Consider the following 461,373-nt stretch of genomic DNA (forward strand, 5'->3'; position numbering starts at 1 on the left):
TACTACCATGACGCCAACCGGCTCCGAGCGGGCGATGTCCGCCTTCGGTAAAGACGTTCATCACGTCTACCTGCCTTACGATCTGCCCGGCGCCATGAATCGCTTCTTCAACACCGTCCAGCCCAAGCTGGTTATTGTGATGGAGACCGAGCTGTGGCCGAATATGGTCGCGACCCTGCATAAGCGTAAAATTCCGTTAGTCATTGCCAACGCCCGCCTGTCCGAGCGCTCGGCGAAGGGCTACGCCAAGCTGGGCAAATTTATGCGTCGGCTGCTGAGCCGTATCACGCTTATCGCCGCGCAAAATGAAGAAGACGCGAACCGTTTTATCGCCCTGGGCCTGAAGCGCAATCAGTTGGCGGTTACCGGTAGCCTGAAGTTTGATATCTCAGTGACACCTGAACTGGCTGCACGCGCCATCACCCTGCGCCGCCAGTGGGCACCGCATCGTCAGGTCTGGATTGCCACCAGCACCCACGACGGCGAAGAACAAATTGTTCTCCAGGCACATAAAAAGCTGCTGGAGACATTCCCCAATCTGCTGCTGATCCTCGTCCCTCGCCATCCGGAACGTTTTAGCGACGCCCGCGAAATGGTGCAGAAAGCAGGAATGAGCTACACCATGCGCAGCACTGGCGAAATCCCATCGAACAGTACCCAGGTGGTGATTGGCGATACGATGGGCGAGTTAATGCTGCTGTACGGAATCGCCGACCTTGCGTTCGTTGGCGGCAGCCTGGTGGAGCGCGGCGGTCATAATCCGCTGGAGCCCGCCGCCCATGCGATTCCCGTGTTGATGGGCCCGCACACCTTCAACTTCAAAGATATCTGCGCCAAGCTGCAGCAGGACGATGGTCTGATTACCGTGACCGATGCCAGCTCGCTGGTGACCCAGGTGTCTAACCTGCTGACCGACGAAGATTATCGTCTGTGGTACGGTCGCCACGCGGTGGAAGTGCTCCATCAAAATCAGGGCGCACTCTCCCGTCTGCTACAGTTACTGCAACCTTATCTGCCGCAGCGGAGCCACTAATGTCGCCTCGACTCTCGGTCGTAATGATCGCCAAAAATGCGGCGGATCTGCTGCCTGATTGTCTGGCATCAGTAAGCTGGGCCGATGAGGTAATCTTGCTGGATTCTGGCAGCAGTGATAACACCGTCGAATTAGCCCGCAGCCTCGGTGCTCAGGTTCATATCAATCGCGACTGGCAGGGTTATGGCATTCAGCGCCAGCGCGCCCAGAGCTACGCCACCGGCGACTACGTGCTGATGATCGATACCGACGAGCGCGTCACCCCAGAGCTTGAGCAATCCATCCGCAGCGTGCTGGCAGCGCCAAAAAGCGGTGCTATCTACAGCATCGCCCGGCGAAACTATTTTCTCGGTCGCTTTATGCGCCATAGCGGCTGGTATCCGGACCGCGTAATGCGCCTGTACCAACGCGACCATTACCGCTATAACGATAATCTGGTGCATGAGTCTGTCGACAGCAAAGGCGCACAGGTTATCGAACTCTCGGGCGACCTGTTGCATCTGACCTGCCGTGACTTTTCCGGCTTTCAGCAAAAACAGCTAGCCTATGCCGCCGCCTGGGCCCAGGAGCGCCACCAGAAGGGTAAGAAGACCTCGCTGACCGGTATCTTCGGCCATACGCTGGGTGCCTTCATGAAAACGCTGCTGCTACGCGGCGGCATTCTGGATGGAAAACAAGGTTGGCTGCTGGCTGTGGTCAACGCGCAATATACGTTTAATAAATACACCGAGCTGTGGGCGCTAAGCCGCGGCTACTCGGAGAAAGTGTAATTATGAGCACAAAAGCGATCTATCCGGGCACCTTCGACCCTATCACTAACGGCCATATCGATATCGTCACCCGTGCGGCCAGCATGTTTGATAAAGTCTTGCTGGCTATCGCCGCCAGCCCGAGCAAAAAGCCGATGTTTACCCTCGATGAGCGCATCGCGCTGGCAGAGCAGGCAACCGCACATCTGGTCAACGTTGAAGTAATTGGCTTTAGCGATTTAATGGCCAATTTCGCTCGCGCGCAGCAGGCCAATATTTTAATTCGCGGACTGCGGGCGGTGGCGGATTTTGAATATGAGATGCAGCTGGCGCACATGAACCGCCACCTGATGCCGACGCTGGAGAGCGTGTTTCTGATGCCGTGCAAAGAGTGGTCGTTTATCTCCTCTTCGCTGGTGAAAGAGGTAGCGCGCCACCAGGGCGATGTCTCACACTTCCTGCCGGCTAACGTGCATCAGGCGCTGCTGAAGAAGCTGTAGGGCGTTCTTCCCGGAGGCGGCGCTTGACGCGCCTGTCCGGGCTACCAGTCCGCAGACGGCTGGAAACCTGTAGCCCGGCTAAGCGCAGCGCGAGCCGGGATCAACGCAACCACCTCACTTTACTTCTGGCACTGGCGGCAATAAAACGTCGCCCGCTGCGCATGTTTGCTGCCGATAATTGGCGTTCCGCAAATACGACAGGGTTCACCCTTGCGACCATAAACCTGTAATTCCTGGGCAAAATAGCCCGGCTTACCGTCGCTTTGCAGGAAATCTTTTAGCGTCGTCCCGCCCTGCTCGATGGAGCGCAACAGCACCAGCTTAATCACCTTTACCAATTGCTCGCACTCTTCGCGTGAAAGCGATGAAGCGAGCCTGTCGGGGTGGATCCCCGCCGAGAACAGCGATTCGCTGGCGTAGATATTACCGACCCCGACCACCAGCTTGTTATCCATCAGCCAGGGTTTAATCGCAGTTTTCTTCTTCGCGCACCTCTGCTGGAGATAGTCAGCATTGAAATCATCGCTTAGCGGCTCCGGCCCAAGATGCGCTAACACCGGATGGCCTTCCAGCTCTTTGGCCCACAGCCAGGCGCCAAAGCGTCGCGGATCGGTATAGCGCAGAACCTTACCGTTGCTCATGATCAGATCAACGTGATCGTGTTTCTCTGCGGGCAGCTCTTCGCTCAGAATGCGCAGGCTCCCCGACATGCCAAGGTGGATGATAATCCAGCCGTCGGGCAGCTCCAGCAACAGGTATTTGGCGCGACGACGCACGCTGAGAACCGGAACGTCGCTCAGGCGATAGATCTCTTCGGAAACCGGCCAGCGCAGGCGTCCGTTACGCACCACGGCGTGCAGGATGGTCGCCCCAACCAGATGCGGCTCAATACCGCGGCGGCTGGTTTCTACTTCAGGTAATTCAGGCATATTTTTCTCATATGAAAACAGCAGGCGCTCCCATTTTACCTCGTTCAGAAGGCAACGACGCGGTTAGTGCTGAAAATTCACACCAACGGTTATCTGTCTGCCGTCGGACTGTGGTTTAAACTTCCAGCGCCAGAGCATATCCACCGCCTGCGCATCATACTCTTCCACTTCGCTGCTTTTGCTTACCAGCACCAGCGTCGGAGCGCCGCTTTTATCAATATCAACGGTAAGCTCGGCCCGTTTATCACCCTGCGCCTGCGGCGTCTTCCATTTAACGTTGAAGAAAGGCGCGTTTAACACCTCATTCTGGTCGATATCAACCGTCATACTCACCGGTGGGTCAAAGGGAACGACCTTTTCATGACGGTCCAGTATTTTGCTCGCAGGCAAAATTTTTCCGGCTTTTGCGGTATCTTCACCTTTCGCTCTTTCCCCGAGGATATCGGCATAATCTGCGTATACTTTTGCCGAAAGAATCGCATTACGCTCGCCCATGCCAACCCGCATCAGCAGCTTGGTTTTGATATTCGCTATTTTCTGCTCAGTATCCTCAGCAAGCGGTTGTAGCAACATGGAGTAGATCATCGCGCCGATATACAGTTCAGGATCGCGCTCAGCCCACAGGCTGCCCCAGGCCATCCACACCTGCGGATCCTCCGGGGCGAGCGCCAACAGCTGCGCCCACGTTGCCCGGTTCTCTTCAAAGGAAGCAAAGCTCTTTCTCAGCGCCAGATCCTTCAATAACGGCGCATAGTACGGATGCGTATCGACCAGCTTTTCCATCGCTTCCGTCATTTCAGTAAAGCCTTCCATTCTGCCTTTGGGACTTTTATCCCGCTTTTTGAAGTAGACGAGCTGTAGATTTCGCGCCTCTTCCGCGCTGAGTTTCTTCTGCGGAAACAGCGCTTTCATCCGGGTGAATTGAGCGGTCATCTCTTGCGCGGCAGTTTCCATCCCGGCTTTATTATGCCGGGCCGCCAGCCGGGCGATACGCGTCGCTCGTGATTCCATCTCCCGATAGTGCTCCTCAGGAGGCAGACGATCGCTGATAAAGTTCACCGGTATCAGCAAGCGCTCTCCATGCCGGTTAGAAGCAAAACGCCACTGCTGCACGTAGTAGAGCGCCGCTTTGTCAAACTCGGGAACGCCGCTACTGCACTCGACCACCGCGTTTAATAGATCGCCGCCTACCCCAGTATCCACCGAAAGCACCGTTGTCGCCGACTTGATAAATTTATTTACCGTCGGATAGAACATCGGAGACACCGACTCTTTCGCAATCCCGTATCTTTCGGCCTCAATGCTTACGTGCCCAGGAAAGCGCTCGTTAATCGGGCTGGCGCTACGCACGGAGCCTTGTTTAAACACGATTGAACGCGCCAGGGGTAGGACCTTTTCGGCTTCCCCATTTTCATTCACTGCCAGCGATGAATCACAGGAGCGCGTCTGCATTCTGGCCCGCAGAATTTGCAGGATTTGCCGATCTTCAGGCGGCATTTGAGCAATATATGCCTCTAACCGCTGCTGTAGGGCTGGCTGGCGTGGGCTATCCTTCAGGCCCTCCGCCATCAATAATCCGCTAGTAATGCTTTGCGTGAGCGGCTGAAACTGCGAATTTCGCACCTGCTCATCATCACGAGACTGGAGCAGCGCTAATGCCCAGCCCAGCCAGGCGTCAGGGTTTTCTGGCGCAATGGCAATGGCCCGACGAAACGCCTTTTCCGCCTGCGCTTTATTCTCATCCGTTGTCAGCGTCAGGATGGCCGTTGCCAGCGTCAGATCGCTCCGGTCTGGCATCCAGCTCAGGTAATCATCCATCTTCGTGAGGGCTTTGACTTCCTGCTCGCGATAGCCTAATGCCTGCTGCCAGAGCGCATCAGCGGCGGCGGCGTCTTGTTCATTCCAGCCCAGCGGCAGCTCCGCCAGCGGTTTTTTCTGCGCGAGAAATTGCTCGATAATATTGTGCTGATTAAACGGCTCCCCGCGCAGGGTTATCTGAATAAAACGGGCATGACGGTCATAGAGAAAATCCTGCCAGGCGGGTAATTCCAGCTGATTCATACTCTGCCAGCGCCGCTGGTTTTGCTCGCCGATAGGTACATTGAATAACGTGATACCGATAATAAAAACAATCTGCGCCACGGCGGCTGCCAGATAGCCTTTATTGCGCCGGGTGACTGCGACCCACATCAGGGCGGAAAAGTAGAGAGTTCCCCCCAGCCACAGGCCGTAGAGCAATAAACGCTGGGGAGCATTCAGCACCGCCGGTAAAAGCGAAAGCTTATCCACCAACATAAAGGGGGCAGACCAGAGAAAGAGCACCATATTCGGCGCGACAAAAAGCGCAATCAAAGACAAGATGACCAGCAGGTGCTTTAACTTCGGCGTAATCATTTATGGCTTACTCCGAAGAATCGCCAGCAGCCCCATCACGGCTATCCAGACAAAAATCAGGATTAACGCCGCGTTATCGTACCAGGCATGCCAGGGACCGCTCAGTTGGGTAAAATTACGCGCTAATATGGCCATCACCAGCGTGCTAATCACAGCCAGCGCGCCATGCCAAACAAATGCAGGAACTTTGCTGCGCATATTGTGCCACAGCAGCGTTAACGGCCCCGGTCCGGTTGGCTGACGAGGTACCGCAGCGGCCGGCGCAACGCGAGGCTGGCGCTTGATGGGTGCAGGACGCTGGCGAACAGTTTGCGTTTGCTTATGCTGCTTCGCCTGCTTTACGCCTTCTACAACCTGTTTTTCACGTGCGCAGATCAGGCACGGCATCCCAGAGAAATGCTGATGTTTCTTACTACAGAGAACAATTTTTTGCGTACTGCGTAGCGCATAAGGGCGCAATACCTGTGCCCATTCATCGGCGCAAGGGCGTCGGGCAGGTGAGCCGCTAAAAGCGCGGTCGAACAGCTTACGCAGCTCGGTCGGCAGCAGATGGTGGGTACTGGCCGGTACCGGGGTAATATTTTTTGCCGCATTGACGCCGTAAGCATAGCAACCGGCGCCGATGCGACCGGGTAAATCATCGGGCACCTTCGCGGTTTGCGAGCGGCCGCTATAGGGATGAATACCATGGTTGAGCAGTTGAAAAATAATCACCGCCAGCGAGAAACGATCCTGCGCCTCTTCCCGCTCATTAGGTACCTGCCCGATGCGCTGGAACTCCGGCGCCAGGTAATCCGGCGTGAACTGCCCGGCAGGGAAACGCTCGCCCTCGCCCTGAATGCTAAAACCATCGCAGTCCAGCAGCGCGATATACAAGCTGTCGCGATAGAAGCGCAGGTTAACCGGCTTCATGTCGATAACCCGGTGCTGTCGCGCATGCAGCGCCGAGACCAGGGTTGCGAGGTTGCAGGCCAGACTTACTTTTGCGCCGATCCCCTCCGGCAGATTCTGCGCCTTCGCTTGCCGCGACTGCAAAATATACTCCAGCTCAATAGTGCGCTGGGTATCAAGGACCGGCATAACAAAGCCAATAACGCGCTTGCGCTCGTCGAAGAGCAAATAGTCAGGCCACGCCAGCTGGACAATCGCCTCACCGTCGGCAGGTGCGGGGATCTCCGGGCGCTGCGCAAGCATGGCGCGGAGCTTGCGCTGGTAATAGCTGGCATCAGTATTGGAATGGTAAATTTTCGCAACCCGGGAAGGGTCGTCGGCCAGGAAGTAGACGCTGCCGGCACCACCGCTCTTGATGAGTTTCCCCAAACGTACCGCGTGGCGCTGCTCGTTATAACAACCAGGGATTTTTTTATGCTTCATTACGCAGAGCTACCAGAAGCGTCTTGTCATCACCGGTTATCGCCCAGGTGCGCGGGTCATCAAGCGTGGCGCGTATCGCTTCGCTCCCCTTCTCCTCTGAAACCTGCTGCAAATAGCTTACGACAGGGTCCATAAAGGGGGAAAACAGCGCATCACAGTTGCGGTTTAGCGCAAACGGCTGCACACCATCGGACATCATCACCAGCTGCATGGCTCTGCCAGCAAACTGATTGATGCGTAAATGTTCACGCCAGTCAGGGCTGGTGAGGAACCAGGTTTGGTTGGTGTATTCACCGTTTTCAGGTAAAGAGAAGTGCTGCTCATCGTTGATAGTGAGCGCCGCAACGCCATCACCGATATGCAGGACCAGCGACTGCGTTTCGCCCAACCATGCTGCCAGAACGGTACAGGCAAAATCACCCGCGACAAGCTGTCGCTCTTTGGCTTGTAGCAAAACAGCTTCTCGGATATCCGCTATCAGCGCCACGACTTGCTCTTCATCAGGCACAACTGTCAATAGCGCCAGGCGCTCACACAGCGTCCGGCTAACCAAAGCCGCCCCCTGTTCGCTATAAGCGGCTGAGCCTGCGCCATCACAAACGACAGCAACAAGTCGATCGCCCAAATTGCGATAACAAAAGGCATCCTGACAAGGAAGGTTATTTTGTCGGTGGCTGCTGCCGATAACCGACGAAGCATAAACGCGCCAGTTCATCGCGTCAGACCGAAATTTCTGACCAGCTGTCCGTCGGCGGCAGCTGTGCTTTTCCGCCCGGCGTTGACTGTGAGACCACCTGCATACTGGCGCTTAGCCAAAGGAACAGCTCGCGGAACTGCAAACCCTTCAGCTGCTTCACGCCATTAATCCCGCTGCGGCTGAAGTGGCCCATCGATTCAGAGGCCTCACTACCCACGCTAATCGGGAATACGGCAACTTTGTTTGCCGCCTGCGCCTCGCAGCACTCCTGAGCCGCCACCTGCCAGTTATCCGTTGGCGCACCATCCGACATCAAAAACAGCCATGGCCGGGTATAGGGTACGCCAGCCGCTTTCAGACGCTGCTTTTCAGCTTCGATTTCGCCCAGAGCCAGGCTGACGGCCTGCCCGGTTGGCGTCAGACCACTCGCTTCAAGAACAGGGGCGGTAAAGTCCATCGCATCACACCAGTCGCCATGCAGTTGGCACTCATCGTAACCGCCGTATTTAATCACCAGCAGGCGAACACGTTTCGCGGCGATAACATCATTTTTAAGTTCGCTTTCCAGCAGCTTGAGCCCCTGATTTAGCTGGGCTATGGGCTGACCGTCCATACTGCCGGAACAATCGAGAACGAGAATTAAGGGGGTTCGCTGTTCACTGTTATCAATAAATGAAACATCTGGAATGAATGACGTCATAACAATCCCTGTCGGTGGTTTTCTGTACCGGCAGAATAAACATCCCGTCCCGGCAAGACAAGAAAAACCATTTCATTCATGTGGTTAATGATTAACGACGAGAAGAAGAATTGAGTGATAAATTTCGAAGAAGGGAAAGACCGTAAAACGGAAACAAAAAACCCCGCCAGGGCGGGGTTCTTCTTTACAAGGAGGCTAAAATTATTTGATTTTAGCTTCTTTGTATAAAACGTGCTGACGGACAACTGGATCGAATTTTTTCAGTTCCAGTTTTTCCGGTTTAGTACGTTTGTTCTTCGTAGTGGTATAGAAGTGACCAGTACCAGCAGAAGAAACCAGCTTGATTTTCTCACGAATACCTTTAGCCATGATTTAATTCCTCTAAGTACTTAGTACTTTTCGCCACGGGCACGCAGTTCGGACAGAACTGTATCGATGCCTTTCTTATCAATAACACGCATACCTTTAGCAGATACACGCAGGGTGACAAAACGCTTCTCGCTCTCAACCCAGAAACGGTGAGAGTGCAGGTTAGGCAGGAAACGGCGTTTAGTCGCGTTCAGTGCGTGGGAACGGTTGTTACCGGTCACCGGACGCTTGCCAGTAACTTGGCAGACTCGGGACATGTCTATTCTCCAAAAATCAAATTAGCTCGAGCTTCGTATGGGGTATTGGCGCCTCGTCAGGCTTCACAGCCCGGTCATCGCATAGTTCTATACACTTTATCCTTCAAGCTGTCTCTTTGTTGGCTGCGCTCGCTCACCCCAGTCACTTACCTATGTAAGCTCAGGGGATTCACTCCCTTGCCGCCTCAATACAACTTGAATGATTTCGTGTACACGCGAACTCTCGATTGCCAGGCCCAAATGCCAAACCCGAGATTCTCAAAGGTGGCGTAGTATACGCTGACTCGGCGATGTGCTCAAGTCCCGAACAGACAAAGATCCCGATGGATCGCATGATCGGGGCTAAATCCAGCCGCGCTCAGCAAAAGATACGTACGCTCCGCGGCCGATAACAAGGTGATCAAGCACGCGTATATCCATGAATCGGCAACATTTTATCACTCTTTCGGTAATCAACCTGTCGGCCTTACTCGGCTCAGGGCTACCGGATGGATGATTATGAGCCAGGATCACCGCGGCGGCGTTCACTTTGATGGCTTCGCGTACGATTTCTCGCGGATGCACCTCAACGTGGCTAAGAGTACCAGAAAAAAGTCGGCTATGTTTCAATACCCGGTTCTGATTATCTAAAAAGATCACCATAAAGATCTCACGTTCTTCGTCAGCCAGTTGGCTTTGCAGAAATTCCCGCGTCATCGACGGCGTAACCAGAGAGGGTTCTTCAGTTATCCGCATACAAAAATAACGCCGCGCCAGCTCAGCAATCCCCTTCAACTGCGCATATGTCGCCGGGCCAATCCCCTCAACCTCATCAAACTGCTCTTTTTCCGCCGATAGCAGACCGTATAGCGAGCCAAAGCGCTGCAGCAAATCCTGGGAAAACGTTATGACATCCTGCGTGCGCGTGCCGGTACGTAAAAACAGCGCCAGCAGCTCAATATCCGACAACGATTCGATACCGTAGCACTGCATTTTTTCCCTCGGCATCAGAGGTTCCTGTGTATCCATGGCGGCTTCTCCTTTCCTGTGCGCGCTATCCTGGCACAGCCCTCCAGCGCTGCCGATCGGCAAATTTTATCCGTGCGTAGCGGCTCGCAAAGTGGATCTCTGCCAGGCACACGATGCCGATCGGATTGTGATAAGATGCGCGAATTCTGGTGTACCGCAACAGGAAAAAATCATGATGAGTCTGGCTGGTAAAAAGATCGTTCTTGGCGTGAGCGGCGGCATTGCTGCCTATAAAACGCCGGAACTGGTGCGCCGCCTGCGTGACCGTGGAGCGGATGTCCGCGTCGCCATGACGGAAGCCGCAAAAGCCTTCATTACGCCACTGAGTCTACAGGCGGTATCCGGTTATCCGGTCTCCGACAGCCTGCTCGACCCGGCCGCAGAAGCGGCAATGGGCCACATTGAGCTGGGAAAATGGGCAGACCTGGTGATTCTCGCCCCCGCTACCGCCGATTTAATTGCACGTATTGCGGCAGGAATGGCTAACGACCTCGTTTCCACAATTTGCCTCGCCACGTCGTCGCCAGTCGCCGTCGTGCCCGCAATGAATCAGCAGATGTATCGCGCCGCCGCCACCCAGCATAATCTTGACGTTATCTCCTCACGCGGTCTGCTGGTTTGGGGCCCGGATAGCGGCAGCCAGGCCTGTGGCGATATCGGCCCAGGGAGAATGCTGGACCCGCTGACTATTGTTGATATGGCCGCGCAGCATTTCTCTCCTGTCAAAGATTTGCAACATCTCAACATCATGATTACCGCGGGCCCAACCCGCGAGCCGCTGGATCCAGTGCGTTATATCACCAACCACAGTTCTGGTAAGATGGGTTTCGCGATTGCCGCCGCCGCCGCGCATCGCGGGGCGAACGTGACGCTGGTTAGTGGTCCGGTTTCTCTGCCAACGCCGCCGTTTGTGCAGAGAATTGATGTCACCACAGCGCTGGAAATGGAAGCCGCCGTGCAAAATAGCGCTTCTCAGCAGCACATTTTTATTGGCTGTGCGGCAGTTGCTGACTACCGTGCGGTCGCCATCGCCGAAGAAAAAATCAAAAAACAAGGTGATGAATTAACCCTGAAAATGGTTAAAAATCCGGATATCGTCGCTGGGGTCGCGGCGCTTAAGGCCAACCGCCCCTACGTCGTTGGATTTGCCGCCGAAACAAATAATGTGGAAGAATACGCACGGCAAAAACGTGCCCGCAAAAATCTCGATCTGATTTGCGCTAATGATGTTTCACAGCCAAATCAGGGATTTAACAGCGATAGCAACGCATTACACCTTTTCTGGCAAGAGGGAGATAAGCGCTTACCACTTGAGCGCAAGGAACTCCTGGGCCAATTATTACTCGACGAGATCGTGACCCGTTATGATGAAAAAAATCGACGTTAAGATTCTGGACCCGCGTGTTGGTCAGCAGTTTCCGCTGCCAACTTATGCCACCTCCGGCTCCGCCGGACTTGACCTGCGAGCCTGTCTCGATGACGCCGTAGAGCTGGCGCCTGGCGCTACCACGCTTGTGCCGACTGGCCTGGCGATTCACATTGCCGACTCGTCTCTGGCAGCGGTGATTCTGCCGCGCTCCGGGCTGGGTCATAAGCATGGCGTTGTTCTGGGCAACCTGGTGGGCCTGATTGATTCTGACTATCAGGGCCAGCTGATGGTTTCCGTCTGGAACCGCGGCCAGCAGAGCTTCACTATTGAACCCGGCGAGCGTATCGCTCAAATGGTGTTTGTGCCTGTCGTACAGGCGGAATTTAACCTGGTGGAAGATTTTGACGCCACCGATCGTGGCGAAGGTGGCTTCGGTCACTCCGGGCGTAAATAAGCCCAGCGATACACCCAATCACTCGGGATGCCGCCAACAGCAGGGCAGCCCGAAGGATAAAGTGTAACCTGCATTCCAAAGCGTAATAATGCAATAACATCGCCGCAGGCAGCAGCTTGCGGTCGCTTTGCGGATGCCTGCCTGGCAAGTGCTTTTTTCAGGGGTATTTTAAAACATGGCAGAAAAACAAACTGCGAAAAGGAATCGTCGCGAAGAAATACTTCAGTCTCTGGCGTTGATGCTTGAATCCAGCGATGGGAGTCAGCGCATTACCACAGCGAAACTGGCGGCGTCCGTTGGCGTATCCGAAGCGGCTCTGTACCGACATTTCCCCAGCAAAACCCGCATGTTTGACAGCCTGATCGAGTTTATCGAAGACAGCCTGATTACGCGCATCAATTTGATTTTAAAAGATGAGAAAGATACTTCAACGCGCTTACGTCTGATCGTGCTGTTGATTCTTGGGTTTGGCGAGCGTAATCCTGGGCTGACGAGAATTCTGACCGGCCATGCGCTGATGTTTGAACAGGACAGATTGCAGGATCGAATCAATCAACTGTTTGAGCGCATTGAAGTACAGCTGCGCCAGGTGTTGCGTGAAAAGAAAATGCGCGAGGGCGAAGGCTACACCGTCGATGAAGCCCTGCTGGCTAGTCAGCTGCTGGCATTCTGTGAAGGGATGCTGTCGCGCTTTGTGCGCAGTGAGTTTAAATATCGTCCGACCGATGATTTTGACGCCCGTTGGCCGCTGGTCGCCGCCCAGCTGCAGTAATCCGCACCTTATATGCAGCCACAATGGCTGCATCTCCTTTTTGATTTTTCTGTCATAAAGCCCAGGACAATTCGTTGAATTGCCAGATGTTTTCAATCCGCACTCTCTCCTAACATCCGTAAATTGTTTCTTTTCATCGGATAAGGAGATGGCTGATGGCGACATCACGGCGGGAATTGCTCAAACTGGGAGGTCTGGCAACCGCATCATTACTGGTAAGCCAAAAAAGTTTCGCGGCCTGGGCACCATCTGCACGTTATCCCGATCCACGCATTGTGGCAGTGGATGATAGCTTTCGCCGCTATATGCTTGCCAGCGCAAAAGTCGAGCAGATTGCTACCGGTTTTCGCTGGGCGGAAGGGCCTGTGTGGTTTGGCGATACGCGCATGTTGCTCTGGAGCGATATCCCCAACAACGCCATCATGCGCTGGGATGAAGCTACTGGTGAAACCAGCGTGTTCCGTCATCCGGCAAACTACGCTAACGGCCATGCCCGCGACCGACAGGGGCGACTGATCAGCTGCGAACATGATACCCGACGCATTACCCGCACCGAATACGATGGCACCATTACCGTACTGGCGGATAGTTTTGACGGCAAGCCGCTGAACTCACCAAACGATATCGTCGTGAAGTCAGACGGCAGCATCTGGTTTACCGACCCTCCTTTCGGCATCAGCGGATTCTACGAAGGGCATAAAGCCACGCCGCAGCTACCGCAAAACGTTTATCGGCTGGATCCTGAAAGCCGCAAACTGAGCGTCGTGCTGGGTGACGTGAAAGGGCCAAACGGCCTCTGTTTTTCCGCCGATGAGAAAACGCTATACGTCGTGGAGAGTCGCGCGACGCCAAATCGGTTAATTCTCGCGTGGGATGTGGTCAATAACGAGCTGAAAAATAAAAGAGTACATATTGACTGCGGTAACGGCACCGCCGACGGTATAGCCTGCGATATGGACGGTAATCTATGGTGTGGTTGGGGGACGGGCAGCGAGGAGCTTGATGGCGTGCGCGTCTTTAACCCTCAGGGGAAAAACATCGGCATCATTCAGTTGCCGGAACGCTGCGCTAACCTGTGCTTCGGCGGCGAACAGCGCAATCGCCTGTTTATGGCCTCCAGCACCTCGATTTATTCGCTCTACGTCAATGCGCAAGGGGCAAAACTGGTTTGAAACCTACCCGGCAGGCATTGACCTGCCGGGTCGATTCTTATACTCCGTACGCTTCGCGATAGGCGCGAACCGACGCCAGATGTTCAGCCATTTCCGGCTTCTCTTCCAGATAACTGATCAGCTCTTTCAGAGTCACAATAGAAATCACTTTGCAGCCGTAATCACGCTCGACTTCCTGAATCGCGGAGATTTCGCCGCGTCCGCGCTCCTGGCGATCCAGAGAAATCAGTACACCGGCTAACTCCGCGCCGTTGGCCTGAATAATTTCCATCGATTCACGAATCGCAGTACCTGCGGTGATGACGTCATCCACCAGCATCACGCGGCCCTGTAGAGCGCTTCCCACCAGGTTGCCGCCTTCGCCGTGAGTCTTCGCCTCTTTACGATTAAAGCAGTACGGCAGATCGCGGTCATGGTGTTCCGCCAACGCGACAGCTGTAGTCGTGGCGATTGGAATACCTTTGTACGCAGGGCCAAACAACAGATCAAAATCAATCCCGGAATCCACCAGCGCTTCGGCGTAAAAACGGCCTAACAATGCCAGATCGCGCCCGGTATTAAACAGGCCGGCGTTGAAGAAATAGGGGCTCTTACGCCCGGATTTCAGCGTAAATTCGCCAAACTTAAGGATCTGCTTGCTAAGCGCAAACTCAATAAACTGGCGCTGATACGGCTTCATGGATTCGCTCCTCATCATACTTTTCTACAGATATAAAAAAGGCGACTTCTCAGTCGCCTTAAAAACTAGTTTTCTAACGCCGCTTTCTGCGCCGTCACAATGGATTCGATACCCCCTCGGGCCAACGCCAGGAGGGTGAGGAGTTCTTCATGGGTGAACGGCTCACCTTCCGCCGTACCCTGCACCTCAATGATGCGACCGTCTTCGGTCATCACCACGTTCATATCGGTTTCCGCCGCGGAATCTTCGACATATTCCAGATCGCAAAGCGCTTCGCCTTTGACGATACCAACGGAGACTGCCGCCACCATGCCTTTCATCGGGTTGGTTTTCAACTTACCGGCTGCAACCAATTTGTTCAGCGCATCGGCCAGCGCAACGCAGGCTCCGGTGATAGAGGCGGTGCGGGTTCCACCATCGGCCTGCAGCACATCGCAGTCCAGCGTAATAGTGAATTCACCCAGCGCTTTCAGGTCAACCGCAGCGCGCAGCGCACGCGCGATCAGGCGCTGGATTTCCATTGTACGCCCGCCCTGCTTACCTTTCGCAGCTTCACGCGCGTTACGGGTATGGGTCGCGCGCGGCAGCATGCCATATTCTGCGGTGATCCAACCCTGACCCTGGCCTTTCAGAAAGCGCGGAACACCTTCATCGATAGAGGCGGTACACAATACTTTGGTGTCACCGAATTCGACCAGCACGGAGCCTTCTGCGTGTTTCGTATAATTACGGGTAAAGCTTACTGGGCGCACTTGGTTAGCGCTACGATCTGCTGGACGCATGAGGTTCTCTCCGGCTTGAAACGAATGTGGCTGCGCATTATACGGATAATGCGTGCTTATTCCTATCCTGATAAGGACTCGAAAGCTATAATCCCCCCCACTCTCCTTTAAAAACAGGAACGTCTATGATCCGCAGTATGACCGCCTACGCCCGGCGTGAAATCAAGGGTGAATGGGGTAGCGCCGCGTGGGAACTGCGCTCGGTAAACCAACGATATCTGGAAACCTATTTCCGTCTGCCGGAGCAGTTTCGTAGCCTGGAGCCTGTTGTACGCGAGCGTATTCGCTCCCGTCTGACCCGCGGTAAAGTCGAATGTACCCTGCGTTTTGAGCAGGATCCGAGCGCCCAGGGCGAGTTGATTCTCAACGAAAAACTGGCAAAGCAGCTAGTTAACGCCGCTAACTGGGTAAAAATGCAGAGCGACGAAGGCGAAATCAACCCGGTCGACATCCTGCGCTGGCCTGGCGTTATGTCTGCTCATGAGCAGGATCTGGACGCCATTGCCGCTGAAATCCTGAACGCGCTGAATGGCGCACTGGATGACTTTATCGTCGCCCGCGAAACCGAAGGTCAGGCACTGAAGGCGCTTATCGAACAGCGGCTTGATGGCGTGACCGCCGAAGTGACCAAAGTGCGCGCCCATATGCCGGAAATTCTGCAATGGCAGCGTGAGCGTCTGGTCTCCAAGCTGGAAGACGCGGAAGTGCAGTTGGAAAACAATCGCCTCGAGCAAGAGCTGGTTCTGATGGCGCAGCGCATTGACGTCGCCGAAGAGCTGGATCGCCTGGAAGCGCACGTCAAAGAGACGTGGAACATCCTGAAGAAGAAAGAAGCGGTCGGCCGCCGTCTCGACTTTATGATGCAGGAGTTCAACCGCGAATCAAACACGCTGGCGTCTAAATCCATTAATGCCGAAGTGACGAAATCTGCAATCGAGTTGAAAGTACTGATTGAGCAAATGCGCGAGCAGATCCAGAACATCGAGTAATATCGGGTTCTACCAACATTAAGGGCCAACACTCCGGCCCTTTTTTATTTTCAGCACATCTCAGAAGAAATACTTTTTATCCAGCACCCGACAGGTTAAAAATGCCCCCGCCGCACACAGAAGCATGGGAGCCAGATAGCTGTGATCCATATGGGTAAACTCCATCACCAGTACTACCGCCGTTAGCGGCATCTGCATAGATGCGGCAAGAAATGCCGCTGCGCCGACAAGAGCAAAACTGCTGTAATCCCCTCCGGGAAATATCTGCTGCCAGAGCATGCATAGCAGCAGGCTGCTCAGACCGCCGACCGCCAGCCCCGGCGTCAGTAGCCCGCCCTCCGCGCCTCCACGCAGCACCGCCAGGATGACGACCATTTTTAACACCAACAGTATCGCCGCAACAGGAAAGTTCAATCCATCGCTAAGAGCCAGCTGCATGGGCCCTTTACCATTTCCCGGAAGCTGAGGAAAATAGAGGCTCAGGACGGCAAGCAGGGAAAATGCCAGCAGGCAGAAAACCGGCATCTGCCAGTTTGTTCGAACGTGCGAGCGAGCGGTGCTGGTTGCTTTGCGAAAAAGCCAGGCCCCGGTACCAAGAATGGGCCCCGCGATAATCGCCCACCAGAGAAATGAATGCGGAAGCACGCCGGAAGCAAAATAGTATTGCGATTCATCACCCAGCCCCAACGTTGCCGTCCATGCAGCAATAGCCGACGTGATGATAGCCGCCAGCGTTTTTTCCCAGCTAAACGACAGCAGCATCACTTCAAGGCTAAACAACGCGCCCGCCAGAGGGACGTTATACACTGCCGCCAGCCCTGCTCCGGCACCACAGGCAATCAGCGTTCGGGTTTCATCCTCATAAAGCCCCATTTTACGCGCCACTATACCTGCCCCCAACGCCCCCATTTCCCGCGGAGCAACCTCGCGTCCCAAGGGCGATCCCAGCGCAACGGTGACTATCTGCAACAGTGCATGGAGAGTCGTCATCCCAGTAGGCATTGGCACAGAAGGTTTAGCGACAGCCGCCGCGATAGAAATCCGCTTCTGACCATAGCGCGCAAGCAGCCACCAGCCGAATCCTGCTATCGCACCACCTGCCACTATTGCCGTGATACGACGAGGCCAGGGCGAATCCGTTACACCCTGTAAAAATGACTCCGATCCGACGATCCGTTCAAGGCTATAGCCAAAAGCCAGGTGCTGAATCGCATGTAAAATCATCGCCAGAACCATACCTGATAGACCGGCCAGCACTCCCGTTAAAACAACGGCAATCAGGCGGGTCAGATAATTTTTATTGTCAGCGGCTGTGGTCATTTTCTCAGGCCTTGAATAAGGAAAATAAAAGCATAAAGGTCGAGAGTTAAATATTAGGTATTCATAGCGTATCCAATATAGATACAGAATGACGCCTTAATCATTATTTTTTCTAATCCATATAATTTTAAAAATCACCAACAAACCCTATTTAAAAGGTAATAAAAACAACATATGCATTACTTTTTCCTGGCCAAACTCATTCACCTTAGAAAATCTCAATCGTGATCTCCCGCACAAATCGCTAACCTTTCGCCATCATTATGGGGGAACTATGCTGCTTCATATTCTTTATTTAATTGGTATTACGGCGGAAGCGATGACCGGCGCGCTGGCTGCCGGGCGCCGCCGTATGGATACGTTCGGCGTTATTATCATCGCAACCGCGACGGCCCTGGGCGGCGGTTCAGTGCGCGATATTCTGCTCGGCCACTACCCACTGGGCTGGGTGCAACATCCTGAATACGTCATTATTGTCGCAGTCGCCGCGGTCCTGACTACCATCGCCGCACCGGTCATGCCGCATCTGCGTCGCCTGTTTTTGGTACTGGATGCTCTGGGCCTGGTAGTGTTCTCAATCATCGGCGCTCAGATCGCGCTGGATATGGGCGAGGGCCCGGTGATCGCCTCCATTGCCGCAGTGATAACCGGCGTCTTCGGCGGCGTACTGCGCGATATGTTCTGCAAGCGCATCCCACTGGTGTTTCAGAAAGAGCTGTACGCTGGGGTCTCGTTCGCCGCCGCCGTTCTTTATATTGCCCTACAGCACTACGTCAGCAGCCACGATGTGGTGGTTATTTCCACCCTGCTGTTCGGCTTTACCGCCCGCATGCTGGCACTGCGCTGGAAGCTGGGCCTCCCGGTCTTTCATTACAACCATAGCGCACATTGATTCTTTCAGAACCCCGCAATTCGTTGCCCGCTGAGCCACTTCGCCAGCGCGGCAACATCCGGGTTATGTAAAAAAGCCACTAGCTGCCGCGCCCTTTCTGCCCCAATTCCTGGTAAACGTCGCCACTGCTCTTCGTTTCGATCCCGTAACTGCTGCCAGTCGTCCTTCGCCATTTCTGAAAACGCTGTTTTTGGGATGGGTATCCCCATAGCCTGTACCCAGCGCAAAAAGGGCTGCTCACGCGCCAGATTAAACTGGTGCCACAACTGCTGCCCGCGCTGTGCAGATATTCCCGGGATCGTTTGCAGTTGCTCTGGCGTAAACGCCAGCCATGAAAAGAGATGATCCATGCGTCGGGCATCGTGTACAGTGCGCCACAATGTCTCTCCAGCGCCGTCAATATCAAGGATCGATCGGGATGAGAGCCAAACCAGCCGTGAGAGAAACTGCTCTGCGCACTCAGGGGTGGCGAAAAAACAGCTTAATGCATTGAAACGAGTTGGAGGGGGCTGGGGTTTATTACGCTGGGCGGTACGCCAGACCACCGAATCGATGCGCGGTATTCCCTGCCCGGCGAGGCTAATTTGCAGCTGATCGCCAATGCCGATGTCCAGATTTTGCCAGCGGGATACCGAGCCAACGCTCACCCGCTGCACGCGCTTATCATCCAACTGCTGCGGCGTGAGCTGCGCGACCACGGCGATTTTACCGCTGCGCCCGATGCTGAAGCTGATACCGCGAACCTCCATAACCCGTGACGCGGGTGGATATTTCCACGCAATCACCCAATCACCCTGCCCCGGCACCCAGAAACGCCCGGCTGACTCTTGCCTCTGGCGCGCCACAACGCCATCAGTAGCAAAAGGCAACGGTGAAGTGAACCAACGTTGACGCCACTGCTCAACCTGCTGCGCATTAGCAACAGAATGCGAAAAAAGTGCGCTATGAAGAAAGCCGCTCTGGCGCAACAACGCCTGGCGCTGATTCATATCTGCCGGGCCATCAGGCCATGCCCAAATAAACACACCCAGCTTATCAAGCTCGGTCGCAACGTCCTGTCGCATCATCATGCCCGCGACTTTTGCCCGCGCGTTCATACCACCCATCTGCTTTTGCACATGCCCCGCGTTATGCAGGAACAGCTCGCCCTGTAACACGCTGTTAGCGAGTTCAGTGCCAACAACCTTAGGTATGGAAGGGATCTGTAATACCCTGGCCGTCCAGTCCTCTCCCGCCAACCCGTTTCCCCGACTGATTGCCTGCGTCAAACGCCCTTGCCGATAAACCAGCGTAACCGCTACGCCATCCACTTTGGGCTGCACCCAGAGGTCGGTTTTGCCACGCATCCAGCGGGCAACGCTGGCTTCATCCGCCAGTTTACGCACGCCAGTGTGAGCAACCGGATGCCGGGTATCGCCCTTTAATGACGAAAGTTCATCGTGAGCGGGGGTTTCACTGACAAAGCAGCGTTGCCAGTAGGACAGTCGCACCGCAAGCTGGTCGTACACCTCATCGCTGACCACGCTCTTACCTTGATGCCAGTAAGCGTTTTTCCACTCGTTCATCTGCTGACTGAGACGTTTAATTTCCTGTTCAGCCCTGGTCTGCGACCACGTTGGGCAGGCTGCCTGCCCGTATCCCACCAACATCCATAACACCAGCGCCCAAATTCCCTTATGCATGGCGATGCCCTCCTGTTTTCTCGCCACGCATTGTGCCGCAGGTTTATTTTCGTCAGCGATAAGGGATTTTTAACCCTGCGAGCAGACATCCAGGTTTTCTACGTTATTTCTGCAACGCCCAGAGAAATCAGGGAAACAGCAAGCAAAATGAAAGAAACAGCGCAAAAAGTGTGACAGAGACTGCGTCACGCAGCGGCGGCGTGTATAATAGGCTCGTATGTAAGCTTTATTTCGACCACCACATACAAAAGACACTCATGGCTCAAGGCACGCTTTATATTGTTTCCGCCCCTAGCGGCGCGGGTAAATCCAGCCTGATTCAGGCTTTATTAAAAACCCAACCGTTGTACGACTCTCAGGTTTCTGTTTCGCATACCACACGCGCTCCGCGCCCGGGTGAAGTGCACGGTGAACACTATTTCTTTGTTAATCACGACGAATTCAGGACGATGATTGGCAGAGATGCTTTTCTTGAACATGCAGAAGTCTTTGGCAACTATTACGGCACCTCGCGCGAAACTATCGAGCAGGTACTGGCGACTGGCGTCGACGTCTTCCTCGATATCGACTGGCAGGGAGCGCAGCAAATCCGCAAAAGAATGCCTGGCGCGCGCAGTATTTTTATTCTGCCGCCGTCAAAAGATGAGCTTGACCGTCGCCTGCGTGGCCGTGGTCAGGACAGCGAAGAGGTTATCGCGAAACGTATGGCGCAGGCAGTTGCAGAAATGAGCCATTACGCGGAATATGATTACCTTATTGTGAATGATGATTTTGATACCGCCTTAAGCGATTTGAAAATCATTATTCGCGCCGAACGTCTGCGCATGAGCCGCCAAAAGCAGCGACATGGCGCTTTAATCACCAAACTGTTGGCAGACTGAACCCACATTCAGTATCATGCCCAGTCATTTCTTCACCTGTGGAGCATTTTAAGTATGGCACGCGTAACTGTTCAGGACGCTGTAGAGAAAATTGGTAACCGTTTTGACCTGGTACTGGTCGCCGCGCGTCGCGCTCGTCAGATGCAGACAGGCGGAAAGGATCCGCTGGTACCGGAAGAAAACGATAAAACTACCGTTATCGCACTGCGCGAAATCGAAGAAGGTCTGATCAACAACAAGATCCTCGACGTTCGTGAGCGCCAGGAACAGCAAGAGCAGGAAGCCGCTGAATTACAAGCCGTTACCGCTATTGCGGAAGGTCGTCGTTAATCACACAGCGGGTCGCCCTTGTATCTGTTTGAAAGCCTGAATCAGCTGATTCAAAACTACCTGCCCGAAGAGCAAATTAAGCGTCTTCGGCAGGCTTATCTCGTTGCACGTGACGCTCACGAGGGCCAAACACGTTCAAGCGGTGAACCCTACATCACGCACCCGGTTGCGGTAGCCTGTATTCTGGCCGAGATGAAACTCGACCATGAAACGCTGATGGCCGCCCTGCTGCACGACGTGATTGAAGATACCCCCGCCACCTACCAGGACATGGAGCAGCTTTTTGGTAAAAGCGTTGCTGAACTGGTAGAGGGGGTGTCGAAGCTTGATAAGCTTAAGTTTCGCGATAAGAAAGAGGCTCAGGCCGAAAACTTTCGCAAAATGATTATGGCGATGGTGCAGGACATCCGCGTCATCCTCATCAAGCTTGCTGACCGCACCCACAACATGCGTACCCTGGGCTCATTACGCCCGGACAAACGTCGCCGCATCGCCCGCGAAACGCTGGAAATCTACAGCCCTTTGGCGCACCGTTTAGGTATTCATCACATCAAAACCGAGCTTGAAGAGCTGGGCTTTGAAGCGTTGTATCCGAACCGCTATCGCGTCATTAAAGAGGTCGTAAAAGCGGCGCGCGGCAACCGTAAAGAGATGATTCAAAAGATCCTCTCCGAAATCGAAGGGCGTTTGCAGGAAGCGGGAATTCCCTGTCGCGTAAGCGGTCGCGAAAAACACCTGTACTCCATCTACTGCAAGATGGTGCTCAAAGAGCAACGTTTTCACTCGATTATGGATATCTACGCCTTTCGCGTGATCGTCCATGATTCTGACACCTGCTACCGCGTGCTTGGCCAGATGCACAGCCTTTACAAGCCGCGTCCAGGTCGCGTCAAAGACTATATCGCCATTCCGAAAGCGAACGGCTATCAATCTTTGCACACCTCGATGATCGGCCCGCATGGCGTCCCGGTTGAGGTACAAATTCGTACCGAAGACATGGACCAGATGGCGGAAATGGGGGTTGCGGCGCACTGGGCTTATAAAGAGCACGGCGGCGAGAGCAGCACCACGGCGCAAATCCGCGCCCAGCGCTGGATGCAGAGCCTGCTGGAACTCCAGCAGAGCGCCGGTAGCTCATTTGAATTCATTGAGAGCGTGAAATCCGATCTGTTCCCGGATGAGATTTACGTTTTCACCCCGGAAGGTCGTATTGTCGAACTGCCCGCTGGCGCCACGCCGGTGGATTTCGCCTACGCGGTGCATACCGATATCGGCCATGCCTGCGTCGGCGCACGCGTCGACCGCCAGCCGTATCCGTTGTCGCAGTCGCTTTCCAGCGGCCAGACGGTGGAAATTATTACCGCGCCGGGCGCACGACCAAACGCCGCGTGGCTGAACTTTGTTGTCAGCTCGAAAGCGCGCGCCAAAATTCGTCAGTTGCTGAAGAACCTCAAGCGCGACGACTCCGTAAGTCTCGGACGCCGCCTGCTCAACCACGCCCTTGGCGGCAGCCGTAAACTGGCTGAAATTCCACCGGAAAGCATTCAGCGTGAGCTTGAGCGCATGAAGCTGGCAACGCTTGACGATCTGCTGGCCGAAATCGGCCTCGGTAACGCCATGAGCGTGGTGGTAGCCAAAAACCTGCAACAGGGTGATACCACCTCGGTACCCGCGCAGCTGACATCATCCGGCCACAACCATCTGCCGATTAAAGGCGCCGATGGCGTGCTGATTACGTTCGCCAAGTGCTGTCGTCCGATTCCCGGCGACCCAATCATTGCGCACGTCAGCCCTGGCAAAGGCCTGGTTATCCACCATGAATCCTGTCGTAACATTCGCGGTTATCAAAAAGAGCCGGAGAAATTTATGGCGGTCGAGTGGGATAAAGAGACCGCGCAGGAATTTATCACCGAAATCAAGGTGGATATGTTTAACCACCAGGGTGCGCTGGCTAACCTGACGGCGGCGATCAACACCGCTTCATCCAATATTCAAAGTCTGAATACGGAAGAAAAAGATGGTCGTGTGTACAGCGCCTTTATCCGCCTCACCGCGCGCGATCGCGTGCATCTGGCGAATATCATGCGCAAAATTCGCGTCATGCCGGATGTGATTAAAGTCACCCGTAACCGAAATTAGTCTTATGAATGCACAGCGTTATGCGCGTATCTGCGAGATGCTCGCCAGGCGTCAACCTGACCTGACGGTCTGCATGGAGCAGGTCCACAAGCCTCATAACGTTTCTGCGGTGATTCGTACCGCAGACGCCGTTGGCGTACATGAAGTGCACGCCATCTGGCCCGGCAGCCGCATGCGCACCATGGCCTCGGCGGCAGCAGGCAGCAACAGTTGGGTACAGGTTAAAACGCACAGCACCATTGGCGATGCAGTTACGCATTTGAAAGACCAGGGGATGCAAATCCTGGCAACGCATCTCTCCAGTAAAGCCGTTGATTTTCGTGAAATCGACTATACCCGCCCCACCTGTATTCTGATGGGTCAGGAAAAAACCGGTATTACTCAGGAAGCATTAGACCTGGCGGATCAGGACATCATCATTCCCATGATTGGCATGGTGCAATCGTTGAACGTCTCTGTCGCCTCCGCACTGATTTTGTATGAAGCTCAGCGTCAGCGGCAAAATGCCGGCATGTATCAACGCGAAAACAGTATGCTGCCGGAAGAAGACCAGCAGCGACTGCTGTTTGAAGGCGGATATCCGGTGCTGGCGCGGGTCGCGAAGCGCAAAGGTCTACCTTATCCTCACGTCAACGAGCAGGGTGAAGTCGAAGCCGATGCCACATGGTGGTCCACGATGCAGGCCGCAGGATAAAATATATGCAAGGTCGCCTGTTAGATGCCATCCCCCTCAATACCCTAACCGGCGTTGGCGCGGCACAGAGCAGTCGACTGTCGAAAATCGGCCTGCATACGGTGCAGGACCTCCTCCTGCATCTGCCGTTACGCTACGAAGACCGCACCCACCTGTACCAAATCGGCGAACTGCTGCCTGGCGTGTACGCGACCGTTGAAGGCGAAGTCCTCAACTGCAACATCACTTTCGGCGGACGCCGGATGATGACCTGCCAGATTAGCGACGGCTCTGGTATCCTCACCATGCGCTTTTTCAACTTCAGCGCGGCGATGAAAAATAGCCTGACAACCGGGCGTCGCGTGCTGGCTTACGGCGAGGCGAAACGCGGTAAATACGGCGCGGAGATGATCCATCCTGAATACCGCGTGCAGGGCGATATGAGCACGCCTGATTTACAGGAAACGCTGACCCCGGTTTATCCCACCACTGAAGGCATCAAGCAGGCCACGCTGCGCAAGCTGACCGATCAGGCGCTCGAACTGCTTGAGACCTGCGCCATCACCGAGCTGCTGCCACCTGAGCTGGCACAGGGGATGATGAGCCTGCCGGAAGCACTGCGCACGCTGCATCGTCCGCCGCCGTCACTGCAGCTTAGTGAGCTGGAAAGCGGCAAGCACCCGGCACAGCAGCGCTTAATTCTGGAAGAGCTGCTGGCGCATAATCTCAGCATGCTGGCGCTACGGGCGGGAGCCCAGCGTTATCACGCTCTGGCACTCAGCGCGAACGACACGCTAAAAGACAAACTACTGGCATCTCTGCCCTTTACGCCTACCGGCGCACAGGCGCGCGTGACGGCGGAAATCGAGCGCGATATGGCGCTGGACGTGCCAATGATGCGCCTGGTTCAGGGTGACGTGGGTTCTGGTAAAACCCTGGTTGCCGCACTCGCCGCGTTGCGGGCGATCGCCCACGGTAAGCAGGTCGCACTGATGGCGCCCACCGAACTGCTGGCTGAACAGCACGCCAATAACTTCCGCAACTGGTTCGAACCGCTGGGCATTGAAGTTGGCTGGCTGGCCGGGAAACAAAAAGGCAAAGCGCGTCTGGCGCAGCAAGAGGCTATCGCCAGCGGACAGGTGCAGATGATTGTCGGTACCCACGCTATCTTTCAGGAACAGGTGCAGTTTAACGGCCTGGCGCTGGTGATTATTGATGAGCAGCACCGCTTTGGCGTTCACCAACGCCTGGCGCTGCGGGAGAAAGGCCAGCAGCAGGGTTTCCATCCGCATCAGCTGATCATGACAGCCACCCCCATTCCACGCACCCTGGCGATGACCGCTTACGCCGATCTCGATACCTCGGTTATCGACGAACTGCCGCCGGGCCGTACACCGGTCACCACGGTAGCCATTCCCGATACCCGACGCAGCGATATTATCGATCGCGTGCGTAACGCTTGTACCCACGAAGGCCGTCAGGCCTATTGGGTCTGCACGCTGATTGAAGAGTCGGACCTGCTGGAAGCCCAGGCGGCGGAAGCTACCTGGGAAGAACTGAAGCTCGCGCTGCCGGAGCTGAATATCGGCCTGGTGCACGGGCGCATGAAATCCGCCGATAAACAGGCAGTGATGAGCGCATTTAAGCAAGGTGAGCTACATCTGCTGGTCGCCACCACGGTTATCGAAGTCGGAGTGGACGTGCCCAATTCCAGCCTGATGATCATCGAAAACCCGGAACGTTTGGGGCTGGCGCAGTTACACCAGCTCAGGGGGCGCGTCGGGCGCGGCGCGGTAGCCTCCCATTGCGTACTGCTCTATAAATCTCCACTCTCGAAAACCGCTCAGAAACGATTACAGGTACTGCGCGACAGCAACGACGGTTTCGTTATTGCCCAGAAAGACCTCGAAATACGCGGTCCCGGCGAGCTGCTCGGTACCCGCCAGACCGGCACCGCTGAATTTAAAGTGGCGGATTTAATGCGCGATCAGGCCATGATCCCGGAAGTTCAGCGCATCGCCCGTCATATTCATGAACGTTACCCGCAGCAGGCCATTGCGCTTATCGAGCGCTGGATGCCGGAAACCGAACGCTATTCCAACGCGTAGCGCGAACGTCACCTCGCCACGCTGCGCATAATTTTTCTTCAGATGAGTGAATCATGAAACGAGAACTGGCTATCGAATTTTCGCGTGTCACCGAAGCTGCTGCCCTGGCAGGCTATAAGTGGTTAGGCCGCGGTGATAAAAATACCGCCGACGGCGCTGCGGTCAACGCCATGCGCATTATGCTCAACTTGATCAATATCGATGGCACCATCGTGATTGGCGAAGGCGAAATCGACGAAGCGCCGATGCTGTACATTGGCGAGCGCGTTGGTACCGGCAAAGGCGATGCGGTAGATATCGCCGTAGACCCCATCGAAGGCACTCGCATGACGGCCATGGGCCAGGCCAACGCGCTGGCGGTGATGGCGGTAGGCGATAAGGGCTGCTTCCTGAACGCGCCGGATATGTATATGGAAAAGCTGATTGTCGGTCCGGGCGCGAAAGGTGCCATTGATATGAACCTGCCGCTGGCGGAGAACCTGCATAACGTCGCCCGCGCGCTGAATAAACCGCTGAATGAATTAACGGTCACCATCTTAGCTAAGCCTCGTCACGACGATGTCATTGTTGAGCTACAGAAACTGGGCGTGCGCGTGTTCGCCATCCCCGACGGCGACGTCGCGGCATCCATTCTGACCTGTATGCCGGACAGCGAAGTTGACGTCATGTACGGCATCGGCGGCGCACCGGAAGGCGTCGTCTCAGCCGCCGTTATCCGCGCGCTGGACGGCGATATGAACGGCCGTCTGCTGGCGCGTCATCACGTTAAGGGCGACAGCGAAGAGAACCGCCGCATCGGCGAAAACGAACTGGAACGCTGCCAGACGATGGGCATCGAAGCAGGCAAAGTGCTGCGTCTGGACGAGATGGCGCGCAGCGATAACGTCGTTTTCTCCGCCACAGGCATCACCAAAGGCGACCTGCTGGATGGCATCACTCGCAAGGGCAACATGGCGACCACCGAAACGCTGCTGATCCGCGGCAAATCCCGCACCATTCGTCGCATTCAGTCGATTCATTATCTCGATCGTAAAGACCCGGATATCCAGCTGCACATCCTGTAAAACATTTGATCAATAGAGCTTTCCAGCCTTTTCGGGCTGGAAATCTTCTCTCGTCGCGGTGAAGATACGCTAACGAGATTGAGAGGAGAGACGCGATGGCAAACTGGGTTACAGGAAAAGTGGTAAAAGTACAAAACTGGACTGATGCACTGTTTAGCCTCACCGTTCACGCGCCGGTTGATCCGTTCACCGCCGGGCAGTTTGCCAAACTGGGCCTTGATGTTGACGGCGAACGCGTGCAGCGGGCCTACTCCTACGTCAACGCCCCCAGCAATCCCGATCTTGAGTTCTATCTGGTGACGGTGCCAGAGGGCAAACTCAGCCCACGCCTGGCCGCACTGAAGCCGGGTGATGAGGTGCAGGTTGTCAGCGAGGCCGCTGGTTTCTTCGTGCTGGAAGAGGTGCCTGATTGCGACACGCTGTGGATGTTAGCCACCGGCACGGCAATTGGCCCGTACCTGTCGATTCTGGAAGAAGGGAAAGACCTGGATCGCTTTAAAAATCTGGTGCTGGTCCACGCCGCACGTTATGCCGCCGATCTCAGCTATCTGCCGCAGATGCAGGCGCTGGAACAACATTATGCGGGCAAGCTGCGCATCCAGTCGGTCGTCAGCCGGGAAACCGTACCGGGCATGCTAACGGGACGTATTCCTTTCCTGATCGAAACCGGCGCGCTCGAAGAGGCCGTTGGTCTGCCGATGAGCGCTGAAAGCAGCCACGTCATGCTGTGCGGTAACCCGCAGATGGTGCGCGATACCCAGCAGTTGCTCAAAGAAACCCGGCAGATGAGCAAACATCTGCGTCGCCGACCGGGCCATATGACCGCCGAGCACTACTGGTAATCAGGACTCCGCTTTCCAGCGAACGTCCAGCGTCTCTTTGCCAAACTTATTTGCCCCCTGGGTGCCGACAAACGCGCCCAGGTCGATAAGCATCATGACGATGATCAGCGTCGGTATAAACCGCCCAACGCCCCACTGCCAGACGCCGGGCAGCATCGACCAGTTTCCCGCCAGCAGCATCCACGCCAGAATCATCAATAGCGCCCACAGGCCTGATTTACCACGATCGTGTAAACGTTTAATCGTGACCGCCGCCGTAGGCCACAGCAGGCATACCAGGATAAAAGCCGCAGTCTGCAAATTGAGAAGATTACTGCCAGCCAGCGTGAACAGCGCGCTCATGGTCATAATCCAGATGGCAATCCAAATCCAGAAATCACGACGCCCGATGCGCCCTTTAATTGAGAACAGCCACTGCTGTAAGGTCATATTTTATTCCTTATCATCATCACCTGCGTAGTTTACCCTGAAGGCGTGACTTTTTGACAAGCGTGGCGGTTCCCGTTTTAATCGTCAGCAGGCAAAAAAAGGAAGGACGGGCATGAAGAAGTGGGCAACCTTGTGTTTGATTGGGCTGACAGCGCTATCTGTCGGCCAAAAGGCGCTGTCCGCTGAATCTGATTCCGCCGCTACGGCTCCCTATGTTCTCTCCGGTGCGCCGGTCTTTGACATCTCGATCAGCGAGTTTCGGGAAAAATTTAATACCGACAACCCAAAGCTACCGCTTAATGAATTCCGTGCAATATCCTCCAACCGCGATCGGGTAAACCTGACTCGCGCAGCCAGCAAAATCAGCGAGAATCTTTACGCCTCTACCGCTCTTGAGCGCGGAACGCTCAAAATTAAATCGATGCAGGTCACCTGGCTACCGATCCAGGGGCCGCAGCAGAAAGCGGCGAAAGCCAAAGCGCAGGAGTATATGAGCGCGGTTATACGTGCTTTCGTGCCGACGCTTAGCCAGGCGCAAAGCCAGCTGAAGTTGCAAAAACTGCTGACTGCAGGGAAAGGAAAACGCTACTTCACGGAAACCGAAGGCGCAGTGCGCTATGTGGTGGCGGATAACGGCGAAAAGGGGCTGACCTTCGCTGTTGAACCGATTAAGCTGGCGCTATCTGATACGCTGGAAGACAACAATAAATGACAAAAAGCAAAGCCTTTCCAGTGATGAATCTCTATACTGTTTCACAGACCATGCTGCCCTCGGGGGCGGCTATATTCCTTAATTCGCTTTGAAGCGTGGAGAATTAAAATGCGACATCCTTTAGTGATGGGTAACTGGAAACTGAACGGCAGCCGCCACATGGTAAACGAGCTGGTTGCTAACCTGCGTAAAGAACTGGCTGGCGTTACCGGCTGTGCAGTTGCAATTGCTCCGCCTGAAATGTACATCGACCTGGCTAAACAAGCCGCTGCGGGCAGCCACATCCACCTGGGCGCGCAGAATGTTGACCTGAACCTGTCCGGCGCATTCACTGGTGAAACAAGTGCTGAAATGCTCAAAGACATTGGCGCCCAGTACATCATCATTGGTCACTCCGAGCGTCGTACCTACCACAAAGAGTCCGACGAACTGATCGCTAAAAAATTCGCGGTACTGAAAGAACAGGGTCTGATCCCGGTTCTGTGCATCGGTGAAACCGAAGCAGAAAACGAAGCGGGCAAAACCGAAGAAGTTTGCGCACGTCAAATTGACGCCGTTCTGAAAACTCAGGGCGCAGCCGCATTCGAAGGCGTAGTTATCGCTTACGAACCAGTATGGGCGATCGGTACCGGCAAATCTGCGACCCCTGCTCAGGCTCAGGCGGTTCACAAATTCATCCGTGACCACATCGCGAAAGCTGATGCGAAAGTCGCTGAACAAGTGATCATCCAGTACGGCGGTTCCGTTAACGCAGGCAACGCAGCTGAGCTGTTCACCCAGCCGGACATCGACGGCGCGCTGGTTGGCGGTGCATCTCTGAAAGCAGACGCTTTCGCAGTGATCGTTAAAGCAGCAGAAGCGGCTAAAAACGCGTAATAGCTTTACCAGGGACCTCCCCGGTAGCGCTTCGCAACCGGGGAGGTCCCTGGTAGCCCGGACAAGGCGCGTCAAGCGCCGCCTCCGGGTTTTCTTATCCCGCTACAGTTTTCCCAACGCTTGATACCACAAATAATCCAGCGGTAGCAGAATTAAATAGCTCACCGCCGCCAGCGCGATACACAGCAGCATTCCCGCTCGAGCAGGTACTTTCCCAAGTCCCATAGCCACTACAATCGGTGATGCCTGATACGGCAGCAACGGCGTGGAATACCCCAGCACCTGAATCATAATCACGCTCAGCAGCGGAAAGCCGGTGGCGTCGGAAAAACTCTGCGCGAAGGTGGTATACAGCGCTGGTACGCCGTTGGCAGTCATAATAAAGTTCAGCGCGCTGGTAATACCGGTCAATGCGAGAAAACTGGTAAACGGACTCTCTTTATCCAGCGGCATAATATGCAGCAGCGCATTTCCCATCACGCTACCGATACCCGTCTGGGTGACAGTGATCGCCAGCCCCAGAATCCCGGCAACGTAAATACAGGTACGAATATTTACGCCGCTGGAAAACTCTTCGCCGTTGATAAAACCAACGCGCGGCAGAAGCGTTATCACCGCCGCCGCCAGCCCCGTCCAGGCTGGCCCCACGCCGTGCCAGCTCTCCGTCACCCACAGCGTCAACACCACCGCTAACAGCCATGCAAGGCGCTTCTCATCATGGCTCATCGGCGGCAGCGGCGTCATGTCGCGCGGCGGATGCGGTTTTCCGGGAAACAACCAACATATCAGCGCAACCAGTACCGCCCCTTTTAGCCAACCGAGCACCGGCGTGTGCAGCAATAAATAGGGTAGATAATTCAGGTGGATACCGTATGAGCCTTCCGCCGCGCCGCTCATGACCAGATTCGGAACGTTAGCAGGCAAAATGGTCGCCGACAGCTGGAAGGTGCCGAAGCCAACCGCCAGCGCCAGCCCATACCAGCCGCGCGTACCATCCTCAATCCCCGCGCGTTTTGCCATCGCCGCCACAATCGGCATCAGCAGCGCAATGCGCCCCATATTGGACGGCATAACAAAGGCTAAGGCATAGCTGAGCAGCACCACGCTGCCGACCATCAGCGGCCAGGAATCGGTCAGCCGCGACGAGAGCGAGCGGGCCGCCCTGTCCGCCAGCCCGGTTTTGCGAATAGCGATCCCCAGCACAAAGCCGCTGAACACCAACCAGAAGGCCGATGAAGCAAAGCCGCCAAAGATAACCTCCGGCGGCGCGATTTTGGCGATCATCGCGGCGGCAAAAAACAGCAACGCGGTCATAAACTCCGGCAGTAACGAAGTCGCCCAGAGCAGAATCGTGATGCCAACGATGATGGAAGGAAGGAACAGAGGATGGGACAACCAGAGCGACATACCTGTCTCCTGACGATTTTTTCAGCAAGAATACGATGGACAGTAAAGCAGGTAAATGCCAGATATAGTGGGGTTATCGCAGGATTGGAGCAGATAGATCAGTGATAATGAATTTCGCCAAAGTATTCAGACAGCACATAATAACGGCAATATTCAAACGGGCTATCGTGTCCGGCTTGAAATGTCTGTCTGGCGACAGATAACAGCGGTTTATTCGCGGCAATTTGCAATTTTTCACACAGTTCGGCGGAAGGTAAAATCGCCTCAACTTTTTCAATCGCCGAGTCGCTGGTCACGTTCAATAGCGAATAGAGCGACGTATGCTCCAGCGCCTGCGGCGTCAGTTCCAGTCCAGGAAAGAAGCTGAGATCGAGATAAATCTTCTCATGGTTGAACGGACGGTTATTCAGGCAACGAACACGCGAAATATAAAGATAATGATGCTGTGTGGGCAGGCTCAGGCCATCAGCCTGAGCATCGCGCGCGCGACGCGGCGCGATTTCCAGAATACGGTTCTCAATCGCCACGCTGGCGTCCTGGAGATCGCTGGTAATACCGCGAAACGTGTGGCCATAGCTCACACCTTCCGGCACGGAGCAGACTACCGAACCGCTCCCGCGTTGGGACGAAATAATCCCCGCATTGATCAGCTCGCTCCAGGCCTGTTTCACCACAATCAGCGAGACGTTATAAGTCCTGGCAATCTCTTTTTGCGTCGGCAGCTGGCTGCCTAAAGGCAAAGACCCATTCTGGATCTGCTGACAGATGATAAAAAATAGTTGCTTATAAAGCGGAGTAAAGCTCGTTTTATCAACCTGCAAACTGCGCACCTCACGTCTTCGCCAGCAGGGGACGTGTTACCGTCCCCGGCAGGGTGAATTCGCTACCCTGCGATTTGCCTGGCCAGTTCTGCCAAATCGAAATGATTCATACGATCCAAGGTCGTTAAATAATCGGCGGGAAAAGCCTCCACGCCATGGAATGCGCCGGAAATCGCCCCAACCATAGTGGCGACGGTATCAGTATCATTGCCGATATTAACGCCGGAGATAATAGCATCTACGGCAGAATTCGGACAACACGCGAACAGGCCAAAGGCGGCGGGTACCGCTTCACTGACGTGCAGCCCGGAGCCAATAATATCAGCAATGTCCACTATCGCCGTTTCCCAATGGCGATGACGTTTAGCGATATCCACGGCCAGCTCAATGCGTCGGGCAACGGAAGGTCCGGCGACCATCATCGCCCCTTGTTCCTGCGCCAGCAGATAGCCTCTTTGCGCACCGTAGATACCGGCAGCAATGATGCTGCCTGCATCGGTCTGCGCTCTTAAAGCCTCGCTGGTTGCCGCCGCCATCGCCGCGGCGCCTGACATCGCCAGCACGTTGTTATGGGTAAATCGACAAATCTGCAACGCACATTGAATTGCCGCGTCGATATTACCAGGATGCAGCACAGCCGCTGGCCAAATCTTCATGGCCGCGCCGTTGGTTGCTTCCGCGTTACCTTTATTAATGATCTGTACCGACTGTTTTTCGCCTTCCAGCTCTCCCTGCAAAGAGGCGCGATTGTCGTTAAAGATCGCTTTCATCGCCGCGCGCGTCGTGGGCCCCGTAAAGTTGGCGTAGTAAGGATAATCCAGCCACTGCTGGAAGGCCTCGCGCATCGCTTCGTCGCTGACCTCACGCTGATGGCGCAGCAGCGCGTCCATAATGTACTTAGCCTGAATAAAATCATCCGTGCACATGCCCGCTTCATTGCAGCGGCCAAAAGTATCGGCTGGCGGTTTTTGAAAGGTCGTCACCCAACCGCCAAAATAGTCTTTTATTTGCTGCTGGGTGCGTACTTCCGTCGCTGCTCCCATCGCGTCTGCGGCGGCGGCGCCAACCAGGCATCCCAGTATTTTGTTTTGATCAACGTGCATGATGACTCCTTATTTCACGGTCATGGCTTGTGCCAGCGAATGGCTGGAAAGAAAAGTATTGAGCTGCTCGGGAAACGGCAGTGCGGTCATTGCCCCTTTTGCCGTCACCGCCATTGCGCCGCAGGCATTGGCATTGCTGATGGCTTCTGCCAGTAGGGCATGATCCCAGCAATTTGCGCGGGAAAGGGTGAACAGCAGGCCGCCGACGAACGCATCACCCGCTCCGGTGGTGTCGATGACCCCAACGTGTGGTGCTGGAAAACAGAACTCACCTTCAGGGTTAATCAACAGCGCGCCATCAGCGCCTAATGAGATGATGGTGGTGTCGCAGCCCAGATCGCGCAGGTAATAACGCGCATCCTGCCAATGGCTGGCGCCGCTCAGTTGGCAAAGTTCATCTGCCGAGACTTTACAGATAGAGGCAAGCGCGGCGGACCGGGCGATCAGTTGCGGTATTTCACCGGTATCCCGCCACATCTTGCTGCGTAGATTGACGTCAAACAGTACGTAGCCACCCGCTTCACGCATTCTTCTCGCCCCCTCAAGGCACGCCTCACGGGCGGGGCTGTCGGTGAGGCCAATTGAGCTAAAGTAAAACCATTCGTGCTGCCTGAACGGCGGCAGATCCTGCGGCGAAACGTAGGTATCGGCACCTGGATGCACCAGATAGGTAAAGCTGCGTTCCCCGTCAGCCGTCAGGTTGACGATTAGCACCGCGCTGGTCAGGGCCGTATCCATGCGTAGAAAAGAGACATCCACGCCGTTATCCTGAAAAACCTGACGCAGAAAACGCCCGGCATCATCATCGCCAAGACAGCCGATAAAGCCACACTCTCCGCCCAGCCTGGCAACGCACACTCCCACGTTCGCCGATGCGCCGCCGGGGCATTTCAGGTAGCTATTCTGTTTTTCCGGCACCAGATCGACGGAGGCATCACCGATAACCCAAACCTTATTCAGAACGTTCATTCGCGCCTCCTTATGCCTGTTTCTGCGCCAGAGAAAGCTGAATATCACGATAATATTCATTGTTAATTAGATACTTTTTCATAAGCAGCCCAACCGCAAGGTGGAACAGAGCTGGAATCAGCGTCATCATCAGCGCAATACCCGTTAACGAACGTGCGCTCTGTTCAACATCGGCCTGATAACCAAAATGGCTTAGCAGGAATCCCAGCACGCCGCCCGCAACCCCCATACCAAATTTCTGGAAGAAAAGAATGCCGCCAAACGCGAGGCCGGAAACGCGCAAACCCGTTTTCTTTTCTCCGTAATCCACCGCTTCAGCGATAGAGGACCAGAACACCGGCATTTGCATGTCGCAGAAGAAATTAATGAGGAAATAGAATGTAAATGCCAGCACGAGATTTTCACGACCGACGCAGAAATACATCAGCGCGCTCAGAACAAAAGTGACGAGCTGGGTATAGCGGAACATTTTAATTTTGTCCCAGAACTTGGTTATCCAGGTGGTGGCAATCATCGCCAGAATGGAAGCGATAACGCCGGTGGTCAGGAACGGTGAAATCAGGCTGTCTCCACCATTGAGATAATACTTAGCGTAATAAGCCGCGACGGAACCGCGAATAACATAACCGCACATCAGCAGCAAAATAACAACGCCGAGAATAATCCACTGATCGTTACGTAACAGATACTTAAACTGCTTTCCTACTGATAACGACGTAATTTCCGGTTCGCTGCGTTCGCGAGTGGTGAGAAAACAGAAGATAAACAGCAGCGCACCCATTGCCCCCATTAAGCCCATCGAAAACTGATAGCCCAAAGCCTTATTACCCTGCCCCAGCCAGACGGCAAGCATCGGTACCACAATAGTCACCAGGAAAGCGGCAATTTTGGTCATCACAAAGCGATAGCCGTTTGCGCTAAGCCGTTCAACGGGATCGCTGGTAATCACGCCAATCATCGAAATATAGGGGATGGTGATAGCGGTATACACCAGAGTCATAAGAATATAGGTGCCATAGGCCCACGCCAGTTTGGCCATATAAGCCATATCAGGCGTAATAAACATCAAATAAACGGCGAAGCCGAAGGGGATAGCAAACCACAGCAGCCACGGGCGATAGCGCCCCCAACGGGTATTGAGCTTATCGGTGAGGATACCCATAGCCGGGTCAATAATGGCATCAATCATTCGGACAACCACAAACAATACGCCAACATCAGCGGCGCTCAGGCCGTAGATATCGGTATAGAAATAGGCGAGCAGCAGCTGCATGGCAATAATTACTACGTTTATTGCCATATCCCCTGCGCCGAAACCGATTTTTTCCACAATAGAAAGTTTCATGTTGATATTCCTTTACGCTTAGCAGCGCAAATCTGGTGAACAATTAATGATGTCACTACATGAAATAAAAACGTTTTTATAAATAAGCCATCCGACAAGCGCTCTGTGGTGGCTATGAGAAGAGTGTAACGATTCCCAAAAAGATATAAAGGTATACCTTTATATCTTTTGATCGGTTTCACATAATTTTACGCACAGGATCTTACCCCGATTTCAAACCGGGATAAGAATCAACAAGATAATGGAAAGGAGAGTAGTGCGAAGAAAACTAGCGATCCGTCAAAATCGCGCAGTTATGATCCTGAATCTCTTCCGCCGATGCGCGATTGAGGGTCAGCAGGTTACGCTCGGTTGCTAACAGCACCAGCGAGCCATCACTCTGCTTCGCCATCGCCAGCGCAAAACGGCCCATATGCTCACGCGCTTCCGGTACTTCTTCCGCCAGCATCAGGAATGGGCTGCGCTGCGCCAGCTCCGTTTCAGTAACCCGGCGAGCCAGATATTCATGGCCCATTAACCCACCAGGCAGCGGCAACCAGCGGCTACTAATGACGGAAGCCTCTTTGTCCAGTTGAGTACGAACATCAGGCCGTAAACAGGAGATATGGATATGGAAATGATTTTGCGTGCGTCCGCTGCGCGAATTAATTGTCAATGAGACCGCATCATCCGATACGGCAGAGCCACGATGCTGGCTCATGATTTCACGCCCCTGCCAGGCCTGCCAGAAGAAATTCGGCGTCAGTGGATCAAGCAGCAGCGGGCTTTCGGTGCCGTTGATACGGTAGGTTGGCATCAGCAGATATTGCAGCGGGCCATTGCGGTCTTTGAACAGGACATAGCCGCCCTTGAGGTTGACTTCCGCACAGGGCGCGGGATTTTGATTCTGCTGTTGGTTGGGGACGCACTGTTGCAGAACAATTTTCCGCAACGCGTCAGGGTTGCCGGAATGGAGCCAGTAGTAGCCTCCGGCCACCGCCGCCAGAACCACCACCAGCAGTACCAATAAAAGGTATCGTACTCTTCGCATTATATTTTCCTGTCTCAGCCGGAACCGGAAGAGTAGCGCAGTTTAATGACTAAATGAAAACAGGAAGAGGTACGGGATCTTTTTCCCGGAGACGGCGCTTGACGCGCCTGTCCGGGCTAACAGACTACTCTGCCCCGGGTCGCGGCTTACGCCTTACCCGGGCTACAAGAGCTGTAGCCCCGCTAAGCGCTGCGCGAGCGGGGAATGGAAGTGATAATTAACGCTGGCTAATCTGGTCGAAGGTGCCGCCGTTGGAGAAGTGTTCCTTCTGCGCTTTGGTCCAGCCGCCAAACTCTTCATCGATAGTGAACAGTTTCAGTTTCGGGAATTCATTGGCGTATTTTTTCGCCACATCCGGGTCACGTGGGCGATAGAAGTTCTTCGCCGCAATCTCCTGGCCTTCCGGCGAGTAGAGATACTTCAGATAAGCGTCCGCCACCTGGCGAGTGCCTTTTTTATCGACCACTTTATCGACGACCGAAACGGTCGGCTCGGCCAGAATCGATTCGCTCGGGGTCACGATTTCAAATTTATCTTTGCCCAGTTCGTTCGTTGCCAGCAGCGCTTCGTTTTCCCAGGCAATCAGCACGTCGCCAATCCCACGCTCTACGAAGGTATTGGTCGAGCCACGTGCGCCGGAATCCAGCACTTCGACGTTCTTAAACAGCGCTTTCACGAACTCCTGAGCCTTAGCCTGGTCGCCGTTGTTCTGGTGCAGCGCGTAGCCCCAGGCCGCCAGATAGTTCCAGCGCGCGCCGCCGGAGCTTTTCGGATTCGGAGTAATCACCGATACGCCCGGTTTAATCAGGTCGTTCCAGTCATGAATTTGTTTCGGATTGCCCTTACGCACCAGGAACACGATGGTAGAGGTATACGGCGCGGAGTTATCCGGCAGGCGTTTGAGCCAGTTTTTGTCGATCCGACCACGTTCAGCAATCGCATCAACGTCATAAGCCAGCGCAAGGGTTACCACATCGGCCTCAAGGCCGTTGATCACCGAGGTCGCCTGCTTGCCGGAGCCGCCGTGGGATTGACGAATCACCACGTTATCGCCGGTTTCCTGCTTCCAGTGCGCGCTAAACGCTTTGTTGTACTGTTCGTACAGCTCGCGCGTCGGATCATAAGAAACATTTAATAGTTGAATGTCTTTTGCCAGAACGCTGGCGGATGCCAGCAACAGAGTTAACCCTACGCCCCACTTATTCATCGCACCGCTCTCTTTATGTCGTGTTGTGATGAATTAAGCGTGCCAGAAAGCGAACCAATGATTAAAGAATAAAAAAAGATTGGCTATAACTTGTGAGTATATATGACGAGGAGAATTTGCCCCCTCCCGGACGGGAGAGGGCGAGAAGCATTATACTTCTTCCATGCGGCCCAGCAGCGCCTGCAGACGATCCTGCCAGCCCTGCTGTTGTTCTTTCAGCTGACCGTTTTCACGCTCCAGCTCTTCACGACCGTGCTGTGCGCTTTGTACTTCCTGCGCCAGCGTGTTGTTCTTTTCTTTCAGCTCTTCGATTTCCATCTGTAACAGAGTGATGGTATCAATCGCCTGCTGGACTTTAGATTCTAATTTCTCAAACACTTCTAATGACATCGTCATACCTCTCCTGAACTTGCAAGGCGTTGATAGAAACCGTCCGTTTCGTATACGCGTTGACGCCTTAACGAAAATTAGCGCACTACCGTGGTGATGTAGTCGATTGTATGAAGCCCCGCCGCCCCTGTCCAGCGACAACCCGCGTAGATTGCGGTTTGCGACACTTTTCGGCCTTTACCTGGTTCGTTCACCGCTTTTTCCCGTTACTTTTTCGTAATTGTTAATCAATGGGTTAAAAAAATGAGTGGTGAAACGCACCCGCAAATGACCGAATACGCGTTTATGGCGCGAAAACGCTCATTTTCTTGACGTAGTACACACATTTGAATTTCGATATTTCTCGTTTTTGTTCGTTAACGATAAATTAACACTATGCCTACATGGCAGCGTGGTCGCCTGCGACCTTCACACATACAATAATCATCACTACGCTTCAGGATTCGATTATGAGCCAAACATCAACACTAAAAGGCCAGTGCATCGCAGAGTTCCTCGGTACCGGGTTGTTGATCTTTTTCGGCGTTGGGTGCGTCGCTGCACTTAAGGTCGCGGGAGCCAGCTTCGGTCAATGGGAAATCAGCATCATCTGGGGTCTGGGCGTCGCTATGGCGATTTACCTGACCGCAGGGGTTTCCGGTGCGCACCTTAACCCAGCGGTCACCATCGCGCTGTGGCTGTTTGCCTGCTTCGACGGACGTAAAGTTGTTCCTTTTATCATTGCGCAATTCGCTGGCGCCTTTTGCGCTGCGGCTTTAGTTTACGGGCTTTATTACAATCTTTTCTTCGATTTCGAACATAGCCACAATATGGTGCGCGGTAGCGTCGAAAGTCTTGAGCTGGCTGGCATTTTCTCCACTTACCCGAACCCGCATATCAATTTTGTGCAGGCCTTCGCGGTAGAGATGGTGATTACCGCTATCCTGATGGGCGTCATTCTGGCGCTGACCGATGATGGCAACGGCGTGCCACGCGGCCCGCTGGCACCGCTGCTGATTGGTCTGCTGATCGCCGTTATCGGCGCATCCATGGGCCCGCTGACCGGCTTCGCCATGAACCCGGCACGCGATCTCGGACCGAAAACCTTCGCCTGGCTTGCTGGCTGGGGTGATGTCGCCTTCACGGGTGGCAAAGATATTCCTTATTTCCTGGTGCCGCTGTGTGCGCCAATCGTCGGTGCTGCGCTAGGCGCATTCTGCTACCGCAAGCTGATTGGCCGCCACCTGCCTTGCGACACCTGCGTTGTCGAAGAGAAAGAAGCCTCATCCTCCTCTACAACGCAACACAACGCTTCGCTGTAATCTGACTACGGGACTCATACTATGACCGACAAAAAATATATCGTAGCGCTCGACCAGGGCACCACCAGCTCCCGCGCCGTTGTAATGGATCACGATGCCAATATCGTCAGCGTCTCTCAGCGAGAATTTGAACAAATTTATCCGAAGCCCGGCTGGGTTGAGCACGACCCGATGGAGATCTGGGCGACCCAAAGCTCCACATTGGTAGAAGTGCTGGCAAAAGCCGATATCAGCTCCGATGAAATCGCCGCAATCGGCATCACCAACCAACGTGAAACCGCTATCGTGTGGGAGCGCGAAACCGGTAAACCGATTTATAACGCGATTGTCTGGCAGTGCCGTCGTACCGCTGAAATCTGCGAGCAGCTCAAGCGCGACGGTATGGAAGAGTACATTCGCAAGGCCACTGGCCTGGTGGTTGACCCGTACTTCTCCGGCACCAAAGTGAAATGGATCCTTGACCACGTCGAAGGCTCACGCGAACGCGCTAAGCGCGGCGAGCTGCTGTTCGGTACCGTGGACACCTGGCTTATCTGGAAAATGACCCAGGGGCGCGTGCACGTCACTGACTACACCAACGCCTCGCGTACCATGCTGTTCAACATCCACGAGCTGGACTGGGACGACAAAATGCTCGACGCGCTGGATATCCCCCGCGCCATGCTGCCGGAAGTACGCAAGTCTTCCGAAGTGTACGGCCAGACCAATATCGGCGGTAAAGGCGGCACGCGTATTCCGATCGCCGGTATCGCGGGCGACCAGCAGGCGGCGCTGTTCGGTCAGCTGTGCGTTAAAGAAGGGATGGCGAAAAATACCTACGGCACTGGCTGCTTCATGCTGATGAACACCGGCGAGAAAGCGGTGAAATCTGAAAACGGCCTGCTGACGACGATCGCCTGCGGCCCGCGCGGCGAAGTGAACTATGCGCTGGAAGGTGCGGTGTTTATGGCAGGTGCATCCATCCAGTGGCTTCGCGATGAGATGAAGCTGATCAGCGACGCGTTCGATTCCGAATATTTCGCCACCAAAGTGAAAGATACCAACGGCGTATACGTGGTCCCGGCATTTACCGGCCTCGGCGCACCGTACTGGGACCCGTACGCCCGCGGCGCAATCTTCGGCCTGACCCGCGGCGTGAACTCTAACCATATTATTCGCGCCACGCTGGAGTCGATCGCCTATCAGACCCGCGACGTGCTGGAAGCGATGCAGGCTGACTCAGGGATCCGTCTGCACGCTCTGCGCGTCGACGGCGGCGCGGTGGCCAACAACTTCCTGATGCAGTTCCAGTCCGACATTCTCGGCACCCGCGTAGAACGCCCTGAAGTGCGCGAAGTCACCGCACTGGGTGCTGCCTATCTGGCCGGTCTGGCGGTGGGTTTCTGGCAGAATCTGGATGAGTTGCAGGAGAAAGCAGTTATCGAACGTGAATTCCGCCCGGGGATTGAAACTACCGAGCGTAACGTTCGCTATAGCGGCTGGAAGAAAGCGGTAAAACGCGCGTTAGCGTGGGAAGAGCACGACGAGGGGTAAGAGCTGGAGGTATTCCCGGCTTGCGGCGTAAACGCCTTAGCCGGGCTACAAAACCCCAAACAGCACGATCTTGTAGCCCGGACAGGTGCGCAGCACCGCCTCCGGGTTTTTTATCAGCCAAACATCGGCAACAGCAGATACAGCTTAATGACCAGCGCGTTAACGATATCAATAAAGAACGCACCCACCATCGGCACCACCAGAAACGCCATGTGCGATGGGCCAAAACGGTCGGTAATCGCCTGCATATTGGCAATCGCCGTCGGCGTCGCGCCGAGGCCAAAGCCGCAGTGCCCGGCGGCCAGAACGGCGGCATCGTAGTTTTTCCCCATCATTCGATAGGTCACAAACACCGCATACAGCGCCATTGCCACCGTCTGCACCGCCAGAATAGCAATCATCGGCAGCGCCAGCGACGCCAACTCCCACAGTTTCAGGCTCATCAGGGCCATCGCCAGGAACAGCGACAGGCTGACGTTACCCAATACAGACACCGCGCGATCGAACACGCGATACAGCCCCAACGCCGACAAACTGTTGCTGAGGATCACGCCGATAAACAGCACGCAAACAAAGGTCGGCAGCTCGAATACGGTTCCCGCCAGCAGTTGCGCAACGAACTTACCTACCGTCAAACAAATGGCAATTAACGCGATACTCTCAATCAGCACCAGCGAGGTGATCATGCGCCCCATTTCCGGCTTTTCAAACGCGGTCGGTGCAACCTGATCGTCCGGCGTGCCGTCCGGTGAGGAAGAGTGCTTAACCAGATAGCGCGCCACCGGGCCGCCGATCAGGCCGCCAAGCACGAGGCCAAAGGTTGCGCAGGCCATCGCCACTTCGGTAGCGTTGGCGAAACCATAGCGCTCGACAAACAATTTACTCCACGCCGCGCCGGTGCCGTGACCGCCGGAAAGGGTAATGGAACCCGCCAGCAGCCCCATCAGCGGGTCGAGGCCCAGCAGCTTCGCCATGCCGATACCGAGGGCGTTTTGCAGCAGCAGCAGTCCCACGACAACGATCAGGAACGTACCCACCACTTTGCCGCCAGCCCGCAAGCTGGCGAGGTTGGCGTTCAGGCCGATGGTGGCGAAGAACGCCAGCATCAGCGGATCTTTCAGGCTCATATCGAAATCAATTTCGATATCCATGCTTTTCTTTAGCGCCAGTAAGGCCAATGCCACCAGCAGGCCACCCGCAACGGGTTCAGGAATGGTATATGTCTTCAGGAAAGGGACGGTTTGAACGAGTTTTCTACCCAGTAGCAGCACTAATGTTGCGGCAACGAGCGTCGATAAGGTATCGAGATGAAACATAAAAAGAGCTCCTTATAGGCGCATGATCCATTCACACGCGACGGTATTCCCGGTGTCGATTGCTTCTCATCATGAGTAATCGGGAGGGGATTTTAAGCAGAAGTACGGAAAAAATGACAGAAAAAGATATTTTGTAGGGATATTGATGCGATCAAGCATACAAAATGTTAATAATTTTTCTAAGCCTATTCCCTGTATAAATATTTATCGCTAAAGAGTGGCAAACGTTTGCTTTTGGTCTACAGTCCGATAAAATCCCCGCTTTGCCACCTTTGGGATTGTTGTGATGTCCGTTAACACCGCAGAGTCAGAAAATGCGCAACCGGTTGCGCATAAGCAAGTCAGCGAATTAATCTACCGCCTTGAAGACCGCCCACCGCTACCGCAAACTCTGTTCGCCGCTTTCCAGCACCTGCTGGCGATGTTTGTCGCAGTCATCACCCCGGCGCTGTTAATTTGCCAGGCTCTGGGCCTCCCGGCTCAGGATACGCAACACATCATCAGCATGTCTCTGTTCGCCTCCGGTGTCGCATCCATTATTCAAATTAAAGCCTGGGGCCCGGTTGGCTCCGGGCTGCTCTCAATTCAGGGCACCAGCTTTAACTTCGTCGCGCCGCTGATTATGGGCGGTACCGCGCTGAAAACCGGCGGCGCCGATGTCCCAACCATGATGGCTGCACTGTTCGGTACCCTGATGCTGGCCAGCTGCACGGAAATGGTCATCTCCCGCGTACTGCACCTCGCACGGCGCATCATTACCCCGCTGGTCTCCGGCGTGGTGGTGATGATTATCGGTCTGTCGCTGATTCAGGTTGGCCTCACTTCTATCGGCGGCGGCTACGCGGCCATGGCTGATAACACCTTCGGCGCGCCGAAAAACCTGCTGCTGGCGGGTATCGTGCTGGCGCTGATTATTATCCTTAACCGCCAGCGCAACCCCTATTTGCGCATCGCCTCGCTGGTGATCGCCATGGCAGCGGGTTATCTGGCAGCCTGGTTCCTCGATATGCTGCCAACCAATACCGCGCCAACCGACAGCAGCCTGATTATGGTACCCACGCCGCTTTACTACGGCCTGGGCATCGACTGGAATCTGCTGCTGCCGCTGATGCTGGTCTTTATGATTACCTCGCTGGAAACTATCGGCGATATCACCGCCACCTCCGACGTCTCCGAGCAGCCGGTTTCCGGCCCGCTATATATGAAGCGTCTGAAGGGCGGCGTGTTGGCTAACGGCCTGAACTCGTTCGTCTCGGCAGTATTTAATACCTTCCCGAACTCCTGTTTCGGGCAGAACAACGGCGTGATTCAGTTGACCGGTGTCGCCAGCCGCTACGTCGGTTTTGTGGTCGCGCTGATGCTGATCGTGCTCGGCCTGTTCCCGGCGGTAAGCGGCTTCGTGCAACATATCCCTGAGCCGGTACTCGGCGGCGCAACGTTAGTGATGTTCGGCACCATCGCCGCCTCCGGCGTGCGCATCGTCTCCCGCGAACCGCTGAACCGCCGCGCGATCCTGATTATCGCCCTGTCGTTGGCCGTAGGCCTTGGCGTTTCCCAGCAGCCGCTGATTCTGCAGTTCGCCCCTGACTGGCTGAAGAACCTGCTCTCCTCCGGTATCGCTGCCGGTGGTATCACGGCAATCGTGCTGAACCTGGTTTTCCCGCCAGAGAAAAACTAATCCTGCCTGATGCCCTGGCCGCGTGATGCTGGCCGGGGCATGTACATCATCCACCTCACATCATCTCATTACACAATTCCTGTCTTGAGGATTGCGCATAATTCGGGCATAACAGCCTTATGTGCCTCGCTCAGGATCGAAGATCATGAAATTTCTCGGAAAGCTGATTCTCTGGCTGCTGATTGCCCTGCTGGTGGTGATCATTGCGGTTTATTTCCTGCTGCAAACCCAGTGGGGCGCACGCCAGGCCAGCGCCTGGCTAAGCGACGGTACCGGCTGGAAGGTCTCTTTCAACAAAATGGACCACAATTTCTCCTCGCCAATGCACCTGCAACTGCAAAACGTCACCCTTGGTCGTGACGGCAAACCGGCGACGCTGGTGGCTAAAACGGTGGATATCGGCTTTAGCAGCCGCCAGTTTAGCGACCCACTGCATGCCGACGAGATAGTCCTCAGCGATGGCACCCTGAACTTCTCGCCTTCATCAGCAGCCTTACCGTTCGCCGCCGACCGCCTACAGTTGCGCAACATGGCGTTTAACAGTCCGGAAAGCGACTGGGATCTCAGCGCTCAGCGCGTCACCGGCGGCGTCAGCCCGTGGGCACCGGAAGCGGGCAACGTCCTCGGTAAAAAAACGCAGATTCAGATGAGCGCGGGGTCGATGACGCTGAACGGCATCGAAGCCAGCAATGTGCTGATTCAGGGGAGTATCGATAACGGTGAAGTGGCGCTCTCGACCATCGGTGCTGATGTTGCCCGCGGCACGATGACCGGGACGGCGAAACGCAACGCCAACGGCGGCTGGCAGGTCGATAATTTACGCCTCAGCGAGATCCGCCTGCAAAGCGATAAATCGCTCGCCGACTTTTTCACGCCGCTCACCACGCTGCCTTCACTACAGATTGGCCGTCTCGATATGACCGATGCCAGCCTGCAAGGGCCTGACTGGGCGGTAAGCAGCCTCGATCTTAACCTGCGTAATCTCACTCTCAGCCATGGCGACTGGCAAAGCCAGGATGGCACCCTGTCAATGAATGCCAACGAGTTTATTTACGGCTCGCTGCATTTCCTCGACCCTATCCTGAATGCCGGATTTTCGCCGCAGGGTATCGCGCTGCGTCAATTCACCTCACGCTGGGAAGGCGGGATGGTGCGCACTTCCGGCAACTGGCTGCGTGCCGGACATGCTCTGGTGCTGGATGACGCCGCGTTCGCCGGTCTGGAATATACGCTGCCGGGCAACTGGAAACAGCTGTGGATGGAGCAACTGCCGGAATGGTTACAGAGCCTGACCCTGAAGAAGTTCAGCGCCAGCCGCAATCTGGTCATTGATGTTGAACCTGAATTCCCGTGGCAGATCACCGCCCTCGACGGCTACGGCGGCGAACTGCAGCTGGTGAAGGACCGCAGTTGGGGTATATGGAACGGCAGCGCAACGCTGAACGCCGCTGCCGCCACCTTTAACCGCATTGACGTTCGCCGCCCATCGTTGAAGCTCAGCGCCAACGCCTCGACGGTGAACGTTAACGAGCTTAGCGCCTTTACCGAGCGCGGTATCCTGCAAGCCACCGCGGCGGTATCGCAGCTTCCGCAGCGCCTGGTCAACCTGAGCCTGAACGGCCGCGGCGTGCCGCTGAATATTTTGCAAGCCTGGGGCTGGCCAGCGCTGCCGGTTTCCGGCGATGGTAACGTGCAGCTGACCGCCACCGGCAGCGTGCTGGCGGATGCGCCGCTAAAACCGACCGTCAACGGTCAACTCAGTGCAATTAATATGGAGAAGCAGCAGGTTGCACAGGTGATGCGCAACGGGGAGGTCACCAGTGCCCAGGCTCCTGCTGCTCCGGTAATTTCTACACCCTAGTTTCCCCTCACCCTAACCCTCTCCCGCCGGGGAGAGGGAACCGCCCTCTGCGCTCTTTATTTTTTAAGTACCTTTTTTATACCCGCACCGATCGGCCCCCTCTCCCTTCCAGGGAGAGGGATGGGATGAGGGTAATATTCCCGCAGATGAAACCTGTTGCCATTTTGCGGCTATTTGTACCTATTTCCCGCAACCTGTTCCTTTCAAATAGCGGACTTGCTATAACAAAAACACTGGAAGTCAAAAAAATAATTAAAGTCCCTGAACCTACAAAAATAAAGGAACAACCATGTCTGTAATACGCCAACGTATTATGGAGAATATGCAAAAATTCTCCAGGGCAATGATCGGCGCAGTATTGTTCTTGCCGGTCATCGGCCTAATTCTGGCACTCAGTTCTGTCTTAACCAACCCGACGTTAATTTCTGAGACCAGCTTTTTACACCAGCTCGGGCAGCTTCTTGGTGACACCTTCTGGCCATTATTTGGCAACCTCGGTTTATTATTTTGCGTTGGCATCAGTTACGGCCTGGCGAAAGATAAAAAAACTGAAGTGGCGCTGGTTGCGGTCATGTGCTTTATCATGTTTCTCGGTGCCAACCATTCGTGGCTGGAGCACACCAACGGCCTCGCAGAAAAAATTAACGGCGAATATTACGGCACCGGACAAACCCAGCTATTGGGTTTTGTGGTCGTCGATATGGGGATATTTCTCGGGATTATTCTCGGCTGCACCATCGCCTGGGTACATAACAAAGTGTCGACCATCGAACTGCCCGGCGCACTCTCCATGTACGGTGGCGCGAAGTTAACGCTGGTGGCGATGACGCCGGTCGTCATCTTCTATGCTATCGCCTTTACCTGGTTCTGGCCGTTTATGACCCACGGTATCGCGGCGCTGACCGGGTTTATGAAAAACGCCGGCGTGGCGGGGGTCTTCGTCTATGGCTTCTTCGAAAAATTCCTTATTCCTACCGGCCTGCACCACTTCGTCTGGTCGCCGTTCCAGCTCACGCAAATCGGCGGTTCACTGAGCGTCGACGGGCAGGTAGTTTCCGGTACTCAGGCCATTTTCCTCGCCTATATGCGCCACCCGGATCTCACTCCGGTGATGAACGAAGCTTTGCGCTTCTCGCAGCAGGGAATGACCACCATCTTCGGCCTCGCCGGTGCGTCGCTGGCGTTCTACCACACGGCGAAACCGGAGAAAAAAATGATGGCCAAAGCAATCCTGCTGCCCGCCATTATTACCTCGATGCTGACCGGTATCACCGAGCCCATTGAGTTTACCTTCCTGTTTGTTTCACCGCTGCTGTGGGTGATTCACGCCACCTTAACCGCGGCCTCACAGGCAATTTGCGACATCTTTACCGTTCGTCCCTGGGGCGCATCCGGGCTGATTGAATTCCTGATTTACAACCTGCCGCTACCGGCTTCCTTAACACGCTGGCCAGGCTATGTACTTATCGGTATCGGTCAGTTTGCCGTCTACTACGTTATCTTCCGCACTCTGGTGGTTAAGCTAAATCTCAAAACGCCGGGTCGTGAAGACGATGAAAACGTGAAGCTATATAGCAAAGCGGATTATCGTAAAAAAATGGGCGAACCGCAGACGGTGACTAATGAAATTATCAATGGCTTAGGTGGTAAAGAAAATATTATTTCCGTCGACAACTGTTTCACCCGCCTGCGCGTCGCAGTTCATAATATGGAACTGGTTGACGATGCCATATTAAAAAGCACCGGCGCAAATGGCGTAGTACGAAATCGTAATGAAGTTCAGGTTATTTACGGCGTCAAAGTGGGACAGGTTCGTTCCCGGGTTGATAGCTGGCTAGCAGAAAATTAATTGGGAGTTATTTATGAAATTAACCGTATTAGGCGGGGGCGGCGTTCGCTCTGCATTCCTGGCAAAGTCTCTGGCATATAACGCGCACCGCATTGGTTTAAAGGAAGTGGTATTTCTCGACAGCTCTGCCGATAACCTGGCCGTATTTGGCGAAATCGCCCGCTATGTGTTTAATACCATTCGCCCGGATATTCACTTTAGCATTACCAGCGACCCGGTATCAGCGCTGAAAAAAAGCCACTATGTGATAACCACCTTGCGCGTAGGCGGCGATGAGAGCCGCATCCGCGACGAGCGGATTGCGCTGGAAAATAACACCCTCGGCCAGGAGACCACTGGCGCAGGCGGCTTTGCCATGGCAATGCGCTCGATTCCGGCGATTCTTAACTACTGCCGCCTGATTGAAGAGCACGCCGCTGAAGATGCCATTTTATTTAACTTCACCAATCCATCGGGGCTGGTGACCGAGGCGATTATCAAATCCGGCTTTAAGCGCCGGGTGTACGGCATCTGCGATGCACCATCGGAGCTTATCCGTGAGCTGCCGGATATCCTCGGCTGCGACGAGAACGACCTCGGCGTCGAGTGCTATGGGCTGAACCACTTCTCCTGGTTTACCCATTTCACCGTGCGCGGCGAAGATGTCACCGAGAGGCTGATCGCCAGCCCGGATTTATACCGCAAAACGGCGATGCAGTACTTTTCGCCGGAGCTGGTCCAGCTGTGTGATAAGCAGTTGCTTAATGAATATCTCTATTATTACTACTATCGTGAAGTGGCGTTAAAAGCGATTCAGAACGCGCAGGAAACCCGTGGCGAGCAGATTGCCCGCATCAATCACGATATGCGCGAAGAGCTGCGAACCATCGACGTAAAAGCCAACCCGGAAGCGGCGTTTACCATCTGGATGAAGCACTATTTACGCAGAGAAAACAGCTACATGCAGAACGAGTCGCAGCAGGAGAAATTCCACACCCGCGAACCGTTGACCTTAAAGCAGTTTATCGAGGAGCCGGATACCGGCGGCTATGCGGGCGTGGCGCTGGATATTCTGGAAGCCGTCAACAGCACTACCACCAAGCGCATCGTGGTATCGATGCCCAACAACGGCACGCTGGATTTCCTGCGCGCGGACGATGTGATTGAGATCAGCTGCGACCTGAGCAAAGACGGCCTGAAGCCGGTGACGCCGAAACATGTGCCAACGGCGCAGAAAAACATGATCGCCAACGTGAAAGAGTATGAGCGGCTGGCGGTGGCGGCCATTTTGCAGCGGGATAAATCCCTGGCGGTCCGGGCGCTGATGGCGCATCCGCTGGTTGGCTCTTATTCACTGGCGAAAACGTTGGTTGAAGCCTATCTCGATGATAAGCAGTTCGCCGACTGGCAATAAACGCCCGGCTAAATTCCCCGGATGGCGGCTAACGCCTTATCCGGGCTACGGGTTCACAGCCATCTGAGGTCCGGTAGCCCGGACAGGCGCGTCAAGCGCCGCCTCCGGGAAATGCGCCGGACCTGAGGCATCGGCGCTACTGCTTCCCGGTGGCGCTACTGTATGACCGGGCTACGGATTCACTGCCGTCTGCGGGCCAGCGCCGCCTCCGGGGATACCCGTTTGCATAAACCACATCTTCAGCAGCCGCTCAAAGCCGAGTATGCAATAACCGAAAAACGGGTTACTCCAGTAAATATCGTCATCGAACTTCTGCGGGTCGTGAATGATAAACGCCGTATCCGCTGCCTGCGCCAGCGGGCTTTGATAATCGCCGGTAAAGCAGACCAGATTAATCTCTTTCCCCTCCAGCGCCTTCACCCAGTTCAGCGCCGAACTACTGCGCCCGGATTTGGAAATAATCCAGATCGAATCAAATTTGGCGGCATTCTTCTGCTCGAGGATCTCGTAATCCGGCCACAGCGCCAGGCTGGCATTCACCCCGGTCACCAAAAATTTATTATAAATATACTGGGCGATCAGCTGCGAAAAGCCGCTGCCATGAATCAAAATGCGGTGATGTTGCAGGCTTTCCAGCAACGGCGTTATGCGCTCCACCGGCTGAATGCTCATATAGTCAATATCATTGGTCACATCGAGCTTGGGCATGGTGATATTGAATTTAATAAAATAGACCAGCTCCAGCCAGCCGCTGAATTTCAGCTTTTTCGCCAGCCGCACCAGCGAAGAGGGATTGCTATAACAGTGCTCCGCAACGGCGCGGACCCCCTCGCGAACGCATTGCTCAGGATCGTTCTGGATAAAGCGCAGCACGGTCATCTCGGTTTTGCTTAGCTTTACGTCACGAAAGATATTTTCTAAATCCATTCCGGGCTCCTCTCAGCGGCAAACTACGCTATCACCTGGCGGCAATAGTGTCTGTGGGATGAATCACCAGAATGAAATGAACGTTACTTTTTTCGATAAAATGGAATAAAAAAACCCTCTTGCGAAGAGGGTCATAGCTCAGCCAACACTATATCCTAAATAATTCGAGTTGCAGGAAGGCGGCAAGAGAACGAGTCCCCAGGAGCTTACTGAAGTAAGTGACTGGGGTGAGTGAGTGCAGCCAACGCACATGCAACTTGAAGTATGACGGGTATAACGGCTTATCAGCGCGGATACTCACTGCACAATAACCATTTTATCGGTTCATCTTCCTGAATGATTGGGAAGCGACCGCTGGCTTCCAGAAATCGGTTATCGCGTTTATCATCGTTGACCATCGATATTTCCCAACCCATCACCAACGCGTTTTCGGCCCAAAAACGGTGATAGAGCATGGGTGGCAAACAGACACCCTGCCCGGGTTTAAGCACCAGGGTATCGCCCGGTTTCAGCGTGCGCTGACAGCCATCAACCGCGACGCTCACGCTGCGCTGAGCATCCAGTTGCTCCTCCTCCGTCGCCCATGCCAGCTGCATGCAGAGGTGGCCGCCGCCGCGATTCAGAATGTCTTCCATCTTGTGATAGTGAAAATGCCATGGCGTTTGTTGATCCTGCTGAATCTGCAACATTTTCTCGGCATACGGTTTGGGGTAGCGCGCATCGGATAACGCGCCGTTGCGCAGGGTCAGCAGCGTCAGGCCGGTTTCATTAAAACAGCCGCTACCAAAATCGGTAATATCCCAGCCAAGCTGTAAATCACGCACTTCCTGCCACTCTTCCGCCCGCTTTTGTGACCAGAAATCGGCAGTAAACCCAGCGAACTCGGGCAAGCAGATGCGAAAGGTTTCGGCGATGGCATGGGCTTTATCAATCGCATAATTAATCTGTGAACGTTTCATTGTCGACTCCGCTTCAGCCGCAGAATGTGAATGTCGAGGCGGGTTATCCCGCCTCGTTGGGGTATTAATAGAGGCTGGCTTTGCCGGTTGAACCAAAGAGCTTCATTTTGTGGCGAATCACTTCCCGTGCAGCATTAATCGGTTCCGGGTAAATCACGTTCGGATCCCACCAGGTTTCTTTCGCCAGAATTTCGCGCGCTTTCAGGAAATAGGCATATTTCATGTCGCTGGAGATATTAATTTTGCCGACGCCAAGGGTCACGGACTCGGCAATTTCCGCATCCGGGTTAGCCGAGCCGCCGTGCAGCACCAGCGGAATCGACAGACGTCCGGCGATATCGCGCAGGATTTTCATTTGCAGTTCCGGCTGCATCCCTTTCGGGTAGATGCCGTGCGCGGTACCAATCGCCACCGCCAGCGTATCCACGCCGGTACGGGCGACGAAATCTTCCGCCTGGGCCGGGTCGGTATACGTGACCTTCGACACACCGCCTTCGACGGAAGTACCGGTCTGGCCGATAGTCCCCAGCTCCCCTTCAACCGACACACCCACCGCATGCGCCAACCGCACTACTTCGGTGGTCAGAGCCACGTTTTCTTCGTAAGGCAGCAACGAGCCATCGATCATCACCGACGTAAAGCCGCACTGAATAGCGCGCAGGACATGCTCGACCGATGCGCCATGATCCAGATGCAGAGTGAACGGCACGCGGCTGCGCATAGTGATATCCCGTACGTAGCTAAAAAACGCGTCGCCAACAAAATCATGCTCGCTGGGATGGATAGAAATAATCGCTGGGGTATTTGTTGCTTCCGCCTCTTCCACCACAGCGCGAATAAAACAGCTATCCGCCACGTTAAATGCGCCAATCGCAAAGCCATGTTCACGGGTCGGTTTAAGTAATTCTTTCATTGAAACTAACATCGTTATTCTCCAGTTTCAGGGTGTAGTAAGCCCTGCCAGGGCAGATATGCGCTGGCATAGAAGGCATTACTGAAATTTAATCAGGCTTTATTGATTGAGCCGGATGCATGTAAATAGGGGACGATGGCGTCAGCACTGGCCTGCTCCATCACCGATAGCGCGTCGGCCAGCTCGATGGAGCTGTCGTGGCACAGGGTATGCAGCAGCGCCGCTTTTCCGGCTTCAAACACCGCCGCCCCAACGTTTATTTTCGCGACGCCCAGCTCCGGGCAACGTTGCAGTTGATCGAACGGCGTGCCGCTCCCGCCGTGTAGCGCCAGCGGGACAGACGACACCCGCTGTAGCTGCGCCAGACGGTCGAAATCGAGCGCTGGCTTCACACCGGGGGCATACATGCCGTGCGCCGTCCCCACGGAGACCGCCAGCAGGTCGATCCCGGTCTGTTCGATAAAGGGGGCGACATCCTCCGGCTGGGTCATTAAATCGGCATTGGTGGCCTGGTCGTAGCGCGGCGCATCCGCCAGATGTCCCAGCTCGCCTTCCACGCACAGCCCAACGCTGGCGGCCAGCTCGGTCACCGCGCGGGTTTGACGGATGTTCTCCTCAAGCGCGAACGCTGAAGCATCAATCATCAGCCCGCTAAATCCGGCGCGGAAAGCCTGGCGAACCTTGATCGGGTCCTTACCGTGGTCAAGGCTCAGCGTGACGGGAACGCTCGCCTCTTCCGCCAGGACCCTGACTACCGCCGCTGCGCTAGAGGCCGGAAAGTGCGACAGGTGCCCCTGATACAGGTTGAGAATAATCGGCGCACGATATTTTTCCGCTACGCGCACCGCCGCGCGGGCGCTTTCCAGGTTCATGCAGTTAATCGCCAGCAGGGCATACCGTTCGCGCCAGGCTTTGGTCACCATACTTTTCATGTCGGAAAACATAGGGCCTCCTTTATTCGAGGGTAAAGGTGATCTCTTCGTCTTTGACTTTCTGGTCGCTCAGCTCATCGAACTCTTCATCACGCTCGGTCACCGGCTTTTTCCACAGAGACAGCATTACGCCGCAAATCACCGTGCCGATCCCAAGGGAGAGACAGAACAGCAGAGGATGGGTGAATAGCGGCACCACAAACATTCCACCGTGCGGCACCGGGCTCTCGACGCCCCAGGTCATGATCAGCCCACCGGCTACCGCCGACGCCACCACGCAGGATCCCACGACGCGCAGTAGATCGCGGGCGGCAATCGGGATCACCCCTTCGGTGATCATGCAGATCCCCATCGGGAAGGCGGCCTTCAGAGCTTCACGTTCGGCGCGGGTATATTTGTGCCGGGTCAGCAGGAACGAGAGGGTGATGCCGAACGGCGGGATTATCGAACCGACAAACTTCACCGCTTCCGGGCCGTAGACGCCGCTAACCAGCAGACCATCGGCAAACAGCGACATGGTTTTATTCACCGGGCCGCCGAAGTCAAAGGTCGCCATGGCGCCAAGAATGGCTCCCAGCAGGAAGCGCGAGCCGCCCTGCATCGACTCCAGCATGTGGATTAATGCTTCCTGAAGCCAGGCGATCGGCTTGCCAATCAAGGTCATCATCAGCAAACCGCTGATCACCGTGCTTAACACCGGCAGCACCATGATCGGCATCAGCCCCTGCATCGACTTCGGCAGCCGGATATAGTGCTTCAGCGCCAGCACCGTGTAGCCGACAAGGAAGCCGCCGAGCATACCGCCAATAAACCCGGTGTGAATTTGCCCGCAGACAAAACCGACAATCAAACCCGGCGCAAATCCAGGGCGGTCAGCGATGGAGTAGGCGATAGCAGCGCAGATCAAAGGTACAATCAGCCCCATGCCCCAGCCGCCAATTTGGTTTAACATCCACGGAATGGTGCCGGTTTTCTCACCAACGTTCGTCCCGCCAAGCACTTGCCCAAGCGCGATACAGATCCCAGCGGCGACGATCAGCGGTATCATCCATGAAATACCGGTTAATAAATGCTTCTTAATTTCCTGTGAGACGGGAATTTTATTCTCACTCATGGTAGATCCCTCCAGATTAAGGATCAGGCATTAGCCAGGGATTTTTCGACCTTTTCGATAAACTGAATCGGTGACTTAATAACCACTTCGGTTTTCACTCTGACAATCCGTTTATTTTTAAAACGTTCCTCACCTTTTATTTTCACGTCAATGGCAAGAATCACGACATCTGCGGCGTCAATATCTTCCGCCGCAAGTTCATTCTCGGTACCAATAGTCCCCTGCGTTTCAACTTTGACATTGTGACCCAGCGCTTTCGCGCCTTTAATGAGCTTCTCACGTGCAATATAAGTATGAGCAATCCCCGCGGTACAGGCGGCAACACAGACAATATTCATCTCGGACTCCGATAGTTATTGTTAGTAAGCATCCGATTCGGCATATTGACTAAACAAGTCAATAATCCTCTGCGGACTGGTTTCTTCGAGCAGTTGTTCAATAATGTCATCATCCGCCAGCGCCCCGGCGACCTGGGACAGCAGGCGAATATGGGTGGTATTTTGATCTTCCAGACGCACGGCGAATAAAATAATGCAGCGAACCTGGCTACCGTCCAGCGTTTCCCAGGCAATATCCTGCTGGGTGCGGCCAATAGCGAGGGTGGTATTAATAACAGCAGACGATTTTCCATGAGGGATCGCGATATGATTTTCAAACCCCGTTGAGCCTTCTGACTCACGCTGCCAGACATCCTGAATAAAGGTTTCACGGCAGCTTATCGCACCATCTTTTTGCAATAAATCGGTTAATTCCTCGATAGCTTCCGCTTTATTCGTGGCCTGCATATCTAACAAAACGCGTTTGGTGTTTAAAATCCTGGTTATGTCCATATTCTTTACCTCATGGATATAAAATTTCATTATCTACAGCAGAGATTGCCGCTTTATGTAATTTATCGGTGACGATTTTTTCCGTAACCCGCCGGATATCGGCATCATTAAAAAATGCGCTGACATAAACCACCGGCAGATTGATTTCCGGCAAATTTATCGTCGAAATAACCAGTTCAATATTATCCTGCGGTTGAAGGGTATGCAGGTTCCCCGCCGATACCACGCCGACAATAGTCCAGTCGGGGAATGCTCTTAGCACCCGGCTTTTCAACAGGTGCGAGGTGCCAATTCCCGTCGAACAGACCAGCAGAACGCGTTTGCTGGCGACCTGTCTTTCCATCGCGGCCTGGAAATGAACGGTTAAATAGCCAATCTCGTCGTCGGAAACCGCGTATTCTCCCCAGCCGCTGAAGACCTGATTCACCGCACGCTGGGTCAGCGGCCAGACATCCATTAGCTCACCTTTAATATCCTCAAGCAGAGGGTTGCGAATATAAATGCGAAAATTAAGGCGGTTAATCAGCGGTTTTATATGAATAAGCAGGCCATCATATAATGCGCTGTCGGTGGTTAAATCGATGTCAATCATGGCTGAAAAAGCGCTAATCAGACGGCTGGTCACCAGCCGGGCCTCGTCGCTCGAGTGCATGTAACGCGCCATACTGACATCATCACGCTCTTCAACCACCACGCCGGATGAGATGATGTATTGATAAATAAACCAGACTTCATCTTCCGGTAGCGAATGGACGATCCGCGCTTCAATTTTTTGCAGCATATTCTGCGCCACGCTGAAAACAGTCTCATCAAAGAGCTGATTTCCCTGTTCCCGGCGCGGTAAGGCATTCCCACGAGTAATGCGATACATCATGATCAGGATATGGGTGAAGATATTGACATAATACGGTTCACCTAACGACCAGCACAGCCTGCGCTCCATTTCCTGTAATAATGACTGAACAAATAAAACATCTTCCTCGCCAAAATAATGGACCAGCGCTTTATAGCTTCCTGAATCCAGGCGGGAATGGATAATACAGCCGGGTTCGTTGTGATTAATTACGCCGTTAATTAACGACGCCATCGCCTGGCGAACGCGGGTTTCACTACCTTCTATATGCGTGCCGCTCTGGCTGCGGATCAACGCTAAACCTAGCGGGGTGATCCATGATTCGATAATTTTCAGGTCATTAACGATAGAGGCGCTGCTAATAAAATAGCGCTCCGACAGTTTATTAATTGAGGTTTCCAGCGGCGTTTCGCTTAATAACTGCGAGGCGATTTTCACTCGCCGGGAGTTATTCATCATCACATCACTATCTTCGCCCTCATTACTGAGCAATTGGTCTAATTGCAGCAGGTCGGTGACATTATCAGCGATTAACATCACGCCAGTACCTGAGCGCTTATCGATAATAATTTTCCACTCAGAGAGCCACTGCTGTAAAAAACGTAAATCGCGCTGAACCGTTTTTTCTGAAACATTTAAATATTCAGCGATTTTCATTAACGTAACGTATTCTCTCCGGGGCAGGAGAAATTTCAATAATCTGTTCTGTCGTGAGGTAATCATTTACATTATTTACCCTTTTTGCATAGCAGATTAATGCCAGGCAGACATCGCGATACGACGCGAGCTCTACATAAATCATTGAGGATAAATATAAGGAGACAGGGAGTAAACAACAATACTAAATCGTGTCCGGACATCCGGACAGAAATAAAACGAAGAGGGGTATTAAGGAATAATTATAATTCAGATCACATTTCAGAAAGAAATATACGTGATAGCGATCTCAATTTACCGCAAGAATATACCAGGGGATATTTAATCGCCTTTAGCTTTAGTGCATCCCCGGAGGCGGCGCTTCACGCGCCTGTCCGGGCTACCAGCCCGCAGACGGCTGTGAACCCGTAGCCCGGTCAGCGCAGCGCCACCGGGAAGGATAAACTGAAACGGCTACGGGTCCGCAGATGGCTGCGAACCCGTGCTTCGGGATAGAAAAACCTTACAGCGTAATCGTCAGCGCGTTGCCCTGCGCGGTGACAACTGCGCCCAGCTCGCTGCCCGCCTGAGCGCCACCCTGCACGCCCGCAACCTGCGGGATATTGCGCAGACACAGCGTCCAGCCGCTGGCATCGCCTTCACCGCTAACGGTAATGGTGTTGCCCTGGCGTTTCGCCTTCAGCGTGAAGACCACCGAACCGTCCGCTGCCGGAACCTGGCAGACGGCTTCGCGGCCATCGTCGAGGTTGAACAGCTGGAAAGCGGTGCCTTCGTTCCACGCGTAGTCCGGCTTCTGGTCGTTGTTGCCCAGCGCCAGCAGGGTGTTATCACGCACGTAAACCGGCAGGCTCAGCACATCGTGATTCTGCTTATGCCAGCGGCTGCCCTGCACTTCGTCGTTACGCCACAAGTGCGTCCAGCGGCCTTCCGGCAGATAGAATTGCACATCGCCCGCTTCGCTAAACACCGGGGCGACCAGCACGGAATCACCCAGCATGTACTGACGATCCAGATAGTCACAGGCCGGGTCGTGCGGGAACTCCAGCATCATTGAACGCAGCATCGGCGTGCCGAACTCATTGGCCAGCGCCGCCTGACGATACAGATACGGCATCATGCGGCATTTCAGCTGCGTGAAGTGACGTACTACGTCGCAGGACTCGTCATCGTAAGCCCACGGCACACGATAGGATTTGCTACCGTGCAGACGGCTGTGGCTCGATAGCAGGCCGAAGGCGCACCAGCGCTTGTAGACGTGAGCAGGCGCGGTATTTTCGAAGCCGCCGATATCGTGGCTCCAGAAACCAAAGCCGGACATGCCGATCGACAGGCCGCCGCGCAGGCTTTCCGCCATCGATTCGTAGTTGGCGTAGCAGTCGCCGCCCCAGTGCACCGGGAACTGTTGCGCGCCCACCGAGGCGGAACGAGCGAACAGCACCGCTTCTTTCTCGCCAACGGTCTCTTTCAGCACGTTCCACACCAGCTCGTTATAGATGAAGGCGTAGTGGTTGTGCATTTTCTGCGGGTTGGAGCCGTCAAACCACTGCACGTCGGTCGGAATGCGTTCGCCGAAGTCGGTCTTGAAGCAGTCAACACCGATATCCACCAGGCCTTTCAGCTTGTTGGCATACCACTCGCAGGCTTCCGGATTAGTGAAGTCATAAATCGCCAGGCCCGGCTGCCATTTATCCCACTGCCACAGCGAACCGTCCGGACGTTTCAGCAGGTAGCCTTTCTCGTGCAGCTCTTTAAATACCGGCGAACGCTGGCCGATATACGGGTTGATCCACACGCAGACCTTCAGACCTTTATCTTTCAGACGCTTAATCATGCCTTCCGGGTCAGGGAACGTGACCGGATCCCACTCAAAATCGCACCACTGGAAGGCTTTCATCCAGAAGCAGTCGAAGTGGAACACGTGCAGCGGCAGATCGCGCTCCGCCATACCGTCAATAAAGCTGTTAACCGTCGCTTCGTCGTAGTTGGTGGTGAACGAGGTGGTCAGCCACAGACCGAAAGACCAGGCTGGCGGCAGCGCCGGACGTCCGGTGAACTGGGTATAGCGGTTCAGCACCTCTTTCGGGGTCGGGCCGTCGATCACGAAATATTCCAGATGCTCACCTTCGACGCTGAACTGCACCTTAGAGACTTTCTCGGAGCCGATTTCGAAAGAGACGCGCTCAGGATGATTAACCAGCACGCCGTAGCCGCGGTTAGTCAGATAGAACGGGATATTTTTGTACGACTGTTCGGTACTGGTACCGCCATCTTCGTTCCAGGTATCGACCGTCTGACCGTTGCGCACCAGTGCGGTAAAGCGCTCGCCGAGGCCGTAAACCGTGTCGCCGACGCCAAGATCCAGGCGCTCGAACATGTAGTTGCGATTAGTGTTCGTATCCTGCACATAGCCGTCGTTTTTCAGCTGGCTGCCGGTGATACGCACGCCGTCACGCAGGAAATCCAGCGACCAGAAGTCACCTTTGGTCACGCGGGCAGTCAGGTTACCACTCTTCAGCTCGGCAACTTCAGCGCCGTTCTGAATCTCTACCTTCACGTCTTTCAGGACGTTCAGCGGATAGTGCGGGCCGTTGTTCAGCGCACCCTGGAAGTGCTCCATGCGCACGCCAATCACCCCTTCCTGCGGGGAGAAGAAGCGCACGGTAAACAGCGGGGTATCCAGTTGAGCGGCACGCTCACGGACCTCGCGCGACGCGACATAGACCACCATTTCGTTACCCTGCTGCTCAACCTCGTACACCTGCACGGGTTGGATCAGATTGAGCCCTGGTTGGATAAGCCAGTTTCCATCACTGATTTTCATCAATAGCTTCCTCTTAGTTTTGCAATTCTTTGCCTGTCGGCGCTGAAGTGAAGTCGTGTTCGTTGCGACGCGCGCCCTGAGCCAGTTCCGCCATCATCTTTTTCAGGAACGGCGTTTTCAGGGTGTAGTAGCGTTTAGCGATAACCGCGCTCAGCAGGTAACAAGCCGCCGGAGCGAGGGTAAACAATGAGATGATGATGGTGATGGTGGCGCTGTTCTGGGTTGTGGCTGCGGCGTCGTAACCGCCACCCGCCAGCATCCAGCCAATCAGCGCGCCGCCCAGCGCCAGGCCCAGCTTGAGCACGAACAGAGTGCCCGCGAAGCTGATGCCGGTCAGGCGTTTGCCGTTGCACCATTCGCCGTAGTCGACGGTGTCGGACATCATCACCCACTGAATCGGCGTCACCAGTTGGTGCAGCACGCCAATCACGAAGATAAAGGCGAACATGGTGATTTCGGCGTCCATCGGTACGAAGAACATCGCCACGCTCAGCACTGCCAGGATGGCGTTGGTCCACCAAAAGACGCTGACTTTGCATTTCCAGTCGGTGAGCGGCTTCGCCAGCGCCGAGCCGATCAGGTTGCCGACGCAGTAGGTGGTCAGGAACACAGTAAACAGCGCAGCGGACCCCATGATCCAGGTGGTGTAATACATCATCGCGCCGCCGCGAACGCAGACCGCGAGAATGTTCAGAATGGTCAGCAAGCCAACCACGCGCCACTGATCGTTGCGCCAGATATCGCGCAGGTCTTCACGCATTGAGGTGGAGCTTGGCGGCGCTTCGACGCGTTCTTTGGTGGTGAAGAAGCAGAAGGCAAGCATCAGGAAAGCAATCACCGAGAGCACTGCGATGCCGCCCTGGAAGCCAAAAGCCTTGTCTTCGCCGCCGATAAAGTTCACCAACGGCATCATCAAGACGGTCGAGAGCATGCCGCCCGCCGTCGCCAGCACAAAGCGCCAGGACTGCAGGGAGATGCGCTGCGTCGGGTTGTCGGTAATGACGCCGCCCAGCGCGCAGTACGGGATATTGACCACGGTGTAGAGCAAGGTCAGCAGAGTGTAGGTGACCGCGGCGTAAATCAGCTTGCCGTTATGACTCAGGTCCGGCGTGCTGTAGGCCAGCACGCAGACGAGGCCGAACGGGATCGCGCCAAACAGTATCCACGGGCGGAATTTCCCCCAGCGGCTGCGGGTGCGGTCGGCCAGCAATCCCATGCACGGGTCGGATATCGCATCCAGCGCGCGGGCCAGCAGGAACATGGTGCCGACGTAGCCGGCAGGAATACCAAAAATATCGGTATAAAAAAACATCATATACAACATGACGTTATCAAAAATGATGTGGCTGGCGGCATCGCCCATGCCGTAGCCAATCTTCTCTTTGACGGACAAAATATGATTTTTCATAACAACACACTCATCTCTCAGCGATACCGCTTGTTGGTACCGGTTACAGAATTTGTAAACTATCTGCGCAGTAAGATGAATTGCGATATCTCATAATCAAATTACGTTTCTTGTTTTATGTGATCTCGGTAGCCTGTAAGAGTGTGTAAAAGTGTAAGCCACGGATTTTGCAAGGATTTGTTTAAGAAGGTTCTGTAAAGTCCAGTTTTAACAGTAAAAAAGTGCGTTGGGGTATGTGGTTAATGCAGGAAAGTAGCTATAATGCGCCCCGCCTCCATGTAGCAATCGAGGCGCGGAAGATCGTCATCTCCGGTGAGGTGGCTGGACTTCAAATCCAGTTGGGGCCGCCAGCGGTCCCGGGCAGGTTCAACTCCTGTGATCTTCCGCCAGTTCAGCATTTCTAACCATGTGAACTTATCCAGAAAATCAGCCCTTCGGTTCAATTCCTTTAGCTTTTAGCGCGCTTCTTGCCAGCTCTTTAAGCCAGCTTGCAAGACTCACTCCTTCTTCCGCTGCCACAGCATCCAACTGTTCCTTCAATGCCGGATCAATGCGCATTTTGAACTGCGGGGACTGACCGCCGCCCTTTGGCTTTTTTTCGCGCGATATGATTGACATGAGGCCACCTAAAAGTTCTTTGTATTGGTCATTAAAAGCGTTAACAGTACGCTTCAACTCGTCTGACGCCCGGAAATCTTCACTTTCTGGATGGCAGCTCCCAAATGACTCCAGGTTAATCGTCCGTCTAATGAAATTTGTGCTCTTCTGACATACTATGCGAGCCAAAGCAGGTTAACCCGGAGGCTATATGGCAAATGAACACTTAACGTCATCCCCAGCAGGTGAGTTCGTTATATTTGCCAGTGGTGATGGGAAAGTACGAGTTGAATGCCGCTTTGAAAGCGATACACTTTAGCTCTCACAGGCAATGATCTGCGAACTGTACGGCAAAGCAAAAGCCACCATCAGCGAGCATATAAAGAACATTTTTGAAGATGGAGAACTTGAGGTAAATTCAGTTGTTCGGTTTTGCCGAACAACTCCCAGTGATGGAAAAAATTATCAGGTTCAATACGTTAGTTTGCCGCTAATACTTGCCGTTTGCTATCGCGTTCGTTCCCCTCGCGGCATGCAGTTCCGCCAGTGGCAACCCAGACGCTCCAGGAATATCTGATCAAAGGTTTTGTGATGGACGATGAGCGGCTGAAGAATCCGTCCGTTGGTTCATCGGCTGTACCCGACTATTTCGATGAAGCAGCCCTGAGGATTCCGATCCTCACAAACTATTGTGCTCGCATTTCTGCCGGGCGGCGGCTAGCGCCTTGCCCGGTCTACGCGATCTGGGATTATCTGTAGGCCTGTGCAATCCGCAACCACTTTCTCTCCCACCCGCTCCGCGACCCTCTCCGGCTCCTCAGACGAAACCACCCAGCAATCGGCTAATCCACAATACTCCTTAAAACGCTGGCGGAACTTCGCCTCTTCTTTTTCTCTGACCAGGCCAAAACCGCGTGCCAGCTGGCGTTCAACCACAATGCGCATAGCGATATCGATATCTTCTGAAGGCAGCAGCAGTATGGAATACCCGGCCTGTCGCACAAGCTGCCGATTACTGGCAACAATCTCCGGGCAGACGTCAGTAGCAAGAAATCCCGAAGACAGCACCACCACTCGTTTTTCATCTGGGTTATCTGCCAGCAGGCGAGCGCATAGCGCGGCGTTCTCACGCACATAGCTTTCGTACCCATCACGCTGAATATATTCGCGGATATTTAAAATCTGCTCGCAAAACTGACTATCAAGATCGATAAGCCGATAACCCAGCGCCTGTGCCAGCAGCGCCCCAACAGTGCTTTTTCCCACCCCGCCGGGGCCAATCAGAAATAGCGTATTCATCTTTGGTTTCTCGCGTCCTTGTGACATTGTTTTTTCACCAGAATACGGCGATAGTAGCCGTTTTTTTGCGCAAGCCCATCTCTTCAGGCACGCTTCCCCGACAGCCCCACGCAGGCCGGAGCAGTATTGTCCTCTGTGATAACGGTGCTGAACGCCACCAGGATAATAAAGAAAGCGACAAATTCAGCGCTGATCAACAATACGTCCGTCAAGCCATAAACGAACATCGACAGCATAATAAAAAGCAGCAGCAGATTATTACGCCGAACGGCAAGCAGCGCGCCGCCAATATAGAACCCCAAAATCAGCGCCAGCCCAATCACACCCTGTAGCGAGAAGGTATCGATTATCTCGTTATGCAGATGGACGTTAATGTACATCATCGCGGTTTTATTCTCCGGATGATCCTGCACATAATCGGCGCTCAAGCGTTCGCGGCTCTCCATTGATTGCCCCAACGGTTTATGAACGCCGTTATAAATACCTACTGTCCACATTGAGAAGCGCGCGCCCAGTGACGTATCGTCATTACCGGTCTGGTAAGTCGAGATTTCATGTACCGTCTGGGTGATTTTCGGTTTGATATGAGCGTTGAAGTTGATACCCACAATACAGAGAACGACCACCGCTACGCCCAGCATCGGCTTGAGCTGAATCTTTTTGAAATTAAACAGCGTGAGCAGGAAGATCAGCACTGGATACAGCCCCATCGCCGCCCGCGTACCGGTGAAGATAATGTTCAGGTATGAGATAAGCATCACCGCAACAGCCAGTATATAGGCCGGTCTTTTGCGCAGTTGAAATAACGCATAGATAAATGCCAGCGACAGCGTTGAATAGATATAGGCGGCAACCGTAGGCCGATTAATCGCCATCTCAACCCGCGAAATACCCTGCCACTCCTGGATAAAGCCATATACAGTTGCCAGCAACAGGCTAATACCCACAACGATAAGGAAAATTTTCTTCAGGGCGTTGCGGCGAAGATGATGTTTAAAGCTATCCAGATACAGCACCAGGATGCTGCCGAGTAGCAGCTTTTTACCACCGAGAAAGTGATCGTTATAGTGATTGATATGGCCGTGCTTCACCTCGTAAAAGAGAAACCACAGCATCTCCATCGCCCCAACGATCAGCGGTAGAAAGGCGACCTTCAGGCGTATTTTTCCGAGATTTTTCCGCTCCAGAAATAGCCCCATTACACTGGCATATATCGCCAGATAGAAAAACACTCGCTGCTGGGCAGAGTCCAGTAGCAGGAATAATAGCGATATCGCCGCCAGTATTATCGTTAGCGTATAGATATTGCGGTTTATCTTTTCCATAATGCCTGAATAGCCTTTTTCTTATAACTTAATCTCACGTCAGGAGACATAAAAAACCCCGGAGATAAGGTTGATTTTATTTTTTCTTCAACAATGCTGATTTGTTCATGAGTTAACAACTGAGTATGTTTCAGATAAATATCCAACCAATGGCAACATACCAGCCAATGAAATGAAGAGGGAAACACTCTCTCCATTCTTTTTGTGCAGTTAATTAAATGGCGGATTTTTGTTTTATCCAGCACGCTGGAGAGGCTATTTGCCCGTTTGACGTAGTGATAATGCCCCTCTTTCTGGAACCAGATATTCTGCGAATGCATCAGAAAAGCAGGAAAAACGGCAAAGTCTTCATAGCAGGTCATTGATGGAATCGGCGCACAAAGATAGATATCCTTGCGAATAAACTGACCGATTAAATGCGCCTGAAAGTCTTTATGGATCAGAAAACGACGCACGGCCTCATTCTGCGGTAGCTTAACCGGCGAAAAGCCCGCCCAGTTGCTATTGATGGCGCTGAGGTTGCGGGTTTCAATCAGGTGCGTCAGCAGCAAATCGGGCCGATGCTGTTTAAGAAATACCACCGCATCGCGCAAGCTTCGCGGCTTGAGCAGATCGTCACCATCAACCATGGTGATATATTCACCACGGGCCATCTGCACCGCAATATTTCTGACTCTACCGACATTTTTCAGTTGAACTTCTCTTATCTGAACCGAAGAAAACGTCTCTGCATAACGCTCAATAATCTGCTGCGTCTTGTCATAAGAGCTGTCATTAAGCACAATGACTTCAACATCCTTTTCAAAATCAATGGCCTTTTTCACACTTTCCAGCGTCTCAGCAAGCGTTAGCTCACAATTATGCGCTGTGATAATAATGCTCAAAAAGGGCATGGGCACTCCCGTTGAATAGTCTGGCTTTATCGTTTTTGAGGGAAGCGGAGAAATAGAGCTTAGAAATAAGCGACCGATTCTATTCTTACTACCAATGATTCAACGCAGAAAGGAGTAACAAAGCGTAAAAAGAAGGATAAAAAACCGCGAGAAAACAACAATCATTCATAACAAATTATAAAAGCACGAATATACAACAACATAACAAACCAATACATTCACATCACAAGTTAATAAATAAAAATCAATCAGACTCAACAATTTGTTATACTGTAAAAGCGTTTTTTAAAATATTGATTAAGCGCTACACCACTTCTATTTATGGGCAATAAAAAAGTCCACAAGCCTTCAGGCAAACAGGTCTTGCGTATTTTCTCATTTGGAATAATGATAATTATTTCTTTTTATCAGTAACGAAACTCTTTACCAAAAGACACGATTCGTTACTTATTGCAGATCTGATTAAGTTTAAAAATCAGCCCGCACTATATTAATAACTAACGAAATCCCCTCTCGCCTCAGCAGCTCTTTAACCCTTTGAGCTTTCCCCCTCCCATCCCGCTTCAACCAGGCTACGCTTAACGCTACCGCGCAAAAAACGTTCTCCCCCTCCGTTTTATTCAACTCCGTTACACAGAAGAGGTTTTGCTATGCAGATCAACGCTATTGGTACGAACTCCGCCAGCCAGCCGCTGGGCGCTATGGCCATCACCCGCCGTGAACCGGGGCCGGATGATGTGCAGATCGCCATTGATTATTGCGGCGTCTGCCACTCCGATTTACACCAGGCGCGCTCCGAATGGGCCGGAACGCTCTACCCCTGCGTGCCGGGCCATGAAATCGTTGGCCGGGTGACCGCCGTGGGCAACCGGGTCTCCGGCTATGCCGTTGGCGATCTGGTGGGCGTCGGCTGCATGGTCGATAGCTGTAAAGCGTGCGAGGAGTGCCAGGACGGGCTGGAAAACTACTGTGACCACATGGTGCTCACCTACAACGGCCCAACGCAGGATGACCCCGGCCACACCCTGGGGGGTTACTCCCAGCAAATCGTCGTCCATCAGCGCTACGTGCTGCGCGTGCGCCATCCTAAAGCGCAACTGGCCGCCGTCGCGCCGCTGCTGTGCGCGGGTATCACCACCTACTCGCCGCTGCGCCACTGGAACGTCGGACCGGGCAAAAAAGTGGGCGTTGTCGGGATCGGCGGGCTGGGGCATATGGGGATCAAGTTGGCCCACGCCATGGGCGCCCACGTGGTGGCATTCACCACCTCAGAATCCAAGCGTGATGCGGCGCGAGAGCTGGGCGCGGATGAGGTCGTAGTGTCGCGCAACGAGGACGAGATGGCGGCGCACGTGAAAAGCTTCGACTTTATTCTCAACACCGTGGCGGCACCGCACAATCTCGATGCCTTCACCACGCTGCTTAAACGCGACGGCACGCTAACCCTAGTGGGCGCGCCCGCCACGCCGCATCCGTCTCCGGAAGTGTTTAACCTGATCTTCCGTCGCCGGTCGATTGCCGGGTCGATGATCGGCGGCATTCCTGAAACCCAGGATATGCTCGATTTTTGCGCCGAGCACGGTATCGTCGCCGATATTGAGCTGATTCGCGGCGATCAGATTAACGAAGCCTGGGAGAGAATGGTCAAAGGCGACGTGAAATATCGTTTCGTGATCGACAGCGCTACTCTCGGCGGCTAAGCGCCACGGCGAAAGGTACGCCGCCACTCCGCCGGGCTGACGCCAAAGCGCGATTTAAACTGCTGGCGATAAGTCACGGCGGAGAGATAGCCCACTTCCTCTGCCACCTGTTCAATCGGTAAATCCCCGGCCTCCAACAGAAGCTGGCTGCGTCGCAGGCGTTCGGCGGAAAGCCAGTCGGCAATACTCATACCGGTCGCTTTGGCGAAATGGCGGGTCAGGGTGCGGCGGCTCATTGCCGCCACCTGCGCCAGCAAATCAAGATTATGTGGTTCGCGGATATGCTGCTGGAGATACTCAAGCAGGCCGTTAATCCGCGCGTCGCGGGTGTTTTTCGGCACTGGCTGAGCAATAAACTGCGCCTGCCCGCCCTCGCGGTGCGGCGGGACGATCATCCGCCGGGCAATCTGATTGGCGGCAAGGCTGCCGAAACGCTGGCGGATGATATACAGGCAGCAGTCGAGCGCTGCCGCGGTACCCGCCGAGGTAATAATGCGCTGGTCATCGACGTACAGCGCATTGATATCCAGCTGCACCTGCGGAAACAGACGCTGAAAATCCTGCTCGAACTCCCAGTGGGTCGCAGCCCGCTTGCCGTCAAGCAGCCCGGCATAGCCCAGCACAAATGCCCCGAGGCACAGGCCGACGATTTCCGCACCGTTATTACGCGCCCGCACCAGGCTGTCGAGCAGCGACTGCGTTGGACGTTGGTTCACCGCGCTCCAGTAAGGCACCACCACAATATCCGCCTGTTCAAGGGTCGCGAAGTCGCCGCTGGCGTTTAGCGCAAAGCCATCGCGCGCGGTTAATAGCCCCGGTCGTTCGGCGCAAATATGCAGATTAAAGCGTTTGGTTTCCGAGACCGTATCGCCAAACAGCATACAGGGCACCGAGTAGTGGAATGGGCTAAACCCGTCCACCGCCACAATCGCCACTTCCGTGAGTTTCATCGCCCGCTCCGGCATTAAAAGACCAACGTTTCCCCATCCTGCGGGATGCTGACCGCATCGGCAATCTGATTGTCGGCCACGTACTGACGCAGCTCATCGCGGCTCAGCAGGCAGTGGTTTACCGCTTCCATATGACTTGCGACAATTTTGGCTTCCGGCAGGGTGAAATGCGCCTTCAGCACATCTTCTTTGCCCATAATGATCGGCCCAAAACCGATAACGTGAGCATATCCGGCATTTAGCACCACCACGTCCGGCTGTAGTCTGACCATATCGGCTTCTACTTCATCGCGCCAGATGGTATCACCCACCAGCCACAGGGTTTTCTCCTGCGGATGACGCAGCACCACGCCGCAGGCTTCGCCCAGACGTTCGGCCATCGCCGCAACCGCATAAGTGCGGTCGCTACCGTGCTGGCCAGAAGTGGTTTTCACCAGGGCAACATCGGCAAACGCGCTGTCCTCAGAGAGCAGACGAATATCACTGAACCCTTGTCCGCGCAGCAACTGAGCATCGGCCTCATGCTGAATATAGATCGGCAGCGTTTTGGGGATCGCGGCGATCGCCGCCTCGTCCCAGTGATCTTCATGGGTGTGGGTGACGATAACGGCATCAACATCAACAATCTTTTCAACAGAGAAAGGTAGCGCCACCAGCGGGTTGCGCAACTCACTGCGCGCGGTTCCGGCGAAGCCTGCCCAGGCACCTTTGTCAGAAAGCATGGGGTCAATAAGAAATTTTTTACCAGCATATTCAATAATCTGTGTGGCATTACGGATGTGGGTTATTTTCATGATGCTCATTCCTCTTTGCGGTTATCTGGCGAACATCGTACGTGCCACAAGCCTGGCGCAATATGGGCGTTTGGGCAATGATCGATGGGATTGGGCCAATCTACAGTGGTTGCCATCCGCTCCCGGCTATGGTGTGCTGAACGCTCAATTTTCAGGAAGAGTGGCTACGATGAAGAAGAAGTTAACCGCCGCCGATATGCACGACGCCGAGGTTATGGCGGACACCCCGTGGTTCAGCATGCGCAAGGTCGGCATTGATATGGCCCCCGGCGATCGGCGGGATTTTTACTCCATCCACTACCCGCGACCCGCTGTGGGGATTGTGGCGATGCAGGATGACAAAGTGCTGCTAATCCGCCACTACCGTTATCTAATAGACCAGGTCGTATGGGCCGTTCCTTCGGGCGGCGTTGATGAAGGGGAAGATCCGCGCGAGGCGGCCCTGCGTGAACTACGGGAAGAGACCGGCTGGCAGGCGAAAAATGCCGAAGAAATCATCCGCTATAACCCTTCCTATGGCAGCAGTGACCAGCTGTTTATCACCTGGCTTGCCAGTGATTTAACCTGGGTGGGGATGGATGAAGATCAGGATGAGGTGATGGAAACCGGCTGGTTTACCCTCGAAGAGATTGGCCAGCTGATAGCCCGCGGCGAGATGCCGGACGGGCTATCGCTGGTGCCGCTGCTGCATCTGATGGCGCAGCGGCGGACCGGTTTAGCGTAGCGGTTTCAGCATCCGCCAGCGAAACCACAGCTGGGCGACGAGGATCAGCACGCCGCCGATAATCTTCTGCAACGGCAGCTGTTCGCCGTACCACAGCGCGGCGGCAATCACCGTCAACAGCGGCTCAAGGACCATAATAATTGCCGCGCTGGCAACCGCTGCGTACTTCTGCCCCTTCATTTGCAGGCCGAAGCGCAGGCTGGTCGCGATGACAATGCTGGCGAGCAGCCAGCCGAAGGTCGGCAGGGTAAACGGCTGATCCCAGGTCTCGACGGCGGCGGAAATCCCCAGTCCGACAATCCCGGTGATGCCTAGCTGCACGGTAGTTAGCGGGATCAGCGGCACCTCGCGGGCGCAGTTGCTGGTGTAGCAAAACCAGATTGATTGCACCAGCGCGGTCAGCAGAAACCAGCCCTGACTGGGGTGAAACTCAATCGGCATATGCAGGCTGAGCAAACCGAGGCCGACAATGGCAATCGGCAGGCACTCCCAGTAGGCCCGCGCCGGACGCGCCTTCATCATCGCCCACGCGGTAAGCGGCACGAACAGCATCGACAGGCTCATAATAAACGCCCCTTCGCCCAGCGACGGAGTTGTCGATACCGAGTAGATCCACAGGCACAGGTTTAACGCAAACCACAGGCCGCTGATAATAATGCGCGGCCAGTACTGCTTGTCGACGCGAAACCCGCGACAGAACGGCAGCAACAGCAGCGCGGCGAAGAAAAAGCGCAGGCCGAGGAAGGCGAAAACCGGCATGCCGGCAATCGCTTCACGGGAAAAAATCCATCCGCAGGCGGCGATAACCGTCGCGGCTATTAGCAGCAAATCTGCCTGGCGTTGCCGGGTCATCGCCACATCTCCTTGTGTCAATAATTACCAGCCGGGAACCGCGCCGCCGTTGAAGATAGTCTCTGCCGCCTTTGCCACTTCCGGCGACTGGTAGGACTGCATAAACTCTTTTACGTTTTCCGCGTCTTTGTTGTCTTCGCGGGTCACGATAATGTTCACATACGGCGAGTTTTTGTCTTCGATAAAGATGCCGTCGCGCACCGGCGTTAACCCGGTCTGTTGGAGGTAAGTCGTGCTGATGATCGCCACATCGACTTGCGGGTCGTCAATCACGCGCGGTAGCTGCGCCCCTTCCAGCTCCATAATTTTCAGGTTATGCGGGTTGTCGGTGATATCGACCGCTGTCGGCAGCAGGCCGGTGCCCGCCTTGAGCGTAATCAGCTTCTCCTGCTGGAGTAGAAGCAGCGCGCGGCCCAGGTTGGTCGGGTCGTTAGGAATGGCGATGGTCGCGCCGTCTTTCAGCTCGGCGACGGATTTAACTTTGCGCGAATAGCCCGCCATCGGGAAGACGAAGGTATTACCAACCGCCACCAGGCGATAGTTGTGGGCTTTGTTATCCTGGGCGAGGAACGGGCGGTGCTGGAAGACGTTCGCGTCCAGATCCCCGGCGTTAGTGGATTCGTTGGGCAGCAGCGAGCCGCTAAAGCCCACCAGCTCAACGTCGAGGCCATATTTCTCTTTGGCTACTTTCTTCGCCACTTCTGCTACATCCTGTTCCGCGCCGTTAATCACGCCAACTTTAATGTGTTTGGCATCGCTGCCCTTCTGGTCGCAGCCCGCCAGCAGCAGGCCCGCCAGCACCACGGCGGCGGCTGCCCGTAAACGCAATTTCATTGTTATTACCCCGTCAGTCCATAGAGAATCGTTATTATTTTTTCGTCTGAAACTATAACGACTTTGGGGTGAGGTTTTAAACGCAAAAACGGCAACTGGAAATAAAATCATCTTCCCCCTTTCTCCCGGGAGCAGCGCGATGCGCCTGCCCGGGCTACGGGTTCACCGTCGGCTGCGATCGAGTAGCCCGGACAGGTGCGCAGCGCCGCCTCCGGGGATCTCTAGAGCGGGGGACGCACCTTACAGCCCCAGTTCACTCAATCCCGGGTGATCGTCCGGGCGACGGCCCTGGGGCCAGTGGAACAGGCGCTCGCTCTCGGCAATCGGCAGGTCGTTGATGCAGGCGTAGCGCGTGTGCATCAGGCCGCGTTCATCAAACTCCCAGTTCTCATTGCCGTAGGAGCGAAACCAGTTGCCGCTGTCATCGTGCCACTCATAGGCGAAGCGCACCGCAATACGATTGTCGCTCCACGCCCACAGTTCCTTAATCAGACGGTATTCCTGCTCTTTACGCCATTTTCGCTGCAAAAAGTCGATAATTTGCGTCCTGCCGTGCACAAACTCGCTGCGATTACGCCATTCGCTATCGACGGTGTAGGCCAGCGCGACCTTTCCGGCATCGCGGCTGTTCCAGCCATCTTCGGCGGCCCGCACTTTTTGCGCGGCGCTCTCGCGGGTAAACGGCGGCAGCGGTGGGCGTTGTTCGGTCATCATTGTTCTCCTGTATGAATAAGCTGTTGCAGGCGCTGGTTTTCCCGCTCCAGATCGTCAATACGCTGTTGCAGCGTCTGGCTATACTCCGCCACCTGCTGGGCGGTGTAGCGCGGGGTAATATGCTGAGGGCAGTTCCAGTCAAAGGCCTGTAAATGAAAGCGAAAAATGCGCTCGATTCTGGCCCGGTAGTTCTCCGGCGTAACCCGCGCCAATAGTTCCGAGTCGCTCTCCGCTGCCACGACTTCTACGGTGGCGTAGATTTTCAGCCTGGCACGGCGCGGGTAATCCATCAAAAACAGACACGCCCGGTCGCTACCGCGCAGGTTGCCGGTGGTGATGTACTGGCGATTTCCAGAGAAATCCGCCATCGCCAGAGTGGTCCCATCCAGCAGATGCAGGAAACCCACCGGGCCGCCGCGATGCTGAATATAGGGCCAGCCGGTTTGCGAAATCGTCGCCAGGTAGAAGCTATCGCGGGTGGCGATCATCCCCTCTTCGCTGTCGCTGAAGCGCTCGCCTCTACGCGGGCGATGCGGCGACTGCCACATCCCATCGCTGCCCATCTCATGCTGAACATCCATCACGTTAGGGGTCATGGCGATATCAAGAAAGTCTGCTGACATAATTCCTCCGAAGGCGATGTGGCATGACTCATCATGGACTGTGTCGACAAAAAAGATAATAGTGGGGATCTGGCAATCATCTTTCCGAAAAACGGGATAATTATGGACCGACTCAGCGCCATGGCGCTGCTGGTGAAAGTGACTGAACTCGGCAGTATGTCGGCAGCGGCGCGGGCGCTAAATACGCCTCTGACCACCGTCAGCCGCAATATTGCCGAACTGGAAAATGCGCTCGGCGTGCGGCTGCTCATCCGTACGACCCGCAAGCTAACGCTGACCGACGCCGGAGCCGATTATGTCGCCGCCGCGCGACGGATCCTCGAAGAGGTGGAGAGCGCCGAGCGCCAGGCGGTGGGCGAATATCAGGAACCAAAAGGCGAGCTGACGATCTCTGCGCCTATCATGTTTGGTCGTTTGCACGTTTTACCGGTAATCACGGAATTTCTTGCCCGTTACCCGCAGATTCGCGTCCGTTTACTGCTTAGCGATCGCAACGCCAACCTGGTGGACGAGCATGTTGATTTAGCGGTACGTATCGGTGCCTTGCCGGATAGCGGGATGGTGGCGACCCGCCTTGGTGAGATGCGCATCGTCACCTGTGCGCATCCGGGCTTGCTGGAAAAACACGGCACGCCAGAACGCCCGCGCGATCTGACCATGCTGCCGATGATTCACATTGAGTCGCCGATGCCCTACAGCGGCTGGCGGTTTAATACTACAGAAGCGCAAGACCGGCTGGTCGCGCTCGCTCCGATGCTTTCGGTGACCACCCCGGAGAGCGCCGCCGATGCCGCCCGACTGGGGGCTGGCGTGGCGCGCCTGCTGCATTACCAGGCTATCGATGGCCTGGTGTGCGGCGAACTGAAGCTAATTTTTCAAACGATGGAGCCGGAACCCGCGCCGGTGCATCTGCTCTCTAACGCCCGGGACCTGGCCCCGCTCAAGCTGCGTAAATTTATCGATTTCGCCGCGCCCGCCCTGCGTCGGGCGCTGCTGCGTATTGCCGCCACCGCCTAGCGGGCGGTCGTTTTCAGCGGTGCTTCTTTCAGTAGCCAGGAGAGCACAAACGCCACCGCCATAATGCAGGCCGCCATCAGGAACGCCGCGTGGATAGCGGCCCCGAAGGAGTCGAGGTAATCCAGACGAATCTCCGCAGGCAAATTCTGTACCGCCGCCGGATTCAGCGCCCGCGGCAGCTGCGCACCTTCCGGCAGCAGGTGTTGCAGGTTATTTTGCAATACATGAGTGAATACCGCGCCAAACAGCGCCACGCCGATAGAGCCGCCAATCGAGCGGAACAGCGTCACGCCGGAGGTTGCCACGCCGTACATTTGCGCAGGCATCGCGTTCTGCACTGCCAGTATTAGCACCTGCATCACCAGTCCCAGACCCGCTCCCAGCACGCTGGTGAAAAGATACAGCTGCCACATCGGCGAGTGGATGGTTATGCGCGTCAGCAGCACCATTCCCACCACGCCCAGCAGGGTGCCGATAATCGGAAACACCCGGTACTTACCGGTATGGCTGATAACGCGTCCGCTGATGATCGAGGTCAGCAGCAGACCACCCATCAGCGGGATTAGCTGTAGCCCCGCCTCGGTCGGCGTCGCCGCTTTTACCACCTGCAAATAGAGCGGCAGGAAGGTCACCGAACCAAACAACGACATCCCAACAACAAAGCCAATCAGGCTGCAAAGCAGAAAGCTGCGGTTGCGGAACAATGAGAGCGGAATAATCGGCTCTGCGGCCAGTCGTTCTTCATGAATAAAACCGATAATCCCCACCACGCCAAAGGCCAGAATGCACCATAGCTGCGGGTCGCTCCACGCGCGAACGCTGCCACCCTCGGAGGTAAACAAGATGATGCACAGCAGCGCCATGCTGAGGTAAATTGCCCCCAGCCAGTCGATCTGGTGCTGGCTGCGCTTGTTGCTGCTGTGAAAAACCGCGCCGATCACCAGCAGCGCGAACAGGCCCAGCGGCAGGTTGATGTAGAAAATCCAGCGCCAGGAGGCGTGCTGCACCAGGAAGCCGCCGATTAACGGCCCGATCACCGTCGCCAGGCCAAAAACACCACCGAATAACCCCTGATAGCGACCGCGATTAGCAGGCGGGATTACATCGGCCACCGCCGCCATGCTGATCACCATCAGACCACCGCCGCCCAACCCTTGCAGGGCACGCATCAGCACCAGTTGGGTCATGTTCTGCGCCAGCCCGCACAGGGCGGAACCGGCAAGGAACAGCACGATCGCCACCTGCAGGACGATTTTCCGCCCGAACAGATCGCCAAATTTGCCGTACAGCGGCACCGCGATGGTCGAACTGAGGATATAGGCGGTCACGACCCACGAGAGTTTATCCAGCCCGCCGAGCTCGCCGACGATGGTCGGCAGCGCGGTCGAAACAATAGTCTGGTCCAGCGCTGATAGCAGCATGACCAGCAGTAGAGCGCTGAAGAGCAGGCGGATTGAGGGTACCGCCGGTTGGCTCGCGACTTCAGATGTCATAGCATCACTCGCTTGAAATTAATTAAATACATAATTAATATTTAGGGAAATGATGAATCAGGTCAAGGGATCGCCATACGATGTCAGCACAAAAAGACAATGAAGCTCCACGTCGCCCCGGTCGCCCGCGCGGGCAGAAATCCGGCTCCGCCAACCGCGAACAGCTGATGGATATTGCCCTGGCGCTGTTTGCCCGCCACGGGATCGCGCGAATTTCACTGAACGCCATCGCCAAAGAAGCGGGGGTGACGCCCGCGATGCTGCACTACTATTTCAGCTCGCGGGAGGCGCTGGTGGAAAAGCTGGTCGAAGAGCGCTTTATGCCGCTGCGCAACGACATCGGCCTGATTTTTGTTGAACATAGCGATGAGCCGGTGACCGCTTTTACCCTGCTTATTGAAACCCTGGCGGCGATGGCGGAGAAAAATGCATGGTTCGCACCGCTGTGGATGCAGGAGATCATCGGCGAGATGCCGGTACTGCGTCAGCATATGCACGCGCGTTTTGGCGATGAGAAATACCACAAAATGCTGGCGACGGTGCGCCGCTGGCAGCAGGAGGGCAAACTCAACCCGGCGCTGTCGCCGGAGCTGCTGTTTACCACCTTAATAAGCCTGGTACTGGTGCCGTTTTCCCGTACCCATACCGATGTGCGGTTGCAATCAGTGAACAAGCAGATGATTGTCAGCCACGCGCTGGCACTGATTAGCCACGGAATTGGCGGCTGATTCCCCCTACGAGTTCACCGCCATCTGCGGGCCGGTAGCCCGCGTCGCGAACCGGCGAAGCTTTAAACCGGCTGCTGGTGGCGGCTAAACCGCGATGCCAGCGGCAGCCAGCACAGCAGAATCAGCAAGCCCATCAGCATCATTAACAGACCCAGGCTGCCCTGACCGGTCTGCGGCATCATCGCCGACAACCACGCCAGCACGCCGGAGCCAATGTTTTGCAGCCCGCCCACCAGCGCCCCGGCGGTTCCGGCGAGGAACGGAAATGGCTCCATCGCGCCGCTGGTCGCCAGCGGGAACAGCATCCCCGCGCCAAAAAAGAACAGCGCGGCAGGTGCCAGCAGGGTCCAGACGGTCATTATGCCCAGCAAGCCCGGGATCCACATCATCACCCCCGCCAGCAGGCAGCAAATCACCGATTGCCACATCAGCGTCGGGAAGCGTTTATTCGGGCGTCCGGCAAACCACGCACCAAAGAACGCCGCCGGAATTGGCAGAATAAACAGAATGCTCACCGACAGGCTGCTCAAGCCCAGCACCGCGCCCATCAGCACGCCGGAACAGGCTTCGAACACAGCAATACCCGCCAGGCCGCCGATTAGCATCAGCAGATAGCAGTTAAACGCGCTGGTGCCGAACAGCGTTTTGTAATTGGTGATAAGCCGAGTACGCGGTGCGCCGGTTGGTCGGGTTTCCGGCATCCAGCGCGCCATGCTGAAGGTCACGCCAGCACAAAGCACCAGCAGGAAGACGTAGCAGGCCCGCCAGTTCCACAGGGTATCGAGAATGCCGCCGATCAGCGGCGCGAGCAGCGGACTGACCAGAATACCCATATTCAACAGACTGTTAGCGTGCCTTAGCTGTGCGCCTTCATACAGATCGCGCGGCAGAGTTCGCGCCATCACGCCGCCGACCCCGGTGCCCATCCCCTGCATTGCGCTGGCGGCGATCAGCACCGGCAGGCTATGGGTAGTGATGGCAACCAGCGTCGCCAGCATAAAAATAGACATTCCCACGAGGATCACCGGGCGACGACCAACGCGATCCGATAGCGGGCCGTAGAAGAGCTGCGATACGCCGTAGGTCAGCAGATAAGCGGCCATCACGCTCTGCACCGCGCCCTCACGGACGTTGAGCGATACCGCCATATCAGCAATCGCCGGGATATATATGGTCTGCGCCATCTGGCCGACGGCCACCAGCAGTACCAGCATCAACAACAAATTGAAGTTCTTATGCCGTTTCATGTCGATGAATACTTTGTGAAATATGGAAGATAAAGAATATGTGACTAACACACCCGCAAAACGATGGAGGAATCTACCACATAAAAATGACAGAACAACCCTGAGCGGAGGGATTATCGGGGTATTTCAGGCAGGTTTTGTAAACGAAAATCGGCAACTAATGTTGCCATATCCAGATTAAGACAGCCGTAACAGAATCGCCCCAGCAGCGATACCGCAAGCCGCAACAATGCGCAGTGGAACGACCTTTTCTTTCAACAGGATAAAAGCGATAACCGCGCCGAACAGAATCGACGTCTCACGTAGCGCGGCGACGACCGCCAGCGGTGCCTGGGTCATCGCCCACAGCGCCAGACCATAAGAGCCCATGGTGCCGACGCCACCGATCATTCCCTTCTTCCAGTGCTGGCGCAGATAGCGGCTGGCCTGCTGGCGTCGGGCGATCATCGCCCAGCTCAGCAGACAAAAACCGTTCATAAAAAAGGTCCACAGCGTATAGCCCAGCGCGGTTTCTGAAAGCCGCACCCCAGTTCCGTCCACCAGCGTGTAACCGGCAATAAAACAGGCGTTAATCAGCGCCAGTACGATACCGGTACTTGAACTGGATCGACCGTTAAAGGCCATCGCCAGAATCGCCAGGCAGATTACGCCAATCCCCAGCCACGCCAGCGGCGAGAGATGGTCGCCAAGGAAGGTGACGCTGATTATCGCCACCAGCAGCGGCGCGGTTCCACGCATCAGCGGATAGGTCTGGCTCATATCCGAAACCTGGTAGGTTTTCGCCACCAGCACGGTGTACACCACCTGTAACGCGCAGGAGACAGCAAGAAACGGCACGCTGGCGAGTGCGGGTTGTGGGGCAAAGGGGAGTAAAACCAGGGCGATTAATGCGGCTGAACCGCTAACGCCGATTGCCGCATACATCTTATCGCCGCTCGCTTTAACGATAGCGTTCCAGCTGGCATGAAGCAGAGCAGCGAACAGCAAAATACAGAATACGGTGATGGTCATTACGGCCCGGATATGGGGAATAAATCGTCACTGGACTGTAACATGCACATTCCCCGGCAGCCAGCGATGGCTAAAGTGAGCAGAACAGGCGATGCGTGACCTGAGGCTCATCGTATACCGGGCGAAATCCCAGATTTTCATAAAACGACCAGGCCGTTGACGGCGCATGGGTGTTGAGAAAATCAAAGCTGGTGCCGGAGTGGGTGATAACCGAGACCAGTAGCTGATGCCCGATCCCCTGCCGGCGGTGGCTTTCACCAATGTATAAATGGCGGATACGCCCGGCCCGCACCTGCTGGCTAAAAGGGTCGATATTCAGCCCGCAAACGCCGACCAGTTGCCCATGCGCAAAGGCCCCCAGCAGCTTTTCTCCCGGTGCGTCAAAGCGGTTTTCCCCACTCTGCCAATTCTCCGCCAGGCGGCGAAGCATATTCAGGTTTTGCGCCAGGCTTTCGGCGCGCAACGCCGTAAAATCTGGGTCGTCAGGGGTTACTGCGGCAATCAACAGCGGTGCCATGGTTTTCTCCATCGGATTAGCCTGTAGAGGGGCGGTTTCCCGCCCCTCCCAGGTGCGACTTGAACCTGAATCAGCGGAACTGCTTCAGGACTGCATCAAGCAGTTGCAACACAGCAACTATGAGTTTCAGGATCAGAACAACGATATCCACTCCGCCCATACGCGTCTCCTCTGGTTCAGGAGCACGACCGGCTGGCGTACCTTTCCGCCGCCTGTTGCCAGCCAGGGTATACCCGTCATATTTCAGGCGCGGCCTGTCGGCTACAGCCCAAGTTATTCAGGGTATTTGTTGACGTAACACAGTGTGCTCTTCTGGGGTTAAGGCACTGACGGCACCACCCGTTTCAGCCAGGACTTCATTGCGCCGGTAAAAGTGCGGCCCCCAGATGTCACTCTGCGTACCCCATCAGTATAGAATGATTACTGTATAAATGAACAGTATATTTTGGACAAATATGCGAGTGCGATCCATACTCTAGATCAGCAAAAACCGTCGTGAAATTGCGCCTTCTTCGTCGATCGCGTATACTTTTTTCGTTGACGTAATACAGTGTATTCGCGGCTACCAACCGCAAAGACACCATTCAAAAGACCTCGCCATGCGCGGGGTTTTTTGTTTTATCCCTCCGCAAATTAATGTGATCCTTCACGCAGTTTCTCGTGGTTGAAAATAAATCCGTTGTGAAATGGCAAAAGCTGTGTTTGTATAAATTCATTCACTTTTTTAAGACAACAGGTCCCTAATGAACGCATCCATCCTGACTTCGACTCTACTACTAACCGCGCCTGCCGCGGTGGTCTTCGTGTCTGTGGTGGTCGTCGTCGGCAACGCGCCGTAGGGTCCGGAACAACACGAATTCCAAACCCCGCCGGCGCAAACCGAGCGGGGTTTTTCGTTTAAGAGCCCCGCCCGGATACGCTAAGTAATTCGGGTTGCAGGAAGGCGGCAAGTGAGCGAATCCCCTGGAGCGTACATAGGTACGTGACTGGGGTGACCAAGCGCAGCCAACGCACCAGCAACGTGAAGTACGACGCGTAAAGTCGGCCCAGAATAAAAGGACTGGAGCATGGCAAGTTCGGGCACAACATCACAAAAAATGCGCTTCACTGGCGCACAGTTAGTCGTTCATTTACTGGAGCGTCAGGGGATCACTACGGTCAGCGGCATTCCGGGCGGCTCCATTCTTCCCATTTACGATGCATTAAGCCAAAGCACGCAGATTCGCCACATCCTGGCGCGTCACGAGCAGGGGGCGGGGTTTATCGCCCAGGGCATGGCGCGTACCGAGGGTAAACCGGCGGTATGTATGGCCTGTAGCGGCCCGGGGGCCACCAACCTGATCACCGCTATCGCCGACGCCCGCCTGGATTCGATTCCGCTGGTTTGCATTACCGGGCAGGTTCCGGCTTCGATGATCGGCACCGACGCCTTCCAGGAAGTCGACACCTACGGTATTTCTATCCCCATCACTAAGCACAACTACCTGGTGCGCAATATCGCTGAACTGCCGCAGGTGATGAGCGACGCGTTTCGCATCGCGCAGTCCGGGCGACCGGGGCCGGTGTGGATAGATATTCCTAAGGATGTTCAGTCGGCGACCATTGAGCTGGACGTCCTGCCGGAACCGGGAACCCGCATGGCGGCCCCGGAGTTCGACAGCGCCAGCGTGCGCGAAGCGGCGGCGATGATTAACGCCGCACAGCGTCCGGTACTCTATCTGGGCGGCGGGGTCATCAACGCTCCTGAGCAGATTCGTCAGTTGGCGGAGAAAGCCAACCTGCCGACCACCCTGACCTTAATGGCGCTGGGGATGCTGCCGAAAGCGCACCCACTGTCGCTGGGCATGCTGGGGATGCACGGCGCGCGCAGTACCAACTTTATTCTGCAAGAAGCTGATTTACTGATTGTTTTAGGTGCACGTTTTGATGACCGGGCGATTGGTAAAACCGAGCAGTTCTGCCCGAACGCGAAGATTATTCATGTCGATATCGACCGCTCAGAGCTGGGTAAAATCAAGCAGCCGCACGTGGCGATTCAGGGTGATGTTGCTGAGGTGCTGACTCAGTTGATTCCGCAGGTCAAGGCGCAGCCGCGCAGCGAATGGCTGCAGCTGGTGGCGGATTTGCAGCGTGAATTCCCCTGCAACATCCCGCAGGAGAAAGATCCTCTCTCCCATTACGGCCTGATTAACGCCGTGGCCGCCTGCGTGGATGATGAAGCCATCATCACCACCGACGTTGGCCAGCATCAGATGTGGACCGCTCAGGCTTATCCGCTGAACCGTCCGCGACAGTGGCTGACCTCCGGCGGATTGGGCACCATGGGATTTGGTCTGCCCGCGGCGGTTGGCGCGGCGCTGGTGAATCCTCAGCGCAAGGTTATCTGCTTCTCTGGCGACGGCAGCCTGATGATGAATATCCAGGAGATGGCGACGGCGGCGGAAAATCAGCTGGATGTGAAAATCATCCTGATGAATAACGAAGCCCTGGGGCTTGTGCATCAGCAGCAGAGCATGTTCTATAAGCAGGGCGTGTTTGCCGCTACCTACCCGGGAATGATCAACTTTATGCAGATCGCCGCCGGTTTCGGCCTGCAAACCTGTGATTTAAATAACGAAGCCGACCCGCAGGCGGCGCTGCAGGCGATTATCGACCGCCCAGGCCCGGCGCTGATCCACGTGCGTATCGATGCCGAAGAAAAAGTGTATCCAATGGTACCGCCGGGTGCGGCCAATACTGAAATGGTGGGGGAATAAGCCATGCAACAAGCGACTCATGAAAACGTTATTCTACAGCTCACCGTGCGCAACCATCCTGGCGTAATGACCCACGTTTGCGGCCTGTTCGCCCGCCGCGCCTTCAACGTGGAAGGCATTCTTTGCCTGCCGATTCAGGACAGCAATCAGAGCCGCATCTGGCTATTGGTCAACGACGATCAGCGCCTCGGGCAGATGATTAGCCAGATCGAAAAGCTGGAAGACGTTGAGAAAGTGGTACGCAACCAGTCCGATCCGTCCATGTTCAGCAAAATTGCGGTGTTCTTCGAATAATCGTTCGAGACTTGAACAGCAACGCGCTTGCCGTTAAGGTAAGCGCGTTTTTTATACCCGCCAGGAAACGCCATGACCACTATCGCCCTTATCGACGATCACCTTATCGTCCGCTCCGGCTTTGCCCAACTGCTGGGGCTGGAAGCCGATTTTCAGGTCGTCGCCGAATTTGGTTCCGGTCGAGAGGCGCTGGCGGGGCTGCCCGGTCGCGGGGTGCAGGTCTGCATCTGCGATATCTCGATGCCGGATATCTCCGGGCTTGAGCTGCTGAGCCAATTACCGAAAGGGATGGCTGTCGTCATGCTGTCGGTCCACGACAGCCCGGCGCTGGTGGAACAGGCGCTGAACGCCGGAGCGCGCGGTTTTCTCTCCAAGCGATGCAGTCCGGATGAACTGATCGCCGCCGTACGCACGGTGGCGACAGGCGGCTGCTACCTGACGCCGGATATCGCCATAAAGCTGGCGGCCGGGCGTCGGGACCCGCTCACCAAACGCGAACGCGAAGTGGCGGAAAAACTGGCGCAGGGGATGGCGGTAAAAGAGATTGCTGCTGAACTGGGGCTGTCGCCGAAAACCGTTCACGTCCATCGAGCTAATCTGCTGGAAAAACTCGGCGTCAGCAACGACGTTGAGCTGGCGCGCCGGATGTTCGATAGCTGGCAATGAAAGCGATTCTCTCCCGACTGCTCTCGGTAATCGGCTGTTTCTTTATCTTCTCCGCCGCCTGGTTCTGCCTGTGGAGCATCAGCCTGCACCTGGTGGAGCGTCCCGACCTTGCGGCATTGCTATTTCCCTTCGGCCTGCGTCTTGGCCTGATGCTGCAATGCCCGCGCGGCTACTGGCCGGTATTGCTGGGCGCGGAGTGGCTGCTTCTCTTCTGGCTGGCGCAGGAAGTGGAACTGGCGCACCCGATAATATTGATGACCGGAAGCCTGCTGACCCTGCTGCCGGTGGCGCTGATCTCGCGCTATCGTCATCAGCGCGACTGGCTCACCCTACTGCGTCAGGGCGCAGCGCTGATTGCCGCCGCGCTGCTGCAATCGCTGCCGTGGCTGGCGGAAGGCAAAGAGGGGCTGAATGCGCTGCTGCTGACCCTGACCGGCGGCCTGACGCTGGCCCCGACCTGCCTGGTTATCTGGCACTATCTCACCAGCACCGTCTGGCGGCCGCTGGGGCCATCGCTGGTTTCGCAGCCGGTGAACTGGCGCGGGCGGCACCTTATCTGGTATCTGCTGCTGTTTACCATCAGCCTCTGGTTACAGCTCGGGCTGCCTGCCGAACTCTCGCGTTTTACCCCCTTCTGCCTGGCACTGCCGATCATCGCTCTCGCCTGGCACTACGGCTGGCAGGGCGCGCTGATTGCGACATTGATGAACGCCATCGCGCTGATTGCCAGCCAAACCTGGCACGATCATCCGGTTGATTTACTGCTTTCGCTGCTGGCGCAAAGCCTGATGGGGCTGCTATTGGGGGCCGGAATTCAGCGGCTACGCGAGCTTAATCAATCTCTGCAAAGTGAGCTGGTGCGCAACCAGCGGCTGGCGGAGCGCCTGCTGGAAACCGAAGAGAGCGTGCGCCGCGAGGTGGCCCGCGAGCTGCACGATGATATCGGCCAGACCATCACCGCGATTCGCACCCAGGCGGGGATCGTTCAGCGTCTTGCTCCCAACAACGCCAGCGTTCGGCAGAGCGGCCAGCTGATTGAGCAACTTTCGCTCGGCGTCTACGACTCGGTGCGCCGCCTGCTGGGCCGCCTGCGTCCTCGTCAGCTGGATGACCTCACTCTTGAGCAGGCGGTACGTTCGCTGATGCGTGAAATGGAGCTGGAGGATCGCGGTATGGTCAGCCACCTGGAGTGGCGCATTGATGAATCGCTGCTGAGTGAAAACCAGCGTGTCACCCTGTTCCGCGTTTGCCAGGAGGGGCTGAATAATATCGTCAAGCATGCTTGCGCCAGCGCCGTCACGTTACAGGGCTGGCAGCAGGAGCAGCGGCTGATGCTGGTTCTGGAGGATGACGGCTGCGGCCTGCCCCCAGGCTCCGGCCAGCAGGGCTTCGGCCTTACCGGCATGCGCGAGCGCGTGACGGCGCTGGGAGGTAGCTTAACCATCTCCTGCACCCACGGCACCCGCGTTTGCGTCAGCCTGCCGCTGCGTTACGCCTGAGGAACGATGATGTTTGCCTTTTTAAAATCCCCGCCGGACGCTCAACCGATAGCCGATAAACAGGCGCTGGACGAGCGCTACCGCTACTGGCGTCGGCATATTTTGCTGACCATCTGGCTGGGCTACGCGCTGTTTTACTTCACCCGTAAAAGCTTTAACGCCGCCGTACCGGAAATCCTTGCCAGCAACGTGCTGACGCGCAGCGACATCGGCCTGCTGGCAACGCTGTTTTACATCACCTACGGCTTGTCGAAATTTTTCTCCGGTATCGTCAGCGACCGCTCTAACGCCCGCTATTTTATGGGCATCGGCCTGGTCGCCACCGGCGTCGTGAATATCCTGTTTGGGTTTTCCACTTCGCTGTGGGCCTTCGCGCTGCTGTGGGCGCTGAACGCCTTTTTTCAGGGCTGGGGATCGCCGGTCTGCGCCCGCCTGTTGACGGCATGGTATTCGCGCACCGAACGGGGCGGCTGGTGGGCGCTGTGGAATACGGCGCATAACGTTGGCGGAGCGCTGATCCCGATGGTGGTTGGCGCGGCGGCGCTGCACTACGGCTGGCGAACGGGGATGATGATTGCCGGGATGCTGGCGATCTTCGCCGGACTGTTCCTCTGCTGGCGTCTGCGCGATCGGCCGCAGGCTGTGGGGCTACCGGCGGTGGGCGACTGGCGGCACGATGAGCTGGAGATTGCCCAGCAGCAGGAAGGCGCGGGGCTGACTCGCAAGGAGATCCTCACCAAATACGTGCTGCTGAACCCCTATATCTGGCTGCTCTCCCTGTGCTACGTGCTGGTGTACGTGGTGCGGGCGGCGATTAACGACTGGGGCAACCTGTATATGTCGGAGACCCTCGGCGTCGATCTGGTGACTGCCAACTCAGCGGTGACCATGTTCGAGCTGGGGGGATTTATCGGCGCGCTGGTGGCTGGCTGGGGCTCAGATAAGCTGTTTAACGGCAATCGCGGGCCGATGAACCTGATTTTCGCCGCCGGAATTTTACTCTCCGTCGGCGGTCTGTGGCTGATGCCATTTGCCAGTTACGTAATGCAGGCAGCCTGCTTCTTTACTACCGGTTTCTTCGTTTTTGGCCCGCAGATGCTGATCGGCATGGCGGCAGCGGAGTGCTCGCACAAAGAGGCAGCGGGTGCTGCAACCGGCTTTGTTGGTCTGTTTGCCTATCTGGGGGCATCGCTCTCCGGCTGGCCGCTGGCGCAGGTGATGGAGATCTGGCACTGGACCGGATTCTTTGTGGTAATCGCCATTGCGGCCGGTATTTCTGCCCTGCTGTTGCTGCCGTTTTTAAACGCCCAGGCACCGCGCGAAGCGTGACCGACTTCACCTTTCTCAGTCGAATGGCGTAAAACTAAGAAATTTTCCCGGTTTCGCCTGGACGCTGTCTCAGGCGTGTCTCCTGGCTGATTTTTACAATGCCTGCCATTCGCAGGTATAAAAATTAGCTCGGGAGTGTCAAATGCTGGCCTTTCTAAACCAGGTGCGCAAGCCGACCCTGGATCTGCCGCTCGAAGCGCGGCGCAAAATGTGGTTCAAACCGTTCATGCAGTCGTACCTGGTGGTTTTCATCGGCTACCTGACCATGTACCTGATCCGCAAGAACTTTAACATTGCGCAGAACGACATGATCTCCACCTACGGGTTGAGCATGACGCAGTTGGGGATGATTGGCCTCGGCTTCTCCATCACCTACGGCGTGGGTAAAACGCTGGTCTCCTACTACGCCGACGGCAAGAACACCAAGCAGTTCCTGCCGTTTATGCTGATCCTCTCTGCCATCTGTATGCTCGGCTTCAGCGCCAGCATGGGCGCGGGGTCGACCAGCCTGTTCCTGATGATTGCTTTCTACGCCCTGAGCGGCTTCTTCCAGAGCACCGGCGGTTCGTGCAGCTATTCGACCATTACCAAGTGGACGCCTCGGCGTAAGCGCGGCACCTTCCTTGGCTTCTGGAATATCTCCCACAACCTCGGCGGCGCGGGCGCGGCGGGCGTGGCGCTGTTTGGTGCCAACTATCTGTTCGACGGCCACGTCATCGGTATGTTTATCTTCCCGTCAATCATCGCGCTGATTGTGGGCTTTATCGGCCTGCGCTTTGGTAGCGACTCCCCGGAATCCTACGGCCTCGGCAACGCTGAAGAGCTGTTTGGCGAAGAGATCAGCGAAGAAGACAAAGAGACAGAAGAGAACGCCATGACCAAGTGGCAGATCTTCGTCGAGTACGTGCTGAAGAACAAAGTTATCTGGCTGCTGTGTTTCTCCAATATCTTCCTGTACGTCGTACGTATCGGTATCGACCAATGGTCCACCGTTTATGCTTTCCAGGAGCTGAAGCTTTCTAAAGAAGTGGCGATTCAGGGCTTTACCCTGTTTGAGGTGGGCGCGCTGGTCGGCACGCTGCTGTGGGGTTGGTTGTCGGACCTGGCGAACGGACGCCGCGCGCTGGTGGCCTGCGTCGCGCTGGCGCTGATTATCGCCACGCTTGGCGTTTATCAGCACGCCAGCAACCAGTACGTCTACCTGGCATCGCTGTTTGCGCTTGGCTTCCTGGTGTTTGGCCCGCAGCTACTGATCGGCGTTGCCGCCGTGGGCTTTGTGCCGAAAAAAGCCATTGGCGCTGCCGATGGGATTAAAGGCACTTTCGCCTATCTGATCGGCGACAGCTTTGCCAAACTGGGCCTCGGGATGATTGCCGACGGTACACCGATTTTCGGCCTCACCGGCTGGGCGGGCACCTTTGCCGCTCTGGATGCGGCGGCGATTGCTTGTATCTGCCTGATGGCTATTGTCGCGGTCTTTGAAGAACGTAAAATCCGCCGCCAGAAAAAGACACAAACTTTGCAGACTGCCTGAGTCATTGGGTGTGAGTCACTTTGCCCGGCCTTTGCGCCGGGCTTTTTTATGCTTCCTGCTGGGCCGTCTGGTGCAACAACTCCCGCAGCCACTGCTGCGCCGGGTCGCGATGGCTGCGTTCGTGCCAGGCCATGCTTTTGGTAAAACCGGGTATCGCCAACGGCGGCGGCGAGATTTTCATCCCTGATGCCATCTTCGCCAGCCGACGCGGCACCACGGCTATCATATCGCTGACCGCCAGCACCTCCGGCAGAACCAGAAAACTGCTCACCGACAGCCCAACTCGCCGGGAACGACCCTGCGCCGCCAGCGCGTCATCGGTCACGCCGCGAAAACTATCGCCCTGCCAGGAGACCAGCACATGCTCCAGCTCGCAGAATAAATCCAGGGTCAGCGGCGCGGCAGCCTGCGGGTGATCCGCGCGCATCAGGCACACGTACTCTTCCTGATACAGCGCCCGGCTGTGCAGATCCGGCGGCGTGGAATGCGGCGTCAGCAGCGCGATATCCACTTCACCGCGTTCGGTCTGAGCGAACAACGTGGCGGGCGATTCCGGAATAATGCGCACGCGGATGCCCGGCGCCAGCGGCTTCAGAGCCGCGATAAACGGCACGATCACCGCTTTCAGCGCATAGTCGGTGGCGGCGATAGTCCAGGTGAAATAGGCATTGAGCGGTTCGAAAACGGCGGGCTGCAGCAGGGCTTCGGCATCGGTCAGCAGCTGTTTGACCGGCGAGGCCAGCGCCTGAGCGCGCAGGGTCGGCACCATCCCGTGCGGGGCGCGAATAAACAGCGGGTCGTTAAAGGCTTCGCGCAGCCGGGTCAGCATGCCGCTCACCGCCGGTTGGGTGAGCGAAAGCCGCGCCGCCGCCCGGGTGACGCTGCGTTCATCGAGCAGCGCATCCAGCGTTTTCAGCAGGTTAAGATCGAGGTTTCTGATATCAGATTTCATGATAGCTATCCGCAGCCGCGATAAGTCACATTATGGTACGTCCGACAGTCGACAGCAGGCAAATTCCCATTATGATAGTGGGGCTGCGATTAAGTGAGAGGATGCATGATCTGGTTAGGACTGGCCACGCTGATAGTGGTATTTGTTGTGGGATTTCGGGTGCTTACCTCTGATTCACGCCGTGCAATTCGCCGTCTGAGCGAACGATTAGGGATTACGCCGGTGCCGCTGGAGTCGATGATCGATCAGCTGGGAAAAACCGCCGGTCACGAGTATCTGCGCTACCTTGAACGGCCTAATGAAGCGCATTTGCAAAATGCCGCTCAGGTGCTGCTTATCTGGCAGGTGGGGATCGTTGATGGCAGCGAGCAGAACCTGCACTACTGGTATCGGTTGATGCAAAAGGCCCGCCTTGCGGCACCGATTACCGAAGCGCAAATCCGCCTCGCGCAAGGTTTCCTTCGCGAGCTGGAGCCGGAAATCAGCGAGCTACACGCTCTGCAAGAGCGTTATAACACGCTGTTTTTACCGGAAGATGGCGTCCATTGGCTGCACTGATATCACTATCTGTAATGATGTTTATAAAAGATGGTGATTCGATTTATATCACTCTCCGGCGCATAGTTGACCTCGTTAAAACACACACTGACGAGGTCCACCATGCAACAGCCATCGCAACAAAGCGCCATCATCTGGCCGCAAGATTACCTGCCGGGTACCACCGATAACTTCGCTTCCAACGAAATCATCGTTAGCGGCCTGACGGCGGCACAAATCTGGGCACAGCTTGACGATACTACCCTGTGGCCGGGCTACTACAGCAACGTCGCCGATATCCGTTTTCACGACGGCAGCGGCCCGAAGCTGAGCGCCAACGCCCGCTTTCGTTTCTCCACTTTCGGCTTCCCGATTGAAGCACAGGTCACCGAGTACGTTCCACCGGTCGCCGGACAAGCAGCGCGCGTGGCCTGGCACGGCTGGGCGGAAGGCGATGAGACTACGCGCCTCGACGTGATCCACGCCTGGCTGTTTGAGGATTTACCCGGTAACCGGGTGCGTATTTTGACCCAGGAGTCACAGAAGGGCGTACCGGCGCAGGAGCTGGCGCGAACCGTACCCAATCCGATGATAAACGGCCATCAGGAGTGGATTTGCGGTCTGGCGACGGCGGCGCGTAAAATCGCAGAAGCGTAATTATTAAACATAAGTTTGCTTTAATAGCTAATAGGCTATAATTTATTTATAGCTTATTGGCTATGATGTTGCCCTTTCTCGTCGTGGCATCGTGTTATGCGCCGGGGGTAAAACAGGGTTAAATGAAAAGAGATTCTATAAAGATATGATCAAGCTTGCAGATTCTGAGTACCGTAAGCACCTTAATAAGTAAGGACAAAAAATGGCGACCCTTAAAGAATTAATGGCCAAACAGAGCCCGGAAAGTCAGGCGCGTATTGCTGAAAAAGTCGAGGAGATGCGTCAGGCTATCGCTTTAAGTATGTTAAGGGAGGAACTGAACATGTCTCAGGCAGAACTGGCTAAGGCAATGGGTGTTAAACAGCCTACCATCGCAAAAATGGAACAGGCCGATAACGACCCGCGCCTGTCGACGCTGAAGCGTTACGTGGCAGCGCTTGGCGGTGAGCTAAGTATTGATGTTAAGCTGCCAACAGGTAAAAGAATCGCATTCCATCTTTAATCCAGTAAATCGTCCGAACGCCCCTATGCTGGCGAGAAAGTTGTCAAAACGTTAAATTCGTCACATTTAAAATGTTACACTGCGCGGCTTCTCCGTATTCAACCCTGCAGGTAACTTATGACTCCTTCGAATGCATCCACGCCACACACTAGCCCGACAGCGCGGCCAAACTGGTCGGCGGTCTTCGCGGTGGCTTTCTGCGTTGCCTGCCTGATTACCGTTGAGTTCCTGCCGGTGAGCCTGCTCACGCCGATGGCGCAGGATTTGGGTATTTCTGAAGGCGTCGCCGGGCAATCGGTCACCACCACCGCGTTCGTGGCGATGTTTGCCAGCCTGTTTATCACTTCGATTATTCGCAGCACTGACCGCCGCTATGTAGTGATTCTGTTTTCAGTCTTGCTGACTGTCTCCTGTCTGCTGGTCTCCTTTGCCAACAGCTTTGCGTTACTGCTGGTGGGACGCGCCTGCCTTGGCCTGGCGCTGGGCGGCTTTTGGGCGATGTCGGCGTCGTTGACCATGCGGCTGGTGCCGATGCGCGTGGTGCCCAAAGCGCTATCGGTAATTTTTGGTGCAGTGTCGATAGCATTAGTGATCGCCGCGCCGTTGGGCAGCTTCCTTGGCGGGATTATCGGCTGGCGTAACGTTTTTAACGCCGCGGCGGTCATGGGCGTGGTCTGTACGATTTGGGTGCTGAAGGCGCTACCTTCGCTGCCGGGCGAGTCGTCGTCGCAGCAGCAAAATATGCTCGGCCTGCTGAAGCGTCCCGGTGTGATGGCCGGGATGTGCGCCATCTTTATGGCCTTCGCCGGTCAGTTCGCCTTCTTTACCTATATTCGCCCGGTATATATGACCCTCGCGGGCTTTGACGTTGACGGCCTGACGCTGGTGCTGCTGAGCTTCGGTATCGCCAGCTTTGTTGGCACCTCGCTCTCTTCCATGCTGCTCAAGCGCTCGGTAAAAACGGCGCTGGCGGTTGCGCCAGTGGTGCTGGCTATCAGCGCTGCGATGCTGGTGCTATGGGGCGAGAGTAAAATCATCGCCTCAACGGTGGCGGTTATCTGGGGCTTTGCCTTCGCGCTGGTGCCGGTAGGCTGGTCAACGTGGATCACCCGCTCCCTTTCCGATCAGGCAGAGAAAGCCGGGTCGATTCAGGTGGCGGTGATCCAGTTAGCCAATACCTGCGGCGCGGCGGTCGGCGGCGTGGCGCTGGACCATCTCGGCCTGCTGTCGCCGCTGGTGATTTCCGGTACTTTGATGCTGCTCACCGGCCTGCTGGTGGCGACGAAAGTGCGGATTTCATCATAAATATTCGCCCCCGACGGCGCAGTGCTCGCCGGGGGATAACGTTCAATCTACCTGTTTTATCATCATAATCAGTCCCCCACCTGCCAGCGCGATAACGGCCAGAATAGGCAGGATGGGCAGGTACTGGTTACCCACCACGCTAAACAGAATCGCGCCTAATACGGGCCCAAGAATTTGCGCGCCAGTATTGGCAAAATTCAGGATGCCGAGGTCTTTTGCCGAGTTTTCGGGATTAGGCAGCACCTCCAGATTCAGTGCCTGATCGACCGAAAAGAAAATCCCCGAACCAATACCCGCAATAACTCCGTACCAGATCATCGCGGCGGGCTGCCCGTAAATAAACGGGATCACCGTCCCGGCGGCAATCAACACGGCGGCGAGAAACACCGGTTTTTTGCGAGTGCGTAGTTTGTCGGAAATCGGGCCGGAAATAGGCGCAAAGATCAGCGCGGTTATCATCGTGGCGACCCCCGCCAGGGAAATATACTTCCCGGCATCGGCGCTATTGAGCCCCATTCCGCTGGTCAGGAAAAAGAGCTGATAAACGCTAAAAGCGGTAATGGTGATGGCAATCAGCATCTTGCCAAACAGCGCCAGGTAAAAGTCGCGCGCATTGCGTACCGGAAAAATAAAGTACTGGGCAAAGTTGCTGCGGTCGATTTTTTGCCGCGGCATGCCGAGGCTGGATGGCTCTTTGATGATGACTGCCGCAATCGGGCCGGAGAGCAGCATCGCCACCGCCAGAACGTAATAACCGGTATTGACCAGCTCTGGATGGCTATCGCTAAGAAAGAACCCGCCAACCACCGGGCCGCCGTACTGACCGATGATAAAACCCGCCGCATAAATAGAGGAAATTAACCCCCGGTGTTTTGGCGCGATGCGGTCAGCAATGACGGCAATCAGCGGTGCAACGACAAAGTTTATAAAGGTCTGTAATAAGCACCAGAGAAGGATAAAAATCCACAGTTGCTCTTTGGTTTCAATCATTCCCAGACCCACCATCACCAGGGCGGTCAGGACCGAACCGGATAAAATCCACGGCGTCCGGCGGCCCCAGCGGGAGCGCGTAAGGTCAGACAGCGCGCCGATAATAATGGTGGTAATCGTTGAGGTGACCGCGCCAAGAGTGCCAAGCAGAGCAAGAAAATTATTAACCTCTGAACCCCCGCCGATAATTCGACTGAGCTTGGCCGGGTTCAGAACGGAATTGAGTCCCATAAACGGAGCCAGCCACAGCAGCGCGCCGATTCCGACGGCAAGACCTAAAAGTACAGGAGGTTTCGGCTGTTTTTCATTACTGACTGACGCAGACCACCCACCCAAATTAATGGTTTTATCGGTGCTATTCGTGTTCATTAGAGTAAACCTTTTATTTTAAAGGTAGTGTTTATACCCGTCATACTTCAAGTTGCAGGTGTGTTGACTGCGCTCGTTCACCCGAATCACTTACCAGAGTAAGCTCATCGGGATTCACTCCCTTGCCGCGTTACTCGGCCTATGGCCTCGCCCCTTCGGGGCCAGCGCAAGCGCTGTTCAAGGCACAAGTGCCTTGTCCTGCAACTCGAATTATTTAGGGTATATTAAAATTCAAGTGCCACTGGAGTTGCTGCTTTTATCCGGAATAAGCTTGATATAATTATTTCTGTATCGCCGAGGGGAGACCCCACAGTGGCGACGAAAAATTCTTGAGAAATAAAAGGCATCGTTATATCCGCTTAATTGTGCAATATCAGAGATAGACAGCACGGTATTTTGCAGCATATTTTTAGCGCGATATATCCGCTGTTCTTCTTTCCATTCATTAATGGTCTGCCCGGTTTCTTCGCGGAACAAATGAGACAGACGAGACGGCGACAAGCAGACCTGCGCGGCGAGGTCGGCGATGCTCAAATCCTCGGTGATATGCCGGTTCAGATAGAGACAGACCTCTTCCACCCTGGCATCGCGCGTTTTCTTTTGTGTATCTTCCTGTAGTCGATAACAATTCAGGATGATACGTTCAAGGACGTTCATCGATATCGCCTCTGACAGCGCGTCGCCTTCAGAAAAGAAGGTAATCGCCTCGCTGAACAGCGTCTTCATTAATTCACCATCGTGCTCACTTTTTAACGTAAGTTTGCCTGGTTCACCCTCGCTACCTTGCCAGGTGAGCCAATTATGCCAATAAGGACGGGGAATAAAGTAAATCCAAAAGTGATCCCAGCAATCGCTGCTTTCATCTCGCCCATAATGATGCGGCACACCGGGTGGAAAAATGAGTAAGTCATTTTTTTCGCAGGTAATGTATGTGCCTTCTTTGGTTTTTACCCACGCTTTTCCCCTCACGGTAATATTAATAATATACCCTTCCATTCCGTCCGGACGGTCTATCGGGGTATCGAGAGGACCGCTGCGGATAACCGGTGTGAATCCAGCCACCAGATACGCATCAAAGGTAAAACACATACACCACCTCGCGAAAATTACCGTGATTTCACAAACAACCGCATGCCCCAGGCATCAATCTCAACGCGTTCTCCCTGATGATACCGTTTCCCGCTCAGTGGTTCCGTCACTTCGGCCTCAGTACTGATTGTTGCAGGCGTAGCGCAATAATTGAAAACAAATTGCACCGCCTCGCCCTGGCTGTTTACGGCGCGGCGAACAACCAGCGGCCACCGATACTCTGGCGTAGAGGAGGCCAGCGGCGTATCTGATGAGAGCGCGCTAAACAGGTCAAATATCACCTTGCTGGAGGGCAAACAGCCAACATAGAGCGCTTGCCCTTTGCCGTAATTCGACAGCGTGGCGGCGGCATATTTTCCCCAGACCGGGTGGTCATAACGCAGCAGAACGGCGGTCTTTTCAGCGTTCGGCGTCAGCAGCTCCATCCACATTTCCGGGCGTTCATCAGGGGCGCAAATCAACGTCTCTGCTTCGGCCCGAAGCCCCACGTTTTCCGGAATGACGAACTGGCTGTAGCTGACGCCGCAGCATTTATTCAGTATTGCAGGCTGGATTTCAGCGCGCACTCTGACATTCTCATCACAAAATCCGGACTTAAAGCCAATCAGCACTTTGCCGCCGTTTTCAACAAACTGGTTGATACGCTCAAGCTGTTCATCGGTTGCACAGTAGAGCGCCGGGATAACCACGACCTTGTATTGACTGTTCTGCGGGTCAAGGGCGTTGATGATATCCACCGCGACATTATTGTCATAAAGCGCATCCCAGAACCGTCGCAGGATATCGTTGTAAACGTAATGACCGTGGTTGTTCAGCCCGGGCTGCGGCGTATCGGGTTTAAACCAGTTCATGGCTTCCATCGCATCATTGCTGACCAGAATCGCAACATCGTTTTCCACGCGCAGTTCGTTAAGAACGCCGGACAACTGAGCCATCTCCTGACCGATAGTCATCGCCTCCTGGTAAGTAGGGCCCGGGGCGAAATCATGGCTGATAAGCCCTTTCCAGTAGGTTTCATAGGAGTTGTGGATGGAATGCCAGTGCCAGTAAGAAACCATGCTGGCGCCGCTGGCGATATGGCTAAAAGCTTGCAGACGCAATTGACCGGGCCACGGCGTCCATTTAGCAAATCCTTGGGCCTGCGTCTCCATAACATAATAGTTACGCCCATTTTTCAGGTTTCTCGCCACATCGCCGCTGAAGGCTATTTCCCGTCCGCTAAGATGATCCTGACCTGGGTGATAAACGTCAACGCTGACAACGCTCATTGCCTGCGCGGCAGAGAAATGATCGACCTGCGGCTGAAGCCCAAACGAATAACCGCGCCATTCAAAATCGAAGTTTTGCGTAACAAACTGCTCTGGCCGCGCGTATTCCCGCACGATATCGGCCTGCCAGGCCAGATACTCAGCGACCTTCTCCCGACGAAAGCGGGCAAAAGCGCAGCCGAGGCTGGCGTTGATGGTGCTGGCGACCGGAGGAAAATCTTCCCAGCAATCAATGCGATTGCTCCAGTACTCAAGCCCAAAGGCATCGTTCATCCGGCGGATATCCGGGAACTGTTTTTTCAATGATGCTTTAAACGCCGTCTCTATATATTCGCCGGTATTGTCATAATGCTTTGTTTCATTATCAACCTGATAGCCAATAATAGCCGGATGATGGCGAACATGATTAAGCAGAGCGCGAATAACCTTTTCGGCATGCTGAAGAAAATGCGGGTTAACGATATCCATAATCTGCCGACGGCCATATTTTTCATGACCGCCTGGCGTGGTGACCAGCGCATCCGGATGCTTGCGCGCCAGCCAGCCTGGGATGGCGTAGGTTGGCGTGCCGATAATAACGGAGATGCCCGCACGGTGCATGGCGTCGAGCACACGATCGATATGGTAGAAATTAAACCTATTCTCTTCAGGCTCCAGCGTGCTCCAGGTGGATTCCGCAATTCTGACAACGTTAATGCCAGCGGCAACCATCATCTCGATATCTTTTTCCAGGCGCTCCTCACGAATGTACTCATCGTAATAGGCCACACCATAATAAAGACCTGCCATATTTAGCTTTCTCCGTGGTTTCGTTATTCGCCAATGCTGGTGACTGGAATAGCGTTAATATATTCCGGGCGTGGAGAAAAAAGCTTAATGATCCGGCTGTCTTTCCTGAACAAATCCGTTGCCAGCAGTAAAGTGTGATCGGCATTACAGGATGGTCATATTTGCTAAAAAGAGCCGGATTTCGGTATGAAAACAGCGGGGAGTTATCGCAAGGGTGACAAGATATCGCCGGGCGACGCGTTTATGCCGCCCGGGGAAAGATGGTGAAGTCTACGGACGTTCGCCGTTTGCCAGACGGGCGTTGATGGCGGCAATCACGCCAGGCAAATCCGCCAGCGTATCCACCACATAGTGCGCTCCGGCAGCGTACAGCTTCCCGACGGCATGCTCGCGGCGAGTGGCGATCTCTTCGGCAGTTATCTGCTGATACTCCTCCCAGGTGGCACCGAACTCGTTGCCGGAAACCGCCAGGCCCACGCTCCACATCCCGGCGTTTAATCCCTCGGTAATTCCCGGCGCGGAATCATCGACCTTGACGCAGTGGGCAACCGCATCGATCCCTAAAGCAATCACGTTCTGTAACGCCATCCACGGACCGGGACGCCCTCCGGCGGCGAGGTCATCAGTCGCCACCCAATAGTCTGGCGCATAGCCCTGCGCGGCGGCTGCGGGAACCAGTTTTTCCATCACCGGACGCGGGTAGCCGGAGCAGGAACCAATCTTCACGCCATCAGCCCGAAGCGCGGCAATCGTGTCGATAACCCCGGCGATCGGCGCGGAAAAATCGACGACTTTGGCGATTTGCAGCGGCATAAAGGCGGCGTAAATTGCATCGATATCGGCGGCGGTCATCGCGCGACCAAACTTCGCCTGCCAACGAGTATCCACAGAAGGCAGTTTCCCCAACGCTTCAATGTGCTGCCATTTGCCGAGGCCCATTGGCACTCGCGCTTCTCCAAGGGTAATTTCCACATCAAAGGCCTGGCGGAAGGCTTCAACGAAAATCTGCGTCGGAGCGAAGGAGCCAAAGTCGACGGTAGTGCCTGCCCAGTCAAGAATCACGGCGTTAATACGGTTCATGGCGGTTCCTTAATGTTGCCAGTACATAGCGTTTTTGATGGCCGCCAGCAGGGCGGTAATGTCGGCGTTGTACACTTCACCGATGTTGCCGATGCGGAAGCAGTCGCTCTGCGATACTTTGCCCGGATAGATAACGAATCCCTGCTCTTTGAGCCGCTGATAGAAATCTTTAAAGCGATACTGCGGGGCTCTCGGGGAGTAAAAAGCGGTAATAATCGGCGAATGCAGGCTGTCATCGAGCAGCGGCTGGAAACCTAACTCGCGCATTCCCGCCACCAGACGCCGCTGATTCGTGCTGTAACGCTGGTGGCGCGCGCTCACGCCGCCTTCTTCCGCCAGTTCCTTCAGCGCCTGGGCGAAGGCCAGCACGGTATGAGTCGGCGAGGTAAAACGCCACTTGCCGTGATTATCCTCCATGCAGCGCCACTGGGCGTAGAGGTCCAGCGACAGCGAGCGCGAACGGCCTTTGCAGGTTGCCAGTTCAGCTTCCCGGGCGATGACGAACGCAAATCCCGGCACCCCCTGGATACATTTGTTGGCGGAGCTGATCAGATAATCGATATTCAGTTTGGCAACATCCATCGGGATACCGCCGAAGCTGCTCATCGCATCGACGATAAAGCGTTTGCCGTAACGCTGGGCGAGGACCGCGACTTCTTCGATGGGGTTAAGCATCCCGGTGGTGGTTTCGCTGTGTACCATGGCGATATGAGCGATCGCCGGGTCAGTTTGCAGGATCTGCTCGATCGCCACCACGTCCGGGCGAGAGACTTCGCCACAGTCGTAGGGGTGATACGCGATGCCCATCAGCTCCGCCATCTCGATCATTCGTGCGCCGTAGGCCCCGTTGCTGATAATCAGCACCTTGTCCTGAGGGCCGATAGCGCTGCCGAGCACCGCTTCGACCGCGTAGCTGCCGCTGCCTTGTAGCAGCACCGAGGTGTAGCCGTCGGCTGGCGTCGCCAGCTCAACCAGCTGCTGGCGGATGAACTGAACCACGCCGAGATTGTAGTCGTCGTCCCAGGTACAGCTATCGAACAGCATCGCCTCTTTCACCGTACGGGAAGTGGTCAGCGGGCCGGGGGTCAGCAGCAGGTAATTGCGAGCAGTCATTTTTATCACCATTGGTCTATACCAGATGTTTTTTATGATGACGATCGTCGCCTGCAAAGGTCAAAGGAAAAGTGGCGCTGCAACAAAAAATTCATCTGATTATGTATAATGGCCGCATCAAATTTGGTCGCGAGCGAACATGAAATCACCCTCTGGCGAGACCCCGCAATACCTGCTGATCAAGGCGCAGCTTCAGGCGCGTATTCAAAACGGCGCGCTGAAGAGCGGCGACAAACTGCCGTCCGAACGCGAGCTGTGTGCACTGTTCAATACCACGCGCATCACGGTGCGCGAGAGCCTTGCGCAGCTGGAGGCCAGCGGCGTTATCTACCGCGCCGATCGCCGTGGCTGGTTCGTGACGCCGGAGCGTCTGTGGCTGGATCCGACGCAGAATACCAACTTCCATAAGCTGTGCCTGGAGCAGGGGCGGGAGCCGAAAACGGTGCTGCTGGATGGGCGTTTAACTGCGGTACCGCTGGATGTCATGGTCCCGCTGGCATTGCAGCCGTTCGACCAGGTTTACCTGCTTACCCGCCTGCGCCACGCCGACGGCCGGGCAATTTGCTACTGCGAAAACCACTGTCTGCCCGCCAGGGTTCCGGAGCTGCTACGCCATGACCTTAACGGCAGTCTGACCGAGATTTATCAGACTCATTATGATCTGATATATACCAGTATGCATTTGTCGTTCTGGCCGACCTCGATGCCGCCGCAGGCCGCCGAAGCACTGGGAGTGATGGAAGGGCGTCCGGCACTGCTGCTGCGCCGCCTCAACTACGATCAGCACGGTCGAATTCTCGATTACGACATCGAATACTGGCGTCACGATAGCTTGCGTATTGAAGTCGATACTCATTGATTTTATTGGCTCCGCTCGTCGGTTTTCCCCGGGTCGCGGCTAACGCCTTACCCGGGCTACAGGATCGAGCAGTCTGCTGGTTTGGTAGCCCGAACAGGTGCGTCAGCGCCGCCTCCGGGGAAAGCAACGCCTGCTGTTTTTAACTCTTTCGACACACTTCATTCATCGTTTTGTCATAAACCCCCGGTAGCGTGAAAGCCAATCTGGTATAGACCATTTAATTCACTCACCCGAAAAGGCTGACACGATGAAACTCTCCCGACTCGCTCTGCTATCCGCTATCGCCCTCGCCAGCGCCCCGGTTTGGGCCGATGGCGTGGTTACCGTCTATTCCGCTGACGGCCTGCACGATGGCGACAACAGCTGGTACAAAAATCAGTTCGATGCCTTCACCAAAGCGACGGGCATTAAAGTACAGTATGTGGAAGGCGGCTCCGGGGCGATTGTCGAGCGTCTGGCGAAAGAGCGCACCAACCCGCAGGCTGACGTGCTGGTGACGGTCCCGCCGTTCATTCAGCGCGCTGCCAAAGAGCAGCTGTTAGCCGAATTTAAGCCGCTGAGCAGCGAACAAATCCCCGGCGTCCACGACCGCTACTCGCCGCTGGTCAACAACTACCTGACCTTTATCTACAACAGCAAGCTGCTGAAAGCCGCCCCGGCCAGCTGGCAAGATCTGCTCGATAACCGCTTCAAAAACAAGCTTCAATACTCCACGCCGGGCCAGGCGGGCGACGGCACTGCCGTGATGCTGCAGGCGTTCCACAGCCTCGGTAGCAAAGACGCGGGTTTCGACTATCTCGGCAAACTTCAGGCGAACAACGTTGGCCCGTCGGCTTCGACCGGCAAGCTGACCGCGCTGGTCAATAAAGGCGAGCTGTATATCGCTAACGGCGACCTGCAAATGAACCTGTCGCAGATGGCGCGTAACCCGAACGTACTAATCTTCTGGCCGGCGGATGCCAAAGGCGAACGCAGCGCGCTGGCGCTGCCCTACACCGTCGGCCTGGTACAGAACGGTCCGAACAGCGAAAACGGCAAAAAGTTGATTAACTTCCTGCTCGATAAACCGGCTCAGACCAGCGTCAGCGCGCTCTCTTGGGGGCTGCCGGTGCGTAGCGATGTCGCGCCGGAAGATGCCAACTTCAAAGCAGCAAAAGCGGCGATTAGCGGCGTGAAAAGCTGGGAACCGAACTGGGACGATGTTGCGGTTTCACTGTCGGCGGATATTGCCCGCTGGCATCAAGTGACGGACAGCGAGTAAGCGTGATGTTGATGAAAACGACTGCCCCTCACACCCCATTATTGGCGGGAACCACCGGGATTACTCTCGACTCGCTGCGCGTTTCTTATCACGGCAACGTGGTGCTAAAGCCGCTGTCATTAACCATTGAACCGGGTGAAGTGCTGGCGCTGATTGGCCCCTCCGGCTCCGGGAAAACCACGGTGCTGCGGGCGATAGCCGGATTTGTGCAGCCTGCGGGTGGTCGAATTTTGATTGGCGACACCGACGTCACTCATCTGCCGCCGTATAAACGCGGCCTCGGGATGGTGGTGCAAAACTACGCCCTTTTCCCGCATATGAAGGTGGAAGATAACGTTGCTTTTGGCCTGCGGGCGCAGAAACAGCCGAAAGCCCTGATCGCCGAGCGGGTCAAAGAAGCGCTGAAAATCGTCGGTATGGCGGATTACGCCAGCCGCTATCCGCATCAGCTCTCAGGCGGCCAGCAGCAGCGCGTCGCCATTGCCCGCGCTATCGCCGTGCGCCCACGAGTACTGTTGCTCGATGAACCGCTTTCCGCGCTGGATGCGCAAATCCGCCATAACATGGTGGAGGAAATCGCCCGCCTGCACCGCGAACTGCCGGAGCTGACGATTCTCTACGTCACCCACGATCAGACCGAAGCCCTGACCCTGGCGGACAAGATTGGCATCATGAAAGACGGTTCGCTAATTGCTCACGGCGAAACCCATCAGCTTTACCACTATCCACCCAATCGTTTTGCCGCTGAGTTTCTCGGGCGCGCCAATATCCTACGGGCGACGGCGCTGAAAGATACCGTGGGGCCAGGGCTGGTCAGCGTTAGCTGCGGCGGCGGATTGATTAACGCTTTCAGCCACGGCGGCCAGCACGGCAACAACAAGCTGTTGTGCATACGTCCGCAGCATATGAGCCTCGCACCGCGAACAGCCACCAGTAACCGGCTTAACGCCACCCTGACGTCGGTGCACTGGCAGGGCGATCTGACCCATCTGCTGTGCGATGTGGCGGGAGAAACCGTGCGCATTGTGATGACTCATGTGAACCCGCTGCCGCATGCGGGCGACAAGCTGGCGCTCTATTTTGAACCCAACGATGCGGTCCTGATTGAGGTGTAATGATGTCGCAAACCTTAACCCTCTCGCGCCCGGCCCTGAATCTGCGGCCCTTTCTGTGGCTGCTGCTACCACTGCTGGTGCTGGCGACGCTATTTTTCTATCCGCTGCTGCTGATTGCTGAGCAGGCGCTGCGCGATGCCAGCGGTCACCTGAGCCTCGGGACTTTCTGGCAGGTGGTGGAATCCCGCCGTTTTATTAACGCATTGCTCAATACGCTGCAAATCGCGGTCTTTGCCACGCTGGGCTGCCTGCTGCTCGGCAGCGTGCTGGCGCTGATTCTGGTATTTATTCCGTTTCCCGGCAGCCAGTTGATCGGCCGGGTCATTGATACCTTTATTGCCCTGCCGACTTTCCTCATCACTCTCGCATTCACCTTTATCTACGGCTCGGCGGGCTTGCTGAACGGTACGCTGATGTCGCTGTTTGCTTTCGAACTGCCGCCGGTCGATTTTCTCTATTCGATTCAGGGGGTGATTCTGGCGGAAATCACCGTTTTCACTCCGCTGGTGATGCGCCCGCTGATGGCCGGACTGCGGCAGATTGATAAAAGCCAGCTCGAAGCGGCGAGCATTCTTGGCGCCCATCCGCTGCGGGTTATCGGCCAGGTGATATTCCCGGCGGCGCTCCCGGCGCTGATGGCGGGCGGCAGCCTGTGCCTGCTGCTGACCACCAATGAATTCGGCATTGTGTTGTTTATCGGCGCGAAAGGGGTCAATACCCTGCCGATGATGGTCTACAGCAAAGCCATTCTCGAATCGGATTACGGCGTGGCCTGCATGATTGCGCTAATAAATATTCTGCTGTCGCTGGGGCTGTTTATGCTCTACCGGCTGGCCGCCGCGCGTACCGGCGCAAGGAGCTAACGATGTTGATTTGGTCGCGTAAAGGTCGTTCGGCAGCGGGCGCGTTGGCGGTAACGCTGTTTGCCGGGTTCTTTTTTCTGCCGCTGGCGGTGATTTTAATGTCCAGCCTGAGCCAGCAGTGGAACGGCCTGCTGCCGTCCGGCTTTACCCTCGGGCACTTCGTTAACGCGTTTCGCGGCGCGGCGTGGGATTCGCTCTTTTCCAGCCTGATGGTCGGTTTCTGCGCCAGCCTGTTCGCTCTGCTGTGTGGCATGTGGGCGGCGCTGGCCCTGCGCCAGTACAGCGCGAAGCTGCAAAAATACCTCGGGCTGATGTTCTATTTGCCGAGCGCCATTCCATCGGTATCCGTGGGTTTAGGTATTCTGGTGGCCTTCAGCCAAGGGCCGCTACAGATGAACGGCACCTTCTGGATTGTGCTGGCGGCGCACTTCGTGCTGATTTCCGCCTTTACCTTCAGCAACGTTTCCACCGGCCTGACGCGGATTTCCGCCGATATCGAAAACGTCGCCTCCAGCCTCGGCGCATCGCCATGGTATCGCCTGCGCCACGTGACGCTGCCGCTGATGACGCCGTGGATGATCTCCGCGCTGGCGCTGAGCCTATCGCTATCGATGGGGGAGCTGGGCGCGACGGTGATGATCTACCCGCCGGGATGGACGACGCTCCCGGTCACCATTTTCAGCCTGACCGACCGCGGCAATATCGCCGACGGCTCAGCGCTGACTATTGTGCTGGTGGGGGTGACGCTACTGCTGATGATTAAGCTTGAGCGCATCGCTCGCCGGATGAGCCAGCGTTAGCGCTATTTTCCGATGGCGCTGCGCTGACCGGGCTACAGGTTCACCGCCGTCTGCGATCGCGTAGCCCGGACAGGCGCGTCAAGCACCGCCTCCGGGATCGGCCTCCCTGTTGAAATCCTCTGCATCATGCTTCCCGGTGGCGCTGCGCTGACCGGGCTACGGGATCGAGCAGCCTGCTGGTTTGGTAGCCCGGACAGGCGCAACGCGCCGCCTCCGGGATTCACCTGAAGATGCTTAAAGAAACAAAGCTTTATCGCGCAGAATATGATCGTTGCCGCGACGGCGGGTAAAGCCGATGCGGTCGAAATATTCCAGGATCTGAATTGCCAGCTTGCGCCCGACGTTCAGCGTATCGCGGAAATCTGCCGCACAGGTGGAACCCTTTGCCAGATCCAGTTCGCGGATCATTTTGGCGAATTCGACAATCCGATCGTTGCGGTAGTAGCGATCTTTAACGATCGCAGTAATCATCCCCTGCTGCGCCGCCTGGCGTAATACTGCGCGCATCAGTGACTCCTCGACGTTGGCTTCCCGCGCCAGATCGCGCACCCACCATGGCTCATCGGCAAACAGCCCGGCGACCCGCTGCCAGATGGCCTGCTGCTCGTCGGTAAAGCCCGCTTTATGCTCCGGCAGATGCAGCCAGCCGTGATGGCTGTGAACGATACCGTTTTCGCGCATCTGTTCAATCAGCAGCAGCACCAGCGCTTCATCTTCCATCGGCAGCGCAATACGCCGCAGACGTTCGCGGCCCGGACCCGGCTCATCGCGATGCTGATCGTGATAACGCGCCAGGGCGTCGAGCAGCTTCCGCTGCCAGCGTGCCGCCAGCGGAGCGCTAAGCAGACTGTTCCCCGCCTGGAGATAGTCAGGACGGCTAATCAGCGCGTTCAGGCCCTCGTAGCTGAGCTGACGCGCCCAGGCAAAATCATCAAGGCGAACCGCATCGCGCTGAAGATGAATATCCAGCGCCTGAACGTCATCGGCCTGCGCGGCTGCTAACGCATGCAGCCACTGTAAATATTCCGGCTTACGCTTGCCCCGGCGCGGTGGATTCAGCGCCACCACTCGCGCACCGGCCAGAGTCAGGCGAGCGGAAATATCGCGCAGCACCAGACGGTCGTTATCCGCCAGACGCAGCGGCGTATCCAGCACTAGTTCAGCCAAATCGCCCTCCAGCAGCGACACGCGGCCGGTAATATGGCTGGCGGCATGATGGATATGCAGCGGCTGCCACTGGCTAAGCGGCGTATGGCACTGAAGTTCGACAATCACTCGTTCAGAGGCTTCCGGCGGCTGCACAGAGAGCAGCCAGTCGCCGCGATTCAGCGCCTCTTTTTGCGCATCGCCAGCGATATTCAGAGCGATGCGTTGACCGGCCCACGCTTGTTCGACCGGCTGATTCTGCGCGTGCAGGCCGCGCACGCGCATCGGCTTATCCACCCCGGTTAGCCACAGCGTATCGCCAACGTTCACTTCCCCGGATAGCGCCGTCCCGGTGACCACCAGCCCCGCGCCTTTGACGGTGAACGCGCGGTCGAGAGCCAGACGAAAACGCTGATGCTGCGGATGCGCCCGCGCACTGAGCTGAAGTAAATGCTCACGCAGCTCGGCAATGCCCCGGTTTTCCGTGGCCGCAGTGGCAAACAAGGTGGCATCGGTAAAGCCAAATTCCGCCAGCACTGCACCGATTTCCGCCCGCACTTCCTCTACCCGCGCCGCCTCAACGCGATCCGCTTTGGTTAGCGCAACGGTTAGCGTCGGCTTTCCCGTAAGCTGGAGGATTGCCAAATGCTCGCGCGTCTGTGCCATCACGCCATCGTCGCAGGCCACCACCAGCAGCGCGTGATCGATGCCGCCAACGCCGGCCAGCATGTTGGACAAAAACTTTTCGTGGCCGGGAACGTCAATAAATCCCAGCACCCGACCGTCAGGTTGCGGCCAATAGGCGTAGCCCAGATCGATAGTCATCCCGCGCGCTTTCTCTTCCGGCAGGCGGTCGGCGTTGATGCCGGTAATCGCCTGTAGCAGCGTGGTTTTGCCGTGGTCAACGTGTCCGGCGGTGGCAATAATCATCTCAATAACATCTCCATAAACCGGGTTTCATCCTCAAGACAGCGCAGGTCCAGCCACAGGCGGCCATCATAAACCCTACCGATCACCGGCACGGGCAACAGACGCCAGCGGGCCGCCAGAGCCTCCAGTTGGCTGCCGCGACCATCGAGCGGGGTAAAGGTTAGCGCCGCGCTGGGTAAACGATCCACTGGCAGCGACCCGCTACCTATTTGCGACAGGCACGGCTCAACCCGCAGGTCAAAATCAGCATAATGCGCCGCCAGCATGGACAGTACGCGCTCGCCCTGCTGGCGAATCTCATCCGCCGGGCGGGTCAGCAGGCACAAGGTCGGCAGCTCGGCGGCCAGTTTTTCCGGGTGCAGATAGAGGCGCAGCGTGGCTTCCAGCGCCGCGAGGGTCATTTTATCCGCCCGCAGAGCACGTTTCAGCGGATGGCTTTGCAATTGCGCAATCAGCGCCTTTTTACCAACGATAATCCCCGCCTGCGGGCCACCCAGCAGTTTATCGCCGGAGAAGCTCACCAGGCTGACGCCTGCGGCGATCAGCTCTTGTGGCATCGGCTCTTTCGGCAGGCCATAGTGACTTAAATCGACCAGCGATCCGCTGCCAAGGTCAACCACCACCGGGATATTCAGCTCGCGACCTATCTCGGCCAGCTCGGTTTCATCGACGGCTTTAGTGAAGCCCTCGATGCTGTAGTTGCTGGTGTGCACCTTCATTAACAGGCCGGTATTTTCATTGACCGCCTGACGATAATCTTTGGCGTGGGTGCGGTTGGTGGTCCCCACTTCATGCAGGATACAGCCCGCCTGGCGCATCACGTCGGGAATGCGGAACGCACCACCGATTTCCACCAGCTCGCCGCGCGATACCACCACCTCGCAGCCGTTAGCGGTCGCCGCCAGCATCAGCAACACCGCAGCCGCGTTGTTGTTGACGATACAGGCATCTTCCGCGCCGGTTATCCGGCAAAGCAGCTCAGCCAGCGCCCGGTCACGGTGACCGCGTCCGGCATCGTCGAGATCGTATTCCAGCGTGACCGGCGCACGCATCGCCTGAGCAACCGCCTCAACCGCCGCCTCAGCTTGAATGGCGCGGCCCAGATTGGTGTGTAATACGGTACCCGTCAGATTAAAAACCGGGCGCAGCGCGCTCTGCTGCGTCTGCGTTAATCGCCGCGTGGTTTCCTGCAACCAGTCATCGCTCCAGCCAGGTAGCGCCTGGCTCTGGCGGATGTGCTCTCTTGCTTCTTCCAGCATCTGGCGCAGCAGCGTCACCGTCTGGGAATGACCATATTGCGTCAGCAGCGTGGAAAATGCGGGTTCGCGAAGTAGGCGATCGATGGCCGGAAGCCGGGTGTAAAGCGCACGAATCTCGGTAGTCATGAATGGGCCTGGCGGTAAGTTATTTTCCCCCCTCCCGACGGGAGAGGGAGTCAACAAATAAGCGGTGATTGTAACGCCTCCGGGCAGAAACTGTTACCTGCCTGGGTCAACTCCTCGGCGGTTCGGTGCGCGCAAAGCTGGCGCGCTGAAAGAGCGAATCCACCAGTCTGACCAGCTTAGGGCGGGTGGCGCACCAGCCCGGCGCGACGCGGCGAAAGTTAAGGTAAGCGATAGCGCAGGCCGCCGAAATGGTCGCCAGGTTGACTTCATCCGGGCGTAAAGTCCCGTCACTCGCATAGCCTTCCAGCGCATCCAGGCCGCGCGCGACCTTTTCCCGCTGGCGTAGCAGTTCGCTTTCAGACTGCTGCGCTGCCGGGCGCGTTTTCTCTCGCACCAGAGCCAGTGCGGCTTCCATAACGCCATCAGCCAGCGCCTCAAGTTGACGCATTTTTAACGCGGCTTGTGGCTCCGCTGGCAGCATATTCGGTGCGACGCCGAGCTGCTCCAGGTATTGCGCGATAATCTGCGAATCGTACCAGCATTCACCATCGTCGGTGACCAGCGCGGGCACTTTCCCCAACGGGTTATACTGCGCTACGCCATTGACGTCGTTGTAAGGGAATTCGTTGACGAACTCGAAGGGAATATCTTTTTCCAGCAGAATGACGGAAATTTTGCGCACAAAGGGACTGGTATAGCTGCCGATCAGTTTCATTGCCTGCTCCTTTCGCCAACAAAAAGGTAAGTATGGTGCAGGCTGCGGTAAAAAACCGCGAAGCAAAAGGAAATTCAGCGAGCCCCGGCGCATTTCCCGGAGGCGGCTAGCGCCTTACCGGGCCTACGGGATCCGCAAATGTCATCAAGCCCTGGACAGGCACGGTCACCTGTAGGCCGGATAAGGCGCTAGCCGCCATCCGGCAGAAATGCGGGTACAATATTGTCATCAGCCTCAGTTTAATGGTCCAGATAGAGATAGTGCATCCAGCTGGTCATGCGCAGTAGCACTTTGCGCATCACCGAAACGTGGGTGAAGTGGTCGGAATAAACCGCCACCTGGGCGTAAATGCCGTCAGGTAGCGCGTCCACGGCGGCATTGGGATCGAGTTCGATGGTTGCCAGCACGCCATCGGTGCCCGGCGTGACCGTCAACGCTTGCAGCGTGCCCTGTGCCTGATACGTTCCCCCCGGTACCACCGGCAGAATACTCACCAGCTTGCCGTGAAAGACCTGGCCCGGCAGCGCGTTGAACACCGCTTCAGCATCGTCGCCCGCCTCAAGTCGGAGCAACGAATTTTGCCGGAACTGCGCCACAATCAGCCGTTTTTGCTGTGGGATAAACACCATCACTGGGCGCAGCGGCAGCGAGGCCGCATAGGTTCCAGGGCGAATCAAAACCTGGGTGATATAGCCGTCGCTAGGCGCACGCACGGTGGTCTGGTCGAGGTTATATTTCGCCTCCGCCAGCTGCGCGCGCAGGCTCACCACCTGCGACTGCTCGCCGTTAACCATGCTGTCGAGCTGACTCTGGATTTGCGCCTGCTCCGCGACCGATCCTTTCACCATCGCATCCTGGGCCAGGTAGTTTTGCCGGGCGTTATCGATATCACTTTCCGAAAACGGGTTTACCCGCGCCTGGCTGCCCTTCAGATAACGCTGATAGTCTTTATAGAGCCGATCGCGCTCCGCCGAGACGCGCGTGGTGTTTGCCTGGGCCTCAGAAAGCTGGGCTTTGAGCGTGTTGATGCCGTGAAGTGCGGTGACAAGGTCTGCCTGGAGCCTGTCGACCCGCGCCTGATAGCGTACCGGGTCGATGGTAAACAGAACTTCACCCTTTTTAACCCGTTGATTTGCTTTATCCGTGACGCTGCTAACCACCCCGGTCACCTGCGGGGTAATCGGAATAGAAATAACCGCTTTTTGCGCGGTAAAGGTGTAAGGATGGTTGTAGTTCATTAATAAAATAAGCGCGCTAACAATAAATACCCCGCCCAGCGCCGCAGTGGGAACCGTCCATTTATTTACCGGGATCTTGAATATTTTAAATATAGACCAGGCAATCGCCACGTAGGTTAAAATAATCAGCAGATCCATGAGTTATTTCTCCACCGAAGGGGGTTGGGCTGACGGTTGAAGACCGGTTATTCGCTGTTCGAGTGCGCTGACGCGCTGGCGAAGTTCGCTAATTTCACCCTCTTCTTCTGTCGCTTCAGGCGGCACGCCATCCCGCCGGTGCTGCATCCCCCAACCGCGCTCCGGTTGATAAAGCGTGGCCCAGATCCATAAGAACGGCCAAATGACGTGCAAAGTAAACAGACTCACCCAGCCCGCAACGTGAATCGCATCCGAGTGCGGGTGGTTGCGTTTCTTCGCAATTAAATAAGGGATGTCATGGAGAATGATGATTCCATAAAAAATCACCAGAAAAACGAAGATCAGAACGCCGAGCGCAAAATAATTGAGAAACATACTTTCCTCGGATTTACGCTAATTATTTATACCCGTCATACTTCAAGTTGCTTATGTGTTGGCTACGCTCGCTCACCCCAGTCACATAGTTATCTATGCTCCTGGGGACTCACTCCCTTGCCGCCTTTAAGCAACTCGAATTATTTTGGGTATAGGATATGTTTTGTGGCAGATAAAAAACGGCCGACAGATTGAGCATAATTCACCGATTTCATTTTCGCCATTGACGGCTAAAATGTTCTTTCGCGGATCGAGTTACTCAGTTACACGCTCTCGCGCTGAATGCGGCATAACCTGCCGGAGATCACACCAGGAGAAATCCAGATCAAAATATTTTGTGATTAACATCACAAATAAATAACAAACACTCAAAGATAATATGTGACATGCATCACACAAAACCCCTTAATTGCCTCGAAAATGCCCAGTTGTTGTTTTTTTACACATACATTTTGTGACAACGATCACTACATACACCTACCAGCCACCTATATTCATGTGATCTGTATCACATAAAAGTCCAGCGACTGGACAGCTTAACGATTCAGTGCCAGATTTCGCACTATCAAACAGGGTCCGGCTACCTCTGCCGCCACATTAACAACGAGCCTCGGGCTTTCAGCCTGCCGATAGCAAAAACAGAAGAAGGGGTGTTTTATGTCATCCGATATCAAGATCAAAGTGCAAAGCTTTGGTCGTTTCCTCAGCAACATGGTGATGCCAAATATCGGCGCGTTTATCGCGTGGGGTATTATCACCGCATTATTCATTCCGACAGGATGGTTACCGAACGAAACGCTGGCGAAGCTGGTTGGTCCGATGATCACCTATCTGCTGCCGCTGCTGATCGGTTATACCGGCGGTAAGCTGATTGGCGGCGAGCGCGGCGGCGTGGTCGGCGCAATTACCACCATGGGCGTGATCGTCGGCGCAGATATGCCGATGTTCCTCGGTGCAATGATTGCCGGTCCGCTAGGCGGCTGGGCGATTAAACGTTTTGACGTCTGGGTTGATGGCAAAATCAAATCCGGCTTCGAAATGCTGGTGAACAACTTCTCTGCCGGCATCATCGGGATGATCCTCGCCATCCTGGCGTTCCTCGGCATTGGTCCTGCAGTTGAAGTCCTGTCCAAAATTCTGGCGGCAGGCGTTAACTTCATGGTTGTCCACGACATGCTGCCGCTGGCGTCCATCTTTGTTGAACCAGCGAAAATCCTGTTCCTCAACAACGCCATCAACCACGGTATCTTCTCGCCGCTGGGTATTCAGCAGTCGCATGACCTTGGCAAATCGATCTTCTTCCTGATTGAAGCTAACCCGGGTCCGGGTATGGGCGTTCTGCTGGCATACATGTTCTTTGGTCGCGGTAGCGCTAAACAGTCTGCGGGCGGTGCGGCAATTATCCACTTCCTCGGCGGTATTCACGAAATCTACTTCCCGTACGTGCTGATGAACCCGCGCCTGATTCTGGCGGTTATCCTCGGCGGTATGACCGGCGTATTCACCCTGACTATCCTTAACGGCGGTCTGGTTTCTCCAGCCTCTCCGGGTTCTATCCTGGCCGTGCTGGCGATGACGCCGAAAGGTGCCTACTTCGCTAACATCGCCGCGATTGTGGCTGCGATGGCCGTTTCCTTCGTAGTTTCAGCCGTTCTGCTGAAAACCAGCAAGGTTAAAGAAGAAGACGATATCGATGCAGCGACCCGTCGCATGCAGGATATGAAAGCACAGTCCAAAGGCGCAGCCACTCCGCTGGCCGCTGGCGATGTCGCTAACGACCTGAGCCACGTGCGTAAAATCATCGTGGCTTGCGACGCCGGTATGGGTTCCAGCGCCATGGGTGCAGGCGTGCTGCGTAAGAAAGTACAGGATGCCGGTCTGAGCAATATCTCCGTCACTAACTGTGCGATTAACAACCTGCCGCCGGATGTTGACCTGGTCATCACCCACCGCGACCTGACCGAGCGTGCGATGCGTCAGGTACCGCAGGCGCAGCATATTTCGCTGACCAACTTCCTCGACAGCGGTCTGTACTCCAGCCTGACCGAACGTCTGGTTGCGGCGCAGCGCCACACTGATAACGAAGAGAAAGTCCGCGACAGTCTGAAAGACAGCTTTGATGCGGCTGACACTAACCTGTTCAAACTCGGTGCAGAGAATATCTTCCTCGGTCGTAAAGCGGCCACCAAGGAAGAAGCGATTGTGTTTGCCGGTGAGCAATTGGTGAAAGGCGGCTACGTTGAGCCGGAATATGTCCAGGCAATGCTGGACCGCGAAAAACTGACTTCGACCTACCTGGGTGAGTCCATCGCGGTACCGCACGGCACCATCGAAGCTAAAGATCGCGTCCTGAAAACCGGCATCGTGTTCTGCCAGTATCCGGAAGGCGTGCGCTTTGGTGAAGAAGAGGATGAGGTCGCTCGTCTGGTCATCGGTATCGCTGCTCGCAATAACGAGCACATTCAGGTGATTACCAGCCTGACCAACGCACTGGACGATGAGTCAGTGATTGAGCGTCTGACCAAAACCACCAGCGTCGAAGAGGTCCTGGCGCTACTGAATAAATAACAGGCACAGTCTATTCCCTCTCCCTTTGGGAGAGGGTTAGGGTGAGGGAAAAGCCTCACCCCAGCCCTCTCAGGTAAAAACATTAATTGAAGGTTAATACTATGAAAGCATTACATTTTGGCGCAGGTAATATCGGTCGTGGCTTTATCGGCAAACTGCTGGCAGACGCGGGGATAAAGCTGACGTTTGCGGATGTAAATCAGGTTGTGCTTGATGCCCTGAATGCCCGTCATAGCTATCAGGTTCACGTGGTCGGCGAAAATGAGCAGGTTGATACCGTTTCCGGCGTCGATGCCGTCAGCAGCATCGGTGATGAAGTCGTTGAGCTGATTGCCAGCGTTGACCTGGTCACTACCGCCGTCGGCCCAGTTGTGCTGGAGCGCATTGCTCCGGCCATTGCTAAAGGTCTGGCTAAACGCAAAGCGCAGGGCATTACAGCCCCGCTGAATATTATCGCCTGCGAAAACATGGTCCGCGGCACGACTCAGCTCAAAGGCCACGTTTTTAACGCTCTGGCTGAAGAAGATAAAGCCTGGGTTGAAGCCAACGTCGGCTTCGTAGATTCCGCCGTTGACCGCATCGTTCCGCCATCCGCTTCCGCCACTCACGACCCGCTGGAAGTGACCGTGGAAACCTTTAGCGAGTGGATTGTCGACAAGACCCAGTTTAAAGGCGAGCTGCCGAATATCCCAGGAATGGAATTAACCGATAACCTGATGGCATTTGTCGAGCGTAAGCTATTCACCTTAAACACCGGACATGCTATAACCGCCTACCTCGGAAAACTGGCGGGTCACCAGACGATTCGCGATGCGATTCTCGATGAGAAAATCCGCGCGGTAGTTAAAGGGGCCATGGAAGAGAGCGGCGCGGTGCTGATCAAACGTTATGCCTTTGATGCACAGAAACACGCAGCCTATATCCAGAAGATTATTGGTCGTTTCGAGAACCCGTATTTGAAAGATGACGTTGAGCGCGTTGGCCGTCAGCCGCTGCGCAAACTGAGTGCGGGCGATCGTTTAATTAAGCCGCTGCTTGGTACGCTGGAATACGGCCTGCCGCATCTGAACCTGGTGAAAGGGATCGCTGCGGCGATGCACTTCCGCAGCGAAGAAGATCCGCAGGCGCAAGAGCTGGCGACGTTGATTGCAGAAAAAGGCCCTCAGGCCGCGCTGGCGCAGATTTCAGGTCTGGACGCGGCAAGCGATGTGGTGGCGGAAGCTGTTAACGACTATAACGCCACCAAATGAGGCAAGATCTGGCGCGGTCCGAACCGCGCCCATTACTACTCCTGTCAGATATGCAGGCAATAATGGAAGAAACACAGGCATTTGAAAACCGTGTGCTTGAGCGTCTGAATGCTGGCAAAACCGTAAGAAGCTTCCTGATCGCTACCGTTGAACTGCTGACGGAAGCGGTCAATATCCTGGTGCTTCAGGTGTTCCGTAAAGACGACTATGCGGTGAAATACGCAGTGGAGCCCTTGCTAGACGGCGAGGGGCCGCTGGGTGACCTTTCTGTACGCCTGAAGCTGATTTATGGCCTCGGGGTGATCAGTCGCGCCGAATACGAAGACGCCGAGCTGCTAATGGCCCTGCGCGAAGAGTTGAACCACGATGGTAATGAGTACAGCTTTACCGACGATGAGATTCTCGGACCGTTTGGCGAGCTGCACTGCGTCGCTGCGCTGCCGCCGATGCCGCTATTCGACGATAGCGATGCGGAACTGCTGGCAATGCAGAAACTGCGCTACCAGCAGGTTGTACGTTCAACAATGATGCTGTCTCTGACCGAGCTGATTTCTAAAATCAGCTTAAAAAAAGCCTTTCAAAAATCAACGCTCTGATTCGGCCTCTTGCTGGTCACACGTCGGCTGATAAAGCTGCCGATAATACTCCAGACGACGCAGAAACAGCTCCTCTTTGTCCGCCGGAATGTCTTGCGGTATATGCTGCAAACGCGGGGACTTTTTTAGATATTCCATAAAAGCCTGGCTTGAAGCCATAAAATCTACGGCCTTATCAATAATACGCGGTACACCGTCGCCGATTTTCGCCATCACGCTCTCCTCTGCTCGGGGATCATCTTGTTAAGAATTAGCCAAAAGAAGGGATTTAGATGAGGAAAACGTGCTTAATGGCCGACGGGCTTCACAGAAATGAACATTCACCCACTCTGGTGGAAAATCCGTATAATATTCAAATCATTATAATTACTCACGGCGATTGTTATTGCGGGGAAAGTCGTGACGTTTTGATAAATAGCTACCCACAACGGAAGCGACAGCACATACTATAGTCTGATAACGCCCATTTCTTAATAGATTAAACCACCATGAAAGAAGTCGAAAAAAGTGAAATTAAGCGTCTGAGCGACCGTCTCGACGCCATCCGTCACCAGCAGGCCAACCTGTCGCTGGTTGAAGCCGCAGACAAGTACGCCGAGCTGGAAAAAGAAAAAACCACCATTGAAGCGGAGCTTGTTCGCCTGCGCGAAGTTCAGGGTCAAAAACTGAGCAAAGAAGCGCAGAAACTGATGAGCCTGCCGCACCGTCGCGCCATCACCAAAAAAGAGCAGGCCGATATTGGCAAACTCAAAAAAAGCGTGCGCGGGCTGGTTCTTGTCCACCCGATGACCGCTCTGGGTCGCGAAATGGGCCTCAAAGAGATGACCGGCTTCTCAAAAACCGCGTTCTGATCTTTTCGCTGCGAAAATCCCCCGGTAGCACTGCTGTTTGATCGGGCTACGGGATCGAGCAGTCTGCTGGTTTGGTAGCCCGGACAGGTGCGTCAAGCGCCGCCTCCGGGAATAAGTCGCCGGGTCAGGCATTCATGCCATGACCCGGGACTGCTTCACTCGCTTAGAACCACGCTTCAAACATGCCGCCAACGTTCAGCGAATCCAGCTGATCGTCTTTGGTGCCGTTGACCTTCGCAGTGCGCTTGTTATCCACCTGACCGCCGGTCACGTAGAAACGCAGCATTGGGCGGAACTCTGGCCCCATACCGATCGCAATGTTCTGCGACAGCGTCAGCTTCCAGCCATGGTTGTCTCCGCCCTGATCGTAATCAACGCGCTGGTAACCTGCTTCCAGCCAGGTCGAATGCACATCGTTCCAGAAGTACATTGGACGGACAATCGCACCGTAGTTTTTACGGTTGTCGGTGTCGTCCTTGCTGTTGTCATAGTCGTGGAAGGCCAGCAGATATTCGATCTGCGCCTGCTGGGTAAACTTATAGTTGCCTTCGAAGCTGGCATAGATAGCGGTCAACCCGTCCGTTTTGTTGTAAACGCTGTTATCCGAGTTATCAGAGTAGCGCAGGATAACCTTATTCACGCCGCTGTCATCGCTGTTGGTGTGGCTTAACAGCAGGCCGCCCTGCCAGGCATCGAGCTGCTCGTTGTTATCCACCGCTTTTGAATCAAAGCCGTAGTTGGCGTAGACCTCAACATCGATCGGGCCCGCTTTGATATTGTGAGTTTTGGTGGTCAGCGCATAGTGACCATCATCGCCAGTGCCAGAGCCACCGGTACAGGTGATACGCGATGGGTTAGCCTCATCGGCCATCACTTCCGGGCTACAGGACTCCACCTGCGAGACCGCCGCCACGTCAAACTGTACGCCACCGATATCGAAGTTTTTCACCCCGGCGCCCTGGCCGTCGTGGTTCATCCAGAAGTAGTCGTTGATCCCCTGTTGCGGACGTTGATGGAAGTCGCGGCCTGCCCAGATATAGGCATTAGGGTTGGATTCCAGCACGTTGGTCACGCCAACGTAGGCTTTTTTCAGGTTAACTTCGTCACTCCAGTGGTCGAACATCACGTTGATATCCCAGATAGCCCCTTGGCTGCTCTTAAAGGCTTTAGTTATCTGGAATTCGCCGCCGTTGCCTTCGTTACCCAGACGACCGATTGCCGACGCGCCGTTATAAGAGCCATCCACGCCAACAAATTTCTGATCGCCGGTCTGGAATTGCGCGCCGTAGCGGGCGTAACCGCTAAACTTCAGCCCGAACGGAACCGCCATATCCGGCGATTGTGCGGCGGTTTGCGGGTTGGTCTCCAGATCCACCTTTTTCGCGGCGGCGGCGTCCATCTTAGCCTGACGGTCGGCCAGCGCTTTATCGACGGCTTTAGCCACAATGGCGTCAATTTGTTCCTGAGTAAAATCTTGTGCTAATACGGAAATTGGGCACAGCGCGGCGACGACCGCCATGGCTAATGGCAGCATTTTTACAGTTTTCATAATTATCTCGCTTTTAATAATTCATATATTCAGATAATAGCTATCCCGCCAGGATAAGCTGGTGATACTTATTTAGGGTACTATTGAGTTATATATTAACGTTGATACAGATGAATAATCTCTTCTGAAAATTCGCGAGCCAGCAGAGAATTCATCAGATGGTCCTGGGCGTGCACCATAATCAGCGTCATCGGCTGACGCCCTTCTCCCGCGTCCTGCTCGATAAGCTGGGTTTGCATCTGGTGCGCCCGGCGGGCATAACCATCGGCCTCATTAAGGAGCAACCGCGCTTCATCTATATTACCGCTACGGGCACAATGAAGCGCTTCAAAACATAATGAGCGTGACTGTCCCGCGTTGACGATAATTTCCATTACCGCATCTTCTAATTCAATCATGTTATGTCCTGAGATCATTAACTTTATTATTTAAATAATGTGGTGAAAGTCCTTTTTCTGCATTATTTACGCTGTCATCTTAAAAATATATTCTTTTAATTATTAGCTGACGGTTTCAGCAACCGGTGCCGAGTTTTTTGCTTTTTCGACTTCAGTTTTCATTAAGGAGCGTTCATAAGCGCGCAGGAATGGCAGATAGATAACCGCCGACATCACCATACAAATCACGCACATGACCACCGGGCTTAAGGTCCAGTTGGCAGCCCACGATGCGCCAATGGGAGCTGGCGTTGTCCATGGGGTCAGGGAAACGACCTGGCTCAGCCAGCCGAGACGCGTCGCGCCGTAAGCCAGCACGGCGTTGATCATCGGCACGAAGACAAACGGGATAAACATCATCGGGTTCATGATAATCGGCGCACCGAACAGAATCGGCTCGTTGATATTAAAGAAGCTGGGTACGACGCCCATTTTGCCAATGGTACGCAGGTGCGCCACGCGGCTACGCAGCAGCAGGAACGCCAGCGGGAGCGTGGAACCGACACCGCCGATTAGCAGGTAGTGGTCCCAGAAACCTTGCAGATAGACGTGGGGCAGAGCTGCACCAGCCGCCAGCGCCGCCTGGTTTGCCGACAGGTTGGCCATCCAGAACGGGTTCATAATTCCGGTGACAATCAGCGAACCGTGGATCCCGGCAAACCAGAAAATCTGGCACATCAGGACGGAAAGCAGAATCGCTGGCAGGGAGTCAGAGGCGGAAACCAGCGGCTCCAGCAGATGCATAATCGCCTGCGGCAGGATCATCCCGGTCTGCGCTTCGATAAACAGGTTCAGCGGATGCAGCGTCGCTATCACCACCAGCACCGGGATGAGGATTTCAAACGAGCGCGCAACGCCGGTCGGCACCTCTTTCGGCAGACGAATGGTGATGTTGTTCTGCTTCAGCCAGGCGTAAACGCGGGTGGAATAAATCGCGGTGATCAAGGCAGTGAAGATACCCTGACCAGAGAGATACTGAGTGGAGATTTTGCCATCCGCATACGGCGCGGCAACCAGTAAAAAGGCCATAAACGCCAGCAGACCGGACATTACCGGGTCGAGCTGGAACTGGCGTCCCAGGCTGGCGCCAATACCGACAGAGATAAAGAACGTCATCACGCCCATGCTGAGGTTAAACGGCAGCATCAGCTGTTCGCGATATTGTTGGGAGAAATCCAGCCAGCCGCGGGCGAAACCGTTGGTGGTATCCGGCGAAAAAGGAGGGAAGATAAATACCAGCATGAAAGAGCCGATGATCATAAACGGCAATGCGGCAGTGAAGCCATCGCGAATGGCGATAACGTATTTCTGCTGCCCAAGGCGTCCTGCCAGCGGTGTAATTGATTGCTCGATCACGGCAATCATGGACTGATACAGAGAACTCATTTGCACACCTCTTAATGCGCCGCTTCTATCAGCGACAGAGCATAATCCAGGACGTTATCTCCCCGCTGCATCCCGTAGTCCATGGTATTGATTGGCTGGACCGGAATATTCAGGGAAGCGGCTTTCTCAGATAAAGTTTTCAGCATGTATTTCACCTGGGGGCCAAGAAGCACCACCTGGTACTGTGGAAACTGCATGTCAAATTCGGAAACGCCATAGGCGTCAATCTGCACCGGCAGGTTACGTTCCTTTGCGACATCGACCATCTTTCTGACCAGCATACTGGTGGACATCCCGGCAGAGCAGCACAGCATAATCTTGTACATCGACGACCATCCTCAAAATGTAAAAAGTTATTGCGTGGATGATTTGATATCAGACGGAAACCGGTTTCCATTTATAAAAACAGAACTGTGATAACCGTCAAGATCTGTCAGCTATAGGGCTGATTAATTAGATTTGGCTCACATATTCCTGTGGTTTTTGCTACGTTTTTCCATGAAACGGAGAATCGGTTTCCAAATAAAAACGGAAACGGATATACTGCAGCTGGTTATTATTGAAGCGATTCAGGTCCAGGGATTTACAGGGATCGGACTGGCCCTGTCAGGGGAAAATGATGTCTACAATCAATGATGTATCACGCTTAGCTGGGGTATCGAAAGCCACAGTCTCTCGGGTGTTGAGTGGTTCGCGCGGGGTGAAGGAAGCCAGCCGACAGGCGGTGTTACAAGCGGCGGAAGAACTTAACTATCGGCCAAATATGATTGCGCAATCTTTGCTTAGTCAAACCACCGGCTGCATTGGCGTAATTTGCGCTCAGGACAATATTAATCAAACCACCAGCTACCTCTATGCCCTGGAAAAACAGCTCAGCCAGCACCAGAAACATCTACTGCTGCGTTTCGCAAATTCCCGCGGCAGGGTGATGCATTCACTCGAAGAGCTGACCTGCGGCCTTTGCGATGATGTATTGATTATTGGTGCACGGTTTCCGCTAAATATCGACCGGCCTGACGTGGTGCTGATTGACTGCCTGGAAAGCGAAGGTGTGAACAGCATTCATTTTGACCACGCCTTTGCGGCGGAAACAGCCTGTAACTATTTGATAAGCCAGGGGCGGCGACAGATTGCGCTGATCCATCCGCAGGGCAGCGGTTTTGCCGATCAGGTGCTGCTTGGCTACAAGCACGCTCTGGAAAAGAGTTTCCTGCCGTTTAATCGCAACCTGATCTTTCTCGACAGCCATTCGCCTTCCGTGGCGGTGCAGGAGTTGGTAAACAACGCAACCACGCTGAATTTCAATGCATTGCTGGTGGCAAACGAGCAGCAGGCGCAGCTGGTGGTCCCACAGTTGCAGGCATTCAATCGCGCAGTGCCAGAAAAAGTGATGGTGTTTAGCCTTGCTGGCTCGTTACAGCTACCCGGTATTCCGACCATCCCGGCGATTGAATATTCAATGGACGCAATGGCGAGTCGGATCGTCAGCTGGCTGACCGAAAAAACGCAAATGCTCGGCAGCAGCCCGCTGCGCGGGGATTTGATTATTCCGAACCGCTGATTACAACGCTTCGCCGCGGGCGCTACTGCGTCGGGCACTGAATGCCGCCGATCGCTTTCTGATAGGCGGCGCTATTGTTTTTATCCAGCGCCAGCGCTGCGCTTTGTACTGCGGTCTTATTCTCTGCTGATTCCAGTACGCGATTGGCAAACGTTGTATCGTCCAGACCACTACTGGCAGGGCAGCTTTTCCTCACATCCTTCACTATCTGCTGCTTTTGTTGCTCAAACTTTAGTCCGGAGAGCGGTGCGGCTGTTGCCACGGCAGATAGCGCCAAGCAGATAGCCAACGACAGCGTAATACTCATTCTTTTCATCACGGATATCCTTATTTTTATTAAAGCCTTCCTCTAACTATAGACGCATTCCCTGGATATTAATTTTGCGTGCAGGTTTCCGCAAAAATGCATCTTTTTCAATTCCCGTGCTTTATATCCCGAAGCGGCAAGCAAAGTCGTTTATACGCAGGTGCGCGGCGTATTTACGCGCCAGCTATTCCGACGTGCTGGCTGGATGAGTTTGCCGATGCAATTACCGCGCGTCAGCTCTATGCCGCCGCTTTCCCGCTGGTGGATATCACTGTGGTGCCGGATGACGAAATCATGCAGCACCGTCGCATAGCGCTGCTGGAACTGATCCAAAAGCATATCCGCCAGCGTGATTTACTTGGCCTGGTGGAAAAGTTAGCGGAGCTGTTGGTTAAAGGTTGCGCTAATGACAGCCAGATGAAAGCGCTGTTTAATTACATGCTGCAGTGTGGAGATGCGCCTCGTTTTGATGAGTTTCTTCACGAGGCCGCACGGCGCGTTCCTCAACATAAGGAGACACTGATGACCATTGCGGAAAGACTACGGCAGGAAGGGAGACAAGAGGGCAAGTTAGAAGGTAAACAAGAAGGTAGACAGGAGGGTAGACAAGAAGAAGCGTTACGTATTGCCTGTTTATTTCTGGATCAGGGGTTTGAGCGCGAGCTGGTACGGATGACTATCGGGCTATCGGATGACGATCTGAATGCATTCCAGGATGCATCCCTCAAGATGGGGGAAAATTAATGACGATTGTAGAGAGGCTACGGCTGGAAGATATACCACAGGAGTTACAACAAGAGTATTTACTGGGATATCTATTGGAATTATACCTGTATTTTTATGAAGAATTTCAGGAAGGTAAACGAGAAGAGGCGTTACGTATTGCTCGTTCATGTCTGGAGCAGGGGTTTGAGCGCGAGCTGGTAAGAGTTGTTTGCCAACTATCGGATGACGATATGAAGATGCTGCAAACTCAGGCCACCGCATCCTCATCCAGATAATCGTCAGGCCGTTTTAACTCTACGCCGCGAATCCATGGCGATCAGCACCACCGACGAGAGAATCAACAGCGTGCCCAGCCAGTCCGGTAGGGTAAACGTAATGCCAAGCAGTAGCAAAGAGAGCAAGGCGCTACTCAGCGGCTCTGCGCAGCTAAGAATACCCGCCTTTGCGCCGCCAATCTTCTGCGCGCCGTTCAGGTAGAGGCTGAAGGTCAGCGACGTACCGATAACCACCAGATAGAAAAATGCCAGCAGCAGGCTGCCGTTAACCACAAAATGGTTGTCCTGACCGGCGTAAAACGGCAATAACATCGCGCCGCCGAGCAGCATGCTCCAGCCGACGATCGGCAGCGTGCCGTAGCGGGCAATCAGCGTTGAAGGATAAGTGGTGTAGAAGGCGGCAGCAAACGCCGAGGCGATACCCCAGAATAACGCGGCGGGGGAAATCGACAGCGTTGTCGGGTTGCCATGGGTGACCAGCAGGAAAGTACCCGCCAGCGAGGTACCGATAGCCGCCAGCACCAGCGGACTGGGGCGTGTTTTTCGGGCGATAGCAAACCAGGCGACGATAATCGTCGGCGACAGGAACTGCAGTACCGTCGCGGTGGCGGCGTTGGATTTCTCGATAGTCATCAGGAAGGTGTACTGCACGGTGAGCGCGCCGAACAGCGAGAAGATCAGCAGGCTAATCGCATCTTTGCGGTTTTGCAGAACGCGAAATATTTTGTCGCCATGAACGAACGAGAGCATCAGAAGAATCAGACCCGCGAAAAGCAGGCGCGTCATGGTCAGAAACGGCGATGACATCTGACTTTGCTGCATAATATATTGCGCACAGACGCCGGAACTGCCCCACAGCACGGCGGCTATTAGTACGTTCAGCATCCCTTTTTTGCTGGAGCCCATCTTTCCCTCAAGTGAAATATCGCAAAAGCGGCATCATAACATGAGCGCGTCCGGGCGGCGGGGCAGGAAATGGTAGTTGGACCATTGATCGGATCGCTAATTAAGGTGCAGGCCAGTTGGAATTGCCGGTGGCGGCTAACGCCTGATCGGGCCTACACGACCTGCGAATGACATCAGCCACGTATCCAGTCAGGGGAATTCCAATCTCCAATCCGAAACCACCTGTAGGCCGGGCAAGGCGTTAGCCGCCGCCCGGCAGAAACGCGGCACAATATTCAAAACAGGTTTTCATCAGGCGGGCTAAATAACGTTCAACCGTTATGCATCAGACGCGCGTCTTAGCTCAAATCAACGTTTTTACTGCCAAACAGCCAGGTCAGGGCAAATCCACAAAGATAAGAGACCGCCAACCCGGCAGCATATACCGCCATTCCGGCGTAAATTCCGCTGCCGGAGGTCATCAGCGGCAGCGCCACCAGACCGGAAGGACCGAACACGGTATTGAGGCCAACCGGCAGGCCCAGCCATGCAATCAGGCCGAGGAAGAAACCGCCGCAGGCGCCGCCGAGGCAGGCAGTGATAAACGGCTTCATGCGCGGCAGCGTCACACCGTAAATCAGCGGTTCGCCGATACCGAGGAAGCCGGGAATAATCGCCCCTTTAATCTGGGTACGCAGCAAAGAGCCGTGCTTTGCCCGCCAGAACAGCGCCAGCGCAGCGCCCACCTGCCCGGCCCCCGCCATCGCCAGAATCGGGAACAGCGAGTTAAACCCTTGCGCATCCACCAGGGCGAAATAGACCGGCACAAAGCCCTGATGTACGCCGAACATCACCGCCAGCAGGAACAAACCGGCCAGCACCGCAGAGCCGAACGGGTTGCCGTTGAGGTGCAGGAATAACCATGACATTCCGGTAAACAACCAGCCGCCGATAGGCATAATCACGATAAAGGTTACCGCGCCCATAATCAGCAGCGTTACGGCTGAGGTGAGGATCATATCGAGGTTTGCGGGCATCACCCGGCGCACTTGTCTTTCCACCCATGCGCCAATAATTGAGGCGATCAGCACGCCGATAATATTGCCACGCGGATCGATACCGTGGCCGAAGAAGGTGGTGATCCCGGAATAGAATCCGCTGGTGGCCTCGGGGTTATAGCCGAGAACAAACAGCGCAGCGATAATCGCGCCGTTAACGCCGGACCCGCCGAACGCCTTCTGGGCGTTATAGCCGATCAGGATGCTCAGGAAGGTAAACATTCCCTTGCTGAACACCTTCATGTAGCCAATCAGCGCCACCACCGTGGCGTTCGGATGGGCGTTTTCCAGCACAAACATCTGTTCTGCCAGAGTGGCAAAGCCCAGCAGCAACCCAACGGCAATAAAGCCGGGGATCAGCGGAGTAAAAATGGTGGCAAATTTGGCGAGAAACTTCTGAACACCGCTGGTTTGCTTACTCTTCAGCGCCTGCTTTTTCTCTGCTGCCACATCGGCCAGCGATGGCGCATCCGCCGGAGCCTCTTCCAGTAACGCGTTCATCATTTCCGCTGCGGTTTGCGCCTTTCCGGGGCCAAGCACCACCTGGAACTGCTCATCGCTAACGATAACACCCATCACGCCCTCAATTTGACGGATGGCGGCGCTATCGGCCCGCGACTCATCGCGCAGGGTCAGGCGCAGTCGGGTCATACAGTTTCCCGCTTGCGCTATGTTTCCGGCTCCGCCAACGTGATTGAGGATCCGCACTATCATCTCTTTATTTATTTTTGCCATTGCAGATTACCTGTTGGTCAGCGGTCAGGAGTGGCTCAGCGCCTTGCGGATATAGCCGTCGTTTTTGGCCAGCAGCGCCTGGGCTTGCGTGGCGCTTAAATCAGCCAGCACCATCACAATCGCCGTTTTACAGTGGCGACCGCAGGCATCCAGCGCGCTTTGCGCCGTCGCACGGTCACATTCGGTGGCCTCCATGACGATAGAAACCTGGCGCTCAATAAGCTTGGCATTGGTGGCTTCAACGTCCACCATCAAGTTGCTGTAGACCTTGCCGATGCGGATCATTGCCCCGGTGGAAATCATATTCAGTACCAGCTTCTGCGCGGTACCGGCCTTCAGACGACTTGAACCGGTGACAACTTCCGGGCCGACCACCGGCGTAATGGCAACATCCGCCAGTTGAGCCATTTCGCCATGTGGGTTGCAGCTAACGATAGCGACAAAAGCGCTCTGGCTGCGGGCATATTCCATCGCGCCAATCACGTACGGGGTGCGCCCGCTGGCGGCCAGGCCGACCAGTACATCGCGGCTGCTAAAGTTAAGGTTCTGCAGGTCCATCGCGCCTTGCGCTTTGTTATCTTCGACGTTCTCCACGGCGCTCAGAATCGCTTTATGGCCGCCAGCGATAATACCGACAACCTGCTCCGGACGAGTGCCGAAGGTCGGCGGACATTCGCTGGCATCAAGGATCCCCAGACGACCGGAGGTCCCCGCTCCGATATAAATTAGCCGCCCGCCAGCCTGTAGCGCCGCCGCGACTTTATCCACCACCTGGGCAATCTTCGCCAGATAAGGGGTGATAGCGTGAGCCACCTGCTGGTCTTCCTGGTTAATCACCGTCAGCATCTCTTCGGTGGAGAGGGTATCAATGTTGGCGCTATTGGCGTTGCGGCGCTCGGTCAGCAGTTTGCTCAGGTCGATATTCATAGGAACCTCATTATTCACAGTGGCAGGCAGTATAAGGAATTAATTATTCCTTTCATGTGAAGGCTATCACGATTGATGTTGAATGAATAATAAGAGATTTCAGTCGTAGCGGGAAATATGGCGGTAATAAAAGTGGAATTTTTTATTACCGTCAGGAGAGTTTACTCAATAGTGCGCGGTTTTTTCAGGCCAATCAGCAGGGCGGCCAGATAGCAAAGGGTCATCGCGAGGCTCATTTTCAGCATTGTTTCACCACCCAAACCAGACAGCGGCGCGGCAATACCGCCGAACACAAACATCAGCGTGCCCATCAGCGCCGATGCAGTGCCGGACTGGCGGGCGCTAATCGCATTCATCGCTTCCGCGCCGGCGACGGTGCTGATGCCGCTCATCATCGAGACGGTAAAGAACAGACCGACCAGCGCCAGCGTCGGCAGCTGTAGCCAGGCAAACAGCAGAGTGACTGCCGCAAAGGTCACCGCCAGCAGCTGGCCGCCGCGCAGCAGGGCTTCTGCGCTAAATCGCTGCGCCAGGCGGGAAAAGATCAGCGCCGCGATAATCAGCCCAATGCCGTTAAGGCCGAACAACAGGCTGAACTGCATCGCACTCATGGCGTATTCACTCTGAATAACGAACGAGGATGAACCGATATACGAGAACAACCCGGCCATCATAAAGGCCTGAATCAGGCAGTAGCGCATAAAGCGGCGGTTTTTCAGCACCGGGGTATCGTCCTGCGGCTGGGTAACCGAGGCGGTGCTTTTTGCCGGCAGCGTTTCGTGCAGCACAGTCAGGCTGAGCAACAGTAATACCACGCCGATCGCCGCCATCGCCCAGAACAGGATACGCCAGTCAAAAGCGGTGATGATCCAGCCGCCGAGCACCGGCGAAAGCACCGGCGCGATGCCGTTTACGGTCATCAGCAGGGCAAAAAACTGGGTCAGCAGGGTTCCCTGATAGCGGTCGCGGGCGATAGAGCGCGACAGCACCGAGCCACCTGCTCCGGCGAAGCCTTGCAGAAAGCGCCAGGCGATCAGCATGTGAATGTCGTAGGTTATCGCACACATTGCCGAGGAGAAGATAAACAGTAGCAGCGAGAACGCCAGCGGCTTTTTACGGCCAATGCGGTCGCTCAGCGGGCCAAAAAACAGCTGACCGAGGCCGAGGCCAATCAGCGCTGCGGTCAGCGACAGCTGGGTCTGCGTACCGGTGGCGTTAAGCTGTTGGGTGATTTCCGGCAGCGCGGGCAGATAGAAGTCGGTACACAGGGGCCCAATGGCGCTGAGTAAACCGAGAACCACTACCCAGGAAAGAGAAACTCGGGACATACAAACAGGCTCCTTGTCAGAATGCCGGGCGTTGCCGCCCGGAAAAAACATTAGCTGGCGCCGCCTCCCAGCGACTGCCAGAGGGTGATACGGTTTTCCAGGTCCGTTTGCTGGAGGGAGATAAGCGTAGCCTGCGCCGACCACAGCGTGCGCTGGGCGGTTAGCACCGACAGATAATCCCCTACCCCGGCCTGATAGCTCTTCATCGCAATATTCAACGATTTCTGCTCCGCCGCGACATATTTATTCTGCGCATCCAGCTGCTCACTAAGCGTTTCCCGCCGCGCCAGCGCGTCGGCGACATCCTTGAAGGCGCTTTGAATCGTCTTCTCATAGGTAGCAATGAGCCCCTTTTTCTCCGCTTCAGCATAACGCAGTTGCGCCAGATTACTGCCGCCTGTAAGCAACGGCAGGCTGATGGACGGCGCGAATGACCACACCTGCATGCCGTGACTGAACAGTGAAGAGAGCGAATCGCTGCCGACCCCGGCGCTGGCGGTCAGCGAGATAGACGGGAAGAAGTTGGCTCGCGCCGCGCCAATATCAGCGTTAGCGCTTTTCAGATTATGCTCTGCTTCCTGGATATCTGGACGACGCAGCAGGACCGATGAAGAGACGCCCGCCGGAACCAGGGTGATACTGCGATCGCCGAGGCTTTCCAGGGTGCCGGGCAGCAGGCTATCCGGCACGGTTTCCCCGGCCAGCAGATTGAGGGCGTTTTTATCCTGCGCTACCAGCGTGCGGTAGCTGGCGACGCTGGCGCGCGCCTGCTGGTAAACGCTTTCGGCATCGCTCAGGTCGCTTGCCGAGGCGGTGCCGACCTCCATCTGGCGAGTGACAATTTTGCGCGAGTTCTCCGCGCTGGCCATGGTGTCCTGAGCCAGCGCCAGGTTGCTGTTATCCGCCGCAAGCGTTACCCAGGCGGTGGTCAGGTCGGCAATCATCGTCAGACGTGTATTCTGGGCGGTGAATTCGCTGGCAAGCCAGGTCTCCCGCGCCGCGCGCGTCAGGCTTTGATTCTTACCAAACAGATCCAGCTCGAAGCTGGAGACCGCGCCGTCGGCTTCCGATGACGACGTCAGGCCGCTGGCGACCGTTTTGCTGCGGGTATGGCTTAGCTCGGCGTCGAGAGTCGGAAACAGCGCGGCGCGCGTTTCGCCAAGCTGGGCGCGGGCAGCTTCAATATCGGCCAGCGCTTTCTGCACGTCGCGGTTGCTGGTCAGCGCGATGCTCACCACTTTTTTAAGGCGGGCGTCATTCACCACCTGCTGCCAGTCGCTGACCACCGCGGTGGCCTCGCCGTGGCTGCCCGGCAGGGTGGCCGGAATGGGTGCTGCCGGGCGCTCATAGTTCGGGTCGAGGGAGACACAGCCCGCCGTCAGGAGCGCGACAAAAACCAAGGTGAAACGAAACATAACTTACTCCTGAGAAGAGCGATGGCGGGTGAAGAAGCGTTTCACCAGCACAAAAAACAGCGGCACGAAGAACACCGCCAGCAGCGTTGCCGTCAGGGTCCCGCCGATAATCCCGGTACCGATTGCCACGCGGCTGTTAGCCCCGGCTCCGGTAGCGATCGCCAGCGGCAGAACCCCGGCGATAAACGCCAGCGAAGTCATCACAATGGGTCGCAGTCGGGTCTGCGCGGCGCGCATCGCGGCTCGTGATAGCGAATACCCCTCTTCCACCGCCGATTCGGCGAATTCGACGATCAGAATGGCGTTCTTCGACGACAGGCCGATGGTGGTCAGCAGCGCCACCTGGAAGTAAACGTCGTTGTTCAGACCGCGCATCCATGCCGCCAGCGCCGCGCCGAGCAGCCCAAGCGGGATAACCATGATGACCGAGAATGGTACCGACCAGCTCTCATACAGCGCTGCCAGGCACAGGAAGACCACCAGAATTGAGATGGCGTAAAGGCTCATCGCCTGGCCGCTAGCCAGTTTTTCCTGCAGCGACATGCCGCTCCATGCCCAGGTGGTACCGGCAGGCAGGTTATTGGCTAAGGCTTCCATCTTGTCCATTGCCGCGCCGGAGCTAAAGCCGCTGGCGTTCTCGCCCTGGATTTCAAAGGCGGCGGAGCCGTTGTAGCGTACCAGGCTTTCCGGGCCATATTGCCAATGGGTGGTGGCGAAGGCGGAGAATGGCGTCATGCTATCGTCGCTGCCGCGCACGAACCATTTACCGAGGTCGGACGGCACAGCACGGGCATCGCTTTCGCCCTGGATATAAACCTTTTTCACGCGACCGCGATCGATAAAGTCGTTGACGTAGGTACCGCCCCAGGCGCTGGAGAGGGTATCGGTGACATCGCTCAAAGACAGCCCGAGCGACACGGCTTTGTTGTTATCGATATCCACCTGCAACTGCGGCATCTGCGGAAGATCGTTGGCGCGCACCGATTGCAGTTCAGAACTTTGATTGGCCGCCGCCAGCAGTTGGCTGCGCATTTTCATCAGGCTATCGCGATCGGTGCCGCCGCTGGCCATCAGCTCGAAGGTGAAACCGTTGCTCTGCCCCAGACCATCCACCGACGGCGGGGTCATGGCGAACAGGGTGGCATCGCGAATGCTGCCCAGCTCTTTGGTGGCGCGCAGGGCGATAGCCTGAGCGGTATTGGCTTCGCCTTTACGTTCGGACCAGTTTTTCAGCGATACGAAGGCCATCCCGGCGTTCTGTCCGCTACCGCTAAAGCTAAAGCCGTCAACGGTAAAAATCACATCGGTATTAGCTTTTTCTTTGCTCAGGAACCAGTCTGTGACCTGGCGGCGAACCTCAGCGGTGCGCACCGCCGTTGCCCCGGCAGGCAGCGTGTACTGGACCATGATTTCTCCCTGATCCTCGGTCGGCAGGAAGCTGCCCGGCAGTTTCCACATCGCCAGCGCCATGCCGCCGCAAATCAGGACAAAAGCGCCCATCATCATCGCCGAGCGGCGCAGGCCGCCGACAACACGATGCTGATAGCCCTGCTCGGTGCGTCCCCACAAGCGGTTAAAGGCGCCGAAGAAGCCTTTGGTATGCGGTTTAGAATGGCTCAGCAGCGCGCCGCACAGCGCCGGGGTTAAGGTTAGCGCGACCACCACGGAGAGCATCATCGCCGAGATAATGGTCACCGAAAACTGGCGGTAGATAACCCCGGTGGAGCCGCCGAAGAAGGCCATCGGCAGGAATACCGCCGAGAGCACCAGCGCAATGGCGATCAGCGCGCCGGAGATTTCACCCATCGATTTTTCAGTAGCTTCGCGAGCGGGCAGCCCTTCATCACGCATAATACGCTCGACGTTTTCCACCACCACGATGGCATCATCCACCAGCAAGCCTATCGCCAGCACCATCGCAAACAGCGTCAGGGTGTTGATGGAGTAACCGAACAGCGCCAGCACGCCGAAGGTGCCCAGCAGCACGACCGGAACCGCCACCGCCGGGATCAGCGTGGCGCGGAAGTTTTGCAGGAACAGATACATCACGCAGACCACGAGGATGATGGCCTCGAAAAGCGTCTGAATCACATCCTCAACCGAGATTTTGATGAACTCAGTGCTGTCTTTCGGGTAGGCGATATCGTAGCCCTGCGGCATCTGACGCTGGAATTCGGCAATCTTACTTTTCACCAGCGTCGCGGTGTTCAGTGCGTTGGCGCCGGGGGCCATCATCACCGCGATCCCGGCGGCCGGGTGGCCGTTGAGGTTGGCGGAGGCGGTGTAATCTTCGCTGCCCATTTCGACGCGGGCGACATCGCTCAGGCGTACCACCGAGCCGTCGGTTTTACTCTTAACGATAATCTCTTTGAACTGGGCGGCGGTTTGCAGGCGCGACTGGGCGCGCACGGTGGCGGTCAGCTGCTGAGCGTTAGAAGTGGGCAGCGCACCGATTTTACCGGCGGAAACCTGCACGTTCTGCGCTTCAATCGCCGATTGCACATCGGAAGGCATCAGCGAATAAGAGGCTAGTTTGGTCGGGTCCATCCAGATGCGCATGGCGTACTCCGCGCCGAACACCTGCAGGCTACCGACGCCTTCAATACGCGCCAGTGGGTCTTGCATGTTACTCACCAGCCAGTCGGAGATATCGGAGCTGGTGGCTTTGTTGTTTTTGTCATACACCGAGAGGATCAGCAGGAAGCTGCTCTGCGATTTTTCTACCGTCACGCCGGATTGTTGAACTTCGCTCGGCAGGCGTGATTCCGCCTGCTGCACTTTGTTCTGTACCTGAACCTGCGCGGTATCCGGGTCGGTGCCCTGCTCGAAGGTCACGGTAATACTGACCGAGCCGTCGGAGCTGCTGGTAGACGTAAAGTAGAGCAGGTTATCCAGGCCGGTGAGCTGCTGTTCGATAACCTGGGTGACGCTGTTTTCCAGGGTTTCCGCAGAGGCCCCGGTATAGGTGGCGGAGATTTTTACCGCCGGCGGCGCGACGTCAGGGTACTGGCCAACCGGCAGAGTGCGGATCGCCAGAATCCCGGCAAGCATAATCAGAATGGCGATAACCCAGGCGAAAACCGGGCGTCGCACAAAGAAACGAGAGAACATCAGGCGTTGCCTCCATCGTTTTTAACGTCGACGGCTTTCACCTGCTGGCCCGGCACAACTTTGCTGGTGCCTTCAACAATCAGCTTATCGCCGCTCTTCAGGCCGTTGACGATCAGCCATTTGTCACCGTAGGTGTCGCCTGTTTCCACGCTACGCTGCTCAACTTTGCTGCTGGTGTCGACCACCAGCGCGGTCGCATCGCCTTTAGCATCGCGGGTGATACCCTGCTGCGGGGCAAGGATTGCATCATCCATAATGCCTTCGTCGACGCGGGCGCGAACGAACATTCCCGGCAGCAGCACGTGCTGCGGATTAGGGAAGACCGCGCGCAGCGTGACCGAGCCGGTTGATTCATCCACCGCCACTTCGGTCAGCGCCAGACGACCTTTTTCGCTGTAGGTACTGCCATCTTCAAGGGTCAGCGTGACGTTAAGGGTATCGCTGTTGCTCGCCAGACTTTGCTTGCGCAAGTGCAGCAGATCGACGCTGGATCGGGTGAGATCGACGTACATCGTATCCAGTCCGCGGATCGTCGCCAGCGCGGTATCCTGATCGGCGGAAACCAGCGCGCCCGGCGTCACGGAGGAGATACCGATACGCCCGGCAATCGGCGCGGTGACAGTGGTCCAGTTCAGGTTAATGCGCGCGCTCTCCAGCGCCGCCTTTTTCGACTCAACGCTGGCTTTATCCTGATTACAGGTCGACAGCGCGTCGTCGGCATCCTGGCGGGAGACACCGTTATCTTTCACCAGCACCGCGTAGCGCTGGGCTTTTTGGCAGTCGGCGGTGACCAGCGCCTGAGCCTGTTTCAGCGACGCGGCAGCTTCGTTAAATGTTGCCCGATAGCTGGACGGGTCGATTTGGTACAGCGCTTGTCCAGCTTTGACCATATCGCCCTCAGTAAACAGGCGTTTTTGTACGATACCGCCGACCTGCGGGCGCACCTCGGCACTTAGCGAGGCGGTAGTGCGGCCCGTAAGGCTGCTCACCACCGGAACGGGCTGGCCTTGCAAGGTGACGACGCCAACTTCCGGGACCATTTGCTGTGGGGCGGAAGTTTGCGCGTTATCGCATCCACTAAGGAGAAATAATGCAGCTGCTGCGATGGGTGTGATGGTGTATTTCATTATATTTTCTCAGGATGAACGACGTCCGCCCCGCAAATTTATTGGCGGGGGTGATGGGCCGGTCGATGATGCATCTCCGGGCAAGCACAAATAACAAATGGAAAATAAATATTCCTGTTTGCAGTAAATGACTCGGTTATTACCGCTATAAATTAAACGGTTTTTCCGAGAGTTCCCCCGAACGGCGAGTACGGTGTCAGATGGCGGTTACAGACTCTGACCCGAGCAGTTATGCCTGCTAAAGGGGATGACTCATGGGTTTCTCCCTACTTTATTATTTTGAGAGTGATCATTCTCATTTTTGCCCATTATACGTCTATGCCGAATGATGGGAAGGTTTTTTACACAACATTTAGTGGGTGAAATTTAGTCAGGAAATAATGGAGAAAATAAGAATATTTTGTGAAAGTAGAGTGGTGAATAGTCTGTGAAAAATAAAAAATGGAGATAATTAATGGCATTAATAATAACAGATAGCATTAATCCCGCCGACCAGGAGGAGCTGCTGACGGGGCTGCGGGAATACAATTTACGTTTTCTGGACCCGGCGCAGTTTGGTGAGCTGGGGGTTTATTCACGCGATGATGCTGGCGTGATGCGTGGGGGGTTGATAGCCAAACGCAAAGGCAGCTGGCTGTGTATTGAGTATCTGTGGGTCAGTGAAGCTTCGCGCGGCAGCGGGTTGGGTAGCGAGCTGATGCAGGAAGCGGAAAACCAGGCGCGGGAGCGCGGATGTAGCCACATGCTGGTGGATACGTTCAGCTTTCAGGCGCTGCCGTTTTATCAGAAATTGGGTTATCAGCTACAGATGTCGCTGCCGGATTTCCCGCATGTGGGTATGGAGCGCCATTATTTATCGAAGGTATTATAAGCCTGCTCTTTTCCCGGAGGCGGTGCTGCGCACCTGTCCGGGTACCCGATCGCAGGGGCAGTGAACCCGTAGCCCAGTCAGCGCCTGCCTGGGCTAGCAAAACAATCCGGTCATCATAATTGCGCCTGACTCTGCAACCAATTGATAAACGCATCGATTTTCGGCCACTGACGGCCCGGCAATGTCGTCACATAATAGTGCTGGTGGCATTTCAGCATCATGTCGCCGAACGGTGCGATCAGCTCCCCGCTATCGAGGCGCTTTTGCACAAGCCGTTTACGCCCCATCGCCACACCAACGTGATTCATCGCCGCAATCACCGCTAAATCGGAACGATCGAAGCCAATTCCCGACGATTGCGGCAAGTTAATCGCAAATTGTTGCGCCCAGCTAAACCACTCATCGGTACCGGAATCGTTGCTCCAGGCCTGACGGTCATGTAATAGCGTACAGTGACGAAGATTATCGGGATTCTGCTGAAGCTGATGCTGGCGTGCGTAATCCGCCGTACAAACCGGCACGATGGACTCATCCATTAGAAAATGATGGCTGAGCTGCGATGAGGGCGCATCATCAAAGTAAATCGCCAGGTCGATCCCCGCACGCTGCATATTGACGTTATCGTTGCCGGTCAGCACGGTGAGCGAGATCGACGGGTAGCGACGGGTAAAATCACCCAGCGCCGGAACCAGCCAGCACTGGGCGATGGACGGGCGCGAATAGACGGTTAACGTTCCCGACAGCTCCTGGTTTTTTATATCCAGAATCTCCTGATTGAGGCTGTCCAGCGAGGATTTCAGCGCCCAGAACACCCGCTTGCCTTCATGCGTCAGTTCCACCTTGCGATGCGATCGCACAAACAGCTGGATCCCCAGCTCCTCTTCAAGCTGGTTTATTCGGTGACTGACCGCGCTCGGCGTCAGCGATAGCTCTTCCGCCGCCAGCGCAAACGACTCATGCCGGGCAGCGACTTCAAAGGTATAGAGCTTCGACAACTGCCAGCCGTTAAGCAGCCGGTTACCCAGATCTTTTAGCGTTTCCATTTCTTGCTCCTTCGCTTTTCAGCGTCGATTGTAAGAAAATTTTCGCCCTGACCGCACTTTAAAGATGAATAAAAGTGATTCATAACACAATAATTAGACTATTTTAGAGCCAAATCACCTTTTTGATTCAATCTGATTCACCTGAAGCGTCATTTATATCGTTTGTCAGCGCATGCTGTTTTTCTGTTCAATAACCACAGATTATTCACAGGCGAGGTGGGGTATGGAATCTCAGATCTGGGTTGTGAGCACGTTGCTTATCAGCATCGTGTTGATTGTGATAACTATCGTCAAACTGAAGTTTCACCCATTCCTGGCGCTGCTGCTGGCGAGTTTTTTCGTTGGCGCAATGATGGGGATGAGCCCGCTGGATATGGTTAACGCCATTGAGAGCGGGATTGGCGGCACGCTGGGCTTCCTGGCGGCGGTCATTGGGCTGGGAACCATTCTCGGCAAGATGATGGAGGTTTCCGGCGCGGCGGAACGCATCGGCCTGACGCTCCAGCGCTGCCGCTGGCTGTCAGCGGATGTCATTATGGTGCTGGTGGGCCTGATTTGCGGGATTACACTATTCGTTGAAGTGGGCGTCGTTCTGCTTATCCCACTGGCGTTTTCCATTGCCAAAAAGACCAACACGTCGTTGCTCAAGCTGGCAATCCCGCTGTGTACGGCGCTGATGGCTGTGCACTGCGTGGTGCCTCCACATCCGGCGGCGCTGTTCGTTGCCAACAAGCTGGGCGCGGATATCGGCACGGTGATCGTCTATGGTCTGCTGGTGGGCCTGCTGGCATCTCTGGTCGGCGGCCCCTTGTTCCTGCGTCTACTCGGCAACCGTCTGCCGTTTAAAGCGGTTCCGGCTGAGTTTTCCAACCTGGAAGTGCGCAAAGAAGAGACGCTACCGTCGCTCGGCGCCACGCTATTTACGGTGCTGCTGCCAATCGGTCTGATGCTGGTAAAAACCGTTGCCGAACTGAATATGGCCAAAGGCGGCACGCTGTACATGCTGTTGGAGTTTATCGGTAACCCAATCACCGCGATGTTTATCGCCGTCTTCGTGGCGTACTACGTGCTGGGCATTCGCCAGGATATGGGGATGAGCACCCTGCTGACGCATACGGAAAACTGCTTCGGTTCGATTGCCAATATTCTGCTGATTATCGGCGCTGGCGGGGCCTTCAACGCCATTCTGAAAACCAGCGGCCTGGCCGATACGCTGGCGGTGATTTTGTCAAACCTCGACATGCACCCAATTCTGCTAGCCTGGCTGGTGGCACTGATTCTGCACGCCGCTGTCGGTTCCGCCACTGTGGCGATGATGGGCGCAACAGCTATCGTCGCACCAATGCTGCCGCTCTATCCCGGCGTGAGCCCGGAAATCATTGCTATCGCCATCGGCTCAGGCGCGATTGGCTGCACTATCGTAACGGATTCCCTGTTCTGGCTGGTTAAACAGTACTGCGGCGCAAGCCTCAACGAAACGTTCAAGTACTATACAACGGCGACCTTTATCGCCTCGTTACTTGCACTGGCCGGTACATTCCTGCTTTCTTTCATCATCTGAGCGCGAAGGACGTAATATGAAAAACGCTGACATGACCACTTTAATCGCACAGTTTCCTCTGCTGGAGGATCTGATTGCCCTGAAAGAAACCACCTGGTTTAACCCGTCAACAACATCGCTGGCGGAAGGTTTACCCTATGTTGGTTTAACGACTGAAGACGTTCAGGACGCCCACGCCCGGCTCGATCGCTTTGCACCGTATCTGGCGCAAGCCTTCCCGGAAACCGCCGCGACCGGCGGTATTATCGAGTCGGAGCTGGTCGCTATCCCGGCAATGAAAGCCCGGCTGGAAAAAGCCTTCAGCCAGCCGATTAGCGGCGATCTGTTGCTGAAAAAAGACAGCCACCTGCCGATTTCCGGCTCGATTAAGGCCCGCGGCGGCATTTACGAGGTGCTGACCCATGCGGAGAAGTTGGCTATCAACGCAGGCTTGTTAAAAACTTCCGATGACTACCGCAAGCTGCTGACCCCGGAATTCAGGCAGTTCTTTAGCCAGTACAGCATCGCCGTTGGATCCACTGGCAACCTCGGGATGTCGATTGGCATTATGAGCGCGCGTATCGGCTTTAAGGTGACGGTACATATGTCCGCCGACGCCCGGGCGTGGAAAAAAGCCAAACTACGCAGCCACGGCGTTACCGTGGTGGAGTACGAAGAGGATTACGGCGTGGCGGTCGAGCAGGGACGTAAAGCCGCCGAATCGGACCCGAACTGCTTCTTTATTGATGATGAGAACTCTCGCACCCTGTTCCTTGGCTATGCCGTGGCCGGTGAGCGGCTAAAAGCGCAGTTTGCTCGCGAAGGACGCGTGGTGGATGCCGATCATCCGCTATTTGTTTACCTGCCGTGCGGCGTCGGCGGCGGCCCCGGCGGGGTGGCATTTGGCCTGAAGCTGGCCTTCGGCGACCACGTGCACTGCTTCTTCGCCGAGCCGACCCACTCGCCTTGTATGCTGCTGGGGGTCTATACCGGCCTGCATGATGAGATTTCGGTTCAGGATTTGGGGATTGATAATCTGACTGCCGCCGACGGTCTGGCCGTAGGCCGCGCGTCGGGCTTCGTTGGCCGGGCGATGGAGCGCCTGCTGGATGGGTTCTATTCTCTAGATGACCAGACCATGTACGACATGCTGGGCTGGCTGGCACAGGAAGAAAACCTGCGTCTGGAGCCGTCCGCTCTGGCGGGAATGGCCGGGCCACAGCGGGTGTGCGCCAGCCAGGCGTATCAGCAGATGCACGGTTTCACCGCTGAGCAGATGCAGAACGCCACCCATCTGGTGTGGGCGACCGGCGGCGGTATGGTGCCGGAAGAGGAGATGGCGCAGTATCTGGCGAAGGGGCGTTAAGTCTGTAGACAGGTAAACAGCATGGCGACGAAGAGGCTCTCTCGTCGCCATTTTTTTAGCGCAGCAGATGCATCAGTTCAACCGGCGAGCGGTGCTGATTGAGTAAATCACGCAGGACGCGCATATAGGGGGCGCTCCAGCTGTAAAACTGCCGGTATCCCTCGCATAGCGCATTGGAGCCATCTTCCAGACGCAGCTGCGGGCAGCCGCCGCCGCATAATCTTAGCCAAGGGCAGCCCGCGCAGGCCGGCCCCGGTGGATTGTTAGCATAACGCACCGCCTCACCGCGCCAGGCACGTAGCGTGGCCTCAAACAGCGGCACCACAATGCGGTTCGCGTCTTCCTTGACCCAAATAGCAAACACCGCGCAGAGAAAGTCCCCCCAAAGCCGGGCATCGGTGGGCTGCAGATGAGGAATAAACTTGATAGCCACGGCCCCCTTCGCGCTCAGTTGAAGGTAGACACGCTCGGGGTTTTCACACTCCTGACGATGGATAACCACTTCCTGCACCGGGATATCGCTCACCAGAGATTTGCAGTTGCCGCAGTGCTGATCGTCACCGTAATCTGCCTGACATCCTGTCATATCACATCCTTAATAAACAAAATCACCTGTCGTATGTGCGTTATAGCAAACAGCAATGACAGAGAAAGTACTGCGAATGCGATCAAAAATTTGTCACGAACCGCCTGCCGCTGAACAAAATCACTCTGCTCAACGTCCATCAAATTGCGGCTGCGGGTATAACGCCAGAGGATGATGGCGACGAACGGCAATATGCACAGCGAGATCCAGAACGGTAACCCCGCCTGATGCCAGTGGTGCTTAATCGCCAGCGCCAGCAGCGCGCCATAGCCCAAAAGCGTGCGGAACCAGGCCAGCGACGTACGCTCCGGCTGCAGGCCCGGATCGCTCTCGCGACGCGCCCGGCGATTATCCGGCATAGAGCACCAGCGCCATCACCACCACGATAACAATCGTCAGCAAAATACTGATCAGCAGCAAAGTGCGGGTGTAGGGAAGGTCCTGCTTGAGCCGCATCGCCTTTTCGTTGCTCAGCCAGCGCAAATAGCCGTAGATCGCCAGACCGCCGGCAAACAGGCACAGCAGCAGGGCGAGAATTTCGCGAATCAGCGGCGTGGCAAAATCCGGCGCCAGCTGGTCCAGACCAACGCCACCGGCCAGAAAGCCAAGAGAGGTGCGGATCCACGCCAGAAAGGTACGTTCGTTGGCCAGCGAGAAACGGTAGTCCGGCGCTTCGCCGAGGCGGGATATTTTCATCATGACTCCTTGATTTGTGTTCACAGGTAAAACGCCATCCCTGCTCATTTTAATTATTGTAAACACCGTTACCTTGATATGCTTTTGCTATCCACCACAGGGAGGTTAGATGGAAACCATATCGCAAAATAAATGTAGTTCATTGGGCATGCTCTTCGGCGCCATAGCACTGATTCTTGGCATATTCCATTTCTCCGTTGGCCCCTTTTCTGCTCCACCACCAACGCTGGAAGGCGTGATTGCCGAAAAAGTCTCTTCCGTCAAAAAAGGCATTATCGCCGGATTGAAGGGAGAGAAGCCACAGATTATCGCAGAGAAAAAAGCTGTCGATATCGATAAAATACTTGATAACGCGGGGATTTTACTCGCAGTTATTGCGCTGGTTTGCGCCTTCATTGGCGGTATGCGCAAGGAAAATGGTTGGAGCATCAGCGGTGCATTAATCTTTGGCGGCGGAACTCTCGCTTTCCATGCTCTGCTTTTTGGTATCGGCCTGGTTTGCGGCATCATTCTGTTAATCCTGATATTTTCCTTTCTCGGCGGTGGTTCACCGATTTAGCCGCCTGCGGAAAACGGCCTGCAGGAATCTCCGCCTGCAGGCTTCTCAACTCAGAACTTCTGCTTTTTCTCCTCAACCTTCACGCCCTGGGTCGGCAGGCCGGTGTCGTAGTCACGTACTACCGGGGAATAGCCGTCCTGCGGACGCGGGCGGAAAGCGCCCATCCAGCGCGGCTGGGCCTCAGGCCGCCACGGGCGCAGGCTCCACTGATAGGTGCGGAACGGGTCGCGGATCTTATCCATATAATCCAGCAGCGCATCGTGCATCCGGCAGCGAACGTCGGCGAATTCATGGACATCGATCAGGTTATGTAGCTCATCCTGGTCATTTTTCCGATCATACAGTTCATCACTGGTAAACAGATTGAGCACCAGTTTGTACTCATCGGTCACCCAGCAGCGCACCGGGATAAAACCGCCAAAGCTGTCATGCTCAATCTCATAACGGTTGAATTCCACCATCACACCGCGCGGCGTTTCGGCTTGCAGGATGTTTTCCCCCGGCAGGATATCCGGCTTATCGATGCCCGCCAGCGCCATCATCGTCGGCAGCAGGTCGATATGGCTGACCGGCGTATCGATCTGCAGGGATTCCCCCTGCGGCGGGCGCATTATCAGCGGGATACGGGTGATGTCGTCATACATCGCCGCGCCTTTACTGATGAGCTTATGCGCGCCCATCATCTCGCCGTGATCGGAGGTGTAAATCACCCAGGTATTCTCCCGCTGTTCCGGGGTTAAGGCATCGATCACCCGACCAATCTGGTCATCAACAAAGTCGTTGCAGGCAAAATAGAGCGGATGGTGATAGCGCCCGTCTTCGCCCACCGGGGACGGCATAGCCTCGGACCATAGCCTATGGTGCTCGGGTTTGTTCGCCAGCGAGTCGTGAGCCTTCGGCCCGAGGTCGTAATAAAAGTCCTGATACTTCTCCAGATACTCCACCGGGCAGGTAAACGGATGGTGCGGCTCGTCATAGGACACCACCATCAGGAACGGCTCGTCGGCGCGCGTGGGTTGATGCAGGAAGTCTACCGCCCGATTGCTGATGCGGTGCGCCCAGGTAAAGGTTTCGTCGATACCGTATCGCTGTAAATCTTCAACCGAGTTCAGGCCGTTGCGCCACAGGCTGATCTCTTCCTCGGTCAGTTCCGCGAGGTAATTCGCGCCATCAAACCAGTAGTCAGCATCCCACTCAGAAGGGCACTCGCCGGTGCCGAAATAGTCGTGGCCGTCGAGATGCCACTTGCCGATATAGCAAGTGTGGTAGCCCGCATCTTTGAAGTAACGCCCCATAGTGGAGATGTTTTTCCCCGGCGCGACGTTATTAGTCCATGGGCCGGACTGGTTGGCGTAAATCCCGGTAAACAGCCCGGCGCGCGCCGGGGTGCATACCGGCGAGCAGGTGTAGGCGGAATTGAAGCGGATACTTTCAGCGGCCAGATTATCAATATTATTGGTATTCAGCGGCTTACCACTGTAACAGCCCACCATATTGGTGGCCTGGGTATCGGTCATAATAAACAGGAAATTGGGGCGACTCATGATTTTTCCTTAACGTCAGAAACACCGTTCACATTGGTTGTGCGGCCTGTTTGCCAGCTGCTGTAGATCAAATAGATCACGACCGCGGCGGCGATGGCGTAGCTAAGAACCGTCAACCACTGAGAGTTGTAACCACCAAACTGCGCCAGACCGGAATAGACGCCAATCATCGCGAAAAGGACACCAATTGAGGCGATCTTCACGTTTTTCCACGGTTTCATATCTACCGCAAAGGCATCATGGAATTTAAACGGCGTTGCGCGCGGCTTAATGAGGCCGATAATCAGCATCACCACTACGTTGATGCAGAAAGTGCAGGCCAGCACGTAGAGGAAGTGGAAATCGAACTTCACCAGATAGTTGATAGTGATATAGCTGACGATGCCGAGCCCCATCGCAACCTTTGCTGCCAGCGCTGGAATGCGCGGGAAGAAGAAGCCCATAATGACGATGGTAACCAGCGGGACGTTGTATATGCCATTGAGCTGTTTCATCCAGCTGTAAAGTCCCTGCGGCGCATAGGCAATCCACGGCGCAACCAGCACGGAAACCACCGCCACGATGAAACCAAAGCGACGACCTACACTAACCAGTTTGTCAGGGCTGGCTTGCTCATTAATCAAACGGCGATAAATTCCCAGGCTAAACAGCGTCGAGGCGCTGTTGAGAAAGCCGCAGAACGCGCTAATAATCGCGCCGAATAACACCGCGCTAAAAAAGCCGATCAGCGGCAGCGGCATCACTTTGTTCACCAGCGCCGGATAGGCCATATCCGCACTCGGCAAATCCTGGAAGAGGTGGAAGGCAATAACCCCGGGCAGAACCAGAATCAGCGGATCCAGCATCTTCAGCACCGCCGTCAAGAGCGCCCCTTTTTGCCCTTCCGACAAGCTTTTTGATGCCAGGGTACGCTGAACAATCCCCTGGTTAGTACACCAGTAGAAGGTATTCACCAGGATGAGCCCGGTCAGCGCCGCGCCAATCGGTACCGGGTCGTTACTGCCGCCGATGGAGTTCAGCATCTGGCTGTGGTCTTCGGTTAAGCGCGTAATGCCTTCACTCAGGCTACCTTTGCCCATTGCCATCAGGCCGAATAACGGCACCATCAAGCCACCAATCACCAGGCCGATACCGTTGATCACATCGGCAATCGCAATCGCGCGCATTCCGCCAACGACGGCATACAGGATACCGCAGAACCCCAGCACGACAGCCATCAACCAAATGGCGGTGTGTTGCGAAATCCCAAATGTCTCAGTGACATGGAACATACTGTTAAAGGCAAGTGCGCCAGAGTACAGGATGATGGGCAGAAAACAGATCCCTGTCGCAATCAAAAAGCAGCAGTCGATAATGATACGGGTGGTTTTGTCATAGCGTTCTTCAATAAAATCCGGAATGGTCGCAATGCCGCGTTGTAAATAGCGCGGCAAAAAAATCAGCGCCAGAAAAATCAGTGGAATCGCGGAGATCACTTCCCACGCCATCACCGACATCCCGCTACGATAGGCCTGGCCGGTCAATCCCACCAGCTGTTCCGTCGAGAGATTGGTTAGCATCAGCGATGCGGCAATCACCGGCGCTTTTAACGAACGTCCTGCCAGAAAATATCCCTGTTGCGAACCGGTATCTGCCTTTCGCAACTTCCACCAGGTGATTACCGCCACCAGTAGCGTAAAACCCACAAAGCTCAGAATTTGAAGCGTATTCATCTCATAGCCCTTGTTTTTCATTATGTCCCGGCAGCTGTAGAGCCAACATGAGGTATTGCTCACCGGGTCAGGCAGTCAGATTTCTTAAAATACAAACGTCATATCCCTGAACGAATTTTTTCTGTTATGTTCAGGTTGTGGGCATAATTCTCCGACGGGGAAATAAAATGAATGGAAACTTGCAAAATTCGCATGTAAAAAACGAAACTACGTACAATATTCCCCTGTTGATTAACGAAAATGTGATCTCAAGCGGAATTTCTTTGATCTCACTATGGCATACCTACGCCGATGAACATTATCGGGTAATTTGGCCACGCGATAAGAAAAAACCCCTCATCGCCAACTCATGGGTGGCGGTCTATACCGTTCAGGGCTGTGGGAAAATTCTGCTAAAGAATGACGAGAAAATCACATTAACCGGAAACTGTATTATTTTTTTAAAACCAACGGATATTCAGTCCTATCACTGCGAAGGTTTAGTCTGGGAACAGTATTGGATGGAATTTACTCCAACCAGCATTATGGATATTCCGATTCGGCAACAAAGCGTTATTTATAATGGCGAAAATTATAATCAGGAATTGGCGGAGGTTTCACGTCTAATTACCTCTCCTGATTCTATGAAAAATAATCTGGCGGTTGCCTTTCTTACCAAAATAATATATCAGTGGATTTGCCTTATTTATGCTGAAGGTAAAAAAGACCCTCAGCGGATACAAGTTGAAAAACTGATAGCAGCACTGCATGGCAGCCTGCAACGGCGCTGGAGCGTCGCGGATATGGCTGCCACCATCCCCTGCAGCGAGGCATGGCTGCGCCGTCTGTTCTTACGCTATACCGGTAAAACGCCGAAGGAATACTACCTGGATGCCCGGCTGGAACTGGCGCTTTCGCTATTAAGACAAGAGGGGAATTCGGTGGGTCAGGTGGCGGATATGCTCAACTTCTTTGACTCATTTCATTTCAGCAAAGCGTTTAAGCATAAGTTTGGCTACGCGCCATCATCGGTCCTGAAACATGCAGACCGGCACCCATTGGATGCCGGTCGACAAGGTTAGCGCAGTTCCGGCCAGTACTCTTTGTTGGCCGCAATCAGGTCGTCGAGAATCGCTTTAGCAACGGAGGCGCTCGGTACGGTTTTCGACAGCGCAATCGCCTGCCACAGCTTGTGGTAAGAGCGGTGTTCCCAGGCATCCACCACCAGTTTTTCCACCGCCACCTGCTGGCTCATCATCCCTTTCTGGAAGTGAGGAATATCGCCGACCGTTAGCGGCTCCGGTCCGTTGTGGCCGACCAGGCATGGAATTTCCACCATCGCATCAGCATCAAAGTTATGAATCGCGCCGTTGTTCGGCACAATCAGCAGCATGCGTTCCTGGGTATTAAAGGCAATAGCCGCCGCCAGATCGACGATATAGGAAGCATGTTCGTCGATTTCCAGATCTCCTGCCGAAGAGTTACCCGCTTCAATAATCGCCCGACAGGCGCTGAAGACGTTTTTCTCACGATGATCCATCACTTCGTTCGCTCGGGTGCGTTCCGGATTGGAGTGCGCCACCACATAGTCCGGGAACAGATAATACTTGAGGTAAGTATTCGGCATCGTATCCGGATCCAGCGCCTGCACGTCTTTCGCTTTGGCGAAGGTATCGTTCCAACTCGCTTCGGTGTGCGGGTCGTTCGATGGCGGAACATAGCCATATTTCGCCACATGTTCGCGCAGCTTCGGCATCAGATCGTTACCCTGCAGATCTTCAATCGAGGTCCACCAGCCAAAGTGGTTAAGGCCGTAGTAGCGCACGCGCATCTGCTTGCGATCCTTCAGGCCGACGATTTGCGCCATCCGCCCTTCAATGCCGATTGGCATATCGCAAATGTTGAGAATTTTAGCGTTCGGACGCAGGCGACGAGTTGCTTCCGCCACAATTGCCGCCGGATTGGAGTAGTTGAGCATCCAGGCATTCGGTGAATATTTTTCCATATAATCCACCAGCTCGAGTACGCCGCCGATAGAACGCATGCCGTAGGCAATACCGCCAGGGCCGCAAGTTTCCTGGCCCAACACGCCGTGGCGCAGCGGGATTTTTTCGTCTTTTTCACGCATCGGATATTTGCCCACGCGGATGTGCGCCATCACGAAATCAACGTCGGTAAAGGCCGCCTGCGGGTCGGTGGTGTAGCTGAATTCAATCTCCGGTGCCTGCTCTTTGAGGATCACTTTGCACGCCTCAGCGATGGTCTCCTGACGCGCGCCGTCGTTGTCGTAAAATTTCAGCGCCCGCAGCGGGAAGCGATCCTGGTTTGCTAACAACATCAGTACGATGCCCGGGGTAAAGGTACTGCCGCCGCCTGCGATAACAACTGAGAATTTTTTCATGATACTGCCTCCGTCATGGTGGTTTGTTCGGTCTGTAGAGAATCTTTCATTAGGGTTTCAAGCTGGTCGCGGACCTGGGGAACATGCAGGCCAACGATGACCTGAATCCCGTTACCGCGGCGCACAACGCCGTGGGCGCCCAGCGCTTTAAACACGTCATCACTTTGCGTTTTCGCCATGTCGACCAGCGCAATACGCAGCCGGGTGGCGCAGTTATTAATACTCTCGATATTGCCCGCCCCGCCCAGCGCCTGCAGGAAGCCTGCGGCCTGACCCAGTTTGGTATCCGTTGCCCCTGCGACGCTGGTTTTACCGCGCGCGGCCTGGTAATCGGCTTTGCTGTAGAGTTTGATTTCGCTCTCTTCACGGCCCGGCGTTTTCAGGTTCAGGCGCAGAATCAGCGCACGGAAAATGACGAAATAGAGCGCGGTGAAGCACACGCCAACGCCTATCTGGATAAACATCATCGACGCGTGGTTGTGGAACATGGGGATCCAGTTTTGCGGCAGGAACTGATCAAGCAGGCCGCCGCCAAAGTTGCCCACCACGCCGCAGATATACATCACCGTCGCCATGGTCGCCGCCAGTACAGCGTGGACGGCAAACAGCAGCGGCGAGATGAACAGGAAGGTGAATTCCAGGGGTTCGGTTATCCCTACCAGCATGGCGGTCAAAGTGGCAGGAATTAGCAGTCCGGCGACTTTGACGCGGTTTTCCGGCGCGGCGGTAAAGTAAAGCGCCAGCGCAATGCCTACCGAACCAAAGACCTTCGAGTTACCGTGCAGCGCAAATCCGCCTTCCGGGAACAGGGTTTTCAGCGCTTCGGTGCTTTGGCTGAACTCCTGTAAATGCTGTGCCCAGTAGACCTGAATACCGCCTTCTACCACCGCAGGACCGAAGATAAATGGGCCGTAGACGAAGTGGTGCAGACCGGTCGGGATCAGAATGCGTTCGAGGAAGATATATACCCAGACGCCCAGCGCCCCGGCGGAGCGTAAAAAGGCCTGTAGCGACTCAATGCCCATCTGCACTTTTGGCCAGCCGAGCAGGGTGAGCCAGGCGCAGGGGATCATCGCCAGGAAAGCGACAATCACCACAAACGAGGAGCCCTGAAAGATGCCGAGGAAAACCGGCAGCGGTTTATCGAAATAGCGGTTATGCAGGGCAGTCACCAGCCCGGAGATAACGATCGCGCCGATAATGCTGGTATCGAGCGTTTTAATCCCGGCCATCATCGTCAGGCCGCTGCCTGCGGTCGGTTCAACGGAAAAGTCGACGCCGAAGAAATGGCCCCAAGTCATCCCCATGGCGTTGATGAAATAGTTCCAGGTGAGAAAACTCACCAGTACCGCCAGACAGGCCCGGCCCTGAGCCTGTTTCGCCAGGCCGATCGGCAGACCGACAGCGAAAATCAGCGGCATATTACGAAAGACGGTCCAGCCGCCCTCTTCAATGATGTGAACGATCTGAGCAAATAAACTATCGGGTGCTGTGAGCGCTTCGCCGACGAACATCGGGTTACGCAGCATAATGGCGATACCCACCACGATCCCGGCGAAAGGAAAGAGTAAAACCGGGGTAAACATGGCGCCGCCAAAGCGTTGTATTTGACTGAGCATTTGAAAATCCTCATGTAACAACTCGTAGGGTGAGTGGCCTTATTCATACCCGGCATACTTCACGTACAGCGGTGAATTATTCAGGGTAACTATTTGTACTGGCCTGAAACGAGGATAGAAATTTGCCCGAGCGGTAACATGCGGCGCCGTTGCGATTCGTGATCGCTTTCATGGTTTTAATTACGTCAATGTTGTCTACTTTTTTATAAAAAAATAGACATGATGAATTCGGCTTATGAAATCACCATGACGAATAGTTTTTATCTTTATGTATTCATTTAATTTTTATAGACAATCGTCCATTCATCATCGTTTTCAACATAGTGAATAGAGGTCTACTGGTGATCTACAAATCCATCGCCGACAGATTGCGTCTGCGGCTGAATTCCTCCGATTTCGATATCGGCAGCCCGCTTCCAGGCGAAAAAAAGCTGGCGGAAGAGTTCGGCGTCGCGCGCATGACCATCCGTAAAGCCATCGATCTGTTAGTCGCGTGGGGACTGGTGGTGCGTCGACACGGTTCCGGTACCTATGTCGCCCGCAAAGACTTACATCATGAAACCACCAATCTGACCGGGCTGGCCGAGGTACTACGCAAGCATGGCAAAGAGGTGGTGAGCCGGGTACTGGTTTTCGAGGTGATGCCCGCGCCTCCGGCTATCGCCAGCCTGCTGCGGATACAAATTGATGAACGTATCTACTTCTCGCGCCGGGTGCGCTATGTCGATGGCAAGCCGCTAATGCTGGAAGACAGCTATATGCCGGTGAAGCTATTTCGTAATCTGTCGTTGGTGCATCTGGAGGGATCGAAGTTCGATTATATCGAGAAGGAGTGCGGGATAACCATCAGCGGTAACTATGAAACGCTGTCGCCAGTGCTGGCTGACAAGCAGCTGGCGCAGTCGATGAACGTACCAGAACAAACGCCGCTGCTGCGCATTACCTCCCTTTCCTACAGCGACAGCGGCGAGTTTCTTAACTACTCGGTGATGTTCCGTAACGCCAGCGTGTATCAGGTGGACTACCATCTGCGGCGCGTCCACGCGGAAAATCCGTTAACCCATTCCCCAGAACAGCACCGCCAGTAGCTGCGGAGTGATGATACGTAGGAACATGACCAGCGGATAAACGGTGGCGTAAGAGAGCGCCGCCGCGCCGCTGGTGGCATGCAGGTTGTTGGCAAAAGCCAGTGCCGGGGGGTCGGTCATTGAACCGGCCAGCATGCCGCACAGGGTCAGGTAGTTCATCTTCGCAAACATACGCGCCAGAATCCCGACTGCCAGTAGCGGTATACCGGTGATAAAGATGCCGTAGACAATCCAGCTCATACCGTCGCCTTCAATCAGCGTCGCTACAAAGTCGCCGCCGGATTTTAGTCCGACCACTGCGAGGAACAGCACAATTCCCAACTCGCGCAGCGCAAGGTTGGCACTGGGCGGCATAAACCAGTACAGCTTACCGATGCTGCCGATACGCCCGAGGATCAGCGCCATAATCAGCGGCCCGCCGGCCAGACCCAGCTTCAGCGCCGCCGGGAATCCAGGAATAAACAGCGGAATAGAGCCCAGTAGAACGCCCAGACCAATGCCGATAAACACCGGCAGCATCTGCACCTGCTGGAGTTTTTGCTGCGCGTTGCCAAGCTCGGCGGCAACCGCGTCAATCGCTTCCGGGCGGCCCACCAGATTCAGGATATCGCCGAACTGTAGGCTGGCATGGCTGCTGGCGACCAGCTCAACCCCGGCACGATTGAGGCGCGAGATAACCACGTCATAGCGCTGTTTAAAGTGCAGATCGCGAATTCTTTTACCCAATACCTTCTCGTTGGTGACCACCACGCGCTCAACTTTCAGGTCGGTACCGCGAGTGGAGAGTGAGGTGGAGACTTCTTTGCCAATCACCAGTTGAGCGTTATGTAAATCCTCTGGCCGCCCAACCAGATGCAGCAGGTCGCCAAGCTGAATCAGGGTATTCGGCGCAGGCACCATCAGCATCTCCTCACGCTTGAGACGCGAGCAAATCAGCTTATCGCTGTTAAGCATTGGCACATCCTGAATCGCCATATTATTCAGGTTGGGGTTTTCCACGCGAACGTTGATGGTTTGCAGATGCGAATGACCGTTGCCGCTGTTCTCATCAAACTGCTGGGCCTCTTTTTCGACATTAATGCGGAAAAACAGCCGAACCAGCCACATCGTCAGCAGAATGCCGCAAATACCAAACGGATAGGCCATGGCATAGCTCATCCCCATCTGGTCGACGGTATCAAACGGTACGCCAAGGTCGCGCAGGATCTGCTGCCCGGCCCCCAGTGCTGGCGTGTTAGTAACGGCCCCGGAGAAGATGCCAAGCACCACCGGAAGAGGGATATCGAACAGTTTATGCAGGACTGCGGTGACCAGACCGCCGAGGATCACGATAAGAATCGCGAAGAGGTTAAGCCGCAGGCCGGAGACGCGCAGCGAGGCGAAGAAGCCCGGTCCCACCTGGATACCGATGGTATACACGAAGAGAATCAGGCCGAATTCCTGAATAAAGTGCAGCATTGGGCTACTGAGCGTAATGCCCGCCTGGTCCACGAAGTGGCCGACGATGATTCCGCCGAACAGCACGCCTCCGATACCAAAGCCGACACCGCGCACTTTTACATTGCCGATCCACAATCCAACTACCGCAACCAGCGCCAATACGCTAACGGTCAATGCTATATCACTCATCGTCTCTTCCCTGTGAATAACATTATCAACAAAGAGGATTATGACTGGCGCTCAATAGACTGTATGCCGCCTGGCGCACAATAATCACGGCATCAGGTTCGCTATTCCGGCGCGTCTTTACTTTTCACCGCAATTTTCAGCTGCTGAATGCTTTTATCTGGAGAAGGCAGCGCCTCCGGCATCGTGCCGCCAAGATCTTTAATCGTCTGACGCACTTTTTGCCCAACTTCATAATGGGTTTGATTAGCCAGTTGCTTGGTACCAACCTCATCTCGCCGTAGTTTTTCTTCCGTTTGAGTGGCGCGAAACAGATTGGCGGCGAGTTCAGTTGACCCCATATGGTCGAGGATCTTTTGACTTTTTTTCAGACCCTTGCGTTCATGAATAGCTTTTTGATCCAGACCGCCGTACAAGCCTTTGTAACCATGATTCTGGAAGATGGCAAAATCCAGCGTCGTCTCAACGCCCGCCAGCTGGGCCGTTTCAACCAAATGTTTATTATGTTCTTTAAGTTCGTTACGCAGGAAAAGCCGCTTTTCATCCTCTCGAAGAGATTTAAATGTTTTATCATCTTCCAGTTCCTGGCGCCTGGTTTGCAAAGCAAAGTAAGTTTGCCCCGCGGCAATCACCGGTTTTGACGGATCGCCATTTTGCACAACCAGATAGCAGGCGTAGCGGGATAATTTTATATCCTTAAGTTCTCGCTGTGCCCCAGAACCAATTCTGACCATAGCGAGGATCTCCTCGAAATGGTCGTTCGCAGCATGCCCACTATTCGCGCATGCCTCAATTGCTTTGATAATCACCGGGTTAAAATGGCGATATTCTGAATACTCTAGCAATTTTGCCAATGCTCGGGCAGACCAATACTCTCTTCCCGCCTCATCTCTATTTTTAATCGCTTCAAATGGCTGCTGTTCGTTCATCACATATCCTTTGTTTCAGTGAGCCTATAAAATCTGATTATTTTTTAAACTGAAACATCTGTTGCAGCAAGGGCATTTTATGAGCGCCAGCGCACAAAAAAGCCCCGAAAATCGGGGCCTTATAGGTGTTCACTTAATTAGCTATTCAAGGCGGGACGATCGCTGATGGCGATACGCTGCGGAGCTATCTGTTCCGGCTCGTTACGAGTCAAATCGATATGCAGCAGGCCATTGGTAAAGGTTGCCCCGGAGACTTCCATATTTTCGGCGAGCGTAAAGCTCAGGCTAAATGCCTGGCTCACCAACCCCTGATGCAGCCATTTGGTCTCTTTTTCCGGCTGCTGCGGCGTACCTTTTACCGTCAGGCGCGTACCTTCCAGCTGGACATCCAAATCTTCCTGACGGAAACCGGCCAGCGCAAGAGTTATGCGATAGTGGTTATCGTCGCTTTTTTCGATGTTATAGGGTGGGAAGGTCTGGCTTTCACCGGCGGTTTGCAGGGCATTGGCCAGTTTGTCAAAACCGATCCATTGACGCAGCAGTGGGGATAAATCGTAGTTACGCATAGTATGTTTCTCCTTCTAAGAAGCGAGTTGATATCTGCAAATCCTGTGGATTCACATTTGCCTCCTGACGGCAGGCAGATTTTTGGTTTTATATTGGGCCGCATTCGCGACCCACGTAATTAGTTGATTTCGATGCGGCGCGGTTTATTCGCTTCAGGAATAACTCGCTCCAGGTCGATATACAGCAGACCGTTGACCAGGTTAGCACCGCGGATATGAATATTTTCCGCGAGCTGGAATTTACGCTCAAAGTTACGCTCGGCGATACCCTGGTACAGATAGGTACGCTCTTTCTGCTCGGCCGTATGGGAACCTTTAACAATCAACAGGTTGTCCTGGGTGGTAATCTCCAGTTCACTCTCTGCAAAACCCGCAACCGCAATCGCGATGCGGTAGTTGTTCTCGTCTACTAACTCAACGTTGTACGGAGGGTAGCCGCCATTACTCTGGCTTTGATTATTTTCTAACAGATTGAAAAGGCGGTCGAAACCAATAGCAGAACGATACAGAGGGGAGAGATCGAAATTACGCATAATAAATAGCTCCTGAAATCAGCGAGAATTATCTGACCTTCCATCATGGACAGGCCGTTATTACCCAGAATACCCATTCGGCGTATTCTCAGCGGGACACATTCCTAAAATGGGTTTAATAACGTTATTTTCAAGATGAAGAGGGCAATTTTTTTTGCAGTTTGTGGTCTATTGCTTAGACTGGAGTCACAGCACAAAAGGCAAAGTGCGACGCCTGCCACAGTGCAGCGCAATAACACTATGCATCCATGGAATGGCTCGATATAACCGATAGAAGGTTCTATCAACGCCCGTAACAATGACGGAAGAATGATGAAAAGCGGTCTGTTAAAGCTAATCCTGTTCAGCGGGATAATAATTTCAAGCGGGTGCTCCAGCGTCATGTCACATACCGGCGGCAAAGAAGGAACCTATCCGGGGACCCGCTCCAGCGCGCAAACGCTGGGTGATGACGATACCAACTGGGGAGTCAAATCTCTGGTCGCTCTGGATATGCCGCTCACCGCCGTGATGGACACACTGCTGCTGCCGTGGGATATGTTCCGTACCGATAGCTCGGTCAAATCGCGCGTGGAAAAGAGCGAGAAAGAGACGCTGGCCACCAACTCCGTGATCCCGCCAGCGCCAATGCCTAACCCGTAATTTAGCGTGCCGTTGCGGTTATCCAAAGCTGGCGATAACCGTCCACCTCTTCCATCCAGGCAACCTGTTTGCCGTCTGGCGAAAAGACGATCGCATCGGCTGAAGGCGGATTTTCGTGTCCGGCAGTTAAAAAGGTGATCTCCCCACTCTGCGCATCGCAGAGTGCGATTCGACTCTCCAGCACAAAGCCCAGCCATTTTCCTGATGGATGCCAGTTAAACGCCGATTGAATATCTGCGCTATTGTGGGTTAGCTGCCGCGGTTCGCCGCCTTGTGGCGAAATAAGCCATAGCTGAACGACGCCGGTATCATCACGCATCAGAAAAGCAATCTCCGTGGCCTGCGGGTTGGCCCGCACCCAGTGGCGCGGCGTATTCGCAAGCCCAGGATAACGACGTTCATGAGTAAACGTTAAGCGACGCTGAACAACGCCAGCCGGAGGTGTGGGCATCGTCGTTTCTGTACCAGCCAGAGGCACATTGCCCGGCAACTTCCAACCCTTTTCAGTCTTCGGCAACTCGACAATAAAAAGCTCCGGTACTTTATCGCCATTCATCGACTGCGTATCGCCGATAAACGCCAGCGCATGGTTGCCGACCCAGCCCTCTTCATAGGCCCGGTTGATGTCGTCGCTACCCGGGGTGGGCGTCGGCGTTGTCCGACTGACCAGTACGCACCAGTGGCTGCCGCCATATTCTCGCGGATGCTGCCCACGCGGCGTGACCGGGCCATAGGGCACCGCCACGCCAACGTTGCGCAGATCGAGTAATGGATCGCGCTCGTGCAGCACATGGTCGTTATAGGTAAAGCTGACAAATTCGCCGTTTGGGCTGAAGACATGCACATGGCTGCCACCGCGCAGCGCCCCTGGCGTATACGGGGCGGTGATATCCATCGCATCAAGATTGTGCGTTTCCCCCCGATATGTCACCACGCCGCGACGATGGTGGAAATCGTAATGCCAGTACTCATCCGGGTTTTCCGGGCCGTGGATAAAGACGTACTGGTCTGCCGAAGGATGAACGGTCACCACGCCAACGTGCGCATTGTTTGTCGCACGATAGATCACTTCAACATCGCCGCTTTCAATATTGACGCGTTCAATGGTTTCGCCGGTAAACGACGACCCGGACGGACGGACGTCAAAAACCAGCCACTGGCTATCCGCCGTCCAGGTGCGTGTATTGGTAAGCTGATGATTACGGAGAGCAAAGGTGACTTGTTTCATGGGGATACCCTGATGCGAGACTTTCGCATCAGGGTATAGTATCGGCAAGAATTAACCTACTCGTTTAACATCGCCCACCAGCAGGATGTAGGAGAGCGCGCCAACCAGCGCAATCACGGATATATAGACCAGCGCAGGGGCAAAACCATAGTCCTGAGCCAGGTAACCGACCACTAACGGAACGGTGATGCCGCCCAGTCCACCGACGAAATTAAACATCCCGCCGGTCAGCCCAATAAGCCGCATCGGCGCAAGCGACGAGACCAGCGACCAGGTAATCGACGCGAAGCCATTGCCAAAGAACGCCACCGCCATCAGCACCATAATCCACACCGGATCGTTGGTGTAATTCGCGCCCATAATACAGGTGGAGATCAGCAGGCCGCAGATGATAGGCGTTTTACGCGCGGCACCTAACGAGAAACCTTTTCTCACCAGCCTGTCTGCCAGCCAACCGGAGAGCAGTACGCCAACAAAGGCGGCAAGGAACGGAACCGTGGTCATAAAACCGGCTTTCAGCGCTGTAATTCCCTTTTCCTGAGTCAGATAGTTAGGGAACCAAGTCAGGAAAAACCACAGCGTGGAGGTCACGGCAAACTGCCCCAGGTAAACGCCAATCAGTTTGCGGTGGAACACCAGCTTCCAGTCGGCTTTGGTCAGCGGCTGTCGCGCCTCTTTTTTCACAGGCGCATCGCCATCAACCAGGCCGCCGCCATCACGAATATAATCCAGCTCGGCTTTGCTGATGCTTTTTGTCAGGCGCGGTGGCTGATAGACCTTAATCCAGATAAATGACCAGACGATACCTATCGCACCCGTGACGATAAATACCCAGTGCCAGCTCAGCATTTCCTGAATCCAGATTAATAATGGCGTCAGGAACGCCAGCCCCACAAACTGCCCTGAGGTATAAAATCCTACGGCAGATGCGCGCTCGTGCTCCGGGAACCAGCTGGTCACCATGCGGTTGTTGGTTGGAAACGCCGGGGCTTCAAATATCCCGGTGATAGCCCGTAGACCAATCAATGACATCAGCCCCGTCGCGAATCCTTGAAATAGCGTCGCCACCGACCAGCCAAAAATAGCGATAAAGTAGGTCAGACGTGAGCCAACGCGGTCCAGGAACCAGCCTCCGGGGATCTGACAAATCGTATAAAGCCACGCAAAGGCAGAAAAGACGTATCCCATTTCCGCTTTGGTAATACCAAACTCTTCCTGAATATGGGCCGATGCCACGGCGAGATTCGCGCGATCAACATAACAAATCACCACGGTAATAAAGATCATAATCAGCGTCAAATAACGACGACGCCCGGGTTTTGCAGCTGTAACTGAAATATCCATCGCAATCTGTCTCCAGATTTTGGGCATAGCGAGACCGCTCACCATGCCCAGTAATTTACAGAGGGTGTGTTTAAAATTTTTATTTTTGCTTACGAATGCTCTAAATAGTTCACGTTGCAGGAAGGCGGCAAGATTGCAAATCCCCAGGAGCTTACATTAGTAAGTGACTGGGGTGCGCAATCGCAGCCAACGCACCTGTGGCGTGAAATATGAAGAGCATTTACCATTCAGCGACAGAACCATCCTCATGTCGCCACAACGGATTACGCCAGTCCGGCGCATTTTTACTTAACTCTATAACCCGTGCTTCATCTATTTCTACGCCAAGCCCGGGCTTCATTAATGGTTTAAAGAAGCCGCCTTCCATATTGAAATCTTCTTTATTCTTCACAAAGTCGAGTAATTCCGCGCCTTTGTTATAGTGAATGCCCATGCTTTGCTCCTGGAATACGGCGTTATAGGAAACAAAGTCAATGTGCAGGCAGGCGGCCAGCGCGATAGGCCCCAGCGGGCAGTGCGGTGCCAATGCCACATCATAAGCCTCTGCCATACCGGCGATTTTGTAGCATTCGGTGATGCCACCGGCATGGGACAGATCGGGCTGCAAAATGGCCAGACCGCCCGCTTCCAGCACGCGTTTAAATTCAAAACGCGAGAACATGCGTTCGCCTGCGGCAATAGGAATTGAGGTTTGTGCTGCCAGTCGTGGGTAATATTCCGCTTGTTCCGCCAGAACCGGTTCTTCAATAAATAATGGGCGATACTGTTCAAGCTCTTTAATTAATACTTTTGCCATTGGCGCGCTAACGCGACCGTGGAAATCGAGACCGAATTCAATTTCATTGCCAAAAGCCTCGCGAATTTGCGCTACGGTGTTCACCGCCGCATCTACCGCACGTGAGTTATCGATAAGTCCCAGCTCTTCACAGCCATTTAATTTAAAGGTATCAAAACCGATCCCGCGCAGTTTCTTGATACCATCAATCACTTCTGCCGGACGATCGCCGCCGACCCAGCTGTAGGCTTTGATTTTGTCTCGTACCAGGCCGCCCATCAGCTGCCAGACCGGCGCATTCAGTACTTTGCCTTTAATATCCCACAGCGCCTGGTCGATACCGGCGATGGCGCTCATTAGGATCGGGCCGCCGCGATAAAAGCCCGCACGGTACATCACCTGCCACAGGTCGTTAATCCGCGCCGGGTCCTGGCCTATCAGATAGTCACCAAGTTCATGCACTGCCGCTTCTACGGTTCGCGCACGCCCTTCGATAACGGGTTCGCCCCAGCCGACCACGCCCTCGTCGGTTTCAATCTTCAAAAACATCCAGCGAGGGGGTAAACGATACGTGGTGATTTTGGTTATTTTCATTGCACTGCCTCTCGATACGCTTTAACAAATGCTGCCGCCTGCTGTGCGGTACGTTCTACGGATTGCCCGGCGCGATAGAGATCGCTGCCTAATCCGGCACCAATACAGCCCGCTTTTATCCACTGGACCAGATTTTCCGGCGTGACGCCGCCCACGGCGAAAACGGGAACATCCGACGGTAAAACGGCTTTCAGCGCCTTGATATAGTCAGGGCCAAACGCCGAGGAAGGGAACACTTTCAGCGCCTGAGCACCGGCATCCAGCGCGGTGAAAGCCTCGGTTGCCGTCGCACATCCAGGGCAAACCTTCATGCCGTAGCTCACCGCACGGCGAATCACCTCGGGCTGAATATTTGGCGTGACGATAAGCTTGCAGCCCATTACAGCAAGCTGGTCAACCTGCTCAGGCTTAAGAACAGTGCCTGCGCCAATCAGCGCTTTATCGCCGTAAGCATCCACCACGGCGGGAATGCTTTTTTCCCACTGCGGTGAGTTAAGCGGGATTTCGACTGCGTCGAACCCGGCCTCAATCACGGCGCCCACGTGCGCCAGCGCCTCTTCCGGCGTAATGCCGCGCAAGATAGCGATAAGAGGTAGATTAGTTTGCCACTGCATGAGCGATGCTCCTTATTCCTGTCTGAAATGCCGTATCGCCATCCACCGCACAGACTTCACGCCCGATAGCGTGAAAAGCCTGAAGGTAGCGCGATGTGAGTGATGACCCCGCAACAAGCGTGAGGGACTGCTGCCCGGAGAACTGTTCACTCAGGGTGGCAACTTCCGCGCCAATCAACAGGCCTGATAAAAACTCGCTAACCTGCTCGCGCGGCAGCGAGCCCAGCACATGCGAAGCGCGAACCTCAAAAAGCTGCGGCAGTACGGCTGGCGAATTAAGACCACGTTCGAGTCCGGCGCTGAAAGCTTCCATTGAGGATTCCTGCTCTGGCAGACCCGCGCCCACCAGCGAGTAGCGCAACAGCAGGTGATGCAATTCGCCGGTCATCACGGTACGAAAATCATGGATTTGTTGGCGGTCAGCCTGCACCCATTTGCAGTGGGTGCCGGGCATCACATAGACAGAAGAAGGGGCAATCGCCTGCGCGCCAAGGAGCTGAGTCTCTTCGCCGCGCATCACATTATGGTTATCGTCACGAGAAACGCAGAGCCCGGGAATAATCCAGACGTTGTCGCTAACGGACGTCAACTGTTGCCCAATGGCAGAGAAATGAACGGGAACCGGCAGGTAGGGCGCAATCTTCCAGCCCACGTTGCTGCCAACCATTCCCGCCATCACTACCGGGGTCGCGCTGTCGCGCCAGTTTTGGGTTATCTCGCTAAACACCGCTGCGGGAGATTTTCCATTCAGGCGCGTGACGCCTGCTTCTGATTGCCTGCTCTCCAGGCACTGGTCGCCCTGATAAAGCCAGGCGCGCAGGTTGGTCGATCCCCAGTCAATTGCGATGTAGCGAGATGTCATGTGATTTCCTTCAACCTTCGTGTGGAGCTGGCAATCATGGTGAGCGCTGCCTGCTCTGCTGCTTCGCTGTCCTGATGCCGGATGGCGTCAAACAGTGCCTTATGTTCCTGGAGCGTTTTCGGCATGTTGGCCTCATCACCCATCCAGGTCCTTTCAAATACGGCTCGCTGTAGCGAGCTGATCGCGACGCTGAGCTGTTGCAAAACCGGGTTATGTACCGATTGCAGCACCGCCTCGTGATAGCGAATATCCGCTTCGTTAAACGCGTCTCTGTCCTGGTTGTTGGCGATCATGTCGTTAAGCGCCTCTTCGATTTGCGCCAGATCGCTCGATGTCGCGCGTTCTGCCGCCCAGCGGGCGATTGCCGGTTCCACCAGGTTACGCACTTCGCTCATCGCGCCAATTAACCGTGGGTCATAATCGTTCTCCAGCACCCACTGTAAGACGTCGGTATCGAGATAATTCCACTGGTTACGTGAGGCGACAAACGCGCCGCGATAACGCTTCATTTCAATCAGTCGCTTGGCCATCAACGAGCGGAAGACTTCGCGAATGATATTGCGCGAGGTTTCAAACTCCTCACACAGGTCGGCTTCCGCTGGCAGCGCAGAGCCGGGAACGTATTTACCGCTAACAATCTGCTTGCCCAGCGTAATGACGATGCGATCGGTTTTGTTGAGAGTCATGGAGAGTCCTTGTGCTCTGTATGTACTTCCCTACTTTACCGCGATCGGCGTATTTCACCGCAACTTTGTAGTACTACCGTAATAGCATTCTTTCTCGTCACGAGCCTAATGTAGTACAACACAATCATGTTGTACTACAATTTAGATCACAAAAACGACAATTGAGTGTAAGGATTTTCTTGAGTGGTAAACTGGGGGCATAAAAAAACCCGCGATCGACGCGGGTTGTTCATGTGCGAGATGATTTAATTTAGTACGTATTTTTCAATGGCATACGCGACACCATCTTCCAGGTTAGATTTGGTTATAAAGTTTGCCGCTTCCTTCACCGCCGGAATGGCGTTATCCATCGCCACGCCGACGCCAGCGTATTCAATCATCGCAATATCATTTTCCTGATCGCCAATCGCCATCACTTCTTCCGGTTTGATGCCCAGCGTATCGGCCAGCGATTTCACGCCGGTGCCTTTAGTCACACGTTTATCAAGAATTTCAAGGAAGTACGGCGCGCTTTTCAGCACGGTATATTTCTCTTTCACTTCCGCCGGGATGCGGGCAATGGCCTGGTCCAGAATCGCCGGTTCGTCGATCATCATCACTTTCAACAGCTGGATGTTCGGATCCATATTTTCCGCTTCGCAGAACACCAGCGGGATCGTCGCCACGTAGGATTCATGCACCGTGTAATAGCTCACATCGCGGTTGGCGGTATAGAGCGTGTTGCGATCGAGCGCATGGAAGTGGGAACCGACTTCGCGGGCAAGCTGTTCCAGATAGCGATAGTCATCGTAGCCCAGCGCGGTTTGCGCAACAGTACTACCGTCGCTCGCCTTCTGTACCAGGGCACCGTTATAGGTGATGCAGTAATCTCCCGGCTGCTCCATATGCAGTTCTTTCAGATAACTGTGCACGCCAGCATAAGGGCGACCGGTGGTCAGCACCACATTGACGCCGCGTTCGCGGGCTGCGGCAATCGCGGTTTTCACCGCAGGTGAAATGGTATGGTCTGGCAGCAGCAGCGTGCCGTCCATATCAATTGCAATCAGTTTAATAGCCATGAAATCCCCGGGTAAGATGAGTCCTTACTCATGCTAACGCGATTCCGCTCAAAAAACAGCAATAGAAATCGGGATAAAGGAGGATAGAATTGAGAGGAGGGATTCCTCTTTTGCGGACAAAAAAACGCCCGGTTGCGCAAGACACTACCGGGCTGATTTTACGCAACTACGATTAGATATCGATGTTCGCCGCTTTCAGGGCGTTCTCTTCGATAAAGGCGCGGCGCGGTTCAACGGCATCGCCCATCAGGGTGGTGAACAACTGGTCAGCGGCAATCGCATCTTTTACGGTCACGCGCAGCATACGGCGGCTATCCGGATCCATGGTGGTTTCCCACAGCTGATCCGGGTTCATCTCACCGAGGCCTTTATAACGCTGGATAGAAAGGCCACGGCGGGACTCTTTCACCAGCCATTCCAGCGCCTGTTCGAAGCTGGCAACCGGCTGGCGGCGCTCACCACGTTCGATGAATGCATCGTCTTCGATCAGGCCACGCAGCTTCTCGCCGAGGGTGCAGATGCGATTATATTCCGGCCCGGTCACAAACTCGTGGTCCAGCGGGTAATCGGTATCCACGCCGTGGGTACGCACACGGACAATCGGTTCAAACTGCTGCAGCTCGGCGTTCTCACGAATATCGAATTTCCACTGGCTACCGTGCTGCTCTTTCTCATTCAGCTCGCTCACCAGGGTGTTAATCCAGCGAGTTACCGCCTGCTCATTGCCCAGATCGGCCTCTGCGAGCGTTGGCTGATAGATAAGCTCTTTCAGCAGCGATTTCGGGAAGCGACGCTCCATGCGGCCAATCATTTTCTGCGTAGCGTTGTACTCAGACACCAGTTTTTCCAGCGCTTCGCCCGACAGGGCCGGCGCACCTTCAGTGGTATGCAGAGTCGCGCCATCCAGAGCAATGGTAAGCTGATACTGATCCATCGCTTCATCGTCTTTAATATACTGTTCCTGCTTGCCTTTCTTCACTTTGTACAGCGGCGGCTGCGCAATGTAGACGTGGCCGCGCTCAACGATTTCCGGCATCTGACGATAGAAGAAGGTCAGCAGTAGCGTACGGATGTGCGAGCCATCGACGTCCGCATCGGTCATGATAATAATGCTGTGATAACGCAGTTTGTCCGGGTTGTACTCGTCACGACCAATGCCGCAGCCCAGCGCGGTAATCAGCGTTGCCACTTCCTGAGAGGCGAGCATTTTGTCAAAGCGCGCTTTTTCAACGTTGAGGATTTTACCTTTCAGCGGCAGGATCGCCTGGTTCTTACGGTTACGCCCCTGTTTTGCAGAGCCGCCCGCTGAGTCCCCTTCCACCAGGTACAGTTCAGAGTGGGCCGGGTCGCGTTCCTGACAATCCGCCAGTTTGCCCGGCAGACCAGCCAGATCCAGCGCGCCTTTACGGCGGGTCATTTCACGTGCGCGACGAGCGGCTTCGCGCGCGCGCGCAGCATCGATAATTTTGCCGACCACGATTTTGGCATCAGACGGATTTTCCAGCAGGTATTCGTTCAGTAGTTCGTTCATCTGCTGTTCTACCGCCGTTTTCACCTCGGAAGAAACCAGCTTATCTTTGGTCTGCGAGGAGAATTTCGGATCCGGTACCTTGACCGAAACAACCGCAATCAGGCCTTCACGGGCATCGTCACCGGTGGCGCTGACCTTCGCTTTTTTGCTGTAGCCTTCTTTATCCATGTAGGCGTTCAGGGTACGGGTCATCGCCGCACGGAAGCCTGCAAGGTGAGTACCGCCATCACGCTGCGGAATGTTGTTGGTAAAACAGTAGATGTTTTCCTGGAAGCCGTCGTTCCACTGCAGCGCCACTTCAACGCCGATACCGTCTTTTTCGGTGGAGAAATAGAAGATATTCGGGTGGATCGGCGTTTTGTTTTTGTTGAGATACTCAACAAACGCCTTGATGCCGCCTTCGTAGTGGAAATGGTCTTCTTTGCCATCGCGCTTATCGCGCAGGCGAATAGAAACCCCGGAGTTCAGGAACGACAGCTCACGCAGGCGTTTTGCCAGGATTTCATATTCAAATTCAATAACGTTGGTGAAGGTTTCATAGCTCGGCCAGAAACGCACCATAGTACCGGTTTTTTCGGTATCGCCGGTTACGGCCAGCGGGGCCTGCGGCACGCCGTGCGCGTAAATCTGACGGTGAATTTTATTGTCGCGCTGAATCACCAGCTCCAGTTTCTGCGACAGGGCGTTAACCACGGAAACACCTACGCCGTGCAGGCCGCCGGAAACTTTATAGGAGTTATCATCAAATTTGCCGCCTGCGTGCAGCACGGTCATGATAACTTCCGCCGCCGATACGCCCTCTTCCGGGTGGATCCCGGTCGGAATACCACGGCCATCATCCTGTACGGAGACGGAGTTGTCGCTGTGGATGGTGACAACGATGTCTTTACAGTAACCTGCGAGCGCTTCGTCGATAGCGTTATCCACAACCTCGAATACCATGTGGTGCAGACCGGTGCCGTCATCCGTGTCGCCGATATACATACCAGGGCGCTTACGCACCGCATCCAGCCCTTTCAGGACTTTGATACTGGAGGAGTCATAAGAATTCGACATCAACGTTTCTCGCTCATTTAATCTTAGGTTAATCCGCTATTTTACCCTTTTCCACGGTAAACATCTTCGAATTTTCGTCCGACATGTCTATAACGTGTTCAGCGCTGATGGCGCTGACGAAAACCTGCGACTGCGTCGCTTTTAAACGGCTGGCAAGCAGCCCGCGCCGCGCGTCATCAAGTTCCGAGGCAAAATCATCTATCAAGTAAAGGCAGCGCCGACCGCTCTCGCGGGTCAGAAACTCGCCTTGCGCCAGTCGTAGGGCGCACATCAGCAGCTTAAGCTGCCCGCGCGATAAGGTGTCCTCCACCGGCGCACCGTCGGCACGAATGCGGAAATCCGCCTTGTGCGGGCCGTGGGCAGTGTAGGTCAACATGCGATCGCGCTCGAAACTTCTCTCCAACACCTCGGCATAATCCGTTTCTTTCTCCCAGCCGCGCTGGAAAGAAAAGGTGAGAGCGAATTCCGGTAAAAACTGCCGACAGGTATCCGCCATATCTTCGACGATAGCGGCGCTGTATTCGGCACGCCAGCGGCTGATTTGCTCCGCCAGCGGGATCAATTCCAGATCCCATGGTCGCAGTTGGGCATAGCGGCTGACCTGACGCAGCGCGGCGTTGCGCTGCTTCACCAGGCGCTTCAGGTTGCTCCACGCGGTAAAGAATCCGGCTTCATTGTGGAAGCATCCCCAGTCAAGGAAGGCTCTTCTGTATTTGGGGCCGCCGTTGAGTAAAGTAAAGCCCTCGGGTGTGATCAGCTGCATCGGTATCAGATGCGCCAACTCCGCCACTTTATGGCCGTCGGTACCGTCGATACGAACCTTGCTGTCGCCCTGCTTATCTTTGGTCAGGCCGATAGAAACTTCGCGCTCTTCACCTTGCAGGCGCCCGTGCAGAACAAACGATTCCTGCTCGTGACGGATCACGCGACCAATCTGCAAACTGCGAAACGCCCGACCGTGACCGAGCGTATAGATAGCTTCCAGCACGCTGGTTTTACCGCTGCCGTTGGCGCCAACCAGGAAGTTAAAGCCGGGGGATAAAGCGAGATCCGCATTTTCGATATTGCGGAAGTCTTTGATTAGAAGTCGGGATAGCGACATATCAGCTCATAGCCAGGGCGTTATCGGCGCAGTTAGTCTGGTTTCGGCCAGCGCGCAGCAACCGGAGCGTACTAAAGTACGTGAGGATTGCGAGCACTGCCCGGAGCCAGAATAACAAGCAAGATAGCCCGATATTTTCTACAACCGCATTGGCATAACAACATAAGCTGCGGATTGAGAAGCCGCATCCTCAATCTGCACGCTCGATACGGAATCGGTCAGCAAAATACGCACGTTCTCGCACTTCAGCGCATTAAGCACATCCAGCACGTAGCTAACGTTGAAGCCGATTTCCATCTCTGTCCCGGCATAGGTGACATCCAGAATTTCTTCTGCTTCTTCCTGCTCCGGGTTATTAGCGGTGATTTTCAGCTGATTTTCACTGACGTACAGGCGCACGCCGCGGAATTTCTCGTTCGAGAGAATCGCCGCGCGGGCAAATGCCTGCTTGAGAATATCGCAGCCGGCATCCAGGTGTTTATCCGGATTTTTCGGCAATACGCGGCGATAATCAGGGAAACGGCCATCAACAAGCTTCGATGTGAAGATAAAGTCACCAACGTGGGCTCGGATGTTGTTGCTGCCGATCTGCACGCGCAGCGGCGTTTCGCCGCCGTCGAGCATACGCATCAGCTCAATCACCCCTTTACGCGGCACGATCACCGAATGGTTCGGCAACGATTCTTCCAGCGGCATAGAGCAAACTGCCAGGCGGTGGCCGTCGGTCGCTACTGTACGCAGTTCGCTACCTTCGGTTTCAAACAGCATGCCGTTTAAGTAGTAGCGAACATCCTGGTGAGCCATCGAAAACTGAGTGGCTTCGATCAGGCGCTTCATCGTCGCCTGCGGCAGGGTGAATTCGACTTCACTCTGCCAGTCATCGAGGTTCGGGAAATCAGCGGCGGGCAAGGTCGACAGCGAGAAACGGCTGCGCCCAGAGCGTACCAGCATGCGGTCGCCTTCCAGCTGTACCACGATCTCCGCACCTTCAGGCAGGCCGCGGCAGATATCAAAAAATTTACGCGCTGGAACGGTCGTTGCTCCCGCTTCGTGCGGTTGAATCAGCGCCACGCGCGCGACCATTTCCATTTCCAGATCGGTACCGGTCAGCGACAGCGCGCCATCGGTAACCTGAAGGAGCAGGTTGCCGAGAATCGGCAGCGTCGGACGACCACCTAACGGACCGCTCACCTGTTGCAGCGGTTTTAATAAATGTTCACGTTCTACGGTAAATTTCATAGCGTCACGAGGATAATGTTCTGATTAAATTGGAAAAATCTTCTTTGATGTCGTGGCTTTCTTCACGCAGTTGCTCAATTTTACGGCAGGCGTGCAGGACGGTGGTATGGTCACGACCGCCAAACGCATCGCCGATTTCCGGCAGACTGTGGTTGGTCAGCTCTTTTGCCAGCGCCATCGCCATTTGACGAGGGCGCGCCACCGAACGGGAGCGGCGTTTAGACAGCAGGTCCGCTACCTTAATCTTGTAATACTCCGCCACCGTCTTCTGAATGTTGTCGATGGTGACCAGTTTTTCCTGTAACGCGAGCAGATCGCGCAGCGCTTCGCGTACGAAATCGATAGTGATCGCTCGGCCAGTAAAGTTGGCGTTGGCGATAACGCGGTTCAGTGCGCCTTCCAGCTCACGTACGTTGGAACGCAGGCGCTTAGCGATAAAGAACGCCACTTCACCCGGCAGGCGAATATCATTTTCATCGGCTTTTTTCATCAGGATCGCCACGCGAGTTTCCAGCTCTGGCGGCTCGATCGCTACCGTCAGGCCCCAACCGAAGCGTGATTTCAGACGATCCTCAACCCCGTTGATCTCTTTCGGATAGCGATCCGACGTCAGGATGATCTGCTGATTGCCTTCCAGCAGGGCATTGAAGGTGTGGAAAAACTCCTCCTGCGAGCGCTCTTTATTCGCAAAGAACTGAATATCATCGATCAGCAGGGCATCAACGGAACGGTAGTAACGTTTAAACTCTTCAATGGCGTTGTTTTGCAGGGCTTTTACCATGTCCTGCACAAAACGTTCGGAGTGCATGTAAACCACTTTCGCGTTCGGTTTGCGCGCTACAATGCCGTTACCAACCGCATGCAAAAGGTGGGTTTTACCCAGACCGGTGCCGCCATAAAGGAATAGTGGGTTGTAGGCTCCGCCAGGGTTATCAGCAACCTGGCGCGCCGCCGCGCGAGCCAACTGGTTAGATTTACCTTCAACGAAGTTATCAAACGTGTGCTTAATGTTAACGTTGGAGCGATAAGTCGGCTCTGCGGGTGCCGGGACGTTGTCCCAGCCCGGACGCACAATTGTCGGCGCAACGCGCGCTGTCTGAACCTGAGCCGCAGGCGCAGTGGCCGCAACGCTTACTGTGCTTCTGTGCGGCTGAACCGCAGGCTTAGTGCCAACTTCAAAACGCAGCTGTGGGGCATCAACACCGCAAAATTCATTGAGGAGGCCATTGATATTATTGAGGTATTTATCCCTTACCCAATCAAGCACAAAACGGTTTGGCGCATACAGTGCCAGCGTGTTATCGCTCAATTCCGCCTGCAAAGGGCGTATCCACATACTGAATTCTGTGGCTGGTAACTCATCCTGCAATCGGGCAAGACACTGCTGCCAAAGCGAAAGTGACACGGCGGACTCCACTCGAACAAAAATCGATATAAAAGAGAAACTGAAACAATCGTGATTGTTGGCACACGTCGACAAGACCCTGCATTAGCCGAAAAGCCCCTGCACAAAAGGGGTGACGTGCGAACCGCTATCTGCGGTTATTACCCGATGTGGATCATTGGATCACGATCGGGACCGCGGATCATAGCCTAAAGTGAGAAAGAGATCTTGTATTTCTCAACAGATTCTTCCCGATTTATCCACAGGAAGGATCGAAGCCGGGTAAGTGTAAACGATCCCGGGGAGAGTGAAGCACGATTTCAGCCGCATATTGGAAAAATTAATGAGCTATGCTGGTTTTGGGCTTAATCGATCTAACAAAGATCCTTTGCGATCCTTGCGCTTTATCCACCAGGTCGTATAATCCCCCACCCGGCGCGTAATGCCCGTTTTCCGCAACGTGCCATCGCTTATTTTTTGTGCGGCAAGGTGCGAGAAATAAGGAAAGAGAATTGACTCCGGAGTGTACAATTATTACAATCCGGCCTCTTTAATCACCCACGCTGAGGCGTAGGCCGTTCGAAATTCGTTCGGGTATACGCGAAAGTCAGTGAAATTATTCAAGTTTAGGTAGAAACCGCCATGAAACGCACTTTTCAACCGTCTGTACTGAAGCGCAACCGTTCTCACGGCTTCCGTGCTCGTATGGCTACTAAAAATGGTCGTCAGGTTCTGGCACGTCGTCGTGCTAAAAGCCGTTCTCGTCTGACCGTTTCCAAGTAATAAAGCTAACCCTGAGTGGTTAAGCTCGCATTTCCCAGGGAGTTACGTTTGTTAACTCCCAGTCATTTCACTTTCGTCTTCCAGCAGCCATTACGGGCTGGCACGCCGCAAATCACCATCCTCGGCCGCCAAAATTCGCTGGGGCATCCCCGCATCGGTCTTACTGTCGCCAAGAAAAACGTTAAACGCGCACATGAACGCAATCGGATTAAACGTCTGACGCGTGAAAGCTTCCGTTTACGTCAACATGAACTCCCGCCAATGGATTTCGTGGTGGTGGCGAAGAAGGGGGTTGCCGACCTCGATAACCGTGCTCTCTCGGAAGCGTTGGAAAAATTATGGCGCCGCCACTGTCGCCTGGCTCGCGGGTCCTGATAGGCCTGATTCGGGTCTATCAACGCCTGATTAGTCCGCTACTCGGGCCGCACTGTCGTTTCACACCAACCTGCTCTCAATACGGAATTGAGGCATTGCGCAGGTTTGGACTGATAAAAGGCAGTTGGTTGACGGTGAAACGCGTATTAAAATGCCACCCTTTACACCCTGGTGGTGACGATCCCGTCCCGCCTGGACCATTTGATACCAGAGAACACTAACGATGGATTCGCAACGCAATCTTCTTATCATCGCTTTGTTGTTCGTGTCTTTCATGATCTGGCAAGCCTGGGAGCAGGATAACAATCCTCAGCCTCAGCAGCAGACCACGCAGACAACGACCACAGCAGCGGGTAGCGCCGCCGACCAGGGCGTACCGGCCAGTGGCCAGGGAAAACTGATTACGGTAAAAACCGATGTGCTTGACCTGACCATCAACACCAGCGGTGGTGATGTTGAGCAAGCGCTGCTTTTGGCTTACCCGAAAGAGCTGAAGTCGACTGAACCGTTCCAGTTACTGGAAACTACGCCGCAATTTACCTATCAGGCGCAGAGCGGTTTAACCGGTCGTGATGGTCCGGATAACCCGGCTAATGGCCCGCGTCCGCTGTATAACGTCGATAAAGATGCGTTTGTGCTGGCTGATGGCCAGAACGAAATCGTCATTCCGCTGGCATACACCGATAAAGCAGGCAACGTTTTCACCAAAACTTTCACCCTGAAACGCGGTGAGTATGCGGTAAATGTCGCCTATAGCGTACAGAACGCCAGCGAAAAACCACTGGAAGTGTCGACCTTTGGCCAGTTGAAGCAGTCTGCCAATCTGCCGACGCATCGCGATACCCAGACGGGTGGTCTAACGACAATGCACACTTTCCGTGGTGCAGCGTATTCAACATCTGAAACGAAGTACGAAAAGTATAAATTCGACACTATCGTTGATAACGAAAACCTGAACGTCAGCACCAAAAACGGTTGGGTTGCCATGCTGCAGCAGTACTTTACTACCGCATGGGTTCCGCAGAACAACGGCACTAATAACTTCTACACCGCGAATCTCGGTAACGGTATTGTAGCTATCGGCTACAAATCTCAGCCGGTTCTGGTGCAGCCTGGTCAAACCGATAAGCTGGAAAGCACCCTGTGGGTCGGCCCGGCAATTCAGGACAAAATGGCTGCCGTTGCGCCGCATCTTGACCTGACCGTTGACTACGGTTGGCTGTGGTTTATCTCTCAGCCGTTGTTCAAACTGCTGAAATGGATCCATAGCTTCCTGGGTAACTGGGGCTTCTCCATCATCGTTATCACCTTTATCGTTCGTGGCATCATGTACCCGCTGACCAAAGCGCAGTACACCTCCATGGCGAAGATGCGTATGCTGCAGCCGAAGATTCAGGCAATGCGTGAGCGTCTGGGCGATGACAAACAGCGTCAAAGCCAGGAAATGATGGCTCTGTATAAAGCTGAGAAGGTTAACCCGCTGGGTGGCTGCTTCCCGCTGATTATCCAGATGCCAATCTTCCTTGCGCTGTATTACATGCTGAGCGCTTCGGTTGAACTGCGTCATGCGCCGTTTATCCTGTGGATCCACGACCTGTCAGCACAAGACCCGTACTACATCCTGCCGATCATCATGGGCGCGACGATGTTCTTCATTCAGAAGATGTCGCCGACCACGGTAACCGACCCGATGCAGCAGAAGATCATGACCTTTATGCCGGTCATCTTCACGGTGTTCTTCCTGTGGTTCCCGTCTGGTCTGGTGGTTTACTATATCGTCAGCAACCTGGTGACCATTATCCAGCAGCAGCTGATTTACCGTGGTCTGGAGAAGCGTGGCCTGCATAGCCGCGAGAAGAAAAAATCCTGATTCGGTATCGTTAAGCGCTAAAATGAAAGGCGGTCGAATGACCGCCTTTTTTATTGCCATAAAGTTGAGACTAACCATGAGCCATAACGACACTATTGTCGCCCAGGCAACCCCACCGGGACGCGGTGGCGTGGGCATTTTGCGTATCTCTGGCCTGAAGGCGCGCGACGTCGCACAGGCGATATTAGGCAAGCTGCCGAAGCCGCGCTATGCGGACTACCTGCCGTTTAAAGACAGCGACGGCAGCGCGCTGGATCAGGGTATTGCACTGTGGTTCCCTGGCCCGAACTCCTTTACCGGTGAAGACGTGTTAGAGCTTCAAGGGCACGGCGGCCCGGTGATTCTCGATTTACTGCTCAAACGTATTCTGACGCTGCCGGGCCTGCGTATCGCCAAACCCGGCGAATTTTCCGAGCGTGCGTTTTTGAACGATAAGCTCGATTTGGCTCAGGCCGAAGCGATTGCCGATCTGATCGACGCCAGCTCCGAGCAGGCAGCGCGTTCTGCATTGAACTCTCTGCAAGGTGCCTTCTCCACCCGCGTTAACCACCTTGTGGAAGCACTTACTCACCTGCGAATCTACGTGGAAGCGGCCATCGACTTCCCGGACGAGGAGATCGACTTCCTCTCCGATGGCAAAATCGAAGCCCAGCTTAACGAGGTAATTGCCGACCTCGACGCCGTACGCGCCGAAGCACGTCAGGGCAGCCTGCTGCGCGAAGGGATGAAAGTGGTGATTGCCGGACGCCCGAACGCCGGGAAATCGAGCCTGCTTAACGCTCTGGCAGGCCGTGAGGCGGCGATTGTTACCGATATCGCCGGAACCACTCGCGACGTGCTGCGCGAGCATATCCATATCGACGGTATGCCGCTGCATATCATCGATACCGCCGGTCTGCGCGATGCCAACGATGAAGTTGAACGTATTGGTATCGAACGCGCCTGGCAGGAGATTGAACAGGCCGACCGTGTACTGTTTATGGTGGATGGCACCACCACGGACGCCGTTGATCCCGCCGATATCTGGCCGGACTTTATCGAACGTTTACCGGCAAAATTACCGATTACCGTGGTGCGCAACAAAGCGGATATTACCGGCGAAACGCTGGGCCTGAGTGAAGTGAACGGCCACTCACTTGTGCGCCTCTCTGCGCGTACTGGCGAAGGCATAGATGTATTGCGCGACCATCTCAAGCAGAGCATGGGTTTTGAAACTAACATGGAAGGCGGCTTCCTCGCACGCCGTCGTCACCTGCAGGCGCTGTCAGACGCTGCAGAGCATCTGCAACAGGGTAAAGCGCAGCTATTGGGTGCATGGGCAGGTGAGCTGCTGGCGGAAGAGCTGAGGCTCTCTCAGCAATGTTTAAGCGAGATTACCGGCGAGTTTACTTCTGACGACCTGCTGGGACGGATTTTCTCGAGTTTCTGTATTGGTAAATAAGCTTCGTTTGTGAGCATTGACTAACCCGCATTAACTTTCTGTTAAAGCGGGTTTTTTATTCTTCCTTTACTTCTTCACGCGTACCGCTTTCTCAATTACCTTTATCGGTACCATCACTTACCGGATACGACAATGATTGCTGATTATACCTTTATTGATACCGTCCCTTCCGCGGAAGACTTTTGTCGTCTGCGCGTCATATCAGGTATGTCACCGCGTCCGCTGGAGGGTGCCCGCGCGGGTCTGCCGCACAGTTGCTATGGCGTGCATATCCTCTGGGATGGCGTACCTGTTGGCATGGGGCGTATCGTCGGCGACGGTGCGCTGAACTTTGAAATCGTTGATGTCTCCGTTGACCCGGCCCATCAGGGGAAAGGTCTTGGTCGACAGATCATGCAAAAAATTGTCAGCTGGCTGGATGAAAACGCGTTTAAAGGAGCATACGTCTCGCTGGTAGCCGATGTTCCCGAGCTGTACGCGAAATTTGGTTTTACCAGCGTCAGGCCAGAAAGTGAAGGTATGGCGAGGATTTGGAAGTAGATATTTTCTCAAATGTCATAACTAAAGATGAATGCAGGTACAAGCCGCAATAAATAAGCATTAACATGTCTGCTTGCTGGTTTGTATATTGCATTTATCCACAAGGGAAGAAACATCATGAGTATGGATTACTGGCTCCAGGCTTTTGATCATGGCGAGGAGGGATTTTTACCACTTTCCATTGTTGAGGAAGCGTTTGGCGATGCACTTACAGATAAAAATATTTCTCGCGACAAAATCTCCAGAAAAATACTCGTTTCATACCATCTTAAATATCCTCAACAAACAGAGCATTACCTCTCTATAGAGGCAACAGATGACACTATCCCTTTAATCAGCGAACTTGCTTTTGTGCACGCTCCAGGTGCTGATGCTTTCTGGCAGAGTCTGGTCAATATTCTACAGGCCACACATACTGTTCTTTACTGGGCCGATACTGAAAACGCGCTGGTTATTGGGCAGCAAGAAACCCGACAGCACCTGCCGCCGGATATGATTGAAACATTGGGTGAGCCTCGGGTTATTTCCTCATTTGAGGAGCTTTGGCAGCCATAACCGTATTTTTTTAACAGCCCGAACGCGACAATGCTTAACCCTTTTTCCTTCCAGGAAATCATTGTTGTCCAAATGGCAACTCGTACTACCGTACGAACCCCACTATCCTGTACAACATTCATCTGTGAGGGGTTCTATGGCACGCTTTCTTATCTGTAGTTTTGCGCTGGTTTTGCTTTATCCATCCGGCATCGATATGTATCTGGTCGGCCTGCCGCGCATCGCACAGGACCTGGGGGCCAGCGAAGCGCAGCTGCACATCGCCTTCTCGGTTTATCTCGCGGGAATGGCCGCCGCAATGCTGTTTGCTGGCCGTATAGCGGATAAATCAGGACGTAAGCCGGTTGCCATATTCGGAGCCATAATCTTTGTTCTGGCGTCCCTGCTCTGTTCTCAAGCGCAGGTCAGTACCCACTTCCTGGTTGGGCGTTTTATTCAGGGGATTGGCGCGGGCAGTTGCTACGTCGTCGCCTTTGCCGTTCTGCGCGATACCCTCGACGATCGCCGCCGTGCCAAAGTCCTGTCGTTGCTAAACGGTATCACCTGCATTATTCCAGTACTGGCTCCGGTACTGGGCCATCTGATTATGCTGAAATACCCCTGGCAGAGCCTGTTCTATACCATGACCGGCATGGGCGTTCTGGTAGGCCTGCTTTCGATTTTTGCTTTGCGGGAAACGCGCCCAACCTCCATGCCGCACACGGAAACGCAGCAAAATATCGCCCCCGAGTCGCTACTTAACCGCTTTTTCCTCAGCCGAATTGTCATAACCACCCTGAGCGTGACGACTATCCTGACCTACGTTAACGTCTCCCCGGTACTAATGATGGAAGATATGGGCTTCGATCGCGGTACCTATTCCATGGCGATGGCGCTGATGGCGCTGGTCAGTATGGTGGTTTCGTTCTCGACGCCGTTTGCCCTGACGCTGTTTAAGCCGCGCATGCTGATGCTGACCTCGCAGGTTCTGTTCTTTATCGCTGGCCTGCTACTTTGCCTCTCCACCAGCCAGACCATGACGATGCTGGGACTGGGGCTTATTTGCGCCGGATTCTCCGTTGGCTTTGGCGTGGCGATGAGTCAGGCTTTAGGGCCATTTACCCTGCGCGCGGGCGTCGCAAGCTCAGTTTTAGGGATTGCTCAGGTCTGCGGCTCTTCGCTGTGGATTTGGCTGGCGGCGATCGTCGGCCTCAGCGCAATGAATATGCTGATCGGGATACTCATTGCCTGTAGCATAGTAAGCATTGTTCTGATTATGGTCGCTTCCCCGTCGCGGGCCGCGCAGCGCTATGAAGAAACCCCTGTCGAGTCTCGATCTTAACTTACTCTTGTGCCTGCAGCTTTTAACGCAGGAGCTCAGCGTCACCCGCACGGCGAAACGAATGAACGTCTCGCCGTCAGCGGTGAGTAAGTCGCTGGCCAAGCTGCGCGCCTGGTTTGACGATCCTTTGTTTGTTAAAACCCCTCTGGGGCTGTCGCCCACGCCGCTGATGAGCAGCATGGAGCAGGATTTAGCGGACTGGATGCAGATGGGCAATCAGATCCTCTATAAGCCTCATCACACGATGCCAAGCGGTCTGAAGTTTGAGCTGGCGGCGGAGTCGCCGCTGCTGATGATCCTGCTAAATTCGCTTTCTCAGCGGATCTACCAGCACTATCCTCAGGCGCTGATCCGCCTGCGTAATTGGGATTACGATTCACTGGATGCCATTATTCGTGGCGAAGTCGATATCGGTTTTTGCGGACGTGAAACCCATCCGCGCTCCCGGGAACAGCTAAGTATGCTGCCCTGGTATATTGATTTTGAGGTTCTGTTTACCGACCTGCCGCAGGTGTGGCTACGCGCCGATCACCCCGCGCTCAGCGAGGAATGGAATCTTGATACCTTCTTACGTTATCCGCACATCAATATATGCTGGGAACAGAGTGATACCTGGGCGCTGGATGACGTGCTGCACGATCTGGGGCATAAACGCACCGTGGCGTTGACTGTGCCAGGTTTTGAGCAGTCGCTGTTTATGGCCGCACAGCCGAATCATACGATGCTGGCAACTGCGCCACGCTATTGTCAGCGTTATAATCAGCAGCACCATCTACCGCTGGTCTCGCTTCCACTACCGCTTGAGCCATCGCTTCTGGAGAAAATGCGCGTACCCTTCACGCTGTTGTGGCATAAGCGCAATAGCTACAACCCGAAGATCGTCTGGCTGCGAGAAACCCTAAGACAGCTCTATATCGACCCGTTATAGCCCTGGTTTGCCCCGTTCGCGCAATAAATTGTAAAATTCACACAATTTCCCTTTTCAAGAGGTAATTTCCGCATTAAAACCTGACTATTCTGAGCGATAATATTATTCGCAGTTTTTATCATTGACCATTAATCACGGAGCGACGAATGGCAACGCATTTTGCAAGAGGGATACTCAACACCAGAGAACCACAATCAACACGCCTGTCGGCGGCCTGTCATCAATCAGCAAGACGCCTGCCCGAGTACCGACAAAGCCGCTATCGTGCATCACGATCGCTACTCGCAGAACTACTCTTTATGTTGTATGGCATTAGCGAACTTCCAGAAATTATTGACGAAGAGAATGGAAAACCGGCTTTTCGCGACGAACATCTCCCGCGCTTCTCCATCTCCTATGCTGGTAATATCGTTGGCGTAGCACTCACCACCGAAGGGGATTGCGGTCTGGATATGGAGCTACGGCACACCTCCCAGGGTTTACATTCATTACATGATGCTGACCGCTACGCTTTTAATAGCAATGAGCGTTTATGGATTAGCAACCAGCACGACCCCGATGAAGCACGCGCTCAACTGGCTGCACTACGAAAAAGTATCCTGAAACTGACCGGAGAATCCCCAGTTCACCTACAGCTTCTCCCGGGATCGGGCCGATTACGAACGCGCAGAATGCAGCCAATAGAAGCCGTCTGTGACGCCGAAACAGTGCTGGTCTGGTCCATCGCCGCAAGCCCGGATATTGGCCAACTAAAAATCTGGGAATATGGCGGCAAAGCGGGGTGGCACAGCCTGCCTGACGCGCAAGTTCGCGCAAAAGAGTTATCCACCCGACTCATGCGCTTTACCAGCTTACCAACCGAAAAAGCCTTCTCCCTCAACTGACCGGCCCGTCCGGCCATCATGATGCAAAGGAGCAATCATGTCTGATACGTTGAAAGTTGTTACGTTACTCGGAAGCCTGCGCAAGGGCTCTTTTAATGCCATGGTAGCGCGCACCCTGCCCGGCATTGCGCCTGCGGGAATGGAAATCTCCGCGTTACCATCCATTGGCGCGATTCCGCTGTACGATGCCGACGCCCAACAGGAAGAGGGATTCCCGCAAAGCGTGCAGGATATTGCTCAGCAAATTCGCGAAGCGGATGGTGTGGTTATCGTAACTCCAGAATATAACTACTCGGTTCCTGGTGGTCTGAAAAATGCCATCGACTGGCTGTCTCGTCTGCCAGAACAGCCCCTATCCGGCAAACCAGTACTGATTCAAACCAGCTCAATGGGCGCGATTGGCGGCGCGCGCTGCCAGTATCATCTGCGCCAGATTCTGGTCTTCCTTGATGCGATGGTGATGAACAAGCCAGAGTTTATGGGCGGTGTGATTCAGAATAAGGTCGATCCGCAGGAGGGGAAGGTGGTCGATCAGAGTACGCTCGATCATCTCAGCGGGCAGCTAAGCGCCTTTGCTGAGTATATTCAGCGGGTTAAAGCGTAGTATTGTTCCCTCACACTCGCCAGCATGCCGAGTGTGAGGGGAACGCGCATTAATGAGCGTCGATAAACACAATCTTCAGCACGAACAGCAGCGAAACCACAATCACGCATGGGCTGAGGTCACGCAGACGGCCGGTACCAATCTTCATCACGCAGTAAGAGATAAAGCCTAAGGCAATACCTTCGGTGATGGAGAAGCTAAACGGCATCATCACGGCAGTAATAAACGCCGGAACCGATTCGGTCAGATCATCCCACTTCACGCGCGCCAGGCTGGACGTCATCAGGACGCCAACGTAAATCAGCGCACCGGCTGCGGCATAGGCCGGAACCATGCCTGCCAGCGGCGACAGGAAGATAACCAGCAGGAACAGAAGACCAACCACTACGGCGGTTAAGCCAGTGCGGCCGCCAACGGAAACCCCTGAAGACGATTCGATATAGGCAGTCACGGAAGAGGTGCCAATAAAGGAACCCGCAACGGACGAAACGCTATCGACAAACAGCGCCTGCTTCATGCGCGGGAACTTACCCTTCTCATCGGCCAGACCGGCTTTATCAGTCACGCCGATCAAGGTACCGGAAGAGTCGAACAGGTTCACCAGCATAAACGAGAAGATAACTCCCGCCAGACCGAGATTCAGCGAACCCGCCAGATCAACATGACCAATCACCGTGGTGACGCTCGGCGGCGCAGAAACGATGCCGGTATAGTGAACATCACCCAACATCCAGCCCAGCAGCGTGGTGACCACGATTGAAACCAGTACCGCCGCGTGAATGTTGCGGGAAGCCAGAATCGCGATAATAAAGAAGCCAAGAATACCCAGCAGTACGCTGTGGGACGTCAGGTTGCCAATACTCACCAGGGTGTCTTTGTTTGCGACAATCACACCTGCGTTTTTCAGGCCCATCATCCCGATAAACAGACCGATACCGCTGGTGATACCGACGCGCAGGCTAACCGGGATATTAGCAATCATCCAGTAACGTACGCGGAAAATCGTCAGCAGCAGCAGGCCAACAGCGCCCCAGAAAATCGCGCCCATCCCGACCTGCCACGGCAGCCCCATCGCCTGGACCACGACAAACGCAAAGAAGGCGTTAAGGCCCATTGCTGGCGCCAGCGCCACTGGCAGGTTAGCAAACAGCCCCATCATGATGCTGCCGAATGCGGCGATCAGACAGGTGGTGACGAAAACGGCGCTGGTATCCATACCCGCCACGCCGAGAATCTGTGGGTTAACGAAAACGATGTACACCATCGTCAGGAAGGTGGTGAAACCTGCAATCGCTTCGGTACGTGCCGTCGTGCCATGTTCGCGGAGTTTGAACACGCGCTCCAGCAGACCCTGGCCAGAAGACTGGCTGGTTTGTTGTTGACTCATTATCGGTTTCCGAACAAAGGAGGGAAAATTCGTCGCTATCCTATACCAAAATGCGACAATAAGGGCAGTTGTGAGATACTTTTTTTCATTGATTTTGCTTATACGGCAACGATTGCGTCTCACGAATCAGCATGACGAAAACGTTAACTTACTAAAATGGAAACGACATGACCCAACCAGAATCAGTATTTTTCGACTGTGACGGCACGCTGGTCGACAGCGAGGTGATCTGCTCCCGCGCCTACGTCCATATGTTCAGGGAATTTGGCATTACGCTGGATTTAGCAGAAATTTTTAAGCGCTTCAAGGGCGTCAAACTTTACGAGATTATCGACACCATTAACGCGGAGTACGGCGTTGACCTGCAAAAAGCGACTCTTGAGCCGGTTTACCGCGATGAAGTTGCACGTCTGTTTGATACTGAACTGGAAGTCATCCCTGGCGCACAGGCGCTGCTGGATGCGGTCAAGGTGCCGATGTGCGTGGTCTCCAACGGCCCGGTGAGCAAAATGCAGCACTCTCTCGGCAAAACCGGAATGCTGCACCATTTTCCTGAGCGTCTTTACAGCGGGTACGACATCCAGCGCTGGAAGCCCGATCCGGCCCTGATGCTCCATGCCGCAAAAGCGATGAACGTGAACGTCGAGAACTGCATTCTGGTCGATGATTCCAGCGCAGGCGCACAGTCAGGGATCGCTGCCGGAATGGAGGTGTTCTACTTCTGCGCCGATCCGCACAACAAACCGATCGTGCATCCGAAAGTGACGACGTTTACCCACCTGGACGAACTGCCGAAACTGTGGAAAGCGCGCGGGTGGGATATAACATCATAAGAGGGATTTTAATGCGCCAGACAAAACCGTTACCCGCCTTTAAATATCATCCCGATCCCCTGGCAACAGGGGCATTTGTCGATGATAAAACCGTTGTCTGCCAATGCTGTGAACAGCAGACATCGGTTTACTATACTTCCCCGTTCTACTGCGTTGATGACGTCGAGCAGCTCTGCCCGTGGTGTATCGCCGATGGCTCCGCTGCGGAAAAATTCAACGGCAGCTTTCAGGACGAATGCAGCGTGGAAGGACTGCAGGGGCAATTTGATGAAGAAGGTGAATTTGACGGCCATTTCATCAGTCCATATAGCAAAGAACAGGAACTTGAACTGGTAACTCGAACGCCGGGATATCGGGGCTGGCAACAGGAGTTCTGGCTTGCTCACTGCGGCGATTTCTGCGCCTTTATCGGCTACGTCGGATGGGATGAAATTAAAGATCGTTTAGATGAATTTGCCGATCTCGCCGGTGACTGTGCCGACTTTGGCATCGATTCAGACGATCTCTCCAGATATCTTCGCAATAACGGCGATTGTCAGGGCTACCTGTTCCGCTGCCTGAGCTGCGGTAAATTACGCTTATGGGCAGATTTCTCATAGGAAGGAGATTCTGATCCCGGCTAGCCTTGGTGATGATGCAGATACCACCGCTGCGATTACTGGGCTAACGCAGAAACTGCTGGCAAAGTCTGAATGCTAATGCTGATTGGAGACCAGAATTGCAGGAAATCCCCGGAGGCGATGCTGTGCATCTGTCCGGGCTACCGGTCCGCAGACGATGGTGAACCTGTAGCCCGGTCAGCGCAGCGCCACCGGGAATTTTGGGAGGTAATACCAAGCAAACCCAAACACATGGCTTCAGGTGAGCGATATCAACGGCTCAGCTCAGCAACCGCAGCCTTGTCAGCGATGATGACTAATGAAGGATGCAGTTTCAGCACCGAGGCCGGAACCTGTTCGCTCACTTCGCCTTCAATCACCTGCTTCAACGCCTGGGCTTTCGCCGCACCGCTGACGATAAGCAGCAGATTTTTCGCCGCCATCACGCTTTTCGGCCCCATGGTAACGTAGCTATCCGGCACCACCGAGAAATCTCCGCCCATTTCGCCATGTGCAACAAGGCCTACCATATCACCGGCAATAGGAACTTCGACCGTCGCATCATGGAAACGCGTGGTATTTGGCAGGTTACCGCAAAAATGGCCGTCAGCACCCAGCCCCATGACGATCAGGTCAAGGCCACCGTCTTCCTGTAACTGACGGTCATGGTGCATAAAGTTTTCATGACTGAGCTTGTGGATATTCTGTTCCTGAATCTGCGCGGGAGTGAAAAACAGATTACGCAGATTACTGATGGTGATGCCCTCACGATCCTGCCCACGAAAAGGGATCTCATCAAAATTGTAATAATGAACCTGAGAATAAAAGGATTTCCCTTTGATGGCAGCAGTCAAATATTCATACATTTTCTTCGGCGTGCTGCCTGCCGTCACCGCCAAATTCATCCTCCGCGGTGCGGTGATGTAGCCCAGAACATGATAGCTGGCGACCAGGCTCATCTCTTCATAATCTTCCGTCACGATTAATTTCATTTTATCTCCCTGTAAATATTGAAGATAAGGAGCCAGAATCCTGGCCCCTTATTTTTACTTAAATAGCTTCTGTACAAACTCAGCGTAGGCCGGACGCCAGACGTCCATTTCATGGTTCAGACCGGGATATTCATGGTAATCAAACTTGATTTTCTGCTTTTCCAGCTCAGTTTTCAGACCCGCAATATCCTTCCCGGTGACAACATCTTTCTCACCGACCACCACAGTAAAGTTACGCAGTTGCTTATTAATCGCCTGCGGCTGGTTTAGCTGCGCTTCCACGCCTGCATCCGGCACCGTTGTTGTCGTTACGCCACTAAACGTTGCCAGCCAACCAAAGCTTTCAAGGTGGTTCATTCCTGAAACCAGCGCCTGATAGCCGCCCTGCGACAGCCCGGCGAGCGCCCGGCCATCCGCGTCTTTACGCACATTGAAGCGCTCATCAATCAGCGGAATGATGTCGTTCATCAACTCTTTATCGGCCGCTTTGGCATTCAACGGATAGAACGTTTTGCGCCGCTCCTGCGGCGGGAAGTTCTCTGCGATCGCTTCAGGAACATCGGTCTCAGTATCCGGTACCACAACTAACATCGGCTTGATTTTGCCTTCCGCCAGCAGGTTATCCATGATTTGCGGGATACGCCCCTGATCGATGGCCGACAAGCCGCTGTCGCCAAAACCGTGATAGAAATAGAGTACAGGTAGCGGCTCACCGGTACCGGTATAGCCCGGCGGCGTCCAGACATAGGCACGACGTTCAGAATTCAGCGCCTTTGAGTGATAGGTCAACGTCCGTAACTCACCGTGAGCGACCGCCCGATCGTCAAGAATGCTGCCCGGTACCAGAATCAGGCTGGTATTCACCTGGCGCTGCGGCTTCTGATAGCGGCTGCCGGTATCAACAGAGCGGAATCCATCAACATCAAAATAGTATTCGTAGAGGTTAGGGGCCAGAGCTTCGCCTTTCCACGTCCAGATCCCCTGCTCGTCTTTAGTCATATCATGGGAGACAAAGGTATCCGGCGTCGCACCCGTCACCACAGAAACGCGTTTTGCATCAGGCGCAAACAGGCGGAAGGTTATGCTCTTATCAGCGTTAACCTGCGTAATATACTGACTGACTGGGATCGACCCGTTTGGCGTTGCCGGAAACGGCGCGGCATGGACGGAAAACGCTGCACCCGCCAGCGCCAGAGCGAAATAAATAGCATGTCGTTTCATCGTTATTCCTCTTGAAAATTTTGTCCTGACCGTTGCCAGCTTTACCACCAGATTTCAGCCTGGGCGCCAACGGCAAATCGATCGTTTTTACCATCTTCAAAAATGCTGCTGGTATTGCTGTTCGCTGCCTTGTCCAGGTCGATGTCCTTCGCTTTAATATAAGTCGCATAGAAACGGATTTCCGGGCGGGAGGTCAGCATACTGGTATTCACTTTGAAGGTATGGAACAGCGTGGTCTTATAGCCAGACTCGTTGTATTTCTTGCCGGTGATGTCTTTGTTCTGCTGCTTGAAGTACCCCAGCTCAACGCCAGTCTGGTTGTATTTATCCCAAATATAGGCAGGGCGGACAACGGCGCGAATGGATTCAAAGTCTGAATGCGCGCCCGTTTCGTAGCTATAAACGTCATTACCAAAGGAGTAAACAATCGCGTTGGCCAGAATCACGTCATCACGCAGGTAGGTTTCACCCTGCGAGGTTAAACGGACGGCGGTACCGTTGGTATGATCGCCATAGTATCTGCCGTTAAAGGTTGTGTACGGACTGGATCCCGCATAGCGTGAGAAGCTGCTGGCAATCGAGTTATTTGCCAACAGGAATGAAAATTCGTTAAACCCGCCGTTATCAAATTTCTGCGTTAACGACGTTCCTGCCATCCAGGTATCTTTCCACTCATAATATCCATTATTTCCTTCATTATATTTCTCTGATGAGCTTTGGTTAGCCGCCACATAGCGCCCGGTAACCATCAGAGAAGCTTTATCCCAGAGAGGAATCTCTTTATAACGAATATCAATGGTATTGGTATTAATTTGCTGGCTTTTGGTCAACGATCGGTTGTAATCATCAACGTCTTCGCGTACCAGTGCGATATCAAATTTACCCGCGCCCACCTGCCAGTTCTCAAGACCAATACCGGCCGCCGCATCCGTTCTCTGGGTTTTCCAGTCCAGCATCTGGATTTCAATTTTCGGCGCACCATGTCTGCCCACCCAGAAATCGGCTTCTGGCGCGAACGGCAGGAATCCTTTGGTATTGACGTACATATCAGCAAACTGCAGATAGTTTTCATTACCGGCATTGTCACCAAACCAACCTGTGGAATATTGTTGGCCGACATTGCCATCAAGCATAACAATTGCATCGACGCGTTTGTTATCTTCCTGGTAGACCCGCTGTTTGAGCTGCAAATCAAACCAGCCGGAATATTCATTACCAAAGCGGCCAAGCGAACCGATTGCCCAGGACTTTGGCGATCCATGAGATGCGGTTCCCCAGCCAGAACGGTAGTAACCGTTGTAGCTAAAGCCGATTTCATCCTTCACAAACTTACTGAAATCTTTCATCGTCATGGAGCTATAAATAGATTCTCCATTAGCCGCAGCTTGATCATTTCTTACCAGTACGGCAGCCGGTTTTTGCGCACTGCCCGCAGGTGCCGGATCGCTCACCACCTGTTGAGCAGCACTTCCTTTATTACCGTCAGGCTGAGTATTTGAGACCCATATCTGATTCCTGGTCTTTTCTTCGTCTTTGTATTTTTTAAGCTCTTTCTGCGTATCCTTAAGCGCCTGTTCAAGAAGTTCAAGACGTTGCTCAACCGTCAGCGATTCCGCCATGGCATTAGCGGTATAAGCAAGCGGGGCCATAAGAATCATTGCAGATGTAATCAGATTTCTTTTAAACATAATATCCCTTTATCTAAGTATTGGCATAAAACGGAATACCGTTAACAAATAAATGCGTCAGATAACACCCCGGCTCTGACGCTATATAAAAACGCTATCATTCAAACACAAAGATTAAAGATGCCTCCTTTAAACTCATGGTTACAGGAAAGAAAAACCTGTCATTTATACTTATTTAATGATCGACAGAAGCTCACTCCCGGAAAGAACCTGCTCCCTCCCTAAAACCAGAACATCCATATAATCATCACTATTGGTTATTAGTATTGGCGTCACGAGATTAAAACCGGCAGAAGATATCGCAGGGAGGTCAAAAGATAATAAGAGATCGCCCGCAGAAATTTTATCACCGACATCAATATGAGAAGTAAAATGCTGTCCTTTCAATTTAACGGTATCAAGGCCAACATGAATAAGGATCTCCGCGCCATCATTAGACTTAATACCAATGGCATGTAATGACTCAAATAAAGAGATAACCTCGCCTGAAACGGGCGAATAAACCGTACCACTATTAGGTAGAATCGCGATGCCTTTACCTAATAAACCGCTAGCGAAAGTGTTATCAGGTACCAGTTCGAGAGGAACGATAGTTCCGTTCATGGGAGAGGCAATCGTTTCAAATTTCTGCAACGGTTGATTGTTCAGTTCAACGGTGGATTCTTCTGGTTGCGGTTGACTATTTTTCTTACCAAAAATGCCGAACAACAGAGTACCAAGGAAAGCTAATCCCATTGCCAGGAAGCTACCGATAATGCAGGCCCAAACCGTGTAATCAACCCCCGTCGGTGGAATGGTTTGCATAAAGGTAAAAATGCTCGGAACACCAAAAGAGTAAACTTTCGTCTGCGCGAAACCCACTATTGCAGCACCAATACCGCCGCTCACGCAGGCCACAATAAACGGATAACGACGCGGTAAGTTAACACCATAAACAGCAGGTTCAGTGATACCAAAAAGTCCGGTTAACGAAGCTGACCCCGCCACCACTTTTTTCTGTGCATCGCGTTCGCTGATAAAAATAGCCAAGGCGGCGCCCACCTGCGCCAGAATGGCTGGCGTCATTAGCGGCAACATCGTGTCATAACCGAGCACGGTAAAGTTATTGATACATAACGGCACCAACCCCCAATGCAGACCAAACATTACGAACACCTGCCACAATCCGCCCATCACTGCACCAGCTAACCAGGGCGCTGTTTGATAGAGAAACTGATAGGCCAGCGCCAGCATTTCACTCAGCCACGTAGACACAGGTCCAATAGCTAAAAAGGTGAGCGGCGTAATAACGACCAGGCAAATCAGAGGAGAAAAGAAATTTTTGATAGCTGAAGGCAGCCAGCGGTTCAATCTTTTCTCCAACAGGCTACAGAGCCAGGCAGAAAAAATAATTGGGATCACGGAAGAGGTATAATTGATAAAGGTAATCGGCATCCCCAGAAAATGCAGGATCGGGTTATCCGGATTTTGCGCTTTTTCAAATGCCTGCAAAATCAATGGGTGAGTTAGCGCCCCACCAATCACCATCGTAGTAAACGGGTTACAACCAAATCGTTGCCCCGCCGTGTAGCCCAGAATAATGGGGAAGAAATAAAACAGGGAATCACTGACGCTGAACATCAGTAAATAAGTACCGCTCTGCTCGGTTGTCCATCCGCAAACGAGTGATAGTGCCAGAACACCTTTTAAAATACCGGTAGCTGCCATCAACCCTATAAAAGGCGTAAATATCCCGGAGATGATATAGATAAGCTTATTGAATATATTATCCTTATCCTCTTCTTTTTTTACACTATCAGCGTTGTTTATTACCCCAATCAACCCATTAATAGTATTGCACATATCAGCAACGTGATTGCCAATAACAACCTGAAACTGGCCGCCGCTTTCGACAACCATAATAATGCCGGCAGTATTTTTAAGTCTCTCAGCTTGAGCTTTACTCCGATCGTGAAGCTTAAAGCGTAAACGTGTCGCACAGTGCATCAGACTAATGATGTTCTCTCGCCCGCCGACGCCAGCGATTATTTTTTCGGCTAATGCCTTCATGGTTTACCCTCAAACATCCTTGCTTAGAATCAAAAAAAAACCTGAAGCAAATCACCTGTCTAAAACAGAGGTAATTTGCTTCAGGTTTTGCCCGCATGGCGGTAACAACCCCAGTATCTTGCTGATAGTGGATTATTTGGCAAAAAAAAACCTGACATCACCATGTGAATGGCGACATCAGGTTTTGCCTGCTTACGCAGTAACAATCCAGAGTTTTTAATTCGAGCCTTGTAATGACAAGTTACCCGATTAGTGGTCCGTATTGTTGCGCTATAAAAATCAGATCACAATTAATGAAATTATTATTTGTGACGAAAATCTCACCAATCTCACTTAATTAAAACAAGACAATCACAAATCATAACCAACCCTGATAATTCCATTTATCAGGATTGACTCTAATGATTTATCACTCTTTGGGGTCTTTTCCCGCCAGCAGTTTATCCAGCTCGTCGCCGCCAACATGACGGAAATCCTGACCTTTAACGAAGTAGAAAATATACTCACAGATGTTCTGGCAACGGTCGCCGATACGCTCAATCGAACGAGCACAGAACAACGCGGTCAACACGCTTGGAATAGTACGCGGGTCTTCCATCATATAGGTCATTAGCTGACGCACAATGCCTTCATATTCCTGGTCGACTTTCTTGTCTTCACGGTAGATACGCACTGCTTCGTCCAGGTCCATACGCGCGAAGGCGTCCAGCACATCATGCAGCATCTGCACGGTATGCCGCCCCAGCGATTCCAGGCTCACCAGCAGCGGCTGGTGCTGATGAGAGAATTTCTCCAGCGCAGTGCTACAGATTTTATCCGCCACGTCGCCGATACGCTCCAGCTCTGCGATGGTTTTGATGATCGCCATCACCAAGCGCAGGTCACTGGCGGTCGGCTGACGTTTGGCAATGATGCGCACGCAGGCTTCATCGATCGCCACTTCCATCATATTGACCTGTTTATCGCCGTCGATAACGCGCTTCGCCAGTTCGCTATCCTGGTTGTGCATCGCGGTGATCGCATCAGAAAGCTGCTGCTCCACCAGCCCACCCATGGTCATGACCTGAGTGCGGATGTACTCCAGTTCAGCATTGAACTGGCCGGAAATATGTTTGTTAAGATTTAGGTTGTCCATAGTATCTCCTGATTGCCCAATGGGTTAGAGCCTGAAAGCAGAAGGGCAATCAACCGTAGCGGCCAGTAATATAATCTTCAGTTTGCTTCTTAGCGGGCTTGGTAAACAGGTCGTCCGTGTTGCTGAATTCAATCAGCTCGCCAAGATACATAAATGCCGTATGGTCGGAGCAACGCGCAGCCTGCTGCATGTTGTGGGTCACGATAACGACGGTGTAATCCTGTTTCAGTTCGGTGATCAGCTCTTCAATACGCCCGGTAGAGATCGGGTCCAGCGCTGAGCAAGGCTCATCCAGCAGCAGGACTTCCGGACGAATCGCGATACCGCGCGCAATGCACAGACGCTGCTGCTGACCACCGGAGAGAGAGTATCCGCTCTGATGCAGTTTATCTTTGGTTTCATTCCACAATGCGGCTTTGGTCAAAGCCCACTGGACGCGCTCGTCCATATCCGCACGGGAAAGTTTCTCAAACAGACGCACGCCAAAAGCGATGTTGTCATAGATAGACATCGGGAACGGCGTCGGCTTCTGGAATACCATGCCCACTTTCGCACGCAGCAGAGCGATATCCTGGGTGTTGGTCAGAATATTATCGCCATCCAGCAGAATTTCGCCTTCCGCGCGCTGCTCCGGGTACAGTTCAAACATCTTGTTGAACGTACGCAACAGCGTGGATTTACCGCAGCCTGACGGACCGATAAACGCCGTAACCTGGTTTTTGGTGATATCCAGGTTGATGTTTTTCAGGGCATGGAATTTTCCGTAGTAGAAGTTCAGGTTACGAACTGAAAGCTTACCCGGGGTTGCATTCACCATACTCATCTCGTTCTCTTCCTCATTCGACGCCGCATTTCGCCGCGCCGTAAAAATTAACCGTGTTTATTCTTCGCGAAAATAACGCGCGCCAGAATGTTCAGCAGCAATACGCACAGGGTGATAATCAATACCCCGGCCCATGCCAGTTGCTGCCACTCCGCAAACGGACTCATGGCAAATTTGAAAATGGTCACCGGCAGGTTAGCAATCGGCTGCATCATATCGGTGCTCCAGAACTGGTTGGAGAGCGCGGTAAACAGCAGCGGTGCCGTTTCCCCGGCGATACGGGCGATAGCCAGCAGGATGCCGGTCATGATGCCGGATACCGATGCTTTCAGGGTGATAGCAGAAATCATGCGCCACTTCGGTGTTCCCAGCGCATAAGCCGCTTCTCGCAGGCTGTCTGGCACCAGTTTCAGCATGTTTTCCGTGGTACGAATAACGATAGGCACCTGCAGCAGAGCCAGCGCAATCACGCCTGCCCAGCCGGAGAAGTGCTGCATTTGCGCCACCACAATGGTGTAGACAAACAGGCCGACAACAATCGAAGGTGCAGAAAGCAGGATATCGTTAATAAAACGGATAACTTCGGCCAGCCAGGATTTACGGCCATATTCCGCCAGATAAATCCCCGCCATAATGCCCAGAGGTGTGCCGATAACCGTCGACCACAGGATCAACAGGCCGCTGCCCGCCAGGGCGTTTGCCAGACCACCACCCGCCGTATTTGGTGGCGGCGTCATTTCGGTAAACAGCGCCAGGCTCATGCCATCAATACCGCGGGTTACGGTCGACATCAGGATCCAGACAAGCCAGAACAGACCAAACGCCATGGTCGCCATCGATAGCGTCAGGGCGAGGCGGTTTTTCATGCGGCGTTTTGCCTGCATTTTACGGCGAGATTCCGCCAGTTCTGCAGTGGTTTGCAATTCGATCGTCGCCATTAGCGAGCCCCCTCATTCTTAGCCAGGCGCATAATCATGAACTTCGAGGCAGCCAGTACAATAAAGGTGATCACAAACAGAATCAGACCCAGCTCCATCAATGCTGCAACGTGCAGGCCGGTTTCCGCTTCGGCAAACTCATTCGCCAACGCAGAGGTGATACTGTTGCCCGGCATAAACAGCGAGGCGCTATCGAGCTGGTAGGTGTTGCCGATAATAAAGGTCACCGCCATGGTTTCCCCCAGCGCACGTCCCAACCCGAGCATTACCCCACCGATAACACCGTTTTTGGTAAAGGGCAGAACGATACGCCAGATAACTTCCCACGTCGTACAGCCGATACCGTAAGCGGACTCTTTCATCATCACCGGCGTCTGTTCGAAAACGTCACGCATAACGGCAGCGATATAAGGAATGATCATGATAGCCAGGATGACGCCTGCGGCGAGAATACCGATACCAAATGCCGGGCCAGCGAACAAAGCGCCAACGAAAGGAATGTTGGACAAGACGTTGCCAACGGGTTCCTGGAAGTAAGTCGCAAACAGTGGGGCAAAAATGAACAGGCCCCACATGCCGTAAACGATACTGGGAATTGCCGCCAGCAGCTCAATGGCGATGCCCAGAGGACGCTTCAGCCAGGCTGGCGACAGTTCCGTCAGGAACAGTGCGATACCAAAGCTCACCGGTACGGCGATCAGCAGCGCGATAAATGAGGTGACCAGCGTGCCGTAAATCGGCACCAGAGCACCGAAAATCTGGTTCGGCGCATCCCACTCTTTGGTCCATAAGAAGGCAAAGCCGAATTTTTCAATGCTTGGCCAGGAAGAGATAATGAGGGAGACGATGATGCCGCCCAGCATCAATAGCACAATCAGCGCCGCCAGTTTTACCAGCACGCTGAAAATTATGTCACCCTTTTTCCCCGGAGGGTTGAATGCCGGCTTGGTTGCAGCCATAAATTACTCTTCAGTTTCGGGCCAGAAAAAACCGTAGTTTACTGATCTTTCTGGCAAAGGTAATACCATACCCTAAATAATTCGAGCTGCAGCCAACGCACCTGCAGCTCAAAATATGACGGGTATTAGTACAGCGCTTTACCGCTGCTATCTTTCACGTTGGTCTTCCATGCTGCGCGAACCTGCTCAACCACGCTATCCGGCAGGGATGCGTAGTCCAGTGCGTTGGCTTCTTTACCGCCGTTTTTATACGCCCAGTCGAAGAACTTCAGCACTTCAGCGGTCTGCTCTGGCTTATTGGAAGCCTTGTGAACCAGGATGAAGGTTGTAGAGGTGATAGGCCATGCATTTTCACCTTTCTGGTTAGTCAAATCCTGTGCGAAGGATTTGCTCCAGTCGATACCTTTCGCTGCGTTAGCGAAGTTATCTTCTGTCGGGCTAACCGGCTTACCGTCTGCTGACAGCAGCTTGGTATAAGCCAGATTGTTCTGTTTAGCGTAGGCATATTCGACGTAGCCAATGGAACCCGGCAGACGCTGAACGAAAGCGGCGATGCCGTCGTTGCCTTTACCGCCCAGACCGGTCGGCCAGTTTACGGTAGAACCTGCGCCAATTTTAGATTTCCACTCTTCGTTCACTTTCGCCAAGTAGCTGGTGAAGACGAAGGAAGTACCGGAACCATCAGCACGACGCACAACGGCGATGTTCTGAGAAGGCAGTTTCAAACCAGGGTTCAGTTTGGTGATGGCTTCATCATCCCACTTTTTGATTTTACCCAGGTAGATGTCACCCAACGTTTTACCGTCAAGCACCAGTTCGCCAGATTTGAGACCCGGGATGTTCACCGCCAGCACCACGCCGCCGATAACGGTCGGGAACTGGAACAGGCCTTCCTGAGCCAGTTTGTCGTCAGCCAGAGGAGCATCAGAAGCACCGAAATCTACGGTGTTGGCAGTGATTTGTTTTACGCCGCCAGAGGAGCCGATACCCTGGTAGTTAACTTTGTTACCAGTTTCTTTCTGATAGGTATCTGCCCATTTGGCATACACCGGCGCGGGGAAAGTTGCACCTGCGCCAGTCAGGCTTGCTGCTGCAAAAACAGAGAAAGCGCTCATCGATAAGGTCGCGGCGACAACTGTTGCGACGGTGGTACGCATAACTTTCATAATGTCTCCTGCTGGATTCGTAAATCATTGTTTCGAAGCTATGGTGAGCAAAATAGGACAAACAGGTGACAGTAAAATGTACGAATTATTACAGTTTTATGACACACAAAAAGGTAGGTTTTTACGGAAAATAAAAATAATATAAATCATAATGTTATTTTAAATAATGACGAATAGTTTACCGATAAATTTTATTTTTATGACAGCAAAAGTCAGTATCAAAGATGACAATCTGTCATAAAACAGGTGCGATACATTCTTTAGCCAGCAGTTCAAAAAACGATCTCCAGAGAAGAAAAAGGGCCGCCAGACGGCAGCCCTGTTGATGATGTAGAAATCGTTATTCCACAGTAACCGATTTAGCCAGGTTACGCGGCTGATCAACGTCAGTCCCTTTGATCAGCGCAACGTGATACGCCAGCAGCTGCAGCGGTACGGTGTAGAAGATTGGCGCAATCACCTCTTCGACATGCGGCATCTCGATGATGTGCATATTGTCGCTACTGTTAAAACCCGCATCGCCGTCTGCGAAGACATATAGCTGGCCGCCTCGGGCACGAACCTCTTCAATATTGGATTTTAGCTTCTCCAGCAGCTCATTGTTCGGTGCCACCACCACTACCGGCATTTCAGCATCAATCAACGCCAGCGGACCGTGCTTCAGCTCTCCAGCGGCGTAGGCTTCAGCGTGAATGTAGGAGATCTCTTTCAGCTTCAGCGCCCCTTCCAGGGCAATCGGATACTGATCGCCACGACCAAGGAACAACGCGTGATGCTTGTCAGAGAAATTTTCAGCCAACGCTTCAATGCGTTTATCCTGCGAGAGCACCTGCTCAATGCGGCTCGGCAGAGTCTGTAAGCCATGAACGATATCGTGTTCGATAGCGGCATCCTGACCTTTCAGGCGAGCCAGTTTCGCCACCAGCATCAGCAGAACGGTCAATTGCGTAGTAAACGCTTTAGTCGAGGCAACGCCGATTTCCGTTCCGGCATTGGTCATCATCGCCAGATCGGATTCGCGCACCAGAGATGAGCCCGGAACGTTACAAATCGCCAGAGACCCTAGATAACCCAGCTCTTTCGACAGGCGCAGGCCAGCCAGCGTATCCGCCGTCTCGCCGGATTGGGAGAGGGTGATCATCAGGCTATTACGACGTACGGCAGATTTGCGATAGCGGAACTCAGAGGCGATTTCGACGTCGCACGGAACCCCTGCCAGTGATTCAAACCAGTAGCGGGATACCATCCCTGAGTTATAGGAGGTTCCACAGGCGATAATCTGAATATGCTCAACCTGAGACAGCAGTTCGTTGGCCTGTGGACCCAGCTCGCTCAAATCAACCTCGCCGTGGCTGATACGCCCGGAAAGTGTGTTTTTGATAGCATTCGGCTGCTCGTAGATCTCTTTCTGCATGTAGTGGCGATAGATACCTTTATCACCAGCGTCATATTGCAGATTGGATTCAATATCCGGGCGCTGAACCTCCACACCAGATTTATCAAAGACAGTGACCGAGCGGCGGGTCACTTCCGCAATATCGCCCTCTTCAAGGAAGATAAAACGGCGGGTAACCGGCAGCAGCGCCAGCTGATCGGAGGCGATGAAGTTTTCACCCATGCCCAGGCCAATCACCAACGGGCTTCCTGAACGAGCGGCCAGCAGCGTACCCGGATCGCGGGTATCCATAATCACGGTGCCGTAAGCGCCACGCAGTTGAGGAATGGTACGCAGTACGGCATCGCGTAGGGTGCCGCCTTGCTCCAGCTCCCAATGCACCAGGTGCGCAATCACTTCAGTGTCCGTCTCGGAGGCAAAAACATAGCCCCGGGACTGTAGTAGCTCGCGCAGCGGTTCATGGTTTTCGATGATCCCGTTATGCACCACCACAATATGGTCAGAAACATGCGGATGCGCGTTACCCTCAGACGGTTCGCCATGAGTCGCCCAGCGGGTATGAGCAATCCCGGTACCGCCGTGTAAGGGACGTTCTTCTAACGCCTGAGCCAGCATCTGTACTTTACCGAGGCGGCGAACGCGGTTCATATGACCTTCGTTGTCAACGATCGCCAGACCGGCGGAGTCATAACCGCGGTATTCCAGACGACGTAAACCTTCAAGAAGGATTTCAGCAATATCACGCTGCGCGACTGCGCCAACAATTCCACACATAGTTTTTAATTCCGATTTTGGCTGTATGCCATGCGTTGTCGGTCAACCTGTTTGCCCGTATTTCGGGCGCCCCGAGCCTTGTAGAGAGTGGGGTTATTTTTATGGGTACTGCCGTGGGGGGAGGATTATATTATCCCCTCACCCCGCTCCTTCTCCCCAATAAGGGCGAAAGAGAAATAGCGTTACTTTTTCTTCACCGGACGCTGCCAGCCCTGCTTATGGACCTGCGGCACGCGGCTTAAAACGAGTTCGTTATCGGCAACGTTTCGCGTTACCGTTGTTCCTGCGGCAATAGTCACGCCCTTGCCTACGGTCACCGGAGCCACCAGCTGGCTATCAGAGCCAACGAACACGTCATCACCAATCACCGTTTTGTGCTTATTTGCGCCATCATAGTTACAGGTGATAGTGCCCGCGCCGATATTAACGTTATCGCCAATCTCAGCATCGCCAAGGTAGGACAGATGACCGGCCTTAGAGCCTTTACCCAGACGCGCCTTTTTAATTTCGACAAAGTTGCCGACGTGCGCGCCTTCCAGCAACTCTGCGCCCGGGCGCAGACGTGCGAACGGCCCGATAGTACAGGCAGCTTCCAGATGAGCATCTTCCACCACCGTATAGGGACTGATCTCGCAATCATCGCCAATGGTGCTGTTCTTGATAACGCAGCCGGTACCAATCTTCACGCGATCGCCCAGCACCACGTTACCCTCGAGAATAACGTTAGTATCAATTTCAACATCGCGCCCGTGTTTCAGCGTGCCGCGTAAATCAAAACGCGCCGGATCAAGCAGCATGACGCCCGCCAGCAGCATTTTTTCTGCCTGTTCAGACTGAAAAACGCGTTCAAGGCGGGATAATTGTAGACGGTTATTCACGCCTTCTACCTCGCTTAAACGCTGAGGGTGAACAGCCGCAATTTCATGGCCTTCTTCGTAGGCCATCGCAATAATATCGGTGATGTAGTATTCGCCCTGAACGTTATTGTTGGTCAGCTTCGCCAGCCAGCGTTTCAGGTCCGCGCCGTTGGCGACCAGGATCCCGGTATTAATTTCCTGTATCTGGCGCAGCTCTTCGCTGGCATCTTTGTGCTCAACAATCCCCGTCACCGCACCGTTATCACGCGTAATGCGGCCATAGCCTGTCGGATCGTCCAGCTTTACCGTCAGCAGACCGATACCGCCCTGCGGTTTTGCTTCTCGCAGGCGTTTTAATGTTTCAACGGAAATCAACGGCACATCGCCGTACAGCATCAGAATATCTTCATCGTCGCTGAAGAACGGCGCCGCCTGCTGCATGGCATGACCGGTACCAAGCTGTTCGGCCTGTAAGACCCAGTTAAGATTATCTTCATGCAGCGTCTGGCGGAGCAGATCGCCGCCGTGCCCATAAACCAGATGCACGGCTGATGCACCTAATTCTTTAGCTGCATCAATGACATGCTGCACCATTGGCTTTCCAGCCAGCGAATGCAACACTTTGGGAAGATCGGAATACATGCGGGTACCTTTGCCTGCGGCAAGAATAACCACGCTCATCGGACTGTTTGACATACGCATCCTGACTGCTGTTGGAACGAAAAGTAAAAGCCTTTCACGTTGAAATATCTACATATTTTTCATCATGAAACGAGTCGAAGATAAAACGTGCAGGCTCAACGCGATACACCATTTTAGGGCGCTATTTTTAACCAGCGCAAACCCGTTTAGTACAAAAAAATCATTTCAGCTAACGGTTATACCGGCTATCCCTCTGCTTTTACTGTTTTTTTGACACCTGAATAAAGAAGATTAACAAAATAAAACACGATTTTAATATTCATTAATTGTGACACAATAAATAGAAACAGCATTTCATTTTCCTGATAATGCCGCTTAATAATTACCCAGGAGAAAAGAATGAATAACAAAATACCTTTGGCATTAACCCTTTGCAGTTCGATGATCGCGCTACCGCTGCAGGCTAATGAAGCCCATCAGTGGCAGGCTATCGCCTTTGGACAATCCACAGATAGCAACTTTTCCTCTAACGTCCTGCCGGAAAAGATTGGCGTTAACGATGTCACCATCGCCGGTAAAAAGCTAACGCCGCAAGACACCACTGATCTTAGCCAGCCTATCACTATTGAAAGCCGTGGCGGCAAAATTGCCAACTCCCACGACGGGCTGACCTTCTTTTATACCGAACTCCCAACTAACCAGAATTTTATCCTGCAGGCAACGGTGACCGTCAATCAGTTTGGCCCGGAAAATGGCGCTCGTCCGGCCGCGCAGGAAGGCGCTGGTTTGCTGGTCCGCGATGTAATTGGCAATGCGCGTCAGCAGCCGCTGAAAGTCGGTTACGAAGAGTTCCCGGCGGCATCCAATATGGTGATGAACGCCATTATGACTCAGGATAAAAAAGACCACTCGCATATCAAGCTGCAGGCTATCAGCCGGGAAGGGATAACTCAGCCGTGGGGTAATGCGGGCGCATCAATAAAGCGCCAGAGCTATAAAGAGAAGATAAACCTGGAGCAAACCCCGACTTTCCAGCTCAAGCTGGAGCGTACCAACGACAGGTTTATTACCTCATGGGCAGCAACGGGCAGCAATGAATGGGTTAGCCAGCAGGTTCCTCACGCTGACCTGATTACGCAGCAGGATAAAGAGCATTACTACGTCGGTTTCTTCGCCTCACGTAACGCAAAAATCACCGTCAGCAATGCTTCACTCACTACTTCAGCAGCAAATACGGTCCCCTCAGCACCGTACGTCGCCAAAAGCTGGCCTCCTGTGATGCAAATTAGCTCAAGCGCAAAAAGCCAGAGCAAAGATTACATATTGCAGGCGCGCACTAATAGCGACGGGCGCATAACCGTTCGTCAGGATGAAGTGGTGATCGGGCAGGATAAAGAAGTAAAAGCCGGAGAGATGTTTACCCAGCCTGCAGTCCTGAAAGATAAAGACACTTTTGAAATCAGCTTTATCCCAGCCACCAACGCAAAACCGGTTAGCCAAACGCTGACAGTTGAGCACAGCGCCAGCGTGACAGGCAATACGCTCTATGCCGCACCAGATGGGCTACCGCAGGCTAAAGGGACAGCTGATTCACCGCTCGATTTATCCTCCGCCATTGAATTCGTCCCGGCAGGCGGAAAAATAGTATTAGCCGCTGGAGATTATCCGCAAACAGCAATTCCTCTGAGCGCAAGCGGCCTGAAAGGCAAAACCAAAACCCTGCAAGCCGACGGCAAAGCGATCATTCACGGATTGCTACTGGACGCCAGCTACTGGCATATCAACGGCATTGAAGTTACGGATAAAAGCCTGCGCGTGCAGGGTAGCCATAACCTGATTGAAAACGTTATCGCTTATCGCAACGATGATACCGGGATTCAAATTTCCTCTCCGGCAGATGTTGGACGCCCGCTGTGGGCCAGCTATAACCGGGTGGTGAATTCTGAATCCTTTAGTAATGAAGATCCGGGGAAAATTAACGCCGATGGTTTCGCGGTGAAAATGCGCGTAGGGGAGGGTAACCGGCTGGAAGGTTGCTACTCGCACGATAATATCGATGACGGATTCGATCTGTTTAACAAGATTGAGGACGGGGCGAATGGTGTTGTGGTGATCGAGAATTCAATTGCCCGCAATAATACCAGCAACGGCTTTAAGCTCGGTGGGGAAGGGCAGCCGGTCGCACATGAGGTGCGTAACAGCATCGCTATTGGCAATCACCTGGACGGTTTTACCGACAACTTCAACCCCGGTAAGCTGGTGGTGGTCAATAACGTTGCGGTAGACAATCAGCGATTTAACTATATCTTCCGCCCAAGCCCATACGGCGCACCGGAAACGCAAGGCGCGTTCAGCGATAATATATCCTTGCGCACTCAAGCAGGGAAATATGACGACGCCGTGGTCGGCAACATCGACGATAGCAACTACTTCATTCACGGCGATCGAAGCATCAACGCGCAGGGAAAGAGCATTAGTAGTAACGATTACCAAACGCTGGCGTTACCGGACCCTCTGCTGCGTAATGAGGATGGGAGTTTCAACACCGGTAACTTCCTCAGTCGAAATTAAGACCTGATAAAAACACAAAGGTCGCCCTCGGGCGACCCTCTAACTTTCTTTCCTGCTTCACACCGCATGTGTTGTCGTTTTAGTTAGCGGTACAGCGCAAATGCAGTTCGGATAGTTTGATTCTTAGTTGTTGAAAGTACCAAAGGTAACGTTCATAGCACTGAAGAAAGCGACGATTTTGTTGATCAGTTTCATGATAACTTCCTGGATAGCGATTATGTTTTGATGGATTATTTTGTGATTCACATCACAAAAACAAGTCTACACTTCATTTTTTGATCGATCAATAAAAATGAGACACTCATCACAAAAATATTGAACTCGCTTTTTAGTTTTACTATTTCTGAAACGAAACCATAAAAAAAGCCAGCCTGGAAACCAGACTGGCTTTTTAACTTTCAAGCCGGTGTTACATCGCTTTTTTGGTCAACTCGATAACGCGAAGCTGAGCGATCGCTTTGGCCAGTTCTGCGGACGCCTGAGCGTAATCCACGTCGCCGTGAGAGCTTTTGATATGCTCTTCAGCCTTACGTTTCGCTTCCAGAGCTCGCGCTTCGTCGAGATCCTGGCCACGAATTGCCGTATCAGCCAGAACGGTCGTGCTACCAGGCTGCACTTCAAGAATGCCGCCTGACAGGTAGATAAACTCTTCATGACCGTGCTGCTTAACGATGCGAATCATACCAGGCTTAATGGCGGTGAGCAGCGGTGCGTGACCCGGGTAAATACCCAGCTCACCTTCACTACCCGTTACCTGGATTTTCTCGACCAGACCAGAGAACATTTGCTTCTCTGCGCTGACGACGTCCAGGTGGTAAGTCATTGCCATATCACCCTCCGATTAAGGCGTTAAAGTTTTTTGGCTTTTTCCACGGCTTCGTCGATGGAACCGACCATGTAGAACGCCTGCTCTGGCAGGTGATCGTATTCGCCGTCCATGATGCCTTTAAAGCCACGGATGGTGTCTTTCAGGGAGACGTATTTGCCCGGAGAACCGGTAAATACTTCCGCCACGAAGAACGGCTGGGACAGGAAGCGCTGGATCTTACGAGCGCGTGCTACCACCAGTTTGTCTTCTTCAGACAGTTCATCCATACCCAGGATGGCGATGATGTCTTTCAGTTCCTGATAACGCTGCAGGATAGACTGAACGCCACGCGCGGTGTCGTAGTGTTCCTGACCAACAACCAGCGGATCCAACTGACGGCTGGTTGAGTCCAGCGGGTCAACGGCCGGGTAGATACCCAGGGATGCGATCTGACGGCTCAGTACCACGGTTGCATCTAAGTGAGCAAAGGTGGTTGCTGGGGATGGGTCAGTCAAGTCATCCGCAGGTACGTATACCGCCTGTACGGAGGTGATAGAACCGGTTTTGGTGGAGGTGATACGTTCCTGCAGAACGCCCATCTCTTCCGCCAGAGTCGGCTGGTAACCTACCGCTGAAGGCATACGACCCAGCAGTGCTGATACTTCAGTACCGGCCAGAGTGTAACGATAGATGTTATCGACGAACAGCAGTACGTCGCGACCTTCGTCACGGAACTTCTCAGCCATGGTCAGACCGGTCAGAGCAACGCGCAGACGGTTTCCCGGCGGCTCGTTCATCTGGCCATACACCAGGGATACTTTATCGATAACGTTGGAGTCGGTCATTTCGTGGTAGAAGTCGTTACCCTCACGAGTACGTTCACCTACGCCCGCAAACACGGAGTAACCGGAGTGCTCAATCGCGATGTTACGAATAAGCTCCATCATGTTTACGGTTTTACCTACACCCGCACCACCGAACAGACCAACTTTACCGCCCTTCGCAAACGGACACATCAGGTCGATAACTTTGATGCCGGTTTCCAGCAGTTCCTGAGAGTTTGACAACTCTTCATAGGACGGTGCTGCACGGTGGATAGCCCAACGCTCTTCTTCACCGATATCGCCTTTCATGTCAACTGGCTGACCCAGTACGTTCATGATACGACCCAGTGTTGCTTTACCTACCGGGACTTCGATCGGGTGCTCAAGGTCTTTAACATCCAGACCACGACGCAGGCCGTCGGAAGAACCCATAGCGATGGTACGTACAATACCGCCGCCGAGCTGCTGCTGAACTTCCAGCACCAGTTGCTCATTACCATTTTGTACCTCAAGAGCCTCGTACACGCGCGGTACGGCATCCTGAGGGAATTCGACGTCGACCACGGCGCCGATTACCTGGACAATTTTTCCAGTAGCCATCTTGAATCCTCTACGAATTAACCTGGTTATACCGCGGATGCTCCACCGACGATCTCGGTGAGTTCCTGAGTAATGCTGGCCTGACGAGCTTTGTTGTATACCAACTGCAGCTCTTTAATCAGGCTGCCGCCATTGTCGGTCGCGGCTTTCATCGCCACCATACGTGCGGCCTGCTCGCTGGCCAGGTTTTCTACCACGCCCTGATAAACCTGAGATTCGACATAACGACGCAGCAGGGTATCCAGCAGCGCTTTCGGATCGGGTTCATACAGGTAATCCCAGGATTTACGCTTCAAGTCATCATCTTCTGACGCCGGTAACGGCAGCAGTTGGGTGATGGTTGGAACCTGAGACATGGTGTTAATAAATTTGTTGCTGACAACGTACAGCTTGTCCAGACGACCTTCATCGTAGGCCTGCAACATCACTTTTACCGGACCGATCAGTTCGGACAGGGATGGGTTGTCACCCATGCCGGTCACCTGAGCGACAACATTGCCGCTTACGGAATTAAAGAACGACACGCCCTTCGAGCCGATCATTGCGAGTTCGCTCTGAACGCCTTTATCGGACCATGCTTTCATATCCGCCAGCAGTTTTTTGAACAGGTTAATGTTCAAGCCACCACACAGACCACGGTCGGTAGACACCACCAGGTAGCCCACGCGCTTAACGTCGCGTTCTTCCAGGTACGGGTGCTTATATTCCAGATTACCGTTCGCAAGGTGACCAATCACTTTGCGCATGGTATCTGCGTAAGGACGGCTGGCCGCCATGCGCTCCTGCGATTTACGCATTTTGGAAGCGGCGACCATTTCCATCGCTTTAGTGATCTTTTGCGTGTTCTGGACGCTTGCGATCTTACTACGTATCTCTTTTGCGCCGGCCATGAGCTTCTCCTCAATGCCTTGCGGCCTGCCCTAAAGCAAGCCGCCAGACTTTACCAGGACTGGGTTGCTTTGAAGGAATCGAGGATGCCTTTCAGCTTGCCTTCGATTTCGTCGTTATAGCCACCGGACTGGTTGATCTCTTGCATCAACGGAGCGTGATCACGGTCGACGTAAGCCAGCAGAGCAGCTTCGAAACTACCGATTTTCGCCAGCTCTACATCTGCCAGATAACCACGTTCTGCTGCGTACAGAACCAGAGACTGCTGCGCAACGGACATCGGCGCATACTGTTTCTGTTTCAGCAGTTCAGTTACTTTCTGACCGTGGTCCAGCTGCTTACGGGTTGCATCATCAAGGTCAGAGGCAAACTGGGAGAACGCCGCCAGTTCGCGATACTGCGCCAGCGCGGTACGAATACCACCGGACAGTTTCTTCATGATCTTGGTCTGAGCAGCACCACCAACACGGGATACGGAGATACCCGGGTTAACCGCAGGACGAATACCGGAGTTAAACAGGTTGGTTTCCAGGAAGATCTGACCATCGGTAATGGAAATTACGTTGGTCGGAACGAACGCAGAAACGTCACCCGCCTGGGTTTCGATAATCGGCAGCGCAGTCAGAGAACCGGTTTGACCTTTCACTTCACCTTTGGTGAAAGCTTCAACGTATTCAACGTTAACACGTGCAGCACGCTCCAGCAGACGAGAGTGGAGGTAGAATACGTCGCCCGGGAACGCTTCACGTCCTGGCGGACGGCGGAGCAGCAGGGAGATCTGACGGTAAGCAACGGCCTGTTTAGACAGGTCATCATAAATGATCAGCGCGTCTTCACCGCGGTCGCGGAAGTATTCGCCCATTGCGCAACCGGCATACGGAGCCAGGTATTGCAGTGCAGCGGATTCAGATGCGGTTGCAACCACAACGATGGTGTTGGCCAACGCGCCGTGCTCTTCCAGTTTACGTACCACGTTAGAAATGGTGGACGCTTTCTGGCCGATAGCCACGTAGACGCACTTAATGCCGGAGTCACGCTGGTTGATAATAGCGTCGATTGCCAGCGCGGTTTTACCGGTCTGACGGTCGCCGATGATCAGTTCACGCTGACCACGACCGATTGGGATCATGGCATCGACGGACTTATAACCGGTTTGAACCGGCTGATCGACGGATTGACGTTCGATTACGCCCGGAGCGATAGCTTCAACAGCGGAGAAGCCGTCGTGCTCCAGCGGACCTTTACCGTCGATTGGCGCACCCAGGGTGTTAACCACGCGGCCCAGCAGGCCACGGCCAACCGGAACTTCCAGGATACGGCCAGTACATTTAACCTTCATGCCTTCGGCAAGGTCAGCGTACGGACCCATCACAACAGCACCTACGGAGTCGCGCTCCAGGTTCAGTGCGATAGCGTAACGGTTACCCGGCAGAGCGATCATCTCACCCTGCATACAATCGGCAAGGCCGTGAATGCGGATAACACCGTCACTGACAGAAACGATAGTACCTTCGTTATGAGCCTCGCTCACAACATTGAACTGAGCAATGCGCTGCTTGATCAGTTCGCTGATTTCGGTGGAATTCAGTTGCATGCTCCAGTCCCCTTAAGACTGCAAGACGTCTGCAAGGCGATCAAGACGGCCGCGTACGCTACCATCAATGACCATATCACCCGCACGGATGATAACACCTGCCATTACAGACTTATCGATTTTGCAATTCAGCTTAACTTTGCGTGACAGACGTTTTTCCATCGCAGTGCTAATCTTCGCAAGCTGTACGTCACTCATCTGGGTGGCAGAAATAACTTCTACCTCTGCGGTTGCCTCACTGGCAGCGCGCAGGTGAATGAACTGCTCGAGAACATCAGGGAGCGCCTTCAGACGACTATTCTCAGCCATTACCCGAATCAGGTTTTGGCCATTTTCGTCCAGTTGCTCACCACATACCGCGATAAACGCATCTGAGAGCGTTTCCGGAGCCAATGCACCGGAGAGTAGCTCTGCCATTTGTTCGTTCTTGGTCACTTCAGCGACAAACGCCAGCATATCCTGCCAGCGTTCAACACTGTTGTGCTCGACGGCAAAGTCAAAAGCTGCTTTGGCGTAGGGGCGAGCTACCGTTACAAATTCAGACATCAGCCCCTCCCTCCTTACAGTTCAGCGACAAGTTTATCCACGATGTCGCTGTTAGCAGCTTCATCCACGGAACGTTCGATGATCTTCTCGGCGCCAGCAACAGCCAGGATAGCGACCTGCTTACGCAGCTCCTCACGAGCACGTTTACGTTCGGCATCGATTTCAGCCTGCGCCTGTGCGACGATTTTGGTGCGTTCCTGTTCTGCTTCAGCTTTTGCTTCATCCAGGATCTGAGAGCGACGCTTGTTTGCTTGCTCAATGATTACCTGGGCTTCCGCTTTCGCTTTTTTCAGCTGGTCGGTCGCGTTGGCCTGTGCAAGGTCCAAATCTTTCTTAGCGCGTTCTGCAGAAGCTAAACCGTCAGAAATTTCTTTCTGGCGCTTTTCGATGGCAGCCATTAACGGCGGCCATACATACTTCATGCAGAACCATACGAAGATAACAAACGCGATGGCCTGGCCGAGGATTGTTGCGTTCATGTTCACAGCACAATACCTCTTAAAAAATTACTCTGTGGCTTAGGTTTCTTTCGAACAACTTACTACGCGACGGCGAACATCACGTACAGACCCAGACCTACAGCGATCATCGGGATAGCATCCACCAGACCCATAACGATAAAGAACTGAGTACGCAGCAGAGGAATCAGATCCGGTTGACGCGCTGCGCCTTCCAGGAATTTACCCCCGAGGATGCCGATACCGATCGCAGCACCGATTGCCGCCAGACCCATCATCACAGCGGCAGCCATGTACAGCAGATCCATATTCAGGTTTTCCATGACAGTCTCCAGTTTGTTTCAGTTAAAACGTAGTATGTTGGTAAAAATCAATGCTCTTCAGATGCCATCGACAGATAGACAATCGTCAGAACCATGAAGATGAAGGCTTGCAGCGTAATAATCAGGATGTGGAAAATGGCCCATGGCACATTCAGAATCCACTGTGACCACCACGGCAACAGACCAGCAATCAGAATGAAAATCAGCTCACCGGCATACATGTTGCCGAACAGTCGCAGACCGAGTGATACCGGTTTAGACAGCAGGCTTACCCCTTCAAGGATTAAGTTGACAGGAATGAACGCCCAGTGATTGAACGGCTGCAGGGTCAGTTCTTTAACGAACCCGCCCACGCCTTTCATTTTGATGCTGTAGAAAAGAATCAGGATAAACACGCCAAGCGCCATCGACAGGGTGATGTTCACGTCAGCAGACGGAACCACACGCAGTGCAGGCAGGCCGAAAATGTGCTCACCGATGTATGGCAACAGGTCGATTGGCAACAGGTCCATCAGGTTCATCAGGAATACCCAAACGAACACGGTGAGGGCCAGCGGAGCAATAACCTTGCTCTTACCATGGTACATATCTTTAACGCTGCCATGGACGAAGCCGATGATCATCTCGATAAAGGTCTGGAATTTCCCTGGTACGCCACTGGTTGCCTTTTTGGCTACGCTGCGGAACATCAGCAGGAACAAAAGACCGAGCACCACCGAGAAGAACATGGAGTCAATGTTGAGCGTCCAGAAGGTGGCTGGGGGGTTGTGCGGATCCACCAGCGAGAAAGTACGCAGGTCCAACTGAAGGTTGTTCAGATGGTGTCCTATGTATTCCTGCGGCGTCATATTTTCTGAAGCCATGATGCCTTTTACCCTTTGTTGTTAATTACAGCTGGCGCCAGAATTTGTACCACCAGCACCAAAACCCATGTCACTATCAGCGGCAAAAACACCACCTTTAAAACCGCTAGCGCCACCGCCAGAAGGGCGAAGGTCAGCAACACCTTGAAGGCTTCACCGAAGGCGAAGGTCCAGGCCACTCGGCCTTTAGCTGGTGTATGCGCCTGATGACGCCAGGCAAAAATCATAAATATCATGTTTGGCAACACAACCGCCAAACCTCCGCAAACAGCAGAGATGCCCCAGAAGGGGTCTTTGAGGCTGAACAGCAGTCCACTTGCTATTACTGCCAGTAACTGAATAAACAGAAGCTTACGAGCAACGTTTCGACTCAAGAGCGACACAGACATCACGTTTTTACTCCTGCTCCCTTTGAGGTATGTCGCGTGTCGTATAAAACGTCCTTTAAGACGAAGAGTCAAGCATCAAAAAGCGGACAAATTATACGGTGACGCCCCGTGATTTCAAACAATAAGTAGCAAAATAGTGAATAAATGTTTAATTATTTTCAAAGTGACAACTTTTCATGCTTTTCACCAATCTGTGAGCGGTCATGCAAAACTGCAAATAGCGAGAAAACACGGCAATTAAAGCGTGCATCAGATCACATAATAGACATTTTTACCGTAATTGAATTAATTCTGTACATAAAACGCAAGTTTTCATCCTTTTGATATCCAACATAAAAAATGGGTATTCTTTCTAAAACAACCCTATATACAATGAAAACCTTTTATTGACATTTATAATAAATATTTAACATCCGTATGAAGCATCAGCAGCTCGATTTTTAGCACACTGATATTTTCAACGTTGACTATTCATCGGAGAAAGCAACAAGTCAAAGTTAACTGAAAGAAAATCCATGGTAAAAACAAGGTTAACAATGACCCGATAATACCCTGCAGTGACTTTTATTTTTGTAACATGCTTGAGCCATCTTTTTTTCACATTTTTTGATAAAAATTAAATCATTTTTGGTTGAATCACCACCAGGTGACGCTCCCCTTCCAACTGAGGTACATGCAGCTCAATAATCTCATTAACCACATACCCTTGCGGAAGATTTGCCATTTCATCTTCCTGGACTAAACCTTTGAGCGCATAGAAATGACCGTTCTTCGCAGGTAAGTGGTAGCACCAGCTCACCATGTCGCTTAACGAAGCAAAGGCGCGGCTAATGACGCCATCAAACAGCGGCTCACCAGAAAACGCCTCTACGCGACTTTGTACCGGCGTCACATTGTCCAGTTTTAACTCATGCTGAACCTGACGAAGGAACCGAATACGCTTACCAAGGCTGTCCAACAAGGTGAAATGGGACTCAGGGCGCACTATCGCCAGCGGAATACCCGGTAGCCCAGGACCGGTGCCCACATCAATAAAACGAGTTCCTTTAAGGTGCGGTGCAACAATGATGCTATCGAGAATGTGGCGAACCAGCATCTCGTTCGGATCGCGAACGGAGGTCAGGTTATAAGCCTTATTCCACTTATCCAGCATGCCAACATAGGCTACCAGCTGATTTTTCTGGTGATCGGTGAGCGAAATCCCTGCTTCAGCCAGCAGACGAGAAAGTTTGTTAAGCACGGTCAATACCTGTCTAAAAACAATGAGCCCGGAGGCGATAACGCTTACCGGGCTGATGAATTAAAAGGGCGGATACGAATGCGTTATCCGCCAAATATCTCTATCAGGGAAAGATCAGGCGCTACGACGCAGCATTCCCTGTTTTTTCAGCCACACCAGCAGAATAGAGATTGCCGCCGGCGTAATACCAGAAATACGCGATGCCTGTCCTATTGAGGACGGTTTGTGATCGTTGAGCTTAGCAATCACCTCGTTCGACAATCCGTTCACCAGCCGGTAATCGAGTGTCGCAGGCAGCAAGGTATTTTCATTGCGCTGCTGCTTTTCGATCTCATCCTGCTGACGAGCGATGTAGCCTTCATACTTAACCTGAATCTCCACCTGCTCAGCTGCTTGCTTATCTGCAAGACCTGGTGAGAATGGTGACATCTGCACCAACTGCTCGTAGGTCATTTCAGGACGACGAAGTAAGTCTTCTCCGCTTGCTTCACGAGAAAGTGGCGCAGTCAGATGAGCGTTCACTTCCGCAGCGCTTTCTGCCAGCGGATTAACCCAGCTGGATTTTAGACGCTGGCGTTCACGCTCAATGCTTTCCAGCTTCTCGTTGAAACGCGCCCAGCGTTCGTCATCCACCAGACCCAGCACACGACCCTGTTCGGTCAGACGCAGGTCGGCATTGTCTTCACGCAGCATCAGACGATATTCCGCCCGCGAGGTAAACATACGGTACGGTTCTTTGGTCCCAAGAGTGCACAGGTCGTCCACCAGCACGCCGAGATAGGCCTGAGAGCGGCCCGGCGCCCAGCCCTCTTTCTCAGCAGAGAAACGGGCGGCGTTCAGGCCAGCGAGCAGGCCCTGCGCTGCGGCTTCTTCGTAGCCGGTGGTGCCGTTAATCTGCCCAGCGAAGAACAGGCCATGGATAAATTTACTTTCCAGCGTCGGCTTAAGATCGCGCGGGTCGAAGAAATCGTACTCAATAGCGTAGCCAGGACGGACGATTTTTGCATTTTCCATCCCCTGCATTGAGCGAACGATTTGCATCTGGACATCAAACGGCAGGCTGGTAGAGATGCCGTTTGGATAAATTTCATTGGACGTCAGTCCTTCCGGCTCCAGGAAGATCTGGTGCTGATTGCGATCGGCAAAGCGCATGACTTTGTCTTCGATCGACGGACAGTAACGCGGGCCGATCCCTTCAATCACCCCAGCATACATAGGGCTGCGATCGAGGTTATTGCGGATAACATCGTGGGTTTTCTCGTTGGTATGAGTGACATAGCACGGTACCTGACGTGGGTGCTGGGAAGCATTGCCCATAAACGAGAAGACCGGCATTGGATCATCGCCGTGCTGCTGCGCCAAAACGCTGAAATCGATGGTTCTTGCGTCAATACGCGGTGGAGTACCGGTTTTCAGGCGGCTTACGCGCAACGGAAGTTCGCGTAGACGGCGAGACAGAGGGATCGATGGCGGATCGCCTGCACGACCACCGCTGTAGTTATCCAGACCGATATGGATTTTGCCATCCAGGAATGTACCAACGGTCAGAACAACCGCCTTCGCGCGGAATTTGAGACCCATCTGGGTCACGGCACCGACAACACGATCGTTCTCAACAATCAGATCTTCAACGGCCTGCTGGAAGATCATCAAGTTCGGCTGGTTTTCCAGCGCTGTGCGAACTGCCTGTCGATAGAGCACGCGGTCTGCCTGAGCTCGGGTGGCGCGGACCGCCGGCCCCTTACTGGCGTTTAGTATCCTAAACTGGATACCAGCATGATCGATCGCCGTTGCCATCAGGCCGCCAAGGGCATCCACTTCTTTTACCAGGTGTCCTTTCCCAATGCCGCCAATCGCCGGGTTGCAGCTCATCTGCCCCAACGTGTCGATATTGTGTGTCAAAAGCAGAGTCTGTTGACCCATTCGCGCTGCGGCCATCGCGGCCTCAGTGCCTGCATGACCCCCGCCAATGATGATGACGTCAAAAGGATCCTGATAAAACATGGTGGTTTGCCTCGCGTAAAGCGGTTTGAAAATGGATTGAAGCCCGGGACGTGGATTCTACTCAACTTTCGGCTTTCGAGAAAGCACCGGGATCTTGAGTATTAAAAAGAAGATCTTTTATTTAGAGATCTGTTTTATTGTGATCTCTTATTAGGATCGACGATATCTGTGGATAAGTCAGATCCACGATTTAAGATCAAAAGCTTAAGAAGGATCACTATCTGTGAATGATCGGTGATCCTGTTCAGTATAAGCTGGGATCAAAATGAAGGGTTATACACAGCACAAAAATCAGTCAAGGGTTATACTTTGGATAACTACCGGTTGATCCAAGCTTTTAAGCATAGTTATCCACAGAAGAAACGAGGATCTTTACAATTATCAGAGCAAATTTTTCCAGGATCCAAGCCAAATCTCTGCTGGATCTTCAGGAATCTCATGTTCGAGGACATTAATCTTCAGCGTTTCGCCAATCTGTTTTGCCCCACATGCTATGAGCGCCGCCTCGATTTTATCAATAGCTCCACAGAAGGTGTCATATTCACGACTACCGATGCCGATTGCGCCAAAGTGGACAGCAGAAAGATCGACTTGCTTCTCCTGAAGCGCTTCATAGAAAGGCAGTAAGTTATCGGGAATATCGCCAGCACCATGAGTAGAAGAGATAACCAGCCAGATTCCTTCGGCCTGCAGATCCTCAATCAACGGACCGTGCTGGATAGTGGTGCCGTGACCAGCTTCTTCCAGCTTTTCCGCCAGATGTTCTGATACATATTCTGCGCTACCCAGAGTACTGCCGCTGATAAGAGTTATGTCTGCCATGATCGCCCGCTCCACTATTCAGAGTAGCGTATTGTACGCTGTGAGCGAGCTGGGATCTACCTGTGGAAAAATGTGGGATTAAAAAGTCCGATCACGGGCGAATGGTACGCATAATCGGGTTCTGCAGGACGATCAATGTTTCAGTGGACTGAATTTCATCGATTGTTTGGATCTTGTTGATAAGTACATGTTGAAGGGCATCAATCGATCGGCACATCACTTTTATAAAGATGCTGTAGTGGCCGGTGGTGTAATACGCTTCGGTAACTTCATCGAGACTGTTTAATCTGGCCAGTGCGGAAGGGTAATCCTTCGCGCTCTTCAGAATGATGCCGATAAAACAGCCCACATCGTAACCCAGTTGTTTTGGACTGACGTCAATGCGTGCGCCGGTAATAATTCCCGCTTGCTTCATTTTCTCGACGCGAACGTGAATTGTCCCGGGGCTGACGCCAAACTGTTTCGCCAGTTCGGCATAGGCGGTACGTGCATTAGCCATGAGAGCTTCAAGGATGCCGCGATCCAGATTATCGATCTGATAATTTTCCATAGGTTTTTCTTATGAAGTTTGATGAATCGCTCTATTTTAGCGCCATATTTTGATGAATTAAAACCGAAGCAGGCTTTTTGTTGTTGGATTATTGAATTGCATCGCGGTTTTGTTGCTTAATCAATGGCAACAGGACGCAGGAGTCATAAAAATGAAAACCGCATACATCGCAAAACAACGCCAGATTAGTTTCGTTAAGTCTCACTTTTCCCGCCAGCTTGAAGAGAAGCTTGGTCTGATTGAAGTCCAGGCCCCCATCTTAAGCCGCGTGGGAGATGGGACGCAGGATAACCTGTCTGGTTGCGAAAAAGCGGTTCAGGTGAAAGTGAAAACACTGCCAGACGCCCAATTCGAAGTGGTTCATTCACTGGCGAAGTGGAAGCGTCAAACCCTGGGACAACACGACTTCAGCGCGGGCGAAGGGCTGTACACGCACATGAAGGCCCTTCGCCCCGATGAAGACAGATTAACCGCCATCCATTCCGTTTACGTTGACCAGTGGGACTGGGAGCGCGTAATGGGTGACGCAGAACGCCATTGCGGGACGCTGAAATCGACTGTTGAAGCAATTTATGCCGGGATCAAAGCGACTGAAGCTGCGGTGAGCAAAGAATTTGGCTTGACGCCGTTCTTGCCGGAGACGATCCAGTTTGTTCATAGTCAGGAATTATTAAGTCGTTATCCGGATCTTGATGCTAAAGGCCGCGAGCGGGCGATAGCCAAAGATCTGGGCGCGGTATTCCTGATTGGTATCGGCGGCAAATTGTCTGATGGTCAGCGTCACGATGTTCGAGCCCCGGATTATGATGACTGGAGCACGCCGGCAGCTGAAGGTTTTGCCGGTCTGAACGGTGATATCCTGGTGTGGAACCCGATCCTGGAAGATGCTTTTGAGCTCTCTTCGATGGGCATCCGCGTGGATTCAGAGGCGCTGAAACGCCAGCTCGCGATCACTGGTGATGAAGATCGCCTGAAGCTGGAATGGCACCAGGCGCTGCTACGCGGAGAAATGCCGCAAACTATCGGCGGCGGTATCGGCCAGTCTCGTCTGACGATGCTACTTCTGCAGCTTGACCATATCGGGCAGGTTCAGTGCGGCGTATGGCCAACGCAGGTTCGTGAAAGCGTCGCTGCCCTTCTTTAATAGATCAACTAACGCCGCCAGCGACGCAGCAGGCGGCTACGTAACCCGGTATCAAAGCGCCAGATATGATCGAAAATGCGCATGATGCCGGGCTTACCGTGTACCGACATTGCCACCGCATGAAAACGGTGCTGATGTTTATGCTGTAGCTCCCCCACCTTATTGATCACCTCATCTGGCAGGCGCTGGGCGATAAAATCGGAAATCACCACCGCATCAGCATCTACCCACTGAGGGTTCTGCATTCGCTCAATAACAGCCCGGAAGCAGCTGGCCAAATCCGTACCGCCGCGAAAGCGCTGGCTTAAGAAACGGATTGCCTGTTCAAGCCCCTGTGGTCCGGTGAGTTCGTAATGCACCACCTCGCTGGAAAACAGCATAATGAAGCAGCGGCGATTATCTGCCAGTGCGACCCGCATCAGCGCCAGGCAAAAAGCCTTGGCGCACTGCTCATTAAAGCCGCCCATTGATCCCGACGTATCGACGCAGACAATAAACGGCCCTCGCGGCTGTTCATCAAAATCCTGGCGGGTGACTGGACGCTCGGTTACCTTTTCCTTCCAGGCATCACCGTGAAGTCGGTAGGTCAGCAGCTGTTTCTCTACCAGCTTACGATAGAACTCAAACTCCAGTTCGGTGATGCCGAGTGTGGCCAGCTCCGGCGGCAACAGGCGCAGAATATCGTCGCTCTGCTGTAGCCCATCGACCTGCTCCGGCACGGTTGCAGGTTCTCGCACCAGGCTGCGGAAGGTTTCCATCGGCGCATCCTTTTTTGGTACCGCCTTCGCCTCTCTGGAACGACCCAACTGCTCAGCAAGCTGCATAAGTTCAGGCTGCTGAGTCAAAAAATCCCCGTAGCGAACGATCAGCTGATAATCACCGCGCCTCAGCTCTCCTGCGCTCATATCCCACAGGTGCCCTGCTGCGTTATCATTTTCCACCAGCACCGGCTCTAATTGACCGCTGAGAGTCATTCGTTCCTGGACTTCGCTAAGCAACTGATCCCGCTCCTCATCCAGCAGTTGCTGATTGAGGGACGTTGCCTGCACCACCAGACTCAAACGCCAGCGCTGGAGAAATAGCGTATGCAGAGCGGGGGTAAAAGTATGATTGTTATCCACTAACTGCTGTGCCTGGGCGGCAAAAGGGGAGTGAAGCTTGTGTAGCTGACTCAGGATTTGCGAGAGCTGGACGATAAACTGTGAAGTGGAAAGCCGCTGTGACTGTTGGTAGCACTGAACTTCTGCATCCAGTTCGGGAGGAACATGGGTCTCTTTTAGCCGCGATCTGACCGCCTCACGCCAGCGAGGAATGTCTGCGGCGATGATGTTTTTTAACCGCGGAAATTTTTCAAAGAAAATCGCTAACTGAGGTGCTGCCAGCAGAGCCAGCAGCATTTCGTCGATCATTCCCTCTTCGCCGACTGCCAGCATGACATTCAGCATATCCAGAGTCATGACTGTCGGGCCTGTTTAATCTGCGTCCCAACGTCCTGCAGGCTGGCTTCGATGCGTCCCAGCCACTCACCGGGAATAAACAGGCATTTTTGCTGTTCGCTGAAGCGGTTGTGTTGTTGATGCCACTCGTCATCCAGCGCTTCCAGCTGTTGCCTGATTTCGGCCGGCATATTTTCCTGCGATTCACTGCCGGGTAGTGAGAGACGCGACCCCTGCAGACTGACATCGCGCACAACCAGATGCTGGCTGGTATCGACATCCATATTCAGCTGCTGGGCAAAGCCTATACCGTTGAGTTTACCGCGGATCTCACCGCCTTTTTCCAGCCAATGCGCTAGCTCTTCACGGACAAACGTAATATGAATGACTTCCAGATCGTGCAGTTTTAGCGGCTGCTGGAGTAGCAGAGTTAGCGTGGGTGCCTGCACTTCAGCAGGCAATTCATAATGAGGTTTCCGGCTAAACATACCGCCCAGGCGCGTCACTTTTAGCGCGGTCTTATCGCTTTGCTGTTGCTGAAGCTGAATGCGCCTCTGGATAATCGTCCCCAGGCGGGTGAGCATTGCCTGTTGCTGCCAGGCGTGGCTGGTCATTAAGGTTTCCAACTGTACGGACATCAGGTTCATGGTCTCAATGTTGTGCCACAGGCAATCTTTCAGCAGGATCAGGTCGATAGGGGCAATGGTATCTCGACCGCTGAAGAAGGCGCTGGCTTGCAACAGGCGGATGGCTTTTTTCCAGCGACGATCTGAAACATAGGGAGCGTTGGGTAGTGCATCCAGTTGCTGGCGCAACTGGAAAATCAGTTCAAACACGCTGTCCGGCAGCTTAACGGCACCGATATCTTGCTGCCACTGTATGAATTCCTCGTCGCTGACCTGCAAATTAGTTGGAACTGGGTTGCTGTTTTCATCCTGCTGGCTTATCAACATTGAGCGGAAGTTGGTTTTATCTTGTACCTTATCCAGCCATAAGCGGATGAGCATGCGATCATATAAGGCTTCCAGGCTGTTATCCGCTTCAGGCAATTCGTTCGATGCTGCCACCAGCAGGCGCATAGGGATTTTCTCTTCGGTTGCCCCGTTGCGAAAATGGCGCTCGTTTATCGCCGTCAGCAGCGTATTGAGGATCGCCGGACCTGCTTTCCAGATCTCATCGAGAAAAACAATTTCGGCTTCCGGAAGGTAGCCGGCTGTCAGGCGTTCGTAACGACCTTCGTCTTTCAGCGCCTGGATGGAAAGTGGGCCAAAGACTTCTTCCGGCGTTGAAAAGCGTGTCATCAGATATTCAAATGCGCGGGCTCGCTGGAAGGCGAACTTGAGACGGCGGGCAATTAAGCTTTTGGCGATACCCGGTGGGCCCAGCAAAAAAACGCTTTCGCCGCTGAGTGCCGCAAGTAGACAAAGGCGTATTGCGTGGCTGCGTTCAAAGAGTCCTTTTTCCAGAGCTGCGCTGAGCCGGGAAATTCTTTCTGCCAGTAAATGTGATTGAGCCATAATTGAGTTGCGTGCTTTTTAGGATGTCGTTGTTAAGTCGAGTATAGATGTTTGATTAGGGGTGGTAATAGCCTGAAGAATCGATTTATTTTCTTTGAGTCAGGTTAAGATGATGTCAGTTAGGGGTACGATTTAGCAAATAATCGTGCATACTGTGCGCTTTTTGTGGGCCAAGGGACTAGGCACACATTTGTTTTATAAACGAAAAGACTAGTCTATGAGCTCTGATAATAAGCAATCGTTGCCAGCAATAACGCTGGCGGCAATCGGTGTGGTATACGGCGATATCGGTACCAGCCCGCTATATACACTTCGTGAATGCCTGTCTGGCCAGTTTGGCTTTGGCGTTGAGCGTGATGCTGTTTTTGGCTTCCTGTCGCTCATTTTTTGGCTGCTGATTTTTACCGTATCACTCAAATATATTACCTTCGTTATGCGGGCGGATAATGCCGGTGAAGGTGGGATCCTGACGCTGATGTCGCTGGCAGGACGTAACACGTCAGCGCGAGCAACATCCGTACTGGTGATCCTTGGCCTTATCGGCGGTAGCTTCTTCTACGGAGAGGTGGTCATTACGCCGGCAATCTCGGTCATGTCAGCAATCGAAGGGCTGGAAATTATCGCTCCTGACCTGGATACCTGGGTTGTCCCCATATCAATCATTGTTCTGACGCTGCTGTTTGCTATCCAAAAGCACGGAACCAGTATGGTGGGCAAGCTGTTCGCGCCAATTATGCTGATCTGGTTCCTGCTGCTGGCAGTGCTAGGGGCTCGTAGCATTTTTGCTAACCCGGAAGTGTTGCAGGCGTTGAACCCATACTGGGCGGTTCACTTTTTCCTCGAATATAAAACCGTTTCTTTTGTCGCTCTGGGCGCGGTGGTACTGTCGATTACCGGCGTGGAAGCGCTGTATGCCGACATGGGGCACTTCGGTAAATTGCCTATTCGTCTGGCCTGGTTCTCGGTAGTTCTGCCTTCTCTGGTGCTGAACTACTTTGGTCAGGGAGCGCTACTGCTAAAACATCCAGAAGCGATTAAGAACCCGTTCTTCCTGCTGGCGCCCGAGTGGGCATTGATTCCGATGCTGATTATCGCCGCCCTGGCGACGGTTATCGCCTCTCAGGCGGTGATTTCCGGTGTCTTCTCGTTGACCCGCCAGGCGGTGCGTCTGGGATATCTTTCGCCGATGCGCATTATCCATACCTCGGAAATGGAATCCGGCCAGATTTATATCCCGTTCATTAACTGGCTGCTCTATATCTCGGTGGTCATTGTGATTGTTAGCTTTGAGCACTCCTCGAACCTGGCGGCGGCATATGGGATTGCGGTGACGGGAACCATGGTGCTGACCACCATTTTATTCTCGACGGTAGCGCGTAAAAACTGGCACTGGAATAAGTTTGTTGTGGCACTGCTGCTGGTGGCCTTTATGTGCATCGACATCCCGCTGTTCTCAGCTAACCTCGACAAAATCGTCTCCGGTGGCTGGTTGCCGCTGACGCTGGGCCTGGTGATGTTTACCATCATGACCACCTGGAAAAGCGAGCGTTTCCGCTTGCTACGTCGGATGCATGAACACGGTAATTCTTTGGAAGCGATGATCTCTTCCCTTGAAAAATCGCCGCCGGTTCGCGTTCCTGGGACCGCCGTATATATGTCCCGAGCGCTGAACGTGATTCCTTTCGCTCTGTTACATAACCTGAAGCACAACAAGGTGCTGCATGAGCGGGTGATCTTGCTAACGCTGCGTACAGAAGATGCGCCATACGTGCATAACGTTCGTCGCGTGCAGATTGAGCAGATTTCACCGTCGTTCTGGCGCGTGGTTGCCAGCTACGGCTGGCGTGAAACGCCGAATGTTGAAGAAGTCTTCCACCGCTGCGGGCTGGAAGGCCTGAGCTGCCGGATGATGGAGACCTCCTTCTTTATGTCGCATGAGTCGTTAATCATCGGCAAGCGGCCGTGGTATCTGCGCCTGCGCGGTAAGCTGTATCTTCTGCTGCAGCGCAATGCCCTGCGAGCGCCGGACCAGTTCGAAATCCCGCCAAACCGGGTTATTGAACTCGGCACTCAGGTCGAAATTTGATCCTCTAAAGCCCTTCCTCGTGAAGGGCTTTTTGCTTGTTATTCAGACTTCCTTCCTCTACCTCAGTTTTGCGAAACGTTTCGATAGCGATCACAATTCTCACTTCTGATGATGGTTTTTTGCTCGAGTATTGATAATACTTATTCCAGCGAAACGTTTCGCTAGTGGAGCAAAAGAGAAAATGAAAAAAGGTACCGTACTTAACGCTGATATTTCGTCGGTCATCTCCCGTCTGGGTCATACCGATACGCTGGTAGTTTGCGATGCTGGATTGCCAGTACCTCGCAGCAGCACGCGTATCGACATGGCGTTAACCCACGGAGTTCCCTCCTTTATGCAGGTTCTGGAGGTGGTGACGAGCGAAATGCAGGTTGAAGCGGCTATCCTCGCGCAAGAGATTAAAACCCTTAACCCGCAGCTCCACGCGACGTTGCTCAAACATCTTGAGCTGCTGCAGCAACACCAGGGAAACACCATTGAAATTCGTTATACCAATCATGAGCAGTTCAAAAAAGAAACTGCAGATAGTCAGGCGGTGATTCGCAGCGGGGAGTGTTCCCCGTATGCGAACATTATTCTCTGTGCTGGCGTCACGTTCTGAGGCCGTCATGGACGCACTCTTACAACTCAAAGGGATCGATAAATCGTTCCCGGGCGTGAAGGCGCTCTCCGGTGCTGCGTTAAATGTCTACTCTGGGCGCGTCATGGCGCTGGTGGGCGAAAACGGCGCAGGCAAATCCACCATGATGAAGGTGCTGACCGGGATTTATGCCCGTGACGCTGGTTCGCTATTATGGCTGGGTAAAGAAACCACCTTCACCGGCCCGAAATCCTCCCAGGAAGCGGGTATCGGCATCATTCACCAGGAACTGAACCTGATCCCGCAGCTGACGATTGCAGAGAACATCTTTCTCGGCCGTGAGTTTGTGAATCGTTTTGGCAAAATCGACTGGAAGAAGATGTATGCAGAAGCTGATGTTTTGCTGGCTAAGCTGAATCTGCGCTTTAAGAGCGATCGTCTGGTAGGCGATCTGTCTATTGGCGATCAGCAGATGGTGGAAATCGCCAAAGTACTGAGCTTCGAGTCGAAAGTCATCATTATGGATGAACCGACCGATGCGCTGACCGATACCGAAACCGAATCCCTGTTCCGCGTCATCCGCGAGCTGAAATCGCAAGGGCGCGGTATTGTTTATATTTCCCACCGTATGAAAGAGATCTTCGAAATTTGCGATGACGTGACGGTCTTCCGTGACGGCCAGTTCATTGCCGAGCGTGAAGTCGCCAGCCTTGATGAAGATCTGCTGATTGAAATGATGGTGGGACGTAAGCTCGAAGATCAGTACCCGCGCATTGATAAAGCGCCGGGCGATATCCGTCTGAAGGTGGATGCGCTGTGTGGACCGGGCGTGGAGAACGTCTCTTTTACCCTGCGTAAAGGCGAAATTCTTGGCGTCGCTGGGCTGATGGGCGCAGGGCGTACGGAACTGATGAAAGTGCTATACGGTGCGCTGCCGCGCACCAGCGGCTACGTCACCCTTGATGGTCACGAAGTGGTGACGCGTTCTCCGCAGGATGGCCTGGCAAACGGCATCGTTTATATCTCTGAAGACCGTAAACGCGATGGTTTAGTGCTCGGTATGTCGGTCAAAGAAAATATGTCGCTGACTGCACTGCGTTATTTCAGCCGCAGTGGCGGTAGCCTCAAGCATAAAGATGAACAGCAGGCGGTCAGCGATTTTATCCGCCTGTTTAATGTGAAGACGCCGTCTATGGAGCAGGCCATTGGGCTACTTTCCGGCGGTAACCAACAGAAGGTGGCGATTGCCCGCGGGCTGATGACTCGGCCAAAAGTGCTGATCCTTGATGAACCAACCCGCGGCGTGGACGTTGGGGCGAAGAAAGAGATCTACCAGCTAATCAACCAGTTTAAAGCCGATGGTCTGAGCATTATTCTGGTCTCTTCTGAGATGCCAGAAGTGTTGGGCATGAGCGATCGCATCATGGTGATGCATGAAGGGCATCTCGGCGGTGAATTCACACGCGAGCAGGCCACCCAGGAAGTATTGATGGCTGCCGCTGTGGGCAAGCTTAACCGCGTGAATCAGGAGTAAAAAAGATGAATAACCCGACTGTTTCTGGTCGCCGCTACTTCACCAAAGCGTGGTTGATGGAGCAAAAATCGCTGATTGCCCTACTGGTGCTGATTGCGGTTGTCTCTACCATGAGCCCCAACTTTTTTACCGTGAATAACCTGTTCAATATTCTGCAACAGACTTCAGTTAACGCCATCATGGCGGTAGGGATGACGCTGGTTATCCTGACGTCGGGTATCGACCTGTCCGTAGGTTCCCTTCTGGCGCTGACTGGCGCGGTCGCCGCTTCAATTGTCGGAATTGAGGTTAACGCGCTGGTGGCCGTTGCCGCTGCGCTGGCATTAGGTGCGGCAATCGGCGCTGTTACAGGCGTAATTGTGGCGAAAGGGCGCGTGCAGGCATTTATCGCTACCCTGGTAATGATGCTGCTGCTACGCGGTGTGACCATGGTTTATACCAACGGTAGCCCGGTAAATACTGGCTTTACCGACAATGCCGATCTGTTTGGCTGGTTCGGGATTGGTCGCCCTCTCGGGATCCCAACGCCGGTATGGATTATGGCGATCGTTTTTCTGGCGGCCTGGTACATGCTGCACCATACCCGTCTGGGTCGTTATATCTATGCGCTGGGGGGAAATGAAGCGGCAACGCGTCTATCCGGCATCAGCGTCAATAAAGTTAAAATCATCGTCTATTCTTTGTGCGGCATGCTGGCTTCGCTGGCCGGGATTATTGAGGTCGCGCGTCTCTCTTCCGCGCAACCGACAGCGGGCACCGGTTATGAACTGGATGCGATTGCTGCGGTAGTGCTTGGTGGCACCAGCCTGGCAGGTGGTAAAGGTCGTATTGTCGGTACGTTGATTGGTGCTTTAATCCTTGGCTTCCTGAACAACGGTTTGAATTTATTAGGCGTTTCATCCTATTACCAGATGATCGTTAAAGCGGTGGTTATTTTGCTGGCGGTACTGGTAGATAACAAGAAGCAGTAACTGAGAACTCTACAGGACATCTTAACTATGAATATGAAAAAACTGGCGACCCTGATCTCTGCTGTAGCTTTAAGCGCAACCGTAAGCGCAAACGCGATGGCAAAAGATACTATCGCTTTGGTTATCTCTACGCTTAACAACCCGTTCTTTGTCTCTCTGAAGGATGGGGCACAAAAAGAAGCGGACAAACTCGGCTATAACCTGGTGGTGCTGGATTCACAGAACAATCCAGCGAAAGAACTGGCTAACGTTCAGGACTTAACCGTTCGCGGAGCCAAACTGCTGCTGATCAACCCAACCGACTCTGACGCAGTAGGTAATGCTGTGAAGCTGGCGAATCAGGCGAAAATTCCGGTTATTACCCTTGACCGCCAGGCCTCAAAAGGCGAAGTGGTAAGCCATATTGCTTCTGATAACGTTCTGGGCGGCAAGATGGCCGGTGACTATATTGCCAAGAAAGTCGGCGAAAGCGCGAAGATCATTGAACTACAGGGAATTGCAGGGACGTCCGCGGCACGTGAGCGTGGCGAAGGTTTTCAACAAGCCGTTACGGCGCATAAATTTAACGTACTGGCTAGCCAGCCGGCAGATTTCGACCGCACTAAGGGCCTGAACGTCATGCAGAACCTGCTGACGGCGCATCCTGACGTACAGGCTGTATTTGCCCAGAACGATGAAATGGCGCTGGGTGCGCTGCGCGCTCTGCAAACTGCTGGTAAATCTGATGTGATGGTGGTTGGATTTGACGGCACTCCGGATGGCGAAAAAGCAGTAAACAGTGGCAAACTGGCTGCGACCGTCGCCCAGCTTCCGGAGCAGATCGGTGTGAAAGGCGTTGAGACCGCTGATAAAGTGCTGAAGGGCGAAAAAGTGGATACCAGCTATCCGGTTGAGTTGAAACTGGTCATTAAGCAATAATGTGTGATTCGGACTGGTAACGGTCCGAGGGACAACATAATAAAGAAAAGCAGGGCATGCGCCACCGGGTGCCGGTGGCGCGCTTTCCGGGAATATTGATTATGAAAACCGCAGGCAAACTTGTCGTCCTTGGTAGTATCAATGCCGATCACATCCTTAACCTCGACTCCTTCCCTACCCCTGGTGAAACCGTCACCGGTCATCACTATCAGGTCGCTTTCGGCGGTAAGGGGGCAAATCAGGCCGTTGCTGCCGGGCGCAGCGGGGCAAATATCTCTTTTATCGCCTGTACCGGTGATGACGATATTGGTGAACGGGTTCGTCGCCAGCTGGAAAGCGATAATATCGACGTTGCGCCGGTAAGGGCTGTTGCCGGGGAATCAACCGGCGTGGCGCTGATTTTTGTGAACGCTGAAGGTGAGAATACTATTGGTATTCATGCTGGAGCTAACGCCGCCCTTTCCGTTACGCAGGTTGAAGCTGAAAAAGAGCGTATCGCCAGCGCGCAGGCGCTACTAATGCAGCTGGAATCGCCGTTGGAAAGCGTACTGGCGGCGGCGAAAATTGCTCACCAAAGTCAAACTGCAGTGATACTCAATCCTGCTCCAGCACGAGAGTTGCCGGATGAACTGTTAGCGCTGGTGGATATCATTACCCCGAACGAAACCGAAGCGGAAAAACTGACCGGCGTTCGAGTGGAAAATGACGATGATGCGGCAAAAGCAGCTAACGTGCTCCATGATAAAGGTATTGATGCGGTGATTATTACCCTCGGCAGCCGTGGTGTTTGGGCTAGTCTCAAAGGCAACGGTCATCGTGTTCCCGGCTTTAAAGTCCAGGCTGTTGACACCATTGCCGCTGGCGATACCTTTAATGGCGCGCTGGTGACTGCGCTACTTGAAGGTATGGTACTGGCTGAGGCTATTCGTTTTGCCCATGCCGCCGCGGCTATTGCCGTTACGCGTAAAGGTGCCCAGCCCTCCGTGCCATGGCGAAAAGAAATAGACGAATTTTTACGTCAACAGGGGTAACGCTTGGCCACCATGAAGGATGTAGCCCGCATAGCGGGCGTTTCCACTTCGACGGTTTCTCATGTCATCAACAAGGATCGCTTCGTTAGCGAAGCCATTACCGCTAAAGTCGACGCCGCGATTAAGAGCCTGAATTACGCGCCATCTGCACTGGCGCGTAGCCTTAAATTAAACCAAACCCGCACTATCGGCATGCTCATTACCGCCAGTACCAATCCGTTTTACTCGGAGCTGGTTCGCGGCGTGGAACGTAGCTGTTTTGAACGCGGCTATAGCCTGGTGCTGTGTAACACCGAAGGCGATGAACAGCGAATGAACCGTAATCTGGAGACGCTGATGCAAAAGCGCGTCGATGGTTTGCTGCTGCTGTGTACTGAAACTCATCAGCCTTCGCCGGAGATCATGCAGCGCTACCCTTCCGTACCGACGGTGATGATGGACTGGGCACCGTTCGATGGCGATAGTGACCTGATCCAGGATAACTCTTTGTTGGGTGGCGATATAGCGACGCAGTACCTCATCGATCAAGGCCATACGCGGATTGCCTGCATCGCGGGCCCGCTGGATAAAACCCCTTCGCGACTGCGTCTTGAGGGATATCATGCTGCAATGGCTCGTGCCGGGTTGGCAGTACCTGAAGGATACGTTATTAGCAGCGATTTTGAGTTTGGCGGCGGATTTAGCGCAATGGAAAAGCTGTTAGCACTCCCCAAGCTGCCGCAGGCGGTGTTTGTCGGTAACGACGCGATGGCGGTTGGTGCTTATCAGGCGCTTTATCAGAGTGGATTGCGCATTCCGCAGGATATGGCGCTGGTGGGTTATGACGACATTGAGCTGGCTCGATATATGACGCCGCCGCTGACGACCATCCATCAGCCGAAAGATGAACTGGGCGAGCTGGCCATTGATGTACTCATCCACCGAATGGCTGACCCAGGACAAAAACAACAACGCGTTCAGCTGACTCCTGAACTGGTCGTGCGTGGCTCTGCTTAATGTTTGTGCCGCTCCTTTATCAGGTTGCGGCCATCCTTCGCTTTCAATAAAGCAAATACTAGTGCTGATACTACGGTGATTGCTCCCATGGTTATAAAGGTGTAGTGAAACTGCTCGATGGTATTTACACTATCGAACCCTTCATAAAAGCGCAGCACTGCCGCACTTATGGCAACCCCGAGGCTGATAGATAACTGCTGGGTGACGGCCAGCATACTGTTGCCGCTACTAGCATTTTCATCGGTCAAATCTGCGAGCGTGATGGTGTTCATTGATGTGAACTGGGTGGACATCGCCATCCCCAATACAAATAGCGGCAACAGCAGTACCCAAATCGACATATCCGGAGACTGCAGTGAAAATTGGGCGATCATCAGACCGATAAATATCGTGACCCCAACCAGCGTTTTTCGATAGCCAAACCAGCGTAGAATTTGGGTAACGGTAGATTTGGCAATAATCGAACCGATAGCTGTCGGTGCAATTATGCAGCCTGCGATTATCGCCGGATAACCAAAGCCCACTTGTAGCATCAGAGGCATCAGGAACGGGACGCAGCCGGTGCCCAGGCGAGTTGCCAGATTTCCCGCGATCCCCACTGAAAAAGTATGCGTCTTAAATAAAGAAAGCGAAATGAGCGGCGTAGGATGGCGGCGAGCGTGGCGAATATACGCCAACAGCATAACAACGCTCAGAGCAATGATGGATAGAGCAATCCATGTCGCGACGATCTTCTCACCAAACAGTTCGATTCCGCTGGAAAACAGTACCAGACTTAATCCGAACAGCAGAAAGCCGAGCGTGTCAAAACGGCGCCGGGGCGTAGTGAAGTCCGGCATATATTTACGGGCGTACATAATCCCGATAATGCCGATGGGAATATTAATCAGAAAAATCCAGTGCCAGCTGGCCCAGGTGACCAATACACCGCCGAGTACGGGTCCGAGAATGGGGCCGACCAGCCCAGGCATCGTGACGAAATTTAACACTGGTAGTAATTCACTGCGCGGATAGGCGCGTAGTAATGCCAGCCTCGCCACCGGCATCATCATCGCTCCACCTATACCTTGAATAACGCGGAAAGTAACCAGCTCTGTTAGAGAACCTGAGAGGGCGCAGGCGAGAGAACCCAGGGTGAACAGACTAACGGCGATGATAAACACTTTCCGTGTGCCAAAACGGTCAGCCAGCCAACCGCTGACTGGAATTAACATGGCCACGGTAAGCGTATAGCTGATGATAGCGGATTGCATGGCCAGCGGTGAACGGTTGAGACTCTGTGCGATAGCAGGAAGGGCGGTATTCAGAATGGTGGCATCCAGCGCCTGCATAAAAAAGGCCATCGCAGCAATCCACGGCAGCCCGGCCATACTACGCCCTTTCTTCTCGCTCATTCGGTACCCTTTGAATTATTTGGAGCACTCAACAAAGCCTGACAGGCGTTCAGCGCCCGTGAACCGTCGTTATCGAGGATGGCATCAACTATTGCCTGATGGAGATCCAGCTTCATCACTTCATTCTGGGTTATAGAAGTGAAATAGGTGTGGTAGACCGAATGGAATAGAGAAGCGAAAGAGATCAGAAAGGGATTTCCACTCATCTCATATATATGTTCATGCCAGGCCATATCGACTTCAATCCAGCGCTCGCGCTGAAAGTTTCTCTTCAACTCAATCATCTCCGCCATTAGAGCATTGAGTTGTGCTCTTTGTTCTGGGCTACCTGAATTCGCCGCCAGAAAACAGGCTTGCGGTTCAAGACTGCTGCGCATCACGAGGAAATGGCTAACAACCTCTTCAAAGTTATCTTCCGTTAACCACCAGGCTAGCAGCTCTTTGTCGAGAAAGTTCCAGCTACTGCGTGGCATAACGCGGGTGCCGATGCGTGGGCGAGGCAAAAGCATCCCTTTTGCTGTCAACGTTTTGACTGCCTCACGAACCGCTGTGCGGCTTACGCCGAATTGCTCACCCAGCTCTATCTCTCCAGGAAGAATGCTTTCTGGCTGATATTCGCCGGTCAGAATTTTTTGCGCCAGTTTCTCCGCTAATACCCAGGAGATATTCTTTTGTGCCGCCAGCTGCTGTGTGCTTAAAGACATAAATGCCGTTCCTTTCTCTTTTTTACTCTATCAGTATGCCATCAGGCGACTTACTTCGTTTGTTAAAACGGCAAAACGCCGGTTTTTTGCCACATTACACGTTGCTGTGGTGAAAAAAGAGACGGTTGAAAAGTTTTTTGAAGTTTCCTCTTGTCACATCGGAATAACTCCCTATAATGCGCCACCACTGACACGGAACAACGGCTTACAGGCCGCCGGGTTAGCGGGGTTCAGCGATGAACGCCGGCAGAGAAAAGCGAAATTAAACGCTTGACTCTGAATGAGGAAAACGTATTATACGGGACCTCGCAACGGTGAGCGAAAGCCGCGTTGCACTGCTCTTTAACAATTTATCAGACAATCTGTGTGGGCACTCAAAGTGACATGGATTCTTAATGTCTTCGGACAATAAATGAATACCAAGTCTCTGAGTGAACATACGTAATTCATTACGAAGTTTAATTCACGAGCATCAAACTTAAATTGAAGAGTTTGATCATGGCTCAGATTGAACGCTGGCGGCAGGCCTAACACATGCAAGTCGAACGGTAGCACAGAGAGCTTGCTCTCGGGTGACGAGTGGCGGACGGGTGAGTAATGTCTGGGAAACTGCCTGATGGAGGGGGATAACTACTGGAAACGGTAGCTAATACCGCATAACGTCGCAAGACCAAAGTGGGGGACCTTCGGGCCTCATGCCATCAGATGTGCCCAGATGGGATTAGCTTGTTGGTGAGGTAATGGCTTACCAAGGCGACGATCCCTAGCTGGTCTGAGAGGATGACCAGCCACACTGGAACTGAGACACGGTCCAGACTCCTACGGGAGGCAGCAGTGGGGAATATTGCACAATGGGCGCAAGCCTGATGCAGCCATGCCGCGTGTATGAAGAAGGCCTTCGGGTTGTAAAGTACTTTCAGCGAGGAGGAAGGCATTGTGGTTAATAACCGCAGTGATTGACGTTACTCGCAGAAGAAGCACCGGCTAACTCCGTGCCAGCAGCCGCGGTAATACGGAGGGTGCAAGCGTTAATCGGAATTACTGGGCGTAAAGCGCACGCAGGCGGTCTGTCAAGTCGGATGTGAAATCCCCGGGCTCAACCTGGGAACTGCATTCGAAACTGGCAGGCTAGAGTCTTGTAGAGGGGGGTAGAATTCCAGGTGTAGCGGTGAAATGCGTAGAGATCTGGAGGAATACCGGTGGCGAAGGCGGCCCCCTGGACAAAGACTGACGCTCAGGTGCGAAAGCGTGGGGAGCAAACAGGATTAGATACCCTGGTAGTCCACGCTGTAAACGATGTCGACTTGGAGGTTGTTCCCTTGAGGAGTGGCTTCCGGAGCTAACGCGTTAAGTCGACCGCCTGGGGAGTACGGCCGCAAGGTTAAAACTCAAATGAATTGACGGGGGCCCGCACAAGCGGTGGAGCATGTGGTTTAATTCGATGCAACGCGAAGAACCTTACCTACTCTTGACATCCAGAGAACTTAGCAGAGATGCTTTGGTGCCTTCGGGAACTCTGAGACAGGTGCTGCATGGCTGTCGTCAGCTCGTGTTGTGAAATGTTGGGTTAAGTCCCGCAACGAGCGCAACCCTTATCCTTTGTTGCCAGCGGTCCGGCCGGGAACTCAAAGGAGACTGCCAGTGATAAACTGGAGGAAGGTGGGGATGACGTCAAGTCATCATGGCCCTTACGAGTAGGGCTACACACGTGCTACAATGGCATATACAAAGAGAAGCGACCTCGCGAGAGCAAGCGGACCTCATAAAGTATGTCGTAGTCCGGATCGGAGTCTGCAACTCGACTCCGTGAAGTCGGAATCGCTAGTAATCGTGGATCAGAATGCCACGGTGAATACGTTCCCGGGCCTTGTACACACCGCCCGTCACACCATGGGAGTGGGTTGCAAAAGAAGTAGGTAGCTTAACCTTCGGGAGGGCGCTTACCACTTTGTGATTCATGACTGGGGTGAAGTCGTAACAAGGTAACCGTAGGGGAACCTGCGGTTGGATCACCTCCTTACCTTAAAGAACCTGCCTTTGTAGTGCTCACACAGATTGTCTGATGAATGTAAAGAAGCAAGACGGCTGCGAAGTCGCGACACCTCGTGTCCCCTTCGTCTAGCGGTTAGGACTCCGCCCTTTCACGGCGGCAACAGGGGTTCGAATCCCCTAGGGGACGCCACTTGCTGGCTGTGAGTGAAAGACACAACCTACCGATATCTCAAAACTAACTCAGTGAGTTACGTTTGAGATATTTGCTCTTTAAAAATCTGGATCAAGCTGAAAATTGAAACGACACGCTGCGTCTGTTCTCCGTAAATAAGAACAGCATGACGGTGTGTTCGAGTCTCTCAAATTTTCGCAATCATGAAGTGTTTTACGAAACATCTTCGGGTTGTGAGGTTAAGCGACTAAGCGTACACGGTGGATGCCCTGGCAGTCAGAGGCGATGAAGGACGTGCTAATCTGCGATAAGCGTCGGTAAGGTGATATGAACCGTTATAACCGACGATTTCCGAATGGGGAAACCCAGTGTGTTTCGACACACTATCGTTAAGTGAATACATAGCTTAACGAAGCGAACCGGGGGAACTGAAACATCTAAGTACCCCGAGGAAAAGAAATCAACCGAGATTCCCCCAGTAGCGGCGAGCGAACGGGGAGGAGCCCAGAGTCTGAATCAGTTTGTGTGTTAGTGGAAGCGTCTGGAAAGTCGCAGGGTACAGGGTGATACTCCCGTACACAAAAACACACAGGCTGTGAACTCGAAGAGTAGGGCGGGACACGTGGTATCCTGTCTGAATATGGGGGGACCATCCTCCAAGGCTAAATACTCCTGACTGACCGATAGTGAACCAGTACCGTGAGGGAAAGGCGAAAAGAACCCCGGCGAGGGGAGTGAAACAGAACCTGAAACCGTGTACGTACAAGCAGTAGGAGCCCACTTGTTGGGTGACTGCGTACCTTTTGTATAATGGGTCAGCGACTTATATTCTGTAGCAAGGTTAACCGTATAGGGGAGCCGCAGGGAAACCGAGTCTTAACTGGGCGTTAAGTTGCAGGGTATAGACCCGAAACCCGGTGATCTAGCCATGGGCAGGTTGAAGGTTGGGTAACACTAACTGGAGGACCGAACCGACTAATGTTGAAAAATTAGCGGATGACTTGTGGCTGGGGGTGAAAGGCCAATCAAACCGGGAGATAGCTGGTTCTCCCCGAAAGCTATTTAGGTAGCGCCTCGTGAACTCATCTTCGGGGGTAGAGCACTGTTTCGGCTAGGGGGTCATCCCGACTTACCAACCCGATGCAAACTACGAATACCGAAGAATGTTATCACGGGAGACACACGGCGGGTGCTAACGTCCGTCGTGAAGAGGGAAACAACCCAGACCGCCAGCTAAGGTCCCAAAGTCATGGTTAAGTGGGAAACGATGTGGGAAGGCACAGACAGCCAGGATGTTGGCTTAGAAGCAGCCATCATTTAAAGAAAGCGTAATAGCTCACTGGTCGAGTCGGCCTGCGCGGAAGATGTAACGGGGCTAAACCATGCACCGAAGCTGCGGCAGCGACACTATGTGTTGTTGGGTAGGGGAGCGTTCTGTAAGCCGTTGAAGGTGGCCTGTGAGGGCTGCTGGAGGTATCAGAAGTGCGAATGCTGACATAAGTAACGATAAAGCGGGTGAAAAGCCCGCTCGCCGGAAGACCAAGGGTTCCTGTCCAACGTTAATCGGGGCAGGGTGAGTCGACCCCTAAGGCGAGGCCGAAAGGCGTAGTCGATGGGAAACAGGTTAATATTCCTGTACTCGGTGTTACTGCGAAGGGGGGACGGAGAAGGCTATGTTAGCCGGGCGACGGTTGTCCCGGTTTAAGCATGTAGGCGGATGTTCCAGGTAAATCCGGAACGTCATTCAACGCTGAGGTGTGATGACGAGGCACTACGGTGCTGAAGTAACAAATGCCCTGCTTCCAGGAAAAGCCTCTAAGCATCAGGTAACATCAAATCGTACCCCAAACCGACACAGGTGGTCAGGTAGAGAATACCAAGGCGCTTGAGAGAACTCGGGTGAAGGAACTAGGCAAAATGGTGCCGTAACTTCGGGAGAAGGCACGCTGATGGTAGGTGAAGTGACTTGCTCATGGAGCTGAAATCAGTCGAAGATACCAGCTGGCTGCAACTGTTTATTAAAAACACAGCACTGTGCAAACACGAAAGTGGACGTATACGGTGTGACGCCTGCCCGGTGCCGGAAGGTTAATTGATGGGGTTATCCGTAAGGAGAAGCTCTTGATCGAAGCCCCGGTAAACGGCGGCCGTAACTATAACGGTCCTAAGGTAGCGAAATTCCTTGTCGGGTAAGTTCCGACCTGCACGAATGGCGTAATGATGGCCAGGCTGTCTCCACCCGAGACTCAGTGAAATTGAACTCGCTGTGAAGATGCAGTGTACCCGCGGCAAGACGGAAAGACCCCGTGAACCTTTACTATAGCTTGACACTGAACACTGGTCCTTGATGTGTAGGATAGGTGGGAGGCTTTGAAGTGTGGACGCCAGTCTGCATGGAGCCATCCTTGAAATACCACCCTTTAATGGCTGGTGTTCTAACGTGGACCCGTAATCCGGGTTGCGGACAGTGTCTGGTGGGTAGTTTGACTGGGGCGGTCTCCTCCTAAAGAGTAACGGAGGAGCACGAAGGTTAGCTAATCCTGGTCGGACATCAGGAGGTTAGTGCAATGGCATAAGCTAGCTTGACTGCGAGCGTGACGGCGCGAGCAGGTGCGAAAGCAGGTCATAGTGATCCGGTGGTTCTGAATGGAAGGGCCATCGCTCAACGGATAAAAGGTACTCCGGGGATAACAGGCTGATACCGCCCAAGAGTTCATATCGACGGCGGTGTTTGGCACCTCGATGTCGGCTCATCACATCCTGGGGCTGAAGTAGGTCCCAAGGGTATGGCTGTTCGCCATTTAAAGTGGTACGCGAGCTGGGTTTAGAACGTCGTGAGACAGTTCGGTCCCTATCTGCCGTGGGCGCTGGAGAATTGAGGGGGGCTGCTCCTAGTACGAGAGGACCGGAGTGGACGCATCACTGGTGTTCGGGTTGTCATGCCAATGGCATTGCCCGGTAGCTAAATGCGGAAGAGATAAGTGCTGAAAGCATCTAAGCACGAAACTTGCCCCGAGATGAGTTCTCCCTGACTCCTTGAGAGTCCTGAAGGAACGTTGAAGACGACGACGTTGATAGGCCGGGTGTGTAAGCGTAGCGATACGTTGAGCTAACCGGTACTAATGAACCGTGAGGCTTAACCTTACAACGCCGAAGATGTTTTGGCGGAATTGAGAGAGATTCAGCTTGATACAGATAAACAGAATTTGCCTGGCGGCGACAGCGCGGTGGTCCCACCTGACCCCATGCCGAACTCAGAAGTGAAACGCCGTAGCGCCGATGGTAGTGTGGGGTCTCCCCATGTGAGAGTAGGGAACTGCCAGGCATCAATTAAGTGAAGAGCCCATCCTGACGGATGGGCTTTTTGCGTTTTTGTACATCATAAAAAATCAGACAAAGCGCGATGAAGCTTTATCCGAGCATGCATTTCTCATACAGCAAAAATTTTCTTTTCTATTGAGATCTGATTAGGGCTTGTGTAACCACTGTAAAATAAAATCCACGATTTGCGGGATGTTATTTAAATCTAACTGCGGAAGTGAAGTCTCGACAGGAATATCGCTAGCCACGGCAATGACGTGTTCATCAAATACCAGTTCATCTACATGGTGCCCACTGTTGTGCCTGTAAAGTAGGATCTTTGGTACTGGCTCATGCTTAAAACCTTCGACTAACACTAAATCCAACGTTGAAGGGTCCATTCTGCTTACTAGCCAGCTAAGATCCAATTCGTTTTTATTTGGTGTTTCTGTGATTAAGGCCCAGCGCTGTGAACTGGCGACAATAGTCTGTGCAGCTCCGGCTTTGCGTAGTTCATAGCTATCTTTACCTGGTTTATCCACGTCCATGTCATGATGAGTATGTTTGATAAGCCCAGGTCGTAAGCCTTTCGCACATAATTCCGGGATCAGTTCCTTCAGTAATGTTGTTTTACCCGTACCGCTCCAGGCCGCGATAGCCAGAAGGGGAATCATGATGACACCTGCATATTCTGTAAGTCATCGAGGGTATTTACGTTCATGAATGCTGATTTCACATCGCTAAAATCAACATTATGCCCACCAACTTTGCGCATAAACACCATGACTCGCCGTTCACCTGCGGCCAAATAGGTTTCAAGTTCTGCTGTGACCTTATGATTCACCAAAGCGATAGCCGGATGGTCGCGTTCACCATCATGTACCCAAACTACAGGTGATAATTTCTTATTCTGTATTAAGCGCTCGACCAGAAAGGCGGGGATAAAAGGAGTATCACATGGACAAAACAGAAACCACTCGCTTTCAACATGCTGCATAACAGATAGCATCCCGGCCAGAGGGCCTGGAAAATCATTCATACTATCGGTAATAATCGGATAACCGCTGGTTTGCCAGCTATCAAGGTTCCGATTGGCGCTAATAACCATTTTATCCACCTGTGGTTCCAGCGTATCGGCGACGTAGCACCACAATGGCTTACCCTTTAACATCTGCAACCCTTTATCCACTCCCCCCATGCGCGTCGCCCTTCCTCCAGCCAACACGACACCGGTTATTACCTCGCGTTGCATATCAATATCGCCTCTTTCATTGTGGGATTGTCCCTGCTAACGTGTCTTTATCTAGAGTAAGGAGCATTACTATGAAATGTAAACGTCTGAATGAAGTCATTGAACTCCTCCAGCCAGCATGGCAGAAAGAACCTGAACTAAATTTGATTCAATTCTTGCAAAAACTGGCCAAAGAGGCCGGTTATACGGGGGAATTAAGCGATCTTTCCGACGATATTCTGATTTATCATCTGAAAATGCGCGACTCGACAAAAGAGGCCGTTATTCCCGGTATTCAGAAAGATTATGAAGAAGACTTCAAAACCGCATTGCTTCGCGCTCGCGGAGTCATTAAAGAGTAAAAGGTTGTAAGCGCTGCCACGGAACAGGCAATGAGATGATATCCTGAATCATTCGCATGATTATCGGATGTCAGGATGCACGATAAGGCTTTTAATTTTCAGACGCTTCACCCGGATACTATCATTGATGGTTTGTTTGATCTGGGTATGCGGGTGGACTCTGGGCTCACCCCGCTTAACAGCTATGAGAACCGCGTTTACCAGTTTCAGGACGAAGATCGCCACCGCTATGTGGTGAAGTTCTATCGTCCTGAACGCTGGTCTGCAGAACAAATCCTCGAAGAACATCAGTTTACCCTTCAACTCGTGCAGGATGATGTTCCCGTTGCGGCGCCATTATCTTTCCATGAAAGTACTCTTCACCAGCATCAGGGATTCTTCTTTGCCGTTTTCCCAAGCCTGGGTGGACGTCAGTTTGAGGCGGATAACCTCGATCAGATGGAATGGGTTGGGCGCTATCTTGGCCGTATGCATCAGACAGGTCGCAAGCAGCGTTTTGTCGCTCGCCCGGAGATTGGTACTAATGAATATCTCCTTGAGCCACGCCAGGTCTTCGAGCTCTCCCCGTTGATTCCTGCTGGTTTGAAAGAGGCCTTTCTCAGCGCTACCGATAAACTGATTGATGCTGTAATGGCACGATGGCACGGGAACGCTAATATCTTACGTTTGCACGGTGACTGCCATGCCGGAAATATCCTCTGGCGTGATGGCCCTCTGTTTGTTGATTTAGATGATGCGCGTAATGGTCCTGCTATCCAGGATCTCTGGATGCTGTTAAATGGAGATAAAGCCGAGCAGCGGATGCAGCTTGAGATGATCATTGAAGCCTATGAAGAGTTCAGCTCTTTTAATACGGATGAAATCGCTCTCATCGAACCTTTACGTGCGATGCGGTTAGTTTATTATCTGGCGTGGTTGCTCAGACGCTGGAATGATCCTGCTTTCCCTATAAATTTCCCATGGTTAACCGGGGAAGATTACTGGCGCGGGCAGACAACAACTTTTCTTGAGCAGGTGAAGGTTCTGCAGGAACCCCCTCTTCAGTTAACGCCAATGTATTAATGTGAAATATCCAGGAGAGAATTAATCATGAACAAAATTTGGCTGGCGCTGGCTGGTATGATTCTGGCTTTTAGTGCATCCGCTGCCCAGATCACCGACGGTAAGCAGTACATCACCCTCGACAAGCCAGTTGCTGGCGAGCCTCAGGTGCTCGAGTTCTTCTCGTTCTACTGTCCCCATTGCTATCAGTTTGAAGAAGTACTTCATGTGTCAGATAACGTGAAGAAAAAGCTGCCTGAAGGCGTCAAGATGACTAAATACCACGTTGAGTTCCTGGGCCCATTGGGCAAGGATCTGACTCAGGCGTGGGCTGTGGCGATGGCGCTGGGCGTGGAAGACAAGATTACTGTTCCAATGTTTGAAGCGGTACAGAAAACCCAGTCCGTCCAGACCGTGGCCGATATCCGTAAAATCTTTGTTGATTCAGGTGTGAAAGGCGAAGAGTACGATGCGGCGTGGAACAGCTTCGTGGTGAAATCTCTGGTTGCTCAGCAAGAAAAAGCCGCTGCTGATTTCCAACTGCAGGGCGTACCCGCGATGTACGTTAACGGAAAATATCAGATTAACCCGCAAGGGATGGATACCAGCAACATGGACGCATTTGTTGCTCAGTATGCCGATACTGTTAAGCAGTTAGTTGAGAAGAAATAAAAAAACAAACGCCGGTCATTGACCGGCGTTGTTCTTTTCAGCGACTAAAATCATTTTTTCTGCCGCATTATTTCCGTCAGTTGACGATCCTTTTCTTCCCACAGCATATTTAACCAACGCTGGAAGTGGCGCTTAAAGTTTTTATCATTCACATAGTCGCCATGTAGATCTTCAGCTACAGGCTCCAGATTTATTCGCACCACAATCCGCGTCAATCGACCACTTAGCATGTCGTAAAATGGCCTGTGGTTGTTCTCTGGGTAACATAACGTCACGTTGAGCAGCTTATCAAACTGCGATCCCAGCACGCCCAATGCCATAGCAATACCCGCAGCTTTTGGGGGTAATAAGTTATTGTAAGGTGAGCGAGTCTGACGCTGCTTTTCTTCAGTAAAACGTGAACCTTCGACAAAGTTAACGATAGTCGTTGGGTGGACGCGGAATTTCTCGCAGGAACGACGGGTGGTTTCAACATCTTTACCGCGACGTTCTGGATGACGAATTAAATAACCACGTGAGTAACGGCGCATAAACGGCATGTCCAGGGCCCAGCAAGCAAGACCAATGAACGGTACCCAGGCTAGTTGCTGTTTGAGAAAGTATTTATTCATTGGGATATGTTTGCGAAACAGCACACAGAGCACCACGATATCAGCCCAACTGTGATGGTTGCTGATAAGTAAATACCAGTTTCTCTTGTTCAGGCCTTCAATACCTTGAACATCCCATTTTAACCACGGATTAAGATGTAGCAGTAGTGCCAACCCTTCACACCAGCAATACATCATGAAGTTGCAGAAAACAGATATCGAGCGCCAGACTGCAGGAATCGGCACAAGAAGTTTAATCAGTCCGGCGATGATTATCGGCACCGAGCAGATTATAGTGACTAAGATAGTAAGGGCGATACTCAGCGGAAGGATTATCGCAGCGAGTAATCTCGACATAGTTAGTTTATTCAGAAAGTTAGGCTGACAAAAAACGCATTTAAACAGCGCAAGGGACTGATTTTATCAGAAAATACAGCAAATAACGGGTCTTACCAGAGCAGAAAAATTTCCGGATCTTATATCCACATGGAGCATTGAGTCATCAAAACGACATTACGATAAAAAATATAACGTTAACTAAATGATAAATATGAATTAATTATTTGAAGAGCTATTTTATTAAGAGTTAGCCAGCTATCATTTTAAAACTATACACAAAGTTATCCACAGATGAAGTTGTACAATGATCGTGGAGATCAATGAATCTTTTCGATGAAATAGGGGAAAAATTCAGGATTTAATGCCCGTCTGTGGCATCCTTTACCCATAATCTGATAAACAGGCACGGAAATTATGGTTCAGATCCCAGAAAACCCTCTCATCCTCGTCGACGGCTCCTCTTACCTTTACCGGGCATATCACGCTTTTCCCCCGCTGACTAACAGCGCAGGTGAACCGACTGGCGCAATGTACGGCGTACTGAATATGCTGCGAAGCCTGATCCTACAGTATCAACCGACTCATGCAGTCGTGGTTTTTGATGCCAAAGGGAAGACTTTCCGTGATGAATTGTTTGAGCACTATAAATCTCATCGTCCACCGATGCCGGACGATCTGCGTGCGCAGATCGAGCCGCTGCATACCATGGTTAAGGCGATGGGCTTACCTCTGATGGCTGTTCCGGGCGTTGAAGCTGATGATGTGATCGGTACACTGGCGCGTGAAGCTGAAAAGGCAGGTCGTCCAGTGCTGATTAGCACGGGTGATAAAGATATGGCTCAGTTAGTTACGCCGGGTATTACCCTGATTAACACGATGACTAACACTATTCTTGGTCCGGATGAAGTCGTCACAAAATACGGCGTTCCACCTGAACTGATCATTGATTTCCTTGCTCTCATGGGTGACTCGTCGGACAACATTCCTGGCGTCCCTGGGGTCGGCGAGAAGACCGCACAGGCGTTGCTACAGGGGCTGGGTGGGCTTGATACGCTGTATGCTGAGTCTGAGAAAATCGCCGGCCTGAGCTTCCGCGGATCTAAAACGATGGCGGCGAAGCTAGAGCAGAATAAAGAGGTCGCGTATCTCTCTTATCAGCTGGCAACGATTAAAACGGATGTTGAACTGGATTTGAGCTGTGAAGAACTGCTCGTTGAGCAACCTGCAGCGGATGAACTGCTGACGCTGTTTAAAAAGTATGAATTCAAACGCTGGATAACCGATGTTGAGTCCGGTAAATGGATGCAGGCGAAAGGCGCTAAACCTACCGCGAAACCAGTCGAAGTGGCGGCAGATGCTGCAGATGCTGAAGAAGAGACGGCGGCAACGCTCTCCTCTGAAAACTATGTCACGATTCTTGATGAAGAAACGCTGACGGCGTGGATCGAAAAACTGAAGAAAGCGCCACTTTTTGCTTTTGATACCGAAACTGACAGCCTTGATAATGTATCCGCCAATATGGTCGGTCTGTCATTCGCCGTTGAGCCAGGCATCGCAGCTTATGTACCCGTTTCTCATGACTATCTGGATGCGCCGGATCAGATCCCACGCGACCGCGTGCTGGAACTGCTGAAGCCCTTACTGGAAGACGATAAGGCTCTGAAGGTTGGACAGAACCTCAAGTATGATCGCGGTATTCTGGCTAACTATGACATTGAGCTGCGCGGTATTGCCTTTGATACCATGCTGGAGTCCTACATTCTTGACAGCGTAGCGGGCCGCCATGATATGGATAGCCTTTCCGATCGCTGGTTGAAGCACAAAACCATTACCTTTGAAGAGATTGCCGGTAAGGGTAAAAATCAGCTCACCTTTAATCAAATCGCACTGGAAGAAGCTGGTCGTTACGCGGCGGAAGACGCTGATGTGACTCTGCAACTGCATTTGAAGATGTGGCCAAAGCTTCAGCAGAATGAAGGTCCGCTGAACATCTTTAAAAATATAGAAATGCCGTTAGTGCCAGTGTTATCCCGCGTTGAGCGCAACGGCGTGAAGATTGACCCAGCCGTGCTGCATGCGCATTCTCAGGAAATCGCCAAGCGCCTGATTGAGCTAGAGAAGAAGGCATATGATATTGCAGGTGAAGAGTTTAACCTCTCTTCGCCTAAGCAGCTGCAAACCATCCTGTTTGAAAAACAAGGGATTAAACCACTGAAGAAGACGCCGGGCGGTGCTCCGTCTACGTCGGAAGAGGTGTTGGAAGAGCTGGCTCTGGATTATCCGCTGCCAAAAGTTATCCTTGAATATCGTGGCCTGGCAAAACTCAAATCCACTTATACCGATAAGCTGCCGTTGATGATCAGCGCGAAAACGGGTCGCGTGCATACATCTTATCACCAGGCGGTCACTGCAACGGGACGCCTGTCATCCACCGATCCGAACCTGCAGAACATTCCGGTACGTAACGAAGAAGGACGCCGTATTCGTCAGGCGTTTATTGCTCCGGAAGATTACCTCATTGTCTCCGCCGACTACTCGCAAATTGAATTGCGCATTATGGCGCATCTGTCGCGCGATAACGGTCTGCTAACCGCGTTTGCGGAGGGGAAAGATATCCACCGTGCTACTGCGGCAGAGGTTTTTGGTTTGCCGCTTGAAAGCGTGAGCAGCGAACAGCGACGCAGCGCAAAGGCTATCAACTTTGGCCTGATTTACGGGATGAGCGCATTTGGCCTTGCGCGACAGCTCAATATTCCGCGTAAAGAAGCGCAGAAATATATGGACCTCTACTTTGAGCGCTATCCAGGTGTGCTGGATTATATGGAGCGTACCCGTGCGCAGGCAAAAGAGCAGGGGTATGTTGAAACGCTCGATGGCCGCCGACTCTATTTGCCGGACATTAAATCCAGCAACGGAGCACGTCGCGCTGGCGCTGAGCGTGCGGCAATCAACGCGCCGATGCAGGGAACTGCTGCGGATATCATTAAACGTGCAATGATCGCTGTAGATGATTGGTTGTTAAGTGAAAAACCGCGGGTGCGTATGATCATGCAGGTACACGATGAATTAGTCTTCGAAGTTCATAAAGACGATTTAGATACGGTCGCGAAAAAGATCCACGAACTGATGGAAAGCAGCACGACGCTGGCTGTTCCGCTGCTGGTAGAAGTGGGTAGTGGGGAAAATTGGGATCAAGCGCACTAAGTGTTCAGTACATAAGGCCATTTTTTGTAAGTGAGTAACATAACTTATACCGTTTTGTGATGATCATTTGAATTTGCTATGTAAAGACTGAAAATAAACTACAAAAATGCTTTATCCATAACGGAAACAAGAGTAGAGTTAAAGACGTAGGGTACAGAGGTAAGATGTTCTATCTTTCAGACCTTTTACTTCACGTAATCGGATTTGGCTGAATATTTTAGCCGCCCCGGTCATTTATGACCGGGGCGTTTTTTATTGCGTGAAAGAAAATTTTTTGCGTATTGATATCGGCAAGGCAGGCTGCCCGGATAAGGCTCTGTATGCCCATACCCGGGAAAATTGACGATAATTACTCGCCGTCTTCAGGCTCTTCCTGAGGAGGAATGTCGTTATACCAGCTATCCAGCTTCTGACGCAGTTTATCTACGCCCTGCTTCTTCAGGGAAGAAAATGCTTCCACTTGCACATCACCATTAAATGCGATTACTGCTTCACGGACCTGGTTGAGCTGGGCTTTGCGCGCGCCACTGGCCAGCTTATCGGCTTTAGTCAGCAGCACCAGAACCGGGATATCGCTTTCAACGGCCCATAGGATCATCTGCTGATCGAGATCTTTAAGCGGATGCCGGATATCCATCAGTATGACCAGTCCTTTCAGACACAGGCGTTTTTCCAGGTATTCACCCAGCGCCCGCTGCCATTTGATTTTCATCTCTTCAGGAACTTGAGCGTAACCATAGCCTGGCAGGTCGACCAGACGTTTTCCCTCAGCAACTTCAAACAGGTTAATGAGCTGCGTACGACCAGGCGTCTTTGATGTACGAGCAAGGCTTTTCTGGTTAGTCAGCGTATTCAGGGCGCTGGATTTCCCTGCGTTAGAGCGGCCAGCGAATGCCACTTCGATACCGGTATCAGAAGGAAGATGGCGGATATCTGGTGCGCTAGTGACAAAATGCGTCAGTTGATAATTCCAGTTGGTCAAGACGGTCGTCTCCGTTAATCAGGCTATGACGGGGATTATACCTGAACAATAGAAAAAGGCTGTTTTTACCGCAACCCACTGGTGTGAGTAAAAGCCACATGCTTTGTAAGACATTGGCCATTGTTGATATAAGACATTTGTGAGAAAAGCCTGATTAAAAAATAACTAACGCTCTATAAATCATACAATTAAACGAAGAGAAGATTCTGAAATTAGCATTTTTTATACCGTTGCTGGTTGTAGGTTTTTCTTAAACCAGTAAAGTAGTGGGCAAGGGCGAAGGAAGCTAACAGGATTAAGACTCAGGACGAGGTGTCAGGAAGCGCCAGGAGGCGAGGACTACGGATTGTCAGGATGACAGGCGTCTGGAGACGTTTTAAAAGGAAATGGATGTAACAGGGACTGTTGGTAGCTAAAGGAAAGACAGGGGTTGTCGTTAGCTAACATGGAAAGTAGAAACCCATTAAGGGTTGTCAGTGCGGAAAAAGGCGACAGAGTAATCTGTCGCCTTTTTTCTTTGCTTGCTTTCTGCTAGATTCCGCCTCAATTCTATACTGAAGAAAACGGCCTGAAGATTAACACCATGAAAAAACCGACATCTGTACCTCGTGGCAAAAAAAGTCGCAAAACGCGTGAAGAATTGAACCAGGAAGCTCGCGATCGTAAGCAGCAGAAGAAACATCGCGGTCATGCGGCAGGAAGTCGTGCGACCGGTGGTGATGCCGCCTCTGCGGGTAAAAAACAAGGCCAACAGCAAGATCCGCGTATTGGCAGCAAAAAACCGATCCCGCTGGGTGTGACAGAGAATGCCCCAGTGATTAAGCAGCACAAACCGAAGAGCGAGAAACCTATGCTTTCACCGCAGGCTGAGCTGGATTTGCTGGAGAACGATGAGCGCCTGGACGCGCTGCTGGAACGTCTGGAAGAGGGCGGAACCTTGAATGCTGAAGAGCAGACTTGGGTTGATGCCAAACTGGACCGTATTGATGAACTGATGCAACAGCTCGGCCTCTCCTACGATGATGACGAAGATGAGGAAGAGGAAGAACGCAAAGAAGATATGATGCGTTTGCTGAAGGGCGGAAACTAACATTTGCACCCCATCGGATTCCCGGTCCTGCTTATAACCCTTTTGGTTATATGTTATCTGCTGTGGTTATTCGTTAAACTACGACGGTTGTCGCGGCGTCAGAAATGGCTGCGCAACCGGCTCATTACCCCAGGTGTGGTTGGGCCGGAGCGGCGTACCCGCCGACGGCACCATCGGAAGGAGTGAGCATGTCTGTGCAGTTAATCGACTGGGATCTGGCCCTGATCCAAAAATATAACTATTCCGGGCCGCGTTATACTTCGTACCCCACCGCGCTGGAGTTTTCTCCGGAATTTGGCGCTGCTGAATTTGACGCAGCGGTAGCCCGTTATCCGCAGCGACCTCTATCGCTGTATGTGCATATCCCGTTTTGCCATAAGCTCTGCTATTTTTGTGGCTGCAATAAAATTGTCACCCGCCAGCAGCATAAAGCCGATCAGTATCTGGACGTCCTTGAGCAGGAGATTATCCATCGCGCGCCGCTTTTTGCGGGTCGCCAGGTTAACCAACTGCATTGGGGCGGCGGTACGCCGACATATTTAAATAAGGCGCAAATTAGCCGCCTGATGAGCCTGCTGCGTACGCATTTCAATTTTAATGCCGAGGCTGAGATTTCCATTGAAGTCGATCCGCGTGAAATTGAGCTTGATGTACTGGATCATTTACGCGCTGAAGGATTCAACCGCTTGAGCATGGGCGTGCAGGACTTCAACAAAGAGGTGCAGCGCCTGGTGAACCGCGAGCAGGATGAAGAGTTTATCTTCGCCCTGCTCAATCATGCCCGAGAGATTGGCTTTACTTCTACCAATATCGATCTGATTTACGGACTGCCGAAGCAAACGCCAGAGAGCTTTGCATTTACGCTCCAGCGGGTGGCTGAGCTAAATCCCGATCGTCTGAGCGTATTTAACTATGCGCATTTGCCGACGCTCTTCGCCGCACAGCGCAAAATCAAAGATGCTGATTTACCTTCAGCAGAGCAGAAGCTGGATATCCTGCAGGAAACGATTGATTCGCTGACCGCTGCGGGATATCAGTTTATCGGTATGGACCACTTTGCTCGTCCGGACGATGAACTGGCGATAGCCCAACGTGAAGGTATTTTGCATCGCAACTTCCAGGGCTATACCACCCAAGGGGATTCCGATCTGCTGGGGCTGGGTGTTTCGGCGATCAGTATGATTGGCGACTGCTATGCGCAGAACCAAAAAGAGCTGAAGCAGTATTATCAGCAGATTGATGAAACCGGAACGGCCTTATGGCGTGGCATTGCGTTGACTCGCGATGACTGTATTCGTCGCGATGTCATTAAAGCGCTGATCTGTAATTTCCGTCTCGATTTCTCCGCTGTAGAAACGCAGTGGGACTTAGACTTCAATGACTACTTCACTGAAGATATGAAACTGCTGGCGCCGCTGGCCAAAGACGGGCTGGTGGATGTGGATGAGAAAGGGATTCAGGTGACGCCGAAAGGCCGGTTGCTGATTCGCAACATATGCATGTGCTTTGATGCATATTTGCGCCAGAAAGCACGGGTGCAGCAGTTTTCACGCGTGATTTAATCTATTCACCCTCTCCTTGCCGGGAGAGGGTGAATTATCAGCTAAACAATCCAACCATCGCCGCACACAAAACAGCAGCTATTGCCGTCTGCGGGGTATGACCGGCTGCGACACCGCTCGATATAATATTTATGAGTGATTCAAGCATGATTTCCCCCTGTCTTTCCGGGCACGATCATACTCAACGCATTTGAACAGTAAAGTACAAAATAGCAGCAGTTTGCGCTGACAGACTATTTTTTACACGACACTGTTCTACTACTCCATTCCCAGTTCTTTTAGCTTACGTGTCAACGTATTACGGCCCCATCCCAGCAGGCGTGCTGCTTCTTGTTTATGTCCCTGAGTGTGGCGTAGCGCGGTGGTCAATAGCGTGCGCTCCATCTCCGGCTGTGCTTCTGACAGCAGGTTTTGATGACCGGAACGTAAAGCGCGGTCGGCCCATTGCCCCAGCAGCGTGGCCCAGCTATCCGGCAGCATTTGCGTCGGATTATCCGGTATCGCGGTTTCAAACAGCTCACTGGGAAGATCCTGGGTCAGAACCTCCTGGCCTGCCGCCATCACCGTCAGCCAACGACACGTGTTCTCCAGTTGACGCACGTTACCCGGCCAGGCCAGCCGGGTTAGCGCCATCTCCGTTTCCGGGTGCAGCAGCTTGGCTTCAACGCCGAGTTCACGAGCGGCAACTTGCAGGAAGTGGCGCGCCAGACGCGGAATATCTTCCCGACGCTCGCGTAGCGGCGGGAGATGGACGCGAATCACGTTCAGGCGGTGGAATAAGTCCTCGCGGAATTTTCCTTCCTGTACGCGCAGCTCAAGATTCTGGTGGGTGGCGGCGATAATGCGCACATCCACTTTCACCGGCGCATAGCCGCCTACGCGATAAAACTGGCCATCAGCCAGCACGCGCAGCAACCGAGTTTGTACGTCCAGCGGCATATCGCCGATTTCGTCGAGGAACAACGTGCCGCCGTCTGCCTGTTCAAAACGCCCCTGGCGCACGGTATTCGCGCCCGTAAAGGCCCCTTTCTCGTGGCCGAACAGTTCTGATTCAATCAAGTCTTTGGGGATTGCCGCCATATTCAGCGCGATAAATGGTGCCTTAGCGCGCGGGCTGTGGCGGTGCAGAGCATGGGCAACTAGCTCTTTACCGGTACCGGACTCGCCGTTGATCAGCACGCTGATGGAGGAACGCGACAGGCGGCCTATAATGCGAAAAACGTCCTGCATTGCTGGCGCTTCGCCGATAATATCGGCCGCTGGGCTATTTATTGGCGCATTTCGCGGCTGCTGCTGTTCCTGATAATGGCTGATTGCGCGGTCGACCAGCGCCACCGCTTCATCAATATCAAACGGTTTTGGTAGATAATCAAAGGCACCTTGCTGATAAGCGCTGACCGCCGCGTCCAGATCTGAATGCGCCGTCATTATGATGACCGGGAGCATCGGGTGACGCTGTTTAATTTGTTTCAGCAGCGCCAGCCCATCCATTCCCGGCATACGGATATCAGACAGCAGGACATCCGGGGTTTTGGTGGTGAGGGCATCAAGCACCTCGCTGCCGCTCTCAAACGTTGTACAACTCAAGCCAGCCCCGGTGAGCGCGCGTTCAAGCACCCAACGGATGGAGCTATCGTCATCAACGATCCATGCTATCCCTCGTTGCATAAACACCTCTACTTCCGAATAGGCAGGTACACCGAGAATTCGGTATGCCCTGGCCAACTGGTAAATTCAATTTTGCCGGAGTGCTGATCGATAAGGCTGCGGGCGATAGACAGCCCGAGGCCAGTACCGCCTTCGCGCCCACTCACCATCGGATAAAACAGCGTATCCTGTAAGTGAGACGGTATTCCCGGGCCGTTATCTTCAACGTCAATACGTGCTGCAAGGCGGTAGCGAACCCCGTGCAGAGTCAGCTGGAACGCCGTACGGGTACGCAGGACTATCTCTCCGCCATCAGGCCCCAACGCTTGCAGCGCATTGCGGACGATATTCAGCAGCACTTGTTCAATTTGATCCGGGTCGTGTGGGAGTTCCGGCAGGCTTGGGTCGTAATCACGAACCAGTTTGACGTTATCCGGCAACTCCATAGACACCAGCTTCACCACTCGCTCTGCAACCTTGTGAATGCTCTCTGTGACGTGCATTCCAGGATGCTGCGGTCCCAGCAGGCGGTCGACCAGATTTCTTAACCGATCGGCCTGTTCAATGATGACTTTGGTGTATTCCGTCAACGAAGGATCGGGCAGCGCTTTGCTCAGCAACTGCGCTGCACCGCGCAGGCCACCCAACGGGTTTTTAATCTCGTGGGCCAAACCGCGCACTAAGTCACGCGCGGCAATCTGCTGTGCGTGCTGAAGCTGTTCCTGGCTCAGACGACGCTGATTATCCATCGGTGCCATTTCCAGCAAAATGTAGCCCTCAGGAAGGCGCTGTGCCGTCAGAGACAGGATATGTGACCGACCATCGATGACCAGCGTCACTTCGTTATCGGTAAAGCCCTGGCCCGCCTGCAGGCTCTCCTGCATAAGACCAATATTCAGCGAGAAATAGCTCAACAGCTCCGGGAGTGGGGTACCAAATAGCTTACGTGAGCTTTGCGCCAGCAACTGCTGTGCAGCCGGGTTCGCGTAATGCACCGCCAGGTCGTCATCGACCAGTAAGATACTGTTGATTAAAGAGTTAAGGATCTGCCCAGCATCGGGCAGTGTGCCTGTTGCCATCTGACAGTCTCCTGAATTAGAGTGCACCATTTTAGTGCAGTATAGCTTTTTATGAGTAAAAAGCTCATGAGATCAGCGCGTTGGTGGAGAAAAAAGCCCATCCTGAGATGGGCTGAAAGTTTCCACGGCAACAAAACATCCTCGGTACCCCACGCCACAACACGGAATACCGCGGATTTACAGCAAAATTAAACGCTGTAGTACAGCTCGAACTCAACCGGGTGCGGAGTCATGCGTACACGGTCGTTCTCTTCAATACGCAGGGCGATGTAAGCATCGATTGCGTCGTTGGTGAATACGCCACCAGCGGTCAGGAATTCACGGTCAGCATCCAGTTCGTTCAATGCTTCTTCCAGAGAACCTGCAACCTGTGGGATCTCTTTCGCTTCTTCCGGCGGCAGATCGTACAGGTTTTTGTCCATCGCTTCGCCCGGATGGATTTTGTTCTTGATACCGTCAAGGCCAGCCATCAGCAGTGCAGCAAAGCACAGGTACGGGTTAGCAGCCGGATCCGGGAAGCGGACTTCGATACGACGCGCTTTCGGAGAGGTCACTACCGGAATACGGATGGAAGCGGAGCGGTTACGGGCAGAGTAAGCCAGCATGACCGGTGCTTCGTAACCCGGGACCAGACGCTTGTAAGAGTTGGTGGTCGGGTTCGCCAGGGCGTTAATGGCTTTAGCGTGCTTGATTACGCCGCCGATGTAGAATAGCGCTTGTTCAGACAGGCCTGCGTATTTGTCGCCGGAGAACAGGTTTACGCCGTTCTTGGACAGGGACATGTGGCAGTGCATACCGGAACCGTTATCGCCGAACATCGGTTTTGGCATAAAGGTCGCTGTTTTACCGAAGCGGTGTGCGACGTTGTGCACGACGTATTTGTAGATCTGAATTTCGTCCGCTTTTTTGGTCATGGTGTTAAAGCGGGTAGCGATTTCGTTCTGACCGGCAGTCGCCACTTCGTGGTGGTGAGCTTCAACAACCAGGCCCATCTCTTCCATGATCATACACATGGTAGAACGGATATCCTGAGAAGAGTCTACCGGCGGAACCGGGAAATAACCGCCTTTCACGCCCGGACGGTGGCCTTTGTTGCCGCCTTCATATTTGGTGGAAGAGTTCCATGCGCCTTCGATGTCATCGATAGCAACGTGAGAACCGGAGATAGACGCACCAAAACGGATGTCATCGAACAGGAAGAATTCAGGTTCTGGCCCGAACAGCACGGTATCCGCAATGCCGGTTGCGCGCAGGTATTCTTCCGCACGTTTGGCGATGGAGCGCGGGTCACGGTCGTAGCCCTGCAGGGTGCCTGGTTCCAGGATATCGCAACGGATGATCAGCGTCGGTTCTTCGTAGAACGGGTCGATCAGCGCGGTAGTTGCGTCCGGCATCAGAACCATGTCGGATTCGTTAATACCTTTCCAACCGCCAATCGAGGAGCCATCAAACATTTTGCCTTCTTCGAAGAATTCGGCATTTACCTGATGAGAAGGAATAGTAACGTGCTGTTCTTTACCTTTGGTATCGGTGAAGCGCAGATCGACAAACTTCACTTCGTGCTCGTTCAGCATCGTCAAAACGTGTTCAGCGGACATACTTAAACTCTCCCGGATTGGTCATTGTCGTCGTGGTAACGAAAACTTTCTAACTGCTTAAGGTGGCGTTGTTGCCTTAAAAAATATAAAGCGAAATCTGTGCCAACTTTTAAATTGCCCCCAAAAGGCGTTATCATGCACACCATCGTGCAAAAGGGCTGCACCATTATGAATGCATTGCACTATAATAGTGCAATTGTGTGAACATTGGGCACTTATTTGGTGCAATTGACCTTTAATAACCCTTTTAACGCTCCGTGAAAGCGGTCACAAAGAAACTCTGCAATACTTGTTTGCGGGGGATGTTTGTGATCCTGTTTTGTAGTGCGATTAATCCGTGTACAATAACGCGCTATTTCTAAATGCCTGAGGCAAAGTTGTGATCGAAAATTTGCGTAACATCGCCATCATCGCGCACGTTGACCATGGTAAAACTACCCTGGTTGATAAGCTGCTGCAGCAATCCGGTACGTTCGATGCGCGTGCCGAAACTCAAGAGCGTGTGATGGACTCCAACGATTTGGAGAAAGAGCGTGGGATTACCATCCTGGCTAAAAACACCGCTATCAAATGGAATGATTACCGTATCAACATCGTTGATACCCCGGGGCACGCCGACTTCGGTGGTGAAGTTGAACGTGTCATGTCCATGGTCGATTCCGTTCTGCTGGTCGTTGATGCAATGGATGGTCCGATGCCGCAGACGCGCTTCGTGACCAAAAAAGCCTTTGCTCATGGCCTGAAGCCAATTGTTGTTATCAACAAAGTTGACCGTCCGGGCGCACGCCCTGACTGGGTTGTCGATCAGGTATTCGACCTGTTCGTAAACCTCGACGCTACCGACGAACAGCTGGACTTCCCTATCGTTTACGCTTCTGCGCTGAACGGTATCGCGGGTCTGGATCACGAAGATATGGCTGACGATATGACTCCGCTGTATCAGACTATCGTCGATCGCGTACCGGCTCCGAACGTTGACCTTGATGGCCCGCTGCAGATGCAAATCTCCCAGCTGGACTACAACAACTACGTTGGCGTCATCGGCATCGGCCGCATCAAACGCGGTAAAGTGAAGCCGAACCAGCAGGTTACTATCGTTGATAGCGAAGGCAAAACCCGTAACGGTAAAGTCGGTAAAGTTCTGACCCATCTGGGTCTTGAGCGTATCGAGAGCGACGTTGCAGAAGCTGGCGATATCATTGCAATCACCGGTCTGGGCGAGCTGAACATCTCTGACACCATCTGCGATACGCAGAATGTTGAAGCGCTGCCGGCGCTGTCTGTTGATGAGCCGACCGTAACCATGTTCTTCTGCGTTAACACCTCTCCGTTCTGTGGCAAAGAAGGTAAGTACGTTACCTCTCGTCAGATCCTTGACCGCCTGAACAAAGAGCTGGTGCACAACGTGGCGCTGCGCGTTGAAGAAACTCCGGATGCAGACGCATTCCGCGTTTCTGGCCGTGGTGAACTGCACCTGTCTGTTCTTATCGAGAACATGCGTCGTGAAGGTTTCGAGATGGCGGTTTCCCGTCCGAAAGTTATCTTCCGTGAAATCGATGGCCGTAAACAAGAGCCGTTCGAAAACGTCACGCTGGACGTCGAAGAGCAGCACCAGGGTTCTGTGATGCAGGCACTGGGTGAGCGTAAAGGCGATCTGAAAAACATGAATCCAGATGGCAAAGGCCGCGTACGTCTTGACTACGTGATCCCAAGCCGTGGTCTGATCGGCTTCCGTTCAGAATTCATGACCATGACCTCCGGTACCGGTCTGCTGTACTCCACCTTCAGCCATTACGACGACGTTCGTGCGGGTGATGTGGGTCAGCGTCAGAACGGCGTTCTGATCTCCAACGGCCAGGGTAAAGCGGTTGCGTTCGCACTGTTCAGCCTGCAGGACCGCGGTAAGCTGTTCCTGGGTCACGGTGCAGAAGTTTACGAAGGCCAGATCATCGGTATTCACAGTCGTTCTAACGACCTGACTGTAAACTGCCTGACCGGTAAGAAACTGACCAACATGCGTGCTTCCGGTACTGACGAAGCGACGACCCTGGTTCCGGCACTGAAAATGACGCTGGAGCAAGCTCTTGAGTTCATCGATGACGACGAACTGGTAGAAGTCACCCCGACTTCTGTCCGTATCCGTAAGCGTCATCTGACCGAGAACGATCGTAAACGCGCGATGCGTGGTTCTAAAGAAGATTAATTAACGCTTCTTGCTATGAAAAAGCCGCTGATTATCAGCGGCTTTTTTTTGCCTAAAAAACTTAAAAGAAATACTTCACCCCAGCGCGAATCTGGTTTTGCTCCCGGTGGTACGGCTCCACATTGCGATCCAGCCAGCGTAGTTCAAAGTAAGGCAGCCAGTTTTGATTGATCCGATACCTGAAGGTATTGGTAATTTCCCAGTGATGGTCTTTACCGTTGCTACTATTAAAGTCATTCACCCGCGTAAAATAGTGTGGTTCAAAAGTATAAGAGAATTTATCGGTGATAATAAAATTCCAATAGGTACCTACTTCGTAAGTATCATTATTATCTTGTTCACCGTTTAAGTCAGTTGAGCTGTAGTTATTGTGATTATAGCGGTTACGCACGGTCAGATTAAACCACGGGGTAAATTTGTAATTCACATCCAGATAAACCGCACCGCTGGAGCCAATGCTCTTATCGGTAATTAACCCTCCCGGCTGAATCGTTAATTTATTCGTTGGTCTGAATAGCGGATACCAGCCTTCGATTTCGTTATAGCCATGCTTTAACTCATCCTTGCGTTGCAGAGTATAGGTGTTGGTGAGCATCAGGCCAGCGCCCATATCAAAGTTATAGCCAACGCGCAGCATGACCTCCATCTGATCGGATGCAAGGTTATACGCCTCGCGATTTTCCACATAAGCACCAGCAAATGCAGAGGTAGATATAACAGAGGTTAACAGAAGTATCGCGTTTATTTTTTTCATAATAAATCCATTTTTTAACGTAGGGGAGCCGCTATCCATTAAAATGGATAGAGCGGCAATAATTAAAAAAGAGGTCTTTTAGTTATTCACAATACCGGGTTGTGTTGTTTTTTTCGTTGGCCAATTTCCTCGATAATAAAAGCAAAACGGCTTTCATTGAGCTTATAAAATAAGCCCATAGTGAATGCCGCGATAATCGCCAGACCGCAGGGCCAGAGAAAAATAAGCTGGCGTAAACCGAGTAGCGTAGTTTCACTTTGCGCAATATTGGGGATATAACCAATTTGCGTCAGCATAATTCCTGGCAAGAACCCGGCAAGCGCTGCGGAAATTTTTCGTGAAAAGGTATAACCGGTATAAACTGACCCTTCCGCACGAATACCCGTTTTCCACTCACCATAATCAACCGTATCCGGAACCAGCGCCCAGTTCAGACTGTTAACGAAGGCGGTGCCAAAGAAGGCCATGCAGGAGAACGTCACAAATAAAAATGATGTACTTCCCCAGAAAAAGTTCAGCACATCGCCTATGGCCCACAATGCCAGCCCACCCAGGTAAACCTGCTTTTTACCGAAGCGCTTCACCGTTGTGGGGACAAGAAAAACGCCCACCAGGATACAACCCATACTGAAAAAGCCCATCCATGACAGCAGATGGATATCGTTCAGTACGTACTGGGTGTAATAGACCTGAATCGCCAGCTTGATGTTAAATGCCGCCAGCGTACACAGGTTAGCAATACACAGCACCAGCAGAGGGGGGTTACGGAAAATCGCGCAGAACGACTTGAGAATACTGGGTTTATGATGATCCGGTACGATTTCAATATAGCGCTCTTTCACCCCGCTAAAGCACCACCACATGCTGAATAACCCGCAAACGGAGAAGATCAGCGCAGCAATCAGATAGCCAAGCGAAGGTGAACTTGTAAAAAGCGCCTGAATGGGCATAAAGCCAACGGTACACAGCAGCAGGCCCAGGGTTGCGCCGCCCTGTCGCCACGCGGCGAGTTCTGCGCGCTGGTGCGGGTTTTTAGTGATGGCGGGAACCATCGCCCCATAAGAGCAGTTCATCAGGCTATAAAACAGGCCGAACAACATAAACAGCACCGTCGCCAGCCCCGTTTTCACCGTTAGCGTAAAATCTGTCGCTAAAAACTGCGCTGTGGCGACCAGCGCGACGGGGAATGAGGCATACAGAATAAAAGGCCTGAATTTCCCCTTTGCGCCGATATTACGCCGCGAGTCCAGTAATACGCCGGTCAGCATATCGGTGAAGGCGGTGAAGAACTTCGCTACCAGAAAGATGATCCCGCCGTAATATGCAGGCATCCCTAGTTCATCGGTATAAAATTTAAGCAGATACAGCGTGCCGATACACAGCATCAAATTTGAGCCGAAGTCACCCACGCCATAGGCGCATTTTTCCCGTAGGCTCAGTTTTAGCGTTAGCGGATCATGGTCAGACATAATCGCTCCTCAATAACGCCCCGTAGGGCGCTATTCATTATTATTATCAGACAGGTTGTTTACGGGCTTCTATCTCTTCAACGATGCGGACATACATCTTCTCGTTAAGGTTGTAGAAACAGCCCATCGCCACGATGGTGATCACCGCTAGCGCGCACGGATAAATAAAAATCAGCTGGCGTAAGCCTTCGACGGTACCCGCCGATTGCACCACGTTGGGCATATAGCCAATCTGGGTCAGCATCCAGCCGGGGAAGAAGCCAGCCAGCGCCTGCGACACTTTACGGAAGAAGGTAAATCCGGTGTACACTGTACCTTCAGAACGCACGCCGGTGCGCCATTCGCCATATTCCACCGTGTCGGAGACCAGCGCCCAGTTCAGGCTGTTGACGAACGCCGAACCAAAGAAGGCCAGACAGGAGAAAGCAACAAAACTGACCGACCCGCCGCCAAAGAAGTAGTTGAGCAGATCGCCCGCAATCCAAATCAGCAGGCCGCCGATATAAACCTTCTTCTTACCAAAGCGTCTGACCATCATGGGCATTAAAAAGACGCCAATAAAGATACAGCCCATGCTGAAAAATCCCATCCAGGAGAGGAGGATGGGGTCATTCAGTACGTACTGGGTGTAATAGACCTGAATCGCTAGCTTGACGTTAAACGCGCCGAGCGTACAGAGGTTGGCAATGCACAGAATAAACAGCGGGCGGTTGCCAGCGATGGCGCGGAAGGATTGCAGTAACCCCGGCTTTTGCGCCGCATCAACGGGCTTAACTTCGACGTAGCGCTCTTTAACTCCCGCATAGCATAGCCACATAAACAGCAGGCCGAACAGGGAGAACAGCGTGGCGGCGAAGATATAACCCAGTTGCGAGTTGCCTTCGATCAGGTTCATCACTGGCACAAAGCCGACGGTGCACAGCAGCAGGCCGAGCGTCGCGCCGCCCTGACGCCAGGCGGCAAGCGAAGCGCGCTCATCCGGGTTTTTCGTTATCGCGGGTACCATCGCGCCATAAGAGCAGTTCATCATGCTGAAGAACAGTCCGTACAGCATAAACAGCACCGTCGCCATCACCGTTTTGCCGGTGATTTCAAACGGCGTGCCGACAAAGTTAGCGATAGCCAGAAGCGTAACCGGGAAAGCTGCGTAAATCAGGAATGGACGGAATTTACCTTTTGGACCGATTTTACGCCGCGAATCGAGCATAATCCCGGTGCCCATATCGGTAAATGCGGTAAAAAACTTGGCGATAAGGAAAATAATACCGCCGTAAGTTCCCGGTAAACCAAGGACATCGGTATAAAATTTGAGTAAATAGAGCGTGCCAATGTCCAGCAGGATATTGGAACCTAAATCACCGAGCCCATAGGCGAGTTTTTCTTTAAAAGGCAAGCGTAGGGTTGCCGGATTAGCTGAATTTTGACTCATTGTTATTCTCCGTTTGCCCGCGAGTTTCCCCGCGGGCGAGCCGTATTAGATGTGGCGTAAAGTGGCAAACAGCGATGCCCACTCACTCTTCGCGCGATAGAAGACGGGTGGCTGGCCAATTGGCGCATCGACGGTAATTTCGCCGCCCTGGTGAGTTTCACCGGTCCAGACGTTGACCCAGTTGTCTTCTGGCAGATACAGCGTCCAGTCGCATTTACCCTGTTCGTGAACCGGCGCAACCAATAGATCCTGACCCAGCAGATACTGATATTTCAGGGTATAGGTGGCTGCATCGTCTTCGTAATGCAGGAACAACGGGCGCATCACCGGCAGGCCGGAGGCGGCGTTCTGCGCAACGGCCTGTTTGAGATACGGTTTCAGGGTGGTGAAGACGGTGGTCATACGGGCAAAGTGGGCGATAGTCTCTTCATCGCCATCAAACTGCCAGTTATCGCCTGGGCGGTTACCTTCGTGGGTGCGCATCATCGGGGTGAAGGCGCTGAAGTCACACCAGCGCAGCAGCAGCTCTTTCGTGCGTTTCATGTCAAACAGGGTCGTGTAGCCGCCGATATCGCTGTGGTGCAGGCCGTGGCCGGTCATCGCCAGCGACAGCGCCGCAGGGACGACCGAAGCCAGGCCATCGTCGAGACTCCAGTCCACGTTTTGGTCGCCCGCCCACATCATGGTGGAGTACTTCTGGCTGCCGGTGTAACCCGCCCGCATAAAGAACAGGATCTCGCCGAGCTTGCCGGTCTCCTGTAGCGCCTCGTAGTTACATTTCGCCCACAGCGCAGGCCAGGCGTTGTGCATGATCTCGGCGCTGACGCCGTTGTGCAGATACGTATCGGTCGGTAGGTATTCGCCAAAATCCGCCATCCAGCCGCCGCAACCGAGCTCAATCATGTTCTTTTTGATGACTTCTTTGAACCAGTCGTAGGCTTCCGGGTTAGTCAGATCGACCACGCCGCCGTAAAACTCGCCGAACTCAACCAGGTAGTCACCGCCAGCGGCATCTTTTGCCAGATAGCCGCGTTCTGCCGCTTCGGCGCAGAGATCTTTATCGCTGGCAACGTACGGGTTGATATACGAGAGGAACTGCACGCCTTCTTCTTTCCACTGCTTAATACGGCTATCCAGCTGTGGGTAGTTGTCGCTGTTCCACTTCCAGTTCCACATCACGCGCTTGCCAAAGGAGGTCATACGGATCCCGGACCAGTCCTGCGCCCAGATGCCGTTCACCTTCACGCCCGCGTTGCGCATGGTGTCCAGTTTGTTCTGGCAAACCTCGGTGCCGCCCTGAATACCTAGCGTGACGCCGTCGTAAATCCAGTCCGGCAGTTCTGGCTGGCGGCCTAACAGCGCGGTCAGTTTTTCCAGCAGGGAAATATAGGTGTCGGCGCACTCAAAGCGCAGGGTGGTTTTGTCTTCCCACAGCGCCAGTTCGTGATACTCCGGTGCGCTAAAGTCGAAATTCATGTAGCAGCTGTTATCAACGTGGCAGTAGTATTTTTGAGTGCTGACAAAGGTTGGTTGCGGGAAGAAGGTCCAGTAATAGTCGCCGCCCGCGTTCTCTTTGCAGTCCGCCTGCCAGGTGACATAGCTATTTTTATTACGACCTACGCCCTGTTCGCTGGTCCACAGTGGGAACGGCTTGCCGCGTAAATCAAAGTAAGAGAACTGTTCACCGCAGCCGTAGATATGATCGGCCGGGTTAGCGGCCAGCCGCAGCCAGATGCGATTGTGGCTCAGATCGTCGTTTTGCAGGTCCAGCTTCAGGCGGCCCTGTTCATCGGTGGAGATTTTCAGGGTCGCGTTGATGGTGGTGCCGCGGCTGAAATCGACCCGCCAGCCGTCAGACGATTCACTGACCGTGGCACTCGTGAGAGCAATTTTTTCATTCAGTTTGTCTTTAATACTGAAGTTGCCGCGAAACATATCAATATCCGCGACGCCGGTGCCAATCCACAGGCAAGGGGTTTGCGAGGTATGGCGCAGAATCAGGCGCTGTTGATACGTTAGCGCAAAGCCATCCCGTAGGGTTGTGAGTTCTAATGCGCTTGACCGTTGTTGTAACGAATTCATTTTCGTCTCCGTAGATATAGGGTAATTCGGTAATTTTTGTCCGGGGCGGCGTTATTCAGCGCCAATCAAAAAGTGCAGCCGATGCATCTCTCCGGGAGCCAGAGAGATAAGACTGATGCCGGAATTAAAAGCATCAGGCGGGCAGGTCATGGGTTCTACGGCAAGTCCCAGACGATTTAATTTCTCGCCGCTGTAAACCTGCAGCCATGGCTGATCGCAACGTAAGTACGTAGTCATTTTTTTTGCTGCGCTGAAAACCCTGACTTCCCACTTGTCCCCGGAATCAGGGGTTTTAAAGGTGTGATCGATTTGCGTTGCGGCGATAGGGCGTGGCGTGGTGAAATTCAGCTCTGTGTGTTCAACGCAATGCATTTCCAGGTTATCAATGTTCAATACTTCGTTTGCTGGAAGGGTTAACGTACAGCTATCTATTTGCTCAAGATCGCAGGTTAAATAGGGATGCGCGCCAGAACCATAAGGCGCTGATTCGTTACCGATATTGAGCGCTGTGATAAAAACATGCAGGCCATTTATCGCATCCAGGCGGTAGGTCGCTTCGACAAGTAATGAAAACGGATAGCCGTAAGAAGGCGGCAGAAAAATCATCAGCGACGCTTCCGATACCGACTGCTGGTTAATCTGCCAATCCCGCCAGGCTAAAAGGCCATGAATCGCGCTCTGCGAAGCAAGGTCATTAACGGCAAGCTGAAATGCCTTGCCGTTATGCTGATAGCAGCCGTTTGCTATGCGATTTGGCCAGGGAACCAATATTTTCCCCAGATGTGCCAGCGGCATCTCTTCAGGTTTGTGTGGAATAACGACGTGACGCCCATGGTGCGTCAGTTCCGCCAGTCCCGCGCCAACCGTGACGATTTTTGCCTGATAGTGTCCGGCCTGAAGTTGAATGGTTTTTCCGCCGCTGTGCATGGCTGCTATCCTTATGACCTATTTTGCGTTGATATCCAGAAGACCAGCAGCAACCGCCGGAGCCAGCCCTGGTGCCAGGGGCAGGCGCGGGATCACCAGGCAGTGCAGCAGGTGGTAAATATCCTGCTTGCCGTCCCAGACTTTGGTGGTCACCTTGTTATCGGTATCCAGCTCCTGCCACCATGAACCGGTCTCGTAGTCCATCAGATAAGTGATGCAGTAATCCCACCACGTCTGGTACCAGGCTTCGTACTGGCTGTCACCAGTGAGGGTGTACAGGGCGTAGGCGGTGCCCATCGCTTCGACGATCGGCCAGCGCACTCTTTCGCGAACGATCGGTTTACCGTCCCAGTCCACCGAGTAGACAAAACCGTCCGCGCCGTCCGGTGCCCAGGCATCACGGATGGTGGCGTGGAACAGACCTTTAGCATCTTCCAGCAGCCAGGCTGGTGGCGTTTCGAAGCGAGCTTCCAGCGCGGCGTGCAGATGCAGCATCAATCTGCCCCACTCGATCCAGTGGCCCGGAGTGCCGCCGTAGGCACGGAAGCGATGCGCTGGGTTGTCTTTGTTGTAATCGCGGATAGGGTTCCACTGCGAATCGAAGTGCTCGTTAACGCGATACTCACCGCTGCGGGCCACGTCGTGAATAATCACCGACGCGATGCGTAGCGCCCGATCCAGCCATTTACGATCATGAGTGACGTCGTAAACGATCAGGAAGGCTTCAACTGCGTGCATGTTGGCGTTGCCGCCGCGATAATCTTCCGTCTGGCTGAAGGCTTCGTCCCAGGACTCCAGGCACATCTGCTCATCTTCACTCCAGAAGTATTTTTCAATCACTTCGATGGCGTCATCGAGCAGTTGTCTGGCCTGTGGATGACCGGTCGTGACCGCGCTTGCCGCGCCAAGCAACACAAAGAAATGCTGATAGCCCTGCTTGGAGGCATCCATCACGCCTTCGTCATTGACGCAGGCGTACCAGCCGCCGTAGCGTTTATCACGCAGCGCGCCGTTCAGAGCGTTGATCCCGTGACTGACTAATTGATACGCACCGGGGCGACCCATGGATGCGGCAACGGAATAGACGTGCAGCATTCGGGCAGTGATCCACAGATGCGTTCCCATATCCGTTCTGACCTGACCACTATTTCCCAGCCAGCCAAATCCGGTCGGTACCGCCGCGTTCTTGCCAAAGTTAAAGATGCGGTCGGTTTCCTGCTCCAGCCAGCGGTTGTGGCTCAAGGTGTTAAACCATTTCATTCTTCGATCCTCGTATTAACGGCGGCGGGCCATCATTTCATCGACGATATCGCCCAGACGCTGCAACTTCGGTGCAGAAACATCGCGCAGCATCAGTTCGGTATCCGGCAGCCCCACAACCGATGACCAGACCGCACGCCCGGCCAGGAAGCCTGATGCGCCAGCGGTCATTGCAACGCTGACCGCGCGAGGAAACAGTTTTTCATCGACACCTGAGGAGAGAATGACCCACGGCATGTTGATGTTTTCATTCAGGCGCTGGGAGGCGGTGAGTAGCTCTTGCGCAGAGCCTTTGCCGTACAGCGGCATTTCGACTTTGTAGAGATCGGCACCGCTGTCGCCCAGCTCTTTAGCGGCATCGATAATGGCCTGCTCGCGATCGAACTTATCGCCACGACGCGGCGGACGTACTACCGGTTCGATAATGCTCAGCAGGCCGCTGGAGTGGCATAGCTCGTTGAACTCTTTCACCATGTCCAGACGCTGCTGGGCATCTTCATCGCTGCGCCACAGCACCAGCAGTTTTAATGCTTTGGCACCGTCCTGCTTCACGGCCTGCGGATCGATATTTTTATCAATCACCACGCTATCAACGGGGATGCCGTTGCCAGGAATAAACTCGTCGGCGGCGACAATCATGGCGCAGCTTTTGGCTACCGCGTTTTGCTCCACCACCTGGCGGTAACAGAATTGCTGATCGACCAGAATGGCCGAGGCATAAGGAGAAAGAATCTTCGCCGCATTCACTTTGAAATCGGTCAGCACGCTGTCGCTGACCGGGGATTTCGCCCCCGCTGCGGCAAACATTAAGCGCATGGCTTCGCGTTGATCGACGGCCAGCATGGCAAAACCGCCGGAAGCTCGGGTGATATCTTTCAGGGTGTACTTCGTCATTGTTCAGTCCTCAGTCCTTTTACTTATCAATGTTGATTGTTCAGTCCGGCAGATGCGCGAACTTGCTCAAGAATGGCGCTCCAGTCTTCCCGACCACGACCTGCAGCGCGCGCCTGGTTATAAACTTCACGGGAGGCGGCCCCGAGCGGCATCGGCACATGCAGCTGATTGGCAACATCCAGCGCGATGCCAAGATCTTTGTGGGCCAGATCGATCATGAAGGCCGGAGAGAGATCGCCTTTCAGCACTTTGTTTGGCCAGGAGGTGGTGAAGTGACCTTTTCCGGCAGGCGTTCCGCTCATCACTTTTAAGGCCACATCGAAGGAGAGGCCGAGCGCTTCGCACAGCACGGCGGCTTCGGCGGACAGCGCATTCAGCGCAATGCTCATATAGTTGTTGATAAGCTTCACGCGGATACCCATACCCGGACCGCCTGCGTTGACCTGTTCGTTACCCATCGCCATCAGTACCGGCGTTGCGCGTTCGACCTGCTCTGCCGTGCCACCCGCCAGCAGCAGCAATGTCCCCGCGACGGCGTGATCTGAAGTGCGCCCGACCGGGCAATCCATCATGTCGAAGCCTTTGGCGCGCATATCGGTAATCAGTTTGTCGGTTTGCAGCGGGTGAATAGTCGACATATCAATCACCATCGCTTGTGGGGAAAGGGTTTCGCAGACGCCTGATTCACCGAATAAAACGCCGCGTACCAGATCGCCGTTTGGCAGCATCGTGATGACAAACTCTGCCTCTTTCGCTGCTTCTGCTGGACTGGTGGCAGGACGAGCCCCTTTTTCCACAAGCTGCTGCATGGCATTCGGGTTAACGTCAAAGACGCTGAGCTGATGGCCCTGCTTCAACAGGTTGCTCGCCATGGGGGAACCCATCTGACCTAATCCGATAAATGCTATAGCTGCCATAACGTTCTCCTGAGACGTGGTGTCATTTTTTGTCATTTAAAATGGGTGTTTATTGTCTGTTTTTGATCGTATTTGTAATTTATAGTCAAAAAATTGACAGCCGTCACTTTTTAAACATTTTGTGAAATTAAAATGATCCCATCTCGAAACGTTTAAGGAATGACCATGATTCGCGTTGCTTGTGTGGGTATTGCCGTGATGGATCGCATCTATTACGTAGAAGGTTTACCGTTTGAAGGAGGGAAGTATGTGGCGAAGCGCTATACGGAAGTGGGCGGCGGGCCTGCCGCAACGGCGGCTGTGGCGGCGGCGAAACTGGGCGCGCAGGTGGACTTTATTGGCCGGGTTGGCGATGACGACACCGGAAACCGCTTGCTGGCGGAACTGGAGTCCCTGGGGGTAAATACTCGCTACACCCGGCGCTATACGGGAGCGAACTCTTCACAATCGGCAATAATGGTTGATGCGAAGGGGGAGCGGATTATCGTCAACTACCCTAGTCCGGATTTACTGCCGGATGCCGACTGGTTGAATGCGATTGATTTTTCCCAGTGGGACGTGGTGCTGGCAGATGTTCGCTGGCACGAAGGGGCGAAGCAGGCATTTACCCTCGCGCGTCGGGCTGGAGTGATAACCGTGCTGGATGGTGATGTTACGCCGCAGGACATTAGCGAGCTGGTGGCGTTAAGCGATCATGCTGCTTTCTCTGAACCGGGTCTGGCGCGTCTGACCGGGACAGAAGAATCGGAGGCTGGTCTGAAAAAAGCACAAGCGCTCACAAATGGACATGTTTATGTGACGCGAGGCGGGGAAGGCTGTGACTGGATAAAAAATAATGTGTTACAGCATCAACCTGGATTTGCCGTGGATGTGGTTGATACTACCGGTGCAGGAGATGTTTTCCATGGTGCGCTGGCTTTCAGTCTGGCTTCTGGCTGCGCCCAGGAAGATGCCGTCAAGTTTGCCAGTGGGGTTGCGGCACTGAAGTGTACGCGCCCGGGAGGGCGTGCGGGTATCCCTGACTGTGATCAAACCCGATCTTTTCTGTCACTTTTTGTATAAAATGCCAGGGCAATGGTTTTTCGAGGAAATTTCATGAGTCTTACCGAACTGACCGGTAACCCGCGGCACGATCAGCTGCTTATGCTGATTAGCGAGCGCGGTTATATGAATATTGACGAGCTGGCCAGCCTGCTGGATGTTTCCACGCAGACCGTGCGCCGTGATATTCGTAAACTAAGCGAACAGGGATTGATTACGCGTCACCACGGCGGGGCTGGCAGAGCGTCGAGTGTGGTCAATACGGCGTTCGAACAGCGTGAAGTCTCCTGGACGGAAGAGAAAAAAGCCATCGCGGAAGCGGTGGCTGACTATATTCCGGATGGTTCAACGGTGTTTATTACCATCGGCACCACCGTTGAGCAGGTGGCGCGGGCGTTGTTAAACCATAATCATTTGCGCATCATCACCAACAGCCTGCGGGTGGCGCATATTCTTTATAACAACCCACGCTTCGAAGTCATGGTGCCAGGCGGTACGCTGCGTCCGCACAATAGCGGAATCATCGGCCCTTCCGCGACGGCGTTTGTGGCTGACTTTCGGGCTGATTATCTGGTGACAAGCGTCGGGGCCATTGAAAGCGATGGCGCACTGCTGGAGTTTGATGTCAACGAAGCCAGCGTGGTGAAAACGATGATGGCGCACTCGAGGCAAATTCTTCTCGCCGCCGATCATACTAAATATCACGCTTCTGCTGCCGTGGAGATCGGTAACGTCGCGCAGGTGACGGCGCTGTTTACCGATGAGTACCCGTCAGGCGGGTTAAAATCGTGGCTGGATGAAAATCAGACAGAAATTATTCTTGCCCAGGAAGAGGGCTAGCTAGCTATTCCTCAGTTCCTGATGTGCTGGGGGTCTTCAACTTTTACTCATGAATAGTAAAACCTCTCCTTTCCCGCTACAGTTAATTTTCCACGGTACAAAAGGAGAGGACCATGCTCTATATCTTTGATTTAGGTAATGTGATTGTCGATATTGACTTCAACCGTGTGCTCGGGACGTGGAGTGATTTAACGCGTATCCCGCTTGCGACGCTGAAGCAGCATTTCGCAATGGGCGAGGCGTTTCATCAGCATGAACGCGGTGAAATCAGCGATGAAGATTTTGCGGCGGCAATGTGCCATGAAATGAGCATGCCGCTTAGCTATGAACAGTTCGCCCATGGCTGGCAGGCCGTTTTTGTTGCCCTGCGCCCGGAAGTCACCACCATTATGCAAAAGCTGCGTGAGCAGGGGCATCGCGTGGTGGTCCTGTCGAATACTAACCGTCTGCATACCACCTTTTGGCCGGATGAATATCCAGAGATACGCGCCGTTGCTGACCATATTTATCTTTCGCAAGAGATGGGGATGCGCAAACCTGAGGCGCGGATCTATCAGAGCGTCCTCGAATCCGAAGGTTTTTCTGCTGAGGATACGGTCTTTTTTGATGATAACGCCGAAAATATCGCGGGCGCTGAGCGGTTAGGGATTACCAGTATTCAGGTGACCGGGAAGGAGACCATTCCTGACTACTTTGCGAAACAGCTATGCTAAAAAATCTTCATCAAAAAACAACGCGCCGTACGCGGCCGCTGGTTTCCTGGCTTAAGTTGCTCTGGCGGCGTATTGATGAAGATAACATGACGGCGCTGGCGGGCAACCTTGCTTACGTGTCGTTACTCTCCCTTGTGCCGCTTATCGCCGTTGTTTTCGCGCTGTTCGCGGCATTTCCGATGTTTTCTGATGTCAGCATCCAGATTCGCCACTTTATCTTTGCGAATTTTATCCCGGCTACCGGAGATGTTATTCAGGGTTACATTGAGCAATTTGTCGCTAACTCCAGCCGGATGACCGCCGTGGGCGCTTTCGGCCTGATTGTGACATCGCTGCTGCTGATGTACTCCATTGATAGCGCGTTGAACACGATCTGGCGCAGTACCCGTACGCGGCCAAAGACCTACTCCTTCGCGGTCTACTGGATGATCCTCACACTGGGGCCGCTTCTGGCGGGGGCGAGCCTGGCGATCAGCTCTTACTTGCTGTCATTACGCTGGGCCAGCGAACTGAATAGCGTGATTGACGATGTACTGCGCATTTTTCCGTTAATTCTTTCCTGGGTGGCATTTTGGCTGCTCTACAGCATTGTGCCAACGGCGGAGGTGCGCAATCGCGATGCGGTGATTGGCTCGCTGGTAGCCGCATTATTGTTTGAAGCGGGGAAGAAGGCTTTTGCGTTATATATCACCGCTTTTCCGTCGTATCAGCTGATTTACGGTGTGATCGCCGTCGTACCCATTTTGTTCGTTTGGGTGTACTGGACGTGGTGTATCGTCTTGCTTGGCGCTGAAATTACTGTCACTCTCGGTGAATACCGCAAACTGAAAAAAGAAGAAACAGAACAATCATGATTGCATTAATTCAACGCGTATCCCGAGCTAGCGTTACCGTGGAGGATGAAGTGACGGGCGAAATCGGCCCGGGACTTTTGGTGCTGTTAGGCGTCGAGAGAGACGACGATGAGCAAAAAGCGAACCGCCTGTGCGAGCGCGTGCTGGGATACCGTATTTTCAGCGATGCTGAAGGAAAGATGAATCTTAACGTACAGCAGGCTGGCGGCAGCGTGTTGGTGGTCTCACAGTTTACGCTGGCGGCGGATACCGAGCGCGGGATGCGTCCAGGTTTTTCTAAAGGGGCCGCGCCGGACAGAGCAGAAGCGCTATATGAGTATTTTGTCGAGCGCTGTCGACAGCAGGAAATGAATACACAGACCGGAAGATTCGCTGCCGATATGCAGGTCTCTCTGGTGAATGATGGCCCCGTGACCTTTTGGTTGCAGGTATGAGCCAGCTTCCGGGCAGGCTGCGGGTAACAAAAGAGAGTACAGCTATGTATCACCTTCGTGTACCGCAAACAGAAGAAGAGTTAGAGAGCTACTATCAGTTTCGCTGGGAGATGCTGCGTAAGCCGCTGCATCAGCCGAAAGGGTCCGAACGAGACGCGTGGGATGCGATGGCGCACCACCAGATGGTTGTTGATGAAGAGGGTAATCTGGTTGCTGTCGGACGGCTGTATGTGAATGCGGAGAACGAAGCTTCAATTCGCTTTATGGCTGTGCATCCCTCGGTGCAGGATAAAGGTCTGGGTACCCTGATGGCGATGACGCTGGAGTCGGTTGCCCGTCAGGAGGGCGTCAAGCGCGTGACCTGTAGCGCTCGTGAAGACGCGATGGACTTCTTTGCCAAGCTTGGTTTTGTGAACCAGGGTGAAATCACCACGCCGACCACCACGCCGATTCGCCATTTTTTGATGATTAAGCCGATAGCCTCGTTGGACGATATTTTGCATCGCGGCGACTGGTGCGCTCAGCTGCAACAGGCCTGGTATCAGCATATTCCGCTCAGCGAAAAAATGGGTGTGCGCATTCAGCAGTACACCGGGCAAAAATTTATCACTACCATGCCGGAGGCCGGTAACCAGAATCCGCACCATACGCTGTTTGCCGGTAGCCTGTTTTCACAGGCAACGTTAACCGGTTGGGGGCTTATCTGGCTGATGCTGCGCGAGCGGCATCTCGGCGGGACGATTATTCTTGCCGATGCCCATATCCGTTACAGCCAGCCAATTAGCGGACGCCCGAGCGCAGTTGCCGATCTTGGCTCGTTAAGCGGCGATCTTGACCGCCTGGCGCGGGGGCGCAAAGCACGCGTTCAACTGCAGGTTGAACTGTTTGGCGATGATCAACTGGGCGCTGTCTTCGAAGGTATCTACATTGTTCTGCCCGCGAAACCTTTTGGCTCGTATGAAGAGGGCGGTAACGAGGAAGAGTAGATTTCCCTCGTGCTTATCTATTGGCCTGGTGATTTAACCCGCCAGGCGATATCCCCCATGGCGTTTCGCGCCGCTGGGCTCACCCCACCTAACTGAAAGAAACCGTGAATCACCCCAAGATAGCGCTGGCAGGTACAGTCAACGCCCTGTTCAACCATGCGCTGATATAGCGTTTCGCCTTCATCACGCAAAGGGTCATATTCCGCCGTCAGAATATGCACCGGCGGCAGGCCGCTAAAGTCTTTACGCCAGAGCGGGCTGGCTTCCGGATGGTGGAGTTCCGTCGATAAAAGGTACATTTCGTAGCCGCTGAGCAGCGTATCTTCGGTGATGATGTAATCTTTACCGTTATCGAGATAGCTCTTCATGCTGGCGGTGGCATCCAGCATCGGGTAAATCAAAATGAGCTGTGCGGGTTGCCAGACCTGTGCTGTCTTCAGGCGCAGAGCGGTCACTAATGCCAGATGTCCCCCGGCGCTGTCGCCAGCAAGCGTAATACGCGAAGCGTCAATGCCCAGCGGCTCTGCATGGCGATGAATAATCAGCGCTCCCTTTTCTGCATCGTCATGTGCGGTAGGGAACGTATGTTCTGGTGCCAGTCGGTATTGCACGGCGATAACCCGACAACCGCTGCGATAAGCCAGCTGGCGAAGCTGATTGTCGTGAGTAGCGAAGCCACCGCTGATAAAGCAGCCGCCGTGAAAATAGATAACGGCTGGCAGTGCGCCAGTAGCATTCAGGGGTGAGACGACGCGAAAAATCATGCCTTCAAGCTCGATATCTTCTACCTGTACGCGCTCTTCTTGTTCCCCGGCTAACACGGTGCTGGCGACGTAACCGTTTCTCCGGTCATCAATATTCTGTTCGCGCGAAGAGGGGCGACCCGCAGCGATAAACTCCCGAACCAGCTCTGCAATACCTTTTTCAAGCGCCATTTTCATTCCCTTTAACTGTTTGGATATACAGCGTTATAGCCTGGTTCTTAGCAAAAGAAAATGGAGGATTTGGGTTGCAGAAGGATTATGGAAAGCGGCTCGCAAAAGTGAAATGTTCATTGAGCACTGGTGGCTTTGCCTGATTCTGGGTCGTAATGTTAAGTGATATGAGCTATACGCCATTGACGTATAGTTGATTTCGATTACTATAAGCCAATGGCGTAGGGAAAATGCTATTTATTGAAACGGAAATCTTTACTGAAGACGTCAAAAAATTACTCGATGACGATGAATACCACCGATTTCAAGTGTTCCTCGCGATACAACCTGAGGGAGGCGATTTGATATCAGAAACCGGTGGTCTGAGAAAAATTCGATGGGGTGCTCGAGGAAAGGGGAAACGAGGTGGTGCACGAGTTATCTATTTTTTATCAAAGCCGGAAATCTGAGATTCGGTTATTACTGATCTATCAGAAAGGCATCAAGGATGACCTGACTCCGCAGGAAAAGGCGGTACTCCGTATGTTAAATGAGAGGTGGTAGATGGATAAGGCGCTGTTTGAGCGATTGACCAAAAGCATGAGCCAAATGGGTGAGATAGTCGAAGGAGATCGCCAGCCTTCGCGAACCTTTCATATTGATGCTATGAAAATCAAAGAAATCCGTCAGTCCTCTGGATTATCACAATCTAAATTTGCAGAGTTAATATCGGTAAGCGTAGATACGTTACGTAACTGGGAGCAGGGAAGGCGTTCCCCCACGGGGCCAGCTAAAGCGCTGCTACGGGCGATTGCCAATGATCCATTGCATGTCATTCCGGCGCTTAGCTAAGGGAAGATAGACATAATGATAAATCGGAAGTTTCAGTACTCAGAACTCATGTGAACGCGGCATAGTGCCGCCAACTCAGGAGTGATGAAACGGTCAGAACGCGTGCCGAGCGTCGGCATCATAATGTGAGACTAAAGAAAATCCGCAGTAAATATCGTAATGCGGGTTATGGAAGTGAGAGGCAGATTGGTATTTGTCTTCACTCGCCATGTGGTTTTTCCTGTTGGATGTGTGGTCATCAGCGTGCTCATCATGGTCCACGGGTGCAGGAAATACGCGCCAGAGCGCGATATACGGATTGAGGAGTGAAGATGAACTATTTCAAGGAGGCGCATTTTTAGAAACCTTAACAGGAGACTAAAAATGTCGACGTTTAATACCCGCAGAGACAGAACCCGCGATGGTAAAGCGAAACCGCATAAACATACTAAATGCGCCAGTCTTAACGGCAAATGGCACCACCCAGCAGAGGGGGATAGTTGGCGGCGTATGAACTGGAATACGCCGGGTCCACATGACTGGAAACGGCTGTATACCACTCTTTATCGTCGTGCAAACGATCACCAAAACCTGCGAGCTGTATTATCAGGGACCGATCCCGAAGGGATGAGTTGGTGCCCGGATAACTACCCTGACGAATACTACTACTAATCTAAATATTACCCGGCCAACTCTGGATGTTGGCTGGGTTTTTTGTCGCTGTTGATTGTAACGAGCAGACGGATTGCTATCTTCTGGAAAGCCGCTCGCAAAAGTGAAAATCGTCTCAGACGACACTTTTCCCCTGTCTGCCATAGGTGTATGTTGTTTGAAAATTAGTCGCCAATGATATACTGGAGGTATATGTGAGCATGATGGCAGGAATGGATATGGGCAGAATATTACTCGACTTATCAGATGACGTTATCAAACGTCTTGAAGACCTCAAGCAGCAGCGCAATCTTCCGCGAGCAGAGCTGTTACGTGAAGCGGTAGAACAGTACCTGGAAAGGCAAGGCCAGGCTGAAACTACTATCGCCGATGCGCTGGGGCTTTGGCAACGCTGCGAGGAAGATGGTGTTGAATATGAAAGGAAGCTTCGTGAGGAGTGGCAATGAGTAAAGGTCCGGCGCTGTTTGATACCAATATTCTCATTGATCTGTTCAGCGGCCGCGTTGAAGCGAAACAGGCACTGGAGGCTTATCCACCACAAAATGCGATTAGCCTTATCTCCTGGATGGAAGTGATGGTGGGAGCAAAAAAGTATCACCAGGAACATCGTACGCGCATTGCACTGAGCGCTTTTAATATCATTGGTGTCTCACAGGATATTGCAGAACGAAGCGTCAACCTCAGGCAGGAGTATGGGATGAAGTTGCCGGATGCCATTATCCTGGCGACGGCACAAATGCATCGTTATGAGCTAGTCACGCGCAACACTAAAGATTTTGCCAGGATTCCAGGAGTGATTACGCCTTATCATTTGTAAGCCGGGCAGCAAATGCTACCCGACATAATGCCAGCTTTACTCCCCTTCACCAGGGAACAGGAACGGGTTGATGGAACTGCGGGCGAAGCCCTCTTGTTCCATGCGCGCGTCCAGCACCAGTGAGGCGAGGTCGTCGGCGACGGCTTCCACTTTCGGATCTTTTTCCTGATACAAAATCTTCAGGTAAGTCCCGCAGTCGCCGCAGCTCTCGGCTTTAATGGCTGACTGCTCGTTATCCAGCGACCAGTAATGCAGATCGCGTGTCTGTTCGCAGTTGCTGCATTTCACGCGCACGACGTGCCACTCGGTTTCGCACAGATTGCAGTGCAGATAGCGCAGACCTTGGGTAGTACCAATTTGCACCATGCTGGAGACCGGCATTGAACCGCACACCGGGCAGAACTGGCGCTGTTCGCCGTATTCCGCGCGGGCTTTACCGGGGATCAGGCTGGCCATTTGCGCCCAGTAGAGAGATAGCGCAGCCCAGATAAACGGAGCTTTATCGCTGCTGACTGATGCGAAATCAGAGGCAAACAGCGCGCTTGCCATCAGCTCCAGCTCCTGCTCTGATGATTTTTCCAGATTCTCGATAACTGCCAGCGCCGGGCCGCTCATTTCGGGCTTCAGCTCGGCAATCAGCGAATGCAGCAGCTTGTGCCAGTGCTTATCGCGCGGCAGCACGTGAATATCCAGCGGCGGTTTGCCCTGGTCGTTTGCTTCTTTAATGCGCGCGGTGAGATCCATCTGTAACGGATGGTCGTACAGCACTACTTCCTGCGCGTGGGCGATCAGCGCGGCGAAGCGCAGGTAGTCGCCCAGCGGGTTATTTTCAGCCAGTTCGCGCAGGCGTTCGGCGCGGTGGTTATACAGATTTTTGAGCCGGGGAAATAATAACGGTGGGATCATATCCGTCGAGCGCTTCTCGCTCTTTTCCAGCTCATCTTGCGGGATGATACGAATGCTCATTTAGTCACTTCCTGGTTTCAGCAGATTCGGCTATGGTCGCGTCCGCTCTGTGATTTGGCGGGCATCACGCGCCCGCTCTGGTGAATGTCATTAATGATAACCGCAATCGGCATACGGGATATACCTAAGACATCGCAATGTGTGCGTTACGATACCTGATATCTATACCCCAGACCATGCACCGTTCGGATTAGCTGAGGGTGATTAGCATCCTGCTCAATCACCTTGCGTAACCGGGAAATATGCTGATCAAGAGTGCGGCTGTTGGGCATGTAATCGTAGCCCCATGCAGCGTCAAACAGCATATCTCGAGTCACCACCTGATTTTTGTGGCGTTCCAGACAGCTTAAAATTCGCACTTCGCGCAGAGAAAGTTCTAATCGTTGCTCGCCACGCCATGCGCACAGTTCGTTGGGAAAAACCGCTAAATCCCCAAAGGAAAAGCTGAGATTGGGCTGCGCATCGTTATGGCTTAAGCAGCGGCGGGCGATCGTTTTGATTCGCGCCCGCAGTTCGTGAATGCCAAATGGTTTGCTGATGTAATCATCCGCGCCCAGTTCCAGCCCCACAACGCGGTCGATTTCCTCATCTTTAGCAGAGAGAAATACAATGGGGATATGTTCATTGTGGCGGCGAATTTCACGGCAAACGGAATAACCATCCATTTCGGGCATCATGATATCCAGCAGCACGAAGTCCGGCATTTCACGATGGTAAATAGCCAATGCTTCACGGCCATCAGGGGCTGCAAGCAGCGTGTAACCTTCACGCGACAGCGCATCAACCAGCCCCTGGCGAATATTGGCGTCATCTTCTGCAATCAGTATCTTCATGTTTCATCCTTGAGGTAATGTTAGCGTAAAGCGCACACCGGGGTTTTCGGCGGTAACCTGAATCTTTCCTTGCAGGCGTTCGGCCAGCTGTGACGCGATGGTCAGCCCAATACCGGTACCTGAAACGCCTTCGGTAATGGATGATTTAACCCGATAAAACGGGTGAAATATCATCTTCATTTCTTTCTCCGCAATGCCCGGACCATAATCACGAACGGCGATCTCAACCTGTTCAGATGTGGTTTGCACCAGGATATCGACCCGTTTACCCTGCGCTGCATATTTTTCGGCATTACTAATAAAGTTGCTGATAATTTGCGTGATCACGTCGCGATCGCTTTGCAATATGATCTCTTCAGGGCAGGAGAGATGAATCGTCATCCCCTTTGCCTGAAGTGCAGGCGTAAATATGTGGACGATTTCTGCGATGAGGCGTGAAATATTCACCTTCTGCAGATGTAGTTTAGGCGCTCGTGTAAACGTCAGGATATTTTGGATAAGCCGGGATAGCCGCTGGCCCTCCTGAGTGATGACATCCACGTAGCGCAGCTCCTGCGTTTGATCGTCATCCAACCCTTCACGCAATAGCTCGGCATAGAGGGTAATATTGGTCAGCGGGGTTTTAAGTTCATGCGATACCTGGCTGACAAAATCTACCTGCTGGCGCGCCTGGCGGGCGGCGCGAGTGTATTCCCGCCACAGCGAATAGCCCAATAAAGCGACAGCCGTCAGCAGCAGCAGAATGAGCGCGCTACCCCATAGCCAAATGTGATAAAGCGGGGTTTTAACGCCATAAACACTGATTCGCCACAGGGTAAGCGGGTAGTCCAGTGTGCGCGAGTCCAGCGGCGTCAGCTGATTCAGAACTGCCTGTTTGTTTTGAAAAATCTGTCGCCCACTTTCACTTACCCGAACTATATGCTGCTCTTCAGGGCTAACCTGAACGTTATTTGCAATATCCATCATCAGCTGCACATATGAGAGACGAAAGCCGATGACCGTATCGCCTTTTTGTCGCCAGTAAATCAACAGCGGCTCCTGATTTTCACTGGTAATAAACCATCCCGCCTGCGGCGTTTCTTGCTCATTGTGAGCAATATGACTGACAAGCTGGCTGGGGTCGTTAGCCAATGGCGTTAGCTGGCGCACCCACTCTTTATCTTCATTACTTAATGGCTGGCGTTCATCGGGGTAAAGCAGCTGGTTTTTACGCAGGGTAAACACGGCGGTAATGTCGCCATCGTGTTCTTTTAGCGTCTTGAGAGCAGCGAAATTATGGGGATCGATAAAATCGCTGATAGCATGCAGACGCGAGGCTTTTTGTTGCAGGAGATTTTCGATACCCGCCGCCACGCTGGCGGTTTGTGCCCTGGCAAGAGTCTGCGTCTGGTACTGGCGCAGCAAGACTTCATGCTCCAGAGTACGAATGCCCAGGTAAGCCAGCAGGATAAAAAACATCAGCGTGACGATGAGATAAATCAGCTTGCTTCTGGGCATCCAGCACTCCTCGTGGATTAGTTCGCTTTCGAACTCTGATTCTTGGTTCTGTAGTTCTGTTCTTTCAATGATTTACGAGAAGATTCTTTGCTTTCCGTTTCCAGCTTTTGCAGCAACTGGCGGTTTTCTTCTCCACTTTCTTGCGCCTTCATTCTTGGCGCTGGTGCGCTGAGCTGCAGGGAACCCATAAGACTTGTGCTTTCACGCAGGGCTGCCTTTGCTTCATCCATTTTGCCTTCGTCGATAAGCTTTAAGGCCTGTTCGTTTTGAATAGCCGATTTTTGAATCGCCGAATCGACGACCACATCTTCCACTACTGCTTTTTTCACTTCGCTGACAGACGCGGTATATTGAATGGTCATCTTCTCATCCCAGCGCTCTTTCTGGCGGGTCGCAAGGTTGTCATAGCGGACGTTCACATCCGCCAGCGGCTTGCTTTGCGCAGCGCTACCTTTTACCGGAAGCAGCTCCAGCATGACATATTTCTCCTGGTTGGCGTAAAGCTGGTTGAGCTTCACGCTAACTGAGTTGCCCTGGATATCGCCTTCACGTCCCAGTAATCGCAGCGGCTTAACGTTGTCAGCGACCTTGATTTCCACCACCACATCCTGGGCGACCACCGACATTACATCGCCAAATTCATGGGCAAATGCTTTCTCCAGATCGTGGGTATTTTGTACAAAAACGTGGTTGCCATCGCTGTACTGTGCCATCGCCGCCATCAGGTCTTCATTGTAACCTTCGCCAATGCCCATCGTGGTGATAGCAATCCCTTTACGGGCGGCGATTTTGCCTAATTCTGCCAATTCGCTGGTTGATGATGGACCAATATTGGCCTGGCCATCGGAGAGCAAAATAATGCGGTTAACCTGGGTTTTATCCAGAAACTTGCTGGTCTCTTTGATACCGCGACTCACGCCCGCAAATAGTGCAGTACCGCCGCGGGCGGTCAGTTTTTCGCGAATCTGGCTGATGAGCTTCTCTTTATTGCTGAGCTTAGCTGCGGGGACGATGACATCCACTACATCGTCGTAAATCACCACCGAGAGCGTGTCCTGGGAACTCAGGGTATTTACCGCCATCACTGCGGCTTCTGTGGCTTGTTTAATTCGTTCGCCGCCCATTGAGCCGGAACGGTCGATCACCAGCGCGAGGTTAATCGGGCTGCGTTTGGCGGCGTTAAGAGGAAACCCCGTCAGGGACACTTTGAGGTAGTTTTTATCCTGTGTATTTTCCATGACCACAGGGGAAGCCAGTTCAGCTTTGATGGCCACTTTCTGGTCAGGTTGCTGGGCGTATACACCCGCGTTTGCTGCCAGCAAACCGAGGGTCAGAGCGGCGAAAAGGTGCTTTATATTCACGATACGTCTCCTTGTAAAAGAATCGAATCCATTCTTATGGAACCTGAACCTCGGTTGGTCTGTTATCTGTATAAAGATGTCAAAAAGTTGTCAAAACTGAACAAGAACCGCTAAAAAAATGGCGTCGATATACGACGCCATTTGAGACTGATGAGAAACTCGTTTTAGACACAGTGCTGGCATTTTTGCCGGGTGGCGGCTAACGCCTTACCCGGCCTACAAAACCAATAATATCATCAGGCTATGAGTTTTCCGTAGGCCCGTGCAAGCGAAGCGCCGCCGGGCAACTCAGGAAAACGCTCTTTGTCAGCAATCTGAAACCACAAAGCACTTCCGCTTACGGCTGGCTCTTATCCTGCTTTTCGCGGACTTCACGGTACCAGCGCGGGTGATGCTTCTTCGCCCACGTCTTCGTGACCCAGCCTTCCACCATCGCGGTAATGGTGCCTTTCACCCATAGAGCGGCGTAAATATGCACCATGATAACCACAATCAACGCTACGGCGGCAAACGAGTGCAGCATTAACGCGAAGCGGATCACCGGGATAGAGAACGCTGGCGCAAAGTACGGACGCCAGATGATGACGCCGCTCACCAGCAGCAATACCAGGAAGATAATCGCCGCCCAGAACACGCATTTCTGGCCGAAGTTATAGCGCCCGGTATCCCCCACCTCCTCGTTGACGACGATCTTGCGAATATTCTTCGCCCAGAAAATATCGTCACGATTGATCAGGTTATGGTGCCAGTAGCGGAAGAACATAATGATGAACGAAGCAAACATGATAACGCCGACAAACGGGTGCAGAATACGCGCCAGCTGCGGAGTACCCATGATTTGCATCAGCCAGTTGAAGGATGGGAAAAAGAACCCCAGCCCGCTTACCGCCGCCAGAATGAAGCAGAAGGCGGTGACCCAGTGGTTGATTCGCTCCGGCGCCGTGTAGCGCACGATGGTGTCACGTCTTTTCATTTGCGCACCTCGTCTTTCTCTTCATCCAGATTATCCTCTTCCTCTTCCGCACGGTTCGGACCGACACCGACGTAGTGGAAGATGCTGGCGGCAAAGGTGGCCGCAAAACCAACGGCGGCCAGCGGTTTCCAGATACCTTTCCAGAACTTCACGGTGGCGCTGATTTCCGGGTTCTCCGGCAGGCCGTGGTACAGATTCGGCTTGTCGGCGTGATGCAGCACGTACATCACGTGCGTGCCGCCAACCCCGGCTGGATTGTACAGCCCTGCGTTGTCGTAACCACGGGTTTTCAGCTCCGCCACGCGCTCGCCTGCCAGTACCTTCATATCCTCTTTGGAGCCAAAGTGGATAGCGCCGGTCGGGCAGGTTTTCACGCAGGCCGGTTCCTGGCCTACGGTTACGCGGTCAACGCACAGCGTACATTTGTAAACGCGGTTATCTTCCGGGTTCAGGCGCGGCACGTTGAACGGACAGCCGGCGATACAGTAGCCGCAGCCAATGCACTGCTCAGACTGGAAGTCGACGATACCGTTGGCGTACTGAATGATTGCCCCTTCCGCCGGACACGCCTTCAGGCAGCCCGGATCGGCGCAGTGCATACAGCCATCCTTGCGGATCAGCCATTCCAGTTTGTCGTTTTGCTCCACTTCCGAGAAGCGCATCACCGTCCAGGATTTGGCGGTCAGGTCGGCGGGGTTGTCGTACACCCCGACGTTGCTACCGATTTCGTCGCGGATATCGTTCCACTCGGAACAGGCCACCTGACAGGCTTTACAGCCGATGCAGGTGGTGACGTCGATAAGCTTCGCCACCTCTTCCTGATGATTCCGCGCCTGGGGTGCGGGAGTGAAACCGTTAGTGGCGGAACGACGAATAATATCTTGCGATTGATAAGCCATAAGTCGTCTCCGTTACACCTTTTCCACATTCACGAGGAAGGATTTAAATTCCGGTGTCTGTGAGTTCGCATCGCCGACGGACGGTGTCAGGGTATTAGCAATAAACCCTTTCTTCGCCACGCCTTCGTAGCCCCAGTGGATCGGAATACCGATGGTATCGATATCCTTACCGTCTGCTTTCAGCGTGCGAATACGCTTGGTCACCACCGCTTTGGCTTTGATAAAACCGCGGTTAGAGGAGACCTTAACGGTATCGCCGTGAGCAATACCGAGCTTATTTGCAAGCTTCTCGCCGATCTCCACAAACTGTTCCGGTTGCGCGATGGCGTTAAGCAGCGCGTGCTTGGTCCAGTAGTGGAAGTGCTCGGTCAGGCGGTAGGTGGTTCCGACGTACGGGAACTTATCTGCTTTACCCAGAGCCTCTTTGTCGCCCTTAAAGATGCGGGCGGCTGGGTTAGAGATTACGTTCGGGTGCAGCGGGTTGGTGCCTAACGGCGTTTCAAACGGCTCGTAGTGTTCCGGGAACGGGCCTTCCGCCATCTTATCGAGGGCAAACAGACGTCCCATCCCTTCCGGCTGCATGATAAACGGCCCGACATCGCTGCCCGGCGCCGCGGCGCTGTAGTCCGGAATATCCATCCCACCCCACTTCGCGCCGTCCCATTTCAGGATCTGGCGTTTCGGATCCCACGGATTACCCTGTGGGTCAGCAGAAGCACGGTTGTAGAGGATGCGACGGTTAAGCGGCCACGCCCATGCCCAGCCAAGCGTATTACCGAGACCTGACGGGTCGGCGTTATCGCGTCGTGCCATCTGGTTGCCTTCCGGCGTCCAGCTACCGGCGAAAATCCAACAGCCGCTGGCGGTGGTGCCGTCATCACGTAGCTGTGCAAACGAACTGAGCTGCTGGCCTTTCTTGACGATAACCGCGCCGGTAGCCGGGTCGGTAATATCCGCCAGCGCCTTCCCGTTATTCTCCATTGCCACTTCTTCCGAAGCGGGTTCATGTGGTGTGGAGTAGTTCCAGGTCATGTTCAGCACCTGTTCCGGGTTGGCACCGCTTTGTTCGGCATACATCTTGCGCAGACGCAGGAAGATACCTGCCAGGATCTCGCCATCGGTTACGGCAATCCCTGGGGCATCCGCGCCCTTCCAGTGCCACTGCAGCCAGCGCCCGGAGTTAACGATTGAGCCGTTCTCTTCGGCAAAGCAGGTGGATGGCAGGCGGAACACTTCGGTCTGGATTTTCGACGGATCAACATCATTCGACTCACCGTGGTTTTGCCAGAAGGTGGAGGTCTCGGTATTGAGCGGATCGATGGTCACCAGATACTTCAGTTTGGACAGTGAAGCAATCGTCTTGTTTTTGTTCGGGAATGAGGCGACGGGGTTGAAGCCCTGGCAGATGTAGCCATTGACTTTGCCCTCTTTCATCATCTCGAAGTACTGAAGAACGTCGTACCCTTTGTCCCACTTAGGCAGCCAGTCAAAGCCCCAGCTGTTTTCCGCTGTTGCCTTATCGCCATAGAAGGACTTCATCAACGAGACGAAGAATTTCGGGTAGTTGCCCCAGTAGTTGACCTGATCCTTCAACAGCGGTTTTGGCGTGTTGGCGGTCAGATAAGTTTGCAGGTCAGCCTGTTTTTCGTTCGGCAGCGTCAGATAGCCTGGCAGGCTTTGTGACAGCAAGCCGAGGTCGGTCAGCCCCTGGATGTTGGAGTGACCGCGCAGGGCGTTCACGCCGCCACCCGCCATCCCCATATTACCGAGCAGTAGCTGGATCATCGCCATGGTGCGGATGTTCTGCGAACCAATGGAGTGCTGTGTCCAGCCAAGCGCGTAGAGGAACGACGCGGTTTTATCATGGGCGCTGGTTTCCGCGATGTACTCGCAGACTTTCAGGAAGTCGGCTTTCGGCGTCCCACAGATATTTTCGACAACGTCCGGCGTATAGCGGGAAACGTGCTGCTTCAGCAGGTTCCAGACGCAGCGCGGGTGTTGCAGCGTGGTATCGCGTTTGGCAAAGCCGTTTTCATCCAGCTCATAGTTCCAGGATGTTTTATCGTACTTGCGGGCTTCGGCGTCGTAGCCGCTGAACAGACCGTCTTCAAAGCTATAATCCTCACGCACGATCAGGCTGGCGTTGGTATAGGCTTCGGTATATTCACGGTTGATTTTTTCATTGTTCAACAGGTACAGGATGACGCCTGACAAGAAGGTAATGTCAGTACCGGAACGAATAGGGGTATAGAAATCAGCCACCGACGCGGTACGCGTAAAGCGCGGATCGATCACAATCAGCTTGGCGCCGTTGTGAATTTTGGCTTCCATCGCCCAGCGGAATCCTACCGGGTGTGCTTCAGCGGCGTTACCGCCCATCACCACGATAAGGTTGGCGTTCTTGATGTCGACCCAGTGGTTGGTCATCGCACCGCGACCAAATGTTGGAGCAAGACTTGCTACCGTTGGTCCGTGTCAGACACGCGCCTGGTTGTCGACCGCGAGCATACCGAGCGCGCGGGAGAATTTCTGGGTTAAATAGCCGGTTTCATTACTTGAAGCGGAAGCGCACAGCATCCCGGTGGAAAGCCAGCGGTTTACGGTGACGCCTTCGGCGTTTTGTGCAACATAGTTGGCATCGCGGTCTTCTTTCATCAGCTTAGCGATGCGATCGAACGCATCATCCCAGCTGATTTGCTGCCATTTATCTGAGCCTGGCGCGCGATATTCCGGGAATTTCAGGCGGCTTTCAGAGTGGATAAAGTCCACCAGACCGGCCCCTTTCGGACAGAGCGCACCACGGTTGACTGGGTGGTCCGAGTCACCTTCGATATGGAAGATAGACGCTTTGGCGTTTTTTGCGCCGTCGCCGAGACTGTACATTAACAGCCCGCAGCCGACGGAACAGTAAGTGCAGGTGTTACGGGTTTCGCGGGTACGCAGCAACTTGTACTGCCGTGTTTCCGCGAGCGCTAAACCGGGCGCAAAGCCCAGCGCAGCCGCCGTGGTTCCTGCCATACCGCCAGCGCAGATCTTAAAGAACTGCCTTCTGCTGACCTGCATGGTTCGCTCCTTGTTTCGACATTGTCACATATAGTTATTTGCTTTGCGGTAAGGGCCGCAAAGGTTCAGAATTAGGTTAATTTCCCTCGTTCCTGGAGGGATATAAACAGAATACCACATTGTGTGTATGCCTGTTCCAATACGGTTAAGACAAAGTGAATAAGAACCCTCTCGAACAAGTCAAAAATGTGACAAATATCACAGGTTATCGTCAGGTGATGCTCTGGAAACGCGAAGATCTGCAACATCCTCATCCAGACGAGTTAGCTGAAGAAGTACCTGTCGCTCTGGTTTATAACGGTATCTCGCACGTCGTGATGATGGCGACGCCGAAGGAGCTGCAGCAATTCGCCGTGGGATTTTCCTTATCCGAAGGGATTATAGAAAATCGACGTGAAATTTATGCGATGGATGTCGTACAGGCTTGCAATGGCCTGGAAGTACAAATTGAGCTGTCCAGCCGCCGTTTTATGGGATTGAAAGAGCGCCGTCGCGCGCTGGCCGGGCGCACTGGCTGTGGCGTATGCGGCGTTGAGCAGCTCAACGATATCGGTAAGCCGGTGCAGCCGCTGCCGTTTACCCAAACGTTCGACCTGGCGAATCTCGATCGCGCGCTGGCGCATCTGAACGATTTCCAGCCGATAGGTCGCCTGACCGGCTGTACGCATGCCGCGGCCTGGGTTCGTCCTTCCGGCGATCTCTTGGGCGGCTATGAAGACGTGGGTCGTCACGTGGCGCTGGATAAACTCCTCGGACGCCGTGCGGAACTGGGGGATGCCTGGCACAATGGCGCCGCGTTAGTCTCCAGCCGCGCCAGCTATGAAATGGTGCAGAAGGCGGCCATGTGCGGAGTGGAAATCCTGTTTGCGGTTTCTGCCGCTACGATGCTGGCAGTAGAAGTTGCCGAGCGCTGCAACCTGACGCTGGTGGGTTTCTGTAAGCCGGGCAGGGCGACTATCTATACGCATCCACAGCGGTTAATTGCGGGTTAAATTTAAGTCAAATTTTTTGAATGATGACAACAAATCCTTCCGCTTTTTGTTTGCTGATGTGAGGGCTATTATCTATCACATCAAGGCACAACGCCTTATCTAAACAACTAACGTAAAGGGTTTATATCATGAAAGGCATCAAAACTTTTGTCGCAGTTATCGCTCTGGCCGCTTCTTTTGGTTCCTTCGCTGCTGAAACCGTGACCGCTACCGCTATGACTATCGACGGCGCAGAAGCGCAAATCGCCGCTCAGGCCCAGGCTGCTGGCGCGTCGTCTTACAAAATTACCGAAGCATTTACTGGTAACCGCGTGCACATGACAGCGGAACTGAACAAATAAGCTTAAAGCTACTGTCGAAAGAGCGCCTCAGGGCGCTTTTTTTGTGCCTGAAGCCGGGCAAGGCGTTAGCCGCCGCCCGGCAGAAATGCGGGCACAATAGCTTGTGTCCTGGTTGCATTTAATCGAAGTAATAGCGAATTCCGAGGCGGAATCTTACCTGATCGTCATGATTCTGGTCCTGATCCAGCCAGGCGACTTCCGCATAAGGAAGCCAGTGCTTATCAACACGGTAGCGTGCCACGATGCTCGGTTCCCAGTGGGTTTTCTGCCCGTTAGAAGCATTGAAGTCGTTGGTGTTAACGAAAAATTCCGGGTTGAGCTGGAGCCACAGTTTCTCTGTCGCCTGGTAATTCAGGAACAGGTCGAACTGATGGCTGTCGTTATAATCCATCTCGCCATTATAATCGCGCTCTTTATGGGTCATATGGTTATAGCGATAGCGGCTGCTAAAACTTAATGTTTTACTGATTTTATAATCGAGGCTGATATAAGGAGCCAGCTTCGTCCCATTACTATCAATATCGGTTAATCCCCCTGGCGTCAGCGTCCATTTTTCATTAAGCGGAATGGGGTACCAACCTTCAAACTCCTGAAAAGAACTTTTCATTTGATTAAAGTCTTGCCCGAGATCGTACATAGCAGAAGCCAGTACTCCTGCGCCGTTATCAAATATATGGCCCAGACCTATTTTGTACTGATTTTTCTCAGAGGCCGTGGTGTGTGCGTAGCGATTATCAACCCAGGTGGCTGCGGCAAATACATTTAGCGTAAAGCAGGACAGCGGTATGCCTATCAACAGCGTGCGTAATATTTTCATTTTTATTCCTGTAGGATTTATTGAGTGCCATTATTTTGCGAATAAATACAATTACTGCGTCAGAATATAAAATCCTTAAATAAATATATTGATTGTGATATTTCTGGTTGTTATTCGATACTGACGGTTTTTCTATTTAAATATTAACCATTTATAGGGCTTTTGTAGCCCGGACAGGCGCAACGTGCCGCCTCCGGGAAATAACCAGCAGCGTGGTTCTGTCCGGGCTACCTGTTCAATCCCTTTATTACAGGGAGCTTGATGGCAAATTAAATTACCCCAACGCCAGCCGCCGCAAAGCCAAAGACAATTAGCATAATTAATACCTTATTTGGGCTAACCTTTTTATTCAGCAGCTTCAGGCAGCCCAGAACTAAAAGCAGAGGAATCAGCCCGACGCAAATTTTGTCGAGGATCTCCTGCAGCACAAAGGGCTGTCCGGCGATGGTTGTTTTGAAGGTGGTAGTAAACTTCACCATGCTGGCGCTCATTGCCCCCACCATCATCAAGCCCATCATCGCCGAGGCTTTCGTTATGCAGCTCAGCAGCCCAGACTGCGTTGCTTCGGCAATGTATTTTGATCCCAGACGGTAGCCCATTACCCCGCCGTAATAGCGCAGCAGATAGCTGGGAATATTGTAAATCAGCAGGAACAGCAGCGGCCCCAGCGGGTTACCCTGCGACGCCAGACCAATGGCGATCCCGGTAGCGATAATGCGCAGCACGCCGTAGAAGAATGAATCCCCGACTCCAGCGAACGGTCCCATTAAGGCCACTTTGATGCCGTTAATACTGGAAGTATCAAAGTTCGGATTGGCTGCGTTCTCTTTTTCCATCGACAGCGTCAGGCCCATAATAAACGGCGCTAAATGCTGGTTGGTATTGAAGAACTGGCTGTTACGTTTGAGCGACTCGGTATAGCGATGCGGGTCGCCAGCATAGATTTTTTTCAGCATCGGCGCGATGGCCCAGCCGTAGCTCAATCCTTCCATGCGGGTGAAGTTCATCGAACCCAGTAATTGGAACTGACGGAAGAACAGCTGGCGGAACATCTTTTTCTCACTCTTGCTGTCGTTGTACGCGCTCACTGCGTTGTTATGGATATCAGTCATTGAAGAACCCATCCTTATCGTCAACTGACGGGGTCGCGGCGGTCGCCGCTTGTTTGTTCGCTTTAAGCTGGTTGAACTCGTTAAAGCACAGATAAACGGCAACGGACGCGGCAATAATTGCAATGCCCATGATCGGCAACTGCAGATAGGCCGCCATGGCAAAGCCAATAAAGAAGAACGCTGCGATGTTCCGGTTCCATAGCGCCTTGAGCAGAATGGCGAAGCCCAGCGCTGGCAGAATACCTCCGACGGCCGTCATTCCGCGCATGACGGTATCCGGGATGCTTTCGACCAGGCTGCGGATAACATCGGTGCCGAACAAAATACCGAAGAACGCCAACACCGCGAACGGCACGCCGTAAAACATCGTCATACCGAACGTGATGCCGAGCGCGGCGCGGTCGCGCCCCTCTTCAAGCAATGCGTCATATTTCTCGACCAGGGCGGTATAAACCAGCTTCAGCACCTGGTAGACAAACACCGCCAGCAGGCTGATGGGCAGCGCCAGCGCCACCGCGACGGCGGGTTCCGCTTTTGTCAGGATGGTAAACGCGGTAGCCAGCACCGAACCCACCGCCAGATCTGCGGGAACGGAGCCGCCGATGGTGATGGTGCCAAGGAAAATCAGCTCCAGCGTGGCGCCGATAATAATGCCCAGCTGGACATCACCCAACACCAAACCGACCATCGCGCCGCAGATCAGCGGTCGTTCGATTAACGGTTGGCCCAGGGTATGGTCGGCGAACTTGGCGATATACATCACCAACGCGACAAGTAATGCAGACGTTAACATAGCGACCTCGCTTAGTTGGCGGCGTTATCCAGCATCTCAATCAGGTTTTTCACCGGGTGAGAAGGCAGGACCTGATATTCAACGGCCACGCCGCGGTCGGCGATGGCGTGGAAATCCGCCACATCTTCCGGCGTCACGTAGACGGTGTCACTTATGCGCTTTTTCGCCGCCAAATTGTCGGTAATGCGTCCAAAATTGGCGACGTTCAGGGTTTTTATCCCCGACACCTGCTCGACCAGACGGCGGGCATCGGCAGAATTGTTTACGATCACCATAATTTTCATGGCTTCTGAACGTGGGTCGTTAAGCACATCGCCCGCATCTTTCACCGCCATAATGGCGCACTTGGCGGTATCGGGAGCCGCCATGCGCAGCGACATTTTTTGCACTTCGTTATTCACGATCTGGTCATTGGCGACCAGAATGCGGTTCACGCCCAGATGCTTGGTCCAGACCACGGCAACCTGTCCGTGGATCAAACGATCGTCAATACGTACTAAAGAAATCATGTGTAGCTCCAGTTAGCAAAAGTAGGGGGTCCAGACGCGGGAAAGGCGAACCAGGGCTTCGAAATAAAAATAATCGCCCCAGAGGTTTGGTTCGTTAATACCCATATTGCGGCCAAAGTTGTAAACGCCTTCGCGCAGCAGGCCGTCCTGCGCGTGGGCAAAGTAATGCTCGCGTAAATTGCGCATCATCAAGTCGATAGCGTTGGCGTAGGCCGGACGCAGCGGGTCGGTTAGCGGCAGCAGCTTCAGCAATTCCGCCAGACCGCAGGCGGCGATCGCCGCCGCAGACGTGTCCCGGTACTGGTTATCTTCAGCGGTAAAAATCAGATCCCAGTAGCAGACAAAATCGTCCGGTAAGCGGTTAAGAAAATAGTGCACCAGGCGGCGAGAGAGCTCGGGTTGCCAGGCATCGCCGGTATGGGCATATCCCAGCGCGAAACCGTAAATTCCCCACGCCTGACCGCGTGACCAGCAGGAGCTGTCGCTGAATCCCTGATGCGTATCGCCGCGCAGCGGCTGGCCGCTATTCACATCCATATAAAACGTATGAAAGGTCGACGCGTCTTCACGCACCAGATAGCGCGCAGCCTGCGCCAGATGGCGGCTGGCGGCTTCCCGCCACTGTGCGTTACCGGTCTCGTCGGCGGCCCAAAACAGCAGTGGGACATTGAGGTTGCAGTCGATGATCATCCGCCCCTGACGCGCCGGGTCGTTTAAATCTCCCCATGCCTGAATCACGCCCGCCGTGGCGTTAAAGCGGCGATACAGCTGCTCGGCGGCGCGCAGGGCGAGTTCGCGGGCGCGCAGGTTGCCGGTGAGCTTCCAGGCATTAACGCAGGAGAGCAGATAGAGAAAGCCGAGGTCGTGGGTATCGACTTTGATCTGCTGATCGAGCCGCTCTTCAAAGCTGTCGAGCAGGCTTTCCGCCACCGCGCGGTATTTTTCATCGCCGGTCACCTCCCAGGCGAGCCACAGCATCCCGGTCCAGAATCCCTCGGTCCAGTCGACTTTCTCCACGCTTGCGTAGCAACCATGGGTGGCACTGGCGGCGGGAAACGTTGCCGTAAAGCGCGGCAGCATGGCATCGAGCTGGCCCAGCACTTCAGCGATGGCTTCGTCGAGCCACCTCTTATCCAGCCCCGGCGGCGGTGAGAAGTAGCGGGTATCAAGCGCTTCGAGTGCGATAGTCACAGGTTTTCCTCCCCGGCAAAAAAATCGTCAATATCGTCCTGGGTCTGCTGCTGCGTTGCCTGGCGCGCCGAGATGATTTCCGGCAACAGATTCATGTACTGCATCGCCCCGCTGGCGGCGGCAACCGCATCCTGAAGTCGCTGCGCGGTATCAGGGTGTTCCGACATGCAAAACTCCATCAACATAATCAGGTTGGCGCCGCTGATAACGTGGGCGTGAGGGTATTTGACCATCATCTGCACGGCGGTATTGTTGACGCTGCCGCCGGGCATATCGGTAAACAGCACCAGTTCATTGCCGCGACCGGCGGCCTGTTGGGCGATGGCGTCAAAGCGGGCTGCCAGCTCTGCCGTTGAGCCGATTTCGCCGCAGTAGGCGCAAACGGGCGTAACGCCGTGGTCGTCGCCAATCAGCAGATTTAACGCCGAGACAATCCCTTCGGCATAGCGGCCATGAGTTGCGATGTACATCTCTCGCATTTCGCGTTCCTTAATCTTTTCAGGTATCTGCCGGGGATTTTGCAATCAGCGTGCCATGTTTATATTTGTTTGTTTTTAAAGGTGAAAAATTAATTTTTGGACGCTAATTTCAGTGTTGAAATGGGTGGAGTAACCAGTGTCGATGGGGCCAGCCGAAGCTGGCGGCGGGAGGTTAATTGATGGGGTCAAAGGCGATCCATGGCTCCATGATTTCATAGATCATCAGCACTTCGGTGATCGGCAGGGTGATATTGTATTTACGGTTCAGTGCCTGGAAAAAGGTGTCGTGGACGGCGACAAACGCTTGCTGCTCCAGCGTCAGCTCCGCCTCTTCGCGATGGCGCACGCCGTTATTGACCATTACCCGCTCAATCATCAGCGCGATATGCATAAACAGATTGATGCGCAGGTAGCTTTCAAAATGGATTTTGTAGAAGGATTCATACTGTTTAATCACCGCTTCGACTTCATCAATAATCACCACCGGGTTGAGGAAGTTGAGACGGCTGGCGACGCCTTCGACGGTAAACAGCTTCACGACTTCATCAATCATCGGCTCCAGACCGCCTTCCATCAGCAGCCCGTTGAAGTAGTCGCGCTTTAACACCAGCGTCTTTTCTTTAATCAACTGCTCTACGCTTAGCAGCGGAATATAGCCCGCTTCCAGATCGGTGGTGGTGATGATAAGCCGGGTGCCGTTTAGCGCCGGGTCGGCGTGGGCGATTTTCCACTTCAGATCGTCATACTCCATCGTAATGATGTCGATCTCCTCCTGCGCCAGAAATCGCTGGACGATATCTTTCAGCTTGCGGGAGATCCCTTCGCCGGAGATGCAGGAGATAATGATTTTATTCCCCGGCAAGATCCCGGCGTAGTAGCGGGTTTCAACCTCATACGCCCCTTTAGCGCTCTCAATAATTGCCTCCATCGACAGTTTGTCCTGAATTTTGGCGGCAATATCCAGCGCCATGGCGGTGCTGACGTTGTTGATAACCAACAGTTCACCATGCAGGTGAAGCTTAATTTCTTCGTAGATCTCTTTTAGCGACCCCATATCCACCAGGATAATCAGCCCGCCCCCTTGTTTGAGGCGCGAGACGTGGGCAATCAGCAGGTCGATGATTTCCCTGGTGGAGGTCGCGTTGGCCATATCGAAGGCTTTAAAGTAGTAGCCGCCGGTCAACTGATTGGCGATACCGGCAATGCTCGATGCGGTGGCGCGACCGTGGGAAACGATAATGCCCTGAATGGGGTCGTCTTCACCGGCCAGGGTATGAAAAGCGCAGCTTAACAGCGGCAGCAAGAGGGGCAGCGGCTGGTGGGTGACGTGTTTGTTCAGCAAAGCGAGGCACTCTTCCGCCAGCAGGCGCGCCTTCGCGGAAACATAGTCGGAAATCGTCTGTAGCTCACCGACGTTGACCGCCTCCTGAGAAGGATGCAGCGTATAGCTGACGCAGAGCCATACGGCTTTGCGGATCTCCTGGCTACAGCTGATGCCGGTCAGGCTCTCCAGCTCGTTCAACGCATGAGCGGTGTTCTGCCAGATATAGCCGCTATACAGCGACTCGGCGGCAACCGCGCCGCTGACCGTGGTCAGCAGCTGTTCCATTTTGCGATTGAGCAACAGCACGTTACCGCTATGGCAAAAGTCGCGAAAAATAACCGCATCGTGCATCGCTTTTGGCAGCAGCTGGCTGGCATTAAGCGCATCATCATCAGGGTTAGCGGTAATTCTGATTATTTCGCCGCCGGACGAGGGGCCGCGTAGCGTAATCACTGCGGCCTCGCGATTATCGCTCCAGGCGCTGGCGCACATGACTTTGATCTGATTTTTTAGCTCACCGATATTGCCGCGCACCGGCGAGGTTACCAGTTGATGCATGAGCGGATTATCGAGATGAATATCCCGGCGCAGGCTGAGCGCTTCCTGATGCAAAAAATGGCTAACCTGAGCGACGCGCTCGGTGAGCGGGCGCGAAATATAGTTGGGCAGCGTCACGCGCACCGGGATTCGGCGGCGAAAAGTGTTGAGCAGGACGGTGTCGATATTCTCCGTGGTGGCGAAAATAAAGCGCAGCGACGCCGGATGGCGCGTGCGGTTATCGCCGAGACGATAGAAATAGCCTTTGTCCATAAACAGAAACAGCTTCTCCTGGTTCTCAGCCGACAGCCGATGGACCTCATCGAGAAACAGAAACCCGCCATCCGCATCATCAAAGGCCCCACGCTTTTCGCGGTCAGCCCCGGTGAACGCACCGCGCGTATAGCCGAAAAGCGTTGCCGAAAGCAGCTCCGGGTTATTGGCGTAGTCGGCACAGTTCAGTTCAACGAACGGCTTATCCGCCGCAATGACGTTGCGCTCGATGGCATATTGATAAATCAGCGCCGCCAGATGGCTCTTACCGACGCCGCTTTCCCCGGAGAGCAGGACAGGCAGACCGTCGCCGGGATAATCCACCGCCGAGCGGCAAAGCGCGATTGCTTCCGCCAGGCTCCCCTGTGCGCCGATCAACTGCTGAAAGGCGTCGTGCTTTTTCGACACTATGCGAGACGCCTGCGCGTTTTTTACGCCATTTTGCTGCACAAAGAAGCGAACCGGGCGGGTATTTTCTTTACTCAGATGGCCGTCATCGCACAGCCTGTTGAGGTAATGACTGATGACGCTGCGGTTAACCTGCATAAAGTCAGCGCAGTCCTGAGCCGTGAAACCTGCGGGTTTCTGCGCATAATGGGTGAGTATTTTGTGAAATAACTTTTCTTTCGCCGACAGCGCCATTTTTCAGTGTTCCGCATAGAGTAGAAAATAGCGTCGATTTATTTTAGACACTAGACACTACTGTTTTCATTAGACACTGAATACTTTCCACGTCACGAATTAAAAATGAAACTACGTTTTGATTGGAATGTGATGGAGATCGCCACACATTTTGCAGGGGGTAAAACAGGGGGCTGCGATAGTTAAGGTTTGAAGAGCTTTTGAGATTGATGACAATAGGGTGCCCGCATTTTTTGCCGGGTGGCGGCTAGCGCCTTACCCGGCCTACAAACCCATACTCCGTAGGCCCGCGCAAGCGAAGCGCCGCCGGGCAATTCCAGAGAATCGCACTTTGTCAGCAATCTGAAAGTTCTGAAGAGCTTTACTCCCGGAGCAGCGCAATAAATGCTTCATACCCCGCCAGTCCCGCAATAGTGTCCGCCGGATGACGGCACAGCACGCTGGATAAATAGCTAAAGATTTTTAACTCGTGGCGCGCGTCGGCGGCGGCACAGGCGATGAGCACATGGCTGACCGGCTCGTTATTGACCTGCATGGGGCGCGCGAGGGTGATAAAGAACCCGCGAAAGCGGCGCTCCTGCTCGCTCCAGCAGTGGGGGATCGCCAGGCGATTCACAATCAGGTTTTCGCCCTCATGCTCCCTGGCGCAGATGCGCAGCGCCTCGTCTTCGGTGATATGACCCTGTGCGACAAGCTGTCCGCAAATTCGGCCGATAATCTCCTGCCAGCTTTCGCCCGCCGCATTGGCGTAATGGAAGCTGCCCTGCTGTGAAAAGAAACGCTCAGGCTGCTGGCGGATAAAGGCCGTGGCGAGGAAATTTTTAATCTGCTCGGTACCGGCTGCGGTGATAATGTTTTTGATGGTAAGAACATTTTTTAAAGCATCATCAAGCAGATAGTGGCTATTGTTGATGATTAATAGCGGAGTGACCTCTTCGCTGATGGCGCTTAATTCGCCCGCGCTGCGCGCAATAATCACCCGGCAATTCAGCACATCCCGCTCAATCGCCTGCTGATTAATGGTGGCGATGGCGTTCTGATCGGAGAGCAAAATAATCGGCTGGCGCTCGTTCTGATGCCGTTCCAGAGCACAGGCAAAATAGAGCCCAATCAGGTCGCTGTCGAACAGAGGAATATCCAACTGTTCGCGAAGCCGGGCGATAAAGCGCAGGCTCATGTCGAAGGCGGCGGGCCAGGCGGCCTTCAGGTTGTTCATGCTGCCCTGTCGATGTTCCGGGATCCATACCGGGGCGGCGACGCAGCGTAGGAGGTGACCGGTAATATTTTCGACTAGCTGTTCGTCGATAATATTCAGCGGGGTGACGCCGGGTAGCGATTTTAGCAGCGACACGACGCCCTCTTCGGAAATCGCAGCGGTATGCTGTTGCTGCATTTCCAGCAGCCCAACCAGCGTGCTGAACGCCTTGTCGCCGAGATAAATTCCCGCCTGCTCCACCGCATTATTAAGCGCACTATGCTGACACTCAGGCCAGGCGGCGGCGAGCTGGTTGCGCAGGGCATAAACGGCAAGCACCACGCTTGCGAGATACTCTCCGGAAACCAGCGCAAAAGCATGCAGATTTTCACAGGCCTGCTGAAGCTGAGCGATGTTCTCGCGCGTCATGCCCGGCAGGGGAATCAACAGCGGATCTTTTTTTAGCAGATTCGCCAGCAGGATAAGGCGCTTATCTTCAGGCTCATCAATAAAGTGCCCGACGCCGGGACGGCTTGCGATGCAGAAGGCGCGTTCGTAGCGCTGCTTCAGGCGCGGCAACCTGTCGGCGACCCAGGTCTCCGGTAAATTCAGCGTCGCGGCGAGCTGCACGCGGGTGATAAATGGGTTAAGCAGTAATATCGCCAGCAACCGGTCATCATTATCATGACGTTGTAAAAGCTGGAAATAGCCGCGCCGGTCAACAATATCCAGCTGGTAGCCCGCACCGCCGCCGGGGTGAATGCGGGCCTTACCGCTGAAGGTAAAGTTGAGGTAATCAATATCGCGCAGGATCGTGCGGCTTGATACGCCAGTTTGTCGCGCCAGTTCGCCCAGCAAGCAGGGCTGCTGTTCGAGAATCTCCGCGACCTTTAACTGGCGTTCCGATAGCATTATCTCACCTAGCGAAAGTCAGTGAAGGCTTTGACCTTATCCGCCGTTAGCGAGGCCAGCAGTTCGCGCACCAGGGTAAACAGTGTGTCATAATCTTTTACCGAAACCATGCCGCTGTTGGCGTGCAGGTAGCGGGTCGGCAGGCACAGCGCCGCCACCGGACGACCGCCGCCCATCACATTGTAGCGTCCACCGTCCGTTGCTCCGGTTTTCATGGTGCAGAACTGCAATGGGGCTCCGCTGTCTCCGGCGCTCTGTTTTAACGCGGCGACCAGCTGCTGGTTGGGGAAATAGCGCTTATCAAACAGCATCAGCCCTGGGCCATCGCCGAGCTTCAGCGGATATTTGATGCTGTCGATGCCGGGCACGTCGCCCGCGACGGCGGTATCCAGCACGATAACCACGTCGGGTTTGATATGCTCCGCCGAGGTTTGCGCCCCGCGCAGCCCGACCTCTTCTTCCACGCTGCCAACGCCGTAGAGGGTGATTTCCGGGTTATCCACCGCTTGTAAAAGCTCCGCCATCAGGGCGCAGCCGACGCGGTTATCCAGCGCTTTGCCGACGACTTTATCGTCGCCCCAGCGGGCAAAGTTCGCTTCCGGACTGATGAAATCGCCGATCGCAATGCCGCGTTTTTCCACCTCTTCGCGGCTGCTCGCGCCAATATCGATGAACATCTCGTCAAACGACAGCGGCTGCTGTTTCTGCTTTTCCGTCAGGGCGTGCGGTGCTACGGAGCCAATCACGCCGGGGATTTTTACCCCAGCACGGCTACGTACGGTCACCCGGTGATTGAGCATCGACTGACTCCACCATCCGCCAATGGTGGTGAAACGGATAAAACCGCTCTCGTCGATATGCGTCACCATAAAGCCGACTTCATCCATATGCCCGACGATGGCGACTTTCGGCCCGCGTGTCCCTTTGCGGGCGACAAAGCTGCCGAGGCCGTCGAAGGTGATCTCATCTACACAGGGTTCCAGCGTATTGATCAAAATCGAGCGAACTTCCTGTTCATCACCGCTGACGGCGCTGGCTTCACATAACTGCTGTAGTAACTCAATGTTCATGGACAAGCTCCTGCTGCGCGGCTTTACGTTTGAGCCACAATCCTTTCAGAATGATGATTAGCGAAATGTTTAGCGCCAGGCCTATCGCCAGCACCAGATAAAATGACCCTACAGGCGACATCAGGCCGATCAGCGGGTCAAAGATACCTAAACCCGGCGCCAGACGTTTGATTCCGAAGGCGATCACCAGCATCCCGGTAATGCCGCCGGAGAGCGTATTGGCGGTAATCATCGGCAGCGGCGCGGCCAGCGCGTAAGGAATTGCCGGTTCGGTAGCGACGGTTGCACCGACCACAATCGCGCTGCTGGCGGCGGCCTTCTCCTGCTGCGTAAACAGCTTCGGTGCGATATAGGTGGCGATACCTGCGGCGACGGGCGGCATCAGCGCCACCACGCCAACGATGGCGTACCAGTCATAGATATGTTTTTCCAGCAGCGAGAAGCAGAAGAACCACGCGGTTTTGTTGATCGGTCCGCCCATGTCGAACGCCAGCATCGCGCCAACAAGAAAAGCTGCGCCCATTTTCATGGATGGCGGAATGGTGTTCAGGAAGTGCAACAGGCCGCCCATGATATCGGACATCACCGGGCCGACGACGTAGTACGTCAGCACGCCAAACACCAGCAGAGTGACGAACGGGATCAGCATTGAGCCGAGCAGCGGCTGAAGCGCCTTACCGAGACGTACCTTGCGAAACCATAACACGAAGTAGCCGATTGCCAGTCCCAGCACTACCGCGCCGAGAAATCCTGCGCCGGATTGCGTACCCAGCAGCCCTTTATCGTTGGCCAGATAGCACACCAGAAACGCCGGGGCGAACGCGGGTTTATCGCCAATCGACCAGGCGATGTACGCGCCCATGATTGGGATCATAAAGGTGAAGCCGAGATAGCCGATAGATTCGACAACCCAGGTAAACGACGGCGCGCCTTTCGACATGTCGGTATAGGGCAAACCAAACTGCACCAGCATATTGGCGATGGCGACCAGAATACCGCCGCCGATAACAAACGGCAGCGCGGCAGAAACCCCCGCCATCAGGTGGCTCATCACGCTCCCCTGCTGTACATCCTGTTTGCCCAGCTTGACGCCGCTATCGGCGGCAAAAAGCTGCGAATGAGAGGGCAACTGGGTAAAGATCTGATCGATATTTTTCAACGCCTGGGAAATGGCGATCTCATAAACCTTTTTCCCGGCAAAGCGCGCGCGATCATCCGCGCTTAAGCCGCGTCCTGTCGCCAGAATCACGTAATCCGCAGCGGCAATCTCTTCATTGGTCAGGCGGTTTTCGACGCCGCTTGAGCCCTGGGTTTCAACTTTTATCGTATGGCCGAGCGAACGCGCTTTTTGCTCCAGCGCTTCCGCCACCATGTAAGTGTGGGCGATACCGGCGGGACAGTTGGTGATCGCCACTAAACGCAAGGATGACTCCATAGCCGCTTCCTTATGAGGTTAAGGTCTGATTTAACAGCGCCAGCACCTGGTCGGCGTCGCCCTGTTTCAGCTGGTTGATAAAATCCTGATGGATAATTTTGCGGCACAGGGTGCCGATGATTTTGACCTGGTCGTCCTCGCCGGCCTGCGGCACGCCGAGGCAGATCCAGCAGTTGACGTCTTCGCCGTCGCTGGCTTTCCAGTCGACGTTGGCGGATTTACGCGCGAACAGGACGAAGGGCTGCTTCACGCAGGCGTTTTTGCCGTGAGGAACGGCGATGCCCGAACCAAAACCAGTGGAGTGCAGCTTTTCGCGCAGCAACAGCGTTTGCAAAAACTGATTACGGTCGCTGACGTAGCCGTTATGAAAGGCCATATCCGCCAGCTGCTTGAGGATGGAATAAACGCTATTGCCCTGAATATTCAGGTCAATACAGTTCGCTGTAAGGGCTGCCATGATGAGACTCCGTTAAAACCTAATTAATATGATTTTAACGTCGGGACGGCGAAGAGATGAGCGGCAATATGTCAGCGCGCAGTGACATTTTGCTCAGTAAGCGCGAGTGAGCTTTGTGCGCAGGCACACAATTTTATACCCGTCATACTTCAAGTTGCTTATGTGTTGGCTACGCTCGCTCACCCCAGTCACATAGTTATCTATGCTCCTGGGGATTCACTCCCTTGCCGCCTTTAAGCAACTCGAATTATTTAGGGTATAGGTCGGGCGGGTCAGTGGAAAAACGCGCTGTGAACCTTCCTGACGTAAAAAAATGCGCTATTTATCACATTTCTCTCTTTCCGCAAAAGTGGGATTACCGGGTAAACACACGCAACCCATGCAGGGAATTATCGGGCCAAGTAACTTAATGATCTTAAACAAAATAAAAAATTAACTGTTAAGCCGATCTCACTTTATAAAAGAGATATTGATCACAAAAAATAGCGTAATAAAGCGGTTGTCAATATTAGGCTGGAGCAAAATTATCGGCATATTGTGATCTCTATTGCAAATAGCAGCCTTGAAGTCAGGGAAAAATGTTGGCAGAGAAAACAGCGGAGGCAGGCAATGAAAATTGGCATTGTTATTAGCGGTGGAGATGTTTCTGGAATTAATAATTTTATATTCCAGGTTGCCAAAATGGCGAATGCTGAGATCACCATTTTTAATGGCGGAATACCTGGGCTGTTGGATAAAAATTATCAAGAAGTTGCCTGGCGTGATCTGGTTGATTTTTCGATTGCGGCTATTCCGATTATTACCTCCGGACGCACCAGTCGTAAATTGCTGCGCAGTGAATATGAAACGATCGCTAAAAAAATTAAGTCACTGCGCGTTGATGTGCTGATTATGGCCGGCGGCGACGGTAGCCTGCAGTTTCTCAATACGTTAAGTGAGTTTGATATTAACTGTTTTGGCGTCGGGATGACGATTGATAACGATGTATACGGTAGCGATTATACCATTGGTTTCTCTACCGCCTGTGAGCAGATTATTAAAGAAGTTTCCCGCTTAAGAAATACCGGCAGAGCATTACCTGGTCGGGTATTTATGGTCGAAATATTAGGAGGTTATTGTGGAGAGTTAACGTTGCAATCGGCGATTAAATGTAACGCGGATATCGCCCTGATCCCGGAATCGCAGATGCCGCTGGCTGCGCTTGCCGAGCGCGTGAAGCAGAAGCTGGCAAAGCAGAATAGCGTCGTGATCCTGTGCTCCGAAGGCTACACCAGGGAGTATTCTCCCGGATTCCAGGGGGCCATTGATACCATGATTAAGCAGCTTGAACCGCAAATTGGCGTGCGTATTCGTAAAACTATTGTGGGCTACGGTTTACGTAACGGTGACCCGACCTGTGAAGAGATTTATCAGGGCACGATTATGGCCAGTGAAGTCGTTCGCTGCATTCAGTCAGGGATGAAAAATAAAGCCATTATTATTAATTCAAGTAACAAACCTATTCCGATTGACTTAGTCAGTATGAAAAAACGTCTGGTAGATACCGAAGGACACCATTATAAACTTGCCAAACAACTCAATATAATTTGAGGAGACCCTACATGCTGAAAATTCTTTGCGTATGTGGCTGCGGCCTCGGTTCAAGCTTTGCCATTGAAATGACGGCGAAAGCGGTTTTAAAGAAACTGGAAATTCCGGCACATATTGAACATACCACCGTTTCCGAAGCCGGCGCGTTTAAATCCGATATGATCCTCACGCAAAAAACCTTTGCCGATATATTAACGGCTGATGCCAGTGAGGAGGAAATTAAACGGGTGGTAGTATTGCATAAACTGACGGATAAAGACGAAGTTGAGGCCAAGATCGTCGCATTCTTAAAAGAACGTAACCTGAAGGTAGCGGACTATGAATAGCTTTGTAGAGTTTATCGTCAAAGATTTGCTCGGTCAGGCATCGATATTAATCGCGTTTATTGCGATGCTGGGCCTGATCCTGCAAAAAAAATCACCGGGCAAAACGGCGGAAGGGACATTTAAAACCCTGCTCGGTTTTTTAATCATGATGGCCGGGATTAATATTATTGTCGCCACGCTCACGTTCCTGAACGATATTTTCACTCAGGGATTCGGTATGAAAGGCTATATTACCGACGTTGCTGCTATCGCCGGGTTAGCCAACCGTGAATTAGGCTCGGAGGTGGCGCTGACGCTGCTGGTGATCTTTGCCGTTAATATTATTATCGCCCGCCTGACGCCGCTGAAATATATCTTCCTGACCGGTCAGGCATTGCTGTGGATGGCGACCATCGGGGCGGTGATTGGCTATAAAGCCGGACTGACCGGGTTCCCGCTGATCCTGACCGGCGGCATCTTTGGCGGCATTATGGCGGTACTGATGCCCGCGCTGGCGCAGCCGGTAGTCAGGCGTATTACCGGTTCTGATGACGTAGCGCTGGGGCACTTCTGCACCATTGGCTATCTGGTGCAAGCCGCCGTGGCGAAAGTGGTGGGTAAAGGTTCTCGCTCCACGGAAGACCTTGAACTGCCGGATAACTTTAAGTTCCTCCAGGATACCTATCTCGCGATGGCGGTGGTTATGGTGCCGATGTACCTCATCCCGGCGGTCGCGGCGGGCCCGGGATATATTGGTCAGTTCTCCAACGGTAATAATTACCTGATGTACGCTTTTATGCAGTCCATTCAGTTTGTGGCGGGCGTCTTCGTGCTCTACAGCGGCGTTCGCTTACTGCTTAATGAACTGGTTCCGGCATTTCGCGGTATCGCAATGCGTATTGTTCCGGACGCCAAGCCCGCGCTGGATTGCCCAGTTCTGTTTCCCTATGCGCCTAACGCAGTGATCGTCGGGTTCCTGGCGACCACCATCGGCTCCATTATCGGCATGCTGGTGTTCCCGATGTTCGGCCTGGCGATGATTCTGCCCGGTCTGTTAACCAACTTCTTTGCTGGCGGTACGGCGGGCGTGTTTGGTAACGCGCTGGGCGGCCGCCGTGGGGCGATGATTGGCGGCGTGGTTCACGGCCTGTTTATCACTTTCCTGCCTGCGATTCTGGTGCCGATGCTCGAAAGCTACGGCTTTACCGGCGTCACCTTCAGCGATTCTGACGTGATCAGTTCCGGTCTGGTATTGGGCCACGCTTTCCAGAATAACTGGTTGTTTGTCGCCTTATTCATTGTTTTTGTTGCCGCACTGGCATGGTTCGTAAACGGTAGATCAGCGAAGCCGAAAGGGGAAAATGCTCATGAGTCTGTATAATTTCAACGATATTCTGAAAATTGCGCAGGAAAGAAAATTTAAAGCCATTGGTTCATTTAATTTGCACTGTATTGAAATGCTGCCCGCTTTTTTTAAAGCGGCGCAAAAAAGCAATAGCCCGTTAATGATTCAAATCTCGACCGGGACGGCGGAATATCTTGGTTATCGTTTACTGGTGGATGCCGTTTGTTCATTAGCGGAAAGTGAAAATGTGCCGACCTGCCTGCACCTGGATCACTGCTCCGATATTAGCGCGATTGAAACGGCAATGGACGCCGGTTTTTCATCGGTGATGTATGACGGCTCGCACCTGGGGCTGGAAGAAAACATCGGCAATACGCGGATAGTGGTGGAGATGGCTCGTCCGCGAAATATCACCGTTGAAGGCGAACTTGGCGCTATCGGCGGCTCGGAAGATGGTAAAGCCGTTGCTGCGGAAGATATCTGCTTTACCACGGTGGAAGACGCCAAACGTTTTGTGGATGAAACGCAGGTCGATATGCTGGCGGTTTCCGTGGGGACGGTGCACGGCCTGTATACCGGCAAGGCGCAGATCCAGCACCTGCGGCTGCAAGAAATTAGCGCCGCTACCGGCGTGCCGTTAGTGCTCCATGGCGGTACCGGCGTCAGCGATGAGGATATGCGTCTGGCCGTCACTGAGGGCATCAATAAAGTGAATGTTGGCACGGAAATGAACGTCCAGTGGGTCGATCAATGCAAAACCACCTTTGAAAAAGGCAAAGTGAATGACAGCGTGCGCAAGTTTTTAATTCCAGCGAATAATGCAGTAACTCATGTATTAATGGAAAAAATCGCTCTGTTTAAATAAATCCTTCATTATTAAATGGTATTTCGTTGCCCTGTTGTCCGTCAGGGAGGAGCTCACTATGTTTGAATCTTTAAAAACGCTGTGGAAAAAAGAAAATAACCCGCCGCAGGATTATAACCAACAGGCCAGCCAGCTGGCGGAGGAAATAACCCGGCTGGAAGGCGAATTACAGGGCAACCCCGGTAATGGCGAAGTACAGAAAGCATTAATGCTGATTTATAACCGTGCGCTGTCGGTGTATGCCAAAAGCAAAACACATCGGCAAGAGATAGATGCGCTTTTTATTCGCATTGATGAGTTGCGTAACACTATTCGCCGTAATATTTAGAACCTGTTCATTAGGCTATCTTGTTTGCCAGTTTGAACCAGGGCAGTGCTCAAAATCCTCACGTACTACGTGTACGCTCCGGTTTTTCCGCGCTGTCCGTGTCCAAACCGCCTGCACCGATAACGCCTACTGATATAGGCTCTTAAGGAGTCGTAATGACAATAAAAGAGTTACTTATTGAGGCCGATGCCATTCAGGTCGGCGTTACGGAGTCTGACTGGCAGTAGGTGATTCATCTGGCCGCCAGTCCGCTGGTAGCAAAAGGGTACATTTCGGCGGATTACGGCCAGGCGGTCATTGATAATACTCTGCATCATGGTGCGTATTACGTTTTTGATGAAGGGGTGGCAATCCCTCACGCCAGACCGGAATGCGGCGTAAAGCGTAACTGTTTTAGTCTGGTGGTGCTGAACAAACCGATTCAGTTTGCCGACAGCGAGAAGGCTGACATTGTCATTATGTTTGGTGCCCAGGACAGCAATGCTCATATCGAGGAGGGGATCCGCGCGATTATCGCGTTGCTCGATAATAACGAAACGATGACTAAGCTGCGGGCCGCCAGCAGCCGGGAGGAGGTCGTCGCGCTGTTATGAACAGACATCTCACTCCAGGCTGCAAAACGGTGATTTTAATTAACGGCATTCCCGCATCGGGTAAAAGCACCGTCACCCGGCAGCTCTCGGCAACATTTAATCTGCCGCTGCTGACCATTGACGGTATTAAAGAGCCCTTTATGGCGCGCTTTACTGATATTGATCGACCCTTCAACCGGCAGCTGGGCTGCGCCGCCTATGAGGTTATCTGGTCGATTGTCGGTCAGTCCCCGGCGGGCTGCGTCTGGCTGGTCGACGCCTGGTTTGGTTTTCAGCCGCGTGAAACATTGCAACAACTGCTCCAGCAGGCTGGCGTTGAAAAGGTCCTTGAGGTCTGGAATCACATTACGCCAGAGCTTGCGGTATCGCGCTACGCCACGCGGTTGCAGGATCGCAAACCGGGACATCCGGGTGAAGAGTATCTCCCGGAGCTTCACGCGCTTGCCGAACGAGCGCAACCGATGCGCCTGGGGCCGGTGTTCACGATAGATCAGCAGCAGCCGCTGGAGATTAAATCCGTTACCTGTTGGATCGAAGCGCAAATACAGTAAGACGTATAATTTGTTGATATATCGGGTTTTGTAGGCCGGGTAAGGCGCTAGCCGCCACCCGGCAGAAATGCACGCGCATCGTCTAAATGCAAAATCGCTTTTTAATGTATCCCCGCCATCCGTAACAGCGCCGTTACCACGGCGGCGGCGATAATCACCACAATCAGCGGCATCTTGCGCCAGGCGAGAAACACCGCGATGCCCACGCCCAGCACCCGCGCCATGCCGGCAAAATGTTCGCCTTCATAAAAGGTGGTCGCCAGCGCGACGGAAAAGAGCAGCACCGTCGCCGCATCGGAAAGCAGCGCCTGGGAGCGTTCGGAAAAGGCTAAACGACTGCCGAGCTTTGCCCCACCTAAACGCATTAAATAGGTCCCCAGAGATAGCACGGCGATACCGGCAATAAACAGCGTCAAATTACCCATTATTTTTTCCTCGCCAGCAGGCCAAACAGCGACAGCTGGACCGGCAGGCCAACCGGCGCAAAAGGCACGGCGGCCAGCGATAGCGCCGCTCCGCTGCAGGCGCGGATAAGCGTAGTACGGTTTTTAAATGCTGGAACCACCAGCGCCAGCAGAATCGCCGGGAATACCGCATCGAGGCCGATGGTCTCCGTTGCCGGGAGCAGTTTGCCGACGCCCGCGCCCAGGAGCGCTCCCAGCGGCCAAATCAGCGCCACGCCCAGGCCACACAGCCAATAGGCGGCCCGGCGCTGTTCGGGTGTTTTCTGCGACAGACCAAACACTACGCTTTCGTCGTTCATGATGTGGCAACCGAGGAAGCTGGCGGCGCGCTGGCCGACCAGATCGCGTACCGTGACGCCGAAAGGAATATGGCGGGCGTTAACCAGTAAACCGGCCGCTGCCGCTGCCAACGGGTTGCCGCCGCTGGCGACAATCCCAATAAACATAAACTCAGAGGCACCCGCCAGCACGCAAACCGAGAGGACAAAAGGCACCCAAATGGGAAAACCATAGGCGATTGCCAGCGAGCCGTAGGACATGCCGACGATACCGACCGCCAGGCAGACTAAAACAATTGCTTTGATGGTGTCGCCTTTGAGGCTGGCGAAGTGTTGCTTCATACTCTTTAGCCATATCGAACGAATTTCCATTATAATGAACGCAACAGAATCGCATTTCAAGACGAACGAATCGTTCGTTATAAAAAACACGGAGCCGTGTATGACCCAGCCAATCAGCCTGATTGCCAAAAGTCTGGTACGTGAACGTGCGCGCACCGGGCTTTCCCTCGCCGAAGTTGCGCGGCGGGCGGGAATTGCCAAATCGACGTTATCGCAGTTGGAGTCCGGCAACGGCAACCCGAGCCTGGAGACCCTGTGGGCGCTTTGCGTGGCTCTCGATATTCCCTTCGCTCGTCTGCTGGAGCCGCAGGTCAATACGACCCAGGTGATCCGTCGTGGCGAGGGGACGAAAGTTATCGCCGAGCAGGCAAACTATCAGGCGATCCTCCTAGCTGCATGCCCGCCGGGCGCACGGCGCGATATCTATCTCTTGTTGACCCAGCCGGGAGCGGACCGTATTTCACAGCCGCATCCGCCGGGTTCGGTGGAGCATATTATTATCACTCAGGGTCGCGCGCGGGTTGGCCTGACGGAAGCGCCGGAAGAACTGGGCGAAGGGGATTACATTTGCTATCCCGCAGACCGGGAGCACGTTTTCCAGGCGCTGGAGCCGGACACCCAGGCGCTGCTGGTAGCCGAGCAGAACTAGTCACGGCGGCAGGCTGGACGCCATGGCCGTATTGCGGGACACTACCGCATTCTCCCGCGAGGACAGGGATACTTATGTCGTTGAAAGCCATTGCTAAAGAACTTGGGATCTCGGTCACGACCGTCAGCCGTGCGTTAAACGGCTACGACGATGTGTCGCAGGAGACGCGCGCCCGCGTGGAAGCCGAAGCGCAGCGTCGCGGATATCGCCCGAATACCTTCGCCCGTCGCCTGAAGATGGGCAAAATTGACGCGGTTGGCCTCGTTTTCCCCGTGCGTCCTGCGCCGCTGAATAACAACGTTTTTCTCGATATGGTTGGTGAAATCAGCCACGAGCTGTCGCGCTATGAGATTGATTTACTGCTGATTGCCGATGATGAACAAGCCGACAAGCACGGGTATATGCGTATGGTGCAGAGTCGTCGCGTCGATGCGTTGATTGTCGCGCATACCCTCGATGACGATCCGCGTCTGGCGCAGCTGCTCTCATCGGGTTTTCCGTTTCTGGCCCTGGGCCGCAGCCGCCTGCCGCAGCCCTACGCCTGGTTTGATTTCGACAACCAGGCCGGAACCTATCGCGCTACCCGCCACCTGATTAGCCAGGGGCACCGGCGCATCGCGTTATTGAGCGAAAATAATAATCAGGCGTTTATTACTCAACGCCGCAACGGTTATCTGCAAGCGCTACGCGAAGCCGGATTAGCCGAGGACTGGCTGCGCAGCGTGTCGCCAACCCGGCGTAGCGGGTTTCAGGCAACTATGGAGCTGCTGCGTTTGCCTGAACCGCCAACGGCGATTGTCACCGACTGCAACAGCCACGGTGACGGTGCGGCGATGGCTCTTGCCCAGCAGGGGCGTCTGACCGGTGATAATCGTGTCGCGTTAGTCGTTTACGATGGCTTGCCGCAGGACAGCATCATTGAAACCCCGGTTGGCGCGGTGATTCAATCCACCCGGCAGGGCGTTGGGCGCCAGATAGCCAGCATGGTTCGTCGCTTGATTGCCGGTGACGATCTCGCCTCTCTCCAGGTGCTCTGGCAGCCTGAATTTATCCCCGGTGAAACCGCCTGATTCCCTTCCCATCAGATTAATTTCCTGAACTCGATCACGGATCCTAAACGTTTTGGTTGGCGTCCGAAACGTTTCGGATCAACAGTAAGGCATTCCTTGTTGTGGAGATGTCTGATGTCTGATTCGATTTTACGCCTGCAAAGCGCAGCCGCCGATGTGGTGATAAAAACCCATCCGTTCGCCGAAATTATCTACTGGGGGCCGCATTTAAGTCACTTTTCGCCGCAGGATGCGGCCAGTCTGGCTCGTCCGGTCGCCAATAGCCGTGTGGACGTTGATTCACCGGTGACCTTAATGGCTGAGCTGGGCCACGGCCTGTTTGGTGCGCCGGGTATTGAAGGGCATCGTCAGGGTCTGGACGCCTCGCCGATTTTCACCACCACCGATGTGGTGCAGGATGGGCAAAATTTAACGATTACCAGCGAAGACTCGCATGCAGGCCTGCGGTTATGCAGTGAAATCCAGCTCGACAGCAGCGGCGTACTGAGCGTTCGCCATGGTTTAACCAACCTGCGCGCGCAGCCCTGGCAGGTGGACCGTCTGGCGATTACGCTGCCGGTCGCCGAGCGCGCCCGCGAAGTGATGGCGTTTCATGGCCGCTGGATCCGCGAATTCCAGCCCCATCGTCTGATTCTGGAGCATGACAGCTTCGTGCTGGAAAACCGCCGCGGACGCACCTCTCATGAACATTTTCCGGCGCTGATTACCGGTAGCAAAGCCTTTAGCGAGATGCAGGGCGAAGTGTGGGGCGTCCATCTGGGCTGGAGCGGCAACCACCGTCTGCGGGCGGAAGCCAAAACCGACGGTCGCCGCTATCTGCAGGCGGAAGCCCTCTACCTGCCGGGCGAAATGGCGCTGGCGGAAGGCGAAACGCTGTGGACCCCGAACCTCTACGCTAGCTACTCTGCGCAAGGGCTGAACGGCATGAGCCAGCAGTTCCACCGCTACCTGCGCGAACAGATTATTCGCTTCCCGGATAACAAACCACGCCCGGTGCACCTCAATACCTGGGAAGGGATCTATTTCGACCACGACCCGCAGTACATCATGCGCATGGCGGATGAGGCGGCGGAGCTGGGGGTTGAGCGCTTTATCATCGATGACGGCTGGTTTAAAGGACGCAACGACGACTGGGCGGCGCTCGGCGACTGGTATCTCGATGAGAAAAAATACCCTAACGGCCTGATCCCGGTTATCGACCACGTGAAGTCGCTGGGAATGGAGTTTGGTATTTGGGTTGAGCCGGAAATGATTAACCCGAATTCGGATTTGTATCGCGCACATCCGGATTGGGTGCTGGCGCTGCCGGGCTATACGCTGATCCCTGGGCGTCATCAGTTTGTGCTGAACCTGAATATCCCCGAAGCTTTTGACTATCTGCTGGAGCGGATGAGCTGGCTGCTGGGCGAGCACGCCGTGGACTATGTGAAGTGGGATATGAACCGCGAGCTGGTGCAGCCCGGGCATAACGGCAAAGCCGCCGCCGATGCGCAGACCCGCCAGTTCTACCGCCTGCTGGATACGCTGGTGGCTCGTTTCCCGCATATCGAATTTGAGTCCTGCTCCTCCGGCGGCGGACGTATTGACTATGAAGTGCTGAAGCGCAGCCACCGCTTCTGGGCTTCCGACAATAACGATGCCCTGGAGCGCAATACCATCCAGCGCGGCATGAGCTACTTCTTCCCGCCTGAAGTGATGGGCGCGCACATCGGCAACCGCCATTGCCACGCCACCTTCCGTCAGCACAGTATCGCTTTTCGCGGCCTGACGGCTCTGTTCGGTCATATGGGCCTTGAGCTGGACCCGGTGAGCGCTGATGAACAAGAACGCGCGGGGTATCGCAAATATGCGGCGTTGCACAAGCAGTGGCGCGACTTAATCCATCACGGCGTGCAGTGGCGGGCTGATATGCCGGATGCCACGACGCTCGCGCACGGCGTGGTCAGTGAAGATAAGAGCCAGGCGATTTTCCTCGTCAGCCAGCTGGCGATGCCGGACTACACCCTGATGGCGCCGCTGCGCGTGGCGGGACTGGACGCAGGCGCGCGCTATCAGGTGACGCTGCTCGATGATCCAGACATTCAGATTACCGGAGAGGGCGGCCATACGATGCGTAAGCTGCCGGAATGGATGACGACGCCGCAGACCGTAAGCGGCGAGTGGTTACAACAGGCGGGACTGGCGCTGCCAATCCTTGACCCGGAAAGCGCCATTTTGATTGGCCTGCAACGCGTTTGATGGTGACGGGCCGCGAGTCGGCCCTTTTTGAGGAATACACAATGAACCCGACCGTCTGTACCCATAAAAACAACCCCAATTTCTGGATTTTCGGGCTGTTCTTCTTTCTCTACTTTTTCATTATGGCCACCTGCTTTCCGTTTTTGCCGATCTGGCTATCGGATGTCATTGGCCTGAATAAAACCGAGACCGGTATTGTTTTCTCCAGCTTGTCGCTGTTCGCTATCTGTTTTCAGCCCATCCTGGGCGTGATTTCCGATAAGCTCGGGCTGAAAAAGCACCTGATGTGGATAGTGACCGTGCTGCTGGTGCTGATTGCGCCCTTTTTCCTTTACGTCTTCGCGCCGCTGTTGAAAACCAATATCTGGCTCGGCGCGCTAAGCGGCGGGGCTTATATTGGCTTTGTTTTCTCCGCCGGTGCCGGGGCAATGGAAGCCTATATCGAACGCGTGAGCCGCAATAGCGGGTTCGAGTACGGTAAGGCGCGTACCTTTGGCTGCCTCGGCTGGGCGCTGTGCGCGACCACGGCCGGGATGCTGTTCAGCGTAAACCCGGAGTGGGTGTTCTGGATGGGATCGGCCGCCGCGCTGGTGCTGGTTGTACTGGTGGCTATCGCTAAACCGCAGGCCAGCCAGAGCGCCCAGGTGATGGATTCTTTGGGTGCGAATCGCCCGGCGGTGGATTTAAAAACCGCCGTGAGCATGTTCCGTCAGCGCAAAATGTGGATGTTTATCCTCTACGTGATCGGCGTGGCCTGTGTGTATGACGTCTTCGATCAGCAGTTTGCCACCTTCTTTAAATCCTTCTTCGCTACCCCGGAATCGGGTACCCGTGCCTTCGGTTTTGCGACCACCGCCGGGGAAATTTGTAACGCGATCATTATGTTCAGCTCGCCGTGGATTATTAACCGCATCGGGGCGAAGAACACGCTGCTGATTGCCGGGATGGTGATGGCGGCAAGGATGATTGGTTCCTCGTTCGCCACGACGGCTGCGGAAGTGGTGGCCCTGAAAATGCTCCACGCGCTGGAAGTGCCGTTCCTGCTGGTGGGCGCGTTTAAATATATTACCGGCGTATTTGATGTCCGCCTGTCGGCGACGATTTACCTGGTCGGTTTCCAGTTCTCCAAACAGGTGGCGGCGATTTTCCTCTCCGCTTTTGCTGGCAATATGTATGACCGCATCGGCTTCCAGGACACCTATATGATCCTCGGCGGAATTGCCCTGGCCGTCACGCTAATCTCCGCCTTTACCTTATCGGGTAAGGCCAAGTCGGAAAAGATTAGCGATAACGCCATGACGGTTTGATAAAACGATGAATTAATGGCTTCACAGGGATGTGTTAAATAAATGGGGAATAGTTAAACGATGGATATGAGAAAAATCATGAATAGCGGAGAACTCTATTCTGATGCGGGTCATGGATTACCCGAACAGCGGTTAATGGGAAAAGCACGGGCCTATGAATATAATCACTCGCACCCTTTTGACCAGGAATTAAGAAACGATATTATCCAACGGATGTTTGCCAGCGTGGGTAAAAAATGCTGGATCGAACCGCCGGCTTATATTGCCTACGGTATTCACACGACTATTGGCGATAACTTCTACGCTAATTTCAATATGACGCTGGTCGATGACGCCGATATTACTATTGGCAATGACGTGATGTTTGCGCCAAACGTGACGATTTCCACCGCCGGACACCCGGTCCATCCGACGCTGCGCCACACGCAACAGTTCTTCTCGCAGCCGGTGGTTATTGAAGATGGCGTCTGGCTGGGGACCGGGGTGATTATCAACCCCGGTGTCACTATCGGCAAAAACTCGGTGATTGGTGCCGGCAGCGTGGTTAATCGCTCAATACCGGCAAACGTGGTCGCCGCCGGAATACCTTGCCGGGTATTAAGAGAAATCACCGATGAGGATAAAAATAAATATCAGCTATTTGTGGAGTGATAATATATAAAATAAAAATTTAAACTTTCCTTATCATATAAAAATAGAAATAAACACAGGTGAGGTTTCTACTCACCTGGCCCTCCTTTACCTCCGGAAAATAAAAATGAATAAAAAAGCATTATCGATAGCCATTGGTTTATGTCTGATAGCAGGTTCGGCGGTGGCGAAAAATAATTCACTGACGCTGGAACAACGAATGGAGCAGCTTGAAGCGCGGCTTGCCGCCGCCGAAAACCGGGCGACCATCGCGGAAAGCCAGGTGCGAGAATTACAGGATAAACAGAATGCCTCTATGCAGGTCGCACAAAATACGGTACCGGTAAAAAGCCAGACCCCTGTCGCTGAGAGTAAAAAGAATATTTCGGCCCCTGAGCTTAAATTATCCGGCTATGGCGACCTGAAAATTTATGGCGATGTTGAATTTAATATGGATGCGGAAAGTAAACATGGCCTGCTGGCGATGACCAACGCTGATGTCGGCAGCGACCCAACCTACGACAACTGGGATTTAAATGGCCGCATTCTGCTGGGTTTTGACGGTATTCGCAAAATGGACAAAGGCTATTTTGCCGGGTTCTCCATTCAGCCGCTGGCGGATATGACAGGATCGATGAATCTTGATGATGCCGTTTTCTTCTTTGGTCAGGAGAACGACTGGAAGGTCAAAGTGGGGCGCTTTGAAGCTTACGATATGTTCCCGCTGAATCAGGATACCTTCGTTGAGCACTCGGGGAATACCGCCAACGACCTGTACAGCGACGGCCATGGCTACATCTATATGATGAAAGAGGGGCGTGGTCGCTCTGACGCAGGCGGCAACTTCCTGCTGAGTAAGCAGATAGACAACTGGTATTTTGAGCTTAACACTCTGCTGGAGGACGGTACTTCGTTGTACAACGACGGCGGCTACCACGGCCGCGACATGGAGCAGAAAAAGAACGTTGCGTACCTGCGCCCTGTCGTGTCATGGGCGAAGGATGAATTCTCCGTTGCGGCGGCAATGGAGGCCAACGTAGTGCAGAATGCCTACGGGTATAAAAATGCGCAGGGCAACTTTGTCGATCAGTCCGATCGTACCGGCTACGGCTTGACCATGACCTGGAACGGTCTGAAGAGCGACCCGGAGGACGGCGTGGTGGTAAACCTGAATACCGCTTATATGGACGCCAGCAACGAGAAGGATTTTACCGCCGGGGTGAACGCGCTGTGGCAACGCTTTGAGCTGGGATATATCTACGCGCATAACAAAATCAGCGATTATGCCGGAGTGATTTGCGATAACGACTGCTGGATTAAAGACGAAGGCACCTACAATATTCATACTTTCCACGCTTCGTATCAAATCCCGAACGTGATGAATATGCAGAACTTTAATATTTATCTCGGTGCTTATTACTCTATTTTGGATAGTGACAATAAGCTGAGCCAGGACGATGACGACGACCGCTACGGCGCGCGGTTGCGCTTTAAGTATTTCTTCTAACGTTCTGAAAGATTGCCCCGCTTAGCGCAGCGGGGCAATCATGGATTTACTCCAGATAAAACACTTCTTTCAGCTCTGCGCTCACCGGGCTGTTGTCCGGGTTCGCTGGCATCACATCGCACATATATTTCCACCAGCGCTGGCACACTTCGGTACTGGCGACGGCGTTCCAACGTTCTTCCGATTCAATCTCCACCGTGGCGAACAGTAGGTTGCGCTCTTTATCGAGGTAAATTGCGTAGTGGTGCGCGCCGTGGGCCTTCAACACTGCTTCCAGCTCCGGCCAGATCGGCGTGTGGCGGCGCTGATACTCTTCATGGGCGTCAGGGTTTACCTGCATAACAAAAGCTTTGCGGATCATAATGCCTCCAGATACAGCGCGCGAACTTCGTCACGGCTGGCGGTGCGCGGGTTGCACGGTGCGCACGGGTCGGCCAGCGCCTTATCCAGCCAGCCTTCAATGTCCTCTTTGCTGACGCCAAGCTGGCTGAAGCCCTGCGGAATACCGACGCGCTTGCTCAGGGCGCGGATGGCATTGATCGCTTCCATGCTGGCAGCTTCATCGCTCATGCCGCGGGTCTCGACGCCCATTGCCTGCGCCACGCGAGCAAAGCGCGCGACGGCGTTCGGGCGGTTAAAGTTTTCGATGATCGGCAGCAGGATGGCGTTGCACACGCCGTGCGGCAGGTTATGGGTCGCCCCCGGCTGGTGAGCCAGCGCGTGAACCAGGCCGAGACCGGCGCTGTTAAACGCCATGCCCGCGAGATATTGACCAAAGGCCATCTGCTCACGGGCTTCGAGGTTGTGTCCGTTGTCCACGGCTTTCGGCAACCACAGGTTGATCAAGCGAATCGCTTCCAGGGCGTTGGCGTCGGTCAGCGGGTGCGCGCCCACGGAAACGAAGGCTTCAATGGCGTGAGTCAGCGCATCCATGCCGGTGGCGGCGGTGATGGAGGCCGGAATGTCCAGCATCACGCTGGCGTCATCAACGGCGATATCCGGGATGATGTTCGGGTCGATAATCACTTCTTTAACCTGACGTTCGGAGTCGATGATCACCGCGTTGCTGGTCATCTCCGCCGCCGTTCCGGCGGTGGTGTTGATCGCCACCAGCGGCACGCCGGCGTTTTTCACCTTGCCGACGCCGGAGTAGGCGGTGGACGGTCCCGGATTGGCAGTGAGGATTTTCACCGCTTTGGCGGTATCAATTGGGCTGCCGCCGCCAAAGGCGATAATAAAGTCGCAGTTTGCTTCCTGATACGCCGCGTAGCCTTTTTGCACCAGCGCTTCGGTTGGATTGGGGAATACCTCGTCAAACAGATGGTAAGACATCTGCTGAGCGTCCAGCGCGGCAAACAGGCTATCGAGCAGGCCCATTTTGACCAGATGACCGTCGGTGACGATCAGCGCTTTACCCCACTGTTTGCCCGCCACCAGCTTGACCATATCGCCGATTGCGCCCGCGCCGTGAAGGCTGATTTTAGGAAGTGCCAACATAAAACTCATGATAATTCTCCTTAATGTCGATTTGGGTAATCCGTTTCCCCTCACCCCGACCCTCTCCCAAAGGGAGAGGGGGAAAGGTGGGTCCGTAGCCTCCGGGGTATTCCCTGGGTTGCGTTCAGGCTGCCAAAGCGCACCGCACCGTCCCCTCTCCCCTGTGGGGAGAGGGTTAGGGTGAGGGGGAAATTAAATTCGTCTTCGCTGCATCATCCGCCGGGTAATAATCGGCAGCGAGATAACCACAATCAGCATCGCGCCGATGATGATCGACATCACGATGCCCGGCACGTTGAGCAGGCTCAGCCCGAAGGTCACCAGCCCCATCAGGAAGGCGGCGATAATCACCCCCACCATGCTGCCGGAGCCGCCGAGAATATTGACGCCGCCGAGCACCGCCATGGTGACCACCGCCAGCTCCCAACCCATCGCCAGCGTCGGGCGGGTGCTGCCGAGCCTTGAGGTCAGCAGGACCGCCGCCAGCCCGGCCATTAGCCCGACCAGCGCGAACAGCATCAGGTTGTGGCGCTTGACGTTGATCCCGGAGAACCAGGCCCCGGTCGGGTTATTACCGATGGCGTAGGTCCGGCGGCCAAAGTTGGTTTTATGCAGCAGGAAGGTAAAGGCGGCGGCGAGGAGGATAAACAGCGCGAACTCGAAAGAGAGCGCCCCCCACACGTAACCCTGACCGAACCAGGCGAAGCTGTCCGGGTAGTGATTGAGCGCTTTGTCGCCCAGCAGGATGTAGGTCATCCCGCGATACAAGCTCATGGTGCCGATGGTGATCACAATCGATGACAGGTTAAAGCGCGTCACCAGAATGCCGTTGAACAGACCGCACAGCAGCCCGACGCCCAATCCGACCACCACCAGCAGCGGCGTGTCCATGCCCGCCGCCGCGCAGAAGCCCATCACCGTTGAACTCAGCGCCATCGTTGACGCCACCGAAAGGTCAATTTCGCGGGCGATAATCAGCATCGCCATTGGCAGCACGATGATCGCTTTTTCGGTGAAGTTAAACGTGGCGTCCGACAGGTTCCAGATATTAAGGAAATAGGGCGACGCCAGGGCGTTAACCACGAATACCGCCAGAGTGACCGCCAGCAGAAATCCCTCCCAGCACAGCAGGCGGCGCAGCGGTGACGGCGCGACCGGCGGACTTTTCATCTCTTCAGACATCATCATTTTACTCATGATTTCACCGCCTGTTTCTGTCGGGCTAGCGCCGCGTTGCGTAGGATTAACCGCCCGTGACCTTTATTGCCGCGCTCGTTAAGCAGCACCGCAATCACGATAACCGCGCCGGAAATCGCCATTTGCCAGAACGGCGAAATGCCGATCACCGGCAGCGCGTTATTGATAACCCCGAGGAACAAGGCACCGCACAGGCAGCCGAGCACCCGACCGGTTCCGCCCATGGTACTGATACCGCCGATCACGCAGGCGGCGACCACCTGCAGTTCGAAACCGTTGGCGACATCGACGTAGGCGACGGCAAAGCGTGAGATCCACAGGTAGCCGCAGAACCCGGCCAGCGCGCCGGAAAGACAGAAGCTGATGAACTGCATTTTCCCGGCGTTAATCCCGGTGTAGTACGCCGCCGTGGCGTTTCCGCCTGCGGTGTACAGCGCTCGTCCGGTGCGGCTGAAGCGTAAGAAATAGCCGACAAGCAAGAGTGCGGCGATGGCGCACCAGCTCAGCAGCGGCAGGCCCAACAGCGAGGCGCGCGGCAGGCCGAGAAAGTCAGCGCTCATCTGGTGCGAGTTAACCCAACCGCCGTCGGAGAGCAGGAAAATAATCCCCCGGTAAATGCTCATGGTGCCGAGCGTCACCACGATGGCTGGGATGCCGAGCCGCCAGACCAGCAGGCCGTTAATCACCCCCATCAGCAGCCCAAGCAGGGTTGCCAGCGCCAACAGCGCCACCACGGGAATCCCCGGATAGTGGGCGTTGAGCAGGGCGACGATCATCCCGGTGAGCGCCAGGTTGGCGGCCATCGACAGATCGATGCCTTTGGTGAGCAGCACCATCATCTGACCGAGGGCGAGGATGATCAGAATGGCGGTGTCGTTAAACATCTCCACCAGATTGCCTGGGGCGATAAACGACGGCACCCGACTGCCTATCGCGCCGATCATCAAAATGATGACCGCCGCCAGCAGCGCTTCGCGGTGTTTAAGCAGTTGTTTGCCCATTACGCGGCCTCCTGACTGACGCCGCTGGCGGCGCTGACTATGGTTTCCGCCGTGGCCTCACCGGCCTGATACTCGGCGACCATCAGCCCTTCGTGCATCACGATAATCCGGTCAGCCATACCCATCACTTCCGGCAGCTCCGAAGAGACCATGATCACTGCCAGCCCCTGGCTGACCAGCTCGGACATAAACTGGTGCACCGCCGCTTTGGAGCCGATATCGATGCCTTTGGTCGGCTCGTCGAGGATAATCACCTCCGGATGGGTCGCCAGCCATTTGCCGATCACCACTTTTTGCTGATTGCCGCCGGAGAGGGTCTCTACCGGCTGTCGCCAGCTAAAGGCTTTGACCTGCAGGCGCGAGGCGTACTCATCCGCCAACCGCCATTCGCGGGCGTCGTTCAGCACGCCGTTAGTGTTGAGTTTGCTGAGCTGCGGCAGGCTGATGTTCTGGGCGATTGGCAACGCGATGATCGCCCCCTGTTTCTGCCGCTCTTCCGGGACGCAGACGATACCGGCGTTGATGGCGTCGGCAGGCTGGCGAAAACGCATCGCTTTGCCCTTCAGCACGATCTCGCCGGAAGAGGGATGCGATACACCGGAAAGCGCCTGCATCAGCTCGGTACGTCCGGCACCGACCAGGCCGTAAAAGCCGAGAATTTCCCCTTTGCGCAGGCTGAAGTTGATATGGGCAAATTCGGTAGGGTGGCAGAGGTCTTTCACCTCCAGCACCGTTTCCCCTGGGGTACAGTCGACTTTCGGGTAGGTTTGCGTAATGGCGCGACCGACCATCATCGCCACCATCCGTTCTTCGGTGATGTCGTTAATCGCCCCGGAGCTGACGTACACGCCATCGCGCAGAATGGTGTAGTAGTCCGCCAGCTCGAAAATCTCATCGAACTTATGCGAGATAAACAGAATCGCTTTTCCGTCCTGCTTCAGGCGCTCAACGATCTGATAAAACTCCAGAATTTCATGCTGGGAGAGCGCCGCTGTCGGTTCATCGAGGATCACCACCTGAGCTTCAAAGGAGAGCGCCCGGGCAATGGCCACCATATGGCGCTGGGCGATGCTGAGGGTTTTCAGCGTCGCGCGCGGGTCAATCTGCACCTCAAGGCGGTTGAGGATCTCGCTAGCTTTGCGGTGCATCGTGGGCCAATCGAGTTTTTTCAGCAGGCCGGTATGCAGATACTGACCGACGAAAATATTTTCGGTGACCGACAGTTCATCAAATAGCACGGTTTCCTGATGAATGGCGGTGATCCCCACCTTGTGCGCCGACTCCGGGTTCGGCAGCTGGATAGGGATCGCTTTATAGAGAATCTCGCCCTCTTCGGGCTGATAAATACCGGTCATCACTTTGACCAGCGTGGATTTTCCTGCGCCGTTTTCGCCGATTAAGGCGGTCACTTTGCCGGGCCAGAGATCGAGCTGCACGTTCTCAAGGGCACGCACACCGGGAAAAATCTTGGTGATGCCCTTCAGCGACAGCAGTGGGGTGGATGCTGACATGATAGTTCTCCGTAAAATCGCCCCTCACCCTAACCCTCTCCCCAAAGGGGCGAGGGGATTGTTCGGCGCTCCCTGACAACATTGCGCAGAGGGCCTGACTTTCTCCCTCTCCCTTTGGGAGAGGGCCGGGGTGAGGGAACAGGGATTAGAAAATCTTCGAGAACTTATCGATGTTGCTGGCATCGTAGACGAACGGCTCGGCCATCGCGCCGTTACCGTCGGCATCCAGCTTCACTTTGCCCAGCTTGCCCATATTGGCTTCGGTTTTGGTCGCCGTGCCTTTGACTAAATCATCCGCCAGGTAAGTCGCGGCGTAACCGAGGTCAATCGGGTTCCAGATGGCAAAGCTTTTGCTGGCGCCGGACTTAATCGCCCCGGCCATTTCTGACGGCAGCCCCAGCCCGGTCACGTACACCTTGCCGATTTTGCCCTGATCCTTCACCGCCTGCGCGGCGGCGACAATTCCCACCGATGACGGGGAAACAATCACTTTCAGGTCAGGGTATGATTTCAGCAGGCCCACCGCTTCGCGGTAGCTTTTATCGGACAGATCGTCACCGTAGGCGACGGTGACCAGATTGACGGACGGGTACTGCGGCAGCACCTTTTTCATCTCCTCAATCCAGATGTTCTGGTTAGTGGAAGTTGGCGTGGCGCTTAAAATCGCCACATCGCCTTTTTCCACATTGAGCGCTTTCAGCGCATCGGCGGCGAGCTTGACGTTGGTTTCGCCAATCAGCGCGTTGTTGGACGGATTCAGATGGATCTGGCGGCCCGCAGGCGCGACGCCGGAGTCCCAGGAGACCACCTTAATGCCGCGCTGCATCGCTTTTTTCAGCACCGGCACCACGGCGTCGGGATCGTTAGCGGAAATCGCGATCGCATCCACCCCCTGGGCGATCAATCCATTCAGCACTTCGATCTGCGCTTCGGCCGTGGTGGTGGTCGGGCCGGTATAGATAACTTTTACATCGCCTAACTCTTTGGCCGCCTCCTGCGCGCCAACGTTCGCTGCTTCGAAGAATCCATTTCCCAATGATTTTGCCACGAGGGCAATTTTAACTTCAGCTAAAGCGGAACCGGACAACGCCATGGCGGCAACGGTGAGGATCAAGCTTGTCTTTATTTTCATTGCTTTTACTCCACATGAGTCAGTTTTGTAGGGTTTGCAGGTGATTTTTCGCCCCGTCTCAGTGAGCGGGGCGCGATGTTGTTATTGATAAAGATCTAACGCGGACTGCATGGGTTGAACATTGAAGCGTTTGCCAAGGGCGACCAGCTCTTCACGGGTGATGGTTTGTTTCATGCCACCCATTGAATAGACTTTCACCAGCACCTCAGCGGATTTCTCGGCGGTGTCGATCAGGCCGAAAGTTTCGTCCAGATTTGGGCCGCTGCCGAAGACGCCGTGGAACGGCCACAGCACCAGCGAGTGTTTCTGCATGGCCTCAGCGGTAGCCTGGCCGATTTCGTCGGTACCCGGCACCATCCACGGCAGAATGCCGACGCCGTCCGGGAATACCACCAGGCATTCGGTGCTGCCTTCCCACAGTTTGCGGGTGAACAACTCGCTATTGTTCTCCAGCACGTAGGTCAGGGCGATCAGGTTGGTGGCGTGGCAGTGCATGATCACACGGTCTTTGCCGTTGGTCAGCTTGATGCGCTCGCTGTGCGACAGGAAGTGCGCTGGCAGTTCGGAAGTCGGTACCGCGTCGTGAGTCAGGCCCCACAGAATATGGTATCCCGCGCCGTCGCTGTCGACTTTTACTACGCCGAGGTTAGCGGCCGGATCGAGCTGGACATTGCGGAAGAATTTGCCGGAACCGGTCACGATAAACGGCTGGTTGGCCAGCGTCAGCATCGGCTGGCTCAGGGCGATATAGCGCGGTTTCGCGTGGAAATCCGCTGCATAAGATTCGATATCCGCTTCATCGAGGCGCAGCGTCAGGTTGCCGCCGTTGCGCTCGTCCCAGCCTTTCAGCCAGGCGTCGGAAGTGGCTTTAATCATGCCCTGGACGAACCAGGAGTCGATAATGGTCTGCATAGTCTTGTGTTTCCTGTTAATTCGGTGCGGGGTTGTCCCCTCACCCTAACCCTCTCCCCAAAGGGGCGAGGGAACTGTTCGGTGCGCTCTGGCAACATCGCGCAGAGGGCCTGGTTTTCTCCCCCTCTCCAAAGGGGCGAGGGAACTGTTCGGTACGCTCTGGCAACATCGCGCAGAAGGCCTGGTTTTCTCCCCCTCTCCAAAGGGGCGAGGGAACTGTTCGGTGCGCTCTGGCAACATCGCGCAGAGGGCCTGGTTTTCTCCCCCTCTTCAAAGGGGCGAGGGAACTGTCCGGTACGCTCTGGCAACATCGCGCAGAGGGCCAGATTTTCTCCCTCTCCCTTCCAGGGAGAGGGCCGGGGTGAGGGTTTACCCGCGCTGGCTCAGAACGTCTATCTCATAAGCCCGGACGTTATCCAGCCACTGGCTCCCCGCCGGAGTATCGTTACGCTGGCAATACATCTCCCAGATGGCCTGCCACGGCAGACACTTCTGTTCTTCCAACAGCGCCAGGCGGGCGGTGTAATCGCCGTCAACTTCCAACTGACGCAGTTGTTCGGTCGGCTCCAGCAGGGCGCGCAGCAGCGCTTTCTTCATATTGCGGGTACCAATGACCCATGCCGCGATGCGGTTGATCGAGGCATCGAAGAAATCGAGGCCGATATGCACGCGGTCGAACAGATCGTGACGGATAATTTCGCTGGCGATGGCCTGAGTTTCGTCATCCAGCAGCACCACGTGGTCGCTGTCCCAGCGTACCGGGCGGCTTACGTGCAGCAGCAAGCGTGGGATATAGAGCATCGCGGCGGAGATTTTGTCGGAGATCACTTCCGTCGGGTGGAAGTGGCCGGCATCCAGGCACAGGGCGGTCTGGCGGCTGGTGGCGTAACCCATATAGAACTCATTGGAGCCGACGGTGTAGCTCTCTGCGCCGATCCCGAACAGCTTGCTCTCCACGGCATCAATGTGATGCGCCGGGTCGAGTTTCTCGCTGATCACTTCATCAAGCGCATTCAGCAGACGCTGGCGCGGAGCGAAACGGTCAACGGTGATATCTTTCATGCCGTCTGGGATCCAGATATTCATCACCGACGGCGTGCCCAGCTGCTCGCCGAAATACGCGGAAACGCGGCGGCTGGCCTTGCAGTGATCGATCCAGAACTGGCGGATTTCATCGTTGGCGTGCGACAGCGTAAAGCCGTCGGCGCTCAGCGGATGCGAGAAGCAGGAGGGGTTAAAATCCAGCCCCAGCTTGTTGGCTTTTGCCCACTCAACCCAGTTTTTAAAGTGTTCCGGCTTGATTTCATTACGCGGTACCGGCGTTTCGGATTCCAGATAGAGCGCGTGCAGGTTCAGGCGTTTTGGCCCCGGAATCAGGCTCAGCGCCTGCTCAAGGTCAGCGCGCAGCTCGGTGGCGTTGCGCGCTTTGCCCGGATAGTTGCCGGTGGCCTGAATACCGCCGGTCAGGCTCCCTTCCGGGTTTTCAAAACCGACGACGTCATCGCCCTGCCAGCAGTGCATGGAAACAGGCAGGCGGTCCAGCTGGCGCAAGGCCTCCTCGACGTCCACACCGATGCTGGCGTAGCGCTGTTTGGCAATTTCCCAGGCTTGTTCAAGTTGAGTGGTCATGCGCAAAGCTCCTTGGTCTGTTGTGGCTGAAACTGCGCGACGAAGCGGGCAATTTCACTTTCAGGATTAGGGGTAAAGGTAGTGAGGGCGTAGTTTTGCCGCACCACCTGACGGAATTCATCGACGTTATGCAGTTCGTCGAGGGTCATTAACTGGATGCCAATATTGCCCAGCGTAGAGGCCTCAATGGGGCCCGCGACCACGGTGATGCCGCAGGCGTCGGCGCACAGCTGGTTAAGCAGTTCGTTCTGACAGCCGCCGCCGACAACATGCAACTGACTGAACGGCTGGTCGCGAAGTGCCGACAGTTCGTTGAGCACCCGGGCGTATAGCAGCGCTAAGCTGTCGAAAATACAGCGCGCCAGTTCGGAGTCGCTGGCAGGAACCGGCTGCCCGGATTCGCGGCAGGCGGCCTGAATTTCAGCGCTCATGTTGTCCGGGTTGATAAAGCGGTCGTCGTTGCAATCAATAACGAAACGGCAGGCTGGAAGCGCCGCCGTGCGGGCGATCAGCGCCGACAGGTCACCGACGTTTTGCTCTTTCAGCACCCGCTGGAGCAGCCACAGGCCCATGATATTTTTCAGCACCCGATAGCGGCCTTCAGCCCCGCCTTCGTTGGTGATATTGGCTTTCAATGCTTCGTCGCTGGTGCAGGGGGTTTTGCTTTCAAAGCCCATTAGCGACCAGGTACCGGAAGAGAGGTAGGCGGCGTTTTTGCTGGCTAACGGCGAGGCGATAACCGCGCTGGCGGTATCGTGGCTGGCGACAGCAACTACCGGAATATGATTTCCCTGCGGGCAAATCCAGTGGCCGATAACGTTGCCCGGGTGCGTCGGCGTACCGAACCATTCGCGCGGCGCGCCGGTCCAGTTCAGCAGCTCTTCATCCCAGTTATCGCTATTGATATTGACCAGCTGTGTGGTGGTGGCGTTGGTGTATTCCCAGTTCATTTTGCCAGTCAGGCGAAAGCTAAGGTAGTCCGGGATCAGCAGCGCGTGCGCGGCCTGGCTGACCAGCTCCGGCTGCTGTTCCACCAGCGCGCGTAGCTGATAAAGGGTGTTAAACGGCAGAAACTGAATACCGCTGCGGCGATAGATATCCGCACGTCCCATCTGCTCTTCGGCATGGCGCATCAGGCCCTGGGTGCGAGCGTCGCGATAAGAGACCGGCAGACCAACGCGCTGGCCCTGTTTATCCAGCAGGACATAATCCACGCCCCAGGTATCAATGCCGATGCTATCGATCAGGATGCCCTGTTCGCATACTTTCACCAGGCCGCAGCGAATTTCATTTTCCAGGCTATCGATATCCCAGCAGTCGAAGCCATCTACCTTCTGTAGGCTATTGGTAAAGCGGTGAATTTCGCGCAGCGCCAGCGTTTGCTGCCCGGGTTCATAACTGGCGAGCATCACCCGCCCGCTGGAGGCGCCTAAATCAACCGCGACACAATGACGAAAACTCATGGGAAGATCCTTGTGAAAATCATTGCAAGCAGTCTAAAAAAGTCGCGCCTGACTCACCTTCTTGTTACTGACAGGGAAAATTCGCCGCTGGCAAGAAAGCAAAGGTGACCGTGAGGGAGGTCACAGTTTCGTTTGATCAGTGGCTCACTGAGGGATGTGATGTTGTCCGCAGTTCCCGATCTTTCCCGCCATTTCTTGAAAAAGCGGCAGGCTTTACGAACTTTGTAGTCAAAAATTGAAGGCCGGATTGCCGACCCTTAATTACTATTTGCACCACTGATTGATAATTTTTCTCATTTCGAGGAGCGGCTATGACCATGTTGCACAGTGTGGATTTCTTTAAGTCCGGCGTTTCTGCTGTTGCCATTGAACCGCGGCTCCCGCAATCAGCCTTTCCTGAGCATCATCATGATTTTCATGAAATTGTTATCGTCGAACACGGTACGGGAATTCATGTTTTCAACGGTCAGCCCTATACCATCAGCGGCGGGTCGGTCTGTTTTATTCGCGATCACGATCGCCATCTCTACGAGCACACGGATAATTTATGCCTGACCAATGTGCTTTATCGCGCGCCGGACGCGTTTCGCTTTTTGTCCGGCCTGAATGAACTGCTGCCCCAGGAGCAGGAGGGGAATTACCTCTCACACTGGCGGGTTAACCAAAGCGCGTTGCAGCAGGTTCGCCAGATTGTCGGCCAGATGGAAAATGTTGGTGCGGATTCGGACATGCATTCCATCGCCAGCCGTGAGATTTTCTTTATGCAGTTGCTGGTGCTACTGCGTAAAAGCAGCCTTGCTGAAGGAAGCGCCGATAACGATGCGCGGTTGAATCACCTGATGGCCTGGCTGGAAGATCATTTTGCCGAAGATGTTTGCTGGGAAGAGGTGGCGGCGCGGTTTTCGCTATCGCTGCGCACTCTGCATCGCCAGTTAAAACAGCAAACTGGCCTGACGCCGCAGCGCTATCTGAACCGGGTGCGGCTGATAAAGGCACGCCATCTGCTGCGCCATAGTGATGACAGCGTGACCGATATCGCGTATCGCTGTGGTTTTGGCGATAGTAACCACTTTTCGACGCTTTTTCGCCGGGAGTTTGACTGGTCTCCGCGCGATATTCGCCAGGGGCGCGACGCGATTCTTCAGTAACGCGAGAGCAGTCAACGTATTAACAGGTATAAACGCGAATAATGATGCGTTTGTTCGTGTCTGGAGTTGATGAGTGGCAGGTCAGCTGATTCTTCGCAAAAATGAGTTTTTTGCTTCCCCCGCCCAGGCGGTGGCGGTGGCGGATCGCTACCCGCAAAATGTCTTTGCCGAACACACTCATGAATTTTGTGAACTGGTGCTGGTGTGGCGGGGAAACGGCCTGCACGTCCTCAACGATCGCCCGTGGCGCATAACCCGCGGCGATTTGTTCTATATCCGCGCTGAAGATAAACACTCCTACGCCTCGGTGAACGATCTCGTTCTGCAAAACGTGATTTATTGCCCGGACCGGTTACGGCTTAATTTTGACTGGGCGGCACATATTCCCGGCCTGTTCGGTACGCCGTGGGTCCCGCACTGGCGGATTGGCAGCAGCGGTATGGCTCAGGTCCGTCAGGTGATAACCCAGCTGGAGCACGAGAGTAGCCGCAGCGATGCGCAGGCCAATGACATGGCCGAGCTGTTGTTTGCTCAACTGGTGCTTATCCTCCAGCGCTATCGCTATGCCACCGATAATCTGGCGGCAACCCAGAGCGAGGCGCTGCTCGATAAGCTGCTTACCGAACTGGCGGGTAGCCTGAACCGGCCTTTCTTTCTGGATAAATTTTGTGAGCGGGAAGGGTGCAGCGAACGCGCGCTACGCCAGCAGTTTCGCCAGCAGACGGGAATGACCATCAACCACTATCTGCGCCAGCTGCGGATTTGCCACGCTCAGTATCTGTTACAGCATACGGAACGCCTGATTGGCGAAGTGGCGATGCAGTGCGGGTTTGAGGACAGTAACTACTTTTCGGTAGTGTTTAACCGTGAGATTGGCATGACGCCGGGGCAGTGGCGGCAGCGCAGTCGCACTGCCGCATAACAAAGCTAGTTCGCCATTCCCAGGCCGACGATGTTTGCAGCGATGATAATCACCACGCAGCCGAGGCTCAGTACGCCAACCGGGCGACGTCCTGCGTTTTTCCACTCTTTCAGCACCAGGCCAACCAGCCCGCCGCACAGAACGTAGAAGCTCATATGCAGCATCCAGCTCATGTAGTCGTACTGTGCCGGAATGCTGGCGTGGCCCCAGGCGTAGAAGAAGAACTGGAGGTACCACATCAGGCCGCCCAATGCGGAAAGCAGGATATTGCTGATGATCAGTGGTTTTGCCAGCGAGAAGTCGGCTTTTACCGACAGATTCTTCACTTTTGCCAGGCGGATAAAGCAGAAACCGAGGTTGACCAGCGCACCGCCGCCCATAATCACCACGTAGCTTGGCAGCGCGGTGTAGAGCGGGTCAACGCCGAGCGCGGCGGCGGCTTCATGCATCGGTTTTGCGGCGTTCATCGCAAAGGACATACCGGCCGAGAAAATGCCGCACATTACCGCCAGTACCAGCCCCTTTTTCAGGTTGAAGTCTTCGGCTTTGATGCCCATTTTGCGCTCTTTGAGCTGGCCTGCGCGAGTGACTATCCCCACGCCAATCACCGCAACCAGCACGCCGAGCAGCGTCATTTGGCCGCCTTTGGTGTTAATTAAAACATCGAATTGACCGTTGAGGATTGGGGTCATTAGGGTGCCGACAATCAACGTAATGCCAATGGCGATACCGATCCCCATCGACATGCCGAGATAGCGCATGGTCAGGCCATAGTTGATATTGCCGATACCCCACATTGCGCCGAACAGGAATACCGGCAGGAGCGTGGAGGCATTAAAGGAGCCGTAGTAGGCCCAAAAATCAGGGAGCAGCATGGCGCTGATGGCCCAGGGGAGTATCAGCCAGGAGACAATCCCGCCGATAGACCACATGGTTTCCCAGGACCAATGTTTAACTTTTTTGAACGGGGCATAGAAACAGGCTGCACTGGCCGCACCTATCAAATGCCAAAAAATACCCATCGTAATCGCGTGATTCATTGATTCTATCCTCATCTATTTTTTTATCGGATAAATCATTTTCCGACCCGATGAGTGTAAAAATCGGTCAGTTTTACTGCCTTCAGCCTGTTGCCACGTAACATCCTTCCTTGGCAACCAGAAGCTTAATTCGTTGTTCTACATCACAAAACCACGTGTATAACCGTCTGTTATAACCTTATTAAAAATACGGCATTGATAAGCGTTTTCAATATCATTTAATTAACTATAATGAACCAACTGCTTACGCGGCATTAACACCTTCCGCCGCTCGACAATAATGGAGATGATTATGAGTTATACACTGCCAGCCCTGCCGTACGCTTATGACGCCCTGGAACCGCACTTTGACAAGCAGACGATGGAAATCCATCACACTAAACACCACCAGGCCTACGTTAACAATGCCAACGCTGCGCTGGAAAGCCTGCCGGAATTCGCTAGCCTGTCTGCTGAAGAACTGATCACCAAACTGGATCAGCTGCCGGCTGACAAAAAAACCGTTCTGCGTAACAACGCTGGCGGCCATGCTAACCACAGCCTGTTCTGGAAAGGCCTGAAAACCGGTACTACGCTGCAGGGCGACCTGAAAGCGGCTATCGAGCGCGATTTCGGTTCTGTTGATAACTTCAAAGCGGAATTTGAAAAAGCGGCTGCTACCCGTTTCGGCTCCGGCTGGGCGTGGCTGGTGCTGAAAGGCGATAAGCTGGCTGTAGTTTCTACAGCGAACCAGGATTCCCCGCTGATGGGCGAAGCTATCTCCGGCGCTTCCGGTTTCCCAATTGTGGGTCTGGACGTGTGGGAACACGCTTACTACCTGAAATTCCAGAACCGTCGTCCGGACTACATCAAAGCGTTCTGGGACGTGGTTAACTGGGACGAAGCTGCAGCGCGTTTTGCCGCCAAAAAATAAGGTTGCATTGTGCTGAGTGAGAAGCGAGTCTGATGACTCGCTTTTTTTATGTCCGCAGCAAGGAGCAGCAGATGCACTATCCGCTAAATGTCTACATTGGGCGCATTCGCGACTATCCCGGCAGCCGTCCGAGCGCAATAAGCAAAATTCAGGTCGATGGTGAATTAACCCTCGGCGATCTCGGCCTTGAGGGCGATGAGCAGGCGGAGAAGAAAATTCACGGCGGGCCGGACCGCGCGCTGTGCCACTATCCGCGTGAACATTACGCCCACTGGGCCCTTGAACTTCCGCAGCAGGCGGACCTGTTCTGCGCCCCGGCGTTTGGCGAGAACCTCTCGACTGAAGGGCTGACGGAAAAAAACGTCTTTATTGGCGATATCTTCCGCTGGGGAGAGGCGCTGATTCAGGTGACGCAGCCGCGTTCGCCGTGCTTTAAGCTTAACTATCACTTTGCCGTTAGCGATATGGCGCAGCTGATGCAGAACAGCGGCAAAACTGGCTGGCTGTATCGGGTGGTGGTGGGCGGGAAGGTATCCAGCGATACGCCGCTGGTGCTGGTCTCCCGGCTAAGCGATGTTAGCGTCTATGAGGCGGGTGCGATAGCGTGGAATATGCCGTTTGATGACGAACAGTACCATCGCCTGCTATCGGCGGCGGGGCTGTCAGTGAGCTGGAGCCGTACCATGCAGAAACGGCGTTTAAGCGGGCAGATCGAAGACAATTCCCGGAGATTGTGGGGGAAATAAATCCCCCGGGAGAAACTCATCAAGTGCGTTTGTACAGCGGCAGCCAGATGGTTAAGCGTAAACCGCCCAGCGGGCTGTCGTCGGCTTTCACCCAACCGCGGTGCTGCTGAATGGCGGCTTCAACAATCGCCAGCCCCAGGCCGGTACCGCCAGACTCGCGATCGCGCGCCTCGTCGGTCCGGTAAAACGGACGGAAAATTTGCTCGCGATCTTCCGGACTGACGCCCGGACCGTCATCATCGACGTTCACCGTAATCCCGTCTTTATCCACCGAGAAGCTCACTGAAATCTTCGTATGCGAGTAGCGCAGCGCGTTACGCACGATATTCTCCAGCGCGCTTTCCAGCGCGTTGGGGTTACCGTACAGCGGCCATGGCCCTGGCGGATACTCCACAGTGAACGATTTCCCTACCTGCTCGGCTTCAAATGCGGCGTTATCCAGCACTTCACCCCAAAGCTGATTAGCTTTTACCGTCTCGCTGACCAACGCGTTGTTAGCCTGATTACGCGACATCACCAGCAAATCGTTGATCATGCTGTCCAGCCGGTGCGCTTCCATTTCGATGCGCTCCAGTTCTTTGCTCTCCCCACTGCGGCGGCGCAGCAATGCGGTGCCTAACTGCAGGCGCGTCAACGGCGTGCGCAGCTCGTGGGAGATGTCGGACAGCAGACGATGCTGGCTGGTCATCATGCGTTCCAGCGCGGTCACCATCTGGTTAAAGCTGGTCCCGGCGGCTAAAAACTCCTGCGGGCCGGCTTCCAGTTCCGGATGTTGACGCAGGTTGCCCTGAGCGACTTCATCGGCGGCGTTTTTCAGCTTACGCGCGGGCTTAGCCAGACTCCATGCGAGCCATAGCAGCAGCGGGGCGCTGACTAACATCGTGACGATCAGCAGCAATAACGGCCGGTCAAAGAGCAGATTGATAAAGTCTGATTGCGACGTGTTGGCAGGGCGGATCAGATAGAGCTGGTAGTTATCTTCGCCATCCCGCACGGAAAAGGGCCCGACCATTTCCAGACGACCATAGCGCTTTTTCTGCGGATGGTCGGCGTTATCCGCCTGGCCGATAAAGTTGCGGATAATCTGCATCTCGTTGCGTTCAGCACCGATAACGCGTCCTTCGCTGGTCACCAGCAGCAAGCGCTGGCCCGGCGGAGCCCACTTATCGATGGCACGAAACAGACGACGCCACCACATCAGGTCGTTTGGCGGATCGGTCGCCAGTTCGGCCTCGACGTGCTGTTCAATCATGATGCCCTGACGTTGCTCGCTCTCCAGCAGCTCGGTCATCTGGCGCGAGTCCAGCTTGGGCAGCATCAGAACCAGCATCAACACCAATGCCAGCGTGAGCCAGAAAATAGCGAAGATGCGTGCGGTTAAACTTCCAATCATGAAGCCGATACCATCAGATAGCCGCGTCCGCGCAGAGTTTTAAACCACGGATGGCCGTCTTTGCGCTCTGGCAGCTTACGCCGCAAGTTGGAGATGTGCATATCGATAGCGCGGTCAAACGGCGTTAGACGTTTGCCCAGCACTTCCTGGCTCAAGTGTTCACGCGACACGACCTGGCCGAGATGCTGCGCCAGCAGGTAGAGCAGGGTGAATTCAGTACCAGTCAGCTCCAGAGTCTGTCCATCGAAGCTGGCTTCCTGGCGACCCGGGTTAAGGCTTAGGGCATCCACTTCCAGCGTGGGCGAACCGGCTTCGGTCACTTGCTGCTGCTCGCTCCAGTGGGAACGGCGCAGAATAGCGCGTATACGCGCCACCAGCTCGCGATCGTTGAACGGCTTAGGCAAATAATCGTCCGCGCCCAGCTCAAGGCCAAGAACGCGATCCAGCTCGCTGCCGCGGGCCGTTAGCATGATAACCGGGGTCTGGTGTGTCTGACGCAACTCTTTGAGCGTATCGATACCGTTTTTCTTCGGCATCATCACATCAAGCAAAAGTAAATCGACGCTGTCGTCAAGAAGGGCTAGCGCCTGTTCCCCGTCATGGGCGACAAGCACATTAAAACCTTCCATATCGAGCAGCTCTTTTAACAGGGAGGTGAGCTCCCGGTCATCATCTACTAACAGGATTTTATTCATTGTTTAAATACCTCCGAGGCAGAAATTACGTCATCAAGGCCCGCTAATCCATGACTTTACGTTGTTTTACACCCCCTGACGCATGTTTGCAGCCTGCATCGTAAACTGTCTCTCGTTGAATCGCGACACAAACGTTTTGGGAGTATGTGATGCGCAATGTTATCGCTGCCGTCATGGCCTCAACGCTGGTGCTAAGTGCATATAGCCAGGCTGCTGAAGTCGTCACCAGCGTTAACTGGCTACCCGGAGATGTCGGGGCACAGCGCAGCGGCCAGAGCCATATGTTTGACGGCATAAGTTTAACCGAACACCAACGACAGCAGTTACGTGATCTTATGCACCGGGCACGCCACGACAGGTTACCCGTTAATGTTAGCGAAATGGAGACAATGCATAGCCTTGTCACCGCAGAAAATTTTGATGAAAACGCTGTACGCGCTCAGGCAGATAAGATGGCGCAGGAACAGGTTGCCCGCCAGGTTGAAATGGCAAAAGTTCGCAACCAGATGTACCACCTGTTAACGCCAGAGCAGCAAGCGGTTTTAAATGCTAAGCACCAGCAACGAATGGATCAGTTGCGTGAGGTTGCAAGGATGCAAAAAGGCTCAGCGATGATGCTTTCCAGTAGTAGCAATACCCTGCAACCCCAGTAACAAACCCTGTTTTCCTTGCCATAGACACCATCCCTGTCTTCCCCCACATGATGTGGGGGTTTTTTTTGCCTGTCATTCGGCCAAATGGCCTCTCCCTTGCTCCCCGTCCCGGCAAAAGATCGGGTTATACTAAGCGCATCGCGAAGTAAGGAGCGTTTATGAATCAATCCTATGGGCAGCTGGTGAGTCGTGCGGCTATTGCGGCAACGGTGATGGCCTCTGCATTACTTTTGATCAAGATTTTTGCGTGGTGGTATACCGGATCAGTGAGTATTCTGGCGGCGTTGGTTGATTCGCTAGTCGATATTGCCGCCTCGTTAACCAATCTGTTAGTCGTGCGTTATTCGCTACAACCTGCCGATGAAGAACATACCTTTGGCCATGGTAAGGCGGAGTCGCTGGCCGCGCTGGCGCAAAGTATGTTTATTTCCGGCTCGGCATTATTTCTGTTCCTGACCGGTATTCAGCACTTGGTGCGCCCTGAACCGATGCAGGCGGCGGGGGTCGGGATGATTGTGACGCTCATTGCGCTGATAAGTACTCTGGTATTGGTGACGTTCCAGCGCTGGGTGGTGAGAAAAACTCAAAGTCAGGCAGTACGGGCGGATATGCTTCATTATCAGTCTGATGTTATGATGAACGGCGCAATTCTGGTGGCGCTCGGCCTCTCCTGGTATGGCTGGCACCGTGCCGATGCGCTGTTTGCATTGGGCATTGGCGTCTATATTTTATATAGCGCGCTGCGCATGGCTTATGACGCCGTCCAGTCGTTATTAGACCGCGCGCTTCCTGATGAGGAACGCCAGGACATTATCAATATCGTGACCGCATGGCCCGGAGTCAGCGGGGCGCACGATCTACGAACACGGCAGTCAGGGCCGACTCGCTTTATTCAGATACATTTGGAAATGGAAGATAATCTCCCGCTGGTTCAGGCTCATGTGATTGCCGACCAGGTGGAGCAGGCGATTCTGCACCGTTTTCCGGGTTCTGATGTGATTATTCATCAGGATCCGTGCTCTGTGGTGCCGTTAGCACAGCAGGGTGTTTTATGAGCTTTCGGTTATAGTCTGTAAACTCGATGTAAAAATGTGGGGCGGATCGGCATTATTTGTATAAATTACCGCCATTTGGTCTGACCTGAATCAATTCAGCCAGAAGCGTTTGATATACTATTGCAATTATCGATGGGCACTCCTGGTGAGGGGGCGCTTCAGGCAACAGGATTATTTTTTGCTTCCTAAGTTCAGAGGTAGTCATGATTAAGAAAATCGGTGTGTTGACAAGTGGCGGTGATGCGCCGGGCATGAACGCAGCAATTCGTGGCGTTGTGCGCGCGGCATTAACGGAAGGTCTGGAAGTTTTTGGAATCTATGACGGTTACCTCGGCCTGTATGAAGATCGTATGGTTCAGCTCGACCGCTATAGCGTTTCCGACATGATCAACCGTGGCGGCACCTTCCTGGGGTCGGCGCGCTTCCCGGAATTCCGCGAAGAACACATTCGCGCAGTTGCTCTTGAGAATATGAAAAAACGCGGCCTGGATGCGCTGGTCGTTATCGGTGGTGATGGTTCTTATATGGGTGCTGTGCGCCTGACTGAAATGGGCTTCCCGTGCATCGGTTTGCCGGGCACTATCGACAACGATATTAAAGGTACTGACTACACTATCGGTTTCTTTACTGCGCTGAGCACCGTTGTTGAGGCGATTGACCGCCTGCGTGATACTTCTTCCTCTCACCAACGTATTTCCGTTGTTGAAGTGATGGGCCGTTACTGCGGCGACCTGACCCTGGCAGCAGCAATCTCCGGCGGCTGTGAATTCGTCATGGTTCCTGAAGTTGACTACACCCGTGATGATCTGGTGACAGAAATTAAAGCCGGTATCGCTAAAGGGAAAAAACACGCTATCGTGGCCATTACTGAACATATGTGCGATATCCACGAACTGGCTGAGTATATTGAGAAAGAGACTGGTCGTGAAACCCGTGCAACCGTACTGGGTCACATCCAGCGCGGTGGCTCCCCGGTTCCTTATGACCGAATTCTGGCATCTCGTATGGGCGCATATGCTATCGACCTGCTGCTGCAGGGCTTTGGCGGTCGCTGTGTTGGTATTCAGAATGAGAAGCTGGTTCATCACGATATCATTGACGCCATCGAAAGCATGAAGCGTCCGTTCAAAAGTGACTGGCTGGATTGCGCTAAGAAGCTGTACTAAGTTTTTGTGTGAAATAAAAAGGCCTTCTCAGAGAGAAGGCCTTTTTTATGAACGGGGGCGTTACTCAATATCCAGAGCATCCTCTGAGAGAATTATCCCGGTATTATCAGCGTACAGATGATCACCAGAGAAGAAGGTGACGCCGCCGAAGTTGACGCGAACGTCGCTTTCGCCGATACCTTCACCTGCGGCTCCCACGGGAATGGCGGCCAGCGCCTGGATGCCGATATCCATCTCCTCCAGATCGTCAACCTGGCGCACTGCGCCATAGACCACTAACCCTTCCCATTCGTTTTGTACGGCCAGACGCGCCAGGTCGGCGTCGATTAATGCGCGTCGAACGGAACCACCGCCATCGATTAACAGGATATGACCACGGCCGTTCTGCTCAAGCATATCGTAGAGCAACCCGTTATCCTCGAAACATTTCACCGTGATGATTTGTCCACCAAACGACGACCGTCCCCCAAAGTTGGAGAACAGAGGTTCCACGACGTTGACATCCTCCTGGTAGATGTCACAAAGCTCGGAAGTATCGTATTTCATAGGCTTAACGTTCAGTTGCTGCGAGAATTTTCAGTATATCTCGGGAATCGTGTTGTTGGCAAAATCATCAATTGTTAATTGATATTTGTCAGTTAACCTGCCAGCTTGCTGAGAATAATTCCGATAACAAACAGCAGGTTGGTCAGCAGCGCGCCTTTTACCGTTCTTTCCAGCATCGGGCGCATGGCCACAGGCTCGCGCTCGCGCATCACAAAACGCGCCTGCTTAACCAGCAGCGGCGTAGCCAGCAGGAACAACCAGCCCCAGGGATTATGCAGCGAGATGAGATTAAACAGCGCCAGGCACAGCGGAGCGCCAATGAGGAGACAGGCATGGTAACGACGAGCGTTAACGGGCCCCAGACGTACGGCGAGGGTGTTTTTGCCGTTATCACGATCGCTGTCGATATCACGCAGGTTATTAATATTTAATACCGCAGCAGCCAGCAGGCCGCAGGCGGTCGCGGGTAAGAAAATGACCGCTTCAATGCTGTGCGCCTGAAGGTACCAGCTTCCGACAACGCTAAGCCAGCCGAAGAAAACCAGCACGGAAATATCGCCGAGACCAATGTATCCGTAAGGTCGGGTGCCGACGGTGTAGGTAATGGCTGCGATAATTGCCAGCACGCCAAGCACCATAAAGCCGATAAAGTCGGCCATGGTTTGCCAGGCTGAGAACAGTAGCGCCAGGCCAGAGAGGCAAATCAGCACCACGGTCAGAATTAACGCGCGTTTCATTTGCGCCTGAGTAATTGCCCCTTTCTGCATACCGCGCAGTGGGCCGATGCGATCGGGTTTGTCGCTGCCTTTGACCGCATCGCCATAGTCATTGGCGAGGTTGGAGAGTATTTGTAGTAAACCGGCGGTAATGATTGCCAGCAGGGCAACCCAGGGATCGAAACTGCCCTGATGCCAGGCAAGAGCGGAGCCGACAATGATGGCGGCAAAGGCCAGAGGTAACGTTTTGGGGCGCAGGCTTTCCAGCCAGGCCTGGGTTTTGTTTATCGGTTGTTCAGTCATAAGTCCCGGCCAATAAAAATGGGGCTCTACCCTTCATACTTCAAGCTGCAGGTACGTTGGCTACGGACGACTCGGCCCATCCATGGGCCTCGCCCTCACGGGCCGTCGCAAGCGACGTTCAAATCTGCTCCCGGCAGATTTGTCATTCACCCCAGTCACTTAGTCCAGTATGTGACTGGGGATTCGCCTTTCTGCAACTCGAATTATTTTGGGTACCTATAGCCCCATCTATAGTGATGAAAATATATTGAACCGGATTATAGGATAAAACGACTCAGATCTTCATCTGCCACCAGAACATCCAGATGTTTACCGACATATTCTGCATCGATAGTCACGCTTTGACCGTTCATTTCGCTGGCGTCGTAGGAGATATCTTCAATCAGACGCTCCAGTACGGTATGCAGGCGACGCGCACCGATGTTCTCAGTGGTTTCGTTGACCTGCCAGGCGGCCTGAGCAATGCGTTTGATGCCATCTTCTGTGAACTCGATATTAACGCCTTCAGTCGCCATCAGCGCTTTATACTGCACGGTGATAGAGGCATTCGGCTCAGTCAGGATGCGCTCGAAGTCATGGGTGGTCAGTGCTTTCAGCTCAACGCGAATCGGCAGACGCCCCTGCAACTCTGGGATCAGGTCAGACGGACTGGCCACCTGGAACGCGCCGGAGGCGATAAACAGAATGTGGTCAGTTTTCACCATCCCGTGCTTGGTGGAGACGGTGCAGCCTTCAACCAGCGGCAGCAGGTCGCGCTGTACGCCTTCGCGTGAAACGTCAGGGCCTGAAGAGTTGCCGCCACGTTTACAGATTTTGTCGATTTCGTCGATAAACACGATACCGTGCTGCTCAACCGCATCGATAGCATCCTGCTTCAGCTCTTCCGGGTTGACCAGCTTCGCCGCTTCTTCTTCAATCAACAGCTTCATCGCATCTTTGATTTTCAGCTTACGCGGTTTTTGCTTCTGGCCGCCCAGATTCTGGAACATTGATTGCAGCTGGCTGGTCATCTCTTCCATGCCCGGAGGGGACATGATTTCAACGCCCATCGGCGCAGCCGCGAGATCGATTTCAATCTCTTTGTCGTCGAGCTGCCCCTCGCGCAGTTTTTTGCGGAAAGACTGGCGCGCGGCAGAAGGTTCCTGAGGCTGTTCAGCCTGGCCCCAGTTATTTTTTGCCGGAGGGATCAGCACATCAAGGATGCGCTCTTCCGCCAGCTCTTCTGCACGGTAGCGGTTTTTGTCGATGGACTGCATGCGGACCATTTTGATCGCTGCATCGGTCAGATCGCGGATAATCGAATCCACTTCTTTACCAACATAGCCTACTTCGGTGAATTTAGTTGCTTCAACCTTGATAAACGGCGCGTTGGCCAATTTTGCCAGACGACGGGCGATTTCGGTTTTACCGACGCCGGTTGGGCCGATCATCAGAATGTTTTTCGGCGTGACTTCGTGGCGCAGCTCTTCGTTAAGCTGCATACGACGCCAGCGGTTACGCAGAGCGATGGCGACGGAGCGCTTGGCTGCGTCCTGGCCGATAATGTGTTTGTCCAGTTCGCTGACAATTTCGCGTGGGGTCATTTCAGACATGGGAGATCCTTACGCTTTGGAGGTCAATTCTTCGATGGTATGGAAGTGGTTGGTATATATGCAGATATCACCTGCAATATTCAACGCTTTCTCTGCGATATCGCGTGCGCCCAGTTCGGTATTTTCCAGCAGGGCGCGGGCTGCGGCCTGGGCGTAAGGACCGCCGGAGCCGATAGCAATCAGGTCGTTTTCTGGCTGCACCACGTCACCGTTACCGGTGATGATAAGCGATGAGTTTTCGTCAGCCACGGCCAGAAGCGCCTCCAGCTTGCGCAGCATGCGATCGGTACGCCAGTCTTTCGCCAGTTCAACGGCGGCTTTCACCAGGTGGCCTTGATGCATTTCGAGCTTACGTTCAAACAGCTCGAACAGGGTGAAGGCGTCAGCGGTACCGCCAGCAAAGCCTGCAATCACTTTGTCGTTGTACAGACGGCGAACTTTCTTCACGTTGCCCTTCATTACGGTGTTGCCCAGTGTAGCCTGGCCATCACCGGCAATAACGACATGGCCGTTACGGCGAACACTTACAATTGTAGTCACGAGCAGACCCCTTGGTTGCAAAAGCGGAATAGAGGCCCCGCGTTTACGCGGGGCAGAATGCAATTATAAATGGGGGGAATTTTGAGGGTTTCAACCCCTGGCGGCGAGACGAATGCAGTTTGCGTGTCCGGCCATCTTCAGGCGTTCAATCATGTTGCTGGCGTTGTCTTTGCCTTTCAGTGGCCCGATCACTACCCGGTTCCAGCCGTTGTTGGTGGTGATGTGCGAGGAAAAGCCTTCAAATGCCAGCTGTGCGCGAACGGTTTCCGCCTGCTCGGCGCCTTTAAAGGACCCGCACTGAATCATCCAGCTGCGATCGTCTTTTTTCTCCGTCGCGGCGGTTTTCGGTGCTTCCTCGACGCGGGTCACCGGTGCGGCGGCCTGCGTTTTAGGCTGCGCAGTACTGGTATGCGCTGGCGTTTGCAGCAGATCCTGATACGGCTGCTGGGTTGAAGCGGTTTGCTTCGGCTGCTGTACCTGTTTGGGCTGCTCCACAACTCGTGGTTGAGTTCGCGGCTGCTGAACCTGAGTTTGCTGTTGGGTCTGTGCTAACTGCTGTTGCTGCACCTGCTGCTGAGCTAAACGCTGGCGCTGTAGGGTTTGCTGGCGCTGCGCCGGGGTTTGTTCATTCCACGGCACTTCGGTCAGCTGAGTGGGCTGCTGACGCATATCGGCCTGCATCTGCGCTAGCAGCTGGCGCTGTTCATTAGTCAGCTGTTCCGGCTTCATGACTTCACCGCCGGCTGTCGGTTCAGTAGGCGCACGAACGCCAGGCTGGCGACTTTCCAGCTCTTTAATATAGCGCCAGCGTTCTTCCGGCTTCGGCGGTAAACCGTTACCTGCCGCCTGGCGATTTTGCAGCGCTTCAGCTTCTTCTTTTTTGTGGTGCGTGATGAAGTACAGTCCACCGATAAAAGCCACCAGCACTGCCGCTGCGATCGCAACCATAGTGGGCGAAACCGCTGAAAGGCCGCTTTGCTTGTTCCTTGAGCTTCGGGTATTGCTCTTTTTGCGCCGCGAAGAAGCCGGTTGGCTGCGGCGTACATAATCTCGTTGTGCCACTATCGTTTCGCTGTCTTATTCGTTTTTCAGCCCGCCATGTTACTTAAGCGGCGGGCCTTTGACCAGAAGAGCAGGCCCGAAAGCCTGATGGTTATGTTCGGATTTTGCGCGTACTGCCGCGAACGATGAGCTCGCAGTCGAGTAATCGAGAGCCGCTGCTGACGTTGTGCCCGTGCAACTGATCCAGCAAAAGCAGCATCGCTTCGCGGCCAATATCAAAACGCGGTTGCGCGACGGTCGTCAATGGTGGATCGCAAAATTCAGACAAAGAGATGTTATCAAAGCCAATAATAGACAGATCTTCAGGAACTTTCAGCCCGCGACGTTTCGCCAGCGAGAGTGCGCCCAGCGCCATAATGTCGCTATGACAGAAAACAGCCGTTGGCGGTACAGGTAATGACAGAAGCTGTTCCAGCGCATTGGCTCCGGCTTCGTAGGTAAAATTACCGCGAGCGATATAGTGTGGATCGACGGTCATTCCACTGCGGCGCAGCGCCTGAACGTAGCCTTGCAGGCGATAATGGCAAAGCGGCATCTCTTCCGGACCAGCGATACAGCCAATGCGGCGATGACCTAGCTCTTGCAGATAGTTAACGGCGTTGAATGCGGCGGTGAGGTTATCGATATGCACCGTCGGCAGCTCCAGCTCGGGCGCGAACTCATTAGCCATCACCATCGGCGGCAGATTACGCTGTTCTTCTACGCCCGCATCGAAGGGCAGGCGCGAACCCAGCAGCAGCATACCGTCGATCTGCTTGGTAATAATCAGATCGATAAAGGTTTTTTCCTGACGGTTCTGATGAGCACAATCGCCAATCAGCACCAGATACTCTTGTTCCGCAGCGGTGACTTCGATGCCGCGAATAATCTCGCTAAAGAAGGGATCGCAAATATCCGGCACAATCACCAGGATAGTGCGCGACTCATTGCGCTTCATGTTGCGCCCGAGCGATTGTGGTAAATAGCCGACTTCAAGCGCCGCCTGTTCTACCCGGTTACGGGTGCTCTGCGAAACCTTATCGGGGTTCATTAACGCTCGGGATACAGTTGCCGTAGAGACGTTTGCCTTCTCGGCAACGTCTTTCATCGTGGCGGCAACCACCTGTTTTTTGGGCTTCACCTGTTTTCTCCTCGCTGACTGGCGCAGACACATCCCTTGCGTTCTGACATCAGCAACATTTTTAACAGATAGTACATCCAGAGAGTTACAGAATTTTCATGAAAAACGTGATGGCGGTTGAATTTTTCGATCCGCCTCGCAAGAGAAGCTTTAACCTTCAATAGGATCGACATCCAGGACCCACTTCACTTTGCGCGCTTCCGGTAAGGTATTAATCAACGCCAAGGTCCCGCTGACGATGTGCTGCAGACGAATGCGTGACGGATGCTGGAGCAGAATCTGCCAGCGCCAGCGGCCTCCGCGCTTCGGTGCCAGCGCCGGGACCGGGCCGAGCACCCAGAGCTTATCGTCAGCCAGCGGGCTGGCCTGTAGCAGGTTACGCAACTGCTGTAAAAATAGCGGCGCTTGCTGATTATTATGATCTTCCGCGCGAATCAGAACGTGGCTGGTCCACGGCGGCAGTTGCATACTCTGCCGCTCCGCTAGCGCCTGCTCGGCAAACGAGTCGTATCCTTTATAGAGCAGCGTTTGCAGCAGCGGGTGCTCCGGGTGATGAGTTTGAAGGATCACTTCACCCTGCTTACCAGCGCGGCCTGCGCGTCCCGAAACCTGCGTATAGAGCTGAGCAAAACGCTCCGCTGAGCGGAAATCAGCGGAAAACAGCGCCCCGTCAACGTCCAATAGAGAGACCAGGGTGACATCCGGGAAATGATGGCCCTTCGCCAGCATTTGGGTACCGATAAGAATGCGCGCGCCGCCGCGATTAACGTCGGCGAGGTATTGTTCAAGCGCGCCTTTACGGCTGGTGGTATCCCTGTCGATACGGGAAATCGGCACATCGGGAAACATCGGTGCCAGCGCTTGCTCAAGCTGCTCGGTTCCAAGCCCCACCGGTACCAAGTGCGTTGAGCCGCAGGAGGGGCACTGGCGTGGAATTGGCCTTTGGCTGTCGCAGTGGTGACAGCGCAGATGATGTTGGGCCTGATGCAGCGTGTAGTAGCTGTCGCAGCGAGGGCATTCCGCAATCCAGCCGCAGTCGTGACACAGTAGCGCTGGCGCGAAGCCGCGGCGATTTAAAAATAGAATCACCTGGTTATCGGCCTGCAGATGCTGACGCATGCGGCCGATCAGCGCCGGAGAAAGCCCGGCCTGGAGCTGCTGCCCTTTTAAATCCAGAACATGTTGTCGGGCCGGGCGCGCATTGCCCGCACGTTTGGTTAGCTTCAACTGGTGATACTTGCCCTGACGAACGTTATAAAGCGTTTCCAGCGCCGGGGTCGCCGAACCAAGAATAATCGGGATCTGCTCGCTATGTGCGCGCCAGACCGCCAGATCGCGAGCGTGGTAGCGCCAGCCTTCCTGTTGTTTGTAAGAACTGTCGTGCTCTTCGTCGATAACGATCACCCCAAGGTCTTTGAATGGGGTGAACAGCGACGAACGGGTGCCGATCACAATCGCCGCTTCGCCGTTTTTGGCTTTTAGCCACGCCGAAAGACGCTCGCTGTCGTTAAGACCTGAGTGCAGCACTTCTACCGGAGCGTTAAAACGGTGGCGGAAACGGGCGATAGTCTGCGGCGTCAGGCCGATTTCCGGTACCATCACCAGCGCCTGGCGACCCTGCGCCAGCACGTTTTCCAGAACGCTCAGATAAACTTCCGTTTTCCCGGACCCGGTGATCCCGGCCAGCAGCCAGGCGGAAAAGCTGTCTGAGGCGCTGTGAATCGCGCCAACAGCGGTTGCTTGTTCAGTGTTGAGACGCAGGCGCTCGCCGGGAACCGAGAATCCTGTTCGCCAGTCGGTGATACCAGGCGCTTCGCTGGCCAGCTCAGTAAGACCTTTCCCCCGCAGCGCCTGTAGCGCGGCATCGTTAAATTCCAGCTCGGCAACCTGATGACGCCAGATTTTCCCCTGACGCAGAGCCGCCAGCGCCTGCTGTTGTTTTGGTGAGCGTTTAAGACTATTGATATCAACCGCTTGCCCTTGCTCGGTGGCAAACCAGTACCACATCGGCGTCGCGCTGGCGGGTTTCCCCTGGCGCAACATGATCGGTAGCGCGTGGAATAACACATCGCCAATCGGATGATGATAGTAATCCACTGCCCACAGCAGTAGTCGCCAGACGGAAGAGGAGAAGACGGGCTCGGCGTCGAGGACTTCAGCAACCGGTTTGAGCTCATTGAGCGGTAATTCGCTCCGCTCGCTGATCGCCGTTACGATGCCGATGCGCTCCTGCTTGCCGAACGGAACGCGCACGCGACAGCCCGCTTTGACCGGCATACCGTCAGGCAGCAAATAGTCAAAAGTGCGGGGCAGCGGAACGGGCAGGGCAACGTGAGCGACGGGCATTTAATCTTCCTGACTTGAAATCTGGCGGGTTAGTATACACATTGTGATAAGGGCTCGCGGATCAGTTTGCATATGCTGGTCAAATTCTGTATGATTCGCCGCCTTTGATGTGCTTTGTGCAGCATCAAAATCTATTACCCGGGGATTTCGCATAGCGGAATAGCGACGGGAAATTATTAACATCGCGTGGTGTCTGGCGTTAGGGCTGGAAGAGCGACGCGGCCTTAACTGAGGTTCTCCCATGAAAAAAGATATTCATCCGAAATACGACGAAGTTACTGCAAACTGCTCTTGCGGTAACGTCATTAAAATCCGCTCTACCGTTGGTCACGACCTGAACCTCGACGTGTGCGGTAAATGCCACCCGTTCTACACCGGCAAACAGCGTGATGTTGCTACCGGTGGCCGTGTTGACCGCTTCAACAAGCGTTTCAGCGTGCCGGGTACCAGCAAGTAATTTGCTGAAGAAGAAGCCGCCTCAGGGCGGCTTTTTTGTCTCTGTTTTACAGAGGATAGCAGTACCCATTCAGGCAGGTTGTCTTCTCTTCTACCGCTTTCACTACATTTTCCCCTGTCAGTAAGTATTTCCATGTCATAACCAGGATTTCCTGATTCATTACCAGGAGAACAGCGGCCAGTTTTTCTCTACGGTTTCCAGCTGCGGGGCGTCAAATAGCGCCTGCGGCGAGATCACTGTTTCGTTCAGCGGGATATTCTGACCATAACGCTCTTTGAGTTTGGCGCGAACGGCCGGGGAGCTGAGATCGAACTCACTCAGCTTTTGCAGTTTACCCACCGGTAGCGCCAGGGCGCGGTGATACACCTTCCACACGACCTCGGAGCAGTACTGACGCTCGTCGCTCCATGAGAAGAAGAGATCGTAAGGTTGACCGAGGTAGCGCTTTGCCGTTTGCGCCAGCTGTTTTTGCTGCGTATCAGTAAGCCCACCGCGCACGCGTCGGACGACGTATTTGCCGTCCTCACCCTGCGCGACCCACTTTTGCAGCAGCGTGTAAACCACCGGCCCAACGGCTTCAAAGACGTAGGGTTTTTTATCGCGAATCACGATCATGCCGGTGTGGCTGTAATCAGAATGCGTCGCCAGCTGGATAGCTTTGCTTTGTGATGACCGGGAGATTTGAAAAACGATATCGCCGGTCTGCGGTTCCCAGGCATGCGCGGAGAAGGTCAACGCCAGGCTAAGCGCCAGAACACAATACTTCATGGCATAACATCCTTGTTATACCCGTCATACTTCAAGTTGCATGTGCGTTGGCTTTCCTCGCTCACCCCAGCCACTTACTTCAGTAAGCTCCAGGGGATTCCCTGCGTCGCCGCCTTCTTGCAACTCGAATTATTTAGGGTAAATACAACTAAAAAGAGCGGCTGGTTTCCCTGGCCGCTCTCAGTGATTTAGTATTCCCACGTATCCGGGTCGATACCCATTTCACGCATAATCTGTTTCGCCGCTTCCGGGATTTCATCGCTGCGCTCTTTACGCAGGTCTTCATCGTTAGGCAACGGTTGACCGGTAAAGGCATGCAGGAACGCTTCACACAGCAGTTCGCTGTTGGTGGCGTGACGCAGGTTGTTCACCTGACGACGTGTGCGTTCATCGGTGAGGATTTTTAACACCTTCAGAGGAATGGAAACCGTAATTTTCTTTACTTGTTCACTCTTCTTACCGTGCTCAGCGTATGGGCTGATATATTCGCCGCTCCATTCAGCCATGAGTTACCTTTAATCCTCTATTCATTAGTTAAGGGCCAGGAACGCGAGTTCAGGCCATAATTGCGCGTAGTTTACCGTAGAGGGACGCGTCTGACACCAAACAAGCCGCTACGGATGTGCGCTAATGCATATAATTTTAACGGCTATTTCCTGTTTGCTCAATCTATACGCAAAGAAGTTTAGATGTCCAGATGTATTGACGTCTATTATAACTATGTTTACTCTGAAGCCTGACTTTTCACCGATTCAGCCAGGAACTCCCCAACATGACGCGTAAACAGGCCACCATCGCAGTGCGTAGCGGTTTAAATGACGACGAGCAGTACGGTTGCGTTGTCCCGCCGATTCACCTCTCCAGCACCTATAACTTCACCGGATTTAACGAACCTCGCGCTCACGACTATTCTCGTCGCGGTAACCCGACCCGTGATGTGGTGCAGCGTGCGCTGGCAGAGCTAGAGGGCGGCGCGGGGGCGGTTCTCACCAATACCGGGATGTCGGCGATTCTGCTGGTCACCACGGTATTCCTGAAACCAGGCGATGTGCTGGTGGCGCCGCATGACTGCTACGGCGGCAGCTATCGTCTGTTTGATAGCCTGGCGAAACGGGGTTGTTACCGCGTGCTGTTTGTCGATCAGAATGACGAGCAGGCGTTGAGCGCCGCGCTGGCGGAAAAACCCAAGCTGGTTCTGGTCGAAAGCCCAAGTAATCCATTGCTGAGAGTTGTGGATATTGCGAAAATCTGCGGGCTGGCGCGTGAGGCTGGCGCGGTGAGCGTAGTGGATAACACCTTCCTGAGCCCGGCATTGCAGAATCCGCTGGCGCTGGGTGCCGATCTGGTGTTGCATTCATGCACCAAATATTTGAACGGTCACTCTGATGTGGTGGCCGGGGTGGTTATCGCTAAAGATCCGGCGATTGTCACCGAACTGGCATGGTGGGCGAATAATATCGGCGTCACCGGCGGCGCATTTGATAGCTACCTGCTGCTGCGCGGTTTACGTACGCTCTCTCCGCGTATGGAAGTGGCGCAGCGCAATGCGCAGGCGATTGTCGATTATCTGCAAACCCAACCGCTGGTGAAAAAACTGTACCATCCGTCCTTGCCGGAAAACCAGGGGCATGAGATTGCGGCGCGTCAGCAAAAAGGTTTTGGCGCGATGCTAAGCTTCGAGCTGGATGGCGATGAGCAGACGCTGCGTCGTTTCCTGAGCGGATTATCGCTGTTTACACTGGCGGAATCGCTGGGTGGCGTAGAAAGTCTGATTTCCCATGCGGCGACGATGACCCACGCGGGCATGGCGCCTGAGGCGCGTGCGGCGGCGGGGATCTCAGAAACGCTTCTGCGTATTTCGACCGGTATTGAAGATGGTGAAGATTTAATTGCCGACCTGGAAAATGGCTTCCGGGCAGCAAACGAGGAATAAACATGAGTGTGATTGCGCAGGCAGGGGCGAAGGGTCGTCAACTGCACAAATTTGGTGGGAGTAGTTTAGCGGATGCGAAATGTTACCTGCGCGTCGCGGGGATCATGACGGAGTATTCGCAGGCGGGCGATATGATGGTCGTGTCCGCCGCCGGCAGTACCACCAACCAGTTGATCAGCTGGCTGAAGCTCAGCCAAACCGATCGTCTCTCTGCGCATCAAGTGCAACAGTCGCTTCGTCGTTACCAGACGGAGCTGATTTCCGGGCTGCTGTCGGCAGACGCTGCCGATGCGCTGATCGCCACGTTTATTCACGATCTTGAGCGCCTGGCCGGGCTGCTTGATAGCGGCGTGACGGACGCGGTATATGCCGAAGTCGTCGGCCATGGCGAAGTCTGGTCGGCTCGCCTGATGGCGGCGGTGCTGAATCATCTCGGCGTGGAAGCCGCATGGCTGGACGCGCGCAGTTTCTTACGCGCCGAACGCTCCGCGCAGCCGCAGGTGGATGAAGGTTTATCTTATCCGCTTTTACAACAGCTGATGGCGCAGCATCCGAACAAACGTCTGGTGGTGACCGGCTTTATCTCGCGTAACAACGCCGGGGAAACCGTGCTGCTGGGGCGTAACGGCTCCGACTACTCCGCTACCCAAATCGGCGCGCTGGCCGGGGCGACTCGCGTCACTATCTGGAGCGACGTGGCTGGGGTCTACAGCGCTGACCCGCGTAAGGTGAAAGATGCCTGCCTGCTGCCGCTGCTGCGCCTTGATGAGGCCAGCGAACTGGCCCGTCTGGCGGCACCGGTGCTGCATGCCCGTACCTTACAGCCGGTATCCGGCAGCGATATCGATTTACAATTACGCTGTAGCTATACGCCGGATCAAGGCTCTACGCGTATCGAACGCGTGCTGGCTTCCGGCACCGGGGCGCGGATTGTCACCAGTCATGATGATGTCTGCCTGATTGAATTCCAGGTGCCCGGTGGTCAGGATTTCAAATTGGCGCATAAAGATCTGGATGCGATTTTAAAACGCGCCCAGCTGCGCCCGCTGGCGGTGGGTGTACACGCCGACCGTAAGCTGCTGCAGTTCTGCTACACCTCTGAAGTGGCCGACAGTGCGCTGAAACTGCTCGATGAAGCGGGGCTGCCGGGCGAACTGCGCCTGCGCCAGAAGCTGGCGCTGGTGGCGATGGTTGGTGCTGGCGTGACACGTAATCCGCTGCACTGCCACCGTTTCTGGCAGCAGCTCAAAGGCCAGCCAGTGGAGTTTACCTGGCAATCTGAAGAGGGCATCAGCCTGGTCGCGGTGCTGCGCGCCGGACCAACCGAAAGCCTGATTCAGGGCTTACATCAGTCGCTGTTCCGCGCGGAAAAACGCATTGGTCTGGTGCTGTTTGGTAAAGGCAATATCGGTTCCCGCTGGCTGGAGCTGTTTGCCCGCGAGCAGACTACGCTCTCCGCTCGCACCGGTTTCGAGTTTATTCTCGCTGGGGTAGTGGATAGCCGCCGCAGCTTGCTCAATTATGAAGGTCTGGACGCCAGTCGCGCGCTGGCTTTCTTTAATGATGAAGCCGTTGAACAGGATGAAGAGTCACTGTTCCTGTGGATGCGTGCGCATCCGTACGATGATTTAGTGGTGCTGGACGTGACCGCCAGCGAGCAACTGGCCGATCAGTACCTTGATTTCGCAAGCCATGGCTTCCACGTTATTAGCGCCAATAAGCTGGCGGGTGCCAGTAGCAGCAGTAAATATCGGCAGATTCATGACGCGTTTGAGAAAACGGGCCGTCATTGGTTGTACAACGCCACCGTCGGTGCGGGGCTGCCGGTCAACCACACGGTGCGCGATCTGATTGATAGCGGCGATAATATCCTGGCGCTGAGCGGCATTTTCTCCGGCACGCTTTCGTGGTTGTTCCTGCAATTTGACGGCACCGTGCCGTTCACCGACCTTGTCGATCAGGCCTGGCAGCAGGGGCTGACCGAGCCCGATCCGCGCGTGGACCTTTCAGGGAAAGACGTGATGCGTAAGCTGGTGATCCTGGCGCGTGAGGCCGGTTACAACATCGAGCCGGATCAGGTGCGCGTGGAGTCGCTGGTACCAGCCCACTGCGAAGAAGGCTCCGTCGATCACTTCTTTGAGAATGGCGAAGAGCTGAACGAGCAGATGCTACAGCGTCTGGAAGCAGCGCGTGAAATGGGTCTGGTGCTGCGTTATGTCGCGCGTTTCGACGCTAATGGTAAAGCCCGTGTCGGCGTTGAAGCGGTGCGCGAAGAGCATCCGCTGGCGGCGCTGCTGCCGTGCGATAACGTCTTTGCTATCGAGAGCCGCTGGTATCGTGATAATCCGCTGGTGATCCGTGGGCCAGGCGCTGGTCGGGATGTGACTGCAGGGGCGATTCAGTCCGATATCAATCGTCTGGCGCAGCTGCTGTAATATCGAGTAAAAGACCAGGCTGCGCCTGGTCTTTCAGCTTTAGTGCGCAGCGAAAACCTCTTTGGCGGCAAACAGGCCATTCAGGGCTGCCGGGAACCCGGCATAGACTGCCATCTGCATAATGACTTCCGTGATTTCTTCTTGCGTCAGGCCGACATTTAATCCGGCAGCGATATGCACTTTTAGCTGCGGTGCGGCGTTGCCTAGGGCCGTTAGTGCGGCGATGGTGGCGATTTCCCGGCTACGTAAATCAAGCCCCGGCCTGGCGTAAATGTCGCCGAAGGGAAACTCGATCAGATAGCGGGCAAAATCGGGGGCGATATCTTTCAGGCTGTTGACGACGGCATCGCCGCCTTTGCCATCCACGCGCTGCAGCATCTCAAGTCCGGTGGTAAAACGAACGCTGGTCATGTTCTTTCCTCATGGTAATTATGGGTTGCGAGCAAGATTAGGGAAGTTCGCCGGGCTTGAGTAATATCCTTTTCGTGATACCTTTTCAGTATGACAAATTCACGTTTATACACTCTGGATATTCGCCAGCTGCGCTACTTTGCCGTCGTCGCACAGGAGAACAACATCAGTCGGGCGGCGCAGCGGCTATTTATTTCGCAGCCGCCGCTAAGCCGTCATATCCGCCATCTGGAAACGCAGCTGGGGGTGACGTTGTTTTTGCGTCACACCAAAGGCCTGATTCTTACCGATGAGGGGCGGCGGGTGCTGGATATTATTCAGCCGCTGCTGGATCTTCAGGACCGCACTCTGGCCGCGCTGGGCCAGCTCTCTGAATATTCGTATCAGCCCCTGCGTCTGGGGCTAACGACGGCCTTTGAGCAAGGTATTTTTTCCGCAGTAGAGTCCGCACTGAGTGATTATTCGAGCGCTTTGCATATCACCCGGCAATCATCACCGGCCCTGGCCCAACGGGTGCGAAAAGGTAAGCTTGATGCGGCGCTGGTAGCGCTGCCGCTGAATACCGAGGGGCTGAGTCTGCATCCTTTGCCGTATCGCGAACCGCTCATTGCGGCGTTGCCTGCATCCTGGCCAGAGTCCGAACGGGCAAATCTCATGTTAAGCATGCTTAATCATCGACCGCTGTTTTGGTTTAAGCGTGAGCGTAATCCTGACTTTTTTGACTATACGCGGCGCATTTTTGACCGCGCAGGCTATACGCCGGGCTACGTGGAGGAACCGGCGGAGCATGATGTCCTGCTGGCGCGTATTGCGTGTGGGGAGGGGATGATCCTGCTGCCGGCGTCATTTTCTGCTATTCAGCGTCAGGGCGTGGTTTTTTGCCAACTGCATGAAGGAGAGCGGATGCCGCTGGGTCTCGGCGTCATTTACGCCCCGCACAATCATGAATCCGTTCAAAAATGGCTTCCTCTGCTGGACAGCTGCCTGGCGGCTCGCTAGCGCATCAGGCGGATTCTCTCGCCACCAGTTGCCCGGAAAGCGTGATGCTCTGCGTTTGCAGCGTTGGTTCTTTGATCTTCCGCGTTATCAGGGTTGCCGCCTGACGCCCGGTTTCTTCGCTAGCCGAAGAGACGTAAGTAAAGGAGGGTGAGGTCAAATTCACGTGCATCATGTCTTCAAAGCCGACCAGCGCAACCTGTTGGGTAAGGAATACATCTTTACCGACGGTTCGCCCCACCTGGTTAATCCCGCTGAGGCAGCCGATCATGGCATCCGGGGAGTGGCAGAGCAACGCGGTGATGGCGTTGTTTTTCTCGAGCAGCTGGCGCGTGGCAACGCTGGCGGCCTGGGTATCGTTACTGCATGCCGGCATGAATTCGTCGCGCATCGTCATGTCGTACTTGTCCAGCACGGAGCGAAAACCCAACAGGCGCTGCTGGCGGATGAGATCGTTTTCCTGACCGCCAATATAGGCAATGTAACGGTGCCCGCGTTCGATCAAATAGCGCGTGGCAAGGCTCGCCGCCTGGCGGTTATCGCGAACAACCTGATTGCAACTTTCTGCCAGCGGCGTCTGTGACACGATAACCAGCGGAAGCGGGTATTGAAGCAGCGGGGTGGGCAAGGTGGCGGAGTCGGAGGCCAGATAAATCACCCCTGCGACGCCCTGCTGTTTGAAAGAGAGTAAGCAACGTTCGAGATATTCACTATCGTCGCGCGGCTGGCCGAGGAAAACCATATAACCCTGAGTTTCCAGCTCCTGCACGATGCTGGCCATGACTTTGATAGAAAAGCTGTCGCTGAAATCGCGCAATATCAGGCCGATAAGATTGGAGGTATTCGAGCGCAGGTTCGCAGCGGCAACGTTATGGACGTAGCCCAGTTCGTTGATAACAGCATTGACTTTTTCAATGGTGGCTTCGGAGATTTTCCCTTTCTGACGCAGTACTAACGATACCGTCGAAACGGAAACCCCCGCCATTTTAGCGACATCAATGATGCTGACTTTCTTCAAAATCTCTCCCTGAAAACTCTTTTATGACAGTCAGATAGAAGAAGATCGCCAGCCAGGGACGGGCGATCTTCCACACCATAACACCTTCTGATTATTTGCCAATCATCCCCGACATGGTTTGTGCGATAAATTGCGCTCTGGCACCAAAAATAACCTGGATGCCATTATCGCCGACAAATACCACCCCGCGTGCGCCAATTCCATTCAGGCCATCTTTATCGACAGCGTCTCGCTGGGCAACTTCCAGGCGAAGTCGGGTGATGCAGGAACCGACAGAATCAATATTTTTCGCGCCGCCGAGCAGGTTGATGATCTCCGTTGCCAGCTCGGCATCGGTTTTATCATCAGCGGTCACGGTCACTTCAATTCTGCCCGGTGTTTTAACATCAAAACGACGGATGACGAAACGGAAGGTGAAATAATAAATCAGCGCCATCGGCACGCCAACAAACACTGCGCTCAGGAAGTTGGTCTGGTAGCCATTCAACGATGGCAGGATGCCAAAGGAGATGTAGTCGATAAACCCGGCAGAAAAAGATTTGGCGATATGTGCGTGCAGCAGGTACATGGCCATATAGGACAGACCCGCCATGATGGCGTTGAACACATACAAAATCGGTGCGACGAAAATAAAGGTGAATTCGACCGGTTCGGTAATACCTGTCAGGAAGCAGGTCAGGGCGGCTGAAAAGAGAATACCGGCCGCGATTTTCTTATTTTTGGTATGCGCTTCATGGTACATCGCCAGGCAGGCTGCCGGCAGCGCGAACAGCATCAGCGGGAATTCGCCCTGCATGAATTTACCCGCGTTTTGATAGCTATCGGAACTGAACGATTTCACGCCTTCTTCCAGCATTTTGAACCAGATGGTCTGGTCGCCGTGGATCATTTGACCGCTCTGGGTCGTAAAGTCGCCGAAAGAGTACCAGAAAGAGGGATACCAGATATGGTGCAGGCCGAGCGGGATGAGCGCACGTTCAACAAGACCAAAGATAAAGGTCGACGCCGCCTGGTTATCGCCGTTGATGACCACCGATAATGCATCGATGCCCGACTGGATATGCTCCCAGATATAAGGCAGCAGCAGGCCGAGGATAAATGACAGGAAGGCGGTGGCGATTGCCACAAAACGTTTGCCGGAAAAGAAACCCAGGAACTCAGGCAGCTGCAATGAGTGGAAGCGGTTGTAGCACCAGGCGGCAAGGATGCCGCAAATTAACCCGCCAAAGACCCCCATTTGCAGCGTTGGGATGCCGACTACCATGGCATATTTTCCGCCCTGGGACGCCATCTCCGGCGTAATGCTCAGCACGGTGCCGATGGTGATATTGGTGACGAAAACGGAAACGGCGGCGGAAAGCGCGGCAATACCGGATTCCGATGCCAGGCCAACCGCAGAACCGATAGCGAACAGCATCGGGAGGTTATCAAAGATGACCCCGCCTGCGTTCATCATCAGCGGTAAATGGAATTTATCGCCGAAAGCCAGCAGTAAGCCCGCCGCGGGCAGAAGTGAAATTGGCAGCATTAATGCCCGGCCAATCATCGACAATTTTGATAATGACTTTATGAACCCTGATATCAGACCCATGCTGATTCCCCCGATGAAGACGCAATGTTGCGTTATTTTTATTAAGTAGAACGTTGTAGTAGAACGTTCTACTTATCGTGGGACAAGGCAGATTACATCGCAACCTCATTTTCATCATCGGATCGGGGGAAATTGTGATTATTTGAAGTGCTTCAAAATTGTGCGGATAAAAAAATCCTAATTTGCTGAGAGTTTGCTGCTGCCGGTTGACAGGAGCAGGTAAAGCGGCTCGAAAACAGATGAGCTTTTTTCAACTTGCCTGAATATTCCTCACTCTTTACGCAGATTTTTCTATTGACGCCTGCGCTCTTTTCCGTCATTTTTACATCTGGACGTCTAAACGTATAGAAGTTCGCGAACACAACAAACAATAAAATGCGATTGATGAGGTAAGGTATGAGCTTTTTTCACGCCAATCAGCGGGAAGCCCTGAATCAGAGCCTGGCGGAAGTGCAGGGTCAGATTAATGTGTCCTTTGAATTCTTTCCGCCGCGCACCAGTGAAATGGAGCAAACCCTGTGGAAATCCATCGATCGCCTGAGCAGCCTGAAGCCGAAGTTTGTCTCCGTTACCTACGGCGCCAATTCCGGTGAACGTGACCGTACCCATAGTATTATCAAAGGCATTAAGGATCGTACCGGTCTGGAAGCCGCGCCGCATCTGACCTGTATTGATGCCAGCCGCGATGAGCTGCGCGCCATTGCCCAGGATTACTGGGATAGCGGAATCCGCCATATCGTTGCTCTGCGTGGCGACCTGCCGCCGGGCAGCGGTAAGCCGGATATGTACGCAGCCGATCTGGTCACTTTGCTCAAAGAGGTCGGGGATTTTGATATTTCCGTTGCGGCCTATCCGGAAGTCCACCCGGAAGCCAAAAGCGCCCAGGCTGACCTGCTCAACCTGAAACGTAAAGTGGATGCGGGTGCAAACCGCGCGATTACCCAGTTCTTCTTTGATGTCGAAAGCTATCTGCGTTTTCGCGACCGCTGCGTCTCTGCGGGAATTGACGTGGAAATTATCCCGGGCATTCTGCCGGTCTCGAACTTTAAACAGGCGAAAAAGTTTGCCGATATGACCAACGTGCGGATCCCGACGTGGATGTCGAAAATGTTCGAAGGTCTGGACAATGACGCCGAAACCCGTCAGCTGGTGGGCGCGAATATCGCCATGGACATGGTGAAGATTTTAAGCCGCGAAGGGGTGAAGGATTTCCACTTCTATACGCTGAACCGCGCGGAAATGAGCTACGCGATTTGCCACACCCTGGGCGTGCGCCCGGCGTAAGCAAGATTTAGATTTATCCCCGCTTTCTCTGCTCTGCGGCGACGAAAACACCCTTCGTCGCCGCTTTTGGTTTATCGCCCCGTCAGTAAAGCGAGTATAGTGCCCGCAAAATCTTCATAACGGATAGATGATAACTATGGCAGGGAACAGCAGCCTGCGGGCCTTCGGCGGCCTGATTATTCTGACGCTTATCTGGAGCTACAGCTGGATTGCGATGAAGCAGGTGACGCTCTATATCGGCGCGTTCGATTTTACCGCGCTACGCTGTATTTTGGGTGCCGCTTTGCTGCTTATCGTTTTGCTCCTGCGCGGGCGTGGGATGCGGCCAACGCCGTTTGGCTATACGCTGGCGATTGCCCTGTTGCAGACCTGCGGTATGGTGGGGCTGGCGCAGTGGGCGCTGGTCAGCGGTGGGGCCGGGAAGGTCGCCATTCTGAGCTATACCATGCCGTTTTGGGTGGTGATTATGGCGGCGCTGTTTTTAGGCGAGCGCATGCGGCGGTTGCAGTATGCTGCGATTGGGGTGGCGGCATGCGGTTTATTGCTGGTGCTGCAACCGTGGCAACTTGATTTTTCATCGATGAAAAGCGCGCTACTGGCGATCCTCTCCGGGATGAGCTGGGGAGCCAGTGCGATTGTGGTAAAGCGGATGTATGTCCGCTATCCGCATGTTGATTTGCTGGCGTTGACGACCTGGCAGATGCTGTATGGCGCGCTGGTGATGAGCGCGGTGGCGTGGCTGGTGCCGCAGCGCAGCATTGACTGGCAACCCGGCGTTTTTTGGGCGTTGGGATATAGCGCCGTTCTGGCGACAGCGCTGGCCTGGTGTCTATGGCTGTTTGTATTGCGTAATTTGCCTGCCAGCGTCGCGGGGTTGAGCACCCTGGCGGTGCCGGTCTGCGGTGTACTTTTTTCCTGGTGGCTGTTAGGGGAAAATCCGGGTCTGGTGGAAGGCGCAGGTATCGTGCTTATCGTGCTGGCGCTGACCATTATTAGTCTGAAAAAACGCGAAGCTCAGGTACAGAGTGTCTCAGATTGCTAACAAAGTGTGCGTCTCAGAAATTGCCCGGTGGCGGCTAGCGCCTTACCGGGCCTACCGGGAGTGCATAACCTGATGATATTGATGGCTTTGTAGGTCGGGTAAGGCGCTAGCCGCCACCCGACAAGAATACGGCACCCTATCTAAACCAAGTTTGTCTGTAAGTTTATCCCTTAATCTCATAGAGCAACGTTTGCCCGGCAATAACCTGGCCTTGCGCCTTGATTTCCAGACAGGCGAAGTCTTCAACGTTGCTACACACCACCGGGCTAATCATCGAACGCACATTCGCATTGAGAAACTCGAGATCCATCTCAAGGATGGGCTGTCCTGCGACGACTTCTGCGCCTTCTTCAATTAACCGCTTAAACCCCTGACCATCCAGCGCGACGGTATCCAGTCCCATGTGAACCACAATCTCCGCACCCTTTTCGGTTTCGAGGCAGAACGCGTGATTGGTATTGAAGATTTTGACGATCGTACCCGCCGCAGGAGAGACGACGATAGGGCTGGTCGGTCTGATGGCGATACCGTCACCGACCGCTTTGCTGGCAAAAGCTTCGTCTGGCACCTGTTCTAAGGCGACAACTTCGCCGCTGACCGGGGAGAGCAGTTCGGCGATAACCGTGGTGGCGGTTGTCGTACGTGGTTTGGATGCGGTAGGTGCCGCGGCGACCGGCAGAGCTTCTGCTGCGTCGACGTGACCGGTGGTTTTCATCTCATTGGCGATTTTCTCTGCCACAAATCCGACGATAATCTGCACATTCGTGTTGTTCAGACGAATTACGCCGCTGGCACCTAAACGTCTTGCCAGCGCGTCGTTCACCAGAGCAGCATCTTTTACGCCTAAACGCAGGCGAGTGATGCAGGCATCAATGTTGGTCAGGTTATCTGACCCGCCGATAGCCGCAATATACTGGCGGGCCAGCGCTGCGGCGCTTTGCTCTTTGTTTGCGCTAATATTCAGGTCTTCGCCATCGGCGCCACTCCCGTCTACAGACAGTTCGCGGCCTGGCGTCATCAGGTTAAATTTGATGATGGTGAAGCGGAAGACCAGGTAGTAGATAACAAAGAACACCAGGCCCATTGGGATCAGCAGATACCATTGCGTGGCCAGCGGGTTGCGGGAGGCGAGCACCATATCGACTAAACCAGCGCTAAAGCCAAAACCGGCAATCCAGTGCATGCTGGCAGCGATAAACACTGAGAGTCCGGTCAGGACCGCGTGGATAAGATACAGCACCGGTGCAACGAACATGAAGGAAAATTCCAGCGGTTCGGTGATGCCGGTAAAGAAGGCGGCAAAGGCACCGGCCATCATAATACCCAGCACTTTGGCTTTGTTTTCTGCCCGTGCGCACTGATAAATCGCCAGCGCCGCGCCCGGCAGGCCGAACATCATAATGGGGAAGAAACCTGCCTGGTATCGGCCAGTGATACCGAGTACCGCTTTGCCTGAGGCAAGCGACTGCGCGCCGCCGAGGAAGTTGGGAATATCGTTAATTCCAGCGACATCAAACCAAAACACCGAGTTGAGCGCGTGGTGTAAACCGACCGGAATCAGTAGGCGGTTGAAGAAGGCATAGATCCCGGCACCGACCGATCCAAGTTTCTGGATATGCTCGCCAAAGCTCACCAGACCGCTAAATACCACCGGCCAGATAAACATCAGGGCAAAGGCTACGACGATCATGGCGAAGGAGGTGACGATGGGCACCAGACGGCGACCGCTGAAGAAGGAGAGCGCTTTGGGCAGTTCGACGCTGCTGAAGCGGTTATAAAGTTCGGCGGCGATGATACCAACCATAATGCCGATAAACTGGTTTTTAATCTTACCGAAGGCGGCAGGCACCTGATCCGCCGGAATCTTCTGGATCATTGCGACGGCGGCCGGTGAACACAGCGTGGTTAAGACGAGAAAACCAACGAAACCCGCCAGCGCAGCCGCACCGTCTTTATCTTTTGACATACCATAAGCGACACCTACAGCAAAAAGTACGCCCATATTATCGATAATGGCGGCCCCAGATTGAATGCATAACGCCGCAAGGGCGTTAGAACTTCCCCAACCATTGGGATCAATCCAATACCCGATACCCATTAAAATCGCTGCGGCGGGCAATGTAGCGACCGGCACCATTAGCGCGCGGCCAACCTTCTGGAGATAACCCAATATATTCATAGTCGTTCCCTTAGAAATAAAAATCCTGAAGCCAGTATGATCAATAGGACATGTATACTGACTGACCCGGCGATGGGTATTACGGTATTAATAACCACATTATTATTGTGGTTTTATTTTTAAGGGAATTTATCAAGGCTTAATGTTAGCTCTGTCGCATTTTATTAAATACTTTAAAAGACTCATTTTAAATTAAATTTTGGAAATAAGAAATCGGCGGTTATTTTTCAATAACCGCTTAATTATGTGATGCCAGGTCGATAAAACTATTCTTAATTTACGGAATAGGCGATGACTCCTTTGCAATAAGTTGCATTGACCTGGTAATCATCTTCTAATACGACGATGTCGGCATCAAAACCGCGCTGTAATTTACCTTTATGATTATCTAACCCTAAAAGTCGGGCTGGATTAAGCGTGCAGGATTTTAATGCCGCGCCAAAAGGTACCATTGCGCCTTCGACCATATTATAAAGGCCGCGATTAAGTTTTAACGTGCTGCCGACCAGCACGCCGTTTTCACGTCGCGTTGCGCCATCTTCACATAAAATCATCGGCTCTCCGCCGAACATATAGCGACCGGGTGGACAACCTTTTGCTTTCATTGAATCGCTGATCATAATGACGTCATCATCATTTTTTATGCGATACAGATGGGACGCGGAGACCAGACTGACGAAAATGCCGTCAGCAATCACTTCTCCGTACAGGCCGTCAAGGCGTAACGCGGCGCCTAACAGGCCGGGCTCGCGGTTGACATATTTCGCCATTCCGTTAAACACGTGGGTCACATTTTTTGCGCCATTGGCAACGGCTTCCACCGCCTGCTCGAAAGAGGCATCCGAATGGCCCATATTGACCACGATCCCTTTTTGCGCGCAGTAGCGCGTTAGGGCAAATCCGGCATCTTCTTCCGGCGCGAGGCTGATGGCGATAATGCGCCCGTGGGCGGCACGCTCAAAAGCCTGAAACTCGCTGACGCTGGCGGGACGAATTTGTTTTTCCGGCTGCGCGCCGCGATATAGCTGGCTAAGAAACGGTCCTTCCAGGTGGATGCCGAGAATTTCCGCGCCCTGGTAACCTTCATCCATCACGCGGGCGATATTTTCCAGCGCGGCCAGTAAGGTTGTGTCTTCATCGGTGACCGTAGTGGGGCAAAACGCGGTAACGCCCTCTTCCGGCAGACGCGATGTCCAGCGCCGCAGCCCTTCGGGGTCGTTTTCGTTAGTATCGTAGTTCCAGGCTCCGTGGGCGTGGGTATCGATAAGGCCCGGTATGATGCGTAGGGAACCGTAGTCGCGATCGGCATTTGCGCTCAGCCCCAGCGTAATGTCGCTGATCAAGCCATTTTCCAGCGTTAACTGCGCCGGATAGAATCCGCCGGCCAGCCAGACGCGTTTACTCTGGATTTTCATATGCCCACCTTACGCGTTGATAAGCGACGCCGCCTCGCGGTCGCAAATAATGGTGACGTCAGGATGCATCAGTAAGAATGATGCAGGGAATAACGGGTCAATGCGGGTGCATTCGTGAAGCTGTTTCATCACCGCCGCTTTCGATTTTCCGTTAGCAATCAGGACAATCTCTTTACTTCTCAGGATAGTCCCCATCCCGAGGGTAATCGCCTGTTGTGGAACATCTTCTTTACGTGAGAAAAAACGCGCGTTGGCTTCGATAGTTTCTTCATTAAGATCAATAATGTGGCAGACAGGGCTGTGGGTGGTGTGAGGTTCGTTAAAACCAATATGCCCGTCATGACCAATACCGAGGATGGTGATATCAAAATCGCCGTGCGCCTGGATGGTTTGTTCGTAACGCGCGCATTCGGCGGTTAGATCATCGGCCAGAATATCCGGGACAAAGGTGTTTTCAACGGAAATATTAGCATGCTGATAAAAATAGTGATTGAGAAACCAATAATAGCTCTGCGGGTCATCTTTTTTCAGCGGAATATATTCATCAATATTAAATGATTTGGCGCTGGAGAAATCGGCCTCGCCGCTTTTGGCAATTCGACTCATTTCTTCCAGAAGACCAACGGGAGTTCCTCCGGTAGGCAGCGCCATCACTAAATCTGAATTTTTCTTTAGCGCAAGAGCAATCCGCTCTGCCGCCAGTTCACTCATTTTTTTGTAGGTTTCGGTAATGATAAAGTTCAACATGTTCATCCTTTAGCCGCCAATAGTTGCTTTCAGGCCAATCTCTTCGGCGTAATGTTTTATTTGTTCCGTCATTTCCCGCTGGCAGGCAGGAATATTTTTAAGAAGATAAGGCATGCCAAGTTTTTGATACTTTCCGACTCCATAGATGTGATATTCCAGAATATCGACCTGCAGCACGGCGCTGCCAAGCTTGCGGATAAAATCGAGGCGTTTACGAATATCTTCCGGGTCATCATTGCGCGTTGGAACAATGACCATACGGGCGAGCATCGGCGTGCCCATTGCCGCGATTGCTTTGGCATTTTCAAGGATCAGGCGATTATCTACGCCGGTGCAGGCAAGATGGGTTTCGGGATTAAAGGCTTTAAAGTCGTAAGAGACCAAATCGACCGTTTCAATCAGCGGGCGTAATTTCTCCCAACGGATATGCCCTGCGGTATCAAGGCAAACATGTACCCCTGCTTCTTTTAACAGCAGGGCGGTTTCCCTGACGAACTCTGCTTGTAGCGCCGGTTCGCCGCCGGAAAAGGTTACGCCGCCGTGGCTGGAATCGTAAAATGACTTATCGCGCAGCAGCAGATCGGCCAGCTCGCGGGAAGTCATCTCTTTGCCTACTTTTTCGTAGCCGTCATAGGGGCACATATCGACCATATCCAACAGGTTGGTGCAGTTTTTCCGGTCGATATTCACGCCATTACCCGGCTTTGCCATGGTGATGGTGTTGTTGACTGCGGCCTGAGCGCAGGTACCGCACTGGCGGCACCGCTCTTTAAACCAGAAAACGTTAAAACCTGGCCTGATAGTTTCCGGATTCGCACACCACTGGCAGCGTAAATTACATTGCTGCATAAACACGGTACTGCGTATCCCCGGACCGTCCTTGGTCGAGTAGCGTTGAATGCGGGAAATCAGGCCAGTTCTCATATTACCTCCATATATACCCTAAATAATTCGAGTTGCAGGAAGGCGGCAAGGGAGCTAATCCCCAAGAGCTTACTAAAGTAAGTGACTGGGGTGAGCGAGCGTAGCCAACGCATCTGCAACTTGAAGTATGACGGGATATTTACCAGGCCAGTTCTGTACGGGCGATAATCGCGTCCTGCGCTTCCGGCATCAGCGTCGAGAACAGGGCGCAGTAACCGGCCACGCGGACCATCAGGTTCGGATAATCTTCCGGGTGCTCTTTGGCAGCGCGCAGAATATTCGAGTCGATGATGTTGAACTGGTTGTGGAAGATATTCTTCTCGCGGCTGGCTTCCATGAAGTGGGTGAATTTCTCCAGGTTGTCGTCACCTTCCAGCGCGCTCGGTGTGAATTTCATATTCAACAACTGGCCGCCAGCAATTTTCTGGTTTGGCAGCTTCGCCACGGAGTTGATCACCGCCGTTGGGCCTTCTTTATCTGCACCAAGGCACGGTGATGCGCCTTCGTTTAGCGGCAGGGTCGCCAGACGGCCATCCGGGGTCGCGCCAACGTCAAAACCATTCGGCACGTAAGAGGTGATGTTGGAGGTGGACATGGTGTATCCACAGCCCTTCGGACCTTTGCCATAACGGTCGGTTTTGTATTTTGGCAGCAGCTTCAGATAGGACTCGAATACATCAGCGACGATGTAGTCAACGTAGTCAATATCGTTACCAAACTTCGGCGCGTTGCGGCACAGCTTACGCACGCGGGCTCCTTCGATACCTTCAAAGTTGCAGTCCATGGCGTCGCGCAGCTGTTTGAGCGTCAGAACTTTGTCATCAAAGACCAGTTTTCTCACGGCGGCCAGGCTGTCGCCTACCACGGAAGGACCGATGTTGGAGGAGCTGACGAAGTCATACTCTGCGCCGCCGTTTTTCAACGTTTTACCGCGCTCCAGCGAACAGTTGATGGTCGCAGAGGCAAAGGCGTCGGCATCGTGATATTTCAGCGCGCGGTCGCAGACCAGGTCACAGTCCACTGCCAGGTCGGAGTAGAACTCCAGAAGCTGGTTCCACGCGGCCCACACTTCGTCGTATGACTCGTAGTTAATCTCGCGGCCTTCTTTGCCGTTTACTTTAACCAGTTGTACGCCGGTTGCTGGATCGCAGCCGTTGTTCATCACCAGCTCAAGGATTTTGCCGAAGTTGACGTAGGTCATACCGGTGGCGCGGTGGCCCCAGCGGCCCGGAATGGCGGTTTCTACGCAGCCCATTGAGGCATATTCACGCGCGACCTCTTCGCTCAGACCGAGGGTCATCATCGCCGGGATAACTACTTCGTCACAGAAGATGGATGGCATACCGAAGCCTTTACGGATCAGTTTTGCTGAATCCTGCATCAGTGAGTGCGGAGTATCTTTGGAGAAGCGTACGCTCAGGTTTGGCTCCGGCAGGCCGGTCAATGCCATGGCTTCCAGCGATAAATAAGAAAGGTCGTTGGTGCCGTCGGTGCCGTCCGGCTTCATGCCGCCAACCATCAGGTTGGAATAGAGCGGGTAGCCGCCGCTGTACTGGGTGTGACCCCATGGGCGAACTTTGTTCAGGCTGTTGGTCATGATGAAGAAGTGGGTCAGGATCTCCAGCGCCTTCTCTTTGCTGATTTTGCCGGAGTTGATATCCGCTTCGTAGAACGGCCAGACGTACTGGTCAAAGCGACCAAAGGAGAAGGAGTGGCCGTTACTTTCGATCATCATCAGTAGGTGAGTCAGATAGACAGTTTCGACAGCTTCGTAGAAATTCTGCGCTTTGCCTTCCATCAGGTGAGCGAACATTTCGCTCATCGCCAGCAGCTCATCGCGACGTTTAGCGTCGGCGGTTTGTGCGGCTTCTTCTTTTGCCAGCAACGAGAAACGTTTGCAGTAATTCAGCGCCGCATCCATGGTGATGATGACGGCCTGGTAGAAATCGGTCTGCTCTTCCGTCAGGTCTTTGTCTTCGGCCAGGTGCTGTTTCGCGATATCGCGCATGCCGCCGTAGCCGACTTCCAGCACGAAGTCATGGTTAGGAATGATGTGACCGTCGCCGGACATACTGATGCCGCCGCGGTGCAGCACGCCCTGTTTTTCCGCCAGGCGGTTCATCTGCGGCAGATTGGTCAGCACTTCATCCTGGTGAGTTTTCCCCTGCCAGTAATCTTGCAGTACGCGTAGACGCGCTTTGGTCTCTTCGGCAACCTGGAAGCTGTCGCCAGAGCGTTTGTCGAACTGGTCCAGCTCGTCAATCACCCAATTAAAGGAGTATTCCGGGAACACCGGCGCGGCGAAGTTGGCGCTTGCCTGGTTGCCGACAATCAGCATGTCCGGCTCGATATAGATGGTCATCTTTTCCAGAATATCGGCCATCGCCAACGCCCGGCGGATCACAATGGATTTGCCTTCGGAGCGTTTAAAGGATTCGGTGATGATCTCAGCACGTTCCGGGCAAATCGTCGCCACGCGGTGGAACATCTGATCTTGCTTTTTGGCGATACGATCGAAATCACAATCGTTGTTGGTGGGTTTGAAGCTTAGTAATCCGTTCATAAAGACCTCAATTCTGGAGTGGGTATCCCTATTCCACGCTTGAGGTGTGTTTTTGTCAACTTAAAAATGATCTTTTTTGTTTCTTTGTCCTTTAAAGGATACTAAAAGAACATCTCGGAGATGTGAAAAAACACAGACGCCTGTTGTCAGACGTCTGAAAGTCAGAGGCTGCTATCAGCCAGCAGAAGTTCTACGTTTTGTTTATTGAGTTGCGTGAGGATGTCGGCAGGGAGACCAGTTTGGCTGATAACGAGATCAAGGTCTGCCAGACGGGCGTGGCCTGCGAGGAAGGTTTGACCGAATTTACTTTTATCAGCCAGCAGGATTTTTTGCCGTCCGGCCCGCATCAGCGCTTGTTTTACATGGGCATCGGTCATTTTGGGGACCGTCAATTCACCCAGTTCGTTAATGCCCTGGGTACTGAGGAAGACCTTGTCGGCGTGGATATTGCTATAGAAGTCAGCGGTGCTAAAAGAGATCATCCCCTGGGTATCGTCTTCATACTCGCCGGGCGCCACGATCAGCTTAATGTTTTTTCGCCCCTTCAGCAGATTAACTACCGGAACGGAGTTGGTTATCACCATGATTTTTTTATCGAAAATAAACTGAGCGAGGGCCAGCGGCGTGGTCCCACAGTCGATAATAATCGTGTCGCCATCTTCGACCAGTTCGGCGGCTTTTTGGCCAATCAGGTGCTTATCATCAACCATTTGTATCGATTTCAGCTGAAAGCTGGGCTCTACGCTGGCGCCGCTGGTGAGATAGGCTCCGCCGTAGGTTGTTTTGACAATGCCTTGTTTTTCAAAGAAAGAGAGGTCGCGGCGGATGGTCATTTTGGTGACGCCGAATTTCTCGGCAAGCTCATTAACGACGACTTTTTTGTCCTGTTGCAGAATGGCATAAATGCTCATTCTTCGATCTGATGATTGCATATTTACGACTCACCCAGAGGAAAATCGCACTATAAAACACATCGTTTTGGCTGGCAATGGGCCGGAGAAAGAACATAAAAGAACACACCCGCCGGAAGCGGGTGTGGGCAGGAGGTTATTCCCACTCTTGCAGGAAGCGTTGACCGTACTGGTCGGCGACCAGCAGAGCCGCATAGACCTGATCCGGCGTCGCACCACCAGGCATATTGTGGATGGTTTCGCCTTCTGCACAGGCAGCTTGCGCCACTGTACGCATTTTGCCTGGGATATCGGCTTTAATGTCCAACTGCGCCAGGGTGATAGGCAACCCAACGCTGTGGCACAGCGCCGCCACGGTTTCGATCTCTTCCACCGGGGCGTTTTCCAGTACCAGCTGCGTGAGCGTGCCGAAAGCCACTTTCTCACCGTGGTAGTAGTGGTGAGCGTCCGGAATAGCGGTCAGACCGTTGTGGATAGCGTGTGCTGCCGCCAGGCCGCCGCTTTCAAAGCCAACGCCGCTCAGGTAGGTATTGGCTTCAACGACGCGTTCCAGCGCCGGAGTGACGACGTGCTGCTCCGCCGCCAGCATCGCTTTTTCACCTTCTTCAATCAGCGTGTTGTAGCACAGTTCGGCCAGCGCCAGCGCCGCCTGGGTACATTTGCCGCCCGCCATGGTGGTTGCGCCGCTACGGGAGCAGGCACGGGCTTCAAACCACGTTGCCAGCGCGTCGCCGATGCCTGCAGCCAGCAGGCGTGCCGGAGCTCCGGCAACGATTTGCGTATCGACAATGACCATATTCGGGTTGCGCGGCAGCATCAGGTAGCTATCAAATTCACCGTCATCGGTATAGATAACCGAGAGTGCGCTACACGGTGCATCGGTAGAGGCAATCGTCGGAGCAATAACTACCGGCAGATTCATAAAGTGTGCTAATGCTTTCGCGGTGTCCAGCGTCTTACCGCCGCCAATTCCCAGCACGGCGGTACACTGAGCTGAGCCCGCAATATCGCGTAACCGGTTGATTTCATTATGTGAGCATTCGCCGCCAAACGGCGCGATTTCGGCAACCAGGCCAGCATCTGCCAGGCTTTTACGCAATTTTTCTTCGGCAAAGCCGAGTACGAATTTATCACCAACGATGAGCCAGCGTTCAGCCAGCGGTTTGAGGTACCCACCAAGGCGAGCAATCGCGTCTGCGCCCTGAATATACTTACCGGGTGATTGAATAATGCGATCCATTTCTATTCCTCCTGGATGACCGTGATGCCACCCCCCTGGGCGGCTCGCCGATCGGGTTACAGGTTCAGAGTTCCAAAAGCGTTATTCCAGTCCTGCTCAAACTTCTCAATGGCTGACTCTACCGCAGGGGTGCCGAGCATTTGTTGCGCTACATCTAACGGAAGGGTGATAGCTTCGCAACCGGCTAACAGGCAATCCAGCGCCTGACGCGGGGTTTTGAAGCTGGCGGCCAGCACTTTGCTTTCCGGCGCGTGCATTTCCAGTAGGGATTGCAGCTCCTGCACCGTGCGAATGCCGTCACCGCCCTGGGCGTCGACGCGGTTCACGTAAGGGGCAACATATTTGGCGCCCGCCAGCGCGGCCAGCAGGCCCTGAGAGGCGCTGTAGACGGCGGTACCCAGGGTAGTGATACCTTCTTTTTTCAGCAGCTTGATAGCGGCAAGACCTTCAGCGGTGACCGGGATTTTGACCACGATGCCGGGAACGGCGTTACTCAGACGTTTGGCTTCTTCAACCATCCCCTGAGCGTCGCGGCTCATAGTCTGAGCGAACAAAATACCTTCCGGACCGACGGCTTTTTGCAAGCGCGGTAGTACGTCCCAAACCGAGGCTTTGCCAGCGGCGATAATGCTTGGGTTGGTGGTAACGCCAGCCAGCGGGTAGATACGTGCCAGGCGTTCAACTTCGGCTACGTTTGCGGTGTCCAGATAGAGTTCCATAGTACTTTCCTCAATGCTTAATTCGATAGTGTCGTTGAGGTAAGAATACGGCTTTCACATGAAGGGTCGCCAGATGACAAATTTGCCAAATACTGGATAAATGTACGCATTGCTATTAAGGGTGATTTAGATCACGTTTATCCCGTGTTGTAGGGAAATTTAAGCAAAAAAGAGCGTACAAAAGTCAGGCTTAACACACAAAAATCTAGTTTTTTGCAGGCGATGTTTTTTCCGTGAGCTGGCTATGATACTGGCGGCGATACTCTGATGGTGAGCGCTCGGTGTTCTTGCGAAACAGGCGGCAAAAGTAGTTACTGTCGGCAAAACCACAGGCGTGAGCGACATCTTTGACCTTCATATCATGGCCCTTTAGCAGCATTCTGGCCTGCTCCAGACGGATGTGATTCAGGTACTCATTAAAGCCCATTGGTCCGCATTTCTGGAACAGATGCGAAAGGTAGTTTGGTGAGAGATAAAACTCCTGCGCCACCGACTCGCGGGTTAAAGGATCGGCAAAATGGGCATCAATATATTTACGAATGGCCTCGAAAAGCGCCTGGCTGCGTGAGGAGGTTTGTACCTGGCTACCTAGCAGATCGGCGCAGTGGCTGAGCAGGCTGATGACAATACAGCGCGCGGTATGCTGCTCCTGCGGCTGCATTTGCATTTCATTGAGCGCCTGGAGCAGAAAAGATCCCACTCGAGGGCCACGGCGGGGAACTTGCTGTTTATCCAGCACGTTAAGCGCGCTGCCGTCCCAGTTGCGCAGGACGAATTCCAGCTGCTGCTTACCAAATAAGATGGTTAACAGAGTCGAGGGCACCAGCCATTGTGGGTCATTCCACCCGCCAGCAGGAATGTACAACACATCGTGTGGCGTGAGCTGGGCTGGGTCGGCCTTCACCGCTGGATCGCGGACCTGCCCCTCAAGCATGATTTCGAGGCGCGGAAAATCGACGCTCACGGCTTTCTCTGAAGCCGGTCTGCCTTCTGTGGAAAAGCGGACCTTCCCGATGACTGCCGGGCCTTTAATAAAAGAATCAATGGCCTGATTGATGTCGATATTCATTCTTGCTCCGCATAGCGCGCTCTCTTTTCATCATACCTAACAAACCGACAGAGGGAAAAGCCGAGCGGTTTTTCTGCGAAGGGTATTGTAAGATTTAATTGATATGTTATATCGTAACATATTATTGCAACCGTTAACTCAGGAGAGAGTAATGACCAAAAAGATTTCCGCCCTTGCGCTTGGTATCAGCATGTTACTGGCGGGTAGCCAGGCCTTTGCCCACGACCACCATAGCCATGGGCCTGCATTAACTGAGGCGGAGCAAAAGGCGAGTGAAGGTATTTTTGCCGATCAGGATGTAAAAGACAGAGCGCTAAGCGATTGGGATGGTATCTGGCAGTCGGTTAACCCCTATCTGCTGAACGGCGATTTGGATCCTGTGCTCGAACAGAAGGCTAAAAAAGCGGGTAAAAGCGTGGCCGAATATCGGGAATATTATAAGAAGGGCTATGCCACCGATGTGGACCAGATTGGTATCGAAGATAATGTGATGGAGTTTCACGTTGGGAAAACCGTCAATGCCTGCAAATACACCTATTCTGGCTATAAAATTCTGACCTACGCATCCGGTAAGAAAGGCGTGCGCTACCTGTTCGAATGCTCACAGGCGGATTCAAAAGCGCCGAAATTTGTTCAGTTCAGCGACCACACTATCGCGCCGCGTAAGTCTCAACATTTCCACATCTTTATGGGTAATGAGTCGCATGAGGCGCTGCTGAAAGAGATGGATAACTGGCCAACCTATTATCCTTATGCGCTGCATAAAGAGCAGATTGTCGACGAGATGCTGCACCATTAATAAAAATAGCTCCGGTAAACGGAGCTACGAGATTGATGACAAATCTGTTTTAGCTATGGTGCTCGCATTTTTGCCGGGTGGCGGCTAGCGCCTTACCCGGCCTACAAAATCTACGAGTTCACTGCCGTCTGCGGGCTGGTAGCCCGGACAGGCGCAACGCGCCTCCTCCGGGGATACCGCGTCCGGCAAATTAGCCGGTGTTGCGCATACCTGCCGCAACGCCTGCAATGGTTACCATCAGCGCTTGCTCAACGCGAGGATCCGGTTTTTCACCTTTCTCTTCCGCCAGACGTGAACGATGCAGCAGTTCGGCCTGGAGTACGTTCAGCGGGTCAGTATAGATGTTACGCAACTGGATTGACTCGGCGATCCACGGCAGGTCGGCCATCAGGTGAGAATCGTTGGCGATTGCCAGCACCACATCGATATCAGCAGACAGCAGTTCGCGCAGCTCTGTACCTAACTTCCACAGCTCAGGTTTCACCAGGCGCTGATCGTAATATTCTGCCAGCCACAGGTCCGCTTTCGAATAGACCATCTCCAGCATGCCGAGGCGAGTAGAGAAGAACGGCCAGTCGCGACACATGCTTTCCAGCTCGCTCTGCTTGCCGCCTTCGACGACTTTTTGCAGCGCCGCACCAGCACCCAGCCAGGCGGGCAGCATCAGACGGTTTTGCGTCCATGCGAAGATCCACGGGATCGCACGCAGTGACTCAACGCCGCCGGTCGGGCGACGTTTTGCCGGACGCGAGCCCAGCGGCAGTTTGCCCAGTTCCTGCTCCGGTGTTGCGGAGCGGAAGTAAGGAACAAAGTCTTTATTTTCACGTACGTAGCCGCGGTACATCTCGCAGGAGACGTCGGACAGCTCGGCCATGATATCGCGCCATTGCGGTTTTGGCTCCGGCGGCGGCAGCAGGTTGGCTTCCAGAATTGCGCTGGTGTAGAGCGACAGGCTGCTGATGGTGATTTCCGGCAGGCCGTATTTGAAGCGGATCATCTCGCCCTGTTCAGTGACGCGCAGGCCGCCTTTCAGGCTTCCTGGAGGTTGAGAGAGCAGAGCCGCATGAGCCGGAGCGCCGCCACGACCGATAGAACCGCCGCGACCGTGGAACAGCGTCAGCTCAATACCGGCTTTCTCGCAGGTCTTAATTAAGGCGTCCTGCGCCTGATACTGCGCCCAGGATGCGGCCATTACGCCCGCATCTTTTGCCGAGTCAGAGTAGCCAATCATGACCATCTGCTTGCCCTGAATAAAGCCGCGATACCAGTCGATATTCAGCAACTGGGTCATGACGTCGTCGGCGTTGTTCAGGTCATCCAGGGTTTCGAATAGCGGTGCGACCGGCAGCGCGAAGCCGATACCGGCTTCTTTGAGCAACAGATGTACCGCCAGCACGTCAGACGGCGTTTTCGCCATCGAAATCACGTAGGCGGCAATCGAACCGCGCGGCGCTTCGGCGATCACTTTGCAGGTTTCAAGCACTTCGCGAGTTTCTTCGCTCGGCTCCCACTGACGTGGTAGCAGAGGACGTTTGGAATTCAGTTCGCGGATCAGGAAGGCCTGTTTGTCGGCTTCCGACCAGCTTTCATAATCGCCGATGCCGAGATAGCGGGTCATCTCGCCCAGGGCTTCGGTATGACGGGTGCTTTCCTGGCGGATATCGATACGCACCAGCGGTACGCCAAAGGCTTTTACGCGACGCAGAGTATCCAGCAGCTCGCCGTTGGCGATGATGCCCATGCCGCAGGCTTGTAGTGATTGATAGCAGGCGTAAAGCGGTTCCCACAGCTGTTCATTTTGCGTGAGCAGACCTGCTGGTTTCGGGAGTCTCTGCCCTTTCAGGCGCGCTTCCAGCCAGGCCTGTGTTTCCATCAACTGCGTGCGCAGTTTTTTCATCAGGTATCGATAGGGTTCTTGCGCGCCTTCCGCACCCGCCAGTTCGCGCAGCTCGTCGGTACACTCGACCATCGACAGCTCGGAAATCAGCAATTGGATATCTTTCAGGAACAGATCGGTCGCTTTCCAGCGGCTAAGCAGCAGGACGTGGCGGGTAATATCGGCGGTCACGTTTGGGTTACCGTCGCGGTCACCCCCCATCCAGGAGGTAAAGCGAACCGGGACAAAATCGACCGGTAAGCGATAGCTGAGGTTGTCTTCCAACTGTTCGTTCAGCTCGCGCAGGTAGTTCGGCACACCTTCCCACAGGCTATTTTCGACAACAGCAAAGCCCCATTTGGCTTCGTCGACCGGAGAAGGTCGGTGCTTACGGATTTCATCGGTATGCCATGACTGGGCAATCAGCTGGCGCAGACGGCGCATCACCTGGTGACGTTCATAGTCAGCGATATCGTTGTTATCAAGCTGTTTCAGGCAGTTGTTGATTTCACCCATCTTGTGGATCAGGGTACGGCGGGTAATCTCGGTTGGGTGAGCGGTTAAAACCAGCTCCAGAGACAGGGACTCCACCGCTTTTTTAATAATGTCTTCGTTGAGATTGGGTTGGTCTTTGAGCTTTCTCAGGGTACGAGCAATCACTTCCGGATTGCTAGCCGCTTCGCCCTTTGGCGAAATGCTGTGGTATTGCTCAGCGGTATTCGCCAGGTTCAGAAACTGGCTGAAGGCGCGCGCCACTGGCAGCAGCTCGTCGTTGGACAAGTTTTGCAGCGTGGTGAGCAGTTCCTGGCGGTTGGCTTCATTGCCTGCGCGAGAAGATTTGGACAACTTACGGATAGTTTCGACACGATCAAGAATGTTTTCTCCTAGCGCATCCTTGATGGTGTCGCCCAGCACCTTACCGAGCATACTGACATTACTACGCAAAGCGGAATATTGTTCGTTCATGTTACCCCAGACACCCCATCTCATTTTATTTTGTTATATCCGGCGCTCGATAATTTGAGCAGTGGATAAGCAACCGTCTTTTATAAAGCCACGTAAAAACCCCCACGTCAATTGTTGCGAAATCGCTTCAGCAAACGAATAAATAGCGGCAATTTGCGAAATTTAACTCAGAGGTCGCTTGATAAGTGTTGCTTATGAAAGTGTGATAATTGTCACTCTCCCGCCCTGATACAAAAGAGCGGAAGAATGCGTATTTTTAATGCCAGCAAAAATGGTGGACCACCTGAGTGATAAGCTCACGAGTCGGCTTAATAAAGCGCGTTTCCAGGTACTCATCCGGCTGGTGGGCCTGCTTGATGGAGCCAGGGCCTAATACCAGCGTTGGGCAGAGGGTCTGAATAAATGGCGCTTCGGTGCAGTAGTTCACGACTTCGGTTTGCGCGCCGAGCAGCTTTTCGACAACCGCAACCAGTCTATGGTCCGGCGGGCATTCATAGCCGGGGATCGGCGGATGCAGTTCGGAAACGGTCAGACGCCCAGGCCAGCGTTCGCTTACCGGTGCCAGCGCTTCTTCAAGGAGTCCGTTAAGATCGTTGAGCGTCATACCCGGCAGCGGGCGAATATCCATATGCAGTTCGCAGCAGGCGCAAATGCGGTTGGAGGCATCGCCGCCGTGAATCGCTCCGAGGTTAAGTGTGGGATACGGGACGGTAAACGCAGCGTAGTGATAACGCTCTTTTAAGTCGTCGCGCAGCTGCATGATGCGACCAATGGCATCGTGCATCAGCTCAATGGCGTTGACGCCGCGTGCCGGGTCGCTGGAGTGGCCGGATTGCCCCTGGACGCGAACCGCGTTGGACATGTGGCCTTTGTGCGCACGCACCGGCTGCAGTGACGTAGGTTCGCCGATAATGGCGCAATCCGGTCGCAGCTGGGTAGTTTCGGCAAAGTAGCGGGCACCGGCCATGCTGGTTTCTTCATCGGCAGTTGCCAGAATATAGAGCGGTTTTTTCAGCTTAGTCACATCAACATCGCGCAAAGCATCGAGAATAAAAGCGAAGAAGCCTTTCATATCCGCGGTGCCAAGGCCGTAAAGTTTGTTGTCGTGCTCGGTCAGAGTGAAGGGGTCGCGAGTCCAGCGACCATCATCAAACGGGACGGTATCAGTATGCCCGGCTAGCAGCAGGCCGCCAGCACCGTTGCCGGTACTGGCCAGCAGATTGAATTTATTGCGTGTACCCGGCACCAGTTGAACTTCAACGTTAAAGCCAATATCGCGGAACCAGCCTGCCAGTAAATTGATTAAAGACTCATTGCTTTGATCCAGCGCCTCTTCGGTTGCGCTGATGGAAGGTGTGGCGATCAACGCGCGGTAAATCTCGATAAAGGGCGGTAAATTGTTTTTCATTGTTGACACACCTCGGGTCATGATAGTATCAATATTCATGCATTATTTGTGAATAAAAATACATTATCGCTGAGCCTAAGAAAACCTATTTAATGTAGGGATGATGTTCTTACGGCTTAACAGGGTGGGGAAGGCAACGGCCTTCCAGAGCAAATATACGTAAGCAAGAAGGTGAAGAGCCCCAATGTTGAACACGCTGATTGTGGGCGCCAGCGGTTATGCCGGCGCAGAGCTAGTGGCCTATGTAAATCGCCATCCTCATATGACCATAACCGCTTTGACGGTCTCCGCGCAAAGCAATGATGCGGGAAAATTAGTTTCCGATTTGCATCCGCAGCTAAAAGGGATTGTTGACCTGCCGCTGCAGGCAATGTCCGATATTAGCGAGTTTAGCGCTGGGGTCGATATCGTTTTTCTCGCTACCGCCCACGAAGTGAGCCATGACCTGGCGCCGCAGTTTCTCGCGGCGGGTTGCGTGGTGTTCGATCTTTCCGGTGCGTTCCGCGTTAACGATGGCGCTTTCTACGAAAAATATTATGGTTTCACTCACCAGCACCCTGAGCTGCTGGAGCAGGCGGTTTACGGCCTGGCCGAGTGGAGTGTCGATAAGCTGAAAGAGGCGAATTTGATTGCGGTGCCGGGTTGCTACCCGACGGCGGCCCAGCTGTCGTTGAAACCGCTGATCGACGCGGACCTGTTGGATCTTAACCAGTGGCCGGTGATCAATGCGACCAGCGGCGTTAGCGGCGCCGGGCGTAAGGCTTCCATCGGCAACAGCTTCTGTGAAGTCAGCCTGCAGCCCTATGGCGTCTTCAACCACCGCCATCACCCTGAAATATCCACTCATCTGGGTGCGGACGTTATTTTTACCCCGCATCTGGGCAACTTTAAGCGTGGGATTCTGGAAACCATCACCTGCCGCCTGAAGCCTGGCGTGAGCAAAGAGCAGGTGGCGGCGGTGTTCCAGCAGGCCTATGCGAACAAACCGCTGGTGCGTTTATATGATAAGGGCATGCCCGCATTGAAAAATGTCGTGGGTCTGCCATTCTGTGATATCGGTTTTGCGGTCCAGGATGAACATATCATCGTCGTGGCGGCGGAAGATAATCTGCTGAAAGGCGCGGCGGCCCAGGCCGTACAGTGTGCAAATATCCGTTTCGGCTTCGCTGAGACGCAGTCTCTTATTTAAGGTGTGATGATGAATCCTTTAATTATCAAACTCGGCGGCGTCCTGCTGGATAGCGAAGAAGCGTTGGAGCGCCTGTTTACCGCGCTGGTGAATTATCGCGAGACGCATCAGCGTCCGCTGATTATTGTCCACGGCGGCGGCTGCGTGGTGGATGAGCTGATGAAGCAGCTTAATCTGCCAGTGAACAAGAAAAATGGTCTGCGGGTGACCCCAGCGGATCAGATCGACATTATCACCGGTGCGCTGGCGGGGACTGCCAATAAAACGCTGCTGGCGTGGGCGAAAAAACACGGCCTGGCTTCCGTTGGACTATTCCTTGGTGATGGCGACAGCGTTAAGGTGACTCAGCTTGACGCCGCACTGGGCCATGTGGGGCTTGCACAGCCGGGCTCTCCGGCCCTGATTAACACGCTGTTGGCTGGCGGTTACCTGCCGGTCGTCAGCTCTATCGGTGTCACCGATGAAGGCCAACTGATGAACGTCAACGCTGACCAGGCGGCTACCGCACTGGCGGCAACGCTTGGCGCAGACCTGATTCTGCTGTCGGATGTAAGCGGTATTCTTGACGGCAAAGGTCAGCGTATTGCCGAGATGACTGCGGCGAAAGCAGAGCAGCTGATTGAGCAGGGCATTATTACCGACGGGATGATCGTCAAAGTGAATGCGGCTCTGGATGCGGCACGCACGTTAGGTCGCCCGGTGGATATCGCCTCCTGGCGTCATGCTGAACAGCTGCCAGCGCTGTTTAACGGAACATCGATCGGTACACGTATTCTGGCTTAATATTTTATGCCCGGCGGCGCTTTGCTTGCCGGGCCTACAAGACTGTAGGCCGGTTAATCCGGCGGAACTAACGAATAAAGGAAGCATGTTATGGCACTTTGGGGCGGGCGTTTTACTCAGGCAGCGGATCAGCGGTTCAAACAGTTCAACGACTCTTTGCGCTTTGACTATCGCCTGGCGGAGCAGGATATCGTTGGCTCTGTTGCCTGGTCCAAAGCGCTGGTGACGGTTGGCGTATTGACCGCTGATGAACAGCTGCAATTGGAAGAGGCGCTGAATATTCTGCTGGAGGAAGTGCGGGCTAACCCGCAACAGATCCTCGAAAGCGATGCGGAAGATATTCACAGCTGGGTTGAAGGCAAGCTGATCGACAAGGTCGGTCAGTTGGGCAAAAAGCTACACACCGGGCGCAGCCGTAACGACCAGGTCGCGACCGACCTGAAGCTGTGGTGTAAAGATACCGTGGTGGAACTACTGTCGGCGAATCGTCAGCTGCAAAGCGCGCTGGTGGAAACGGCGCAGAACAATCAGGACGCAGTGATGCCGGGTTATACCCACCTGCAGCGCGCGCAGCCGGTGACTTTCGCTCACTGGTGTCTGGCCTACGTCGAAATGCTGGCGCGTGACGAAAGCCGTCTGCAGGATGCGTTGAAGCGTCTGGACGTCAGCCCGCTGGGCTGCGGCGCGTTGGCGGGCACGGCCTATGAAATCGATCGTGAACAGTTGGCTGGCTGGCTGGGCTTTGCTTCAGCCACTCGTAACAGTCTGGATAGCGTCTCTGACCGCGATCATGTCCTGGAACTGTTGTCCGACGCCTCAATCGGTATGGTCCACTTGTCGCGTTTTGCCGAAGACCTGATTTTCTTTAATACCGGCGAAGCGGGATTTGTCGAGCTGTCCGATCGCGTGACTTCTGGCTCATCGTTGATGCCGCAGAAGAAAAACCCGGATGCGCTGGAGCTGATCCGCGGTAAATGTGGCCGCGTACAGGGCGCGCTGACTGGCATGATGATGACCCTGAAAGGTCTGCCGCTGGCATATAACAAAGATATGCAGGAAGACAAAGAAGGGCTGTTCGATGCGCTGGATACCTGGCTGGACTGCCTGCATATGGCGGCGCTGGTACTTGATGGTATTCAGGTGAAACGTCCGCGTTGTGAAGAAGCCGCGCAGCAGGGTTATGCAAACGCGACCGAGCTGGCGGATTATCTGGTCGCCAAAGGCGTACCGTTCCGTGAAGCGCACCATATTGTCGGTGAAGCGGTGGTCGAAGCCATTGCTCAGGGTAAACCGCTGGAAGATTTGTCTCTGGTCGATTTGCAGAAATTCAGCAGCGTGATCGCCGATGACGTCTATCCGATACTGTCGTTGCAATCGTGCCTTGATAAGCGAGCGGCTAAAGGTGGTGTCTCACCGCAGCAGGTTGCTCAGGCTATTGCTGATGCCAAACAGCGTCTGATTTAAACGTCAGCCACGCCGATGTTGAGGCGGTGAGTAAACGAAGCTCGGGTAACCCCCGGGCTTTTTTATGCAAAAAAAAGCGGACACAAGGTCCGCAAAAGTTCACGTTGGCTTTAGTTATCCGGGTAGAGAGAATCTATGAGGCAGCTCAATGATTTTCAGAGGGTTGCCTCGTTTGTGGGTTTATTATTGAACAGAAAACTTGATAGGGATAATCGTTCATTGCTATTCTATATATCGCCATGGACTATCGTGGCAATGGAGGATGAATAATGAATATTCGCGATCTTGAATACCTGGTAGCGCTAGCCGAACATCGCCACTTCCGGCGTGCGGCAGACTCCTGCCACGTTAGCCAACCCACTCTCAGCGGACAAATCCGTAAGCTGGAGGATGAGCTTGGCGTCATGTTGCTGGAGCGCACCAGTCGTAAGGTTCTGTTCACCCAGGCCGGGCTGTTGCTGGTGGACCAGGCGCGTACTGTGTTACGCGAAGTCAAAGTGCTCAAGGAAATGGCAAGCCAACAGGGAGAGTCCATGTCCGGGCCGCTGCATATTGGCCTGATCCCGACAATTGGGCCTTATCTGTTGCCACTGATTATCCCGATGCTGCACCAGACCTTTCCAAAGCTGGAAATGTATCTGCATGAAGCGCAAACCCATCAGCTGCTGGCGCAACTCGACAGCGGTAAGCTCGACTGCGCGATTCTGGCATTGGTCAAAGAGAGCGAAGCCTTTATTGAGGTACCGCTATTTGATGAGCCGATGCTGCTGGCTATCTACGAAGATCACCCATGGGCGAACCGTGACCGTGTGCCGATGTCGGAACTGGCTGGGGAAAAGCTGCTGATGCTGGAAGATGGCCACTGTCTGCGCGATCAGGCGATGGGTTTTTGTTTTGAAGCTGGTGCTGATGAAGATACCCATTTTCGGGCAACCAGTCTCGAAACGCTGCGTAACATGGTTGCTGCCGGTAGCGGTATAACCCTGCTGCCTGCCCTTGCCGTGCCGCAGGAGAGAAAACGCGATGGTGTCGTCTATGTGCCGTGCATTAAGCCGGAACCACGACGTACCGTCGGGCTGGTTTATCGTCCTGGTTCGCCGCTGCGTAGCCGCTATGAACATCTGGCGGAGGCCATCCGCGGTAAGATGGATGGCCATTTCGATACAGCGTTAAAACAGGCGGTTTAAGCCATTCAACGCGGCTACCCGATAGGCTTCTGCCATTGTCGGGTAGTTAAAGGTGGTGTTAACGAAGTACTCAATGGTGTTACCACCACCTTTCTGCTCCATAATCGCCTGGCCGATGTGAATAATTTCGGCCGCGCGCTCGCCAAAGCAATGAATGCCGAGGATCTCTTTCGTCTCGCGATGAAACAGGATCTTTAGCGTCCCAACGCTCATGCCGACAATTTGCGCTCGCGCCAGATGTTTGAACTGCGCACGTCCCACCTCATAAGGCACCTTCATGGACGTGAGCTGCTGTTCGGTTTTGCCGACGGAGCTGATTTCCGGAATGGTGTAAATCCCGGTAGGGATATCTTCAATTAAATGCGCGGAGGCTTCACCTTTGACCAGCGCCTGGGCAGCGATACGCCCCTGATCGTAAGCGGCGGATGCCAGGCTCGGATAGCCAATCACGTCACCCACGGCATAAATATGCGGCAGGGCGGTTTGATACATACTGTTGACCTTCAGTTGACCGCGGCTATCGGTTTGCAGGCCGATGTTTTCCAGCGCCAGCGAGTCGGTATTCCCGGTGCGGCCGTTGGCATACAGCAGGCAGTCCGCTTTCAACTTTTTGCCGGATTTCAGATGCATGATGACGCCGTCGTCAACACCTTCAATTTTCTCGTACTCTTCATTGTGACGAATCACCACGCCGCTGTTCCAGAAGTGATAGGAGAGCGAGTCGGACATTTCTTGGTCGAGAAACGCCAGCAGGCGATCGCGGGTGTTGATCAGATCGACTTTGACTTCCATACCGCGGAAGATCGATGCATATTCGCAGCCGATCACTCCGGCGCCATAGATGATCACATGCCGTGGTTCATGGTGCAGGCTGAGGATCGAGTCGCTGTCATAAACGCGCGGGTGTGAGAAATCGACATCCGTAGGGTGGTAGGGACGTGAACCACAGGCAATGACGAATTTTTCCGCCGTGACCGTTTCAACGGTGCCGTCGTGGCATTCAAGCGCAAGCGTGTGTTCATCGACAAAGTGCGCATTGCCCTGCAGGATTTCACAGTGGTTGCGCTCATAGAAACCCTGACGCATGTGGGTTTGCTGGTTAATGACGCTGTCGGCATGGTTCAGAATGTCGGCGAAGGAAGAACGAAGAAGACGGGAATGGTCGCTGTAGAGAGGGTTCTGGTTAAATTCAATAATACGGCTAACGGCATGGCGGAGGGCTTTCGATGGGATGGTGCCCCAGTGGGTACAACCGCCGCCGACGTTATGGTAGCGCTCAATGACGGCAACGCGTGCTCCCTGTTTCACCAGCCCCATAGCAGCACCTTCTCCGCCAGGGCCTGAACCAATCACAATTGCATCATAATCCCAAGAGTGTGACATGGCATTACTCACCTGTTTTATACATAAAATAAACACGATGATAACATTCGGTGGGCTTTAACCCAATTATCGTTGTGCTTTTTTGCGTCATAAAAGCAGAAACAGCTCGTAAACAATCATTCACAATCCAGTGTAAACCGATTAGTTCTAATCTCTGGTATAGTGCCGACAGGGCCTTTGGAAGGATTCAGACAACGTGATGGGCGTAAGAGCGCAACAAAAAGAAAAAACCCGGCGTTCGCTGGTGGAAGCCGCATTTAGCCAGCTAAGTGCTGAACGGAGTTTTGCCAGCTTGAGCCTGCGTGAAGTTGCGCGGGAAGCGGGGATTGCCCCGACGTCCTTCTATCGACATTTTCGTGACGTCGATGAACTCGGTCTGACGATGGTAGATGAAAGCGGGCTTATGCTACGCCAGCTGATGCGCCAGGCGCGACAGCGTATTGCTAAAGGCGGCAGTGTGATTCGCACTTCTGTTTCTACCTTTATGGAGTTCATCGGCAATAACCCAAATGCCTTCCGTCTGCTGTTGCGTGAGCGCTCCGGTACGTCCGCCGCGTTTCGTGCCGCAGTCGCCCGCGAAATTCAGCATTTTATCGCGGAACTTGCTGACTATTTAGAAATCGAAAACCACATGCCGCGCGCCTTTACTGAAGCGCAGGCTGAAGCTATGGTCACCATCGTATTTAGTGCTGGCGCCGAGGCTCTGGATGTAAGCCCGGAATTGCGTCGACAGCTTGAAGAGCGACTGGTACTCCAGCTCAGAATGATCTCGAAAGGCGCGTATTATTGGTATCGCCGTGAACAAGAAAAAAATCAAATCATTCCGAATAACGTGAAGGACGAGCAATGAAACACTCAGTTCAAGATAAAGGTACGCTGCTGCTGGCGCTGATCGCAGGGTTATCCATTAATGGAACCTTCGCTGCGCTGTTCAGCTCAGTAGTCTCATTTTCTGTTTTCCCGATTTTATCGTTAGTGCTGACGGTTTACTGTCTGCATCAGCGCTATCAAAACCGCAGTATGCCCGTGGGTTTACCGGGGCTGGCCGCCGCGTGCTTCATTCTTGGCGTGCTGCTTTATAGCACCGTAGTGCGTGCGGAATATCCGGACATCGGTTCTAACTTCTTCCCGGCCGTACTGTCGGTGATTATGGTGTTCTGGATCGGCTACAAGGTGCGTAACCGTAAGAGCGCGGTTGCGGAGTAATTCTGCTGAATTTTCCCGGCAACCATGATGTTGCCGGGTTACTGACATCTACTTCTTCGTTAACAGTACGCCGCATTCCATATGATGGGTATATGGGAACTGATCGAACAGCGCCAGGCGCGTGACTTCGTGCGTCTCGTTGAGCGTTTCCAGGTTCTTGCATAAGGTTTCTGGATTGCAGGAGATATACAGGATCCGCGGATAGGCCTGCACCATTTTCTCCGTTTCACTATCCAGCCCGCTGCGCGGTGGATCGACAAAAATCGTCTCACACTGATAGCTTTTCAGATCAATACCTTGCAGACGGTTAAACTCCCGCACGCCGTTCATCGCCTGGGTGAACTCTTCTGCCGCCATACGGATAATCTGCACGTTATCAATATGGTTAGCCGCAATGTTGTATTGCGCCGCCGCCACGGACGGTTTGGCAATCTCCGTTGCCAGCACGCGTTCGAAATTCCGCGCCAGCGCCAGGGAAAAGTTGCCGTTACCGCAGTACAGCTCAAGCAAATCACCGGTTGCGCCTTTAGTTGATTCGACCGCCCATTCCAGCATCTGAATGTTCATCGCCGCGTTTGGTTGGGTGAAGCTATTCTCAACCTGGCGGTAGACCATTTCACGCCCACCGACCGGCAGACGCTCATCTATATAGTCCTGATCCAGCTCGATTTTGGTCTTAGTCGCGCGGCCAATCAGATGCACGTTCAGATTTTGCGCGCGTAGCGCATCGCGGAAGATTTCTGCTTGCTGACGCCACTCGTCGTCGAGCTTTTTATGGTACAGCAGCGACACGATGGCCTGATTGCTCATCGTGGTCAGATAATCGACCTGAAACAGCTTATGGCGTAGCACCGGATTGTCGCGCACGCCCTCAATTACGGCGGCCATCAGCTGATTAATCAGTTCGCTGGCCGCCGGGAAGGTATCGACGCGAATACGGGATTTGGTCTGCTGATCAAACATGATGTGGTACAGGTCATCGCCATCGTGCCAGATGCGGAATTCTGCGCGCATACGATAGTGGCTGACCGGTGAACGAAACACTTCCGGAACCGGGGCGGCAAAAGGGGCCATCATTTTCTGCAAACGGACGACTTTTTCTGCCAGCTGTGCTTCATATTGTTCGGTAGGAAGGTGTTCGGGGGTCATGATGCATCCTGAATAAAATAAGTACGCGGGGATTGTAGGGAAAGTGTCGGGGATGTCCAGCCCTGATGATATTCAGAAATATAACGATAGAAGTCTGGACATCTATATGTTTCTAATTATAGCATCATGTTACCGGTCCTATGTGTTAATAGGGAATCCAGTGTAAATCTGGAGCTGACGCGCAGCGGTAAGGAACAGTGGGATGAGCGCATTATGCAGACACTGCGGTGGTTTAGCGGGAAGTCTTCATCCATAACACACCCCAAGCCCGAAGACCTGCCGGAACACGTCGCATTTGGTTTCTATCATCGCGTACTACTGATAGTAGCCGGCGGCATCCTTTGTATATTACGGATGCTTTTAAAATGATTAAAAAGGCTTCGCTGATGACGGCCCTCTCCGTCACGGCATTTTCCGCTTGGGCGCAAGACAGCAATTCAGATACGTTAGTGGTGACGGCAAACCGTTTTCAACAGCCGGTCAATACGGTCCTTGCGCCAACGGATGTTGTTACGCGGGAAGATATTCAGCGCTGGCAGTCAAAAGATCTTAATGATGTGATGCGTCGCCTGCCGGGGGTGGATATTTCGCAGACCGGCGGGATGGGGAGCAGTTCTTCTCTCTACGTTCGCGGTACGGAAGCACGTCATGTGCTGGTGCTGATTGATGGGATCCCAATGGCGCGGGCAGGTATTGGTAACGCCATTGACATTAGCCAGATTCCGGTATCCCTGGTGCAGCGTGTTGAGTATATCCGCGGGCCGCGTTCTGCTGTTTACGGTTCGGGGGCGATTGGTGGTGTGGTCAACATCATTACCATGAGTGACGATGAACACGCGCAGATCAATGCCGGGATGGGGTCGAATGGCTACCAGACTTATGATGGAGCGGTAAATAAACGTTTTGGCGACACGATGGTGACGGCGGCAGGCGCCTATCAGACGGCCAAGGGCTTCAACGTCAAACCAGATTCCCCTTACAGCGGCGACAGCGACCGTGATGGTTATCGCAACAAACTGTTCTGGGGTGCCGTACAGCACAAGTTTGACGAGAGTTTCTCGGGTTTCTTCCGTGGTTATGGATACACGGCTAACAACGATTACGATCAGGATACGATGTATGGTTCTCCTGCTGGTAACGACGAGAGTCAGAACTATAACCAATCCTGGGACACTGGACTGCGTTATAACTCGGGCATCTATTCCTCTCAGCTAATTGCGAACTATCAGCACCTTAAAAATTATAACTACAGTAGCAACCTTGGCCGCTATGCGGGTGATGCTACGCTGGATGACATGGAACAGCGTTATATTCAGTGGGGTAACAACTTTGAAGTAGGACATGGTTCAGTAAGCGGTGGTGTTGACTGGAAACAGGAAAAGCTGACTTCCAGCAGTACGACGAAATCTGATATCTACAAACGCGACACCACAGGGCTTTATTTGACCGGGCAGCAACAGATCAATACCGTCACGCTGGAAGCCTCGGGTCGTGAAGATCACGATGAGCAGTTCGGCTGGCACGGCACGTGGCAAACTGCGGCGGGCTGGGAATTTGTTGATGGTTATCGCGCAACGCTTTCTTATGGTACTAGCTTCCTGGCGCCATCTTTAGGGCAGCAATTCGGCGCGACGCGTTATGCATCGCAATATTATTCAGGTATTGCAGCAAACCCGGATCTAAAACCGGAAGAGTCTAAACAGTGGGAAGCGGGAATTGATGGGATTACGGGGCCACTGGATTGGAAAATCTCAGCATACCACTATGAAATTCAAAACCTGATTGATTATAAAAGCACGAACAACGTCAACCAGTATATCAATGTGAAGTCGGCCACCATTAAAGGTCTGGAGTGGACAGGGAACATCACGACTGGCCCGGTAGAGCATCACCTGACGCTGCAATATACTGATCCTCGTGACGATGAAACCAACCAGGTTCTTGCTCGCCGAGCGAAACAGCAGGTGAAGTATGAAGTCACCGGGCAGGTTTATGACCTCGGCTGGAATATCGCTTACCAATATCTGGGTCAGCGCTATGACAACGACTATGATGAGACAACAGGCTCCTCTAGTCGCGTTAAACTGGGTGGCGTAAGCCTATGGGATGTCGGATTGTCATATCCTGTCACCTCACACCTGGCAGTTCGTGGTAAAATAGCCAACCTGTTCGATAAAGATTACGAGACAGCATATGGCTACTCAACTGCAGGACGGGAATACACCTTGTCTGGCAGCTACACCTTCTAAACCACGTCCCACCGTGCTGGTGTTTGATTCCGGCGTCGGTGGGTTGTCGGTATATAATGAGATTCGGCATCTCCTGCCGGAACTCCATTACATCTACGCTTTCGATAACGTCGCTTTTCCATACGGTGAGAAAAGCGAAGAGTTTATTGTTGAACGAGTCCTTGAGATCGTGACCGCTGTTCAGCAGCATTACCCGCTGGCGCTGGCTGTTATTGCCTGTAATACCGCAAGTACCGTTTCCCTCCCCGCACTGCGCGATAAATTCGCATTTCCCGTCGTTGGTGTTGTCCCGGCAATAAAACCGGCAGCACGCTTGACGGCGAATGGTATTGTGGGTCTGCTGGCAACGCGCGGGACAGTAAAGCGTCCTTATACACGCGAACTTATTGCCCGTTTTGCTAATGAGTGTCGGATCGAGATGCTGGGGTCGGCGGAGCTGGTGGAACTGGCGGAAGCTAAACTGCATGGTGAGCCAGTCCCGCTGGATGAGCTGCGTCGTATCCTGCGGCCCTGGCTGAGGATGCAGGAACCTCCAGATACTGTTGTGCTGGGCTGTACGCACTTCCCTCTATTACATGACGAGTTGCAACAAGTTCTGCCTGAGGGGACGAGAATGATCGACTCCGGTGCGGCCATTGCGCGTCGAACGGCCTGGCTACTGGAGCATGAAGCGCCGGATGCAAAATCTAGTGATGCGAATATTGCGTACTGCATGGCGTTGACGGCAGAAACTGAACAACTTTTACCCGTTCTGCGGCGCTATGGCTTCGAATCGCTGGAAAAACTGCCGCTCTAAGGGTGTTTTGCGCAAAAAAGAGACGGTTGAAAGATTTTTTGAAAACAGGGCTTGTCAACTTCTCAGAACTCCCTATAATGCGCCACCACTGACACGGAACAACGGCTTACAGGCCGCCGGGTTAGCGGGGTTCAGCGATGAACACCGGCAGAGAAAAGCGAAATTAAACGCTTGACTCTGAATGAGGAAAACGTATTATACGGGACCTCGCAACGGTGAGCGAAAGCCGCGTTGCACTGCTCTTTAACAATTTATCAGACAATCTGTGTGGGCACTCAAAGTGACATGGATTCTTAACGTCGCAAGACGAAAAATGAATACCAAGTCTCTGAGTGAACATACGTAATTCATTACGAAGTTTAATTCACGAGCATCAAACTTAAATTGAAGAGTTTGATCATGGCTCAGATTGAACGCTGGCGGCAGGCCTAACACATGCAAGTCGAGCGGTAGCACAGAGAGCTTGCTCTCGGGTGACGAGCGGCGGACGGGTGAGTAATGTCTGGGAAACTGCCTGATGGAGGGGGATAACTACTGGAAACGGTAGCTAATACCGCATAACGTCGCAAGACCAAAGTGGGGGACCTTCGGGCCTCATGCCATCAGATGTGCCCAGATGGGATTAGCTTGTTGGTGAGGTAATGGCTCACCAAGGCGACGATCCCTAGCTGGTCTGAGAGGATGACCAGCCACACTGGAACTGAGACACGGTCCAGACTCCTACGGGAGGCAGCAGTGGGGAATATTGCACAATGGGCGCAAGCCTGATGCAGCCATGCCGCGTGTATGAAGAAGGCCTTCGGGTTGTAAAGTACTTTCAGCGAGGAGGAAGGCATTGTGGTTAATAACCGCAGTGATTGACGTTACTCGCAGAAGAAGCACCGGCTAACTCCGTGCCAGCAGCCGCGGTAATACGGAGGGTGCAAGCGTTAATCGGAATTACTGGGCGTAAAGCGCACGCAGGCGGTCTGTCAAGTCGGATGTGAAATCCCCGGGCTCAACCTGGGAACTGCATTCGAAACTGGCAGGCTAGAGTCTTGTAGAGGGGGGTAGAATTCCAGGTGTAGCGGTGAAATGCGTAGAGATCTGGAGGAATACCGGTGGCGAAGGCGGCCCCCTGGACAAAGACTGACGCTCAGGTGCGAAAGCGTGGGGAGCAAACAGGATTAGATACCCTGGTAGTCCACGCTGTAAACGATGTCGACTTGGAGGTTGTTCCCTTGAGGAGTGGCTTCCGGAGCTAACGCGTTAAGTCGACCGCCTGGGGAGTACGGCCGCAAGGTTAAAACTCAAATGAATTGACGGGGGCCCGCACAAGCGGTGGAGCATGTGGTTTAATTCGATGCAACGCGAAGAACCTTACCTACTCTTGACATCCAGAGAACTTAGCAGAGATGCTTTGGTGCCTTCGGGAACTCTGAGACAGGTGCTGCATGGCTGTCGTCAGCTCGTGTTGTGAAATGTTGGGTTAAGTCCCGCAACGAGCGCAACCCTTATCCTTTGTTGCCAGCGGTCCGGCCGGGAACTCAAAGGAGACTGCCAGTGATAAACTGGAGGAAGGTGGGGATGACGTCAAGTCATCATGGCCCTTACGAGTAGGGCTACACACGTGCTACAATGGCATATACAAAGAGAAGCGACCTCGCGAGAGCAAGCGGACCTCATAAAGTATGTCGTAGTCCGGATCGGAGTCTGCAACTCGACTCCGTGAAGTCGGAATCGCTAGTAATCGTGGATCAGAATGCCACGGTGAATACGTTCCCGGGCCTTGTACACACCGCCCGTCACACCATGGGAGTGGGTTGCAAAAGAAGTAGGTAGCTTAACCTTCGGGAGGGCGCTTACCACTTTGTGATTCATGACTGGGGTGAAGTCGTAACAAGGTAACCGTAGGGGAACCTGCGGTTGGATCACCTCCTTACCTTAAAGAACCTGCCTTTGTAGTGTCCACACAGATTGTCTGATGAAAAATTAGCAGTAAAAAATCTCTGCAGGCTTGTAGCTCAGGTGGTTAGAGCGCACCCCTGATAAGGGTGAGGTCGGTGGTTCAAGTCCACTCAGGCCTACCAAATTTGCCCTGATACTGTGTTGTGAAACGACTCGCATACGTCAGTATGCTTCGTCATTCCACGCCTTGTCTCAGGACAAATTATCGGTACAGAGATAAGTTTTTACGATGGGGTTATAGCTCAGCTGGGAGAGCGCCTGCCTTGCACGCAGGAGGTCTGCGGTTCGATCCCGCATAGCTCCACCATCCTTTTACTGCAAAAAACAAGAAAACTTCAGAGTGTACCTGAAAAGGTGCACTGCGAAGTTTTGCTCTTTAAAAATCTGGATCAAGCTGAAAATTGAAACGACACGCTGCGTCTGTTCTCCGTAATAAGAACAGCATGACGGTGTGTTCGAGTCTCTCAAATTTTCGCAATCATGAAGTGTTTTACGAAACATCTTCGGGTTGTGAGGTTAAGCGACTAAGCGTACACGGTGGATGCCCTGGCAGTCAGAGGCGATGAAGGACGTGCTAATCTGCGATAAGCGTCGGTAAGGTGATATGAACCGTTATAACCGACGATTTCCGAATGGGGAAACCCAGTGTGTTTCGACACACTATCGTTAAGTGAATACATAGCTTAACGAAGCGAACCGGGGGAACTGAAACATCTAAGTACCCCGAGGAAAAGAAATCAACCGAGATTCCCCCAGTAGCGGCGAGCGAACGGGGAGGAGCCCAGAGTCTGAATCAGTTTGTGTGTTAGTGGAAGCGTCTGGAAAGTCGCAGGGTACAGGGTGATACTCCCGTACACAAAAACACACAGGCTGTGAACTCGAAGAGTAGGGCGGGACACGTGGTATCCTGTCTGAATATGGGGGGACCATCCTCCAAGGCTAAATACTCCTGACTGACCGATAGTGAACCAGTACCGTGAGGGAAAGGCGAAAAGAACCCCGGCGAGGGGAGTGAAACAGAACCTGAAACCGTGTACGTACAAGCAGTAGGAGCCCACTTGTTGGGTGACTGCGTACCTTTTGTATAATGGGTCAGCGACTTATATTCTGTAGCAAGGTTAACCGTATAGGGGAGCCGCAGGGAAACCGAGTCTTAACTGGGCGTTAAGTTGCAGGGTATAGACCCGAAACCCGGTGATCTAGCCATGGGCAGGTTGAAGGTTGGGTAACACTAACTGGAGGACCGAACCGACTAATGTTGAAAAATTAGCGGATGACTTGTGGCTGGGGGTGAAAGGCCAATCAAACCGGGAGATAGCTGGTTCTCCCCGAAAGCTATTTAGGTAGCGCCTCGTGAACTCATCTTCGGGGGTAGAGCACTGTTTCGGCTAGGGGGTCATCCCGACTTACCAACCCGATGCAAACTACGAATACCGAAGAATGTTATCACGGGAGACACACGGCGGGTGCTAACGTCCGTCGTGAAGAGGGAAACAACCCAGACCGCCAGCTAAGGTCCCAAAGTCATGGTTAAGTGGGAAACGATGTGGGAAGGCACAGACAGCCAGGATGTTGGCTTAGAAGCAGCCATCATTTAAAGAAAGCGTAATAGCTCACTGGTCGAGTCGGCCTGCGCGGAAGATGTAACGGGGCTAAACCATGCACCGAAGCTGCGGCAGCGACACTATGTGTTGTTGGGTAGGGGAGCGTTCTGTAAGCCGTTGAAGGTGGCCTGTGAGGGCTGCTGGAGGTATCAGAAGTGCGAATGCTGACATAAGTAACGATAAAGCGGGTGAAAAGCCCGCTCGCCGGAAGACCAAGGGTTCCTGTCCAACGTTAATCGGGGCAGGGTGAGTCGACCCCTAAGGCGAGGCCGAAAGGCGTAGTCGATGGGAAACAGGTTAATATTCCTGTACTCGGTGTTACTGCGAAGGGGGGACGGAGAAGGCTATGTTAGCCGGGCGACGGTTGTCCCGGTTTAAGCATGTAGGCGGATGTTCCAGGTAAATCCGGAACGTCATTCAACGCTGAGGTGTGATGACGAGGCACTACGGTGCTGAAGTAACAAATGCCCTGCTTCCAGGAAAAGCCTCTAAGCATCAGGTAACATCAAATCGTACCCCAAACCGACACAGGTGGTCAGGTAGAGAATACCAAGGCGCTTGAGAGAACTCGGGTGAAGGAACTAGGCAAAATGGTGCCGTAACTTCGGGAGAAGGCACGCTGATGGTAGGTGAAGTGACTTGCTCATGGAGCTGAAATCAGTCGAAGATACCAGCTGGCTGCAACTGTTTATTAAAAACACAGCACTGTGCAAACACGAAAGTGGACGTATACGGTGTGACGCCTGCCCGGTGCCGGAAGGTTAATTGATGGGGTTATCCGTAAGGAGAAGCTCTTGATCGAAGCCCCGGTAAACGGCGGCCGTAACTATAACGGTCCTAAGGTAGCGAAATTCCTTGTCGGGTAAGTTCCGACCTGCACGAATGGCGTAATGATGGCCAGGCTGTCTCCACCCGAGACTCAGTGAAATTGAACTCGCTGTGAAGATGCAGTGTACCCGCGGCAAGACGGAAAGACCCCGTGAACCTTTACTATAGCTTGACACTGAACACTGGTCCTTGATGTGTAGGATAGGTGGGAGGCTTTGAAGTGTGGACGCCAGTCTGCATGGAGCCATCCTTGAAATACCACCCTTTAATGGCTGGTGTTCTAACGTGGACCCGTAATCCGGGTTGCGGACAGTGTCTGGTGGGTAGTTTGACTGGGGCGGTCTCCTCCTAAAGAGTAACGGAGGAGCACGAAGGTTAGCTAATCCTGGTCGGACATCAGGAGGTTAGTGCAATGGCATAAGCTAGCTTGACTGCGAGCGTGACGGCGCGAGCAGGTGCGAAAGCAGGTCATAGTGATCCGGTGGTTCTGAATGGAAGGGCCATCGCTCAACGGATAAAAGGTACTCCGGGGATAACAGGCTGATACCGCCCAAGAGTTCATATCGACGGCGGTGTTTGGCACCTCGATGTCGGCTCATCACATCCTGGGGCTGAAGTAGGTCCCAAGGGTATGGCTGTTCGCCATTTAAAGTGGTACGCGAGCTGGGTTTAGAACGTCGTGAGACAGTTCGGTCCCTATCTGCCGTGGGCGCTGGAGAATTGAGGGGGGCTGCTCCTAGTACGAGAGGACCGGAGTGGACGCATCACTGGTGTTCGGGTTGTCATGCCAATGGCATTGCCCGGTAGCTAAATGCGGAAGAGATAAGTGCTGAAAGCATCTAAGCACGAAACTTGCCCCGAGATGAGTTCTCCCTGACTCCTTGAGAGTCCTGAAGGAACGTTGAAGACGACGACGTTGATAGGCCGGGTGTGTAAGCGTAGCGATACGTTGAGCTAACCGGTACTAATGAACCGTGAGGCTTAACCTTACAACGCCGAAGATGTTTTGGCGGAATTGAGAGAGATTCAGCTTGATACAGATAAACAGAATTTGCCTGGCGGCGACAGCGCGGTGGTCCCACCTGACCCCATGCCGAACTCAGAAGTGAAACGCCGTAGCGCCGATGGTAGTGTGGGGTCTCCCCATGTGAGAGTAGGGAACTGCCAGGCATCAAATTAGCAAGTGAAACCGGGGCATTAAACCGGTGGTTGTAAAGAAATTCGGTGGAGCGGTAGTTCAGTCGGTTAGAATACCTGCCTGTCACGCAGGGGGTCGCGGGTTCGAGTCCCGTCCGTTCCGCCACTTATTAGAAAATTAAGCCTGCTAATCTAGCAGGCTTAATGATAAGAAAATTTAGGGGCGTAGCTCAGTTGGTAGAGCACCGGTCTCCAAAACCGGGTGTCGCGAGTTCGAGTCTCTCCGCCCCTGCCATATAATAATCCTTTGCTTAGGCAAAGGATTTTTTTTGTCTTTAATTTTCCTCGTTATTATTCCTCATATCCCCCATCCATGGAGGATTGATCTTATCCTAAAATACTGCTTTTCAGGATCTCGCGAATCTGCGTCTGCTTATCGCTGTTTTGTAGCCAAATTGCATACAGAGGGCGTGAAAGCGTCACGCTATCCGTAACCGTATACAAGCCGCTTTTCTCCTGTGCCCACCGTACTGGCAGCCATGTGCATCCCTTGAGCGCACTGAGCTGCCGGTAGGCTAATTCCGCAGAACTGGTCGTTAGCAGAGGTATATCGTCATTACCGATCAATCCTACTTCATTTTGTTGAAAATCAGGTCCCCATTCCAGGCGTAGATAATTCAATTCATTTTTGTTTTTAGTCGGCGATGTGCAATAAAGTGCGAGTGTAAAGTTGCCAAGTAACTGGCTGCTTAGTTCATCCATCTTCGGCGATTCTGTCGTGATCAGCAGATCAAGCTGGCGCTCGTGCAGCTGTTTGACCAGCGATTGCCGCTGTGCAATCCGCGCCTCAAACTGCAGGTTATAGGGTTCAGTGTAGAGCTTCCCAAGCCATTCATTGAGTAGGCACTCCCAAAGAGAAGCACTGGCACCTATCGAAAATTCATTATGCCGGGAAGAATTTGCGACCTCCTTACGCGCGGCCTGCCAGGTATTCATCAGGGTTTCAGCATAGGGCAGCAGTTTTTCTCCAGCTGGAGTCAGGCGGATGTTGTTACGATGACGGGTGAAAAGATTCACGCCCAGCTGGTTCTCCAACTGGCGAATACGAAAGCTAACTGCTGACTGTGTCAGATAAAGCGCCTCCGCAGCCCGGCCAAAGTGACGAGTTCTGCTCACCTCAAGGAAAGTCTTGAGCAATTCCGTATCCACACTCTTCTCCACAAAATTATTTGTCGTGATGATTTAAATGTTTTGTTTGACGCTCTGTCAAGCGTAACTAATACTCCGCGCCATAAATAGCTCGGCCAAAGAATCAGGAGCGTGTAGGATGGCGGAAAGCTTTACGACAACTAATCGTTTTTTCGACAATAAAAATTATCCGCGCGGGTTTTCCCGTCATGGAGATTTCACCATCAAAGAGGCGCAACTGCTGGAACGTCATGGTTATGCCTTTAATGAACTCGAATTGGGTAAACGCGAGCCCGTTACCGAAGATGAAAAACAGTTTGTTTCGGTATGTCGCGGCGAACGTGAGCCAGCAACTGAGATAGAACGCGTCTGGATTAAGTATATGGCGCGTATTAAGCGTCCAAAACGTTTTCATACTCTGTCCGGCGGGAAACCGCAGGTGGAAGGTACGGAAGATTACACAGAAAGCGATGATTAAGAAAAAAGGGCGTAAGCCCTTTTTTTATGCCATTAGTTTTTGTAGATGGATCAACATCCGGTCTATAGCTCGATAGCCGAGGGCTTCCTGCAAATGATAGCGTTTGATGTGTTCCACCTGCTCAAGATCGGCAATGGTTCGGGCAACTTTGAGTAGACGCTGCCAGGCTCGTATCGAGAGTCCAAGTTGCGACAAGGTCTGCTCCAGCCACATAGCATCGTCTTTATGTAGCTGACACCAGACTTTCATTTCGTTATTCCCCAGGTGCGCATTAAGTTTCTTCTGTCGGGATAACTGCCTTTCGCGTGCCGCCAAAACCCGCAGCCGTACGCTGGCGCTGTCCTCTTCTTCGCTTGTACCCTGACTTAATACCCCCGGTGGTGGGAGTGGAATTTCCAGAGAGAGATCAAAGCGGTCAAGAAAGGGGCCGGATAAACGCCCCAGGTAACGCAGAATCTGTTCTGGTGATGTACGATTATGCTGGCCTTGATAATGCCCTGTCGGGCTAGGGTTCATTGCGGCGATGAGTTGGAAACGCGCTGGATAATCGATTTTTGCGCGGGTACGAGAAATATGAATGATCCCTGACTCAATTGGCTCTCGCAACGCATCCAGTACCCTACGTTCAAACTCGGGTAGCTCATCAAGGAACAGAATCCCATTATGGGCAAGGGAAATCTCCCCTGGCGCGGGGATTGACCCTCCGCCCACCATGGCGGCAAGAGATGCACTGTGATGTGGGGCGCGGAACGGCCTACGACGCCACTGTTTCGTTGCATGGCTTGAATTGACCAGACTGAGTATTGCTGCGCTTTCCAGCGCTTCCTGGTTACTCAGCGGCGGCAGCAGACCCGGTAGACGACTGGCGAGCATGGTTTTACCAGTGCCTGGCGGGCCTATCATCAGCAAGTTATGGCCACCTGCAGCGATGATTTCCAGCGCACGCTTCCCTTGCTGTTGACCAATGACATCACGAAGGTCCACTAATGTCTCATTCGAACATTCTCCTTCCTGGATAGGAAAATTCAGAGGGTTTATTCCTTCGAGAAAAGCACAGACCTCCTGTAGATGTCCGGAAATAAGGCAGTCGCTACCGCCGATTAAGCCAACTTCCATAGCATTCTCGTCAGAGACAATTATTTTTCGACCCGCCTTTATTGCTTCCATCGCGCTGGATATAGCCCCAGGAACGCCACGTAGGGCGCCTGTAAGCGCCAATTCACCGACAAACTCATATTGATTCAACTTGGTAGCATTTAACTGCTCTGATGCCACCAGAAGCGCGAGAGCGATAGGTAAATCGTATCGTCCCCCTTCTTTTGGCAGATCGGCTGGCGCCAGATTGATGGTGATTTTCTTTGCAGGCCAGGTGTAGCCGCTGTTAATAATTGCACTACGCACTCGGTCACGGGCTTCTCTAACCGTTGTTTCGGGAAGTCCCACCATCGTCAGGCCAGGGAGTCCGTTGCTGATATGCACTTCAATCGTGATAAGCGGAGCACCGATCCCGAGAGCAGCGCGTGTGTAAACTATGGCAAGTGACATAAAACCTCCTGATAGCAGGAATTATGTCGGGGATTTTTTGCTGAGTAATCCAGCAATATTGAATTTTAGATGCCTCCTTCCAGTCGATTCACTGCCAGTTGTTACGCTTCAGGCATTTTTGGAAACTGACTCGCAGAAGGCAATCGTGGGTCAGCAATATGAGAAAGTGCTGTGGCATGCCCCACAAATTGAAATATTTTCATTTCATATTTTTCTTATTAAAAACAATTATCTTCTCAGAAATGGTTAGCAGGGTAATAAACTCAGCCATAAAAAAAACTTGTGTTTAATGTGATGTCTGTGGTAACTCTTTAGGTATTCCTTCGAACATGAAGCCAGAAAGAACATAAAATGACAGCCCTTCTACGAGTGATTAGCCTGGTCGTGATTAGCGTGGTGGTGATTATTATCCCACCGTGCGGGGCTGCACTTGGACGAGGAAAGGCTTAAAAAACAAGCCTTAACGAACTAAGACCCCCGCACCGAAAGGTCCGGGGGTTTTTTTATAACTTAAAAACAGAAGTGAGGAGCAGATGATGATGAGTAGCATAATGTTCTGTTTCTCTCGATCTATGACGGGGAAGTAACTATGAATGGAGCACGGTGGGTTGTACATGCTTTGCGAGCACAGGGAGTCGACACGGTATTTGGCTATCCGGGTGGCGCAATTATGCCGGTTTACGATGCGTTGTATGACGGCGGTGTGGAACACTTACTGTGCCGACATGAACAAGGGGCGGCGATGGCGGCCATCGGCTATGCCCGTGCTACCGGAAAAACCGGTGTATGCATTGCCACTTCCGGGCCCGGCGCGACCAATCTGATCACCGGTCTCGCCGACGCGCTGCTTGATTCCGTTCCCGTTGTTGCCATTACTGGTCAGGTCGCCGCTCCGTTTATTGGCACTGATGCATTCCAGGAAGTGGATGTTCTCGGATTATCGCTGGCTTGCACCAAACACAGTTTCCTGGTGCAGTCGCTGGAAGAACTGCCGCGCGTTATTGCTGAAGCTTTCTATGTAGCAAACTCAGGGCGTCCAGGCCCGGTATTGGTCGATATTCCAAAAGATATCCAATTGGCTCAGGGTGACCTTGACCCACATTTCTCCATGGTAGCCGATGATGTTGACTTCCCATATGCGGATATCGAATACGCTTTGCAGATGCTGGCTCAGTCCCAGAAACCTATGTTATACGTTGGCGGCGGCGTGGGTATGGCGCAGGCGGTGCCCGCGTTACGTGAATTTCTAGCCGTGACGCAAATGCCAGCGACCAGTACCCTGAAAGGTTTGGGTGTTGTGGACGCCGACTATCCGTACTATTTGGGTATGCTGGGAATGCACGGTACTAAAGCGGCTAACCTGGCGGTACAGGAGTGCGATCTACTGATCGCAGTGGGCGCGCGTTTTGACGATCGCGTGACTGGCAAGCTGAATACCTTTGCGCCGCATGCCAAAGTTATCCATATGGATATCGACCCGGCTGAATTGAACAAGCTTCGTCAGGTGCATATTGGCCTGACGGGCGATCTGAATGCGATGCTGCCAGCACTGCAGCAGCCGCTGTCCATCGATACCTGGCGTCAACGTAATGCTGATTTGCGTGCTGAGCATGCCTGGCGCTACGACCATCCTGGCGATGCTATCTACGCCCCGCTGTTGTTAAAGCAGCTTTCCGATCGCAAGCCAGTGAATTGCGTGGTCACCACCGATGTGGGTCAGCATCAGATGTGGTCAGCGCAGCATATGTCCTACACGCGTCCTGAAAACTTCATTACCTCCAGCGGTTTGGGCACGATGGGCTTCGGCTTACCCGCTGCGGTTGGCGCGCAGGTGGCTCGTCCGGATGATACGGTTATCTGTATCTCCGGTGACGGCTCTTTTATGATGAACGTACAGGAGCTGGGCACCGTAAAACGTAAACAGTTGCCGCTGAAGATTGTGCTGCTGGACAACCAGCGCTTAGGAATGGTTCGCCAATGGCAGCAGCTGTTTTTCCAGGAACGTTATAGCGAAACCACTCTTACCGATAACCCCGATTTCCTTACTCTGGCCAGCGCCTTCGGCATTCCTGGTCAACACATCACCCGTAAAGACCAGGTTGAAGCGGCACTCGACACCATGCTTTCGAGCCAGGGGCCTTATCTGCTTCATGTCTCAATCGACGAACTTGAGAACGTCTGGCCGTTGGTGCCGCCCGGTGCCAGTAACGCAGAAATGCTGGAGAAATTATCATGATGCAACATCAAGTCGCTTTACAGGCTCGCTCTAACCCAGAAACTTTAGAACGTGTGCTGCGCGTAGTGCGCCATCGCGGATTCCAGATTTGCGCCATGAATATGGAAACGGCTGCCGATGCCCGGAATATTAATATCGAGTTGACCGTTGCCAGCCAGCGGCCCGTCGAATTACTGTTTAGTCAATTAAGCAAACTGATCGACGTTGCCTGCGTCGAGATCCAGCAACCTACATCACAACAAATTCGCGCCTGAGCGCAAAAGGAAAAGAAATGACGACGAAAAAAGCGGACTACATCTGGTTCAACGGTGAGATAGTACGTTGGGAAGACGCGAAGGTACACGTCATGTCCCACGCGCTGCACTACGGCACTTCTGTATTCGAAGGCATCCGCTGCTACGATTCACACAAGGGCCCGGTAGTTTTTCGTCATCGCGAGCACATGCAGCGCCTGCGTGACTCCGCCAAAATCTATCGTTTCCCGGTCTCTCAGAGCGTTGATGAACTAATGGAAGCCTGCCGTGAAGTGCTGCGTAAAAATAATCTCACCAGCGCCTATATCCGTCCGCTGGTCTTTGTCGGTGATGTTGGCATGGGCGTTAACCCACCAGACGGCTATACCACTGACGTTATCATCGCGGCGTTCCCGTGGGGTGCCTATCTGGGTGCCGAAGCGCTAGATCAGGGGATCGATGCGATGGTTTCTTCCTGGAATCGTGCTGCACCAAATACTATCCCAACAGCGGCAAAAGCAGGCGGTAACTACCTCTCTTCTCTGTTGGTCGGCAGCGAAGCGCGCCGTCATGGCTATCAGGAAGGGATCGCGCTGGACGTCAACGGCTACATCTCTGAAGGCGCAGGTGAAAACCTGTTTGAAGTAAAAGATGGCGTGTTGTTTACTCCGCCGTTCACCTCTTCTGCGCTGCCGGGGATCACTCGCGACGCTATCATCAAGCTGGCGAAAGATCTGGGCTTTGAAGTGCGCGAGCAAGTATTGTCTCGTGAATCCTTGTATCTGGCTGACGAAGTCTTCATGTCCGGTACTGCCGCTGAAATCACGCCGGTACGTAGTGTCGATGGTATTCAGGTCGGCGAAGGCCGCTGCGGCCCGATCACCAAACGTATTCAGCAAGCATTCTTTGGCCTCTTCACCGGTGAAACCGAGGATAAATGGGGCTGGTTGGATCAGGTTAATCAATAAGCATAAAAAGATGGGGCGACACGCAACGCCCCATTTAACAGAAATTGGGAGTAACTAAAGCATGCCTAAGTACCGTTCCGCCACAACCACTCATGGCCGCAATATGGCGGGTGCCCGCGCGCTGTGGCGCGCCACTGGAATGACCGACGCCGATTTCGGCAAGCCGATTATCGCCGTCGTTAACTCCTTCACCCAGTTCGTGCCGGGCCACGTTCACCTGCGCGATCTTGGTAAGCTGGTTGCGGAGCAAATTGAAGCCTCTGGCGGCGTCGCCAAAGAATTTAACACCATCGCCGTGGATGATGGGATCGCCATGGGCCACGGGGGTATGCTTTATTCACTGCCATCCCGGGAGCTGATCGCCGACTCGGTGGAGTACATGGTTAACGCACACTGCGCCGACGCCATGGTCTGTATCTCCAACTGCGATAAAATCACCCCAGGGATGCTAATGGCGTCTCTGCGCCTGAACATTCCGGTGATTTTCGTTTCTGGCGGCCCGATGGAAGCGGGGAAAACCAAACTTTCCGATCAGATCATTAAACTCGATCTGGTTGATGCCATGATTCAGGGCGCTGACCCGAAAGTCTCCGATGACCAAAGCGACCAGGTTGAACGTTCTGCCTGTCCGACCTGCGGCTCTTGCTCAGGGATGTTCACCGCGAACTCCATGAACTGCCTGACCGAAGCGCTGGGCCTGTCGCAGCCGGGTAACGGCTCGCTGTTGGCGACTCACGCCGATCGTAAGCAGTTGTTCCTGAATGCGGGCTCACGCATCGTTGAGCTGACCAAGCGTTATTACGAACAGGATGATACCTCCGCGCTGCCACGTAATATTGCCAGCAAAGCTGCATTCGAAAACGCGATGACCCTGGATATCGCTATGGGCGGCTCTACCAACACCGTACTGCATCTGCTGGCGGCGGCGCAGGAAGCTGAAATCGACTTCACCATGACGGATATCGACAAGCTGTCCCGTAAAGTGCCGCAACTGTGCAAAGTCGCCCCGAGCACGCAGAAGTATCATATGGAAGACGTCCACCGCGCAGGCGGCGTGTTGGGTATTTTGGGCGAGTTGGATCGTGCCGGGCTGTTGAATCGCGATGTGAAAAACGTCCTCGGCCTGACCCTGCCGCAAACCCTCGATCGCTATGATGTCATGCTGACGAAAGACGAAGCGGTGAAAGAGATGTTCCGTGCTGGCCCTGCGGGTGTACGTACCACTCAGGCGTTTTCGCAGAACTGTCGCTGGGATACGCTGGATGATGATCGTGCCGAAGGCTGTATCCGCTCGCTGGAACATGCCTACAGCAAAGACGGTGGTCTGGCCGTGCTGTACGGTAACTTTGCGGAGAACGGCTGCATCGTTAAAACCGCCGGCGTTGATGACAGTATTCTGAAATTTACCGGCCCAGCTAAAGTGTATGAGAGCCAGGACGACGCGGTCGAAGCGATTCTTGGCGGTAAAGTGGTGGCTGGCGACGTGGTGGTGATTCGCTACGAAGGGCCGAAAGGCGGGCCAGGCATGCAGGAAATGCTCTATCCGACGACCTTCCTGAAATCAATGGGGCTGGGCAAAGCCTGTGCGCTAATCACCGACGGTCGTTTCTCTGGCGGCACATCAGGTCTGTCTATTGGCCATGTTTCACCGGAAGCGGCCAGCGGCGGCAATATCGCCATTATTGAAGATGGCGACATGATTGCTATCGACATCCCGAATCGTGGCATTCAGCTGCAACTGAGCGATGCTGAGATTGCGGCACGTCGTGAAGCACAGGAAGCCCGCGGCGATAAAGCCTGGACACCGAAAGCTCGTGAACGTCAGGTTTCCTTCGCCCTTCGCGCCTATGCCAGTCTGGCAACCAGTGCTGACAAAGGCGCAGTGCGTGATAAATCAAAACTTGGGGGTTAATGATGGCCGAGTCACAACCCCTATCCGCCGCCCCTGAGGGGGCGGAATATCTCAGAGCGGTGCTACGCGCACCGGTCTATGAAGCGGTGCAGGTTACGCCGCTGCAAAAAATGGACAAGCTGTCGTCGCGCCTCGATAACGTGATTCTGGTGAAGCGCGAAGACCGTCAGCCGGTACATAGCTTCAAGTTGCGTGGCGCTTACGCGATGATGGCGGGGCTGACTGAAGATCAGAAATCTCATGGCGTAATTACCGCTTCGGCGGGCAATCATGCTCAGGGCGTCGCTTTCTCAGCTTCTCGTCTGGGGGTGAAGGCGCTGATCGTCATGCCAACCGCAACTGCGGATATCAAAGTCGATGCCGTTCGCGGTTTCGGCGGAGAAGTACTGCTACACGGTGCTAACTTCGATGAAGCGAAAGCCAAAGCCATTGAGCTGTCGCAGCAGCAGGGGTTCACTTGGGTACCGCCGTTCGATCATCCGATGGTGATCGCCGGGCAGGGGACGTTGGCGCTGGAGCTACTGCAGCAGGATGCTCATATCGATCGGGTATTTGTGCCGGTCGGCGGCGGCGGCCTGGCGGCAGGCGTAGCGGTGCTGATCAAACAGCTGATGCCGCAAATCAAAGTGATTGCAGTTGAAGCAGAAGACTCTGCCTGCCTGAAAGCCGCACTGGACGCGGGCCATCCGGTCGATTTGCCCCGCGTCGGGCTGTTTGCTGAAGGTGTGGCGGTAAAACGCATTGGCGATGAAACTTTTCGCGTTTGCCGGGAGTATCTCGACGACATCATTACCGTCGATAGCGATGCGATCTGCGCGGCGATGAAAGACCTGTTTGAAGACGTGCGTGCTGTGGCAGAGCCTTCCGGCGCGCTGGCGCTGGCGGGGATGAAAAAATATATCGCTCAGCACAATATTCGCGGTGAACGCCTGGCGCACGTGCTTTCCGGTGCGAACGTTAACTTCCACGGCCTGCGCTACGTTTCCGAGCGTTGCGAGCTGGGTGAGCAACGCGAAGCGCTACTGGCGGTGACTATTCCGGAAGAGAAGGGCAGCTTCCTCAAATTCTGCCAACTGCTGGGTGGGCGTTCGGTTACCGAGTTCAACTACCGTTTCGCCGATGCGAAAAACGCCTGCATTTTTGTCGGTGTGCGTCTGAGCCGCGGTCTGGAAGAACGCCAGGAAATCCTCAATCTGCTGCACGATGGCGGCTACAGCGTGGTGGATCTCTCCGACGATGAAATGGCCAAGCTTCATGTACGCTACATGGTGGGCGGACGTCCGTCGCAACCTCTGCAAGAACGTCTGTTTAGCTTCGAGTTTCCGGAATCCCCCGGTGCTTTGCTGAAGTTCCTGCATACGCTGGGTACCCACTGGAATATTTCTCTGTTCCACTATCGCAGCCACGGAACCGATTATGGTCGCGTGCTGGCGGCATTCGAGCTTGCCGATCATGAGCCTGATTTTGAAAGCCGGTTGCATGAGCTGGGCTACGACTGTCACGATGAGAGTAATAACCCAGCGTTCCGCTTTTTCCTGGCGGGTTAGTCCTTATGATGGCCGGAAAACGAGGTATTGGCTTTTCGGTCATCTTTCTGAATTGCGTAGACAGTGTATGAACGGGTGCGATAATGCGCTAATCATCTTCTCGCTAAAAGGGCAAACAGATGGCAGGACGCTTCCAGGGATTTGCACAAGAAGGGCTCGATTTTCTTCAACAGGTGCGGATTGAAAATGATAAAACGTGGTTTGAAGAGCACCGTTTTATTTACGATCGCAGTGTCCTTACGCCGTTTCGCGCGCTGGTGGATGATTTAGCACCTGCGATGCTGGAAATTGACCCACTGCTGGAAACCCGCTCCGCAATCGGCAAAACCTTATCACGCGTTCATCGTGATACCCGTTTTTCGCATGACAAATCCCTTTATCGTAGCCGGATGTGGCTGACCTTTAAGCGTTCTGCGAAAAACTGGACGGATGCCCCAGCGTATTTCTTTGAAATCAGTCCGGATACGTTGCGCTATGGGTTAGGGTATTACAGCGCCAGCAAGCCAACCATGGACCTGTTCCGTCATACTTTAAAGCAGCGCCCTAAGCAGTTTCTGGACGTCGCCGAATGTTGCCGGGCTCCGTTTGAACTGGTCGGGGAAAGCTATAAGCGGCTGTTGGTAAAAGATCTCGAACCAACTATTTCAGACTGGTACCACCGCAAATCTTTTGCCGCCATGGTCACCGATAACGATGTCGAAAAATTGTTCCATGCCGATTTGGTCACCTTGCTGGCAGACGGATTCCGTCAGTTGGAACCGCTGTATCAGTGGTTGATGACGGTAGAGACGATGAAGCAAATCGATCCGGCTGATTTGTAAAAGTCATTTTCCTTCTTCGATTTTTCTCTCCAGCACAATCTTCCAGAAGGCATCAATCAGCGGCTCATGCAGCCGCTTTTTGGGCGCGCAGACGCCCAGTTCAAACGGCGTTTTCTCATCGCTACGCTCTAAAATCATCACGCGGTTGCGTACCGGTTCCGGGCTGTTTTCCAGCACCACTTCAGGCAGCAGCGCCACGCCGCAGCCCAACGCCACCATCGACACCATCGCCTCGTGACCACCGACCGTGGCATAAATTGACGGATTGCTGATTTTATTACGGCGAAACCACAGCTCAATGCGGCGGCGTACTGGCCCCTGGTCGGCCATGATAAACGGCACCGTTGACCAGTCGGGGTCGTCGGCGGAGACCTGATTGCGCACCGGGCAGGGTAACGCCGGGGCGATCAGTACCACCGCCAGATTTTCCAGCATGGAGAACGCCACTGCGCCGGGCAGCGTCTCCGGCTTACCGGCAATCGCAAGGTCCGCTTCTCCGGTGACCACTTTTTCCATCGCGTCGGCGGCATCGCCGGTGGTGAGCTTAATCTCCACCGACGGGTGTTCGGCGCGAAAACGGTCGAGAATGGGCGGCAGATGGCTATAGGCGGCGGTCACCGAGCAGAAAATATGTAGCTCGCCCGAGAGCGACGGCCCTTGCTGATCGATGGTGTGGCGTAATTGCTGATACTGCAACAGCGTCTGTTGGGCAAAGACGCGTAGTTCTTCGCCCGCTTCGGTGAGCGTTACCGTGCGGTTATCGCGAATAAACAGCGCCTGACCGAGATCCTCTTCCAGACGTTGAATTTGCCGGGAAAGCGTAGAGGGGCTGACGTGCATCGCCCGCGCGCTGCGGCCAAAATGACGGCTTTCCGCCAGATGCAGAAAGGTTTTTAGATCGCGTAAATCCACGGCTCGTACTCCACGTTTTTACATTGCATAAATTGCAACGTGACGTTGTGAATATATCAATTTCCGCAATAAATTTCCTGTCATATAGTGGGTTCATTCTCGCATAAGCGAACCGAACAATAAGCACGACACACAACATCACGGAGTACACCATCATGGCTAACTACTTTAATACACTGAATCTGCGCCAGCAGCTGGCACAGCTGGGTAAATGTCGCTTTATGGGCCGCGACGAATTCGCCGACGGCGCGAGCTACCTTCAGGGTAAAAAAGTGGTCATCGTCGGCTGTGGCGCTCAGGGCCTGAACCAGGGCCTGAACATGCGTGACTCCGGTCTGGATATCTCTTACGCCCTGCGTAAAGAAGCGATTGCCGAGAAGCGCGCTTCCTGGCGTAAAGCGACTGAAAACGGCTTTAAAGTCGGTACCTACGAAGAGCTGGTTCCGCAGGCAGATCTGGTGGTTAACCTGACTCCAGATAAACAGCACTCCGACGTTGTGCGTTCTGTTCAGCCGCTGATGAAAGACGGCGCGGCGCTGGGTTACTCTCACGGTTTCAACGTCGTGGAAGTGGGCGAGCAGATCCGTAAAGACATCACCGTAGTGATGGTTGCTCCGAAGTGCCCGGGTACCGAAGTACGTGAAGAGTACAAACGTGGTTTTGGTGTGCCGACGCTGATCGCGGTTCACCCGGAAAACGACCCGAAAGGCGAAGGTATGGCGATTGCCAAAGCCTGGGCTGCTGCAACCGGCGGTCACCGTGCGGGCGTACTGGAATCCTCTTTCGTCGCGGAAGTGAAATCTGACCTGATGGGCGAGCAGACTATCCTGTGCGGTATGCTGCAGGCCGGTTCTCTGCTGTGCTTCGATAAGCTGGTGGAAGAAGGTACTGACCCGGCATATGCTGAAAAACTGATTCAGTTCGGCTGGGAAACCATCACCGAAGCGCTGAAGCAGGGCGGCATCACCCTGATGATGGACCGTCTGTCCAACCCGGCTAAGCTGCGTGCTTACGCGCTGTCTGAACAGCTGAAAGAGATCATGGCGCCGCTGTTCCAGAAACACATGGACGATATCATCTCCGGTGAATTCTCCTCCGGTATGATGGCTGACTGGGCCAACGACGATAAGAAACTGCTGACCTGGCGTGAAGAGACCGGTAAAACCGCGTTCGAAACCGCTGCCCAGTTCGACGGTAAAATCGGCGAGCAGGAGTACTTTGATAAAGGTGTCCTGATGATCGCGATGGTGAAAGCGGGCGTTGAGCTGGCATTCGAAACCATGGTTGATTCCGGCATCATCGAAGAGTCGGCTTACTACGAATCACTGCACGAGCTGCCGCTGATCGCCAACACCATCGCCCGTAAGCGTCTGTACGAAATGAACGTAGTTATCTCTGATACCGCAGAATACGGCAACTACCTGTTCTCTTACGCTTGCGTACCGCTGCTGAAAGAGTTCATGACCACGCTGCAGACCGGCGACCTGGGCAAAGCGATTGCTGAAGGCGCTGTGGACAACGCCCAACTGCGTGATGTGAATGAAGCCATTCGTAGCCATGCGATTGAAGAAGTAGGCCAGAAACTGCGCGGCTATATGACCGATATGAAACGCATTGCCGTCGCTGGCTAATAAAACCTCGTTATCATCCGGCCCGGTTAGCGCCTCGCTACCGGGCCGTTTTTTTATCTGCGTTTGACGGGATCTCTGAATCCACACTCTTATCATATAAATTCATCTGGTTATCATGTAGATAGCTTTTATTTGTACAGATTATCCTTTCTGGGATTGCTCACACCTATCTTATGTAATATTGTAAGTTACATGAAAATAAACAACTCATTCTCAGCCACGCTGCACATCTTGCTTCACCTGGAGCAGATGGATAAGCCCCTGACCTCGGAACAGATGGCCTCTTTTATTGACGGCAATCCGGCGTTCATCCGCAAATTGCTTGCCGGACTCAGGGAAAACAATATTGTCTGTGCCACGAAGGGGCACCACGGCGGCTGGCGGCTCTGCCGACCGGTCAGTGACATTACGCTTTACGACATCTATATGGCGCTCGGCGAACCGGCGCTGTTTGCGCTTGGCAACCGCAGTGAAAACCCGCAGTGCCTGGTGGAACAGGGGGTAAACCGGGTGATGTCAGAGACGCTCGCCGACGCGCAGACGCTAATCCTCGATCGCTTTAAGCGCCTGACGTTGCAGGATATTGGCAGCGAATTTATCAGCTACTTCAACGACAAAGGCCACGACCATGATTGAAACCTTAACCACCTGCCTGATGATTGCGATGGCGGCGAGCAGTATTTCGATGACGGTGACGCAGACTGAGCTGTTTGCTGCGTTTCGTGAATGGACGACGAAGAAGAACGCGCTGATGGGGCATCTATTTCACTGCTTCTACTGCCTGAGCCACTGGGTAGTGTTTGGCGGGATGGCGGTATATCACCCGGCGCTGCTGAACAGCGGCTTTGCGCTGATTGACTGGGTAATGACGGCGTTTATCGTTATTACCCTCACCACGCTGATTAACGGCCTGATGTTTAAAGTTTTCCAGGCTGCCGTCAGCACACATGTGATGAAACACGAAGCGCAGAAGATTCTTCAGCCGCATAAATAAGGTTTAATTACCAATACCGCGTTCGGTCAATCTGTTCGCGGTATTAGCCGAATTGTCCCCAATACGCGCCTTTTTCTGGAAGGATATGTTCCTGTAATGCCTGGAGCGCTTTTTCAGCATCCGCATCCTGGATGGCCTGAATGATTGCGACATGTTGTTGATGGGAGCGATGCATATGTTCGTCATTGCTGCCAAGGTAATTACGAATTGTCGCCATCTGCGCGGAAATAAGCACGTAGGATTGCTGTAAATAGGCATTGCCGCAATAGGTGAATAACGCCTCGTGGAACAGATTATCGAGGCGAATATATTCATGCGTGGAATTATTTTCCAGACAAAACGTCATGTGGTCGAGATAGGAAGATAATGCTTGTACCAGCTGGCGCTGATTGCGATGCAGGGACAGCCTCAGCGCTTTTGCCTCGACAAAATAACGAAACTCCAGCAACCCATTGAACTCAATATCGCTCAGATTGAAAACAAAAGTTCCGCTTTTCGGGCGGATATGTACCAGCCCCTCGCTTTGCAGACGTCTCAAAGCGTCGCGTACCGGCGCTTTAGTGGAAGATAAACGCGTCGCCAGGGCTGATTCAGATATTTTGCAGCCCATCGGTAATGTGCCGTTAATGATCATATCTCTGATACGACGATAAATAACGTCTTTGAGTAAGTCCGTTGTCATATTGATTGAAAATTCCGGCATGTTAACTCGGTGAGCGGCCGTTTGCGGCCAGCAATAGAGGTGACTGTATAACAGATTTGCGGGAATGGGAAAATGATATATGGCAACAAGTTGCCGCTGGCACACCGTGAGAAAATGTGCCGCGCTGGCAGGCGCGGCGGAGATTACTGTGATTGAGTTTGCTGGATCAATACTTCAACTTGTGGCTGGCGAGGAATGGGCGCGACGGCACCATAACCGGTTGTCGTGAGCGCAGCGGCGGCATTGGCGTAGCACAGCGCATCTTCCGGCGAATCGCCTTTGATAATGCGATAAAGGAAAGCGCCAGAGAAACAGTCCCCGGCTCCGGTAGCATCGACGGTGGCGACTTTATGGCCTGAGTAGATGACCCGCCGGTTCTCATTGGCGAACATCGCGCCTTCCGCGCCCATTTTTAACACCACATTCTTTGCTCCAAGCTGGAGATAGAAATCCGTAATTTCATCTGCATGGTGTTTCCCTGTGAGCAGACGGGCTTCATCAAGGCTGGGCATGCAGTAATCTACATGACGGATCGTTTCATGAATGATGGCGCGGGCGCGGGCTAATGGCCACAGTTTGAGCCGCAGATTGGTGTCGAAGGAAATCAGCGTTTGGTGTTTTTTGCATAATTCAATCGCGTGAAAAAGCGCATCGCTGACATTATTACCAATGGCGTGGGTAATGGCTGAGCTGTGAAATAAGCGTGCGGCAGCAATCGCGGACTCATTGATATCATCGACAGTCATCGTCGAGGCCGCAGAGCCTTTACGATAAAAGGTAAAGTGGTGGCCCCGTTCGTTGTGCGAAATAAAATAGATACCCGTCGGGGCTGTTTTATGCGCGCCAACCCATTGATGATCGACCTTTTCTTCGTCCCATAATGCCCTGAAATTCTGACCAAATACGTCGTCACCGAGGCGGGTTAACATGGCAACCTGAGCACCTTGTCGCGCTGCGCTGATGGCGAAATTCGAGGTGTCACCGCCAAATCCGCTAAGATAATGCTGCTCAGAGCGCTCCGTGGGAAGTTGATTGAATTCAAAAAGGGGTTCACCAAATGAAAGAATATCGAACTGCTTCATTGCGTTCTCCATGTGATAGTCCGGGTACGCCATCAGCTGGTTTGGCTGATGGCGTCGGGTTGATTAGATCCGGCCGTATTTCGCCAGGCCTTCACGCAGAGAACCGGACTGAATAATCAGTTTGGCTTGTTCCAGCTCGCGGCTGTCAATGGATTGCGCCAGCGCTAAGACTTCGGCAGCGACCGCCTGCGGTATGCACACCACGCCGTCGATATCCCCGACGATCAAATCCCCTGGATTCACCGTGACATCGCCGATGGTGACGGGCTGGTTGGCTGAAATGGTCTTGAAACGACCAAGCGTAGTGCCTGGGGTTACGGTTTTTGCGTAAACCGGGAAATCGTAATCACGACGGATCTCCGCCAGGTCACGGACGCCGCCGTTCAACACTGCGGCCTCATGTTTATTGGCAACAGCCCCGGCGGTCATTAACCCGCCCCAGACGGCAACGGTTTCCAGTGATGGGTTGCCAGTAATGACGATGACCGAACCGCTGGCTGATTCATCAATCGCGTCCAGCGCATGCTGCGGCGGTACTTTTTCGTCAGTGACGTCTTCATAAATAGTGACGGCCGGACCAACGATTTTTTTGTCGTTGATGCGGTTTTTGATTTCAAAAGGCAGGAACATAGTCTTGCCGAGGATCTGATCGCAGGCATCAGCGACAGAAGCGGTGGAATAAATGGCGCGAAAACCGTCGATAATCTCTTTGCTGTACATAACACTTCCTCTTTTTATAACGAATACGGATCTATGGGTTAACCCAGTTAAGCGGCTGTTGGCCTTCAAATGCCCGACGTACTTCATGTGCGGCTTTACTTTGCAGCTCGATCACCGACTCTTCGGTAAACCAGGCTGTGTGGTCCGTGCATAGGGTGTTATCCATTTGTAGTAATGGACTTTTTGCACTGAGGGGTTCGGATTCAAAAACATCGAGTCCGGCGGCGAAAATACGTTGTTGCAGCAAGGCGTTGATCAGCGCCTGTTCATCGATAAGCCCGCCGCGCGAGGTATTGACCAGAATGACGCTGGGCTTCATTTTTGCCAGTTCGGCCTCACCAATAAGGTGATGGGTGTCCGGGGTTAATGGTGCGTGAAGGGAGATGAAATCCGCTTCATGGCACAGCGTGTCGAGACTGACCCGGGTCACGCCAGCCAGTAACGCCTGCTCATCGGTAAGCAGCGGATCGACAACCAGAATGCGCTTAAAGCCGATCCCGGATGCTTTTTGCACAAAGCAGCGGGAGATACGACCAAATCCGATGACGCCGAGCGTTTTTCCTGCCAGACGGAACATAGGTTCGCGTTGACCAACTCCCCACTGGCCATCGCGAACGTCGCGATTGCGGGTGGCGATGCGGCGCGTTGCGGCAAGGAGCAGCGCCAGAGCGTGCTCGGCAACGTCTTCAGACCCATAATCCGGAACGTTGGCGACATAGATTCCTTTCTCTCTTGCCGCCTGGCTATCGATATTGTCTACGCCGACGCCGTAGCGCACGATGATGCGGCACTGAAGCATCGCTTCAATCATGGGGCGACTGACGGTTGCTTCCCGGACCATGACGGCATCAGCATCGCTTACCTGGCGCAACTTCTCTTCCTGAGAGGCATTTGCCGGAACGACAACAAACTTCGGGTCCCACTCGCGTAAAATACTTTCTTCTGCGGAGTAATTTAAATATCCGGGCTCAATAACAACTATCTTCTTCATAATATCTACCACGCTTAATTATAAAATTAAGGATTTAATTTTTATGGCTGTAGTTCGCCGCACCCTGAAATAGAGTGTGAAATTAGTGAGTATTTTTCAGACTTTATGTAATTACAGCGTGACGGGTTTAGCGTCCCTGATGGCGATGTTCTTTAACCAGCGAATAATTAATATTGTAACAATGCCGCCGATAAGCATAACTGCGCTCAAATATAACATTGGGGCAGAGTCACTTTTTTCTAAATCGCGTACCAGAGGAATAGTATTTTGCGCGAAAAATCCGCCCAGGTTTGCCAGTGAGTTAATAATAGCAATGCCTGCTGCCGCAGTTGCGCCTGAAAGAAACTTAGTTAAATTCCAGAAGCAAGGTTGAATCGCAAATACTGATAATACAACACCGCAAATACAGATGAAGCTAATAATCGGCTGTGAGAATGTCCAGACCGAGAGCAGCAGGCATATTGCGGCGGTGAACATAGGTAATGCAACATTAATATAAGGGTTCTCGGTGCGTTCTGGTTTACTGGTTATCCAGCGTAGCATCACGATAACCATTGCCCACGGGATCATGTTCACTAAGCCATTCATCATATCGGTGGCACCGAACGTTTTAACGATAGTCGGCATCCAGTAACTGATACCGTAGGCGCCAAAACAGATGAATCCGTATACCAGCGCCAGGGCCAGCACGCGCCAGTCGGTTAGTGACTTACCTAAACTATTGACCGATTTATCGGTGTTGGCATCCTGTTCGGCCGCCAGTTTTTTAATTAACCAGCTTTTCTCTTCTTTGTTTAAGAAGCGAGCCTGCTCCGGGCCTTGTGGGAACCAAAGCAGCACCGGGGCAATCAGCAGAAGCGCCAGCACTCCGGTTGCCAGAAATAACCATTGCCATCCTTCCAGTCCCATAAAACCATGCATACTAAGCAGAGAGCCATTAATTGGGGCGCCAATCATATTTGCGACCATACTTGCCGTGACTAAATAACCGACAATACGTGGTCGATACTTTAAAGGGAACCATTTAGTGGAGTAGTAAATTAACCCAGGATAAAAGCTGGCTTCGGCAACGCCAAGAATGAAACGTAAGGCGTAAAACGTTGACATTTTTTCGGTCCACGCCAGCGCCATGGTAATGACTCCCCATGACAACAAGCTAATAGTGAACCAGCGCTTAGCACCGACTTTTGATAATATTAAATTTCCGGGAACGCTGAAAACTAAATAACCGATGAAAAAAAGTGATGCGCCGAGTCCAAAAGCCGCTTCACTCCATCCGAGGCTATCTACCATTTGTAATTTAGCAAAACTAATATTCTGACGATCTATATACGCCACGATGTACATCAATACCATCAGTGGAACAAGTTTCCTGGTCGTTTTTGTTACGATGATTTTTTCTAAATCATTTTTCGCATCCAGGGACTGTTGTTGTATTGAATGACTCATAACACGTGTTTCCTGAATAAAGTCATAAGGTCTGGTGCGCGTCTCCACACCATGGCATGGAGTCCCGGGTTTGTCTTCATAGAGACGCCGCTGTTTTAGTCAGTTGAGACAACACTACTCAATCTGACATGTTACATAAGATATCACTCATTTTTTATATGACGACAGAGAGCGTAATAAATTGACGTTTAGATCACGAAAAATGGCGATAAAAATGCTTTATAGTGTGATTTTAATCACAAAAAAGTGAGAGGCATGAATGTTTTTGACATGTCAGATTTGAGAATTGGATGTGATGATGGTTCGGCCATTGCAGAAAAAGTCAGTGTTCGTTATGAGGAGTGGGAATTTTTTCGCATAACTAACATGTCAGATATTGGCCCTTTACGAAAGAAAAGGGCCAAACTGGTTATTTGCGGTACAGCACTTTGATGATGTGATAGCCGAACTGGGTGTGCAGTGGGCCGGTAGGTTCCAGCTCCGGGCAGGAGAACACGACTTTATCAAACGCAGGAACCATCTGGCCCTGTTTGAATTCACCTAAGTGGCCGCCTTTTTTGCCTGAAGGGCAAGTAGAGTGTTTCTTCGCCAGTTTCTCGAAATCGCCGCCGTTTTTAATCTGCTCCAGCAGGTCGAGGGCCAGTTTCTCTTCTTTAACCAGGATGTGCATTGCTGCCGCTGTTTTAGCCATGATCGCGCCTTGATTGAATGGGGATGAATCAGGGCGCAATAGTAGCATGGGCTAGCGTCGATATAGCACCTTAATGATGTGGTAGCCGAACTTGGTTTTGACCGGCCCGTAAGGCTTCAGCAGCGGGCAACTGAAGACGGCTTTATCAAACGGCCCGACCATTACCCCTTGATTAAACTCACCAAGATCGCCGCCGTTGCGGCCGGATGGGCACTTTGAATAACGCTTTGCCAGGTGATCAAAACTCACGCCGCGCTCCAGCTTCGTAAGGATCTCCTGCGCCAGCTTTTCGTCTTTTACCAGGATGTGCAGGGCTGCTGCGCTCTTTGCCATTATTTTGTTCTCACTTCTCAAAGATGTGCCGTTACTTTACCACCCGTCCTGGGCCTGGACATATACTCTTCGCCATCCCAGGACAGATGTCCCGCCTGGTTAATGGAAGCGGGAGATGAGCGACATTTTTACCCGGTATATTCCTTCTTGCCCAGGACAACCGTCCTGTCCTTCCCGTCGTGGAGAGAGATAACATGGATGCAATGAAAAAAGCTGAGTTTTCAGTCGCCTGGCTTGCCGGGCTTAGCGAGATTGTTGGCGATCCACAGCTGTATGAATTACTGAAATATTGCCCACTGGAAATTATGCAGCGTTGGCGCTTTGAAGAAATTCCGCGCGGCACGTTTATCTGTCGACAGGGTGAAGTATGCCAGCGTTTTTCGCTGATTATCGCCGGTGAGGTCGATGTCTTTTATGAGGCGGAAGATGGGCGTCGTTACCAGCAGGCTCGCTATGGTAAGGGCGACATGCTGGGTGAACTCGAAATCTTCGAGTCGCGCCAGTACATCTGCTCGGTTGTCGCAGTTGGCCATGTACAGCTGCTGAGCTTGTCGCAGGAGCATTTTTGCCGTTGGCTGGCGTTAGATAACCATTTTAACCAGCGGATGCTGCGCTTTTTTAGCCAGCAATATTACCAGCTGTCGAAAAAGGCCAGTAGCGACAACCTCTACTCGCTGCATCAGCGGATGTGCCAGGCATTATGGCAGCGCTACCAACAGAGCGGTGCGCGAGAAATCTTGCTCGATAAGCAGAATCTCAGCCAGGAATTTGCGGCAACCACCCGCAGTATTAACCGTATTTTGCACGACCTGAAAACGCTACAGATTATTGATACCGATGGCGAACGCATCGTGATATTAGCCCCTGAAAAATTAAAGCAGGAGGCTGATATCGGATAACAGCAAAGAGTTAAGGAGACGGGAGAATGGCGCTGCAACCCCATATTCAATTGAGCAGAGAAATGACAGGTGCGCGGTATGCGCTGTTGCCGGGGGATCCGCAGCGGGTGGATCGCATTGTCAGTTTTCTTGATAACCCGGAGTTGCTGGGCCAGAACCGGGAGTTTCGCGCCGCGCGAGGCTGGTATCAGGGCATTGAAATTCTGGTCGTCTCCACTGGCATCGGCGGGCCATCCACGGCTATCGCCATTGAAGAGCTACGCCAGATTGGCGTGACCACCTTAATTCGCATCGGAAGCTGTGGGGCATTGCAGGATAACCTTGCGCTCGGCGATGTGATTATCGCTCATGCTGCGGTTATGGATGACGGCACCAGTCGAACCTATGCGCCAGCGGGTTACCCGGCCTGCGCCGACCCGCGGCTTACCTGGGAACTGATGGCGCAGTCACTTAAAATGAATATCCCCGCCGTTTGCGGTCTGGTGCGTAGCCATGACAGTTTTTATACCGACCGCGAAGCAGAACTGGATGTACAGTGGTCGGCGCGCGGTATTCTGGGTGCGGATATGGAAAGCGCCGCTTTAATGACTATCGGTGCATTACGCGGGCTACGAACCGCCTCATTACTCAACGTAGTTGTTGCCCACAACGGTTGCCTGGACAGCAGTATCAATGATTATGTCCAGCAGGAAACGCTGTGCCAACAGGGCGAAGAACGACAAATTACTTTGGCGCTGCGCGCCATTTATTCCGATAGCCAGCAAGGGGGTCAGTGATGGACTTTTTTAGCATTAACAATGTGATGGTCGACATTCCTCTCGGCGAAGGCGGCTATGCGCTATCGTGGATTGAAGCCATCGGTACCGTGTTTGGCCTGTTGTGCATCTGGTGCGCCAGCCGGGAAAAAATTATCAACTATCTATTTGGCCTGATTAACGTCACCCTGTTTGCGGCGATTTTTTTCCAGATTCAGCTCTACGCCAGCCTGCTGTTGCAGGTGTTTTTCTTCGCCGCCAATATTTACGGCTGGTATGCGTGGAGCCGTCAGAATGATGAGAAAGAAGCCGCGTTGAAGGTACGCTGGCTCTCCCGGCAGCAGACGTTAATGTTGGGCGGCGTCTGCGTGGTAGCGATTGTGCTGATGACGCAGTTTATAGATCCGGTGTTTGCGACGTTAACCCGTATCATGATCGCCCTGCTGCAAATGACCGGCATGCAGGTTGCGATGCCGGAATTGCAGCCTGACGCGTTCCCGTTCTGGGACTCCACGATGCTGGTGTTGTCCATTGCGGCGATGGTGCTGATGACGCGTAAATACGTGGAAAACTGGCTGCTGTGGGTGCTTATCGACGTGATTAGCGTGGTTATCTACGCGGTGCAGGGCGTTTACGCCATGTCGCTCGAGTACGTCCTGCTGACGGCGATTGCAGTGATGGGATCCTACAGTTGGATCAAAAGTGCGCAGCGCAACGGTTACACGCCGCTTGCCGGGACGGCTTCCTGATTTACAGATTACAGGCTGCCTGAAAGGGTAGCCTGTTGCTCTCTCCGCCTCTCTTTCTGCTACAATCCTCACCCCGTTCGAAGATTGAGCAATATTCCCATGCGTTTAAACCCTGGCCAACAACAAGCCGTCGAATTCGTTACCGGACCGTGCCTGGTGCTGGCGGGTGCCGGTTCCGGTAAGACCCGCGTTATTACCAATAAAATCGCCCACCTGATCCGCGGCTGCGGCTATCAAGCACGCCATATTGCAGCGGTGACTTTTACCAACAAGGCGGCGCGAGAGATGAAAGAGCGCGTCGGGCAAACGTTGGGGCGTAAAGAAGCCCGTGGTTTGATGATCTCCACTTTCCATACGCTGGGACTGGATATTATTAAGCGCGAGTACGCGGCGTTAGGGATGAAATCTAACTTCTCGTTGTTCGACGATACTGACCAGGTAGCATTGTTAAAAGATCTTACTGAAGGACGGATCGAAGATGACAAAGTGGTGTTCCAGCAGCTGATCTCGACGATCTCAAACTGGAAAAACGATCTGCAAACCCCTTCACAGGCTGCTGCAAATGCGAAAGGTGAACGGGATCGGATCTTTGCCCACTGTTATAGCTTGTACGATGCGCATATGAAAGCCTGCAACGTACTGGATTTTGACGATCTTATCCTGCTGCCAACGCTGTTGTTGCAGCGCAATGAAGAAGTGCGTGAACGCTGGCAGAACAAGATTCGCTATCTGCTGGTGGATGAATATCAGGATACCAACACCAGCCAATATGAACTGGTGAAATTGCTGGTGGGACAACGGGCGCGCTTTACCGTGGTGGGTGACGACGATCAGTCGATCTACTCCTGGCGTGGCGCGCGGCCGCAGAACCTGGTTCTGCTCAGTCAGGATTTCCCGGCGCTGCAGGTGATTAAGCTGGAGCAGAACTACCGCTCTTCCGGGCGTATCCTGAAGGCGGCCAACATCTTGATTGCCAATAACCCGCATGTCTTTGAGAAACGCCTGTTTTCCGAGCTGGGCTATGGTGTGGAACTGAAGGTACTTTCCGCCAATAATGAAGAACATGAAGCTGAACGCGTAGCCGGTGAACTGATCGCCCATCACTTTATTAATAAAACCGAATACAAGGACTATGCGATCCTTTATCGCGGCAACCATCAGTCGCGGGTTTTTGAAAAGATGCTGATGCAAAACCGCATCCCGTACAAAATTTCCGGCGGCACGTCGTTTTTCTCCCGCCCGGAAATTAAAGACCTTCTGGCTTATCTACGCGTGTTGACCAATCCGGACGACGACAGCGCTTTCCTGCGTATCGTTAATACGCCAAAGCGTGAAATTGGTTCGGCGACCCTGCAAAAATTGGGCGAGTGGGCTATGGGGCGTAACAAAAGTATGTTTACCGCCAGCTTCGATATGGGACTGAACCAGACGCTAACCGGGCGCGGCTATGAGTCGCTGACCCGCTTCACCCACTGGCTGCGGGAGATCCAACAGCTCTCAGAGCGTGAGCCGATTGTCGCCGTCCGCGACCTGATCCGCGGGGTGGATTATGAATCCTGGCTCTACGAGACCTCACCCAGCCCGAAAGCCGCCGAAATGCGGATGAAAAACGTCAATATGCTCTTTACCTGGATGACCGAAATGCTGGAAGGGAGCGAAATCGATGAGCCGATGACGCTCACTCAGGTTGTCACCCGCTTCACGCTGCGCGATATGATGGAACGAGGGGAGTCTGATGAAGAGACGGATCAGGTTCAGCTGATGACGCTTCATGCCTCAAAGGGGCTGGAGTTTCCGTATGTTTATCTGGTCGGCATGGAAGAGGGGTTGCTTCCCCATCAAAGTAGCATTGACGAAGACAACGTCGATGAGGAACGACGCCTTGCTTACGTTGGCATCACGCGAGCACAGAAAGAACTGACCTTTACGCTATGTCGGGAACGCCGACAATACGGTGAGCTAGTACGTCCGGAGCCGAGCCGCTTCCTGCTGGAGCTGCCGCAGGACGACCTGATTTGGGAGCAGGAGCGCAAGGTTATCTCGGCGGAAGAGAGGATGCATAAAGGCCAGGCGAACGTCGCCAACATCCGGGAGATGCTGGCGAAGGCGCGTAAATAGCAGTTAGCGATCGTTTTCCTGCCGAAGCTGGAACTGGCGTAGCTCCTGACGAGTGGGAGCGCCGTCTGAGCCTGGCCTGCTGACAACGATAGCTGCCACCTCATTGCCCAGCAGCGTCGCCTGACTCAGATTCATCCCGCAGGCCAGCCCGGCAATCGTTCCCGCACAGTGGCTGTCTCCTGCGGCAATTGTATCGTGAACTTCCACGCGGCAGGCTGGGATATGCTGCGGCCCTGCGTTGGGTTCAACTACCCACGCGCCATCCTTATCAAACCGACAAATCGCCCGCAGCTGCCAGTCGCTGACGAGTCGAGAAGCTGACTCAAGCGTGGCGTTCTCCTGGTGGTATAAACGTGCGCTTAGCGCGCTGAGTTCGTCGCGATTTAGGGTGAGTATGGGACGTTTGCGCAACAATGCCTGAATAAAATCAATATCCATATCGCACAGGCGAGGGCCAAAATCGACAAACAGCGTTTTATCTTCCGTAAGGCCCAGAATCCACTGGCGCAGCATTTCGCTGGCCAGCTCGTAGCCTGAGACGTAAATAATCGCGTCCTTCGGCTGCGGGATTTGCGCCAACAGCTCGGTGCTCCAGTGCTGCTCGCAGCCCTCAACGGTGATAAACGTCCGCTCTTTGTTGGCCTCTACGAGGGCCAGACACCAGCCGTTATCGTGGGTGGGATGGCGCAAGAGAACCGGTAAACTTTCCTGCGCCATTTTTTGCGCAACGGCTTGCCCCCAGTCGCCATTACCCACCGGGATGGCGTTAACCGGGGCCAGGCCGAGGCGTGCGAGCGCGCGTGCGACGTTAAACGCGCAGCCGCCAATCTGCCGCCCACCATCGCTGGCGGAGACATCGCTACCGCTTTGCGGTAGCGTATCGAGGTGGAGAATAAGGTCGCCAAAAGCAGCGCCGATAACCACTATCGGCCGCTGGGGCGATAGCCGGTCAGCAGTTATTGTCACGGCAAGCCCCCTTTCTGGCTCCGAACACGAGATACAGCACCAGGCTCAGAATAAAAGAAACGAATAATCCCAGGCTTGAGTCCGCGAAAATCCCGACCGCGAAAGGCCCATCGATAAACCCGGTTTTGGATACCATCAATCCCGCCAACGCGCCGACAATCCAGCAGCCCAGCGCGGTTCGGTTCGCGCCGCTTTCCCTGAATAAGTCAGCTTCCGAATATCCGGCATGGCGGCGGATCCGGTAGAAATCGATGATGAAAATGGCGGCCCAGGCGGCCAGAAATACGCCGCAGAAAATCAGAAACGCAATAAACGGCCCGAGAAAATCTTTCGAGACAAACAGCACGTAGAGCGCGATCCCCAGAACCAATACGGCATCGATGGCCACGGCGGAACGCTGCTGTAGCTTAATCCCCATGCTTAACAGATTAAGGCTAGCGGAATAGAGGCTCAACACAGCGATGGTCACGACCCCGGCGGTAGCCGCGGCAAGATAGGGGATTGCCATCCAGGAAGGCAGTAGTTTGCCGATCGCGGAAATTGGATTTTCGCTGGACGCCAAATCAGGGATTTGGGCGGTAAGCAGTATCCCGGTGAGCATCAGCAGTAGTAAGGGAAGGGCGGCGCCGCTAACAACGGCGAGAAAAATGCTCTTTTCACCGGAATCAGGACGCTGATCCCGACTATAGTCGGCACCGGCAATAGCCCAACTGATGCCGGTGCCTGCGGCGATAATAGAGACTGCCGGGAGAAAACCGGTCAGCCAACTGCCTGAAGGCAGGGCGAGGATGGCCTGCCAGTCCGCGGTGAACAGCAGATAAATCACTACCAGTAGCGTCATGGCACCAAAGATTCGGGTGATCCATTTTTGCATCATCAGCACGGCATTTTGGCCGAGTACGCTGACCAGCACGGTCAATCCGCCAAACAGGAAAAGCGATAGCGCAGTGGTCGTCAGGCTCTCTTCAAAACCCATGGCGGCAAACAGCGCGACGAGAGTGAGCGTGCCGGTAATGATATTGACCGATTCCCAGCCCATCAGGTTCACCCAGCAAAAGCTGGTGGGCGCGATATTACCGCGTTTGCCAAATATGACGCGGGAAAGTGTCAACGTTGTGGTACGTCCAATTTTTCCGGCGATGCTGGTGACGCCGACCAGCGCAAAGGAGGCGACTCCTGCGATGGCAGCAAGAATTGACTGCCAGAATGAGAGACCGAACGACACAATAACTGCACCGTAAACAACCCCAAGAATGCCAATATTCGCCGCGCACCAGACGAAAAAGAGCTGTACCGGCTTTTGGTTTTGGTGAATCGGGGGAACCAGACCGATCCCCAACTCCGCCATTCCGGGATCCGCCGTTTGGATATTGCCATCGTATGAAGCTTTGTTGTCCATATTGATGCCCTCTGTGAATTATGCGAAGCGGTAGCCTGCAAGCCGCTGTGCGTAAGGCGCGAAGTCGATGCCGTTGGCCTGATTAATCTGTTGTATATGTTCTTCAGGGAAAGCTTCTATACCATGAAGCGCGCCGCAGATAGCCGTTGCCATCGCACCAATGGTGTCGGTGTCGCCGCCTAAATTTGCCGCAAGCATGGCGCATTTCATGGGCTGCGTTCCTGACAGTTCGACAAGCGCAATTGCTGCCGGGACGGATTCGATAATATCCATGCCGGCACCGATATCTTCGTAAATACGTTCAATGCCTGTCAGGTGGTCAGTCTCTTTGGTCATCATATCTAACGCTAAGTGAATACGATTCCCGAGAAGTGGACTAAAAGTGGACTCATAATGGCGCTGGGTTTCATTTGCGAGTGATGCCAGCTCGGTTTTGATTAACGGCCACCCGGCATCTTCAATGGCGCGGCTGATGGCCCAGGCAATCACCACCGCGCCGGCAATCGCGATATCTGATTTGTGCGTCGGGAGGCAGGATAGCCGTACTTGCTCAATGAAAAATGTTCTGTCCCTGGTTGGTAGTAGACAGCCCATCGGCGCCACGCGCATTGCTGCACCGTTGGTCACGCCGTTGGCCACTATCTCATCCAGCACCTGCCCCTGCTCGAGCGCGAGCAGGGAAGCTTTCGAAGTCGGGCCGAGAATATTCTTCTCAAATGCCTCATAGCGTCTGGCCCACAGCAGTATATGTCTGGCGATAGCAAGTGGATCGGTGACGCCGTTGGTTTCATTGAGCGCATCCATCAAAGCGATGCATTGATGCGTGTCATCGGTAAACTCTGCGGCGCTAAATTCACTGGCCGCAATATTCTCTTTCGGTCCGGGAAGGAAACGTTCAATCCAACCAAAATGGTTGATGATTCGACGTTTAGGCCACAGCTCGGAAGGCATTCCCATTGCATCACCCACGGCTTGCCCATAAAGACAGCCAAGGATACGGCGTTCGGCGGTATAGGTAGGGCGAATATCAGTCATCGACGACTCCCGGCAAGAGGTGAATAAAAGTTGTACTAAAAATAGATCCAGATTAAGTCCAGTTAAAGTCCTTTATAATCACTCTGTGATCGATAGCGCATTCTGATAGCAAATTAGGATCTGGGAGAGCGCGGAGGGGCGTTATGATGGGGCTATAGATTCCAGTATGGATCCACTATGATAAATCCACTGCTGCTTAATCCCTTAAGGCCACTAAATTATGTCGCAACCGCTGTTTGAGTATATAAAAGGTCGCCTGAATGCTGAGGCGCCTGCGCCGCTTTATATTCAATTAAAACAGGCTATTGAAGCTGCAATAGCAGATCGGTTACTGGTTCATGGCAGTATTTTGCCCTCTGAACGCAAAATGTCTCAGGCTCTTGAGCTATCGCGTGTGACGGTGGTTAAAGCGCTGGAGGCGCTACTGGAAGCCGGCTTGGTTATTAAGCGCCACGGGAAAGGCACCGAGGTGAATCTGCCGGTAAGTTATAATCTTGCCAGCGGCGGATTTTCTGCTCAGCTACAAAATTCAGGGACGGTGTCCAACCGGTGGTTGGTGAGGGAAAAATTGGCGGCGGACGATATTCTGGCTCGCGAACTGGAGATCCCGGTCGGAGATCGGGTGGCGAAAATAAAACGCGTGCGTTTAGTTGACGCCCTTCCGGTTTCCATCGAAACCATGTTTATTCCTGAACGTTTTTTGCCTCGCCCGGATTTACTCGAAGGCTCTCTGTATGTCCACTGGGCTGAAAACAATATTTTTCCCGATCTTCAGGATTACTCTCTGACGGTGCATATCCCTTCGGGTGAAGAGCTGAATTTGCTCGATTTACCCCAAGGAGTACCGTTGATGAAAATTACGCTGAAAAGCCGTAACGCTCATGGGGAGGTGCTTGAGTACGGCACCGCGTTTTGCCTGAGTAACTACTTTAATTTTGATTTCAGAGTAAAGCTTCAGTCGTTGCGGACATAGGCACTGTAGGCACAGTCTGGAAAGATGATACCAGCATCCGGGCGATGCTGGTGTTATTAGCTTTCAAGCGACGAATTGCTGCCACACGGCGGAGAAGGGCATTACCAGGATTAGCGATGGCAGCATATTCGCCGTAGGAAAGGCGCGAATTCCGCAGAGCCGAAAACCTGTCGCCAGCATGATGATGCCCCCGCAGGCCGTAAAATCGGCCACCATCGAGGGATTAATCATCGTCATGATAAAACTGGCGGCAAAAAAGAGAATAACGAAGACAATAAGCTGAGGCACAAAGATGACGGCGATAATGTAGCCGAGTGCGGAGGCAAAAATCGCGGCGGTGAAGAAGTCGAGGATAGATTTTGTAAACAGTATTGTTGCATCTCCGGTCATACCTTCCTTTAAGGCACCGAAAATACCGGTGCCGCTGGCGCAGAACAAAATCAGTACGCCGATAAATTGATTAGTAAAATCCTCTGCATTGATGCCTGCATCCCCTTTGGTGGGGAATATTTTCTCAATCGGGCCGCGCAGCTTAACGCCTGCGTTTTCGATATGTTTTTCAATATGCGCCAGGCTACCAATAATGGTGCCGACAATGACCGCCAGGGCGATGGGCGGAAGGTTTACCAGTTTGTTGAGGAAAAATACGCCCATGCTGATCGAAATTAATCCGGCAATTAAAGGTAAGGTCTTTTTTAAATGCTCAGGAATAAATCGGTTGAGAGTGGCACCGAAAATTGCACCGACAAGCAGTGAGCCGCTGCAAACAAAAATACCCACTGGCATAGCATCTCCTCCTTTTTGTGTGGCGGATAAATAAAAGGGCCTGATTGCAGGCCCCTTTATCATAATCATGCTTAATTATTTAATATTGAATACGCGGCTGGCGTTGCCCCAGGCGATTTTATTTTTCAGTTCCGTCTCCATTTCCAGCGGATCAAACCAATCGCAGGCTTGGTGGATATCTTCGTACGGATAATCGACAGAGAACATCACGCGATCCGGGCCCATAATATCCAGCGCATTTTGCAGAGAATAGGTATTGAAGTGACCGCTGGTGGTGACGATGAAGTTATTCTGCAAATAGTGCATTAACGGTTTTTCCGCTTTACCCAAACCGCAACCGAAGCGCTGACGGTAGAGACGATGCTGAGTACGCGGCAGCATGTGAACCAGGCCTTCACCTAAATGCCCCAGCACCAGATTCAGATTAGGATAACGGTCAAACAGGCCGCTCATCATCAGGCGAATAGCGTGAACTGCGGTTTCCTGGGCAAAACCCCAGGCTGAGCCGATCAGGCTTTCATAGCCAGTGTAGATCCCGCGTGCCGGGCCTTCCAGAGGTTCACGAGGATGCAGGTAAACCGGGACGTTAAGCTCGTTCACTTTATCCCAAAATACCAGCATGGATTCATCATCCAGGTACAGGCCATGTTCGCTATCCTGAACGTTGGTGTAACCGTTAATCAGTGCGCCTTTCATGCCGAGTTTTTTAACCGCACGCTCCAGTTCTTCAGCAGCGGCTTCCGGGTTTTGCAATGCCAGGGTAGCAAAAGCGCTGAATTTATCTGGATTGGGTTTCACATAGCTTTCGACAATATAGTCGTTAGTTTCACGAGCGAAGGAAACCGCCTCGGCTTTATTAAGAATAGACTGCGCGCCAGGTGAAGTTAATGACAAAATAACGTGATCAATATTACGTTGAGCCATTTCGTCAAGCTGGTAGCTGCGATCTAATAAACGACGCTCAACGTCTTTCATATAATCAGAGCCATTTCTTGCCGCTTCCCCGGTAGAATCCCAAAGGCTGTTATTTTTAGGTGTTGAAACGTGTTCTTCTAAAGCGATTTTTCCACGCATGATATATTCCTCTGAACTGTTTTTTCGTATGACTTGATGCGAGGAGAATAAGTTTTTTTAGGTATTGACGGCAATAAGAGGAATGTAATACGGGTTATCAGAAAAACTAATACAGTATTATTTTTGAAAGCTTAAAAATTAATAAAGGATGGTATTGCTACCCGTCATAGCAAAGTTGGCGATCAGTGACCGTAACCAGATGTGGCCGGGATCGCGGTGCAGGCGCTGATGCCAGACCTGGCGAATTGCAATTTCCGGCAGTGAGAACGGCAGCGGCCAGCTGCGGCAGGGATAGCGATGGATGATATGGTGCGCCAATTGCTCCGGTACGACGGCGATCAGCTCGCTGCCTGCAACCAGCTCACCCGCACCTAAAAAGCTGGGCAGCGTAAGGGAGATACGACGTGGCATACCGTACTCATTGAGCAACTTATCAATATCGCCATGTCCGGTACCGTTAACGTGAACCGCCAGATGCTTTTCCAGCCGCCAGTTTTCAGCGGTAAACGTGGAGCAGATTCTGGGGTGATTTTCTGCCGCGAGGCAGACATATGATTGATTAAACAGGCGCTGTTGGTAAACGCTATCCGGTAGCTGCATCAGATAACCGATGGCTAAATCACACTTACCTGACTCGAGAGCACCCAGCGTTTGATCATCAATATTCAGCACTGAAAAGGTAATCGTTTCCGCATTCTGCTGCTGTAATTGCGCTTGCAGCGGCGGTAACAACGTCATCTGGCTGATATCGGTCATGCCGATGGTGAAATTACGCGTGCTGGTTTGCGGGATAAATTCAGGGTTACCAGGCAGTTCGTTATCGACCAACTGAAGAATGGTAAAAATGGTCTGTGCAATATCGTCTGCTCGCGGCGTGGGTATCATTCGCTGCCCGATGCGCACGAACAGGGGGTCGTCAAAATGGTCGCGTAGCTTTTTCAATAGCAGGCTACCGGTAGGCTGACTGATGTTCAGCGCTTCGGCGGCAGACGAAACATTCCCCAGGCGGAATAGGGCGGAAAAAAAACGCAGCGATTTGAAATCCAGTTCTTCCCGCATCATCTCTTCCTGTCAGGACTATTTTGTCGCGCTATCCCCGTTGAGCAGCAGCGGCCAATGGACATAGCTTTGCCACTGGCACTCTTGTTCTACCATCTCCCGCCCCAGCGGATGATTTTCCAGCCAACCCTCAGGCAGCGTCAGCGTGAGTTTCTCGCCTTCGGCAGCCAGCGCGATCATCGGCAGCAGGTCGTCGCGTCGACGGCTGGCAAACAGGATCGCCAGACGCAGCAGACGGCACATGTGCTCAGCCACCCTCGGCGGAACTGCGTTCTGTTGATGAATCGAAGAGAGATCGACCGCGTTGGTTTGGTTTAATAACAGCGTCGCGAGCAGCTTTTTTTGCGCAGGTGTGAAGCCGGGCAGGTCGAGATTTCGAACGAGCCAGGCCGCGTGCAGAGGCGCTTGCTTATACTCTACGCTCAGGCCTATTTCATGCAGCTGACAGGCACTTTGCAGCAGATCGAAGCATAATGGCTCAATATCCCAACTATTTTCCACCTGACGAACAAAATGCGCGGACAACTGTGCAACGCGCTGCGCCTGCTCGGTATCCACCAGAAACCGGCGCTGAATATTACGTAGCGTGCGGCTACGAATATCCTGATCGACCGACAGATGTAGCATGCCGTAGACAAGACCTTCACGCAGTGCCCCACCCGCTAGGGTCATACACTGAATGTTCAGCTCACTGAAAATGGCCATCAGTATTGCCAGACCGCTCGGGAAGACTAACGCCCGTTCGAGCGTTAAGCCTTCAATCTCAAGCTCTTCCAGACGACCGCACTGAATCGCGCGCTGTTTGAGCTGTTGTAGTTTGGCTAAGGTGATGCGTTCATCCATCCCCTGCGCCATCATGATTTCCTGCAAGGCCTGAACGGTGCCTGAGGCGCCGACGCACACTTTCCAGCCGTGATAGCGCAGAACATCGGCCACGGGGCGCAGCACTTCGCGCGCGGCGGTTTCGGCAAGGTCAAAATTTTCTTTGGTGAGGCTGCGATCGGCGAAGTAGCGCTCCAGCCAGGTGACGCAGCCCATCGACAGGCTGAAAAGCGAGGTAGTTTGCGCGCCGGTTCCGGTAACCAGCTCAGTACTGGCTCCGCCGATATCCACGACCAGACGCTGGTCCGCGCCGCCAGTGGTATGCGCAACGCCCTGATAAATCAGACGTGCTTCCTCTTCTCCGCTGATGACCTGCACCGGGCAGCCGAGGATTTCCCGCGCTTTTTCCAGAAATTCACCGGCGTTCACTGCCAGGCGCAGCGTCGCGGTGGCGACCACGCGAATTTGCGCTGGAGGTATATCCTGCAGGCGTTCGGCAAACAGACGTAAACATTGCCAGCCGCGCTCCATTGCTTCTGCGGAGAGCGTATTGTCGCTATTCAGACCGGCAGCCAAACGCACTTTGCGTTTAATACGACTGAGGGTCTGGATGCTCCCCGCCACCTCGCGTACAACCAACATATGAAAGCTATTGGAACCCAGGTCGATAGCTGCATAGAGCGAGGTGGAGCTCATACACTTCATCCTTCAAATTGCCTCTGTGTTGGCTGCGTTCTCTTACCCGAATCACTCACCAGAGTAAGCTCATCGGGATTCGTTCTCTTGCCGCCTTGATGCAACTTGAATGATTTTGTGTATGGCATATTGCTTTAACCTGAACGACGACGGTTACGTGGCGGACCGTTACGGCGTGGGCCGTTACCCGGACGCGGACGCGTCAGGCGAAGCGCCCTTGGCAGATCGGTCATGAGCGCATCTGGATTGTATTTGCTCACCGGAATCGAATGTCCAATATAGGTTTCGATAGCCGGCAGGTTCAACGCGTACTCTTCACAAGCCAGGCTGATTGAGTGACCGCTAGCGCCAGCGCGTCCGGTACGACCGATGCGGTGAACGTAGTCTTCACAATCGTCCGGTAGGTCGTAGTTAAAGACGTGAGTAACCGCTGGGATATGCAGACCACGTGCGGCTACATCTGTCGCCACCAGGATATCGATATCGCCACGGGTGAACTCTTCGAGAATTCGTAGACGTTTTTTCTGCGCGACGTCACCGGTCAACAGGCCGACGCGATGCCCGTCTGCTGCCAGATGGCCCCAGACATCCTCACAGCGATGTTTGGTATTGGCGAAGATAATTGCACGATCGGGCCACTCTTCTTCCAGCAGCGTCTGCAGCAGGCGCATTTTTTCTTCGTTGGAAGGATAGAATAACTCTTCTTTAATACGGTGACCTGTTTTCTGCTCCGGCTCGACTTCAACGTATTCGGCGTTGTTCATTTGCTCGAATGCCAGTTCACGCACGCGATAAGAAAGGGTGGCAGAAAACAGCATGTTCAGGCGCTGATTGGCCGGCGGCATACGACGGAACAGCCAACGAATATCTTTAATAAAGCCGAGATCGTACATGCGATCGGCTTCGTCGAGGACAACAACCTGAATGGCACCGAGGTTGATATGGTTCTGTTTGGCGTAGTCGATAAGGCGACCGGTGGTACCGATCAGAATATCAACGCCGCTTTCCAGTACTTTCAACTGCTTGTCGTAGCCGTCGCCGCCGTATGCGAGGCCGAGCTTCAGACCGGCAGTCTGTGCCAGCGGTTCTGCATCAGCGTGGATCTGCACTGCCAGTTCACGGGTCGGAGCCATGATCAGTGCGCGCGGCTGGTTGACCTGGCGGTCAGCAATGGCCGGGTGAGTGAGAAGATAATGAAACGTTGACGTAAGAAACGCCATCGTTTTACCGGTACCGGTTTGCGCCTGCCCGGCAACATCACGACCTTCCAGCGTCAGCGGGAGAGCGAGTGCCTGGATGGGTGTGCAATTATGAAACCCTTTTGTTTCAAGGGCTTCAATCACTGCCGGGTGCAGGGCGAAGTCGGAAAACTTCTGTTCTGTTAAGTGTGTTTTGCTCATAGTGTGGTAGAATATCAGCTAACTATTGCATTAAGAAAGCGTATCCGGTGAAATAACGTCAACCTTTCGTTGGCTATGCATGAAATGACTCAAGGTGCGTCTGCGGCAACTGAACGAATCCTCGAAAGCTTAGACTACTTAAGCGAGCCGGGGTGACAAATCTGCGATAAGCCGGTTTGAATACAGATTGCTTTGACTCCTGAGCGGCGAGGTCCATGATGGGCCGTGTCGCGCAGGTGGCTTAAAGGGGCATCCTGAAAATAGCGTGCATAACGTAGCATCGACACGTCGTCGATGGCTGCGACACCAACACACCAGGCTTATTCCTGTGGAGTTAAATATGAGCGATAAAATTATTCACCTGACTGACGACAGTTTTGACACGGACGTACTCAAGGCTGACGGGCTAACCCTCGTCGATTTCTGGGCAGAGTGGTGTGGTCCGTGCAAAATGATCGCCCCGATTCTGGATGAGATCGCTGAAGAGTATCAGGGCAAACTGACCATTGCGAAACTGAACATCGATCAGAACCCGGGTACTGCGCCGAAATACGGCATTCGCGGCATCCCGACTCTGCTGCTGTTCAAAAATGGCGAAGTTGCAGCAACCAAAGTTGGCGCGCTGTCTAAAGGCCAGCTGAAAGAGTTCCTCGACGCCAACCTGGCGTAAGCGATTTGCTATTCCGGCGTCCAGACTCCTATTTTTTGCGGATCTCTGGACGCCCGGCAAGAGTCGTGCTAAGTTAATTCCAGACTTCGTTTTAAACATACCTTTGTTTGAATCTTGTTTTACCCAAAGCATCCCGCAAAAAATGCGCGTGAAGCTAATAATTCCGGGCTTATCACTCATTCCGTCTAGTCGTTTCAGTTCTGCGTTCTTTCCTGTGACCAGGCGACGTACAGACACGAGATGAAAGCCGTTAACAGGCATGGATGTTCCTGCCATACCATTCACAACATTAAGTTCGAGTTTTACCCCGAGTTTAAGAACCCACACCATTATGAATCTTACCGAATTAAAGAATACGCCGGTTTCTGAGCTGATTACTCTCGGCGAAAATATGGGTCTGGAAAACCAGGCACGTATGCGCAAGCAGGACATCATTTTTGCCATCCTGAAGCAGCACGCAAAGAGTGGCGAAGATATCTTTGGCGACGGTGTGCTGGAGATACTGCAGGATGGATTTGGTTTCCTCCGTTCTGGAGACAGCTCCTACCTCGCCGGTCCTGATGACATCTACGTATCCCCTAGCCAAATCCGCCGTTTCAACCTCCGCACTGGTGACACCATTTCCGGTAAGATTCGTCCTCCTAAAGAGGGTGAGCGTTACTTTGCATTGTTGAAAGTTAACGAAGTTAACTACGACAAGCCGGAAAACGCGCGTAATAAGATTCTGTTCGAGAACTTAACGCCGCTGCACGCAAACTCACGTCTGCGTATGGAGCGTGGTAACGGTTCTACGGAAGACTTAACTGCTCGCGTCCTGGATCTGGCATCGCCGATCGGTCGTGGTCAGCGTGGTCTGATTGTTGCACCGCCGAAAGCGGGTAAAACCATGCTGCTGCAGAACATTGCACAGAGCATTGCGTACAACCATCCTGATTGCGTGCTGATGGTACTGCTGATCGACGAACGTCCGGAAGAAGTGACCGAGATGCAGCGTCTGGTGAAAGGTGAAGTTATTGCTTCCACCTTTGACGAACCGGCATCCCGCCACGTTCAGGTTGCGGAAATGGTTATCGAGAAAGCGAAACGTCTGGTTGAACACAAGAAAGACGTTATCATCCTGCTCGACTCCATCACCCGTCTGGCTCGTGCCTACAACACCGTCGTACCGGCTTCCGGTAAAGTGTTGACCGGTGGTGTTGACGCCAACGCCCTGCATCGTCCGAAGCGTTTCTTCGGTGCTGCGCGTAACGTGGAAGAGGGCGGCAGCCTGACGATTATCGCTACGGCTCTGGTCGATACCGGCTCTAAAATGGATGAAGTTATCTATGAAGAGTTTAAAGGTACCGGCAACATGGAACTGCACCTCTCGCGTAAGATCGCTGAAAAACGCGTCTTCCCGGCTATCGACTACAACCGTTCCGGTACGCGTAAAGAAGAGCTGCTCACCACTCAGGAAGAGCTGCAGAAGATGTGGATCCTGCGTAAAATCATCCATCCGATGGGTGAAATTGATGCGATGGAGTTCCTCATCAATAAACTGGCGATGACCAAAACTAACGATGACTTCTTCGACATGATGAAGCGCTCGTAAGTTAAAAAAAACCAGAGAACGCCACGCTATTGCGTGGCGTTTTGTTTTCTGGGTTTGTATGATCCAGAAAGGGAAAACAAAGCGGGTGTTATCGTATGATGTGTGCGGCACAATATCAGGCAGAGAGAACTTTAACAGACTAAAATCTATACAATAAATTTGTAATGTTCTGCTTTACCCCTTCAGGAGTTGAGACATCATCGTTATACTTCCCGGATTAACTATGCTGAGAGCACATGCGTTGTGAATTTACTCACTGCTATTACTGAATTAATCAGTATTTTCTTATTCACTACCCTATTTATATTTGTTGCTCGCAAGGCGGCAAAAAGAGTTGGGTTGGTGGATAAACCTAACTATCGCAAACGGCATCAGGGTTTGATTCCGTTAGTCGGTGGTATCTCAGTTTATGCAGGTATTTGTTTTACGTTTGCTATCGCAGATTATTATATCCCCCACGCGCGGTTATATCTGTCTTGCGCCGGGGTGCTTGTGCTGGTTGGTGCACTGGACGACCGCTTTGATATCAGTGTAAAAATTCGCGCGGTTATTCAGGCCGCCATCGCCGTCATTATGATGACGGTCGGTAATCTTCATCTTAGTAGCCTGGGTTTTATTTTTGGTTCGTGGGAGCTGGTGCTCGGCCCTTTCGGATTCTTCCTCACGCTTTTCGCCGTTTGGGCTGCGATCAATGCCTTCAATATGGTTGATGGTATTGATGGTCTGCTTGGCGGTCTCTCCTCTGTCTCTTTCGCAGCGACGGGCATCATTCTGTGGTTTGATGGTCAATACAGCCTGGCGATGTGGTGTTTTGCGATGATCGCCGCCATTTTGCCCTATATTTTACTTAACCTCGGTGTGCTTGGTCGTCGCTACAAGGTCTTTATGGGTGATGCCGGCAGTACCATGATTGGCTTCACTATCATCTGGATCCTGCTGGAGACCACGCAAGGCAAAACGCACCCCATTAGCCCGGTTACCGCGCTGTGGATTATTGCCATTCCGTTGATGGATATGGTGGCGATTATGTATCGCCGCCTGCGTAAAGGGATGAGTCCGTTCTCCCCGGACCGTCAACACATTCATCATTTAATCATGCGTGCCGGGTTTACTTCCCGCCAGGCATTCGTGCTGATCACCCTGGCTGCCGCGTTGCTGGCGCTGGTAGGCGTGGTGGCGGAATACACCCGTATTGTTCCTGAGTGGGTGATGTTGATACTGTTTTTGTTAGCCTTCTTCCTTTATGGCTACTGCATTAAACGCGCCTGGAAAGTGGCGCGTCTGGTTAAGCGCATTAGACGCAGAATACGGCGACACAGCAGCAATAATCCAAATTAACCAAGTAAGTCTGGGGACGTGATGACTCAACCATTACCGGGAGCACGAGCAGTGAACGTTGAGAATGAGCTGGATATTCGCGGGTTGTTTCGCGCCTTATGGGCAGGAAAAAGCTGGATAGCAGGTACGGCAGTGCTCTTTGCGCTGATTGTTCTGGTTTATACCTTTTTTGCTCGCCAGGAGTGGAGCGCAACGGCGATTACTGACCGGCCAACAGTGAATATGCTGGGCGGCTACTATTCGCAGCAGCAGTTCTTACGCAATCTCGACATCAAGGCCAATCTTGTATCGGTCGATCAACCTTCGGTAATGGACGAGGCGTACAAAGAGTTCATTATGCAGCAGGCGTCCTGGGATACCCGGCGCGACTTCTGGCTGCAAACGGATTACTACAAACAGCGCCAGTCGGGCAACGCTCGCGCGGATGCTGCATTGTTGGATGACCTGATCAACGACATTCAGTTTATGCCCGGCGATGCGCTAAAAAGCGTCAATGATAGCGTGAAGCTAACGGCCGAAACGGCACCGGATGCTAACAACTTGCTGCGTCAGTATGTCGCTTTCGCCAGCCAGCGTGCGGCAGGGCATCTGAACGATGAACTGAAAGGTGCCTGGGCGGCGCGGACCGTGCAGATGAAAGCGCAGGTAAAGCGACAGGAAGAGGTGGCTCGCGAGATTTTCAATCGCCGCAACCATAGCGTGGAGCAGGCGCTGAAAGTCGCACAACAGCACAACATTTCTCGCAGCGAAACCGATGTTCCGCCTGACCAACTGCCAGATTCGGAACTGTTTTTACTGGGGCGGCCGATGCTGCAGGCTCGACTGGAAAACCTACAGGCAGTGGGGCCGGAATACGATATCGACTATGACCAAAGTCGAGCAATGCTAACAACATTGAACGTTGGGCCAACGCTGGACCCGCGTTTTCAGACTTACCGGTATTTGCGAACACCTGAAGAACCGGTAAAACGCGATAGCCCGCGCCGCGTATTTCTGATGGTGATGTGGGGGATTGTGGGCGCGCTCATCGGCGCAGGCGTTGCGTTATCGCGTCGCCGTATCCAGTGAATGCAGCCTGTGATGAAGGACATTCGGCCTTCATCACCTAATCGAAGAGAATCGATGTGAAAGTACTAACCGTATTTGGCACGAGACCAGAAGCCATCAAGATGGCGCCTCTGGTACATGCGCTGGCAAGGGATCCTCATTTTGAGGCGAAAGTTTGCGTGACCGCGCAGCATCGGGAGATGCTCGATCAGGTGTTGAAACTTTTTTCTATTGTTCCGGATTATGACCTCAACATAATGCAGCCGGGTCAGGGGTTGACGGAGATTACCTGCCGCATCCTTGAGGGGTTAAAGCCGGTGCTGGAGTCATTCAAACCGGACGTCGTGCTGGTGCATGGCGATACTACCACCACGATGGCGGCGAGCCTGGCGGCTTTCTATCAACGTATCCCGGTGGGTCATGTCGAAGCAGGGTTACGCACGGGCGATTTGAATTCGCCGTGGCCGGAAGAGGGGAACCGCACGTTAACCGGACGGCTGGCGACGTACCATTTTGCGCCGACGGAAACCTCGCGACAGAACCTGCTGCAGGAGAACATTGCGGATGCTCAAATTACGGTCACGGGTAACACGGTGATTGATGCGTTGTTCTGGGTACGCGATCGCGTGTTGAGCAACGAAGCGTTAAGCAGTGAACTGACCGAGCGCTATTCCTTCCTTGGCAATGGCAAGAAGATGATCCTGGTTACCGGGCATCGTCGGGAGAGCTTCGGTCGCGGTTTTGAGCAAATCTGCCATGCGCTGGCGGAAATTGCTGCTAATAACCCGGACGTACAAATTGTTTACCCGGTTCATCTGAACCCGAACGTCAGCGAACCGGTTAACCGCATTCTCGGCCATGTTGATAACGTCATGCTGATTGAGCCGCAGGACTATCTGCCGTTTGTCTGGTTGATGAATCGCGCATGGCTGATTCTCACCGACTCCGGCGGTATTCAGGAGGAAGCGCCGTCGCTTGGCAAGCCGGTGCTGGTGATGCGTGAAATGACTGAGCGCCCGGAAGCCGTTAGCGCTGGCACCGTGCGCCTGGTGGGTACTGACAGCCAGCGCATCGTCGATGAGGTCACGCGCTTACTGCAAGATGAGTCCGCGTATCAAGCCATGAGCCGGGCGCATAACCCGTACGGCGATGGACAAGCGTGTCATCGTATTTTGTCCGCACTTAAAAATAATCAGGTAACGCTATGAGCTTTTCTACCATTTCGGTAATTGGCCTTGGGTATATTGGCCTGCCAACTGCAGCCGCCTTCGCCTCCCGGCAAAAGCGGGTGGTCGGCGTTGATATCAATCAACATGCCGTGGAGACCATTAACCGTGGTGAAATTCATATCGTGGAGCCGGATCTGGCGAGCGTCGTCAAAACGGCGGTCGAGCAGGGTTATCTGAGCGCCACCACCGCGCCGGTGGAAGCCGACGCTTACCTGATTGCGGTACCGACGCCGTTTAAAGACCTGCATGAGCCAGATATGGTTTTCGTTGAATCGGCGGCCAAATCTATCGCGCCGACGCTGAAGAAAGGCTCGCTGGTGATCCTCGAATCCACTTCCCCTGTCGGCTCAACCGAGCAAATGGCAGGCTGGCTGGCGGAAATGCGCCCTGATCTGAGCTTCCCGCAGCAGGTCGGCGAAGCGGCGGATGTGAATATCGCCTACTGCCCGGAGCGCGTACTGCCGGGACAGGTCATGGTTGAGCTGATTAAGAACGATCGCGTGATCGGTGGAATGTCCCCGGTTTGCTCCGCCCGCGCCAGCGAGCTGTATAAAATTTTCCTTGAAGGCGAATGCGTGGTGACCAACTCGCGCACCGCCGAGATGTGCAAGCTGACCGAAAACAGCTTCCGCGACGTCAATATTGCGTTTGCCAATGAACTCTCGCTGATTTGCGCCGATCAGGGGATTAACGTCTGGGAACTGATTCGCCTGGCGAATCGCCATCCGCGCGTCAATATTCTCCAGCCCGGTCCGGGCGTTGGCGGCCACTGCATCGCGGTCGACCCGTGGTTTATCGTGGCGCAGAACCCGCAGCAGGCGCGGCTTATCCGCACCGCGCGCGAGGTGAACGACCATAAACCAGAATGGGTGATCGACCAGGTTAAAGCGCGGGTTGCCGACTGCCTCGCGGCCAGCAATACGCGCGCCAGCGAGCTGAAAATCGCCTGCTTCGGCCTCGCATTTAAACCCAATATCGATGACCTACGTGAAAGTCCGGCTATGGCGATTGCCGCGCAAATCGCCCGCTGGCATGGCGGCGAGACGTTGGTTGTTGAACCGAATATTCATCAATTGCCGCAGAAACTCGACGGTCTGTGCACTCTGGCGCAACTGGACGATGCGCTGGCGAACGCCGATGTGCTGGTGATGTTGGTCGATCATAATGAGTTTAAAGCAATTAGCGGAGATAGCGTCAGCCAGCAGTTTATCGTCGATACCAAAGGGGTCTGGCGGTGAGAACGATTCTGGTCACCGGCGGAGCCGGGTTTATCGGTTCGGCGGTGGTACGCGAAATTATCACTGAGACCGCCGATAACGTGGTGGTCGTTGATAAGCTGACCTACGCCGGGAATCTGATGTCGCTGGCACCTGTTGCTCAGGATGCTCGCTTTGCCTTTGAGCAGGTGGATATTTGCGATCGAGCGGAGTTGGATCGCGTATTTAGCCATCATCAACCCGATATCGTGATGCACCTGGCCGCCGAAAGCCACGTTGACCGCTCAATCGATGGTCCAGCGGCGTTTATTGAAACCAATATCGTCGGTACCTATACGCTGCTGGAAGCGACGCGGGCTTACTGGAATGGGCTCAAGGATGACCAAAAATCGGCCTTTCGTTTCCACCACATCTCGACGGATGAGGTCTATGGCGACTTGCATGATAGCAATGCCTTTTTTATCGAAACCACGCCTTATGCGCCAAGCAGCCCCTATTCGGCTTCGAAGGCCAGCAGCGACCATCTGGTGCGCGCCTGGCAGCGCACCTATGGCCTGCCGACGCTGGTCACCAACTGTTCGAATAACTACGGCCCCTATCATTTCCCGGAAAAACTTATTCCGCTGACCATCCTTAACGCGCTGGCTGGCAAGCCGCTGCCGGTTTATGGCAACGGGCAGCAGATTCGCGACTGGCTGTATGTGGAAGATCACGCCAGGGCGCTGTATCGGGTGGCGGCGAGCGGTGAGCCGGGCGAAACTTACAATATCGGCGGCCATAACGAACGGAAGAATATCGAGGTGGTGGAAACCATTTGCGATCTGCTGGAGGAGCTAGCGCCGCACAAACCGAATGGCCTGGGGCGCTATCGCGATCTCATCACCTTCGTTGCTGACCGTCCTGGACACGATGTGCGCTACGCCATCGATGCGACGAAAATTGAGCGTGAGCTGGGCTGGACGCCGGACGAAACGTTTACCAGCGGGATGCGCAAAACCGTTCAGTGGTACCTGGCCAATGAAGCCTGGTGGCAGCAGGTGCTGGATGGCAGTTATCAAGGCGAACGCCTGGGGCTGCAAGCCTGAGTGCTTGAGGGGGAAAAATGAAAGGTATTATCCTGGCAGGCGGTTCTGGTACCCGCCTGCATCCGATCACGCGCGGCGTCTCAAAGCAGCTGCTACCCATCTACGACAAGCCGATGATCTACTACCCGCTCTCGGTGCTGATGCTGGCCGGGATCCGCGAAGTCTTGATTATCACCACGCCGGATGACCAGCGCGATTTTCAGCGCCTGCTTGGCGATGGCTCAGAGTTCGGCGTGCAGTTAAGCTATGCCGCCCAGCCTAGCCCGGACGGATTAGCGCAGGCGTTTATCATCGGCGAGGAGTTCCTCAACGGCGAACCCTCATGCCTGGTGCTGGGCGACAACATCTTTTTCGGTCAGGGTTTTAGTCCGAAGCTGCGCAGCGTAGCGGGCCGCACAACCGGGGCGACGGTGTTCGGCTATCAGGTCATGGATCCTGAACGCTTTGGCGTGGTGGAGTTTGATGACGATTTTCGCGCAATCTCGCTGGAAGAGAAGCCAAAGCAGCCCAAATCCAATTGGGCGGTGACCGGCCTCTATTTCTACGACGGTAAAGTGACGGAGTACGCGAAAAAGGTTAAACCCTCGGCGCGCGGCGAGCTGGAGATTACCTCCATCAATCAAATGTACCTCGACGATGGCGCATTGACGGTGGAGCTGCTGGGCCGTGGTTTTGCCTGGCTGGATACCGGCACGCACGACAGCCTGATTGAAGCCAGCATGTTTGTACAAACCGTTGAAAAACGCCAGGGTTTCAAAATTGCCTGTCTGGAGGAGATCGCCTGGCGTAACGGTTGGCTGGACGACGACGGCGTCAAACGTGCGGCGAAGCAACTGGAAAAAACCGGCTACGGCCAATATTTACTGGATCTTCTCCGTGCCCGCCCGCGCCAGTATTGATCCCCTGGAGTGGGAAAACCGCTTCTTTGGCGTCAACAGCGCTATTTTGCGTTTTGGCACTGACGCGCCGCTGCTGACGGCGCAAGCGTTGTCCGGATGGTCGCGGGTGCAGGCGAAAGTCGCGGCGGACGACGCCGCCCGCCTGGATGCGCTGCAGGCATTAGGCTTTCGGCTGGTGGAGGGGGAGGTCGATCTTGCGCTTGCGCTGACTGCCTCTGACGATGTCGGAGCTGAGCTGGCGACAGAGGTGGATATTCCCCGGCTGCGCGAGCTGGCGGCGCTGGCCTTTGCTCAGAGCCGTTTTCGCGCCCCCTGGTACGCTGTCGATGCCAGCGGTCGTTTCTACGCCCAGTGGATTGAAAACGCGGTGCGGGGGACTTTCGATCACCAGTGCCTGATTTTTCGCGCGCCCGATGGCGATATCCGCGCGTTTGTCTCTCTGCGCCAGCTCAACGAAGGCGAGGCAAGGATTGGCCTGTTAGCCGGACGCGGAGCCGGAGCGGAACTGATGCAGGCGGCTCGGCACTGGGCCGCGCTGCGTGAACTGACTACATTGCGGGTGGCGACCCAGATGGGCAACACCGCCGCGCTTAAACGTTACATTCTTAGCGGTGCGAATGTGGAAAGCGCCGCGTACTGGTTATACAGGTGAAATGATGATTCCATTTAACGCGCCGCCGGTGGTGGGAACCGAACTTGATTATATGCAGTCCGCAATGGGCAGCGGTAAGCTGTGCGGCGATGGCGGTTTTACTCGCCGTTGTCAGCAGTGGATGGAGCAGCGCTTCGGCACGGTAAAAGCATTGTTGACGCCGTCCTGCACGGCCTCATTAGAGATGGCCGCGCTGCTGCTGGATATCCAGCCGGGCGATGAAGTGATAATGCCAAGCTATACCTTCGTCTCCACCGCCAACGCCTTCGTGCTGCGCGGCGCGAAAATTGTCTTCGTCGACATTCGTCGCGATACCATGAATATCGATGAAACGCTGATTGAAGCGGCCATCACCGAGAAAACCCGCGCGATTGTGCCGGTCCACTATGCGGGCGTGGCCTGCGAGATGGACACTATTATGGCCATCGCCAACAAACACGACCTGTTTGTGGTGGAAGATGCCGCCCAGGGCGTGATGTCGACTTACAAAGGCCGGGCGCTCGGCACCATCGGTCATATTGGCTGCTTCAGCTTCCATGAAACCAAAAACTACACCGCGGGCGGTGAAGGCGGCGCGACGCTGATTAACGATCGTAAGCTGGTGGAGCGTGCGGAGATCATTCGCGAAAAAGGCACCAACCGCAGCCAGTTCTTCCGTGGTCTGGTGGATAAATACACCTGGCGCGATATTGGCTCCAGCTACCTGATGTCCGATCTACAGGCGGCCTATCTATGGGCACAGCTGGAAGCGGCGGAGCGTATTAACCAGCAGCGCCTGACGCTATGGCAGAGCTACTATGACGCGCTGTTGCCGCTGGCGCGCGCCGGTCGCATTGACCTGCCGACTATCCCGGCTGATTGCGGGCAAAACGCGCACATGTTTTATATCAAGCTGCGCGATATTGATGATCGCAGCAAGCTGATCGCCTGGCTGAAAGAAGCGGAGATTCTGGCAGTGTTCCACTATATTCCACTGCATAGCTGCCCGGCGGGGGAGAACTTCGGCGTGTTCCACGGTGCGGATCGTTATACCACCCAGGAGAGCGAGCGCCTGCTGCGCCTGCCGTTATTCTACAATTTGTCGGCGGTAAACCAGCGTACGGTGATTAACTCGCTGCTGAGCTATTTCTCCTGATATGTCGCTGGCTAAAGCTTCTCTGTGGACAGCCGCGTCCACGTTGGTCAAAATCGGGGCGGGACTGCTGGTCGTTAAACTGCTGGCGGTATCGTTCGGCCCGGCAGGGGTGGGTCAGGCGGGTAACTTCCGCCAACTGGTGACCGTACTTGGCGTGCTGGCTGGCGCCGGGATCTTTAACGGCGTGACTAAGCTGGTGGCTCAGCATCATGACGATCGCCAGCAGCTGAATAAAGTCATTGGTACCTCTTCGGCGATGGTGCTCGGTTTCTCAACTCTGCTGGCACTGATTTTTCTGCTGGCGGCTGCGCCGATAAGCCAGGGACTATTTGGTCATCAGCAATACCAAAACATGGTCCGCCTGGTGGCGCTAGTGCAGATGGGAATTGCCTGGGCGAACTTCCTGTTAGCGCTGATGAAAGGTTTTCGCGATGCGGCGGGCAACGCGCTGTCGCTGATCGCCGGGAGCCTGATTGGCGTGGCGGCATACTATGCCTGCTATCGCTTCGGCGGCTATCAGGGCGCATTGCTCGGCCTGGCGCTGGTGCCTGCTCTGGTGGTGGTTCCGGCAGCTATCGTGCTGTGGCGGCGCGGTAATATCCCGCTGAGTGCGCTGCGTCCGCGCTGGGACAATGGCCTGGCGGGACAGCTGTCGAAGTTTACCCTGATGGCGCTGATCACCTCGGTGACGCTGCCGGTCGCCTACGTGATGATGCGTAACCTGCTGGCGGCCCATTATGGCTGGGAGGCGGTGGGGATCTGGCAAGGCGTCAGCAGCATTTCCGACGCCTATTTGCAGTTTATTACCGCTTCGTTTAGCGTGTACCTGCTGCCTACGCTCTCTCGCCTGACTGCCAAAGCGGACATCACCCGCGAGATTGGCAAATCGCTGAAATTTGTCCTCCCGGCGGTAGCGGCCGCGAGCTTAACCGTGTGGTTGCTGCGCGACTTCGCCATCTGGCTACTTTTTTCTGACCGCTTTACGGCGATGCGCGATCTCTTCGCCTGGCAACTGGTGGGAGATGTGCTGAAGGTTGGGGCGTATGTTTATGGCTATCTGGTGATCGCCAAGGCCTCGCTGCGTTTTTATATTCTGACGGAAATCAGCCAGTTCACGCTGTTGACCGCATTCTCGCACTGGCTTATCCCGGCGCACGGCGCAATCGGCGCGGCGCAGGCGTATATGGCTACTTATATTGTTTATTTCGCTCTCTGTAGCGGCGTGTTTTTACTTTGGCGTAAACGGGTATGACAGCACTGATACATGTATTGGGATCGGATATCCCTCACCATAACCAGACCGTTCTGCGGTTCTTTAATGACGAGCTGGCCGTCGATGACGAGCAGGCTCGTACGTTTATGGTCGTCGGTGATGCGACAGGAATTCGCGAAGCGTATCCCGCGCTATCCATCACCTGCTTTGCAGGGAAAAAGTCGCTGGCACAGGCGGTTATTGCGCTGGCAAAGGCCAACCGGCAGCAGCGCTTTTTCTTTCATGGCCAGTTCAATACCGGGCTGTGGCTGGCGTTGCTCAGCGGTGGGATCCGCCCGGCGCAGTTTAACTGGCATATCTGGGGCGCGGATCTGTATGAGAATTCCGCCAGCCTGAAGTTTCGCCTGTTTTATCCGCTACGGCGTATGGCGCAGGGGCGAGTAGGGCGAGTATTTGCCACCCGAGGCGACCTGAGCTGGTTTGCTGTTCGTCATGCGCGCGTGCCCGGGGAATTGCTCTACTTCCCGACCCGCATGGACCCGAAGCTGAATTCTCTGGCGGATAGCGCCCCGCGCGACGAGACGCTGACTATTCTGGTGGGTAATTCCGGCGATCGCAGCAATGAACATATTGCGGCGCTGCGCGCGATTCACCAGCAGTTTGGCGATACGGTCAACGTTGTCGTGCCGATGGGCTATCCGGCCAATAATAGCGACTACATCAACGAAGTCCGCGAGGCCGGCGCGGTGCTGTTTAGCCCGCAGCATCTTCAGGTGCTGGGTGACAAGCTGGCGTTCGATGATTACCTTGCCCTGCTGCGCCGCTGCGATCTCGGCTACTTCCTGTTTGCCCGCCAGCAGGGTATCGGTACGCTGTGCCTGCTGATTCAGGCGGGGATCCCCTGCGTACTGAATCGGGATAACCCATTCTGGCAGGATATGTCAGAGCAGCATATTCCGGTACTCTTTACCGGCGATACGCTGGATGTGGGCGTTGTACGTGAAGCGCAGCGGCAACTGACCAGTGTGGATAAAAATCAGATTGCCTTCTTTCGTCCAAATTACCTGGCGGGCTGGCAACGAGCGTTGCGGATTGCCGCGGGGGAGGGCGCATGACATTAATGCAATTTAGCGGGCTGCTGCTGGTCTGGCTGCTGTCAACGCTATTTATCGCCACCGCGACTTACTTTGAATTTCGCCGCGTACGTTTCAACTTCAACGTCTTTTTCTCGTTGCTGTTCTTGCTGACCTTTTTCTTCGGCTTCCCGTTGACCAGCATTCTGGTGTTCCGTTTCGATGTGGCGGTGGCCCCGCCGGAAATTCTGCTGCAAACCCTGCTGGTCGCAGTCTGTTTTTACGCGGTTTACTACGTCACCTATAAAACGCGGTTGCGCCTGGCGACCCAGAGTCATCAGCATCGCCCATTGTTTACCATGAACCGCGTGGAGACCCATCTGACCTGGGTCATTCTGCTGGGCCTGGCCCTGCTTTGCGTCGGGATCTTTTTTGCGCATAACGGCTTCCTGTTATTCCGGCTCAACTCCTATAGCCAGATCTTCTCCAGCGAAGTCTCCGGCGTGGCGCTAAAACGCTTTTTCTACTTTTTTATTCCGGCGATGCTGGTGGTCTATTTTCTGCGTCAGGATTATAAGGCGTGGATTTTTTTCCTCGTCAGCACCGTCGCGTTTGGCCTGCTGACCTACGCTATCGTCGGTGGCACCCGTGCGAACATTATCATCGCTTTTGCCATTTTCCTGTTTATCGGCATTATTCGCGGCTGGATTAGTTTGTGGATGCTGGCGGCGGCGGGCGTGCTGGGTATCGTCGGTATGTTCTGGCTGGCGCTCAAGCGCTATGGCATGAACGTGAGCGGTGACGAGGCGTTTTATACTTTCCTCTATCTGACCCGCGATACCTTCTCGCCGTGGGAAAATCTGGCTTTGCTGCTGCAAAACTACGACAAGATTGAGTTCCAGGGCCTGGCGCCAATCATTCGCGATTTTTACGTCTTTATCCCCAGTTGGCTGTGGCATGGTCGTCCGACAATGGTGCTCAATACCGCGAACTATTTCACCTGGGAAGTGCTGAATAACCATTCTGGCCTGGCGATTTCGCCGACTCTGATTGGCTCACTGGTGGTGATGGGCGGCGTCTGGTTTGTACCGCTGGGCGCGGTGGCGGTTGGGCTAATCATTAAATGGTTTGACTGGCTGTACGAGCTTGGCAACCGGGAGACGAACCGCTATAAAGCGGCGATCCTGCACAGTTTTTGTTTCGGCGCTATCTTCAATATGATCGTGCTGGCGCGCGAAGGGCTGGATTCATTCGGCTCCCGCGTGGTTTTTTTCCTCGTTATCTTTGGTCTCTGCTTGCTGGCGGCAAAGCTGCTGTACTGGTTCCTGGATAGCGTAGGACTGATTCATAAGCGGGTTAAACCGCTGACGCAACCTCAAGTCTGATAAGGGTGTACATGACTGGGACTACATCCGCGCCGTTGTATCTGCTGAGAGGCTTGCAACTCATTGGTTGGCGCGATATGCAACACGCTCTGGATTATCTGTACGGCGATGGTGAGCTCCGCAAGGGGACGCTGGTTGCAATTAATGCAGAGAAGATGCTGGCGGTAGAAGACAACCCCGAGGTTCGGGCGCTGATTGAAGCCGCAGAATTTAAATATGCTGATGGCATCAGCGTGGTGCGCTCATTACGTAAAAAATATCCTCAGGCACAGGTATCGCGCGTGGCCGGAGCCGATTTATGGGAAGCGCTGATGGAGCGCGCTGGCGTTCAGGGAACGCCGGTGTTTCTGATTGGCGGCAAGCCGGAAGTGCTGGCGCAAACCGAGCGGCAGCTTCGCCAGCGCTGGAACGTGAATATCGTCGGTAGCCAGGACGGCTATTTCGCCGCCGATCAACGTCAGGCGCTGTTTGAACGCATTCGCGAGAGTGGGGCGAAAATTGTCACCGTGGCGATGGGCTCGCCGCGTCAGGAGATCCTGATGCGCGATTGCCGGAATATTTATCCGCAGGCGCTGTATATGGGTGTCGGCGGGACCTATGATGTCTTTACTGGTCACGTACAGCGGGCACCAAAATTCTGGCAGGACCTTGGGCTGGAATGGTTTTATCGCCTGGTGTCGCAGCCGAGCCGGATAAAAAGACAGGCCCGACTGCTACGCTATTTACGCTGGCATTACACCGATAAGCTTTGACATTCCACTACGTTCTGGCGAGTTTACCTGGGTATTCTGTGTAATGTATTCACTCGCCTGATACTTTATTTGCCATTTCCATAAAATTCATTAACCATTCGCATGCTTAATACGCGACGGGCAGGTTTTGCCGTCGCTCAGGCAGGGCTTTCCATTTTATTTATTCATAAAAATAACCGGGATATATACACCTTCGTTTGGAGTGCAATAAATCCGGAGCAGGGCAAACACAAGAGGCTATATGACTGAGAAAAAAGCGGAACTTCAGCGTGGGCTGGAGGCGCGGCATATTGAGCTAATCGCCCTTGGCGGCACGATTGGCGTGGGTTTATTTATGGGAGCGGCAAGTACGCTGAAGTGGGCCGGGCCATCGGTCCTGCTGGCGTACATTATCGCGGGATTGTTTGTCTTCTTTATCATGCGTTCGATGGGCGAAATGCTGTTCCTCGAACCGGTAACCGGCTCGTTCGCCGTTTACGCACATCGCTACATGAGTCCGTTTTTCGGCTATCTCACCGCCTGGTCCTACTGGTTTATGTGGATGGCGGTCGGGATATCGGAAATTACCGCTATCGGGGTTTACGTCCAGTTTTGGTTCCCGGATATGGCGCAGTGGATACCGGCGCTGATTGCCGTTGGGCTGGTGGCGTTGGCGAACCTGGCGGCGGTGCGGCTATATGGTGAAATCGAATTCTGGTTCGCGATGATTAAAGTCACCACCATTATCGTGATGATTGTGGTTGGGCTGGGCGTTATTTTCTTTGGCTTTGGCAACGGCGGACACTCCATTGGCTTTGGTAACCTGACCGAGCATGGCGGCTTCTTTGCCGGCGGCTGGAAAGGCTTCCTGACGGCGCTGTGCATTGTGGTCGCCTCCTACCAGGGCGTTGAACTTATCGGTATTACTGCCGGTGAAGCTAAGAACCCGCAGGTCACTCTGCGCAGCGCGGTAGGCAAGGTGCTGTGGCGTATCCTGATTTTCTACGTCGGTGCGATTTTCGTTATCGTGACTATTTTCCCGTGGGATCAGATTGGCTCCAACGGCAGTCCGTTTGTGCTGACCTTTGCCAAAATCGGCATTACCGCGGCGGCGGGAATTATTAACTTTGTGGTGCTGACGGCGGCACTTTCCGGCTGTAACAGCGGTATGTACAGCTGTGGGCGTATGCTTTATGCGCTGGCAAGAAATCGCCAGTTGCCTGCGGCGATCGCCAAAGTCTCGCGTAATGGTGTGCCGGCGGTGGGTGTTGCGCTGTCGATACTGATTCTGTTAGTTGGTTCTTGCCTGAACTATGTCATCCCTAATCCACAGCGGGTCTTCGTCTATGTCTACAGCGCCAGCGTGCTGCCGGGTATGGTGCCGTGGTTTGTGATTCTGATTAGCCAACTGCGTTTTCGCCTTGTGCATAAAGAAGCGATGGCCAGCCATCCGTTCCGCTCTCTGCTGTTCCCTTGGGCGAACTATTTAACGATGGCGTTCCTTATTTGCGTGCTGATAGGTATGGGATTTAATGACGATACCCGCATGTCGCTCTTCGTCGGGATTATTTTTCTGGCGGCTGTCACGCTCATTTATAAGGTTTTTGGCCTCGGACGACGCGGAAACGTTGATAATGTGGCGGAATAAGCGACAAAATGCACAAAGCATGAGCAAACGGTAATTTTCTTTAAAAAGGCACTAGACAGCGGGGTAGGAAGTCCGTAATATCCGACCCCGCAACGGCGCTAAGCGCCCGTAGCTCAGCTGGATAGAGCGCTGCCCTCCGGAGGCAGAGGTCTCAGGTTCGAATCCTGTCGGGCGCACCATTTACCCGGTGCTGGAGCTGCGGTGGTTTAATACCGCGTAAAAAGATTTGTAGTGGTGGCTATAGCTCAGTTGGTAGAGCCCTGGATTGTGATTCCAGTTGTCGTGGGTTCGAATCCCATTAGCCACCCCATTATTTAGAAAGTTGTGAACATGCGATGGTGGCGGAATTGGTAGACGCGCTAGCTTCAGGTGTTAGTGTTCTTACGGACGTGAGGGTTCAAGTCCCTCCCTTCGCACCACGACTTTATAAAGAATTGAACTAAAAATTCAAAAAAGCAGTACATCGGCGAGTAGCGCAGCTTGGTAGCGCAACTGGTTTGGGACCAGTGGGTCGGAGGTTCGAATCCTCTCTCGCCGACCAATTTTGAACCCCGCTTCGGCGGGGTTTTTTGTTTTCTGAATTTGCCAAAAACTCTCTTATCCCCATGATCTTACTAAAAATATCTCGCTGATTGTGACGCGATTTATTATGCGGAATACTCCCAATTCATTACTCTCATAGATGCAATTTCCGTAGATCCTGTGCGATAATGAACGGGTAGATGCTCATTCCATCTCTTATGTTCGCCTTAGTGCCTCATAAACCCAGGAATGATGCAGAGCCGTTTACGGTGCTTATCGTCCACTGACAGATGTCGCGCAAGCCTCATCAAACACCATGGACATTACGTTGAGTGAAGCACCCAATTTGTTGTCAAACAGACCTGTTTTAACGCCTGCCCTGGTTTCAGAGCAGGCGTTTTTTTATTTGGGAGCGTGAAGCATTTGCAGAAGGGGAGTGCTATCGCCCCCAGTGGAGGCGATAGTGAAGATCGAGCTTACTGCTGTGGATTGTTTTGTAACGTCAGCAGCAGACCGTCGCGGCGCATTGTTGCGGCTTCTTCCGGTTGATTCAGACGATCGAGAGTATCGGCCAGCCACGCGTAATCAAACGCATCCGGACGTTGCTTGAGCGCGGCGCGGAACGCGATGCTGGCTTCCTGCCACTCGCCGTGACGCATTAACGACTGTCCCAGCGTGCTCCACAGCAGCGGGCGGTCACCGACCGTTTTGAGCTGCTGGCGCAGCACCTTCTCCAGTTGCTCTGGGTTATTGGTTTTCAGACGCGGAATCGGCATCACCAGACGGTCGTCGTAGTGCTTTTTCAGGCCGTCGATAATAATCTGCTGAGCGGTATCATGGTCATCGCTTTCGATAAGGCGATTAGCCATTGCCACCTGTAGTGCCACCTGGCTGCGAGTTTTACGACTCTGGCTTTTCCACCAGTCGCGCAACCCTTCGCTGCCGCCATCGGCCAGCGCTTTATCCATCAGGCCAATCCACGCCAGCTGTTCCAGCTCAGCACGATGCTCTTCGTCGCTGACGTTGGCTTTTGCCATTGATGGAATGATATCCAGCAGTGAATTCCAGGCTCCGGTGCGGATATAGGCCTGCTCGGCCAGACGCAGCACTTCTGGATGACGCGGCGTGATTTCCAGCAGTTTGTCGATGCCGTGACGTGCTGCGTGGTTTTCATTGCGCGCCAGCTGCAGACGTACGCGAGTGATTTCGACCGGAATCAGATCGTCACCGGCCAGTTCGGTTGCGCGTTCCAGATGCTGGTTGGCGCGAGCTTCATCACCACGCTGCTGGGCCGCTTCCGCCGCCAGCAGGTAATTCACAACCGGTTGTTCCGCGTGATCGGCATTTTTTGCCATCAGCTTCTCAACCTGCTGATAATCGCCTTCTGCCAGCTTCAGCAGCGCCTGTTCGGTTTGCTTGCGGGCGCGACGGCGTTTACGGCCAACGAACCAGCCGCGGGTATGCGCGCCGGTGCGGAAAATACGCCGCAGCAGCCATTCAATCGCAAACAGGACCACCATGGTGAGGATCAGAATGATCGCTAACCCGGTGACGCTGGTTTCGATATTGTAGTTGTCGGTCTGGATCAGGACGTAGCCCTGATGTCCGGCGATCATCGGTCCAACGATAATTCCAGCGAGCAACAGCGCGAAGAGTAAGAGAATTTTCAACATGCGTTACTCTCCTTGTGGCGCAGGCGTTGGCGCGGGGGCTGCTGGCGTCGGTGCCGGGGCGTTGCTCTGCGGCGCGACGGGCTGAGCCATCAGATTACGGACCCGCGTCTGCATGAGTTTTTCAAGCAGGCCCTGGCTCTGCAGGGTTTCCGGTACGTCCATAGTGATGCTTTGCTGACTGAGTTTATCCACTTCCTCAAGGAAGGCTTTGGTGGTGGCATCGTCAGTATCGTAGTAGGCGCGAACCCAGGTGGAGACGTTATCCAGCGCTTGCTTGTAAGTCTCTTCCTGATGGCGCGGAACTGCCTGTGCCGCGACTAGCAGACGTGAGCGAATGTTCTCACGCAGGTAGACATCCTGATTCGGTGCCAGCAGCGGCACGGCCGTTTCATCGCGACGACGAACGGTAATAAAGCTGTCCATAAAGTTCTGCCAGCTTTTTTGCAGATTCACTCGCCACTCGCTGATGGAACTGGATAGCTCATCGCTATCGGAATCCATCGGGGAGTCATCATCGTTATTGTCTGCCAGACGCAAATTATCGATCTGGTTGGCAAGCTGGTTCACTTTCAGGATGATGCCGTCATAGTCCACCTGACTCACGGCGGAAAGCGAAGCGATATCGTCGGTGATGGCGCGGCGAGCGCTAATCAGGCTTGGGTCGTTCATATCGGCGAGGCTGGCGTCTGCACTTTTCAGCAGCGCGGCGGCGGTCGTCACGTCCTGATCGCTCCACAGCTTGCGCCCGGCCAGTTTCACCAGAAAATCAGCCTGCGCCAGCAGCCAGGTTTTGGCGTCGCTACCGGAGATAATGGCAACTTTTTCCTGTACCTCTTCAAGCTTCTTCGTTAATGAATCTTGTTGGCGCTGGGCTTCCGTCAACTGGTCGGCTTGCTGCTTAATAATGCCTTCGAGTTCGCTTTTTTGGCTTTCCTGCGCTTTTTGCAGCGTGGCGATCTGGCTGGATAGCTCGGCGCTGGTTTCGCTCTGACGGGTTGCCTGAGTTTTCGTGAGGCCGTAAAGACCTACGCCAGCGGCGAGGGCGATAGCAATCGCTATTGCGCTCAGGGCGAGACTGGTTTTACTGCCGCCGTTTTTCTTTTCTACATTATTCTTTTCTGGCTGTGGTGTCTTTTCCACGGCCTCCCTGGTCTCTTCAACCACGGCGGATTGATTCTGTTGTTCCGTCATTATGGCTTCCAATGTTGAGAGTTATTGTAATGCGCGTAGCAGCGCATCGTTGTCGGCGCTATCGGCAACCTGGATATCCTGCCAGCCCAATTCCCTGGCTTGTTCGGCCAGACGTTCACTGACAACTAAAATGCGACAGCTCAGGAGCCAATGTTCGCGGTACCACTGCGGTATTAGCGCCCAAAGCTGCTGCAGCATCTCACCGCTGGTAACGACCAGCGTTGAAACTCCGCGATTCTGCCAGCGCATTGCTTCTTCTGCGCCATCATAGTGCCTTGCACTACGTTGATAACATTCACAAAAAGTGACATCCGCGCCGCGTTCACGGAGCGTTTCACCGAGTAATTCTCGCCCACCATTGCCGCGCAGAATGAGGGCTTTTTTCCCCGCAATGTTTTGTAATTCAGGTAATTGTAGCAAGACTTCACTGATTTCCCGATCTAACGGATAGCGAATATCATGATTGCTGACTTTGTGCAGGGCTAGCGCAGTGGTGCGACCAATTGCAAAATAATCAGGTGCAGAGGGCCAGCGCAGGCCCTGTTGTTGCAGGCGGGCGTGGGCAAACTCTACAGCATGCTGCGATAGTGCGAAGAGTAAATCGCCTTCCGTCAACCTTGCCAACTGGTCGCTCAGTGCGGGGAGCTGACGACCGGGGGTAAACTCAATGAGCGGAAAGCTCCAGGCCACACGTCCCTGCGCGCGCAGGCGACTGACCAGCTCTTCGCCTTGCGGCAGAGGACGGGTGACCAGAATGCTCATCGAGGCGCAACTCCTGCATATACAGCGGCGAGAATGTCGCGAGCGCCGTTATCCAGCAGTTCTTCAGCGAGGGAGACGCCGAGGGTTTCGGCATCTTCCGCACGACCGCGCCGTTCGCCGCGAACCATCCGCGAGCCATCCGGCGCACCGACCAGCGCGCGTAACCAGAGTTCGCCGTTGATAAGCTCAGCATAACTGCCGATTGGGACCTGACAGCCGCCTTCAAGACGGGTGTTCATCGCCCGTTCGGCGCGTACGCGTATGGCCGTTTCCGTATGATTCAGTGGGGCCAGCAGCGCTTTAGTCCACTCATCGTCAAGACGGCATTCGATACCGACCGCCCCCTGACCCACTGCGGGCAGGGATTGCTCTGGTGACAGCGGCTGGCGAATCCGCGCTTCCAGCTTCAGGCGCTTAAGTCCCGCCGCCGCAAGAATAATGGCGTCATACTCACCGCTGTCCAGTTTACCCAGGCGCGTACCGACGTTACCGCGCAGAGAGCGGATCACCAGATCCGGACGATCGGCGGCCAGCTGGCACTGACGGCGTAAACTTGACGTGCCAACAATGCTGCCGTGCGGCAGTTCATCAATGGACGCATAGTGATTTGAGACAAACGCATCGCGCGGGTCTTCACGTTCGCAAATGGTGACCAGCCCCAGTCCCTCGGGAAAATCCACCGGGACATCTTTCATGGAATGGACGGCAATATCGGCGCGACCGTCCAGCATGGCCAGTTCTAATTCTTTGACAAACAGGCCCTTGCCACCCACTTTTGCAAGGGGAGTATCAAGGATCACGTCGCCGCGGGTGACCATTGGCACCAGTTCGACCGAGAGCTGCGGATGGCAGGACTCCAGGCGTTCTTTCACATAATGTGCCTGCCATAGCGCAAGCGGGCTTTGCCGTGTGGCAATTCTCAAAACTTTGTCTAACATGCTTGTTACCGTCATTGTCGACCACTAACCATCCTAACATTGTTGTCTTAGGGATGTTAGTTTTGTGGGGAAAGGGTCTCGGCCTTCTTTTTTAGCCTTTCATGCGCCAGCCGATTACCGCAAACGTAGTGAAGAATTTACACGTAGTAAACGATGCTACACTTGTATGTAGCGCATCTTTCTTTACGGTCAATGAGCAAGGTGTTAGATTGATCACGTTTTAAACCATTTGTCAGTCAGCAGTTCATCACAACCACACCGACGACGAATGGTGACGGTTTTTGTTGAAATACTGAAATCCTCCGTACTATTGTACGTCGGGTTTTTGAACATCAGGCGATATGTCTTGTACCTCTATATTGAGACACTGAAACAGAGACTGGATGCCATCAACCAATTGCGCGTAGATCGCGCCCTTGCTGCTATGGGACCCGCTTTCCAGCAGGTTTACAGTCTACTGCCGACATTACTACATTATCATCACCCGTTGATGCCGGGTTACCTTGACGGTAACGTTCCCCGAGGCATTTGCCTCTACACGCCTGATGAAACCCAACGCCACTACCTTGACGAGCTTGAACTGCACCGTGGAATGCTGACGCAGGAGCCGCCGAAAGGCGAACTGCCGATCACCGGTCTTTACTCCATGGGCAGTACTTCATCCGTCGGTCAAAGCTGCTCTTCCGATCTCGACATCTGGGTTTGTCACCAAGCCTGGCTGGATACCGATGAGCGTCAACTGTTACAGCGTAAATGCAGCCTGCTGGAAAGCTGGGCGGCATCGCTGGGCGTTGAAGTTAGCTTCTTCCTGATTGATGAAAACCGCTTCCGTCATAATGAAAGCGGTAGCCTCGGCGGCGAAGACTGCGGTTCAACCCAACATATCCTGCTGCTGGATGAGTTTTACCGTACCGCCGTGCGCCTCGCCGGGAAACGTATTCTGTGGAATATGGTGCCGTGCGATGAAGAAGAGCATTACGATGATTACGTGATGTCGCTGTACTCGCAGGGGGTCCTGACGCCGAACGAATGGCTGGATCTCGGCGGCCTGAGCTCGCTGTCGGCGGAAGAGTACTTTGGCGCTAGCCTGTGGCAGCTCTACAAAAGTATCGACTCGCCGTATAAAGCGGTGCTTAAAACGCTGCTGCTGGAAGCTTATTCCTGGGAATATCCCAACAACCGCCTGCTGGCGAAAGATATCAAACAGCGCCTGCATGACGGCGAGATCGTCTCGTTTGGTCTCGATCCGTACTGCATGATGCTGGAGCGAGTAACCCTCTATCTGCAAGCCATTGAAGACGAAACGCGCCTTGACCTGGTGCGCCGATGTTTCTATTTAAAAGTCTGCGAAAAGCTGAGCCGCGAGCGCGCCTGCGTCGGCTGGCGTCGTGAAGTGGTTAGCCATCTGGTGAAAGAGTGGGGCTGGGATGAAAAGCGTCTGATGATGCTCGACAACCGGGCCAACTGGAAGATTGACGAAGTCCGTAAAGCGCACAACGAGCTGCTTGATGCGATGATGCAAAGCTATCGTAACCTGATTCGCTTTGCGCGCCGCAATAACCTGAGCGTTTCCGCCAGTCCGCAGGATATTGGCGTGCTGACGCGTAAGCTGTACGCCGCATTTGAAGCGCTGCCGGGGAAAGTCACCCTGGTAAACCCGCAAATTTCACCGGACCTGTCTGAACCGAATCTGACCTTTATCCACGTGCCGCCGGGCCGTGCCAACCGGACCGGTTGGTATGTCTATAACCGCGCGCCGGATATGGAATCGATCATTAGCCATCAGCCGCTGGAATATAACCGTTATCTTAATAAGCTGGTGGCCTGGGCCTGGTTTAACGGCCTGCTGACGTCACGAACTCGCCTGTTTATTAAGGGCAACGGCATTGTCGATCTGGCTAAATTGCAGGAGATGGTGGCCGATGTGTCGCACCACTTCCCGCTGCGCCTGCCTTCCCCAACGCCGAAAGCGCTGTACAGCCCTTGCGAAATTCGCCATCTGGCGATCATCGTTAACCTGGAATATGACCCGACGGCGGCCTTCCGCAATCAGGTGGTGCATTTCGACTTCCGCAAGCTGGATGTTTTCAGCTTTGGCGAAGAGCAAAAATGCTTGATTGGCAGCGTTGATCTGCTGTATCGCAACTCGTGGAACGAAGTGCGTACGCTGCACTTCAACGGCGAGCAGGCGATGATCGAAGCGCTGAAAACCATTCTTGGCAAAATGCATCAAGATGCCGCGCCGCCGGACAGCGTGGAAGTGTTCTGCTATAGCCAGCATCTGCGCGGGTTAATCCGCACTCGCGTGCAGCAACTGGTTTCCGAATGCGTCGAGCTGCGTCTCTCCAGCACCCGCCAGGATACCGGTCGCTTTAAAGCGCTGCGCGTTTCCGGGCAGACCTGGGGACTGTTCTTCGAACGTCTTAACGTCTCAGTGCAGAAGCTGGAAAACGCCATTGAGTTCTACGGTGCGATTTCGCATAACAAACTGCACGGCCTGTCGGTACAGGTGGAAACCAACCATGTCAGGCTGCCGCAGGTGGTGGATGGCTTTGCCAGCGAAGGGATTATTCAGTTCTTCTTTGAAGATGCGGATAACGATAACGGTTTTAACATCTATATCCTTGATGAGAGCAACCGCGCCGAGGTGTATCACCACTGCGAAGGCAGTAAAGAGGAGCTGGTGCGCGACGTCAGCCGCTTCTACTCGTCATCCCATGACCGCTTTACCTACGGTTCGAGCTTTATCAACTTTAACTTGCCGCAGTTCTATCAGATTGTTGATGTCGATGGCCGCGAACAGGTGATTCCCTTCCGCAGCCAGGTGATTGCCGCTGCGACCCTTGCTGCAGGTGAGGATTCCGCGACATCATCGATGTTGCAGCACTACTCCTGACCTGCCGCGTAGACCTGTGATTCCGTGCTGGTAAATTTCCCGGGGCGCTTCGCTTGCCCGGCTACGAGTACGTGCGGTGTAGGGTTTTGTAGCCCGGACAGATGCGTTAGCATCGCCTCCGGGGAAAATCGAAGCTTGCCGCCTTAACGAAAACTCACTTCTTCACCGGCCTGATTCGTTGCTGCCTGTTCCAGTAAATCCCAGAAGGTTTCGCCGCTGCGGTCGCAAATCCACTCATCGCCTTTTAGATCGAAATGATAGCCGCCTTGCTTGGTTGCCAGCCACACCTGATGCAGCGGCTCCTGACGGTTAATAATGATTTTGCTGCCATTTTCAAAACTGATGGTCAGCACGCCGCCGTTGATTTCGCAGTCGATATCGCTGTCGCCGTCCCAATCGTCCAGGCGTTCTTCAATGGTCATCCACAAGGTATCGGCCAGGCGATGGAATTCACTGTCGTTCATGGTTCAGTTCCGCTTTTTTTTGATAGTGGCGGCAGTATAGCGCAATCTACGACGACTTCGGCAGGTCACGCAGGCGGATAAACAGGAACAAAGTCACGATCGCCATCCCACGCGGTTGGTATTGCTAACGCCCCAACAAGTACGCAAAGCAGCTTTTTCTTCATCACCTGGTCATCCTGACAACACAAAGGTTAATGAATCACTAGAGCATATCTGGCAACGTTTTAGTGCTTTAACCATGGTGGAAAGCCGCTTTTCAGATTTCATAAAGCCGTCCTAAACGCTTGCTTTTACGTCTTCTCCTGCGATGATAGAAAGCAGAAAGAATGAATCACGGGCAACTATCCATGAAAAACGTTTTCCCAACGCTTGCCGTTTTATTAGCGGTCCTCAGCCTCACTGGCTGTGGCCTGAAAGGTCCGCTTTATTTCCCGCCAGCGGAAAAAACGGCACCCCCGCCGACCAAACCGGTTGATAGCGGTATCCAGAGCTCTACGCCGGATCGTAACGATCGCGGTGATAGCGGCGGCCCGACCCAGGTAAATTACTAACGTTCTGTTCCGCGCAACTGGAGTAGATAATGCAGTTTTCTAAAATGCATGGCCTTGGCAACGACTTTATGGTCGTTGACGCGGTAACGCAGAATGTTTTTTTCTCACCGGATCTGATTCGCCGCCTGGCGGATCGGCACCTTGGCGTGGGTTTCGATCAACTGCTGGTTGTTGAACCACCTTACGATCCGGAACTCGATTTCCATTATCGTATTTTCAACGCTGACGGCAGCGAGGTGGCGCAGTGCGGCAACGGTGCGCGCTGTTTCGCCCGCTTTGTACGCCTGAAAGGCCTGACCAATAAACGTGACATCCGCGTGAGCACGTCAAACGGTCGTATGGTATTAAGCGTAACGGAAGACGACCTGGTGCGCGTGAATATGGGTGAGCCGAACTTCGAGCCATCGCAGGTGCCGTTCCGCGCCAACAAAGCGGAAAAGACCTATATTATGCGCGCTGCTGAACAGACAGTATTGTGCGGCGTGGTGTCGATGGGTAACCCGCACTGCGTTATTCAGGTCGATGACGTGGAAACCGCGCTGGTGGAATCGCTCGGCCCGGTGATGGAAAACCACGAACGCTTCCCGGAACGGGCGAACATCGGTTTTATGCAGGTGGTCAGCCGTTCCCATATTCGTCTGCGCGTGTATGAACGCGGCGCGGGTGAAACTCAAGCCTGCGGAAGCGGTGCCTGTGCGGCGGCGGCAGTGGGTATCCAGCAGGGATTACTGGGTGAGGAGGTTCGCGTGGAATTACCCGGCGGGCGTCTTGATATCGCCTGGAAAGGCCCGGGCCAACCGTTGTATATGACTGGCCCGGCGGCACATGTCTATGACGGATTTATTCATTTATGAAACAAGTCGGGGAAGAACAGCAGGAAATCATCGGCACGCTGAATGACCGCGCAGTGGTGGACTATCTGTTGCAACATCCTGAATTCTTTATTCGTAATGCGGCTCTGGTGGAGCACATGTCTGTTCCGCATCCGGTGCGTGGTTCGGTCTCGCTGGTGGAGTGGCACATGGCGCGGGCGCGGAATCATATCAACGTTCTGGAAGAGAATATGACGTTGCTGATGGAGCAGGCGACGGCGAACGAAAGCCTGTTTCAGCGCCTGTTTCACCTGCAAACGCGGCTGGCTGCGGCCGAGAGCCTTGATGATATGCTAAACCGCTTTCATCGCTGGGCGCGTGAGCTGGGGCTGGCGGGCGCGACGGTGCGTCTGTTTCCGGATTGCTGGCGGCTCGGTGCACCATCCAAATTCACTCATCTGGCGCTGAGTCGCCAGGCGTTTGAACCTATCCGTATTCAGCGTCTTGGGCAGCAACGCCATTATCTTGGTCCGTTGAACGGCCCTGAACTGCTGGTCGCGCTGCCGGAAGCGAAAGCCATCGGTTCGGTCGCAATGTCGCTGCTCGGCGGCGATGATGCTCCCGGCGTCATGTTCTTCAGCAGTCGCGATCCCCAGCACTATCAGCAAGGTCAGGGAACGCAGCTGTTGCAGGAGATTGCTTCAATGCTCCCCGGATTGCTGGCGCGTTGGATTGAACGCGCATGACCGATTCTCCTCTGTTTGCCTCCGTAGAGCGCTTCTTACGTTATCTCGGCGTGGAGCGTCAGCTGAGCCCGATTACGCTGCTGAACTACCGGCGTCAGCTGGATGCGCTTATCGCGCTGGCGGAAAATACTGGGCTTAAAAGCTGGCAGCAGTGCGATGCTGCCCAGGTTCGGGGTCTTGCGGTGCGCAGCCGCCGTCTGGGGCTGGGGCCTGCCAGCCTGGCGCTGCGGCTTTCTGCCTTACGCAGCTTTTTTGACTGGCTGGTGAGCCAGGGTGAACTGACGGCCAATCCGGCGAAGGGCATCTCCGCGCCGAAAGCGCCACGCCATTTGCCGAAAAATATCGATGTCGACGACGTTAACCGACTGCTGGATATCGATCTTAACGATCCGCTGGCAGTGCGCGATCGGGCGATGCTGGAAGTGATGTACGGTGCAGGGCTGCGTCTTTCGGAGCTGGTGAATCTCGACATTAAGCACCTTGACCTGGAGTCAGGCGAGGTGTGGGTGATGGGCAAAGGCAGCAAAGAGCGCCGCCTGCCGATTGGCCGCAACGCGGTGGTGTGGATTGAGCACTGGCTCGACCTGCGCGGCCTGTTCGGTACCGATGACGACGCGCTGTTCTTATCCAAACTGGGTAAGCGAATTTCCGCGCGTAACGTGCAAAAGCGCTTTGCCGAATGGGGCATTAAGCAAGGTCTCAACAGCCACGTGCATCCGCATAAGCTGCGCCACTCCTTTGCCACCCATATGCTGGAGTCGAGCGGCGATCTGCGCGGGGTGCAGGAGCTGCTGGGCCATGCCAACCTCTCTACCACTCAAATCTATACCCATCTTGATTTTCAACACCTTGCCTCGGTGTATGATGCGGCGCATCCGCGCGCCAAACGGGGGAAATAATGCGTTTTTACCGACCTCTGGGCCAGATTTCAGCGCTGACGTTTGACCTGGACGATACCCTTTATGACAACCGCCCGGTGATTGATCGGACGATGCATGAGTCGCTGAGCTTTGTGCGCAGCTACCATCCTTCTTTAAGCCAATTTGACGCCAGCGAACTGAACCAACTGCGCCAGACCCTGCTAGCGACAGAGCCGGAGATTTACCACGATGTGACCGAATGGCGGCGTCGCGCGCTGGAGCTTGGGATGATCAACGCCGGGCTTTCTGCGGCGATGGCGAAAACCGGTGCCGACGAGGCGATGGCTAGCTTTGCCTACTGGCGCAGCCTCATCGACATCCCGCAAGAGACGCACGATACGCTGGCTAAACTCGCTGAAAAGTGGCCGCTGGTGGCGATTACCAACGGTAACGCCCAGCCGGAACTCTTCGGCCTGAGCGACTACTTCCGCTTCGTGCTGCGCGCGGGGCCGGATGGGCGCTCTAAACCCTTTGCCGATATGTATCATCTTGCGGCAGAACGGCTGACGCTTCCGCTGGGGGAAATTCTTCACGTCGGTGATGACTTAACGACCGATGTGGCTGGCTCGATTCGCTGCGGCATGCAGGCTTGTTGGATCAAACCGCAGGGCGCAGACCTGATGCACACCGCTGACAGCCGCCTGCTGCCGCACATCGAAATTTCACGGTTGGCATCTCTGACCTCGCTGATATAATCGTCAGTAGTTCTGTATAAATTAACAGTAGCCCGGTGAACTGAACGTTGCCGGGCGTCTCATTTCCGGCGGTGCCAATGGACGTTTCTTACCTGCTCGACAGCCTCAATGACAAACAGCGTGAAGCCGTTGCGGCAACACGTACTAACATGCTGGTGTTGGCCGGGGCGGGCAGCGGTAAGACGCGCGTGCTGGTACACCGCATCGCCTGGCTGCTGAGCGTTGAGAACTGTTCGCCTTACTCCATTATGGCGGTGACCTTTACCAACAAAGCGGCGGCGGAAATGCGCCACCGTATCGGCCAACTAATGGGCACCACCCAGGGCGGCATGTGGGTCGGCACCTTCCACGGGCTGGCGCACCGCCTGCTGCGCGCTCATCACCTTGATGCTAACCTGCCGCAGGATTTCCAGATCCTCGATAGCGAAGACCAGCTGCGCCAGCTTAAACGCCTGATTAAGGCGATGAATCTTGATGAGAAGCAGTGGCCGCCGCGTCAGGCGATGTGGTACATCAACGGTCAGAAAGACGAAGGGCTGCGCCCGCATCATATTCAGAGTTACGGTAATCCGGTTGAGCAGACCTGGCAGAAGGTTTATCAGGCCTATCAGGAAGCCTGCGATCGTGCTGGGCTGGTAGATTTTGCCGAGCTGTTGCTGCGCGCTCATGAGCTGTGGCTCAACAAACCGCATATTCTCCAGCACTACCGCGAGCGCTTTACCAATATCCTGGTGGACGAATTCCAGGATACCAACAACATTCAGTATGCGTGGATCCGCCTGCTGGCGGGCGATACCGGCAAGGTGATGATCGTCGGCGATGACGACCAGTCCATTTACGGCTGGCGCGGTGCGCAGGTGGAAAACATCCAGCGCTTCCTCAACGACTTCCCGGGCGCTGAAACTATCCGCCTGGAGCAGAACTATCGTTCGACCAGCAATATCCTCAGCGCGGCGAACGCCCTGATTGAGAACAACAGCGGGCGTCTGGGCAAAAAGCTGTGGACCGACGGTGCCGACGGCGAGCCGATTTCGCTCTACTGTGCGTTTAACGATCTTGATGAGGCGCGTTTTGTCGTCAACCGCATCAAAACCTGGCAGGAAAACGGCGGTCAGTTGGCGCAGTGTGCGATTTTGTATCGCAGCAACGCCCAGTCGCGCGTGCTGGAAGAGGCGCTGCTACAGGCCAGCATGCCGTATCGTATCTATGGCGGTATGCGATTCTTCGAACGTCAGGAGATCAAAGATGCGCTCTCCTACCTGCGCCTGATTGCCAACCGTAATGACGACGCGGCGTTTGAACGCGTGGTGAATACCCCAACGCGCGGTATCGGCGATCGTACCCTGGACGTGGTGCGCCAGACCTCGCGCGACCGCCAGCTGACGCTGTGGCAGGCCTGTCGCGAGCTGCTTAAAGATAAAGTTCTCGCCGGTCGCGCCGCCAGCGCCTTACAGCGCTTTATGGAGCTGATTGACGCTCTGGCGCAGGAAACCGCCGATATGCCGCTGCACGTGCAGACTGACCGGGTCATCAAGGATTCCGGCCTGCGCACGATGTACGAGCAGGAGAAGGGCGAGAAAGGCCAGACGCGTATCGAAAACTTAGAGGAGCTGGTGACGGCAACGCGCCAGTTCAGCTACAACGAAGAAGATGAAGACCTGATGCCGCTACAGGCGTTCCTTTCCCACGCCGCGCTGGAAGCGGGCGAAGGGCAGGCGGACACCTGGCAGGACGCGGTACAGCTGATGACCCTGCACTCGGCGAAAGGGCTGGAGTTCCCGCAGGTATTTATCGTCGGCGTGGAAGAGGGGATGTTCCCGAGCCAGATGGCGCTCGATGAGGGCGGACGCCTGGAAGAGGAACGCCGCCTGGCCTACGTTGGCGTGACGCGTGCGATGCAAAAACTGACTCTGACCTATGCCGAAACCCGCCGCCTGTATGGCAAAGAGGTTTATCATCGTCCGTCACGCTTTATCGGCGAACTGCCGGAAGCGTGCGTGGAAGAGGTGCGGCTGCGCGCGACGGTCAGTCGCCCGGTGAGTCATCAGCGCATGGGCACCCCGATGGCGGAAAACGACACTGGATATAAACTGGGCCAGCGCGTGCGCCATGCCAAGTTTGGCGAAGGCACCATCGTGAACCTCGAAGGCAGCGGCGAACACAGTCGTCTTCAGGTCGCGTTTCAGGGGCAGGGGATCAAGTGGCTGGTTGCTGCCTATGCCCGGCTGGAAACAGTGTAACATTAAGAAAAATATCATTATTTTGTAATATTCTGCTACCTTTGTACGTTAAGGCGCTTGATTTGCTCTTTAGCGTTCCGTTGCGTGTTGACGCCGTTTTGGCGCTGGCGTAACATGCGCGCACGATTACGCTAAGAGGACATTCGCCTTGGACACACCCAGTAGATGCTGGCTCAACTTCCTGTCCATCAGGAACAACTCCTAAGGCTATCCTCTTATGCTGATAGCCTTAGCGGTTGTCGGCGACCCGTTCTATTCCCGTCGCTCTGAGTCAGGCTTTATGGTCTGAAACCCAAATTGTTTCTGTGTGCCCACCGAACTGTCCGATAATTTTTTTGCATTGGGAGTCCCGGTCATGCTGAGCGCATTTCAACTGGAAAATAATCGTTTAACGCGTCTGGAAGCCGATGAGATCAAGCACCTCGCCAGTTCGGTGTGGGTCGATCTGGTCGAGCCTGACGATGAAGAACGAAGCCGCGTGCAAACGGAATTGGGCCAGAACCTGGCAACGCGCCCGGAGCTGGAAGACATCGAAGCGTCAGCGCGTTTCTTTGAAGATGAAGACGGTTTACACATCCACTCATTTTTCTTTTTTGAAGATGCAGAGGATCACGCCGGTAACTCGACCGTGGCGTTTACTATCCGCGAAGGGCGTCTGTTCACCCTGCGCGAGCGGGAGCTGCCCGCTTTCCGCCTGTATCGTATGCGCGTTCGCAACCAGTCGATGGTTGATGGTAATGCTTACGAGCTGCTGCTTGACTTGTTCGAAACCAAAATCGAACAGCTGGCGGATGAAATTGAAAACATCTACAGCGACCTGGAAAAACTCAGCCGGGTGATTATGGAAGGCCGTCAGGGCGATGATTATGATGAGGCGCTCTCTACCCTCGCTGAGCAGGAGGATATCGGCTGGAAAGTTCGCCTGTGCCTGATGGATACCCAGCGCGCGCTGAACTTCCTCGTGCGTAAGGCGCGTTTACCGGCGGGCCAGCTGGAGCAGGCGCGTGAGATCCTGCGCGATATCGAATCCCTGCTACCGCACAACGAATCACTGTTCCAGAAAGTTAACTTCCTGATGCAGGCGGCGATGGGTTTTATCAATATCGAGCAGAACCGCATCATCAAGATCTTCTCGGTGGTTTCCGTGGTGTTCCTGCCGCCGACGCTGGTGGCTTCCAGCTATGGGATGAACTTCGAATTTATGCCCGAGCTGCACTGGAGCTTCGGTTACCCTGGCGCGATTGTCTTTATGATGCTCGCCGGTCTGGCTCCGTATCTGTACTTTAAGCGTAAAAACTGGCTGTAAAAAAAGGAGCTTCGGCTCCTTTTTTCGTTATGCCCTACGCGTTCTGCGTATGGTGTAAATCGCATCCATCACGAAAATCGCCAGCGCCACCCAGATAAAGGCGAAGGTCACCATCTTATCCGCCCCCGGCACTTCGCCGTAGAACGTCACTGCCAGCAGGAACATCAGCGTTGGGCCAATATACTGGAAAAAGCCCAGCGTGGAGAGGCGCAGACGCGTCGCCGCACCGGTAAAGCACAGCAGCGGAATTGTGGTCACCACGCCCGCCGCGATTAACAGCAGGTTCAGCGACCATGGGTTCTGACCCATATGGCTGGTTGGGCTATCGGCAATGCCAAACAGATAGATAGCGGCGACCGGCAGTAGCCACAGGGTTTCGAACAGCATCCCGGTTTGCGCATCAACGGCGATCTTCTTACGCACCAGGCCGTAGAAGGCGAAGCTGAACGCCAGGCCCAGCGCAATAATCGGCAGCGAGCCGAAAGTCCAGAGCTGCACCAGCACACCGCAGGCGGCCAGCAGCACCGCCAGCCACTGCATGCGGCGAAAGCGCTCCCCGAGGAAGATCATCCCCAGCACGATGTTCACCAGCGGGTTAATAAAATAACCGAGGCTGGCTTCCAGCATATGATGGTTGTTGACCGACCAGATAAACAGCAGCCAGTTGCCGCCGATCAGCACGGCCGACAGTGCCAGCAGAAATACCTTTTTCGGTGTTTTAAGCAGCCTTTTGACCTGCGGCCACTGGCGGCTGATGCTGACCAGCGCCACCATAAAAAAGAAGGACCAGATCACGCGGTGAGTCAGAATTTCATCGGCGGGAACATAGTAGATAAGCTTGAAGTACGCAGGCGCGATACCCCAGATAAAATAGGCGGCCAGGGCCAGAAGAACCCCTACCCGCGTTTGTTTCGCATCCATCGGTACAAATCCATTGCCAAAGAGAGTGATGTTACTCGATTTAGGCTAATCAACCCACCATATACGTCGCCGTGGCGCTGGCGATATAAACCTGCTCTTCGTTATGTAGCTCGACGCGGGCCACCGCGACTTTGTTACCAGCACGCAGCAGGCTGCTGGTGGCGGTGAAGCGTTCCCCTCGGCCCGGGCGCAAATAATCAACGCGCAGATCGATGGTTCCCATCCGCGACAGACGTTGGCGCAGCTCTTCTTCATTGATCGTGTCATGACGAGTCAGCGTACTACCCACACAGACCAGCCCCGCGGCAACGTCCAGCGCGGAGGCGATAACGCCGCCGTGTAAAATGCTTTGCGCCCAGTTGCCGACCATCATCGGCTGGTTATTAAAGCTGATCTGAGCAAACTCTTTTTCGTAGCGCTCCAGCTCCAGCCCTAAGGCACGGTTATAAGGCATATGATAAACAAAGATTTCTCCCACCAGCTTAAGGGCGGCGGCGGCGGTCAGTTCAGACATAACAATATTCCAAAAGTTAACGAAATGTTGATTTTATGCTTCTAAAATATTGATTTCTACTTTAAGAACGGATAACAGGTCAGAAGACGCATAAATAGGTAGAATGCTGGCTGGGTTAAACAGAAATAATAATTATCCATCCAGGAGAACAGTAATGCGTATCTCTTTGGCCTGCCTGCTGGCGCTTGTTGCGCTTCCGGCTGGCGTTCTGGCGCAGGACGCGCCTGTAAATAAACAGGTTCATGACACCCCTGCCGTTCGCGGGAGCATTATCGCCAACCTGTTACAGGACCATGATAATCCATTCCTGCTGTATCCCTATGAGAGCAACTATCTGCTCTATACGTGGACCAGCGATCTCAATAAAGAAGCGATTCGCAGCTACGACTGGGCCGAGAATGCGCGTAAAGATGAAGTGAAGTTTCAGCTTAGTCTGGCGTTTCCGCTATGGCGGGGGATTTTGGGCGATAATTCGCTGCTGGGCGCTTCTTATACGCAGAAATCCTGGTGGCAACTCTCCAACAGCAAGGAGTCAGCGCCGTTTCGCGAAACCAACTATGAGCCGCAGCTGTTTCTCGGTTTTGCGACCGACTATTCGTTTGCTGGCTGGACGCTACGCGATGTTGAAATGGGCTACAACCACGACTCCAACGGCCGATCCGATCCCACGTCCCGTAGCTGGAACCGTCTCTATACCCGGTTGATGGCGCAGAACGGAAACTGGTTGGTGGAGGTGAAGCCCTGGTACGTGATTGGCAGCACTGACGATAACCCGGATATCACCAAATATATGGGCTATTACCGCCTGAAAGTGGGTTATCAACTTGGCGATGCGATTCTCAGCGCTCAGGGGCAATATAACTGGAATACCGGTTACGGCGGAGCTGAGCTTGGGGTGAGTTATCCGGTCACCAAACATGTGCGCGTCTATACTCAGGTTTATAGCGGTTATGGCGAGTCGCTCATCGATTATAACTTTAACCAGACCCGCGTCGGCGTCGGGCTGATGCTCAACGATCTGTTTTAATCGTTGCACTCTGGCTCTCAGGCGCTGAAAATAGCGCCTGTTTTCTTTTCAGGCATATGGGGTCAACGTGGCACAGGCGGAAGTATTAAATCAGGAATCGCTGGCTAAGCAGGTTTTACAAGAAACCTTCGGCTACCAGCAGTTTCGCCCGGGCCAGGATACCATTATCGATACGGCGCTGGCAGGGCGCGATTGCCTGGTGGTGATGCCGACCGGCGGCGGAAAGTCGCTGTGTTATCAGGTGCCAGCGCTGGTGCTGGGCGGTCTGACCGTCGTGGTATCGCCGCTTATCTCACTGATGAAGGACCAGGTCGATCAGCTACTGGCTAACGGCGTGGCGGCAGCGTGCCTGAACTCAACGCAGAGCCGTGAGCAGCAGCAGGAAGTGATGGCTGGCTGTCGTAACGGGCAAATTCGTCTGCTGTATATCGCCCCGGAACGCCTGATGCTGGATAACTTCCTTGAGCATCTCAGCCACTGGAATCTGTCGATGCTGGCGGTTGATGAAGCCCACTGTATTTCCCAGTGGGGCCACGATTTCCGCCCGGAATACGCCGCGCTCGGCCAACTGCGTCAGCGGATACCGCAGATCCCGTTTATGGCGCTCACCGCCACCGCCGATGATACCACCCGTCGCGATATCGTCCGTCTGCTGGGGTTGAATGACCCGCTGATTCAGGTCAGCAGCTTCGATCGACCTAACATCCGCTATATGCTGATGGAAAAGTTTAAGCCGCTGGATCAACTGATGCGCTACGTGCAGGATCAGCGTGGCAAGTCGGGAATCATTTACTGCAATAGCCGTTCGAAAGTGGAAGATACCGCCGCGCGTCTGCAAAGCCGCGGCGTTAGTGCGGCTGCGTACCATGCGGGCCTGGAACATCAGGTTCGTGCTGATGTGCAGGAGAAATTCCAGCGCGATGACCTGCAAATCGTGGTGGCGACGGTGGCCTTTGGCATGGGCATCAACAAACCGAACGTGCGTTTTGTGGTGCATTTCGATATCCCCCGCAATATTGAATCCTATTACCAGGAGACCGGGCGCGCCGGGCGCGATGGCCTGCCTGCGGAGGCGATGCTGTTTTACGATCCGGCAGATATGGCGTGGCTCAGGCGCTGCCTTGAAGAGAAGCCAGCCGGGCCATTGCAGGATATTGAGCGTCATAAACTGAACGCGATGGGTGCGTTTGCCGAAGCGCAAACCTGCCGCCGTCTGGTGCTGCTCAACTACTTTGGCGAAGGGCGTCAGGAGCCATGCGGAAACTGCGATATCTGCCTCGACCCGCCGAAGCAGTACGACGGTTTAATGGATGCGCGTAAGGCGCTGTCGACGATTTACCGCGTCAATCAGCGTTTTGGTATGGGCTACGTGGTGGAAGTACTGCGCGGCGCTAATAACCAGCGTATTCGCGATATGGCGCACGATAAGCTGCCGGTCTACGGTATCGGTCGCGAGCAGAGTCACGAGCACTGGGTCAGCGTTATCCGCCAGCTTATCCATTTAGGCCTGGTCACGCAGAATATTGCCCAGCACTCAGCGCTACAGCTCACCGAAGCCGCCCGCCCGGTTCTGCGCGGCGACGTTACGCTACAGCTTGCCGTACCGCGCATTGTGGCGCTGAAGCCGAAGGCGATGCAGAAATCCTTCGGCGGTAATTACGATCGCAAGCTGTTCGCTAAGCTGCGCAAATTGCGTAAGGCGATCGCCGACGAAGAGAATATCCCCCCATATGTCGTGTTTAACGATGCGACTCTGATTGAGATGGCCGAACAAACGCCGCTGAGCGCAGGTGAGATGCTCAGCGTGAACGGCGTCGGCACGCGTAAGCTTGAACGTTTTGGTAAAGAGTTTATGGCTCTGATCCGTGCGCACGTGGATGGCGATGATGAGTAGTCAGCCAGACGAAAAAGTGCAAATATAGTTTTCGTCCTTACTATTTTCCTGCGAGTTAATCATGTTGACGCTTTTCCTCACCGTGGCGCTGGTGCATATCATTGCGCTGATGAGTCCGGGACCGGATTTTTTCTTTGTCTCACAAACCGCCGTTAGTCGCTCCCGCAAAGAGGCGATGATGGGCGTCCTGGGGATCACCTGCGGCGTGATGGTGTGGGCGGGCGTGGCGCTGCTCGGCCTGAACCTAATTATCGAGAAAATGGCCTGGCTGCACACCATTATCATGGTCGGTGGCGGGCTGTATCTGTGCTGGATGGGCTTCCAGATGCTGCGCGGCGCGCTGAAGAAAAGCGACGTCGCGGCGGCGGAGCCACAGGTTGAGCTGGCGCGTAGCGGTCGCAGTTTCCTGAAGGGGCTACTCACCAATCTGGCGAACCCGAAAGCGATTATTTACTTCGGTTCTGTGTTCTCGCTGTTTGTTGGCGACGACGTTACCGCCAGCGCGCGCTGGGGCATTTTCCTGCTGATCGTGCTGGAGACGCTGGCCTGGTTTACGGTAGTCGCCAGCCTGTTTGCCCTGCCGGGGATGCGCCGCGGCTATCAGCGGATGGCGAAGTGGATCGACGGCTTTGCCGGCACGCTATTTGCCGGTTTTGGTATTCATTTGATTATTTCACGCTAAGTATCCTGCGGCCCGTCCAGGGGTTTACGGGCGGGCCGGGTATTAATGACGGAGCTGCTGCAAATCGTCAGGCGTGAGACCGGTCATTTCCATAACCGCAGTATCATCGATGCCCCGGTTGAGCATTGCTTTTGCGACTTCCATAAAGGCGGCGCGCTTGCCGTTTTTTATGCCTTCCTTCATACCTTCCTCGAGCCACTTTTCTGCCAGAGTCATCAGAACTTCTCCATGCTGCGGCACCCGCTGTGCCAGCTCATATAATAGCGGCCGAACGTCCTGCTCTTCTCCCGCCTGGGTCATATATTTTATCAGTACGGTAATTTGTTGTCTGCTCATCTGTTCGAGCATCAGCAGGCTGGTGAGCTTGTCCAGAAGCTCAGCCATCTCACGCTGGCGAATATGCTTTTGCACCAGCGTCAGGGCCGCCATGCTGCGGTGCTGCATGATTTCGTCGTCGGGGATAACGGTGATATCCACCAGCGGAAAGGCATTGGCGTAAAGCAGGCGCGCAGTATCCGGATCGGCAAAGCTTTCCAGCCAATTCAGGGACCAGGGGTAGGGGCTTCGCCGTCCCTGATAAAAGAGTATCGGGATCACCAGCGGCAGCGTCTTGTGCCCATTCTCGAGATGCCTCTGCATGGCGGCGATAGCGTAACGCATCAAGCGAAACGCCATCAGTTTATCGGGCGAGCTTTGGTGTTCAATCAGGACATGCACGTAGCCCTGACCGCTGGTGGTCTCCAGTGAATAGAGTATATCGCTGTAATAAGGCCGCAGGTCGTCTTCAATAAAGCTCCCTGATTCCAGGCGCAGCGTATCCAGTTTGCAAATCTGAATTAACGAGGGCGGCAGGTGGATCTCAATAAAGTCCCGCGCGGTTTCCACGCGGGAGAGAAAGGTTCTGAATACCGCATCATGTGGAGTTGCCGCTTCCGCCATTATTTTCGTCCATGAATAAGAGCATCAGGCGGCATTCTGCCATTGGCGCTGCGGGGTCGACAGTACGCAAAAGAATTATCTTCTCTCTTTGCGTGCGCCCTCGAGTGACGATGTTGCTGCGTCCACAAGGTGAACCTCAAATTGCGAGCGTGATTCCATTCATCAGGCGTGACGGGCGGAAGCCAGCAGCGCCCCGACCAGCATAAACAGCGAGCCGAATACCTTGTTCAGCGCCTTCATCTGTTTCGGCCCCTTAATCCACGCCGCGATGCGTTGGGCCAGCGTCGCATAGCCAATCATCACAATGATATCGACCACGATAGTGGTGGTGCCGAGTACGAGGTACTGCATCACCTGAGGCTGATTGGGCACGATAAACTGCGGGAAGAGAGCGGCGAGAAACACGATGCTTTTCGGGTTGGTCAGGTTGACGAACACCGCGCGTTTAAAGAGTTTCCCACGAGTTTGCGCTTTCGCCAGGGTATTGAGATCGATTGAACCCGCGGCCCGCCATTGCTGAATCCCAAGCCAGATAAGATAGGCAGCACCCGCCCATTTGAGGATTTCAAAGGCTAACAGCGAGCGGGAAAATAGCGTACCCAAACCGACGCCGACCAGCACGATATGAATGCCCAGTCCGGTCTGTAGACCAGCAATAGAGGCCGCCGCACCGCGATAGCCATGGTTAATTGAGGTGGTCATGGTATTAATTGCCCCGGAACCCGGCGACAGGCTGAGAATAATAGATGTCAGCAGATAGGCAAACCACCACTCGAACGTCATGAGAAACTCCCTGATTGTCTGTTTTTATGCCACAATACGCTATTGTGTAAGCATTGTGTGATACACGATAAAAAAACGATTTTCAGCGGTTATCAGGGGTGTAAGCCCGATGTTTTTGCAGCAAAAGGACTGGGAAACACGAGAAAACGCGTTCGCGGCCTTTACCATGGGGCCACTGACCGATTTCTGGCGTCAGCGAGAAGAAGCGGAGTTCAGGGGCGTGGATAATGTTCCGGTGCGCTTTGTTCGCTTCTGCGCCAAAAGTAATGACCGGGTGATTGTTATCTGTCCGGGTCGCATTGAAAGCTACGTTAAGTATGCCGAGCTGGCTTACGATCTCTTCCATTGCGGTTTTGATGTGATGATTATCGATCATCGCGGGCAGGGTCGTTCCGGACGGATGCTTTCTGATAGCCACCGTGGACACGTCGTCAATTTCAGCGATTACGTTGATGATCTTGCCGCATTCTGGCAACAGGAAGTGGTTCCGGGGCACTGGCGGAAACGGTATATACTGGCTCACTCGATGGGCGGTGCTATTGCGACGCTATTTTTGCAGCGTCACCAGCAGCATTGTGACGCGATAGCGCTCTGCGCGCCGATGTTCGGGATTGTCATGCGTTTTCCTGACTGGATGGTGCGCCATATTCTCGATTGGGCTGAGGGCCATCAGCGCATTCGCGAAGAGTATGCCATCGGTACCGGCCGCTGGCGGGCGTTGCCCTATGCGGTCAACGTGCTGACGCATAGCCGTCAACGTTATCGTCGCAACCTGCGTTTTTATGCCGATGACCCGCAGCTGCGGGTCGGCGGGCCGACGTTCCACTGGGTGCGTGAGGGGATCCTCGCGGGCGAAGAGGTGTTGGCTGGTGTAGAAAAAGACGTCACGCCAACTTTGTTGCTCCAGGCTGAAGAAGAGCGGGTGGTTGATAACCGTATGCACGATCGCTACTGTGAACTCCGTGCCGCTGCCGGTCATCCCTGCGAAGGGAATAAGCCGTTTGTCATAGAAGGGGCATACCATGAGATCCTTTTTGAAAAGGACGCCCTGCGCTCAGTCGCGCTGAATGCTATCGTCGATTTTTTCCGTCGACATAATTAATCTGGCGAAACGCTAGTCGCCCTGCTTAGAGGTTAAAATTTTTATGTACCAGGTTGTTGCGTCTGATTTAGATGGCACGCTGCTTTCCCCCGATCACTGCTTAACTCCCTACGCTAAAGAGACGCTGAAGCTGCTTACCGCACGCGGTATCAACTTTGTGTTCGCGACCGGCCGCCATTACATTGATGTTGGGCAAATTCGCGATAATCTCGGCATTAAATCCTACATGATCACTTCCAATGGTGCGCGGGTGCACGATAGCGAAGGGAATCAGATCTTTGCTCACAACCTTGACCGCGATATCGCCACCGACCTGTTTGAGATGATGCGCAACGATCCGGCGATTGTGACCAACGTTTACCGCGAAGATGAGTGGTTCATGAACCGCCATCGTCCTGAAGAGATGCGTTTCTTCAAAGAGGCGGTGTTCAACTACAAGCTGTATGAGCCGGGCGAGCTGGACCCTGAGGGGATCAGCAAGGTCTTTTTCACCTGTGATAAGCATGAGCAGCTATTGCCGCTGGAGCAGGCGATCAACGCGCGCTGGGGCGACCGCGTAAACGTGAGTTTCTCTACTGTGACCTGCCTGGAAGTGATGGCTGGCGGCGTGTCGAAGGGGCATGCGCTGGAAGCGGTGGCGAAAATGCTCGGCTATAGCCTGAAAGAGTGCATTGCCTTCGGCGACGGCATGAACGATGCGGAAATGCTGTCGATGGCGGGTAAGGGCTGCATTATGGTTAACGCGCACCAGCGCCTGAAGGACCTGCATCCGGAGCTGGAAGTGATCGGCAGCAACGCCGATGACGCCGTTCCGCACTATCTGCGTAAACTCTATCTCGACTAAAAAAGATTGACGATTGCTCTATAAGTGAGCAGTTGTCAACTGACCTCTTCGCTACAATGAGTGTTCTTTACTCTACGAGACATTCATTGTGGCGCTACTGATTATCACCACTATTCTGTGGGCCTTTTCCTTTAGTCTGTACGGCGAATATCTGGCGGGTCATGTCGATAGCTATTTCGCGGTGCTGGCGCGCGTTGGCCTGGCGGCGCTGGTGTTTTCACCCTTCCTGCGTACGCGTGGACAAAGCCTGACCACTATTGGCTTGTATATGCTGGTGGGCGCGATGCAGCTTGGCATCATGTATATGTTGAGCTTCCACGCCTACCTCTATTTGACGGTCTCTGAGCTCCTGCTGTTTACCATTCTGACGCCGCTCTACATCACCCTAATCTACGATCTCATGAGCCGACGTCGCCTGCGCTGGGGCTATGCCTGCAGCGCGCTGCTGGCGGTTATTGGCGCAGGAATTATTCGTTATGACCAGGTGACTAACCATTTCTGGACCGGTCTGATCCTGGTACAGCTCTCCAACATCAGCTTCGCTATCGGGATGGTGGGCTATAAGCGCCTGATGGAAACGCGCCCGATGCCGCAGCATAACGCTTTCGCCTGGTTTTATATCGGGGCGTTTCTGGTGGCGGTAGTTGCCTGGACTCTGATGGGTAACGCGCAGAAAATGCCGGAAACGTCGCTACAGTGGGGCATTCTGGTCTTTCTTGGCGTGGCGGCGTCGGGAATCGGTTATTTTATGTGGAACTACGGTGCCACCCAGGTGGATGCTGGTACGCTCGGCATCATGAACAATATGCACGTGCCGGCCGGGCTGCTGGTGAACCTTGCTATCTGGCAAGAGCAGCCCCGCTGGCCGAGCTTTATTATTGGAGCTCTGGTGATCCTGGCCTCGCTGTGGGTCCATCGGCGTTGGGTCGCTCCGCACTCCTCACAAACGGTAAGTGGTCGCAAGCGTGGTTCCGCGCTGAGCGAATAAACGCCTCGGTGGCCGGCTGCCGCTGCTCGCCATCGCGCACTGCGGCGTACAGCCGGCTCCACAGTCCCTCGCCCAGGGTTTTGGTCACCACCAGGCCCTGGCGTTCAAAGTTTTCTACTACCCAGTGCGGCAGGGCAGCGATACCCATCCGTGCGGCCACCATCTGAATTAACAGCAACGTATTGTCGACGCTCTTCAGCTGCGGGCTGATCCCTGCTGGCTGTAAAAAGTGACGCCAGATATCCAGGCGCGCGCGCTGCACCGGGTAAATCAGCAGCAGCTCGGTGGCTAAATCCTCAGGCGCAATCCGCGTTTTTGCCGCCAGCGGATGATCCGGCGCCATCACCAGACGCACTTCAAAATCAAACATCGGTGAATAGTGCAGACCGCTGCGCGGCAGAATATCAGAGGTCATCACCAGATCCAGCTCACCCTGCTGCAACCCCGGCTGTGGGTCAAAGGTGACTCCGGACTGAAAATCCACTTCCACATGCGGCCAGCGGGCGCGGAAATTCTCCAGAGCCGGGGTGAGCCATTGAATACAGCTATGGCATTCGATGGCGATACGCAGACGGGTTTGCTGCGGCTCATTGCAATCCTGCAAGGCGCGGCTAATTTGCGGCAACACCTGGTTTGCCAGCTGCAACAGGATCTCCCCCTGCGGCGTAAAGCGCAGCGGCTGGCTTTTACGCACAAATAGACGAAAGCCAAGGCGCTGTTCCAGATCGCTGAACTGGTGGGACAAGGCGGATTGCGTCTGGTGCAGGGCCGCTGCCGCGCCTGCCAGAGAACCGCTATTCCGCAACGCCTGGAGCGTTTTCAGGTGTTTAATTTCGATCATGAAAGTCCTTCACTTCGGCATGAATAATTTGCGCTTGAGGAATATACAGTAACTGCCAATTATGGATGTGTAAACATCTGGATGGCTAAATACAAAAAATTCCATAAGGGGCATAACATGACAATCCTGAATCACACCCTCGGTTTCCCTCGCGTTGGCCTGCGTCGTGAGCTGAAAAAAGCGCAAGAGAGCTACTGGGCGGGCAATAGCTCCCGTGAAGAACTGCTGGCGGTTGGGCGTGAGCTGCGTGCTCGCCATTGGGATCAGCAGAAGCAGGCAGGCGTTGATCTGCTGCCGGTAGGCGATTTCGCCTGGTACGACCATGTTCTGACCACCAGCCTGCTGCTCGGCAACGTGCCGGCTCGTCATCAGAACAAAGACGGTTCCGTCGATATTGATACCCTGTTCCGCATTGGCCGAGGTCGCGCACCGACCGGTGAACCGGCTGCCGCAGCGGAAATGACTAAATGGTTTAACACCAACTACCACTACATGGTGCCGGAATTCGTGAAGGGCCAGCAGTTCAAACTGACCTGGACTCAGCTGCTGGATGAAGTGGACGAAGCGTTGGCGCTGGGCCACAAGGTCAAACCCGTTCTGCTGGGGCCGGTCACTTACCTGTGGCTCGGTAAGGTGAAAGGCGAGCAGTTCGACCGCCTGAGCTTGCTGAACGATATTCTGCCGGTTTACCAGCAGGTGCTGGCTGAGCTGGCAAAACGCGGCATTGAGTGGGTACAGATTGATGAACCAGCGCTGGTGCTCGAGCTGCCGCAGGAATGGCTAGCGGCCTTCCAACCGGCTTATGAGGCGCTTAGAGGCCAGGTTAAGCTGCTGCTGACCACCTATTTTGAAGGCATTACGGCGAACCTTGAGACCATCACCGCGCTGCCGGTGCAGGGTCTGCACGTTGATTTTGTCCATGGTAAAGATGACGTAGCAGAGCTGCATCAACGTCTGCCTGCCGACTGGTTGCTCTCTGCGGGGCTGATCAACGGGCGCAACGTCTGGCGCGCCGATCTCACCGAGAAATACGCGCAGATTAAAGACATCGTTGGTAAACGCGATCTGTGGGTGGCTTCTTCTTGTTCCCTGCTGCACAGCCCGATCGACCTGAGCGTGGAAACTCGTCTGGATGCGGAAGTGAAGAGCTGGTTTGCCTTCGCCTTGCAAAAATGCGCCGAGCTGGCGCTGCTGCGTGATGCCCTGAACAGCGGTGATACTGCCGCAATTACCGAATGGAGCGCGCCGATTCAGGCCCGTCGCCACTCGACTCGCGTGCATAACGCGGCGGTCGAAAAACGCCTGGCGGCGATTACCGCCGAGGACAGCCAGCGCGCGAGCGCCTATGAGGTGCGTGCCGAAGCGCAGCGGGCGCGCTTTAAGCTCCCGGCCTGGCCGACCACCACTATCGGCTCTTTCCCGCAAACCACGGAAATTCGCGGCCTGCGTCTGGACTTCAAAAAGGGCAATCTCGATGCGAATAACTATCGTACCGGCATAGCAGAGCACATCAAGCAGGCGATTGTGGAGCAGGAGCGCCTGGGGCTGGACGTGCTGGTGCACGGTGAAGCCGAGCGTAACGACATGGTGGAATATTTCGGTGAACACCTGGACGGTTTTATCTTCACCCAGAACGGCTGGGTGCAGAGCTACGGCTCCCGCTGCGTTAAACCGCCAGTAGTGATCGGCGATGTTAGCCGCCCGCAAGCGATCACCGTTGAGTGGGCAAAATACGCCCAGTCGCTGACCGACAAACCGGTAAAAGGCATGCTGACCGGTCCGGTGACCATTCTTTGCTGGTCATTCCCGCGCGAAGACGTCAGCCGTGAAACCATTGCCAAGCAGATTGCGCTGGCGCTGCGTGATGAGGTAGCAGACCTGGAAGCCGCCGGGATCGGTATTATCCAGATTGACGAACCGGCGCTGCGCGAAGGTCTGCCGCTGAAGCGCAGCGACTGGGATGCCTACCTGGCGTGGGGCGTCGAAGTTTTCCGCATCAACGCCGCCGTGGCGCAGGATGACACCCAGATCCACACCCATATGTGTTATTGCGAGTTTAACGACATTATGGATTCCATTGCCGCTCTGGATGCCGACGTCATCACCATCGAGACCTCGCGTTCCGACATGGAGCTGCTGGAGTCGTTCGAAGAGTTCGACTATCCGAACGAAATCGGGCCGGGCGTCTACGATATTCACTCGCCGAACGTCCCAAGCGTGGAGTGGATCGAAGCCCTGCTGAAGAAAGCGGAGCAGCGTATCCCGGCAGAGCGCCTGTGGGTGAACCCGGACTGCGGCCTGAAAACCCGCGGCTGGCCGGAAACCCGTGCCGCGCTGGCTAACATGGTCAAAGCCGCGCAGAACCTGCGTCAGGGGTAAGGTAGAATTACCCGGCTCGCAGACGATGGTGAACCCGTCGGGTAAGGCGCTAGCCGCCACCCGACAAAATGCAGCACACGCTATAAATCAAACTGTGGGAGGCTTCGGCCTCCTTTTCTCATTATTCCCCCGCCAAAAACGATCGTTAATTCGCCTTTATGATCGTCCTCACAAACGTAATAACATTATATTGTTATAACAATTGCCACCAAAATAATAAAGGAACCTCTGTATGGACTACAACCAGGTGGGAAATGCGATTGTGAAGCACTGCGGTGGCCTGTCGAATTTGCTGCATGTCACCAACTGTATGACCCGCGTCCGAATGACCATCGGTGAGCAATCACAGGTGGATATCGCCGCGCTCAAAAGTATCGACGGCGTGCTCGGCGTAGTGGAGGACGATACCTTGCAGGTGATCGTCGGGCCGGGGAAATCGACCAAAGTTGCGAATGTGATTAACGCGCTGCTGAAAGACCAGCCTGCGGGTGACGCGCCGCTCAGCAGCGTAGAGCAAAAAGCAAAGCTCGCGCGGGAGAAAGCGAAAAAGCAGACCCGCACCAAAGTTATCCTCAAACATATCGCCAATATCTTTGTACCAATTCTACCGTCGCTGATTGCGGCCGGTATCCTGATGGGTATTAACAACGTGCTGGTCAACTCCGCTGCTTCCTGGGCGCTGGCGCATCACGTCGCGGCGCTGGGGGATCTGTCGCCGACTCAGGTAGTACTCGACCAGCGGCACATGCTGGGCGTGAGCCAGTTTCTCGATATCGTCTCGAAGGCGCTGTTCGGTTTCCTCGCCATCTATACCGGGGTGACGGCGGCGAAGGAGTTTGACGGCAACGCGGTGATGGGAGGCCTGCTGGGGGCGATCACTATTGTGCCACAGATTACCGCGCTGGGGCTGATCCCGGGGCAGGGCGGGCTGATTGGCGTCATTCTCTGCGCATGGCTAATGTGCCTGCTGGAAAAACAGGTTCGGCGCTTTGTGCCGGATATTGTGGATGTGGTGGTGACGCCGACTATCGTGCTGGTGGTGATGGCTGCGGCGCTGCTGCTGGTGATTATGCCCGTGGCGGGCGTGGTTTCTAACGGCATTCTGCACGGGCTGAACGGCCTGCTTTCTACCGGCGGCATCGCAGCGGGCTTTGTGCTCTCGGCGCTGTTCCCGTTCCTGATTTCGCTCGGCCTGCACCACGGCCTGTTTCCAATCCATCTTGAGATGATTAACGCTACCGGCCACGCGCCGCTGTTCGCCATCCAGATCATGTCCAATGCCGGAATGGTCGGCGCGGCGACGGCGGTACTGCTGCTGACCCGCGATCCGGTGATGAAGAAAATCGCCAGAGGCGCAATCCCAACCTCCATTCTGGCAGTAGGCGAACCCACCATTTTCGGCGTCAATATTCCGGCCGGATTCGCCTTTATTACCGGCTCCATCGGCGCAGGTTTCGGCGGAATGATGGTGGTGCTGCTGGGCGTCTCGACCAACGGCGTTGGCGCAGCCGGGCTATCCGCGCTGCCGCTCATCGCTGACGGTAAATATTTGCAGTACATCATTTCCTGGCTGGTCGGCTGCGCCGCGGCTTTTGTACTGACTTACATCGTTGGCAAAATGCGCGGTTACGATAAAGAAACGGCGTGAAGGAAGGATTAAGGAGTAAAGCATGAAAGCGATTATGTTGATGTTTGATTCGCTGAATAAGCGCCTGCTGTCGGCCTACGGCAGCGATCGGGCGATTACGCCGAATTTTCAGCGGCTGAAGGAACGCACGGTCCGTTTCGATAACGGCTACGTCGGCAGCATGCCCTGTATGCCCGCCCGCCGGGAACTGCATACCGGACGCTATAATTTTTTACACCGCGGCTGGTCGCCGATCGAACCGTTCGATGATTCGGTTCCGGAGCTGCTGAAGAAAAACGGCATTCACACTCATCTGGTGACGGACCACAAGCACTACTGGCGCGACGGCGGGGCGACCTATCATTCGCGCTACAGCACCTACGAATTTGTGCGTGGTCAGGAGGGCGACGCCTGGAAAGGCGTCGTTGATAAGCCAGAATATCGCTACGAATCCGGCGAGCCGGAGGAGATCAAGCAGCGGAAGATCGCCAGTCGGGTACAGCATCAGATCAACGTGCAGTTTATGCACAACGAAGAAGATCATCATCTGGCGCGGACGATCGGCAAAGGGCTGGAGTTTATTGATACCAACCACGCCAGCGATAACTGGTTTTTACAACTGGAGTGTTTCGATCCGCATGAGCCGTTTTTCGTGCCGGAAAAGTACCTGAAGATGTACGGCATTGACGATCCTTCGCAGTTCGACGGCTGGCCGCCGTACTACTTTGTTACCGAAAGCGCCGAACGCAAGAGTTTGATCCAGAAGTATTATATGGCGCTGCTAACCATGGTCGATGCGTATGTTGGCAAGGTGCTGGACCATATGGATCGCTACGACCTGTGGCGTGATACGATGCTGATCGTCAATACCGACCACGGTTTTCTGCTCGGTGAGCACGAGTGGTGGGGAAAAAATATCATGCCGCTGTATAACGAAGTGGCGAATATTCCTTTATTTATCTGGCACCCGCAGTACGGCGGTGCGGGCGAATCCCGCCAGGCGCTGGCGCAAACAATTGACATTCCGGCGACGCTGCTGGACTGCTTCGGTCTGGATAAACCGGCAGATATGCAGGGCATGTCGCTGCTTCCCGCGCTGTGCGACGATACGCCAGTGCGTGACTATGCCCTGTTTGGCTATCACGGCTGCCATATCAATATTACCGATGGTCGCTATGTTTATATGCGCTCGCCCATTGAACAAGGCATCGATGGCCTGTACGAATACACGCTGATGCCGACGCGCATTAATCGCCGTTTTACGCCGCAGGAGCTGCGGGAGACGACGCTGCATCCTCCATTTAGCTTTACCAAAGGCTGCCCGGTGATGAAAATCCCCGCCGAGTCGGTGATGACCCGCGGTGCCGATCGCTTTGGTCATCGTCTGTATGACTTAGAGTCTGACCCGACGCAGCAAACCCAGTGCCGTGATGAACAGGTCGCGCGGCGGCTAGTGGAGCAGATGATTCGCATGATGCAGGAAAACGATGCGCCCGCTGAACTCTATGCGCGCTATGGCCTGGATGATGCGCAAAGTCCGCTGCTGGGGCTGGATCCGCATCTGCTGCCGGAGCTGGCCGCCTTTGCGCCGCAGGTGCGCTACGGCCTGTTTGCGCTGCTGCAGCATCTGGAAGGTAGCGGTCAGCATGCGCTCGCAGAGAAGCTTCAGTCATCCTGCCAGCCAACATGGGATCGGGAAAATTTGTGGGCTTTCGTGCAGAACGATGTTCCAGAGGAGCAGCATCAGAGCGTGTACTATAAGATGGCGCTAGAAATGCGACTTGATTAAGGGGTAGCCCCGGCTGCGGCCGGGGAACAGGAGTGCCAAGTTAATGAAAGAAGAACTGGACTATTCTCGCGGTGCGAAGCCTTTATACGCTCAGCTTTACGATATTCTGCTGGAGAAGCTGAGAAGTGGGGCCTACAAGAAGAATGATGTCCTGCCTACCGAAGCCGAGTTTGAAGAGCTTTTTGGCGTCAGCCGCATTACGGCGCGTCGCGCGCTGGCTGAACTGGCAGCCAAAGGGCTGGTAAAACGCCAGGCAGGTATCGGCACGATGGTCATCAGCACCTCCGAGAAACAGGGAGTAAAGACCCGCATCCGGCTGGTCGACGGCCAGCAGCAGCACTCTATTTCGCGACACAATCTGACACTGGAACATCTTTTGCCGCCGCCGGACGTGGCGCAGGCATTCGCTCTCCCGGCGGAGCAGAAAATTCAGCGTCTCACCCGCACGATTTATCGGCAAAATGAACTCCCCGCGCAGGTAAACTACATCTGGCTAACGCCGCGTCTGGGCGAATTGACGTTAGAAGCGTTTAAAGAAGGGTTGTACAGCGCGCTGGAGCTGCGCGGCGAGAACATCGAAGGTTATAAAGATACGATTACCGCCGAGCTGCCCACCGCGCAGGACTGCGATATTTTGCAGGTTGCCGCAGGGGAGCCGCTGCTGGTGAAGACCCGTCTGGGCTTTAACGATCGTGGCGAGCTGGTGGAATACACCATCGCCCGCCATATCGCCAGCTGCTATCAGTACGTTGTCGAGAATAACTAATGGCAGAGTATACCGGGCCATCGAATCAGGGAAAATCAGCATGATCAATGGCTGCCACGTGATGGCAAAACCGAGCGGCTCGGTGTGTAACATCGATTGCACCTACTGCTTTTATCTGGAAAAAGAAGCGCTTTATCCAGAACGCAATAAAAACTGGCGCATGTCCGACGAGACGCTGGAAAACTATATTCGCCAGCATATTGAGGCCCAGTCTGGCGATGCGGTGACCTTTGCCTGGCAAGGCGGTGAGCCGACGATGATGGGGCTGGCGTTCTTTCGCCGCGTCGTTGAGCTTTGTGATAAATACGCCAACGGCAAAAAGATTGATCATGCCCTGCAAACCAACGGCGTGCTGGTGGACGATGAGTGGGCGCAATTTTTTGCCGAGCAGCGTTTTCTGGTGGGATTGTCGATAGACGGCCCTGCGCATCTGCATAACCAGTACCGCGTCAACCGCGCCGGAAAGGGAACTCACGATAAGGTCGTTGCGGCAATGGCGCTGCTGAAGGCGCATAACGTCGAGTTCAACACCCTGACGGTGGTCGGCAAGCATAACGTCGATCACGCCCGCGAGGTCTATGACTTCCTGCTGGCGGCGGGCTCACGCTATATGCAGTTTATTCCGCTGGTCGAGCGCATGAGCAGCGACGCCTCGTCGCCGCTGCAGCTGGTGCTGCCGGGAGAGAGCGCGGCAAGACTCGCGCCCTGGACGGTGCCCTCCTGGCAGTTCGGTGAATTCCTGAACCAAATTTTCGATATCTGGGTACGACGCGACGTCGATAGCGTCTACGTGCAGATGTTTGACGTTGCGTTAGCGGCGTGGAGCGGTCAGCCGCCGGTGTTGTGCGTGCATTCCCAAACCTGCGGACATGCTTTCGCGCTGGAATCGAACGGCGATCTGTATAACTGCGATCACTTTGTTTATCCGGAGCATAAGCTGGGTAATATTCACCAGCAGAGCATTCGTGAGTTAAACAATAGCGAACAAGCTATCGCCTTTGGTCAGGCCAAAAAAGAGACGCTGACGGCGGATTGCCGCAGCTGCGAGTTTCGCTTTGTTTGCCATGGCGGCTGTCCGAAGCACCGTTTTGCCGTTTCGCCGAGCGGGCGTCCTGGCCACAACTATCTGTGCGCGGGCTATAAGCACTTTTTCAAGCACGTGACGCCTTATATGAACGTCTGGCGGCAGCTTCTGGATAATGGCTATCCGCTTCCGGCGATTATGCAATGGCTGGCGAAAGAGGCTCAGCAGCAGCCGATATCGGCCACCCGCAACGACCCTTGTCCGTGCGGCAGCGGGCGTAAATATAAAAAATGCTGCGGAGCGCAGCATTGAGATTGCCAGAAGGTCTATAGAACCCCCTATGTATCATGCAATTCACTCGTCTGCGACATAGTGAAAGCCTGGTGGAGTATGGCATCATAGCGTGCAGACAACAGTAAAATCAGGGTGATGAATGTGAAACAGGTAACGCTATACGATGTCGCAGATCACGCGGGGGTCTCCTACCAGACCGTTTCCCGTGTGGTGAATCAGGCTGACCATGTTTCCGCTAAAACCCGTGAAAAAGTTGAAGCCGCGATGGCGGAGCTGAATTACATCCCCAATCGCGTTGCGCAGCAGCTGGCGGGAAAACAGACGCCGCTTATTGGCGTCGCGACTTCTAATCTCGCGCTACATGCGCCATCACAAATTGTTGCAGCCATTAAATCTCGCGCCGACAGATCAGGCGCCAGCGTCGTGATTGCCATGGTGGAGCGCAACGGTGTTGAAGCCTGCAAAGCGGCGGTACATAACCTGCTGACGCAACGGGTAACCGGTTTAATCGTTAACTATCCGCTCGATGAAAATGACGCTATTGCGGTGGCGGCAAGCTGCGGCAACGTGCCGGTACTCTTTCTCGACGTTTCCGACCAGTCCCCCATTAACAGCATTATTTTTTCTCACGATGACGGCGCGCGTCTGGGTGTTGAACATCTGGTAGAGCATGGGCATCAGCGCATTGCGCTACTGGCCGGGCCGCATTCTTCGGTTTCCGCGCGGCTGAGACTCGCAGGCTGGCATAAATATCTGGCGCACTATCAGCTACAGCCGGTTGCTGAAACAGAAGGCGACTGGAGCGCGATGTCCGGTTTTCAGCAAACTCAGCAAATGCTTAATGACGGGACGATCCCCTCCGCCATACTGGTGGCTAACGATCAGATGGCGCTGGGCGCGATGCGGGCGATTAGCGAATTTGGTCTACGCGTGGCGAGCGACATTTCCGTTATTGGTTATGACGATACTGAGGATAGCGCCTGCTATATCCCACCGCTGACGACCATCAGGCAGGATTTTTCGCTGCTCGGCAAAACGAGTGTAGACAAACTGCTGCAACTCTCTGGCGGAGAACCCGCGACTAGCAACCAGCTACTGCCCGTGTCATTGATTCAACGTAAAACCGTTCGGCCTCCCAACAACCACACGACCTCCCCTGAGGCCCTCGCCGATTCACTGATTCAGCTTGCTCGTCAGATTTCCCAGCTATCGCCCAAAATATGAACGAGTAAAATTGTGTGAGTGAGTTCACTCATTGCTCATCTCATCCTTTACAGAAATGACGTTATACCTCTATTTTGATTTAAATTGTGAGCGGATAACAATTTCTAAAAGGATACAGCTATGCCCCTGAACATAGATTCACTCGCCGCGGTGCTGGCTCGACGCGACTGGGAAAACCCAGGCGTAACGCAACTCAACCGCCTGGAGGCGCACCCTCCTTTTTACAGTTGGCAGAATGCTGATGACGCTCGCGCTAATCGGAAATCTGCACAAAAATTCAGTCTGAACGGACAGTGGCAATTTACCTGGTTTTCCTCGCCTGAAGCGGTGCCGGAAAGTTGGCTGACAAGCGATCTGCCGCAGGCGGATACCATCAACGTACCGTCCAACTGGCAGATGGACGGTTATGATGCACCGATTTATACCAACGTCACCTATCCCATTCCGGTTAACCCGCCATTTGTACCGACTGACAACCCCACAGGTTGTTACTCGCTCACATTTTGTGTTGACGAGGCCTGGCTTCAGGAAGGACAAACGCGAATTATCTTTGATGGTGTGAATTCCGCGTTCCATCTGTGGTGCAACGGGCGCTGGGTGGGCTATGGGCAGGACAGCCGCCTGCCGTCTGAATTTGATCTTAGCGATTATTTGCACAGTGGCGAAAACCGTCTGGCGGTCATGGTGCTGCGCTGGAGCGATGGTAGCTATCTGGAAGACCAGGACATGTGGCGGATGAGCGGGATTTTCCGCGATGTTGCTTTGCTGCATAAACCCACCACGCAAATCAGCGACCTGCGGATCAACACCCGTTTCAACGATGACTTTAGCCGCGCGGTTCTGGAAGCGGAAGTCCGGGTGAAGGGCGAGCTGCGCGATAATTTACGCGTGACGGTACAGCTGTGGGATGGCGAAACGTTAGTCGGCGAAAAAAACGCCCCATTAGGCAGTGACATCATTGATGAGCGCGGCGCTTACCATGACCGAATCACCCTGCGTCTGAACGTCGAAAACCCAGCATTATGGAGCGCCGAGACGCCGAATCTGTATCGTGCCGTGGTGCAACTGCATACCGCCGACGGTACGCTGCTGGAAGCTGAAGCCTGTGACGTTGGCTTCCGTCAGGTCAGCATTGAAAACGGCCTGCTGCTGTTGAACGGCAAGCCATTGCTGATTCGCGGCACCAACCGTCATGAACATCACCCGGAGAACGGTCAGGTGATGGACGAGGCGACGATGGTGCAGGACATTCTCCTGATGAAGCAGAACAACTTTAACGCCGTGCGCTGCTCTCATTACCCGAACCACCCGATGTGGTACACATTGTGCGATCGCTATGGCCTGTATGTGGTGGATGAAGCCAACATCGAAACTCACGGAATGGTGCCGATGAATCGCCTGACCGACGATCCCGACTGGCTGCCCGCCATGAGCCAGCGCGTGACGCGGATGGTGCAGCGCGATCGCAACCATCCGAGCATTATTATCTGGTCATTGGGTAACGAATCGGGTCACGGTATAAATCATGACGCGCTGTATCGTTGGTTAAAATCAGAAGATCCGTCCCGCCCGGTGCAGTATGAAGGCGGCGGAGCCAACACTGCCGCCACCGATATTATTTGCCCGATGTACGCCCGCGTCGATCAGGATCAGCCTTTTCCTGCCGTGCCGAAATGGTCAATCAAAAAGTGGCTGTCGCTACCCGGAGAGCAGCGCCCGCTGATCCTCTGCGAATATGCTCACGCGATGGGTAACAGTTTCGGCGGCTTCGCCAAATACTGGCAGGCATTCCGCCAGTATCCGCGTTTGCAGGGGGGCTTCGTCTGGGACTGGGTGGATCAGTCGCTTATCAAACACGATGCTGATGGCAAGCCGTGGTCTGCGTATGGCGGTGATTTTGGCGACACGCCTAACGATCGCCAGTTCTGCATGAATGGCCTGGTATTTGCCGATCGCACGCCGCATCCGGCATTGTATGAAGCCAAACATGAACAGCAATTTTTCCAGTTTGCGCTGCTGCCGGGGGCCGAACGTAAGATTGAAGTCACCAGCGAATACCTGTTCCGCCACAGCGATAACGAGGTTCTGCACTGGTCGCTGGCGCTGGATGGTAATCCACTGGCTTCAGGCGTGGTGACGCTGGATATCCCGCCGCAGGGGCGTCAGGTCATCGCGCTGCCGGACTTCCCGAAACCGGAAACCACAGGCCAGCTGTGGCTGACCGTTCGCGTTGAACAGCCTCAAGCAACCGCATGGTCGCAGGCCGGACATATTTGCGCCTGGCAACAATGGAAGCTCGACGAGAAACTCGGTACGCAGCTGCCGCAGCCCGCCAACCACGCGCCAAAGCTCACTGCCAGCGAGAGCACATTCAGCATCACAGTGAACGAGAAGCGTTGGGAGTTTAACCGCCAGCAGGGCGTATTGACGCAGTACTGGATTGGCGAAGAAGCACAACTGTTGACGCCGCTTATTGACCAGTTTACGCGCGCGCCGTTGGATAACGACATCGGCGTGAGCGAGTCAACCCGCATTGATCCTAACGCCTGGGTGGAGCGCTGGAAGGTCGCCGGTCACTACCAGGCCAAAGCCACATTGCTGCAATGCGATGCCGACGCACTGGTCAATGCAGTACAGATAACCACCGCTCATGCCTGGCAGTATCAGGGGGAAACGCTGTTCGTCAGCCGCAAAACGTACCGTATCGACGGCAACAGCGAGATGCGAATAGAGGTCTACGTTGACGTTGCCAGCGGCACGCCTCACCCGGCACGTATCGGTCTGAGCTGCCAGCTCGCGCAGGTGGCTGAGCGGGTTAACTGGCTGGGATTAGGGCCGCATGAAAACTATCCGGACAGGCTTTCCGCTGCCTGCTTTGACCGCTGGGATCTGTCGCTGGAGGAGATGTATACCCCGTATGTTTTCCCGACTGAAAATGGTCTGCGCTGTGGAACCCGTGAACTCAAGTACGGCCCGCACTGCTGGCGTGGTGATTTCCTGTTCAACATCAGCCGCTACGGGCAGAAACAGTTGATGGAGACCAGCCACCGCCATCTACTACAGCCGGAAGCCGGGACCTGGCTCAATATTGATGGTTTCCATATGGGCGTCGGCGGCGATGACTCGTGGAGTCCTTCGGTTTCGCCGGAATTCCTACTTAGCGCCGGACGCTACCACTACCAGCTGGTCTGGGGTCAAAAATAATAACACTCGGGCAGGTGCAGACCTGCCCGTATTCAGGGTAAGGAAGTCCATATGT

At 53.9% G+C, this 461,373-nt stretch carries 408 protein-coding genes, 10 tRNA genes, 6 rRNA genes, 7 pseudogenes, 1 riboswitch and 1 other annotated feature (2 of these 433 cut by a window edge); of the genes and pseudogenes, 206 read left to right on the plus strand and 225 right to left on the minus strand.

Annotation, left to right across the window (positions count from 1 at the left end):
* The 3 genes in view from waaA to coaD are tightly spaced (at most 2 nt apart) and all read left to right on the plus strand, a layout consistent with a single transcriptional unit that may run on beyond the window.
* Positions 1-1,033, plus strand: partial view of a lipid IV(A) 3-deoxy-D-manno-octulosonic acid transferase gene (waaA, locus tag HV127_RS06055; RefSeq protein ID WP_182235306.1) — the 3' portion only. It extends 242 nt beyond the left edge of the window; the window shows 1,033 of its 1,275 coding nt (coding positions 243-1,275); the start codon falls outside the window, past its left edge; its stop codon occupies positions 1,031-1,033.
* Positions 1,033-1,803 (plus strand): glycosyltransferase family 2 protein, encoded by a 771-nt coding sequence (locus HV127_RS06060; protein WP_182235307.1) that lies wholly within the window; start codon positions 1,033-1,035, stop codon positions 1,801-1,803. Before waaA ends, HV127_RS06060 begins: the two co-directional genes overlap by 1 nt.
* Before the next feature lie 2 nt (positions 1,804-1,805).
* Positions 1,806-2,282, plus strand: coding sequence for a pantetheine-phosphate adenylyltransferase (gene coaD / locus HV127_RS06065; protein ID WP_100682896.1), 477 nt, complete (start codon positions 1,806-1,808; stop codon positions 2,280-2,282).
* Between the two features lie 119 nt (positions 2,283-2,401).
* Here coaD and mutM read toward each other — a convergent pair whose 3' ends face one another.
* From mutM to radC, 8 genes are all read right to left on the minus strand, one after another.
* Positions 2,402-3,211: a bifunctional DNA-formamidopyrimidine glycosylase/DNA-(apurinic or apyrimidinic site) lyase gene (mutM, locus tag HV127_RS06070; RefSeq protein ID WP_110276966.1), complete on the minus strand. Its 810-nt coding sequence runs from the start codon at positions 3,209-3,211 to the stop codon at positions 2,402-2,404.
* A 63-nt stretch (positions 3,212-3,274) separates the two neighbouring features.
* Positions 3,275-5,605: a TonB family protein gene (locus HV127_RS06075; protein WP_182235308.1), complete on the minus strand. Its 2,331-nt coding sequence runs from the start codon at positions 5,603-5,605 to the stop codon at positions 3,275-3,277.
* On the minus strand, positions 5,606-6,979 hold the full coding sequence (locus tag HV127_RS06080; RefSeq protein ID WP_182235309.1) for a DNA-binding protein: 1,374 nt from the start codon (positions 6,977-6,979) through the stop codon (positions 5,606-5,608).
* Positions 6,969-7,694: a PP2C family serine/threonine-protein phosphatase gene (locus HV127_RS06085; RefSeq protein WP_182235310.1), complete on the minus strand. Its 726-nt coding sequence runs from the start codon at positions 7,692-7,694 to the stop codon at positions 6,969-6,971. The genes HV127_RS06080 and HV127_RS06085 overlap by 11 nt, the downstream gene beginning before the upstream one ends.
* Before the next feature lie 4 nt (positions 7,695-7,698).
* Positions 7,699-8,376 carry a VWA domain-containing protein gene (locus tag HV127_RS06090; RefSeq protein ID WP_182235311.1) on the minus strand — a complete coding sequence of 226 codons (678 nt, stop codon included), beginning with the start codon at positions 8,374-8,376 and terminating at the stop codon, positions 7,699-7,701.
* 201 nt (positions 8,377-8,577) lie between these two features.
* The gene (gene rpmG, locus HV127_RS06095) at positions 8,578-8,745 is read right to left on the minus strand and encodes a 50S ribosomal protein L33 (protein ID WP_003024094.1); all 168 of its coding nucleotides are present in this window, start codon (positions 8,743-8,745) and stop codon (positions 8,578-8,580) included.
* A 20-nt stretch (positions 8,746-8,765) separates the two neighbouring features.
* The gene (gene rpmB, locus HV127_RS06100; protein WP_002436699.1) at positions 8,766-9,002 is read right to left on the minus strand and encodes a 50S ribosomal protein L28; all 237 of its coding nucleotides are present in this window, start codon (positions 9,000-9,002) and stop codon (positions 8,766-8,768) included.
* 342 nt (positions 9,003-9,344) lie between these two features.
* Complete coding sequence (gene radC, locus HV127_RS06105; protein ID WP_182235312.1) at positions 9,345-10,010, minus strand: DNA repair protein RadC; 666 nt, start codon at positions 10,008-10,010, stop codon at positions 9,345-9,347.
* Positions 10,011-10,185: 175 nt separating this feature from the next.
* Between radC and coaBC the strand changes: the two genes are divergently transcribed.
* The 4 genes from coaBC (at position 10,186) to HV127_RS06125 (ending at position 13,777) form a co-directional block, all read left to right on the plus strand.
* Positions 10,186-11,397 (plus strand): bifunctional phosphopantothenoylcysteine decarboxylase/phosphopantothenate--cysteine ligase CoaBC, encoded by a 1,212-nt coding sequence (gene coaBC / locus HV127_RS06110; protein ID WP_182240572.1) that lies wholly within the window; start codon positions 10,186-10,188, stop codon positions 11,395-11,397.
* A complete protein-coding gene (gene dut, locus HV127_RS06115; RefSeq protein WP_167492712.1) occupies positions 11,375-11,833 on the plus strand; it encodes a dUTP diphosphatase in 459 nt (152 codons plus the stop codon). Before coaBC ends, dut begins: the two co-directional genes overlap by 23 nt.
* Before the next feature lie 175 nt (positions 11,834-12,008).
* Positions 12,009-12,605 (plus strand): nucleoid occlusion factor SlmA, encoded by a 597-nt coding sequence (gene slmA, locus HV127_RS06120; protein ID WP_182235313.1) that lies wholly within the window; start codon positions 12,009-12,011, stop codon positions 12,603-12,605.
* Positions 12,606-12,760: 155 nt separating this feature from the next.
* A complete protein-coding gene (locus HV127_RS06125; protein ID WP_182235314.1) occupies positions 12,761-13,777 on the plus strand; it encodes an SMP-30/gluconolactonase/LRE family protein in 1,017 nt (338 codons plus the stop codon).
* 37 nt (positions 13,778-13,814) lie between these two features.
* Here the strand turns inward: HV127_RS06125 and pyrE are convergent, their stop codons facing one another.
* Positions 13,815-14,456 carry an orotate phosphoribosyltransferase gene (pyrE, locus tag HV127_RS06130; protein WP_182235315.1) on the minus strand — a complete coding sequence of 214 codons (642 nt, stop codon included), beginning with the start codon at positions 14,454-14,456 and terminating at the stop codon, positions 13,815-13,817.
* Between the two features lie 65 nt (positions 14,457-14,521).
* Complete coding sequence (gene rph / locus HV127_RS06135; RefSeq protein WP_110276957.1) at positions 14,522-15,238, minus strand: ribonuclease PH; 717 nt, start codon at positions 15,236-15,238, stop codon at positions 14,522-14,524.
* 125 nt (positions 15,239-15,363) lie between these two features.
* Here rph and HV127_RS06140 point away from each other — a divergent pair, with 125 nt between their 5' ends.
* On the plus strand, positions 15,364-16,227 hold the full coding sequence (locus tag HV127_RS06140) for a YicC/YloC family endoribonuclease (RefSeq protein WP_110276956.1): 864 nt from the start codon (positions 15,364-15,366) through the stop codon (positions 16,225-16,227).
* A gap of 60 nt (positions 16,228-16,287) precedes the next feature.
* On the opposite strand, the gene HV127_RS06145 is transcribed toward HV127_RS06140, so the two are convergent.
* Entirely contained in the window at positions 16,288-17,547 is a 1,260-nt protein-coding gene (locus HV127_RS06145; protein WP_182235316.1) for a chloride channel protein, read from the minus strand.
* A gap of 274 nt (positions 17,548-17,821) precedes the next feature.
* Here HV127_RS06145 and HV127_RS06150 point away from each other — a divergent pair, with 274 nt between their 5' ends.
* Positions 17,822-18,439, plus strand: a complete 618-nt coding sequence (locus tag HV127_RS06150) for a trimeric intracellular cation channel family protein (protein ID WP_110276954.1) — start codon at positions 17,822-17,824, stop codon at positions 18,437-18,439.
* 5 nt (positions 18,440-18,444) lie between these two features.
* Here the strand turns inward: HV127_RS06150 and ligB are convergent, their stop codons facing one another.
* On the minus strand, positions 18,445-20,121 hold the full coding sequence (gene ligB / locus HV127_RS06155) for an NAD-dependent DNA ligase LigB (RefSeq protein ID WP_182235317.1): 1,677 nt from the start codon (positions 20,119-20,121) through the stop codon (positions 18,445-18,447).
* 257 nt (positions 20,122-20,378) lie between these two features.
* On the opposite strand from ligB, the gene gmk reads away from it, so the two are divergent.
* The 7 genes from gmk (at position 20,379) to fpr (ending at position 28,158) form a co-directional block, all read left to right on the plus strand.
* Positions 20,379-21,002 carry a guanylate kinase gene (gene gmk, locus HV127_RS06160; protein ID WP_110276951.1) on the plus strand — a complete coding sequence of 208 codons (624 nt, stop codon included), beginning with the start codon at positions 20,379-20,381 and terminating at the stop codon, positions 21,000-21,002.
* A gap of 54 nt (positions 21,003-21,056) precedes the next feature.
* Complete coding sequence (rpoZ, locus tag HV127_RS06165; RefSeq protein WP_110276950.1) at positions 21,057-21,332, plus strand: DNA-directed RNA polymerase subunit omega; 276 nt, start codon at positions 21,057-21,059, stop codon at positions 21,330-21,332.
* A gap of 18 nt (positions 21,333-21,350) precedes the next feature.
* Positions 21,351-23,471: a bifunctional GTP diphosphokinase/guanosine-3',5'-bis pyrophosphate 3'-pyrophosphohydrolase gene (gene spoT / locus HV127_RS06170; RefSeq protein WP_182235318.1), complete on the plus strand. Its 2,121-nt coding sequence runs from the start codon at positions 21,351-21,353 to the stop codon at positions 23,469-23,471.
* A 4-nt stretch (positions 23,472-23,475) separates the two neighbouring features.
* Entirely contained in the window at positions 23,476-24,165 is a 690-nt protein-coding gene (trmH, locus tag HV127_RS06175) for a tRNA (guanosine(18)-2'-O)-methyltransferase TrmH (protein ID WP_181484430.1), read from the plus strand.
* A 5-nt stretch (positions 24,166-24,170) separates the two neighbouring features.
* On the plus strand, positions 24,171-26,252 hold the full coding sequence (gene recG, locus HV127_RS06180; RefSeq protein ID WP_182235319.1) for an ATP-dependent DNA helicase RecG: 2,082 nt from the start codon (positions 24,171-24,173) through the stop codon (positions 26,250-26,252).
* Positions 26,253-26,305: 53 nt separating this feature from the next.
* Positions 26,306-27,316 (plus strand): class II fructose-bisphosphatase, encoded by a 1,011-nt coding sequence (gene glpX, locus HV127_RS06185; RefSeq protein ID WP_182235320.1) that lies wholly within the window; start codon positions 26,306-26,308, stop codon positions 27,314-27,316.
* 95 nt (positions 27,317-27,411) lie between these two features.
* Positions 27,412-28,158 carry a ferredoxin--NADP(+) reductase gene (fpr, locus tag HV127_RS06190; RefSeq protein ID WP_182235321.1) on the plus strand — a complete coding sequence of 249 codons (747 nt, stop codon included), beginning with the start codon at positions 27,412-27,414 and terminating at the stop codon, positions 28,156-28,158.
* Here the strand turns inward: fpr and HV127_RS06195 are convergent, their stop codons facing one another.
* Positions 28,159-28,587 carry a DUF805 domain-containing protein gene (locus tag HV127_RS06195; protein ID WP_004126694.1) on the minus strand — a complete coding sequence of 143 codons (429 nt, stop codon included), beginning with the start codon at positions 28,585-28,587 and terminating at the stop codon, positions 28,159-28,161.
* A 112-nt stretch (positions 28,588-28,699) separates the two neighbouring features.
* On the opposite strand from HV127_RS06195, the gene HV127_RS06200 reads away from it, so the two are divergent.
* Complete coding sequence (locus HV127_RS06200; RefSeq protein ID WP_182235322.1) at positions 28,700-29,299, plus strand: DUF1454 family protein; 600 nt, start codon at positions 28,700-28,702, stop codon at positions 29,297-29,299.
* Between the two features lie 108 nt (positions 29,300-29,407).
* Complete coding sequence (tpiA, locus tag HV127_RS06205; RefSeq protein WP_181484425.1) at positions 29,408-30,175, plus strand: triose-phosphate isomerase; 768 nt, start codon at positions 29,408-29,410, stop codon at positions 30,173-30,175.
* Between the two features lie 102 nt (positions 30,176-30,277).
* Here the strand turns inward: tpiA and HV127_RS06210 are convergent, their stop codons facing one another.
* The 8 genes from HV127_RS06210 to zapB form a co-directional block, all read right to left on the minus strand.
* Positions 30,278-31,582 (minus strand): SLC13 family permease, encoded by a 1,305-nt coding sequence (locus HV127_RS06210; protein WP_182235323.1) that lies wholly within the window; start codon positions 31,580-31,582, stop codon positions 30,278-30,280.
* Positions 31,583-31,680: 98 nt separating this feature from the next.
* Positions 31,681-32,403: a GntR family transcriptional regulator gene (locus HV127_RS06215; RefSeq protein WP_182235324.1), complete on the minus strand. Its 723-nt coding sequence runs from the start codon at positions 32,401-32,403 to the stop codon at positions 31,681-31,683.
* A 62-nt stretch (positions 32,404-32,465) separates the two neighbouring features.
* Positions 32,466-33,506: an ADP-ribosylglycohydrolase family protein gene (locus HV127_RS06220; protein WP_182235325.1), complete on the minus strand. Its 1,041-nt coding sequence runs from the start codon at positions 33,504-33,506 to the stop codon at positions 32,466-32,468.
* 9 nt (positions 33,507-33,515) lie between these two features.
* Positions 33,516-34,475: an aminoimidazole riboside kinase gene (locus HV127_RS06225; RefSeq protein ID WP_182235326.1), complete on the minus strand. Its 960-nt coding sequence runs from the start codon at positions 34,473-34,475 to the stop codon at positions 33,516-33,518.
* A gap of 10 nt (positions 34,476-34,485) precedes the next feature.
* Positions 34,486-35,820 (minus strand): MFS transporter, encoded by a 1,335-nt coding sequence (locus HV127_RS06230; protein ID WP_182235327.1) that lies wholly within the window; start codon positions 35,818-35,820, stop codon positions 34,486-34,488.
* Positions 35,821-36,088: 268 nt separating this feature from the next.
* A complete protein-coding gene (locus HV127_RS06235) occupies positions 36,089-36,850 on the minus strand; it encodes a CDP-diacylglycerol diphosphatase (RefSeq protein ID WP_182235328.1) in 762 nt (253 codons plus the stop codon).
* Positions 36,851-37,067: 217 nt separating this feature from the next.
* The gene (locus tag HV127_RS06240) at positions 37,068-38,057 is read right to left on the minus strand and encodes a sulfate ABC transporter substrate-binding protein (RefSeq protein WP_112216051.1); all 990 of its coding nucleotides are present in this window, start codon (positions 38,055-38,057) and stop codon (positions 37,068-37,070) included.
* A gap of 150 nt (positions 38,058-38,207) precedes the next feature.
* Positions 38,208-38,453 carry a septal ring assembly protein ZapB gene (zapB, locus tag HV127_RS06245; protein ID WP_110276935.1) on the minus strand — a complete coding sequence of 82 codons (246 nt, stop codon included), beginning with the start codon at positions 38,451-38,453 and terminating at the stop codon, positions 38,208-38,210.
* 443 nt (positions 38,454-38,896) lie between these two features.
* On the opposite strand from zapB, the gene HV127_RS06250 reads away from it, so the two are divergent.
* Positions 38,897-39,748, plus strand: a complete 852-nt coding sequence (locus tag HV127_RS06250; RefSeq protein ID WP_181484418.1) for an MIP/aquaporin family protein — start codon at positions 38,897-38,899, stop codon at positions 39,746-39,748.
* Between the two features lie 21 nt (positions 39,749-39,769).
* Complete coding sequence (gene glpK, locus HV127_RS06255) at positions 39,770-41,281, plus strand: glycerol kinase GlpK (protein WP_182235329.1); 1,512 nt, start codon at positions 39,770-39,772, stop codon at positions 41,279-41,281.
* A gap of 113 nt (positions 41,282-41,394) precedes the next feature.
* Here the strand turns inward: glpK and gltS are convergent, their stop codons facing one another.
* Positions 41,395-42,597, minus strand: a complete 1,203-nt coding sequence (gene gltS / locus HV127_RS06260) for a sodium/glutamate symporter (RefSeq protein ID WP_182235330.1) — start codon at positions 42,595-42,597, stop codon at positions 41,395-41,397.
* A gap of 286 nt (positions 42,598-42,883) precedes the next feature.
* On the opposite strand from gltS, the gene xanP reads away from it, so the two are divergent.
* The 4 genes from xanP to HV127_RS06280 all read left to right on the plus strand — a co-directional run bounded on the left by xanP (position 42,884) and on the right by HV127_RS06280 (position 49,378).
* Positions 42,884-44,275 (plus strand): xanthine/proton symporter XanP, encoded by a 1,392-nt coding sequence (gene xanP, locus HV127_RS06265; RefSeq protein ID WP_110276931.1) that lies wholly within the window; start codon positions 42,884-42,886, stop codon positions 44,273-44,275.
* 145 nt (positions 44,276-44,420) lie between these two features.
* Positions 44,421-46,136 carry an AsmA family protein gene (locus HV127_RS06270; RefSeq protein ID WP_182235331.1) on the plus strand — a complete coding sequence of 572 codons (1,716 nt, stop codon included), beginning with the start codon at positions 44,421-44,423 and terminating at the stop codon, positions 46,134-46,136.
* Between the two features lie 289 nt (positions 46,137-46,425).
* Positions 46,426-47,985, plus strand: coding sequence for a PTS transporter subunit EIIC (locus tag HV127_RS06275; protein ID WP_182235332.1), 1,560 nt, complete (start codon positions 46,426-46,428; stop codon positions 47,983-47,985).
* A gap of 13 nt (positions 47,986-47,998) precedes the next feature.
* On the plus strand, positions 47,999-49,378 hold the full coding sequence (locus tag HV127_RS06280) for a glycoside hydrolase (RefSeq protein WP_182235333.1): 1,380 nt from the start codon (positions 47,999-48,001) through the stop codon (positions 49,376-49,378).
* A gap of 171 nt (positions 49,379-49,549) precedes the next feature.
* On the opposite strand, the gene HV127_RS06285 is transcribed toward HV127_RS06280, so the two are convergent.
* From HV127_RS06285 to HV127_RS06330, 10 genes are all read right to left on the minus strand, one after another.
* A complete protein-coding gene (locus HV127_RS06285; protein WP_182235334.1) occupies positions 49,550-50,305 on the minus strand; it encodes an SIS domain-containing protein in 756 nt (251 codons plus the stop codon).
* Positions 50,306-50,589: 284 nt separating this feature from the next.
* Positions 50,590-51,264 (minus strand): D-lyxose/D-mannose family sugar isomerase, encoded by a 675-nt coding sequence (locus tag HV127_RS06290; protein ID WP_182235335.1) that lies wholly within the window; start codon positions 51,262-51,264, stop codon positions 50,590-50,592.
* 64 nt (positions 51,265-51,328) lie between these two features.
* The gene (locus tag HV127_RS06295) at positions 51,329-52,189 is read right to left on the minus strand and encodes a ketose-bisphosphate aldolase (RefSeq protein ID WP_182235336.1); all 861 of its coding nucleotides are present in this window, start codon (positions 52,187-52,189) and stop codon (positions 51,329-51,331) included.
* Positions 52,190-52,269: 80 nt separating this feature from the next.
* Positions 52,270-53,121 carry a class II fructose-bisphosphate aldolase gene (locus HV127_RS06300; protein ID WP_182235337.1) on the minus strand — a complete coding sequence of 284 codons (852 nt, stop codon included), beginning with the start codon at positions 53,119-53,121 and terminating at the stop codon, positions 52,270-52,272.
* Between the two features lie 10 nt (positions 53,122-53,131).
* Complete coding sequence (locus tag HV127_RS06305; protein WP_182235338.1) at positions 53,132-54,223, minus strand: PTS fructose transporter subunit IIC; 1,092 nt, start codon at positions 54,221-54,223, stop codon at positions 53,132-53,134.
* 23 nt (positions 54,224-54,246) lie between these two features.
* Positions 54,247-54,561 carry a fructose PTS transporter subunit IIB gene (locus HV127_RS06310; protein WP_004126741.1) on the minus strand — a complete coding sequence of 105 codons (315 nt, stop codon included), beginning with the start codon at positions 54,559-54,561 and terminating at the stop codon, positions 54,247-54,249.
* Between the two features lie 21 nt (positions 54,562-54,582).
* Positions 54,583-55,053: a fructose PTS transporter subunit IIA gene (locus HV127_RS06315; protein WP_182235339.1), complete on the minus strand. Its 471-nt coding sequence runs from the start codon at positions 55,051-55,053 to the stop codon at positions 54,583-54,585.
* Between the two features lie 10 nt (positions 55,054-55,063).
* On the minus strand, positions 55,064-56,629 hold the full coding sequence (locus HV127_RS06320; RefSeq protein ID WP_182235340.1) for a PRD domain-containing protein: 1,566 nt from the start codon (positions 56,627-56,629) through the stop codon (positions 55,064-55,066).
* A gap of 436 nt (positions 56,630-57,065) precedes the next feature.
* Positions 57,066-59,384, minus strand: a complete 2,319-nt coding sequence (gene yicI / locus HV127_RS06325; RefSeq protein ID WP_182235341.1) for an alpha-xylosidase — start codon at positions 59,382-59,384, stop codon at positions 57,066-57,068.
* A 13-nt stretch (positions 59,385-59,397) separates the two neighbouring features.
* Positions 59,398-60,792: a glycoside-pentoside-hexuronide family transporter gene (locus HV127_RS06330; RefSeq protein ID WP_182235342.1), complete on the minus strand. Its 1,395-nt coding sequence runs from the start codon at positions 60,790-60,792 to the stop codon at positions 59,398-59,400.
* Positions 60,793-61,086: 294 nt separating this feature from the next.
* Between HV127_RS06330 and HV127_RS06335 the strand changes: the two genes are divergently transcribed.
* A tRNA-Sec gene (locus HV127_RS06335) sits at positions 61,087-61,181 on the plus strand.
* 37 nt (positions 61,182-61,218) lie between these two features.
* Here the strand turns inward: HV127_RS06335 and HV127_RS06340 are convergent.
* Complete coding sequence (locus tag HV127_RS06340; RefSeq protein WP_142464181.1) at positions 61,219-61,410, minus strand: toxin-antitoxin system HicB family antitoxin; 192 nt, start codon at positions 61,408-61,410, stop codon at positions 61,219-61,221.
* Between the two features lie 190 nt (positions 61,411-61,600).
* On the opposite strand from HV127_RS06340, the pseudogene rhuM reads away from it, so the two are divergent.
* Positions 61,601-62,046: pseudogene (gene rhuM, locus HV127_RS06345) on the plus strand (RhuM family protein); the annotation flags it as partial.
* 60 nt (positions 62,047-62,106) lie between these two features.
* On the opposite strand, the gene HV127_RS06350 reads toward rhuM, so the two are convergent.
* The 3 genes from HV127_RS06350 to HV127_RS06360 form a co-directional block, all read right to left on the minus strand.
* Positions 62,107-62,688, minus strand: a complete 582-nt coding sequence (locus tag HV127_RS06350; protein ID WP_182235343.1) for a shikimate kinase — start codon at positions 62,686-62,688, stop codon at positions 62,107-62,109.
* Between the two features lie 83 nt (positions 62,689-62,771).
* A complete protein-coding gene (locus tag HV127_RS06355) occupies positions 62,772-64,013 on the minus strand; it encodes an O-antigen ligase family protein (RefSeq protein ID WP_182235344.1) in 1,242 nt (413 codons plus the stop codon).
* Positions 64,001-64,906 carry a glycosyltransferase family 2 protein gene (locus HV127_RS06360; protein WP_182235345.1) on the minus strand — a complete coding sequence of 302 codons (906 nt, stop codon included), beginning with the start codon at positions 64,904-64,906 and terminating at the stop codon, positions 64,001-64,003. Before HV127_RS06360 ends, HV127_RS06355 begins: the two co-directional genes overlap by 13 nt.
* Before the next feature lie 650 nt (positions 64,907-65,556).
* Between HV127_RS06360 and HV127_RS06365 the strand changes: the two genes are divergently transcribed.
* On the plus strand, positions 65,557-66,606 hold the full coding sequence (locus HV127_RS06365; RefSeq protein WP_182235346.1) for an NAD(P)-dependent alcohol dehydrogenase: 1,050 nt from the start codon (positions 65,557-65,559) through the stop codon (positions 66,604-66,606).
* Here HV127_RS06365 and HV127_RS06370 read toward each other — a convergent pair.
* Both HV127_RS06370 and HV127_RS06375 read right to left on the minus strand, forming a co-directional pair.
* Positions 66,603-67,556, minus strand: coding sequence for a helix-turn-helix domain-containing protein (locus HV127_RS06370; RefSeq protein WP_182235347.1), 954 nt, complete (start codon positions 67,554-67,556; stop codon positions 66,603-66,605). The two genes, HV127_RS06365 and HV127_RS06370, sit on opposite strands and share 4 nt — an antisense overlap.
* A gap of 14 nt (positions 67,557-67,570) precedes the next feature.
* Positions 67,571-68,350, minus strand: a complete 780-nt coding sequence (locus tag HV127_RS06375) for an MBL fold metallo-hydrolase (protein ID WP_182235348.1) — start codon at positions 68,348-68,350, stop codon at positions 67,571-67,573.
* 169 nt (positions 68,351-68,519) lie between these two features.
* Here HV127_RS06375 and HV127_RS06380 point away from each other — a divergent pair, with 169 nt between their 5' ends.
* Positions 68,520-69,074: an NUDIX hydrolase gene (locus HV127_RS06380; protein WP_182240574.1), complete on the plus strand. Its 555-nt coding sequence runs from the start codon at positions 68,520-68,522 to the stop codon at positions 69,072-69,074.
* On the opposite strand, the gene HV127_RS06385 is transcribed toward HV127_RS06380, so the two are convergent.
* The 4 genes from HV127_RS06385 to HV127_RS06400 all read right to left on the minus strand — a co-directional run bounded on the left by HV127_RS06385 (position 69,066) and on the right by HV127_RS06400 (position 72,097).
* A complete protein-coding gene (locus HV127_RS06385) occupies positions 69,066-69,926 on the minus strand; it encodes a DMT family transporter (protein ID WP_182235349.1) in 861 nt (286 codons plus the stop codon). The two genes, HV127_RS06380 and HV127_RS06385, sit on opposite strands and share 9 nt — an antisense overlap.
* A gap of 24 nt (positions 69,927-69,950) precedes the next feature.
* Entirely contained in the window at positions 69,951-70,760 is an 810-nt protein-coding gene (gene nlpA / locus HV127_RS06390) for a lipoprotein NlpA (RefSeq protein WP_182235350.1), read from the minus strand.
* A gap of 240 nt (positions 70,761-71,000) precedes the next feature.
* On the minus strand, positions 71,001-71,471 hold the full coding sequence (locus tag HV127_RS06395; protein WP_110275929.1) for a nuclear transport factor 2 family protein: 471 nt from the start codon (positions 71,469-71,471) through the stop codon (positions 71,001-71,003).
* On the minus strand, positions 71,471-72,097 hold the full coding sequence (locus tag HV127_RS06400) for a pyridoxamine 5'-phosphate oxidase family protein (protein ID WP_182235351.1): 627 nt from the start codon (positions 72,095-72,097) through the stop codon (positions 71,471-71,473). The genes HV127_RS06395 and HV127_RS06400 overlap by 1 nt, the downstream gene beginning before the upstream one ends.
* 102 nt (positions 72,098-72,199) lie before the next feature.
* On the opposite strand from HV127_RS06400, the gene HV127_RS06405 reads away from it, so the two are divergent.
* The gene (locus HV127_RS06405; protein ID WP_182235352.1) at positions 72,200-73,114 is read left to right on the plus strand and encodes a LysR family transcriptional regulator; all 915 of its coding nucleotides are present in this window, start codon (positions 72,200-72,202) and stop codon (positions 73,112-73,114) included.
* Here the strand turns inward: HV127_RS06405 and HV127_RS06410 are convergent.
* Positions 73,111-74,607 (minus strand): MDR family MFS transporter, encoded by a 1,497-nt coding sequence (locus tag HV127_RS06410; RefSeq protein WP_182235353.1) that lies wholly within the window; start codon positions 74,605-74,607, stop codon positions 73,111-73,113. The two genes, HV127_RS06405 and HV127_RS06410, sit on opposite strands and share 4 nt — an antisense overlap.
* An 80-nt stretch (positions 74,608-74,687) precedes the next feature.
* On the opposite strand from HV127_RS06410, the gene HV127_RS06415 reads away from it, so the two are divergent.
* Positions 74,688-75,335, plus strand: coding sequence for a TetR/AcrR family transcriptional regulator (locus HV127_RS06415; RefSeq protein WP_182235354.1), 648 nt, complete (start codon positions 74,688-74,690; stop codon positions 75,333-75,335).
* A 62-nt stretch (positions 75,336-75,397) separates the two neighbouring features.
* Here HV127_RS06415 and emrD read toward each other — a convergent pair whose 3' ends face one another.
* The 4 genes and pseudogenes from emrD to tisB form a co-directional block, all read right to left on the minus strand.
* A complete protein-coding gene (emrD, locus tag HV127_RS06420) occupies positions 75,398-76,582 on the minus strand; it encodes a multidrug efflux MFS transporter EmrD (protein ID WP_182235355.1) in 1,185 nt (394 codons plus the stop codon).
* Positions 76,583-76,759: 177 nt separating this feature from the next.
* On the minus strand, positions 76,760-77,593 hold the full coding sequence (locus tag HV127_RS06425) for a DMT family transporter (RefSeq protein WP_182235356.1): 834 nt from the start codon (positions 77,591-77,593) through the stop codon (positions 76,760-76,762).
* A gap of 70 nt (positions 77,594-77,663) precedes the next feature.
* A complete protein-coding gene (locus tag HV127_RS06430; RefSeq protein ID WP_182235357.1) occupies positions 77,664-78,110 on the minus strand; it encodes a GNAT family N-acetyltransferase in 447 nt (148 codons plus the stop codon).
* Positions 78,111-78,180: 70 nt separating this feature from the next.
* A pseudogene (gene tisB, locus HV127_RS06435) lies at positions 78,181-78,295 on the minus strand (type I toxin-antitoxin system toxin TisB); the annotation flags it as partial.
* Positions 78,296-78,853: 558 nt separating this feature from the next.
* Here tisB and ivbL point away from each other — a divergent pair.
* From ivbL to uhpT, 7 genes are all read left to right on the plus strand, one after another.
* Positions 78,854-78,949 (plus strand): ilvB operon leader peptide IvbL, encoded by a 96-nt coding sequence (gene ivbL, locus HV127_RS06440; protein WP_182235359.1) that lies wholly within the window; start codon positions 78,854-78,856, stop codon positions 78,947-78,949.
* Positions 78,950-79,177: 228 nt separating this feature from the next.
* Entirely contained in the window at positions 79,178-80,866 is a 1,689-nt protein-coding gene (gene ilvB, locus HV127_RS06445; protein WP_182235360.1) for an acetolactate synthase large subunit, read from the plus strand.
* A gap of 3 nt (positions 80,867-80,869) precedes the next feature.
* Complete coding sequence (gene ilvN / locus HV127_RS06450; RefSeq protein WP_004107116.1) at positions 80,870-81,160, plus strand: acetolactate synthase small subunit; 291 nt, start codon at positions 80,870-80,872, stop codon at positions 81,158-81,160.
* A 72-nt stretch (positions 81,161-81,232) separates the two neighbouring features.
* The gene (uhpA, locus tag HV127_RS06455) at positions 81,233-81,826 is read left to right on the plus strand and encodes a transcriptional regulator UhpA (RefSeq protein ID WP_142464207.1); all 594 of its coding nucleotides are present in this window, start codon (positions 81,233-81,235) and stop codon (positions 81,824-81,826) included.
* A gap of 17 nt (positions 81,827-81,843) precedes the next feature.
* The gene (gene uhpB, locus HV127_RS06460) at positions 81,844-83,325 is read left to right on the plus strand and encodes a signal transduction histidine-protein kinase/phosphatase UhpB (protein WP_182240576.1); all 1,482 of its coding nucleotides are present in this window, start codon (positions 81,844-81,846) and stop codon (positions 83,323-83,325) included.
* 9 nt (positions 83,326-83,334) lie between these two features.
* Positions 83,335-84,654, plus strand: a complete 1,320-nt coding sequence (locus HV127_RS06465) for an MFS transporter (RefSeq protein WP_112216090.1) — start codon at positions 83,335-83,337, stop codon at positions 84,652-84,654.
* A 142-nt stretch (positions 84,655-84,796) separates the two neighbouring features.
* Positions 84,797-86,188 (plus strand): hexose-6-phosphate:phosphate antiporter, encoded by a 1,392-nt coding sequence (uhpT, locus tag HV127_RS06470; protein ID WP_110275942.1) that lies wholly within the window; start codon positions 84,797-84,799, stop codon positions 86,186-86,188.
* A 46-nt stretch (positions 86,189-86,234) separates the two neighbouring features.
* Here uhpT and HV127_RS06475 read toward each other — a convergent pair whose 3' ends face one another.
* A complete protein-coding gene (locus HV127_RS06475; RefSeq protein ID WP_182235361.1) occupies positions 86,235-87,140 on the minus strand; it encodes a LysR family transcriptional regulator in 906 nt (301 codons plus the stop codon).
* 105 nt (positions 87,141-87,245) lie between these two features.
* Here HV127_RS06475 and HV127_RS06480 point away from each other — a divergent pair, with 105 nt between their 5' ends.
* The 5 genes and pseudogenes from HV127_RS06480 to nepI all read left to right on the plus strand — a co-directional run bounded on the left by HV127_RS06480 (position 87,246) and on the right by nepI (position 90,141).
* Positions 87,246-87,698 (plus strand): DUF1198 domain-containing protein, encoded by a 453-nt coding sequence (locus HV127_RS06480; protein ID WP_112216093.1) that lies wholly within the window; start codon positions 87,246-87,248, stop codon positions 87,696-87,698.
* A 102-nt stretch (positions 87,699-87,800) separates the two neighbouring features.
* A complete protein-coding gene (locus HV127_RS06485) occupies positions 87,801-88,334 on the plus strand; it encodes an SRPBCC domain-containing protein (RefSeq protein WP_182235362.1) in 534 nt (177 codons plus the stop codon).
* Positions 88,335-88,410: 76 nt separating this feature from the next.
* Positions 88,411-88,527 (plus strand): annotated as a pseudogene (locus HV127_RS31665) (type II toxin-antitoxin system RelE/ParE family toxin); the annotation flags it as partial.
* A 9-nt stretch (positions 88,528-88,536) separates the two neighbouring features.
* The gene (locus HV127_RS06490) at positions 88,537-88,836 is read left to right on the plus strand and encodes a helix-turn-helix transcriptional regulator (RefSeq protein WP_014227313.1); all 300 of its coding nucleotides are present in this window, start codon (positions 88,537-88,539) and stop codon (positions 88,834-88,836) included.
* A gap of 117 nt (positions 88,837-88,953) precedes the next feature.
* The gene (gene nepI, locus HV127_RS06495; RefSeq protein WP_182235363.1) at positions 88,954-90,141 is read left to right on the plus strand and encodes a purine ribonucleoside efflux pump NepI; all 1,188 of its coding nucleotides are present in this window, start codon (positions 88,954-88,956) and stop codon (positions 90,139-90,141) included.
* Between the two features lie 42 nt (positions 90,142-90,183).
* Here the strand turns inward: nepI and HV127_RS06500 are convergent, their stop codons facing one another.
* From HV127_RS06500 to phnW, 5 genes are all read right to left on the minus strand, one after another.
* Positions 90,184-91,500 (minus strand): MFS transporter, encoded by a 1,317-nt coding sequence (locus HV127_RS06500; RefSeq protein WP_182235364.1) that lies wholly within the window; start codon positions 91,498-91,500, stop codon positions 90,184-90,186.
* Positions 91,501-91,731: 231 nt separating this feature from the next.
* Positions 91,732-92,589 (minus strand): arabinose operon transcriptional regulator AraC, encoded by an 858-nt coding sequence (araC, locus tag HV127_RS06505; protein WP_181484377.1) that lies wholly within the window; start codon positions 92,587-92,589, stop codon positions 91,732-91,734.
* Between the two features lie 17 nt (positions 92,590-92,606).
* The gene (locus HV127_RS06510; RefSeq protein ID WP_182235365.1) at positions 92,607-94,646 is read right to left on the minus strand and encodes a beta-galactosidase; all 2,040 of its coding nucleotides are present in this window, start codon (positions 94,644-94,646) and stop codon (positions 92,607-92,609) included.
* Positions 94,647-94,916: 270 nt separating this feature from the next.
* Positions 94,917-95,726 carry a phosphonoacetaldehyde hydrolase gene (gene phnX, locus HV127_RS06515; protein ID WP_182235366.1) on the minus strand — a complete coding sequence of 270 codons (810 nt, stop codon included), beginning with the start codon at positions 95,724-95,726 and terminating at the stop codon, positions 94,917-94,919.
* A 9-nt stretch (positions 95,727-95,735) separates the two neighbouring features.
* Positions 95,736-96,839 carry a 2-aminoethylphosphonate--pyruvate transaminase gene (phnW, locus tag HV127_RS06520; RefSeq protein ID WP_182235367.1) on the minus strand — a complete coding sequence of 368 codons (1,104 nt, stop codon included), beginning with the start codon at positions 96,837-96,839 and terminating at the stop codon, positions 95,736-95,738.
* 139 nt (positions 96,840-96,978) lie between these two features.
* Here phnW and phnR point away from each other — a divergent pair, with 139 nt between their 5' ends.
* The 5 genes from phnR (at position 96,979) to phnV (ending at position 101,737) form a co-directional block, all read left to right on the plus strand.
* A complete protein-coding gene (gene phnR / locus HV127_RS06525; RefSeq protein ID WP_182235368.1) occupies positions 96,979-97,698 on the plus strand; it encodes a phosphonate utilization transcriptional regulator PhnR in 720 nt (239 codons plus the stop codon).
* Positions 97,699-97,945: 247 nt separating this feature from the next.
* Positions 97,946-98,959: a 2-aminoethylphosphonate ABC transporter substrate-binding protein gene (gene phnS, locus HV127_RS06530; RefSeq protein WP_182235369.1), complete on the plus strand. Its 1,014-nt coding sequence runs from the start codon at positions 97,946-97,948 to the stop codon at positions 98,957-98,959.
* A 5-nt stretch (positions 98,960-98,964) separates the two neighbouring features.
* On the plus strand, positions 98,965-100,074 hold the full coding sequence (gene phnT / locus HV127_RS06535; RefSeq protein WP_182235370.1) for a 2-aminoethylphosphonate ABC transport system ATP-binding subunit PhnT: 1,110 nt from the start codon (positions 98,965-98,967) through the stop codon (positions 100,072-100,074).
* A 2-nt stretch (positions 100,075-100,076) separates the two neighbouring features.
* Positions 100,077-100,937 (plus strand): 2-aminoethylphosphonate ABC transporter permease subunit, encoded by an 861-nt coding sequence (phnU, locus tag HV127_RS06540; protein WP_182240578.1) that lies wholly within the window; start codon positions 100,077-100,079, stop codon positions 100,935-100,937.
* A gap of 2 nt (positions 100,938-100,939) precedes the next feature.
* Positions 100,940-101,737, plus strand: a complete 798-nt coding sequence (phnV, locus tag HV127_RS06545; RefSeq protein ID WP_182235371.1) for a 2-aminoethylphosphonate ABC transport system, membrane component PhnV — start codon at positions 100,940-100,942, stop codon at positions 101,735-101,737.
* Between the two features lie 234 nt (positions 101,738-101,971).
* On the opposite strand, the gene selB is transcribed toward phnV, so the two are convergent.
* The 5 genes from selB to HV127_RS06570 form a co-directional block, all read right to left on the minus strand.
* Positions 101,972-103,813, minus strand: coding sequence for a selenocysteine-specific translation elongation factor (gene selB, locus HV127_RS06550; RefSeq protein WP_182235372.1), 1,842 nt, complete (start codon positions 103,811-103,813; stop codon positions 101,972-101,974).
* The gene (gene selA, locus HV127_RS06555; RefSeq protein ID WP_182235373.1) at positions 103,810-105,198 is read right to left on the minus strand and encodes an L-seryl-tRNA(Sec) selenium transferase; all 1,389 of its coding nucleotides are present in this window, start codon (positions 105,196-105,198) and stop codon (positions 103,810-103,812) included. The genes selB and selA overlap by 4 nt, the downstream gene beginning before the upstream one ends.
* Before the next feature lie 106 nt (positions 105,199-105,304).
* Entirely contained in the window at positions 105,305-105,913 is a 609-nt protein-coding gene (locus HV127_RS06560; protein ID WP_182235374.1) for a glutathione S-transferase, read from the minus strand.
* Between the two features lie 239 nt (positions 105,914-106,152).
* Positions 106,153-107,289, minus strand: a complete 1,137-nt coding sequence (locus tag HV127_RS06565) for an HlyD family secretion protein (protein WP_182235375.1) — start codon at positions 107,287-107,289, stop codon at positions 106,153-106,155.
* 3 nt (positions 107,290-107,292) lie between these two features.
* Positions 107,293-107,664: a DUF3302 domain-containing protein gene (locus HV127_RS06570; RefSeq protein WP_182235376.1), complete on the minus strand. Its 372-nt coding sequence runs from the start codon at positions 107,662-107,664 to the stop codon at positions 107,293-107,295.
* A 657-nt stretch (positions 107,665-108,321) separates the two neighbouring features.
* On the opposite strand from HV127_RS06570, the gene HV127_RS06575 reads away from it, so the two are divergent.
* The 3 genes from HV127_RS06575 to mtlR all read left to right on the plus strand — a co-directional run bounded on the left by HV127_RS06575 (position 108,322) and on the right by mtlR (position 112,078).
* Positions 108,322-110,232, plus strand: a complete 1,911-nt coding sequence (locus HV127_RS06575; protein ID WP_182235377.1) for a PTS mannitol transporter subunit IICBA — start codon at positions 108,322-108,324, stop codon at positions 110,230-110,232.
* A 101-nt stretch (positions 110,233-110,333) separates the two neighbouring features.
* Positions 110,334-111,482, plus strand: a complete 1,149-nt coding sequence (gene mtlD, locus HV127_RS06580) for a mannitol-1-phosphate 5-dehydrogenase (protein WP_182235378.1) — start codon at positions 110,334-110,336, stop codon at positions 111,480-111,482.
* Complete coding sequence (mtlR, locus tag HV127_RS06585; RefSeq protein WP_181484358.1) at positions 111,479-112,078, plus strand: mannitol operon repressor MtlR; 600 nt, start codon at positions 111,479-111,481, stop codon at positions 112,076-112,078. The genes mtlD and mtlR overlap by 4 nt, the downstream gene beginning before the upstream one ends.
* On the opposite strand, the gene HV127_RS06590 is transcribed toward mtlR, so the two are convergent.
* Positions 112,067-112,291 (minus strand): hypothetical protein, encoded by a 225-nt coding sequence (locus tag HV127_RS06590; RefSeq protein ID WP_182235379.1) that lies wholly within the window; start codon positions 112,289-112,291, stop codon positions 112,067-112,069. The two genes, mtlR and HV127_RS06590, sit on opposite strands and share 12 nt — an antisense overlap.
* A gap of 275 nt (positions 112,292-112,566) precedes the next feature.
* Here HV127_RS06590 and HV127_RS06595 point away from each other — a divergent pair, with 275 nt between their 5' ends.
* Positions 112,567-112,929, plus strand: coding sequence for a YibL family ribosome-associated protein (locus HV127_RS06595; RefSeq protein WP_182235380.1), 363 nt, complete (start codon positions 112,567-112,569; stop codon positions 112,927-112,929).
* Positions 112,930-113,092: 163 nt separating this feature from the next.
* Here HV127_RS06595 and HV127_RS06600 read toward each other — a convergent pair whose 3' ends face one another.
* From HV127_RS06600 to HV127_RS06615, 4 genes are all read right to left on the minus strand, one after another.
* Entirely contained in the window at positions 113,093-114,478 is a 1,386-nt protein-coding gene (locus HV127_RS06600; protein WP_182235381.1) for a carbohydrate porin, read from the minus strand.
* 95 nt (positions 114,479-114,573) lie between these two features.
* Positions 114,574-114,876: a PTS lactose/cellobiose transporter subunit IIA gene (locus HV127_RS06605; RefSeq protein WP_182235382.1), complete on the minus strand. Its 303-nt coding sequence runs from the start codon at positions 114,874-114,876 to the stop codon at positions 114,574-114,576.
* A 102-nt stretch (positions 114,877-114,978) separates the two neighbouring features.
* Positions 114,979-116,301, minus strand: coding sequence for a PTS sugar transporter subunit IIC (locus tag HV127_RS06610; protein WP_182235383.1), 1,323 nt, complete (start codon positions 116,299-116,301; stop codon positions 114,979-114,981).
* Positions 116,302-116,312: 11 nt separating this feature from the next.
* Positions 116,313-116,627, minus strand: coding sequence for a PTS sugar transporter subunit IIB (locus tag HV127_RS06615; RefSeq protein ID WP_085045337.1), 315 nt, complete (start codon positions 116,625-116,627; stop codon positions 116,313-116,315).
* 293 nt (positions 116,628-116,920) lie between these two features.
* On the opposite strand from HV127_RS06615, the gene HV127_RS06620 reads away from it, so the two are divergent.
* Positions 116,921-117,862: a LacI family DNA-binding transcriptional regulator gene (locus tag HV127_RS06620; protein WP_182240580.1), complete on the plus strand. Its 942-nt coding sequence runs from the start codon at positions 116,921-116,923 to the stop codon at positions 117,860-117,862.
* Between the two features lie 22 nt (positions 117,863-117,884).
* Here the strand turns inward: HV127_RS06620 and HV127_RS06625 are convergent, their stop codons facing one another.
* Positions 117,885-118,178 (minus strand): YicS family protein, encoded by a 294-nt coding sequence (locus HV127_RS06625; RefSeq protein WP_182235384.1) that lies wholly within the window; start codon positions 118,176-118,178, stop codon positions 117,885-117,887.
* Positions 118,179-118,322: 144 nt separating this feature from the next.
* Between HV127_RS06625 and HV127_RS06630 the strand changes: the two are divergent.
* Together HV127_RS06630 and HV127_RS06635 are read left to right on the plus strand one after the other, a co-directional pair.
* Positions 118,323-118,913, plus strand: a pseudogene (locus HV127_RS06630) (Rpn family recombination-promoting nuclease/putative transposase); the annotation flags it as partial.
* Positions 118,913-119,170: a hypothetical protein gene (locus HV127_RS06635; RefSeq protein WP_182235385.1), complete on the plus strand. Its 258-nt coding sequence runs from the start codon at positions 118,913-118,915 to the stop codon at positions 119,168-119,170. The pseudogene HV127_RS06630 and the gene HV127_RS06635, both read left to right, overlap by 1 nt.
* 3 nt (positions 119,171-119,173) lie before the next feature.
* On the opposite strand, the gene HV127_RS06640 is transcribed toward HV127_RS06635, so the two are convergent.
* The 7 genes from HV127_RS06640 to HV127_RS06670 all read right to left on the minus strand — a co-directional run bounded on the left by HV127_RS06640 (position 119,174) and on the right by HV127_RS06670 (position 129,756).
* Positions 119,174-120,076, minus strand: coding sequence for a carboxylate/amino acid/amine transporter (locus HV127_RS06640; RefSeq protein ID WP_181484352.1), 903 nt, complete (start codon positions 120,074-120,076; stop codon positions 119,174-119,176).
* Positions 120,077-120,414: 338 nt separating this feature from the next.
* Entirely contained in the window at positions 120,415-121,848 is a 1,434-nt protein-coding gene (murP, locus tag HV127_RS06645) for a PTS N-acetylmuramic acid transporter subunit IIBC (RefSeq protein ID WP_182235386.1), read from the minus strand.
* 24 nt (positions 121,849-121,872) lie between these two features.
* Positions 121,873-122,775: an N-acetylmuramic acid 6-phosphate etherase gene (gene murQ, locus HV127_RS06650; protein ID WP_182235387.1), complete on the minus strand. Its 903-nt coding sequence runs from the start codon at positions 122,773-122,775 to the stop codon at positions 121,873-121,875.
* 161 nt (positions 122,776-122,936) lie between these two features.
* Complete coding sequence (locus HV127_RS06655) at positions 122,937-124,103, minus strand: multidrug effflux MFS transporter (protein ID WP_182235388.1); 1,167 nt, start codon at positions 124,101-124,103, stop codon at positions 122,937-122,939.
* 50 nt (positions 124,104-124,153) lie between these two features.
* Positions 124,154-125,518, minus strand: coding sequence for an efflux transporter outer membrane subunit (locus HV127_RS06660; RefSeq protein WP_182235389.1), 1,365 nt, complete (start codon positions 125,516-125,518; stop codon positions 124,154-124,156).
* Between the two features lie 3 nt (positions 125,519-125,521).
* The gene (gene eefB / locus HV127_RS06665) at positions 125,522-128,629 is read right to left on the minus strand and encodes a multidrug efflux RND transporter permease subunit EefB (RefSeq protein WP_182235390.1); all 3,108 of its coding nucleotides are present in this window, start codon (positions 128,627-128,629) and stop codon (positions 125,522-125,524) included.
* Positions 128,629-129,756, minus strand: coding sequence for an efflux RND transporter periplasmic adaptor subunit (locus HV127_RS06670; RefSeq protein WP_182235391.1), 1,128 nt, complete (start codon positions 129,754-129,756; stop codon positions 128,629-128,631). The genes eefB and HV127_RS06670 overlap by 1 nt, the downstream gene beginning before the upstream one ends.
* Positions 129,757-130,210: 454 nt before the next feature.
* On the opposite strand from HV127_RS06670, the gene HV127_RS06675 reads away from it, so the two are divergent.
* Complete coding sequence (locus HV127_RS06675; RefSeq protein ID WP_182235392.1) at positions 130,211-130,627, plus strand: GNAT family N-acetyltransferase; 417 nt, start codon at positions 130,211-130,213, stop codon at positions 130,625-130,627.
* A gap of 113 nt (positions 130,628-130,740) precedes the next feature.
* Here HV127_RS06675 and dsdC read toward each other — a convergent pair whose 3' ends face one another.
* The gene (dsdC, locus tag HV127_RS06680; RefSeq protein WP_182235393.1) at positions 130,741-131,670 is read right to left on the minus strand and encodes a DNA-binding transcriptional regulator DsdC; all 930 of its coding nucleotides are present in this window, start codon (positions 131,668-131,670) and stop codon (positions 130,741-130,743) included.
* 223 nt (positions 131,671-131,893) lie between these two features.
* On the opposite strand from dsdC, the gene dsdX reads away from it, so the two are divergent.
* Both dsdX and dsdA read left to right on the plus strand, forming a co-directional pair.
* The gene (gene dsdX / locus HV127_RS06685; protein ID WP_182235394.1) at positions 131,894-133,231 is read left to right on the plus strand and encodes a D-serine transporter DsdX; all 1,338 of its coding nucleotides are present in this window, start codon (positions 131,894-131,896) and stop codon (positions 133,229-133,231) included.
* A 16-nt stretch (positions 133,232-133,247) separates the two neighbouring features.
* Positions 133,248-134,576 (plus strand): D-serine ammonia-lyase, encoded by a 1,329-nt coding sequence (gene dsdA, locus HV127_RS06690; RefSeq protein WP_182235395.1) that lies wholly within the window; start codon positions 133,248-133,250, stop codon positions 134,574-134,576.
* 55 nt (positions 134,577-134,631) lie between these two features.
* Here dsdA and HV127_RS06695 read toward each other — a convergent pair whose 3' ends face one another.
* The 3 genes from HV127_RS06695 to HV127_RS06705 are packed head-to-tail and all read right to left on the minus strand — an operon-like array spanning position 134,632 to position 135,858.
* Entirely contained in the window at positions 134,632-135,162 is a 531-nt protein-coding gene (locus tag HV127_RS06695) for a radical SAM protein (RefSeq protein ID WP_182235396.1), read from the minus strand.
* Entirely contained in the window at positions 135,159-135,521 is a 363-nt protein-coding gene (locus tag HV127_RS06700) for a DUF202 domain-containing protein (protein ID WP_181484341.1), read from the minus strand. Before HV127_RS06700 ends, HV127_RS06695 begins: the two co-directional genes overlap by 4 nt.
* Positions 135,511-135,858: a DUF202 domain-containing protein gene (locus HV127_RS06705; protein WP_004107145.1), complete on the minus strand. Its 348-nt coding sequence runs from the start codon at positions 135,856-135,858 to the stop codon at positions 135,511-135,513. Before HV127_RS06705 ends, HV127_RS06700 begins: the two co-directional genes overlap by 11 nt.
* Before the next feature lie 109 nt (positions 135,859-135,967).
* Between HV127_RS06705 and HV127_RS06710 the strand changes: the two genes are divergently transcribed.
* Positions 135,968-136,417 (plus strand): hypothetical protein, encoded by a 450-nt coding sequence (locus tag HV127_RS06710; protein ID WP_182235397.1) that lies wholly within the window; start codon positions 135,968-135,970, stop codon positions 136,415-136,417.
* Between the two features lie 50 nt (positions 136,418-136,467).
* Here HV127_RS06710 and HV127_RS06715 read toward each other — a convergent pair whose 3' ends face one another.
* Together HV127_RS06715 and HV127_RS06720 are read right to left on the minus strand one after the other, a co-directional pair.
* Positions 136,468-137,961, minus strand: coding sequence for a sulfatase-like hydrolase/transferase (locus HV127_RS06715; protein WP_182235398.1), 1,494 nt, complete (start codon positions 137,959-137,961; stop codon positions 136,468-136,470).
* A complete protein-coding gene (locus tag HV127_RS06720) occupies positions 137,958-139,673 on the minus strand; it encodes a solute:sodium symporter family transporter (protein WP_182235399.1) in 1,716 nt (571 codons plus the stop codon). Before HV127_RS06720 ends, HV127_RS06715 begins: the two co-directional genes overlap by 4 nt.
* A gap of 167 nt (positions 139,674-139,840) precedes the next feature.
* On the opposite strand from HV127_RS06720, the gene HV127_RS06725 reads away from it, so the two are divergent.
* A complete protein-coding gene (locus HV127_RS06725) occupies positions 139,841-140,734 on the plus strand; it encodes an AraC family transcriptional regulator (RefSeq protein ID WP_182235400.1) in 894 nt (297 codons plus the stop codon).
* Here HV127_RS06725 and HV127_RS06730 read toward each other — a convergent pair.
* Together HV127_RS06730 and HV127_RS06735 are read right to left on the minus strand one after the other, a co-directional pair.
* Positions 140,731-142,053: a 6-phospho-alpha-glucosidase gene (locus tag HV127_RS06730; protein ID WP_182235401.1), complete on the minus strand. Its 1,323-nt coding sequence runs from the start codon at positions 142,051-142,053 to the stop codon at positions 140,731-140,733. The genes HV127_RS06725 and HV127_RS06730 overlap by 4 nt on opposite strands.
* Complete coding sequence (locus tag HV127_RS06735) at positions 142,050-143,672, minus strand: alpha-glucoside-specific PTS transporter subunit IIBC (protein ID WP_182235402.1); 1,623 nt, start codon at positions 143,670-143,672, stop codon at positions 142,050-142,052. Before HV127_RS06735 ends, HV127_RS06730 begins: the two co-directional genes overlap by 4 nt.
* Positions 143,673-144,013: 341 nt before the next feature.
* Here HV127_RS06735 and HV127_RS06740 point away from each other — a divergent pair, with 341 nt between their 5' ends.
* A complete protein-coding gene (locus HV127_RS06740; RefSeq protein ID WP_182235403.1) occupies positions 144,014-144,760 on the plus strand; it encodes a GntR family transcriptional regulator in 747 nt (248 codons plus the stop codon).
* Here HV127_RS06740 and HV127_RS06745 read toward each other — a convergent pair.
* The 4 genes from HV127_RS06745 to ibpA all read right to left on the minus strand — a co-directional run bounded on the left by HV127_RS06745 (position 144,728) and on the right by ibpA (position 148,414).
* Positions 144,728-146,389 carry a putative transporter gene (locus HV127_RS06745; protein ID WP_182235404.1) on the minus strand — a complete coding sequence of 554 codons (1,662 nt, stop codon included), beginning with the start codon at positions 146,387-146,389 and terminating at the stop codon, positions 144,728-144,730. The genes HV127_RS06740 and HV127_RS06745 overlap by 33 nt on opposite strands.
* Before the next feature lie 101 nt (positions 146,390-146,490).
* Positions 146,491-147,315 carry a DNA damage-inducible protein D gene (gene dinD / locus HV127_RS06750; protein WP_182235405.1) on the minus strand — a complete coding sequence of 275 codons (825 nt, stop codon included), beginning with the start codon at positions 147,313-147,315 and terminating at the stop codon, positions 146,491-146,493.
* A gap of 137 nt (positions 147,316-147,452) precedes the next feature.
* Positions 147,453-147,881: a small heat shock chaperone IbpB gene (gene ibpB / locus HV127_RS06755; RefSeq protein WP_182235406.1), complete on the minus strand. Its 429-nt coding sequence runs from the start codon at positions 147,879-147,881 to the stop codon at positions 147,453-147,455.
* A 119-nt stretch (positions 147,882-148,000) separates the two neighbouring features.
* The gene (ibpA, locus tag HV127_RS06760) at positions 148,001-148,414 is read right to left on the minus strand and encodes a small heat shock chaperone IbpA (protein ID WP_181484335.1); all 414 of its coding nucleotides are present in this window, start codon (positions 148,412-148,414) and stop codon (positions 148,001-148,003) included.
* Positions 148,408-148,482, minus strand: a sequence feature (ROSE (Repression Of Heat Shock gene Expression) occurs in the 5'-region of heat shock genes and acts as an RNA thermometer to modulate expression.). (Overlaps the previous gene by 7 nt.)
* Before the next feature lie 244 nt (positions 148,483-148,726).
* Between ibpA and HV127_RS06765 the strand changes: the two genes are divergently transcribed.
* Positions 148,727-149,056 (plus strand): YceK/YidQ family lipoprotein, encoded by a 330-nt coding sequence (locus HV127_RS06765; protein WP_181421858.1) that lies wholly within the window; start codon positions 148,727-148,729, stop codon positions 149,054-149,056.
* 1 nt (position 149,057) lies between these two features.
* Here the strand turns inward: HV127_RS06765 and HV127_RS06770 are convergent, their stop codons facing one another.
* The 11 genes from HV127_RS06770 to dnaA all read right to left on the minus strand — a co-directional run bounded on the left by HV127_RS06770 (position 149,058) and on the right by dnaA (position 162,550).
* Complete coding sequence (locus HV127_RS06770; RefSeq protein ID WP_182235407.1) at positions 149,058-150,284, minus strand: DUF3748 domain-containing protein; 1,227 nt, start codon at positions 150,282-150,284, stop codon at positions 149,058-149,060.
* 51 nt (positions 150,285-150,335) lie between these two features.
* Positions 150,336-151,673, minus strand: a complete 1,338-nt coding sequence (locus tag HV127_RS06775) for an MFS transporter (protein ID WP_110276001.1) — start codon at positions 151,671-151,673, stop codon at positions 150,336-150,338.
* Between the two features lie 175 nt (positions 151,674-151,848).
* Complete coding sequence (gene dgoD, locus HV127_RS06780) at positions 151,849-152,997, minus strand: galactonate dehydratase (RefSeq protein WP_182235408.1); 1,149 nt, start codon at positions 152,995-152,997, stop codon at positions 151,849-151,851.
* Positions 152,994-153,611: a 2-dehydro-3-deoxy-6-phosphogalactonate aldolase gene (locus HV127_RS06785; RefSeq protein ID WP_182235409.1), complete on the minus strand. Its 618-nt coding sequence runs from the start codon at positions 153,609-153,611 to the stop codon at positions 152,994-152,996. Before HV127_RS06785 ends, dgoD begins: the two co-directional genes overlap by 4 nt.
* The gene (locus HV127_RS06790; protein WP_182235410.1) at positions 153,595-154,473 is read right to left on the minus strand and encodes a 2-dehydro-3-deoxygalactonokinase; all 879 of its coding nucleotides are present in this window, start codon (positions 154,471-154,473) and stop codon (positions 153,595-153,597) included. The genes HV127_RS06785 and HV127_RS06790 overlap by 17 nt, the downstream gene beginning before the upstream one ends.
* On the minus strand, positions 154,470-155,159 hold the full coding sequence (gene dgoR, locus HV127_RS06795) for a D-galactonate utilization transcriptional regulator DgoR (protein ID WP_182235411.1): 690 nt from the start codon (positions 155,157-155,159) through the stop codon (positions 154,470-154,472). The genes HV127_RS06790 and dgoR overlap by 4 nt, the downstream gene beginning before the upstream one ends.
* A gap of 245 nt (positions 155,160-155,404) precedes the next feature.
* Positions 155,405-156,217, minus strand: a complete 813-nt coding sequence (yidA, locus tag HV127_RS06800; protein ID WP_182235412.1) for a sugar-phosphatase — start codon at positions 156,215-156,217, stop codon at positions 155,405-155,407.
* Positions 156,218-156,389: 172 nt separating this feature from the next.
* Complete coding sequence (gyrB, locus tag HV127_RS06805; RefSeq protein WP_110276009.1) at positions 156,390-158,804, minus strand: DNA topoisomerase (ATP-hydrolyzing) subunit B; 2,415 nt, start codon at positions 158,802-158,804, stop codon at positions 156,390-156,392.
* Positions 158,805-158,832: 28 nt separating this feature from the next.
* A complete protein-coding gene (gene recF / locus HV127_RS06810; RefSeq protein ID WP_182235413.1) occupies positions 158,833-159,906 on the minus strand; it encodes a DNA replication/repair protein RecF in 1,074 nt (357 codons plus the stop codon).
* 138 nt (positions 159,907-160,044) lie between these two features.
* On the minus strand, positions 160,045-161,145 hold the full coding sequence (dnaN, locus tag HV127_RS06815) for a DNA polymerase III subunit beta (protein ID WP_181484326.1): 1,101 nt from the start codon (positions 161,143-161,145) through the stop codon (positions 160,045-160,047).
* Between the two features lie 4 nt (positions 161,146-161,149).
* Positions 161,150-162,550 (minus strand): chromosomal replication initiator protein DnaA, encoded by a 1,401-nt coding sequence (gene dnaA, locus HV127_RS06820; protein WP_110276012.1) that lies wholly within the window; start codon positions 162,548-162,550, stop codon positions 161,150-161,152.
* A 621-nt stretch (positions 162,551-163,171) separates the two neighbouring features.
* Between dnaA and rpmH the strand changes: the two genes are divergently transcribed.
* The 11 genes from rpmH to HV127_RS06875 all read left to right on the plus strand — a co-directional run bounded on the left by rpmH (position 163,172) and on the right by HV127_RS06875 (position 171,830).
* Positions 163,172-163,312, plus strand: a complete 141-nt coding sequence (rpmH, locus tag HV127_RS06825) for a 50S ribosomal protein L34 (protein ID WP_002220736.1) — start codon at positions 163,172-163,174, stop codon at positions 163,310-163,312.
* A 15-nt stretch (positions 163,313-163,327) separates the two neighbouring features.
* Complete coding sequence (gene rnpA / locus HV127_RS06830) at positions 163,328-163,687, plus strand: ribonuclease P protein component (protein WP_004871829.1); 360 nt, start codon at positions 163,328-163,330, stop codon at positions 163,685-163,687.
* Positions 163,651-163,908 carry a membrane protein insertion efficiency factor YidD gene (yidD, locus tag HV127_RS06835; RefSeq protein WP_004871831.1) on the plus strand — a complete coding sequence of 86 codons (258 nt, stop codon included), beginning with the start codon at positions 163,651-163,653 and terminating at the stop codon, positions 163,906-163,908. The genes rnpA and yidD overlap by 37 nt, the downstream gene beginning before the upstream one ends.
* Positions 163,909-163,910: 2 nt before the next feature.
* On the plus strand, positions 163,911-165,557 hold the full coding sequence (gene yidC, locus HV127_RS06840) for a membrane protein insertase YidC (RefSeq protein ID WP_110276013.1): 1,647 nt from the start codon (positions 163,911-163,913) through the stop codon (positions 165,555-165,557).
* A gap of 76 nt (positions 165,558-165,633) precedes the next feature.
* On the plus strand, positions 165,634-166,998 hold the full coding sequence (gene mnmE, locus HV127_RS06845) for a tRNA uridine-5-carboxymethylaminomethyl(34) synthesis GTPase MnmE (protein WP_182235414.1): 1,365 nt from the start codon (positions 165,634-165,636) through the stop codon (positions 166,996-166,998).
* A gap of 132 nt (positions 166,999-167,130) precedes the next feature.
* Complete coding sequence (locus HV127_RS06850; protein WP_182235415.1) at positions 167,131-167,538, plus strand: GNAT family N-acetyltransferase; 408 nt, start codon at positions 167,131-167,133, stop codon at positions 167,536-167,538.
* A 117-nt stretch (positions 167,539-167,655) separates the two neighbouring features.
* Positions 167,656-168,093: a hypothetical protein gene (locus HV127_RS06855; protein ID WP_182235416.1), complete on the plus strand. Its 438-nt coding sequence runs from the start codon at positions 167,656-167,658 to the stop codon at positions 168,091-168,093.
* Positions 168,094-168,229: 136 nt separating this feature from the next.
* Positions 168,230-169,414, plus strand: coding sequence for an MFS transporter (locus tag HV127_RS06860; RefSeq protein WP_182235417.1), 1,185 nt, complete (start codon positions 168,230-168,232; stop codon positions 169,412-169,414).
* Positions 169,383-170,342, plus strand: a complete 960-nt coding sequence (gene yidZ / locus HV127_RS06865; RefSeq protein WP_182235418.1) for an HTH-type transcriptional regulator YidZ — start codon at positions 169,383-169,385, stop codon at positions 170,340-170,342. The genes HV127_RS06860 and yidZ overlap by 32 nt, the downstream gene beginning before the upstream one ends.
* Positions 170,343-170,488: 146 nt before the next feature.
* Positions 170,489-171,226, plus strand: coding sequence for a hypothetical protein (locus HV127_RS06870; protein WP_182235419.1), 738 nt, complete (start codon positions 170,489-170,491; stop codon positions 171,224-171,226).
* 37 nt (positions 171,227-171,263) lie between these two features.
* Positions 171,264-171,830 (plus strand): NADPH-dependent FMN reductase, encoded by a 567-nt coding sequence (locus tag HV127_RS06875; RefSeq protein ID WP_182235420.1) that lies wholly within the window; start codon positions 171,264-171,266, stop codon positions 171,828-171,830.
* Between the two features lie 49 nt (positions 171,831-171,879).
* On the opposite strand, the gene adeP is transcribed toward HV127_RS06875, so the two are convergent.
* Positions 171,880-173,217 (minus strand): adenine permease AdeP, encoded by a 1,338-nt coding sequence (adeP, locus tag HV127_RS06880; RefSeq protein WP_110276019.1) that lies wholly within the window; start codon positions 173,215-173,217, stop codon positions 171,880-171,882.
* A 167-nt stretch (positions 173,218-173,384) separates the two neighbouring features.
* On the opposite strand from adeP, the gene yieH reads away from it, so the two are divergent.
* Both yieH and cbrC read left to right on the plus strand, forming a co-directional pair.
* Positions 173,385-174,050 carry a 6-phosphogluconate phosphatase gene (gene yieH / locus HV127_RS06885; RefSeq protein WP_182235421.1) on the plus strand — a complete coding sequence of 222 codons (666 nt, stop codon included), beginning with the start codon at positions 173,385-173,387 and terminating at the stop codon, positions 174,048-174,050.
* 11 nt (positions 174,051-174,061) lie between these two features.
* Complete coding sequence (gene cbrC, locus HV127_RS06890) at positions 174,062-174,649, plus strand: PF03691 family colicin E2 tolerance protein CbrC (protein ID WP_182235422.1); 588 nt, start codon at positions 174,062-174,064, stop codon at positions 174,647-174,649.
* A 272-nt stretch (positions 174,650-174,921) separates the two neighbouring features.
* Here the strand turns inward: cbrC and HV127_RS06895 are convergent, their stop codons facing one another.
* The 11 genes from HV127_RS06895 to glmU form a co-directional block, all read right to left on the minus strand.
* Positions 174,922-175,641 (minus strand): glucosamine-6-phosphate deaminase, encoded by a 720-nt coding sequence (locus HV127_RS06895; RefSeq protein WP_182235423.1) that lies wholly within the window; start codon positions 175,639-175,641, stop codon positions 174,922-174,924.
* Positions 175,642-175,695: 54 nt separating this feature from the next.
* Positions 175,696-176,862, minus strand: a complete 1,167-nt coding sequence (locus HV127_RS06900; RefSeq protein ID WP_182235424.1) for an alpha/beta hydrolase-fold protein — start codon at positions 176,860-176,862, stop codon at positions 175,696-175,698.
* Positions 176,863-176,903: 41 nt separating this feature from the next.
* Complete coding sequence (locus HV127_RS06905) at positions 176,904-178,550, minus strand: carbohydrate porin (RefSeq protein WP_182235425.1); 1,647 nt, start codon at positions 178,548-178,550, stop codon at positions 176,904-176,906.
* 171 nt (positions 178,551-178,721) lie between these two features.
* Complete coding sequence (gene bglF, locus HV127_RS06910; RefSeq protein WP_182235426.1) at positions 178,722-180,599, minus strand: PTS beta-glucoside transporter subunit IIABC; 1,878 nt, start codon at positions 180,597-180,599, stop codon at positions 178,722-178,724.
* Positions 180,600-181,008: 409 nt separating this feature from the next.
* Positions 181,009-181,734 (minus strand): phosphate signaling complex protein PhoU, encoded by a 726-nt coding sequence (gene phoU, locus HV127_RS06915; RefSeq protein WP_110276025.1) that lies wholly within the window; start codon positions 181,732-181,734, stop codon positions 181,009-181,011.
* A 49-nt stretch (positions 181,735-181,783) separates the two neighbouring features.
* Positions 181,784-182,557, minus strand: coding sequence for a phosphate ABC transporter ATP-binding protein PstB (gene pstB / locus HV127_RS06920; protein WP_110276026.1), 774 nt, complete (start codon positions 182,555-182,557; stop codon positions 181,784-181,786).
* 47 nt (positions 182,558-182,604) lie between these two features.
* Positions 182,605-183,495 carry a phosphate ABC transporter permease PstA gene (gene pstA, locus HV127_RS06925; protein ID WP_110276027.1) on the minus strand — a complete coding sequence of 297 codons (891 nt, stop codon included), beginning with the start codon at positions 183,493-183,495 and terminating at the stop codon, positions 182,605-182,607.
* A complete protein-coding gene (gene pstC / locus HV127_RS06930; protein WP_110276028.1) occupies positions 183,495-184,454 on the minus strand; it encodes a phosphate ABC transporter permease PstC in 960 nt (319 codons plus the stop codon). The genes pstA and pstC overlap by 1 nt, the downstream gene beginning before the upstream one ends.
* A gap of 125 nt (positions 184,455-184,579) precedes the next feature.
* Positions 184,580-185,620, minus strand: coding sequence for a phosphate ABC transporter substrate-binding protein PstS (gene pstS / locus HV127_RS06935; protein WP_182235427.1), 1,041 nt, complete (start codon positions 185,618-185,620; stop codon positions 184,580-184,582).
* 340 nt (positions 185,621-185,960) lie between these two features.
* Positions 185,961-187,790 carry a glutamine--fructose-6-phosphate transaminase (isomerizing) gene (gene glmS, locus HV127_RS06940; RefSeq protein ID WP_182235428.1) on the minus strand — a complete coding sequence of 610 codons (1,830 nt, stop codon included), beginning with the start codon at positions 187,788-187,790 and terminating at the stop codon, positions 185,961-185,963.
* A gap of 182 nt (positions 187,791-187,972) precedes the next feature.
* On the minus strand, positions 187,973-189,343 hold the full coding sequence (gene glmU / locus HV127_RS06945) for a bifunctional UDP-N-acetylglucosamine diphosphorylase/glucosamine-1-phosphate N-acetyltransferase GlmU (RefSeq protein WP_182235429.1): 1,371 nt from the start codon (positions 189,341-189,343) through the stop codon (positions 187,973-187,975).
* A gap of 345 nt (positions 189,344-189,688) precedes the next feature.
* Here glmU and HV127_RS06950 point away from each other — a divergent pair, with 345 nt between their 5' ends.
* The gene (locus HV127_RS06950; RefSeq protein ID WP_182235430.1) at positions 189,689-191,860 is read left to right on the plus strand and encodes a right-handed parallel beta-helix repeat-containing protein; all 2,172 of its coding nucleotides are present in this window, start codon (positions 189,689-189,691) and stop codon (positions 191,858-191,860) included.
* Positions 191,861-192,269: 409 nt separating this feature from the next.
* On the opposite strand, the gene HV127_RS06955 is transcribed toward HV127_RS06950, so the two are convergent.
* The 13 genes from HV127_RS06955 to asnC form a co-directional block, all read right to left on the minus strand.
* Positions 192,270-192,689: a F0F1 ATP synthase subunit epsilon gene (locus HV127_RS06955; RefSeq protein WP_110276033.1), complete on the minus strand. Its 420-nt coding sequence runs from the start codon at positions 192,687-192,689 to the stop codon at positions 192,270-192,272.
* A gap of 20 nt (positions 192,690-192,709) precedes the next feature.
* Positions 192,710-194,092: a F0F1 ATP synthase subunit beta gene (gene atpD, locus HV127_RS06960; RefSeq protein WP_181484301.1), complete on the minus strand. Its 1,383-nt coding sequence runs from the start codon at positions 194,090-194,092 to the stop codon at positions 192,710-192,712.
* Positions 194,093-194,118: 26 nt separating this feature from the next.
* Entirely contained in the window at positions 194,119-194,982 is an 864-nt protein-coding gene (gene atpG, locus HV127_RS06965; protein WP_110276035.1) for a F0F1 ATP synthase subunit gamma, read from the minus strand.
* Positions 194,983-195,032: 50 nt separating this feature from the next.
* Positions 195,033-196,574 (minus strand): F0F1 ATP synthase subunit alpha, encoded by a 1,542-nt coding sequence (gene atpA, locus HV127_RS06970; protein ID WP_110276036.1) that lies wholly within the window; start codon positions 196,572-196,574, stop codon positions 195,033-195,035.
* Positions 196,575-196,586: 12 nt separating this feature from the next.
* Positions 196,587-197,120 carry a F0F1 ATP synthase subunit delta gene (gene atpH / locus HV127_RS06975; protein WP_110276037.1) on the minus strand — a complete coding sequence of 178 codons (534 nt, stop codon included), beginning with the start codon at positions 197,118-197,120 and terminating at the stop codon, positions 196,587-196,589.
* Positions 197,121-197,134: 14 nt separating this feature from the next.
* Complete coding sequence (gene atpF / locus HV127_RS06980) at positions 197,135-197,605, minus strand: F0F1 ATP synthase subunit B (RefSeq protein WP_004107293.1); 471 nt, start codon at positions 197,603-197,605, stop codon at positions 197,135-197,137.
* A 56-nt stretch (positions 197,606-197,661) separates the two neighbouring features.
* A complete protein-coding gene (gene atpE, locus HV127_RS06985; RefSeq protein WP_000429386.1) occupies positions 197,662-197,901 on the minus strand; it encodes a F0F1 ATP synthase subunit C in 240 nt (79 codons plus the stop codon).
* 47 nt (positions 197,902-197,948) lie between these two features.
* Positions 197,949-198,764 (minus strand): F0F1 ATP synthase subunit A, encoded by an 816-nt coding sequence (gene atpB, locus HV127_RS06990; RefSeq protein ID WP_112215594.1) that lies wholly within the window; start codon positions 198,762-198,764, stop codon positions 197,949-197,951.
* A gap of 8 nt (positions 198,765-198,772) precedes the next feature.
* Complete coding sequence (atpI, locus tag HV127_RS06995; protein ID WP_182235431.1) at positions 198,773-199,153, minus strand: F0F1 ATP synthase subunit I; 381 nt, start codon at positions 199,151-199,153, stop codon at positions 198,773-198,775.
* A 616-nt stretch (positions 199,154-199,769) separates the two neighbouring features.
* Positions 199,770-200,393 carry a 16S rRNA (guanine(527)-N(7))-methyltransferase RsmG gene (gene rsmG, locus HV127_RS07000; protein ID WP_182235432.1) on the minus strand — a complete coding sequence of 208 codons (624 nt, stop codon included), beginning with the start codon at positions 200,391-200,393 and terminating at the stop codon, positions 199,770-199,772.
* 114 nt (positions 200,394-200,507) lie between these two features.
* Positions 200,508-202,397: a tRNA uridine-5-carboxymethylaminomethyl(34) synthesis enzyme MnmG gene (mnmG, locus tag HV127_RS07005; RefSeq protein ID WP_182235433.1), complete on the minus strand. Its 1,890-nt coding sequence runs from the start codon at positions 202,395-202,397 to the stop codon at positions 200,508-200,510.
* Positions 202,398-202,778: 381 nt separating this feature from the next.
* Positions 202,779-203,219, minus strand: a complete 441-nt coding sequence (gene mioC, locus HV127_RS07010; RefSeq protein ID WP_112215590.1) for an FMN-binding protein MioC — start codon at positions 203,217-203,219, stop codon at positions 202,779-202,781.
* 91 nt (positions 203,220-203,310) lie between these two features.
* Positions 203,311-203,769: a transcriptional regulator AsnC gene (gene asnC / locus HV127_RS07015; protein ID WP_004107306.1), complete on the minus strand. Its 459-nt coding sequence runs from the start codon at positions 203,767-203,769 to the stop codon at positions 203,311-203,313.
* Positions 203,770-203,920: 151 nt separating this feature from the next.
* Here asnC and asnA point away from each other — a divergent pair, with 151 nt between their 5' ends.
* Complete coding sequence (gene asnA, locus HV127_RS07020; protein WP_181484296.1) at positions 203,921-204,913, plus strand: aspartate--ammonia ligase; 993 nt, start codon at positions 203,921-203,923, stop codon at positions 204,911-204,913.
* 8 nt (positions 204,914-204,921) lie between these two features.
* Here asnA and viaA read toward each other — a convergent pair whose 3' ends face one another.
* On the minus strand, positions 204,922-206,370 hold the full coding sequence (gene viaA, locus HV127_RS07025) for an ATPase RavA stimulator ViaA (RefSeq protein ID WP_182235434.1): 1,449 nt from the start codon (positions 206,368-206,370) through the stop codon (positions 204,922-204,924).
* The gene (gene ravA / locus HV127_RS07030) at positions 206,367-207,866 is read right to left on the minus strand and encodes an ATPase RavA (protein WP_182235435.1); all 1,500 of its coding nucleotides are present in this window, start codon (positions 207,864-207,866) and stop codon (positions 206,367-206,369) included. Before ravA ends, viaA begins: the two co-directional genes overlap by 4 nt.
* Before the next feature lie 217 nt (positions 207,867-208,083).
* Here ravA and kup point away from each other — a divergent pair, with 217 nt between their 5' ends.
* From kup to rbsR, 7 genes are all read left to right on the plus strand, one after another.
* On the plus strand, positions 208,084-209,952 hold the full coding sequence (gene kup / locus HV127_RS07035; protein ID WP_181484293.1) for a low affinity potassium transporter Kup: 1,869 nt from the start codon (positions 208,084-208,086) through the stop codon (positions 209,950-209,952).
* Positions 209,953-210,133: 181 nt separating this feature from the next.
* Positions 210,134-210,553, plus strand: a complete 420-nt coding sequence (rbsD, locus tag HV127_RS07040; protein ID WP_112215585.1) for a D-ribose pyranase — start codon at positions 210,134-210,136, stop codon at positions 210,551-210,553.
* Positions 210,554-210,560: 7 nt separating this feature from the next.
* A complete protein-coding gene (gene rbsA, locus HV127_RS07045; RefSeq protein WP_182235436.1) occupies positions 210,561-212,066 on the plus strand; it encodes a ribose ABC transporter ATP-binding protein RbsA in 1,506 nt (501 codons plus the stop codon).
* Between the two features lie 5 nt (positions 212,067-212,071).
* Positions 212,072-213,037, plus strand: a complete 966-nt coding sequence (gene rbsC, locus HV127_RS07050; RefSeq protein ID WP_112215583.1) for a ribose ABC transporter permease — start codon at positions 212,072-212,074, stop codon at positions 213,035-213,037.
* A gap of 27 nt (positions 213,038-213,064) precedes the next feature.
* The gene (gene rbsB, locus HV127_RS07055; RefSeq protein WP_110276051.1) at positions 213,065-213,955 is read left to right on the plus strand and encodes a ribose ABC transporter substrate-binding protein RbsB; all 891 of its coding nucleotides are present in this window, start codon (positions 213,065-213,067) and stop codon (positions 213,953-213,955) included.
* Between the two features lie 98 nt (positions 213,956-214,053).
* On the plus strand, positions 214,054-214,986 hold the full coding sequence (rbsK, locus tag HV127_RS07060; protein WP_182240582.1) for a ribokinase: 933 nt from the start codon (positions 214,054-214,056) through the stop codon (positions 214,984-214,986).
* Between the two features lie 3 nt (positions 214,987-214,989).
* A complete protein-coding gene (gene rbsR, locus HV127_RS07065; protein ID WP_182235437.1) occupies positions 214,990-215,982 on the plus strand; it encodes a ribose operon transcriptional repressor RbsR in 993 nt (330 codons plus the stop codon).
* Here the strand turns inward: rbsR and mdtD are convergent.
* Both mdtD and HV127_RS07075 read right to left on the minus strand, forming a co-directional pair.
* Entirely contained in the window at positions 215,979-217,376 is a 1,398-nt protein-coding gene (mdtD, locus tag HV127_RS07070) for a multidrug transporter subunit MdtD (RefSeq protein ID WP_182235438.1), read from the minus strand. The two genes, rbsR and mdtD, sit on opposite strands and share 4 nt — an antisense overlap.
* Positions 217,373-218,080: a FadR/GntR family transcriptional regulator gene (locus HV127_RS07075; RefSeq protein WP_182235439.1), complete on the minus strand. Its 708-nt coding sequence runs from the start codon at positions 218,078-218,080 to the stop codon at positions 217,373-217,375. Before HV127_RS07075 ends, mdtD begins: the two co-directional genes overlap by 4 nt.
* Positions 218,081-218,560: 480 nt before the next feature.
* Here HV127_RS07075 and HV127_RS07080 point away from each other — a divergent pair.
* From HV127_RS07080 to rrf (HV127_RS07095), 4 genes are all read left to right on the plus strand, one after another.
* Positions 218,561-220,100: ribosomal RNA gene (locus tag HV127_RS07080) — 16S ribosomal RNA — on the plus strand.
* Positions 220,101-220,187: 87 nt separating this feature from the next.
* A tRNA-Glu gene (locus tag HV127_RS07085) sits at positions 220,188-220,262 on the plus strand.
* A 219-nt stretch (positions 220,263-220,481) separates the two neighbouring features.
* A 23S ribosomal RNA gene (locus HV127_RS07090) occupies positions 220,482-223,388 on the plus strand.
* A gap of 65 nt (positions 223,389-223,453) precedes the next feature.
* A 5S ribosomal RNA gene (rrf, locus tag HV127_RS07095) occupies positions 223,454-223,569 on the plus strand.
* The 16S, 23S and 5S rRNA genes sit together here with 1 tRNA gene alongside, the layout of an rRNA operon.
* Positions 223,570-223,711: 142 nt before the next feature.
* On the opposite strand, the gene mobB is transcribed toward rrf (HV127_RS07095), so the two are convergent.
* On the minus strand, positions 223,712-224,218 hold the full coding sequence (mobB, locus tag HV127_RS07100; protein WP_182235440.1) for a molybdopterin-guanine dinucleotide biosynthesis protein MobB: 507 nt from the start codon (positions 224,216-224,218) through the stop codon (positions 223,712-223,714).
* Positions 224,215-224,796, minus strand: coding sequence for a molybdenum cofactor guanylyltransferase MobA (gene mobA / locus HV127_RS07105; protein ID WP_182235441.1), 582 nt, complete (start codon positions 224,794-224,796; stop codon positions 224,215-224,217). Before mobA ends, mobB begins: the two co-directional genes overlap by 4 nt.
* Positions 224,797-224,867: 71 nt before the next feature.
* Here mobA and HV127_RS07110 point away from each other — a divergent pair, with 71 nt between their 5' ends.
* The 3 genes from HV127_RS07110 (at position 224,868) to dsbA (ending at position 226,850) form a co-directional block, all read left to right on the plus strand.
* Entirely contained in the window at positions 224,868-225,137 is a 270-nt protein-coding gene (locus tag HV127_RS07110; protein WP_110276062.1) for a YihD family protein, read from the plus strand.
* A 75-nt stretch (positions 225,138-225,212) separates the two neighbouring features.
* Positions 225,213-226,199 (plus strand): serine/threonine protein kinase, encoded by a 987-nt coding sequence (locus tag HV127_RS07115; RefSeq protein ID WP_182235442.1) that lies wholly within the window; start codon positions 225,213-225,215, stop codon positions 226,197-226,199.
* A gap of 27 nt (positions 226,200-226,226) precedes the next feature.
* Positions 226,227-226,850 carry a thiol:disulfide interchange protein DsbA gene (dsbA, locus tag HV127_RS07120; RefSeq protein WP_110276064.1) on the plus strand — a complete coding sequence of 208 codons (624 nt, stop codon included), beginning with the start codon at positions 226,227-226,229 and terminating at the stop codon, positions 226,848-226,850.
* A 50-nt stretch (positions 226,851-226,900) separates the two neighbouring features.
* Here the strand turns inward: dsbA and HV127_RS07125 are convergent, their stop codons facing one another.
* Positions 226,901-227,797: an acyltransferase gene (locus HV127_RS07125; RefSeq protein ID WP_182235443.1), complete on the minus strand. Its 897-nt coding sequence runs from the start codon at positions 227,795-227,797 to the stop codon at positions 226,901-226,903.
* 396 nt (positions 227,798-228,193) lie between these two features.
* On the opposite strand from HV127_RS07125, the gene polA reads away from it, so the two are divergent.
* Entirely contained in the window at positions 228,194-230,983 is a 2,790-nt protein-coding gene (gene polA / locus HV127_RS07130) for a DNA polymerase I (RefSeq protein ID WP_182235444.1), read from the plus strand.
* 349 nt (positions 230,984-231,332) lie between these two features.
* Here polA and yihA read toward each other — a convergent pair whose 3' ends face one another.
* On the minus strand, positions 231,333-231,965 hold the full coding sequence (gene yihA / locus HV127_RS07135; protein WP_110276067.1) for a ribosome biogenesis GTP-binding protein YihA/YsxC: 633 nt from the start codon (positions 231,963-231,965) through the stop codon (positions 231,333-231,335).
* A 583-nt stretch (positions 231,966-232,548) separates the two neighbouring features.
* Between yihA and yihI the strand changes: the two genes are divergently transcribed.
* Complete coding sequence (gene yihI / locus HV127_RS07140) at positions 232,549-233,055, plus strand: Der GTPase-activating protein YihI (protein ID WP_110276068.1); 507 nt, start codon at positions 232,549-232,551, stop codon at positions 233,053-233,055.
* A 188-nt stretch (positions 233,056-233,243) separates the two neighbouring features.
* Positions 233,244-234,617, plus strand: coding sequence for an oxygen-independent coproporphyrinogen III oxidase (gene hemN, locus HV127_RS07145; protein ID WP_182235445.1), 1,374 nt, complete (start codon positions 233,244-233,246; stop codon positions 234,615-234,617).
* A gap of 37 nt (positions 234,618-234,654) precedes the next feature.
* Here the strand turns inward: hemN and HV127_RS07150 are convergent, their stop codons facing one another.
* The 4 genes from HV127_RS07150 to glnA form a co-directional block, all read right to left on the minus strand.
* Positions 234,655-234,765, minus strand: a complete 111-nt coding sequence (locus tag HV127_RS07150; RefSeq protein WP_110276071.1) for a YshB family small membrane protein — start codon at positions 234,763-234,765, stop codon at positions 234,655-234,657.
* Between the two features lie 110 nt (positions 234,766-234,875).
* Positions 234,876-236,285, minus strand: a complete 1,410-nt coding sequence (gene glnG / locus HV127_RS07155) for a nitrogen regulation protein NR(I) (protein ID WP_110276072.1) — start codon at positions 236,283-236,285, stop codon at positions 234,876-234,878.
* Positions 236,286-236,293: 8 nt separating this feature from the next.
* Positions 236,294-237,343: a nitrogen regulation protein NR(II) gene (gene glnL / locus HV127_RS07160; protein ID WP_181484283.1), complete on the minus strand. Its 1,050-nt coding sequence runs from the start codon at positions 237,341-237,343 to the stop codon at positions 236,294-236,296.
* Between the two features lie 188 nt (positions 237,344-237,531).
* Positions 237,532-238,941: a glutamate--ammonia ligase gene (gene glnA, locus HV127_RS07165; RefSeq protein WP_112216906.1), complete on the minus strand. Its 1,410-nt coding sequence runs from the start codon at positions 238,939-238,941 to the stop codon at positions 237,532-237,534.
* Between the two features lie 379 nt (positions 238,942-239,320).
* Between glnA and typA the strand changes: the two genes are divergently transcribed.
* The gene (gene typA / locus HV127_RS07170) at positions 239,321-241,144 is read left to right on the plus strand and encodes a ribosome-dependent GTPase TypA (RefSeq protein WP_110276075.1); all 1,824 of its coding nucleotides are present in this window, start codon (positions 239,321-239,323) and stop codon (positions 241,142-241,144) included.
* A 61-nt stretch (positions 241,145-241,205) separates the two neighbouring features.
* On the opposite strand, the gene ompL is transcribed toward typA, so the two are convergent.
* From ompL to yihU, 8 genes are all read right to left on the minus strand, one after another.
* Positions 241,206-241,898 carry a porin OmpL gene (gene ompL, locus HV127_RS07175; protein WP_182235446.1) on the minus strand — a complete coding sequence of 231 codons (693 nt, stop codon included), beginning with the start codon at positions 241,896-241,898 and terminating at the stop codon, positions 241,206-241,208.
* A gap of 86 nt (positions 241,899-241,984) precedes the next feature.
* A complete protein-coding gene (locus HV127_RS07180; protein ID WP_182235447.1) occupies positions 241,985-243,367 on the minus strand; it encodes an MFS transporter in 1,383 nt (460 codons plus the stop codon).
* A 46-nt stretch (positions 243,368-243,413) separates the two neighbouring features.
* Positions 243,414-244,796 (minus strand): MFS transporter, encoded by a 1,383-nt coding sequence (locus HV127_RS07185; protein ID WP_182235448.1) that lies wholly within the window; start codon positions 244,794-244,796, stop codon positions 243,414-243,416.
* 45 nt (positions 244,797-244,841) lie between these two features.
* The gene (locus tag HV127_RS07190) at positions 244,842-246,878 is read right to left on the minus strand and encodes an alpha-glucosidase (protein WP_182235449.1); all 2,037 of its coding nucleotides are present in this window, start codon (positions 246,876-246,878) and stop codon (positions 244,842-244,844) included.
* A gap of 51 nt (positions 246,879-246,929) precedes the next feature.
* Positions 246,930-247,805 carry an aldose-1-epimerase gene (locus HV127_RS07195; protein WP_182235450.1) on the minus strand — a complete coding sequence of 292 codons (876 nt, stop codon included), beginning with the start codon at positions 247,803-247,805 and terminating at the stop codon, positions 246,930-246,932.
* Between the two features lie 18 nt (positions 247,806-247,823).
* On the minus strand, positions 247,824-249,065 hold the full coding sequence (gene yihS, locus HV127_RS07200) for a sulfoquinovose isomerase (protein ID WP_182235451.1): 1,242 nt from the start codon (positions 249,063-249,065) through the stop codon (positions 247,824-247,826).
* A 15-nt stretch (positions 249,066-249,080) separates the two neighbouring features.
* Positions 249,081-249,959 carry a sulfofructosephosphate aldolase gene (gene yihT / locus HV127_RS07205; RefSeq protein WP_182235452.1) on the minus strand — a complete coding sequence of 293 codons (879 nt, stop codon included), beginning with the start codon at positions 249,957-249,959 and terminating at the stop codon, positions 249,081-249,083.
* Between the two features lie 26 nt (positions 249,960-249,985).
* Positions 249,986-250,876: a sulfolactaldehyde 3-reductase gene (gene yihU, locus HV127_RS07210; RefSeq protein ID WP_182235453.1), complete on the minus strand. Its 891-nt coding sequence runs from the start codon at positions 250,874-250,876 to the stop codon at positions 249,986-249,988.
* A gap of 165 nt (positions 250,877-251,041) precedes the next feature.
* Here yihU and HV127_RS07215 point away from each other — a divergent pair, with 165 nt between their 5' ends.
* The 6 genes from HV127_RS07215 to fabY all read left to right on the plus strand — a co-directional run bounded on the left by HV127_RS07215 (position 251,042) and on the right by fabY (position 255,744).
* Positions 251,042-251,938 carry a sugar kinase gene (locus tag HV127_RS07215; RefSeq protein WP_182235454.1) on the plus strand — a complete coding sequence of 299 codons (897 nt, stop codon included), beginning with the start codon at positions 251,042-251,044 and terminating at the stop codon, positions 251,936-251,938.
* A gap of 33 nt (positions 251,939-251,971) precedes the next feature.
* On the plus strand, positions 251,972-252,757 hold the full coding sequence (locus tag HV127_RS07220) for a DeoR/GlpR family DNA-binding transcription regulator (RefSeq protein WP_110276085.1): 786 nt from the start codon (positions 251,972-251,974) through the stop codon (positions 252,755-252,757).
* Between the two features lie 113 nt (positions 252,758-252,870).
* Positions 252,871-253,470, plus strand: coding sequence for a glucose-1-phosphatase (gene yihX / locus HV127_RS07225; RefSeq protein WP_181484273.1), 600 nt, complete (start codon positions 252,871-252,873; stop codon positions 253,468-253,470).
* Positions 253,464-254,324 carry a virulence factor BrkB family protein gene (locus HV127_RS07230; RefSeq protein ID WP_182235455.1) on the plus strand — a complete coding sequence of 287 codons (861 nt, stop codon included), beginning with the start codon at positions 253,464-253,466 and terminating at the stop codon, positions 254,322-254,324. Before yihX ends, HV127_RS07230 begins: the two co-directional genes overlap by 7 nt.
* Entirely contained in the window at positions 254,321-254,758 is a 438-nt protein-coding gene (dtd, locus tag HV127_RS07235) for a D-aminoacyl-tRNA deacylase (protein ID WP_110276088.1), read from the plus strand. The genes HV127_RS07230 and dtd overlap by 4 nt, the downstream gene beginning before the upstream one ends.
* A 44-nt stretch (positions 254,759-254,802) precedes the next feature.
* Positions 254,803-255,744: a fatty acid biosynthesis protein FabY gene (gene fabY / locus HV127_RS07240; RefSeq protein ID WP_181484270.1), complete on the plus strand. Its 942-nt coding sequence runs from the start codon at positions 254,803-254,805 to the stop codon at positions 255,742-255,744.
* Between the two features lie 17 nt (positions 255,745-255,761).
* Here fabY and HV127_RS07245 read toward each other — a convergent pair whose 3' ends face one another.
* Entirely contained in the window at positions 255,762-256,679 is a 918-nt protein-coding gene (locus HV127_RS07245; protein WP_182235456.1) for an alpha/beta hydrolase, read from the minus strand.
* 230 nt (positions 256,680-256,909) lie between these two features.
* Here HV127_RS07245 and HV127_RS07250 point away from each other — a divergent pair.
* The 5 genes and pseudogenes from HV127_RS07250 (at position 256,910) to HV127_RS07270 (ending at position 258,978) form a co-directional block, all read left to right on the plus strand.
* Positions 256,910-257,222, plus strand: a pseudogene (locus HV127_RS07250) (type II toxin-antitoxin system RelE/ParE family toxin).
* Positions 257,223-257,510, plus strand: coding sequence for a NadS family protein (nadS, locus tag HV127_RS07255; RefSeq protein WP_139537238.1), 288 nt, complete (start codon positions 257,223-257,225; stop codon positions 257,508-257,510). It abuts the pseudogene before it with no gap.
* Positions 257,511-257,873: 363 nt separating this feature from the next.
* Positions 257,874-258,161 (plus strand): hypothetical protein, encoded by a 288-nt coding sequence (locus HV127_RS07260; RefSeq protein WP_182235457.1) that lies wholly within the window; start codon positions 257,874-257,876, stop codon positions 258,159-258,161.
* A 200-nt stretch (positions 258,162-258,361) separates the two neighbouring features.
* Positions 258,362-258,607, plus strand: coding sequence for a CopG family transcriptional regulator (locus tag HV127_RS07265; RefSeq protein ID WP_182240584.1), 246 nt, complete (start codon positions 258,362-258,364; stop codon positions 258,605-258,607).
* Positions 258,604-258,978: a type II toxin-antitoxin system VapC family toxin gene (locus tag HV127_RS07270; RefSeq protein ID WP_182235458.1), complete on the plus strand. Its 375-nt coding sequence runs from the start codon at positions 258,604-258,606 to the stop codon at positions 258,976-258,978. Before HV127_RS07265 ends, HV127_RS07270 begins: the two co-directional genes overlap by 4 nt.
* A 36-nt stretch (positions 258,979-259,014) precedes the next feature.
* Here the strand turns inward: HV127_RS07270 and fdhE are convergent, their stop codons facing one another.
* The 7 genes from fdhE to fdnG form a co-directional block, all read right to left on the minus strand.
* Positions 259,015-259,944: a formate dehydrogenase accessory protein FdhE gene (gene fdhE / locus HV127_RS07275; RefSeq protein ID WP_182235459.1), complete on the minus strand. Its 930-nt coding sequence runs from the start codon at positions 259,942-259,944 to the stop codon at positions 259,015-259,017.
* 146 nt (positions 259,945-260,090) lie between these two features.
* On the minus strand, positions 260,091-260,777 hold the full coding sequence (locus HV127_RS07280; RefSeq protein ID WP_182235460.1) for a response regulator transcription factor: 687 nt from the start codon (positions 260,775-260,777) through the stop codon (positions 260,091-260,093).
* A gap of 3 nt (positions 260,778-260,780) precedes the next feature.
* Positions 260,781-262,274, minus strand: a complete 1,494-nt coding sequence (locus HV127_RS07285) for a HAMP domain-containing sensor histidine kinase (protein WP_182235461.1) — start codon at positions 262,272-262,274, stop codon at positions 260,781-260,783.
* Between the two features lie 17 nt (positions 262,275-262,291).
* Positions 262,292-263,635: a VWA domain-containing protein gene (locus tag HV127_RS07290; protein ID WP_182235462.1), complete on the minus strand. Its 1,344-nt coding sequence runs from the start codon at positions 263,633-263,635 to the stop codon at positions 262,292-262,294.
* 337 nt (positions 263,636-263,972) lie between these two features.
* Positions 263,973-264,608, minus strand: coding sequence for a formate dehydrogenase cytochrome b556 subunit (gene fdoI / locus HV127_RS07295; protein WP_110276095.1), 636 nt, complete (start codon positions 264,606-264,608; stop codon positions 263,973-263,975).
* The gene (gene fdxH, locus HV127_RS07300) at positions 264,605-265,507 is read right to left on the minus strand and encodes a formate dehydrogenase subunit beta (protein ID WP_182235463.1); all 903 of its coding nucleotides are present in this window, start codon (positions 265,505-265,507) and stop codon (positions 264,605-264,607) included. Before fdxH ends, fdoI begins: the two co-directional genes overlap by 4 nt.
* 12 nt (positions 265,508-265,519) lie before the next feature.
* Positions 265,520-268,570 carry a formate dehydrogenase-N subunit alpha gene (gene fdnG / locus HV127_RS07305; RefSeq protein ID WP_182235464.1) on the minus strand — a complete coding sequence of 1,017 codons (3,051 nt, stop codon included), beginning with the start codon at positions 268,568-268,570 and terminating at the stop codon, positions 265,520-265,522.
* Between the two features lie 155 nt (positions 268,571-268,725).
* Here fdnG and fdhD point away from each other — a divergent pair, with 155 nt between their 5' ends.
* Both fdhD and HV127_RS07315 read left to right on the plus strand, forming a co-directional pair.
* Positions 268,726-269,562 carry a formate dehydrogenase accessory sulfurtransferase FdhD gene (gene fdhD, locus HV127_RS07310; RefSeq protein WP_182235465.1) on the plus strand — a complete coding sequence of 279 codons (837 nt, stop codon included), beginning with the start codon at positions 268,726-268,728 and terminating at the stop codon, positions 269,560-269,562.
* Between the two features lie 128 nt (positions 269,563-269,690).
* Positions 269,691-269,903 (plus strand): YdgH/BhsA/McbA-like domain containing protein, encoded by a 213-nt coding sequence (locus HV127_RS07315; protein WP_182235466.1) that lies wholly within the window; start codon positions 269,691-269,693, stop codon positions 269,901-269,903.
* 118 nt (positions 269,904-270,021) lie between these two features.
* On the opposite strand, the gene HV127_RS07320 is transcribed toward HV127_RS07315, so the two are convergent.
* The 11 genes from HV127_RS07320 to HV127_RS07370 form a co-directional block, all read right to left on the minus strand.
* Positions 270,022-270,720 (minus strand): oligogalacturonate-specific porin KdgM family protein, encoded by a 699-nt coding sequence (locus tag HV127_RS07320; RefSeq protein ID WP_182235467.1) that lies wholly within the window; start codon positions 270,718-270,720, stop codon positions 270,022-270,024.
* 269 nt (positions 270,721-270,989) lie between these two features.
* Positions 270,990-271,832, minus strand: a complete 843-nt coding sequence (locus tag HV127_RS07325) for a PTS system mannose/fructose/sorbose family transporter subunit IID (protein ID WP_182235468.1) — start codon at positions 271,830-271,832, stop codon at positions 270,990-270,992.
* Complete coding sequence (locus HV127_RS07330) at positions 271,825-272,625, minus strand: PTS sugar transporter subunit IIC (RefSeq protein ID WP_182235469.1); 801 nt, start codon at positions 272,623-272,625, stop codon at positions 271,825-271,827. The genes HV127_RS07325 and HV127_RS07330 overlap by 8 nt, the downstream gene beginning before the upstream one ends.
* 11 nt (positions 272,626-272,636) lie before the next feature.
* Entirely contained in the window at positions 272,637-273,134 is a 498-nt protein-coding gene (locus HV127_RS07335; protein ID WP_182235470.1) for a PTS sugar transporter subunit IIB, read from the minus strand.
* Between the two features lie 12 nt (positions 273,135-273,146).
* Positions 273,147-274,325 (minus strand): glycoside hydrolase family 88 protein, encoded by a 1,179-nt coding sequence (locus HV127_RS07340; protein WP_182235471.1) that lies wholly within the window; start codon positions 274,323-274,325, stop codon positions 273,147-273,149.
* Positions 274,322-274,804 carry a PTS fructose transporter subunit IIA gene (locus HV127_RS07345; RefSeq protein ID WP_142512740.1) on the minus strand — a complete coding sequence of 161 codons (483 nt, stop codon included), beginning with the start codon at positions 274,802-274,804 and terminating at the stop codon, positions 274,322-274,324. The genes HV127_RS07340 and HV127_RS07345 overlap by 4 nt, the downstream gene beginning before the upstream one ends.
* A gap of 172 nt (positions 274,805-274,976) precedes the next feature.
* A complete protein-coding gene (locus HV127_RS07350; protein WP_182235472.1) occupies positions 274,977-277,580 on the minus strand; it encodes a sigma 54-interacting transcriptional regulator in 2,604 nt (867 codons plus the stop codon).
* A 361-nt stretch (positions 277,581-277,941) separates the two neighbouring features.
* Positions 277,942-279,687: a putative frv operon regulatory protein gene (locus tag HV127_RS07355; RefSeq protein ID WP_182235473.1), complete on the minus strand. Its 1,746-nt coding sequence runs from the start codon at positions 279,685-279,687 to the stop codon at positions 277,942-277,944.
* Between the two features lie 8 nt (positions 279,688-279,695).
* Positions 279,696-280,757 (minus strand): aminopeptidase, encoded by a 1,062-nt coding sequence (locus tag HV127_RS07360; protein ID WP_182235474.1) that lies wholly within the window; start codon positions 280,755-280,757, stop codon positions 279,696-279,698.
* Entirely contained in the window at positions 280,747-282,192 is a 1,446-nt protein-coding gene (locus HV127_RS07365) for a PTS fructose-like transporter subunit IIBC (RefSeq protein ID WP_142514954.1), read from the minus strand. The genes HV127_RS07360 and HV127_RS07365 overlap by 11 nt, the downstream gene beginning before the upstream one ends.
* 10 nt (positions 282,193-282,202) lie before the next feature.
* The gene (locus tag HV127_RS07370) at positions 282,203-282,649 is read right to left on the minus strand and encodes a PTS fructose transporter subunit IIA (protein ID WP_142512745.1); all 447 of its coding nucleotides are present in this window, start codon (positions 282,647-282,649) and stop codon (positions 282,203-282,205) included.
* 609 nt (positions 282,650-283,258) lie between these two features.
* Here HV127_RS07370 and HV127_RS07375 point away from each other — a divergent pair.
* From HV127_RS07375 to HV127_RS07405, 7 genes and pseudogenes are all read left to right on the plus strand, one after another.
* On the plus strand, positions 283,259-284,239 hold the full coding sequence (locus HV127_RS07375) for a 6-phosphofructokinase (protein WP_182235475.1): 981 nt from the start codon (positions 283,259-283,261) through the stop codon (positions 284,237-284,239).
* Between the two features lie 11 nt (positions 284,240-284,250).
* Positions 284,251-284,565 (plus strand): PTS sugar transporter subunit IIB, encoded by a 315-nt coding sequence (locus tag HV127_RS07380; protein ID WP_110276106.1) that lies wholly within the window; start codon positions 284,251-284,253, stop codon positions 284,563-284,565.
* On the plus strand, positions 284,558-285,925 hold the full coding sequence (locus tag HV127_RS07385; RefSeq protein WP_182235476.1) for a PTS sugar transporter subunit IIC: 1,368 nt from the start codon (positions 284,558-284,560) through the stop codon (positions 285,923-285,925). Before HV127_RS07380 ends, HV127_RS07385 begins: the two co-directional genes overlap by 8 nt.
* Positions 285,912-286,754 carry a class II fructose-bisphosphate aldolase gene (locus tag HV127_RS07390; RefSeq protein WP_182235477.1) on the plus strand — a complete coding sequence of 281 codons (843 nt, stop codon included), beginning with the start codon at positions 285,912-285,914 and terminating at the stop codon, positions 286,752-286,754. The genes HV127_RS07385 and HV127_RS07390 overlap by 14 nt, the downstream gene beginning before the upstream one ends.
* A gap of 58 nt (positions 286,755-286,812) precedes the next feature.
* Positions 286,813-287,082, plus strand: coding sequence for a hypothetical protein (locus HV127_RS07395; RefSeq protein ID WP_182235478.1), 270 nt, complete (start codon positions 286,813-286,815; stop codon positions 287,080-287,082).
* A 155-nt stretch (positions 287,083-287,237) separates the two neighbouring features.
* Positions 287,238-287,675: pseudogene (locus HV127_RS07400) on the plus strand (PTS sugar transporter subunit IIA).
* Complete coding sequence (locus HV127_RS07405; protein ID WP_182235479.1) at positions 287,672-288,226, plus strand: AAA family ATPase; 555 nt, start codon at positions 287,672-287,674, stop codon at positions 288,224-288,226. Before HV127_RS07400 ends, HV127_RS07405 begins: the two are co-directional and overlap by 4 nt.
* 101 nt (positions 288,227-288,327) lie before the next feature.
* On the opposite strand, the gene HV127_RS07410 is transcribed toward HV127_RS07405, so the two are convergent.
* Entirely contained in the window at positions 288,328-288,651 is a 324-nt protein-coding gene (locus HV127_RS07410) for an AzlD domain-containing protein (RefSeq protein ID WP_182235480.1), read from the minus strand.
* Positions 288,651-289,310, minus strand: coding sequence for an AzlC family ABC transporter permease (locus HV127_RS07415; protein WP_182235481.1), 660 nt, complete (start codon positions 289,308-289,310; stop codon positions 288,651-288,653). The genes HV127_RS07410 and HV127_RS07415 overlap by 1 nt, the downstream gene beginning before the upstream one ends.
* Before the next feature lie 100 nt (positions 289,311-289,410).
* On the opposite strand from HV127_RS07415, the gene HV127_RS07420 reads away from it, so the two are divergent.
* From HV127_RS07420 to HV127_RS07445, 6 genes are all read left to right on the plus strand, one after another.
* Positions 289,411-289,959, plus strand: a complete 549-nt coding sequence (locus tag HV127_RS07420; RefSeq protein WP_182235482.1) for an XRE family transcriptional regulator — start codon at positions 289,411-289,413, stop codon at positions 289,957-289,959.
* 74 nt (positions 289,960-290,033) lie between these two features.
* Complete coding sequence (locus HV127_RS07425) at positions 290,034-291,029, plus strand: substrate-binding domain-containing protein (protein WP_182235483.1); 996 nt, start codon at positions 290,034-290,036, stop codon at positions 291,027-291,029.
* A gap of 114 nt (positions 291,030-291,143) precedes the next feature.
* Positions 291,144-293,267, plus strand: a complete 2,124-nt coding sequence (locus HV127_RS07430; RefSeq protein WP_182235484.1) for an alpha-galactosidase — start codon at positions 291,144-291,146, stop codon at positions 293,265-293,267.
* Between the two features lie 41 nt (positions 293,268-293,308).
* Positions 293,309-294,574, plus strand: a complete 1,266-nt coding sequence (locus tag HV127_RS07435) for an MFS transporter (RefSeq protein ID WP_182235485.1) — start codon at positions 293,309-293,311, stop codon at positions 294,572-294,574.
* A 60-nt stretch (positions 294,575-294,634) separates the two neighbouring features.
* Complete coding sequence (locus HV127_RS07440) at positions 294,635-295,225, plus strand: maltose acetyltransferase domain-containing protein (protein ID WP_182235486.1); 591 nt, start codon at positions 294,635-294,637, stop codon at positions 295,223-295,225.
* 106 nt (positions 295,226-295,331) lie between these two features.
* Complete coding sequence (locus tag HV127_RS07445) at positions 295,332-296,711, plus strand: carbohydrate porin (protein ID WP_182235487.1); 1,380 nt, start codon at positions 295,332-295,334, stop codon at positions 296,709-296,711.
* Between the two features lie 46 nt (positions 296,712-296,757).
* On the opposite strand, the gene rhaM is transcribed toward HV127_RS07445, so the two are convergent.
* The 9 genes from rhaM to rhaB form a co-directional block, all read right to left on the minus strand.
* Positions 296,758-297,072, minus strand: coding sequence for an L-rhamnose mutarotase (gene rhaM, locus HV127_RS07450; protein WP_182235488.1), 315 nt, complete (start codon positions 297,070-297,072; stop codon positions 296,758-296,760).
* Complete coding sequence (gene fucO, locus HV127_RS07455) at positions 297,069-298,217, minus strand: lactaldehyde reductase (RefSeq protein WP_182235489.1); 1,149 nt, start codon at positions 298,215-298,217, stop codon at positions 297,069-297,071. The genes rhaM and fucO overlap by 4 nt, the downstream gene beginning before the upstream one ends.
* A 183-nt stretch (positions 298,218-298,400) precedes the next feature.
* Positions 298,401-299,405, minus strand: coding sequence for an ABC transporter permease (locus HV127_RS07460; RefSeq protein ID WP_182235490.1), 1,005 nt, complete (start codon positions 299,403-299,405; stop codon positions 298,401-298,403).
* The gene (locus HV127_RS07465; RefSeq protein ID WP_182235491.1) at positions 299,402-300,406 is read right to left on the minus strand and encodes an ABC transporter permease; all 1,005 of its coding nucleotides are present in this window, start codon (positions 300,404-300,406) and stop codon (positions 299,402-299,404) included. Before HV127_RS07465 ends, HV127_RS07460 begins: the two co-directional genes overlap by 4 nt.
* A complete protein-coding gene (locus tag HV127_RS07470; RefSeq protein ID WP_182235492.1) occupies positions 300,406-301,917 on the minus strand; it encodes a sugar ABC transporter ATP-binding protein in 1,512 nt (503 codons plus the stop codon). Before HV127_RS07470 ends, HV127_RS07465 begins: the two co-directional genes overlap by 1 nt.
* Positions 301,918-302,062: 145 nt before the next feature.
* Positions 302,063-303,049, minus strand: a complete 987-nt coding sequence (rhaS, locus tag HV127_RS07475; RefSeq protein ID WP_110276125.1) for a rhamnose ABC transporter substrate-binding protein — start codon at positions 303,047-303,049, stop codon at positions 302,063-302,065.
* Positions 303,050-303,130: 81 nt separating this feature from the next.
* On the minus strand, positions 303,131-303,961 hold the full coding sequence (gene rhaD, locus HV127_RS07480; RefSeq protein ID WP_182235493.1) for a rhamnulose-1-phosphate aldolase: 831 nt from the start codon (positions 303,959-303,961) through the stop codon (positions 303,131-303,133).
* Positions 303,962-304,330: 369 nt separating this feature from the next.
* Positions 304,331-305,590 carry an L-rhamnose isomerase gene (rhaA, locus tag HV127_RS07485; protein ID WP_182235494.1) on the minus strand — a complete coding sequence of 420 codons (1,260 nt, stop codon included), beginning with the start codon at positions 305,588-305,590 and terminating at the stop codon, positions 304,331-304,333.
* Positions 305,587-307,053, minus strand: coding sequence for a rhamnulokinase (gene rhaB, locus HV127_RS07490; protein ID WP_182235495.1), 1,467 nt, complete (start codon positions 307,051-307,053; stop codon positions 305,587-305,589). Before rhaB ends, rhaA begins: the two co-directional genes overlap by 4 nt.
* Positions 307,054-307,364: 311 nt before the next feature.
* Here rhaB and rhaS (HV127_RS07495) point away from each other — a divergent pair, with 311 nt between their 5' ends.
* Complete coding sequence (rhaS, locus tag HV127_RS07495) at positions 307,365-308,201, plus strand: HTH-type transcriptional activator RhaS (RefSeq protein WP_182235496.1); 837 nt, start codon at positions 307,365-307,367, stop codon at positions 308,199-308,201.
* Between the two features lie 73 nt (positions 308,202-308,274).
* On the plus strand, positions 308,275-309,123 hold the full coding sequence (rhaR, locus tag HV127_RS07500; protein WP_181484224.1) for an HTH-type transcriptional activator RhaR: 849 nt from the start codon (positions 308,275-308,277) through the stop codon (positions 309,121-309,123).
* A 5-nt stretch (positions 309,124-309,128) separates the two neighbouring features.
* Here rhaR and rhaT read toward each other — a convergent pair whose 3' ends face one another.
* On the minus strand, positions 309,129-310,163 hold the full coding sequence (gene rhaT, locus HV127_RS07505) for an L-rhamnose/proton symporter RhaT (protein ID WP_182235497.1): 1,035 nt from the start codon (positions 310,161-310,163) through the stop codon (positions 309,129-309,131).
* A 292-nt stretch (positions 310,164-310,455) separates the two neighbouring features.
* On the opposite strand from rhaT, the gene sodA reads away from it, so the two are divergent.
* Positions 310,456-311,076, plus strand: coding sequence for a superoxide dismutase [Mn] (sodA, locus tag HV127_RS07510; protein ID WP_110276139.1), 621 nt, complete (start codon positions 310,456-310,458; stop codon positions 311,074-311,076).
* A 71-nt stretch (positions 311,077-311,147) separates the two neighbouring features.
* Positions 311,148-311,822, plus strand: a complete 675-nt coding sequence (yiiM, locus tag HV127_RS07515) for a 6-hydroxyaminopurine reductase (RefSeq protein ID WP_182240586.1) — start codon at positions 311,148-311,150, stop codon at positions 311,820-311,822.
* Between the two features lie 19 nt (positions 311,823-311,841).
* Here the strand turns inward: yiiM and cpxA are convergent, their stop codons facing one another.
* A complete protein-coding gene (cpxA, locus tag HV127_RS07520; protein ID WP_182235498.1) occupies positions 311,842-313,215 on the minus strand; it encodes an envelope stress sensor histidine kinase CpxA in 1,374 nt (457 codons plus the stop codon).
* Positions 313,212-313,910 (minus strand): envelope stress response regulator transcription factor CpxR, encoded by a 699-nt coding sequence (gene cpxR / locus HV127_RS07525; protein WP_110276144.1) that lies wholly within the window; start codon positions 313,908-313,910, stop codon positions 313,212-313,214. Before cpxR ends, cpxA begins: the two co-directional genes overlap by 4 nt.
* A 149-nt stretch (positions 313,911-314,059) precedes the next feature.
* On the opposite strand from cpxR, the gene cpxP reads away from it, so the two are divergent.
* The 3 genes from cpxP to pfkA all read left to right on the plus strand — a co-directional run bounded on the left by cpxP (position 314,060) and on the right by pfkA (position 316,784).
* Positions 314,060-314,563, plus strand: coding sequence for a cell-envelope stress modulator CpxP (gene cpxP, locus HV127_RS07530; RefSeq protein ID WP_181484219.1), 504 nt, complete (start codon positions 314,060-314,062; stop codon positions 314,561-314,563).
* Between the two features lie 158 nt (positions 314,564-314,721).
* The gene (gene fieF / locus HV127_RS07535; protein ID WP_112216337.1) at positions 314,722-315,618 is read left to right on the plus strand and encodes a CDF family cation-efflux transporter FieF; all 897 of its coding nucleotides are present in this window, start codon (positions 314,722-314,724) and stop codon (positions 315,616-315,618) included.
* A gap of 203 nt (positions 315,619-315,821) precedes the next feature.
* Positions 315,822-316,784, plus strand: coding sequence for a 6-phosphofructokinase (gene pfkA, locus HV127_RS07540; RefSeq protein ID WP_182235499.1), 963 nt, complete (start codon positions 315,822-315,824; stop codon positions 316,782-316,784).
* A 60-nt stretch (positions 316,785-316,844) separates the two neighbouring features.
* Here the strand turns inward: pfkA and rraA are convergent, their stop codons facing one another.
* From rraA to priA, 7 genes are all read right to left on the minus strand, one after another.
* Positions 316,845-317,330 (minus strand): ribonuclease E activity regulator RraA, encoded by a 486-nt coding sequence (rraA, locus tag HV127_RS07545; RefSeq protein WP_181484216.1) that lies wholly within the window; start codon positions 317,328-317,330, stop codon positions 316,845-316,847.
* 92 nt (positions 317,331-317,422) lie between these two features.
* Complete coding sequence (menA, locus tag HV127_RS07550; protein WP_182235500.1) at positions 317,423-318,349, minus strand: 1,4-dihydroxy-2-naphthoate polyprenyltransferase; 927 nt, start codon at positions 318,347-318,349, stop codon at positions 317,423-317,425.
* Between the two features lie 257 nt (positions 318,350-318,606).
* The gene (gene hslU, locus HV127_RS07555) at positions 318,607-319,941 is read right to left on the minus strand and encodes an HslU--HslV peptidase ATPase subunit (protein ID WP_110276150.1); all 1,335 of its coding nucleotides are present in this window, start codon (positions 319,939-319,941) and stop codon (positions 318,607-318,609) included.
* Positions 319,942-319,950: 9 nt separating this feature from the next.
* Complete coding sequence (hslV, locus tag HV127_RS07560) at positions 319,951-320,481, minus strand: ATP-dependent protease subunit HslV (RefSeq protein ID WP_110276151.1); 531 nt, start codon at positions 320,479-320,481, stop codon at positions 319,951-319,953.
* A gap of 90 nt (positions 320,482-320,571) precedes the next feature.
* Positions 320,572-321,543, minus strand: coding sequence for a cell division protein FtsN (gene ftsN / locus HV127_RS07565; protein ID WP_182235501.1), 972 nt, complete (start codon positions 321,541-321,543; stop codon positions 320,572-320,574).
* A 91-nt stretch (positions 321,544-321,634) separates the two neighbouring features.
* Complete coding sequence (cytR, locus tag HV127_RS07570; protein ID WP_110276153.1) at positions 321,635-322,663, minus strand: DNA-binding transcriptional regulator CytR; 1,029 nt, start codon at positions 322,661-322,663, stop codon at positions 321,635-321,637.
* A 150-nt stretch (positions 322,664-322,813) separates the two neighbouring features.
* The gene (gene priA, locus HV127_RS07575; RefSeq protein WP_182235502.1) at positions 322,814-325,009 is read right to left on the minus strand and encodes a primosomal protein N'; all 2,196 of its coding nucleotides are present in this window, start codon (positions 325,007-325,009) and stop codon (positions 322,814-322,816) included.
* Between the two features lie 241 nt (positions 325,010-325,250).
* Between priA and rpmE the strand changes: the two genes are divergently transcribed.
* Positions 325,251-325,466, plus strand: coding sequence for a 50S ribosomal protein L31 (gene rpmE, locus HV127_RS07580; RefSeq protein ID WP_110276155.1), 216 nt, complete (start codon positions 325,251-325,253; stop codon positions 325,464-325,466).
* A 159-nt stretch (positions 325,467-325,625) separates the two neighbouring features.
* Here the strand turns inward: rpmE and HV127_RS07585 are convergent, their stop codons facing one another.
* Together HV127_RS07585 and metJ are read right to left on the minus strand one after the other, a co-directional pair.
* Positions 325,626-326,234: a YiiX family permuted papain-like enzyme gene (locus HV127_RS07585; protein WP_182235503.1), complete on the minus strand. Its 609-nt coding sequence runs from the start codon at positions 326,232-326,234 to the stop codon at positions 325,626-325,628.
* 188 nt (positions 326,235-326,422) lie between these two features.
* Entirely contained in the window at positions 326,423-326,740 is a 318-nt protein-coding gene (gene metJ, locus HV127_RS07590; RefSeq protein WP_004869405.1) for a met regulon transcriptional regulator MetJ, read from the minus strand.
* Positions 326,741-327,006: 266 nt separating this feature from the next.
* On the opposite strand from metJ, the gene metB reads away from it, so the two are divergent.
* Both metB and HV127_RS07600 read left to right on the plus strand, forming a co-directional pair.
* Complete coding sequence (metB, locus tag HV127_RS07595; RefSeq protein WP_110276157.1) at positions 327,007-328,167, plus strand: cystathionine gamma-synthase; 1,161 nt, start codon at positions 327,007-327,009, stop codon at positions 328,165-328,167.
* A 2-nt stretch (positions 328,168-328,169) separates the two neighbouring features.
* Positions 328,170-330,602 (plus strand): bifunctional aspartate kinase/homoserine dehydrogenase II, encoded by a 2,433-nt coding sequence (locus HV127_RS07600; RefSeq protein ID WP_182235504.1) that lies wholly within the window; start codon positions 328,170-328,172, stop codon positions 330,600-330,602.
* Positions 330,603-330,641: 39 nt separating this feature from the next.
* Here HV127_RS07600 and HV127_RS07605 read toward each other — a convergent pair whose 3' ends face one another.
* On the minus strand, positions 330,642-331,013 hold the full coding sequence (locus tag HV127_RS07605; RefSeq protein WP_182235505.1) for a carboxymuconolactone decarboxylase family protein: 372 nt from the start codon (positions 331,011-331,013) through the stop codon (positions 330,642-330,644).
* A 90-nt stretch (positions 331,014-331,103) separates the two neighbouring features.
* On the opposite strand from HV127_RS07605, the gene HV127_RS07610 reads away from it, so the two are divergent.
* The gene (locus HV127_RS07610; protein ID WP_182235506.1) at positions 331,104-332,012 is read left to right on the plus strand and encodes a LysR family transcriptional regulator; all 909 of its coding nucleotides are present in this window, start codon (positions 331,104-331,106) and stop codon (positions 332,010-332,012) included.
* Positions 332,013-332,016: 4 nt separating this feature from the next.
* On the opposite strand, the gene malI is transcribed toward HV127_RS07610, so the two are convergent.
* Both malI and HV127_RS07620 read right to left on the minus strand, forming a co-directional pair.
* Positions 332,017-333,027 carry a Mal regulon transcriptional regulator MalI gene (gene malI, locus HV127_RS07615; RefSeq protein ID WP_110276161.1) on the minus strand — a complete coding sequence of 337 codons (1,011 nt, stop codon included), beginning with the start codon at positions 333,025-333,027 and terminating at the stop codon, positions 332,017-332,019.
* A gap of 91 nt (positions 333,028-333,118) precedes the next feature.
* A complete protein-coding gene (locus tag HV127_RS07620; RefSeq protein ID WP_182235507.1) occupies positions 333,119-334,618 on the minus strand; it encodes a PTS transporter subunit EIIC in 1,500 nt (499 codons plus the stop codon).
* A 396-nt stretch (positions 334,619-335,014) separates the two neighbouring features.
* Between HV127_RS07620 and metF the strand changes: the two genes are divergently transcribed.
* A complete protein-coding gene (gene metF, locus HV127_RS07625) occupies positions 335,015-335,902 on the plus strand; it encodes a methylenetetrahydrofolate reductase (RefSeq protein WP_181484205.1) in 888 nt (295 codons plus the stop codon).
* A gap of 136 nt (positions 335,903-336,038) precedes the next feature.
* On the plus strand, positions 336,039-336,944 hold the full coding sequence (locus tag HV127_RS07630; RefSeq protein ID WP_182235508.1) for a DMT family transporter: 906 nt from the start codon (positions 336,039-336,041) through the stop codon (positions 336,942-336,944).
* A 163-nt stretch (positions 336,945-337,107) separates the two neighbouring features.
* Here the strand turns inward: HV127_RS07630 and nagE are convergent, their stop codons facing one another.
* The 9 genes from nagE to HV127_RS07675 all read right to left on the minus strand — a co-directional run bounded on the left by nagE (position 337,108) and on the right by HV127_RS07675 (position 348,711).
* A complete protein-coding gene (gene nagE, locus HV127_RS07635; RefSeq protein WP_182235509.1) occupies positions 337,108-339,123 on the minus strand; it encodes an N-acetylglucosamine-specific PTS transporter subunit IIBC in 2,016 nt (671 codons plus the stop codon).
* A gap of 272 nt (positions 339,124-339,395) precedes the next feature.
* Positions 339,396-340,538: an N-acetylglucosamine-6-phosphate deacetylase gene (gene nagA, locus HV127_RS07640; RefSeq protein WP_182235510.1), complete on the minus strand. Its 1,143-nt coding sequence runs from the start codon at positions 340,536-340,538 to the stop codon at positions 339,396-339,398.
* Between the two features lie 9 nt (positions 340,539-340,547).
* Positions 340,548-341,285, minus strand: coding sequence for a glucosamine-6-phosphate deaminase (gene nagB, locus HV127_RS07645; RefSeq protein WP_182235511.1), 738 nt, complete (start codon positions 341,283-341,285; stop codon positions 340,548-340,550).
* Positions 341,286-341,294: 9 nt separating this feature from the next.
* On the minus strand, positions 341,295-342,209 hold the full coding sequence (locus tag HV127_RS07650) for a glycyl-radical enzyme activating protein (protein ID WP_182235512.1): 915 nt from the start codon (positions 342,207-342,209) through the stop codon (positions 341,295-341,297).
* Between the two features lie 139 nt (positions 342,210-342,348).
* Positions 342,349-344,772: a formate C-acetyltransferase/glycerol dehydratase family glycyl radical enzyme gene (locus HV127_RS07655; RefSeq protein WP_182235513.1), complete on the minus strand. Its 2,424-nt coding sequence runs from the start codon at positions 344,770-344,772 to the stop codon at positions 342,349-342,351.
* Between the two features lie 161 nt (positions 344,773-344,933).
* The gene (locus tag HV127_RS07660) at positions 344,934-345,683 is read right to left on the minus strand and encodes a DeoR/GlpR family DNA-binding transcription regulator (protein ID WP_112216359.1); all 750 of its coding nucleotides are present in this window, start codon (positions 345,681-345,683) and stop codon (positions 344,934-344,936) included.
* Between the two features lie 136 nt (positions 345,684-345,819).
* On the minus strand, positions 345,820-346,923 hold the full coding sequence (locus HV127_RS07665) for a glycerol dehydrogenase (RefSeq protein ID WP_110276170.1): 1,104 nt from the start codon (positions 346,921-346,923) through the stop codon (positions 345,820-345,822).
* A gap of 56 nt (positions 346,924-346,979) precedes the next feature.
* On the minus strand, positions 346,980-347,642 hold the full coding sequence (gene fsa, locus HV127_RS07670) for a fructose-6-phosphate aldolase (RefSeq protein WP_112216360.1): 663 nt from the start codon (positions 347,640-347,642) through the stop codon (positions 346,980-346,982).
* Between the two features lie 205 nt (positions 347,643-347,847).
* Positions 347,848-348,711, minus strand: coding sequence for an AraC family transcriptional regulator (locus HV127_RS07675; RefSeq protein ID WP_182235514.1), 864 nt, complete (start codon positions 348,709-348,711; stop codon positions 347,848-347,850).
* A 151-nt stretch (positions 348,712-348,862) separates the two neighbouring features.
* Between HV127_RS07675 and zinT the strand changes: the two genes are divergently transcribed.
* Entirely contained in the window at positions 348,863-349,510 is a 648-nt protein-coding gene (gene zinT / locus HV127_RS07680; protein ID WP_182235515.1) for a metal-binding protein ZinT, read from the plus strand.
* A 190-nt stretch (positions 349,511-349,700) separates the two neighbouring features.
* Here the strand turns inward: zinT and ppc are convergent, their stop codons facing one another.
* Both ppc and argE read right to left on the minus strand, forming a co-directional pair.
* The gene (gene ppc, locus HV127_RS07685; RefSeq protein ID WP_181484195.1) at positions 349,701-352,352 is read right to left on the minus strand and encodes a phosphoenolpyruvate carboxylase; all 2,652 of its coding nucleotides are present in this window, start codon (positions 352,350-352,352) and stop codon (positions 349,701-349,703) included.
* A gap of 256 nt (positions 352,353-352,608) precedes the next feature.
* Positions 352,609-353,760 (minus strand): acetylornithine deacetylase, encoded by a 1,152-nt coding sequence (gene argE / locus HV127_RS07690; protein ID WP_182235516.1) that lies wholly within the window; start codon positions 353,758-353,760, stop codon positions 352,609-352,611.
* A gap of 184 nt (positions 353,761-353,944) precedes the next feature.
* On the opposite strand from argE, the gene argC reads away from it, so the two are divergent.
* From argC to oxyR, 4 genes are all read left to right on the plus strand, one after another.
* Positions 353,945-354,949, plus strand: coding sequence for an N-acetyl-gamma-glutamyl-phosphate reductase (argC, locus tag HV127_RS07695; protein ID WP_182235517.1), 1,005 nt, complete (start codon positions 353,945-353,947; stop codon positions 354,947-354,949).
* Between the two features lie 6 nt (positions 354,950-354,955).
* Positions 354,956-355,732, plus strand: a complete 777-nt coding sequence (argB, locus tag HV127_RS07700) for an acetylglutamate kinase (protein ID WP_110276177.1) — start codon at positions 354,956-354,958, stop codon at positions 355,730-355,732.
* A 90-nt stretch (positions 355,733-355,822) separates the two neighbouring features.
* On the plus strand, positions 355,823-357,196 hold the full coding sequence (gene argH / locus HV127_RS07705; RefSeq protein ID WP_182235518.1) for an argininosuccinate lyase: 1,374 nt from the start codon (positions 355,823-355,825) through the stop codon (positions 357,194-357,196).
* 269 nt (positions 357,197-357,465) lie between these two features.
* Entirely contained in the window at positions 357,466-358,383 is a 918-nt protein-coding gene (gene oxyR, locus HV127_RS07710) for a DNA-binding transcriptional regulator OxyR (RefSeq protein WP_112216369.1), read from the plus strand.
* On the opposite strand, the gene sthA is transcribed toward oxyR, so the two are convergent.
* Complete coding sequence (gene sthA, locus HV127_RS07715; protein WP_182235519.1) at positions 358,366-359,766, minus strand: Si-specific NAD(P)(+) transhydrogenase; 1,401 nt, start codon at positions 359,764-359,766, stop codon at positions 358,366-358,368. The two genes, oxyR and sthA, sit on opposite strands and share 18 nt — an antisense overlap.
* A 196-nt stretch (positions 359,767-359,962) precedes the next feature.
* Between sthA and fabR the strand changes: the two are divergent.
* Positions 359,963-360,597, plus strand: a pseudogene (gene fabR, locus HV127_RS07720) (HTH-type transcriptional repressor FabR).
* 15 nt (positions 360,598-360,612) lie between these two features.
* Complete coding sequence (locus HV127_RS07725; RefSeq protein WP_181484189.1) at positions 360,613-360,972, plus strand: YijD family membrane protein; 360 nt, start codon at positions 360,613-360,615, stop codon at positions 360,970-360,972.
* Between the two features lie 48 nt (positions 360,973-361,020).
* Here the strand turns inward: HV127_RS07725 and trmA are convergent, their stop codons facing one another.
* Positions 361,021-362,121 carry a tRNA (uridine(54)-C5)-methyltransferase TrmA gene (trmA, locus tag HV127_RS07730; protein ID WP_182235520.1) on the minus strand — a complete coding sequence of 367 codons (1,101 nt, stop codon included), beginning with the start codon at positions 362,119-362,121 and terminating at the stop codon, positions 361,021-361,023.
* 116 nt (positions 362,122-362,237) lie between these two features.
* Positions 362,238-362,420, plus strand: a riboswitch (cobalamin riboswitch).
* A gap of 66 nt (positions 362,421-362,486) precedes the next feature.
* Between trmA and btuB the strand changes: the two genes are divergently transcribed.
* The 9 genes from btuB to HV127_RS07775 all read left to right on the plus strand — a co-directional run bounded on the left by btuB (position 362,487) and on the right by HV127_RS07775 (position 370,977).
* Positions 362,487-364,370 (plus strand): TonB-dependent vitamin B12 receptor BtuB, encoded by a 1,884-nt coding sequence (btuB, locus tag HV127_RS07735; RefSeq protein ID WP_182235521.1) that lies wholly within the window; start codon positions 362,487-362,489, stop codon positions 364,368-364,370.
* Positions 364,315-365,166: a glutamate racemase gene (gene murI, locus HV127_RS07740; protein ID WP_182235522.1), complete on the plus strand. Its 852-nt coding sequence runs from the start codon at positions 364,315-364,317 to the stop codon at positions 365,164-365,166. Before btuB ends, murI begins: the two co-directional genes overlap by 56 nt.
* Positions 365,167-365,547: 381 nt before the next feature.
* A 16S ribosomal RNA gene (locus tag HV127_RS07745) occupies positions 365,548-367,087 on the plus strand.
* Between the two features lie 71 nt (positions 367,088-367,158).
* A tRNA-Ile gene (locus tag HV127_RS07750) sits at positions 367,159-367,235 on the plus strand.
* Between the two features lie 109 nt (positions 367,236-367,344).
* Positions 367,345-367,420: transfer RNA gene (locus tag HV127_RS07755), tRNA-Ala, on the plus strand.
* Positions 367,421-367,627: 207 nt separating this feature from the next.
* Positions 367,628-370,534: ribosomal RNA gene (locus HV127_RS07760) — 23S ribosomal RNA — on the plus strand.
* A gap of 65 nt (positions 370,535-370,599) precedes the next feature.
* Positions 370,600-370,715 (plus strand): 5S ribosomal RNA (rrf, locus tag HV127_RS07765).
* 56 nt (positions 370,716-370,771) lie between these two features.
* Positions 370,772-370,848: transfer RNA gene (locus tag HV127_RS07770), tRNA-Asp, on the plus strand.
* A gap of 53 nt (positions 370,849-370,901) precedes the next feature.
* Positions 370,902-370,977, plus strand: a tRNA-Trp gene (locus HV127_RS07775).
* A gap of 92 nt (positions 370,978-371,069) precedes the next feature.
* On the opposite strand, the gene hdfR is transcribed toward HV127_RS07775, so the two are convergent.
* Complete coding sequence (gene hdfR, locus HV127_RS07780) at positions 371,070-371,891, minus strand: HTH-type transcriptional regulator HdfR (protein WP_182235523.1); 822 nt, start codon at positions 371,889-371,891, stop codon at positions 371,070-371,072.
* Between the two features lie 118 nt (positions 371,892-372,009).
* On the opposite strand from hdfR, the gene HV127_RS07785 reads away from it, so the two are divergent.
* Complete coding sequence (locus HV127_RS07785) at positions 372,010-372,348, plus strand: DUF413 domain-containing protein (RefSeq protein WP_110276913.1); 339 nt, start codon at positions 372,010-372,012, stop codon at positions 372,346-372,348.
* 24 nt (positions 372,349-372,372) lie between these two features.
* On the opposite strand, the gene HV127_RS07790 is transcribed toward HV127_RS07785, so the two are convergent.
* On the minus strand, positions 372,373-373,893 hold the full coding sequence (locus tag HV127_RS07790) for a YifB family Mg chelatase-like AAA ATPase (RefSeq protein ID WP_182235524.1): 1,521 nt from the start codon (positions 373,891-373,893) through the stop codon (positions 372,373-372,375).
* Positions 373,894-374,244: 351 nt separating this feature from the next.
* On the opposite strand from HV127_RS07790, the gene ilvL reads away from it, so the two are divergent.
* The 7 genes from ilvL (at position 374,245) to HV127_RS07825 (ending at position 381,610) form a co-directional block, all read left to right on the plus strand.
* Positions 374,245-374,343, plus strand: a complete 99-nt coding sequence (gene ilvL, locus HV127_RS07795) for an ilv operon leader peptide (protein WP_001311244.1) — start codon at positions 374,245-374,247, stop codon at positions 374,341-374,343.
* Positions 374,344-374,482: 139 nt separating this feature from the next.
* Positions 374,483-376,129 (plus strand): acetolactate synthase 2 catalytic subunit, encoded by a 1,647-nt coding sequence (gene ilvG / locus HV127_RS07800; RefSeq protein WP_182235525.1) that lies wholly within the window; start codon positions 374,483-374,485, stop codon positions 376,127-376,129.
* A complete protein-coding gene (ilvM, locus tag HV127_RS07805; protein WP_110276910.1) occupies positions 376,126-376,383 on the plus strand; it encodes an acetolactate synthase 2 small subunit in 258 nt (85 codons plus the stop codon). The genes ilvG and ilvM overlap by 4 nt, the downstream gene beginning before the upstream one ends.
* Positions 376,384-376,400: 17 nt before the next feature.
* Positions 376,401-377,330 (plus strand): branched-chain amino acid transaminase, encoded by a 930-nt coding sequence (locus HV127_RS07810; protein WP_182235526.1) that lies wholly within the window; start codon positions 376,401-376,403, stop codon positions 377,328-377,330.
* 61 nt (positions 377,331-377,391) lie between these two features.
* On the plus strand, positions 377,392-379,242 hold the full coding sequence (ilvD, locus tag HV127_RS07815) for a dihydroxy-acid dehydratase (RefSeq protein ID WP_182235527.1): 1,851 nt from the start codon (positions 377,392-377,394) through the stop codon (positions 379,240-379,242).
* A gap of 2 nt (positions 379,243-379,244) precedes the next feature.
* Entirely contained in the window at positions 379,245-380,789 is a 1,545-nt protein-coding gene (gene ilvA, locus HV127_RS07820; RefSeq protein ID WP_182240588.1) for a threonine ammonia-lyase, biosynthetic, read from the plus strand.
* A gap of 119 nt (positions 380,790-380,908) precedes the next feature.
* On the plus strand, positions 380,909-381,610 hold the full coding sequence (locus HV127_RS07825) for a DUF2461 domain-containing protein (RefSeq protein ID WP_182235528.1): 702 nt from the start codon (positions 380,909-380,911) through the stop codon (positions 381,608-381,610).
* 3 nt (positions 381,611-381,613) lie between these two features.
* On the opposite strand, the gene ilvY is transcribed toward HV127_RS07825, so the two are convergent.
* On the minus strand, positions 381,614-382,522 hold the full coding sequence (gene ilvY, locus HV127_RS07830) for an HTH-type transcriptional activator IlvY (protein WP_182235529.1): 909 nt from the start codon (positions 382,520-382,522) through the stop codon (positions 381,614-381,616).
* Positions 382,523-382,677: 155 nt separating this feature from the next.
* Between ilvY and ilvC the strand changes: the two genes are divergently transcribed.
* The 3 genes from ilvC (at position 382,678) to HV127_RS07845 (ending at position 385,147) form a co-directional block, all read left to right on the plus strand.
* A complete protein-coding gene (gene ilvC / locus HV127_RS07835) occupies positions 382,678-384,153 on the plus strand; it encodes a ketol-acid reductoisomerase (RefSeq protein ID WP_181484179.1) in 1,476 nt (491 codons plus the stop codon).
* 192 nt (positions 384,154-384,345) lie between these two features.
* The gene (locus HV127_RS07840) at positions 384,346-384,789 is read left to right on the plus strand and encodes an Rrf2 family transcriptional regulator (RefSeq protein WP_182235530.1); all 444 of its coding nucleotides are present in this window, start codon (positions 384,346-384,348) and stop codon (positions 384,787-384,789) included.
* Positions 384,782-385,147 (plus strand): DUF1360 domain-containing protein, encoded by a 366-nt coding sequence (locus tag HV127_RS07845; RefSeq protein ID WP_182235531.1) that lies wholly within the window; start codon positions 384,782-384,784, stop codon positions 385,145-385,147. Before HV127_RS07840 ends, HV127_RS07845 begins: the two co-directional genes overlap by 8 nt.
* Before the next feature lie 43 nt (positions 385,148-385,190).
* On the opposite strand, the gene HV127_RS07850 is transcribed toward HV127_RS07845, so the two are convergent.
* From HV127_RS07850 to ppiC (HV127_RS07880), 7 genes are all read right to left on the minus strand, one after another.
* Positions 385,191-385,850 (minus strand): GntR family transcriptional regulator, encoded by a 660-nt coding sequence (locus HV127_RS07850; protein ID WP_001314254.1) that lies wholly within the window; start codon positions 385,848-385,850, stop codon positions 385,191-385,193.
* A 143-nt stretch (positions 385,851-385,993) separates the two neighbouring features.
* Entirely contained in the window at positions 385,994-386,932 is a 939-nt protein-coding gene (locus tag HV127_RS07855; protein ID WP_182235532.1) for a sugar kinase, read from the minus strand.
* Positions 386,933-386,995: 63 nt separating this feature from the next.
* Positions 386,996-387,652, minus strand: a complete 657-nt coding sequence (locus HV127_RS07860; protein ID WP_182235533.1) for an RraA family protein — start codon at positions 387,650-387,652, stop codon at positions 386,996-386,998.
* A gap of 31 nt (positions 387,653-387,683) precedes the next feature.
* Entirely contained in the window at positions 387,684-388,643 is a 960-nt protein-coding gene (locus tag HV127_RS07865; protein WP_182235534.1) for a C-terminal binding protein, read from the minus strand.
* A gap of 111 nt (positions 388,644-388,754) precedes the next feature.
* Positions 388,755-390,092, minus strand: coding sequence for an MFS transporter (locus HV127_RS07870; protein WP_182235535.1), 1,338 nt, complete (start codon positions 390,090-390,092; stop codon positions 388,755-388,757).
* A 409-nt stretch (positions 390,093-390,501) separates the two neighbouring features.
* Complete coding sequence (gene ppiC, locus HV127_RS07875) at positions 390,502-390,783, minus strand: peptidylprolyl isomerase PpiC (protein WP_110276900.1); 282 nt, start codon at positions 390,781-390,783, stop codon at positions 390,502-390,504.
* 51 nt (positions 390,784-390,834) lie between these two features.
* Positions 390,835-391,116, minus strand: coding sequence for a peptidylprolyl isomerase PpiC (ppiC, locus tag HV127_RS07880; RefSeq protein ID WP_110276899.1), 282 nt, complete (start codon positions 391,114-391,116; stop codon positions 390,835-390,837).
* A 194-nt stretch (positions 391,117-391,310) separates the two neighbouring features.
* Between ppiC (HV127_RS07880) and HV127_RS07885 the strand changes: the two genes are divergently transcribed.
* From HV127_RS07885 to rep, 4 genes are all read left to right on the plus strand, one after another.
* A complete protein-coding gene (locus tag HV127_RS07885) occupies positions 391,311-392,015 on the plus strand; it encodes a Crp/Fnr family transcriptional regulator (protein ID WP_182235536.1) in 705 nt (234 codons plus the stop codon).
* A 26-nt stretch (positions 392,016-392,041) separates the two neighbouring features.
* Entirely contained in the window at positions 392,042-392,791 is a 750-nt protein-coding gene (locus tag HV127_RS07890) for a nucleoside phosphorylase (RefSeq protein ID WP_182235537.1), read from the plus strand.
* Entirely contained in the window at positions 392,791-393,519 is a 729-nt protein-coding gene (gene pnuC / locus HV127_RS07895) for a nicotinamide riboside transporter PnuC (protein ID WP_182235538.1), read from the plus strand. Before HV127_RS07890 ends, pnuC begins: the two co-directional genes overlap by 1 nt.
* Before the next feature lie 99 nt (positions 393,520-393,618).
* Positions 393,619-395,637: a DNA helicase Rep gene (gene rep / locus HV127_RS07900; RefSeq protein WP_182235539.1), complete on the plus strand. Its 2,019-nt coding sequence runs from the start codon at positions 393,619-393,621 to the stop codon at positions 395,635-395,637.
* A 3-nt stretch (positions 395,638-395,640) separates the two neighbouring features.
* Here rep and HV127_RS07905 read toward each other — a convergent pair whose 3' ends face one another.
* Genes HV127_RS07905 through HV127_RS07915 form a run of 3 tightly spaced genes read right to left on the minus strand, consistent with a single transcriptional unit; the run spans position 395,641 to position 399,037 of the window.
* Positions 395,641-396,603: a PfkB family carbohydrate kinase gene (locus HV127_RS07905; protein WP_182235540.1), complete on the minus strand. Its 963-nt coding sequence runs from the start codon at positions 396,601-396,603 to the stop codon at positions 395,641-395,643.
* A complete protein-coding gene (locus tag HV127_RS07910; protein ID WP_182235541.1) occupies positions 396,587-398,002 on the minus strand; it encodes a cytosine permease in 1,416 nt (471 codons plus the stop codon). Before HV127_RS07910 ends, HV127_RS07905 begins: the two co-directional genes overlap by 17 nt.
* 18 nt (positions 398,003-398,020) lie before the next feature.
* Positions 398,021-399,037, minus strand: a complete 1,017-nt coding sequence (locus tag HV127_RS07915; protein WP_182235542.1) for an ADP-ribosylglycohydrolase family protein — start codon at positions 399,035-399,037, stop codon at positions 398,021-398,023.
* A 220-nt stretch (positions 399,038-399,257) separates the two neighbouring features.
* Here HV127_RS07915 and HV127_RS07920 point away from each other — a divergent pair, with 220 nt between their 5' ends.
* Positions 399,258-400,010 carry a GntR family transcriptional regulator gene (locus HV127_RS07920; protein WP_182235543.1) on the plus strand — a complete coding sequence of 251 codons (753 nt, stop codon included), beginning with the start codon at positions 399,258-399,260 and terminating at the stop codon, positions 400,008-400,010.
* A 63-nt stretch (positions 400,011-400,073) separates the two neighbouring features.
* On the opposite strand, the gene HV127_RS07925 is transcribed toward HV127_RS07920, so the two are convergent.
* The 5 genes from HV127_RS07925 to rhlB form a co-directional block, all read right to left on the minus strand.
* Positions 400,074-400,796 carry a DUF554 domain-containing protein gene (locus HV127_RS07925; protein ID WP_182240591.1) on the minus strand — a complete coding sequence of 241 codons (723 nt, stop codon included), beginning with the start codon at positions 400,794-400,796 and terminating at the stop codon, positions 400,074-400,076.
* A 75-nt stretch (positions 400,797-400,871) separates the two neighbouring features.
* Complete coding sequence (locus HV127_RS07930) at positions 400,872-401,870, minus strand: amidohydrolase family protein (protein WP_182235544.1); 999 nt, start codon at positions 401,868-401,870, stop codon at positions 400,872-400,874.
* Positions 401,871-402,008: 138 nt separating this feature from the next.
* Complete coding sequence (locus tag HV127_RS07935; protein ID WP_182240593.1) at positions 402,009-402,929, minus strand: LysR family transcriptional regulator; 921 nt, start codon at positions 402,927-402,929, stop codon at positions 402,009-402,011.
* A gap of 18 nt (positions 402,930-402,947) precedes the next feature.
* Positions 402,948-404,456, minus strand: a complete 1,509-nt coding sequence (gene gppA, locus HV127_RS07940; protein ID WP_181484169.1) for a guanosine-5'-triphosphate,3'-diphosphate diphosphatase — start codon at positions 404,454-404,456, stop codon at positions 402,948-402,950.
* Between the two features lie 125 nt (positions 404,457-404,581).
* On the minus strand, positions 404,582-405,847 hold the full coding sequence (gene rhlB / locus HV127_RS07945) for an ATP-dependent RNA helicase RhlB (protein WP_110276892.1): 1,266 nt from the start codon (positions 405,845-405,847) through the stop codon (positions 404,582-404,584).
* 340 nt (positions 405,848-406,187) lie between these two features.
* Between rhlB and trxA the strand changes: the two genes are divergently transcribed.
* The 19 genes from trxA (at position 406,188) to HV127_RS08040 (ending at position 423,301) form a co-directional block, all read left to right on the plus strand.
* Positions 406,188-406,517 (plus strand): thioredoxin TrxA, encoded by a 330-nt coding sequence (gene trxA / locus HV127_RS07950; RefSeq protein WP_004097507.1) that lies wholly within the window; start codon positions 406,188-406,190, stop codon positions 406,515-406,517.
* Positions 406,518-406,848: 331 nt separating this feature from the next.
* Positions 406,849-408,108, plus strand: coding sequence for a transcription termination factor Rho (gene rho / locus HV127_RS07955; protein ID WP_110276891.1), 1,260 nt, complete (start codon positions 406,849-406,851; stop codon positions 408,106-408,108).
* A 243-nt stretch (positions 408,109-408,351) separates the two neighbouring features.
* A complete protein-coding gene (gene wecA / locus HV127_RS07960; protein WP_182235545.1) occupies positions 408,352-409,446 on the plus strand; it encodes a UDP-N-acetylglucosamine--undecaprenyl-phosphate N-acetylglucosaminephosphotransferase in 1,095 nt (364 codons plus the stop codon).
* A 21-nt stretch (positions 409,447-409,467) separates the two neighbouring features.
* On the plus strand, positions 409,468-410,514 hold the full coding sequence (wzzE, locus tag HV127_RS07965; protein ID WP_182235546.1) for an ECA polysaccharide chain length modulation protein: 1,047 nt from the start codon (positions 409,468-409,470) through the stop codon (positions 410,512-410,514).
* A gap of 56 nt (positions 410,515-410,570) precedes the next feature.
* A complete protein-coding gene (wecB, locus tag HV127_RS07970; protein ID WP_112216131.1) occupies positions 410,571-411,701 on the plus strand; it encodes a UDP-N-acetylglucosamine 2-epimerase (non-hydrolyzing) in 1,131 nt (376 codons plus the stop codon).
* Positions 411,698-412,960, plus strand: a complete 1,263-nt coding sequence (wecC, locus tag HV127_RS07975; protein WP_182235547.1) for a UDP-N-acetyl-D-mannosamine dehydrogenase — start codon at positions 411,698-411,700, stop codon at positions 412,958-412,960. Before wecB ends, wecC begins: the two co-directional genes overlap by 4 nt.
* Complete coding sequence (gene rffG / locus HV127_RS07980) at positions 412,957-414,024, plus strand: dTDP-glucose 4,6-dehydratase (RefSeq protein WP_182235548.1); 1,068 nt, start codon at positions 412,957-412,959, stop codon at positions 414,022-414,024. Before wecC ends, rffG begins: the two co-directional genes overlap by 4 nt.
* A gap of 17 nt (positions 414,025-414,041) precedes the next feature.
* Positions 414,042-414,923 carry a glucose-1-phosphate thymidylyltransferase RfbA gene (rfbA, locus tag HV127_RS07985; protein WP_182235549.1) on the plus strand — a complete coding sequence of 294 codons (882 nt, stop codon included), beginning with the start codon at positions 414,042-414,044 and terminating at the stop codon, positions 414,921-414,923.
* Positions 414,901-415,575 (plus strand): dTDP-4-amino-4,6-dideoxy-D-galactose acyltransferase, encoded by a 675-nt coding sequence (gene rffC, locus HV127_RS07990; RefSeq protein ID WP_182235550.1) that lies wholly within the window; start codon positions 414,901-414,903, stop codon positions 415,573-415,575. The genes rfbA and rffC overlap by 23 nt, the downstream gene beginning before the upstream one ends.
* A 4-nt stretch (positions 415,576-415,579) precedes the next feature.
* Positions 415,580-416,710 carry a dTDP-4-amino-4,6-dideoxygalactose transaminase gene (gene rffA, locus HV127_RS07995; RefSeq protein ID WP_110276883.1) on the plus strand — a complete coding sequence of 377 codons (1,131 nt, stop codon included), beginning with the start codon at positions 415,580-415,582 and terminating at the stop codon, positions 416,708-416,710.
* A 1-nt stretch (position 416,711) separates the two neighbouring features.
* Entirely contained in the window at positions 416,712-417,962 is a 1,251-nt protein-coding gene (gene wzxE, locus HV127_RS08000; RefSeq protein WP_182235551.1) for a lipid III flippase WzxE, read from the plus strand.
* Complete coding sequence (locus tag HV127_RS08005) at positions 417,959-419,038, plus strand: TDP-N-acetylfucosamine:lipid II N-acetylfucosaminyltransferase (RefSeq protein ID WP_182235552.1); 1,080 nt, start codon at positions 417,959-417,961, stop codon at positions 419,036-419,038. Before wzxE ends, HV127_RS08005 begins: the two co-directional genes overlap by 4 nt.
* Positions 419,035-420,381, plus strand: coding sequence for an ECA oligosaccharide polymerase (gene wzyE, locus HV127_RS08010; RefSeq protein WP_182235553.1), 1,347 nt, complete (start codon positions 419,035-419,037; stop codon positions 420,379-420,381). Before HV127_RS08005 ends, wzyE begins: the two co-directional genes overlap by 4 nt.
* 11 nt (positions 420,382-420,392) lie before the next feature.
* Positions 420,393-421,133 carry a lipopolysaccharide N-acetylmannosaminouronosyltransferase gene (gene wecG, locus HV127_RS08015; protein WP_182235554.1) on the plus strand — a complete coding sequence of 247 codons (741 nt, stop codon included), beginning with the start codon at positions 420,393-420,395 and terminating at the stop codon, positions 421,131-421,133.
* A gap of 241 nt (positions 421,134-421,374) precedes the next feature.
* Positions 421,375-422,760, plus strand: coding sequence for an amino acid permease (locus tag HV127_RS08020; protein ID WP_182235555.1), 1,386 nt, complete (start codon positions 421,375-421,377; stop codon positions 422,758-422,760).
* A gap of 102 nt (positions 422,761-422,862) precedes the next feature.
* Positions 422,863-422,939 (plus strand) — tRNA-Arg (locus HV127_RS08025).
* A 55-nt stretch (positions 422,940-422,994) separates the two neighbouring features.
* Positions 422,995-423,070, plus strand: a tRNA-His gene (locus tag HV127_RS08030).
* Positions 423,071-423,092: 22 nt separating this feature from the next.
* A tRNA-Leu gene (locus HV127_RS08035) sits at positions 423,093-423,179 on the plus strand.
* Between the two features lie 45 nt (positions 423,180-423,224).
* Positions 423,225-423,301: transfer RNA gene (locus HV127_RS08040), tRNA-Pro, on the plus strand.
* A gap of 457 nt (positions 423,302-423,758) precedes the next feature.
* Here the strand turns inward: HV127_RS08040 and hemY are convergent.
* From hemY to hemC, 4 genes are read right to left on the minus strand one after another with little or no spacing between them, the layout of a single operon-like run.
* Complete coding sequence (hemY, locus tag HV127_RS08045) at positions 423,759-424,955, minus strand: protoheme IX biogenesis protein HemY (protein ID WP_182235556.1); 1,197 nt, start codon at positions 424,953-424,955, stop codon at positions 423,759-423,761.
* 3 nt (positions 424,956-424,958) lie between these two features.
* Entirely contained in the window at positions 424,959-426,146 is a 1,188-nt protein-coding gene (gene hemX / locus HV127_RS08050; RefSeq protein ID WP_182235557.1) for a uroporphyrinogen-III C-methyltransferase, read from the minus strand.
* A 21-nt stretch (positions 426,147-426,167) separates the two neighbouring features.
* Complete coding sequence (gene hemD / locus HV127_RS08055; protein WP_182235558.1) at positions 426,168-426,908, minus strand: uroporphyrinogen-III synthase; 741 nt, start codon at positions 426,906-426,908, stop codon at positions 426,168-426,170.
* Positions 426,905-427,846, minus strand: coding sequence for a hydroxymethylbilane synthase (gene hemC / locus HV127_RS08060; protein WP_182235559.1), 942 nt, complete (start codon positions 427,844-427,846; stop codon positions 426,905-426,907). The genes hemD and hemC overlap by 4 nt, the downstream gene beginning before the upstream one ends.
* A 346-nt stretch (positions 427,847-428,192) precedes the next feature.
* Between hemC and cyaA the strand changes: the two genes are divergently transcribed.
* A complete protein-coding gene (cyaA, locus tag HV127_RS08065; protein WP_110276873.1) occupies positions 428,193-430,742 on the plus strand; it encodes a class I adenylate cyclase in 2,550 nt (849 codons plus the stop codon).
* 143 nt (positions 430,743-430,885) lie between these two features.
* Here the strand turns inward: cyaA and cyaY are convergent, their stop codons facing one another.
* Positions 430,886-431,206 (minus strand): iron donor protein CyaY, encoded by a 321-nt coding sequence (gene cyaY / locus HV127_RS08070; RefSeq protein ID WP_182235560.1) that lies wholly within the window; start codon positions 431,204-431,206, stop codon positions 430,886-430,888.
* 347 nt (positions 431,207-431,553) lie between these two features.
* Between cyaY and HV127_RS08075 the strand changes: the two genes are divergently transcribed.
* From HV127_RS08075 to corA, 7 genes are all read left to right on the plus strand, one after another.
* Positions 431,554-431,757, plus strand: coding sequence for a lipoprotein (locus HV127_RS08075; RefSeq protein ID WP_110276916.1), 204 nt, complete (start codon positions 431,554-431,556; stop codon positions 431,755-431,757).
* A 29-nt stretch (positions 431,758-431,786) separates the two neighbouring features.
* Entirely contained in the window at positions 431,787-432,611 is an 825-nt protein-coding gene (gene dapF, locus HV127_RS08080; protein ID WP_112216144.1) for a diaminopimelate epimerase, read from the plus strand.
* On the plus strand, positions 432,608-433,315 hold the full coding sequence (locus tag HV127_RS08085) for a DUF484 domain-containing protein (RefSeq protein WP_181484145.1): 708 nt from the start codon (positions 432,608-432,610) through the stop codon (positions 433,313-433,315). The genes dapF and HV127_RS08085 overlap by 4 nt, the downstream gene beginning before the upstream one ends.
* Positions 433,312-434,214: a tyrosine recombinase XerC gene (xerC, locus tag HV127_RS08090; RefSeq protein ID WP_182235561.1), complete on the plus strand. Its 903-nt coding sequence runs from the start codon at positions 433,312-433,314 to the stop codon at positions 434,212-434,214. Before HV127_RS08085 ends, xerC begins: the two co-directional genes overlap by 4 nt.
* Positions 434,214-434,930: a 5-amino-6-(5-phospho-D-ribitylamino)uracil phosphatase YigB gene (yigB, locus tag HV127_RS08095; protein ID WP_181484143.1), complete on the plus strand. Its 717-nt coding sequence runs from the start codon at positions 434,214-434,216 to the stop codon at positions 434,928-434,930. The genes xerC and yigB overlap by 1 nt, the downstream gene beginning before the upstream one ends.
* Before the next feature lie 77 nt (positions 434,931-435,007).
* Positions 435,008-437,170, plus strand: coding sequence for a DNA helicase II (uvrD, locus tag HV127_RS08100; protein WP_182235562.1), 2,163 nt, complete (start codon positions 435,008-435,010; stop codon positions 437,168-437,170).
* A 355-nt stretch (positions 437,171-437,525) separates the two neighbouring features.
* Complete coding sequence (gene corA, locus HV127_RS08105; protein WP_110276862.1) at positions 437,526-438,476, plus strand: magnesium/cobalt transporter CorA; 951 nt, start codon at positions 437,526-437,528, stop codon at positions 438,474-438,476.
* A 27-nt stretch (positions 438,477-438,503) separates the two neighbouring features.
* On the opposite strand, the gene rarD is transcribed toward corA, so the two are convergent.
* Together rarD and yigI are read right to left on the minus strand one after the other, a co-directional pair.
* Entirely contained in the window at positions 438,504-439,397 is an 894-nt protein-coding gene (gene rarD / locus HV127_RS08110) for an EamA family transporter RarD (protein ID WP_181484140.1), read from the minus strand.
* Positions 439,398-439,446: 49 nt separating this feature from the next.
* Complete coding sequence (yigI, locus tag HV127_RS08115) at positions 439,447-439,911, minus strand: acyl-CoA thioesterase YigI (protein WP_181484139.1); 465 nt, start codon at positions 439,909-439,911, stop codon at positions 439,447-439,449.
* A 154-nt stretch (positions 439,912-440,065) separates the two neighbouring features.
* On the opposite strand from yigI, the gene pldA reads away from it, so the two are divergent.
* The 3 genes from pldA (at position 440,066) to rhtC (ending at position 443,514) form a co-directional block, all read left to right on the plus strand.
* Entirely contained in the window at positions 440,066-440,938 is an 873-nt protein-coding gene (pldA, locus tag HV127_RS08120) for a phospholipase A (protein ID WP_182235563.1), read from the plus strand.
* A 67-nt stretch (positions 440,939-441,005) separates the two neighbouring features.
* On the plus strand, positions 441,006-442,832 hold the full coding sequence (recQ, locus tag HV127_RS08125; protein WP_182235564.1) for an ATP-dependent DNA helicase RecQ: 1,827 nt from the start codon (positions 441,006-441,008) through the stop codon (positions 442,830-442,832).
* A gap of 61 nt (positions 442,833-442,893) precedes the next feature.
* Positions 442,894-443,514: a threonine export protein RhtC gene (rhtC, locus tag HV127_RS08130; RefSeq protein WP_182235565.1), complete on the plus strand. Its 621-nt coding sequence runs from the start codon at positions 442,894-442,896 to the stop codon at positions 443,512-443,514.
* A 42-nt stretch (positions 443,515-443,556) separates the two neighbouring features.
* Here rhtC and HV127_RS08135 read toward each other — a convergent pair whose 3' ends face one another.
* Both HV127_RS08135 and rhtB read right to left on the minus strand, forming a co-directional pair.
* On the minus strand, positions 443,557-444,453 hold the full coding sequence (locus tag HV127_RS08135) for an Rpn family recombination-promoting nuclease/putative transposase (RefSeq protein WP_182235566.1): 897 nt from the start codon (positions 444,451-444,453) through the stop codon (positions 443,557-443,559).
* 162 nt (positions 444,454-444,615) lie between these two features.
* Positions 444,616-445,236 carry a homoserine/homoserine lactone efflux protein gene (gene rhtB / locus HV127_RS08140; protein ID WP_182235567.1) on the minus strand — a complete coding sequence of 207 codons (621 nt, stop codon included), beginning with the start codon at positions 445,234-445,236 and terminating at the stop codon, positions 444,616-444,618.
* 109 nt (positions 445,237-445,345) lie between these two features.
* On the opposite strand from rhtB, the gene pldB reads away from it, so the two are divergent.
* The 3 genes from pldB to HV127_RS08155 all read left to right on the plus strand — a co-directional run bounded on the left by pldB (position 445,346) and on the right by HV127_RS08155 (position 448,170).
* Positions 445,346-446,338, plus strand: a complete 993-nt coding sequence (pldB, locus tag HV127_RS08145; protein WP_182235568.1) for a lysophospholipase L2 — start codon at positions 445,346-445,348, stop codon at positions 446,336-446,338.
* 43 nt (positions 446,339-446,381) lie between these two features.
* Positions 446,382-447,182: a sugar/pyridoxal phosphate phosphatase YigL gene (yigL, locus tag HV127_RS08150; protein ID WP_181484133.1), complete on the plus strand. Its 801-nt coding sequence runs from the start codon at positions 446,382-446,384 to the stop codon at positions 447,180-447,182.
* Between the two features lie 88 nt (positions 447,183-447,270).
* On the plus strand, positions 447,271-448,170 hold the full coding sequence (locus HV127_RS08155; protein ID WP_182235569.1) for a carboxylate/amino acid/amine transporter: 900 nt from the start codon (positions 447,271-447,273) through the stop codon (positions 448,168-448,170).
* Here the strand turns inward: HV127_RS08155 and metR are convergent.
* A complete protein-coding gene (gene metR, locus HV127_RS08160) occupies positions 448,058-449,011 on the minus strand; it encodes an HTH-type transcriptional regulator MetR (RefSeq protein ID WP_182235570.1) in 954 nt (317 codons plus the stop codon). The two genes, HV127_RS08155 and metR, sit on opposite strands and share 113 nt — an antisense overlap.
* Positions 449,012-449,128: 117 nt before the next feature.
* Here metR and metE point away from each other — a divergent pair, with 117 nt between their 5' ends.
* From metE to HV127_RS08200, 8 genes are all read left to right on the plus strand, one after another.
* Entirely contained in the window at positions 449,129-451,390 is a 2,262-nt protein-coding gene (gene metE / locus HV127_RS08165; protein WP_182235571.1) for a 5-methyltetrahydropteroyltriglutamate--homocysteine S-methyltransferase, read from the plus strand.
* A 232-nt stretch (positions 451,391-451,622) separates the two neighbouring features.
* A complete protein-coding gene (locus tag HV127_RS08170) occupies positions 451,623-453,038 on the plus strand; it encodes a PTS transporter subunit EIIC (protein WP_182235572.1) in 1,416 nt (471 codons plus the stop codon).
* 22 nt (positions 453,039-453,060) lie between these two features.
* The gene (locus HV127_RS08175; protein WP_182235573.1) at positions 453,061-454,806 is read left to right on the plus strand and encodes a sulfatase; all 1,746 of its coding nucleotides are present in this window, start codon (positions 453,061-453,063) and stop codon (positions 454,804-454,806) included.
* 43 nt (positions 454,807-454,849) lie between these two features.
* A complete protein-coding gene (locus HV127_RS08180; RefSeq protein ID WP_182235574.1) occupies positions 454,850-455,572 on the plus strand; it encodes a GntR family transcriptional regulator in 723 nt (240 codons plus the stop codon).
* 40 nt (positions 455,573-455,612) lie between these two features.
* A complete protein-coding gene (locus HV127_RS08185; RefSeq protein ID WP_182235575.1) occupies positions 455,613-456,908 on the plus strand; it encodes an anaerobic sulfatase maturase in 1,296 nt (431 codons plus the stop codon).
* Positions 456,909-457,031: 123 nt separating this feature from the next.
* Positions 457,032-458,114: a LacI family DNA-binding transcriptional regulator gene (locus HV127_RS08190; protein WP_182235576.1), complete on the plus strand. Its 1,083-nt coding sequence runs from the start codon at positions 457,032-457,034 to the stop codon at positions 458,112-458,114.
* A 120-nt stretch (positions 458,115-458,234) separates the two neighbouring features.
* A complete protein-coding gene (locus tag HV127_RS08195) occupies positions 458,235-461,318 on the plus strand; it encodes a beta-galactosidase (RefSeq protein ID WP_182235577.1) in 3,084 nt (1,027 codons plus the stop codon).
* A gap of 51 nt (positions 461,319-461,369) precedes the next feature.
* Positions 461,370-461,373, plus strand: partial view of an MFS transporter gene (locus HV127_RS08200; RefSeq protein ID WP_182235578.1) — the start only. It continues 1,250 nt past the right edge of the window; the window shows 4 of its 1,254 coding nt (coding positions 1-4); the start codon lies at positions 461,370-461,372; the stop codon falls past the right edge of the window.

Origin of the sequence: Klebsiella sp. RHBSTW-00215, assembly GCF_014103785.1 — a bacterium.
Taxonomy (GTDB): Bacteria; Pseudomonadota; Gammaproteobacteria; order Enterobacterales; family Enterobacteriaceae; genus Klebsiella.

Bases quoted from the DNA above. Each gene is read 5' to 3' on its own strand.
- rhtC (WP_182235565.1), top strand. From the start codon at position 442,894: ATGTTGACGCTTTTCCTCACCGTGGCGCTGGTGCATATCATTGCGCTG.
- slmA (WP_182235313.1), top strand. From the start codon at position 12,009: ATGGCAGAAAAACAAACTGCGAAAAGGAATCGTCGCGAAGAAATACTT.
- HV127_RS06670 (WP_182235391.1), bottom strand. From the start codon at position 129,756: ATGAAATACACCATCACACCCATCGCAGCAGCTGCATTATTTCTCCTT.
- HV127_RS07885 (WP_182235536.1), top strand. From the start codon at position 391,311: ATGGATGCAATGAAAAAAGCTGAGTTTTCAGTCGCCTGGCTTGCCGGG.
- menA (WP_182235500.1), bottom strand. From the start codon at position 318,349: ATGACTGAACAACCGATAAACAAAACCCAGGCCTGGCTGGAAAGCCTG.
- yigI (WP_181484139.1), bottom strand. From the start codon at position 439,911: ATGTCTGAACTGACCGCCGCCGCCGCCCTTAAGCTGGTGGGAGAAATC.
- HV127_RS07910 (WP_182235541.1), bottom strand. From the start codon at position 398,002: ATGGACAACAAAGCTTCATACGATGGCAATATCCAAACGGCGGATCCC.
- bglF (WP_182235426.1), bottom strand. From the start codon at position 180,599: ATGAAGGCATTAGCCGAAAAAATAATCGCTGGCGTCGGCGGGCGAGAG.
- murP (WP_182235386.1), bottom strand. From the start codon at position 121,848: ATGGCAAAAATAAATAAAGAGATGATAGTGCGGATCCTCAATCACGTT.
- ilvM (WP_110276910.1), top strand. From the start codon at position 376,126: ATGATGCAACATCAAGTCGCTTTACAGGCTCGCTCTAACCCAGAAACT.
- dnaN (WP_181484326.1), bottom strand. From the start codon at position 161,145: ATGAAATTTACCGTAGAACGTGAACATTTATTAAAACCGCTGCAACAG.
- uhpA (WP_142464207.1), top strand. From the start codon at position 81,233: ATGACCACTATCGCCCTTATCGACGATCACCTTATCGTCCGCTCCGGC.
- gppA (WP_181484169.1), bottom strand. From the start codon at position 404,456: ATGAAGTGTATGAGCTCCACCTCGCTCTATGCAGCTATCGACCTGGGT.
- HV127_RS06060 (WP_182235307.1), top strand. From the start codon at position 1,033: ATGTCGCCTCGACTCTCGGTCGTAATGATCGCCAAAAATGCGGCGGAT.
- mtlD (WP_182235378.1), top strand. From the start codon at position 110,334: ATGAAAGCATTACATTTTGGCGCAGGTAATATCGGTCGTGGCTTTATC.
- zinT (WP_182235515.1), top strand. From the start codon at position 348,863: ATGACCAAAAAGATTTCCGCCCTTGCGCTTGGTATCAGCATGTTACTG.
- hemX (WP_182235557.1), bottom strand. From the start codon at position 426,146: ATGACGGAACAACAGAATCAATCCGCCGTGGTTGAAGAGACCAGGGAG.
- HV127_RS06285 (WP_182235334.1), bottom strand. From the start codon at position 50,305: ATGGATTTAGAAAATATCTTTCGTGACGTAAAGCTAAGCAAAACCGAG.
- glnL (WP_181484283.1), bottom strand. From the start codon at position 237,343: ATGGCAACAGGCACACTGCCCGATGCTGGGCAGATCCTTAACTCTTTA.
- yicI (WP_182235341.1), bottom strand. From the start codon at position 59,384: ATGAAAATCAGTGATGGAAACTGGCTTATCCAACCAGGGCTCAATCTG.
- HV127_RS07660 (WP_112216359.1), bottom strand. From the start codon at position 345,683: ATGAGCATTTATGCCATTCTGCAACAGGACAAAAAAGTCGTCGTTAAT.
- HV127_RS07470 (WP_182235492.1), bottom strand. From the start codon at position 301,917: ATGTCAGCATCCACCCCACTGCTGTCGCTGAAGGGCATCACCAAGATT.
- yigB (WP_181484143.1), top strand. From the start codon at position 434,214: ATGCGTTTTTACCGACCTCTGGGCCAGATTTCAGCGCTGACGTTTGAC.
- HV127_RS06635 (WP_182235385.1), top strand. From the start codon at position 118,913: ATGACGATTGTAGAGAGGCTACGGCTGGAAGATATACCACAGGAGTTA.
- wecC (WP_182235547.1), top strand. From the start codon at position 411,698: ATGAGCTTTTCTACCATTTCGGTAATTGGCCTTGGGTATATTGGCCTG.
- yidD (WP_004871831.1), top strand. From the start codon at position 163,651: ATGGCGCCGCCACTGTCGCCTGGCTCGCGGGTCCTGATAGGCCTGATT.
- HV127_RS08175 (WP_182235573.1), top strand. From the start codon at position 453,061: ATGAAAGCGATTATGTTGATGTTTGATTCGCTGAATAAGCGCCTGCTG.
- HV127_RS06075 (WP_182235308.1), bottom strand. From the start codon at position 5,605: ATGATTACGCCGAAGTTAAAGCACCTGCTGGTCATCTTGTCTTTGATT.
- HV127_RS06765 (WP_181421858.1), top strand. From the start codon at position 148,727: ATGAAAAGCGGTCTGTTAAAGCTAATCCTGTTCAGCGGGATAATAATT.
- ppiC (WP_110276899.1), bottom strand. From the start codon at position 391,116: ATGGCAAAGAGCGCAGCAGCCCTGCACATCCTGGTAAAAGACGAAAAG.
- argE (WP_182235516.1), bottom strand. From the start codon at position 353,760: ATGAAAAACAATTTACCGCCCTTTATCGAGATTTACCGCGCGTTGATC.
- HV127_RS07850 (WP_001314254.1), bottom strand. From the start codon at position 385,850: ATGCCGGAATTTTCAATCAATATGACAACGGACTTACTCAAAGACGTT.
- HV127_RS07075 (WP_182235439.1), bottom strand. From the start codon at position 218,080: ATGTCTTTAAGCACACAGCAGCTGGCGGCACAAAAGAATATCTCCTGG.
- HV127_RS06235 (WP_182235328.1), bottom strand. From the start codon at position 36,850: ATGCGAAGAGTACGATACCTTTTATTGGTACTGCTGGTGGTGGTTCTG.
- HV127_RS06660 (WP_182235389.1), bottom strand. From the start codon at position 125,518: ATGTTTCGTTTCACCTTGGTTTTTGTCGCGCTCCTGACGGCGGGCTGT.
- HV127_RS06695 (WP_182235396.1), bottom strand. From the start codon at position 135,162: ATGACAGGATGTCAGGCAGATTACGGTGACGATCAGCACTGCGGCAAC.
- HV127_RS07845 (WP_182235531.1), top strand. From the start codon at position 384,782: ATGATTGAAACCTTAACCACCTGCCTGATGATTGCGATGGCGGCGAGC.
- HV127_RS07445 (WP_182235487.1), top strand. From the start codon at position 295,332: ATGAATAAAAAAGCATTATCGATAGCCATTGGTTTATGTCTGATAGCA.
- yihT (WP_182235452.1), bottom strand. From the start codon at position 249,959: ATGACGAAGTACACCCTGAAAGATATCACCCGAGCTTCCGGCGGTTTT.
- emrD (WP_182235355.1), bottom strand. From the start codon at position 76,582: ATGAAACGGCATAAGAACTTCAATTTGTTGTTGATGCTGGTACTGCTG.
- ibpB (WP_182235406.1), bottom strand. From the start codon at position 147,881: ATGCGTAACTACGATTTATCCCCACTGCTGCGTCAATGGATCGGTTTT.
- coaBC (WP_182240572.1), top strand. From the start codon at position 10,186: ATGAGTCTGGCTGGTAAAAAGATCGTTCTTGGCGTGAGCGGCGGCATT.
- HV127_RS07395 (WP_182235478.1), top strand. From the start codon at position 286,813: ATGTTTGAATCTTTAAAAACGCTGTGGAAAAAAGAAAATAACCCGCCG.
- hemN (WP_182235445.1), top strand. From the start codon at position 233,244: ATGTCTGTGCAGTTAATCGACTGGGATCTGGCCCTGATCCAAAAATAT.
- mobB (WP_182235440.1), bottom strand. From the start codon at position 224,218: ATGATTCCCCTTCTGGCTATCGCGGCCTGGAGCGGTACGGGTAAAACA.
- rhaM (WP_182235488.1), bottom strand. From the start codon at position 297,072: ATGATCCGCAAAGCTTTTGTTATGCAGGTAAACCCTGACGCCCATGAA.
- rph (WP_110276957.1), bottom strand. From the start codon at position 15,238: ATGCGTCCAGCAGATCGTAGCGCTAACCAAGTGCGCCCAGTAAGCTTT.
- HV127_RS06655 (WP_182235388.1), bottom strand. From the start codon at position 124,103: ATGTCCCGAGTTTCTCTTTCCTGGGTAGTGGTTCTCGGTTTACTCAGC.
- rhaD (WP_182235493.1), bottom strand. From the start codon at position 303,961: ATGCAGACCATTATCGACTCCTGGTTCGTCCAGGGCATGATTAAAGCC.
- HV127_RS06850 (WP_182235415.1), top strand. From the start codon at position 167,131: ATGATTGCTGATTATACCTTTATTGATACCGTCCCTTCCGCGGAAGAC.
- HV127_RS07405 (WP_182235479.1), top strand. From the start codon at position 287,672: ATGAACAGACATCTCACTCCAGGCTGCAAAACGGTGATTTTAATTAAC.
- recF (WP_182235413.1), bottom strand. From the start codon at position 159,906: ATGTCGCTATCCCGACTTCTAATCAAAGACTTCCGCAATATCGAAAAT.
- fdxH (WP_182235463.1), bottom strand. From the start codon at position 265,507: ATGGCTTATCAATCGCAAGATATTATTCGTCGTTCCGCCACTAACGGT.
- HV127_RS06875 (WP_182235420.1), top strand. From the start codon at position 171,264: ATGTCTGATACGTTGAAAGTTGTTACGTTACTCGGAAGCCTGCGCAAG.
- HV127_RS06270 (WP_182235331.1), top strand. From the start codon at position 44,421: ATGAAATTTCTCGGAAAGCTGATTCTCTGGCTGCTGATTGCCCTGCTG.
- metE (WP_182235571.1), top strand. From the start codon at position 449,129: ATGACAATCCTGAATCACACCCTCGGTTTCCCTCGCGTTGGCCTGCGT.
- HV127_RS07840 (WP_182235530.1), top strand. From the start codon at position 384,346: ATGAAAATAAACAACTCATTCTCAGCCACGCTGCACATCTTGCTTCAC.
- HV127_RS07785 (WP_110276913.1), top strand. From the start codon at position 372,010: ATGGCGGAAAGCTTTACGACAACTAATCGTTTTTTCGACAATAAAAAT.
- HV127_RS07260 (WP_182235457.1), top strand. From the start codon at position 257,874: ATGTCGACGTTTAATACCCGCAGAGACAGAACCCGCGATGGTAAAGCG.
- dsdC (WP_182235393.1), bottom strand. From the start codon at position 131,670: ATGGAAACGCTAAAAGATCTGGGTAACCGGCTGCTTAACGGCTGGCAG.
- HV127_RS06870 (WP_182235419.1), top strand. From the start codon at position 170,489: ATGGCAACGCATTTTGCAAGAGGGATACTCAACACCAGAGAACCACAA.
- murQ (WP_182235387.1), bottom strand. From the start codon at position 122,775: ATGAATATCGACCTGAGCAAACTGCTGACCGAGCGCCGCAACGCCAAT.
- HV127_RS07630 (WP_182235508.1), top strand. From the start codon at position 336,039: ATGGCAGGGAACAGCAGCCTGCGGGCCTTCGGCGGCCTGATTATTCTG.
- HV127_RS07675 (WP_182235514.1), bottom strand. From the start codon at position 348,711: ATGAATATCGACATCAATCAGGCCATTGATTCTTTTATTAAAGGCCCG.
- glnG (WP_110276072.1), bottom strand. From the start codon at position 236,285: ATGCAACGAGGGATAGCATGGATCGTTGATGACGATAGCTCCATCCGT.
- cpxA (WP_182235498.1), bottom strand. From the start codon at position 313,215: ATGATTGGAAGTTTAACCGCACGCATCTTCGCTATTTTCTGGCTCACG.
- dut (WP_167492712.1), top strand. From the start codon at position 11,375: ATGATGAAAAAAATCGACGTTAAGATTCTGGACCCGCGTGTTGGTCAG.
- HV127_RS07855 (WP_182235532.1), bottom strand. From the start codon at position 386,932: ATGAAGCAGTTCGATATTCTTTCATTTGGTGAACCCCTTTTTGAATTC.
- HV127_RS06610 (WP_182235383.1), bottom strand. From the start codon at position 116,301: ATGAGTTCTCTGTATCAGTCCATGATTGCCGTGATCGAGCAATCAATT.
- glpK (WP_182235329.1), top strand. From the start codon at position 39,770: ATGACCGACAAAAAATATATCGTAGCGCTCGACCAGGGCACCACCAGC.
- HV127_RS06565 (WP_182235375.1), bottom strand. From the start codon at position 107,289: ATGGATCTGCTGATTATTTTAACCTACGTGGCGATTGCCTGGTCTATA.
- HV127_RS06400 (WP_182235351.1), bottom strand. From the start codon at position 72,097: ATGTCAGCAGACTTTCTTGATATCGCCATGACCCCTAACGTGATGGAT.
- HV127_RS06955 (WP_110276033.1), bottom strand. From the start codon at position 192,689: ATGGCAATGACTTACCACCTGGACGTCGTCAGCGCAGAGAAGCAAATG.
- glnA (WP_112216906.1), bottom strand. From the start codon at position 238,941: ATGTCCGCTGAACACGTTTTGACGATGCTGAACGAGCACGAAGTGAAG.
- glpX (WP_182235320.1), top strand. From the start codon at position 26,306: ATGAAACGAGAACTGGCTATCGAATTTTCGCGTGTCACCGAAGCTGCT.
- HV127_RS06790 (WP_182235410.1), bottom strand. From the start codon at position 154,473: ATGACATCTCGCTACATCGCAATTGACTGGGGATCGACCAACCTGCGC.
- fdoI (WP_110276095.1), bottom strand. From the start codon at position 264,608: ATGAAAAGACGTGACACCATCGTGCGCTACACGGCGCCGGAGCGAATC.
- HV127_RS06305 (WP_182235338.1), bottom strand. From the start codon at position 54,223: ATGAGTGAGAATAAAATTCCCGTCTCACAGGAAATTAAGAAGCATTTA.
- mioC (WP_112215590.1), bottom strand. From the start codon at position 203,219: ATGGCAGACATAACTCTTATCAGCGGCAGTACTCTGGGTAGCGCAGAA.
- glmS (WP_182235428.1), bottom strand. From the start codon at position 187,790: ATGTGTGGAATTGTTGGCGCAGTCGCGCAGCGTGATATTGCTGAAATC.
- HV127_RS06085 (WP_182235310.1), bottom strand. From the start codon at position 7,694: ATGAACTGGCGCGTTTATGCTTCGTCGGTTATCGGCAGCAGCCACCGA.
- HV127_RS06220 (WP_182235325.1), bottom strand. From the start codon at position 33,506: ATGCACGTTGATCAAAACAAAATACTGGGATGCCTGGTTGGCGCCGCC.
- HV127_RS06310 (WP_004126741.1), bottom strand. From the start codon at position 54,561: ATGAATATTGTCTGTGTTGCCGCCTGTACCGCGGGGATTGCTCATACT.
- uhpT (WP_110275942.1), top strand. From the start codon at position 84,797: ATGCTGGCCTTTCTAAACCAGGTGCGCAAGCCGACCCTGGATCTGCCG.
- xerC (WP_182235561.1), top strand. From the start codon at position 433,312: ATGACCGATTCTCCTCTGTTTGCCTCCGTAGAGCGCTTCTTACGTTAT.
- mtlR (WP_181484358.1), top strand. From the start codon at position 111,479: ATGAGGCAAGATCTGGCGCGGTCCGAACCGCGCCCATTACTACTCCTG.
- HV127_RS08005 (WP_182235552.1), top strand. From the start codon at position 417,959: ATGACAGCACTGATACATGTATTGGGATCGGATATCCCTCACCATAAC.
- HV127_RS06720 (WP_182235399.1), bottom strand. From the start codon at position 139,673: ATGAATACGCTTCAAATTCTGAGCTTTGTGGGTTTTACGCTACTGGTG.
- argB (WP_110276177.1), top strand. From the start codon at position 354,956: ATGATGAATCCTTTAATTATCAAACTCGGCGGCGTCCTGCTGGATAGC.
- HV127_RS07360 (WP_182235474.1), bottom strand. From the start codon at position 280,757: ATGAACATTGAGTTACTACAGCAGTTATGTGAAGCCAGCGCCGTCAGC.
- rpmE (WP_110276155.1), top strand. From the start codon at position 325,251: ATGAAAAAAGATATTCATCCGAAATACGACGAAGTTACTGCAAACTGC.
- HV127_RS07465 (WP_182235491.1), bottom strand. From the start codon at position 300,406: ATGGGCAAACAACTGCTTAAACACCGCGAAGCGCTGCTGGCGGCGGTC.
- pnuC (WP_182235538.1), top strand. From the start codon at position 392,791: ATGGACTTTTTTAGCATTAACAATGTGATGGTCGACATTCCTCTCGGC.
- HV127_RS06905 (WP_182235425.1), bottom strand. From the start codon at position 178,550: ATGTTTAAAAGAAATCTGATTACATCTGCAATGATTCTTATGGCCCCG.
- cpxP (WP_181484219.1), top strand. From the start codon at position 314,060: ATGCGCAATGTTATCGCTGCCGTCATGGCCTCAACGCTGGTGCTAAGT.
- yihX (WP_181484273.1), top strand. From the start codon at position 252,871: ATGCTCTATATCTTTGATTTAGGTAATGTGATTGTCGATATTGACTTC.
- HV127_RS06770 (WP_182235407.1), bottom strand. From the start codon at position 150,284: ATGAAACAAGTCACCTTTGCTCTCCGTAATCATCAGCTTACCAATACA.
- sodA (WP_110276139.1), top strand. From the start codon at position 310,456: ATGAGTTATACACTGCCAGCCCTGCCGTACGCTTATGACGCCCTGGAA.
- rpmH (WP_002220736.1), top strand. From the start codon at position 163,172: ATGAAACGCACTTTTCAACCGTCTGTACTGAAGCGCAACCGTTCTCAC.
- HV127_RS06280 (WP_182235333.1), top strand. From the start codon at position 47,999: ATGAAATTAACCGTATTAGGCGGGGGCGGCGTTCGCTCTGCATTCCTG.
- HV127_RS06395 (WP_110275929.1), bottom strand. From the start codon at position 71,471: ATGACCGAACAACGCCCACCGCTGCCGCCGTTTACCCGCGAGAGCGCC.
- HV127_RS07440 (WP_182235486.1), top strand. From the start codon at position 294,635: ATGGATATGAGAAAAATCATGAATAGCGGAGAACTCTATTCTGATGCG.
- HV127_RS07665 (WP_110276170.1), bottom strand. From the start codon at position 346,923: ATGGATCGCATTATTCAATCACCCGGTAAGTATATTCAGGGCGCAGAC.
- rhaA (WP_182235494.1), bottom strand. From the start codon at position 305,590: ATGACCACTCAACTTGAACAAGCCTGGGAAATTGCCAAACAGCGCTAC.
- HV127_RS06735 (WP_182235402.1), bottom strand. From the start codon at position 143,672: ATGCTCAGTCAAATACAACGCTTTGGCGGCGCCATGTTTACCCCGGTT.
- gyrB (WP_110276009.1), bottom strand. From the start codon at position 158,804: ATGTCGAATTCTTATGACTCCTCCAGTATCAAAGTCCTGAAAGGGCTG.
- phnX (WP_182235366.1), bottom strand. From the start codon at position 95,726: ATGAACCGTATTAACGCCGTGATTCTTGACTGGGCAGGCACTACCGTC.
- HV127_RS07335 (WP_182235470.1), bottom strand. From the start codon at position 273,134: ATGATTTCTTTAGTACGTATTGACGATCGTTTGATCCACGGACAGGTT.
- HV127_RS06375 (WP_182235348.1), bottom strand. From the start codon at position 68,350: ATGAAAATAACCCACATCCGTAATGCCACACAGATTATTGAATATGCT.
- metR (WP_182235570.1), bottom strand. From the start codon at position 449,011: ATGATCGAAATTAAACACCTGAAAACGCTCCAGGCGTTGCGGAATAGC.
- HV127_RS06140 (WP_110276956.1), top strand. From the start codon at position 15,364: ATGATCCGCAGTATGACCGCCTACGCCCGGCGTGAAATCAAGGGTGAA.
- rbsA (WP_182235436.1), top strand. From the start codon at position 210,561: ATGGACGCACTCTTACAACTCAAAGGGATCGATAAATCGTTCCCGGGC.
- HV127_RS06385 (WP_182235349.1), bottom strand. From the start codon at position 69,926: ATGACCCGGCAACGCCAGGCAGATTTGCTGCTAATAGCCGCGACGGTT.
- HV127_RS06465 (WP_112216090.1), top strand. From the start codon at position 83,335: ATGTTTGCCTTTTTAAAATCCCCGCCGGACGCTCAACCGATAGCCGAT.
- rpoZ (WP_110276950.1), top strand. From the start codon at position 21,057: ATGGCACGCGTAACTGTTCAGGACGCTGTAGAGAAAATTGGTAACCGT.
- mnmE (WP_182235414.1), top strand. From the start codon at position 165,634: ATGAGCCATAACGACACTATTGTCGCCCAGGCAACCCCACCGGGACGC.
- yihI (WP_110276068.1), top strand. From the start codon at position 232,549: ATGAAAAAACCGACATCTGTACCTCGTGGCAAAAAAAGTCGCAAAACG.
- rhlB (WP_110276892.1), bottom strand. From the start codon at position 405,847: ATGAGCAAAACACACTTAACAGAACAGAAGTTTTCCGACTTCGCCCTG.
- HV127_RS07890 (WP_182235537.1), top strand. From the start codon at position 392,042: ATGGCGCTGCAACCCCATATTCAATTGAGCAGAGAAATGACAGGTGCG.
- rbsC (WP_112215583.1), top strand. From the start codon at position 212,072: ATGAATAACCCGACTGTTTCTGGTCGCCGCTACTTCACCAAAGCGTGG.
- wzxE (WP_182235551.1), top strand. From the start codon at position 416,712: ATGTCGCTGGCTAAAGCTTCTCTGTGGACAGCCGCGTCCACGTTGGTC.
- HV127_RS07410 (WP_182235480.1), bottom strand. From the start codon at position 288,651: ATGGGTAATTTGACGCTGTTTATTGCCGGTATCGCCGTGCTATCTCTG.
- HV127_RS08180 (WP_182235574.1), top strand. From the start codon at position 454,850: ATGAAAGAAGAACTGGACTATTCTCGCGGTGCGAAGCCTTTATACGCT.
- HV127_RS06410 (WP_182235353.1), bottom strand. From the start codon at position 74,607: ATGACATCTGAAGTCGCGAGCCAACCGGCGGTACCCTCAATCCGCCTG.
- HV127_RS07350 (WP_182235472.1), bottom strand. From the start codon at position 277,580: ATGGCGCTGTCGGCGAAAGAAAAGTTATTTCACAAAATACTCACCCAT.
- nadS (WP_139537238.1), top strand. From the start codon at position 257,223: ATGGATAAGGCGCTGTTTGAGCGATTGACCAAAAGCATGAGCCAAATG.
- HV127_RS07790 (WP_182235524.1), bottom strand. From the start codon at position 373,893: ATGTCACTTGCCATAGTTTACACACGCGCTGCTCTCGGGATCGGTGCT.
- HV127_RS07330 (WP_182235469.1), bottom strand. From the start codon at position 272,625: ATGTTAACGTCTGCATTACTTGTCGCGTTGGTGATGTATATCGCCAAG.
- asnC (WP_004107306.1), bottom strand. From the start codon at position 203,769: ATGGAAAATTATCAGATCGATAATCTGGATCGCGGCATCCTTGAAGCT.
- HV127_RS06090 (WP_182235311.1), bottom strand. From the start codon at position 8,376: ATGACGTCATTCATTCCAGATGTTTCATTTATTGATAACAGTGAACAG.
- HV127_RS07925 (WP_182240591.1), bottom strand. From the start codon at position 400,796: ATGCCAGTGGGTATTTTTGTTTGCAGCGGCTCACTGCTTGTCGGTGCA.
- yidA (WP_182235412.1), bottom strand. From the start codon at position 156,217: ATGGCTATTAAACTGATTGCAATTGATATGGACGGCACGCTGCTGCTG.
- ilvN (WP_004107116.1), top strand. From the start codon at position 80,870: ATGCAACAAGCGACTCATGAAAACGTTATTCTACAGCTCACCGTGCGC.
- tpiA (WP_181484425.1), top strand. From the start codon at position 29,408: ATGCGACATCCTTTAGTGATGGGTAACTGGAAACTGAACGGCAGCCGC.
- HV127_RS06605 (WP_182235382.1), bottom strand. From the start codon at position 114,876: ATGATTGAATTAGAAGATGCGGTAATGGAAATTATCGTCAACGCGGGA.
- metB (WP_110276157.1), top strand. From the start codon at position 327,007: ATGACGCGTAAACAGGCCACCATCGCAGTGCGTAGCGGTTTAAATGAC.
- HV127_RS06705 (WP_004107145.1), bottom strand. From the start codon at position 135,858: ATGAAAATATCCCGCCTCGGCGAAGCGCCGGACTACCGTTTCTCGCTG.
- cbrC (WP_182235422.1), top strand. From the start codon at position 174,062: ATGCGCCAGACAAAACCGTTACCCGCCTTTAAATATCATCCCGATCCC.
- HV127_RS06425 (WP_182235356.1), bottom strand. From the start codon at position 77,593: ATGACCATCACCGTATTCTGTATTTTGCTGTTCGCTGCTCTGCTTCAT.
- rhaS (WP_182235496.1), top strand. From the start codon at position 307,365: ATGACCATGTTGCACAGTGTGGATTTCTTTAAGTCCGGCGTTTCTGCT.
- viaA (WP_182235434.1), bottom strand. From the start codon at position 206,370: ATGACTCTGGATATGCTGAATGTCATGCTGGCAGTCGGCGAAGAGGGA.
- HV127_RS07610 (WP_182235506.1), top strand. From the start codon at position 331,104: ATGACAAATTCACGTTTATACACTCTGGATATTCGCCAGCTGCGCTAC.
- HV127_RS06570 (WP_182235376.1), bottom strand. From the start codon at position 107,664: ATGTTTCTCAATTATTTTGCGCTCGGCGTTCTGATCTTCGTTTTTCTG.
- HV127_RS07230 (WP_182235455.1), top strand. From the start codon at position 253,464: ATGCTAAAAAATCTTCATCAAAAAACAACGCGCCGTACGCGGCCGCTG.
- HV127_RS06315 (WP_182235339.1), bottom strand. From the start codon at position 55,053: ATGGACATAACCAGGATTTTAAACACCAAACGCGTTTTGTTAGATATG.
- ligB (WP_182235317.1), bottom strand. From the start codon at position 20,121: ATGCATAAGGGAATTTGGGCGCTGGTGTTATGGATGTTGGTGGGATAC.
- polA (WP_182235444.1), top strand. From the start codon at position 228,194: ATGGTTCAGATCCCAGAAAACCCTCTCATCCTCGTCGACGGCTCCTCT.
- HV127_RS06675 (WP_182235392.1), top strand. From the start codon at position 130,211: ATGGCATTAATAATAACAGATAGCATTAATCCCGCCGACCAGGAGGAG.
- phnT (WP_182235370.1), top strand. From the start codon at position 98,965: ATGTTGATGAAAACGACTGCCCCTCACACCCCATTATTGGCGGGAACC.
- HV127_RS07650 (WP_182235512.1), bottom strand. From the start codon at position 342,209: ATGAGAACTGGCCTGATTTCCCGCATTCAACGCTACTCGACCAAGGAC.
- hemY (WP_182235556.1), bottom strand. From the start codon at position 424,955: ATGTTGAAAATTCTCTTACTCTTCGCGCTGTTGCTCGCTGGAATTATC.
- rhaS (WP_110276125.1), bottom strand. From the start codon at position 303,049: ATGAAAATAAAGACAAGCTTGATCCTCACCGTTGCCGCCATGGCGTTG.
- HV127_RS06240 (WP_112216051.1), bottom strand. From the start codon at position 38,057: ATGAATAAGTGGGGCGTAGGGTTAACTCTGTTGCTGGCATCCGCCAGC.
- rhtB (WP_182235567.1), bottom strand. From the start codon at position 445,236: ATGACGTTCGAGTGGTGGTTTGCCTATCTGCTGACATCTATTATTCTC.
- HV127_RS06320 (WP_182235340.1), bottom strand. From the start codon at position 56,629: ATGATTACCTCACGACAGAACAGATTATTGAAATTTCTCCTGCCCCGG.
- HV127_RS06275 (WP_182235332.1), top strand. From the start codon at position 46,426: ATGTCTGTAATACGCCAACGTATTATGGAGAATATGCAAAAATTCTCC.
- ivbL (WP_182235359.1), top strand. From the start codon at position 78,854: ATGAACGCATCCATCCTGACTTCGACTCTACTACTAACCGCGCCTGCC.
- phoU (WP_110276025.1), bottom strand. From the start codon at position 181,734: ATGGACAACCTAAATCTTAACAAACATATTTCCGGCCAGTTCAATGCT.
- metF (WP_181484205.1), top strand. From the start codon at position 335,015: ATGAGCTTTTTTCACGCCAATCAGCGGGAAGCCCTGAATCAGAGCCTG.
- ilvD (WP_182235527.1), top strand. From the start codon at position 377,392: ATGCCTAAGTACCGTTCCGCCACAACCACTCATGGCCGCAATATGGCG.
- HV127_RS07370 (WP_142512745.1), bottom strand. From the start codon at position 282,649: ATGGCAGCCCTTACAGCGAACTGTATTGACCTGAATATTCAGGGCAAT.
- HV127_RS06080 (WP_182235309.1), bottom strand. From the start codon at position 6,979: ATGAAGCATAAAAAAATCCCTGGTTGTTATAACGAGCAGCGCCACGCG.
- HV127_RS06560 (WP_182235374.1), bottom strand. From the start codon at position 105,913: ATGAAACTGATCGGCAGCTATACCAGTCCCTTTGTGCGCAAAATTTCC.
- phnW (WP_182235367.1), bottom strand. From the start codon at position 96,839: ATGACTGCTCGCAATTACCTGCTGCTGACCCCCGGCCCGCTGACCACT.
- HV127_RS06200 (WP_182235322.1), top strand. From the start codon at position 28,700: ATGAAGAAGTGGGCAACCTTGTGTTTGATTGGGCTGACAGCGCTATCT.
- priA (WP_182235502.1), bottom strand. From the start codon at position 325,009: ATGCCCGTCGCTCACGTTGCCCTGCCCGTTCCGCTGCCCCGCACTTTT.
- HV127_RS07605 (WP_182235505.1), bottom strand. From the start codon at position 331,013: ATGACCAGCGTTCGTTTTACCACCGGACTTGAGATGCTGCAGCGCGTG.
- HV127_RS06575 (WP_182235377.1), top strand. From the start codon at position 108,322: ATGTCATCCGATATCAAGATCAAAGTGCAAAGCTTTGGTCGTTTCCTC.
- yieH (WP_182235421.1), top strand. From the start codon at position 173,385: ATGACCCAACCAGAATCAGTATTTTTCGACTGTGACGGCACGCTGGTC.
- HV127_RS06230 (WP_182235327.1), bottom strand. From the start codon at position 35,820: ATGAAACTTTCTATTGTGGAAAAAATCGGTTTCGGCGCAGGGGATATG.
- HV127_RS06595 (WP_182235380.1), top strand. From the start codon at position 112,567: ATGAAAGAAGTCGAAAAAAGTGAAATTAAGCGTCTGAGCGACCGTCTC.
- HV127_RS08135 (WP_182235566.1), bottom strand. From the start codon at position 444,453: ATGGCGGAAGCGGCAACTCCACATGATGCGGTATTCAGAACCTTTCTC.
- rffA (WP_110276883.1), top strand. From the start codon at position 415,580: ATGATTCCATTTAACGCGCCGCCGGTGGTGGGAACCGAACTTGATTAT.
- HV127_RS07190 (WP_182235449.1), bottom strand. From the start codon at position 246,878: ATGAATTCGTTACAACAACGGTCAAGCGCATTAGAACTCACAACCCTA.
- HV127_RS06490 (WP_014227313.1), top strand. From the start codon at position 88,537: ATGGCGACCCTTAAAGAATTAATGGCCAAACAGAGCCCGGAAAGTCAG.
- HV127_RS06500 (WP_182235364.1), bottom strand. From the start codon at position 91,500: ATGAACACGAATAGCACCGATAAAACCATTAATTTGGGTGGGTGGTCT.
- rho (WP_110276891.1), top strand. From the start codon at position 406,849: ATGAATCTTACCGAATTAAAGAATACGCCGGTTTCTGAGCTGATTACT.
- HV127_RS07320 (WP_182235467.1), bottom strand. From the start codon at position 270,720: ATGAAAATATTACGCACGCTGTTGATAGGCATACCGCTGTCCTGCTTT.
- metJ (WP_004869405.1), bottom strand. From the start codon at position 326,740: ATGGCTGAATGGAGCGGCGAATATATCAGCCCATACGCTGAGCACGGT.
- HV127_RS07825 (WP_182235528.1), top strand. From the start codon at position 380,909: ATGGCAGGACGCTTCCAGGGATTTGCACAAGAAGGGCTCGATTTTCTT.
- cpxR (WP_110276144.1), bottom strand. From the start codon at position 313,910: ATGAATAAAATCCTGTTAGTAGATGATGACCGGGAGCTCACCTCCCTG.
- dtd (WP_110276088.1), top strand. From the start codon at position 254,321: ATGATTGCATTAATTCAACGCGTATCCCGAGCTAGCGTTACCGTGGAG.
- HV127_RS07245 (WP_182235456.1), bottom strand. From the start codon at position 256,679: ATGGCGCTTGAAAAAGGTATTGCAGAGCTGGTTCGGGAGTTTATCGCT.
- ilvB (WP_182235360.1), top strand. From the start codon at position 79,178: ATGGCAAGTTCGGGCACAACATCACAAAAAATGCGCTTCACTGGCGCA.
- eefB (WP_182235390.1), bottom strand. From the start codon at position 128,629: ATGTTCTCTCGTTTCTTTGTGCGACGCCCGGTTTTCGCCTGGGTTATC.
- HV127_RS06895 (WP_182235423.1), bottom strand. From the start codon at position 175,641: ATGAAATTAATCGTGACGGAAGATTATGAAGAGATGAGCCTGGTCGCC.
- rhaB (WP_182235495.1), bottom strand. From the start codon at position 307,053: ATGAGTTTTCGTCATTGTGTCGCGGTTGATTTAGGCGCCTCCAGCGGG.
- HV127_RS06360 (WP_182235345.1), bottom strand. From the start codon at position 64,906: ATGCCCTTTTTGAGCATTATTATCACAGCGCATAATTGTGAGCTAACG.
- radC (WP_182235312.1), bottom strand. From the start codon at position 10,010: ATGGATACACAGGAACCTCTGATGCCGAGGGAAAAAATGCAGTGCTAC.
- HV127_RS07655 (WP_182235513.1), bottom strand. From the start codon at position 344,772: ATGAACGGATTACTAAGCTTCAAACCCACCAACAACGATTGTGATTTC.
- fucO (WP_182235489.1), bottom strand. From the start codon at position 298,217: ATGAGTTTTATGTTGGCACTTCCTAAAATCAGCCTTCACGGCGCGGGC.
- HV127_RS06640 (WP_181484352.1), bottom strand. From the start codon at position 120,076: ATGGGCTCCAGCAAAAAAGGGATGCTGAACGTACTAATAGCCGCCGTG.
- mutM (WP_110276966.1), bottom strand. From the start codon at position 3,211: ATGCCTGAATTACCTGAAGTAGAAACCAGCCGCCGCGGTATTGAGCCG.
- HV127_RS06250 (WP_181484418.1), top strand. From the start codon at position 38,897: ATGAGCCAAACATCAACACTAAAAGGCCAGTGCATCGCAGAGTTCCTC.
- argC (WP_182235517.1), top strand. From the start codon at position 353,945: ATGTTGAACACGCTGATTGTGGGCGCCAGCGGTTATGCCGGCGCAGAG.
- HV127_RS07265 (WP_182240584.1), top strand. From the start codon at position 258,362: ATGATGGCAGGAATGGATATGGGCAGAATATTACTCGACTTATCAGAT.
- HV127_RS06715 (WP_182235398.1), bottom strand. From the start codon at position 137,961: ATGAGTCGCCCCAATTTCCTGTTTATTATGACCGATACCCAGGCCACC.
- ilvA (WP_182240588.1), top strand. From the start codon at position 379,245: ATGGCCGAGTCACAACCCCTATCCGCCGCCCCTGAGGGGGCGGAATAT.
- HV127_RS06295 (WP_182235336.1), bottom strand. From the start codon at position 52,189: ATGTTAGTTTCAATGAAAGAATTACTTAAACCGACCCGTGAACATGGC.
- rfbA (WP_182235549.1), top strand. From the start codon at position 414,042: ATGAAAGGTATTATCCTGGCAGGCGGTTCTGGTACCCGCCTGCATCCG.
- HV127_RS06355 (WP_182235344.1), bottom strand. From the start codon at position 64,013: ATGGAAAAGATAAACCGCAATATCTATACGCTAACGATAATACTGGCG.
- HV127_RS07620 (WP_182235507.1), bottom strand. From the start codon at position 334,618: ATGGGTCTGATATCAGGGTTCATAAAGTCATTATCAAAATTGTCGATG.
- cyaY (WP_182235560.1), bottom strand. From the start codon at position 431,206: ATGAACGACAGTGAATTCCATCGCCTGGCCGATACCTTGTGGATGACC.
- atpA (WP_110276036.1), bottom strand. From the start codon at position 196,574: ATGCAACTGAATTCCACCGAAATCAGCGAACTGATCAAGCAGCGCATT.
- HV127_RS06710 (WP_182235397.1), top strand. From the start codon at position 135,968: ATGGAAACCATATCGCAAAATAAATGTAGTTCATTGGGCATGCTCTTC.
- murI (WP_182235522.1), top strand. From the start codon at position 364,315: ATGGCTACTCAACTGCAGGACGGGAATACACCTTGTCTGGCAGCTACA.
- argH (WP_182235518.1), top strand. From the start codon at position 355,823: ATGGCACTTTGGGGCGGGCGTTTTACTCAGGCAGCGGATCAGCGGTTC.
- dapF (WP_112216144.1), top strand. From the start codon at position 431,787: ATGCAGTTTTCTAAAATGCATGGCCTTGGCAACGACTTTATGGTCGTT.
- phnU (WP_182240578.1), top strand. From the start codon at position 100,077: ATGTCGCAAACCTTAACCCTCTCGCGCCCGGCCCTGAATCTGCGGCCC.
- HV127_RS06300 (WP_182235337.1), bottom strand. From the start codon at position 53,121: ATGTTTTCCGACATGAAAAGTATGGTGACCAAAGCCTGGCGCGAACGG.
- HV127_RS07865 (WP_182235534.1), bottom strand. From the start codon at position 388,643: ATGAAGAAGATAGTTGTTATTGAGCCCGGATATTTAAATTACTCCGCA.
- dsbA (WP_110276064.1), top strand. From the start codon at position 226,227: ATGAACAAAATTTGGCTGGCGCTGGCTGGTATGATTCTGGCTTTTAGT.
- HV127_RS07930 (WP_182235544.1), bottom strand. From the start codon at position 401,870: ATGCGTGGAAAAATCGCTTTAGAAGAACACGTTTCAACACCTAAAAAT.
- btuB (WP_182235521.1), top strand. From the start codon at position 362,487: ATGATTAAAAAGGCTTCGCTGATGACGGCCCTCTCCGTCACGGCATTT.
- phnS (WP_182235369.1), top strand. From the start codon at position 97,946: ATGAAACTCTCCCGACTCGCTCTGCTATCCGCTATCGCCCTCGCCAGC.
- HV127_RS07915 (WP_182235542.1), bottom strand. From the start codon at position 399,037: ATGACTGATATTCGCCCTACCTATACCGCCGAACGCCGTATCCTTGGC.
- HV127_RS07425 (WP_182235483.1), top strand. From the start codon at position 290,034: ATGTCGTTGAAAGCCATTGCTAAAGAACTTGGGATCTCGGTCACGACC.
- HV127_RS06430 (WP_182235357.1), bottom strand. From the start codon at position 78,110: ATGGCACCGCTGTTGATTGCCGCAGTAACCCCTGACGACCCAGATTTT.
- HV127_RS06625 (WP_182235384.1), bottom strand. From the start codon at position 118,178: ATGAAAAGAATGAGTATTACGCTGTCGTTGGCTATCTGCTTGGCGCTA.
- mnmG (WP_182235433.1), bottom strand. From the start codon at position 202,397: ATGTTTTATCAGGATCCTTTTGACGTCATCATCATTGGCGGGGGTCAT.
- wzyE (WP_182235553.1), top strand. From the start codon at position 419,035: ATGACATTAATGCAATTTAGCGGGCTGCTGCTGGTCTGGCTGCTGTCA.
- corA (WP_110276862.1), top strand. From the start codon at position 437,526: ATGCTGAGCGCATTTCAACTGGAAAATAATCGTTTAACGCGTCTGGAA.
- ibpA (WP_181484335.1), bottom strand. From the start codon at position 148,414: ATGCGTAATTTCGATCTCTCCCCTCTGTATCGTTCTGCTATTGGTTTC.
- hslU (WP_110276150.1), bottom strand. From the start codon at position 319,941: ATGTCTGAAATGACCCCACGCGAAATTGTCAGCGAACTGGACAAACAC.
- xanP (WP_110276931.1), top strand. From the start codon at position 42,884: ATGTCCGTTAACACCGCAGAGTCAGAAAATGCGCAACCGGTTGCGCAT.
- HV127_RS07355 (WP_182235473.1), bottom strand. From the start codon at position 279,687: ATGCTATCGGAACGCCAGTTAAAGGTCGCGGAGATTCTCGAACAGCAG.
- rhaT (WP_182235497.1), bottom strand. From the start codon at position 310,163: ATGAATCACGCGATTACGATGGGTATTTTTTGGCATTTGATAGGTGCG.
- HV127_RS06125 (WP_182235314.1), top strand. From the start codon at position 12,761: ATGGCGACATCACGGCGGGAATTGCTCAAACTGGGAGGTCTGGCAACC.
- HV127_RS06855 (WP_182235416.1), top strand. From the start codon at position 167,656: ATGAGTATGGATTACTGGCTCCAGGCTTTTGATCATGGCGAGGAGGGA.
- HV127_RS07180 (WP_182235447.1), bottom strand. From the start codon at position 243,367: ATGTCTGACCATGATCCGCTAACGCTAAAACTGAGCCTACGGGAAAAA.
- HV127_RS07415 (WP_182235481.1), bottom strand. From the start codon at position 289,310: ATGAAGCAACACTTCGCCAGCCTCAAAGGCGACACCATCAAAGCAATT.
- pstA (WP_110276027.1), bottom strand. From the start codon at position 183,495: ATGGCGACGATCGAATTGCAAACCACTGCAGAACTGGCGGAATCTCGC.
- pstS (WP_182235427.1), bottom strand. From the start codon at position 185,620: ATGAAAGTTATGCGTACCACCGTCGCAACAGTTGTCGCCGCGACCTTA.
- HV127_RS07460 (WP_182235490.1), bottom strand. From the start codon at position 299,405: ATGAGTAAAATGATGATGTCTGAAGAGATGAAAAGTCCGCCGGTCGCG.
- HV127_RS06480 (WP_112216093.1), top strand. From the start codon at position 87,246: ATGATCTGGTTAGGACTGGCCACGCTGATAGTGGTATTTGTTGTGGGA.
- HV127_RS07315 (WP_182235466.1), top strand. From the start codon at position 269,691: ATGAAAGGCATCAAAACTTTTGTCGCAGTTATCGCTCTGGCCGCTTCT.
- ilvG (WP_182235525.1), top strand. From the start codon at position 374,483: ATGAATGGAGCACGGTGGGTTGTACATGCTTTGCGAGCACAGGGAGTC.
- yidC (WP_110276013.1), top strand. From the start codon at position 163,911: ATGGATTCGCAACGCAATCTTCTTATCATCGCTTTGTTGTTCGTGTCT.
- ravA (WP_182235435.1), bottom strand. From the start codon at position 207,866: ATGGCTCAATCACATTTACTGGCAGAAAGAATTTCCCGGCTCAGCGCA.
- selB (WP_182235372.1), bottom strand. From the start codon at position 103,813: ATGATTATTGCCACCGCCGGACACGTTGACCACGGCAAAACCACGCTG.
- HV127_RS06150 (WP_110276954.1), top strand. From the start codon at position 17,822: ATGCTGCTTCATATTCTTTATTTAATTGGTATTACGGCGGAAGCGATG.
- HV127_RS06620 (WP_182240580.1), top strand. From the start codon at position 116,921: ATGTCTACAATCAATGATGTATCACGCTTAGCTGGGGTATCGAAAGCC.
- HV127_RS07860 (WP_182235533.1), bottom strand. From the start codon at position 387,652: ATGTACAGCAAAGAGATTATCGACGGTTTTCGCGCCATTTATTCCACC.
- yiiM (WP_182240586.1), top strand. From the start codon at position 311,148: ATGCACTATCCGCTAAATGTCTACATTGGGCGCATTCGCGACTATCCC.
- HV127_RS06225 (WP_182235326.1), bottom strand. From the start codon at position 34,475: ATGAACGTTCTGAATAAGGTTTGGGTTATCGGTGATGCCTCCGTCGAT.
- HV127_RS06330 (WP_182235342.1), bottom strand. From the start codon at position 60,792: ATGAAAAATCATATTTTGTCCGTCAAAGAGAAGATTGGCTACGGCATG.
- HV127_RS07285 (WP_182235461.1), bottom strand. From the start codon at position 262,274: ATGCCCAGAAGCAAGCTGATTTATCTCATCGTCACGCTGATGTTTTTT.
- HV127_RS06775 (WP_110276001.1), bottom strand. From the start codon at position 151,673: ATGGTGAGCGGTCTCGCTATGCCCAAAATCTGGAGACAGATTGCGATG.
- HV127_RS07385 (WP_182235476.1), top strand. From the start codon at position 284,558: ATGAATAGCTTTGTAGAGTTTATCGTCAAAGATTTGCTCGGTCAGGCA.
- sthA (WP_182235519.1), bottom strand. From the start codon at position 359,766: ATGTCACACTCTTGGGATTATGATGCAATTGTGATTGGTTCAGGCCCT.
- HV127_RS07195 (WP_182235450.1), bottom strand. From the start codon at position 247,805: ATGCACAGCGGCGGAAAAACCATTCAACTTCAGGCCGGACACTATCAG.
- HV127_RS06485 (WP_182235362.1), top strand. From the start codon at position 87,801: ATGCAACAGCCATCGCAACAAAGCGCCATCATCTGGCCGCAAGATTAC.
- HV127_RS07870 (WP_182235535.1), bottom strand. From the start codon at position 390,092: ATGAGTCATTCAATACAACAACAGTCCCTGGATGCGAAAAATGATTTA.
- kup (WP_181484293.1), top strand. From the start codon at position 208,084: ATGAGCTCTGATAATAAGCAATCGTTGCCAGCAATAACGCTGGCGGCA.
- pstC (WP_110276028.1), bottom strand. From the start codon at position 184,454: ATGGCTGCAACCAAGCCGGCATTCAACCCTCCGGGGAAAAAGGGTGAC.
- pfkA (WP_182235499.1), top strand. From the start codon at position 315,822: ATGATTAAGAAAATCGGTGTGTTGACAAGTGGCGGTGATGCGCCGGGC.
- HV127_RS07280 (WP_182235460.1), bottom strand. From the start codon at position 260,777: ATGAAGATACTGATTGCAGAAGATGACGCCAATATTCGCCAGGGGCTG.
- wecG (WP_182235554.1), top strand. From the start codon at position 420,393: ATGACTGGGACTACATCCGCGCCGTTGTATCTGCTGAGAGGCTTGCAA.
- HV127_RS07810 (WP_182235526.1), top strand. From the start codon at position 376,401: ATGACGACGAAAAAAGCGGACTACATCTGGTTCAACGGTGAGATAGTA.
- dsdX (WP_182235394.1), top strand. From the start codon at position 131,894: ATGGAATCTCAGATCTGGGTTGTGAGCACGTTGCTTATCAGCATCGTG.
- HV127_RS08075 (WP_110276916.1), top strand. From the start codon at position 431,554: ATGAAAAACGTTTTCCCAACGCTTGCCGTTTTATTAGCGGTCCTCAGC.
- HV127_RS07435 (WP_182235485.1), top strand. From the start codon at position 293,309: ATGAACCCGACCGTCTGTACCCATAAAAACAACCCCAATTTCTGGATT.
- HV127_RS07185 (WP_182235448.1), bottom strand. From the start codon at position 244,796: ATGAGTCAAAATTCAGCTAATCCGGCAACCCTACGCTTGCCTTTTAAA.
- dgoR (WP_182235411.1), bottom strand. From the start codon at position 155,159: ATGACTCTCAACAAAACCGATCGCATCGTCATTACGCTGGGCAAGCAG.
- ppc (WP_181484195.1), bottom strand. From the start codon at position 352,352: ATGAACGAACAATATTCCGCTTTGCGTAGTAATGTCAGTATGCTCGGT.
- fieF (WP_112216337.1), top strand. From the start codon at position 314,722: ATGAATCAATCCTATGGGCAGCTGGTGAGTCGTGCGGCTATTGCGGCA.
- rpmB (WP_002436699.1), bottom strand. From the start codon at position 9,002: ATGTCCCGAGTCTGCCAAGTTACTGGCAAGCGTCCGGTGACCGGTAAC.
- atpG (WP_110276035.1), bottom strand. From the start codon at position 194,982: ATGGCCGGCGCAAAAGAGATACGTAGTAAGATCGCAAGCGTCCAGAAC.
- HV127_RS07220 (WP_110276085.1), top strand. From the start codon at position 251,972: ATGAGTCTTACCGAACTGACCGGTAACCCGCGGCACGATCAGCTGCTT.
- atpE (WP_000429386.1), bottom strand. From the start codon at position 197,901: ATGGAAAACCTGAATATGGATCTGCTGTACATGGCTGCCGCTGTGATG.
- atpH (WP_110276037.1), bottom strand. From the start codon at position 197,120: ATGTCTGAATTTGTAACGGTAGCTCGCCCCTACGCCAAAGCAGCTTTT.
- HV127_RS07420 (WP_182235482.1), top strand. From the start codon at position 289,411: ATGACCCAGCCAATCAGCCTGATTGCCAAAAGTCTGGTACGTGAACGT.
- rpmG (WP_003024094.1), bottom strand. From the start codon at position 8,745: ATGGCTAAAGGTATTCGTGAGAAAATCAAGCTGGTTTCTTCTGCTGGT.
- rep (WP_182235539.1), top strand. From the start codon at position 393,619: ATGCGTTTAAACCCTGGCCAACAACAAGCCGTCGAATTCGTTACCGGA.
- HV127_RS07935 (WP_182240593.1), bottom strand. From the start codon at position 402,929: ATGCGGGAAGAACTGGATTTCAAATCGCTGCGTTTTTTTTCCGCCCTA.
- HV127_RS06725 (WP_182235400.1), top strand. From the start codon at position 139,841: ATGAATGGAAACTTGCAAAATTCGCATGTAAAAAACGAAACTACGTAC.
- HV127_RS07380 (WP_110276106.1), top strand. From the start codon at position 284,251: ATGCTGAAAATTCTTTGCGTATGTGGCTGCGGCCTCGGTTCAAGCTTT.
- araC (WP_181484377.1), bottom strand. From the start codon at position 92,589: ATGTGTTTTACCTTTGATGCGTATCTGGTGGCTGGATTCACACCGGTT.
- atpD (WP_181484301.1), bottom strand. From the start codon at position 194,092: ATGGCTACTGGAAAAATTGTCCAGGTAATCGGCGCCGTGGTCGACGTC.
- gmk (WP_110276951.1), top strand. From the start codon at position 20,379: ATGGCTCAAGGCACGCTTTATATTGTTTCCGCCCCTAGCGGCGCGGGT.
- HV127_RS06475 (WP_182235361.1), bottom strand. From the start codon at position 87,140: ATGAAATCTGATATCAGAAACCTCGATCTTAACCTGCTGAAAACGCTG.
- yihU (WP_182235453.1), bottom strand. From the start codon at position 250,876: ATGGCAGCTATAGCATTTATCGGATTAGGTCAGATGGGTTCCCCCATG.
- pstB (WP_110276026.1), bottom strand. From the start codon at position 182,557: ATGAGTATGGTGAATGCAACCCCGGGTAAGCTTTCAGTTCGTAACCTG.
- trxA (WP_004097507.1), top strand. From the start codon at position 406,188: ATGAGCGATAAAATTATTCACCTGACTGACGACAGTTTTGACACGGAC.
- oxyR (WP_112216369.1), top strand. From the start codon at position 357,466: ATGAATATTCGCGATCTTGAATACCTGGTAGCGCTAGCCGAACATCGC.
- HV127_RS07150 (WP_110276071.1), bottom strand. From the start codon at position 234,765: ATGCTTGAATCACTCATAAATATTATATCGAGCGGTGTCGCAGCCGGT.
- HV127_RS06785 (WP_182235409.1), bottom strand. From the start codon at position 153,611: ATGCAGTGGCAAACTAATCTACCTCTTATCGCTATCTTGCGCGGCATT.
- nagB (WP_182235511.1), bottom strand. From the start codon at position 341,285: ATGTTGAACTTTATCATTACCGAAACCTACAAAAAAATGAGTGAACTG.
- fpr (WP_182235321.1), top strand. From the start codon at position 27,412: ATGGCAAACTGGGTTACAGGAAAAGTGGTAAAAGTACAAAACTGGACT.
- HV127_RS08020 (WP_182235555.1), top strand. From the start codon at position 421,375: ATGACTGAGAAAAAAGCGGAACTTCAGCGTGGGCTGGAGGCGCGGCAT.
- HV127_RS06860 (WP_182235417.1), top strand. From the start codon at position 168,230: ATGGCACGCTTTCTTATCTGTAGTTTTGCGCTGGTTTTGCTTTATCCA.
- phnV (WP_182235371.1), top strand. From the start codon at position 100,940: ATGTTGATTTGGTCGCGTAAAGGTCGTTCGGCAGCGGGCGCGTTGGCG.
- HV127_RS06615 (WP_085045337.1), bottom strand. From the start codon at position 116,627: ATGTACAAGATTATGCTGTGCTGCTCTGCCGGGATGTCCACCAGTATG.
- HV127_RS06700 (WP_181484341.1), bottom strand. From the start codon at position 135,521: ATGCCGGATAATCGCCGGGCGCGTCGCGAGAGCGATCCGGGCCTGCAG.
- HV127_RS07215 (WP_182235454.1), top strand. From the start codon at position 251,042: ATGATTCGCGTTGCTTGTGTGGGTATTGCCGTGATGGATCGCATCTAT.
- rbsD (WP_112215585.1), top strand. From the start codon at position 210,134: ATGAAAAAAGGTACCGTACTTAACGCTGATATTTCGTCGGTCATCTCC.
- HV127_RS08085 (WP_181484145.1), top strand. From the start codon at position 432,608: ATGAAACAAGTCGGGGAAGAACAGCAGGAAATCATCGGCACGCTGAAT.
- pyrE (WP_182235315.1), bottom strand. From the start codon at position 14,456: ATGAAGCCGTATCAGCGCCAGTTTATTGAGTTTGCGCTTAGCAAGCAG.
- HV127_RS06600 (WP_182235381.1), bottom strand. From the start codon at position 114,478: ATGAAAACTGTAAAAATGCTGCCATTAGCCATGGCGGTCGTCGCCGCG.
- ilvL (WP_001311244.1), top strand. From the start codon at position 374,245: ATGACAGCCCTTCTACGAGTGATTAGCCTGGTCGTGATTAGCGTGGTG.
- dsdA (WP_182235395.1), top strand. From the start codon at position 133,248: ATGAAAAACGCTGACATGACCACTTTAATCGCACAGTTTCCTCTGCTG.
- wzzE (WP_182235546.1), top strand. From the start codon at position 409,468: ATGACTCAACCATTACCGGGAGCACGAGCAGTGAACGTTGAGAATGAG.
- rarD (WP_181484140.1), bottom strand. From the start codon at position 439,397: ATGGATGCGAAACAAACGCGGGTAGGGGTTCTTCTGGCCCTGGCCGCC.
- HV127_RS07365 (WP_142514954.1), bottom strand. From the start codon at position 282,192: ATGGAGTCATCCTTGCGTTTAGTGGCGATCACCAACTGTCCCGCCGGT.
- HV127_RS06350 (WP_182235343.1), bottom strand. From the start codon at position 62,688: ATGAATACGCTATTTCTGATTGGCCCCGGCGGGGTGGGAAAAAGCACT.
- asnA (WP_181484296.1), top strand. From the start codon at position 203,921: ATGAAAACCGCATACATCGCAAAACAACGCCAGATTAGTTTCGTTAAG.
- rbsB (WP_110276051.1), top strand. From the start codon at position 213,065: ATGAATATGAAAAAACTGGCGACCCTGATCTCTGCTGTAGCTTTAAGC.
- recG (WP_182235319.1), top strand. From the start codon at position 24,171: ATGCAAGGTCGCCTGTTAGATGCCATCCCCCTCAATACCCTAACCGGC.
- atpI (WP_182235431.1), bottom strand. From the start codon at position 199,153: ATGTCTGTGTCGCTCTTGAGTCGAAACGTTGCTCGTAAGCTTCTGTTT.
- coaD (WP_100682896.1), top strand. From the start codon at position 1,806: ATGAGCACAAAAGCGATCTATCCGGGCACCTTCGACCCTATCACTAAC.
- HV127_RS08195 (WP_182235577.1), top strand. From the start codon at position 458,235: ATGCCCCTGAACATAGATTCACTCGCCGCGGTGCTGGCTCGACGCGAC.
- pldB (WP_182235568.1), top strand. From the start codon at position 445,346: ATGTTTTTGCAGCAAAAGGACTGGGAAACACGAGAAAACGCGTTCGCG.
- zapB (WP_110276935.1), bottom strand. From the start codon at position 38,453: ATGACGATGTCATTAGAAGTGTTTGAGAAATTAGAATCTAAAGTCCAG.
- HV127_RS06590 (WP_182235379.1), bottom strand. From the start codon at position 112,291: ATGGCGAAAATCGGCGACGGTGTACCGCGTATTATTGATAAGGCCGTA.
- nagA (WP_182235510.1), bottom strand. From the start codon at position 340,538: ATGAAAATCCAGAGTAAACGCGTCTGGCTGGCCGGCGGATTCTATCCG.
- HV127_RS07125 (WP_182235443.1), bottom strand. From the start codon at position 227,797: ATGTCGAGATTACTCGCTGCGATAATCCTTCCGCTGAGTATCGCCCTT.
- HV127_RS06145 (WP_182235316.1), bottom strand. From the start codon at position 17,547: ATGACCACAGCCGCTGACAATAAAAATTATCTGACCCGCCTGATTGCC.
- ilvC (WP_181484179.1), top strand. From the start codon at position 382,678: ATGGCTAACTACTTTAATACACTGAATCTGCGCCAGCAGCTGGCACAG.
- HV127_RS07110 (WP_110276062.1), top strand. From the start codon at position 224,868: ATGAAATGTAAACGTCTGAATGAAGTCATTGAACTCCTCCAGCCAGCA.
- dinD (WP_182235405.1), bottom strand. From the start codon at position 147,315: ATGAACGAACAGCAGCCATTTGAAGCGATTAAAAATAGAGATGAGGCG.
- HV127_RS08185 (WP_182235575.1), top strand. From the start codon at position 455,613: ATGATCAATGGCTGCCACGTGATGGCAAAACCGAGCGGCTCGGTGTGT.
- HV127_RS06370 (WP_182235347.1), bottom strand. From the start codon at position 67,556: ATGAAACTCACGGAAGTGGCGATTGTGGCGGTGGACGGGTTTAGCCCA.
- uvrD (WP_182235562.1), top strand. From the start codon at position 435,008: ATGGACGTTTCTTACCTGCTCGACAGCCTCAATGACAAACAGCGTGAA.
- HV127_RS07920 (WP_182235543.1), top strand. From the start codon at position 399,258: ATGTCGCAACCGCTGTTTGAGTATATAAAAGGTCGCCTGAATGCTGAG.
- trmA (WP_182235520.1), bottom strand. From the start codon at position 362,121: ATGACCCCCGAACACCTTCCTACCGAACAATATGAAGCACAGCTGGCA.
- HV127_RS06210 (WP_182235323.1), bottom strand. From the start codon at position 31,582: ATGTCGCTCTGGTTGTCCCATCCTCTGTTCCTTCCTTCCATCATCGTT.
- HV127_RS06900 (WP_182235424.1), bottom strand. From the start codon at position 176,862: ATGAAACGACATGCTATTTATTTCGCTCTGGCGCTGGCGGGTGCAGCG.
- fsa (WP_112216360.1), bottom strand. From the start codon at position 347,642: ATGGAACTCTATCTGGACACCGCAAACGTAGCCGAAGTTGAACGCCTG.
- HV127_RS07725 (WP_181484189.1), top strand. From the start codon at position 360,613: ATGAAACACTCAGTTCAAGATAAAGGTACGCTGCTGCTGGCGCTGATC.
- phnR (WP_182235368.1), top strand. From the start codon at position 96,979: ATGAAATCACCCTCTGGCGAGACCCCGCAATACCTGCTGATCAAGGCG.
- HV127_RS07375 (WP_182235475.1), top strand. From the start codon at position 283,259: ATGAAAATTGGCATTGTTATTAGCGGTGGAGATGTTTCTGGAATTAAT.
- HV127_RS06510 (WP_182235365.1), bottom strand. From the start codon at position 94,646: ATGGCAGGTCTTTATTATGGTGTGGCCTATTACGATGAGTACATTCGT.
- HV127_RS07345 (WP_142512740.1), bottom strand. From the start codon at position 274,804: ATGCGAGAGATGTACATCGCAACTCATGGCCGCTATGCCGAAGGGATT.
- fabY (WP_181484270.1), top strand. From the start codon at position 254,803: ATGTATCACCTTCGTGTACCGCAAACAGAAGAAGAGTTAGAGAGCTAC.
- gltS (WP_182235330.1), bottom strand. From the start codon at position 42,597: ATGTTTCATCTCGATACCTTATCGACGCTCGTTGCCGCAACATTAGTG.
- selA (WP_182235373.1), bottom strand. From the start codon at position 105,198: ATGACTACCGAGATTCGTGCGCTTTACACCCGGCTTCCGGCCATCGAT.
- yihS (WP_182235451.1), bottom strand. From the start codon at position 249,065: ATGAAATGGTTTAACACCTTGAGCCACAACCGCTGGCTGGAGCAGGAA.
- nlpA (WP_182235350.1), bottom strand. From the start codon at position 70,760: ATGAAATTGCGTTTACGGGCAGCCGCCGCCGTGGTGCTGGCGGGCCTG.
- HV127_RS07430 (WP_182235484.1), top strand. From the start codon at position 291,144: ATGTCTGATTCGATTTTACGCCTGCAAAGCGCAGCCGCCGATGTGGTG.
- yidZ (WP_182235418.1), top strand. From the start codon at position 169,383: ATGAAGAAACCCCTGTCGAGTCTCGATCTTAACTTACTCTTGTGCCTG.
- HV127_RS07325 (WP_182235468.1), bottom strand. From the start codon at position 271,832: ATGACTGATATCCATAACAACGCAGTGAGCGCGTACAACGACAGCAAG.
- dgoD (WP_182235408.1), bottom strand. From the start codon at position 152,997: ATGAAAATAACCAAAATCACCACGTATCGTTTACCCCCTCGCTGGATG.
- HV127_RS06290 (WP_182235335.1), bottom strand. From the start codon at position 51,264: ATGAAACGTTCACAGATTAATTATGCGATTGATAAAGCCCATGCCATC.
- HV127_RS06380 (WP_182240574.1), top strand. From the start codon at position 68,520: ATGAAGAAGAAGTTAACCGCCGCCGATATGCACGACGCCGAGGTTATG.
- HV127_RS08170 (WP_182235572.1), top strand. From the start codon at position 451,623: ATGGACTACAACCAGGTGGGAAATGCGATTGTGAAGCACTGCGGTGGC.
- pldA (WP_182235563.1), top strand. From the start codon at position 440,066: ATGCGTATCTCTTTGGCCTGCCTGCTGGCGCTTGTTGCGCTTCCGGCT.
- HV127_RS06745 (WP_182235404.1), bottom strand. From the start codon at position 146,389: ATGAGTGATATAGCATTGACCGTTAGCGTATTGGCGCTGGTTGCGGTA.
- HV127_RS07115 (WP_182235442.1), top strand. From the start codon at position 225,213: ATGCACGATAAGGCTTTTAATTTTCAGACGCTTCACCCGGATACTATC.
- fdhE (WP_182235459.1), bottom strand. From the start codon at position 259,944: ATGAGCATTCGTATCATCCCGCAAGATGAGCTGGAAAAGAGCGAGAAG.
- ppiC (WP_110276900.1), bottom strand. From the start codon at position 390,783: ATGGCTAAAACAGCGGCAGCAATGCACATCCTGGTTAAAGAAGAGAAA.
- HV127_RS06415 (WP_182235354.1), top strand. From the start codon at position 74,688: ATGTCAGCACAAAAAGACAATGAAGCTCCACGTCGCCCCGGTCGCCCG.
- hemC (WP_182235559.1), bottom strand. From the start codon at position 427,846: ATGTTAGACAAAGTTTTGAGAATTGCCACACGGCAAAGCCCGCTTGCG.
- nepI (WP_182235363.1), top strand. From the start codon at position 88,954: ATGACTCCTTCGAATGCATCCACGCCACACACTAGCCCGACAGCGCGG.
- mdtD (WP_182235438.1), bottom strand. From the start codon at position 217,376: ATGAGCGAGAAGAAAGGGCGTAGTATGGCCGGGCTGCCGTGGATTGCT.
- yigL (WP_181484133.1), top strand. From the start codon at position 446,382: ATGTACCAGGTTGTTGCGTCTGATTTAGATGGCACGCTGCTTTCCCCC.
- nagE (WP_182235509.1), bottom strand. From the start codon at position 339,123: ATGAATATATTGGGTTATCTCCAGAAGGTTGGCCGCGCGCTAATGGTG.
- HV127_RS07600 (WP_182235504.1), top strand. From the start codon at position 328,170: ATGAGTGTGATTGCGCAGGCAGGGGCGAAGGGTCGTCAACTGCACAAA.
- HV127_RS06340 (WP_142464181.1), bottom strand. From the start codon at position 61,410: ATGTCAATCATATCGCGCGAAAAAAAGCCAAAGGGCGGCGGTCAGTCC.
- HV127_RS07585 (WP_182235503.1), bottom strand. From the start codon at position 326,234: ATGAAGTATTGTGTTCTGGCGCTTAGCCTGGCGTTGACCTTCTCCGCG.
- atpB (WP_112215594.1), bottom strand. From the start codon at position 198,764: ATGGCTTCAGAAAATATGACGCCGCAGGAATACATAGGACACCATCTG.
- glmU (WP_182235429.1), bottom strand. From the start codon at position 189,343: ATGTCAAACAGTCCGATGAGCGTGGTTATTCTTGCCGCAGGCAAAGGT.
- HV127_RS06730 (WP_182235401.1), bottom strand. From the start codon at position 142,053: ATGAAAAAATTCTCAGTTGTTATCGCAGGCGGCGGCAGTACCTTTACC.
- HV127_RS07390 (WP_182235477.1), top strand. From the start codon at position 285,912: ATGAGTCTGTATAATTTCAACGATATTCTGAAAATTGCGCAGGAAAGA.
- adeP (WP_110276019.1), bottom strand. From the start codon at position 173,217: ATGAGTCAACAACAAACCAGCCAGTCTTCTGGCCAGGGTCTGCTGGAG.
- HV127_RS07270 (WP_182235458.1), top strand. From the start codon at position 258,604: ATGAGTAAAGGTCCGGCGCTGTTTGATACCAATATTCTCATTGATCTG.
- rraA (WP_181484216.1), bottom strand. From the start codon at position 317,330: ATGAAATACGATACTTCCGAGCTTTGTGACATCTACCAGGAGGATGTC.
- trmH (WP_181484430.1), top strand. From the start codon at position 23,476: ATGAATGCACAGCGTTATGCGCGTATCTGCGAGATGCTCGCCAGGCGT.
- ompL (WP_182235446.1), bottom strand. From the start codon at position 241,898: ATGAAAAAAATAAACGCGATACTTCTGTTAACCTCTGTTATATCTACC.
- HV127_RS06195 (WP_004126694.1), bottom strand. From the start codon at position 28,587: ATGACCTTACAGCAGTGGCTGTTCTCAATTAAAGGGCGCATCGGGCGT.
- mobA (WP_182235441.1), bottom strand. From the start codon at position 224,796: ATGCAACGCGAGGTAATAACCGGTGTCGTGTTGGCTGGAGGAAGGGCG.
- HV127_RS06405 (WP_182235352.1), top strand. From the start codon at position 72,200: ATGGACCGACTCAGCGCCATGGCGCTGCTGGTGAAAGTGACTGAACTC.
- HV127_RS06365 (WP_182235346.1), top strand. From the start codon at position 65,557: ATGCAGATCAACGCTATTGGTACGAACTCCGCCAGCCAGCCGCTGGGC.
- HV127_RS06950 (WP_182235430.1), top strand. From the start codon at position 189,689: ATGAATAACAAAATACCTTTGGCATTAACCCTTTGCAGTTCGATGATC.
- hemD (WP_182235558.1), bottom strand. From the start codon at position 426,908: ATGAGCATTCTGGTCACCCGTCCTCTGCCGCAAGGCGAAGAGCTGGTC.